The sequence below is a fragment of the Paracoccus sediminis genome, assembly GCF_900188295.1.
GTDB lineage: Bacteria > Pseudomonadota > Alphaproteobacteria > Rhodobacterales > Rhodobacteraceae > Paracoccus > Paracoccus sediminis.
The window spans coordinates 55,681-461,345 of the sequence record NZ_FZNM01000003.1; the positions used below are offsets into that span (position 1 = coordinate 55,681).

The 405,665-nt window shown below is 67.0% G+C and carries 390 protein-coding genes, 5 tRNA genes and 3 pseudogenes (1 of these 398 running past the window's edge); 170 read left to right on the top strand and 228 right to left on the bottom strand.

The window, feature by feature from the left end:
• Positions 1–89: the 3' end of a bifunctional methylenetetrahydrofolate dehydrogenase/methenyltetrahydrofolate cyclohydrolase FolD gene (folD, locus tag CHB77_RS05710; RefSeq protein ID WP_089387238.1), read on the top strand. Its footprint begins 787 nt before the window's first position; the window shows 89 of its 876 coding nt (coding positions 788–876); the start codon falls outside the window, past its left edge; it ends in the stop codon at positions 87–89.
• Here the strand turns inward: folD and ruvB are convergent.
• Genes ruvB through dnaE form a run of 5 tightly spaced genes read right to left on the bottom strand, consistent with a single transcriptional unit; the run spans position 86 to position 6,761 of the window.
• Positions 86–1,117, bottom strand: a complete 1,032-nt coding sequence (ruvB, locus tag CHB77_RS05715) for a Holliday junction branch migration DNA helicase RuvB (protein ID WP_089387239.1) — start codon at positions 1,115–1,117, stop codon at positions 86–88. The genes folD and ruvB overlap by 4 nt on opposite strands.
• Complete coding sequence (htpX, locus tag CHB77_RS05720; RefSeq protein ID WP_089387240.1) at positions 1,114–2,025, bottom strand: zinc metalloprotease HtpX; 912 nt, start codon at positions 2,023–2,025, stop codon at positions 1,114–1,116. The genes ruvB and htpX overlap by 4 nt, the downstream gene beginning before the upstream one ends.
• A gap of 11 nt (positions 2,026–2,036) precedes the next feature.
• Positions 2,037–2,723, bottom strand: a complete 687-nt coding sequence (ruvA, locus tag CHB77_RS05725; protein ID WP_089387241.1) for a Holliday junction branch migration protein RuvA — start codon at positions 2,721–2,723, stop codon at positions 2,037–2,039.
• The gene (gene ruvC / locus CHB77_RS05730; RefSeq protein ID WP_089387242.1) at positions 2,720–3,217 is read right to left on the bottom strand and encodes a crossover junction endodeoxyribonuclease RuvC; all 498 of its coding nucleotides are present in this window, start codon (positions 3,215–3,217) and stop codon (positions 2,720–2,722) included. The genes ruvA and ruvC overlap by 4 nt, the downstream gene beginning before the upstream one ends.
• A gap of 58 nt (positions 3,218–3,275) precedes the next feature.
• The gene (gene dnaE / locus CHB77_RS05735; protein WP_089387243.1) at positions 3,276–6,761 is read right to left on the bottom strand and encodes a DNA polymerase III subunit alpha; all 3,486 of its coding nucleotides are present in this window, start codon (positions 6,759–6,761) and stop codon (positions 3,276–3,278) included.
• 109 nt (positions 6,762–6,870) lie between these two features.
• Between dnaE and CHB77_RS05740 the strand changes: the two genes are divergently transcribed.
• Genes CHB77_RS05740 through CHB77_RS05755 form a run of 4 tightly spaced genes read left to right on the top strand, consistent with a single transcriptional unit; the run spans position 6,871 to position 11,452 of the window.
• Positions 6,871–8,376, top strand: coding sequence for an ABC transporter ATP-binding protein (locus tag CHB77_RS05740; protein ID WP_089387244.1), 1,506 nt, complete (start codon positions 6,871–6,873; stop codon positions 8,374–8,376).
• A complete protein-coding gene (locus CHB77_RS05745) occupies positions 8,373–9,449 on the top strand; it encodes an ABC transporter permease (protein WP_089387245.1) in 1,077 nt (358 codons plus the stop codon). The genes CHB77_RS05740 and CHB77_RS05745 overlap by 4 nt, the downstream gene beginning before the upstream one ends.
• The gene (locus CHB77_RS05750) at positions 9,446–10,336 is read left to right on the top strand and encodes an ABC transporter permease (RefSeq protein WP_089387246.1); all 891 of its coding nucleotides are present in this window, start codon (positions 9,446–9,448) and stop codon (positions 10,334–10,336) included. Before CHB77_RS05745 ends, CHB77_RS05750 begins: the two co-directional genes overlap by 4 nt.
• A gap of 36 nt (positions 10,337–10,372) precedes the next feature.
• Positions 10,373–11,452 carry a BMP family ABC transporter substrate-binding protein gene (locus tag CHB77_RS05755; RefSeq protein ID WP_089387247.1) on the top strand — a complete coding sequence of 360 codons (1,080 nt, stop codon included), beginning with the start codon at positions 10,373–10,375 and terminating at the stop codon, positions 11,450–11,452.
• Between the two features lie 257 nt (positions 11,453–11,709).
• Here the strand turns inward: CHB77_RS05755 and purU are convergent, their stop codons facing one another.
• The 4 genes from purU to CHB77_RS05775 all read right to left on the bottom strand — a co-directional run bounded on the left by purU (position 11,710) and on the right by CHB77_RS05775 (position 17,417).
• Positions 11,710–12,594 carry a formyltetrahydrofolate deformylase gene (gene purU, locus CHB77_RS05760; protein ID WP_089387582.1) on the bottom strand — a complete coding sequence of 295 codons (885 nt, stop codon included), beginning with the start codon at positions 12,592–12,594 and terminating at the stop codon, positions 11,710–11,712.
• A gap of 147 nt (positions 12,595–12,741) precedes the next feature.
• Positions 12,742–13,908, bottom strand: coding sequence for a M20 aminoacylase family protein (locus CHB77_RS05765; protein ID WP_089387248.1), 1,167 nt, complete (start codon positions 13,906–13,908; stop codon positions 12,742–12,744).
• A 134-nt stretch (positions 13,909–14,042) separates the two neighbouring features.
• Entirely contained in the window at positions 14,043–15,398 is a 1,356-nt protein-coding gene (locus CHB77_RS05770) for a PRC-barrel domain-containing protein (protein WP_089387249.1), read from the bottom strand.
• A 186-nt stretch (positions 15,399–15,584) separates the two neighbouring features.
• A complete protein-coding gene (locus CHB77_RS05775; RefSeq protein WP_176430309.1) occupies positions 15,585–17,417 on the bottom strand; it encodes an ABC transporter ATP-binding protein in 1,833 nt (610 codons plus the stop codon).
• A gap of 258 nt (positions 17,418–17,675) precedes the next feature.
• Here CHB77_RS05775 and CHB77_RS05780 point away from each other — a divergent pair, with 258 nt between their 5' ends.
• The 10 genes from CHB77_RS05780 to CHB77_RS05820 all read left to right on the top strand — a co-directional run bounded on the left by CHB77_RS05780 (position 17,676) and on the right by CHB77_RS05820 (position 28,721).
• On the top strand, positions 17,676–19,379 hold the full coding sequence (locus tag CHB77_RS05780) for a peptide ABC transporter substrate-binding protein (RefSeq protein ID WP_089387250.1): 1,704 nt from the start codon (positions 17,676–17,678) through the stop codon (positions 19,377–19,379).
• A gap of 326 nt (positions 19,380–19,705) precedes the next feature.
• Positions 19,706–20,713: an ABC transporter permease gene (locus CHB77_RS05785; protein ID WP_089387251.1), complete on the top strand. Its 1,008-nt coding sequence runs from the start codon at positions 19,706–19,708 to the stop codon at positions 20,711–20,713.
• Positions 20,706–21,701 carry an ABC transporter permease gene (locus CHB77_RS05790; protein WP_089387252.1) on the top strand — a complete coding sequence of 332 codons (996 nt, stop codon included), beginning with the start codon at positions 20,706–20,708 and terminating at the stop codon, positions 21,699–21,701. The genes CHB77_RS05785 and CHB77_RS05790 overlap by 8 nt, the downstream gene beginning before the upstream one ends.
• A 12-nt stretch (positions 21,702–21,713) precedes the next feature.
• Entirely contained in the window at positions 21,714–21,947 is a 234-nt protein-coding gene (locus CHB77_RS05795; RefSeq protein ID WP_242626544.1) for a hypothetical protein, read from the top strand.
• Positions 21,944–22,066 (top strand): hypothetical protein, encoded by a 123-nt coding sequence (locus CHB77_RS18765; RefSeq protein WP_278185009.1) that lies wholly within the window; start codon positions 21,944–21,946, stop codon positions 22,064–22,066. The genes CHB77_RS05795 and CHB77_RS18765 overlap by 4 nt, the downstream gene beginning before the upstream one ends.
• A 67-nt stretch (positions 22,067–22,133) precedes the next feature.
• A complete protein-coding gene (locus tag CHB77_RS05800) occupies positions 22,134–24,509 on the top strand; it encodes an ATP-dependent helicase (protein ID WP_165456222.1) in 2,376 nt (791 codons plus the stop codon).
• Positions 24,510–24,587: 78 nt separating this feature from the next.
• Positions 24,588–24,869, top strand: coding sequence for a hypothetical protein (locus tag CHB77_RS05805; RefSeq protein WP_089387253.1), 282 nt, complete (start codon positions 24,588–24,590; stop codon positions 24,867–24,869).
• Positions 24,870–24,881: 12 nt separating this feature from the next.
• Positions 24,882–25,448, top strand: coding sequence for a DUF1523 family protein (locus CHB77_RS05810; RefSeq protein WP_089387254.1), 567 nt, complete (start codon positions 24,882–24,884; stop codon positions 25,446–25,448).
• Positions 25,445–26,386 carry a deoxyribose-phosphate aldolase gene (gene deoC, locus CHB77_RS05815; RefSeq protein ID WP_089387255.1) on the top strand — a complete coding sequence of 314 codons (942 nt, stop codon included), beginning with the start codon at positions 25,445–25,447 and terminating at the stop codon, positions 26,384–26,386. Before CHB77_RS05810 ends, deoC begins: the two co-directional genes overlap by 4 nt.
• Before the next feature lie 7 nt (positions 26,387–26,393).
• Entirely contained in the window at positions 26,394–28,721 is a 2,328-nt protein-coding gene (locus CHB77_RS05820; protein ID WP_089387256.1) for an aldehyde dehydrogenase family protein, read from the top strand.
• Here CHB77_RS05820 and folE2 read toward each other — a convergent pair.
• The 6 genes from folE2 to CHB77_RS05855 form a co-directional block, all read right to left on the bottom strand.
• Complete coding sequence (folE2, locus tag CHB77_RS05825) at positions 28,718–29,752, bottom strand: GTP cyclohydrolase FolE2 (protein ID WP_423212878.1); 1,035 nt, start codon at positions 29,750–29,752, stop codon at positions 28,718–28,720. The two genes, CHB77_RS05820 and folE2, sit on opposite strands and share 4 nt — an antisense overlap.
• 30 nt (positions 29,753–29,782) lie before the next feature.
• On the bottom strand, positions 29,783–30,970 hold the full coding sequence (gene metZ / locus CHB77_RS05830) for an O-succinylhomoserine sulfhydrylase (RefSeq protein WP_089387258.1): 1,188 nt from the start codon (positions 30,968–30,970) through the stop codon (positions 29,783–29,785).
• Positions 30,971–31,612: 642 nt separating this feature from the next.
• Positions 31,613–32,938: a sigma-54-dependent transcriptional regulator gene (locus tag CHB77_RS05840; protein WP_089387260.1), complete on the bottom strand. Its 1,326-nt coding sequence runs from the start codon at positions 32,936–32,938 to the stop codon at positions 31,613–31,615.
• A 16-nt stretch (positions 32,939–32,954) separates the two neighbouring features.
• Positions 32,955–34,745, bottom strand: coding sequence for a sensor histidine kinase (locus CHB77_RS05845; RefSeq protein ID WP_089387586.1), 1,791 nt, complete (start codon positions 34,743–34,745; stop codon positions 32,955–32,957).
• A 66-nt stretch (positions 34,746–34,811) separates the two neighbouring features.
• Entirely contained in the window at positions 34,812–35,480 is a 669-nt protein-coding gene (purQ, locus tag CHB77_RS05850) for a phosphoribosylformylglycinamidine synthase subunit PurQ (RefSeq protein ID WP_089387261.1), read from the bottom strand.
• An 84-nt stretch (positions 35,481–35,564) separates the two neighbouring features.
• Positions 35,565–36,776 carry an NADP-dependent isocitrate dehydrogenase gene (locus CHB77_RS05855; RefSeq protein WP_089387262.1) on the bottom strand — a complete coding sequence of 404 codons (1,212 nt, stop codon included), beginning with the start codon at positions 36,774–36,776 and terminating at the stop codon, positions 35,565–35,567.
• A 207-nt stretch (positions 36,777–36,983) separates the two neighbouring features.
• Here CHB77_RS05855 and CHB77_RS05860 point away from each other — a divergent pair, with 207 nt between their 5' ends.
• Positions 36,984–38,174 carry a Hint domain-containing protein gene (locus tag CHB77_RS05860; RefSeq protein ID WP_089387263.1) on the top strand — a complete coding sequence of 397 codons (1,191 nt, stop codon included), beginning with the start codon at positions 36,984–36,986 and terminating at the stop codon, positions 38,172–38,174.
• Here the strand turns inward: CHB77_RS05860 and CHB77_RS05865 are convergent.
• Both CHB77_RS05865 and CHB77_RS05870 read right to left on the bottom strand, forming a co-directional pair.
• A complete protein-coding gene (locus tag CHB77_RS05865) occupies positions 38,130–38,333 on the bottom strand; it encodes a hypothetical protein (RefSeq protein ID WP_089387264.1) in 204 nt (67 codons plus the stop codon). The genes CHB77_RS05860 and CHB77_RS05865 overlap by 45 nt on opposite strands.
• Before the next feature lie 139 nt (positions 38,334–38,472).
• Complete coding sequence (locus CHB77_RS05870) at positions 38,473–39,135, bottom strand: alpha/beta hydrolase (RefSeq protein ID WP_089387265.1); 663 nt, start codon at positions 39,133–39,135, stop codon at positions 38,473–38,475.
• A gap of 165 nt (positions 39,136–39,300) precedes the next feature.
• Between CHB77_RS05870 and iscR the strand changes: the two genes are divergently transcribed.
• Positions 39,301–39,759, top strand: coding sequence for a Fe-S cluster assembly transcriptional regulator IscR (gene iscR / locus CHB77_RS05875; RefSeq protein WP_089387266.1), 459 nt, complete (start codon positions 39,301–39,303; stop codon positions 39,757–39,759).
• 63 nt (positions 39,760–39,822) lie between these two features.
• On the opposite strand, the gene CHB77_RS05880 is transcribed toward iscR, so the two are convergent.
• From CHB77_RS05880 to gltX, 3 genes are all read right to left on the bottom strand, one after another.
• Positions 39,823–40,668: a dienelactone hydrolase family protein gene (locus CHB77_RS05880; protein WP_131023318.1), complete on the bottom strand. Its 846-nt coding sequence runs from the start codon at positions 40,666–40,668 to the stop codon at positions 39,823–39,825.
• A gap of 579 nt (positions 40,669–41,247) precedes the next feature.
• Positions 41,248–41,324 (bottom strand) — tRNA-Met (locus CHB77_RS05885).
• A gap of 112 nt (positions 41,325–41,436) precedes the next feature.
• Complete coding sequence (gene gltX / locus CHB77_RS05890; RefSeq protein WP_089387268.1) at positions 41,437–42,762, bottom strand: glutamate--tRNA ligase; 1,326 nt, start codon at positions 42,760–42,762, stop codon at positions 41,437–41,439.
• Between the two features lie 78 nt (positions 42,763–42,840).
• On the opposite strand from gltX, the gene CHB77_RS05895 reads away from it, so the two are divergent.
• Both CHB77_RS05895 and CHB77_RS05900 read left to right on the top strand, forming a co-directional pair.
• Positions 42,841–43,248: a metallopeptidase family protein gene (locus CHB77_RS05895; protein ID WP_089387269.1), complete on the top strand. Its 408-nt coding sequence runs from the start codon at positions 42,841–42,843 to the stop codon at positions 43,246–43,248.
• A complete protein-coding gene (locus CHB77_RS05900; RefSeq protein ID WP_089387270.1) occupies positions 43,245–44,198 on the top strand; it encodes a 1-phosphofructokinase family hexose kinase in 954 nt (317 codons plus the stop codon). Before CHB77_RS05895 ends, CHB77_RS05900 begins: the two co-directional genes overlap by 4 nt.
• 60 nt (positions 44,199–44,258) lie before the next feature.
• Here the strand turns inward: CHB77_RS05900 and CHB77_RS05905 are convergent, their stop codons facing one another.
• Positions 44,259–44,585 (bottom strand): DUF6280 family protein, encoded by a 327-nt coding sequence (locus CHB77_RS05905; RefSeq protein WP_089387271.1) that lies wholly within the window; start codon positions 44,583–44,585, stop codon positions 44,259–44,261.
• 350 nt (positions 44,586–44,935) lie between these two features.
• On the opposite strand from CHB77_RS05905, the gene efp reads away from it, so the two are divergent.
• Complete coding sequence (gene efp, locus CHB77_RS05910) at positions 44,936–45,499, top strand: elongation factor P (RefSeq protein ID WP_089387272.1); 564 nt, start codon at positions 44,936–44,938, stop codon at positions 45,497–45,499.
• Positions 45,500–45,560: 61 nt separating this feature from the next.
• Positions 45,561–46,115, top strand: a complete 555-nt coding sequence (locus CHB77_RS05915) for a hypothetical protein (RefSeq protein WP_089387273.1) — start codon at positions 45,561–45,563, stop codon at positions 46,113–46,115.
• Here CHB77_RS05915 and ygfZ read toward each other — a convergent pair.
• Together ygfZ and CHB77_RS05925 are read right to left on the bottom strand one after the other, a co-directional pair.
• The gene (gene ygfZ / locus CHB77_RS05920) at positions 46,112–46,834 is read right to left on the bottom strand and encodes a CAF17-like 4Fe-4S cluster assembly/insertion protein YgfZ (protein WP_089387274.1); all 723 of its coding nucleotides are present in this window, start codon (positions 46,832–46,834) and stop codon (positions 46,112–46,114) included. The two genes, CHB77_RS05915 and ygfZ, sit on opposite strands and share 4 nt — an antisense overlap.
• Positions 46,831–48,498 carry an ABC transporter ATP-binding protein gene (locus CHB77_RS05925; protein ID WP_089387587.1) on the bottom strand — a complete coding sequence of 556 codons (1,668 nt, stop codon included), beginning with the start codon at positions 48,496–48,498 and terminating at the stop codon, positions 46,831–46,833. The genes ygfZ and CHB77_RS05925 overlap by 4 nt, the downstream gene beginning before the upstream one ends.
• A gap of 239 nt (positions 48,499–48,737) precedes the next feature.
• On the opposite strand from CHB77_RS05925, the gene CHB77_RS05930 reads away from it, so the two are divergent.
• Positions 48,738–49,910 carry a pyridoxal-phosphate-dependent aminotransferase family protein gene (locus CHB77_RS05930; protein WP_089387588.1) on the top strand — a complete coding sequence of 391 codons (1,173 nt, stop codon included), beginning with the start codon at positions 48,738–48,740 and terminating at the stop codon, positions 49,908–49,910.
• A 27-nt stretch (positions 49,911–49,937) separates the two neighbouring features.
• On the opposite strand, the gene rsmD is transcribed toward CHB77_RS05930, so the two are convergent.
• A complete protein-coding gene (gene rsmD / locus CHB77_RS05935) occupies positions 49,938–50,504 on the bottom strand; it encodes a 16S rRNA (guanine(966)-N(2))-methyltransferase RsmD (RefSeq protein ID WP_089387275.1) in 567 nt (188 codons plus the stop codon).
• A 73-nt stretch (positions 50,505–50,577) separates the two neighbouring features.
• Positions 50,578–51,780, bottom strand: a complete 1,203-nt coding sequence (locus CHB77_RS05940) for an NAD(P)/FAD-dependent oxidoreductase (protein ID WP_089387589.1) — start codon at positions 51,778–51,780, stop codon at positions 50,578–50,580.
• Positions 51,781–51,859: 79 nt separating this feature from the next.
• Between CHB77_RS05940 and CHB77_RS05945 the strand changes: the two genes are divergently transcribed.
• A complete protein-coding gene (locus tag CHB77_RS05945) occupies positions 51,860–52,342 on the top strand; it encodes a peroxiredoxin (RefSeq protein WP_089387276.1) in 483 nt (160 codons plus the stop codon).
• Between the two features lie 29 nt (positions 52,343–52,371).
• Here the strand turns inward: CHB77_RS05945 and CHB77_RS05950 are convergent, their stop codons facing one another.
• The 4 genes from CHB77_RS05950 to smc all read right to left on the bottom strand — a co-directional run bounded on the left by CHB77_RS05950 (position 52,372) and on the right by smc (position 58,320).
• Positions 52,372–53,502 (bottom strand): GNAT family N-acetyltransferase, encoded by a 1,131-nt coding sequence (locus tag CHB77_RS05950; protein ID WP_089387277.1) that lies wholly within the window; start codon positions 53,500–53,502, stop codon positions 52,372–52,374.
• Positions 53,503–53,622: 120 nt separating this feature from the next.
• Complete coding sequence (locus CHB77_RS05955) at positions 53,623–54,372, bottom strand: glycerophosphodiester phosphodiesterase family protein (RefSeq protein ID WP_089387278.1); 750 nt, start codon at positions 54,370–54,372, stop codon at positions 53,623–53,625.
• A complete protein-coding gene (locus CHB77_RS05960; RefSeq protein ID WP_089387279.1) occupies positions 54,372–54,827 on the bottom strand; it encodes a RidA family protein in 456 nt (151 codons plus the stop codon). Before CHB77_RS05960 ends, CHB77_RS05955 begins: the two co-directional genes overlap by 1 nt.
• A gap of 43 nt (positions 54,828–54,870) precedes the next feature.
• Complete coding sequence (smc, locus tag CHB77_RS05965) at positions 54,871–58,320, bottom strand: chromosome segregation protein SMC (RefSeq protein WP_089387280.1); 3,450 nt, start codon at positions 58,318–58,320, stop codon at positions 54,871–54,873.
• A gap of 139 nt (positions 58,321–58,459) precedes the next feature.
• On the opposite strand from smc, the gene CHB77_RS05970 reads away from it, so the two are divergent.
• Complete coding sequence (locus CHB77_RS05970; protein WP_089387590.1) at positions 58,460–58,834, top strand: CidA/LrgA family protein; 375 nt, start codon at positions 58,460–58,462, stop codon at positions 58,832–58,834.
• On the top strand, positions 58,831–59,547 hold the full coding sequence (locus CHB77_RS05975; protein ID WP_089387281.1) for an LrgB family protein: 717 nt from the start codon (positions 58,831–58,833) through the stop codon (positions 59,545–59,547). The genes CHB77_RS05970 and CHB77_RS05975 overlap by 4 nt, the downstream gene beginning before the upstream one ends.
• A gap of 18 nt (positions 59,548–59,565) precedes the next feature.
• Here the strand turns inward: CHB77_RS05975 and CHB77_RS05980 are convergent, their stop codons facing one another.
• The 3 genes from CHB77_RS05980 to CHB77_RS05990 all read right to left on the bottom strand — a co-directional run bounded on the left by CHB77_RS05980 (position 59,566) and on the right by CHB77_RS05990 (position 62,236).
• On the bottom strand, positions 59,566–60,369 hold the full coding sequence (locus CHB77_RS05980) for a uracil-DNA glycosylase (protein ID WP_176430310.1): 804 nt from the start codon (positions 60,367–60,369) through the stop codon (positions 59,566–59,568).
• Positions 60,370–60,374: 5 nt separating this feature from the next.
• Positions 60,375–60,911, bottom strand: a complete 537-nt coding sequence (mog, locus tag CHB77_RS05985; protein WP_089387282.1) for a molybdopterin adenylyltransferase — start codon at positions 60,909–60,911, stop codon at positions 60,375–60,377.
• A gap of 98 nt (positions 60,912–61,009) precedes the next feature.
• Positions 61,010–62,236, bottom strand: a complete 1,227-nt coding sequence (locus CHB77_RS05990) for an argininosuccinate synthase (protein WP_089387283.1) — start codon at positions 62,234–62,236, stop codon at positions 61,010–61,012.
• 114 nt (positions 62,237–62,350) lie between these two features.
• Here CHB77_RS05990 and ilvA point away from each other — a divergent pair, with 114 nt between their 5' ends.
• Both ilvA and CHB77_RS06000 read left to right on the top strand, forming a co-directional pair.
• Positions 62,351–63,616, top strand: coding sequence for a threonine ammonia-lyase IlvA (gene ilvA, locus CHB77_RS05995; protein WP_089387284.1), 1,266 nt, complete (start codon positions 62,351–62,353; stop codon positions 63,614–63,616).
• 48 nt (positions 63,617–63,664) lie between these two features.
• A complete protein-coding gene (locus CHB77_RS06000) occupies positions 63,665–64,957 on the top strand; it encodes a PP2C family protein-serine/threonine phosphatase (protein ID WP_089387285.1) in 1,293 nt (430 codons plus the stop codon).
• Between the two features lie 6 nt (positions 64,958–64,963).
• Here CHB77_RS06000 and CHB77_RS06005 read toward each other — a convergent pair whose 3' ends face one another.
• The gene (locus tag CHB77_RS06005) at positions 64,964–65,413 is read right to left on the bottom strand and encodes an NUDIX domain-containing protein (protein WP_089387286.1); all 450 of its coding nucleotides are present in this window, start codon (positions 65,411–65,413) and stop codon (positions 64,964–64,966) included.
• A 143-nt stretch (positions 65,414–65,556) separates the two neighbouring features.
• Here CHB77_RS06005 and hslO point away from each other — a divergent pair, with 143 nt between their 5' ends.
• From hslO to CHB77_RS06035, 6 genes are read left to right on the top strand one after another with little or no spacing between them, the layout of a single operon-like run.
• Complete coding sequence (gene hslO, locus CHB77_RS06010; protein WP_089387287.1) at positions 65,557–66,570, top strand: Hsp33 family molecular chaperone HslO; 1,014 nt, start codon at positions 65,557–65,559, stop codon at positions 66,568–66,570.
• The gene (locus CHB77_RS06015) at positions 66,567–67,160 is read left to right on the top strand and encodes an NUDIX hydrolase (RefSeq protein WP_423212879.1); all 594 of its coding nucleotides are present in this window, start codon (positions 66,567–66,569) and stop codon (positions 67,158–67,160) included. The genes hslO and CHB77_RS06015 overlap by 4 nt, the downstream gene beginning before the upstream one ends.
• Positions 67,157–68,305, top strand: coding sequence for a CCA tRNA nucleotidyltransferase (locus tag CHB77_RS06020; protein WP_089387288.1), 1,149 nt, complete (start codon positions 67,157–67,159; stop codon positions 68,303–68,305). Before CHB77_RS06015 ends, CHB77_RS06020 begins: the two co-directional genes overlap by 4 nt.
• Positions 68,302–70,146, top strand: coding sequence for an ABC transporter ATP-binding protein (locus CHB77_RS06025; protein WP_089387289.1), 1,845 nt, complete (start codon positions 68,302–68,304; stop codon positions 70,144–70,146). Before CHB77_RS06020 ends, CHB77_RS06025 begins: the two co-directional genes overlap by 4 nt.
• Positions 70,143–71,381 carry a class I SAM-dependent RNA methyltransferase gene (locus CHB77_RS06030; RefSeq protein WP_089387290.1) on the top strand — a complete coding sequence of 413 codons (1,239 nt, stop codon included), beginning with the start codon at positions 70,143–70,145 and terminating at the stop codon, positions 71,379–71,381. Before CHB77_RS06025 ends, CHB77_RS06030 begins: the two co-directional genes overlap by 4 nt.
• Before the next feature lie 60 nt (positions 71,382–71,441).
• Complete coding sequence (locus CHB77_RS06035; RefSeq protein ID WP_089387291.1) at positions 71,442–71,957, top strand: L,D-transpeptidase family protein; 516 nt, start codon at positions 71,442–71,444, stop codon at positions 71,955–71,957.
• Between the two features lie 58 nt (positions 71,958–72,015).
• Here the strand turns inward: CHB77_RS06035 and dalA are convergent, their stop codons facing one another.
• Positions 72,016–72,528, bottom strand: a complete 513-nt coding sequence (dalA, locus tag CHB77_RS06040; RefSeq protein WP_089387292.1) for a divisome-associated lipoprotein DalA — start codon at positions 72,526–72,528, stop codon at positions 72,016–72,018.
• 219 nt (positions 72,529–72,747) lie between these two features.
• On the opposite strand from dalA, the gene CHB77_RS06045 reads away from it, so the two are divergent.
• Together CHB77_RS06045 and CHB77_RS06050 are read left to right on the top strand one after the other, a co-directional pair.
• Positions 72,748–73,410, top strand: coding sequence for a L,D-transpeptidase (locus CHB77_RS06045; protein ID WP_423212880.1), 663 nt, complete (start codon positions 72,748–72,750; stop codon positions 73,408–73,410).
• 23 nt (positions 73,411–73,433) lie between these two features.
• Positions 73,434–73,712 (top strand): hypothetical protein, encoded by a 279-nt coding sequence (locus CHB77_RS06050; RefSeq protein WP_089387294.1) that lies wholly within the window; start codon positions 73,434–73,436, stop codon positions 73,710–73,712.
• On the opposite strand, the gene hemH is transcribed toward CHB77_RS06050, so the two are convergent.
• Entirely contained in the window at positions 73,632–74,759 is a 1,128-nt protein-coding gene (hemH, locus tag CHB77_RS06055; protein WP_089387295.1) for a ferrochelatase, read from the bottom strand. The genes CHB77_RS06050 and hemH overlap by 81 nt on opposite strands.
• Positions 74,756–75,595, bottom strand: coding sequence for a methyltransferase domain-containing protein (locus CHB77_RS06060; protein WP_089387296.1), 840 nt, complete (start codon positions 75,593–75,595; stop codon positions 74,756–74,758). Before CHB77_RS06060 ends, hemH begins: the two co-directional genes overlap by 4 nt.
• On the opposite strand from CHB77_RS06060, the gene CHB77_RS06065 reads away from it, so the two are divergent.
• From CHB77_RS06065 to CHB77_RS06075, 3 genes are all read left to right on the top strand, one after another.
• On the top strand, positions 75,594–76,364 hold the full coding sequence (locus CHB77_RS06065) for a double zinc ribbon domain-containing protein (RefSeq protein WP_242626545.1): 771 nt from the start codon (positions 75,594–75,596) through the stop codon (positions 76,362–76,364). The two genes, CHB77_RS06060 and CHB77_RS06065, sit on opposite strands and share 2 nt — an antisense overlap.
• 29 nt (positions 76,365–76,393) lie before the next feature.
• Positions 76,394–76,666, top strand: coding sequence for a glutaredoxin 3 (grxC, locus tag CHB77_RS06070; RefSeq protein WP_089387298.1), 273 nt, complete (start codon positions 76,394–76,396; stop codon positions 76,664–76,666).
• 114 nt (positions 76,667–76,780) lie between these two features.
• On the top strand, positions 76,781–77,254 hold the full coding sequence (locus CHB77_RS06075; protein WP_089387299.1) for a MarR family winged helix-turn-helix transcriptional regulator: 474 nt from the start codon (positions 76,781–76,783) through the stop codon (positions 77,252–77,254).
• Here the strand turns inward: CHB77_RS06075 and ubiG are convergent.
• The gene (ubiG, locus tag CHB77_RS06080) at positions 77,251–77,997 is read right to left on the bottom strand and encodes a bifunctional 2-polyprenyl-6-hydroxyphenol methylase/3-demethylubiquinol 3-O-methyltransferase UbiG (RefSeq protein ID WP_089387300.1); all 747 of its coding nucleotides are present in this window, start codon (positions 77,995–77,997) and stop codon (positions 77,251–77,253) included. The genes CHB77_RS06075 and ubiG overlap by 4 nt on opposite strands.
• 47 nt (positions 77,998–78,044) lie before the next feature.
• Here ubiG and pip point away from each other — a divergent pair, with 47 nt between their 5' ends.
• The 6 genes from pip (at position 78,045) to infB (ending at position 85,768) form a co-directional block, all read left to right on the top strand.
• A complete protein-coding gene (pip, locus tag CHB77_RS06085) occupies positions 78,045–79,022 on the top strand; it encodes a prolyl aminopeptidase (protein ID WP_089387301.1) in 978 nt (325 codons plus the stop codon).
• Positions 79,023–79,082: 60 nt separating this feature from the next.
• Positions 79,083–80,162: a glycosyltransferase 61 family protein gene (locus CHB77_RS06090; RefSeq protein WP_089387302.1), complete on the top strand. Its 1,080-nt coding sequence runs from the start codon at positions 79,083–79,085 to the stop codon at positions 80,160–80,162.
• A gap of 129 nt (positions 80,163–80,291) precedes the next feature.
• Entirely contained in the window at positions 80,292–80,918 is a 627-nt protein-coding gene (gene rimP, locus CHB77_RS06095) for a ribosome maturation factor RimP (RefSeq protein WP_089387303.1), read from the top strand.
• Between the two features lie 3 nt (positions 80,919–80,921).
• Positions 80,922–82,538 (top strand): transcription termination factor NusA, encoded by a 1,617-nt coding sequence (gene nusA, locus CHB77_RS06100; protein ID WP_089387304.1) that lies wholly within the window; start codon positions 80,922–80,924, stop codon positions 82,536–82,538.
• Between the two features lie 18 nt (positions 82,539–82,556).
• Positions 82,557–83,177, top strand: a complete 621-nt coding sequence (locus CHB77_RS06105; protein ID WP_089387305.1) for an RNA-binding protein — start codon at positions 82,557–82,559, stop codon at positions 83,175–83,177.
• Between the two features lie 8 nt (positions 83,178–83,185).
• Positions 83,186–85,768, top strand: a complete 2,583-nt coding sequence (gene infB, locus CHB77_RS06110; protein ID WP_089387593.1) for a translation initiation factor IF-2 — start codon at positions 83,186–83,188, stop codon at positions 85,766–85,768.
• A 330-nt stretch (positions 85,769–86,098) separates the two neighbouring features.
• Here infB and CHB77_RS06120 read toward each other — a convergent pair whose 3' ends face one another.
• Genes CHB77_RS06120 through CHB77_RS06130 form a run of 3 tightly spaced genes read right to left on the bottom strand, consistent with a single transcriptional unit; the run spans position 86,099 to position 88,588 of the window.
• Positions 86,099–86,497: a (deoxy)nucleoside triphosphate pyrophosphohydrolase gene (locus CHB77_RS06120; RefSeq protein ID WP_089387307.1), complete on the bottom strand. Its 399-nt coding sequence runs from the start codon at positions 86,495–86,497 to the stop codon at positions 86,099–86,101.
• Positions 86,494–87,747 (bottom strand): bifunctional glutamate N-acetyltransferase/amino-acid acetyltransferase ArgJ, encoded by a 1,254-nt coding sequence (gene argJ, locus CHB77_RS06125; protein ID WP_089387308.1) that lies wholly within the window; start codon positions 87,745–87,747, stop codon positions 86,494–86,496. The genes CHB77_RS06120 and argJ overlap by 4 nt, the downstream gene beginning before the upstream one ends.
• 1 nt (position 87,748) lies before the next feature.
• Positions 87,749–88,588, bottom strand: a complete 840-nt coding sequence (locus CHB77_RS06130) for a peptidylprolyl isomerase (RefSeq protein ID WP_089387309.1) — start codon at positions 88,586–88,588, stop codon at positions 87,749–87,751.
• Between the two features lie 199 nt (positions 88,589–88,787).
• Between CHB77_RS06130 and secA the strand changes: the two genes are divergently transcribed.
• The gene (secA, locus tag CHB77_RS06135; RefSeq protein ID WP_089387594.1) at positions 88,788–91,505 is read left to right on the top strand and encodes a preprotein translocase subunit SecA; all 2,718 of its coding nucleotides are present in this window, start codon (positions 88,788–88,790) and stop codon (positions 91,503–91,505) included.
• A gap of 36 nt (positions 91,506–91,541) precedes the next feature.
• Here the strand turns inward: secA and fmt are convergent, their stop codons facing one another.
• The 4 genes and pseudogenes from fmt to def (CHB77_RS06160) all read right to left on the bottom strand — a co-directional run bounded on the left by fmt (position 91,542) and on the right by def (CHB77_RS06160) (position 94,039).
• The gene (gene fmt, locus CHB77_RS06140) at positions 91,542–92,435 is read right to left on the bottom strand and encodes a methionyl-tRNA formyltransferase (RefSeq protein WP_089387310.1); all 894 of its coding nucleotides are present in this window, start codon (positions 92,433–92,435) and stop codon (positions 91,542–91,544) included.
• A 68-nt stretch (positions 92,436–92,503) separates the two neighbouring features.
• Positions 92,504–93,004, bottom strand: coding sequence for a peptide deformylase (gene def / locus CHB77_RS06145; RefSeq protein WP_089387311.1), 501 nt, complete (start codon positions 93,002–93,004; stop codon positions 92,504–92,506).
• Positions 93,001–93,522, bottom strand: a pseudogene (locus CHB77_RS18605) (peptide deformylase). The gene def (CHB77_RS06145) and the pseudogene CHB77_RS18605 overlap by 4 nt, the downstream one beginning before the upstream one ends.
• Positions 93,515–94,039, bottom strand: a complete 525-nt coding sequence (gene def / locus CHB77_RS06160; protein ID WP_089387314.1) for a peptide deformylase — start codon at positions 94,037–94,039, stop codon at positions 93,515–93,517. The pseudogene CHB77_RS18605 and the gene def (CHB77_RS06160) overlap by 8 nt, the downstream one beginning before the upstream one ends.
• A 76-nt stretch (positions 94,040–94,115) precedes the next feature.
• Between def (CHB77_RS06160) and CHB77_RS06165 the strand changes: the two genes are divergently transcribed.
• Positions 94,116–95,315, top strand: a complete 1,200-nt coding sequence (locus tag CHB77_RS06165) for a MalY/PatB family protein (RefSeq protein ID WP_089387595.1) — start codon at positions 94,116–94,118, stop codon at positions 95,313–95,315.
• Positions 95,316–95,388: 73 nt separating this feature from the next.
• Positions 95,389–96,351, top strand: a complete 963-nt coding sequence (locus tag CHB77_RS06170; protein ID WP_089387315.1) for an acetyl-CoA carboxylase carboxyltransferase subunit alpha — start codon at positions 95,389–95,391, stop codon at positions 96,349–96,351.
• Between the two features lie 6 nt (positions 96,352–96,357).
• On the opposite strand, the gene CHB77_RS06175 is transcribed toward CHB77_RS06170, so the two are convergent.
• The 3 genes from CHB77_RS06175 to CHB77_RS06185 are packed head-to-tail and all read right to left on the bottom strand — an operon-like array spanning position 96,358 to position 98,740.
• Positions 96,358–97,146 carry a lysophospholipid acyltransferase family protein gene (locus tag CHB77_RS06175; protein WP_242626546.1) on the bottom strand — a complete coding sequence of 263 codons (789 nt, stop codon included), beginning with the start codon at positions 97,144–97,146 and terminating at the stop codon, positions 96,358–96,360.
• Complete coding sequence (locus CHB77_RS06180) at positions 97,143–98,015, bottom strand: cell division protein FtsX (RefSeq protein WP_176430319.1); 873 nt, start codon at positions 98,013–98,015, stop codon at positions 97,143–97,145. Before CHB77_RS06180 ends, CHB77_RS06175 begins: the two co-directional genes overlap by 4 nt.
• A 50-nt stretch (positions 98,016–98,065) precedes the next feature.
• Entirely contained in the window at positions 98,066–98,740 is a 675-nt protein-coding gene (locus CHB77_RS06185) for a cell division ATP-binding protein FtsE (protein WP_089387317.1), read from the bottom strand.
• Between the two features lie 89 nt (positions 98,741–98,829).
• On the opposite strand from CHB77_RS06185, the gene CHB77_RS06190 reads away from it, so the two are divergent.
• Positions 98,830–99,549 carry a zinc-ribbon domain-containing protein gene (locus CHB77_RS06190; protein WP_165456209.1) on the top strand — a complete coding sequence of 240 codons (720 nt, stop codon included), beginning with the start codon at positions 98,830–98,832 and terminating at the stop codon, positions 99,547–99,549.
• Here CHB77_RS06190 and CHB77_RS06195 read toward each other — a convergent pair whose 3' ends face one another.
• The 4 genes from CHB77_RS06195 to argH form a co-directional block, all read right to left on the bottom strand.
• The gene (locus tag CHB77_RS06195; RefSeq protein ID WP_242626547.1) at positions 99,550–102,015 is read right to left on the bottom strand and encodes a DUF4175 domain-containing protein; all 2,466 of its coding nucleotides are present in this window, start codon (positions 102,013–102,015) and stop codon (positions 99,550–99,552) included.
• 65 nt (positions 102,016–102,080) lie between these two features.
• Positions 102,081–103,346, bottom strand: coding sequence for a diaminopimelate decarboxylase (lysA, locus tag CHB77_RS06200; protein WP_089387319.1), 1,266 nt, complete (start codon positions 103,344–103,346; stop codon positions 102,081–102,083).
• Positions 103,347–103,496: a hypothetical protein gene (locus CHB77_RS18275; protein WP_165456210.1), complete on the bottom strand. Its 150-nt coding sequence runs from the start codon at positions 103,494–103,496 to the stop codon at positions 103,347–103,349.
• Positions 103,493–104,896 (bottom strand): argininosuccinate lyase, encoded by a 1,404-nt coding sequence (gene argH / locus CHB77_RS06205; protein WP_089387320.1) that lies wholly within the window; start codon positions 104,894–104,896, stop codon positions 103,493–103,495. The genes CHB77_RS18275 and argH overlap by 4 nt, the downstream gene beginning before the upstream one ends.
• A gap of 23 nt (positions 104,897–104,919) precedes the next feature.
• Here argH and CHB77_RS06210 point away from each other — a divergent pair, with 23 nt between their 5' ends.
• A complete protein-coding gene (locus CHB77_RS06210; RefSeq protein WP_089387321.1) occupies positions 104,920–105,468 on the top strand; it encodes a TlpA disulfide reductase family protein in 549 nt (182 codons plus the stop codon).
• On the opposite strand, the gene CHB77_RS06215 is transcribed toward CHB77_RS06210, so the two are convergent.
• Positions 105,443–106,024 carry a DNA-3-methyladenine glycosylase I gene (locus CHB77_RS06215; protein ID WP_089387322.1) on the bottom strand — a complete coding sequence of 194 codons (582 nt, stop codon included), beginning with the start codon at positions 106,022–106,024 and terminating at the stop codon, positions 105,443–105,445. The two genes, CHB77_RS06210 and CHB77_RS06215, sit on opposite strands and share 26 nt — an antisense overlap.
• Positions 106,025–106,170: 146 nt before the next feature.
• Here CHB77_RS06215 and CHB77_RS06220 point away from each other — a divergent pair, with 146 nt between their 5' ends.
• From CHB77_RS06220 to phbB, 3 genes are all read left to right on the top strand, one after another.
• Positions 106,171–106,941, top strand: a complete 771-nt coding sequence (locus CHB77_RS06220; RefSeq protein WP_089387598.1) for an EAL domain-containing protein — start codon at positions 106,171–106,173, stop codon at positions 106,939–106,941.
• A 101-nt stretch (positions 106,942–107,042) separates the two neighbouring features.
• The gene (locus tag CHB77_RS06225) at positions 107,043–108,215 is read left to right on the top strand and encodes an acetyl-CoA C-acetyltransferase (protein WP_089387323.1); all 1,173 of its coding nucleotides are present in this window, start codon (positions 107,043–107,045) and stop codon (positions 108,213–108,215) included.
• Between the two features lie 85 nt (positions 108,216–108,300).
• Positions 108,301–109,026, top strand: a complete 726-nt coding sequence (phbB, locus tag CHB77_RS06230; protein ID WP_089387324.1) for a beta-ketoacyl-ACP reductase — start codon at positions 108,301–108,303, stop codon at positions 109,024–109,026.
• A 72-nt stretch (positions 109,027–109,098) separates the two neighbouring features.
• Here phbB and CHB77_RS06235 read toward each other — a convergent pair whose 3' ends face one another.
• Genes CHB77_RS06235 through CHB77_RS06245 form a run of 3 tightly spaced genes read right to left on the bottom strand, consistent with a single transcriptional unit; the run spans position 109,099 to position 110,284 of the window.
• A complete protein-coding gene (locus CHB77_RS06235; RefSeq protein WP_089387325.1) occupies positions 109,099–109,263 on the bottom strand; it encodes a YdcH family protein in 165 nt (54 codons plus the stop codon).
• 60 nt (positions 109,264–109,323) lie between these two features.
• Positions 109,324–110,082, bottom strand: a complete 759-nt coding sequence (locus tag CHB77_RS06240) for a tRNA1(Val) (adenine(37)-N6)-methyltransferase (RefSeq protein ID WP_089387600.1) — start codon at positions 110,080–110,082, stop codon at positions 109,324–109,326.
• A complete protein-coding gene (locus CHB77_RS06245) occupies positions 110,075–110,284 on the bottom strand; it encodes a putative signal transducing protein (RefSeq protein WP_089387326.1) in 210 nt (69 codons plus the stop codon). The genes CHB77_RS06240 and CHB77_RS06245 overlap by 8 nt, the downstream gene beginning before the upstream one ends.
• Before the next feature lie 75 nt (positions 110,285–110,359).
• Between CHB77_RS06245 and CHB77_RS06250 the strand changes: the two genes are divergently transcribed.
• The 4 genes from CHB77_RS06250 (at position 110,360) to CHB77_RS06265 (ending at position 116,390) form a co-directional block, all read left to right on the top strand.
• Positions 110,360–111,361 (top strand): polyprenyl synthetase family protein, encoded by a 1,002-nt coding sequence (locus tag CHB77_RS06250; protein WP_089387599.1) that lies wholly within the window; start codon positions 110,360–110,362, stop codon positions 111,359–111,361.
• Between the two features lie 261 nt (positions 111,362–111,622).
• Complete coding sequence (locus CHB77_RS06255) at positions 111,623–113,026, top strand: ammonium transporter (RefSeq protein ID WP_207303020.1); 1,404 nt, start codon at positions 111,623–111,625, stop codon at positions 113,024–113,026.
• 157 nt (positions 113,027–113,183) lie between these two features.
• Positions 113,184–115,445, top strand: a complete 2,262-nt coding sequence (locus CHB77_RS06260; RefSeq protein ID WP_089387328.1) for a transglycosylase domain-containing protein — start codon at positions 113,184–113,186, stop codon at positions 115,443–115,445.
• Between the two features lie 90 nt (positions 115,446–115,535).
• A complete protein-coding gene (locus tag CHB77_RS06265) occupies positions 115,536–116,390 on the top strand; it encodes a hypothetical protein (RefSeq protein ID WP_089387329.1) in 855 nt (284 codons plus the stop codon).
• 131 nt (positions 116,391–116,521) lie between these two features.
• Here CHB77_RS06265 and CHB77_RS06270 read toward each other — a convergent pair whose 3' ends face one another.
• Entirely contained in the window at positions 116,522–117,142 is a 621-nt protein-coding gene (locus CHB77_RS06270) for an MlaC/ttg2D family ABC transporter substrate-binding protein (protein ID WP_089387601.1), read from the bottom strand.
• Positions 117,114–117,818: an MlaA family lipoprotein gene (locus CHB77_RS06275; RefSeq protein ID WP_242626548.1), complete on the bottom strand. Its 705-nt coding sequence runs from the start codon at positions 117,816–117,818 to the stop codon at positions 117,114–117,116. Before CHB77_RS06275 ends, CHB77_RS06270 begins: the two co-directional genes overlap by 29 nt.
• A gap of 223 nt (positions 117,819–118,041) precedes the next feature.
• On the opposite strand from CHB77_RS06275, the gene CHB77_RS06280 reads away from it, so the two are divergent.
• Together CHB77_RS06280 and CHB77_RS06285 are read left to right on the top strand one after the other, a co-directional pair.
• Complete coding sequence (locus CHB77_RS06280) at positions 118,042–119,793, top strand: type I secretion system permease/ATPase (protein ID WP_089387331.1); 1,752 nt, start codon at positions 118,042–118,044, stop codon at positions 119,791–119,793.
• Between the two features lie 149 nt (positions 119,794–119,942).
• On the top strand, positions 119,943–121,295 hold the full coding sequence (locus tag CHB77_RS06285; protein ID WP_423212882.1) for an HlyD family type I secretion periplasmic adaptor subunit: 1,353 nt from the start codon (positions 119,943–119,945) through the stop codon (positions 121,293–121,295).
• Positions 121,296–121,358: 63 nt separating this feature from the next.
• Here the strand turns inward: CHB77_RS06285 and rnr are convergent, their stop codons facing one another.
• From rnr to CHB77_RS06305, 4 genes are read right to left on the bottom strand one after another with little or no spacing between them, the layout of a single operon-like run.
• Entirely contained in the window at positions 121,359–123,599 is a 2,241-nt protein-coding gene (gene rnr / locus CHB77_RS06290) for a ribonuclease R (protein ID WP_089387333.1), read from the bottom strand.
• Positions 123,600–123,610: 11 nt separating this feature from the next.
• Complete coding sequence (locus CHB77_RS06295) at positions 123,611–124,027, bottom strand: GNAT family N-acetyltransferase (RefSeq protein ID WP_089387334.1); 417 nt, start codon at positions 124,025–124,027, stop codon at positions 123,611–123,613.
• On the bottom strand, positions 124,024–125,163 hold the full coding sequence (dapE, locus tag CHB77_RS06300) for a succinyl-diaminopimelate desuccinylase (RefSeq protein WP_089387335.1): 1,140 nt from the start codon (positions 125,161–125,163) through the stop codon (positions 124,024–124,026). The genes CHB77_RS06295 and dapE overlap by 4 nt, the downstream gene beginning before the upstream one ends.
• Before the next feature lies 1 nt (position 125,164).
• On the bottom strand, positions 125,165–125,929 hold the full coding sequence (locus CHB77_RS06305) for a sulfite exporter TauE/SafE family protein (RefSeq protein WP_089387336.1): 765 nt from the start codon (positions 125,927–125,929) through the stop codon (positions 125,165–125,167).
• 157 nt (positions 125,930–126,086) lie between these two features.
• Here CHB77_RS06305 and CHB77_RS06310 point away from each other — a divergent pair, with 157 nt between their 5' ends.
• Complete coding sequence (locus CHB77_RS06310) at positions 126,087–127,685, top strand: acyl-CoA dehydrogenase family protein (protein ID WP_089387602.1); 1,599 nt, start codon at positions 126,087–126,089, stop codon at positions 127,683–127,685.
• 79 nt (positions 127,686–127,764) lie between these two features.
• Complete coding sequence (locus tag CHB77_RS06315) at positions 127,765–128,235, top strand: META domain-containing protein (protein ID WP_089387337.1); 471 nt, start codon at positions 127,765–127,767, stop codon at positions 128,233–128,235.
• Here CHB77_RS06315 and recO read toward each other — a convergent pair.
• The 13 genes from recO to CHB77_RS06380 all read right to left on the bottom strand — a co-directional run bounded on the left by recO (position 128,229) and on the right by CHB77_RS06380 (position 139,229).
• Entirely contained in the window at positions 128,229–128,963 is a 735-nt protein-coding gene (recO, locus tag CHB77_RS06320) for a DNA repair protein RecO (protein ID WP_089387338.1), read from the bottom strand. The two genes, CHB77_RS06315 and recO, sit on opposite strands and share 7 nt — an antisense overlap.
• Positions 128,963–129,400, bottom strand: a complete 438-nt coding sequence (locus tag CHB77_RS06325) for a VOC family protein (RefSeq protein ID WP_089387339.1) — start codon at positions 129,398–129,400, stop codon at positions 128,963–128,965. The genes recO and CHB77_RS06325 overlap by 1 nt, the downstream gene beginning before the upstream one ends.
• A gap of 48 nt (positions 129,401–129,448) precedes the next feature.
• A complete protein-coding gene (rarD, locus tag CHB77_RS06330) occupies positions 129,449–130,363 on the bottom strand; it encodes an EamA family transporter RarD (RefSeq protein ID WP_089387603.1) in 915 nt (304 codons plus the stop codon).
• Between the two features lie 41 nt (positions 130,364–130,404).
• Positions 130,405–130,740: a DUF1491 family protein gene (locus tag CHB77_RS06335; RefSeq protein ID WP_089387340.1), complete on the bottom strand. Its 336-nt coding sequence runs from the start codon at positions 130,738–130,740 to the stop codon at positions 130,405–130,407.
• Positions 130,733–131,653: a GTPase Era gene (era, locus tag CHB77_RS06340; RefSeq protein ID WP_089387341.1), complete on the bottom strand. Its 921-nt coding sequence runs from the start codon at positions 131,651–131,653 to the stop codon at positions 130,733–130,735. The genes CHB77_RS06335 and era overlap by 8 nt, the downstream gene beginning before the upstream one ends.
• Positions 131,650–132,339 carry a ribonuclease III gene (rnc, locus tag CHB77_RS06345; protein WP_089387342.1) on the bottom strand — a complete coding sequence of 230 codons (690 nt, stop codon included), beginning with the start codon at positions 132,337–132,339 and terminating at the stop codon, positions 131,650–131,652. The genes era and rnc overlap by 4 nt, the downstream gene beginning before the upstream one ends.
• Positions 132,336–133,130: a signal peptidase I gene (lepB, locus tag CHB77_RS06350; RefSeq protein ID WP_089387343.1), complete on the bottom strand. Its 795-nt coding sequence runs from the start codon at positions 133,128–133,130 to the stop codon at positions 132,336–132,338. Before lepB ends, rnc begins: the two co-directional genes overlap by 4 nt.
• A gap of 74 nt (positions 133,131–133,204) precedes the next feature.
• Positions 133,205–133,615 (bottom strand): holo-ACP synthase, encoded by a 411-nt coding sequence (gene acpS, locus CHB77_RS06355; protein ID WP_089387344.1) that lies wholly within the window; start codon positions 133,613–133,615, stop codon positions 133,205–133,207.
• The gene (locus tag CHB77_RS06360) at positions 133,612–134,040 is read right to left on the bottom strand and encodes a hypothetical protein (RefSeq protein WP_089387345.1); all 429 of its coding nucleotides are present in this window, start codon (positions 134,038–134,040) and stop codon (positions 133,612–133,614) included. The genes acpS and CHB77_RS06360 overlap by 4 nt, the downstream gene beginning before the upstream one ends.
• Positions 134,037–134,774, bottom strand: a complete 738-nt coding sequence (locus CHB77_RS06365) for a pyridoxine 5'-phosphate synthase (RefSeq protein WP_089387346.1) — start codon at positions 134,772–134,774, stop codon at positions 134,037–134,039. The genes CHB77_RS06360 and CHB77_RS06365 overlap by 4 nt, the downstream gene beginning before the upstream one ends.
• Positions 134,775–134,804: 30 nt before the next feature.
• Positions 134,805–135,620 (bottom strand): 4-(cytidine 5'-diphospho)-2-C-methyl-D-erythritol kinase, encoded by an 816-nt coding sequence (locus CHB77_RS06370; protein WP_165456223.1) that lies wholly within the window; start codon positions 135,618–135,620, stop codon positions 134,805–134,807.
• Positions 135,621–135,629: 9 nt separating this feature from the next.
• Positions 135,630–137,486, bottom strand: coding sequence for a tetratricopeptide repeat protein (locus tag CHB77_RS06375; protein ID WP_242626549.1), 1,857 nt, complete (start codon positions 137,484–137,486; stop codon positions 135,630–135,632).
• An 87-nt stretch (positions 137,487–137,573) separates the two neighbouring features.
• Complete coding sequence (locus CHB77_RS06380; RefSeq protein ID WP_089387605.1) at positions 137,574–139,229, bottom strand: electron transfer flavoprotein-ubiquinone oxidoreductase; 1,656 nt, start codon at positions 139,227–139,229, stop codon at positions 137,574–137,576.
• Between the two features lie 231 nt (positions 139,230–139,460).
• On the opposite strand from CHB77_RS06380, the gene greA reads away from it, so the two are divergent.
• Both greA and CHB77_RS06390 read left to right on the top strand, forming a co-directional pair.
• Positions 139,461–139,931 (top strand): transcription elongation factor GreA, encoded by a 471-nt coding sequence (gene greA / locus CHB77_RS06385; RefSeq protein ID WP_089387348.1) that lies wholly within the window; start codon positions 139,461–139,463, stop codon positions 139,929–139,931.
• A 6-nt stretch (positions 139,932–139,937) separates the two neighbouring features.
• Positions 139,938–140,870 carry a hypothetical protein gene (locus CHB77_RS06390; RefSeq protein WP_131023319.1) on the top strand — a complete coding sequence of 311 codons (933 nt, stop codon included), beginning with the start codon at positions 139,938–139,940 and terminating at the stop codon, positions 140,868–140,870.
• Positions 140,871–140,880: 10 nt separating this feature from the next.
• Here CHB77_RS06390 and CHB77_RS06395 read toward each other — a convergent pair whose 3' ends face one another.
• Positions 140,881–141,363, bottom strand: a complete 483-nt coding sequence (locus tag CHB77_RS06395) for a GNAT family N-acetyltransferase (protein ID WP_165456211.1) — start codon at positions 141,361–141,363, stop codon at positions 140,881–140,883.
• A gap of 67 nt (positions 141,364–141,430) precedes the next feature.
• Between CHB77_RS06395 and CHB77_RS06400 the strand changes: the two genes are divergently transcribed.
• Positions 141,431–142,198, top strand: a complete 768-nt coding sequence (locus CHB77_RS06400) for an AzlC family ABC transporter permease (protein ID WP_089387350.1) — start codon at positions 141,431–141,433, stop codon at positions 142,196–142,198.
• Positions 142,195–142,527, top strand: coding sequence for an AzlD domain-containing protein (locus tag CHB77_RS06405; RefSeq protein WP_089387351.1), 333 nt, complete (start codon positions 142,195–142,197; stop codon positions 142,525–142,527). Before CHB77_RS06400 ends, CHB77_RS06405 begins: the two co-directional genes overlap by 4 nt.
• Here the strand turns inward: CHB77_RS06405 and CHB77_RS06410 are convergent.
• From CHB77_RS06410 to CHB77_RS06425, 4 genes are read right to left on the bottom strand one after another with little or no spacing between them, the layout of a single operon-like run.
• The gene (locus CHB77_RS06410; RefSeq protein ID WP_089387352.1) at positions 142,515–143,138 is read right to left on the bottom strand and encodes a hypothetical protein; all 624 of its coding nucleotides are present in this window, start codon (positions 143,136–143,138) and stop codon (positions 142,515–142,517) included. The two genes, CHB77_RS06405 and CHB77_RS06410, sit on opposite strands and share 13 nt — an antisense overlap.
• A gap of 19 nt (positions 143,139–143,157) precedes the next feature.
• Complete coding sequence (locus CHB77_RS06415) at positions 143,158–143,313, bottom strand: aa3-type cytochrome c oxidase subunit IV (protein ID WP_089387353.1); 156 nt, start codon at positions 143,311–143,313, stop codon at positions 143,158–143,160.
• 54 nt (positions 143,314–143,367) lie between these two features.
• On the bottom strand, positions 143,368–144,390 hold the full coding sequence (locus CHB77_RS06420; RefSeq protein ID WP_242626550.1) for an MBL fold metallo-hydrolase: 1,023 nt from the start codon (positions 144,388–144,390) through the stop codon (positions 143,368–143,370).
• Positions 144,387–146,084 (bottom strand): acyl-CoA dehydrogenase, encoded by a 1,698-nt coding sequence (locus CHB77_RS06425; RefSeq protein ID WP_089387354.1) that lies wholly within the window; start codon positions 146,082–146,084, stop codon positions 144,387–144,389. Before CHB77_RS06425 ends, CHB77_RS06420 begins: the two co-directional genes overlap by 4 nt.
• Positions 146,085–146,200: 116 nt before the next feature.
• On the opposite strand from CHB77_RS06425, the gene CHB77_RS06430 reads away from it, so the two are divergent.
• Positions 146,201–147,148, top strand: a complete 948-nt coding sequence (locus tag CHB77_RS06430; RefSeq protein WP_089387355.1) for an L-threonylcarbamoyladenylate synthase — start codon at positions 146,201–146,203, stop codon at positions 147,146–147,148.
• 358 nt (positions 147,149–147,506) lie between these two features.
• Here the strand turns inward: CHB77_RS06430 and CHB77_RS06435 are convergent, their stop codons facing one another.
• Positions 147,507–148,934, bottom strand: a complete 1,428-nt coding sequence (locus CHB77_RS06435) for a Glu/Leu/Phe/Val family dehydrogenase (RefSeq protein WP_089387356.1) — start codon at positions 148,932–148,934, stop codon at positions 147,507–147,509.
• 236 nt (positions 148,935–149,170) lie between these two features.
• Here CHB77_RS06435 and CHB77_RS06440 point away from each other — a divergent pair, with 236 nt between their 5' ends.
• The 4 genes from CHB77_RS06440 (at position 149,171) to CHB77_RS06455 (ending at position 150,985) form a co-directional block, all read left to right on the top strand.
• Positions 149,171–149,821: a TetR/AcrR family transcriptional regulator gene (locus CHB77_RS06440; RefSeq protein ID WP_165456212.1), complete on the top strand. Its 651-nt coding sequence runs from the start codon at positions 149,171–149,173 to the stop codon at positions 149,819–149,821.
• A 106-nt stretch (positions 149,822–149,927) separates the two neighbouring features.
• Positions 149,928–150,290, top strand: a complete 363-nt coding sequence (locus CHB77_RS06445; RefSeq protein WP_089387358.1) for a hypothetical protein — start codon at positions 149,928–149,930, stop codon at positions 150,288–150,290.
• 5 nt (positions 150,291–150,295) lie between these two features.
• Entirely contained in the window at positions 150,296–150,580 is a 285-nt protein-coding gene (locus tag CHB77_RS06450; protein ID WP_242626551.1) for an I78 family peptidase inhibitor, read from the top strand.
• Positions 150,581–150,649: 69 nt separating this feature from the next.
• A complete protein-coding gene (locus tag CHB77_RS06455) occupies positions 150,650–150,985 on the top strand; it encodes a DUF2794 domain-containing protein (protein WP_089387609.1) in 336 nt (111 codons plus the stop codon).
• On the opposite strand, the gene hrpB is transcribed toward CHB77_RS06455, so the two are convergent.
• A complete protein-coding gene (gene hrpB, locus CHB77_RS06460) occupies positions 150,982–153,444 on the bottom strand; it encodes an ATP-dependent helicase HrpB (RefSeq protein WP_089387359.1) in 2,463 nt (820 codons plus the stop codon). The two genes, CHB77_RS06455 and hrpB, sit on opposite strands and share 4 nt — an antisense overlap.
• A gap of 112 nt (positions 153,445–153,556) precedes the next feature.
• Between hrpB and CHB77_RS06465 the strand changes: the two genes are divergently transcribed.
• Genes CHB77_RS06465 through nagA form a run of 4 tightly spaced genes read left to right on the top strand, consistent with a single transcriptional unit; the run spans position 153,557 to position 157,966 of the window.
• A complete protein-coding gene (locus CHB77_RS06465; protein ID WP_089387360.1) occupies positions 153,557–154,924 on the top strand; it encodes a YcjX family GTP-binding protein in 1,368 nt (455 codons plus the stop codon).
• Complete coding sequence (locus tag CHB77_RS06470; protein ID WP_089387361.1) at positions 154,921–155,982, top strand: YcjF family protein; 1,062 nt, start codon at positions 154,921–154,923, stop codon at positions 155,980–155,982. Before CHB77_RS06465 ends, CHB77_RS06470 begins: the two co-directional genes overlap by 4 nt.
• 26 nt (positions 155,983–156,008) lie before the next feature.
• Entirely contained in the window at positions 156,009–156,845 is an 837-nt protein-coding gene (locus tag CHB77_RS06475; RefSeq protein ID WP_089387362.1) for a glucosamine kinase nucleotide-binding domain-containing protein, read from the top strand.
• A complete protein-coding gene (nagA, locus tag CHB77_RS06480; RefSeq protein WP_089387363.1) occupies positions 156,842–157,966 on the top strand; it encodes an N-acetylglucosamine-6-phosphate deacetylase in 1,125 nt (374 codons plus the stop codon). The genes CHB77_RS06475 and nagA overlap by 4 nt, the downstream gene beginning before the upstream one ends.
• On the opposite strand, the gene ilvD is transcribed toward nagA, so the two are convergent.
• The 6 genes and pseudogenes from ilvD to CHB77_RS06510 all read right to left on the bottom strand — a co-directional run bounded on the left by ilvD (position 157,953) and on the right by CHB77_RS06510 (position 163,131).
• Positions 157,953–159,791, bottom strand: a complete 1,839-nt coding sequence (ilvD, locus tag CHB77_RS06485; RefSeq protein ID WP_089387364.1) for a dihydroxy-acid dehydratase — start codon at positions 159,789–159,791, stop codon at positions 157,953–157,955. The two genes, nagA and ilvD, sit on opposite strands and share 14 nt — an antisense overlap.
• A gap of 92 nt (positions 159,792–159,883) precedes the next feature.
• A complete protein-coding gene (locus CHB77_RS06490; RefSeq protein ID WP_089387365.1) occupies positions 159,884–160,198 on the bottom strand; it encodes a DMT family transporter in 315 nt (104 codons plus the stop codon).
• A 91-nt stretch (positions 160,199–160,289) separates the two neighbouring features.
• A pseudogene (locus CHB77_RS06495) lies at positions 160,290–160,670 on the bottom strand (pyridoxamine 5'-phosphate oxidase family protein); the annotation flags it as partial.
• 165 nt (positions 160,671–160,835) lie between these two features.
• On the bottom strand, positions 160,836–162,032 hold the full coding sequence (locus tag CHB77_RS06500) for a UbiH/UbiF family hydroxylase (RefSeq protein ID WP_089387610.1): 1,197 nt from the start codon (positions 162,030–162,032) through the stop codon (positions 160,836–160,838).
• Between the two features lie 90 nt (positions 162,033–162,122).
• Positions 162,123–162,308, bottom strand: coding sequence for a hypothetical protein (locus CHB77_RS06505; protein ID WP_089387367.1), 186 nt, complete (start codon positions 162,306–162,308; stop codon positions 162,123–162,125).
• Between the two features lie 52 nt (positions 162,309–162,360).
• Entirely contained in the window at positions 162,361–163,131 is a 771-nt protein-coding gene (locus CHB77_RS06510) for a pyrimidine 5'-nucleotidase (RefSeq protein WP_341273554.1), read from the bottom strand.
• Here CHB77_RS06510 and CHB77_RS06515 point away from each other — a divergent pair.
• The 3 genes from CHB77_RS06515 to CHB77_RS06525 are packed head-to-tail and all read left to right on the top strand — an operon-like array spanning position 163,119 to position 165,023.
• The gene (locus CHB77_RS06515) at positions 163,119–163,745 is read left to right on the top strand and encodes a GntR family transcriptional regulator (RefSeq protein WP_089387369.1); all 627 of its coding nucleotides are present in this window, start codon (positions 163,119–163,121) and stop codon (positions 163,743–163,745) included. The two genes, CHB77_RS06510 and CHB77_RS06515, sit on opposite strands and share 13 nt — an antisense overlap.
• 43 nt (positions 163,746–163,788) lie before the next feature.
• Positions 163,789–164,373, top strand: coding sequence for a DNA-3-methyladenine glycosylase family protein (locus CHB77_RS06520; protein WP_089387611.1), 585 nt, complete (start codon positions 163,789–163,791; stop codon positions 164,371–164,373).
• Positions 164,370–165,023, top strand: coding sequence for an alpha/beta hydrolase (locus CHB77_RS06525; protein WP_089387370.1), 654 nt, complete (start codon positions 164,370–164,372; stop codon positions 165,021–165,023). The genes CHB77_RS06520 and CHB77_RS06525 overlap by 4 nt, the downstream gene beginning before the upstream one ends.
• On the opposite strand, the gene CHB77_RS06530 is transcribed toward CHB77_RS06525, so the two are convergent.
• Complete coding sequence (locus CHB77_RS06530) at positions 165,024–165,461, bottom strand: VOC family protein (RefSeq protein WP_089387371.1); 438 nt, start codon at positions 165,459–165,461, stop codon at positions 165,024–165,026.
• 186 nt (positions 165,462–165,647) lie between these two features.
• Between CHB77_RS06530 and CHB77_RS06535 the strand changes: the two genes are divergently transcribed.
• Positions 165,648–166,247: an HNH endonuclease gene (locus CHB77_RS06535; RefSeq protein WP_089387372.1), complete on the top strand. Its 600-nt coding sequence runs from the start codon at positions 165,648–165,650 to the stop codon at positions 166,245–166,247.
• 4 nt (positions 166,248–166,251) lie between these two features.
• On the opposite strand, the gene CHB77_RS18280 is transcribed toward CHB77_RS06535, so the two are convergent.
• Both CHB77_RS18280 and dapA read right to left on the bottom strand, forming a co-directional pair.
• Positions 166,252–166,425 (bottom strand): hypothetical protein, encoded by a 174-nt coding sequence (locus CHB77_RS18280; protein ID WP_165456213.1) that lies wholly within the window; start codon positions 166,423–166,425, stop codon positions 166,252–166,254.
• A gap of 111 nt (positions 166,426–166,536) precedes the next feature.
• Entirely contained in the window at positions 166,537–167,412 is an 876-nt protein-coding gene (gene dapA, locus CHB77_RS06540; RefSeq protein ID WP_089387373.1) for a 4-hydroxy-tetrahydrodipicolinate synthase, read from the bottom strand.
• Positions 167,413–167,524: 112 nt separating this feature from the next.
• Here dapA and CHB77_RS06545 point away from each other — a divergent pair, with 112 nt between their 5' ends.
• Positions 167,525–169,576, top strand: a complete 2,052-nt coding sequence (locus tag CHB77_RS06545; RefSeq protein ID WP_089387374.1) for a lytic transglycosylase domain-containing protein — start codon at positions 167,525–167,527, stop codon at positions 169,574–169,576.
• Between the two features lie 183 nt (positions 169,577–169,759).
• On the opposite strand, the gene CHB77_RS06550 is transcribed toward CHB77_RS06545, so the two are convergent.
• The 4 genes from CHB77_RS06550 to CHB77_RS06565 all read right to left on the bottom strand — a co-directional run bounded on the left by CHB77_RS06550 (position 169,760) and on the right by CHB77_RS06565 (position 172,896).
• Positions 169,760–169,963, bottom strand: coding sequence for a protein-tyrosine phosphatase family protein (locus CHB77_RS06550; protein WP_131023320.1), 204 nt, complete (start codon positions 169,961–169,963; stop codon positions 169,760–169,762).
• A 101-nt stretch (positions 169,964–170,064) separates the two neighbouring features.
• On the bottom strand, positions 170,065–171,048 hold the full coding sequence (locus CHB77_RS06555) for a DMT family transporter (RefSeq protein WP_242626552.1): 984 nt from the start codon (positions 171,046–171,048) through the stop codon (positions 170,065–170,067).
• A 75-nt stretch (positions 171,049–171,123) separates the two neighbouring features.
• On the bottom strand, positions 171,124–171,912 hold the full coding sequence (locus CHB77_RS06560) for an inositol monophosphatase family protein (RefSeq protein WP_089387376.1): 789 nt from the start codon (positions 171,910–171,912) through the stop codon (positions 171,124–171,126).
• Positions 171,913–171,981: 69 nt separating this feature from the next.
• Positions 171,982–172,896, bottom strand: a complete 915-nt coding sequence (locus tag CHB77_RS06565) for a LysR family transcriptional regulator (RefSeq protein ID WP_089387377.1) — start codon at positions 172,894–172,896, stop codon at positions 171,982–171,984.
• 90 nt (positions 172,897–172,986) lie between these two features.
• Here CHB77_RS06565 and metF point away from each other — a divergent pair, with 90 nt between their 5' ends.
• The gene (gene metF / locus CHB77_RS06570; protein WP_089387378.1) at positions 172,987–173,859 is read left to right on the top strand and encodes a methylenetetrahydrofolate reductase [NAD(P)H]; all 873 of its coding nucleotides are present in this window, start codon (positions 172,987–172,989) and stop codon (positions 173,857–173,859) included.
• Positions 173,860–173,924: 65 nt separating this feature from the next.
• On the opposite strand, the gene CHB77_RS06575 is transcribed toward metF, so the two are convergent.
• On the bottom strand, positions 173,925–175,079 hold the full coding sequence (locus CHB77_RS06575) for a type III PLP-dependent enzyme (protein ID WP_089387379.1): 1,155 nt from the start codon (positions 175,077–175,079) through the stop codon (positions 173,925–173,927).
• 173 nt (positions 175,080–175,252) lie between these two features.
• On the opposite strand from CHB77_RS06575, the gene CHB77_RS06580 reads away from it, so the two are divergent.
• From CHB77_RS06580 to CHB77_RS06600, 5 genes are all read left to right on the top strand, one after another.
• On the top strand, positions 175,253–175,684 hold the full coding sequence (locus CHB77_RS06580) for an Lrp/AsnC family transcriptional regulator (protein WP_089387380.1): 432 nt from the start codon (positions 175,253–175,255) through the stop codon (positions 175,682–175,684).
• A gap of 425 nt (positions 175,685–176,109) precedes the next feature.
• A complete protein-coding gene (locus CHB77_RS06585; protein WP_089387381.1) occupies positions 176,110–176,832 on the top strand; it encodes a DUF1428 domain-containing protein in 723 nt (240 codons plus the stop codon).
• A gap of 10 nt (positions 176,833–176,842) precedes the next feature.
• Positions 176,843–177,322: a VOC family protein gene (locus tag CHB77_RS06590; RefSeq protein WP_089387382.1), complete on the top strand. Its 480-nt coding sequence runs from the start codon at positions 176,843–176,845 to the stop codon at positions 177,320–177,322.
• Entirely contained in the window at positions 177,319–177,960 is a 642-nt protein-coding gene (locus tag CHB77_RS06595) for a glutathione S-transferase family protein (protein ID WP_089387383.1), read from the top strand. The genes CHB77_RS06590 and CHB77_RS06595 overlap by 4 nt, the downstream gene beginning before the upstream one ends.
• Before the next feature lie 74 nt (positions 177,961–178,034).
• Positions 178,035–181,124 carry a valine--tRNA ligase gene (locus tag CHB77_RS06600; RefSeq protein WP_089387384.1) on the top strand — a complete coding sequence of 1,030 codons (3,090 nt, stop codon included), beginning with the start codon at positions 178,035–178,037 and terminating at the stop codon, positions 181,122–181,124.
• Positions 181,125–181,194: 70 nt separating this feature from the next.
• Here the strand turns inward: CHB77_RS06600 and CHB77_RS06605 are convergent, their stop codons facing one another.
• The 23 genes from CHB77_RS06605 to cyoA all read right to left on the bottom strand — a co-directional run bounded on the left by CHB77_RS06605 (position 181,195) and on the right by cyoA (position 202,624).
• Positions 181,195–182,289, bottom strand: a complete 1,095-nt coding sequence (locus tag CHB77_RS06605) for a pyridoxal phosphate-dependent aminotransferase (protein ID WP_089387385.1) — start codon at positions 182,287–182,289, stop codon at positions 181,195–181,197.
• Positions 182,289–182,525 carry an Lrp/AsnC ligand binding domain-containing protein gene (locus tag CHB77_RS06610; protein ID WP_089387386.1) on the bottom strand — a complete coding sequence of 79 codons (237 nt, stop codon included), beginning with the start codon at positions 182,523–182,525 and terminating at the stop codon, positions 182,289–182,291. Before CHB77_RS06610 ends, CHB77_RS06605 begins: the two co-directional genes overlap by 1 nt.
• Positions 182,526–182,555: 30 nt before the next feature.
• Positions 182,556–183,926: an MATE family efflux transporter gene (locus CHB77_RS06615; protein ID WP_089387387.1), complete on the bottom strand. Its 1,371-nt coding sequence runs from the start codon at positions 183,924–183,926 to the stop codon at positions 182,556–182,558.
• A gap of 78 nt (positions 183,927–184,004) precedes the next feature.
• Entirely contained in the window at positions 184,005–184,352 is a 348-nt protein-coding gene (locus CHB77_RS06620) for a hypothetical protein (protein ID WP_089387388.1), read from the bottom strand.
• 4 nt (positions 184,353–184,356) lie between these two features.
• Positions 184,357–185,286, bottom strand: a complete 930-nt coding sequence (locus CHB77_RS06625) for a DnaJ C-terminal domain-containing protein (protein ID WP_089387389.1) — start codon at positions 185,284–185,286, stop codon at positions 184,357–184,359.
• A 57-nt stretch (positions 185,287–185,343) separates the two neighbouring features.
• Positions 185,344–186,402, bottom strand: a complete 1,059-nt coding sequence (locus CHB77_RS06630; RefSeq protein ID WP_089387390.1) for an aldo/keto reductase — start codon at positions 186,400–186,402, stop codon at positions 185,344–185,346.
• Positions 186,403–186,459: 57 nt separating this feature from the next.
• Complete coding sequence (locus CHB77_RS06635; RefSeq protein ID WP_089387391.1) at positions 186,460–187,212, bottom strand: ABC transporter ATP-binding protein; 753 nt, start codon at positions 187,210–187,212, stop codon at positions 186,460–186,462.
• A 70-nt stretch (positions 187,213–187,282) separates the two neighbouring features.
• Positions 187,283–188,161, bottom strand: coding sequence for an ABC transporter ATP-binding protein (locus CHB77_RS06640; RefSeq protein WP_089387392.1), 879 nt, complete (start codon positions 188,159–188,161; stop codon positions 187,283–187,285).
• On the bottom strand, positions 188,158–189,075 hold the full coding sequence (nikC, locus tag CHB77_RS06645; protein WP_089387393.1) for a nickel transporter permease: 918 nt from the start codon (positions 189,073–189,075) through the stop codon (positions 188,158–188,160). Before nikC ends, CHB77_RS06640 begins: the two co-directional genes overlap by 4 nt.
• Positions 189,072–190,064, bottom strand: coding sequence for an ABC transporter permease (locus tag CHB77_RS06650; RefSeq protein WP_423212883.1), 993 nt, complete (start codon positions 190,062–190,064; stop codon positions 189,072–189,074). Before CHB77_RS06650 ends, nikC begins: the two co-directional genes overlap by 4 nt.
• A gap of 99 nt (positions 190,065–190,163) precedes the next feature.
• The gene (locus CHB77_RS06655) at positions 190,164–191,762 is read right to left on the bottom strand and encodes an ABC transporter substrate-binding protein (RefSeq protein ID WP_089387614.1); all 1,599 of its coding nucleotides are present in this window, start codon (positions 191,760–191,762) and stop codon (positions 190,164–190,166) included.
• A gap of 90 nt (positions 191,763–191,852) precedes the next feature.
• Positions 191,853–193,007: a BatD family protein gene (locus CHB77_RS06660; RefSeq protein ID WP_089387394.1), complete on the bottom strand. Its 1,155-nt coding sequence runs from the start codon at positions 193,005–193,007 to the stop codon at positions 191,853–191,855.
• Entirely contained in the window at positions 193,001–193,612 is a 612-nt protein-coding gene (locus CHB77_RS06665; protein ID WP_089387395.1) for a hypothetical protein, read from the bottom strand. Before CHB77_RS06665 ends, CHB77_RS06660 begins: the two co-directional genes overlap by 7 nt.
• A complete protein-coding gene (locus CHB77_RS06670; protein WP_089387396.1) occupies positions 193,609–194,508 on the bottom strand; it encodes a VWA domain-containing protein in 900 nt (299 codons plus the stop codon). Before CHB77_RS06670 ends, CHB77_RS06665 begins: the two co-directional genes overlap by 4 nt.
• Entirely contained in the window at positions 194,496–195,443 is a 948-nt protein-coding gene (locus CHB77_RS06675) for a VWA domain-containing protein (RefSeq protein ID WP_089387397.1), read from the bottom strand. Before CHB77_RS06675 ends, CHB77_RS06670 begins: the two co-directional genes overlap by 13 nt.
• Positions 195,440–195,775 (bottom strand): hypothetical protein, encoded by a 336-nt coding sequence (locus CHB77_RS06680; protein WP_089387398.1) that lies wholly within the window; start codon positions 195,773–195,775, stop codon positions 195,440–195,442. The genes CHB77_RS06675 and CHB77_RS06680 overlap by 4 nt, the downstream gene beginning before the upstream one ends.
• Entirely contained in the window at positions 195,772–196,608 is an 837-nt protein-coding gene (locus tag CHB77_RS06685) for a DUF58 domain-containing protein (protein ID WP_242626553.1), read from the bottom strand. Before CHB77_RS06685 ends, CHB77_RS06680 begins: the two co-directional genes overlap by 4 nt.
• Positions 196,602–197,561, bottom strand: a complete 960-nt coding sequence (locus tag CHB77_RS06690; protein ID WP_089387400.1) for an AAA family ATPase — start codon at positions 197,559–197,561, stop codon at positions 196,602–196,604. The genes CHB77_RS06685 and CHB77_RS06690 overlap by 7 nt, the downstream gene beginning before the upstream one ends.
• A gap of 118 nt (positions 197,562–197,679) precedes the next feature.
• Positions 197,680–198,369, bottom strand: a complete 690-nt coding sequence (locus tag CHB77_RS06695; protein ID WP_089387401.1) for an SURF1 family protein — start codon at positions 198,367–198,369, stop codon at positions 197,680–197,682.
• The gene (gene cyoD, locus CHB77_RS06700) at positions 198,366–198,782 is read right to left on the bottom strand and encodes a cytochrome o ubiquinol oxidase subunit IV (RefSeq protein ID WP_089387402.1); all 417 of its coding nucleotides are present in this window, start codon (positions 198,780–198,782) and stop codon (positions 198,366–198,368) included. Before cyoD ends, CHB77_RS06695 begins: the two co-directional genes overlap by 4 nt.
• Positions 198,779–199,399: a cytochrome o ubiquinol oxidase subunit III gene (cyoC, locus tag CHB77_RS06705; protein WP_089387403.1), complete on the bottom strand. Its 621-nt coding sequence runs from the start codon at positions 199,397–199,399 to the stop codon at positions 198,779–198,781. Before cyoC ends, cyoD begins: the two co-directional genes overlap by 4 nt.
• Positions 199,400–199,402: 3 nt before the next feature.
• The gene (gene cyoB, locus CHB77_RS06710) at positions 199,403–201,421 is read right to left on the bottom strand and encodes a cytochrome o ubiquinol oxidase subunit I (protein WP_089387404.1); all 2,019 of its coding nucleotides are present in this window, start codon (positions 201,419–201,421) and stop codon (positions 199,403–199,405) included.
• 12 nt (positions 201,422–201,433) lie between these two features.
• Positions 201,434–202,624 (bottom strand): ubiquinol oxidase subunit II, encoded by a 1,191-nt coding sequence (cyoA, locus tag CHB77_RS06715; protein ID WP_089387405.1) that lies wholly within the window; start codon positions 202,622–202,624, stop codon positions 201,434–201,436.
• A 218-nt stretch (positions 202,625–202,842) separates the two neighbouring features.
• Here cyoA and CHB77_RS06720 point away from each other — a divergent pair, with 218 nt between their 5' ends.
• The gene (locus tag CHB77_RS06720) at positions 202,843–204,162 is read left to right on the top strand and encodes an MFS transporter (protein WP_089387406.1); all 1,320 of its coding nucleotides are present in this window, start codon (positions 202,843–202,845) and stop codon (positions 204,160–204,162) included.
• Between the two features lie 231 nt (positions 204,163–204,393).
• Here CHB77_RS06720 and CHB77_RS06725 read toward each other — a convergent pair whose 3' ends face one another.
• The 8 genes from CHB77_RS06725 to cls all read right to left on the bottom strand — a co-directional run bounded on the left by CHB77_RS06725 (position 204,394) and on the right by cls (position 213,395).
• The gene (locus CHB77_RS06725; protein ID WP_089387407.1) at positions 204,394–206,553 is read right to left on the bottom strand and encodes a malate synthase G; all 2,160 of its coding nucleotides are present in this window, start codon (positions 206,551–206,553) and stop codon (positions 204,394–204,396) included.
• A gap of 120 nt (positions 206,554–206,673) precedes the next feature.
• Positions 206,674–207,906 (bottom strand): AI-2E family transporter, encoded by a 1,233-nt coding sequence (locus CHB77_RS06730; RefSeq protein ID WP_089387408.1) that lies wholly within the window; start codon positions 207,904–207,906, stop codon positions 206,674–206,676.
• A 105-nt stretch (positions 207,907–208,011) separates the two neighbouring features.
• Complete coding sequence (locus tag CHB77_RS06735; RefSeq protein ID WP_089387409.1) at positions 208,012–209,238, bottom strand: saccharopine dehydrogenase family protein; 1,227 nt, start codon at positions 209,236–209,238, stop codon at positions 208,012–208,014.
• A 34-nt stretch (positions 209,239–209,272) separates the two neighbouring features.
• Positions 209,273–210,373: a carboxynorspermidine decarboxylase gene (nspC, locus tag CHB77_RS06740; protein WP_089387410.1), complete on the bottom strand. Its 1,101-nt coding sequence runs from the start codon at positions 210,371–210,373 to the stop codon at positions 209,273–209,275.
• An 89-nt stretch (positions 210,374–210,462) separates the two neighbouring features.
• Positions 210,463–210,846 (bottom strand): hypothetical protein, encoded by a 384-nt coding sequence (locus tag CHB77_RS06745; RefSeq protein ID WP_089387411.1) that lies wholly within the window; start codon positions 210,844–210,846, stop codon positions 210,463–210,465.
• 2 nt (positions 210,847–210,848) lie between these two features.
• Positions 210,849–211,619, bottom strand: a complete 771-nt coding sequence (locus CHB77_RS06750) for a DUF6478 family protein (protein ID WP_089387412.1) — start codon at positions 211,617–211,619, stop codon at positions 210,849–210,851.
• A 60-nt stretch (positions 211,620–211,679) separates the two neighbouring features.
• Positions 211,680–211,958: a 4a-hydroxytetrahydrobiopterin dehydratase gene (locus tag CHB77_RS06755; RefSeq protein WP_089387413.1), complete on the bottom strand. Its 279-nt coding sequence runs from the start codon at positions 211,956–211,958 to the stop codon at positions 211,680–211,682.
• Positions 211,959–211,967: 9 nt separating this feature from the next.
• Entirely contained in the window at positions 211,968–213,395 is a 1,428-nt protein-coding gene (cls, locus tag CHB77_RS06760; RefSeq protein ID WP_089387414.1) for a cardiolipin synthase, read from the bottom strand.
• Positions 213,396–213,486: 91 nt separating this feature from the next.
• On the opposite strand from cls, the gene accD reads away from it, so the two are divergent.
• Both accD and CHB77_RS06770 read left to right on the top strand, forming a co-directional pair.
• Positions 213,487–214,422, top strand: coding sequence for an acetyl-CoA carboxylase, carboxyltransferase subunit beta (gene accD / locus CHB77_RS06765; protein WP_089387415.1), 936 nt, complete (start codon positions 213,487–213,489; stop codon positions 214,420–214,422).
• 63 nt (positions 214,423–214,485) lie between these two features.
• Entirely contained in the window at positions 214,486–215,757 is a 1,272-nt protein-coding gene (locus CHB77_RS06770; protein WP_089387416.1) for a bifunctional folylpolyglutamate synthase/dihydrofolate synthase, read from the top strand.
• A gap of 9 nt (positions 215,758–215,766) precedes the next feature.
• Here the strand turns inward: CHB77_RS06770 and zapE are convergent, their stop codons facing one another.
• A complete protein-coding gene (gene zapE / locus CHB77_RS06775; protein WP_089387417.1) occupies positions 215,767–216,858 on the bottom strand; it encodes a cell division protein ZapE in 1,092 nt (363 codons plus the stop codon).
• Between the two features lie 103 nt (positions 216,859–216,961).
• On the opposite strand from zapE, the gene CHB77_RS06780 reads away from it, so the two are divergent.
• On the top strand, positions 216,962–217,612 hold the full coding sequence (locus CHB77_RS06780; RefSeq protein WP_089387418.1) for a 5'-methylthioadenosine/S-adenosylhomocysteine nucleosidase: 651 nt from the start codon (positions 216,962–216,964) through the stop codon (positions 217,610–217,612).
• A gap of 51 nt (positions 217,613–217,663) precedes the next feature.
• Positions 217,664–219,460, top strand: a complete 1,797-nt coding sequence (locus CHB77_RS06785; RefSeq protein ID WP_089387419.1) for an ABC transporter transmembrane domain-containing protein — start codon at positions 217,664–217,666, stop codon at positions 219,458–219,460.
• Here CHB77_RS06785 and CHB77_RS06790 read toward each other — a convergent pair whose 3' ends face one another.
• Positions 219,461–219,997: a CAP domain-containing protein gene (locus CHB77_RS06790; RefSeq protein WP_089387615.1), complete on the bottom strand. Its 537-nt coding sequence runs from the start codon at positions 219,995–219,997 to the stop codon at positions 219,461–219,463.
• 170 nt (positions 219,998–220,167) lie between these two features.
• Between CHB77_RS06790 and lysM the strand changes: the two genes are divergently transcribed.
• From lysM to CHB77_RS18005, 6 genes are all read left to right on the top strand, one after another.
• Entirely contained in the window at positions 220,168–220,686 is a 519-nt protein-coding gene (lysM, locus tag CHB77_RS06795) for a peptidoglycan-binding protein LysM (protein WP_089387420.1), read from the top strand.
• A 139-nt stretch (positions 220,687–220,825) separates the two neighbouring features.
• Positions 220,826–222,709, top strand: coding sequence for an acyl-CoA synthetase (locus CHB77_RS06800; protein ID WP_089387421.1), 1,884 nt, complete (start codon positions 220,826–220,828; stop codon positions 222,707–222,709).
• 94 nt (positions 222,710–222,803) lie between these two features.
• On the top strand, positions 222,804–223,886 hold the full coding sequence (locus tag CHB77_RS06805; RefSeq protein WP_089387422.1) for a glycosyltransferase family 61 protein: 1,083 nt from the start codon (positions 222,804–222,806) through the stop codon (positions 223,884–223,886).
• Between the two features lie 24 nt (positions 223,887–223,910).
• Positions 223,911–224,759 (top strand): glycosyltransferase, encoded by an 849-nt coding sequence (locus tag CHB77_RS06810; protein ID WP_089387423.1) that lies wholly within the window; start codon positions 223,911–223,913, stop codon positions 224,757–224,759.
• A gap of 110 nt (positions 224,760–224,869) precedes the next feature.
• A complete protein-coding gene (locus tag CHB77_RS18285; RefSeq protein WP_165456214.1) occupies positions 224,870–225,022 on the top strand; it encodes a hypothetical protein in 153 nt (50 codons plus the stop codon).
• 188 nt (positions 225,023–225,210) lie between these two features.
• A complete protein-coding gene (locus CHB77_RS18005; protein ID WP_131023323.1) occupies positions 225,211–226,011 on the top strand; it encodes a hypothetical protein in 801 nt (266 codons plus the stop codon).
• Between the two features lie 6 nt (positions 226,012–226,017).
• Here CHB77_RS18005 and ettA read toward each other — a convergent pair whose 3' ends face one another.
• Genes ettA through rimO form a run of 5 tightly spaced genes read right to left on the bottom strand, consistent with a single transcriptional unit; the run spans position 226,018 to position 231,185 of the window.
• A complete protein-coding gene (ettA, locus tag CHB77_RS06815) occupies positions 226,018–227,673 on the bottom strand; it encodes an energy-dependent translational throttle protein EttA (RefSeq protein ID WP_089387424.1) in 1,656 nt (551 codons plus the stop codon).
• 57 nt (positions 227,674–227,730) lie between these two features.
• Positions 227,731–228,576 (bottom strand): sulfotransferase family protein, encoded by an 846-nt coding sequence (locus tag CHB77_RS06820; RefSeq protein WP_089387425.1) that lies wholly within the window; start codon positions 228,574–228,576, stop codon positions 227,731–227,733.
• 14 nt (positions 228,577–228,590) lie between these two features.
• A complete protein-coding gene (locus CHB77_RS06825; RefSeq protein ID WP_089387426.1) occupies positions 228,591–229,226 on the bottom strand; it encodes an MT-A70 family methyltransferase in 636 nt (211 codons plus the stop codon).
• Positions 229,210–229,824 carry a BglII/BstYI family type II restriction endonuclease gene (locus CHB77_RS06830; protein WP_089387427.1) on the bottom strand — a complete coding sequence of 205 codons (615 nt, stop codon included), beginning with the start codon at positions 229,822–229,824 and terminating at the stop codon, positions 229,210–229,212. Before CHB77_RS06830 ends, CHB77_RS06825 begins: the two co-directional genes overlap by 17 nt.
• Positions 229,821–231,185, bottom strand: a complete 1,365-nt coding sequence (gene rimO / locus CHB77_RS06835) for a 30S ribosomal protein S12 methylthiotransferase RimO (RefSeq protein WP_165456227.1) — start codon at positions 231,183–231,185, stop codon at positions 229,821–229,823. The genes CHB77_RS06830 and rimO overlap by 4 nt, the downstream gene beginning before the upstream one ends.
• Before the next feature lie 106 nt (positions 231,186–231,291).
• Here rimO and CHB77_RS06840 point away from each other — a divergent pair, with 106 nt between their 5' ends.
• Positions 231,292–231,741, top strand: a complete 450-nt coding sequence (locus tag CHB77_RS06840; protein ID WP_089387428.1) for a hypothetical protein — start codon at positions 231,292–231,294, stop codon at positions 231,739–231,741.
• Here CHB77_RS06840 and CHB77_RS06845 read toward each other — a convergent pair whose 3' ends face one another.
• From CHB77_RS06845 to CHB77_RS06860, 4 genes are all read right to left on the bottom strand, one after another.
• A complete protein-coding gene (locus CHB77_RS06845; RefSeq protein WP_423212884.1) occupies positions 231,742–232,503 on the bottom strand; it encodes an ABC transporter permease in 762 nt (253 codons plus the stop codon).
• Positions 232,504–232,508: 5 nt separating this feature from the next.
• Positions 232,509–233,450: an ABC transporter ATP-binding protein gene (locus CHB77_RS06850; RefSeq protein ID WP_089387430.1), complete on the bottom strand. Its 942-nt coding sequence runs from the start codon at positions 233,448–233,450 to the stop codon at positions 232,509–232,511.
• Positions 233,450–234,043 carry an NADPH-dependent FMN reductase gene (locus tag CHB77_RS06855; RefSeq protein ID WP_089387431.1) on the bottom strand — a complete coding sequence of 198 codons (594 nt, stop codon included), beginning with the start codon at positions 234,041–234,043 and terminating at the stop codon, positions 233,450–233,452. The genes CHB77_RS06850 and CHB77_RS06855 overlap by 1 nt, the downstream gene beginning before the upstream one ends.
• Before the next feature lie 148 nt (positions 234,044–234,191).
• Complete coding sequence (locus CHB77_RS06860; RefSeq protein ID WP_089387432.1) at positions 234,192–235,460, bottom strand: 4-aminobutyrate--2-oxoglutarate transaminase; 1,269 nt, start codon at positions 235,458–235,460, stop codon at positions 234,192–234,194.
• 119 nt (positions 235,461–235,579) lie between these two features.
• Here CHB77_RS06860 and CHB77_RS06865 point away from each other — a divergent pair, with 119 nt between their 5' ends.
• Positions 235,580–236,002 carry an META domain-containing protein gene (locus CHB77_RS06865; protein ID WP_089387433.1) on the top strand — a complete coding sequence of 141 codons (423 nt, stop codon included), beginning with the start codon at positions 235,580–235,582 and terminating at the stop codon, positions 236,000–236,002.
• 4 nt (positions 236,003–236,006) lie between these two features.
• Entirely contained in the window at positions 236,007–236,732 is a 726-nt protein-coding gene (locus CHB77_RS06870) for a rhomboid family intramembrane serine protease (protein WP_089387434.1), read from the top strand.
• Here CHB77_RS06870 and mnmC2 read toward each other — a convergent pair.
• Entirely contained in the window at positions 236,729–237,400 is a 672-nt protein-coding gene (gene mnmC2, locus CHB77_RS06875; RefSeq protein ID WP_089387435.1) for a tRNA (5-methylaminomethyl-2-thiouridine)(34)-methyltransferase MnmC2, read from the bottom strand. The genes CHB77_RS06870 and mnmC2 overlap by 4 nt on opposite strands.
• On the opposite strand from mnmC2, the gene CHB77_RS06880 reads away from it, so the two are divergent.
• The 3 genes from CHB77_RS06880 (at position 237,399) to CHB77_RS06890 (ending at position 239,871) form a co-directional block, all read left to right on the top strand.
• On the top strand, positions 237,399–238,454 hold the full coding sequence (locus CHB77_RS06880; protein ID WP_089387436.1) for an NAD(P)/FAD-dependent oxidoreductase: 1,056 nt from the start codon (positions 237,399–237,401) through the stop codon (positions 238,452–238,454). The genes mnmC2 and CHB77_RS06880 overlap by 2 nt on opposite strands.
• A gap of 176 nt (positions 238,455–238,630) precedes the next feature.
• Positions 238,631–239,194, top strand: coding sequence for a DUF4202 domain-containing protein (locus CHB77_RS06885; RefSeq protein WP_089387437.1), 564 nt, complete (start codon positions 238,631–238,633; stop codon positions 239,192–239,194).
• Positions 239,194–239,871, top strand: coding sequence for a sirohydrochlorin chelatase (locus CHB77_RS06890; protein WP_242626555.1), 678 nt, complete (start codon positions 239,194–239,196; stop codon positions 239,869–239,871). The genes CHB77_RS06885 and CHB77_RS06890 overlap by 1 nt, the downstream gene beginning before the upstream one ends.
• Here the strand turns inward: CHB77_RS06890 and CHB77_RS06895 are convergent.
• Both CHB77_RS06895 and CHB77_RS06900 read right to left on the bottom strand, forming a co-directional pair.
• Positions 239,866–240,579, bottom strand: a complete 714-nt coding sequence (locus CHB77_RS06895; protein ID WP_089387439.1) for a GNAT family N-acetyltransferase — start codon at positions 240,577–240,579, stop codon at positions 239,866–239,868. The genes CHB77_RS06890 and CHB77_RS06895 overlap by 6 nt on opposite strands.
• Positions 240,579–241,319 carry a competence/damage-inducible protein A gene (locus tag CHB77_RS06900; RefSeq protein ID WP_089387440.1) on the bottom strand — a complete coding sequence of 247 codons (741 nt, stop codon included), beginning with the start codon at positions 241,317–241,319 and terminating at the stop codon, positions 240,579–240,581. The genes CHB77_RS06895 and CHB77_RS06900 overlap by 1 nt, the downstream gene beginning before the upstream one ends.
• A 106-nt stretch (positions 241,320–241,425) precedes the next feature.
• Between CHB77_RS06900 and map the strand changes: the two genes are divergently transcribed.
• Positions 241,426–242,223, top strand: coding sequence for a type I methionyl aminopeptidase (gene map / locus CHB77_RS06905; protein ID WP_089387441.1), 798 nt, complete (start codon positions 241,426–241,428; stop codon positions 242,221–242,223).
• 5 nt (positions 242,224–242,228) lie between these two features.
• On the opposite strand, the gene CHB77_RS06910 is transcribed toward map, so the two are convergent.
• The 4 genes from CHB77_RS06910 to kynU all read right to left on the bottom strand — a co-directional run bounded on the left by CHB77_RS06910 (position 242,229) and on the right by kynU (position 248,677).
• Positions 242,229–245,270, bottom strand: coding sequence for an efflux RND transporter permease subunit (locus CHB77_RS06910; protein ID WP_089387442.1), 3,042 nt, complete (start codon positions 245,268–245,270; stop codon positions 242,229–242,231).
• A complete protein-coding gene (locus CHB77_RS06915) occupies positions 245,267–246,364 on the bottom strand; it encodes an efflux RND transporter periplasmic adaptor subunit (protein ID WP_089387443.1) in 1,098 nt (365 codons plus the stop codon). Before CHB77_RS06915 ends, CHB77_RS06910 begins: the two co-directional genes overlap by 4 nt.
• Positions 246,361–247,425: an efflux RND transporter periplasmic adaptor subunit gene (locus tag CHB77_RS06920; RefSeq protein WP_242626556.1), complete on the bottom strand. Its 1,065-nt coding sequence runs from the start codon at positions 247,423–247,425 to the stop codon at positions 246,361–246,363. Before CHB77_RS06920 ends, CHB77_RS06915 begins: the two co-directional genes overlap by 4 nt.
• 64 nt (positions 247,426–247,489) lie before the next feature.
• The gene (gene kynU, locus CHB77_RS06925) at positions 247,490–248,677 is read right to left on the bottom strand and encodes a kynureninase (protein WP_089387444.1); all 1,188 of its coding nucleotides are present in this window, start codon (positions 248,675–248,677) and stop codon (positions 247,490–247,492) included.
• Between the two features lie 64 nt (positions 248,678–248,741).
• Here kynU and CHB77_RS06930 point away from each other — a divergent pair, with 64 nt between their 5' ends.
• Positions 248,742–249,530 carry an alpha/beta hydrolase gene (locus CHB77_RS06930; RefSeq protein WP_089387445.1) on the top strand — a complete coding sequence of 263 codons (789 nt, stop codon included), beginning with the start codon at positions 248,742–248,744 and terminating at the stop codon, positions 249,528–249,530.
• Here CHB77_RS06930 and CHB77_RS06935 read toward each other — a convergent pair.
• A complete protein-coding gene (locus CHB77_RS06935) occupies positions 249,520–249,990 on the bottom strand; it encodes a YbaK/EbsC family protein (protein WP_089387446.1) in 471 nt (156 codons plus the stop codon). The genes CHB77_RS06930 and CHB77_RS06935 overlap by 11 nt on opposite strands.
• An 89-nt stretch (positions 249,991–250,079) precedes the next feature.
• Between CHB77_RS06935 and CHB77_RS06940 the strand changes: the two genes are divergently transcribed.
• Both CHB77_RS06940 and CHB77_RS06945 read left to right on the top strand, forming a co-directional pair.
• On the top strand, positions 250,080–250,421 hold the full coding sequence (locus tag CHB77_RS06940; protein ID WP_089387447.1) for a hypothetical protein: 342 nt from the start codon (positions 250,080–250,082) through the stop codon (positions 250,419–250,421).
• An 86-nt stretch (positions 250,422–250,507) separates the two neighbouring features.
• Positions 250,508–251,764 carry a lytic murein transglycosylase gene (locus tag CHB77_RS06945; RefSeq protein WP_089387448.1) on the top strand — a complete coding sequence of 419 codons (1,257 nt, stop codon included), beginning with the start codon at positions 250,508–250,510 and terminating at the stop codon, positions 251,762–251,764.
• Positions 251,765–251,825: 61 nt separating this feature from the next.
• Here CHB77_RS06945 and CHB77_RS06950 read toward each other — a convergent pair whose 3' ends face one another.
• The 6 genes from CHB77_RS06950 to leuD all read right to left on the bottom strand — a co-directional run bounded on the left by CHB77_RS06950 (position 251,826) and on the right by leuD (position 258,205).
• Positions 251,826–252,695, bottom strand: coding sequence for a hypothetical protein (locus tag CHB77_RS06950; RefSeq protein ID WP_131023324.1), 870 nt, complete (start codon positions 252,693–252,695; stop codon positions 251,826–251,828).
• Between the two features lie 156 nt (positions 252,696–252,851).
• Positions 252,852–253,343 carry an RNA pyrophosphohydrolase gene (locus CHB77_RS06955; RefSeq protein WP_089387450.1) on the bottom strand — a complete coding sequence of 164 codons (492 nt, stop codon included), beginning with the start codon at positions 253,341–253,343 and terminating at the stop codon, positions 252,852–252,854.
• On the bottom strand, positions 253,336–254,766 hold the full coding sequence (locus tag CHB77_RS06960) for a S41 family peptidase (protein ID WP_089387451.1): 1,431 nt from the start codon (positions 254,764–254,766) through the stop codon (positions 253,336–253,338). Before CHB77_RS06960 ends, CHB77_RS06955 begins: the two co-directional genes overlap by 8 nt.
• Positions 254,767–254,784: 18 nt before the next feature.
• The gene (locus CHB77_RS06965; protein WP_089387452.1) at positions 254,785–255,963 is read right to left on the bottom strand and encodes a murein hydrolase activator EnvC family protein; all 1,179 of its coding nucleotides are present in this window, start codon (positions 255,961–255,963) and stop codon (positions 254,785–254,787) included.
• Positions 255,960–257,477, bottom strand: coding sequence for a 2,3-bisphosphoglycerate-independent phosphoglycerate mutase (gpmI, locus tag CHB77_RS06970; protein WP_089387453.1), 1,518 nt, complete (start codon positions 257,475–257,477; stop codon positions 255,960–255,962). The genes CHB77_RS06965 and gpmI overlap by 4 nt, the downstream gene beginning before the upstream one ends.
• A 122-nt stretch (positions 257,478–257,599) precedes the next feature.
• On the bottom strand, positions 257,600–258,205 hold the full coding sequence (gene leuD, locus CHB77_RS06975; protein WP_089387454.1) for a 3-isopropylmalate dehydratase small subunit: 606 nt from the start codon (positions 258,203–258,205) through the stop codon (positions 257,600–257,602).
• 215 nt (positions 258,206–258,420) lie between these two features.
• Here leuD and CHB77_RS06980 point away from each other — a divergent pair, with 215 nt between their 5' ends.
• Complete coding sequence (locus CHB77_RS06980; RefSeq protein WP_207303018.1) at positions 258,421–259,194, top strand: VPLPA-CTERM sorting domain-containing protein; 774 nt, start codon at positions 258,421–258,423, stop codon at positions 259,192–259,194.
• Positions 259,195–259,270: 76 nt separating this feature from the next.
• Here the strand turns inward: CHB77_RS06980 and leuC are convergent, their stop codons facing one another.
• Positions 259,271–260,686: a 3-isopropylmalate dehydratase large subunit gene (gene leuC, locus CHB77_RS06985; protein ID WP_089387619.1), complete on the bottom strand. Its 1,416-nt coding sequence runs from the start codon at positions 260,684–260,686 to the stop codon at positions 259,271–259,273.
• A 239-nt stretch (positions 260,687–260,925) separates the two neighbouring features.
• Here leuC and CHB77_RS06990 point away from each other — a divergent pair, with 239 nt between their 5' ends.
• The 3 genes from CHB77_RS06990 to rlmH all read left to right on the top strand — a co-directional run bounded on the left by CHB77_RS06990 (position 260,926) and on the right by rlmH (position 263,262).
• Positions 260,926–262,281 carry a mechanosensitive ion channel family protein gene (locus CHB77_RS06990; RefSeq protein WP_089387455.1) on the top strand — a complete coding sequence of 452 codons (1,356 nt, stop codon included), beginning with the start codon at positions 260,926–260,928 and terminating at the stop codon, positions 262,279–262,281.
• A 101-nt stretch (positions 262,282–262,382) separates the two neighbouring features.
• Entirely contained in the window at positions 262,383–262,781 is a 399-nt protein-coding gene (gene rsfS, locus CHB77_RS06995; protein WP_089387456.1) for a ribosome silencing factor, read from the top strand.
• Positions 262,782–262,794: 13 nt separating this feature from the next.
• The gene (gene rlmH / locus CHB77_RS07000; protein ID WP_089387457.1) at positions 262,795–263,262 is read left to right on the top strand and encodes a 23S rRNA (pseudouridine(1915)-N(3))-methyltransferase RlmH; all 468 of its coding nucleotides are present in this window, start codon (positions 262,795–262,797) and stop codon (positions 263,260–263,262) included.
• Positions 263,263–263,360: 98 nt separating this feature from the next.
• On the opposite strand, the gene CHB77_RS07005 is transcribed toward rlmH, so the two are convergent.
• From CHB77_RS07005 to CHB77_RS07025, 5 genes are all read right to left on the bottom strand, one after another.
• The gene (locus tag CHB77_RS07005) at positions 263,361–264,467 is read right to left on the bottom strand and encodes a site-specific DNA-methyltransferase (protein WP_089387620.1); all 1,107 of its coding nucleotides are present in this window, start codon (positions 264,465–264,467) and stop codon (positions 263,361–263,363) included.
• Between the two features lie 114 nt (positions 264,468–264,581).
• On the bottom strand, positions 264,582–265,214 hold the full coding sequence (locus tag CHB77_RS07010; RefSeq protein WP_089387458.1) for a ribonuclease HII: 633 nt from the start codon (positions 265,212–265,214) through the stop codon (positions 264,582–264,584).
• Positions 265,211–265,690 (bottom strand): ureidoglycolate lyase, encoded by a 480-nt coding sequence (locus CHB77_RS07015; protein WP_089387459.1) that lies wholly within the window; start codon positions 265,688–265,690, stop codon positions 265,211–265,213. The genes CHB77_RS07010 and CHB77_RS07015 overlap by 4 nt, the downstream gene beginning before the upstream one ends.
• Positions 265,691–265,711: 21 nt before the next feature.
• A complete protein-coding gene (locus tag CHB77_RS07020) occupies positions 265,712–267,406 on the bottom strand; it encodes a glycosyl transferase family 90 (RefSeq protein WP_089387460.1) in 1,695 nt (564 codons plus the stop codon).
• A gap of 7 nt (positions 267,407–267,413) precedes the next feature.
• Complete coding sequence (locus CHB77_RS07025) at positions 267,414–268,616, bottom strand: MFS transporter (RefSeq protein ID WP_089387461.1); 1,203 nt, start codon at positions 268,614–268,616, stop codon at positions 267,414–267,416.
• A 199-nt stretch (positions 268,617–268,815) separates the two neighbouring features.
• On the opposite strand from CHB77_RS07025, the gene CHB77_RS07030 reads away from it, so the two are divergent.
• Positions 268,816–269,571 carry a histidine utilization transcriptional repressor HutC gene (locus CHB77_RS07030; RefSeq protein ID WP_089387462.1) on the top strand — a complete coding sequence of 252 codons (756 nt, stop codon included), beginning with the start codon at positions 268,816–268,818 and terminating at the stop codon, positions 269,569–269,571.
• Between the two features lie 2 nt (positions 269,572–269,573).
• Here CHB77_RS07030 and CHB77_RS07035 read toward each other — a convergent pair whose 3' ends face one another.
• On the bottom strand, positions 269,574–270,839 hold the full coding sequence (locus CHB77_RS07035; protein ID WP_089387463.1) for a TRAP transporter large permease subunit: 1,266 nt from the start codon (positions 270,837–270,839) through the stop codon (positions 269,574–269,576).
• Between the two features lie 161 nt (positions 270,840–271,000).
• Here CHB77_RS07035 and CHB77_RS07040 point away from each other — a divergent pair, with 161 nt between their 5' ends.
• Together CHB77_RS07040 and CHB77_RS07045 are read left to right on the top strand one after the other, a co-directional pair.
• Positions 271,001–272,320 carry a L,D-transpeptidase family protein gene (locus CHB77_RS07040; RefSeq protein ID WP_089387464.1) on the top strand — a complete coding sequence of 440 codons (1,320 nt, stop codon included), beginning with the start codon at positions 271,001–271,003 and terminating at the stop codon, positions 272,318–272,320.
• On the top strand, positions 272,317–273,075 hold the full coding sequence (locus CHB77_RS07045) for an extensin-like domain-containing protein (protein ID WP_242626557.1): 759 nt from the start codon (positions 272,317–272,319) through the stop codon (positions 273,073–273,075). The genes CHB77_RS07040 and CHB77_RS07045 overlap by 4 nt, the downstream gene beginning before the upstream one ends.
• Positions 273,076–273,087: 12 nt before the next feature.
• Here the strand turns inward: CHB77_RS07045 and CHB77_RS07050 are convergent, their stop codons facing one another.
• Complete coding sequence (locus CHB77_RS07050) at positions 273,088–273,774, bottom strand: Crp/Fnr family transcriptional regulator (RefSeq protein ID WP_242626558.1); 687 nt, start codon at positions 273,772–273,774, stop codon at positions 273,088–273,090.
• Positions 273,775–273,934: 160 nt separating this feature from the next.
• The gene (locus CHB77_RS07055; RefSeq protein WP_089387466.1) at positions 273,935–275,269 is read right to left on the bottom strand and encodes a FliI/YscN family ATPase; all 1,335 of its coding nucleotides are present in this window, start codon (positions 275,267–275,269) and stop codon (positions 273,935–273,937) included.
• Positions 275,270–275,354: 85 nt separating this feature from the next.
• Between CHB77_RS07055 and CHB77_RS07060 the strand changes: the two genes are divergently transcribed.
• The 10 genes from CHB77_RS07060 to CHB77_RS07105 all read left to right on the top strand — a co-directional run bounded on the left by CHB77_RS07060 (position 275,355) and on the right by CHB77_RS07105 (position 280,988).
• Positions 275,355–275,738 carry a FlgB family protein gene (locus CHB77_RS07060; RefSeq protein ID WP_089387467.1) on the top strand — a complete coding sequence of 128 codons (384 nt, stop codon included), beginning with the start codon at positions 275,355–275,357 and terminating at the stop codon, positions 275,736–275,738.
• Positions 275,738–276,130: a flagellar basal body rod protein FlgC gene (flgC, locus tag CHB77_RS07065; RefSeq protein ID WP_089387468.1), complete on the top strand. Its 393-nt coding sequence runs from the start codon at positions 275,738–275,740 to the stop codon at positions 276,128–276,130. The genes CHB77_RS07060 and flgC overlap by 1 nt, the downstream gene beginning before the upstream one ends.
• 11 nt (positions 276,131–276,141) lie before the next feature.
• Positions 276,142–276,426, top strand: coding sequence for a flagellar hook-basal body complex protein FliE (gene fliE, locus CHB77_RS07070; protein WP_089387469.1), 285 nt, complete (start codon positions 276,142–276,144; stop codon positions 276,424–276,426).
• Positions 276,427–276,429: 3 nt separating this feature from the next.
• Entirely contained in the window at positions 276,430–276,696 is a 267-nt protein-coding gene (locus CHB77_RS07075; RefSeq protein ID WP_089387470.1) for a flagellar biosynthetic protein FliQ, read from the top strand.
• Between the two features lie 3 nt (positions 276,697–276,699).
• Positions 276,700–277,416, top strand: a complete 717-nt coding sequence (locus CHB77_RS07080) for a flagellar hook-basal body complex protein (protein WP_089387471.1) — start codon at positions 276,700–276,702, stop codon at positions 277,414–277,416.
• An 11-nt stretch (positions 277,417–277,427) separates the two neighbouring features.
• Entirely contained in the window at positions 277,428–278,213 is a 786-nt protein-coding gene (flgG, locus tag CHB77_RS07085) for a flagellar basal-body rod protein FlgG (protein WP_089387472.1), read from the top strand.
• Positions 278,213–278,626, top strand: coding sequence for a flagellar basal body P-ring formation chaperone FlgA (flgA, locus tag CHB77_RS07090; protein WP_089387473.1), 414 nt, complete (start codon positions 278,213–278,215; stop codon positions 278,624–278,626). Before flgG ends, flgA begins: the two co-directional genes overlap by 1 nt.
• An 18-nt stretch (positions 278,627–278,644) precedes the next feature.
• A complete protein-coding gene (gene flgH, locus CHB77_RS07095) occupies positions 278,645–279,370 on the top strand; it encodes a flagellar basal body L-ring protein FlgH (RefSeq protein WP_089387474.1) in 726 nt (241 codons plus the stop codon).
• A gap of 8 nt (positions 279,371–279,378) precedes the next feature.
• The gene (locus CHB77_RS07100; protein ID WP_089387622.1) at positions 279,379–279,951 is read left to right on the top strand and encodes a hypothetical protein; all 573 of its coding nucleotides are present in this window, start codon (positions 279,379–279,381) and stop codon (positions 279,949–279,951) included.
• A 62-nt stretch (positions 279,952–280,013) separates the two neighbouring features.
• A complete protein-coding gene (locus CHB77_RS07105; protein WP_165456215.1) occupies positions 280,014–280,988 on the top strand; it encodes a glycosyltransferase in 975 nt (324 codons plus the stop codon).
• Here CHB77_RS07105 and rfbA read toward each other — a convergent pair.
• From rfbA to CHB77_RS07155, 10 genes are all read right to left on the bottom strand, one after another.
• Positions 280,958–281,836, bottom strand: coding sequence for a glucose-1-phosphate thymidylyltransferase RfbA (gene rfbA / locus CHB77_RS07110; RefSeq protein WP_089387476.1), 879 nt, complete (start codon positions 281,834–281,836; stop codon positions 280,958–280,960). The genes CHB77_RS07105 and rfbA overlap by 31 nt on opposite strands.
• Positions 281,833–282,690: a dTDP-4-dehydrorhamnose reductase gene (gene rfbD, locus CHB77_RS07115; RefSeq protein WP_089387477.1), complete on the bottom strand. Its 858-nt coding sequence runs from the start codon at positions 282,688–282,690 to the stop codon at positions 281,833–281,835. Before rfbD ends, rfbA begins: the two co-directional genes overlap by 4 nt.
• The gene (rfbB, locus tag CHB77_RS07120; RefSeq protein ID WP_089387478.1) at positions 282,687–283,727 is read right to left on the bottom strand and encodes a dTDP-glucose 4,6-dehydratase; all 1,041 of its coding nucleotides are present in this window, start codon (positions 283,725–283,727) and stop codon (positions 282,687–282,689) included. Before rfbB ends, rfbD begins: the two co-directional genes overlap by 4 nt.
• Positions 283,724–284,284 carry a dTDP-4-dehydrorhamnose 3,5-epimerase gene (gene rfbC / locus CHB77_RS07125; protein ID WP_089387479.1) on the bottom strand — a complete coding sequence of 187 codons (561 nt, stop codon included), beginning with the start codon at positions 284,282–284,284 and terminating at the stop codon, positions 283,724–283,726. Before rfbC ends, rfbB begins: the two co-directional genes overlap by 4 nt.
• 90 nt (positions 284,285–284,374) lie before the next feature.
• Positions 284,375–285,475: a flagellar basal body P-ring protein FlgI gene (locus CHB77_RS07130; protein ID WP_089387480.1), complete on the bottom strand. Its 1,101-nt coding sequence runs from the start codon at positions 285,473–285,475 to the stop codon at positions 284,375–284,377.
• Positions 285,475–286,485, bottom strand: a complete 1,011-nt coding sequence (locus CHB77_RS07135) for a flagellin (protein ID WP_089387481.1) — start codon at positions 286,483–286,485, stop codon at positions 285,475–285,477. The genes CHB77_RS07130 and CHB77_RS07135 overlap by 1 nt, the downstream gene beginning before the upstream one ends.
• Positions 286,486–286,487: 2 nt before the next feature.
• Complete coding sequence (flgK, locus tag CHB77_RS07140) at positions 286,488–287,942, bottom strand: flagellar hook-associated protein FlgK (RefSeq protein ID WP_089387482.1); 1,455 nt, start codon at positions 287,940–287,942, stop codon at positions 286,488–286,490.
• Positions 287,943–287,956: 14 nt separating this feature from the next.
• Positions 287,957–289,267 carry a flagellar hook protein FlgE gene (locus tag CHB77_RS07145; protein WP_089387623.1) on the bottom strand — a complete coding sequence of 437 codons (1,311 nt, stop codon included), beginning with the start codon at positions 289,265–289,267 and terminating at the stop codon, positions 287,957–287,959.
• Between the two features lie 70 nt (positions 289,268–289,337).
• Positions 289,338–290,075, bottom strand: coding sequence for a flagellar motor protein MotB (locus tag CHB77_RS07150; RefSeq protein WP_089387483.1), 738 nt, complete (start codon positions 290,073–290,075; stop codon positions 289,338–289,340).
• A gap of 113 nt (positions 290,076–290,188) precedes the next feature.
• Complete coding sequence (locus CHB77_RS07155) at positions 290,189–291,637, bottom strand: aldehyde dehydrogenase family protein (protein ID WP_089387484.1); 1,449 nt, start codon at positions 291,635–291,637, stop codon at positions 290,189–290,191.
• A 157-nt stretch (positions 291,638–291,794) separates the two neighbouring features.
• On the opposite strand from CHB77_RS07155, the gene CHB77_RS07160 reads away from it, so the two are divergent.
• A complete protein-coding gene (locus CHB77_RS07160; protein WP_089387485.1) occupies positions 291,795–292,451 on the top strand; it encodes a peroxiredoxin in 657 nt (218 codons plus the stop codon).
• On the opposite strand, the gene CHB77_RS07165 is transcribed toward CHB77_RS07160, so the two are convergent.
• Together CHB77_RS07165 and CHB77_RS07170 are read right to left on the bottom strand one after the other, a co-directional pair.
• Positions 292,452–293,270 carry a glycosyltransferase gene (locus CHB77_RS07165; RefSeq protein ID WP_089387486.1) on the bottom strand — a complete coding sequence of 273 codons (819 nt, stop codon included), beginning with the start codon at positions 293,268–293,270 and terminating at the stop codon, positions 292,452–292,454.
• Complete coding sequence (locus CHB77_RS07170; RefSeq protein WP_089387487.1) at positions 293,267–294,052, bottom strand: hypothetical protein; 786 nt, start codon at positions 294,050–294,052, stop codon at positions 293,267–293,269. Before CHB77_RS07170 ends, CHB77_RS07165 begins: the two co-directional genes overlap by 4 nt.
• Before the next feature lie 138 nt (positions 294,053–294,190).
• On the opposite strand from CHB77_RS07170, the gene CHB77_RS07175 reads away from it, so the two are divergent.
• A complete protein-coding gene (locus CHB77_RS07175; RefSeq protein WP_089387488.1) occupies positions 294,191–295,345 on the top strand; it encodes a polysaccharide pyruvyl transferase family protein in 1,155 nt (384 codons plus the stop codon).
• A gap of 57 nt (positions 295,346–295,402) precedes the next feature.
• Here the strand turns inward: CHB77_RS07175 and pnp are convergent, their stop codons facing one another.
• The gene (gene pnp / locus CHB77_RS07180; RefSeq protein ID WP_089387489.1) at positions 295,403–297,544 is read right to left on the bottom strand and encodes a polyribonucleotide nucleotidyltransferase; all 2,142 of its coding nucleotides are present in this window, start codon (positions 297,542–297,544) and stop codon (positions 295,403–295,405) included.
• Between the two features lie 259 nt (positions 297,545–297,803).
• On the opposite strand from pnp, the gene CHB77_RS07185 reads away from it, so the two are divergent.
• The gene (locus CHB77_RS07185) at positions 297,804–298,604 is read left to right on the top strand and encodes a hypothetical protein (protein WP_089387490.1); all 801 of its coding nucleotides are present in this window, start codon (positions 297,804–297,806) and stop codon (positions 298,602–298,604) included.
• Between the two features lie 24 nt (positions 298,605–298,628).
• Here CHB77_RS07185 and CHB77_RS07190 read toward each other — a convergent pair whose 3' ends face one another.
• Positions 298,629–298,880 carry a hypothetical protein gene (locus tag CHB77_RS07190; protein ID WP_089387491.1) on the bottom strand — a complete coding sequence of 84 codons (252 nt, stop codon included), beginning with the start codon at positions 298,878–298,880 and terminating at the stop codon, positions 298,629–298,631.
• On the opposite strand from CHB77_RS07190, the gene CHB77_RS07195 reads away from it, so the two are divergent.
• The gene (locus CHB77_RS07195) at positions 298,879–299,262 is read left to right on the top strand and encodes a hypothetical protein (protein WP_131023325.1); all 384 of its coding nucleotides are present in this window, start codon (positions 298,879–298,881) and stop codon (positions 299,260–299,262) included. The two genes, CHB77_RS07190 and CHB77_RS07195, sit on opposite strands and share 2 nt — an antisense overlap.
• A 123-nt stretch (positions 299,263–299,385) precedes the next feature.
• On the opposite strand, the gene rpsO is transcribed toward CHB77_RS07195, so the two are convergent.
• The 4 genes from rpsO to CHB77_RS07215 form a co-directional block, all read right to left on the bottom strand.
• The gene (rpsO, locus tag CHB77_RS07200) at positions 299,386–299,655 is read right to left on the bottom strand and encodes a 30S ribosomal protein S15 (RefSeq protein WP_089387493.1); all 270 of its coding nucleotides are present in this window, start codon (positions 299,653–299,655) and stop codon (positions 299,386–299,388) included.
• Positions 299,656–299,801: 146 nt separating this feature from the next.
• Positions 299,802–300,713 (bottom strand): calcium-binding protein, encoded by a 912-nt coding sequence (locus CHB77_RS07205; protein WP_089387494.1) that lies wholly within the window; start codon positions 300,711–300,713, stop codon positions 299,802–299,804.
• Positions 300,714–300,867: 154 nt separating this feature from the next.
• The gene (ykgO, locus tag CHB77_RS07210; RefSeq protein WP_042245282.1) at positions 300,868–300,993 is read right to left on the bottom strand and encodes a type B 50S ribosomal protein L36; all 126 of its coding nucleotides are present in this window, start codon (positions 300,991–300,993) and stop codon (positions 300,868–300,870) included.
• Between the two features lie 79 nt (positions 300,994–301,072).
• Positions 301,073–301,147, bottom strand: a tRNA-Val gene (locus tag CHB77_RS07215).
• Positions 301,148–301,305: 158 nt separating this feature from the next.
• Between CHB77_RS07215 and CHB77_RS07220 the strand changes: the two genes are divergently transcribed.
• The gene (locus CHB77_RS07220; RefSeq protein ID WP_242626559.1) at positions 301,306–302,172 is read left to right on the top strand and encodes an N-formylglutamate amidohydrolase; all 867 of its coding nucleotides are present in this window, start codon (positions 301,306–301,308) and stop codon (positions 302,170–302,172) included.
• A gap of 38 nt (positions 302,173–302,210) precedes the next feature.
• Here the strand turns inward: CHB77_RS07220 and CHB77_RS07225 are convergent, their stop codons facing one another.
• Both CHB77_RS07225 and pyrF read right to left on the bottom strand, forming a co-directional pair.
• Entirely contained in the window at positions 302,211–302,933 is a 723-nt protein-coding gene (locus CHB77_RS07225) for a hypothetical protein (protein ID WP_089387496.1), read from the bottom strand.
• A 15-nt stretch (positions 302,934–302,948) separates the two neighbouring features.
• The gene (gene pyrF, locus CHB77_RS07230) at positions 302,949–303,632 is read right to left on the bottom strand and encodes an orotidine-5'-phosphate decarboxylase (RefSeq protein WP_089387497.1); all 684 of its coding nucleotides are present in this window, start codon (positions 303,630–303,632) and stop codon (positions 302,949–302,951) included.
• 157 nt (positions 303,633–303,789) lie between these two features.
• On the opposite strand from pyrF, the gene clpB reads away from it, so the two are divergent.
• Positions 303,790–306,429 carry an ATP-dependent chaperone ClpB gene (clpB, locus tag CHB77_RS07235; RefSeq protein ID WP_089387498.1) on the top strand — a complete coding sequence of 880 codons (2,640 nt, stop codon included), beginning with the start codon at positions 303,790–303,792 and terminating at the stop codon, positions 306,427–306,429.
• 283 nt (positions 306,430–306,712) lie between these two features.
• On the opposite strand, the gene dxs is transcribed toward clpB, so the two are convergent.
• The 5 genes from dxs to CHB77_RS07260 are packed head-to-tail and all read right to left on the bottom strand — an operon-like array spanning position 306,713 to position 312,371.
• Positions 306,713–308,629 carry a 1-deoxy-D-xylulose-5-phosphate synthase gene (gene dxs / locus CHB77_RS07240; protein ID WP_089387499.1) on the bottom strand — a complete coding sequence of 639 codons (1,917 nt, stop codon included), beginning with the start codon at positions 308,627–308,629 and terminating at the stop codon, positions 306,713–306,715.
• Between the two features lie 53 nt (positions 308,630–308,682).
• Positions 308,683–309,567 carry a polyprenyl synthetase family protein gene (locus tag CHB77_RS07245; protein ID WP_176430315.1) on the bottom strand — a complete coding sequence of 295 codons (885 nt, stop codon included), beginning with the start codon at positions 309,565–309,567 and terminating at the stop codon, positions 308,683–308,685.
• A complete protein-coding gene (locus CHB77_RS07250) occupies positions 309,567–309,803 on the bottom strand; it encodes an exodeoxyribonuclease VII small subunit (RefSeq protein ID WP_089387500.1) in 237 nt (78 codons plus the stop codon). Before CHB77_RS07250 ends, CHB77_RS07245 begins: the two co-directional genes overlap by 1 nt.
• Positions 309,800–310,720, bottom strand: a complete 921-nt coding sequence (locus CHB77_RS07255; protein WP_089387501.1) for a histone deacetylase family protein — start codon at positions 310,718–310,720, stop codon at positions 309,800–309,802. The genes CHB77_RS07250 and CHB77_RS07255 overlap by 4 nt, the downstream gene beginning before the upstream one ends.
• Positions 310,721–310,724: 4 nt before the next feature.
• A complete protein-coding gene (locus tag CHB77_RS07260) occupies positions 310,725–312,371 on the bottom strand; it encodes an MFS transporter (RefSeq protein ID WP_089387502.1) in 1,647 nt (548 codons plus the stop codon).
• 376 nt (positions 312,372–312,747) lie between these two features.
• On the opposite strand from CHB77_RS07260, the gene CHB77_RS07265 reads away from it, so the two are divergent.
• From CHB77_RS07265 to CHB77_RS18875, 3 genes and pseudogenes are all read left to right on the top strand, one after another.
• Positions 312,748–313,596, top strand: a complete 849-nt coding sequence (locus tag CHB77_RS07265; protein ID WP_089387503.1) for a L,D-transpeptidase — start codon at positions 312,748–312,750, stop codon at positions 313,594–313,596.
• Between the two features lie 119 nt (positions 313,597–313,715).
• A complete protein-coding gene (locus tag CHB77_RS07270) occupies positions 313,716–314,489 on the top strand; it encodes a hypothetical protein (RefSeq protein WP_089387504.1) in 774 nt (257 codons plus the stop codon).
• A 16-nt stretch (positions 314,490–314,505) separates the two neighbouring features.
• Positions 314,506–314,997: pseudogene (locus CHB77_RS18875) on the top strand (lytic transglycosylase domain-containing protein); the annotation flags it as partial.
• A 469-nt stretch (positions 314,998–315,466) separates the two neighbouring features.
• Here the strand turns inward: CHB77_RS18875 and CHB77_RS07280 are convergent.
• Positions 315,467–317,668 (bottom strand): primosomal protein N', encoded by a 2,202-nt coding sequence (locus tag CHB77_RS07280; protein WP_089387505.1) that lies wholly within the window; start codon positions 317,666–317,668, stop codon positions 315,467–315,469.
• A 107-nt stretch (positions 317,669–317,775) separates the two neighbouring features.
• On the opposite strand from CHB77_RS07280, the gene fsa reads away from it, so the two are divergent.
• From fsa to CHB77_RS07310, 6 genes are all read left to right on the top strand, one after another.
• A complete protein-coding gene (fsa, locus tag CHB77_RS07285) occupies positions 317,776–318,429 on the top strand; it encodes a fructose-6-phosphate aldolase (protein ID WP_089387506.1) in 654 nt (217 codons plus the stop codon).
• Between the two features lie 18 nt (positions 318,430–318,447).
• A complete protein-coding gene (locus CHB77_RS07290) occupies positions 318,448–319,143 on the top strand; it encodes a DUF484 family protein (RefSeq protein ID WP_089387507.1) in 696 nt (231 codons plus the stop codon).
• A complete protein-coding gene (locus CHB77_RS07295) occupies positions 319,140–320,066 on the top strand; it encodes a tyrosine recombinase XerC (RefSeq protein ID WP_089387508.1) in 927 nt (308 codons plus the stop codon). Before CHB77_RS07290 ends, CHB77_RS07295 begins: the two co-directional genes overlap by 4 nt.
• Positions 320,067–320,123: 57 nt before the next feature.
• A complete protein-coding gene (gene msrA / locus CHB77_RS07300) occupies positions 320,124–320,699 on the top strand; it encodes a peptide-methionine (S)-S-oxide reductase MsrA (RefSeq protein WP_089387509.1) in 576 nt (191 codons plus the stop codon).
• Positions 320,699–321,580, top strand: a complete 882-nt coding sequence (locus tag CHB77_RS07305) for a 50S ribosomal protein L11 methyltransferase (RefSeq protein WP_089387510.1) — start codon at positions 320,699–320,701, stop codon at positions 321,578–321,580. Before msrA ends, CHB77_RS07305 begins: the two co-directional genes overlap by 1 nt.
• 159 nt (positions 321,581–321,739) lie before the next feature.
• Positions 321,740–321,946: a cold-shock protein gene (locus tag CHB77_RS07310; protein WP_089387511.1), complete on the top strand. Its 207-nt coding sequence runs from the start codon at positions 321,740–321,742 to the stop codon at positions 321,944–321,946.
• 131 nt (positions 321,947–322,077) lie between these two features.
• On the opposite strand, the gene CHB77_RS07315 is transcribed toward CHB77_RS07310, so the two are convergent.
• Complete coding sequence (locus tag CHB77_RS07315) at positions 322,078–322,272, bottom strand: DUF1127 domain-containing protein (RefSeq protein ID WP_089387626.1); 195 nt, start codon at positions 322,270–322,272, stop codon at positions 322,078–322,080.
• Positions 322,273–322,450: 178 nt separating this feature from the next.
• Positions 322,451–323,185: a 16S rRNA (uracil(1498)-N(3))-methyltransferase gene (locus tag CHB77_RS07320; protein WP_176430316.1), complete on the bottom strand. Its 735-nt coding sequence runs from the start codon at positions 323,183–323,185 to the stop codon at positions 322,451–322,453.
• 12 nt (positions 323,186–323,197) lie between these two features.
• On the opposite strand from CHB77_RS07320, the gene ubiA reads away from it, so the two are divergent.
• From ubiA to CHB77_RS07335, 3 genes are all read left to right on the top strand, one after another.
• Entirely contained in the window at positions 323,198–324,136 is a 939-nt protein-coding gene (gene ubiA / locus CHB77_RS07325; protein ID WP_089387512.1) for a 4-hydroxybenzoate octaprenyltransferase, read from the top strand.
• Positions 324,137–324,197: 61 nt separating this feature from the next.
• Positions 324,198–326,351: an OmpA family protein gene (locus CHB77_RS07330; RefSeq protein ID WP_089387513.1), complete on the top strand. Its 2,154-nt coding sequence runs from the start codon at positions 324,198–324,200 to the stop codon at positions 326,349–326,351.
• Complete coding sequence (locus CHB77_RS07335; protein ID WP_089387514.1) at positions 326,348–326,668, top strand: hypothetical protein; 321 nt, start codon at positions 326,348–326,350, stop codon at positions 326,666–326,668. Before CHB77_RS07330 ends, CHB77_RS07335 begins: the two co-directional genes overlap by 4 nt.
• A 3-nt stretch (positions 326,669–326,671) precedes the next feature.
• Here the strand turns inward: CHB77_RS07335 and CHB77_RS07340 are convergent, their stop codons facing one another.
• The 5 genes from CHB77_RS07340 to CHB77_RS07360 form a co-directional block, all read right to left on the bottom strand.
• Positions 326,672–328,036 (bottom strand): aminotransferase, encoded by a 1,365-nt coding sequence (locus CHB77_RS07340; RefSeq protein WP_089387515.1) that lies wholly within the window; start codon positions 328,034–328,036, stop codon positions 326,672–326,674.
• Positions 328,037–328,131: 95 nt separating this feature from the next.
• Positions 328,132–328,737: an Isoquinoline 1-oxidoreductase subunit gene (locus tag CHB77_RS07345; RefSeq protein WP_089387516.1), complete on the bottom strand. Its 606-nt coding sequence runs from the start codon at positions 328,735–328,737 to the stop codon at positions 328,132–328,134.
• Positions 328,734–330,878 (bottom strand): xanthine dehydrogenase family protein molybdopterin-binding subunit, encoded by a 2,145-nt coding sequence (locus tag CHB77_RS07350; RefSeq protein ID WP_089387517.1) that lies wholly within the window; start codon positions 330,876–330,878, stop codon positions 328,734–328,736. The genes CHB77_RS07345 and CHB77_RS07350 overlap by 4 nt, the downstream gene beginning before the upstream one ends.
• A gap of 2 nt (positions 330,879–330,880) precedes the next feature.
• Positions 330,881–331,339, bottom strand: coding sequence for a (2Fe-2S)-binding protein (locus CHB77_RS07355; protein ID WP_089387518.1), 459 nt, complete (start codon positions 331,337–331,339; stop codon positions 330,881–330,883).
• Positions 331,340–331,437: 98 nt separating this feature from the next.
• The gene (locus tag CHB77_RS07360; protein WP_089387519.1) at positions 331,438–332,058 is read right to left on the bottom strand and encodes a hypothetical protein; all 621 of its coding nucleotides are present in this window, start codon (positions 332,056–332,058) and stop codon (positions 331,438–331,440) included.
• Positions 332,059–332,146: 88 nt separating this feature from the next.
• Here CHB77_RS07360 and CHB77_RS07365 point away from each other — a divergent pair, with 88 nt between their 5' ends.
• Positions 332,147–333,280: a hypothetical protein gene (locus tag CHB77_RS07365; RefSeq protein WP_131023326.1), complete on the top strand. Its 1,134-nt coding sequence runs from the start codon at positions 332,147–332,149 to the stop codon at positions 333,278–333,280.
• Here the strand turns inward: CHB77_RS07365 and CHB77_RS18770 are convergent.
• From CHB77_RS18770 to CHB77_RS07405, 8 genes are all read right to left on the bottom strand, one after another.
• Positions 333,252–334,058 (bottom strand): CatB-related O-acetyltransferase, encoded by an 807-nt coding sequence (locus tag CHB77_RS18770; protein ID WP_089387521.1) that lies wholly within the window; start codon positions 334,056–334,058, stop codon positions 333,252–333,254. The genes CHB77_RS07365 and CHB77_RS18770 overlap by 29 nt on opposite strands.
• Before the next feature lie 52 nt (positions 334,059–334,110).
• Positions 334,111–335,400 carry an HlyD family type I secretion periplasmic adaptor subunit gene (locus CHB77_RS07375; RefSeq protein WP_089387522.1) on the bottom strand — a complete coding sequence of 430 codons (1,290 nt, stop codon included), beginning with the start codon at positions 335,398–335,400 and terminating at the stop codon, positions 334,111–334,113.
• Positions 335,397–337,118, bottom strand: coding sequence for a type I secretion system permease/ATPase (locus CHB77_RS07380; protein ID WP_089387523.1), 1,722 nt, complete (start codon positions 337,116–337,118; stop codon positions 335,397–335,399). The genes CHB77_RS07375 and CHB77_RS07380 overlap by 4 nt, the downstream gene beginning before the upstream one ends.
• Positions 337,111–338,391, bottom strand: coding sequence for a glycosyltransferase family 4 protein (locus tag CHB77_RS07385; RefSeq protein WP_089387524.1), 1,281 nt, complete (start codon positions 338,389–338,391; stop codon positions 337,111–337,113). Before CHB77_RS07385 ends, CHB77_RS07380 begins: the two co-directional genes overlap by 8 nt.
• Positions 338,388–340,544: a hypothetical protein gene (locus CHB77_RS07390; protein ID WP_089387525.1), complete on the bottom strand. Its 2,157-nt coding sequence runs from the start codon at positions 340,542–340,544 to the stop codon at positions 338,388–338,390. Before CHB77_RS07390 ends, CHB77_RS07385 begins: the two co-directional genes overlap by 4 nt.
• The gene (locus tag CHB77_RS07395) at positions 340,541–341,782 is read right to left on the bottom strand and encodes a glycosyltransferase (protein WP_089387526.1); all 1,242 of its coding nucleotides are present in this window, start codon (positions 341,780–341,782) and stop codon (positions 340,541–340,543) included. The genes CHB77_RS07390 and CHB77_RS07395 overlap by 4 nt, the downstream gene beginning before the upstream one ends.
• A complete protein-coding gene (locus tag CHB77_RS07400; protein ID WP_089387527.1) occupies positions 341,779–343,758 on the bottom strand; it encodes a hypothetical protein in 1,980 nt (659 codons plus the stop codon). Before CHB77_RS07400 ends, CHB77_RS07395 begins: the two co-directional genes overlap by 4 nt.
• An 84-nt stretch (positions 343,759–343,842) precedes the next feature.
• Positions 343,843–344,685, bottom strand: coding sequence for a calcium-binding protein (locus CHB77_RS07405; RefSeq protein WP_089387528.1), 843 nt, complete (start codon positions 344,683–344,685; stop codon positions 343,843–343,845).
• Between the two features lie 200 nt (positions 344,686–344,885).
• Here CHB77_RS07405 and CHB77_RS07410 point away from each other — a divergent pair, with 200 nt between their 5' ends.
• The 3 genes from CHB77_RS07410 (at position 344,886) to CHB77_RS07420 (ending at position 348,218) form a co-directional block, all read left to right on the top strand.
• A complete protein-coding gene (locus CHB77_RS07410) occupies positions 344,886–346,076 on the top strand; it encodes a calcium-binding protein (protein ID WP_089387529.1) in 1,191 nt (396 codons plus the stop codon).
• A 360-nt stretch (positions 346,077–346,436) separates the two neighbouring features.
• Complete coding sequence (miaB, locus tag CHB77_RS07415; RefSeq protein WP_089387530.1) at positions 346,437–347,780, top strand: tRNA (N6-isopentenyl adenosine(37)-C2)-methylthiotransferase MiaB; 1,344 nt, start codon at positions 346,437–346,439, stop codon at positions 347,778–347,780.
• A gap of 72 nt (positions 347,781–347,852) precedes the next feature.
• The gene (locus CHB77_RS07420) at positions 347,853–348,218 is read left to right on the top strand and encodes a DUF4440 domain-containing protein (RefSeq protein WP_089387531.1); all 366 of its coding nucleotides are present in this window, start codon (positions 347,853–347,855) and stop codon (positions 348,216–348,218) included.
• 211 nt (positions 348,219–348,429) lie between these two features.
• On the opposite strand, the gene ccoP is transcribed toward CHB77_RS07420, so the two are convergent.
• The 4 genes from ccoP to ccoN all read right to left on the bottom strand — a co-directional run bounded on the left by ccoP (position 348,430) and on the right by ccoN (position 352,005).
• Positions 348,430–349,302: a cytochrome-c oxidase, cbb3-type subunit III gene (ccoP, locus tag CHB77_RS07425; protein WP_242626570.1), complete on the bottom strand. Its 873-nt coding sequence runs from the start codon at positions 349,300–349,302 to the stop codon at positions 348,430–348,432.
• A gap of 161 nt (positions 349,303–349,463) precedes the next feature.
• The gene (locus CHB77_RS07430) at positions 349,464–349,652 is read right to left on the bottom strand and encodes a CcoQ/FixQ family Cbb3-type cytochrome c oxidase assembly chaperone (protein ID WP_089387533.1); all 189 of its coding nucleotides are present in this window, start codon (positions 349,650–349,652) and stop codon (positions 349,464–349,466) included.
• Between the two features lie 10 nt (positions 349,653–349,662).
• Positions 349,663–350,388 (bottom strand): cytochrome-c oxidase, cbb3-type subunit II, encoded by a 726-nt coding sequence (gene ccoO, locus CHB77_RS07435; RefSeq protein WP_089387534.1) that lies wholly within the window; start codon positions 350,386–350,388, stop codon positions 349,663–349,665.
• 12 nt (positions 350,389–350,400) lie between these two features.
• Positions 350,401–352,005 (bottom strand): cytochrome-c oxidase, cbb3-type subunit I, encoded by a 1,605-nt coding sequence (gene ccoN, locus CHB77_RS07440; protein WP_089387535.1) that lies wholly within the window; start codon positions 352,003–352,005, stop codon positions 350,401–350,403.
• Positions 352,006–352,205: 200 nt separating this feature from the next.
• Here ccoN and CHB77_RS07445 point away from each other — a divergent pair, with 200 nt between their 5' ends.
• Positions 352,206–353,042, top strand: a complete 837-nt coding sequence (locus tag CHB77_RS07445) for a universal stress protein (RefSeq protein ID WP_089387536.1) — start codon at positions 352,206–352,208, stop codon at positions 353,040–353,042.
• Between the two features lie 12 nt (positions 353,043–353,054).
• Here the strand turns inward: CHB77_RS07445 and mtaB are convergent, their stop codons facing one another.
• Both mtaB and dapF read right to left on the bottom strand, forming a co-directional pair.
• Positions 353,055–354,308, bottom strand: coding sequence for a tRNA (N(6)-L-threonylcarbamoyladenosine(37)-C(2))-methylthiotransferase MtaB (mtaB, locus tag CHB77_RS07450; protein WP_089387537.1), 1,254 nt, complete (start codon positions 354,306–354,308; stop codon positions 353,055–353,057).
• Positions 354,305–355,135, bottom strand: a complete 831-nt coding sequence (gene dapF, locus CHB77_RS07455) for a diaminopimelate epimerase (RefSeq protein ID WP_165456216.1) — start codon at positions 355,133–355,135, stop codon at positions 354,305–354,307. The genes mtaB and dapF overlap by 4 nt, the downstream gene beginning before the upstream one ends.
• Positions 355,136–355,228: 93 nt before the next feature.
• Between dapF and CHB77_RS07460 the strand changes: the two genes are divergently transcribed.
• Positions 355,229–355,304: transfer RNA gene (locus tag CHB77_RS07460), tRNA-Lys, on the top strand.
• Between the two features lie 133 nt (positions 355,305–355,437).
• On the opposite strand, the gene gltB is transcribed toward CHB77_RS07460, so the two are convergent.
• The 5 genes from gltB to CHB77_RS07485 form a co-directional block, all read right to left on the bottom strand.
• Positions 355,438–359,970 (bottom strand): glutamate synthase large subunit, encoded by a 4,533-nt coding sequence (gltB, locus tag CHB77_RS07465; RefSeq protein ID WP_165456228.1) that lies wholly within the window; start codon positions 359,968–359,970, stop codon positions 355,438–355,440.
• A gap of 8 nt (positions 359,971–359,978) precedes the next feature.
• Positions 359,979–360,674, bottom strand: coding sequence for a hypothetical protein (locus CHB77_RS07470; RefSeq protein WP_089387540.1), 696 nt, complete (start codon positions 360,672–360,674; stop codon positions 359,979–359,981).
• Positions 360,675–360,684: 10 nt separating this feature from the next.
• Positions 360,685–362,181: an NAD(P)-dependent oxidoreductase gene (locus CHB77_RS07475; RefSeq protein WP_089387541.1), complete on the bottom strand. Its 1,497-nt coding sequence runs from the start codon at positions 362,179–362,181 to the stop codon at positions 360,685–360,687.
• Positions 362,182–362,333: 152 nt separating this feature from the next.
• Complete coding sequence (locus CHB77_RS07480) at positions 362,334–363,140, bottom strand: undecaprenyl-diphosphate phosphatase (RefSeq protein ID WP_176430320.1); 807 nt, start codon at positions 363,138–363,140, stop codon at positions 362,334–362,336.
• Complete coding sequence (locus CHB77_RS07485; RefSeq protein ID WP_089387543.1) at positions 363,137–364,120, bottom strand: complex I NDUFA9 subunit family protein; 984 nt, start codon at positions 364,118–364,120, stop codon at positions 363,137–363,139. Before CHB77_RS07485 ends, CHB77_RS07480 begins: the two co-directional genes overlap by 4 nt.
• 181 nt (positions 364,121–364,301) lie before the next feature.
• Between CHB77_RS07485 and CHB77_RS07490 the strand changes: the two genes are divergently transcribed.
• Positions 364,302–364,386, top strand: a tRNA-Leu gene (locus tag CHB77_RS07490).
• A 144-nt stretch (positions 364,387–364,530) separates the two neighbouring features.
• On the opposite strand, the gene CHB77_RS18620 is transcribed toward CHB77_RS07490, so the two are convergent.
• The 4 genes from CHB77_RS18620 to CHB77_RS07515 all read right to left on the bottom strand — a co-directional run bounded on the left by CHB77_RS18620 (position 364,531) and on the right by CHB77_RS07515 (position 372,723).
• Entirely contained in the window at positions 364,531–366,435 is a 1,905-nt protein-coding gene (locus CHB77_RS18620; protein ID WP_131023328.1) for an HNH endonuclease, read from the bottom strand.
• On the bottom strand, positions 366,432–371,291 hold the full coding sequence (locus CHB77_RS07505) for a DEAD/DEAH box helicase (RefSeq protein WP_089387545.1): 4,860 nt from the start codon (positions 371,289–371,291) through the stop codon (positions 366,432–366,434). The genes CHB77_RS18620 and CHB77_RS07505 overlap by 4 nt, the downstream gene beginning before the upstream one ends.
• Before the next feature lie 583 nt (positions 371,292–371,874).
• The gene (locus CHB77_RS07510; RefSeq protein WP_242626562.1) at positions 371,875–372,327 is read right to left on the bottom strand and encodes a DoxX family protein; all 453 of its coding nucleotides are present in this window, start codon (positions 372,325–372,327) and stop codon (positions 371,875–371,877) included.
• 87 nt (positions 372,328–372,414) lie between these two features.
• Positions 372,415–372,723, bottom strand: a complete 309-nt coding sequence (locus CHB77_RS07515; RefSeq protein ID WP_131023329.1) for a hypothetical protein — start codon at positions 372,721–372,723, stop codon at positions 372,415–372,417.
• Between the two features lie 153 nt (positions 372,724–372,876).
• On the opposite strand from CHB77_RS07515, the gene mtgA reads away from it, so the two are divergent.
• From mtgA to queG, 3 genes are all read left to right on the top strand, one after another.
• Positions 372,877–373,584 carry a monofunctional biosynthetic peptidoglycan transglycosylase gene (gene mtgA, locus CHB77_RS07520; protein WP_089387547.1) on the top strand — a complete coding sequence of 236 codons (708 nt, stop codon included), beginning with the start codon at positions 372,877–372,879 and terminating at the stop codon, positions 373,582–373,584.
• A 79-nt stretch (positions 373,585–373,663) separates the two neighbouring features.
• A complete protein-coding gene (gene fzlA, locus CHB77_RS07525) occupies positions 373,664–374,350 on the top strand; it encodes an FtsZ-binding protein FzlA (protein ID WP_089387548.1) in 687 nt (228 codons plus the stop codon).
• Positions 374,351–374,384: 34 nt separating this feature from the next.
• Positions 374,385–375,479 (top strand): tRNA epoxyqueuosine(34) reductase QueG, encoded by a 1,095-nt coding sequence (gene queG / locus CHB77_RS07530; protein WP_278185010.1) that lies wholly within the window; start codon positions 374,385–374,387, stop codon positions 375,477–375,479.
• On the opposite strand, the gene CHB77_RS07535 is transcribed toward queG, so the two are convergent.
• A complete protein-coding gene (locus tag CHB77_RS07535) occupies positions 375,424–378,933 on the bottom strand; it encodes a M10 family metallopeptidase C-terminal domain-containing protein (RefSeq protein WP_089387549.1) in 3,510 nt (1,169 codons plus the stop codon). The two genes, queG and CHB77_RS07535, sit on opposite strands and share 56 nt — an antisense overlap.
• Positions 378,934–379,058: 125 nt before the next feature.
• Positions 379,059–379,829, bottom strand: a complete 771-nt coding sequence (cobA, locus tag CHB77_RS07540) for a uroporphyrinogen-III C-methyltransferase (RefSeq protein WP_242626564.1) — start codon at positions 379,827–379,829, stop codon at positions 379,059–379,061.
• A gap of 101 nt (positions 379,830–379,930) precedes the next feature.
• Here cobA and CHB77_RS07545 point away from each other — a divergent pair, with 101 nt between their 5' ends.
• Entirely contained in the window at positions 379,931–381,325 is a 1,395-nt protein-coding gene (locus tag CHB77_RS07545) for a cryptochrome/photolyase family protein (protein WP_165456217.1), read from the top strand.
• On the opposite strand, the gene CHB77_RS07550 is transcribed toward CHB77_RS07545, so the two are convergent.
• Positions 381,286–381,999, bottom strand: a complete 714-nt coding sequence (locus CHB77_RS07550) for a tryptophan-rich sensory protein (protein WP_165456218.1) — start codon at positions 381,997–381,999, stop codon at positions 381,286–381,288. The genes CHB77_RS07545 and CHB77_RS07550 overlap by 40 nt on opposite strands.
• A gap of 58 nt (positions 382,000–382,057) precedes the next feature.
• Positions 382,058–382,657 carry a molybdenum cofactor guanylyltransferase MobA gene (gene mobA / locus CHB77_RS07555; protein ID WP_089387552.1) on the bottom strand — a complete coding sequence of 200 codons (600 nt, stop codon included), beginning with the start codon at positions 382,655–382,657 and terminating at the stop codon, positions 382,058–382,060.
• A 392-nt stretch (positions 382,658–383,049) separates the two neighbouring features.
• On the opposite strand from mobA, the gene exbB reads away from it, so the two are divergent.
• Genes exbB through CHB77_RS07570 form a run of 3 tightly spaced genes read left to right on the top strand, consistent with a single transcriptional unit; the run spans position 383,050 to position 385,386 of the window.
• On the top strand, positions 383,050–384,030 hold the full coding sequence (exbB, locus tag CHB77_RS07560; RefSeq protein ID WP_089387553.1) for a tonB-system energizer ExbB: 981 nt from the start codon (positions 383,050–383,052) through the stop codon (positions 384,028–384,030).
• A 4-nt stretch (positions 384,031–384,034) separates the two neighbouring features.
• Positions 384,035–384,517, top strand: a complete 483-nt coding sequence (exbD, locus tag CHB77_RS07565; protein WP_089387554.1) for a TonB system transport protein ExbD — start codon at positions 384,035–384,037, stop codon at positions 384,515–384,517.
• A complete protein-coding gene (locus CHB77_RS07570) occupies positions 384,514–385,386 on the top strand; it encodes a TonB family protein (RefSeq protein WP_089387555.1) in 873 nt (290 codons plus the stop codon). Before exbD ends, CHB77_RS07570 begins: the two co-directional genes overlap by 4 nt.
• 83 nt (positions 385,387–385,469) lie before the next feature.
• Here the strand turns inward: CHB77_RS07570 and CHB77_RS07575 are convergent, their stop codons facing one another.
• Positions 385,470–386,168, bottom strand: coding sequence for a GntR family transcriptional regulator (locus CHB77_RS07575; protein WP_089387556.1), 699 nt, complete (start codon positions 386,166–386,168; stop codon positions 385,470–385,472).
• 87 nt (positions 386,169–386,255) lie between these two features.
• On the opposite strand from CHB77_RS07575, the gene uxaC reads away from it, so the two are divergent.
• Genes uxaC through CHB77_RS07615 form a run of 8 tightly spaced genes read left to right on the top strand, consistent with a single transcriptional unit; the run spans position 386,256 to position 393,843 of the window.
• Entirely contained in the window at positions 386,256–387,662 is a 1,407-nt protein-coding gene (gene uxaC, locus CHB77_RS07580) for a glucuronate isomerase (protein WP_089387557.1), read from the top strand.
• 22 nt (positions 387,663–387,684) lie between these two features.
• Positions 387,685–388,671 carry a TRAP transporter substrate-binding protein gene (locus tag CHB77_RS07585; RefSeq protein ID WP_089387558.1) on the top strand — a complete coding sequence of 329 codons (987 nt, stop codon included), beginning with the start codon at positions 387,685–387,687 and terminating at the stop codon, positions 388,669–388,671.
• Between the two features lie 55 nt (positions 388,672–388,726).
• A complete protein-coding gene (locus tag CHB77_RS07590) occupies positions 388,727–389,311 on the top strand; it encodes a TRAP transporter small permease (RefSeq protein WP_089387559.1) in 585 nt (194 codons plus the stop codon).
• A gap of 4 nt (positions 389,312–389,315) precedes the next feature.
• Positions 389,316–390,596 (top strand): TRAP transporter large permease, encoded by a 1,281-nt coding sequence (locus tag CHB77_RS07595; protein ID WP_089387560.1) that lies wholly within the window; start codon positions 389,316–389,318, stop codon positions 390,594–390,596.
• Positions 390,593–390,874, top strand: coding sequence for a cupin domain-containing protein (locus CHB77_RS07600; RefSeq protein WP_089387561.1), 282 nt, complete (start codon positions 390,593–390,595; stop codon positions 390,872–390,874). Before CHB77_RS07595 ends, CHB77_RS07600 begins: the two co-directional genes overlap by 4 nt.
• 11 nt (positions 390,875–390,885) lie before the next feature.
• Entirely contained in the window at positions 390,886–391,713 is an 828-nt protein-coding gene (gene kduI / locus CHB77_RS07605) for a 5-dehydro-4-deoxy-D-glucuronate isomerase (RefSeq protein WP_089387562.1), read from the top strand.
• Positions 391,710–392,450, top strand: a complete 741-nt coding sequence (gene kduD / locus CHB77_RS07610; protein ID WP_089387563.1) for a 2-dehydro-3-deoxy-D-gluconate 5-dehydrogenase KduD — start codon at positions 391,710–391,712, stop codon at positions 392,448–392,450. Before kduI ends, kduD begins: the two co-directional genes overlap by 4 nt.
• Positions 392,428–393,843: a mannitol dehydrogenase family protein gene (locus CHB77_RS07615; RefSeq protein ID WP_089387564.1), complete on the top strand. Its 1,416-nt coding sequence runs from the start codon at positions 392,428–392,430 to the stop codon at positions 393,841–393,843. The genes kduD and CHB77_RS07615 overlap by 23 nt, the downstream gene beginning before the upstream one ends.
• A 10-nt stretch (positions 393,844–393,853) precedes the next feature.
• On the opposite strand, the gene CHB77_RS07620 is transcribed toward CHB77_RS07615, so the two are convergent.
• The 4 genes from CHB77_RS07620 to CHB77_RS07635 all read right to left on the bottom strand — a co-directional run bounded on the left by CHB77_RS07620 (position 393,854) and on the right by CHB77_RS07635 (position 398,221).
• On the bottom strand, positions 393,854–394,753 hold the full coding sequence (locus CHB77_RS07620; RefSeq protein WP_089387565.1) for a sugar kinase: 900 nt from the start codon (positions 394,751–394,753) through the stop codon (positions 393,854–393,856).
• The gene (gene uxuA, locus CHB77_RS07625) at positions 394,753–395,964 is read right to left on the bottom strand and encodes a mannonate dehydratase (RefSeq protein ID WP_089387566.1); all 1,212 of its coding nucleotides are present in this window, start codon (positions 395,962–395,964) and stop codon (positions 394,753–394,755) included. Before uxuA ends, CHB77_RS07620 begins: the two co-directional genes overlap by 1 nt.
• Positions 395,965–395,973: 9 nt before the next feature.
• Positions 395,974–396,681, bottom strand: a complete 708-nt coding sequence (locus CHB77_RS07630; RefSeq protein WP_242626565.1) for a GntR family transcriptional regulator — start codon at positions 396,679–396,681, stop codon at positions 395,974–395,976.
• Positions 396,682–396,763: 82 nt separating this feature from the next.
• Entirely contained in the window at positions 396,764–398,221 is a 1,458-nt protein-coding gene (locus tag CHB77_RS07635; RefSeq protein WP_089387567.1) for an MORN repeat-containing protein, read from the bottom strand.
• 124 nt (positions 398,222–398,345) lie between these two features.
• Between CHB77_RS07635 and CHB77_RS07640 the strand changes: the two genes are divergently transcribed.
• The 5 genes from CHB77_RS07640 (at position 398,346) to CHB77_RS07655 (ending at position 402,399) form a co-directional block, all read left to right on the top strand.
• Positions 398,346–400,004: an NAD+ synthase gene (locus tag CHB77_RS07640; protein ID WP_089387568.1), complete on the top strand. Its 1,659-nt coding sequence runs from the start codon at positions 398,346–398,348 to the stop codon at positions 400,002–400,004.
• Between the two features lie 66 nt (positions 400,005–400,070).
• Positions 400,071–400,220, top strand: coding sequence for a hypothetical protein (locus CHB77_RS18295; RefSeq protein WP_165456219.1), 150 nt, complete (start codon positions 400,071–400,073; stop codon positions 400,218–400,220).
• Positions 400,221–400,270: 50 nt separating this feature from the next.
• On the top strand, positions 400,271–400,576 hold the full coding sequence (locus tag CHB77_RS07645; protein WP_089387569.1) for a hypothetical protein: 306 nt from the start codon (positions 400,271–400,273) through the stop codon (positions 400,574–400,576).
• A gap of 10 nt (positions 400,577–400,586) precedes the next feature.
• On the top strand, positions 400,587–401,216 hold the full coding sequence (locus CHB77_RS07650; protein WP_423212881.1) for a DNA-3-methyladenine glycosylase: 630 nt from the start codon (positions 400,587–400,589) through the stop codon (positions 401,214–401,216).
• Positions 401,217–401,238: 22 nt separating this feature from the next.
• A complete protein-coding gene (locus tag CHB77_RS07655) occupies positions 401,239–402,399 on the top strand; it encodes an iron-containing alcohol dehydrogenase (RefSeq protein ID WP_089387570.1) in 1,161 nt (386 codons plus the stop codon).
• A 6-nt stretch (positions 402,400–402,405) separates the two neighbouring features.
• Here CHB77_RS07655 and CHB77_RS07660 read toward each other — a convergent pair whose 3' ends face one another.
• Positions 402,406–402,849 (bottom strand): DUF1810 domain-containing protein, encoded by a 444-nt coding sequence (locus tag CHB77_RS07660; RefSeq protein ID WP_207303019.1) that lies wholly within the window; start codon positions 402,847–402,849, stop codon positions 402,406–402,408.
• A gap of 362 nt (positions 402,850–403,211) precedes the next feature.
• Positions 403,212–403,295: transfer RNA gene (locus tag CHB77_RS07665), tRNA-Tyr, on the bottom strand.
• Positions 403,296–403,419: 124 nt separating this feature from the next.
• On the opposite strand from CHB77_RS07665, the gene rlmB reads away from it, so the two are divergent.
• The 3 genes from rlmB to CHB77_RS07680 all read left to right on the top strand — a co-directional run bounded on the left by rlmB (position 403,420) and on the right by CHB77_RS07680 (position 405,365).
• The gene (gene rlmB / locus CHB77_RS07670; RefSeq protein ID WP_089387571.1) at positions 403,420–404,223 is read left to right on the top strand and encodes a 23S rRNA (guanosine(2251)-2'-O)-methyltransferase RlmB; all 804 of its coding nucleotides are present in this window, start codon (positions 403,420–403,422) and stop codon (positions 404,221–404,223) included.
• Between the two features lie 95 nt (positions 404,224–404,318).
• The gene (locus CHB77_RS07675; RefSeq protein ID WP_089387572.1) at positions 404,319–404,723 is read left to right on the top strand and encodes a YHS domain-containing (seleno)protein; all 405 of its coding nucleotides are present in this window, start codon (positions 404,319–404,321) and stop codon (positions 404,721–404,723) included.
• A 210-nt stretch (positions 404,724–404,933) separates the two neighbouring features.
• A complete protein-coding gene (locus CHB77_RS07680) occupies positions 404,934–405,365 on the top strand; it encodes a CoA-binding protein (RefSeq protein WP_089387573.1) in 432 nt (143 codons plus the stop codon).
• 54 nt (positions 405,366–405,419) lie between these two features.
• On the opposite strand, the gene CHB77_RS07685 is transcribed toward CHB77_RS07680, so the two are convergent.
• A partial coding sequence (locus CHB77_RS07685; protein WP_176430318.1) for an OmpA family protein occupies positions 405,420–405,665 on the bottom strand: 246 nt, incomplete at its 5' end.

The window sequence follows — 405,665 nt, forward strand, 5'->3', positions numbered from 1 at the left end:
CGATGACCATCGCCTGCCTGCTGGCCAACACCCTGACCGCCGCGGCGCGGGCGAATGGCCTGCCCGACCCCGAAGGGCTGACCCCCTAGCCGTCGAACAGATTGGCTTGCGACGGGGCCGTCGGCGCGGCCAGGCCCAGATGCCGCCAGGCACCCGTCGTCAACTGCCGTCCGCGCGGGGTGCGGGCAATCAGGCCCTGTTGCAGCAGAAAGGGTTCGATCACTTCCTCGATCGCGTCGCGGCTTTCGGACAGGGCGGCGGACAAGGTTTCCACGCCGACCGGACCTCCGCCGTAATGCTCGGCCATCTGCATCAGGTAACGCCGATCGGCCCCATCCAGGCCCATGTCGTCCACGCCCAGCCGCGTCAGCGCCGTGTCGGCGATCTGGCGGGTCAGGCGTCCGTCGCCCTCGACCAGGGCGAAATCCACCACCCGGCGCAGCAGCCGCCCGGCGATCCGGGGGGTGCCGCGGGCGCGGCGGGCGATTTCGCGCGTGCCGTCAGGATCGGCGTCGATTCCCATCAGCCGGGCGCCGCGCTGCACGATCAGATCCAGTTCGGCCATCGTATAGAATTCCAGCCGCGTCGGGATGCCAAAGCGGTCGCGCAGCGGCGTGGTCAGCAGACCCAGCCGGGTCGTGGCGCCGACCAGAGTAAAGGGCTGCAATTCGATCCGCACCGTGCGCGCGGCGGGGCCTTCGCCAATCACCAGGTCCAGTTCGAAATCCTCCATCGCGGGATACAGGATTTCCTCGACCGCCGGGTTCATGCGGTGGATTTCGTCGATGAACAGCACGTCCCGCGATTCGAGATTGGTCAGGATCGCCGCCAGATCGCCCGCCCGCGCCAGCACCGGTCCCGAGGTCATGCGGAAGTTGACGCCCAGTTCGCGGGCCATGATCTGCGCCAGCGTGGTCTTGCCCAGGCCGGGCGGACCGAAGAACAGCGTGTGGTCCATGGCCTTGCCGCGCATCCGGGCGCTTTCGATGAAGACGCGCAGATTGGCCCGCGCTTCGGCCTGGCCCACGAATTCGGACAGCATCTGCGGGCGCAGGGCGCGATCCTCGGATTCGCCATCCATGGGTTCGGGGCGCAGGGTGGGGTCGGGCCGGATCATCCGTTGCCCCACGGCCCGTCGTCGCGGCCGCCGCTGCGCGGGATCGGGGAGGACCGTTCGGCCACGGGCGCAGGACCGCCGTTCATCGCCATCAGCCGGGCGATGCGATCCTCGGTCGCGGGATGGGTCGCGAACAGGCGGTCCATGCGCAGTCCGTTCAGCGGATTGACAATGAACATGGACGCCGCCGCCGGGTTCTTTTCCGCCGGAACATTCAGGGTGCGCCCCGCCAGTTGCGAAATCTTCGCAAGCGCCGAGGCCAAGGCCTGCGGCTGGCCGCTGATCCCGGCGCCGGTGGCATCCGCATCGAATTCCCGCGCGCGAGAGATGGCCATTTGCACCATCATCGCGGCCAGGGGGGCAAAGATCATCGCCAGGATCGCCCCCAAACCGCCGCCCCGGCCGTCGCGCCCGCCGGTGAACAGCATCATGTTGCCCATCATGGCGATGGCCCCGGCCATGGTCGCCGTCACGGTCATCGTCAGCGTGTCGCGATGCTTGATATGGGCCAGCTCATGCGCGATCACGCCCGCGATCTCGTCCCGCGACAGGCTGGCGACCAATCCCTGCGTCACTGCCACGGCGGAGTTTTCGGGATTGCGGCCCGTGGCAAAGGCGTTGGGCTGCTGGGTCGGCAGCAGATACAGCTTGGGCATCGGCAGGTCGGCCCGCCGCGCCAGTTCGGCGGTCAGCGCGTAAAGGTCGCCGCCCTGTTGCGGCGACAGTTCCACAGCGCCCTGCTGGCGCAGCACCATCTTGTCGCTGTTCCACCAGGAAAAGACGTTCATGCCGCCGGCCAGCACCAGCGCCATCACCGCGCCGCCCTGCCCGCCCAGCATCCAGCCCAGAACCATGACCATGGCGGTCATGGAGGCCATCAGGATGAAAACCTTCGCGTTCCCGTGCATCCGGCGTCCCCTTATTCCTTCGGCGCCAGCAGGCGCAGCGCCGCCCGGATCAACGCGGGGGTTTGGGCGGTCGGTTCCCGCGCCTGCGCCTCAGCCACGGCTTGCGCCGCTTCGCTGGCAGCATAGCCCAGATTGCCAAGGGCGGACAGCGCGTCGGCGGTGGCGCGGGCGGCAAGCATCGCGTCCGAGGGTGCCCGCGCCCCAGAGGGAACCACGTCGGATTCGATCACGGTCGCATCGGCGGCGACCACCGGGACGCCCATGTCCACGGACAGCGTGGCGCCCAGCGCCATGATCGCCGGCGCCTTGTCCTTGAGTTCCAGCACAACCCGCTGCGCCAGTTTCGGCCCCACGCCGTTCGCGCGCCGGACCGAGGCCCAGTCGCCCAGCGCGATTGCGCGGGCCAGCCCTTCGGCCCCCAGGGTGCCCAGGATCGCCAGCGACACCTTGGCGCCCACGCCCTGCACGCCGGTCAGCAGACGGTGCCATTCCTTGTCCAGCATGGTGGGAAAGCCGAACAGTTGCAGCAGATCCTCGCGCACCATCAGGTCGGTATACAGCGCGACGGCCTGGCCCACGGGCGGCAGGCCGGCCGCCGTGCTTTCGCTGACATGGACGATATAGCCCACGCCCCGCACGTCGATCAGCACATGATCGCGGGCGCGGTGCAGGATGATCCCGGCGATGCGGCCGATCATGCCGACCGTTCCACGATGCGCAGGCTGCGGCCTTGCAGGTGGCGGGCGTGACAGATGGCGATGGCCAGGGCGTCGGCGGCATCGGCGCTGTCGAAGACCACGCCCGGCAGTTGCACGCGGACCATGTGCTGGACCTGTTCCTTGCCCGCATGGCCGACACCCACCACGGTCTTCTTGACGGCATTGGGGGCGTATTCGCCGATCGTCAGCCCGGCCTCGGCCGGGGCCAGAAGGGCGATGCCCCGCGCCTGCCCCAGCTTCAGCGTGCCGACCGCGTCCTTGTTCACGAAGGTCTGTTCGACCGCCGCCGCATCGGGGGCATGGGCGGCGATCACCGCGCACAGCCCGCGATACAGTTGCGACAGGCGGGCGCCCAGATCGCCCTCGGCCGTCTGGATCACCCCGTTCGCCACATGGCGCAGGCGCGATCCATCCACGGCAATGACGCCCCAACCCATGTTTCTCAGCCCAGGATCAATCCCCAGAACCCGCATGACGCCCCTTTCGGTTTTGTGAAGGATTAGCACGAAAGGCGAACATTTGCCTAGGGGCCTATTCCTCGACCACATCCAGCACCCCCGGCACGGCGCGCAGTGCCTGGCGTGCGGGGGTGGTCAGGGGGGCATCGCTGGCGACCTCGATCTCGATCACCTCGTCGCCTTCGCGGATGCGCAACAGGACTGGGCCGCGCGAGCGGGCGGGGACGGTGATCTCGGTGCGGATCCGCGACAGGGTTTCGGCCAGACGCGGAATCGTATCGGCGCCCTGCATGTCCACCGCCAGGCTGCCCGCGCCCGCATCGGCTACGAACGCCTCCATGTTCTGGACCGAATTCGCCAGCATCTTTACATCGTCGCCCGACGGTTCGACCTTGACCTGCAAGACCACATTCTGCCCCGGTTCCAGCAAGGGGCGGAATGCGGTCAGAAGATCCGAAAACACTGTCACTTCATAGATCCCGGTGGGATCGGACAGGCTGACAAAGGCATAAGCCGTTCCCTTGGCCGACTTGCGCTCCATCCGCGCGGCGACCGTGCCGGCGATAAAGGTGACAAAGGGACCGTTCGCGGCTTCCGCACAGACCTCGGTCAGGGTCTGGACCTTCTTGCGTTTCAGGGCGGGCAGGTAATCGTCCAGCGGATGGCCGGACAGATAGAACCCCACGGCCCGGTGTTCCTCGGCCAGCTTTTCGGTGGGCAGCCAGACGGGGGCGATGGGCGCGCGGGGCGGCGGCAGATCCTCGCCCCCGCCGAACAGCGATGTCTGGCTGGAGGCCGCCTGGTCCTGCACCGCCGCCGACCAGGCGCACAGCGCGTCCAGTCCTTTCAGGATGCGGGCGCGGTTGTCGTCCAGACCGTCGAAGGCCCCGGCGCGGGCCAGCATTTCCAGCGGGCGCTTTCCGACGCGCCTCATGTCCACGCGGCGGGCAAAGTCGTTCAGGTCGCGAAAAGGAGTGTCGCCGCGCGCGCCGTGGATCAGCCGCATCGCCTCGATGCCGACCCCCTTCAGCGCGCCCAGGGCGTAATGGATGCGGCCTTCGCGCACGCTGAAGGTGGGGGCCGACCGGTTCACGCAGGGCGGCACGATCACGATGCCCATGCGGTCGCATTCGCGTTTGTAGATGGCCAGCTTGTCGGTCAGGTGGATGTCGCAGTTCATCACCGCCGCCATGAACTCGACCGGGTGGTTCGCCTTGAGCCAGGCGGTCTGATAGCTGACCACCGCATAGGCCGCCGCGTGGGATTTGTTGAAGCCGTAGTTGGCGAACTTTTCCAGAAGGTCGAAGACCTCGCCCGCCTTCTTGGGGTCCACGCCGTTGGCGACCGCGCCATCGACGAACTTCGGGCGTTCCTTGGCCATCTCGCTGGCGATCTTCTTGCCCATGGCGCGGCGCAGCAGGTCGGCGCCGCCCAGCGAATACCCGGCCATGACCTGGGCGATCTGCATCACCTGTTCCTGATAGACGATGATGCCCTGCGTCTCGGCCAGGATATGATCGATGGAGGGGTGGATGGATTCCAGTTTGCGCAGCCCGTTTTTGACCTCGCAATAGGTCGGGATGTTCTCCATCGGGCCGGGACGGTAAAGGGCCACAAGCGCCACGATATCCTCGATGCATGTGGGGCGCATCCGGCGCAGCGCGTCCATCATGCCCGAGCTTTCGACCTGAAACACCGCGACCGTCCTGGAACTGGCGAACAGGTCATAGGTCGTCTTGTCGTCCAGCGGGATCAGGTTGATCTGGTTCTCCGTTCCCGGCGTCGGGTTATAAAGCACCCGTCCGTCGGCCGCGACGTGCAGCGGTCGCCCCTGTCCGTTTATCAGATCGACCGCGTTCTGGATCACCGTCAGCGTCTTGAGGCCCAGGAAGTCGAACTTGACCAGCCCGGCCGCCTCGACCCATTTCATGTTGAACTGCGTGGCCGGCATGTCGGATGCCGGATCGCGGTACAGCGGCACCAGCCGGTCCAGGGGTCGATCGCCGATCACAACCCCCGCCGCATGGGTGGATGCGTTGCGATACAACCCCTCCAGCTGTTCGGCATAATCCAGCAGGCGTTTCACGACCTCCTCGCGGGCGGCGTCGCGCAGGCGCGGTTCCTCGGCGCGGGCACGCGCGATGCTGACGGGCTTGACGCCCTCCAGCGGGATCATCTTGGACAGGCGGTCCACCTGGCCGAACGGCATCTGCAAGACGCGGCCCACGTCGCGCACGGCGGCCTTGGACAGCAGCGCGCCGAAGGTGATGATCTGGCCCACCTTGTCCTTGCCGTAGCGGTCCTGGACATAGCGGATCACCTCCTCGCGCCGGTCCATGCAAAAGTCGATGTCGAAATCCGGCATGGACACGCGTTCGGGGTTCAAGAACCGTTCGAACAGCAGGTTATAGCGCAGCGGATCCAGATCGGTGATGGTCAGCGCATAGGCCACAAGGCTGCCCGCCCCCGATCCCCGGCCCGGCCCCACCGGGATGTCCTGATCCTTGGCCCATTTGATGAAGTCGGCCACGATCAGGAAATAGCCGGGAAAGCCCATCTGTTCGATGATGCCCAGTTCGAATTCCAGCCGGGCCTTGTATTCCTCGACCGTGACGGCATGAGGGATGATGCCCAGCCGCGCATCCAGTCCGGCGCGGGCCTGGCGGCGCAGTTCGTCCACCTCGTCATCGGCAAAGCGCGGCAGGATCGGCGCGCGCTTCTTGACCGCGAAGGCGCAGCGGCGGGCGATCTCGACGGTGTTTTCCAGCGCCTCGGGCAGGTCGGCGAACAGGACGGCCATTTCCTCGGCTGTCTTGAAGTAATGCTGCGGGGTCAGGCGCCGCCGGGGCTGGGATTGATCGACATAGGCTTTCTCGGCGATGCAGATCAGCGCGTCATGGGCCTCGAACATCGCGGCCTTGGGGAAATAGACATCGTTGGTGGCGACCAACGGCAGCGATCTGGCATAGGCCAGATCGATCAGGCCGGGTTCGGACGCGGCCTCGGCGGGCATCAGGCGGCCATTCTCGGCGGGATGGCGCTGCACTTCGACGTAAAGGCGCGTCGGAAAGGCGGCGGCCAGGCGGTCGGCCAAGGCATCGGCCCTGGCGCGCTGTCCCTGCGCGATCAGCAGGCCCAGCGGCCCGATGGCCCCCCCGGTCAGGCAGATCACTCCTTCGGCATGGGCGCACAACTCGTCCAGCGTGACATGCGGCAACGCGCCGCCGTCGCGCAGATACAGGCACGACGACAGCGCCATCAGATTCAGCCAGCCCGTCTCGTCCTGCGCCAGCAGAACCACCGGTCCTGTGGCGCTGCCAAGGGTTTCGGGGACTTGCACCGTCATCTGGCACCCGACGATGGGCTGCACCCCCTTGTCCATTGCCTTGACGCTGAATTCCAGGGCCGCGAACATCGCGTTGGTGTCCGTCAGCGCGACCGCGGGCATCCCGGCATCCGCCGCAAGGCCGGGCAGTTTGCCCACGGGGATCGCGCCTTCCAGCAGGGAATGCTCGGAATGCGTGCGGAGGTGGATGAATCGGGGGGGTTGCGCGGGCATGCCGGGTTTTTATCGCAATCTGTCGAAACAGCGCAATTGCCCAACCACCCGAATGCGCGCTAAGCAGATAAGGATTTGACCAAGGGGACAAAATTTGACCGACGCGGCAATGTTCCGGGCACAGGGGATCGGCAAATCCTATCCCGGCGTCCGCGCCAACGACGATGTGTCCTTCTGGGTCGCACCGGGCGAAATTCATGCTTTGCTGGGCGAAAACGGGGCGGGCAAATCCACGCTGGTCAAGATGATCTATGGTCTTGTCCGTCCCGATGACGGTCAGATGACGCTGAACGGCCAGCCCCACCAGCCTGCCGATCCCCGCGCCGCAAGGGCGGCGGGGGTGGCGATGGTGTTCCAGCATTTCAGCCTGTTCGACGCGCTGACGGTCGCCGAAAACATCGCCCTGGGGATGGAGAACCCGCCGCCCCGGCGCGAACTGTCGGCCCGGATCGCACAGGTCAGCCGCGACTTCGGCCTGCCGCTGAATCCCGCGCGCCGAATCGTCACCCTGTCGGCCGGCGAACGCCAGCGGGTCGAGATCATCCGCTGCCTGTTGCAGAACCCGCGCCTGCTGATTATGGACGAACCCACCAGCGTCCTGACCCCTCAGGAAGCGGAACTGCTGTTCGCGACCCTGCGCACGCTGGCGGACCGGGGCACGGCGATCCTGTACATCAGCCACAAGCTGGACGAAATCCGCACCCATTGCGACCGCGCCACGATTCTGCGCCACGGCCGCGTCGTGGACAGTTGCGACCCGCGCGCCCATTCCGCCCGCGATCTTGCCGCGATGATGGTCGGCGGCGCGATGCGGCCCATCGACCGCAGCGGCCGCCGCGCGGGCGAGGTTCTGTTGCAGGTGGGCGCCCTATCCCAGCCCGCGCCGTCGGCCGAAGGCACCGCGCTGAAGTCGGTGGCCCTGACGCTCCGCGCGGGCGAGATTCTGGGCATCGGCGGCGTCGCGGGCAACGGTCAGGACGAACTGCTGGCCGCGCTGTCGGGCGAGGCCCGCAGCGCCCCCGGCACGATCCTGCTGGGCGGCGCCGACCTGTCCCGCCTTGGCCCCGAGGCGCGGCGCCGCGCCGGTCTGCTGGCCGCGCCCGAGGATCGGCTGGGCCATGCCGCCGTTCCCGATTTCAGCCTGGCCGAGAACGCCTTGCTGACCGCAGGCGCGCGCAAGGGGCTGGTCCGCAAGGGGCTGATCGACCGCCCCGCCGCCCGCGCCTTTGCCGAAAGCGTCATCCGCGCCTTCGATGTGCGCACGCCGGGACCGGGCACCGCCGCCAGGGCGCTGTCTGGCGGCAACCTGCAAAAATTCGTCATCGGGCGCGAAGTCATACAGGCCCCCCGCGTGCTGGCGGTGAACCAGCCGACCTGGGGTGTCGATGCGGGCGCCGCCGCCGCCGTGCGCCAGTCGCTGCTGGATTTGGCGCGGTCCGGAGCGGGCGTCATTGTCATCTCTCAGGATCTGGACGAACTCTTGGAACTCTCAGACCGCTTCTGCGCCCTGAACGAAGGCCGCCTGTCCGATCCCGTCCCGACCGAAGGCCTGACCCTGGACAGGATCGGCCTGATGCTGGGCGGCGCGCATGGGATGGAGGTCGCGCACCCATGATCCGCTTGGTTCCCCGCACCGAAACCCCCGCCCTGTTGCAGGTCGTCACCCCCGTCCTGGCGGTGCTGGCCACGATGCTGGCGGGCGGGCTGCTGTTCGCCGTCATGGGATATGACCCCGTGGCAGCCATCAAGACGATCTTCTGGGATCCGCTGTTCGGCCCGGCCGCCAGCTATTCCCGCCCGCAACTGCTGGTCAAGGCGGCGCCGCTGATCCTGATCGCATCCGGGCTGGCGGTGGGTTTCCGCGCGGGCATCTGGAACATCGGGGCCGAGGGGCAGTACATCATCGGCGCCATCACCGGCGCCGCCGTGGCGCTGACGGCCTATCCGGCGGCGGGGATGTGGATCTTTCCGGCCATGGTCATCGCGGGTGCTGCGGGCGGCTGGGCCTGGGGCATGATCCCGGCCCTGCTGCGCAACTGGTTCGGCGCGTCCGAGATCCTGGTGTCGCTGATGCTGGTCTATGTCGCGCAGCGCATCGCCGCCTGGATGGCATTCGGCCCGATGAAGAACCCCGAAGGCTTCGGCTTTCCCGGTTCGCGCAACCTGCAACAATATCCCGCCGCCGCGAACCCCGAACTGATCCCCGGCACCGGCGCGCATTGGGGCGTGGTCGCGGCGGTCCTTGCGGTGCTGGCAACATGGTTCCTGATGTCGCGCCACATCCGCGGCTTTCACATCCGCGCCGCGGGCGCCGCGCCGCGCGCCGCGCGCTTTGCCGGCGTGAAGCCTGAAACCCTGGTCGCCTTCTGTCTGGGCCTGTCGGGCGCGCTGGCCGGAATGGCCGGGCTGTTCGAGGTCGCCGGCCCCGCCGGCCAGATCACCGACAAGGTGGGCGTGGGTTACGGCTTCACCGCGATCATCGTGGCCTTCCTGGGCCGCCTGCACCCTGTGGGCATCCTGCTGGCCGGGCTGCTGCTGGCCCTGACCTATATCGGCGGCGAACTGGCGCAGTTGACGATGAACCTGCCCGCCGCGACCGTGCAGGTGTTCCAGGGAATGCTTCTGTTCTTCCTGCTGGGCTTCGATCTGCTGACCCGCTACCGCATCGCCCGGAGGATCACGGCATGATTATCGACCCCATTGCCCTGTTCCTGCTGCTCCTGTCGGCCTCTACCCCCATCCTGTTCGCGGCCCTTGGCGAACTGGTCGTCGAACGCGCGGGCGTCCTGAACCTGGGGGTCGAGGGGATGATGATTACCGGCGCCCTGGCGGGATTCGCCGCCGCCTATCACACGGGCAACCCCTGGCTGGGCTTTGCCGCCGCTGCCCTGGCCGGGGCGCTGATCGCCATGCCCTTTGCCGTGCTGACGCAGTTCCTGCTGTCGAACCAGGTCGCATCGGGTCTGGCGTTGACGCTGTTCGGTCTGGGCATGGCCGCGCTGTTCGGCAAGCCGGTCGAAGGGGTCAAGGCCCCCGCCATGGCATCCGGCCCGCTGGACCTGAACTGGATCGTCTGGCTGGGACTGGGGATGGTGCCCGCGATCTGGTGGTTCCTGAACCGATCCCGCGCCGGGCTGATCCTGCGGGGCATGGGCGAAAATCACGATGCGGCCCATGCCCTGGGTTACGACGTGCGCCGGGTTCGCATCGCGGCCATTGCGTTCGGCGGCGCCATGGCGGGGATCGGCGGGGCATTCATATCCATCGCGACGGTCCTGCAATGGACCGAAGGGATGACGGCGGGCGCGGGCTGGATCGCGCTGGCCATCGTGGTCTTTTCGAACTGGACCGCGCCGGGGGTCATGGCGGGGGCCTGGCTGTTCGGCGGCGTGACGGTGCTGCAACTGCGCCTTCAGGCGGCGGGCGTCCGGGTGCCGGTGCAACTGCTGTCGATGGCGCCTTATCTGGCGACCATCCTTGTGCTGGTGGCCATCTCGGCCCGGCAGAAATTCAGCCGCCGGGCGGGCAGCGCCGCGCCCGGATCGCTGGGCCAGACCTTCCATGCGCTGCGCTGACGCACGCGCCTTTGAGTTCAACAGGAGAGAAAGCAGATGAACCGCAGACAGCTTATCGCCAGCGTCGCCGCCCTGACGACGACCAGCCTTGCCATGCCGGGCTGGGCGCAGGATGGACCCCTCAAGGTGGGCTTCATCTATGTCGGCCCGGTGGGCGACGGCGGCTGGACCTATCAGCACGACCAGGGCCGCCTGGCGGTCGAGGAGGAATTCGGCGACCGCGTCGAAACCACCTTCATCGAAAGCGTCCCCGAAGGCGCCGATGCCGAACGCGCGATCACCCAGCTGGCGCTGGCGGGCAACCAGCTGATCTTCACCACCAGCTTCGGCTTCATGGATCCCACGATCAACGTCGCGGCCAAATTCCCCGATGTCAAATTCGAACACGCGACCGGCTACAAGCGCGCCGACAACGTCGCCACCTATGACGCCCGCTTCTACGAAGGCCGTGCCGTGATCGGCACCATCGCGGGCCGGATGACCAAGTCGAACAAGATCGGCTATATCGGTTCCTTCCCGATCCCCGAGGTGATCCAGGGCATCAACAGTTCCTTCATCCATGCCCGCAAGGTGAACCCCGATGTCGAAATGCGCGTCGTCTGGGCCTATAGCTGGTTCGACCCGGCGAAAGAGGCTGACGCCGCGGCCGCCCTGCTGGCCGAGGGCGTGGACGTGATCCTGCAACACACCGATTCCACCGCCCCCCTGGCCAAGGCGCAGGAAGCGGGCGCCATCGGTTTCGGCCAGGCCAGCGACATGGCGGCCTTTGCCCCCACGCCGCGCGTGTCGTCCATCATCGACAACTGGGCACCTTATTATATCAAGCGCGTAGGCCAGGTTCTGGATGGCACCTGGACGTCCGAGGCCACCTGGGCCGGGATCGGCGACGGCGAGGTCGTGATCGGCGACATCACCGACGCCGTTCCTGCCGAGGTCAAGGCCGAGGCCGAGGCGTTGCGCGACAAGATCGGCGCGGGCGAATACCACCCCTTCACCGGCCCGCTGAACAAGGCCGACGGATCGGTCTGGCTGGCCGAGGGCGAGGTCGCCTCGGACGAGGATCTCTCCAGCATGAACTTCTATGTCGAAGGCATCACGGCGGAAATCCCGCAGTAAGGAAGGGGGCGCCGCCCCCAAATCCTTTCAGGATTTCCCCCCGGGATATTTGGCCCAAGGCAAAGAGGCGGAACGGTTTGTTAACCTTTGCCTGTCATGGTGAGCTTACGGCACAGGCGGGGACGCCGATGACCGTCCAAGGCAAAGCGCCCCGTTTCCTTGTGGAAGCGGGGCGTGATCGTATTGCCTTGGTCGAAATATCCTGCGGGGGGAGGCGCGCGTCAGCGCGGCGGGGGGCGCAAAGCCCCCCCTTTAGCCTATCCCATCCGTTCGCTGACATAGCTGCCGGGCGATGGGGGAAAGACCACCGTCTTGTCGCCGTTCAGGAACACCCGGCCGTGGATGTGGGCATGGATGGCGCGGGCCAGCACCTGCGCTTCGACATCGCGCCCCAGCGACACATAGTCGCCGGTCGATTGCGCATGGGTCACGCGCACCGTATCCTGTTCGATGATCGGGCCTTCGTCCAGATCGGCGGTCACGTAATGGCTGGTCGCGCCGATCAGCTTGACCCCCCGTTCATAGGCCTGCTTGTAGGGATTCGCGCCCTTGAACGACGGCAGGAAGGAATGGTGGATATTGATGATCCGGCCCGACATGGCCTGGCACATCTCGTCCGACAGCACCTGCATGTAACGCGCCAGCACGATCAGTTCGGCGCCAGTGTCGCGGACGATGCGCATCTGTTCGGCCTCGGCCTGGGCCTTGTTCTCGGGCGTGACCTTGATGCAGTAATAGGGCAGATCGTGGTTCACGACGACCTTCTGATAGTCCATGTGATTGGAAATCACCGCCACGATGTCGATGGGCAGCGCGCCGATCCGCCAGCGGTACAGCAGGTCGTTCAGGCAATGCCCGAACCGGCTGACCATGATGACGACCTTCCTCTTGACGGCATCGTCGCTGAACTCGGCCTCCATCCCGAAGCGTTCGGCGATGGGGGCGATGCCGTCCTGCAACCGGTCCAGGGTGGCCGCGCCTTCGGACCGAAAGCGGACGCGCATGAAGAAGCGGCCCGTTTCGGTGTCGTCGAACTGCGCGCTGTCGGTGATGTTGCAGTCCTGGCCCGCAAGAAAGCCGGAAACCGCGGCCACGATCCCGCGGGTCGAGGCGCAGGTGACGCGCAGCGTATAGCTTTTCATGATGTTCCGCTTTCCTGACTGTCCGGGTGACAGCATTTCGGCCGATTGGCGCGGAATGACAATCGCATTTCCGACACCGCCGGGGGGCATTGCGACATCCCCGGCGGCATCGATCATTCAGGCGGCGACCGTTCAGGCGGGGGGCATTCAGGCGGCGGGCATCCGCTGTTCGACCATGCCAGCATACCAGCTGGATCCGGCAGGGATGGCGTCGTCGTTGAAGTTGTAGGCCGGGTGGTGGACCATCGCCGTGTCGCCGTTGCCCACGAAGATATAGGCGCCGGGCCTTTCGTTCAGCATGTAGCTGAAATCCTCTCCGCCCATCATCGGCTGCATCGACAGGTTCACGTCGCCCGCGATGGCGCGCGCCACATCGGCGGCCCAGACCGTCGCTTGGTCGTCGTTCACCGTGACCGGATAGCCGCGATGGTAATCGACCTGGGCAGTCGCGCCCATCGCGGCGGCAAGGTTGGTCGCGACGCGGGTGATGCCTTCCTCCAACTGGTCGCGGACGCCTGCGTCCAGGCTGCGGGCGGTGCCCTTCAGCTTCACGACCTGCGGGATCACGTTGTGCGCGGTCGAATCGGTGGATACGACGCAGACCGATATCACGGCGTTCTTCAGGGGATCGATGTTGCGCGCCACCACCGATTGCAGCGCCACGATGATCTGGGCGGCGGTCAGGGTGGTGTCGATGCATTCGTGCGGCTTGGCCGCGTGGCCGCCCTTGCCCGTCACGATGATGTCGAACTGGTCGGCCGCCGCCATCATCGCGCCGGGCTTGATGGAAAAGCTGCCCACCGGCATTCCGGGCATGTTGTGCATTCCATAGAATTCCTGGATGTTCCAGCGATCGACAAGCCCGTCCTGGACCATCGCGTCGCCGCCGCCGCCGCCTTCCTCGGCGGGCTGGAAGATCACCACGGCGGTGCCGTCGAAGTTGCGCGTTTCGGCCAGGTATTTGGCCGCCCCCAGCAGCATGGCGGTATGGCCGTCATGGCCGCAGGCGTGCATCGTGCCCGGCGTCTTGGAGGCATAGTCCAGCCCGGTCTGTTCGATGATCGGCAGCGCGTCCATGTCGGCGCGCAGGCCCACCACGCGGCCGTTGCTGTCGGTCTTGCCCTTGATGACACCCACCACGCCGGTCCGGCCCACGCCCGTCGTCACCTCGTCGCAGCCGAAATCGCGCAGCAATTCGGCCACGCGGCCCGCGGTGCGGTGGACATCGTACAGAAGTTCGGGATGTTCGTGGAAATCGCGCCGCCAGGCGGTGATTTCGGGCAGAAGTTCGGCAAATCGGTTCTTGACGGGCATGTCGGGTCTCCTTTGCGGAGAGAGTAGGATTGCAGACTCGTCAAGGAAAGGGATTCTTTTGCACGACATGCAGAATCGCCGCAAAAAAGGCCCCGCCGATCAGGGCGGGGCCGATATCATGGCGGTCGGTGGCCTCAGTTGGCCATCATGACCGGTTGGTCATCCGGCAAAGCCGCGTTTTCGTCATAGTCGAAGTCGCGGGCGCGTTCCACATCCTGTTCGGTGACCGTGCTCAGCATCAGCCGTTCGTCCGAAACGGACACATTGGCCATCGGCACCGGTACGACCTTGTCGCCGATATCCATGAACCCGCCCGAACTGAGCAGAAGATACTGCTGCCCGTCCATGTCGATCACGGCCTCGGGATTGCCGAGATCCTGGCCATCGGCCGTTACGACCGACATGCCCATCAGATCGCCGACGGTCATCCCGCCAGCCATGTCGGCGGCGGCCATGCCCTGCGCAGTACCATCCCCCGCCGGGGCATCGGTTGCGGCCTGCTGGCCGGCCCGGCGCTGTTCGCGTTCCTCCGGGGTCTCGATGGTCACTTGCGGCTCGCCCGCGACCTGGATATCGACCGTCGGTTCCTGTGCCATGGTGATCGTCACGTTCGGCTCGGCGCCCGAGAATAAAACTTCGGGATCGGCGCGGGTGATCTCGACCTGCGGCTGCTCGTCCGGGGCGATGAAGCTGACGACGGGCTGCGCCTGGGTCAGTTGAACATCGCCAGAGACCTGCTGCGCTTGGGCCGGGTCCGTTCCGTCCTGCACCGGCTGCGTCTGACCGTCAGCGACCTGGTCGCCCCCGGCCACCCCCAGATCGATGTCCAGTTCGGGATCGGGCTGTGTCACCGTGACCTCGGGTTCGCCCTGAACCACCTCGACCTGCGGATCGGCCGACGCGACCGAAACCTGCGGATCCGCCTGCAACACATAGATGCTGGGGGCGGGCATGGTGACGCGGACATTGATGGTGGGAATCTCGACCGCGATTTCCGGCTGCGCCTGCATCACTTCGATCTGCGCCGCGCCGTCCTGAACGCTGACCTGCGGAGCGGCCGTTCTGACCGTCACTTCCGGCTGGGGCACACGCACATCGACATTGGGTTCGGGAACACGCACCAGGGCTTCGCCGACAATGATGGCCTCCTGCGCGGCCTGGACCGTTTCGGTCGTCACCTCGGCCTCGGCTTCGGCGGTGTCCGTGGCAGCATCTTGCGCGGTTCCGGCTTCGGTCATCAGCAACTGCTGGATCTCGACGCATTCGGCCGCCACATCATTGTTGACCGCCTCGGCCACGCGCATCGGCTCTACACCGGCAATCGATCCGTTCTGATCGGCGATGAACTGTCCCAGTGCCTGACACTCGGCGCTCTTGCCTTGCAGTTCGGCCAGATCGACATTCAGTGTCTGGGCAAAGGCGGGAATGGCAAAGGCAGCCGTCAAGGCGGTGCCTGCCAGAAGGGTCTTGAGGGTTGCGGGAGTTGTCATGGCGAATGGTCTCCTTGCCGAAATGGCCTGCCGCCTGACCAGAAATTTCGTGCGGCATCACACTGGCAAAAAGCCGCCGTTCCGTGCGACGTTCCCCTAACTTTTATTAAGATGTTAATAAGTTTTTGATTTCTTGGCAGGGAATTCCATGTCGGCAGACTGTCGGGGCATAAGATTCATGCCGGATTAGCCGTGCGTCAGAGGATCGACCAGAACCCGATGGCCGGGCGCCACCTCGCGATAGACGGACCGGGGCGACTCATAGCCGACGGGGTGCATGGGCGACGGGATCGGCGTGAAGTTCAGATCCTCGCTGATCTTCTTTTGCCGGGGGTCGGCCACGGGAACGGCGGCCATCAGTTGACGCGTATAGCTGTGCTGCGGGTTTTCGAACACCTGCTGGCGGGTACCCATTTCCACGATCCGGCCCAGATACATCACGCCGACATGGTGGCTGACGCGTTCCACCACGGCCATGTCATGGCTGATGAACAGCATCGAAATTCCCAGATCCGCCTGCAATTCCATCAGCAGGTTCAGAACCTGGGCCTGGACAGACACGTCCAGGGCCGACACGGCCTCGTCGGCGATGATAAGCTTGGGGTTCAGGGCCAGGGCGCGGGCGATGGCGATGCGCTGACGCTGGCCGCCCGACATCTCGTGCGGATAACGGCGCATGAAGCTGCGGGGCAGTTCCACCCGGTCGAACAGCGCGGCGATGCGGTCGCGGCGTTCGGACCGGCTGCCGATGCCGAAATTCTCCAGCGGTTCGGCCACCTGGTCGTACAGCTTCATGTGCGGGTCCAGGCTGGCGAAGGGATCCTGAAAGATCATCTGCATGTCGCGGCGCGCGCGGCGCAGATCGCCCGGCGAAAGGGCGAGGATATCGGTGCCGCCCAGATCGACCGTGCCCGATTCCGGTTCCACCAGCCGCAGGATCGACCGGCCGCAGGTGGATTTGCCGCAGCCGGATTCGCCCACCAGCGACAGGGTTTCGCCGGCGTTGATGGTAAAGCTGACATCCTCGACCGCGTGGACACGGGCCACGGTCCGGCGCAGCAGACCGCCCTTGACCGCAAAGCGGGTGGTCAGGTTCTGGACGGTCAGCAGGGGCCTGGGATCGGCGACGACGATCGGTTCGGGGGCGCCCACCGCCCCGTCGCGCATCAGCCGCATCCGTTCGGGCGCGGCCTTCCCCGTCATCTCGCCCAGGCGGGGAACGGCGGCCAGCAGCATCTTGGTGTAATCCTCGCGCGGATTTTCGAAAACCTCGGCGACCCGGCCCTCCTCGACCTTGTTGCCTCGATACATCACGACCACCCGGTCGGCCATTTGCGCGACCACAGCCATGTCGTGCGTGATGAACAGGACCGCGATCCGCTTTTCGCGCTTGAGCCGGTCGATCAGGGCCAGAATTTCGGCCTGGATGGTCACGTCCAGCGCGGTGGTAGGCTCGTCGCAGATCAGCAGGCGGGGTTCGCAGGCCATGGCGATGGCGATGACGACCCGCTGGCGCATCCCGCCCGAAAGCTCGTGCGGAAACTGGTCCATGCGGCGCTCGGGTTCGGGAATGCGGACCTGGCGCAGGATTTCCAGCGCGCGGGCGCGGGCCTGGGCCTTGGTCATGCCGCGATGGACCACCAGCCCTTCGGTCAGCTGGTCGCCCACCGTGAAGACCGGGTTCAGCGCCGTCATCGGTTCCTGGAAGATCATGCCGATCTGGTTGCCGCGGATGTCGCGCATCACCGGACCCGGCTGCTGGGCGAGGTCGATGGCCTGCCCGTCGCCCGGATCGAACATCAGCCGCCCGCCCGCGATGGTGCCGCCGCCGAATTCGACCAAGCGCATCAAGGACAGCGAGCTGACCGACTTGCCAGACCCGGATTCCCCCACCACGCAGACGCATTCGCCCGGAGCGATGGAAAAGCTGACATCCTTGACGCCCACCACGACGCCATCGCCCGTCTCGAATTCGACCCGAAGTTTTTCAATGGAAACAAGTGGCTTGTCATCCAGCATCGCATGATCCCCGGTGTGGCGTCCTGGCAAGGCTAGCGGCGGCTGTGGGAATGTCAAAGCCGAAAGAACCGATGTGACGTGACGCGATAGGTCTTGCTTTCCAAATGTGCTTGGATTGAAACTAGTGCCGTTCCGCACGATCCACGGGCCAGAACCATGCCCGGAGGAACCGAGGGCAAGACACAAAAAGCCTGCATACAGGCACGATCACGTTCTGGGCCGCGCCTTGCGGTTTCCAACGTCCGACAGGAGAGACCGATGAAGCTGAAGACACTGCTGATGGGCGCGGCCGCCACCCTGGCGATGGCCCCTGCCGCAATGGCCGAACGAGGCAGCGACGGCGCGCTCAACATCATCATGTGGCAGGCGCCCTCCACGATGAACCCCTATCTTTCCGGGGGCACCAAGGAACTGGTGGCCGCCAGCATGGTGCTGGAACCTCTGGCCGGGATGACTCCCGAGGCCGAGATGTTCCCGCGGCTTGCGGCCGAGATTCCGACGCTGGAAAACGGCGGCATCGCCGAGGATCTGAAATCCGTCACCTGGAAGCTGAAGGAAGGGCTGAAATGGTCCGACGGCACGTCCGTCACCTCGGCCGACGTGGTGTTTTCCGGCCAGTACTGCATGGACCCCGAGGGGGGATGTTCGCAGCTGGCCAAGTTCGAAGGCGTCGAGGCGATCGAGGCGGTCGATGATCTGACGATCAAGATCACCTTCGCCGAACCGATGCCCGATCCTTATTCGGCCTTCGTGGGCGCCAACTCTCCGATCCTGCAAAAGGCCCAGTTCGAAGCCTGCCTGGGCGTCAATGCGCCAACCTGTACCGACCAGAACTTCAATCCGATCGGCACCGGGCCGTTCCGGGTGACGCAGTTCCTGACCAACGACGTCATCACCTTCGAGGCGAACCCCGAATACCGCGACGCGGCCAAGCCCGCCTTCGCGACCGCGACCATCAAGGGCGGCGGCGACGCGGCGGCGGCGGCGCGGTCCGTGCTGGAAACCGGCGAATTCGACTATGCCTGGAACACCCAGCTTGCCCCCGACGTGATCGCCGGGATGGAGGCGATGGGCCGTGGCAAGGTCAGCGCGGCCTTTGGCAGCCTGGTGGAACGGATCCACGTCAACCTGACCGACCCGTCGTCGTCTTACCCCGAGGGCGAACGGTCCACCGCCGCCAATCCCCATCCCTTCCTGTCGGATCCGGCGGTGCGCAAGGCCCTGTCCATGGCCATAGACCGCCAGCTTCTGACGGAAATCGGTTATGGCGACGCAGGCCAGCCCACCTGCAACTATGTTCCCGCGCCCGAGGCCTGGGCATCGCCCAACACGGAATGCCTGACCCAGGACATCGCGGGGGCGAACGCGCTGCTGGACGAGGCAGGCTGGACCATGGGCGGCAGCGGCGTTCGCGAAAAGGACGGCGTGCCGTTGAAGATGGTCTTCCAGACCTCGGTCAACGCGGTGCGCCAGGATTTCCAGGCGCTTATCAAGCAATGGTGGTCCGAAATCGGCATCGAGACCGAACTGAAGACGGTTGATGCCTCGGTCTTCTTCGGATCGGATCCCGGATCGCCCGACACGCTGCAAAAGTTCTATGCGGATGTCGAGATGTACGCCGACAACTTCGAAGGCGGCAACCCGGCGCCCTATCTGGCGAAATGGACCTGCGACAAGGCGCCCAGCCCCGAGAACCAGTGGCAGGGCGAAAACATCAGTCGCTATTGCGACGAAGCCTATGACGCGATGATGGTCGAACTGTCGAAGACCGTCGATCCCGCCGAACGCGCCAAGATCGGCCAGAAGCTGAACGAGATGCTGACCAAGGAAAGCAACGCGATCATTCCGCTGGTCTATCGCGGCACGGCGTCGGCCCATTCGAACAGCCTGGGCGGCGTCGACATCAACGCCTGGGATTCGGAACTGTGGAACGTGGCCGACTGGACCCGCGTCGAACAGTGATCCTTGCCGGCCCCGCGAACCGCCGCGGGGCCGGATCCGATCCCGGAACCACGATGCGCCCGACCAGAATTCCCGTCCGGCCGCCCGGACAGTCTGGTCCGGCGGCCACGACCGACGGCGGTGCCGCGCCCTTTGTGCTGTCCGCCGCCATCCTGCCTTTTTGCCGGGCAACAGGCGCCGCGGTCCACCCCGTTCAGGCGGATGGGGTCGCGACAATGCCAGGCGTTTCTGCGATCATGCCGACGGTGTCCGGCCCAACCCCTTAATCAGGACCGACAGCCATGCCCGCCATTGTTCCACGCCGCCTGCCCTGACCGGAGCTTTCGATGCTGACATTCACCATCCGGCGCCTGCTGCTGGCCATTCCGACGCTGCTGTTCATATCCTTCGTGATCTTCATGCTGCTCGAGGCATCGCCCGGCGATCCCCTGGGCGACGTGCCCCTGACCGTCCCGCCCGAGGTCAAGGAACGGATGCGCGAGGCCCTTGGCCTGGGCCAGCCCTGGTATGTGCGCTATGTCTTGTGGCTCAAGCAGTTCTTTTGGGTCGAGCCGCTGTATTGGTTCGACAGCGTCTTCGGCACCCAGTTCAGCGCCGGAATGCAGCGCATCATCAGCTTTCAGTCGCGCAGCCCGGTGTTCGACGTGATCGCGCAGCGCGTGCCGCAGACGCTGACGGTCGTCGGCATGTCCTATCTGGTGGGCGTCCTGATCGCGATCCCGATCGGGATCGTCTCGGCCTACAAGCAGTATTCCTGGTTCGACCAGCTTGGCACCTTCGTGTCGATGATCGGCTTTTCGATGCCGACCTTCTTCACGGGGGTCGTGCTCATCATCATCTTCGGGGTCAAGCTGCAATGGTTCCCGTCCGTCTATGACACCACCTTGCAGGTCCGGGACTGGGACAGCTTTCTGGCGCAGGTGCGGCAGATGGTGATGCCGGTGACGGTGCTGGCGCTATACAACGCGGCCCAGATCAGCCGCTTCATGCGCGCGTCCATGCTGGACAACCTGGGACAGGATTACGTCCGCACCGCCCGCGCCAAGGGCCTGTCGGAAAAGACCGTGGTGCTGAAGCATGTGCTGCGCAATAGCCTGATCCCGGTCATCACCGTGATCGCGCTTGGCCTGCCCGCCGTCTTCGGGGGCGCGATCATCACCGAACAGGTGTTCAAGGTGAACGGGCTGGGCCAGTTGCTGATTACCGCGATCCACGGCAACGACATTCCCATGGTGCTGACGCTGACCTTCATCTTCGCGATCCTGATCGTGCTGTTCACCCTGATTGCCGACATCCTCTACGGCATTCTCGACCCGAGGATCCGTTATGACTGAGACCGAACGCCAGCATCGCCTGTCCGTGGCGGAAACGATCGATGCCTCGGCCGTCCAGGCAGGCGCCACCGCGGCGCTGCCCCCCGACGATCCCCTGCACGCGGGCGGGGAAACGCGCAGCCAATGGCGCGATGTCTGGCGCCAGTTCCGCAGCCACACGGGCGCGATGGTCGCGCTGGTGCTGTTCCTGTCGATCATCCTGTTCGTGACCGTGGGTCCGCTGATCTGGACCATCGATCCGACCTATGTGGACATCCGGGCGCGCAATTCGGGCTTTTCCCTTGCCCACCCATTCGGCACTGACCAGTTGGGGCGCGACATGCTGGCCCGCCTGATGGCGGGGGGCCGCGTGTCCATCGCGGTGGGCCTGACGGCCATGACCATCGCGATCACGCTGGGCAGCCTGGTGGGCGTGGTCTCGGGATATTTCCGCCGGATGGATGCGCCGCTGATGCGGCTGACTGAACTGTTCCTGGCGCTGCCGCTGCTGCCCCTGTTGCTGCTGATGGTCACGCTGTTCCGCGAACCCCTGTCGCAATCCTTCGGCCCGGCCATGGGCACCTTCATCCTGATCGTGTCCGCCATCGGCGCGACCAGCTGGATGCAGGCCGCCCGCATCGTGCGCGGCGACGTGCTGGGCCTGAAGGAACGCGAGTTCATCCTGGCCGCCCGATCCATCGGCACCCCCGCCCGCCGGATGATCCTGCGCCACGTTCTGCCCAACGTGCTGTCGCCGATCATGGTGGCCGCCACGCTTGGCATCGCCACGGCGATCATCACCGAAAGCGCGCTCAGCTTTCTGGGCCTGGGCTTTCCGCCCGATTTCCCGACCTGGGGACGGCTGCTCTATGACGCGGTGGACCAGATGATCCAGTATCCGTCGCGGGTGATCCTGCCGGGGCTGTTCATCTCTCTGACGGTCTTGTGCGTGAACTATATCGGCGACGGCCTGCGCGACGCGATGGATCCGCGGATCCGGGGGCGCTGACGGCGGCTGGAAATGATGCAGACTGCACGCAATCCCTTGGCGGCCTACAATGAGCGTGTGAAGCTGTTCGCGAACTTTCTGAACGCGATCGGGTTGGGCCTGATCGGTTTCGCCGTGCTGCGCCCCTTGACGGAAAGCCTGGGTAACGCGAATCTGTCGGCCCTGTGGTGGGGGATGACCGGACTCGCAATCCACGGGATTTCGCACTATGTTGTGGGCAGGGTCCGCAAGGAGGTAAAGGAATGACGTTCTTCGAGTTCATTGTTCCCGTTCTCGCCGTGGCCGTGGCCGGGGTCGGCATTCTTGCGCTGCGCCGGGAAGAGCGGAAGCTGAACCCTCGCCCGCCTCATCATCCGGCAGAATAACAAGGCGATACGAACAAAGGCGGAACACGGGCTTTCCATGATCCGTCGCCGCGCCTATGTTGGCGGGATGGAGCTTTTGGACGATTCCGACGACATGGGCGATGTGCCGCTGTCCCGCCGCGCGATGGCCGCCCGTCCCGCGCCCTATCTGGACGGGCTGAACCCGGCGCAGCGCGCCGCGGTGGAAACGCTGGATGGGCCGGTCCTGATGCTGGCGGGCGCGGGGACCGGCAAGACGCGCGCGCTGACCACGCGGATCGCGCATCTGCTGATGCTGGGCCAGGCCCGGCCGGGGCAGATCCTGGCCGTGACCTTCACCAACAAGGCCGCGCGGGAAATGCGGGACCGTGTCGCCCGCCTGCTGGGCGATACGGTCGAGGGGATGCCGTGGCTGGGCACGTTCCACAGCATCAGCGTCAAGATCCTGCGCCGCCATGCCGAACTGATCGGCAACGGCGATCTGCACCTGAAGCCCTCCTTCACGATCCTGGACACCGACGACCAGATCCGGCTGATGAAGCAGTTGATCCAGGCCGAAAATCTGGACGAGAAACGCTGGCCCGCGCGCCAGCTGGCCGGGCTGATCGACGGCTGGAAGAACCGCTGCCTGACCCCTGCCCGTCTGCCCAAGGGCGAAGGCACCGCTTTTGACGGCTGGGGCGGGCGGCTGTACGCGGCCTATCAGAACCGGCTGCTGGCGCTGAACGCGGTCGATTTCGGCGATCTGCTGATGCATTGCGTCACGCTGTTCCAGGCGCACCCGGACGTGCTGCGGTCTTGGCAGGATCGGTTCCGCTATATCCTGGTGGACGAATACCAGGACACCAACGTGGCCCAGTACCTGTGGCTGCGGCTGCTGGCGCAGTCGCATCGCAACATCTGCTGCGTGGGTGACGATGACCAGTCGATCTATGGCTGGCGCGGGGCCGAGGTCGGAAACATCCTGCGGTTCGAACACGATTTCCCCGGCGCCCAGGTGGTCCGGCTGGAACAGAACTATCGCTCGACCCCGCAGATCCTGGCCACCGCCTCCGGGCTGATCGCGGCGAACCAGGGCCGCCTGGGCAAGACCTTGTGGACGGATGCCGAGGGCGGCGAAAAGGTCCGCCTTATCGGCCATTGGGACAGCGAGGCCGAGGCCCGCTGGATCGGAGAGGAGATCGAGGCCTTTCACGGCGGCCATCGTGCCGTCATCGGCCGCACCAGCCTGAACGACATCGCCATCCTGGTCCGCGCGTCCCACCAGATGCGCGCGTTCGAGGACCGCTTCATGTCGATCGGTTTGCCCTATCGCGTGATCGGCGGTCCGCGGTTCTATGAACGCGCCGAAATCCGCGACGCGATGGCCTATTTCCGGCTGGTGGTCAGCCCCGCCGACGACCTGGCCTTCGAACGCATCGCCAACACCCCAAAGCGCGGCCTGGGCGAAAAGGGCTTGAAGGCCATTCAGGCCATGGCACGGGCGCGCGGGCTGTCGCTGCTGGACGGCACCGTCGCGGCGCTGACGGCAGGCGATCTGTCGGGCAAGGCGGCGGCCCAGATGCGCCAGTTCACCGCGGCCGTGGGCCGCTGGCACGCCGACGCCCTGGACGACCGGGTCAGCCATGTCGAACTGGCCGAACGGATCCTGGACGAATCCGGCTATACCGCCATGTGGCAGGCCGACAAGACGCCCGACGCGCCCGTCCGTCTGGACAACCTCAAGGAACTGGTCAAGGCGCTGGAGGAATTCGAGAACCTTCAGGGTTTCCTGGAACATGTCGCCCTGGTGATGGACCGCGACGACGGGGACGCCGCCGAACAGGTCAGCATCATGACGCTGCACGCCGCCAAGGGGCTGGAGTTTCCGGTGGTCTTTCTGCCGGGGTGGGAGGACGGGCTGTTCCCCAGCCAGCGCGCCATGGACGAAAGCGGCACCAAGGGGCTGGAGGAGGAACGCCGCCTGGCCTATGTCGGCATCACGCGGGCCGAACGGCTGGCCACGATCAGCTTTGCGGGCAACCGGCGCCTTTACGGGCAATGGCAAAGCAGTATGCCCTCGCGCTTCGTCGATGAACTGCCCGCCGATCATGTCGAGGTTCTGACGCCCCCCGGCCTTTACGGCGGCGGCTACGGCGCGGCCATGGCCTTTGCGGCGGGCGGGCCGGTCAACGCGCTGCACGAACGCGCGGCCAAGGCCGATGTCTACAATTCGCCCGGATGGAAGCGGATGCAGTCGCGCACTACCGAACGCAAGGGTCCGGTCCACCGCACGCCGGTCATCATCGACGCCGAACCCGCCGCGAAATTCACCGTGGGCGACCGCGTGAGCCACGCGAAATTCGGCCAAGGCACGATCATGGGCATCGCCGAGGACACGCTGACCGTCCGGTTCGACACCGGCTTCAAGACCATCAAGGCGGCCTATGTCCAGCCGGTTGGCGGGGACGACGTTCCGTTCTGAAGGTTGGCCGTTCCGACGCGGCTGGCCCCCTGTCCTGCGGGCTGCTAGGCTGGCGCAAACCGCAAACCGGACCGCCCCTTGGCCGCTTTCTTCCGCCTGATCCTGTTCCTGCTGATCGCCGAAACGGTGTTCTATGTGCTGCTGCGGGTCTATCTGCGGTCGCTGCGGACCGAACGGCTGGAGGACCGCTGGAACGAACGCCATCCGGCCATGCCGGGGAACACCCCCGCGCGGCGCGCGTTCGTCCGCAGGTCCATGGCCGGGTTCGACAGGACGCTGCGTTCGCGGCTGTTGCTTCTGGTCTTCGTGCTGCCCAATCTGGCGGTGGCGGGCATCATCTATTGGGTCAATTGGCAGTAAGGCGCGGCAATCATGCATTATCTCAAGGTCGCGGTCGGCGTGCTGTTCGGCATCGCGGTGTTTCTGTTCCTGGACTATGCGCTGCCGTCCAAGAACACGGTGCGCATCACCAACACCTATAACCGCCTGACCTCGGTCACGGCGTCGAACGCCATCTTCTATGCGTCCGACAACACCGGCACGGTCGAAAACGCGCAAGGCCAGCGGGACGTCCGCTTTATCGAGACGGTGCGGCCCAGCGGAAACGTCTTTGTCTATCGGAACGAGGACACGGGCTGGATCTGGCCCCCCTATTTCAAATACGACAGCGCGAATTTGCAGGCCGAGGCGACGAATCTGCAATCGGGCCGCGACAACCCGCAGTGGGTCAGCGTCACGGCCTATGGCTGGCGGATGGCGTTCCTGTCCACCTATCCCAACGCGGTCAGCATCGATACGCTGGCCGGGCCGGACGAACGGCCCCGCAACTGGGCGGCAAGCATCGTTTGCATCGTGCTGCTGATGGTTCTGGCCTTGCTGTGGCGGATGTGGGCGCAGTTTCAGGACCGCGGGCTGCGCGGCTGGCGGAAAAAACCATGACCCGCAACCCCGGCACCGATCTGCGCACCGACGGTTTTGCCGACATCCGCATCAACACCCCCGCCGTCGAACGCCGGGCGGCCACCCTGCCCGCCCGGCGCAGCCTGAAAAAAGATCATCAGGCGGCCTGGCTGCTGAACGCGGTGCGCTGCATCGATCTGACGACGCTGGCGGGCGACGACACGCCCGACCGTGTGGCGCGGCTGTGCGCCAAGGCGCGACAGCCCATCGCCCCCGACCTGCTAGAGGCGATGGGCGTGACCGGCCTGACCACGGGGGCGGTCTGCGTCTATCCGACGATGGTCGCGCCCGCGAAACGCGCGCTCGGCAATTCCGGGATCCCCGTCGCCAGCGTCGCCACGGGCTTTCCGGCGGGTCTGATGCCCCTGAACCTGCGGCTGGCCGAGATTCTTTACGCCGTCGAACATGGCGCGGACGAGATCGACATCGTCATCACCCGCGCCCATGTCCTGCGCGGCGACTGGTCGGCGCTGTATGACGAACTGCGCGCCATGCGCGAGGCCTGCGGAGACGCGCGGATGAAGGCGATCCTGGCCACCGGCGATCTGAAATCGCTGGAGAATGTCGCCCGTGCCAGCCATGTCGCGATGCAGGCCGGGGCGGACTGGATCAAGACCTCGACCGGCAAGGAAGGCGTGAACGCCACCCTGCCTGTGTCGCTGGTGATGTGCCGGGCGATCCGCGATTACCGCGACCGGACCGGCCATGTCGTCGGCTTCAAGCCCGCCGGGGGCCTGCGCACCGCCAAGGACGCGATCAGTTGGCAGGTGCTTATGGCCGAGGAACTGGGCCACGACTGGCTGCGCCCGGATCTGTTCCGCATCGGGGCGTCCAGTCTGCTGGGCGATATCGAGCGCCAGATCAGCCACCATGTCACCGGCCGCTATGCCGGCGCCCACCGCCAAGCCATTGCCTGAGGACCGAATGACCAGCGTGAGCGAATTGATGGAAACGATGGACTACGGCCCTTCGGTCGAGGATAGCGCAACGGTGCGCGACTGGCTGGCGCGGCGGGGTGCTTTCGGGCATCTCATCGGCGGCGCCTTCACCGAACCGGGAAAATTGTTCGACAGCCGCGACCCCGCAACGGGCAAGACGCTGGCGCAGGTGACGCAGGGGACGGCAAAGGACGTCGCGACTGCCGTTGCAGCGGCCCGCGCGGCGCAGCCGGGATGGGCGGCGTTGACGGGAACGCAGCGGGCGCGCCATCTCTATGCGCTGGCCCGGCATGTCCAGAAACGCGAACGCTTCCTGTCGGTGCTGGAAACGCTGGACAACGGCAAGCCGATCCGGGAATCGCGCGACATCGACGTGCCGCTGGTCGCGCGGCATTTCTATCACCATGCCGGTTGGGCCGAACTGCGCGACACGACCTTTCCCGGCCATGCACCGCTGGGCGTCTGCGGCCAGATCATTCCATGGAACTTTCCGCTGCTGATGCTGGCCTGGAAGATCGCACCTGCCCTCGCGGCGGGCAACACAGTGGTCCTGAAGCCTGCCGAATACACGCCGCTGACCGCCCTGGCATTCGCCGAGATCTGTCAGGAGATCGGCTTGCCCGCCGGCGTCGTCAACATCGTGACCGGCGACGGCGCCACGGGCGCGGCCCTGGTGGCCTCGGATGTGGACAAGATCGCGTTCACCGGCTCGACCGAGGTGGGGCGCGCCATCGCAGGCCAGCTTGCCGGAACGGGCAAGCGACTGACGCTGGAACTGGGCGGCAAGTCGCCCTTTGTGGTGATGCCCGACGCCGATCTGGACGCCGCGGTCGAGGGCGTGGTGGATTCGATCTGGTTCAACGGGGGCCAGGTCTGCTGCGCCGGATCGCGCATCCTGGTGGCCGAGGCCGTGGCGGACCGGTTCGAGACGCTGCTGGCCGCCCGCATGGCCCGGCTGCGGGTCGGACCGCCGCTGGACAAGTCCAGCGATCTGGGCGCCATCGTCGATCCGATCCAGAAGAACCGGATCCTCTCGATCTGCCGGTCTGCCGTCGATGCCGGGGCGGAACTGGTGGGCGGGGCCGCGCAGGACGGCTGCTTCATCGCGCCCGGCTATCTGCGCAACATCGCCCCCGCCAATCCGGGCTCCGAACAGGAAATCTTCGGCCCCATCGCCACCCTGTCCACCTTCCGCACGGCGGACGAGGCGGTCGAACTGGCCAACAACACCCGCTATGGCCTTGCCGCCTCGGTCTGGTCGGAAAGCGCTGCGGTCGCGACCGACATCGCATCCAGGATCAAGGCGGGCGTCGTCTGGATCAACTGCGCCAACCTGTTCGACGCCGCCGCCCCCTTTGGCGGTTATCGCGAAAGCGGTTTCGGCCGCGAGGGCGGGCGCGTGGGGATGCTGGATTATCTGGCGGAACTGCCGGTGGATGCAGCCGACGACCCCGCACCCGCCGCGCCCGTCGCCGCGACCACCGGCGCGGGCCATGCGGCGGATCTGGACCGGACGGCCAAACTGTATATCGGCGGCGCGCAGAAACGGCCGGATGGCGGGGCAAGCTATGTCGTGCCGGGCGGGCTTGCCCCCCTGGGCAACCGCAAGGACATCCGCAATGCGGTCGAGGCGGCGGCAAAGGCTGGAAAATGGGCAGCCATGGGCGGACATGCCCGCGCGCAGGTGCTGTATTACATCGCCGAAAACCTGTCGGCCCGTGCCGCCGAATTCGCCGCCCGCACCAGCCGGGCCGAGGTCGATGCCGCCATCGCCCGCGCCTTCCATTACGCCGCATGGGCCGACAAGTTCGACGGCGCCAATGTCCAGTCCAAGCCCGGCCACCTGCTGAACGTGGTTAACGAACCTTATGGCGTCATGGGCATTGCCTGTCCCAATGCGCAGCCGCTGGCCGCGTTCATGTCGCTGGTGATGCCCGCCGTCGCGATGGGCAACCGCGTGGTCGCCATCGCCGCGCAGGACGATCCGCTGGCGGTGACGGATCTGTATCAGGTCTTCGACACCTCGGACCTGCCGGGGGGCGTCGTGAATATTGTCACCGGCCCGCGCGACGATCTGGCCCGCGTGCTGGCGGCGCATGACGATGTTGCGGCGATGTGGGCCGTCGGCGGCGATCTGGCGGCGGTCGAACAGGCGGCGGGCGGCAACCTCAAGCCCGTCTGGGCGCCTGTGCATCGCGACTGGACCGGCCCGCAGGCCCAGGGCGAGGCGTTCCTGCACCATGCCACGCAGACCAAGACGATCTGGCTGCCCTATGGCGCCCTGCCCGAAGGCACCGGGTCCGCCGCCTATTAGGCACGCAGCCCCGCGAAGGTCATCGGGTCCAGAGAGCTTTGCGCGAAGGTCGGCCCGCTGACCAGCAGGCTGACCGCATCATGGGAATGCAGCGATTCCTGATGGCTGGCCACCACCCGGAAATCGCCAAAACGCGGATCGGACAGCAGTTCCCCGGCAAAGGCGCGCACCGCATCCTCGACAAAGATCGGGTTGGCGGCATTGAGTTCGGCAAAGGCCTGCTCGTCCTCGCGCTTGACCATCACCTGCGTTTCCGTGGGCACGGCGCGGCGGCACAGTTCCACCACATCCTCGAACCAGATCTTTTCGGGGCCGTCCATCACCACGGAAATCCGCGCGATGGACCGCTGCGAATGCGGCGTCGCCAGCCGGGACCGGGTTTCGCGCGCATGTTCGGACAGTTCCAGCGAACAGGGGCAGGTCGAGGAATAGACATAATCGAAATGCATGATCCGCAGCCGCTGGCCATGCAGATCCAGCACCTCCATCGCGATGTCGTAATACTGCCAGCCCGACAGGCCCGACCGCAGCGAATCGACCCGTATCGGATAGGAGAATCGCATCTGGATGCGCGCGTCATAGGCGTCCAGGTCGGCCTGGTAATCGTCCAGCGCGGATTCCAGCACCCTGAGGCTGAAGGCGTGTTCGGAATGGACATAAAAGGACCGCATGATCCGGGACATGTTGATGCCCTTGCGATCGGCCTCCAGGCTGACGGTGCCGGTGACGCTGGTTTCCAGGGTGATTTCCCCGCCGTCGCGCGTCTGGTAACGGATCGGCAGACGGAAATTCGAGATGCCGACATGCTGGATGGGCGCACGGGCGCCGACGATCAGGCTGGCCGGACCGTTCTGCAAATCGGGCAGCCCGGCCTTGTAAGCGTCGTCCGCCCGGAACCCCGCGTCATAGCTGCGCGCCAGGGCCGGATAGGCGGGGATCATCGGGCGGGCTTCGGTCATCGGGGCATCCTTCACGGGATCGCGGCACAATATGGGGTCAGGGCGCCGGAATCCAAAGAGCAAATCCGGCATATCGGGCCGCGCGGGCGACCCGATCGCCGTTTATGCCGCCAATGCCTGTCGCAGGTCGCGGATCAGATCCCCCGCGTCCTCCAGCCCCACGGACAGCCGCAGCAGACCGGGCGTGATGCCCAGATAGGCGCGGTCGTCGTCGGACAGGCGCTGATGGGTGGTCGTGGCCGGATGGGTGACGATGGATTTGGAATCGCCCAGGTTGTTCGAGATGCGGATGATCCCCAGCCGGTTCAGGGCGGCAAAGGCGGCTTCCTTGCCCCCGGCAGGCTCGAACGCGATCATCGTGCCCCCCGATCCCATCTGCCGCATCGCCAGATCATGCTGGGGATGATCCTTCAGCCCCGGATAGATCACGCGCGACAGCGCCGGGTGGCCTTGCAGCGCCTGGGCGACCTGCAAGGCGGTATCGGCCTGGGCGCGGACGCGCAGGTCCATCGTGGTCAGCCCGTTCAGCATGATCCAGCTGTGAAACGGACTGATCGCCCCGCCGGTATGCTTCAGGTAAGGCTCGGCCACCTCGCGCACGAACTGCCGGGTGCCGCAGATGACGCCGGCCAAGGCGCGCCCGCCGCCGTCGATATGCTTGGTCGCGGAATAGACGATCACGTCGGCGCCCAGTTCGGCGGCGCGCGAAAAGACCGGGGTGGCGAACACGTTGTCGGCCACGACCAGGGCACCGGCCGCATGGGCCAGGCGGGCGACGGCGGCGATGTCGATCACCTCCAGCGTGGGATTGGATATGGTTTCGAAAAACGCGGCCCTGGTGCCGGGACGCAGCGCGGCCTGCCACTGGTCCAGGTCGGTGCCATCGACATATGTGACCTCGACCCCGAAGCGGGCCAGCAGATCCAGGACATACAGGCAGGATCCGAACAGGGCGCGGGCCGCAACCACGTGATCGCCGGGCTTGCACATCGAAAACAGCGCGCCGTTGACCGCCGCCATGCCGCTGGCGGTGGCAAAGGCATCCTCGGTCCCCTCCAGGGCGGCGATGCGATCCTCGAACATGCGGCTGGTGGGGTTGCCATAGCGGGCATAAATGAATTCGTCGGGGCCGGTGCCCTTGAACCGCGCCTCGGCCTGTTCGGCGCTGTCATAGACAAAGCCCTGCGTCAGAAAGATCGCCTCGGCCATTTCGCCATACTGGCTGCGGCGGATGCCGTGATGGACGGCTTGCGTGCGCGGGTGAAGGCCCTTTGCCGAACTGTCGCTCATTCGAATGCCCCTTGCTGATACTGGCGGGTTAGCGCCCTCGGAGGGGTGGTGCAAGGGTCAAGGCCCGGATGCGGCGCCATCCGCCTGCCCACGAATGCCCGGCAATTCACGCCAAGGCTGAACGGTCCGCCCAGAGGCAGCGTCCGCATTTTTGCAAACCGTGCAAAATGCGGCCTGAATCAAACCGCTAAGGAAAAGTCTAGGCTTATTGTCCAAATGGACAGGTTGAGCGGAACGTGACGCGCAAGTAAGTTGATCCGGCAGTCAGGAATAGCGGGCTGCAAGACGTGGGGCTTCCCCGGACGACCGGAACTGGCCATGACGCTGGATGACGAGACGGCGCATCCGCAGGTCAAGTTGCGGCAGGCCGACGAAGGCCCCAAGGCAGGCCGCGCCATGTGCGACGGGGCGGCTGTCAAGAAACCTGGGCGGCAAGTCCATTTTTATGTCGGGTCGCGCATCGGCAACCGTTTCTGCATGGAATCGGGACTTCGGTGGCGCGGCAAAGTGTGTGTGCAAAGACTTGTCGATGTGACCGATCGTTTTTTGATCGGTATCCTTGCGGGCCGCGTTGCTGGTATCGTTTTCTGTGGATGGCCCAAGACGCATCGGGGGGCGGAGAAATCCGCCCCCTGCGATTTTTTACAGATAGTCGCCGCGTTGCAGGCCATATTTGGCCATCTTTTCGTTCAGCGTCCGGCGCGGAAGGCACAATTCGTCCATGACGCTGGCGATGCTGCCCTTGTGGCGGCGCATGGTGTTGTCGATCAGCATCTTCTCGAAACTCTCGACATACTCCTTCAGCGGCTTGCCTTCGGTCGTGGTGGCTTGCTGGTTGTCGTCGCCGTCCGCCATCAGCAAGGACGCGATGGACCCCGATCCGCGCCGGTTCTGCAACACCGCGCGTTCGGCCACGTTGATGAGTTGGCGGATATTGCCGGGCCAGGGGGCCTGCAAAAGCTGCGCGGCTTCCTGCGCACTGACCTGTGGGGGTTCGCAGCCGTATTCCTCGGAAAACTGTTCGGTCATGCGGGCGAACAGCGACAGGATATCCTCGCCCCGCGCGCGCAGGGGCGGCAGGGTGATCTTCAGCGCGGACAGGCGATAGAACAGGTCGGGCCGCAGCGAATCCTCGGCCCGGCGGCCTTCGCCGCGCGCGTTGGAAATGGCGATGATCCGGGTGTCGGCGGGAATGCCCTGGTCGCTGATGAATGCCAGAAGGCGGGCTTGCAGCGGTTCGGACAGCGCCTCGATGTCTTCCAGGCACAGGGTGCCGCCGCGCGCTTCCTCGACGGCGGGAATGCCGTCTTCCAGCGGGCCGAACAGGCGCGCCGACAACGCCTCGTCGTTATAGGCGGCGCAGGACACCGGCACGAACTTTCGGGATGCGCGCGGTCCGACCGCGTGCAGGGCATGGGCCACCAGGGTCTTGCCGGTGCCAGTTTCCCCGTCGATCAGCACATGGCCGTCGGCCTGGCCCAGATCCAGGATATCCTCGCGCAGGCGGTCCATCACGGGGCTGGTGCCGATCAGCTTGGACATGACCTGCTGGCCTTCCGACAGATCGCGGCGCAGCGCGCGGTTGTCCAGCGTCATGCGCCGCATCTGCGTGGCCTTCTTGGCCAGCGCGGTCATCTTGTCGGGATTGAACGGCTTTTCCATGAAATCCATGGCGCCGATGCGCATCGCCTCGACCGCCATGGGCACGTCGCCATGGCCGGTAATCAGGATGACGGGCAGCCCGGAATCCAGACCCATCAGGCGTTTCAGAAAGGCGATCCCGTCCATGCCGGGCATGCGGATGTCGCTGACCACGATGCCCGGCCAGTCGGCGCCGATGGTCTTCAGCGCGTCTTCGGCGCTGACAAAGGTTTCGGTGTCGAACCCGGACAGGACCAACCATTGGCTGATCGATTCCCGCATGTCCGGTTCGTCGTCCACAATGGCAATCTTCAACTTGCGGGACATGAACGTCTTCCTTTCTTCATTCGGCGGCAAGCGCCTGGGCGGCTTGGCCCGGTCGGTGCAGCGGCAGTTCCACCGCAAAGACCGCGCCGCCTTCGTTATCGTTATGGGCCGTCAGACGACCGCCGAAATCGGCCACAATGGTCGAGGAAATGGCAAGCCCAAGTCCCGTCCCCTCGCCCGGCTTCTTGGTCGTCCAGAACGGCTCGAACAGGTTTTCCAGATCCGAGATCCCCGGCCCGTTGTCGCGCACCAGCACATAGGCGTGGGCGCCGGTTTCCACCGCGATCTCGATCCGGGCGTCGCGCCGGTCGCGCACGGCGTCCACGGCGTTGCGCAACAGGTTGATGATGACCTGTTCCAGGCGGATGCGATCGGCCAGCACCGTCACGGTGCCGCGCGGCAGATTGCGGGTCACGCGGATCGTGCGCGACCGCAATTGGGGTTCCATCATGGTCAGGGCGCTGCTGACGGCGGCGCGCAGATCGACAGGCTCGACCGCCTCGCCCCCCTTGCGGGCATAGGATTTCAATTGCCGGGTGATCGCGCCCATCCGTTCGATCAGATCGTCGATCCGCTGGAAACTGGACAGCGCCTCCTCGGCCCGGCCGCGTTGCAACAGCAGGCGCGCTCCGGCAAGATAGGTTTTCATCGCCGCAAGCGGCTGGTTCAGTTCGTGGCTGACGCCCGCCGACATTTCGCCCAGGGCGGCCAGCTTGCTGCTTTGCTGCACGGTCTGTTCGGCGACGCGCAGTTCCTTTTGCATCCGCTCGCGTTCGGCGATCTCGCGCGTCAGGCGCATGTTCAGCGCGCGCAGGTCCGCGGATTCGCGCATGTAGGCGACCGACTGGCTGCGCGCCCGGCGCGACAGGACATAGAACGTCCCGGCCAGCAGTATGGCAAAACCCATGATCTCCAGTGCCAGGACCGCGTTCACCTGTTCCCGGACCGAGGCATAGGTCGTGAAGCTGGTCATCCGCCAGCCGCGAAAGGGAATCCGCGCCTCGGCCTGCATGACGGCGCGGCCCTGGACATAGGCGTCGATGGGCAGGGCGGTCCAGTCCGCCGTGACCTGAAACGCACGCTGGATGGCGGACGGCGCGTCGCGGACCGCCAGGGCCTCGGGCATGGTGAGGCCGCGCCAGCGGGGTTCGGTCGCCAGGATGATGCGGCCTTCGCTGTCGGTGACGGCCACGGCGTCCGAAATCCCCGCCCAGGACCGTTCCAGCCGCGACAGGTCGGCGCCCACGACGATCACCCCCAGGGTCTTGCCGTCGGCGATCACCGCGCGGGAATAGGCGAACTCGTAACCGGCGCCGCCGTGATTCGTGACGGTGAATACCGTTTCGCTGGATCGCAGCGCCTCGACATAGAACGGCGACAGCACGTTGTTGGTGCCCAGCTGATACCGGTCCGTGGATCCGACCGTCCGGCCCGATGCGTCCAGAAGCCGGATCGAGGCCGCGCCGATTTCCTTTTGCGCCGTCATCAGCCGGGCCGAGGTCGATGAGAAATCGTTGCTGTTCAGCGATCCGATCAGGGCCGGATCGCGCGCCAGCAACAGCGGCACCACCGCGGTGCGCTGCAATTCGGACAGCAGGTTGCCGGTATACAGCGCCAGACGCAGTTCGGACCGGACGCGGGTGCTGTCGGAAAACCGCGTGGTCAGCCAGGCGTTCGTGGTCCAGATCGACACCACCGCCAGAACGAAGATCAGCGCAACGGCAAGACGCAGCCACCATGGATTGCCGGGCTGGGCCAGCCGCGGTCGAGGGCGATCTGACTCGCTGGCGGCTCCCTTGTCCTCGATCACGTGTAAAGCCCGGCCATGTTGCACAACTGCCGCACTCTAGGCCCAGACGCGCCGACGCTCAAGTCAGGCGTTGACAGCGCCGCCCACAAGGCAGCGGAACAGCGCCGCCCCGTCGGTGCCGCCCAGGGCCGGATCGGCGGCGCGTTCCGGGTGGGGCATCATGCCCAGGACGCGACGGTTTTCCGACAGCACGCCCGCGATGTCGGATACCGATCCGTTGATCGCCGGGACATAGGAAAAGGCGATGCGGTCGCCGTCTTGCAATCGCGCCAGTCCGTCGGGCGCGATCTGAAAGTTGCCGTCGTGATGGGCCACGGGAATGGTGATCCGCTGCCCCCTGCCATAGCCCCCGGTAAAGGCGCTGTCCGTGGTGGCGACGGTCAGGACGGCCGGCTTGCACAGAAAGGTCAGCCCGGTGTTGCGCATCAGGGCGCCGGGCAGAAGGCCCAGTTCGGTCAGCACCTGGAATCCATTGCAGATACCCAGAACATAGCCGCCCCGGTCCGCGTGGCGGCGCAGTGCCGCCGCGACGGGAGACTGGGCGGCGATGGCGCCGCACCGCAGGTAATCGCCGAACGAAAACCCGCCCGGCACCCCGACCAGATCCGTGCCCTGGGGCAGGGCATCGTCCTTGTGCCAGACGCGTGTCACCTGCGCACCCGCCCGTTCCAGCGCCACGGCCAGGTCGCGGTCGCAGTTCGATCCGGGAAAGGTGATGACGGCGGCTTTCATGGGGCTGCTCCTGCTGGGATCGCGTGTCCTTTAACGCAGCTTGGTTCCTGAAGAAAGGGGCGCCCCATATCCGTTGCGCGACGCCTAGCGCAGCGCCCTGTCCAGAGCGTGATCCACCTTTTCCAGATAGCCCATGGTGGTCAGCCATTTCTGGTCCGGGCCGACCAGCAGTGCCAGATCCTTGGTCATGTGGCCATCCTCGACCGCCTGGACCGTGACGCGCTCCAGCGTCTCGGCAAAGTTCAGCAGGGCGGCGTTGTCGTCCAGCTTGGCGCGGTGTTTCAGCCCGCCCGTCCAGGCAAAGATCGAGGCGATCGAATTGGTCGAGGTCTGGTTGCCCTTCTGGTGCTCGCGGTAATGGCGCGTCACGGTGCCATGTGCGGCCTCGGCCTCGACCGTCCGGCCGTCCGGCGTCATGAGCACACTGGTCATCAGGCCAAGCGAGCCAAAGCCTTGCGCCACGGTGTCCGACTGCACGTCGCCGTCATAATTCTTGCAGGCCCAGACATAGCCCCCCGACCATTTCAGGCTGGACGCCACCATGTCGTCGATCAGCCGGTGTTCATAGGTGATCCCGGCCGCTTTGAACCGATCGGCGAATTCGCTGTCGAACACCTCTTGGAACAGATCCTTGAAGCGGCCGTCATAGGCTTTCAGGATGGTGTTCTTGGTGGACAGATAGACCGGATAGCCGCGGTTCAGGCCATAGTTCATCGAGGCGCGGGCGAAATCGCGGATCGAATCGTCCAGGTTGTACATGGCCATCGCCACGCCCGATGACGGCGCCTGAAAGACCTCGTGTTCGATGGTTTCACCATCGTCGCCGACGAACCGGATGGTCAGGCGGCCCTTGCCCGGAAAGCGAAAGTCGGTGGCCTTGTACTGGTCGCCGAAGGCATGGCGGCCGACGATGACCGGCCGCGTCCAGTGCGGCACAAGCCGGGGGACGTTCCGGCAAATGATCGGCTCGCGAAAGATCACGCCGCCCAGGATGTTGCGGATCGTGCCGTTGGGCGATTTCCACATCTTCTTCAGGCCGAATTCCTCGACCCGCTGTTCGTCGGGGGTGATGGTCGCGCATTTGACGCCGACGCCGTATCGCTTGATGGCGTTGGCCGCGTCGATGGTGATCTGGTCGTTGGTCCGGTCGCGTTCCTCGATCCCCAGGTCATAGTAGTTCAGGTCCACGTCCAGATAGGGCAGGATCAGCTTTTGCTTGATGAAATCCCAGATGATCCGGGTCATCTCGTCGCCGTCAAGCTCGACGACGGGATTGGCTACCTTGATCTTGGACATGGGCGCTTCCTTCGGTTGGACTCGCTTGCGGCTATAGCCGGATCAGGTTCCGAAGAAAAGATTGTATGCGACGGTATGCAATAAAAATCCAGCGTTAGCCGGTGATTGCAGGCATTTTAGACAAAGCCGCCGCAAGGCTTTGCTGATTTCCGAACCGTTCCGCAGTATGCGAAGGGCCATGGTGGTTTCGACGATGTGGACGCTTTCATGGCAACGGTCGACTGGATGTGGTTCGGCAACATGGCCCAGGTCAATGCGACCCGCGGCACCCCCTCGACCGATGCCGAGGCGGACGGGACCGGCGGTCACAATGCCGTCGGCCAGGCGCAGATCAAGGCCGTCCACCTGGCCGGAGACACCCGCAGCATCACCGTGAATGGCCAACCGACCGAGGCTTTCGCGACAAGCTACAACCGCGATGGCTACGGCCGCGACGTTCCCGATTCCCGGATGACTTATCAGTCCCCGCATTCGGGCCAGACGGTCACGACGACGATCACGGGCTTTCTGTCCGTCCGCTATCAGCTGACATTCCCGAACGGGGACACGTCGGAACAAGGCGGCGTGCTGATCCAGATGGAAAACGGCGACACGTTCTTTCGCCCCTCGAAGGATGCCTTGCCGCAATGGGAAGGCATCGATGCGTTGCGGGCGGTCAAGATCCTGTCGGCGGATCCGCTGCCCGCCAATACCTATGTCGCCACGATCTCGTTCCGGCCGACAATTCACGACCTGCCGATCACCTGCTTTGCCAGCGGCACGATGATCCATACCCCGATGGGCGACCGCCGGGTCGAGGATTTGCGGATCGGCGATCTGGTAACGACCCGCGACCATGGGCCGCAGCCGGTCCGCTGGATCGGGCGCCGCCATGTCACCGCGGCCGAAATCGCCGGACGCGCCGCGCTTGCGCCCGTCCGCATCGCGGCGGGGGCGTTGGGCGACGGCCTGCCGCGGCATGACCTGCTGGTGTCGCAGCAGCACCGCGTCCTTGTGCGTTCGGCAATTGCCGCGCGCATGTTCGGGGCACGGGAACTGTTGATCCCCGCCAAGCACCTGACCGAGGTGGACGGCATCGACATCGTGGCGGACATGCCGGGCGTCACCTATGTCCACCTGATGTTTTCCGCGCATGAAATCGTGCTGTCAAACGGATCGGAAACAGAATCGCTCTATCCCGGCCCTCAGGCCTTGGTGGCGCTTGGGGACATGGCGGGGGAAATCCTTGCCCTGTTTCCCCAGCTTCGCGACGGCATCGACGGCTTTCCCGCCGCCCGGCCCTTTGTCGCCGGTCCAAAGGCCCGCCAGCTGGCCCTGCGCCATGCCGTCAACAACAGGCCATTGGCCAGCCGGTCAGGCAAGGAACGCCCCCGCCCCGACCCCCGGCCAATGCCATGACGGTGCGGCGCCAAGGGCGGTCTTGCCGCCCACGCGGATTCCGATCCCGTCGCGGGCCTCGTCCCCCGCGGAATGCAGCGGCGCATCGCCCATGTCGATTTCGACCAGATCATGAACCGGCACCATGCGGATCGCCCGGTCAGAGGCGCCGAACCTCATGACCTTCACGGCGCCGTGCCGGCTGCGTTCGGCGCGTTGTTCCGACGGAACGGGTCCATCGCCCCGGTCAGCCGTCTGGGGGCCGGTTGGTAGTGGGCGGGAACGGCGAACCGGCGGGTGATCCGTTCCGACATTGCCGTCAGCGGCTGGTTTCGGTCAGCCGCCGCCGGACATAGCCCTGGACCAGGTCGATCATCGGCTTCATGTGCAATTCATCGTCGCGGAAGAAGTGGTCGGCGCCCTCGATCTCCTCGTGGGTGATGGTGATGCCCTTCTGTTCGCGCAGCTTGCCGACCAGCGTGTGCGTGTCCTTGGGGGGCGCCACGCGGTCGGCGGTGCCGTTCACGATCAGGCCGGACGACGGGCACGGGGCCAGAAAGCTGAAATCGTACATGTTGGCCGGGGGCGCCACGCTGATGAAGCCGGTGATTTCCGGGCGGCGCATCAGCAGCTGCATCCCGATCCACGCGCCAAAGCTGAAGCCCGCGACCCAGCAATGTTTGCTGTTGGGATTCATCGCCTGCAAATAGTCCAACGCGGATGCCGCGTCCGACAATTCGCCGATGCCCTGGTCGAATTCGCCCTGGCTGCGCCCGACCCCGCGGAAATTGAACCGCATGACGGTAAAGCCCATCTTGTGGAATGCGTAATGCAGGTTATAGACGACGCGGTTGTTCATCGTCCCGCCGAACTGCGGATGCGGATGCAGGACAATGGCAAGGGGGGCGTCGGGTTTGCCCGGTTGCGGGTGATAGCGGCCCTCGAGCCGCCCTTCGGGGCCGGGGAAAATCAGCTCTGGCATCGTCTTCCTTCGAAGCTACGGGTTTCTTGACGCATCTGCGCGGCGCTTCTAGACCGCTATCTGGGATTTCGGCGCGGCTTGCGCAAGAAACCAACCTTGGCGGCATAGCGCGGCAGTGCGCGCGTCGTCAATCCGACGCCGCCTGTTCTGGAAGGGAGCCAGCCGATGAAACTGTCCACCAAGGGACGCTATGCGATCATCGCGCTGGTCGATCTGGCCGTCGCCAGGAATGACGATCTCACCTCTCTGGCCGAGATTTCGGGCCGTCAGGACATTTCCCTGCCCTATCTGGAACAGCTGTTCGTGCGGCTGCGGCGGGCGGGGCTGGTGGCGTCGGTTCGCGGTCCGGGCGGCGGCTATCGCTTGGCCCGCGCCCCCGAAACCATCCGCATCGCCGAGATTCTGGAGGCCGTGGACGAAACCGTCAGCGCCATGCATGTCGGCGCGGGCGCGTCGGGCGGCGTCTCGGGGTCGCGGGCGCAAACGCTGTCGAACCGGCTGTGGGAAAGCCTGTCGGCGCATGTCTATGTGTTCCTGCACAACCATACGCTCGCCGACGTGGCCCGGAACCAGCTGCTGCCCTGCCCGGCGCTGCCGCGAATCCTCAGCGTGGTGGACGATTGAGGCCTGACCAGCCCGTCAACGATCCGGACAGCCGTAAAGGCCGTCCCGGCCCGGCGCCCGCGCTCAGACCCGGATGCCTGCGGCCCGATACAGGATCGGCAGCATTTCGCCGCGATGAAGCGCGACATGGCCGCGCGCCGTGCTGCGCAGGATCGCCTCGAACATGAAAGGGTTGGGGGATTCCGTTTGCAATGCCGCAAGATCGACGAAGAACGGATAGATTTGCTGCCGTCCGTTCGGTTCGTCGGTTATGTCGTGCAGGATCGTCATGTCAGGGACATGGCCCAAGGCCCGGAACCGTTCGATCACGGAAAAGCGGTCTCGGTGCATGGCATTGACGCCGTCCACGTCGTTCGTGCCATAGATCTTGATGCAAAGGTCTTCCACATGGTGCCTGAACTGATAGCTATGCAGATCGGTCTGGGCGATGTCGGCGATCGCCCGGCAACCGGGAATGGCCGCCGCCACCATGAGCGCGCCAAATCCCCCCAGGGACGACCCCATGAGCGTGATGTTCCCGGCTTCGATCTCCAACGCGGCGGCGATGTCACGGATGATGCGGGCAATCGTATCGGCATAGAAATGATCGCCTTCCTGGAACCAGCCTGCGGCGATCTGGTATTTCCGTGCCAGGGCTTCCTCGAAGCACCAGACGTTGACCGGCATGGACGCAACCCATTGCCACCTTGGAATATATGGGAACTGCTGCGCCTTCAGAGCCGCCAGCGGCAATGCCGCGGGAAACAGGACCACCAGCGACTTGCTGCTGGCCAGCCGCTTGAAAAGCCCGTCGACATGACCTGATCCGCTGTCCAGCCGGATGAAGTCGACACCGTCCGGGATGCCCTTCAAATCGGAAATCCGTCGGAAATTCGGGGTCGAGCTTGGTTCGATGAGATCGGCGGCCAAGATGTTCTCCTGGGATGTCAGATCGGCGGCGTACAGCCTGTCGGACCGGTATTCAACCGGACACATGGCGGCGACGGACCTTGGCCCGCGGACCGGCAATGCCTTGCCGGATCGGTGCCGAAAGGGCTTGCATCGTACGGCGGCGCACCAGCTTGTGGACAAACGCACGCCAAGGGGGTGTCGAGGTTCTCCCAGGCCGAACGACGCTTGCGCTCAGGGAAATGAAGCCGCTGAAGCCTTTATCCGTCTTGCAGCCGCGTCTGGCGACCCCCCGGAATGATCGGCGAAGTCAGCCGGCAATTCGCGGACAGCCGTTCGCGATAATCCAAAGCACCGCATCAACGAAAACCCGAGAGTCGGGCCAATGCGGCCAGGATCACATTGCCGGCCAAGTGTGGGAGGACGACCAATGCCCTTTGCGTGTCGGTCAATGCCGTGCGGATCAGGGTTGCCGCCCATTGGGCGGCCTCGAATCAGCCAGCGACCGGCTTGGAAATCCTCAAACGTCAACAGGCCGTAACGCGCCGCCACAAATACGGCCGCAAACGATGAAATGGGCCGTTGCCTGGTTGGAAACCCTGGTAGCGGAGGAGGGATTTGAACCCCCGACACGCGGATTATGATTCCGCTGCTCTAACCAGCTGAGCTACTCCGCCACAGGTGGGGGCGATTTACGGGGTGCGGCGGGGGGCGTCAAGCGGTTTTCGTCGCCGGAACGAAAACGCCGCCCGTGGTTTGGGCGGCGTGTGTTTTCCGGGCCTGGACCGGTCAGCCCCGCGCCTTGACCACCTGCAACAGCGGCATGACCTGCGCCATGTCGGGACCGTGGGCCTGACCGGTGACGGCCTTGCGCAGCGGCATGAACAGGCCCTTGCCCTTGCGGCCCGTGGCATCCTTGACGGCGGCGGTCCATTCGCCCCAGGTCGCGTCGGTATAGGGCGGCGCGGGCAGCAAGGGCATGGCCTGGGCGATGAAATCCGCGTCCTCGGGGTCGATCTGCGGCTCGGCTCCGTGGGAAAAGATCGTCCACCAGTCGGCCAGATCCTCCAGCCGGGTGATGTTCTGCGACGCCACTTGCCAGAACCGCTGCGCCATGTCGTCCGGCACGCCAAGCGCCGCGATCCGGTCGCGCACCGCGGCGAAGGGCAGCGTCTGGTTGCGTTCGCGGGTCAGCGGCCACAGATCCTCGGGGTCGAATTTCGTGGGCGAGGCGCCGAACTGCGACAGATCGAATCCCTGGGCCAGATCGTCCAGCGTCATCCGCAACGCGACCGGCTGGCTGGACCCCAGCCGCGCCATCATCGACAGCAGCGCCTCGGGCGCGACGCCCGCCTCGCGCAGGTCGCGGATCGACAGGGCGCCGATGCGTTTCGACAATTCCTCGCCCTGCGCGCCGGTCAGCAGGCTGTGATGGGCGAAGGCCGGAACCGTGCCGCCCAGCGCCCGGATGATCTGGATCTGCGTTGCGGTGTTGGTCACATGATCGGCCCCGCGCACGATATGCGTGACGGCCATGTCGGTGTCATCGACCGAGGACGCAAAGGTATACAGCACCTGCTTGTCCGCGCGGATCAGTACAGGGTCCGACACGCTGGCCGCGTCGATCGAAATGTCGCCCAGGATGCCGTCGGTCCATTCGATGCGTTCCTGATCCAGCAGGAACCGCCAGTATCCGTCGCGCCCTTCGCCGCGCAGACGGTCCTTGTTGGCATCCGACAGCCCGTGGCCCGCGCGGTCATAGACCGGCGGGCGACCCATGTTCAGCTGCTTCTTGCGCTTGAGGTCCAGCTCGGTCGGGGTTTCGAACACTTCATACAGGCGGCCCGCCCCGCGCAACTGGTCGGCCGCCTGGGCATAGCGGTCCAGGCGCAGCGACTGACGTTCCACCCGGTCCCAGTGCAGGCCCAGCCAGTCCAGGTCGCGCTTGATGCCGTCGGCATATTCCTCCTTGCTGCGCTCCTGGTCGGTATCGTCCAGGCGCAGGATGAACGTCCCCCCGGCCTTCTTCGCGATCAGATAGTTGAACAGCGCGGTCCGCAGGTTGCCGACATGGATATGGCCCGTGGGCGAGGGCGCGAAGCGGGTGGTGGTCATGGCAGGTCTCCTGTTCGCCTTGCTCTTTCACACGCAGCGATTCTTGTCCATATCAGGACAGGCACGCAGGAGAAGCGGATGACCCACTGGAACGACGCGACGGCCCCCGATGCGGCCGGGATCGAGGCGATGGCGCGCGACGCCCTGGCCGCCCTGCCCCCGGAATTCGCGGCCCATGCCGGCGACATCGCCATCCGCGTGGCCGAATTCGCCCCCGACGACGTGCTGGACGAATTGCAGATCGACGATCCGTTCGAGCTGACCGGCCTCTATGACGGCGTTCCGGTGACGGAAAAGTCGGTGTCCGACCAGCCGGGCCAGCCCGACATCATCTGGCTGTACCGCCGGCCGCTGCTGGACGAATGGGCGTCGCGCGGCAACGTGACGATGGGGGAATTGATATCCCACGTCGTCACGCACGAGATGGCGCATCATTTCGGCTGGTCGGATGACGACATCGCGGCCATCGACCGGTGGTGGGAATGACGACCCAAGCGCGGATCCTGACCGTTACGCTGAATCCCGCGCTGGATCTGTCCACGGCTGCAGACGAGGTGCGGCCCGAACTGAAGCTGCGCTGCGACAAGCCGGCGGCCGATCCCGGCGGCGGCGGCATCAACGTCAGCCGCGCCATCGGGCACATGGGCGGGCAATCGACGGCCATGGTGGCGCTTGGCGGGGCGACCGGCACGCGCATCGCCGAGATGCTGAAGGCGGACGGGCTGTCCGTCGTCCGCCTGACCGCGCCGGGCGAAACGCGGCAGTCCCTGGCGGTCACGGATCGTTCGTCCGGCGGGCAATACCGTTTTGTGATGCCCGGCCCGGAATGGCACAAGGCGCATGTGGCCGACATGACCCAGGCCATCGCCGAAGCCGCGCGGGCCGGGGGCTGGGTGGTCGTGTCGGGGTCGAATCCGCCGGGCGTGCCCGCGGGGTTCGAACAGATGCTGACCGTGCGGCTGAAGGACAGCGGGGCCAAGCTGCTGGTCGACACCTCGGGCGAGGCGCTGCGGGTGCTGGCCGGGTCGTCCACCCCCGTCGATGTCCTGCGCATGGACAGCCACGAGGCCGAGGATCTGGCGGGCCGCCCCCTGCCCCTGCGCGCCGACAGCGCGGCCTTTGCGTCAGGGCTGGTCAGGGACGGGGCGGCGCGGTCGGTGATCGTGGCGCGCGGGGCCGACGGATCGGTCATCGCCGGGGCGGACGGCGCCTGGCACGCGGCCGCGGCGCGGGTCAGGGTGGTCAGCGCGGTGGGCGCGGGCGACAGTTTCGTGGCGGGCTTCGTGCTGGCGATGGCGCGCGGCTGGCCCGCCCCCGAAGCCCTCGCCCTGGGCGCAGCCGCCGCATCGGCCGCCGTGATGACGCCCGCAACGGATTTGTGCCAGTCGGCCGATGTCGAACGCTTTTACGGCGAACGGACCATCTCGAGGCTGTAGTCCGAAAATGAAAGGACCGCCCCCTTGGGGACGGTCCGTTTGGCCGACTGCCGGGCGAGGTCAGGCGGCTTCGGCCTCCTCGGCCTCGGCGGCCATGCGGCGTTCGCTTTCCTCGCGCGACAGCGCGACCGAGGTGCGCACGCCCTTTGCCACGAATTCCATCAGACCCTTGACGACCCGTTCGTTCGGATCAATGCCTGCGCAGGACAGCACCTCGCGCCCATCGCGAGACCGCGCCCAGCGGGCGATCTGTTCGGCGCCGTTGCCGTATTTCTTGTCGTCTGCAATGGCGTCGTCCAAAGCGGCCAGAACGACCGCCGCAAACAGCTTGCGGGCCCGCTGGCCCTGTTCAAAGTTGAAAGCCGATCCATCGACAAAATCGCGCATACCATTCGTCCATCTTCAAAGGCCGCCAAAGGCACGGCAGCCGCGTGGGCGGCATCATGCAACCCATCGTTATTGTTTCCGTTTTTCTGACGGTCCCGCTGCTTAGCCCAGATCGCCCCTGATTCGTTATTCCCCAGACTGCATATCACCCATGCGTCCGGTGCATGTCGCACAAAAAAAGGTGAAATCTGCAAACACCTTCTGAATTCGATGCCAACAGGCATCGGTTCGCGTCTTGACAACACCGCAAAGCTGATTTGGTTGCCTCTGGTCCAAGCTGTCGATATAGGGGCGGCGCAACGCCGTTCAACGATGAACGGTCCGATTTTCGAACCCGAAAAGAGTTTCCCATGCCCAAGATCAATGGCAACGAAATCCGCCCCGGCAATGTGCTGGAACATGACGGAGGCCTGTGGGCTGCCGTGAAGGTCAGCCATGTCAAGCCCGGCAAGGGCGGGGCCTTTGCCCAGGTCGAACTGAAGAACCTGCGCGACGGCCGCAAGCTGAACGAGCGTTTCCGCAGCGAAGACAAGGTCGAACGTGTCCGCCTGGACCAGAAGGACCAGCAGTTCCTGTACGAATCCGACGGCAAGCTGGTCTTCATGGACAGCGAGACGTTCGAGCAGACCGAACTGGACGCCGATCTGCTGGGCGACCGCCGCCCCTTCCTGCAAGACGGCATGACCGCCACCATCGAATATTACGGCGACGAGGCGCTGTCGGTGTCGATTCCGCAGAAAGTGACCTGCACCGTCACGGAAACCGAACCCGTGGTAAAAGGCCAGACGGCCGCCAACAGCTACAAGCCCGCGATCCTGGACAACGGCGTGCGCATCATGATTCCGCCCTTCGTGGGCGAAGGCGAACGGATCATCGTGAACACCGAGGTCTTCGAATACAGCGAACGGGCCTGAAGCCGCCGCCCCTCGGCGCCCCGGCGATCCGGGGCGTTTCCCCAAGCACCGGTCTGCACCCATGCCCCTTCACGCCACCGCCGAAGACCTGGCCGACCTCCTGCCTCATGTCCTGGCCGCGCCCAGCGACGATGCGGCGGTGGAATGGCTGTGCTTTCGGCCCGGCTTCAACCAGCGGACATTTCCCGATCGTCTGACCCTGACGCGCGATCAGGGCGTGCCGGGCGAACGCTGGCTGACGGCGCCCTGGTTGAAGCTGCCGGACGGGGCCGCCGATCCGCGGATCCAGGTGTCGATCCTGCCCCGCCGGGTGATGGATGCCGTCTGGCTGGACCGAGAGAATACACCCCACCCCGGCGACACGATCGTCTGCGACCTGGACACCAGCCAGGCCAATCTGCCCGTGGGCAGCCTGTTGCAGGCGGGAACAGCGGTCCTGCGGGTGTCGGATGTCTTCAACGACGGCTGCGTCAAGTGGAAGGTCCGCTATGGCAGGCCTGCAAAGGACTGGATCGTGGCGCCCGGCCATCCCCCGCTGCGCCTGCGCGGCATCCTGTGTTCCATCGAGCGGGACGGAGAGGTCGCCCTGGGCGACCGCATCCGCAAACTGGCCTAGTCGTCCGGCGCCAGACGCGCCCCGCCCGCCCGCATGTCCGGCCCGATACGGTCGAACCGCACATGCGCCACGGCATGACCGCCTGATTGGGTGAACAGTGTCCCAACGTCCTTCCCGGCGGCGGTGATCGGGGTGCCCACCGGCGCGGCGCCGCCGATGCGCAGCCGGGTCAGGCCCTTGCGCAGGTCGGTCTTGTGCTTCATGCGGGCTGTCACCTCTTGGCCCACATAGCAGCCCTTGCGGAAATCGACACCTTGCAGGCGTTCGAACCCGGCCTCCAGGATGAAGGTTTCGTTCGGGATCAGTTCGACCAGCGTTTCGGGGATGACGTGTTCGACCCGGATGGCGTCGAAATCGGTGCCGTCGTCGCCCTGCCCGCCATACAGCCGCCAGCCAAGCGCCGGATGACGGGGGTCGGCTATCGCCCCCTTGGGGGCAGGCCCGGTGCCGCGCGCGACCGTCATTTCCGCAGGGTCGATCCTGACCTTGGATCGCAGCTTGTACATCGTCAGGCGCCGTATCAGGTCGTCGGCCAGCCGCGCGTCCACGTCGATCAACAGCGCGTCGCCGTCCGGCACGATCAGGAAATCGGCCAGATACTTGCCCTGCGGCGTCAGCAGGGCGGCCCAGCAGGGCGCGCGTTCAACATCGTTGCTGACAAGTCCTTGCAGAAACGCCACGCGGTCGTCGGCGGTGACGCGGATGATCTGGCGGGTCATGGATGTTCTCCGAATTGCAGGGCGACAAGGCGGGCATAGGCGCCGTTCTGCGCCATCAACTGTGCATGGCTGCCCTGTTCGACAACCCGGCCCTGTTCGATGACCACGATCGTGTCGGCGTTGCGGATGGTGGACAGGCGATGCGCGATCACCAGGGTCGTGCGGCCCTTCGACAGGGTTTCCAGCGCCGCCTGGACCATTCGTTCGCTGGCGGTGTCAAGCGCGCTCGTCGCCTCGTCCAGCAGCAGCACGGGCGCGTCGCGCAGGATGGCGCGGGCGATGCCGATGCGCTGACGCTGGCCGCCCGACAGGGCCGTTCCGCGCGGTCCGGCGGCGCTGTCCAGACCGCGCGGCAGGGCCGACACGAACTCGCTGACATGGGCCGCCTCCATCGCCCGCAGCAGCGCCGCGTCGTCTGCGTCGGGGCGGCCCATCAGGATGTTGTCGCGCAGGGTCTCGTCGAACAGGGCCGAATCCTGGCTGACGGTGGAAAACTGGTCGCGCAGCAGGCCCAGGTCGAAATCCTGCACGGGCACCCCGCCCAGCAGGACCGCCCCCCGGTCGGGATCGACCATCCGTGTCAGCAGGTTGAAGACGGTGGACTTGCCCGCCCCGGACGGCCCAACCAGCGCCGTGGTCTTTCCGGCCTCGGCCGCGAAGGACAGTCCGTTCAGGACGGGCTTGCCGTCATAGGACAGCCAGACATCGTCCAGCCGGATCGTGGTATCGGCTGGCGACTGCCGCCGCGGCCCGGACAGGATGCGCGGCCTGGTGTCCAGAACCTGATAGATCCGTTCAAGACTGGCAGCGGCGGTCTGCCAGGTTCCTGCCAGGCCACCCAGCCGCCGCATCGGCTGGAAGGCCAGCGCAAGGGCGGTGAAAAAGGACATGAAATCGCCGATGCTGCGTTCTCCCTCCATCACCTCCCGGCCACCAAGGGCCAGAACGGCGACGAAACCCACGCCGGTCACGATGTCGGTCAGCGCGGGAACCAGGCTGCCCATGGCGGCGACCTTGACCTGGGATCGCTGGATCCGCCCGACGATGCCCGCGAAACGGTCGATCTGGTGCGCCTCGGCCCGGTTCAGCTTGATCGAGGCGATGCCGTGCATCACCTCGTCCAGGCGGGTGGCGCGGGCACTGGCATGGGCGCGGTTCTGGCGCACCTTGCGGCGGATGTACCGCTGCACGAAGGCGGCGGGCAGGATCAGGATCGGCGCGCCGATCAGCGCGGCCAGCGTCCAGACCGGATCGATGGCCACCGCGACCGCGAACAGCATCAGCAGCGATATCGCGTCGCGCGTCGCGCCCGTGATGATCGTGGCCCAGACCCCCTGGACGGCGATGGTGTCGCCCTGGATCCGTTCGATCATCGCGCCGGGGGGGTTGGCCTGGAAGAACCGGCCGTCCAGCGTCATGATATGGGCCAGAAGATCGCGCTGCATCGCCGTCGAGATGCCCAGCGAAATCCGCGACAACAGCGCGCGGCTGGCGATCAGCGTGGTCGCGCGCAGCAGGAAGATCCCCATGATCGCGGCGCCGACCCACCAGATCGCCCCCGATTCTTTGCCGACGAAGACCCGGTCGAACAAGGGTTTCAGCATCCAGGAAATCAACGCCAGCGTCGATCCCTCCAGCGTCATCAGCACGAAGGCGCCGATCATGGACCCGCGATGGATGCGCAGGTAATCGGTCCAGAACCGGCGCAGCAGGGCCGAGGCGGAAGGATGCGGGGTCCGGGTCTGGGTCACGGGCAGCGGCGCCTTTCGTCTGCGGGCATGTGCCCAGCCTTAGCCCGACCCGCCCCGTCACGGCAAGGCGGGCACCGGCCGGCCGGTGGACGTTGACCTTCGGCGCTGCGGGCACTAGCGATCTTGCAGGATGTGAAGGACAGATGAACGCCATGAGCCTTGCCGCAGGTCGCCCCGTCATTGCCATTCCCGGTCCCTCGCCCGTGCCGGACCGGGTGCTGGCCGCCGCCCACCGCGCCTCGCCCGACATCTATGGCGAGGAACTGGCGGAACTGAACCTTCAGGTCGTGGCGCAGCTGAAGCGGCTGGCGGGCACGCAGGCAAACCTGGCGCCCTATATCGGCAACGGCCATGCCGCATGGGAAGCCGCGGGCGCCAACCTGTTCAACCCCGGCGACCAGGCCCTGACACTGACCTTTGGCCATTTCGGCCGGTCCTGGGCACAGCAGATGGAGGCCATGGGCGTCGCCGTCGAACGGCTGGATTCCGGCAACCTGCCTGTCGATCCCGACCGGCTGGCCCAGCGGCTGGCGCGCGACACGGCGCATGCGATCAAGGCGGTGATGGTCTGCCAGATCGACACCGCGACCGGCGTGATGGCCGACATTCCCGCGCTGCGCGACGCCATGGGCGATCACCCGGCTTTGCTGGTCGTCGACGCCATCGCGTCCTTGGGCTGCGCGCCGATGATGATGGACGACTGGGGGGTCGATGTCCTGATCTCGGCCAGCCAGAAGGGCATGATGTGCCCGCCCGGCACCAGTTTCCTGTGGTTTTCGGATCGCACCGCCGCGCGCGGGCGTACGCAGCTGACCACACCCTATTGGGACTGGCATTCCCGCGCCCATGCCGAGGCGCTGTGGCGGTTCTGGGGGGGAACGCCCCCGGTCCAGCAGATCTTTGCCCTAGACGAGGCCCTGCGGATGATCCTGGACGAGGAAGGGATATTCGCCGTTTGGGCGCGTCACGCGGCCCTGGCCCGTGCCGTCTGGGCGGCGGTCGATGCCTGGGGAGAGGGTGGGACCGGCATCCGCCTGGCGGTCGGGGATCCGGCGGCGCGGGCGTCTTCGGTCACGGCGATTATCCTGCCGGGGGCGGATGCGCTGCGGGCCTGGGTCACGGCCAATTGCGGAGTGACGCTGGGCGTGGGGCTGGGGGCCGAACAGCCCGAAAACGTCCTGCGCGTGGCCCATATGGGTCATTCCAATGCCGCGATGATCCTGGCGGCGCTTGGCGCCATGCAGGCGGGGATGACGGCGCTGGGCATCCCCTGCGGGCCTGGCGGTCTGGACGCCGCCGCGCGGGTGCTGGCCGAACCGGCCTGACCGAAGGGCATCGGCGACAAGGTGGCGTCAGGATCCGGGCATCCTTGCCAGGGTCACGACCGTATCGCCATAGCGCCGCTGGTCAAACGGGACCAGCGGGGCGGCGACGACAGGCGGGCGGCGTTCTTCCCACACCACCACGGCGCCGGGGGCGATCCAGCCGCCGTCGAGGGCCGACGCGATGGCCCGTTCGCCCAGACCCTGACCATACGGCGGATCCAGAAAGACCAGGCCATGGGGCGCCTCGCGATTGTCCCCCAGCCGGGTCGCGTCGCGGCGCAACGACGCGGTCGCGTTCCCGGCCCGCGCCCTGGCGATGTTGCTGCGGATCAGTGCCTGCGCGGAGGTGCCGTCATCGACGAAAACGGCATGGCCCGCGCCGCGCGACAGCGCCTCCAGCCCCAGGGCGCCGGTTCCCGCGAACAGATCCAGCACCCGCGCGCCGGGGATCGGATTGCCTTGGGCGCCGTTGACCAGAAGGTTGAAGATCGCTTCGCGCACGCGGTCTGTGGTGGGGCGCAGATGGGCGGCGTTGTCGCCGTCGCCGACATCGGCCAGTTTCAGCCCGCGCAGGGTGCCGCCGACGATCCTCATGCCTGCGTCCCGCGACGGCTGGGGGCGCTTCGCCCCCCAGGCCCCCAGAGGATATTTGCACCAGGGCAAAACATCAGGCGAGCAGCGCCTTGAGGTCGGAGGCCGTGGCGATCGTCTTGGGGTCGGGGCTGCGCCCGGACTCGATCAGGCGCTTGCCGATCATGTACGCGCGGGCGTCGTTCAGGGCATCCACGGCGATCAGGCGGTTATCCTGGAAATACCAGACCGAACCGCCGTGCTGGCCGTCGCCCGGCCGCGTTACGATCCGGTCATGGCCCATGCCCAGGCCCGCGATCTGCAACTTGGCGTCGAACTGGTCCGACCAGAACCAGGGTTTTGGATGATAGGGCCGGTTCGCGCCCATGATGTTGTCGGCCACCGCTTCCGCCATGTCGATGGCGTTGCCCACGCTTTCCAGCCGCAGCCGCCCGCCCTGCCAGGGAAAGCTGGCGCAATCCCCCGCAGCCCAGATCGCAGGATCCGAGGTTCGGCCCAGGGTATCGGTGGCTATGCCATTGTCCAGGGCCAGCCCGGCGGTTCCTGCCAGGGCGGTATCGGGCAGAACACCGATCCCGGCGACGATAAGGTCGGCGGGCAGGTCGCGCCCGTCGGTCAAGGCAACGCCCGTCGCGCGGTCTGTCCCCCCGATACGAGAAATGCCGACGCCTTCCAGGATCGTGACGCCATGGGACCGATGCAGCGCACGGATCATGTCCGCCGTTTCCGCCGCCGCGACCCGGCCCAGGATGCGCGGCGCGGCCTCGATCACCGTGACGCCCAGATCCAGCTTGCGGGCGACGGCAGCGGCTTCCAGCCCGATATAGCCGCCGCCGATCACGATCAGGCGGCGGCCCGGCCGCATGTCCGGGGCCAGGGCATCCACATCGGCCAGGGTGCGGATCACATGGACGCCCGGCAGATCGCCCCCCATGGCGGCGGGCAGGCGTCGGGACCGGGCGCCGGTGGTCAGGGCCAGGACGTCATAACCGACCCGTCCGCGGTCGGTCGTTACCCGGCGCCCGATCGGGTCGATGGCCGTTGCCTTTTCCCCCAGCCTCAGCGCGATGCCCTGATCGGCCCACCAGCCGGCCGCGCGCAGGGTCAGGCGGTCCAGCCCCATCTGGCCCAGCAGATAGGCCTTGGACAGCGGCGGGCGCTGATAAGGGGCGGCGGGTTCGGCGCCGATCACCACGATCTCGTCATCGTGTCCCTTGGCGCGCAGACGTGCGGCCATCGACGCCGCGGCCTGGCCTGCCCCCACGATCACGATCTTCATGCCGGTCCCCGCCGCTGGCCTGTCATCCGACCGCACCCTATAGTCCCTGCGAATCCGTTGCAATTCCAGGGAGGACAGGATGACCATCACCGTCGGAGACAGGCTGCCCCAAGGAACGCTGCTGCGCCTGGGCGCCAACGGCCCCGAGGCCGTGGATACCGCCGACCTGGCACGGGGCCGCGTCGCCCTGTTCGGCCTGCCCGGCGCGTTCACGGGCACATGCACCAACGCCCACATGCCCAGTTTCGTCCGCACCGCCGACGCGTTTCGCGACAAGGGCGTCGGCCGCATCGTTTGCCTGACCGTGAATGATCCTTTCGTCGCCGACGCCTGGGCGAAATCCACGGGCGCGGACGCCGCCGGTATCGAGGTTCTGGCCGATGCCGATGGAAGCGTGACCCGTGCGCTCGGCTTGGATTTCGATGCGCCGGCCGTCGGTTTCCATGGCCGTTGCCAGCGGTTCGCCGCGCTGCTGGACGATGGCGTCGCCGATGTGATCCAAATCGAGGAAGGCCGCGGCTGCACGGTCAGCGGGGGCGAGGCGTTGCTGGAAAAGGCCTGACCGCCGGCGGGATCTCGACCGTTCGTTCCTCAGCCATTCCGTCGAAACGGGGTGAAATCGGCCAAGGCGTCGATTTCCGCCCCCATCGCGTCGCGCTCGCGTTCCAGATACTCGGCCAAGGCACGCTGGAACCCTTCGTCGGCGACCCAGTGCAGCGAATGGGTGGCCACCGGCTCGTATCCCCGCGCCAGCTTGTGTTCGCCCTGCGCCCCGGCCTCGACCCGCGACAGGCCGCGGTCGATGGCCACGTCGATGGCCTGATGATAGCACAGTTCGAAATGCAGGAACGGGTGATCCTCGACGCAGCCCCAATAGCGGCCATAGATCGCGTCCGGTCCCAGGAAATTCAGCGCCCCGGCAACGGGCCGCCCGTCGCGTTCCGCCAGAACCAGCAGGACATCGTCGCGCATGGTGTCGTGCAGGCGGTCGAAAAAGGCCCGCGTCAGATAGGGGCGCCCCCATTTGCGGCTGCCCGTGTCCTGATAGAACGTCCAGAAGGCGTCCCAGTGATGCGGCTTCAGATCGTCGCCGGTCAGGTGTCGGATGGTGCCGCCGAATGCCTGCGCGCGCGCGCGCTCCTTGCGCAGATCCTTGCGCTTGCGCGACGACAGCGCGCCCAGGAAATCGTCAAAGCGGCCATAACCCTTGTTCAGCCAGTGGAATTGCTGGGTGACGCGGGGCAGGAACCCGGCATCAGACCCCGCCTGCGCCTCGTCTTCGGTGCAAAAGGTGACATGGACCCCCGACGCCCCGACCCGTTCGGCCAGCCGCGCGATCCCTGCCAGCAGGGACGGGCGCCGGGCGGGATCGCGGGTCAGCAGCCGCGCCCCGGTGGCCGGGGTAAAGGGCACAGCCGCCTGAAGCTTGGGGTAATAGCGCCCGCCCGCGCGCCCGTAAGCCTCGGCCCAGGCATGGTCGAAGATGTATTCGCCCTGGCTGTGCGACTTGGCATAAAGCGGTGCCGCCGCGACGGTCCGGCCCATGTCGTCCAGCGTGACATGCAGGGGCTGCCAGCCGGTCCCCCGCCCGACCGAACCCGATTCCTCCAGGGCCAGCAGAAAGCGGTGCGTGGTGAAGGGATTGCCGTCGCCAAGGCCGTCCCAGGTGTCGGCGGGAATCGCGGCAATGCCGGGATGGGTGTTCAGGGTCAGCGTGTTCATGCAAGGCAAGCTAGGCGGTCGGCACGCCTTTGTCAGGGGGGCCAAGCGTCGCATCGCAACGGCGCTTTGCCTTGGTCCAAATATCCCACAGGGGACCGGGGGTGTGAAACCCCCGGCGCCTCAGCTTGCCGCCCGATAGGCCTCGAAGGTGATGTTGTCCGCCACGCGGCGGGCCGAAATCTCCTCGTCGGGACTGCGGACGGTCCAGCACAGGATCGGCACGCCCTGCGCCTTCAGCGCATCGATGCGCGGATGTTTCAGGTCGTTCTTGTCATGGGATACGAAACAGGCGCCGGACCGGTCGAAATCGGCGATGGCGGCCAGGTGGCTGCGGCGTTCCGGGGGCACGGCGGACCAATCCTTTTCGGGAAAGCTGCACGTCGTCAGGCCGACGGGAATATCCGGGGCGATGCGGTGGAAAGCCTCGACCACATGCGGGTTGAAGGACATGACCGCCACCGGGCCGTCATAGCCGCGCAGCGCATCCGCCACCCGCCGGTGCAGATCCCCGATCCGGGGGCCAAGGCGCATGTCCTGGTCCTTGATCTCGACCAGCAGGGGGACACGGCCTCCGACCAGATCCAGGAACTGTTGCAGGGTCGGGATGGGATGGTCGGTGCCCAGCAGGCGGCGGCCCGCCAGAGCGGCCGGTTCAAGCGCCGCGATGAAGCCTTCGGTTCCGGTCAGGCGGCGCAGGTCGTAATCGTGGAACACAACGGCCTGATCCCCGGCGGGCTGGATGTCCAGTTCGATCCCGTAGCCCGCATCGATGGCCGCCTGCGCGGCGGCCAGGCTGTTTTCAGGCACCCCCGGCCTGTGCAGGCCGCGATGGGCGATGGGCGCGGTCAGGAACGCGTCGGGCAAACGCATCACGCGACCTCGAAGATGGCTTCGACCTCGACCGCGACGCCCAGCGGCAGGGCCGCGGCGGACACGGCGGCGCGGGCATGGCGGCCGGCGTCGCCGAACACCTCGACCATCAGATCGGAACAGCCGTTGACGACCTTGGGCTGGTCGGTGAAATCGGGGGTCGAGTTCACGAAGCCCGTCAGCTTGACCACGCGGCGCACCTGGTCCAGATCGCCCACGGCGGCCTTGAGCTGCGCGATCAGCGACAGCCCGCAGCGGCGGGCGGCGGCCGCGCCGTCGTCCACCGACATCCCGTCGCCCAGACGGCCCCGTATCAGGCCGTTGTCATCCTGGCTGATCTGGCCCGAGACGAAGACCAGGTTGCCCGTCCGCACGAAGGGCACATAGTTTGCGGCGGGTGCGGGCGCTGCGGGAAGGGTGATGCCTTTTTCGGACAGTTTGGCTTCGATGCTCATGCTGTTCTCCTGTGGTTTGGGTCGGACCCTAGCGTGTCGGCCGTCACGCGACCAGTGCTTCGGCGCGCTGCAAATCCACGCTGACCAGCTGGCTGACGCCCTGTTCGACCATGGTGACGCCGAACAGGCGGTCCATGCGCGCCATGGTGACGGCATGGTGGGTGATAATCAGGAACCGCGTGTCGGTGCGCCGCGTCATCGCGTCCAGCAGGTCGCAGAAGCGGCTGACATTGGCGTCGTCCAGCGGCGCGTCCACCTCGTCCAGAACGCAGATCGGCGCGGGATTGGCCAGGAACACGGCAAAGATCAGCGCCATGGCGGTCAGGGTCTGTTCGCCCCCCGACAGCAGCGACAGGGTGGACAGCTTCTTGCCGGGCGGCTGGCACAGGATTTCCAGACCCGCATCCAGCGGATCGTCGGATTCCACCAGAACCAGCCGTGCCTCTCCGCCGCCGAACAGGGTCGTGAACAGGGTGGCGAAGCTGGCGTTCACGGTGTCGAACGCCGCCAGCAGCCGCTCGCGACCTTCGCGGTTCAGACCGGCGATGCCCAGGCGCAGCTTGTGGACCGCTTCCTCGAGATCGGCCTTGTCGGCGCCAAGACGGTCGCGCTCGGCCTCCAACGCGCGCTTGTCCTCGTCGGCGCGCAGGTTGACGGCGCCCAGCCCGTCGCGCTGCGTGCGCAGCCGGGCGATCTGATCGTCCAGGGCGGCGGCGGGCGTGTCGGGCATGTCGCCCAGCGACGCCAGCAGCGCCTGGGGCGTCATGTCGGTGTCTTCAAGAATGCGCATCCGGGCGGCGGCTTCCCCGTCGCGCGCGGCCTCGGCCCTTGCTTCGCGCATGGCGCGGACTTCGCGGGCCTCTGAGGCGGCGCGCGCGGCCTCCCGCTCGGCGTAGGCGGCCGCGCGCGCCGCGTCAGAGGCCACGGCCAGCGCAGCGCGGGCGGCGGTCAGCCGGGACTGCGCGCCGGTTTCGCGGTCGCGCAGGTTGGCCCGCTGCCGGGCCAGAAGGGCGGGCTGCGCCTCGGCCTCGACCAGATCGGACGCGGTGGCGTCGCGCCGGGCCGTCAGTTCAGAGGCCCGCGCGCCGGCCTGTTGCAGGCGCAACGTCCAGCCCGATTCCTCCTTGGCGATCTCTTGCAGGCGTTTCGTCCGGACGTCGGCCTCGCGGCGCAGTTCCTCCAGCGCGGCGCGGCGAGTCAGGGTGGCGATCCGCGCCGCCTCGACCCCGATGCGCGCGTGTTCCAGTGCCGCCGCCGCATCGCCCTGATCGGGAAGATCCGCCAAGGCGGCTTGTGCCTGGACCAGCCGCGCCTGCGCGTCCCCGGAATCGGCACGGTGTCTGGCCAGTTCGGACCGGACGGCCTCTGCGCGGCTTTGAGCGGCAGACAGATCGGATTCGGCCCGCGTCAGCGCACGGGCGGCATCGGACAGGTTGCGCTCGGCATCGCGCCGGGCGTCGCGGGCGGACTTTTCGGTCGCGGCCGCATCGGCCAGGGCGGCGCGCGCGTCGTCGTGACGGTTCCGGGCATCGGCGGCCCGAGCCTCGGCCCCGGCGGCCTGATCGGCCAGTTCGGCCAGCCGGTTCACCTGTTGCAGATGCAGCGCGGCGGCAGAGGATGCCTCGCCCGCCATCACCCGCATCCCGTCCCAGCGGAACAGATCGCCCGCGGGCGTGACCAGCCGCTGGCCCGGTTGCAGCGCGGATTGCAGCGACGTGGCCGCGGCGGCATCGGTGACCAGCCCCACCTGCGACAGCCTGCGCGCCAGGACCGCCGGGGCGTCGACATGGGGCGCCAGCGGCGCAGCCCCGGCGGGCAAGGGCTGCGGATCGTCCCAGGCGTCCAGCCGGTGCCAGCCGCTTTCGCCATCGCCCGCAAGGCCCGCCCGCAGGTCGTCGCCGAAGGCCGCGCCAAAGGCCGTCTCGTGCCCCCTGCCGACCGTCACCCGGTCCAGGATCGCCCGGCCCCCGGACCCGCCCCGTTCCACCAGCCTGCGCAGGGCGGTCATCTCGGCCACCAGGGCGCCCGCCTCGCCCTCGGCCTCGGCACGGGCAAGGCGGGCCGCGGTTTCGGCGGCTTCGGCCTCGGCGCGTGCGGCCTCGGCTGCGGCCAGGGTGTCCTCGGCAGCCTCGGCGCGGGCGGCGGCGGCGTCCTGGGCCTGTTCGGCCACCGCAAGCGCATCCCCGGCGGCGGCGCGTTCCGTTGCCGCCCGGTCGGCCGCGGCCAGCGTGGCGGAACAGGCGCGTTCCGACCGCGCCAGCATCGCTTGCAGGTCGGCCACCAGCCGTTCCGCCGACTGGTGCCGCGCGGCAAGACGGGCGGCTTCGTCCGTCAGTTCCGCCAGCCGCGCCTCGATCTCGCGCAAGGTCTCGGACGCATGGTCCGCGGTCCGGGCGGCGGCGTCCAGGCGCGCGTCATGTCCCAGACCGGCCTTGTGCAGTTCGGCCTTTTCCCGGCCCAGCCGGGCCACCACATCTGCGGCGTCCCCGTTCAGCGCATCCTCTCGGTCGATGTCGCGCGCAAGCTGGGCGATGCGCGCCTGCAACGTGGCGATCGCGTGCCCGGCGCGGGCATCGGCCTGATCCAGGGTATCGCGTTCGACGGCCACGCGCGACAGGACGGCGGCGGCGACCTGTTCTTCCTCGCGCAGGTCGGGCAGGGCCGCATCCGCCTCCTCGCGCCGGGCGAATGCCTCGCGGGATGCGGCCTCTGCCCCCACGGCGTCGCGGCTGGCGCACGCCAAGGCATCGGCGGCCGCCCGCCGCGCGGCCTCGGCCTCGGACCAGCGGCGATAGAGCAGCGCGCCCTCGGCCAGCCGCAGCGCCGCGCCGATCTCGCGGTATCGCGCGGCGGTGCGCGCCTGCCGGGCCAGCGATGCGGCCTGGGTGGACAGCTGGTCCAGCGTGTCCTCGACACGGGTCAGGTTCGCCTCGGCCCCGTTCAGCTTCAACTCGGCCTCGTGGCGGCGCTGATACAAGCCGCTGATCCCCGCCGCTTCCTCCAGAATGCGGCGGCGCGATCGCGGCTTGGCGCTTATCAACTCGCTGATCTGCCCCTGCCGCACCAGCGCCGGGCTGTGCGCCCCGGTCGAGGCATCGGCGAACAGCATCTGCACGTCGCGCGCCCGCACGTCCTTGCCGTTGATCTTGTAGGCGCTGCCCGCATCGCGGGTGATCCGGCGCACGATGTCGAACCGATCGTCGTCGTTGAAGCCGGCGGGCGCCAGCCGGTCGCGGTTGTCCACGCTCAGGACCACCTCGGCCTGGGCGCGGGCGGACCGGCGGGCCGTGCCCGCGAAGATCACGTCCTCCATCCCCTCGCCGCGCATAGCGGTGGGGCGGTTCTCGCCCATGACCCAGCGCAGGGCCTCGAGCAGGTTCGACTTGCCGCAGCCGTTCGGGCCGACCACGCCCGTCAGCCCCTCGCGGATGACCAGGTCGGTCGGATCCACGAAGCTTTTGAAGCCGTTCAATCGCAGCCGGTCGAAGCGCAAGCGGGTTCCTTTCGGTTGTGCCCGGATTGTCGCATCGCGCGGCCCCGAGTCAACCGGGGGCCGCTACATCTGGACCCAGACCGGGCATTTTCCACAAGATCGGGATGGCCGCCCGGCCGATTTCCGCTACCATCGCGCCATGATTACCGCATTGTCCCTGATTCTGGCCTTTCATCTGGTCGGAGAGATCCTGTCCCGCGCCCTGGACCTGCCGCTGCCCGGCCCGGTGGTGGGCCTGTGCCTGCTGGTCGCCGCCTGCGTGCTGCGCCCCGCGCTGGCCCAACGGCTGAGGCCCACGGCCCAAGGGCTGCTGGCGCATCTGTCGCTGTTCTTCGTCCCGGCGGGGGTGGGGGTGGTGGCGCATCTGCCTACCCTGCGCGACCACGGCATCGGGCTGGCGGTGGCGATCATGGCATCGACGCTGCTGGCCATCGCGGCGGGGGCGCTGGCCTTTCAGGCCGTGGCGCGGTGGACCGGATCGGCCGATCCGTCCGCGATGAAGGACCGGCCATGACCGACCCCGCGCGGATCTGGTCCTATCTGGCCCAAGGCCCGCTGCTGTGGCTGACGGCGACGCTGGCGGCCTATGTGGTGGGCGATGCGCTGTCGCGCGCGGCGGGGCGGCAAAGCTGGGCCAACCCGGTGCTGATCGCGGTGATCGGGCTGGCCGTGCTGCTGGGCGCGACCGGCACCGATTACGCGACCTATTTTCAGGGCGCGCAGTTCGTCCATTTCATGCTTGGCCCCGCCACGGTCTGCCTGGCGCTGCCGCTTTACGACAACCTGCCCCGCGTGCGCCGCGCCGCCTGGCCGATGCTGGCGGGGCTGGTGGCGGGATCGGTCGTGGCGGTGGTGTCCGCCCTGCTGATCGCGCGGGCCTTCGGGATTTCCGGCCCGGTGCTGGCCTCGCTGGCGCCCAAGTCCACGACGGCCCCCGTCGCCATCGGCATCGCCGAACGGATCGGCGGCCAGCCCACCCTGACCGCCGCCTTGGTCCTGCTGACCGGCATCTTCGGGGCCATCGTCGTAACGCCCCTGCTGAACGCGCTGCGGATCCAGGACTGGCGCGCGAGGGGCTTTGCCGTGGGCGTCGCCGCGCATGGCATCGGCACGGCGCGGGCGTTCCAGGTGAACGAGACGGCGGGCGCGTTCTCGGGCATCGGCATGGGGCTGAACGCGGTGCTGACGGCGGTGATCGCGCCATGGGTGGTGGGGTGGTTGGGGTGAGGGATCAAACAGTCCACCTTATCCTCTGTCACCTTCCGCTTGAAACTGTCTGAGTTCAGCGCAGGCAGCTTCGTATTCCACGAGTACAGCTTCATATCGCGCCTGCGCCGCCCGCACGCGTTCCAACAAGGTCTGCTCGCTTATTCCATCCGGTGAAGGCTTCGCTTCGACGGACAGGTTGCTGTCTGCGGTATAGGTGAATTTCGTATTGCTGGCTTGATAGGCGCGCCGCCACTGATCGGGTATCTGGTCCCAGAGCCTGCGATTGGCACCGCGAACCTGTGCAGACGGATGCGCGGATTCGAACACCTGCATCCCGGTAGCCTCGACAACGCTGCGTGCTTTCTTGGCATTGTTGCCAACCAACACCACCGAACGCAGGTGAGGGAGCAATCGCAACAACTCACTCAAACGCAGCATCCCCTCGCTACGCTCACGAGGGCTTACCTCCGTCGTTTCGTTCCACCAGGGAATTGCATTCCAGATCACGCTTGCGCGTCGGGGAACCTGTGCCAGCTCCATGAACCGATATGTTGCTTCTGCACTCGGATCATCATTGTCTCGCGAGATGAATCCCGACCCGCCATTTGCAGGATCAGTCTTTGGGCCAGGCTTTTCCAGCAAGAACAGGATTTCCGCATCGACACCCCCATCCAGAGGATCGAAATCCGGCACATAGCCTCGGTTCTCCGCACGCAAGGCGTCCACATAACTCGCCAAGGGAGCGATGTGAGGGTCGGCGCGTAACGCATGGCGCATCTTGACCGCATCGGTGTCCTTCAGGGCACGCGGCCCTTGGGGCCAAGGGTCATCCAAGGTCATAGGCTTCATCCATTCCCCGGCCGAAACGCTTTTACCTTCCCCGCATCCGTCTCCACCCGCGCCGCCCCGATCAAGTCCAGACAATAGGGCACCGCCGCGAACACCGCCTGCAAACATGTCGCGATCGCCGCAGGCTTGCCCGGCAGGGTGATAATCAGCGTCGCATCCCTTATCACCGCCGTTTGCCGCGACAGGATCGCGGTTGGCACCTCGGCCAGGGACGCGCGGCGCATTTCCTCGCCGAAGCCCGCCAGTTCCTTCTCGGCAATGTCCATCACCGCCTCGGGCGTCTGGTCGCGCGGCGCCGGGCCGGTGCCGCCGGTGACAAGGATCAAGTCGGCGCCGCCTTCGACCAGTTCACGCAGGGTTGCAGCCACGCCCTCGCGGCCGTCAGGAACGATGACGCGGGTGATCTGCATCGGCGATGTGACCACATCGTGCAGCCAGGCCTCGGCACCGGGGCCGCCCTTGTCCTCGTATTCGCCGCGCGCGGCGCGGTCGCTGACGGTGACGATGCTGATGCGGGCGGGGCGGTCGGTCATGGCGCGGGCCTTTCGGTGGTCGCGGCCACTGTGGGACAGGCCCGCGCAAAAGAAAAGGCCGCGGGGGTGCCGCGGCCCTTGGTCATCGCAAAGGCGGTTTACTTCGCCCGCGCGTTCCGGTTCGCGACCAGCTTCAACCGCAGCGCGTTCAGGCGGATGAAGCCCGCCGCGTCCTTCTGGTCATAGGCGCCCGCGTCGTCTTCGAAGGTCACATGCGCCTCGCTGTAAAGCGACCGGTCCGACCAGCGGCCCACGCAGGTGGCCAGACCCTTGTAGAGCTTCAGCCGCACCGTGCCCGACACATGCTCTTGCGATTTGTCGATCAGGGCTTGCAGCATCTCGCGTTCCGGGCTGAACCAGAAGCCGTTGTAGATCAGCTCGGCATAGCGCGGCATCAGGCTGTCCTTGAGGTGCCCCGACCCGCTGTCCAGGGTGATCTGCTCGATCCCGCGATGGGCTTCCAGCAGGATGGTGCCGCCGGGGGTTTCATAGATGCCGCGCGACTTCATGCCGACAAAGCGGTTTTCGACGAAATCCAGCCGCCCGATGCCGTGCTTGCCGCCCAGTTCGTTCAGCCGGGTCAGGATCGTGGCGGGCGACAGCGCCTGCCCGTCGATGGCCACCGCATCGCCCCGTTCAAAGGTGATTTCCACGAACTCGGGCCGGTCGGGCGCATCCTCGGGGTTCACGGTGCGCTGATAGACGTAATCGGGCGCAGCCTCTGCCGGGTTTTCCAGGGCCTTGCCTTCGGACGAGGTGTGCAGCAGGTTCGCATCCACGCTGAACGGCGCCTCGCCGCGCTTGTCCTTGGCGATGGGGATCTGGTTCTGTTCGGCGAACTCGATCAGCTTCGTCCGGCTGGTCAGATCCCACAGCCGCCACGGCGCGATCACCTTGATCGACGGGTCCAGCGCATAGGCCGACAGTTCGAACCGCACCTGGTCGTTGCCCTTGCCGGTCGCGCCATGGGCCACCGCGTCGGCGCCGTGTTCCTGCGCCAGTTCCACCAGCCGCTTGGAGATCAGCGGGCGGGCGATCGACGTGCCCAGCAGATACAGCCCTTCGTACAAGGCGTTGGCGCGGAACATCGGAAACACGAAGTCGCGCACGAACTCCTCGCGCAGATCCTCGATATGGATGTTCTGTGGCGCGATGCCCAGCAGTTCGGCCTTGGCGCGCGCGGGCTCCAACTCCTCGCCCTGGCCCAGGTCGGCGGTGAAGGTGATGACCTCGCAGCCGTATTCGGTTTGCAGCCATTTCAGGATGATCGAGGTGTCCAGCCCGCCCGAATAGGCAAGGACGACTTTTTTCGGGGCATCAGACATGCGGTTAAACCCTTTGGCGACGTTTCCGGGGGAATAGGGCCAATCGCCCGGTGTCACAAGGGCCGGGCGCCGATCCCCTTGCCAAATCCCCGCTTTCGCGTCATGCGCAGGCGCATGGAAAATCCTGCCCCGTCCACCGCCCCCGCATTTGCCGCCCTGGTCCGCAACGCCGAGACCGCGATCCGCGACCTGTTCGAGCCGACGCCCCTACAGCGCAACGACCATCTGTCGGCCAGGTTCGGCGCGGACATCTGGCTGAAACGCGAGGATCTGACCCCCGTGCGCTCCTACAAGCTGCGCGGCGCGTTCAACGCGATGCGCAAGCGGGCGACGCCGGACGCGCCGGGGCATTTCGTTTGCGCCAGCGCGGGCAACCATGCGCAAGGCGTGGCCTTTGCCTGCCGCCATTTCGGCGCAAAGGGCACGATCTTCATGCCCGTCACGACGCCCCGGCAAAAGATCGACAAGACCAGGGTGTTCGGCGGCGACGCGATCGAGATCGTGCTGACCGGCGATTATTTCGATCAGACGCTGGCCGCATCCCAGGCCTTTGCCGCCCGGCAAGGCGCGCAGTTCCTGCCGCCCTTCGATTCCGCCGACGTGATCGAGGGACAGGCGACGGTCGCGTTGGAGATGCTGGAACAACTGGGGGGTTCCCCCGATCTCGTGGTGCTGCCGGTGGGCGGTGGCGGGCTGGCCGCCGGGGTGACGCGCTATTTCGCCGACAAGGCGCCCGCGACGCGGTTCGCCTTTGCCGAACCCTTGGGCGGGGCCAGCCTGCAAGCGGCCTTGCAGCAGGGGGCGCCGGTCGCGCTGCCCGCCGTGGACACGTTCGTTGACGGCGCCGCCGTGGCCCGCATCGGTGCCCTGCCCTTCGAGACGCTGCGCCGGTTCAGCCCCCAGGACGTGCATCTGGCCCCCGAGGACCGCATCTGCGGCACCATGCTGGACATGCTGAACCACGAAGGCGTGGTTCTGGAACCGGCGGGTGCGCTGGCCATCGACGTGCTGGGCGATCTGGGCGATCTGACCGGCCAGCGCGTCGTCTGCGTCTGTTCGGGCGGCAATTTCGATTTCGAGCGCCTGCCCGAGGTCAAGGAACGTGCCCAGCGTTTTTCGGGCGTCAAGAAGTATTTCGTCCTGCGCCTGCCGCAGCGGCCCGGCGCCCTGCGCGATTTCCTGCAACTGCTTGGGCCCGACGACGATGTGGCGCGGTTCGAATACCTGAAGAAGTCGGCCCGCAACTTCGGTTCGATCCTGCTGGGGATCGAGACCACCACGCCCGAAAACCTGACGACCCTGAAGGCCCGCCTGGACGGGGCCGGTTTCGTGTACCGCGACATCACCAACGACGAGATCCTGTCCGAACTGCTGGTTTGAGGTTCCGCGTTTACCGCCCCTTTACAGTCAAGGGGTTATCACTTTGGCATGAAACGCGCGAATCGCCAGACCCCAGTTCCTCTGCCCGTGCCGACGGAAACGCGGCTGGCCCGGCGCGTGTTGGTCGTCAGCCACAATGCCGCGCAGCGCCGCATCTTCGCCATCCAGTTGCGGCGCGCGCATTACAAGGTCGAAGAAGCCGCCTCGGTCGAGGAGGCGTTGCAGATCTGCCAGCGGGTCGAACCCGACATCGTGCTGTCGGACTGGGCCATGCCGGGGCTGACCGGGCTGGATCTGTGCCGGGCGTTCCGGGCGGCGGAACGCGGCAGCTACGGCTATTTCGTGCTGTTGACCTCGACGGGCGACCACGCCGACATCGCACAGGGTCTGGAGGCCGGGGCGGACGATTTCCTGACCAAGCCCGTGACGCAGCAGGGACTGCTGGCCCGCCTGGCCGCGGGCGAACGCATCCTGCGGGTCGAAGACGATCTGCGCGCAAGCAATGCCCAGCTTCGCACCGCATTGGACCGCCTGCGCGAAACCCAGGCCGCCATCGACCGTGACCTGAGGGAAGCGCGCAAGCTGCAACAAGGCCTGGTCAAGGAACGCTCGGGCCGGTTCGGGGCGATCCAGCTGTCGCTCCTGCTGCGTCCGGCAGGTCATATCGGCGGCGATCTGGTGGGCTTTTTCCCGATCGGAGAGGATCGGGTGGGCATCTATGCCCTGGACGTGTCGGGCCACGGCGTCACCGCCGCGCTGCTGACCGCGCAGCTTTCGGTGCATCTGTCGGGATCGTCCGACCAGAACGTCGCGCTGCGGGCGGCCCAGACCGGCACCGATTCGGTCAGCCCGGCCGCGCTGGCGCATTTCTTCAACAACATGATGCTGGAGGAGATGGCGACCGATACCTATTACACGATGATCTATGCCGATCTGAACCATGTGACCGGGCGCCTGCGGATGGTCCAGGCGGGCCATCCGCATCCGGTCCTGCAACGGGCCGACGGATCGGTGCGACCCCTCGGCAACGGCGGAATGCCGATCGGGGTTTTCGAAAAGCCCATCTTCGACGAGATCGACCTGGTGCTGGGGCCGGGCGACCGGCTGCTGATCTGTTCGGACGGCATCACCGAGGCGACCAACCCCTCTGGCCGCCTGCTGGGCGACGACGGAGTCGAGGCGATCCTGCGCACCAACGCCTTTCTGGGCGGGCATGTCTTTCTGGAATCGATGGCCTGGTCGGTTTCGGAATATTGCCGGGGCGAACGCCAGGATGACATGTCGGCCGTGCTGATCGAATACCTGCCCCCCGCCGAAACGGTGCCCCTGCCGGGCCAATAGGGCCGCTTACCGCTGGATCAGGTTGCTGGCCCTTTCCAGGAACGCCCGCGATCCGGGATCGGTCAGCAGGTCCAGGGCCGCGCGCGGGCTGGCCCAATGCGAGCGGTGATGCGTCTCGGTCGGGGTCGACAGGCGCAGGGCCGGGCGGGCCAACCAGACATGGCACAGCTTTTCGGCCCACCATCCGTATTCCGGCATGAACGCGAAACGGCGATAGCTTCCCAATCGTCGCGCCTGGCCGATGGTCCAGCCGGTTTCCTCGAACACCTCCCGGTGCAGGGCGCGCAAGCCGCTTTCGCCGGCGTCGATGCCGCCGCCGGGCAGCTGGTATTCCGGGTCGGGCGCCGATTGGTGAGTCAGCAACAGCCGCCCGTCGCGGACCAGCAGGCCATAGGCGCCGGGCCGCAGACGATAGCGTTGCGCCGGACGTGGAGGATTGCCGAACCGGCGGATCATCGGTCGCTCCTGTTTCACAGGGCCTGTCTAGCGCAGGGTCGGGCGACACGAAAGCCGCCCCTTGGGATCGCCGGGGAAGTTCCTATATTGGGCGCGACCCGGCCCGCCATCCGCGGACCTGACCTGAATCCTGGGAATATCGCATGAGCAAGATCAACCAGATCGCATGGGACGACACCGTTTTGCCGTTCCAGCTTGACCGTTCGGACATTCGCGGCCGCGTCGTCCGGCTGGATGGCGTGCTGGACCACATCCTGTCGCGCCACGACTATCCGGCCCCCGTCAGCGCGATGGTTGCCGAACTGGCGCTGCTGGCGGGACTGATCGGTCCTACCGTCAAGCTGCGCTGGAAGCTGAGCCTTCAGGTGCGCGGCAACGGCGCGATCCGCACGCTGGCGGCCGATTATTTCGCGCCCGAACGGGACGGCGCGCCTGCCCGGATCCGGGCCTGGGCCAGCTTTGATGCCGACCGGCTGGACGCCCGCCCGCCCTTCCAGCAGATCGGAGAGGGATATTTTGCCATCCTGATCGACCAAGGCCAGGGAACCACGCCCTATCAGGGCATCACCCCGCTTGCGGGCGATTCGCTGTCGACCTGCGCGCAGACCTATTTCGCCCAGTCCGAACAGTTGCCGACCCGGTTCCAGCTTGCCAGCGGACAATCGCGCCAATCGGGCGAGGGACGCCATTGGCGGGCGGGCGGCATGATGCTGCAAACCCTGCCCGGCCAGCCGATGCAGGGCGAGGGCGGCAGCGGCGAGGGCGGCCTGATCGAGGCCGCGGACATTCTGCAAGGCATCGAATCCGAAAATTGGAATCGCGCCAACATTCTTCTGGACACGGTCGAGGTGCTGGAACTGATCGGTCCCTCGGTCGGGCCAACCGACCTGCTGCTGCGCCTGTTCCACGAAGAAACGCCACGCGTCTTTGATGCGCAGCGGGTCGAATTCGGCTGCTCCTGCACCGCCGACCGGGTGCGAAACACCCTGTCGATCTATTCGGCAAAGGACATCGGCCACATGACCACCGACAAGGGGATCGTCACGGCCGACTGCCAGTTCTGCGGCGCCCATTACGAATTCGATCCCAAGAGCCTGGGGTTCGAGGCGATTCTGGATGCCGAAGGGCAGCCCCTGTCCGAGCGGGCGGCCGAGTGATCGCGGATTGGTCCGAGAACCGTCTGCGACAAGCACTGTCGGTCGAATCGGGGCCAAGTTCCGATTACGACCTGAACCCCGACGCCGCCCCGCCCCCGGCCAGCCTGCGGGCGGCGGGGGTGCTGGCCGCGTTTCACGAAGACGACGGGCGCCTGGTCCTGACCAAGCGCGCGTCGGGCCTTCGCCATCATCCGGGCCAGATCGCCCTGCCCGGCGGCAAGGTCGATGCGAACGACCCCGACGCCATCGCCGCCGCCCTGCGCGAGGCCCGCGAGGAAATCGGCCTTGATCCGGCGCAGGTCGATCTGCTGGGCACGCTGCCCCCGCACCGCACCGTCACGGGATTCGCCGTCACCCCGGTGATCGGCATCATCCGCGGCTCTTTCCAGCCCCGCCCCGAACCGGGAGAGGTTGACGAGGCATTTACCCTGCCCTTTGTCCATGTTGCCGATCCGTCGCGCTATCGCGTGGAACGGCGGCGCTGGCGCGGCGGCTGGCGCAGCTATCATGCGGCGCCCTTCGGTCCTTATTACCTGTGGGGGGCCACGGCGCGGATCCTGCTGGGCCTTGCGGGGCGGATGCAGGCATGACGCAGCTGCCCGCCCATCTGTTGCGGGATCCCGCCCTGCAAGCCGTCTTCGATGCCATCGAATCCGGCGGGCATCACGCTTGGTTGGTCGGCGGCGCGGTCCGAAACGCGCTTTTGGACATGCCGGTCGAGGATCTGGATCTGGCAACCGATGCCCGGCCCGAAACGATCATGCGGCTGGCCAAGGCGGCGGGGCTGAAGCCCGTGCCGACCGGCATCGACCATGGAACGGTGACGGTGATTGCCGATGGCCGGGCGTTCGAGGTCACGACCCTGCGCCGCGACATCGAAACCGACGGTCGCCGCGCGGTTGTGGCGTTTTCCGACGATCTTGCGCAGGACGCCCGGCGGCGCGATTTCACGATGAACGCGCTGTATGCCAACCGCAACGGCACCGTCATCGATCATGTGGGCGGGTTGGCCGACCTGCGCGCGCGCCGCCTGCGCTTTGTCGGCGATCCCGCGCAGCGCATCGCCGAGGATTACCTGCGCATCCTGCGGTTCTTCCGGTTTCTGGCCGGGTATGGCCGCGACGCCGATCCCGCTGCGGTCGCGGCCTGCCGCGATCTGCGGGACGGGTTGGACGGGATTTCCCGCGAACGCATCGGCCAGGAACTGCGCAAGCTGCTGATGGCCCGCGACCCGGTCCCCGCCCTGATCCTGATGCGGGATACGGGCGTTCTGGACAAGGTGCTGCCGGGCGCGACACTGGACCGGCTTGTGTCGTTGGAGCGTCTGGCCGGTCGCCCGACTTGGCTGGCCCGGCTGGCGGCGTTGTCGCAAGCCGACCTGGCCGATGCCCTGCGCCTGTCGCGGCCTGAGGCGCGGGACCACCGCCTGCTGGTCGCGGCCATGGAACGGGGCTGGTCCTTCAACCGCATCGCCCATGCGCTGCGCGGCGATCTGGCCGAGGCCGCCGCCCTGCTGGTCCAGACCGGTCCCCTGGGCGCACGCGACGGCTGGGCCGATGCGCGGGCCGCCGCCCGTCCCCTGCCGATCGGCGCCGCCGATCTGCACCCTCGTCTGCACGGCCCGGCCTTGGGCCGCGCCCTGAAGGCGGCCGAGGATGCCTGGATCGAATCCGGCTTTGCCCTGCCCCCACCGGCGTTGATCGACATCGCCATCCTGGCCGGAGACGCCCGATGACCCTGCACCATCGCCTTGGACGCCTGATCGACGCCTTTCGCCCGGCCGACGGCCCGCCGCCGGCCACCCTGCTGGCTTTTTTCCGCTGGTGCCTTGCCGGGGCGTGGGGCGGGTTGGGCCTTGCCGCCATCGCCTCGGCCCTTGGCGGGGTCGCGGACGTGGTCGCCGCCGTCCTGCTGGGCTGGGTGGTGGATGCCATCGCCACGGGCGATCCGGGCGCCTTCTGGGGTCAGAACGGCCTGCTGATCGCGGCCTTTGCAGGTTTCTTCCTGATCCTGCGCCCGTTGATCTTCGGCCTGTCCACCGCGACGTCCAGCGTCATCATCGGGCCGAACGTGCTGCCCCTGGTCCTGTCGCGGATCCATCGCTGGACCATGGGCCATTCGGTGTCCTTCTTCGACAACGATTTCGCCGGGCGGCTGGCGCAGAAGCAGATGCAGACCGCCCGCGCCGTCACCGATGTCGCATCGGAAATGGTCAACGTCGTGGCCTTTGCCCTGGCCTCGATCCTGGGATCGGCGGCGTTCCTGGTGTCGGTCGATGCCTGGGGCGCGGTGGCCCTGGTGCTGTGGCTTCTGTCCTATCTGGTGCTGATAAAATTCTTTCTGCCCCGCATCCGGGCGAAATCGGGCGCACGCGCATCGGCCCGCGCGATGATTACCGGGCAGGTCGTCGATACGATCACCAACATCAAGACCGTCAAGCTGTTCGCCCATGCCGAACACGAGGATCGCGCCGCCCTGGGCGCCATGGCGGGATTCCGGGAACGCGCCCTGGACTTCGGCGTGGTCAGCAGCACCTTTCGCATGTCGCTGATGGTGATCGCGGGCGTGCTGCCCGTGATCCTGGTCGGCGGGTCGATCATGCTGTGGCGGCAGGGCCAGGCCACCCCCGGAGACGTTGCGGCGGCAGGGGCCATCGCCATGCGGCTGTCCCAGATGACCGGCTGGGTCAGCATGGCGCTGATGGGCATCTGGGGCAGCGTGGGCGAGGTCGAGGATGGCATGAAGACCCTGTCGCCCGCCCACAGCCTGACCGACGCGCCGGGTGCCGTTGCCCTGGACCGGGTGGCGGGGCGCATCGATTTTGACCATGTGGGTTTCGCCTATGGCCGCGATGACGGGGGCTTGGCCGATATCGACCTGCGAATCCGGGCGGGCGAAAAGGTCGGGATCGTCGGCGCGTCGGGCGCGGGCAAGTCCACCATGGTCGCCCTGCTGCTGCGCCTTTACGACGTGGAAAAGGGCGCCATCCGCATCGACGGGCAGGATCTGCGCGACGTGACCCAGGAAAGCCTGCGCCGCCAGATCGGCATGGTCACGCAGGAAACCGCGATGTTCAACCGGTCCGCACGCGACAACATCATCTATGGCCGCCCCGGCGCGACGCAGGATGACATCGAAGCAGCTGCCAAGGCGGCCGAGGCGCACGACTTCATCCTGACCCTTCAGGACCATCAGGGGCGGCGGGGATACGACGCGCATCTGGGCGAACGCGGGGTCAAGCTGTCGGGCGGGCAGCGCCAGCGCATCGCCCTGGCCCGCGCCTTCCTGAAGGACGCGCCGATCCTGGTGCTGGACGAGGCGACGAGCGCGCTTGACAGCGAGGTCGAGGCCCAGGTCCAGGACGCCTTGGTCCGCGCCATGAAGGGCAAGACCGTGCTGGCCATCGCGCACCGCCTGTCCACCATCGCCGAACTGGACCGGATCGTCGTCATGGACGGCGGCCGGATCGTCGAACAGGGCAGCCACGCGCATCTGCTGTCGCGCGGCGGCCTGTATGCGCGATACTGGAACCGGCAGTCGGGCGGTTTCCTGGGAACCGAGGAAGCGGCGGAATGACCCTGTGGCAGGTCGAACGGCTGGGTCGCCGCGGCGACGGCGTGGCGGTGGGCGGCGCAGGCCGCGCCCTGGCCCCCCTGACCCTGCCCGGAGAGGAGATCGAGGGCGAGGCCATGGACGGCCGTATCGCCGCGCCGCGCATCCTTGCCCCCTCGCCCGACCGGGTGCGGCCGGTCTGCGCGCATTACCGCGCCTGCGGGGGCTGTTCGCTGATGCATGCCAGCGACGGCTTCACCACCGCCTGGAAGCGGCAGGTGGTGGCGGCCGCCCTGACCGCGCGCGGGTTGCCTGCCCCGGTCGAGGCTGTGCATGTCTCGCCCCCCCGGTCGCGGCGGCGGGCGGTGCTGTCGGGAAAACGCACGAAAAAGGGCGCCCTTGTGGGCTTTCATGCCCGCGCGTCCGACGTGATCGTGGATCTGGCCGAATGCCATGTGATGCGCCCCGAAATCACCGCCGCCCTGCCCCTGTTGCGGCAGATCGTGGTGGCGGGCGCCTCGCGCAGCGCGGAACTGACGCTGACGGTGATCCACGGTCTGGCCGGGCTGGATCTGACCGTTACCGGCGGCAAGCCGATGGAGCCTGCGCTGTTCCAGACCCTTGCCGCCCTGGCCGACGACGGCGATCTGGCGCGGCTGACCTGGCAGGATCCGTCGGGGGCCGGCCAGTCGATCACCCGCCGCCAGCCTGCCCTGACGATGGGGCGGGCGCAGGTCGTTCCCCCGCCCGGCGGTTTTCTGCAAGCCACGGCCGAGGGCGAGGCGGCACTCGTGTCAATGGTCCGCGACTGTGCCGCCGGGGCGACACGGATCGCCGATCTGTTTTCCGGTTGTGGCACGTTCGCCTTGCCTCTGGCGGAACGCGCGGCCGTCCATGCGGTCGAAGGGCTTGCCGCGCCCTTGGCGGCCCTTGATGCGGGATGGCGGGGCGCGCGCGGTCTGAACCGCATCACCACCGAGATTCGCGACCTGGCCCGCCGCCCGCTGCTGGCCGACGAGTTGGACCGCTTTGACGCGATCGTGATCGACCCGCCCCGCGCGGGGGCCGAGGCGCAGGTGCGCGAAATCGCGGCCTCGGCCATCCGCACCGTGGCCTTCGTCGCCTGCGATCCGGTGAATTTTGCAAGGGATGCGCAGATTCTTGCCGGTGGGGGTTTTGCCCTGACGCGGCTGATGGTGGTGGACCAGTTCCGTTGGTCGCCCCATGTCGAGACCGTCGCACGGTTTGCCAGAATCTAGCCAGATCATGCGGGTTCGTGATATTGGTGCCTCATAAAAACAGAAAAGACAGAGGCAGTGATGAACCAGGCAACCCGCCGCACAGTCACCTTTTCGCTGCTGGCCCTGCTGGCAGCCTGCGGCAAACCGCAAAGCAAGTTCCGGGCGTATAACGGCCCGGCCGTCACGCAGGTCGTCGTGAACAAGGGCGCCCGCAAACTGTATCTCCTGAACGGCTCTACCGTGCTCAAGTCCTATGATGTGGGTCTTGGCAACGTGCCGGTCGGCCACAAGCAGTTCGAAGGCGACGGCAAGACGCCCGAAGGGCTGTATTTCATCGACCGCTTCAACCCGCGCAGCCAATACCACCTGTCGGTCGGGGTATCCTATCCCAACGAAAACGACACCGCCCTCGCGCAGGCTCTGGGCCGGGAACCGGGCGGCGACATCTTCATCCACGGCTGGGGACCGGACGGCAATCGCCTTGCCCCCACCAAGAAGGACTGGACCGCAGGCTGCATCGCCATCAAGGACGACGAGATCGAGGAGGTCTATGCGATGCTGCGCCCCGGCGTGCCCATCGTCATCAATCCCTGATCCCCTTTTGGAAACGGCAAGGGCCCCGGATCTTCGGGGCCCGTCCGATCCGGACGCCTTAGCTGCCGGTCAGCAGCGTCCACCACCGCTTGCCCGAGGGTTCCTGATACAAGGCAAAGCCCAAGTTCGTCGCCGCCGGATCCATGATGACGTCGCGCGTATCGCGCACGCCCATCCAGGCGGTCAGGGTCTGAATCTCGTCCTCATAGGACTCGGAAATGTTCTCGCCCATCACGGTGCCGAAATACCCGGCTTTTCGCGCACGATCCAGGGGCGAGGATCCGTCCGAACCCCAGTGCCAGGCACGGTTTTGCGCCGACATGTCGCGCGAATGGGCCAGGGCGGCGGCCGACAGTTGCGGATTGAGCGTCAGGGGCGGGGCGGCGACATTTCCGCGCAACGTGTTGATTTGCTGCAACACGCGCAGCGGAATCTGTTCGGTCTCGGCTTGGTTGGTCTGGTTGCCGGAGGGCATTGCCTGCCCATCCGGGGCGACAGGCGGCAGGCTGCGCGGTTGGCAGGCAGCCAGCGCCACCAGCGACAGGATCGCGATCACCTTGTAATTCGGCATGTTTTTGCCACCCCTCGTTCGTGTTGGAATAGATCTATCCAAGGAGGGCTGGCCCTTCAAACCCAAGAATCCGTGAAACCTGCCGCCTGTGGCAAGATCGCCGCTGACAGGAGTTTGAGTTGCCGGAATCGGCGCCCGGCGTATAGAACGGTTCTGCCGCACACGGCGCAGTGGTCAAAGCCGTCCAGCAAGAACGGCCACCCTTCAAAGGACAAGATGATGAGCAGATCATCCCCCATCAGCCGCCGGACCTTTCTGGGCTCGGCCGCAGCCTTGGGCGCAGCCGGTCTGGCGCTGCCGTCACGGGCGCAGCAATACGATCCCTATACGGGACAGCCGATCATCGGGGCCGCGCCCGGCGGCGTTCCCGGCGCCACCCCCGACGCGGGGGCCGTGCAATTCGATCCGAACGCGAATCAGCGCCACAACATTTCCAGCTTTTCGGCGCAAAGCTGGCAGTCCCATTTCGAAAATCTGACCAACGGGGCGGTCCTGTGCGATCTGACCTCTCGGGCAGTGCATTTCTGGTCCGAGGATGGCAGCACCTATCGCCTGTATCCGTCGTCGATTCCGGTCAGCGAGGATCTGACCCGCACCGGACGGACCGAGATCATCAAGAAGGTCGAAGGCCCAAGCTGGTCGCCCACTCCGGCCATGAAGGCCCGCAACCCGGAATGGCCCGATTTCGTGCCGCCCGGCCCCGACAATCCCATGGGCACCCATGCGCTGTGGCTGAGCTGGCAATACTATCGCATTCACGGCACCCACGACACGCGCAAGATCGGGCGAAAGTCGTCGAACGGCTGCATCGGCCTGTATAACGAGCATATCAAGGAACTGTACGACCTGACCAAGGTCGGCACGCAGGTTCTGGTGCTGTAAAAGGGGGCCGTCGGGCGGACAGGATGGACACGGCGCATTCCGACCGCCGACGCTGGCGCGCCCGTCGATGGGGCGCGATCGGGGCGCTGTTGCTGGCGCCCGTGCTGGGGATGGCCGTCAGCGATCAGGTGGCTTGGGGACCGGCCGATTTCCTGCTGGCCGGCCTGCTGCTGGCAGGAGGCAACCTGCTGTACGAGGGCCTGTCCCGCCGCCGTCCGACCTTACAGCGGCGGCTGATCGCCGGCGCGATCGGCCTGGCGGTCCTGGTCCTGTGGGCGCAAGGCGCGGTCGGCATCCTGTGAGGGGGCGGCATTCCGGACCGGCACCCAGCCGCCCATGGTGTCGCGAATGACGTTCAGCATCACGTCGACATGGCCGGGGTCGTCGTTCAGGCAGGGGATATAGGCAAAGTCCTTGCCGCCGGCGTGTTCGAAGCTTTCGCGGATCTCTCCGTTGATCTCCTCCAGCGTCTCGATGCAGTCCGACGCGAAGGCGGGCGAGATCACGGCGATGTCGGTGATCCCCCGTTTCGCCAGTTCGGCGACATGTTCCACGGTATAGGGGCGCAACCATTCCTCGGGTCCGAAGACCGACTGGAAGGTCGTGTCGATCACGCCCTCGGGCCAGCCCAGCGCCTCCTTCAACAGGCGCGAGGTCTTCTGGCACTGGCAATGATAGGGATCGCCCTCCAGCAGATAGCGTTTCGGCATCCCGTGATAGCTGGCGACCAGTTTCGCCGGAACCCTGTCGCCCAGCGTGCGCCGCACCGATGCGGCCAGGGCGGCGATATAGTCGGGCCGGTCGAAATAGGGTTCGCAGGTGCGCACCGCGGGTTGCCATTTCTGCGCCATCAGCGCCCGGAACAACTGGTCGTTGGCCGTGCCCGAGGTCGCGCCAGCGTATTGCGGATAAAGCGGCAGAAACACGATCCGCTGGCAGCCCGCCTTGACCATCCGGTCCAGGACGTCCTGGGTGGACGGGTTGCCGTATCTCATGCAGAAATCGACCATCACGCTGTCGCCCCATTCGGCCGTGGCCCGCGCCCGCAGCGCCTCGGCCTGGGACCGGGTGATGGTCATCAGCGGGCTTTCGTTCCGCTCCTCGTTCCAGATCAGCTTGTAGTTCCTGCCCGAGGTGAAGGGCCGTTTGGTCAGGATGATGCCTTGCAGCAGCGGCTGCCATTTCCACGCCGGATAATCGATCACGCGCCGGTCGGACAGGAATTCGTTCAGGTAACGCCGCATCGACCAATAGTCATAACCGTCGGGCGTGCCCAGGTTGGCGATCAGGATCCCGGTCTTTTTCGGCGGGATCGCGAGGTGGTCGGCGGGCGCGTGGGCTGGCTTCATGTCTTCCTGTTCCTGAGTTCGTTCAGCGCGTCTTCAAGTCGGGTCGTGGCCGATCCGGGGCGCAGCGGCTTGGGCTGCGTGTCCGACGGCGACCAGCCGGTCAGAAAGACCAGATCGAAGGTCACGGATATACGGGACGGATTGTCGCGGTCGGGATAATGGTCGGCCATGATCGCGGCGGCACGGGCCAGAACCCCGCGCCCCGTGGGGCGGCGCAGCCGGGCCGCCATGGCATTGCCCTCGCCCATGGCGCGCAGGTCGCGGGCCAGATGGAACAGGTCGCGATAGCTGGCCTTTTGCGGCATCAGGTCGGCCACGGGCAGCGCCAGTCCCGCGCGTCCCAGCAGCGCGCCCATGTCGCGGATCTCGCCCATCGGCAGGACGCGGGGGGACAGGCCTCCCGTCGCCTCGGCTTCGGCCTGGGCCAGGGCGGCGCGCAATTCGTGCAGGCTCTGGCCACCGGGGCAGACGGCAATGAACAGCCCGTCCGGGCGCAGGGCGCGCGCGCCCTGGATGATCTGGCCCACCGGATCGTCGGCCCAATGCAGGGCCATGGCGTGGATCACCAGGTCATGCGCGCCGGCTTCGAGATCCAGCACGGATTCGTCGGAGACGATGCGGGCCTGGGGGAATTCCGGCGCCCAGAAGGCGGGAAAACCCGTCACCACGGCCGGGGCGGTAAACCTTCTGTTAACCTCGGACAGCCTATCGTGGATCTCGTCGGCGGCGATGCGGTGCAGCACATCGGCAAAGCCCCCGCGTTCCGCCCGCGCACGCTGGCGCAACAACGCGGCACGGTCGGTCAAGGCGGGGCGGTCAGGCGGGGGATTGGTCATGGGAATGCACCATAAGGTGCTTCGGGGGGCGATGAAAGGCGCGTTGCGCCTGCTGTATCCGCCGCAATGCGTGGCCTGCGGGGCGCCGGTCGCGGCGGAAGGCGACGGTCCCGGCCAGCTGTGCCCGGCCTGCTTTCCCGATATGCGATTTGTCGGCGGCGCGTCCTGCACCCGCTGCGGGGTGCCACTGCCCGATGACGGGTTCGGCGCCGACGACCCGATGCTGTGTTGCGACGACTGCCTGACCATGGCGCGGCCGTGGCAGGGCGGGCGGGCGGCGATGGTCTATTCCGGGACCGGGCGGCGACTGGTGCTGGCGCTGAAGCATGGCGACCGGCCGGATCTGGCTCCCGCCCTGGCTGCGTGGCTGGCGCGCGCGGCCGCCCCGCTGATCCGGCCGGAAACGGTCGTGGCGCCGATCCCCCTGCATCTGCGGCGTCTGTTGAAGCGGCGCTACAACCAGGCGGCTCTGATCTCGGGCCGGGTGGCGCGGGCGCACGGGGCCTTGCACCTGCCCGACCTGCTGCTGCGGCGGCGCCATACGCCGGGCCAGGACCATCGCGGCGTCAGCGACCGCTTTGCCAACATCGCGGGGGCGCTTGCGGTCAATCCGCGGCGGGCGGCGGCCGTCGCCGGGCGACCGGTGCTGCTGGTCGATGACGTCATGGCCTCGGGGGCCACGATGTCTGCGGCGGCCGATGCGCTGCTGGCAGCAGGGTCGGGACCGATTTTCGTCGCGGTGCTGGCAAGGGCGGTCAGGGATGACTAGGTAGAAAGGCCACCGACAAGGAACACCGCATGAGCCAGCCTGCCATCACCATCTATACCACCCGCACCTGTCCCTTTTGCATCCGCGCCAAAGGTCTGCTGCGCGACAAGAACGCCCGATACGACGAAATCGACGTGGGCGCCGATCCGTCGGTCCGCGCGCAGATGATCCAGCGCGCCGGAGGGCGCCGGACCGTGCCGCAGATCTTCATCGGCAACCGCCATGTCGGCGGCTGCGACGACCTGTTCGACCTGGACCGCCAAGGCAAGCTGGACGCCCTGCTGGCAGGCACCGCCGCCTGAGGGCCGGTCCCTGACGCAGGGTCCGACGCAGGTCGGGCTTGACCGGGACGGCACGCCGGGGCACGGTTCCGGCTTCGCCCTGCCCTGCCTTCATCTTCCGCCCCTTGGGGAACCATGCCCTTATCCGCGACCAAGACCGACCGCCCCCAGGCCAACGACCGGCTTGCCGCCAGCCTTTTCGCCGAAGTGCTGATCGCGGAACAGCTGTCGCGCAACCTGATCGGCAAGGCGCTGCCGCGCGGAATGCAGATTTCCCATTTCTCGGTCCTGAACCTGCTGGCCCATGTGAACGAGGAACGGACCCCCGCGCAGCTGGCCCAGGCATTCCATGTCACGCGCGGCGCGATGACCAACACCCTGTCGCGGCTGGAATGGGCGGGCCATGTCCATATCCGGCCGGACTGGGACGATGCGCGGCGCAAGTTCGTGTCGATCAGCCCGGCGGGCCGGGCCGCCCGCGACGCGGCCATCGCCGCCTTCATGCCGCTGATCGCCGGCGTGGTGGACGACATCGGCGCCGACAAGGTGCGCACCGCCCTGCCTGTGTTGCGCGAATTGCGCAACCGGCTGGAGGGTAACGCGGGCTAGCCGCCGCGCCGGGCCGTCAGGACATAATTCACCGACAGATCCCGGTCCGACAGCGACCAGCCGAAGGTGAGCGGGTTGAAGACCATGCCGCTGCGATCCTCGACCTCCAGCCCCGCCGCGATGGCCATTCCAGCCAGTTCGTCCGGCGTGATGAAGCGGTTCCAGTCATGGGTGCCCCTTGGCAGCCAGCGCATTATCCATTCCGCCCCGATGATCGCCGCGCCAAAGCTTTTGGCGGTGCGGTTCAGCGTGGACAGGATCACCAGCCCGCCCGGCCGCACCAGATCGCCGCAGGTCGCCACGAAAGCCGCCGGATCGGCCACATGTTCGACGATTTCCAGCGCCAGGACCACATCGAACCGCTGCCCTTCGGCCGCCAGGGACTCGGCCGTGGTGGCGCGGTAATCGATGGCCAGCCCCTGCTGCGCGGCATGGACGCGCGCGACGGCAATGTTGCCTTCGGCCGCATCGGCGCCCATGACCTCGGCCCCCAGCCGGGCCATGGGTTCGGCGACCAGCCCGCCGCCGCAGCCGATGTCCAGCACCCGCAACCCTCCGAAGGGCCGCAGGTCGCGGCGGTCGCGGCCGAATTCGGCGGCGACCTGCGTGGCGATGTAGTCCAGCCGCACCGGATTCATCAGATGCAGGGGCCGGAACTTGCCCCTGGGATCCCACCATTCGGCCGCCATCGATTCGAACTTGGCGATCTCGGCGGGGTCGATGCTGGTGGTGGGGCCGGTCATGGCTTGTCCTTCTGGCGGGCGGTTCCATCTGCGCTTATACTGGCCCGATGGACCGATTGGCAGGACAAATCGCCGCAACCCATGGCCGCCTTCACGCGGCCGCCGAACCCTTTGCCCGGCACATGCTGGACGTGGGCGACGGCCACCAGATCCATGTCGAGGAAAGCGGCAATCCCGAAGGGCGCCCCGTGATGGTCCTGCATGGCGGGCCGGGCGGGGGATGCAGCCCCTTCATGCGACGGTTCTTCGATCCCGCCCATTACCGCGCGATCCTGTTCGACCAGCGGGGCTGCGGACGGTCGCGCCCCCAGGCGTCGGTCCATGCCAACACGACCCCCCACCTGATCGCCGACATCGAGGTGATCCGCCGGTCGCTGGGCCTGGAATCGGTGCTGCTGTTCGGCGGCAGCTGGGGGGCGACGCTGGCCCTGGCCTATGCGCAGGCGCATCCGGGCCGGGTGACGGGGCTGGTTCTGCGCGGGGTGTTCCTGGCCACGCAGGCGGAACTGGACTGGTTCTATGGCGGCGGCGCGGGACGGTTCTTTCCCGACCTGTGGGCGCGGTTCCGCGATCCGATCCCGGAATCGGAACACGGCAACCTGATCGCCGCCTATCACAAGCGGCTGTTTTCCGGCGATCTGGGCCGCGAGGGCCGGTTCGCCCAGCCGTGGCTGATGTGGGAAAACGCGCTGGCGGGGTTGCAGTCGTCGGCCCTCAGCCATGCCCCGCCCGATTACGCCCGCGCCTTTGCCCGGCTGGAAAACCACTATTTCACCCACCGCTGCTTTCTGGACGAGGGCCAGTTGCTGCGCGACCGCCACCGCATCGAACACCTGCCCGCCGTGATCGTGCAGGGCCGCTATGACATGGTCTGCCCGCCTTTGTCCGCCTGGCGTCTGGCCCAGGGGTGGGACGGCTGCGACCTGCGCCTGATCCCGGCGTCGGGCCATGCGCTGTCGGAACCGCGGATTTCAGCGGAACTGGTCCGCGTGATGGATGCCTGGCGGGATGAGGATCGGGCATAGACAGGGCCTGTCCAAAGTTCTAGCGTCGCACCTGAACGACAGGCAACATTCCAGTTTTTCATGTTTCATCCGACGCAGCTTTGGCTTTCCCAGCAGCTCGATTCCGTCAGGAATACCCTGAAAAGGCCCGTCGTTTATCGGGGCTATCCCCAGCCCGTTCCCGAAAGCGAATCCCGAACCGTCGTTTGCCGTCCCGCCCTGTTCGATCCCGATCATCTGTCGCGCGTGACGAAATGCGGCTTTGGAAAGACGCTGCCGCGGCTGATCGACATCATGAACGCGACGTCCTATGTCGAAGCGCCGCTAACCACCTATGACCTTGGCGAAGCGACCGTCATCGGCGGCACCATCTTTACCCGGACGGGGCGCTTTCGCCTTTCGCATCTGGTCGAGTGCCGGCTGCGCGACACCCTGTCGGCCGTCCCGGTGCAGGACGAGATCATCCTGGTCAATTCGATGCAGGGGCTTCGCTATTTCGGACACTGGCTCAGCGACGACGTTTCGGCCTTCGAGGCGTATCGCGGCGACCCGCGCGTGCGCAGCCTGCCCCTGCCCGCCTGGGGGGACGTGGCCCCGTATCTTGACCTGTTCGGGCAGGACTGGAACCAGCAGATGGTCATGCGCACCCGGTCCCTGCGGATCGCCCGCGATCTGGGGTTCAGCGCGCGCAAGGCGGACCGATACCGGTCCCTGCGCCAACGTCTTCGCGCCCGCATGGGCACGGCCGGGGGAACGGGCAAGGTCGTCTTCCTGAAGCGCGGCCCGTCCGGCGCTCGGCGAGAGATCGTCAACACATCCGAACTGGAACAACGCCTGGCCGATGCGGGTGTCACGATCGTTCAGGCCGAGGGGGGCAAGGATTTCATCCATGCCCTTCTGGACGCGACCGTCATCATCACCGTCGAAGGCAGCCAGGATCGCCACGCCCTGTACGCCCTGCGGGACGGGGGCGGGATGCTGACGCTGGCGCCGCCCGACCGTTTTTACATCGCCACCCACGAATGGGCCAGGAATCTGGACATGCGCAGCGGCATCGTCATCGGAACCGTGGCCGAAGGCGGCTTTGTCATCGACCCCGACGAGGTGCTGCGGATGATTGATCGGCTGCTGGCCTTGTCCGAAAATCGCGAAGCAGTGTAAGGGATCTTGCGCCGGGCCGCGATGCGGACTATGTAGCACCTCAACAGCGGCGCAGGCTTCCACCCCCTGCCCACCGGCGCTTTCCGCATGGCCCGCTTGACGGGCCTTTTCCATATCCGAAGGGATCCCATGTCGAACGATCTGATCGCCAAGACGGCCATCGACCGGCGTCTGGCCGAGATCATCGCCCCCGTGATCGAGGATCTGGGGTTCGAACTGGTCCGTGTCCGCCTGCAAGGCGGCAAGACCGCGACCTTGCAGATCATGGCCGACCGGCCCGAGGGCGGGATCAACGTGGACGACTGCGGCGAAATCTCGGTGGTGGTCAGCGCCACCCTGGATGTCGAGGATCCGATCGAGGACAACTATCACCTGGAAGTCAGCAGCCCTGGCATCGACCGTCCGCTGACCCGGATGAAGGACTTTGCGGCCTTCGAGGGTTACGAGGCGCGGCTGGAAACCAACCAAGCCATCGACGGGCGCAAACGCTTCAAGGGCGTGCTGGCGGGGGTCGAGAAGGGTGAGGGCGGCGACGAGGTTCTGCTGAACATCGTCGAAGGCGGCGAGGTCCAGACCATCGGTTTGCAGTTCGACTGGCTGTCGGACGCCAAGCTGGTCCTGACCGACGAGCTGATCCGCGAAATGCTGCGCCAGAAAAAGGAAGCCGGCGTCCAGATCGACAACCTGGACGAAACTGCTTTCGACGAGATCGAAACCGAAGACAACGACGGCGAGAACGCCGATGCCAAGGAGTGAGTGATGGCAATCACCTCTGCCAACCAGCTTGAACTGCTGCAAACCGCCGAAGCCGTCGCGCGCGAAAAGATGATCGAGCCGGAGCTGGTCATCGAGGCGATGGAGGACAGCCTCGCCCGTGCGGCCAAGTCGCGGTACGGCGCGGAAATGGACATCCGCGTCAAGATCGACCGCAAGACCGGCAACGCCACCTTCACCCGCATCCGCACCGTGGTCGAGGACGACGCGGTGGAAAACTATCAGGCGCAGCTGACCGTCGAGCAGGCCCGCCCCTATCTGCCCGATCCCAAGGTCGGCGACGAGATCGTGGACCAGGTGCCGCCCGTCGAACTGGGCCGCATCGCCGCGCAATCGGCCAAGCAGGTGATCCTGCAACGCGTCCGCGAGGCCGAACGCGACCGCCAGTACGAGGAATTCAGGGACCGCGCCGGCACCATCATCAACGGCGTCGTCAAGCGCGAGGAATACGGCAACATTATCGTCGATGTCGGCCGGGGCGAGGCGATCCTGCGCCGCAACGAAAAGATCGGCCGCGAAAGCTATCGCCCGAACGACCGCATCCGCGCCTATGTCAAGGACGTGCGCCGCGAAACGCGCGGCCCGCAGATCTTCCTGTCGCGCACCGATCCGCAGTTCATGGCCGAACTGTTCAAGATGGAGGTGCCCGAAATCTATGACGGCATCATCGAGATCAAGGCCGTGGCCCGCGACCCCGGTTCGCGCGCCAAGATCGCCGTGATCTCCTATGACAACAGCATCGACCCCGTGGGCGCCTGCGTGGGGATGCGCGGTTCCCGCGTGCAGGCCGTCGTGGGCGAATTACAGGGCGAAAAGATCGACATCATCCCCTGGAACGAGGATCAGGCCACCTTCCTGGTCAACGCCCTGCAACCGGCCGAGGTCAGCAAGGTCGTCTTCGACGAGGAAGCCAACAAGATCGAGGTCGTGGTCCCTGACGAACAACTGTCGCTGGCCATCGGCCGCCGCGGCCAGAACGTCCGTCTTGCCAGCCAGTTGACCGGCATGGACATCGACATCCTGACCGAGGAGGAGGAATCCAAGCGTCGCCAGGCCGAATTCAACGCCCGCACCGCGCTGTTCATGGAGGCCCTGGATCTGGACGAATTCTTCGCGCAGCTTCTGGTGGCCGAAGGCTTTACCGACCTCGAGGAGGTCGCCTATGTCGATCTGGACGAACTGTTGTCCATTGACGGCGTGGACGAAGGCACCGCCGCCGAATTGCAGGCGCGTGCCCGCGACGTTCTGGAGGCCAAGTCCAAGGCGGCGCTTGAGAACGCCCGCGCCTTGGGTGCCGAGGACAGCCTTATTGAATTCGAAGGGCTGACCCCCCAGATGGTGGAGGCACTGGCCAAGGACGGCGTGAAGACGCTGGAGGACTTTGCCACCTGCGCCGACTGGGAACTGGCCGGCGGCTGGACCACGGTGAATGGCCAGCGCGTCAAGGACGAAGGCCTGCTGGAGCCGTTCGAGGTGTCGCTGGAGGAAGCGCAGACCATGGTGATGACCGCCCGTGTGATGCTGGGCTGGGTCGATCCGGCCGAACTGGACGGCCCCGCCGACGACGACGGTGACGACGCGACCGAGGAGGCCGGGGCGTGATGCCCCGGATTTGCCCGCTTGAGCCGCGGTGGTCGCATCAAGGATAACGAGCAGCCCGAACGGCGCTGCATCGTCACCGGAGAGGTCCAGCCCAAGGCTGGGCTGATCCGTTTCGTGGCCGCGCCGGATGGCATGGTCGTCCCGGATCTGGCGGAAAAGCTGCCCGGACGGGGGATATGGGTCAGCGCGGATCGGGCGATCATCGACAGGGCGGCGGCCAAGGGGCTGTTTTCCCGCGCCGCCAAGGCGCCGGTCAAGGCCCCCGAGGGTCTGGCCGATCTGGTCGAGGCGGGCGTGGCCCGGCGGCTGGTCGAACTGGTGTCGCTGGCGCGCAAGTCGGGCCGCGCGGTGGCCGGGTTCGAAAAGGTGAAAGGCTGGCTGGCCGAAGGCCGCGCCAAGGTGCTGTTGCAGGCCAGCGACGGGTCGGATCGGGGCAAGGGAAAGCTGTGGACGCCCACGGGCGGACGCTGGTTCGGCTGCCTGACCGCATCAGAATTAGGTTTGTCCTTCGGGCGCGATCATGTCATACACGGCGCGCTTGCGGCGGGTGGGCTGACGGACAAGGTGATCTTGGAAGCCGGCAGACTGACGGGTCTGCGCGGGCATGACGGCAGCAATACGGCGGCCGGGAAGGAATGAAGACGCAGATGAGCGACAAAGACGGAAAATCGACCCTGGGGTTCGGCGGCAGCGGCCGTTCGGGTCAGGTCAAGCAAAGCTTCAGCCACGGCCGCACCAAAAGCGTCGTCGTGGAAACCAAGCGCAAGCGCGTTGTGGTGCCCAAGCCAGGCGCTACGCAGATGACCGAGGCCCAGAAGGAAAAGAACCCGCTGACCGCGCGCATGGCGGGCGATCCGTCCAAGCGTCCCGCAGGTATTTCCGACGCCGAGATGGAGCGCAGGCTCAAGGCGCTTGCCGCCGCCAAGTCCCGCGAAGTCGAGGACGCCGCCAACCGTCTGGCCGAGGAAAAGGCCCGCGAGGAGGAACGCGAACGCCGCCGCGCCGAGATCGAGGCCAAGGAGCGCGAGGAACGCGAGCGCGAAGAAGCCCTCCGCCTCAAGGCCGAAGAAGAAGAACGCCGCGTCCGCGAGGCCGAGGAGCGTGCCAAGGCCAAGGAAGAACCCAAGGCCGTGGAACGTCCGGCCCGCGCGGCCACCGCTACTGCCGCCCGCCCTGCCGGCGCCCGCCCCGCCGCGCCCGACCGCGCTGCCATCGAGGCCGCGGCATCGCGCGCCGAAAAGCCGGGCATTGCCACGGGACCGCGCCGCACCGACCGCGACCGCCGCGACAGCGGCGGCGACAGCGACGCCAAGGCCAAGGCCAAGGCCGAGGACAGCCGCCGCACCGGCCGCCTGTCCCTGAACCAGGCCCTGGACGGCGAAGGCGGTCGCCAGCGGTCGATGGCCGCGATGAAGCGCAAGCAGGATCGCGCCCGGCAAAAGGCCATGGGCAACGTGCGCGCCGAAAAGCAGGTGCGCGACGTGCAGTTGCCGGAAACCATCGTGGTGTCCGAACTGGCCAACCGCATGGCCGAACGCGCGGCCGATGTGGTCAAGTCGCTGATGAAGATGGGCATGATGGTGTCCATGAACCAGCCGATCGACGCCGACACCGCCGAACTGGTGATCGAGGAATTCGGCCACAAGGCGGTCCGCGTGTCGGATTCGGACGTGGAACAGGTCATCGACACCGTTCGCGACAAGGACGAGGATTTGCAGCCGCGCCCCCCGATCGTCACGATCATGGGCCATGTGGACCATGGCAAGACCTCGCTTCTGGATGCGATCCGCAAGGCCAATGTCGTGTCTGGCGAGGCGGGTGGGATCACCCAGCACATCGGCGCCTATCAGGTCACGACCGAATCGGGCGCGGTGCTGTCCTTCCTGGACACGCCGGGCCATGCGGCCTTCACCTCGATGCGGGCGCGGGGCGCGCAGGTCACGGACATCGTGGTCCTGGTCGTCGCCGCGGACGATGCGGTGATGCCGCAAACGGTCGAGGCGATCAACCATGCCAAGGCCGCGAATGTGCCGATGATCGTGGCGATCAACAAGATCGACAAGCCGGCGGCCGATCCGCAAAAGGTCCGCACCGCCCTGTTGCAGCACGAGGTCGTGGTCGAACAGATGTCGGGCGACGTGCAGGATGTCGAGGTGTCGGCCAAGACCGGCCAAGGCCTGGACGAACTGCTGGAAGCCATTGCGCTTCAGGCCGAGATCCTGGAGCTGCGCGCCAACCCGGACCGTGCCGCGCAAGGCGCCGTGATCGAGGCGCAACTGGACGTGGGCCGCGGCCCGGTCGCCACCGTTCTGGTGCAGAACGGCACCTTGCGGCGCGGCGACATCTTCGTTGTCGGCGAACAATGGGGCAAGGTCCGCGCGCTCATCAACGACAAGGGCGAGCGCGTCGACGAGGCCGGGCCGTCGGTTCCGGTCGAGGTCTTGGGCCTGGACGGCACGCCCGCCGCGGGCGACGTGCTGAACGTGGTCGAAACCGAGGCGCAGGCCCGCGAGATCGCCGATTATCGCAGCCAGGCCGCCAAGGACAAGCGCGCCGCCGCCGGGGCCGCGACCACGCTGGAACAGATGATGGCCAAGGCCAAGGCCGACGAAAGCGTTTCGGAACTGTCGGTGGTCGTGAAGGCCGACGTGCAGGGTTCCGCGGAAGCCATCGTCCAGGCTTTGGAAAAAATCGGCAACGACGAGGTGCGGGTCCGTGTCCTGCATTACGGCGTGGGTGCGATCACCGAATCGGACGTCGGTCTGGCCGAGGCCAGCGGTGCACCGGTCATTGGCTTCAACGTCCGCGCCAATGCCCCGGCCCGCAATTCGGCCAACCAGAAGGGGGTCGAGATCCGCTATTACTCGATCATCTACGATCTGGTGGACGACATCAAGGCGGCGGCTTCGGGTCTGCTGTCCAATGAAGTGCGCGAGAACTTCATCGGCTATGCCCAGATCCGAGAGGTCTTCAAGGTCACGGGTGTCGGCAAGGTCGCGGGCTGCCTTGTCACCGAAGGCCTGGCGCGCCGTTCGGCGGGTGTGCGCCTGTTGCGCGACAACGTGGTCATCCACGAAGGTACGTTGAAGACGCTGAAACGCTTCAAGGACGAGGTCAAGGAAGTCATCTCGGGCCAGGAATGCGGCATGGCGTTCGAAAATTACGACGACATCCGCCAGGGCGACGTCATCGAAATCTTTGAACGCGAGGAGGTCGAACGCACCCTGTAAGGCTGCGTTCGGTCCAGTCCACGAAAAAGGGGCGGCCATGGGGCCGCCCCTTTCGCGTTTGTCGTGGTGCATTCAATTGGATCAGCGTGTAACCGGCCTACCTTCGAATGTGCGCGTCCCGATGCGGACGACCATGTTCCCGTTGGGGGCCAGACATTCGAAAAGCCCCTGGATGAGAATGTGGCTGCCCACGGCAATCGTGCGAATCATGTCAAGCCCTCCTGTTCCCTCCGGACAAACTTGTCATGAAATGGTTAGCAAAGAACTAACGATGCGGCGATCTACGACATTTTGTGGGCAGTCTGTGGAACCAAATCGCAAGTTGCGACATCAAAGCCACATTTGCATCATCGGAATCAGGGGAATATCCGCGGGCGGCATGGGGTAATTGCGCAAATCGGCCGCGCGCACCCAGGCCAGCCGCTGTCCTTCGCGCGGATGCGCGATGCCGTTCCAGCGGCGGCAGGCAAAGACCGGCATCAACAGGTGAAAGTCGTCATAGCCATGACTGGCAAAGGTCAGCGGCGCAAGGCAGGACGACCAGGTGTCGATGCCCAGTTCCTCGTGCAGTTCCCGGATCAGGGCGGCTTCGGGGGTCTCGTCCGGCTCGACCTTGCCGCCGGGGAATTCCCACAGGCCTGCCATCGCCTTGCCTTCCGGGCGCTGCGCCAGAAGAACGCGTCCGTCGGCATCGATCAGCGCCACCGCGGCGACAAGAATGGTCCTCACGAACGATAGTCGGCGTTGATGTCGATATAGCCGTGCGTCAGGTCGCAGGTCCACACGGTCCGCGTCCCCTGCCCCAGCCCCAGGTCGACGGCAATCAGCAGATCCTGCCGCTTCATATAGGCGCTTGCTGCGGCCTCGTCGTAATCGGGGGATCGCCAGCCGTTTTCGGCCAGCACCAGGTCGCCGAACCGGATCGTCAGGCGGTCGCGGTCGGCCTGGGCGCCGGATTTGCCGACGGCGGCGACGATGCGGCCCCAGTTCGCATCCTCTCCGGCGATGGCGGTCTTGACCAGGGGCGAATTGGCGATGGCCATGGCGACCCGGTGCGCATCGGCATCGGACGCGGCGCCCGTCACCCGCACCTCGACGAACTTCGTCGCGCCCTCGCCGTCGCGCACGACCAGTTGCGCCAGATCGCGCATGACGCCGTGCAGCGCCGTGACAAAGGCCGCGCCCGCGCCGCTGTCCAGCGAGGTGATCGGGGCGGCCGCGCTGCGCCCGGTCGCCGCCAGGATCAGGGCGTCGGATGTCGAGGTGTCGCTGTCCACGGTGATGGCGTTGAAGGTTGACCCCAACCCCGACGACAAGGCCCGCTGCAACAATGGCGCGGCGATCGTCGCGTCAGTAAAGACATAGACCAGCATCGTCGCCATGTCGGGCGCGATCATGCCGGACCCTTTGGCGATGCCGGCGATGCGGATATCGCCGCCCTCGCCCGCGACCGTGGCGGATGCGCCCTTGGGAAAGGTGTCGGTCGTCATGATGGCGCGGGCCGCCTCGGCGATGCCGCTTGCGTCCAGCGATGCCGCCAGGCCGCCGACGATGGCAATGATCCGGTCGTGGGGCAGCGGTTCCCCGATCACCCCGGTCGAGGAGGAGAACACCCGGCCGGCCGGAACGCCCGTCGCCTGCGCCACCGCGCCCGTCACCGCGTCCACCGATTCCTGACCCCGCGCGCCGGTAAAGGCGTTGGCGTTGCCCGAGTTGACGATGATCGCCGCGCCGTCGGGCGCATCGCCCCCCGCCGCCAGCTTGGCCTGATTGTCCAGAATGCAGGCTGCACGGGTTGATGATGTGGTAAAGGCGCCCGCCAGCGTCGATCCCGGCGCGACGCGGATCAGCGTCACGTCGGTCCGGCCCTGGTATTTCACCCCTGCGGCGCCGCTTGCGAATTCGATGCCGTCAATGACGGGCAGATCGGGAAAGCCGGCGGGCGCCAGGGGGGAAACGGGCAGACCGGCCTTGCCCATGTCACTCGTTCTCCAGCAGGTCGGTGTTGTTCAACAACGCCGGGTCGATGCCTTCGACCTTTTCAACCGTCGCGGCATCGGTCAGTCGCTGGATTTCGGCCTGGACCTTGTCGCGCAGCACCATCTGGGCCACCTGGTCACGCACCTCGTCCAGCTTGGGGGCCTCGCGCATCCGGGTATCGTTCAGCTTGATGACATGCCAGCCGAATTCGGTCTGCACCGGATCCGAAATCTGGCCCTTTTCCATGGCCGCCACGGCATCGGCAAAAGGCTTGACCATCTGGTCTGCGGAAAACCAGCCTAGGTCGCCCTTGTTCGGCCCGCTCGGTCCGGTCGAATTCTGTTCGGCCAGCGTCCCGAAATCGGCGCCCCCGTCCAGTTCGGCCTTGATGGCGGCGGCCTTTTCCTGGGAATCGACCAGGATATGCGCGGCGGAATATTCGGTCGCAGGCGCTGCGGCGGCAAACAGCTTGTCATAGCCAGCCTGGATTTCGGCATCCGTCGGCTCGGTTCCGGCAACCTCGGCAATGGCCGAGGCGGCCAGCGTGTTGCGACGCTGGATTTCCAGCTGCGCGCGCACGCCCGCGTTCTGCGTGCCCGCCTCGGCCACCGCAGTCTGCTGGATCAGCTGATCCAGCATCATTTCGTACAGCGCCGGGTCGGGCAGTTCCGCCATCTGCGGATCCTGGGACGCGGCCTGTTTCATCACGATCATCTCGCCCAGGGTGATGGGCGTATCGTTGACAGTGGCTACGACCGTATCGGCCCCCTTGTCCTGGGCAAGGGCCGCAAGCGGCAGGGCCGTGGCCAGAAGGGTGGCCAGGATCGACGACTTGAGCATGGGAATTTCCTTCGCGTGTTCGGCCCGCCTATCCGGGCCAGCGTTGACAGTCAGGCAGGCGAGGCATAGATCCCGGTCCAACTTTGTGGAAGGCGCTGCCGCCGCTTTCGTTCAGGCCCCTGATACGGCAATGCGGCAGGTCGGGGCAAGTGGCCCGGCCGGAATAGCCTTTCCCAACAACGTGATTGCGAAGGTTTACATGCTCGGCATCGGACAACTGGCGAAAAAGGTCTTTGGCAGCCCCAACGACCGCAAGGTCAAGGGCACGCGTGGGCTGATCGCCCGCATCAACGAGCTGGAGGACCAGTTCCGCGCCCTGAACGACGGGGGCCTGATCGACAAGACCCGCGAATTCCAGAGCCGCGTCGCCGGGGGCGAAAGCCTGGACGACATCCTGCCCGAGGCCTTCGCCAACTGCCGCGAAGGGGCGCGCCGCGCCCTGGGCCTGCGCGCCTTCGACGTGCAGCTGATGGGCGGCCTGTTCCTGCACCAGGGCAACATCGCCGAAATGAAGACGGGCGAGGGCAAGACCCTGGTGGCGACCTTTCCCGCCTATCTGAACGCGCTGACCGGCAAGGGCGTCCACATCGTCACCGTCAACGACTATCTGGCGAAACGCGACGCCGACTGGATGGGCAAGGTGTTCCGCCAGTTGGGCCTGACCACGGGCGTCGTCTATCCCTTCCAGGCGGAACCGGAAAAGCGCGCGGCCTATGCCGCCGACGTGACCTATGCCACCAACAACGAACTGGGCTTCGACTATCTGCGCGACAACATGAAGGGCAGCGTCGAGGAAATGGTCCAGCGCGGCCACAACTTTGCCATCGTGGACGAGGTGGACAGCATCCTGATCGACGAGGCGCGCACGCCCCTGATTATTTCCGGCCCGTCCCAGGACCGAAGCGAACTGTACGTCACGTTGAACCAATACGTTCCGCTGCTGACGGACGACCACTACAAGCTGGACGAAAAGGCCCGCAACGCCACCTTCACCGAAGAAGGCAACGAATTCCTGGAACGCCGCCTGCAAGCCGACGGCATCCTGCCCGAAGGCCAGACGCTGTACGACCCGGAATCGACCACCATCGTTCATCACGCGAACCAGGCGCTGCGGGCCTGGAAGCTGTTCAACAAGGACCAGCACTACATGGTCCGCGATGGCGAGGTGATGCTGATCGACGAATTCACCGGCCGGATGATGAAGGGCCGCCGCCTGTCGGACGGCCTGCATCAGGCGATCGAGGCCAAGGAAGGCGTGACCATCCAGCCGGAAAACGTCACGCTGGCCTCTGTCACCTTCCAGAACTATTTCCGCCTTTACGCGAAACTTGCCGGCATGACCGGCACGGCCGCGACCGAGGCCGACGAATTCGCCGAAATCTACAAGCTGGGCGTGGTCGAGGTTCCGACCAACCGCGCCATTTCCCGCCAGGACGAACACGATCGCGTCTATCGGACGGCGGCCGAAAAATACGCCGCCGTCATCGAGGCGATCAAGGAGGCCCATGCCAAGGGCCAGCCCACCCTGGTCGGCACCACCAGCATCGAAAAGTCGGAAATGCTGTCCGCGATGCTGCAAAAGCAGGACATTCCCCACAACGTCCTGAACGCCCGCCAGCACGAGGCCGAGGCGCAGATCGTGGCCGATGCGGGCAAGCCCGGCGCCGTGACCATCGCCACCAACATGGCCGGACGCGGCACGGACATCCAGTTGGGCGGCAATGTCGAGATGAAGGTGCTGGAAGCCCTGAAGGCCGACCCCGAGGCCAATCCCGACCAGCTTCGCGCCCGGATCGAATCCGAACACGCCGCCGACAAGGAAAAGGTCCTGGCCGCCGGAGGGCTGTTCGTGCTGGGCACCGAACGCCACGAAAGCCGCCGGATCGACAACCAGTTGCGCGGGCGTTCGGGCCGCCAGGGCGATCCGGGCCGGTCGCTGTTCTTCCTGTCGCTGGACGACGACCTGATGCGGATCTTCGGATCGGAACGGCTGGACAAGGTTCTGTCCACCCTGGGTATGAAAGAGGGCGAAGCGATCATCCACCCTTGGGTGAACAAGTCGCTGGAACGCGCCCAGGCCAAGGTCGAGGGCCGCAACTTCGACATCCGCAAGCAGTTGCTGAAATTCGACGACGTGATGAACGACCAGCGCAAGGCGATCTTCAGCCAGCGCCGCGAGATCATGGACAGCACCGAGGTCGACGAGATCGCCGCCGACATGCGCCATCAGGTGATCGACGATCTGGTGGACGAGTTCATGCCGCCCAAGTCCTATCCCGAACAATGGGATGCGGACGGTCTGAAGACCGCGATCCGCGAACGGCTGAACATGAACCTGCCGGTCGCCGACTGGACGGCCGAGGAAGGCGTGGATCAGGACGCGCTCCGCGAGCGGATCGAAAAGGCGACCGACACCTATCAGGCCGACAAGGCGCAGGCCTTCGGGCCGGAAAACATGCGCAACATCGAAAAACAGGTGCTGTTGCAGATGATCGACGGGAAATGGCGCGACCACCTGCTGACGCTGGAACACCTGCGGTCGGTCGTCGGTTTCCGCGGCTATGCGCAGCGCGACCCCCTGTCGGAATACAAGACCGAGGCCTTCCAGCTGTTCGAAACCATGCTGGACGGGCTGCGCTTCGACGTGACGCAGCGCCTTGCGCAGATCCGCCCCCTGACCGAGGCCGAACGCGAGGATATGCTGCGCCAGATGGCCCAGCAGCAAAAGGCCGCCCAGGAACACCTGACCATGGAACACGGGGCGGAACGGCAATCCGACGACGACGCCGACAAACCCGAACCGCTGGTCGTGGGGTTCGATCAAACCGACATGAGCACCTGGGGAAACCCGTCGCGCAACGACCCCTGCCCCTGCGGATCGGGCAAGAAGTTCAAGCATTGCCACGGCGCGATCTGACAAGGTGATCCAAGGGCGGGGGCGAGGTTCGCCCCCCTATCGCAGCCGCACGGGAAGCGCCCATCCGCGCAGCAGTTCTGCCGCAGCCATCGGTCTTTTCCCCGGCCGTTGCGCTTCCAGAACCTCGACCGCGCCCTGGCCGCAGGCGATTGCAAAGTCCCCGAGCACCTGCCCCGGCTGGCCTTGGCCGTCCGCCATCCGGCTGCGCAGCAGCTTGACCCGCTCGCCCGCGATCTCGCACCAGGCGCCGGGAAAGGGCGACAAGCCCCGGATCAGCCGGTCCACCTCGACAGCAGGACGCGACCAATCGACCCGAGCCTCGGCCTTGTCGATCTTGGCGGCATAGGTCACGCCGTCCTCCGCCTGCGCCACCGCCGGCAAGGGCATCCGCGCCAGCACCTCAACGATCAGATCCGCCCCCATCGCCGACAGCCGGTCATGCAGGTCGGCCGTCGTCTCCTCAGGCCCGATCGCGGTCCGCGCCTTGGCCAGGACCGGCCCGGTATCCAGCCCGGCCTCCATCTGCATGATCGCGACGCCGGTCTCGGCATCCCCAGCCATCACTGCGCGATGGATCGGCGCCGCCCCCCGCCAGCGGGGAAGAAGCGAGGCGTGGATGTTCAGACATCCAAGACGCGGCGCATTCAGCACCGGCTCCGGCAGGATCAGCCCATAAGCGACGACCACCGCCACATCGGCCTGCAAGGCCGCAAAATCGGCCTGATCGCCCGGATCGCGCAGCCGCAGCGGCGTCCGCACCGCGATCCCCAATTCATCGGCCGCCGCATGAACCGCCGAGGGGCGTGGCTTCTGCCCCCGCCCGGCCGCGCGCGGCGGTTGCGAATAGACGGCCACGACATCGTGCCGCGCGGCCATGGCCCGCAGCGCAGGCACCGAAAATTCGGGCGTTCCCATGAAGATCGCGCGCATCGGCAGCCCTTTCTTCTTCACTCAAATATCCTCGGGGGGTCCGGGGGGCAGACGGCCCCCCGGCGCCTTCACCGCCGCGCCAGCTTGGCCGATTTCGCGACCAGCATCTTGCGCCGCAAGGGCGACAAGCGATCGACATACATCCGCCCGTCCAGATGGTCGATCTGATGCTGCACGCTGGTGGCCCACAGGCCCACGAAATCGCGGTCCTCGACCTCGCCCGTCTCGTTCAGGAACCGCACCGTCACGGCGCGGGGACGGCTGACCGGGGCAAAGACGCCGGGCAGGTTGGGGCTGGCCTCGTCATGGCTGCGCAACTGCGCACTGGAATGCAGCACCTGGGGATTGGCCATCCGGACCGCCTGCCCGCGCCTGTCGGACGCATCCACCACCGCCAGGCGCAGCAGGATGCCGATCTGCGGCGCGGCCAGGCCCACGCCCGGCATGGCGTCCATCGTGTCCACCATGTCGTCCCAGATCATCCGCACGGTTTCGGTCACGGCATCGACGGGCTGTGCCGGAACATGCAGGCGCCGGTCGGAATACGGCAGAAAGGGCCGGACCGTCATGGCCGCGGATCCACGATCAGGCGGCCGTCCAGGTGATCGATCTCGTGCTGGACGATGCGGGCCTCGGCTTCGATCAGCATCCGCATCTGCCGCACGCCATGCAGGTCGTACCACAGCACCTAGACATGCCGGGCGCGGCTTACGGAAACAGGCTGGCCTGGGATGGACAGGCAGGTCTCGACCTCCTCGGCCTCGTCGTCGGACCGGGCCACGATTTCGGGATCCAGCATCGCCACGGGCGTCGACATGCCGAATTTCCATCCCGCGTCCATCACAAGGGCGCGAACCGGATTGCCGATCTGCGGCGCGGCCAGGCCCCGTCCGCCGGCCGCATACATCGTCGCCAACAGATCGCGTACCAGTTGGCGCAGATCATGTCCCGGCAGATAGCCCGAGGGATCGCAGCGCACGGACAGCAGCGGATGGGGATGGCTCAGGATCGGCCGGACCGCGCCGCCGCGCAGGTCATCCGCAAGGTCAGGGGGAAGAACATCGGGGATCGCGCCGCGATCAGGCACGGGCCTTTTCCCGCTTCAGCTTGACCATCTTGCGGGTAATCATCTGGCGCTTGATGGCCGACAGGTGATCCAGGAACAGAATGCCGTCCAGATGGTCCAGTTCGTGCTGCGCGCAGGTGGCCCAGAGATCGTCGAATTCCTGTTCGTGGATCCGGCCGTCCAGACCCAGCCAGCGCAGCCGCACCTGTTTCGGGCGCGTCACCTCGGCATAGTGTTCGGGCACCGACAAACAGCCTTCCTCATAGGTGTTCAGGGCTTCGGACGTCCAGACCACCTCGGGGTTGACCAGCACCGTCGGACGCCGCTCGGCATCGGGATCACGGGTCGCGTCCATCACGAAGACGCGGACCAGAACGCCCACCTGCGGCGCGGCCAGGCCCACGCCCGGCGCGTCGTACATCGTGGCAAGCATGTCGGCCGCCAGGGTTTCGATGTCCGGCGTGATGCGTGCCACCGGGTCGCAGACCTTTTTCAGGCGCGGATCGGGATGGATCAGGATGGAACGCAGGCTGCTCATATCCAGCGATTTAGGGCAAGGCTTCACCATAAGCAACAACCGGCGTATGCAGGGGAAAACAACGACAGGCAGGATCATGACGCACCACTCCCCTTCCCCGCCCGACTTTGACGAGATCATCGACCGCGTGGGCACCCGGTGTTCCAAATGGGACGACATGCAGGCGACCTACGGGGTTGCGCCCGATGACGGCGGGCTGGCGATGTGGGTCGCGGACATGGATTTCCGGCCCCCCATGGCCGTGCAGCGCGCGGTGCAAACGGTGGCCGCCCACGGCCTTTACGGCTATCCCGGCGCGAACCGGCCCTATCTGGACGCGATCCGCTGGTGGATGGAAAACCGCCACGGCTGGTCCATCGAAGCCGGCTGGATCCTGACCTGCGCGGGGCTGGTCAACGGGGTGGCGATGGCGCTTGACGCCTATACCGAGGCAGGCGACGGCGTGATCGTGATGTCCCCGGTCTATCACGCCTTTGCCCGCGTGATCCGGGCGTCGGGGCGCAGCCTGGTGGAACTGCCCCTGGCCCAGGATGACGGGCTGTACCGCCTGGACTGGCCCGCCTGGGAGGCCCGCCTGACGGGGCGCGAAAAACTGCTGATCCTGTGTTCGCCCCACAATCCCGGCGGCCGCGTCTGGACGCCCGGCGAACTGCGGCAGGTGGCCGATTTCTGCATCCGCCACGACCTGATCCTGGTGTCGGACGAGATCCATTGCGATCTGGTCATGCCGGGACACCGACACCGGATGACCGCCTTGGCCTGCCCCGACATCGCGGACCGCCTGGTGACGCTGACCGCCGCCACCAAGACCTTCAACATCGCGGGCGCGCACATCGGCAACGCGATCATCGCCGACGACGCCCTGCGGAACCGCTTTCGCGGGGCGCTGACGGCGCGCGGCATCTCTCCCGGCCTGTTCGGGATGGACATGGCCGCGGCGGCCTATTCTCCCGAAGGCGCGGCCTGGGTCGATGCGCTTGTGGAATACCTGGATGGCAACCGGCGGCTGTTCGACGACGGCATCAACGCCATTCCCGGCCTGCGGTCGATGCCTTTGCAGGCCACCTATCTGTCTTGGGTCGATTTCGCGGGCACCGGAATGACCCCCGCCGAATTCACCGCCCGCGTCGAACGAACCGCCCGCATCGCTGCCAACCACGGCGCCACCTTCGGCACCGGGGGCGAGACGTTCCTGCGCTTCAACATTGCCACGCCCCGCGCCCGCGTGGCCGAGGCGGTCGCGCGGTTGAAGGAGGCGTTCGGGGATCTGCAATAGGCCCGCGTTGCATTCCCGTGCCCAGGCGATCATATAAGGGCGCAACCCCGAACAGCCCGAAGGCGCACCCCGCATGGTCTATCTGGATTTCGAAAAACCGCTTGCCGACATCGAGGGCAAGGCCGAGGAACTTCGCATCCTGGCCCGCAAATCCGACAACACCGTGGATGTGGAAAAAGAGGCGGCGGCGCTTGACCGCAAATCCGCCGATCTGTTGCGCGACCTGTACAAGACGCTGGATCCCTGGCGCAAGACGCAGGTGGCCCGCCACCCCGACCGCCCGCATTGCCGCGATTACATCGACGCGCTGTTTTCCGAATACACCCCGCTTGCGGGCGACCGGGCCTTTGGCGACGACCACGCGGTGATGGGCGGGCTGGCGCGGTTCAACGACGCGCCCTGCGTGGTGATCGGCCACGAAAAGGGCAACGACACCCGCACCCGCATCCACCACAACTTCGGCATGGCCCGGCCCGAAGGCTATCGCAAGGCGATCCGGCTGATGGATCTGGCGCGCCGTTTCCGGTTGCCGGTCATCACCCTGGTCGATACCCCCGGCGCCTATCCCGGCAAGGGCGCCGAGGAACGCGGCCAGTCCGAAGCCATCGCCCGCTGCACCCAGAAATGCCTGGAGATCGGCGTCCCCCTGGTCAGCGTCATCATCGGCGAGGGCGGATCGGGCGGGGCGGTGGCATTCGCCACGGCCGACCGCATCGCCATGCTGGAACATTCGATCTATTCGGTGATTTCGCCCGAAGGCTGCGCCTCGATCCTGTGGAAGGACGCCGACCGGATGCGCGAGGCGGCCGAGGCGCTGCGCCTGACCGCACAGGATCTGAAGAAACTGGGCGTGATCGACCGCATCATCGCCGAACCCGTCGGCGGCGCGCAGCGTGATCCGGCGGCCGCCATCGCGGCGGTGGGCGAGGAAATCGCCGCGATGCTGGCAGACCTGAAGGGCAGGAAGCCCGCCGATCTGATCCAGGACCGCCGCCAGAAATTCCTGGCCATGGGATCGAAAAGCCTGGTCGTCTAGAATCCCTCAGGCCACGGCGGCTGTTTCAGCGTTGAACCCGGCTTCGGCCATCAGCCGGTCGGAATGGGTTTCGACCTCGGCCTCCAGCCGGGGGATGAAGCCTTCGGCCGGAACCTCGGGCGACACCGGCGGCAGGAATTCGACCACGGCGCGGCCGGGACGGATGCCCCATCCCTTGCGCGGCCAGAACAGTCCGGTGTTGACCGCGACCGGCACCACCCGCAGCCCCGTGCCCCCCCGGATGGTGCTGACCCCGTGCTTGTAGGGGCGCCGTTCGCCGGGTTTCGTGCGCGTGCCTTCGGGATAGATGATAAGCTGGCCCAAGCCTTCGCCCGCGAGGCGCCGGTTGATCTCGCCCGTGATGGCGCGCATGGCGTCGCGGCCCTTGGCCCGGTCGATGGGAATGCAGCCGGTCTTCCAGGCGTACCAGCCCATGATCGGCACGCGCATCACCTCGCGCTTCATGATGAAGGCGCGGCGGGGGACGGCATGGGCGATGACCAGGATGTCCAGGAAACACTGGTGTTTGGCGGCGACGATGCAGTCGTCCGTGGGGGGCGTGCCGCGCACCTCGCACCGCACGCCCAGATGCAGCCGCGCGGCCCACAGCATGTACCCGATCCAGCGCGTCGCCACCCGGTTGGCGCCGTCGCGCCCATGGCGCAGCAAAAGGGGCAGGCCCAGCAGCCCGATCGCCACCGTCGCCAAGGCGACGTGCAGGTAATAAAGGACGTTCTGCACATATTGCCACGGCGTCAGCGGGCCGGGCATGGGCGAATCCGCCCTGTCGGTCATCGCACTGCCCCCAGCATCTTCAGCGCGGCCCAGCGGGTCGCCAGAAAGCCCACCGCCGCCGCGACAACGGGAATCAGCAGCGGCAACAGCCAGCCCCAATCCTGGAATCCCAACCCGGTCAGAAAGCCGCCCGCCGCATCCATTCCGGGCAGCATGGCGATGCCCGCCATTCCGCACAGGGTTCCCACCGCCGCGCCAATCGCCGCGCGCTTGGTGAAACGACGCACGAAAGCGGTGGCAATCGTGATGTCGCGCGCCCCGATCAGGCGCAGGACGCGGATCACCTGCCCGTTCGCCGACAAGGCCGCCTTGGCCGCCAGAGTAATCATCGCGGCGGACGCAGCCCCGATCAGCAACAACGAGACAATGCCCAGCACCCGCAGCCGGTTCGCCGCCGAAACCAGCGGACGGCGCCATTCGGTGTGATCGTCCAGCACCGCGCCCGGCGCCTCGGCCTCCAGTCGCAGTCGCAGGCCCTGGGCGTCGAAATCGTCGCCCGCGACCGGCAGGTCGATCAGCGCGGGCACCGGCAGCGCATCGACCGGCATGTCGGGACCGAACCACGGGGCCAGCAGTTCGGCAACCTCCTCCGGCGGCAACAGGCGGGGCTGGCCGGCGCCGGGGGTCGTTGACAGCACCTGCATCGCAGCCCGCGTCCGGGCCGCCTGCTGGTCCGATGGCGCGCTGACCCGCACGGTCACGGACCCGGCAAGTTCGCTGGCCCATCGGTCCGCCAGCCGTCCCGTCGCCAGCGCAAGCGCCAGCGCGAACACCGCCAGGAACGCCATCGCGCCCGCCGAAAACAACGTCAGTTGCGCGGTAAAGCCCGTGGGCGGCACGATCCGGTCGCCCGATCCGCCGTCGCGCATCAACCCCTGCCACAGCGTTCCCAGGCTTAGCGCGCGAAAATCGGTCCGTTTCACAGATCAGCCCCCGCCAGTTGCAATGTCCCGTTCGCGATCCGCAGCACGCGGGCCGCGACCTGCGCCTTGGTGGCGCGGATCAGGTTCAGGTCGTGGGTCGCGACCAGCACGGTCTTGCCCGACTTGTTCAGTTCGACCAGCAACTGCATCAGCCGCATCGACATGTCCCAGTCCAGATTGCCGGTGGGTTCGTCCGCCAGCACCAGATCGGGCGACAGGACCACCGCGCGGGCCAGGGCGGCGCGCTGGCGTTCGCCGCCCGACAGCGACGGCGGCATGGCGCGGGCGTGCTGGGACAGGCCGACCCATCCCAGCAGGTCGCGCAGCGCCGTCATGTCAACGGCCTGTCCGGCGACCGACAAGGGCAGCGCCACGTTTTCGGCCACCGGCAGGTGGTCCAGGAACTGGGTGTCCTGATGCACAACACCGATGCTGCGGCGCAGGTCGGCGATGCCGTCGCGCGACAACTGCCGCACATCGTTGCCAAAGGCCGACATCTGCCCTTGGGTCGGCAGCAGATCGGCATAGCATAAACGCAGCAGCGTCGTCTTGCCCGATCCCGACGGCCCGGTCAGGAAATGGAACATCCCCGGCTGCAAGGTCAGCGTCATGTTCGACAACAGTTCCGGCCCCCCATGATAGCCGAAGCCGACATCCCGCATCTCGATCAAGCGCCAACCCTCCGTGATCCGTCTTCTCCGGCTTGGAAGCCGGCCCCGCGCTTGATAGAACAGCCACAAGGCGAATGCGAGGGGTCGGCATGGCGGAAATACGGTTGATCTGTCCGGGTTGCGCCGCGGAATACCGCATTCCCGACACCGCCATCCCCGCCGAGGGACGAGAGGTCGAGTGCAGCGCCTGCGGCAATGTTTGGTATGCCACCGCGACCCCTGCCCGACCGGATGCGGCCGATCCGTCGGTCGCGGCAGCCCCCACCGACCTGCCCCGGTTGAACCGCCGCCTGCCCGATACCGTTCTGGACATCCTGCGCGACGAGGTTGAACACGAACGGCGCGCCCGCGCCGCCGACGGACCGACCGGCCTGCCGGGCACCGCTTCGTCCGGTCCGCGGCTGGTCGCGGATCCCGAATGGCCCGCCACGACGATCACCCGGCACATCCATTCCGATCCGGTCGAATCGGTGGCGCCAGCGCCGTCAGCGCCCCGCCCGGCCCCGGCCGCCAACATCACAGGGCAGAGTCCATCCGCCGTGACCGCGCGCCCCGAAACTGCCGCGCCCGTCGAACCGGCCCCGGCTGCCGCCCCGCCGCCCATGCCGGCGGCTCCGTCTGCCGATCGGGGCTATGCTGCGGGCTTCGGGCTGGCCGTGCTGCTGGCGGCGGTTCTGATCGGACTGTATGTCCTGTCCCCGTCTCTGACCGATCGGGGAACGTTCGGCGACAGGGTCATGGATCTTCGCGCCCAAGCCGACGACGCGCGGTTCTGGTTGCAGGACCGCGCCGCGATCCTGATCCGCTGATCAGAAACGGTCCAGCAGGCGTCCCAGGTAATCGCGTTCGTCCCGAGGCCGTTCGGCCTGACCGCTTCGGCGGCGGATTTCATCCAGCAGGTCGCGGGCACGACGGGACGGGTCGGCGCCTTCGGCCAGCGGATCGCCCCCGGCGATGACATTGCCGTTGCCATCGCGCTGACGTCCCAGGGGATCCAGCGCCGGACGCTGGTCATAGCTGTCTCCCTCGGCACCGGCGCGATCGCCGCCGCCGGGCTGCTGGCCCTGCTGTCCCTGTTGCTGGCCTTGCTGGCCCTGTTGGGCCTGCTGGTTCAGCATGTCGCCCAGCGCGCGCATCCCTTCGCGCATCGATTCGATGGCATCGGCTTGGCGCTGCAAGGCCCCGCCGGTGTCGCCCTCGCGCAAGGCGCGCTCGGCGTCCTCCATGGCGCGGCCCGCCTCGTCCAGCCGACGGCGGGCTTGATCCCCGCCGGGCGATCCCTGGCCCGGCAAAAGCCCCTGCTGCTGACCCAGGTCGTTGCGCAACTGGCGCTGGCGGTCGGCCATTCCTTCGGAATTCGGCGACGGCTGACCCATCTCGCCCTGGCCGAACTGGTCCTGCATGTCGCCGAATGCCTCGTCCGACAGACGCTGCTGTTCGCGCAGCGTTTCGGCCAGACGGTTCATCGGCTGATTGCCGCTGCTGCCCTCCCGCCCCTCGCCGCCCTGGCCCTGCCGGACCTGGAGGTTTTCCATCATGCGGTTGAACTGTTCCAGCAGTTCCTGGGCCTCGGCCATGCGGCCCTCGTTCATCAGCCGCTGGATTTCGTCCATCATCTGCTGGATCTGGTCGCCTGTGATCTGCTGGCCCTGTTGCTGTTCGGTGAACCGCTCAGCCGGATCCTGCTGCGCCTGCTGCTGGGCCAGCATGTCGGTATAGGCGTCCGTCACGGCCTTCAGTTCGTCCATCAGCCGCTGGATTTCGTCGGGACTGGCCCCGTTGCGGATGGCCTCGGACAGTTTCCGCTGGGCCTCGCGCATCCGCTCAAGGGCGTCCGACAGGCCGCCATCCTCCAACTGGATGGCCGCCTGCCACAGCGCCTCGGCCAGATCGTCGCGGGCCTTGTCGGTCAGGGCCTCGCCCTCCAACAGGGTCACGGCGCCGCGCAGTTGCAGATACAAGGGCTGTTCGACAAAGCCTTCGGGCTGCCAGGTGACGGCGCGCAGGATCTCGGCGCTGCGCCCGGCATTGCCGCGCGACCACAGCAGGTCGCGCCGCATCTCGATCAGCGCGGCCGCCAGGGGGTTGAAGAACCGCCGCCCCGGCAGGACGATGGCCATCGGTTCCGCCTGACCCACCTGGTCGATCCCGTCCACCGCGCGCAGGGACACGCTGACCGGCAGGTTCGCCCAAGGGTGGCGCGACAGATCCTCGGTCAACTGGCCCTTGACCTGCTGCCGGTCGCCGCGCGGCAGGGGCAGGGGCAGTTCCACCGCCGGACGCGGTTCGGGGTCGACGGCAAGGCCGAAACGGCGATCCACGGCGGTCAGGTCCAAGGCAATGACCGCCTGGCCCGAGGCGACGCCGTGATCGTCGCTGGCCTCGAAATCCTGAACCATCCTGCCGTCGGCGCGGCGCACCGGGGCGGCACCGGCGCGGATCGCCGGGGCGTTGTCGGGCAGGACTGTCACATCGAAACGCCGCCCGGCAACCTCGATCGCGCCGGATTGTTCGGCCCGGAAACCGGGCGCCTGCGGATCGTCGGCAAGGCCGGGGCCGATATCCTGCGTGACCGACGCGCCCTGCCCGTACAGGCGGAACGTCACCTCGGTCCCTTTTGGCAGTTCCAGCCCCTGCCCGTCGGCCAAGGCATTCAGATAAATCGTGGGGCGGCGGGTATAGGCGGGCGGCTCGGCCCAGCCCTCCCAGCTTGGCCCGGTCGGCGCGGCATCGCCCGCGACAGGCCGGGACACGGTCGCGGCCAGGGCCTCGATCCCCTGCCCCATCTGGCCCGCGCCGCCAAAGATCAGCGCCATGGCCAAGGCCACCAGCCCCGCCAGCCGCAGGGCCAGCGGATCGCGCCGCGTCAGCCCGGCATCGGGGCGAACGGCCCGCGCCAGGGCCGCGCGCGCCTGCATCTGCGCCAGATGCGCCTGCCACAGGGCACCTTCCCCTCCGATGGCCGCGCGGTCGGACAGCGCCGCCAGCGGGCGCCCCGGCAGGGTCCGGTCCAGACGGTCCACCGCATCCGTCATGCGGGTCCGGCGGAAACGCATCCCGGCCCAGATCGCCGTCCCGACCAACAGCAGGACCACCCCGCCGGCGATCCAGGGCAGCACCGGATCCGGCACCGCCGCCACGACACCCAGGGCCAAGGCGGCAAAGGCCATGGCCAGGACCGTCGCCAGCGGCCAAAAGGCGCGCGCCGCCTGTTCCCACACCATCCCCCAGCGGGTCAGGTGCAGGGCGCGGGCAACCCGCCCCTTCTTCTTCATGAAAATATCCTCGGGGGTCCGGGGGCCGACAGCCCCCGGCTGCGACGTCACATCAGGGTGCTGCGTCAAAGCCATGGGGGAATGCTATCGCGCGCCAGCATTTCCTCAAACGTCGGCCGTGCCCGGATGACAGCGAAGTGATCGCCGCTGACCAGAACCTCGGGGACCAGCGGGCGCGAATTGTATTCCGAGGCCATCACCGCGCCATAGGCCCCCGCCGACCGGAACGCGATCAGGTCGCCTGCCGCCAGGTCGGGCAGATCCGCGCCTTTCTGGAACGTGTCGCCCGATTCGCAGACCGGACCCACCACATCGAAGGACCGGACCGGCGCGCCGACAGCCGGTTCGACCACCGGCACGATGTCGTGATGCGCCCCGTACATGGCCGGGCGCGCCAGATCGTTCATGGCCGCGTCCACGATCAGGAACTCGCGCCCCTCGCCCTCCTTGACATAGATCACCTCGGACAGCAGCACGCCGGCATTGCCGACGATGTTGCGGCCCGGCTCGATCTCGATCTCGCAGCCCAGATCGCCCACGGTGTCGCGGATCACCTGGCCGTATTCAAGGGGCAGGGGCGGGGCGTTGTTGTCGCGGCGATAGGGAATCCCCAAGCCGCCGCCCAGATCCAGCCGCGTGATCGCATGACCGTCGGCGCGCAGGGCGCGGGTCAGGTCGGCCACCTTGCCATAGGCGGCGCGGAACGGGTCCAGATCGGTCAGCTGGCTGCCGATATGCACGTCGATGCCCACGACCTGCAAACCCGGCAGGGACGCGGCCTCGGCATAGACCTGACGCGCGCGGGCGATCGGGATGCCGAACTTGTTTTCGGACTTGCCCGTGGCGATCTTGTCGTGGGTCTTGGCATCCACGTCCGGGTTCACCCGGACCGCCACCGGCACCGTGGCGCCCATGCTTGCGGCCACGGCGGACAGGGCCCGCATCTCGGGTTCGGATTCCAGGTTGACCTGGCGGATGCCGCCCTCGATGGCCTGCCGCATCTCGGCCACGGTCTTGCCGACGCCCGAAAACACGATCCGGTCGCCGGGGACACCCGCCGCCCGCGCGCGCGCGTATTCACCGCCCGACACGACATCCATCCCCGCCCCCAGATCGCCCAGCAGCTTCAGCACCGCAAGGTTGCTGTTGGCCTTCACCGCAAAGCAGACTAGATGATCGGTCCAGTCCAGGGCCTGCCGGAACAGCCCAAAATGGCGGGTCAGGGTCGCCGCCGAATAGACATAGACGGGCGTTCCCACCGCCGCGGCGATCCACGACAGGGGCACGTCCTCGGCGCAGAGTTCCCCGTCGCGATAGTTGAAATGATCCACCTACAGCTCCGTTATCACGCCCATCGTGGCGTGACCGGAAATCGAGATGTTGGATTCCGGCGCGGTCCGGGGCGGGGCGGGACGTTCGGGCGGGCCGTCGACGCCACAGGCCGCCACGGCCGCCACCGCCAGAATTGCGATCCATTTCATGCCAGTCTCTCCTTCCAGCGGGTGATCTGCGCGCGCACCTGATCCGGCGCCGTGCCGCCATAGCTTTGTCGTGAGGCCACCGAATTGTGAACGCCCAGCACGCCGAACACCCTGTCGTCGATGCCCGCATGGACGGACCGCAGGTCGGCCAGCGTCAGGTCCGGCAGGTCGCAGCCTTTCCGTTCGGCCAGGGCCACCAGCGATCCGGTGACGTGGTGGGCGTCGCGGAACGGCAGGCCCAGTTCGCGCACCAGCCAGTCGGCCAGATCCGTCGCCGTGGAAAAGCCGCTGGATGCCGCGGCCTCCATCCGGTCGCGGTTGGCGGTCAGGTCGAACAGCATTCCGGACATTGCGGCCAGGGCCAGCATCAAGCTGTCGGCGGCATCGAAAACCTGCTCCTTGTCCTCCTGCATGTCCTTGGAATAGGCCAGCGGCAGGCCCTTCATCACCGTGAACAGCGCGACCGTCGCCCCCAGGATCCGGCCGATCTTGGCGCGGATCAGTTCGGCGGCGTCAGGATTGCGCTTTTGCGGCATGATCGACGATCCCGTGGACCATTTGTCCGACATGGACACGAAACGGAACTGCGCGGACGACCAGATCACCAGTTCTTCGGCCAGCCGGGACAGGTGGACCGCGCAGATCGACGACGCCGACAGGAATTCCAGCGCGAAATCCCGGTCGCTGACGGCATCCAGGCTGTTGGCCATCGGCGCGTCGAAACCCAGCGCCTGCGCGGTCGCGTGGCGGTCGATGGGATAGCCCGTCCCGGCCAGCGCCGCCGCCCCCAACGGCGATTCGTTCATCCGCCGCCGGGCGTCCTGGAACCGCGACCGGTCGCGGCCGAACATTTCCACATAGGCCATCATATGATGGCCCCAGGTCACGGGCTGCGCGGTTTGCAGATGCGTGAATCCGGGCATCACCCAGTCCGCCCCCGCCTCGGCCTGGCTCAGGGCGGCACGGATCAGCGCCGTCAGTCCGTCGATGGCCGCGTCGTACTGATCGCGCACCCACAGCCGGAAATCCGTCGCCACCTGATCGTTGCGCGACCGGCCCGTGTGCAGGCGGCCCGCCGGTTCCCCGACAAGTTCTTTCAGCCGCGCCTCGACGTTCATGTGGATGTCTTCCAGATCGGTGCGGAACGGAAAATCCCCCCCCTCAATTTCTGACAAGACGGTGAGCAGCCCTTCCCTGATCGCCATGGCATCGCTATCGCTGATGATGCCTGTCGCGGCCAGCATCGCCGCATGGGCACGGCTGCCCCGGATGTCCTGGGCGTAGAGCCGCCGGTCGAATCCGATCGAGGCGTTGATCGCCTCCATGATCGCGTCCGGCCCGGCGGCAAAACGCCCGCCCCACATGCTGTTGGCGGAATCCTGATGCGGCCGGTCGGTCATTCGCGCGTCCTTCGGAGGTCTTCATGCTGCGTTCCGCCCTGCTTTATACGGCCCTTCTTTTCGGTGCAAACGCCGCCTTGGCCGGGCCGGTGGACTGGCAGGCCGCCAGGGAGGCCGGGCTGGTCAAGCTGGTCCCGTCCGAAAGCCCCGCGCCCGTGTCCGATGTGGAATTCACCGATCCCAATGGCGGAACCCGCCGCCTTGCCGATTACAGGGGCAAGGTCGTCCTGCTGAATTTCTGGGCCACCTGGTGCGCGCCCTGCCGCAAGGAAATGCCCTATCTCGACGCCCTCCAGGCCGAGATGGGCGGCGAGGATTTCGAGGTGGTGGCGGTGGCCACCGGCCGCAACACGCCGGAAAAGATCGACAAGTTCTATGAAGAAACCGGGCTGAAGAACCTGCCGGTCCTTCTGGATCCGCGCCAGCAGCTTGCCCGCGCCATGGGCGTGGTCGGTCTGCCCGTGACGGTGCTGATCGACCGCGACGGAAACGAGGTTGCCCGCCTGCTGGGCGAGGCCGACTGGTCCAGCGAACCCGCCAAGGCGGTCATCCGGCAGATGATGGCGGAGTGAGGGCGGCATGGCGCGGGCAGGTGACGATATGGTCGTTCACCATGCCCGTCGCCTGCATGAAGGCATAAACGATGACCGGCCCGCAGAACCCGAAGCCCCGCGTCTTCAACGACCTGGACATGGCGGTCGATTCGGCAGTCGCGGTCGGAACCTCGGCCATGGAGGCAAAGCGGTTCTGAATCGGGCTGCCGTTCACGAAAGACCACAGGAAAGGCGCGAATCCCTCCTGTCCTTCGATGTCCAGAAACGCGCGGGCGCCGCGCACGGCTGATTCGATCTTGCCGCGATGGCGGACGATGCCGGGGTTTCGCAAGGCGCGGTCGATGCGCATGTCGTCCCACGCCGCCACCCGTGCGGGATCGAAACCGTCGAATTCCCGACGGAACGCGTCCCGTTTGCGCAGGATGGTGATCCAGGACAGGCCCGCCTGAAAGCCGTCCAGCACCAGCTTTTCCCACAGCGCGCGCGGATCACGTTCGGGCACGCCCCATTCGGTGTCGTGATATTCGACATAAAGCGGGTCGGTTCCGCACCAGGAACAGCGGTCAGTCACCATTCGTTAACCCTTTATCCAGAAACCCCTGCCCGTTTACCGCAATTTAGGCGATTATCGCCATAACGGAACACGGAATGATTGCGCGATAAGGGGCAGACGTGACCAACGCGAACCCGCCCGCCAAGGGCTCTCCTCTGGAATATGCGATGGACCAGCAAAGCCGGCTGACCCTGCCGTCGGTCAGGCTGGCGGTTGAAAAAGGCAACGGCGTGCTGGCGTTCCAGCCGGTCGTGCAGGCCCAGCGGACCAGCCGTCCGGCGTTTTACGAAGGGCTGATCCGCATCATCGACGATTCGGGCCGCATGGTGCCGTTGCGCGATTTCATGCCGTTCGCCGAAACGACCGAACTGGGCCGGCAGATCGACTGCCTGTCGCTGTCGCTGGGTCTCAAGGCCCTGTCCGAGGATCCGTCGCTGCGGCTGTCCATCAACATGTCGGCGCGGTCCATCGGCTATCCCCAATGGATGGACATCCTGCGCGGCGGCATTTCCGCCGATCCGCAGGGCGCCGAACGGCTGATCCTGGAAATCACCGAAAGTTCGGCCATGGGCCTGCCCGATGAGGTCAAGACCTTCATGCGCGAGGTGCAGCGATACGGAATCAGCCTGGCCCTGGACGATTTCGGGGCGGGCTATACCTCGTTCCGGTATCTGCGCGACTTCTGCTTCGACATGATAAAGATCGACGGCCAGTTCATCCGCGAAATCTCGACCCATCCCGACAATCAGGTGCTGACCCAGGCGCTGATGTCCATTGCACAGCATTTCGACATGTTCACGGTTGCCGAAATGGTCGAAACGGCGGACGACGCCAGCTTCCTGATCGACAGCGGCATCGACTGCCTGCAAGGCTATTACTTCGGGGCGCCGACCATCGCGCCGCCCTGGAAATCGCCGCCCTCGGTCGCGCTGCGCTAGCCCCCGCGCCGTAGGTTCGGGCGATCGGCTTGACGTGACGGCACGAACCCGCATCCTGTCCCCGATTCGCCAGTCAACTGGTCTCAGGGAAGGATCTTGCCATGACCAAAGCCGTTATCGTCTCCGCCGCCCGCACCCCGGTCGGCAGTTTCATGGGGTCGTTTGCCAATGTTCCGGCGCATGACCTGGGTGCCGCCGTCCTGGCCGAGGTCGTGGCCCGCGCCGGGATCGACCCGGCCGAGGTCGACGAAACCATCCTGGGCCAGGTGCTGACCGCCGCCCAGGGCCAGAACCCCGGACGCCAGGCGCATATCAAGGCGGGCCTTCCGCCGGAAGCCTCGGCCTGGCTAATCAACCAGGTTTGCGGGTCGGGTTTGCGTGCCGTGGCGCTGGCGGCCCAGCAGGTGGTGGCGGGCGATGCCAAGGTGGTGTTGGCGGGCGGCCAGGAAAGCATGTCGATGTCCACCCACGCCGCCTATCTGCGGTCGGGCCAGAAGATGGGCGACATGCAGTTCGTCGACACGATGATCCGCGACGGATTGTGGGACGCCTTCAACAACTATCACATGGGCACCACGGCCGAAAACGTCGCCCAGAAATGGCAGATCGGCCGCGACCAGCAGGATGAATTCGCCCTCGCGTCCCAGAACAAGGCCGAGGCCGCGCAAAAGGCGGGCCGCTTTGACGATGAAATCGTGGCCTATACGGTCAAGACCCGCAAGGGCGACACGGTGGTGGACAAGGACGAATACATCCGCCACGGCGCGACCATCGACGCCATGCAGAAGCTGCGGCCCGCGTTTTCCAAGGACGGCTCGGTCACGGCGGGCAATGCGTCGGGCCTGAACGACGGCGCGGCCGCGGTGATGGTGATGACCGAGGACGAGGCGAGCCGCCGCGGCCTGACGCCGCTGGCCCGCATCGCGTCCTATGCGACGGCGGGGCTGGATCCGGCCATCATGGGCACCGGCCCGATCCCGGCCAGCCGCAAGGCCCTGGAAAAGGCGGGCTGGTCCGTGAACGACCTGGATCTGGTCGAAGCGAACGAGGCCTTTGCCGCCCAGGCCTGCGCCGTCAACAAGGACATGGGCTGGGATCCGGACATCGTGAACGTGAACGGCGGCGCCATCGCCATCGGCCACCCCATCGGCGCTTCGGGCTGCCGGGTGCTGAACACCCTGCTGTTCGAGATGAAGCGCCGCGACGCCAAAAAGGGCTTGGCTACCCTGTGCATCGGCGGCGGCATGGGCGTCGCCCTGTGCGTCGAACGCTAATGCAGACGGCGCGCAATGAAGTTGCGCGCGGCCCACGGGGCCTGTAGCAATATTTCGGAACGGCCATTGTAAAGGGGAGGGATCAATGTCCAAGGTTGCACTTGTCACCGGGGGTTCGCGCGGCATCGGCGCGGCAATTTCCAAGGCGCTTCAGGACGCTGGCTATACCGTCGCGGCCACCTATGCCGGCAACGACGACGCCGCGAAGGCCTTTACCGAGGAAACCGGGATCAAGACCTACAAATGGTCGGTCGCCGATTACGACGCCTGCGCGACAGGCATCCGGCAGATCGAGGAGGAGGTCGGTCCCATCGCCGTTCTGGTCAACAACGCCGGCATCACGCGCGACGCGATGTTCCACAAGATGACCCCCCAGCAGTGGAAAGAGGTGATCGACACCAACCTGACCGGCGTTTTCAACATGACCCATCCAGTCTGGTCGGGGATGCGCGACCGCAAGTTCGGGCGGATCATCAACATCAGTTCGATCAACGGGCAAAAGGGCCAGGCGGGCCAGGCGAACTATTCTGCGGCCAAGGCGGGGGATCTGGGATTCACCAAGGCCCTGGCCCAGGAAGGCGCGCGCGCGGGCATCACCGTGAACGCCATCTGCCCCGGCTATATCGCGACCGAGATGGTCAAGGCCATCGACGAAAAGGTGCTGAACGACAAGATCATCCCGCAGATCCCGGTGGGCCGCCTGGGCGAGCCAGAGGAGATCGCGCGCACCGTGGTGTTCCTGGCCTCCGACGAGGCGGGCTTCATCACCGGATCGACCATCAGCGCGAACGGCGGGCAATTCTTCGTCTGACCTTGCTGCGACAAAAGAACACGGCCCGCGCAGATCGCGCGGGCCGTTTCGATTCCGTCACGGTTCAACGTGTCAGTGGGACAGCCGGGAAATCTCTTCCTTGATTCGAAGTTTCTCGCGCTTCATGGCCTTGATCTGTAGATCGCTGGATCCGGGGCTTCTTTGCTCCTTTTCAACGGCGTCTGAAAGCACCTGATGTTTCTTGCGCAGTTCCTCGACGTGGGAAGCAACCGACATCGCGTCCTCCTGTATAGGTTGAGTCGAACAGGACGATTGCAGCACAGGCCTTGGCGTCTGTCACGAACCTTTTGCAAACAACCGCGCGAGCGGCGCACCATCGCGCAGCACGGCGGATGCCGCGTCTGTCAGATCCTCTTGGTCGCCCGCATGGGCAGGGGCGCTGTGCATCACGAACGGCGCCAGCAGCCGCAGCGGTCCCCGCGCGCCCTTTTGCGCCCGCAGGATCACGCGGCCCGCCTCGCGTCCCGCACGCGCTGCGATGGGCAGAACCGCCACGGACCCTGCCCGCCCCGACAGCGCGGTCAGCATCCCGTCCAGCCGGTCGGCCCGCTGGATCAGCGTCAGGACACCGCCCGGTTGCAAACGCCGCAGCCCCGCGTCGATCCACAGGGCCAGCGGCGTATCCTCGCGCCGCGCAAGGGACCGTCCGTTATCGGGCGGCGGCGTACCGTCCAGGAAGTAGGGTGGATTGGCAATGACGTGATCCACGGTGAGGGCGCGCAGTTCCGCGGGGGGGCGGACCAGATCCCCGACAAGCACCCGCATGTCCATCCCGTTGGCCGCCGCATTCCGACGCGCCAACTCCGCGTAATCCGCCTGCCGTTCCAGCCCGGCCAGCCGCAGCCCCGGCACCCGCCAGCCCAGGCACAGGCTGGCCACCCCGGCCCCGCAGCCCAGTTCCAGCACCGATTGCCCCCCTGTCGCCGGACAGGCCGCCGCCAGCATCACCGCATCGGCCCCCGACCGAAAGCCGCGCCGGGGCTGCGCGATCCGCAACCGCCCGCCCAGAAAACCGTCGTCCGAAAGCTCAGTCATCCAGCCCGGCATCGCGCAGGACGGCGCGGGCCATGAATTCATGGCGGTCCGCGACCATCAGCCGCTGCGGCAGAATGCCCAGCGACCCTTCCAGCACGCTCATGTGCTGGTCCATCTGAAAGGCGGGGATGCCTTCGTCTTCCAGCAGGCCCAGGGCACGGGACATGCGGACGGGATCATTGCTGCGGAACAGTTCTTTCATGGACGGAACGCTAGGCGGCGGTTGCGCAATTGTCGAGGGCGTGGCAAGGGACGGGCGCGGCACGGGGATATGGTCATGGGTGTGCAGGAAAACATGCAGAAACCGCTGGACCGGCTGTCCGAGGCGCTGAGCGCCGAGATGGACGCCGTCAACACCCTGATCCGCCAGCGGATGTCCAGCGAACACGCCCCTCGCATCCCCGAGGTGACGGCCCATCTGATCGAGGCCGGGGGCAAGCGCCTGCGGCCGATGCTGACCCTGGCCGCCGCGCGGATCATGGGCTATGACGGCCCGTTCCACGTGCATCTGGCCGCGACGGTCGAATTCATCCACACCGCGACGCTGCTGCACGACGATGTGGTCGATGAAAGCCGCCAGCGGCGCGGGCGGCCGACCGCGAACCTGTTGTGGGACAACAAGTCCAGCGTCCTGGTGGGCGATTATCTGTTCGCCCGCAGCTTTCAGTTGATGGTGGAACCCGGCAACCTGCGCACGCTGGAGATCCTGTCGAACGCCGCCGCCACCATCGCCGAGGGCGAGGTGCTGCAACTGACCGCCGCCCAGGATCTGCGCACGGACGAGGCCATTTATCTGAAGGTCGTGCGCGGCAAGACCGCCGCTCTGTTTTCCGCCGCGACCGAGGTGGGCGGCGTCATCGCGGGCGCCGGCCCCGACCAGGTTCAGGCGCTGTTCGATTACGGCGATGCCCTGGGAATCAGTTTCCAGATCGTCGACGACCTTCTGGATTACGGCGGCGCCACGGAAACCATCGGCAAGAACGTGGGTGACGATTTCCGCGAACGCAAGCTGACCCTGCCCGTCATCAAGGCGGTGGCCCGCGCCGATGCGCCCGAACGCGCCTTCTGGTCGCGGGTCATCGAGGCGGGCGATCAGCAGGACGGCGATCTGGAACGGGCGCTTGGCCTGCTGGCCCGCCATGGCGCGATGGAGGCCGCGCGCGCCGACGCCCTGGGCTGGTCGGCCAAGGCCAAGGCCGCGCTGACCAAGCTGCCCCCCCATTCGATCCGCGACATGCTGGCGGACATGGCGGATTTCGTCGTCAGCCGCGTCGCCTGATTCCGTCGCACGCGCAGGGTTCGGCGTGCCGGATTCGATCGCGGATTCAGACGTTTCGGCAAGGTCCATGCACGTCATGCGGGCATCGCCGAAACCAGATCTGCATTCTTTTTGTGCGATGCGCCGCGACAAGGCCCGCCAAAGCGGCAATTCTCGTTCCAAGCTGGACCACCCTTGCCCGAAGCCTGTGCAACGGCGCCGAACCCCGGAATGAAAGGGCATCGGCGGCGCGTCCGGTGCCGCATGGAAGGGGATTCGATGATGACAAGGGCTGCTCCCTTACTTGCCACCGCCGCGCTTTGGGCTGCGGCACCCAGTTTCGCGCAGGACGCTGCCGTCGCGGTCGAGGCCGTGGCCCCGGTGCCGGACAAGGGCGACACGACCTGGATGCTGATTTCCGCCATCCTGGTGATGATGATGACGCTGCCGGGCCTGGCGCTGTTCTATGGCGGGCTGGTGCGTGCCAAGAACATGCTGTCGGTGCTGATGCAGGTGCTGACGGTATTCAGCCTGATGGTGATCCTGTGGGTGGCCTTCGGGTATTCGCTGGCCTTCACCGGCGCGGCCACGGCCGAGGACGTGACCGTCTTCACCCCCTATATCGGCGGTCTGTCCAAGATGTTCCTGTCGGGCGTCACCACCGCCTCCAACGTCGAGGGATTCAGCGCCGGCGTGGTGATTCCGGAACTGTCCTTCGTGATCTTCCAGATGGCCTTCGCTTGCATCGCGTCGGCCCTGATCGTCGGCGCCACGGCGGAACGGCTGAAGTTCAGCGCGATCCTGATGTTTGTGGTGATCTGGTTCTTCTTTTCGTATCTGCCCATGGCGCACATGGTCTGGTGGTGGGGCGGCCCCAGCGCCTATGACGCGCCTTCGGGCCTGCTGTTCGGCCACGGCGCCCTGGATTTCGCGGGCGGCACGGTCATCCACATCAACGCGGGCGTGGCCGGTCTGGTCGCCGCGATGGTCGCCGGTCCCCGCATCGGCTATCGCAAGGAACTGCTGGCGCCGCACAACCTGACCTTCACGCTGGTCGGCGGCTGCCTGCTGTGGATCGGCTGGTTCGGCTTCAACGCCGGATCCAACCTGGAAGCGAACGGCCTGACCGCCCTGGCAATGGTCAACACCGCTGTCGCCACCGCCGCGGGCGTTCTGGCATGGTCGTTCGGCGAATGGACGTTTCGCGGCCATCCCAGCCTGCTGGGCGGCATCTCGGGCGCCATCGCGGGCCTGGTGGGCATCACCCCGGCGGCGGGTTTCGTCGGCCCGATGGGCGCCATCGCCATCGGCCTGACCGCGGGCCTGCTTTGCATGTGGTTCGTGATCGCCATGAAGCCGCGCATGGGCATCGACGACAGCCTGGACGTGTTCGGCATCCACGGCATCGGCGGCATCGTCGGCGCGATCCTGACGGGCGTGTTCGCCGCGCCGTCGCTGGGCGGGACGGGCGTGTTCGATTACGGCGCCAACGCGGTGGCCGAATTCGCCATGGGCGCGCAGGTCTGGAACCAGACGCTGGGCGTCGTGATTGCGGTCCTGTGGTCGGGCGTCGTGTCCTTTGTCGCCATCCACATCGTCAAGGCGCTGATCGGGCTGCGCGTGGCCGATAACGACGAACGCCAGGGCCTGGACATCACCACCCACGGCGAAAACGCCTATAACTGAGACAAGCGGCCCTGCGACAGGCCCGGCCGTCCGCCGGGCCTGTCGCAGGCGCAAATCACGGATTGGTGCGGGCAATTCCCCTTTTGCGATTCCTGGTGTAGGGTGGCGCCCAATTCGGCCGGCAAACGGCCAGGACAGTCACGCAGGCCCCTGACCCATGAAACGACCGAACGGTACCCCGAAGCGCACGGGCCGCAGCCCTGTTGCCGACAAACGCACGACCACCCCGGTCGAGCCGGATTCCCCCGTGCGACGCCACAAGGCCCCCGCCCGGCGCGGCAATGTCGTGGCGCGCACGATCGCGGGCACCGTCGTCCTGATCTGGCGCATCCTGTGGGGGTCGATCTGGCGGCTGGCCATGGTCGTGGCCCTGATCGTCGGCGGCGCCACCGCCTATTTCTATGCCAGCCTGCCGGAACCCGAGGCCCTGTTCGACGCCCGCGCGCGCGGGTCCGTCACCATGCTGGACAAGGACGGCGAGGTCTTTGCCTGGCGGGGCGAAACCTATGGCGCCGTGACCAGCGACCAGATCGCCCCGGTCCTAAAGGAAGCCGTGATCGCGACCGAGGATCGCCGCTTCAACTGGCATTTCGGCATCAGCCCGCGCGGCATCGCCAGCGCCATCAGGATCAACATGGCCGAGGGCCGCGGCCCGCTGGAAGGCAACGGCGGATCGACCATAACCCAGCAGGTCGCGAAACTGCTGTGCCTGGGCGACACCTTCGACCCGATCCGCTGGAAGAACGAGGCCGAGTTCGAACAGGACTGCCGCGTCACCTCGCTGTGGCGCAAGATCAAGGAAGTTCCCTATTCCTTTGCCTTGGAAGCCAAGTATTCCAAGGATGACATCCTCAGCATCTACATGAACCGGTCCTACATGGGCGGCGGGGCGCGCGGGTTCGAGGCCGCAAGCCAGCGGTATTTCAACAAGCCCGCATCCGACGTGAATGCGGCCGAGGCCGCGATGCTGGCGGGCCTTTTGCAGGCGCCCAGCTATTTCGCGCCGACCGCGAACCTGGAACGCAGCCGGAATCGCGCCAGCATCGTTCTGGGCCTGATGACCGAGGAAGGCTATCTGACCCCGGCCGAGGCCGAGGAAGCCCGCGCCAATCCTGCGCGCCTGTCCCAGGCGGCCGAGGCGCGGGCAGGCGGATACTTTGCCGACTGGGTGATGGAATCCGGTCCCGGCTTCCTGACCAGCGAAACGACCGAGGACGTGACGATCCGCACGACCTTCGACCAGCGGATCCAGACCGCCGCCGAACGCGCGCTGAGCCGGGTCTTCGACGAAAAGGTCAACGACAACAGCAAGGCCGAGGCCGCGGTGGTCGTGATGTCCGCCGACGGCGCGGTGCGCGCCATGATTGGCGGGCGCGACAGCATCGTGAACGGCGCCTTCAACCGTGCCGTCCAGGCCAAGCGCCAGACTGGATCCAGTTTCAAGCCCTTTGTCTTTGCCGCCGCGCTCGAGGCCGGCTATGGCCCCGGCGACCGGGTCGAGGACGGGCCGCTGACGATCCGTATTCCGGGCGGGCGTCCCTGGTCGCCTCAGAACTATACCCGCCGCTTCTATGGCGCGGTGTCGCTGACCACCGCGCTGAAACAGTCGCTGAACACCGCCACCATCCGCCTGCAAGAGGCGGTGGGCCGCGATCAGGTGCGCCGCGTCGCCTATGACTTCGGCATCGTCAGCAACCTGACCACCAGTCCGTCCCTGGGCCTGGGCGCGTCGGAAGCCACGCTGATGGAACTGACCGGCGCCTATGCGGGCATCCGCAACGGCGGCACCTCGGTCGCGCCCTACGGGCTTGTCGAACTGCGCATCGCGGGCGACGACCAGCCATTGATGGGCCAGTCGGGCGGCATGGGCCAGCGCGTCATCAGCCAGCGCGCGGCGGGCCAGCTCATCTACATGATGCAGCAGGTGATCGACAGCGGCACCGGCACCCGCGCCAAGATGGGCAGCCGTCCCGTGGCGGGCAAGACCGGCACCACCAGCAGCTATCGCGACGCCTGGTTCGTGGGCTTTTCCGAACAGTATGTCGTGGGCGTCTGGATGGGGAACGACGACAATACGCCCCTGAAAGGCGTCACTGGCGGCGGACTTCCTGCCGAAATCTGGCAGGCCGTGATGACCGACATCCACGAGGGGTTGCCGGAACTGCCCCTGTCCACGGTATCCCCGGACGGCAGCGGCATCCTGCTGTCGAACGACGGCGCGCCCAAGGTCGTGACTTCGGGGTCGGCGGACGATCCTTTGGCAGCAGCGTTGGCGGGGGCGGTGAATTCGGCCAATCCGGGGGGTGGACAAGTGGTGGGCACGCCGGTTACAGCCCCGCAGACGCCGGGCGACAGCAGCACGGCCAGTTCGGATGATGCGCTGAGCCGGGCGCTGAACGGGATCCTGGGGGCGAATTGACGCCTGATGGCGGGCGGCGCCATTGACGCGGCCCCCACATCCCTCCTAGGCTTTCACGACTGGAAAAGGCAGGGTCGTGTCGGCAGGGTGATGGCCAGCAGCACGTTCATCGACCGGGTTGCGATCGCCAGTCTGACCATTTCCTTTTCGGGCGCCGCAACATGGAAACAGCAGGACGGCGAGATGGCCACGACGGCGATGGTCTGGATCATTCTTGCGCTTTTCTGCCTGATTTATGCCGTTTTCATTCCGTCCTATCTACGCCGCAGCTTTGGCAAGGTCGTCCTTGTGATGCTGCCGTTGTTAGCCATCGTGATCGCCCTTCTGTTCACGATCTTCGAGGCAACAGCCATCATTCCTGTCCGGTCGCGCCCCGTTGTCGTCAGTGCCACGATGCTGGCCTTGGGATGGTTGGCTGCCGCTCTGGTCAAGATTCTGGTGGCCGAGGAGGAAAAACATCAATCCCGCCGCGACGCGCTTATGGCATTGCAAAGCGAAATCTTTGCCTATGTGGACAAATTGGACAACCAGGCCATCGAGGAGACGGCCCTGAGGACACAAGGCCAGATACGTGCAGGCGTGTGGGACGCCCGTGTCGGACGGCTGCCTTATTATCCGTTTTCCACGCGCGAGAGCGAACCGATCGCCTTCGACAACGCCTCGCAGACCATCCCATCCCTGAACGAGCAGACCGTCGCGGCCGTGCTGCGGTTCTATGCCGAATATGCCGACATGCGCACGCTGATTGATGACTGCAACACCGAATTCTTTCGATCCCTGTCGGCCGAACGCCGGGTTGCCGTGCACAAGGAAATGACGAAGCGACGAATCGGAACGCTGCGATGGGGATTGAAAGCCCTGGCCGAGATCAATCGCGAACTTGGCCGCGATCCAAACCGGATCGTACGGTCCGGCCTCAATCCGAAAATCCTGGCCGAAGATTAGAAAACCAGATCAGAAATCGCCACTGATCGGCTTTTCGGGGGTCTTCTCGGGATAGTCCTCGCGCGGATTCGGCATGACGGTCTCCGTTTCGCTTCTGACGCGAATGTAAGCCATCCGGTTGCGAAATCAAGCTACCCCGCCCCCTGTAAATCCGCCGTCAGCGCCGCCAGATCCCCTCGGCGGGCCGTCAGCATCGCCGCCATCTCGGCGCGTTCGCTGGCCAGCATGTTCACGCCCTCGATGATGATGTTGAAGAACCGGTCCTGGCCGGACTTGTTCGACACATGCCATTCGACCTCCATGGGGGCGCGGCCGTTCAGATAGGCGGTCGATGTGACGGCAAAGAAGCTTTTCAGCGGGCGCGCGCCCGTGACCTCGATCCGGGATCCGACGAATTCGCGGAACCGCTTGCCGTATTTACGGCCGATATAGCCCTGGAACGCCTGGGTATAGGCGGACAGCGCGGCCGGGTTGGCCTGCCGCGCGGCCGGTCCCAGAGCCGACCGGGCGATCACGTCCACATCGGCGTAACGCACGAAGACCGATTCGAAATCGCGATACATCTGCGCGGGCGGGCGGCCCGAGTTGATGACCTGATAGACCTCGCCCAGGGCGGTGCTGATAAGCGCGCCCGCCTGATCGGCGTCCAAGGCCCAGCCCGCGCGCCAGGGCGTCACGGCCAGCGCAAGGCCCCCCGCGGCCATCGTCAGGACGCCACGCCGGTCAGGGCGCATAGGGGTCGATGACGGCATCCGCGGCAGTATCGGCATATGGGTCAATCTCGGCCCCCTCCTCGTTCAGTTCATAGCGGCGATGCATCAGATAGATCAGCCGCACTTGCGCATAGCTATCCGCACTGTCTTGCAGAACGCTATCCACCGTGTCGCCAAAGCGCGCCCGATCACCGGCTTTTGAGGCGGCGCGTAGGCCAAATGTCGCCCATGCCGCGTCGGGATGCAGCAGGCGGCGCAGCGGGTCGATCGCCAGATCCACGACCTTGCCCACCGCATCGCGCTGGGTCGAGGGGCCAAGGACGGGCAGTTCCAGATAGGCGCCTTCGGGCACCCCCCAAACGGCCAGCGTCTCGCCGAAATCGGTATCCTGTTCGGGCAATCCGAAATCGCGTCCGGCGGGATCCATCAAGCCGCCGATTCCCAATGTCGTGTTGACGGCAAAGCGGAAAAAATTTCGGATCGCGGGTTCCGGGCGGCCTTGCAGCAGGCTGTTGGCGACCTTTCCCGGCAGGGACAGGTTGGCCCCGACGTTGATTACGCCGTCCATGATCCCCGGCCCGCTTTCGCTTTGGTTCCGGCCCGAGGCAAGGTCTGCGGCAGGTCCGATCACCCGGCTGTCCAGGGCCTTGTTGAAGGCATGGACACGGCGATTCTGCGTCTCGTAGGGGTCGTTGACTCGGATGCCGTCCTGCATCACAGGCTTCGACGCGCAGCCCGCAAGGACCATGCAGAGGCCCAGGGATGCGGTACGCAATGCGGTGAGGGTCTGGGGGCGCAAAGGATCTCCTAACCTTTTTCGGATAATGCGGGTAGAAAGCCGCACAGGACACGGATCGCGAGGGCTGGGCCTCGCATACTGGGGCACGGCCCCTGCGGCAAGGCCAAGGGGCCAAGACGCGAAGTCAGAGGATGAATGGATGAGCAGACCGCCCGCATTTCACGATGGCAGCAAGGAACTGCGCAAGGCGCGCGCTGCGGGCCTGCCCCTGCTGGTGGCGGTCGGGCTGTTTTCGGCCGTCGTGAACCTGCTGATGCTGACCGGTCCGCTGTTCATGTTGCAGGTCTATGACCGTGTGCTGGCGTCCCGTTCGGTGGAAACGCTGACGGCGCTTTTCGTGCTGGTGGTGTTCCTGTTCCTGCTGATGGGATTCGTGGATTTCATCCGCAGCCGCGTCATGCAGCGCATTGCCGCGCGGTTCCAGGACCGGATGGAGGGACGGGTCTTCACCGCCGCCCTGCGCGAAGGGGCGATTTCGGGCGACGAATCGGCGATGGCAGCCAGCGGGATGCGCGATCTGGATTCGGTGCAGCGGTTGATCGGCTCGCCCGTGCTGCTGGCGGTATTCGACCTGCCTTGGGCGCCGCTGTTTCTGGCCGCGGTCTATATCTTTCATCCGCTTCTGGGTGCGGTGGCGACGGTCGGCGGCGCCATTCTGGTCATCTCGATCCTGGCCAACCGGATTCTGACCAAGGCGCCGTTGCAACAATCCAGCGCGGCATCCGCGCAGGCGCAGCGCATGGCCGACCTGTACCGTGACGAGGGCGAGGTGATCGGCGCCCTGGGGATGCGCAGCGCCACCTATGCCCGCTGGCGTCAGGCGCGGGCCGAGGCGCAGGAGCAATCGGTGCGCGGCGCCGACCTGCAATCGGGATTCACCGTGTTTTCCAAAAGCTTCCGGCTGTTTCTGCAAAGCGCCATGCTGGCGGCGGGCGCCTGGCTGGTGCTGCAACAGGCGCTGACGCCGGGCGCGATGATCGCCAGTTCGATCATGATGGGACGGGCCCTGGCGCCGGTGGAACAACTGGTCGGCGGCTGGCCGATGGTTCAGGCATCCCAGGACGCCTGGGACCGGCTGGCCCGCCTTTTGTCGCGCCAGCCCGCCCAGCAGACCCACACCCCCCTGCCCCGCCCCGAAGCCACGGTCGAGGTGCGCAACCTGTCCGTCGCCCCGCCCGGCCAGAACGTCGCCACGGTGCGCGGCCTGACCTTTGGGGTGGCGCCGGGCCAGGCGCTTGGCATAATCGGACCGTCGGGGGCGGGCAAATCGACGCTGGCCAAGGCGCTGATCGGATCGTGGCCGGTTGGCGCGGGGTCCATCCGGCTGGGCGGGGCGACCCTGGATCAGTACGATCCCGACGTTCTGGGCAACATGATCGGCTATCTGCCCCAGCAGGTGACGCTGTTCGACGGCACCATCGCCGAAAACATCGCCCGCCTCTCGCCCGAGATGGACCCGGCGCGCGTGGTGCGCGCGGCCCAGGCGGCGGCGGCGCATCAGATGATCCTGGATCTGCCGCAGGGTTACGACACGCGGATCAGCCAGGCCGCCGGGCGGTTGTCGGGCGGGCAGATCCAGCGGATCGGACTGGCCCGCGCGCTGTATCCCGACCCGGTGATGCTGGTGCTGGACGAGCCGAATTCCAACCTGGACAACGAGGGATCGCAGGCGCTGAACGCGGCGATCCGGCGGGTCAAGGCGCAGAATGGCTGCGTCATCATCATGGCGCACCGGCCTGCGGCAATCAACGAATGCGACCTGCTGCTGGTGATGGAACAGGGGATGCGCCGCGCCTTCGGACCGCGCGACAAGGTGTTGCAGGACATGGTGCAGAATTCGGCGCAGATCATCAAATCGCAGGAAACCGGCCGCACGGGGGGCGTATCATGACCGACCAGACCGACAATCCCCAGAGCGGCCAGACCCCGGCCCCCCATCAGCCGGGCATCCGCACCGGCATCCTGTCTAGCCGCATCGGCGCGCCGGTCGAGGGGCCGATCTCCGGTCCGGCCCCCCGGCCCGCCAAGCCCGCCCCGTCCATGCCCGCGGCGCCGCCGCCCTCCCCTCCGGCGCCGCCCCGGCCCATCCCGGCGCCCGATCCGGGCCGCTGGTCGGTGCGCGGGGCGGTGGTGACGGGGCTTCTGGCCATCGTCGTGCTGCTGGGCGGATTCACCTTGTGGGCCATGCAAAGCCGCATCGCCGGGGCGGTGGTGGCCAGCGGACAGGTCGAAGTCGAACAGCAGCGCCAGATCGTCCAGCACCCGGATGGCGGCGTGGTCGAAGAGATCCTGGTCAAGGACGGCCAGACGGTCCAGGCCGGCCAGACCCTGATCCGCCTGGACGGCAACCTGCTGCGCACCGAACATGCCATTGTCGAAGGCCAGTATTTCGAAATCCTTGCGCGCCGCGGCCGGCTGGAGGCCGAACGCGCCGATTCCCCCACCATGCAGTTTCCGCCCGACCTGCTGTCAGCGGCCGAGGGCAGCGCCGAACTGCAGGATCTGATCGACGGGCAAAGCAGCCTGTTCGAAACCCGGCGCGACACGCTGCGCCAGTCCATCGAACAGCTGGAAAAACAGTCGGAGCAGGTCCGCCAGCAGGTTGACGGTATCGACGCCCAGATCGCGGCGCTTGATCGTCAGCGCGCCCTGATCGGCGAGGAACTGGAGGATCAGCAATCCCTGCTGGACCGGGGTCTTGCGCAGGCGTCCCGCGTGCTGGCCTTGCAGCGAGAGGCGGCCAGCTTGGACGGGCAGCTGGGCGAACTGAAGGCCAGTCGCGCCGCGGCCGAGACGCGCCAGACCGAACTGGACATCCAGCGACTGCGCCTGGGATCCGAACGGCGCGAGGAAGCGGAAACGGAACTGCGCGACTTGGGATATCGCGAACTCGAACTGGCGGAACGCCGCCGCGGCCTGATCGAACAGATCAACCGCCTGGACATCCGCGCGCCCGCGGCAGGCATCGTTTACAACATGCAGATAACGACCCCGCGCTCGGTGATCCGACCGGCCGATCCGGTCCTGTATGTCATCCCCCAGGACCGCCCGCTGGTGATCGGCGCGCGGCTGGCGACGATCAACGTCGACGAGGTGCAGGCAGGCCAGCCGGTCGTGCTGCGCTTTTCGGCCTTTTCGTCGCGCACGACGCCGGAAATCGACGGCGTGCTGGGCCGGGTATCCGCCGATGCGCTGATCGACGAGGCGACCCAGATGCCCTATTACCGGGCCGAGGTGACGATCCCGGCCGAGCAACTGGCAAAGCTGGGCGATCTGGCCCTGATCCCTGGAATGCCGGTCGAGGTCTTCATCCAGACCGGGGAACGCAGCCCGATGGCCTATCTGGTCAAGCCTTTGGCGGATTATTTCAACCGGGCCTTCCGCGAAAGCTGACGGGTGGGGGCTTTGCGTCTCCGCCTGACCGCAGGATGTTTCAGGCAGGGCAAGGGGCCGGGATCATCTCTTGCGGCGGCGTTTGGTGGCCCGCTTGATCTCGGCCAGCCGCGCCTTGGTCGCCATGGGCCGGGGGCTGCGGCCCCGCCTGCCCTTCTGCGGGCCGCGCGGCAGCGGCTGGCCGTCCAGTTCCAGCAGATCCAGCGTCAGCCCTCCGGTCATAGGCACCGCTTCGGCCAGCCTGACGGTGACGCGCTGGCCCAGCCCGATCTCCAGCCCCGTGTCGCTGCCGACCAGCATCTGCGCCTCGGGGTCGAAGTGGAAATACTCCTGGCCGATGGCGCGAATGGGCAGCAGGCCGTCGGCGCCGGTTTCGTCCAGCTTGACAAAGGCGCCGAATTTCTGGACGCCGCTGATCCGGCCCGTCATCTCGGTCCCCACGCGTTCGGACAGAAAGGCGGCAAGATAACGGTCGGTCGTATCGCGTTCGGCGGCCATGCTGCGGCGTTCGGTTTCGCTGATATGGGTCGCGGTTTCGGACAGGCGGTCCATGTCCTGCGGGCTGAGTCCGTCCTTGCCCCAGCCATGGCCGGAAATCAGCGCCCGATGCACGATCAGATCGGAATAGCGCCGGATGGGCGAGGTGAAATGGGCATAGCTTTTCAGCGCCAGCCCGAAATGGCCAAAGTTCTCGGGATGGTAATACGCCTGCGTCATCGATCGCAGGGTGCTGATGTTGATGAGTTCGTCGAAATCCGTGCCTTCGGACTGGGCCAGCAGGCGGTTGAGGTGGCTTGTGTGCAGCACCTGTCCCTTGGCCAGGGTAAAGCCGGATGCCTGGGCGACTTCGCGCAGCGCGTCGATCTTGGCAAGGCTGGGTTCCTCGTGGACCCGGAACAGCAAGGGACGCTGGCGACGGGTCAGTTCCTCGGCGGCGGCGACGTTCGCCAGGACCATGAATTCCTCGATCAGCCTGTGCGCGTCGAAGCGTTCGCGGAAGTTGACCGACTGAACGCGGCCATCCGGGGTCAGCTCGATCCGGCGTTCGGGCAGATCCAGATCCAGCGGCTGGCGGCGGGCGCGGGCATCCTTGAGCAACCCATAGGCGTGCCATAGGGGCCGGATCACGCTGTCCATCAGCGGTTCCGTCTGGGCGTCGGGCTTGCCATCCGCGGCGGCCTGCGCCTGTTCATAGGCCAGCGACGCGCGGCTGCGCATCATACCGCGATGGAAATTGTGGCCGATCTTGTTGCCCTGCGCGTCCAGCCGCATCCGCACGGCGATGACCGGGCGGTCCACGCCTTCGTGCAGCGAACACAGATCCGCCGACAGCGCCTCGGGCAGCATGGGGACCACGCGGTCGGGGAAATAGGTGGAATTGCCGCGCAGCCAAGCCTCGCGGTCCAGGGCGGAACCGGGGATGACGTAATGCGCGACATCGGCGATGGCGGCCCAGATGGTCGCGCCGCCGTCGTCCTCGATGTGCGCGGCCACCGCGTCGTCATGGTCGCGCGCGTCCGACGGGTCGATCGTCACCAGCGGCAGGTCGCGCAGATCCTCGCGGCCCTTCATGGTGGCGGGCTTCTGCGCCTCGGCCTCGGCGATCACGGCGTCGGGAAAATCATCGGGAATGCCGTGCTGGTGGATGGCGATCAGGCTGACCGCGCGGGGGGCGGACGGATCGCCCAGCCGGTCGATGACGCGGGCCATCGGCAGACCTAGACGGCCCTTGGGACCGACCTGTTCGGCCTGCACCAGTTCGCCGCTTTCGGCGCCAAGGGTCATGTCCGGGCGGACGCGCCATTCGCGGTCCTGGCCCTTGTCGATGGGGACGATGCGGCCCCCTTCGGCCTCCTTGCGGAAGATGCCGGTGATGCGGTGGGGGGCGGCGGTGATGCGGCGGATCAGGCGGGCCTGGTACTGGTGGTCCTCGCCCGGAACCTCGACCAGGCGGCCCAGGAAACGGTCGCCCCTGCCCAGGGCCGGATCGCTTTCGCGCGGGGCATAGAGGATGCGCGGCTGGGGGCCGTCGCCATGCCATTCCAGCGGGCGCGCGAACAGGTCGCCGGACCCGTCGGGCGGCAGCAGCTCCAGCACCGTGACCGGCGGCAGGCGTTCGGCGTCGAGATAATGGCGGCGGCGCTCGATCTGTCCGTCCGCTTCCAGTTCCTTGAGCAGTCGCTTCAATTCGATCCGCAGGGCGCCCTTGATGCCGAAAGCCTTGGCGATGTCGCGCTTGGAATTGGCGTCGGGATTGTCCGCGACCCATTCCATGATCTGCTCTTTGCTGGGAAGCGTAGCCATCGCGGAACTCCTTACAGTTCGCGGATCATGTCACGATGCGGAATTCCGGCATCGTCGTAAACCGGGCCATGGGCGGCGAAGCCCAGCTTTTCATAGAACCCTATGGCATGGGTCTGGGATCCCAGCTTGGCTCGCGCAATGCCCGGCCGCGTCCGCAGCACGTCAAGCGCCGCCCCGATCAGCGCCGCGCCAAGGCCGGTGCCGCGCGCCGATGCCAGAACGCAAACGCGGCCGATCTTGCCCGTGTCGCCCTGCACCAGGATGCGTGCCGATCCGACCGGCTGGCCGTCCTGCGTCGCCAGCAGGTGAATGGCCCCGTCGTCCCGTCCGTCCAGTTCCTCGGCCTCGGGCACGCCCTGTTCCTCGATGAACACGGCGCGGCGCAGGGCGTGGCAGGCGGCAAGGTCGGTGGTCGTCTCGATCTTCATTCGAAATACTTTTCCAGAATCCGCTGGTAGATGGTCTTGAGCTGATGGACCTGCGCCACGGGCACCCGTTCGTCCACCTGGTGCATATAGGCGCCGACCAGACCGAATTCGACCACCGGGCAGTGATCCTTGATGAACCGCGCATCGGACGTGCCCCCCGTGGTGGACAGCACCGGCTGGCGGTTGGTTTCCTGCGTGACCACGCTGCGCACCAGATCGACAAAGGGGCCGGGCTGGGTCAGGAACGCCTCTCCGCTGATATGGGTGTCGATGGACAGCGCGACCCCGGTGGCTTGGGCCACGCGATCCGCCCGCGCGGTCAGGTCGGCCTGGACGCTGGCCCCGGTGTGCAGGTCGGTGAAGCGGATGTTGACCACCGCCCGCGCCGTTTCCGGGATCACGTTCGACGCCGGATTGCCGCAGTCGATGCTGGTGATCTGCAACCCGGTCGGGTCGAAATGATCGGTCCCCTGGTCCAGCGGCGCCGCGATCAGGTCGTTCAGGTACGCCGTCAGCGCGTGCAGGGGATTCCTGGCCTTGTGCGGATAGGCCGCGTGCCCCTGCACCCCCCTGGCGGTGATGGTGAAGGTGGCCGATCCGCGCCGGCCGATCTTCATCATCTCGCCCATGATCTCGGGGTTCGACGGCTCTCCGACGATGCAGACATCCATGCGTTCGCCGTTGTCGCGCATCCAGTCCAGCAACGCGATGGTGCCGTCGCGCGATGTGCCCTCCTCGTCCCCGGTGACGGTCAGGATGACGGCGCCGTCGGGCGGCGCCTGGTGGACGAAATCGATGGCGGCGGCGACAAAGGCCGCGACGCCGGATTTCATGTCGGTGGCGCCACGCCCCCAGATCACCCCGTCCTCGACATGGCCGCTGAAGGGGGGGTGCGTCCAGGAACCCAGGTCGCCGGGGGGAACCACGTCGGTATGGCCGTTGAAGCCAAAGGTCCGCGCCGCGCCCTTGGCGCCCCAGCGGGCGAACAGGTTGGGCGTGCCGTTCCGGTCCACGCGGTGAACCTCGAACCCGGCATCCGTCAGCAGGTCGCCCAGCAGGACAAGGGCGCCGCCCTCGGTGGGCGTGACGGATGGGCAGCGGATCAGGCGGGCGGTCAGGTCGGCGGCATCAATCATGTCATATCCAGTCGGAAAGGGAACGGCGCAAAAGGTTCAGGGCGGTAAGGACCAGCAAGACCAGCGTCCAGCGCCGGAACTGGCCGACATCCATGCGGTCCTGCAAGGCAAAGCCGGACAGCATCCCGCCAAAGGCGGGGATGCACAGCATGGCGGACAGCGGGATCGTCTGCGCATTCAGGATGCCCGATACCAGATGCGCGGCGGTCAGGCCGACGGCGCCCAGAAAGAACACCACTCCCTGCACCCGGACCTGTTCCTGCTTGGCCACGCCCAGCGACAGCAGCAGCACGACCAGCGGCGGTCCCCAGATGCCGGAAATCCCGCCATACAGACCGCCCACGATGCCGGTCGCGATCTCGGCCCGGCGGCGGTGATGGATGGGCAGGGTCAGCGGCCGGCCCGCCAGTTGCCACAACGCAAAGACCAGGATCGGCCCGCCCAGCAGCAGATACATCAGCCCCTGCGGTATCGTCCGGGCAAAGCCCGCCGACAGCAGCAGGAAGGCCAGCACCATGGCGATATGCCAGCGGAAATTGCGTACCGAGGCCGCGGCGGCCGCTGGTCCCTGGCGCAGGGCCTGATGCACGTTCGTGGTCAGCACCGGCAGGATCAGCGCGGCCAGGGCAGTCTGCGGAGGCAGGATCGACGCAAAGGCCGAAGCCATGATAAGCGGCATGGCAAAGCCGATGGCACCCTTCACGAACCCCCCAAAGGCCGTGACGGCGAAGATCGTCCAGAATTGCCAGGGATCCAGTCCAAACATGAGGCGCACGCTAGCGGCCCGGCAGCAAAATGAAAATGCCGCTTGAAAAGGTCATTTTCGTTCGCCATGAAATCGTTCTGCGCATAATTGTTGCGCTGCGATTGCGAAAACGATACCTATGCCGCAACGCCGCAAAAGGGTCGACTCCATGAAGGACATGCCGCACCACGCCGAAACCGTCCTGTCTGAACTGGCTGATCTCCAGATCCGGGCGACGCAATCCCTGCGCGCAAGGGTTTCCGTGGACGGCAAGGTTGATACCAATGCGTTCGAGGCGCATCAGCACGCGGCCCACGCGCTGTCCTGGCTGGCCACCTATGTCGAATCGCTGCGCCAGCTTGCCGCGTGGTCGGGCCGCGTCGGAGGAGAGATCGAGGGGCTGATCGCACGGATCGGCTTTGGCGAATACCTGTCCCAGATCGCGGGCGGCATCCCGATGAGCCAGACCGAATTCGCGCGCCTGTCGGACCTTGGCGTGGACTGGCGGCCCTCCGACGCCGCGCGCGCGCTGATGGCGGGCAACACGCCCGATGCCCGTGCCCGTCTGGCCGCGCTGATGGCGGATGCCAGAGGCAACGCGACCTTTGGCGCGACGGGCCTGGACGAGGATCTGGACATGATCCGCGACCAGTTCCGCCGCTGGACCGACGACAAGGTGGTCCCCCATGCCCACGGCTGGCATCTGCGCGACGACCTGATCCCGATGCAGATCATCGCGGAACTGGCCGACCTGGGCGTCTTCGGCCTGACCATCCCCGAAGAATTCGGCGGCCTGGGCCTGTCCAAGGCCGCGATGGTGGTGGTCAGCGAGGAACTGTCGCGCGGCTATATCGGCGTGGGATCCCTGGGCACGCGGTCCGAAATCGCGGCCGAACTGATCCTGACCGGCGGCACCGACGACCAAAAGGCGCATTGGCTGCCCCGGCTTGCCAGCGGGGAAATCCTGCCCACGGCGGTCTTTACCGAACCCAACACCGGCAGCGACCTGGGCAGCCTGCGCACCCGCGCGGTCAAGGACGGCGATACCTGGACCGTCACCGGCAACAAGACCTGGATCACCCATGCCGCGCGCACCCATGTGATGACGCTGCTGGCCCGCACCGATCCCGACACCACCGATTACCGGGGCCTGTCGATGTTCCTGGCCGAAAAGACGCCGGGCACCGATGCCGACCCCTTTCCCACCCCCGGCATGACCGGCGGCGAGATCGAGGTGCTGGGCTATCGCGGCATGAAGGAATACGAGCTGGGCTTCGACGGATTCCAGGTCAAGGCCGACAACCTGCTGGGTGGCGTGACCGGCCAGGGATTCAAGCAGTTGATGCAGACGTTTGAATCGGCACGCATCCAGACCGCCGCGCGGGCCATCGGGGTCGCGCAGAACGCGTTGGAACTGGGACTGCAATATGCCTTGGACCGCAAGCAGTTCGGCAAGCCCCTGATCGCCTTTCCGCGCGTCGCCGACAAGCTGGCGATGATGGCGGTGGAAATCGCCATCGCCCGGCAACTGACCTATTTCAGCGCCTGGGAAAAGGATCACGGCCACCGCTGCGACCTGGAGGCCGGGATGGCGAAACTGCTGGCCGCGCGGGTCGCCTGGGCCAGCGCGGACAACGCGCTGCAAATCCACGGCGGCAACGGTTTCGCGTTGGAATACCCCATTAGCCGGGTGTTGTCCGATGCACGCATCCTGAATATTTTCGAAGGCGCGGCGGAAATTCAGGCGCAAGTGATCGCCCGGCGACTGTTAGGCTGAGCGGTTTTCGTCTAGGGTGCTGCAACCAAAGCGGTTTTGCCGCATTCCCATTCGACGATCGCCCACAGGAGTTTCCTTCATGCCCCGTCTTGGCACATTCGGCGCGCTGACCGCCGCAACCCTTGCCCTTGCCGCCTGCGAACCGACCGCCCCGCCGGTGGATCCTGCCAACGATCGCGGCTTCATTCCCGGCGGCGACTATGCGTTGGTAGGCATGGATGGCGCGACGGTGCCCTTGCGCAACATGACGCTGACCATCGCGGAAACCACCATATCGGGCCGCGGACCCTGCAACGGCTATGGCGCCCGGAACAACGCCGAACTGCCGTTGGTCGCCTTGTCGCCGTTGCAACAGACGAATGTTCCCTGCGGCAAGAACACCACGATCGAGAACCGCTTTTTCTCGGTCATGCAGGCGGCGACCGAAATGGAATATTACGGCGGCGTGCTGAAGGTGAAGTCGCCGGAGACCTGGCTGATCTTCGAACGCGGCGTCACCGGGGCGCAGACGCAGGTCAGCGCGGTCGATCAGGCGCGGGCCGGTCAGTAATCGGTCTTCGGACGGCGGGTCAGCCGGTCCACAAGACGCTGGCGGGCCGCCGGAACAGGCCGGCCCACCAGTTCAGCGGCGATCCGGGATGTCAGGAAATGGCCGGTGATGGCCAGCCCTTCGATCAGATCCTGGGCACGGTTGTCGCCCGCGCCGCCCAGGATGGCGGGCAGGGGCAACAGCCGGCCGGCCCATTCCCCCGCCCCTTCGCGGCTGACCGCCCGGCCCGATTTCGGGCTGACATAGGCCAGCCCGCTTCGTGCGCCCGTCACCGCGCAGGCGGACAGATCCAGGCCGAAGCCCATTTCGTCCAGCAGACGGGTTTCCCATCGCAGGTAATCGGCCCCCCAATCCGTCCCCATGTCCATGAGATCCAGCAGCCGTTCGGTATCGGCGACCAAGGCCGGATGCGGGTCGCGTTCGGGCAGCGCAAAGACCAGCAGCGAACAGACCGCGTTCAATCCGGCCAAGGCCAGCGGATCGGCCATCAGCCCCGATCTCAGACGGATGGGTTCGGCCGAAAACGTCCCCAGCTGATCGTCCCGCCGCGCCCGCCAGCGCAGATCCAGCCGCGATCCGGGTTGCAGCATCGCCGCGCGCCGCCGCGATGCGCCACCCGGCACCAGCCCGGAATGGCGCCCGTGCAGGTCGGTCAGCACGTCCAGGATGACCGCCGTCTCTCCATGGGCGCGGCGGGCCAGCACCGTGCCTTCCGCCTGCCATTCCATCAGGGATCGGGCAGCGTCAGTGATCCGTCGGCGGCAAGCGGCCAGAACGGATTGGTGGCGATTTCCCAGACATGTCCGTCGGGATCGGCGAAATAGCCGGAATAGCCGCCCCAGAATGCCGTTTCGGGCCGTTTCAGGATCGTTGCCCCGGCAGCGACCGCGGCCCGGAACACCGCGTCGGTTTCCCCGTCGTCCGCGCAGTTCTGCGCCAGCGTGACCGCCCCGGTGCCCAGGGTGGCAGAGGATCGCCCCTGATCGGCCGCCAGATCCGCACGGCCGAACAGGGCCAGCACGGCGCCGTTCATCTGATAGAAGAACACGCCCGGCTGCGAGGCGGAATGCGCGGACCAGCCCCAGCCGTCATAGAACCGCCGCGCGCGGTCCAGATCGGCGACCCCCAGCGTGACAAGCGTGATGCGTTGGCGTGGAAGGGACATGGAATCCTCCTGCCGGGCAGATTGCCACGGGGCCACGACGCTGCCAAGCTATTGGGCGGCGCGGCGGCGGGCGCCGGTGGTGCGCAGCAGCGACAGGGAATAGATGATGACCCCCGCCCATATCATCGGAAAGGCGATCATCTGGGCCGCGCCGAAAGGTTCGCCAAAGATCAGCACGGCGGTCACGAAGATCATCGTGGGGGCGATATACTGCAAAATGCCGATGGTGGTCAGGCGCAACTGCTTGGCCGCCATCGCATAGCAGATCAGCGGGATCGCCGTGACCGGACCGCAGCCGATCAACAGGATGGTATCCCACGCGTTGCCCGCCGCGAAATGCGACTGCCCGGTGGCCGACAGCCAGATCACGAAGGCCAGCGCGAAGGGCGTCAGGATCAGCACCTCCAGCGTAAAGCCCTGGGTCGGTCCCAGCGGCAGGCTTTTCTTGCACAGGGCATAGATGCCCCACGTCAGCGTCAGCCCGATCGCCACCATCGGCAACCGGCCCAGCTGCACGGTCAGCACCACCACGGCCAGGGCTGCCAGGACGATGGCCGCGACCTGCGCCCGGCTCAGCCGTTCATGCAGCAGCGTCGCGCCCAGGGCCACGCTGAACAGCGGATTGATGTAATAGCCAAGCGCCGCGTCTAGGGCATGGTTGTTGCCCACCGCCCAGACATAGATCATCCAGTTCACGGAAATCAGCGCCGCCGTCACAATGGCCATGGCCAGCAGACGCGGACGGCGCAGCGCGGCGCCCACGTCGGCCCAGCGGCCTTGCCACAGCAGCACGGCAAGCGCGATGGGCAGCGACCAGAGCACCCGGTGGGCGATCACCTCGGACGGGGGGACATGGGCCAGCTGCTTCATGAACAGCGGCAGAAACCCCCAGATCACATAGGTGGCGACGGCCAGCATCAGGCCGCGCGGGGAATCACCGGAGAGGGTCGTCGGGGCGTTCATGCGATGTCCATAGGCGGCAAACCGGGCGCGCGCCAGATGGATCACGCCAGGCCCGGTTCGTCCAGCAGCGTGCGCCCGTCGCGGCTCTCGATCTCGATCACCCACAGGTCGGGGTCGAAGCCTCGCTGCCGGACGATGGCCTGGTCCACCTCGGGTTCCGGTCCCTGGGCCAGCACCTGCCAGGGACGGCTGTCGCTGTTGAAATCCCATTCGCGTCCGTACACGGCGGCGGATCCGTCCAGATGCGCGCATTTCACCAGCACGGCGCCGGCGGTGTCGTCGCCGCGCGACGTCACATAGGCCGGGATGTTCGCCAGCCCCAGACGGGCGCGATAGGCCGCGACCCAGACGGCGGTCGCAAGCCGGGGTTCAGGCATCGCCGTCGCGGAAATCAAGGCCGATTTCGGTGTATCGCTCGGCCTCGTCCAGCCAGTTTTCGCGGACCTTGACTTGCAGGAACAAATGGACGCGGCGGCCCATGAATTCCTCCAGTTCGGCGCGGGCGGCCTGCCCCACGGCCTTGATCGTCTCGCCGCCCTTGCCCAGCACGATGCCCTTGTGGCCGGGGCGCGAGACATAGACGATCTGGTCCACCTTGGCGGACCCGTCCTTGCGTTCCTCCCACGCCTCGGTTTCCACCGTCAGCTGATAGGGAATTTCCTCGTGCAGGCGCAGGGTCAGCTTTTCGCGGGTGATGTCCGCCGCGATCATGCGCATCGGCAGGTCGGCGATCTGGTCTTCGGGATAAAGCCACGGGCCTTGGGGCAGCGTTCCGGCCAGCCAGTCGCGCAACTGGTCGCAGCCATAGCCCTTTTCGGCCGAGATCATGAAGGTGCTGGCGAAGGGATGGGCCGCGTTCAGTTCGGCCGACAGCGCCAGCAGCGTCTCGGCCTTGACCCGGTCGATCTTGTTGATGACCAGGGCCACCGGAGTCTTGCCGTCCAGCCCCTTCAGCGATTGGATGATCGCCTTGGCGCCGTCGGTCAGGCCGCGATGCGCCTCGATCAGCAGCAGGATGATGTCGGCATCCGACGCGCCCCCCCAGGCGGCGGCGACCATGGACCGGTCCAGACGGCGGCGCGGGCGAAAGATGCCGGGCGTATCGACAAAGACGATCTGCGCCGCTTCGTGGATGGCGATGCCCCGGATGCGGGCACGGGTCGTCTGCACCTTGTGGGTGACGATGCTGACCTTGGCGCCGACCATCTGGTTCAGCAGGGTGGATTTTCCGGCATTGGGTTCGCCGATCAGGGCCACGAAACCGGCGCGGGCGGGGGTATCTTCGGTCATGCGCGGCCCTCCAGCCGGTCCAGCAGGGCCTGGGCCGCCGCCTGTTCGATGCTGCGTTTGGTGCCCGCACCCCTGGCCTGGGCCTGCTGGCCGTCGGCAAGCTGCGCGGTGATGAGAAAGACCGGGGCGTGGTCGGGGCCGCTGCGTTCGGTCTGGATGTAGGCGGGCGGCGGCATCCCGTTGGCCTGCGCCCATTCCTGCAAGGCGGTCTTGGCGTCGCGGGGATCGTCGTCCAGCGTGGCCAGCCGGTCGGACCACAGGCGCAGGACCGTCCGGCGGGCGGCGTCGAACCCCGCATCCAGATAAACGGCGGCCAGAACGGCCTCCATCGCATCGGCCAGAACGGCCTCCTTGCGGCGGCCGCCCGACATCATCTCGGACCGGCCCAGCTTCAGAACGTCGCCCAGGCCGATGTCGCGGGCGATGGCCGCGCAGGTCTCGCCCCGGACCAGGGCATTGTAGCGGGGGGCAAGCTGGCCCTCGCTCGCGGTCTGGTCCGCGTCGAACAGCGCTTCGGCCATGACAAGCCCCAGCACCCGGTCGCCCAGGAATTCCAAACGCTGGTTGTCGGGCCGCGTGACCGTCGCGATGGATCCGTGGGTCAGCGCGCGAACCAGCAGGTCGGGGCGCGCAAACTCGTGCCCCAGCCGGGCCATGAAGGCGCGGATGTCGGCGCCCGGTTTCACTCCACCGCCTTGAAGAAACGGTCGGCCCGCCACGTCCAGAAAAACAGAAGGGACCGTCCGGCGGACGAGAACATGATGCGGTCGGCCCGTCCGATCAGGTACTGCGCGGGCACGAAGCCCAAGCCGCCGATTTCCTGCGGGAACCGCGAATCCTCGGAATTGTCGCGGTTGTCGCCCATGAAGAAATACTGCCCCTCGGGCACCGTGAAGGCCGGGGTATCGTCGGCATAGGCGCCGTCCTGGATGTTCAGGATGTCATGGCTGCGTCCGTTCGGCAGGGTCTCGGTGAACCGCTGGCTGACGCATTCGCCGCCCTCGGGGACCGGGTCGTTGACGCAGCGCGGGATCAGGCCCTGCGGTCCCTGCTGTTCCTTGATTTCCACGAAATCGCCGGCGGGGGCGATGGGCACCTCCTCGCCGTTGATCCACAACCGGCCGCCGCGCATCTGCACGGTATCGCCCGGCAGGCCGATCAAGCGCTTGATGAAATCGACGCCCCGCGTGGGATGGCGGAACACCACCACGTCGCCGCGTTCGGGTTCCGATCCCAGGATCCGTCCGCTGATGGGGCACATCGCGAAGGGGCAGGAATACTGGGAATAGCCGTAGGCCATCTTGTTGACGAACAGGAAATCGCCGATCAGCAGCGTGTCCTTCATCGACCCGGACGGGATCCAGAAGGGCTGGAAGAACAGGGTGCGGAAGATCCCCGCGATCACCAGTGCCCAGAACACGGTCTTGACCGTTTCCCAGATGCCTTCCTTTTTCTTGCCCGCCGTGCTGTCGGCCATGGTGTCGTCCTTCGTCATCAAGCGCGGGCGATTGGCCGCATTGCCGCGTTCTAGGCCACCGCCGGGGGGCAAAGTCAAGGTTGCGGGGCATCCGGCCGGGCCTCGATCACCACGAAAGCCTGCGCCCAGGGGTGATCGTCGGTCAAGGTGACGTGAACGATGGCGTGATGGCCGGGCGGCGTCATCGTGGCCAGCCGGTCGGCGGCCCAGCCGGTCAGTTCCATCACCGGCCGGCCCGACCGCAGGTTGCTGACCGCCATGTCGCGCCAGCTGATCCCCATGGCCAGCCCGGTGCCCAGCGCCTTGGAACAGGCCTCCTTCGCGGCCCAGCGTTTGGCCAGCGTCCCGGCCTCGTCCTTGCGGCGCGCGGCCTTGGCCAGTTCGACGGGCGTAAAGACGCGATGGCGGAAGCGGTCGCCAAAGCGGTCCAGCGTCCCCGCGATGCGGTCGATGTTGGCAAGGTCGGTGCCGATGCCCAGGATCATGCGGCGGATGTCCCAAGTTCGTAAGAAGGCTCAAGGAAAGCAGAAGCCCATTTGGGCAGAGCGGGCCAATGCCAAATGCCGTTCACGTGCCAGCTTGTCGCCGTTTCGTCGACAAGCTTTCTCGCGCGCACCCATTCGACAAGTTCGTCATGCGGATAAACAAACACTCGCTCGCCCAGGCGGAACGCAATGTGCAGCCCTTTGCCGAGATATTTCTTGTCGATCACCAGCCGCGACTTGAGCTGCACCCGCAGCACGGTCGCTCCGTCGATGTGGCAGGCCAGGAAATCGGCGCCCTGCCAGTCATCGCTCAGCCACATCGAATGAAAGCCGTAATCCGCCAATCGGGCGGCGATCTTGTGAAAGTTGTGCAGTTCCTTTTGCCGGGCGTTCAGCGTCGTGGCGTCGATAAGCGTGAAACTCATCCCTGCCGCGCCCTGTCCATGCAGCGGCGCATTTCCCGGATCGCCTTGCCCAGGCCCGTAAAAACCGATTCGGCGATCAGGAAATGGCCGATGTTCAGTTCCCTGACCTGCGGGATCGCGGCAATCGGACCGACCGTATCGAAGGTCAGGCCGTGGCCCGCGTGAACCTCCAGCCCCAGGCTGTCGGCCAGGGCCGCGCCTTGGGTCAGGCCCGCCAGTTCGGCGTCGCGTTCGGCGTGGCGGCCCTCGGTGTCGAAATCGCAATAGGCGCCGGTGTGCAGCTCCACCACCGCCGCGCCGATGCGGGCTGCGGCCTCGATCTGCGCAGGGTCATGGCCGATGAACAGCGACACGCGACAACCCGCGTTGCGCAGCGGGGCGATGTAATCGGCCAGCATCGACTCGTTGCCCGCCACGTCCAGACCGCCCTCGGTCGTGCGCTCCTCGCGCTTTTCGGGAACGATGCAGACGGCATGGGGGCGGTGGCGCAGGGCAATGGCCTGCATTTCCACTGTGGCCGCCATTTCCAGGTTCAGGGGCAATGTCAGGTTCGCCATCAGCGCGTCGATGTCGGCGTCGCTGATGTGGCGGCGGTCTTCGCGCAGATGGGCGGTGATGCCGTCGGCGCCTGCGGCCTCGGCCAGGCGGGCGGCGCGCAGGGGATCGGGCCAGGGCGTGCCGCGCGCATTGCGGATGGTTGCAACGTGATCGATGTTGACGCCAAGACGCAGCATGGTTCCCCCAAAAACCGTTTCGCAGGCACTCTAGCGGGGCATGAGGGGCGGTGCCAGTTCCGTCGCGACCGCCCACCAGCCATGCTGTTTCAACGCATTGGCGGCGATCCGGGCGGTGTCTGCCGTGGCGTAAAGACCGAAACAGGTCGCCCCCGAACCCGACATGCGGGCAAAGGCGGCGCCGGTCGTGCGAAGACCGTCCAGCACCTGCCCGATGACCGGCGCAAGAGTCAGCGCGGCGGGTTCCAGATCGTTGCGCGTGCCCGCCAGCCAGGTTGCCAGATCGGCAAGGCCCGTGAAGCACGGAATGGCGGGCAGGCCGGGATTGTCGCGCCGGTCCAGGGCGGCAAAGACCTGTGGCGTGGACAAGGCGATTCCGGGGTTTGCCAGCACCACGGAAAGCCCCGGCAAGGGCGGCAGAGGGGTCAGGATCTCGCCCGCACCCTGCATCCGGGCGGGGGCCGATGACAGGCAGACCGGCACGTCCGACCCCAGCCGTTCCGGTCTGGCAGGCAGCGCATGACCCATCCGCGCCAGCCCGCGCAAGACCGCCGCCGCGTCCGCCGATCCGCCGCCGATGCCGGATGCCACGGGCAGGGACTTGGTCAGGGTGATCGCGGCATCGGCCCCCGCCAGCCGCGCGGCGCGCAGGCACAGGTTGCCATCCGTGGACAGGTCCGCCGCGAACGGTCCGTCGATCCGCAGCGCCAACGGGCCGGGTTCCAGCCTGACCCGATCCCCCAGCACGGTGAACGCCACCAGGGAATCCAGCAGGTGATATCCGTCGTCACGCCGTCCTGTGACGTGCAGCGCAAGGTTCAGCTTGGCTGGCGCGGTCTCGGTGATGGACATTGCCTAGTTGTTGGCGGCCTGCGGCACGGGCGCAGGGGTGTCCGCCGTCCCGGCGGCCGATTCCTCGGCCAGGACGGCATCAAGGCCGCGATCCAGCTTGGCGCGGATCCGGTCGGGATCCACGTCGTCGGTTTCGGTCGGTTTCAGCGACAGGACGCGCTGCCACTGGATTTCGGCCTCGCGCTGGCGTCCGACCTTCCAGTAGATGTCGCCAAGATGATCGTTGACCAGCGGATCCTGGGACATGGTCAGGATCGCGGCCTCCATGGGCGCCACGGCCTCGTCGAAGCGGCCAAGGCGGTAATAGGCCCAAGCCAGCGAATCAAGGATATAGCCGTCGTCGGGCGACAGTTCGACGGCCTTCTGGATCAGGCCGAGGGCATGGTCCAGATTCTCGTTCCGGTCGATCCAGCTGTAACCCAGATAGTTCAGCAAGCTGGCCTGGTTCGGACGAATCTCGATGGCGGCCAGAAAATCGGCCTCGGCCCGGTCGAATTGCTGCGACCGTTCCAGGGCGATGCCGCGGGCATACAGCGGAAACCAGCGGGCGTCGGCCGGGGCATCCTCCAGCAAAGCCAAGGCCTTGTCATAGGCGGGAACGGCCTGGGCGAATTTTTCCTGCTGCCGCAGCAGGTCGCCAAGCGCGATCCAGGCTTGGGGCAGGTCGGGATAGGCGGCGGTCAGCGACAGGGCGGCCTTGCCCGCTTCCTCGATCCGGTCGGCGCGCGACAGGGTGTCGATGCGCACCAGTTCGGCCGCCGGACGCATCTGGCCCATGCGCCGAAGCGCGTCGAATTCGGGTTCCGCCAGATCGAACTGCTGCCGTTCCTGAAGGATCTGGGCCACCATCAGCCGCGCCTCGGCGGTTTCGGGCGACAGCCATGCGGCCAGACGCGCGTGGATCAGCGACAGGGGTTCGGGATCGGGGCTGGAAGCCAGGGCGGATGCAAAGGTCAGAAACACCTGCGCGATTCCGTCGGCGGGCGTTTTGACCACATCGAAAGGCACCGGCTGCCCCGAGGCGATGCGGTCGCGCAGCGCAAGCAACTGCGGCTCGGCCTCGACGCCGGGGATCGCCTCGATCATGGCAGTCGCCTCGTCACGGCGTTCCAGTTGGACCAGGATCTGCGCGCGGGCCGCAAAGCCCAGGATGTGCGCGCCTGTGGTTTCGTCGGCCAGCAGCGATTCGGCCCCTTCGTAATCGCCGACCAGGGCGCGGGCCAGGGCAAGGTGATAGTTGACCATGGGCGCCACACCGTCCAACCGGGCCAGGCGTTCGAATTCGGCCAAAGCGTCCTTGGCCTTGCCCGCGCCCAGAAGACCCCAGCCCCGCAGCATTCCCGCCAGCAGATCGGCCTGGGATTCCGCATCGGTGGGGGTGCCCACCTCGGCCAGCAGTCCCGCCCAGTCGCCCTCATGGACCCGTTCGGCGCGATCGATCAGACGCGACAGTTCCGTGGGTTCCCCGTCGGATCCGATGCGCTTGGCCAGGTCCGCGGCCCGGTCGATTTCACCGGCCGACACCAGGGCCACCAGGGCGCTGTCCTGCAAGAACCGGTCCTCGGGATCATGGGCAACGGCCTGGACGAAAAAGCGCGCGGCGGCCAGAAAGTCATTCTCGACCGTCGCCATGCGCGCGGCCAGGAATGGCCCTGCAAGCCCGAATGTCAGCGGCGCGGGTTCCGCCGGGGCCTTTGCTTCGGGCGCAGTACCCAGGGCAACGGCAGGGGCGGCGGCAGGGGCGGCGGCGGGCGCCTCGTCCTGGGGACGCGGTTCGGGGCGGTTCTGCGCAGCGGCAGGCAGCGACAGCGCCGCCAGAACGGCGGCGATCAGGGCAGGATTGGGTCGGGTCAGGCTCAAGGGGTCGATCCCTCAGATCACGAAATCGTTGCACAAGACCCTAGCGCGGGGCCGGAAGCGGGGCAACGCCCTGCCCCGCACGTCCGATCACATATTCGGGTAGTTCGGCCCGTCGCCACCTTGTGGGGTGGTCCAGACAATGTTCTGCGACGGATCCTTGATGTCGCAGGTCTTGCAATGGACGCAGTTCTGAAAGTTGATGACGAAGCGCGGGCCATTAGCATCCTCGACCACCTCATAGACGCCCGCCGGGCAATACCGCTGCGCGGGTTCGGCGTATTCGGGCAGGTTCACCCGGATCGGGATCGTGGGATCCTTCAGCCGCAGGTGGCAGGGCTGGCTTTCCTCGTGGTTGGTAAAGCTGAACGCCACGTTGGTCAGCCGGTCGAAGGACAGCTTGCCGTCGGGCTTGGGATAGTCGATCGGCTGGAAGTCCGCAGCCTTGCCGGTCGCGGCGGCATCCGTCTTGCCGTGCTTCCAGGTCCGCAGGATGTTGCGGCCCGTCAGCCCCGCCCCCCACATGTCCATGCCGCCCAGCACCAGCGACGGCCACAGGCCGTAGCGCGACCAGGCCGGCTTGACGTTGCGCACCTTTTTCAGATCCCGGCCGATGGCCCCGGTGCGCACCGCCCGGTCATACTCGGTCAGCCGGTCGCCCGCGCGGCCCGCCGCGATGGCCGCCGCCGCCGCCTCCGCCGCCTCGATGCCCGAGATCATCGCGTTGTGGTTGCCCTTGATGCGCGGCACGTTGACCATACCCGCTGAACAGCCCAGCAGCACGCCGCCCGCGAAGGACAGTTCCGGCAGCGACTGCCAGCCCCCCTCGCTGATCGCGCGGGCGCCATAGCTGATGCGCTTGCCGCCCTCCAGCAGATTCGCCACCATCGGGTGGTGCTTGAATCGCTGGAACTCCATGTAGGGATACAGATACGGGTTCTCGTAGTTCAGATGCACCACGAAGCCCACCATCACCAGGTTGTCCTCGTAGTGATAGATGAAGCTGCCGCCGCCGGCGTTTTTCCCCAAGGGCCAGCCCATGGTGTGGACCACGCGGCCCTGATGGAACTTCTCGGGGCGGACCTCCCAGATCTCCTTCATGCCCAGGCCGAACTTCTGCGGCTCGTGGCCCTCGGACAGGTTCAGGCGGTCGATGATCTCCTTGGCCAGCGACCCGCGCACGCCCTCGCCGATCATCACGTACTTGCCGTGCAACTCCATGCCGGGTTCATAGTTCGGGCCGGGCGTGCCGTCCGATTGCAGGCCCATCTCGCCCGCGACCACGCCCTTCACGCGGTCGCCGTCCCAGACCACCGCGCTGGCCGCCATGCCCGGAAAGATTTCGACGCCCAGCGCCTCGGCCTGTTCGGCCAGCCAGCGGCATACGCTGCCCATGCTGACGATGTAGTTGCCGTGGTTGTTCATCAGCCGGGGCATCGGCCAGTTCGGGACGCGCACTGAACCCGCCTCGCCCAAGACATAGAAGTTGTCGTCGGTGACGGCGGTGCGGACGGGGGCACCCCGGTCGCGCCAGTCGGGGATCAGCCGGTCCAGCCCCACCGGGTCCAGCACCGCCCCCGACAGGATATGCGCGCCGACCTCGGACCCCTTTTCCAGCACCACCACCGACAGATCCGGGTCGATCTGCTTGCACCGGATCGCCGCCGACAGCCCCGAAGGCCCCGCCCCGACGATCACCACGTCATACTCCATCGACTCGCGTTCGATCGGTGTCGTGTCGGTCATGGCTCGGATCCCCCCTTGCTTGGCTGCCGTCAGCATGTAACGGTTCTGCCGCATTGCGGCAATGCTGACGCGACGGCCGAAAACTGCCATGAGCCTTGCGGCCGGGGTTGCCAAGATGCGGCAAATCAGGGCAGGCTGCCGACACAAAGGCCGCGCCCCTGCCAGTCGAATGGCGGGGGCGTTGCCTTAGCACGGCACCGACAACCGCATCCCGCAAAGGACAGGGCAGCGATGGACAAGATTCCGATGACCCGCAGCGGCTTTGCCGCACTGGAACGCGAACTGGGCGATCTGAAGTCCAAGGAACGCCCGGCCATCATCCGCCAGATCGCCGAGGCGCGTGAACACGGCGATCTGTCGGAAAATGCCGAATACCACGCCGCCCGCGAAAAGCAGGGCTTCATCGAAGGCCGCATCAAGGAACTGGAATCGATCCTTTCGCGGGCCGAACAGATCGACACGTCCAAGCTGTCGGGATCGGTCAAGTTCGGCGCCGTCGTCAATCTGGTGGACGAGGACACCGACGAGGAACGCACCTATCAGATCGTCGGCGAGGCCGAGGCCGACATCGAACGCGGCCTTCTGAACATGCGGTCCCCCCTGGCGCGCGCGCTGATCGGCAAGGATGTCGGCGACAGCGTCGAGGTGACGACGCCCGGCGGGCAGCGCAGCTATGAAATCCTTGCGATCCGCTACGAGTAGGAAACGATGTCATTGATTGCACGGATCGCCACTCTGGCGCAGCGGGACACGATCACCGCGACGGGCCTGGCCCTCGGCGGGATCTGGCTGTTCCTGGTCGCGCTGTTCTGGCTGCTGGCGCCGGCAGGGGATGGCCCGGCTGGCGGCGTGGCCCGGCTGGCGGTAATCGCGGGCATGATCCTGCCCCTGGCGCTGATCTGGCTGGCGGTCAAGACGGCCCGCGCCATCGCCGTTCTGCGGGCAGAGGCCGAAGATCTGCGTTCCCGCCTGATCCAGTTGCGCGACATGACCGGCACACGCGGCGCTCCCCCGCCCCGTGCGATGCCCGAACCCGAGGTCATCGGCGAACCTGATCCGCAGCCGCGTACCGTGGTGCCCGCTGCCGTTCCGCCGACGCCCCGTCCCGCCCCTCGGGCCATGGCCAGCAACCGTCAGCCGGCGATGCGCACCGATGACCCGGCCCCGGTTCCGGTGGATTCCGACACGCTGATCCAGGCGCTGAACTTTCCCGACGGTCCCGATGATACGCTGGCCATCGCCGCCCTGCGCCGTGCGCTTCAGGACAGCGACCATGCCCGCGTGCTGCGGGCGGCGCAGGATGTGGTCACGCTGCTGGCCGGGCAGGATCTGTACATGGACGATCTGTCCCCCGTCCCTGCTTCTCCTGCCGTCTGGCGCCGGTTCGCGGACGGGTCGCGGGGCGACGCGGTGGCGCGGCTTGGCGGCATCCACGACGCCGCGGCCTTGGATACCGCCACAGCCCTGGTGCAGCGGGACGAGATTTTCCGCGACACCGCCCATCATTTCCTGCGCCACTTCGACACCATGCTGACCCGGCACCTGCCGCAGATGGACGATGCGCAGATCGCCGCCCTGGCCGAAACCCGGACGGCCCGCGCCTTCATGCTGCTGGGCCGGATCGCCGGGATATTCGGCTGACCGCAGTCGTTCAGAGGGGTCGGCGCAGGATCGCCACCGGCCCGGACCAGGGCCAGCCGAAATCGCCCCGGCCAATCTCGGCAAAGCCGGTGGCGGCATAGAATGCCATGGCGGGACGGTTGCGCAGTTCGACCTCGGCGCGCAGGGCCGGGCGGCCGGCGCGGCGCGCCACCCGCGCCGCGGCATCCAGAAGCGCCCGGCCGGTGCCATGGCGCAATCGGTCCACGACGATCCCGTCGATGACCAGATCGCCGGTAGGCGGCGCGGGCCGGAACAGCAACCGGGCCAGGACCGGGGGGCGGGACAGCAGCCCGCCCTCGTGATCGCGAAACCCGGCAACGCCCGCCACCGATCCGCCCGGCCCGATCGCGGCGATGCCGTGGCTGGCGCGGATCGGGGGCGACGGCCCCCGCAGGGGTGGCGCAAAGGCCCCCCACCACAGGCGGGCGGCACCCGCCAGATGCCGGTCGGGAATTGGCGTGGCGATCTGCACCGGTCTTGCCTTCCGATTGCGCGTCATGCAACGAAGGTGCCGCGATCCGGTCCGAAACGAAAGCCCCATGTCCCCGACCCCAGAACCCCGCCCCGCGCCCCGGCAGCCGCGTGCCGATGACGGTCCCGCCCGCACCGTGCGCGAAATGTTCATGCGCGGGGCCACCCGGTCGCTGCCGTTTCTGATCGTGATGATCCCCTTTTCGGTCCTGTTCGGCGTCGTCGCGACCGAGGCGGGACTGGACGTGGCGCAGGTGATGGGCTTTTCGGTGCTGGTTCTGGCGGGCGCGTCGCAGTTCACCGCGGTGCAGCTTTTGTCCGACAACGCGTCGGTCATCATCGTGATCCTGTCCTGTCTGGCGGTGAACCTGCGCATGGCGATGTATTCGGCGTCGCTGGTCCCCTGGCTGCGCGGGGCGACGGGTCCGCAAAAGGCTTGGATCGCCTATGCCCTGGTCGATCAAAGCTATGCCATGTCGATCCAGGAATACGAGGCGCACCCCCGCCTGCCCCTGGCGCAGCGGCTGGCGTTCTTTGCGGGCGTCGCGGTGGTGGTCTGCCTTCCCTGGATGATCGGATCCGGCTTGGGGGCGACGGCGGGCCGGGCCATCCCCGACGACATTGCCCTGGATTTCGCCATGCCGATCACCTTTCTGGCGATGATCGCACCGATGCTGCGCACGCCCGCGCATCTGGCCGCCTGCTTTGTCGCGGTCGCGGGATCGCTGGTGCTGGCCGGCCTGCCGTCCGGGCTTGGGCTGCTGATCGCGGCGCCCGTGGGCATGGCGACCGGCGCCTTTGTCGAAGCCTGGTCGGAACACAGGATGCGGGCATGAACGCGCATGTTTCCGATCCGACGGTCTGGCTGGTCATCGTGGTGCTGGGCATCGGCACCTTTCTGATCCGCTGGTCGTTCCTGGGGGCGCTTGGAAGCCGGGATCTGCCGTCCTGGGTGATGCGGATGCTGCGTTACACGCCGGTTGCCGTGTTGCCCGCCCTGGTCGCGCCATTGGTGGTCTGGCCCGCCGCGACCGGGGGCCAGCTTGATCCGGCGCGGATGGCCGCGGCCGGCGTCACGGTGGCGGTGGGCCTGTGGTCGCGCAGCATGATCGGCGCGATCCTTGCGGGCGCGATCACCCTGTTTGCCATGCTTTACATGTCGTAACCGACGATCTGCCCGTTCTTCTGGCGCAGCAGCACGTCGTGGTTGTTGGCCGGATCGCCGTCCATGTGACGCTTGGACTGGACATTCGGCAGGGTCAGGAACCACCGGCGCAGCCGGATCGGGCTGAAGCCGGTCGGCGCGCCCTCGAACCCCGGCACCTTTCGCAGTGCCTGCCCCGAATTCACCGCGCAAAAGCTTTTGGGCGATGCGCCCTGCGATTCCACCGCCCGGATCGCCGCATCGGCGACCTCTCGGCTGACGAAGACGGTATCCTCGGCCACCCAATAAGTGCTGCGGGCGTGATAATCGATGTAGAAATTCTTGAAGTTGTCGGTGATCCCGTACAGCACGTCGTTGCGTTCGGGAATGCGCGGATGCTGCCAGCTTCCCGCCGGGTCATAGATCACCCTCTGGCTTCCGTTTATCAAGATCCCGGTATGGCCGCCTTCCCCCCGCGGAATGCCGATCACCGTCAACAGCGCGATCGAGGGCGGTTCGGACGAGACGTATCGGGCGGCACGAACCTCGGCGTCGGTGGCCCAGATGCTCTGGGCGCCGCAGGCGGACAGGGCGGCAGGCAGCGCAGCCGCCAGGAAAACGCGTCTTTTCATGGAATCGTTGCCCGCCGGATCAGCTGTTGACCAAGGCCATGAAAATCAGCACCAGGATCGACAGGATCGCCGTCCAGGTCGCGAACCGGATGAACCCGGCAAAGGTCCGCTGCTGTTCGCTGATGTCCATGGTGCCGACCTTGTGTTCGGTGATCTCGTGGTGGTGCGTGGCCATTCGCCGTTTCTCCTGTCCGGTTTATCCTTGCGATAGCCGAAACCGCCTGCTCTGTCACGCCCCCCACAGCACCGCGTCACCCTGTTGTCCCGCCATCGTGATCCGGCCACGGTGGCGCAGGTGGTTCACATGGGCCACGGCCTCGACCAGGGCCAGGCCGAATTCGCCCGCGCCGATGGGCCGCCTGAACAGGATGTCGAAACAGCCGACCGCCGTGCGCGGACCGTCCCGCAGCGCCGCCACCATCCGGTCAAGCGCGTTTCGATGGTTGCCGATCAACTGGTGCAGCCGCGTGGGCAGGCCGGTAAAGGGCAGCTTGTGGCCTGGCAGGACGCAATGGCGCGTTTCCGCCAGGGCCAGCATCCGGACGCAGCTTTCCAGCCATTCGCCGACCGGATCGGCGTCGGGTTCGGTCGGATAGACCCCCAGGTTCGGGGAAATCGAGGGCAGCAACTGGTCGCCCCCGATCACCAGATCGTCATCCAGCGACCAGAAGGTCGCATGGCAGGGCGCATGTCCGTGGCCCATGGCGACCCGCCAGCGCCGGTTGCCGAACGCGACCTGCTGGCCGTCGCTCAGGCGCGTGAAGCCCAAGGGCAGCGGATGGACCACATCGGCGAAGTTGAAGGGCCGTTCCGTCGCGCGCCGTTCCAGCAGGTCGTCCGGCATCCCCGCCCGGCGCCAGAAGGCCAGCGATTCGGGGGGCGCATGGTCCTGACGATCCAAAACCAGCATCCGCGCCGTCAGCCAGGCGGTGCGGCTGATCCACAGGCCAGCCCCGTCGCGGTCCATGAACCAGCCCGCAAGGCCGATATGGTCGGGATGGTGATGCGTGCCGATCACGCGGCGGACCGGCCTGCCGCCCAGCGGTCCCGCCCGAAGCGCGGCCCAGATCTCTCGGCTGGCGGGCGTGTCGAAGCCGGTATCGACCAGCGTCCAGCCGTCGCCGTCGTCAAGCGCATAGACGTTGACGTGGTCAAGGGCCATCGGCAGCGGCAGGCGCATCCACAACACGCCCGGCGCGACCGTCACCGCCTGACCCGGATCCGGCGGCGTGTCGAACGGATAGGCGATCACGCCGCGAAATCGCCCGCCAGCGCCGCGTCGCTGATGCCGGTCAGGTCGTCCAGGCCCGCCACCGCCTCGGCCAGGTCGGAGGCATGGCGCGGCAGAACGCGGGCCATGAAGACCCGCGCCAAGGCCAGATGCTGATCGCCCCCGGCCTGCACGGCGCGCAGGTGGTACAGCCCCCCCAGCACCCGCGCAAAAGCGGTCAGATAAGGCATCGCGCCCGCGAACCGCACCGGCAGGTCGCGGTCCAGCAGGGTGTGGGTGGCCTCGCGCAGCGTTTCGGCGGCCTGCCAGACCTGATTGGCCATCCGCGGATGGTCCCCTTGCGCGGCCTTGGCGCCGTCTTCGATCTCGTCCAGCAGGCGCAGGGCGGCGTCGCCGCCGTCCGCCAGCTTGCGGCCGACCAGATCCATGGCCTGGATGCCGTTGGTGCCTTCATAGATCGGCGTGATGCGCACATCGCGCAGGTACTGGGCCGCGCCCGTTTCCTCGACATAGCCCATGCCGCCATGGACCTGCACGCCCATGTCGGCCACGCGGCAGCCGACATCGGTGCCGTAAGCCTTGGCGATGGGCGTCAGGAAGGCCGCGCGGGCGGCGTGGACCGGATCGTCGGTGGCCCGTTCCAGATCGATGGCCGTGGCACAGGCCAGGCCGATGGCGCGGGCGGCGAACACCTCGGCCCGCGCGGTGGCCAGCATCCGGCGCACGTCGGGGTGCCCGATGATCGGTCCCATCTGGTTGCGGTCGGCGGCATAGGCCACCGCCTGCTGCAACGCGGCCTCGGCCACGCCGACACCCTGCATCCCGACGCCCAGCCGGGCCACGTTCATCATGGTGAACATGGCGGCCATGCCCTTGTGCTCGTCGCCGACCAGCCAGCCCGTCGCACCCTCGAAGGACAGAACGCAGGTCGGGCTGCCGTGGATTCCCAGCTTTTCTTCCAGGCTGACGACCTTGAGGCTGTTGGCGATGCCCGGCCTGCCGTCGTCGTCGGGCAGGAATTTCGGCACCATGAACAGGCTGATGCCGCGCGTGCCCTTGGGCGCGCCGGGCAGCCGCGCCAGGACCAGATGGCAGACATTCCCGGTCACGTCGCTGTCGCCCCAGGTGATGAAGATCTTTTGCCCCGTCACGCGCCAGGTGCCGTCGCCCTGCGGTTCCGCCCTGGTCACAAGCGCGCCCACGTCGCTGCCCGCGCCCGGTTCGGTCAGGTTCATCGTGCCCGACCATTCGCCGGAAATCAGCTTGGGCAGGCACAGCGCCTTCAGGTCGTCGCTGGCGTGATGTTCCAGCGCCTCGATCTGGCCCTGGGTCAGCAGCGGGTTCAGCTGCAACGCCAGGCAGGCGCCCGACATCATCTCGGCCACGGCCATGTTCAGCGCCTGCGGCAGGCCCATGCCGCCGTGTTCCGGGTTCGCGGCCAGCCCGACCCAGCCGCCTTCGGCGATGGCGCGGAACCCCTCTGCGTAGCCCGGCGAGGATCGGACACGGCCGTTTTCCAGCACCGCCGGATGGTCGTCGCCCGCACGGTTCAACGGCGCCAGCACGTTCGTCGCCAGCTTGCCTGCCTCGGCCAGGATGGCGGATGCGGTATCCGGCGTCGCCTCGGCAAATCGATCCGTGCGGGACACGTCGGAAAACGGCACCACATGGTTCAGGATAAACTCGATCTGCGCGACCGGCGCGGTATAGCCCATCTGGTCCCCCCTCCCTTCGCGCCTTGGCAATCGGCCCCGGCGCACCTATGACAATCGCTGTTCCGGGCCATCTTACGGGGCTGCGGACAAGGCTCAACCAAAACCCGGCGTCACGAATGCACACCGAAAGATTGTCGCCCGACGACAGCGGCCTGGCCCGCGCCGCCAGCCTGCTGGCAAGAGGCCAGGTCGTGGCGATCCCGACCGAGACGGTCTATGGCCTGGCGGGCGACGCGCGCGACGGGCAGGCGGTCGCGCGCATATACGAAGCCAAGGGCCGCCCGTCCTTCAACCCGCTGATCGTGCATGTCGCCGATGGGAACGCCGCCCGCGCCATCGCGGACATGACACCGCAGGCCGAGGCCCTGGCCGCCGCCTTCTGGCCCGGCGCCTTGACCCTGGTGCTGCCGCTGCGCGCGAACGCCGGAATCGCGTCCCTGGTCACGGCGGGACTGTCCACCATCGCGCTCCGCATCCCCGCCCATCCGGTGGCCCAGGCGCTGCTGCGCCGGACCGGCCCGCTGGCCGCGCCATCCGCCAACGCCTCGGGCCGGATCAGCCCGACACGCGCGGATCATGTGCTGGACCCCGACGGCGGGCTGGACGGGCGCATCGGTGCCGTGCTGGACGCCGGCCCTTGCCCGGTCGGGCTGGAATCCACCATCGTCGGCTGGCCTGATGGCCGCGCGGCCCTGTTGCGTCCCGGCGGCCTTCCGGCCGAGGCGATTGCCGACGTTCTGGGCCAACCGCTTGCGGATCACCATGCCGATCCAGCCGTTCCGAACGCACCGGGCCAGTTGACCAGCCACTATGCCCCGAACGCCGTCCTGCGCCTGAACGCGGACAGCCCTGCCCCCGGCGAAACCCATATCGCCTTCGGCGCCCCCGGTCCGTTCACCCTGACCGAAACGGGCGATCTGGCCCAGGCCGCCGCCCGATTGTTCGACACGCTGCGCCGCGCCGACCGCCTGGGCCATCCCATCGCCGTGGCGCCGATCCCCGACCACGGTCTTGGCGCCGCGATCAACGACCGCCTGCGCCGCGCCGCCGCCCCTCGGGACTGATCCCCACGTCCGGGGCCTTTGGCCCTGGAAAGATATCCCGTGGGGGTCCGAAGAACGGCGGCGGATATCAGTCCTGGGTCCAGACAAGGCGTTCAGGCCCTGGGTAAATCCGGCACAACCGCAGCCGATCGCCTGCTGTGTCAGGACCGGACCAAGGACCGGCCGATCAAGATCGTGACCGACCGCCTCTGGGGCCAATCACGACCGAAAAACGTGCGGCCCAAGACGCGAAACGGGAACCAAATCCGTCCCGATTCCCCTGGTCCGTTGATTTTTCGTCAGCGCCGTTTCCCATATCTTCACGAAACGGCTAGTCTTGCGCCAAAAGCATCACACATTCCGTGACCTCCAGCCGCCCCTACAACCCCAGCGACCCATAGACGTTGGAAATCCGCCGGATCGCCACGACATAGCCCGCGGTCCGCATGTCATCGACCCTGGGGTTCGACATCCACACCTCTTTCATCTTCTTGAACGCCTCGCGCATGGTGTCGTCCAAGCCCGACCGGACCAGATCCAGTTCGTCCGCGCCGTGCAGGAACGCGTCCTTGAAGCCCGCCGCCAGCTTGAAGTTGGTTCCCGTGTCGGCCGAAATCCGCTCCAGCTCCTCGACCAGCATCCGGGCGCGGGCCTCCTCGTGGCGGCGCTCCAGACGGCCGAGGCTGATCTGGGACAGGTTCTTGACCCATTCGAAATAGCTGACCGTCACGCCGCCCGCGTTGGCGTACATGTCGGGGATGATGACCACGCCCTTGCGTTTCAGGATCGCGTCGGCATCGGCGGTGACGGGGCCGTTCGCGGCCTCGATAATCAGCTTGCAGCGGATACGGTCGGCGTTTTCCGCGTGGATCACGCTTTCGACCGCCGCCGGTATCAGGATGTCGCAGTCGTCTTCCAGCGCGGCCAGGCCGTTTTCCCGGTGATCCCCGCCGGCAAAGCCCTTGATGCCGCCGGTCGCGCGGATATGGCCGCGCAGCGCGTCGATGTTGATGCCGTTGGGGTTGCGGATCGCGCCGTCGCGTTCGATCACGCAGGTCACAAGGGCCTTGTCCTCGGCCGACAGGAACTGCGCCGCGTGATAGCCCACATTGCCCAGGCCCTGCACGATCACCCGCTTGCCCGCAAGCGTCCCCTCCAGCCCGGCCTTCTTCATCACGTCGTCGTGGCGGAAGAACTCGCGCAGCGCGTATTGCACGCCCCGGCCCGTGGCCTCGACCCGACCGTCGATGCCGCCCGCGTGGCGCGGCTTTCCGGTGACGCAGGCCTTGGCGTTGATGTCGTCGGGATGCAGCCGTTTATAGGCGTCGGCCATCCAGGCCATCTCGCGTTCGCCGGTGCCCATGTCGGGCGCGGGCACGTTCTGGCTGGGCGAGATCAGGTTGCGCCGCGACAATTCATAGGTAAAGCGGCGGGTGACGCGTTCCAGCTCGTCCTCGTTCCAGGCGCGGGGATCGATGCACAATCCGCCCTTGGACCCGCCGAACGGCACCTCGACCAGCGCGCATTTATAGGTCATCAGCGCGGCCAGCGCCTCGACCTCGTCCTGGGTCACGTCCAGCGAATAGCGGATGCCGCCCTTGACCGGCTCCATGTGTTCGGAATGGACGGACCGATAGCCGGTGAAGGTGTGGATCTGCCCGCGCAGGCGCACGCCGAACCGCACCACATAGGTGGAATTGCAAACCCTGATCTTTTCTTCCAGGCCCGGCTGCAAGTCCATCAGGCTTGCCGCATGGGTGAACATCCGTTCGACCGAGTCGCGGAAGGATACATGGGGGATCGTCATTCGCAGCTCCTGCTGATCGCGCCGGCGTTCTTGCCCTGACGACAGGGACGCTACGTCAGCACGGGCGCGGGTGCCAAGGCATATCTGAACAAATGCAAGACATTTCGGGCTGGACCGGACGCGGCGGGATGATGTCATTAAGACACTATCGGCACTTGCCGGGAAACCTGATTGCGCAATCAGGGATTGTATCCTGCCAGCACGGTGGTAGCACAAGCGGGTCGGGATTTAAGACCATGAAGACTCAAACGGTTAGCCAAGGTCGCAAATTCCGTCAGGTGGTCGGTGGCGCCACCGCTGTCTTCCTGCGCGACGGCTTTGCGGGGGCCAGTGTCGATGACATCGCGCGGGAAGCCGGCGTGTCCAAGGCGACCCTCTACAGCTATTTCCCCGACAAGACGCTGATGTTCCAGGAAGCCATGCGGGCCGAGATCGCGCGGCTGGAGGATTCGTTCGCCCTGGACATCGACATCGCGGCCGGACCGGACCGGGGCGTCATGCAGATGCTTGCCCGCATGGCGGCCTGGCTGGTCGATCCGCTGCACCTTGGCCTTTACCGCGTCATGGTCGCCGAGGCGCCGCGCTTTGGCCCCTTGTCGGCCGATTTCCACGCGACCGTGGCCCGCATCCTGTGCGACCGCATCCAGCCCTGTCTGGATCGCTGGGTCGATGTTGGCCTGCTGTCGATCGACGACACCGATCTGGCGGCGGCGCAACTGGTCGCGCTGGCGGGGGCAAGCCTGCGCGATCCGGTGCTGTTGGGACAGCCGCGCGCCGGAACCGACGCCGTCATCCGGGAAACCTCCGCGCAGGCCGCCGACCTGTTCCTGCGTGCCTTTGCCCCGGTCCGGCATCACACGATGGGCCGCAGGAGCGGCACCCGCTGATGCAAACGTGAGGATCGTTGCGCCTTCTCAAGACCCTGCGCCGTCTGTATCATCCGATCCGAACCCCGCGACAGACGGGCACCGCCGAGGGAAAGACAGCTTGACCATGAAGACGACCACGTTCCTGTTGCCGCTGATCGCGACCGTCGCCCTGACTTCGGGCTGCATGGCGCCGGCGCCCATGCCGGTCCCGGTCCCCGAACCGGCGCCCGTCGCCTATGCGCCGCCCGCGCCGGAACCCGCGCTGGGCGTGTCTGGCCTGACCGAACGCAAACCCGACCTGTGCGGCGCCCGCCGCGACCACGCCTCGGCCATCGGCCAGCCCGGCAGCGTGATCCCGACGCTGGGCATCGCCAAGGATTACCGGGTGGTCGAATACCGCGGCATCGAGCCCCAGGAATACGACCCCAACCGGATCGTGTTCCGCCTGGATGCGGCGGGCATCATCACGAACGTCGATTGCGGATGAACCTCATGACCCTGCGACCCCTGCTTCTTGGACTGACCGCCATCGCGGCCCTTGCCGCCTGCGAGCCGATGCCCGTCGAACCCCTGCCGGTGGAACCGCCGGACGATTGCCGGGCCTCGGCCTATCAAGGGCTGGTGGGCCAGCCGATCACCGTCCTGACGGCGATGACCTTTCCCATCGGCACCCGCCAGATCGGCCCGGACGATGCGGTCACATCGGATTACCGGCCCGACCGGCTGAACATCGAATACGGCCGCACCGCCCGGATCGAGAAGGTCAGCTGCTATTGACCCGACAGGGCGGCGGACGCCGCCCTTTTCCGCATTGATTTGCCGGCGGCGGACTGTCACCATCCCGCCATGATAAATGCCAGCCCGCCGTTTGGGGCCGACCCCGATCGCGTCGTCTTCGACCGGACCGAACTGTCGCTGATCCTGGCCGTTTATGGCCGCTTCGTCGCGGCAGGCGAATGGCGCGACTATGCCATGTCCTTTCTGCGCGATGCGGCGGTCTTCAGCGTCTTTCGCCGGGCGACCGAACATCCCCTGTACCGGATCGAAAAGCGGCCCCGCCTGCGCGCGGCCCAAGGCGCATATGCGGTGATCGGCCTGGACGGACGGATCCTGAAGCGCGGTCACGACCTGGCCCAGGTGCTGCGGGTGCTGGACAAGCCCCTGATCCGGCCCGTGGACTAGGTGCCGCGCGGCTTGGCCCGCGTGGTGGGATTTGCCTGGCGCGGGTCTTCCGGCCAAGGGTGGCGAGGATAGCGCCCGCGCATGTCCTTGCGCACCTCGGCATAGCTCGAAGCCCAGAACCCCGGCAGGTCCGTCGTGACCTGGACAGGCTTGCCCCCCGGCGATAGCAGGCTGATCCGCAAGGGCCGCCCGGCCACGGCGGGATGGCGCGTCACGCCGAACAGTTCCTGCAAGCGCACCTCGATGGACGGCTGTTCGTGGTCGTAATCGATGGGCACCCTGCGCCCCAGGGGCGTCACGAAATGCGCGGGCGCCTCGCGGTCCAACCGCTGCTGCCCGTCCCAGCCGATCCGCGTCTTCAGCGGCTCGGTCAGATCCAGCGCGCGCAGATCGGCCAGGGTCCGGGCACGCCCCAGCCAGGGCAGCAGCCAGTCCGTATCCGCCAGCAGGGCCGCATCGTCCACCGCCCCCAGATCCGGCAGCAGCGCGATCCGCGCCCGCAGCCGGGCGGCACCCGGAGTCCAGGGCAGCCCGTCCAGCCGCAAACCCTCCAGCGCGGCCCGCGCCACCGCGTCGGGCGGCACGTCGGGCCAGGCGCGATCCGACAAAACCAACGCCGCCAGCCGTTCCTGCACGCGGGCCAGCACCCGCCCCTCGCGCCGGGACCAGTCGCAGACCTCGACCGTCTCGATCCGGCCGCCATGCAGGCCGCGCAGATCGGCCTCGCTCAACCGCGCGGCCATGCGGATGCGCGCCTCGCCCACGCCTCCGTCCAGATCGGCGGCCACGATCAGACGCTGTCCGGCCAGCGGGTCGCCCGCATCCATTACGGCCCCCTTGCCGCCCGACAGGACGTATCGCGGATCGTCACCCTTGCGCCGCAACCCGATCCGGTCGGGATAGGCCAGCGACACGACGCCGCCCGGTTCTTCTTCACGCAAATATCCTCGGGGGGGATCGGGGGGGCAGACAGCCCCCCCGCCATCGCGGGACGCAACAAGCCGCCGCAGCCGGGACGCCTCGCCCTGGATCTGCTGGACCACCACCCGGTTCACCTCGTGCGGATGCCGGGCCGCAAATCCCCTGGGATCGCGCAACGCCGCCAGCCGCAACGCCAGATCGACCGGCGCGCCGCGCAGGGGATCGCGGTTCGACAGCAGCGCGGCGATGTCCGCCGCATCCGGCCCGGCTCGCATCAGCATATGGGCCAGACGCGGATGCAGGGGCAGCCGGGCCAGGGCGCGGCCATGATCGGTGATCGCCCCCGACGCGTCCAATGCCTCCAGCGCGCGCAGCAGGGCGCGCGCCTCGGCCAGCGGCGCTTCGGGCGGGGGGGACAGAAAGGCCAGATCGCCCGGAGCCGCGCCCCACGCCGCCAATTCCAGCGCCAGACCCGCCAGATCCGCCACGACGATTTCCGGAGGAGCGAAGGCGGGCAGCGCGCCTTCCTCGGCCTTGGCCCACATGCGATAACAGATGCCCGGCGCCACGCGGCCGGCGCGTCCACGGCGCTGATCGGCCTCGGCCCGGCTGACGCGTTCCGTCACAAGCCGCGGCATTCCCGACCCCGGATCGAACCGCGCCCGGCGCGCCCGGCCCGCATCCACGACCACCCGCACCGCGGGAATCGTCAAAGACGTCTCGGCGATCGCCGTCGCCAGCACGATCCGCCGCCGTTCGCCCGGTGGCGCCAGTGCCGCCCGCTGCGCCTTGGCGTCCAGCGCGCCATACAGCGGCAGCACCTCGCAGGCATCGCCAAGCCGGGCCATCACCCGCCGGATCTCGCCCTCGCCCGGCAGAAAAGCCAGAACCGTGCCGCCGGTGTCGCGCGTCTCGGCCTCGGCCTGGGCGATCAGGCGCGCGGCCTCGTCGACCAGGCGCCCGCCTGCGGGCAGGGGCCGGGGCAGCCAGCGGGTCTCGACCGGAAAGGCGCGGCCTTCGGACCGGATCACGGGCGCGTCGTCCAGCAGGGCCGCCACGGGTTCGGCGTCAAGCGTCGCCGACATCACCACGACCGCTAGATCCTCGCGCAACGCGCCGCGCGCCTCCCATACCAAGGCCAGGCCCAGATCCGCATTCAAACTGCGTTCGTGGAATTCGTCGAAGATCACGCAGCCGATGCCGTCAAGGCCGGGGTCGGACTGGATCATCCGCGTCAGGATCCCTTCGGTCACGACCTCGATCCGGCTGCCCGGCACGCTTTCGCCGCGCATCCGGTATCCGATGCGCGCGCCCACCCTTTCGCCCAATTGCTCGGCCAGGCGTTCGGCTGCGGCGCGGGCGGCCAGCCGGCGCGGCTCCAGCATGACGATTCTGCCCGCCACCCGGTCCAGCAACGCCAGCGGCACCCGCGTGGTCTTGCCCGCACCCGGCGGGGCGACCAGCACGGCGCAGCCCCGCGCGGCCAGCGCCTCGCACAGCGCGGGCAGAACATCGTCGATAGGCAACCGATCCAGCATCCCTGCGTTATGTCGCAACGGCGGGCCAAGCGGAACCCCGGCCCGCCGCCCTATTCAAACCCGGCGCCACGACCTATCTTCCGGCAAAGACATACAGAAACAGGCAGGCGGCATGGGCATCGGCAGCATCTTGATGGCAGGCATCGGTCTGGGCGATCCGATGATCCGGCTGGGCGTCACGGGGCTGTCGCGGGCGGGCAAGACGGTGTTCATCACCTCGCTGGTGGCAAACCTGATGGACCGGGGGCGGATGCATGCCCTGCGCGCTGCGGCCGACGGCAGCCTCAAGGCCGCATGGCTGCAACCGCAGCCCGACGACACCGTGCCGCGCTTCGATTTCGAACGCCATCTGGCCGCCCTGACCGGCCCGGATCCGCATTGGCCCGACGGCACCCGCCATGTCAGCCAGTTGCGCCTGTCGCTGCGTCTGGACGGCCGGGGCCTGTTCGGGGGCCTGACGGGCCCGCGCACCCTGCATCTGGATATCGTCGATTATCCGGGCGAATGGCTGCTGGACCTGCGGTTGATGGAACGGAGTTTCGCCGAATGGTCGGCCGAGGTGTTGGACCGCATGGACGGGCGCCCCGGCGCGGCGGACTATGCCGCCGCTCTGGCAGGTTTGGACGGCGACCGTTTCGATGAACCGACCGCCCAGCGTCTTGCCGAAACCTACACCGCCCATCTGCACGCCGCGCGCGAGGCCGGCTGGTCCGACTGCACCCCCGGCCGCTTCCTGATCCCCGGAGAGATGGAGGGATCCCCCGCCCTGACCTTTGCCCCCCTGCCCGCGTCCTTCGCCGAAGGGCGGCTGCACAAGGAATTCCGCCGCCGCTTCGACGCCTACAAGTCGCGGGTGGTCAAGCCGTTCTTCCGGGATCACTTCGCCCGCATCGACCGGCAGGTGGTGCTGGTCGATGTGCTGGGCGCCATCCATCAAGGCCCGCGCGCGGTCGAGGACATGCGCCGGGCCATGGCCGACATCCTGACCGCCTTCCGCCCCGGCCGCGCGGGCTGGCTGGCGCAATTGCTGGGCACGCGGCGGGTCGAACGCATCCTGTTCGCCGCCACCAAGGCCGACCACCTGCACCATGTCCAGCACAACCGCCTGACCGCGATCCTGTCGGCCATGCTGCGCGAGGCCCGCGACCGCGCCGATTTCAGCGGCGCCCGGACCGAGGCCATGTCCATCGCAGCCCTGCGCGCCACGACCGAGGACGTGATCCGCCAGGACGGCGCCGAACTGCCCGCCGTGCGCGGGCGCCTGTTGGACGGGCGGCAGGCGGCCTTTTATCCGGGCGAACTGCCCGCCGATCCTGCCGCGCTGCTGCATCCGGCGCGCGACGGCGCGCCCGACTGGCTGGACGGCGATTACGCCATCATGAACTTCGCCCCCGCCCCCATGACCGCCCGTCCCGGCGATGGCCCGCCCCATATCCGGCTGGACCGCGCCGCCGAATTCCTGATCGGAGACCGGCTGTGACCGACACCCCCCCCCGGCGCGGCCCCGTGCTGATCGAACTCGACGCGCCCGCCGCGGCCGAGCCTCGTCTCGCCCCCGCGACCGAGGCGCGGGACGACACCCTGAACCCCGCCGACGCCCCGCCCATCGACGCAGCAGACCCCATTCTGCCGCGTCCCCGCACTATGGAGATGGTGACGCGTCTGGTGGGCCGCCCGCCGTCGCGCCTGACGCGGTTCTTCCTCAATTCCGGCGTGGCGCTGTTCACGTTCCTGCTGTCCATCGCCGCGCTGAATTTCATCGACAACCTGCTGACCCGCTATCCGGTCCTGGGCTGGATCGGGATCGCGCTGTTCGCGCTGTTCACGCTGGCGGCGCTTGGGATGGCTTGGCGCGAATACCGGGCCTGGGCGCGGTTCGCGCGCATTGACGCCATCCAGCGGCAGGCGGGCGCGGCCCTTGCCGACGACAGCATGGACCGTGCGCGCACCGTGACCGACGACCTGCTGGCGCTGTATCGCGACCGTCCCGAAATGGAATGGCGCCGAAAGCGGCTGGCGGACAACCGCGGCGACGCCTTTGACGCGCGCACCCTGCTGACCATGGCGGAAACCGAACTGCTGGCCCAGCTGGACCAGGACGCCCGCCGGGAAATCGAGGCCGCCGCCCGCACCGTCGCCGCCGCCACCGCGCTGATTCCGCTGGCGCTTGCCGATGTCGCCGCGGCCCTGGCCGCCAATCTGCGGATGATCCGCCGCATGGCCGAGATCTATGGCGGCCGCGCGGGCGCTGTTGGCGGCTGGCGGCTGGCGCGCACGGTCATCACCCATCTGGTCGCGACCGGCGCAGTTGCGGCGGGCGACGACCTGATCCACACCGTCGCGGGCGGCGGCGTGCTGGCCAAGGTTTCCCGTCGCTTTGGTGAGGGCGTGGTGAACGGCGCGCTGACCGCCCGTGTCGGCATCGCCGCGATGGAGGTCTGCCGCCCCCTGCCCTTTCTGGCCCAGCCCCGCCCCAAGGTCGGCAATCTGCTGACACGGGGGCTTCGCGGGTTGTTCGGGTCCGATGATCGCGGCTAGAACAGCCGCGTGACAAGGGGCGGGGCATGGCGTTCTTTCTGGGAATCGACGGCGGCGGCACGGGATGCCGCGCGGCGCTGGCGGATGCGGACGGCCGGATCATCGGCCTGGGCCGGGGCGGCCCCGCCAACATCAACACCGATGCCGAGGCGGCGGCGGTCAGCATCCTGGACGCCACGGCGCAGGCCCTGGACGGCAGCGGCGCCGATCCCCGCGACCTGATCGCCACCCTGGGCCTTGCCGGGGGCACGATGTCGGCGGCTGCGGACCGTCTGGCGCTGCTTTTGCCCTTTGCCCGGATGCAGATCGTCAACGACGCCGTGACCGCCGCGCGCGGAGCCTTGGGGACGGATGACGGCATCCTTGCGGCGATCGGCACCGGATCGGTGTTCGCGGTGCAGCGCGGCGGCGTCTTGCGCCAGCTCGGCGGGCGCGGCTTTCTGATGGGGGACGAGGGATCGGGCGCAGTGATGGGCCGGGCGTTGTTGTCGCTGGCGATGCGGGCCAGGGACGGGTTCGCATGTCTGACGCCGCTGCTGGAACGGGTGCTGGACGATCATGGCGGAATTGAGGGGATCATCGGTTTCGGCAACACCGCCCGCCCGGCTGAATTCGCGATGATGGCACAGCATATCGTCGGGTCCGACGATCCCGCGGCACGGCTGGTCTTTGATGCCGCCGTGGCCGAGGTGCGCCATATCCTGACCGTCCTGCAAGCCGATGCTCCGCTGCCCGTGGTCTTTGTGGGCGGGCTTGGCCCGGCCTATGCGGCGCGGTTGACGGACTGGCCCCAGCGTCCCGCGCTTGGATCGGGCGTGGACGGCGCACTGCTGATGGCGCGGCAGATGGCGGGGGCGGCATGACGGTCCTTGCCCCGGTGCGGATCTTCGACGGCCGGCGGTTCCTGACGGGTCATGCCGTGGTGATCGAGGGCGACCGCATCGCGGCGGTTCTGCCCGTGGCCAAGGCTGGTCCCGGCCTGCGGCTGGACGGGACGCTCGCCCCCGCTTTCCTGGATTTGCAGGTGAATGGCGGCGGCGGGCTGATGGTGGGCGGCGACACGGACATGGCCGCGTTGCGCCATATTTGCGCCACGCATCAGCGGCTTGGCTGCGCGGGGGTGCTGCCGACCCTTATCACCGACACGCCCGACGCCACGGCGGCGATCATTGCCGCAGGCATCCGGGCGGTGGGCACGCCGGGCTTTCTGGGCTTGCATCTGGAAGGCCCGCATCTGGACCCCCGCCGCCCTGGCGCCCACGATCCGGCCCTGATCCGGCCCATGAATGCGGACGACCTCTCGCGGCTGTGCGATGCCGCCCGCGCCCTGCCGGTGCTGATGGTGACGCTGGCCCCCGAATCCGCGACCCCCGACCAGATCGCCGCGCTGTCCCGCGCGGGCGCCATCGTCAGCCTGGGTCACTCCGATTGCGACTATGATACGGCCCGTGCGGCCTTTGCCGCAGGTGCCCGCTGCGCCACCCATCTGTTCAACGCCATGAGCCAGATGGGCCACCGCGCCCCCGGCCTGGTCGGCGCGGTTCTTGCCGGGAATGCCCAGGCCGGGCTGATCGCGGATGCCGTTCATGTCCACCCGGCGGCGATGCGCGCGGCCCTGTCGGCGCGGCCCGAAGGAATTTTCCTGGTCACGGACTGCATGGGCTTCGCAGGCACCGACCTGACCGAGATGACCTTGCAAGGCAGCCAGATCCTCCGCCGCGACGGGCGGCTGACCTTGGCCGACGGCACCCTGGCCGGGGCGGACCTGCGCATGGACCGCGCCATCCGGGTTCTGGTGGATCAAGCCGGGATCGCCCCCGAACAGGCGCTGGCCATGGCCACATGGGAACCGGCGCGCGCCGTAGGTCTGTCCGATGAATACGGCGCGCTGCGGGCAGGCCGGCGCGCCGATCTGGTGCTTCTGGACGATAATCTGGCCCTGCAATCCGTGTGGATCGCAGGCCGGCCGGTCATTCCGGGATGACGCGCACTGCGCCGCGCGACGCACTGGTGGTCAGCGCGGCATAGGCCCGCAGCGCGGTCGTGATCTTGCGCTGGCGCGGCTTGGCGGGTTTCCAGCCAAGCGCCTCGCGCTGCGCACGCCGCGCTGCCAGCGTCGCGTCGTCCACGTCCAGGTGGATCACCCGGTTCGGAATGTCGATGCGGATCGTGTCGCCCTGTTCCACCAGGCCGATGGTGCCGCCCTCGGCCGCCTCGGGCGAGACATGGCCGATCGACAGCCCCGACGATCCGCCCGAAAACCGGCCATCGGTCACAAGCGCGCAGGCCTTGCCCAGGCCCTTGGATTTCAGATAGCTGGTCGGATACAGCATTTCCTGCATCCCCGGCCCGCCGCGCGGCCCTTCGTACCGGATCAGCACGATTTCCCCCGGCTTGACCTTGCCGGTCAGGATCGCGGACACGGAATCGTCCTGGCTTTCAAAGATATGCGCGGTGCCGGTAAAGGTCAGGATGGATTCGTCCACGCCCGCCGTCTTCACGATGCAGCCGTCCTCGGCCAGGTTGCCATACAGCACCGCCAGACCGCCATCCTGCGAAAACGCGTGTTCCGCCGTGCGGATCACCCCGCCCGCGCGGTCCGTGTCCACATCGTCATAGCGGCGGTCCTGAGAGAACGCCGTCTGCGTGGGCACCCCCCCCGGCGCGGCGCGGTAAAAATCGTGGACCGATGCCGCATCGGTGCGCATCACGTCCCAGCGGTCCAGCGCCTCGGCCAGCGACCGGGCATGGACGCTGCCCACATTCGTATGCAGCAGCCCGGCCCGGTCCAGCTCGCCCAGGATGCCCATGATGCCGCCCGCGCGATGGACATCCTCCATATGCACGTCGGATTTCGCGGGCGCGACCTTGCACAGCACCGGCACGCGGCGCGACAGGCGGTCGATATCGGACATGGTGAAGTCGATGCCGCCCTCGTGCGCAGCGGCCAGCAGGTGCAGCACCGTGTTGGTCGATCCGCCCATGGCGATGTCCAGCGTCATCGCGTTCTCGAACGCCTCGAAGCTGGCGATGGAGCGGGGCAGGACGCTGGCGTCGTCCCCTTCATAATACCGCCGGGCCAGATCGACGATCAGGTGGCCCGCCTCGACGAACAGGCGCTTGCGGTCGGCATGGGTCGCCAGCGTCGAGCCGTTGCCGGGCAGCGCAAGGCCCAGCGCCTCGGTCAGGCAGTTCATGGAATTGGCGGTGAACATGCCCGAACACGACCCGCAGGTCGGGCAGGCGGATCGTTCGATCACTTCGACATCCGCATCCGACACACTGTCGTCGGCGGCGGCGACCATGGCGTCGACCAGATCCAGCGCCTTGACGCGGCCGTCCTGCAACACGACCTTGCCGGCCTCCATCGGGCCGCCCGAAACGAACACGACCGGAATGTTCAGCCGCAGCGCGGCCATCAGCATCCCCGGCGTGATCTTGTCGCAGTTGGAAATGCAGACCATCGCATCGGCGCAATGGGCGTTGACCATGTATTCGACGGAATCCGCGATGATTTCGCGCGATGGCAACGAATACAGCATCCCGTCATGGCCCATGGCGATGCCGTCGTCGACCGCGATGGTGTTGAATTCCTTGGCGATGCCGCCCGCGGCCTCGACCTCTCGGGCGACCATCTGGCCCAGATCCTTCAGGTGGACATGGCCCGGCACGAACTGGGTGAAGCTGTTGACGACCGCGATGATCGGCTTGCCGAAATCGCTGTCCTTCACCCCGGTCGCGCGCCACAGACCGCGCGCGCCCGCCATGTTGCGGCCGTGGGTGGTGGTGCGGGAACGATAGGCGGGCATGGCGGAGACTCCTTTGGCTGGGACGGGGTTTATCACCGACGGGGGCCAAAGGAAATTGCCGAATGCGTGCGCCCTCGGTTCGTTTCCGTTTGTCAGGACGCCAGTTTCATCGTGATGATTCCCGCAACGATCAGTCCCGCGGCCAGAAGGCGCATTGGGGTGACGACCTCTCCAAACAGCACGATCCCCACGATGAACGCCCCCACCGCGCCGATACCCACCCAGACGGTATAGGAGGTGCCCAGGGGCAGCGCGCGCATGGCGATGGCCAGCAGCCAGAACGAGGCGATCATGCCGACGACCATGATGCCGGTGGGCCAAAGGCGCGTGAAGCCTGCGGATTGCTTCATCGCGGTGGCCCAGACGATTTCCAGAAGACCGGCCAGAACAAGATAGAACCAGGCCATGACGACCCCCATGCCTGCCGGGCCGTCCCGGCGCAGATGTCCATGATGGAGAGGTCGTCCCCTGGCCCCTGCCATAACAAGGGCCAGCCTGTCAGTCCAGCCTGTCCACCTTGGCGTTCTCGACAAGTTCGGTCCTGGCGCCCATCAGGCGTTCGGCCAGCATCTTGGCGCCCGAGATCAGCAGATTGCTGCCGTCCCACAATTCGGCCGCCGTGGGCCGGACGACGATCACGCGCAGGTCGGGATTGTCGGGCGACTTAAAAAAGGTCGCATCGCTGAACCGCCAGACCTCGCGCGCCTTTTCGGGATCGTGACGGACCTCGGCCGTGCCGTTGATGACCACATAATCGTTGGCGCGCTCATCCGAAAAGGCCAGCGTCACGTTGGGGTTCGCGCTGATCTGGTCCAGCTTGCAGCCCTGACGGTCGGTCAGGACATAGATCGCCCCTTCGTCGCGGCGCACACGCGCATAGACGGGGCGGACCCGCTAGCCGTCGCCGTCGCAGGTCACGAACATGCAGGGATCCAGCGTGTCGGCGATGGTCCAGATACGGTCGATCACGTCGGGATCAGGCATGGGTTCCTCCGGTAGGGTGCCGATGACGGCGAACGCATGGCCGGGGGCGATGTTCCGCCCTCAGCGCATCCCCAGCCCGGCGCGCATCATCAGGCGGCGCAGCGGCGCGATGCCGTAAAGCCCGCCCAGCGCCGCCGCGCGCAGGTCGCGCAGCGGACGGCTGCCCGCCTGGCTGGCGCGGTTCAGCGCGTCGATGCCCAGCAGGCGGGCATAGGCCTCGGGGCGGCGGGTGCGGTCATAGGCGGCAAGGCCCGCCGCCACGCCCGGATCGTCGCCCGACAGGTCGATCAGGGCGGACAGGTCGGCCAGGCTCATGTTCAGCCCCTGCGCGCCGATGGGGGGGACGACATGGGCGGCCTCGGCGATCAGGGCGGTTCGGGGACCGGCGAAACGGTCGGCGATCTGGCTGACGATGGGCCATTGCGTCAGGCGCGTGGCCTGCGTCAGGCGGCCCAGCACCCCGGCGGACCGGGCGTTCAGCTCCGCCTCGAACGCCTCGGGGGGAAGGGCGGCAAGGCGGGCGACCTCGCGTCCGTTTTCCATCCAGACGACCGCCGAACAGGGCTTGCCGTCGCGGTCGGGCAGCGGCACCAGCGTGAACGGCCCGCCCGACCGATGCACCTCGGTCGAGACATTGCCATGCGGCACGTCATGGGTGACCGCGAACGCCAGCGCCTTCTGGCCATAGCGGAAGGTGCGCGCGCCGATGCCAAGGGCATGGCGCACCGGCGACCCGCGCCCGTCCGCGCCGACCAGCAGGCGGGCCTGGACCCGGCGGCCGTCGGTCAGCGTGACAATGGCGCCGCTGTCGCGCGTCACCACGCCCGCCGTGCCGATGCCGGGTTGGAACCGGACATCGGGCATGTCGGCCAGCCGGGCCAGGATTTCGCGCCGCAGCAGCCAGTTGGGCAGGTTCCAGCCAAAAGGCTGGTCGCCGATTTCCGCCGCGTCGAAATCGCGGATCAGCCGGGCCCGCGGGGTGGTCCCCCCGGCATCGACGATGCGCATGACCTGCAAGGGCGTGGCATGGGGCAAAAGCCCGTCCCACAAGCCGATGCGCCGCAGCAGCGCGACCGAGGGTGTCAGAAAGGCCGTGGTGCGCAGGTCGGCGCCGTCGGCCGATTCATCCGTCACCGGCGGGGCGGGATCGACGCACAGGGTCGAAAACCCCTGCGCGCCGAAGGCCGCCGCCGTGACCAGTCCGGCGATGCCACCGCCCGATACCAGAATGTCGATCCGTTCGATGTCGCCCGCCATCATCGCGCTTTCCTGTGCGTCGCCCGGATCATAGGCCCGCTGACGCTGCCCGCCAGATGCGGCGATGTCGCAGGCCACGATTTGCAGGCCTCAGTTTCCGGCCGTGAAGACCAGCATGACGGCAAAGAACGCCGCCGTCATGGCAAGGCCCAGCAGCCCCAGCGCGGGAAGGCCGAAGACCGCGACGGCCAGAACGGCGATCAGGACAAGGACCAGCAGCACGGACAGGATGCGGATGGTCTGGCGGTTGCCGCTTTTGTCGGCGGTATGGGTCATGGGACACCTGTTCGGAAAAAGGGGCGCGCGTCCGGCGCCCATTGTGGCGCGATCATCCGTCGGGGGCAATCCGGCGCAGGAACCCCGTCAGGTCGTGGATGTGGTGATCGACATGGGCGGGCACGGCGCCCGTCATCGCGTCCGGCCCGTGCCGCCCCGGCCCCACCAGAACCGTGCGCATTCCCAGATCGTGCGGAACCGCCAGGTTGCGGGGATCATCCTCGAAGAAGGCGGCGCGGGCGGGGTCGATCCCTGCGGCCTCGATCACGATGCGGAACGCCTCGGGCGCGGGCTTGGGGTGGAACTGCGTTTCGGCGATGCCATAGATCGCCTCGAACAGCGGCGCGGGGACATCGGCGTCCACCAGCCCCAGACCGCGCGCGCGCAGAACCTTGGCCGCATAGGCCGCGTCGGCGTTGGTGTGGATCAGCTTGCGCCCCGGCAGGGCGGCGATGGCCGCAGCCAGATCAGGGGCGGCCAGCAGCGGCGCAAGGTCGATGTCGTGCACCTCGTCCAGATAGGCCACCGGGTCGATGGCATGTTCGGCCATCAGCCCGGCCAGCGTGGTGCCATGGCGCGCCCACCAGTCGCGCCGCATCCGGTCGGCGGCGTCGCGTTCGACCGACAGGGTGCGCATCACGTAATCGGTCATCCGCGATTCGATCTGCGGGAACAGCGCCATTTCGGGCGGATACAGCGTGTTGTCCAGATCGAAGATCCAGGTGTCGACATGCGCGAAATCCATCCCTGCCCGATAAACCGTCAACAGTCCGCTTGCAATCGCCCCCGCCCCGGCCAATCGTGCGGCCCATGAAAGACGCATATTCCCTGATCCTGGCGGCCATCGAATCCGGCACCTATCGCCCCGGCGACCGGCTGGTCGAATCGGAACTGGCCGAACGGTTCGGCGTGTCCCGGACCCCCGTGCGCGAGGCCCTGCAACGGCTGGAAACGCAACAGATGCTGGTCCGCGACGGACGCAGCCTGATCGTGGCGTCCCTGGACCACAACCAGCTGGCCGAACTGTACACCGTGCGCGCGGAGCTTGAGGCCCTGGCCGCCCGCCTGGCCGCCCGCCACGCCACCCCCGAGGAGGTGCGCGTCCTGGCGCAGATGGTGGCCGACGACCAGCGCGCGGTGCGCGACCCCGAGGCCCTGGCGCGGGCCAACAAGCGGTTCCACCACCAGATCCACCTGGCGTCCCACAACCGCTATCTGGTCCAGCAGCTGGATCTGGTGCATCGCAGCATGGCGCTGATGGCGCGCACATCACTGGCGGCCGAGGGACGCAGCGAAACCGCCTTGGCCGAGCACCGGCGCATCGTCGATGCCATCGCGGCGGGCGACGGAACGGCGGCGGACCGCGCGCTGCGGCAGCATATCTCGATGGCATGGGAAACGCGGCTGAAGCTGGAGGCGGCTGCGGATCGTGACTGACGCGCCGCGCCTGATCGAGACGGACGGCGACCTGGCCGAGGGGATGGCCCATCTGGCATCGGTCTGTCCCGTGTGGGCGCGGGTCGCGCCCGATCTTGGCCCCCTGCCCCATCTGCGCCGCCCCGAAGGCTTTGCGGCCCTTGCGGATGCGGTCGTGGCCCAACTGATTTCCGTGGCGGCGGCCGACACGATCAGCACCCGGATCCGGGCGGCGGGCCTGATGTCGCCCGAGGCCATCGGGGCGGCGTCCGAGGATGCGCTGCGCGCCACCGGCCTGTCGCGGCCCAAGATCCGCTATCTGAAGGGGATCGCGGCCGCTGGGCTGGACTGGGACCGTCTGCGCGCCCTGCCGGACGATCAGGCGATCGACACCCTGACAGCCCTGCCCGGCATCGGGCTGTGGACCGCCGAGATCTATCTGAAACTGGCGCTTGGCCGGCCCGATGTCTTCGCGGCAGGCGACCTGGCGTTGCAGGAAGGCGCGCGGATGCTGTACGGGCTGGACGCCCGCCCCACCGCCGCCGCCCTGCGCCGCATGGCCGAACCCTGGCGGCCCTGGCGGGCGGTTGCGGCGCGCGGGCTGTGGGCCTATTACCTGCGGGTCAAAGGCCGCGAGGGAATGCGATGACCGTTCTGAAATCCGCCCGCAAGGGTCCATCCAAGGCCGATGCGGTCGTGGTGTTCCTGCACGGCTATGGCGCCGACGGGGCCGACCTGCTGGGCCTGGCCGATCCGCTGGCGCCGCACCTGCCGGGCGTGGCGTTCCACGCCCCCGATGCCCTGGAACGCAGCGTCAACAATCCCTTCGGATACCAGTGGTTTCCGATCCCCTGGCTGGACGGATCGACCGAGGCGCAGGCCAAGGAATCCATGGACCGGTCCATCGGCCTGCTGAACACCTGGCTGGACACGGTGCTGGCGGACGAAGGCCTGACGCCCGACCGGATGGTCGTGGTGGGCTTTTCGCAGGGCACGATGATGGCGCTGCACGTCCTGCCGCGCCGGGACCAGCCGGTCGCCGGGATCATCGGCTTTTCCGGCCGGTTGCTGACCCCCGACCTGCTGGCGGCCGAGGCGCGCGTCAAGCCGCCGGTCCTGCTGCTGCACGGCGACCAGGATCCGATGGTGCCGTTCGCCGACATGACGGTGGCGGGCGAAGCCTTGAAGGCTGCGGGCTTCACCGTTTATGGCCATGTGATGAAGGGCACCGGGCACGGGATTTCCCCCGACGGTCTGTCGGTCGCGCTCAGTTTCCTCAAGGATCGGTTGGGGAAATAATCAGCCCCAGATCGCCGGGTCGGCCAGTTCGATGGAATTGCCGGCCGGATCGCGGACATAGATCGACCGGGCGCCGTTCGGCCAATGGAAATCGGCCTCGATGACGATGCCCCGTGCGGTCAGATGGTCGCGCCAGTGGTCCATCTCGGCTGCGGGCACGGCCAGACAGAAATGCCCCGGCCCGCGCGCGCCATGCGGGGGAACGGGCAGCCTGGCATCGGGCCGGGGCGGTTGTTCGGTGGCAGCAGGGTTGAACACCAGCAGCACCTGCATCGGCGCCACGCGAAAGAAGACGTGCCGCCCCGGCGCGGTCTGGAACGGTTCCAACCCCATCACATCGCGCCAGAAGGCCAGCGCCGCATCAAGATCATCCGCATAAAGCGCGGATTCCAATGTGCCCAGCGCAGGTGGGGCGGCGGTGGGGACGGCGGTTGTCATGAACCGCAGCCTGCCAGCGGCGCGCGCGGACGGCAACCGTCATGGCCCTGTCATCCCGCAGGATTATCCCATCCAGGGAACGGATAGATCCGGGGGCTTGCCAGATGCCGGGCACGATATATAGTCGTTGTCACGGATCTGACGGGCGCCCCGGTCCACCCTTGGGGGCCAAGCGGGAAGGCGTTTATGCTGGATCAGCGACATCAGACGGATTTTCGAACCCAGTTCGTGCGCGAACCCGCAAGCCTGCGCCATTATCCGGCCCTGGTGTTGAACGCGGATTACCGTCCGCTGTCCTATTACCCGCTGTCGCTCTGGCCGTGGCAAGAGGCGATCAAGGCCGCATTTCTGGACCGGGTGGACATCATCGCCGAATACGACGCCGTCGTGCGAAGTCAGAGGCAGGCTTTCCGACTGCCCTCGGTCGTGGTGCTGAAGGATTATGTCAAACCCCAGAAGCGCGTGGCCTTCACGCGCTTCAATCTTTTCCTGCGGGACGAATTCTGCTGCCAGTATTGCGGGGCCAGGGGCGACCTGACCTTCGATCATGTGGTGCCCCGGTCGCGGGGTGGCGTCACCAGTTGGGAAAACGTCGTCGCAGCCTGTTCGCCCTGCAACTTGCGCAAGGCCAACCGCAGCCTGCGCCATTCCGGCATGACGCTGCGGCGCAAACCCTGCCAGCCCAGCCCCGAGCAGATGCACGCGGCCGGTCGGCGCTTTCCGCCGAATCACCTGCACGACAGCTGGATGGATTTCCTGTACTGGGACGCCGAACTGGAAAGCTGACCGGTCAGGCGTCGTGATCGTGCCTGTTGCCCTGCGACAGGTGCAGGGCCGCGGCCGCCGACAGCGTCACCATCGCCAGCACCACCACGGGCGCATTGGCGGAAAAGGCCGCCCACAGCGTCAGCGCGGCGACAAGGATGACAGCGGCGATCAGGACCAGAAAGTGCGGCAAGGGCATGGCGGGTCATCTCCTCCCCTTCAATATGGGGCCAAGAATCCGCTTTGAAAAGACGATGCGCAAAATGCGCGCGAAATCGCCGCACCCGCCGGGCGTCAGCCTGCAAGGGCGTCAGATCAGGCCTGCATGGTCCAGCGCCGCGTCGATCAGGCGGCGCGCCGGATCGGTCAGCGGCACCAGCGGCAGGCGCACCCGTTCGTCGCACAGGCCCAGCCGGGCCATGGCATATTTCGCGCCCACCAGCCCCGGTTCGCAGAAGATTGCAATATGCAGGGGCATCAGCCGGTCCTGGTATTCCAGGGCCTTGGCATAATCGCCCGCCAGCGTCGCCTCCTGGAATTCGGCGCACAATTTCGGCGCCACATTGGCCGTCACGCTGATGCAGCCCACGCCGCCATGGGCGTTGAAGCCCAGCGCCGTCCCGTCCTCGCCCGACAGCTGCACGAAATCGGACCCGCAGGTGATGCGCTGCTGGCTCACCCGCTCCAGCTTGCCGGTGGCGTCCTTGACGCCGATGATCGTGGGCAGTTTCGCCAACTCGCCCATGGTTTCCGGCGTCATGTCCACGACTGATCGGCCGGGAATGTTGTAGATGATGATGGGCAGGTCGGACGCCTCGGCCAGCGCCGTGTAATGGGCGATCAGGCCGGCCTGGGTGGGCTTGTTGTAATAGGGCGTCACGACCAGGGCGGCGTCGGCCCCGACCTCGGCCGCGTGGCGGATCAGGCCGATGCCTTCGCGGGTGCTGTTGGAACCCGCGCCCGCAATGACCGGGATCCGGCCGTCCACGGCGCGCACGACCTCCTCGATCACCAGGCGGTGTTCGTCATGGGTGAGCGTCGGGCTTTCCCCGGTGGTGCCGACCGGGACAAGGCCATGGCTGCCTTGATCGACATGCCATTCGACCAGCTTCTTCAGCGTGTCCAGGTCCAGTTCGCCGTCCGGGGTGAACGGCGTGACCAGTGCGGGCAGGGATCCCTTGAACATGACACGCTTCCTTGGAAAATGGTTTTGATCGCGCGCCTGATTAGCCGGGCTTTAGGAACTTGCCAAGGTTGTGAATTGCGTCCCCCGTCCCCGGCGGCGACACAGGGCGGTGATGCGACTTCTGCGCGACATGCTTGCCGCCGGACTGCTGGTCCTTGCGCTCTTGGCCCCTGTCAGGGCCGAGGATGCGGGCGCAATGGCGCTGGCCCTGTCGGCGGCCGAGGCGGGCGATTGGATGACGGCGCGGGATGCGGCCCGCCGGTCCGGCCCGATGGCGGAATCCCTGATCGGCTGGCAGGCGCTGCGCGCGGGCCAGGGCGAGCCCGGCGATTACATCGATTTCCTGCGCGCCCATGGCGACTGGCCGGGGCTGGCCGTGCTGCGCGACCGCGGCGATGCCAAGCTGCGTCCTGACCTGCCGCCGCAAGACATCCGCGACTGGTTTCGGGACCGGCTGCCCCAGACGCTGTCGGCCGAGAATGCCTATCTGGCCACGCTGGACCCTGCTGCGGCCAAGGCTGAACGCGCCCGGTTCTGGACCGCCGTGCCCCTGACCGCGCCCGAGGAAGCGGCGTTCCTGACCGCTTACGGGGCTGACCTGACGCCGCTGATGACCGCGCGGGCCGTGGCGATGCTGGACCGGCAGGACTGGGCGCAGGCCGAACGCCTGCTGGCGCGCCTGCCGGAACCCGACCGACCGTTGCTGGCCGCGCGCATCGCCTTGCAGGCTGGGCGGGCGGGCGTGGACGACCTGATCCTGGCCTTGCCCGATGCGCAGCGCGCCGATCCCGGCCTGACCATGGACCGTTTCCTGTGGCGGGTCCGGGCCAAGCAGCACGAGGGCGCGCAGGCGTTGATGCTGGAGGCTTCGACCAGCGCCGACGCCCTGCGCGACCCGGCCCGCTGGGCGCAGATGAGGGTCGATTACGCGCGCCTGGCCATGCGGGCGGGCGATTGGGCGCGGGCCGAGGCCTTGGCCCGGCCGCATTTCCTGCCGCCCGACAACCGCCATTATGCCGATCTGGAATGGCTGGCGGGCTTCGCCGCGCTGAAATCGGGCGCCCCCGACCGGGCGCTGGGGCATTTCCGCCATCTGGAAACCGTGGTGGGCAGCCAGATCAGCCGGTCGCGCGCCCTTTATTGGCAGGGCCGCGCGCTCGAGGCGATGGGCGATCCGGCGGCGGATGGGGCCTATGCGCGGGCGACGGCGATGCCCGGCACCTATTACGGCCAGCTTGCCGCCGAACGAACCCGCGCGACCATGCCCGCCGATTATGCCGTCCCCGGACCCCTGCCCGACTGGCGGCGATCCCCCCTGGCCGAAAGCCGCGTCTTTCAGGCCGGGTTGTGGCTGCTGGCCACGGGACGCGCGGACGAGGCGCAGCGGTTTTTCCTGCATCTGTCGGACGCCGCCGATCCCCAGGACATCCTGCGGATGTCGCGTCTTATGTACGAGGCGAGGATGCCTTGGCACGGCCTGCGCCTGTCAAAGCGCGCCGCCGACAAGGGCGTGATCCACCCCGCCGCCCAGTTTCCGCTGACGGGGTTGCAGGATACCGACCTGGACGTGCCCCCGGAACTGGTTCTGTCCATCGCGCGGCAGGAATCCGAATTCAATCCGGGGGCGCAAAGCCCTGTGGGCGCGCGCGGTCTGATGCAGGTGATGCCCGACACCGCCAGACAGATGGCCCGCGCGATCGGGGAACCTTTCGACCTGGAACGGCTGACGGCGGACGGGGCTTACAACGCGCGTCTGGGCGCGGCTTATCTGGCGGGGCTGCGCGACCGCTTCGGGGCATCGACGGCGCTGACCGCATCGGGCTACAACGCCGGGCCGGGGCGTCCGGCCCGCTGGCTGCGCGATTTCGGGGATCTGCGCCGCGATGCCGACCCGGTGGACTGGGTGGAACTGATCCCGTTCGACGAGACCCGCAACTATGTCATGCGCGTGACCGAGGCGATGCCGGTCTATCGCGCCCGCATCCTGGGCCGCCCCGCCCCCATCGTGCCCACCTGGGATCTGACCGGCGGCGGCCTGATGCCGCCGCCCGTGGCCCGCCAGACCCTGGCCCTGTCCGCCCGCCCGCCGCAAAGACCATTCATCGGACCCAGGATGCCAGAGGGATGGAGGCCCATGGCGGTCGAGGCATCAAGCAGCCCGTGACGAAACCTTGTATCAGTTGTCCGGAAAGCCCGGCCGGGACTTCATTTCCTTTCAGTTCATGTCCACGGGTCAGCTCATGTCCACGGGCCAGGCCCGGCTGGTCCAGGGACCACTCACAAGGCCGAAGGCCAGCGACGATTGCCATTGCGCAGCGTCCTCGCCTGCCTTCTCGATTCCGGCGACCTACAGCGCGGCCGCCAGCCCGGTTCGGTCGGCCCCGCCCCGGCAATCGATCGGCACGGGCTTCGGCGCGGCTTTCAGCGCCTCGATCGGTTCAAGAACCTGCGCCGCGTCCAGCTGCGCGGCGCGATACACCTGTCCCTTGCTGACCTCGTGAACATTGCCGGTGGGTTGCAGGAATGCCCCATAGCCCGCAACCGTAAGCAACGGGACGCCGAAGGCAGGAACAAACCGTTTCGCTGTGCGCACCGTGCCACCAGACCGATCAACCCCCTTTTCCCCTTTCCAGGGGAGCAGGGCAGCGGCTGTCAACGCGCGTTCTGTCGTGCCCGCCACAACGTGAACAGCCCGGCCGCGACCACGATGGCCGCGCCGATCACCACATTCGGCTGCAACACCTCGCCAAAGACCAGGACGCCGATCACACTGACCCAGACCAGCTGCGTATAGGCAAAAGGTTGCAGGGCCGACGCCTCGGCCAGTTCATAGGCGCGGATCAGCAGCCAGTGCGACAGGATTCCGAAAACGCACAGCAGTCCCATCCAGATCCAGGCGGCAGGGGCCAGCCATTCCCACTGGCCGATGCCCAGCACCGTGACGGTGATCGCCCCGGCGGTCCCGGTCCAGAAAAAGCTGACCTGCGCGGGATCGTCGCGCGACACGTGCCGCGTCAGCAGCCCATAGACCGCGAACAGCAGCGCGCAGACAAAGGCCAGGACGGATCCCAGGTTCAGATCCGTGTTGCCCGGTTGCAGGATCAACAGGATGCCGATGAACCCGACGCCGATGGCGGCCCAGCGGCGCCAACCGACCCTTTCGCCCAGGATCGGCCCGGACAACGCGGCCACCAGCAGCGGATAGGCGGTGAAGATCGCATGGGTGGCGACCAGGCCCAGGCGGATGAACGCCTCGATCATGATGGTCGTCTCGATCACCAGAATGGCGCCGCGCAGGAATTGCGTCTTGGGGCGCCTGGTGCGGATCGCGCGCCTCAGCCCGCCCGGCTGGCGCGCCACCATGGCGATCACGAACAGCGCGAACACCCAGTATCGGATCATCACGATCAGCAGGGGCGGATAATCCGCCCCCAGCATCCGCGAAAACGCATCCTGCCCGGCAAAGATCACGCAGGTCAGGCACATCAGGACGATGCCCAGCCCGGTGCGGTCGGGGCGGCCGGACGGCCCGACCGGCAAAACGGGCGGCGGGGCATTGGCAACGACCGCCGAGGCGGCATAAGGCGGGCTAGTCTGGTCGTCTGGCATGGCGCGTTCCCCGGTCGGGTCCGCCATGCGCCCGTCCTGCCGCAAGGTCAAGACAGCCCGGCCTTGCGCATCATGCACATCCCGGACCGTCGCCCGCGCGCATCAGTCGCGGGTGCGGATGATCCGGGCCAGGGGTTCGAAGACCTGGGTGTTGGCGGCGATCAGGCGGCCCGATTCCAGCGGGTCGTCGCCGTCGCGGATGCCCTCGACGAAACCGCCGGCCTCGCGCACAAGCAGGATGCCCGCGGCCACGTCCCAGGGCTTGTTGCCGCGTTCCCAGTAGCCGTCGTAACGTCCCGCCGCGACATAGGCCAGATCCAGAGAGGCCGCCCCCATCCGGCGCACGCCCGCCGTCAGCGGCATCAACCGTGCCAGATCCTGCAAGGCGGCGGGCAGCGGGCCGCGTCCGGCAAAGGGGATGCCCGTGGCGAACAGCGAATCGGTCAGCGACCGGCGCCCGGACACCCGCATCCGCTGGTCGTTCATGAAGGCCCCGCCGCCCTTTTCGGCCACGAACAACTCGTCCTTGGCCGCGTCGAAGATGACCGCCGCGACAATTTCGCGCTTGTGCTCCAGGGCGATGCTGATCGCCCAATGCGGCAGCCCGTGCAGAAAGTTCGTGGTGCCGTCCAGCGGATCGACGATCCAGCGCCGGGTCGGATCCTCGCCCGCCTCCTCGCCGGTTTCCTCGCCCAGCCAGCCATAGGTCGGACGGGCGCCGCGCAGTTCCTCCTTGATGATCCGCTCCGCCTCCTGGTCGGCCTTTGTGACGAAATCGCCCGCGCCCTTGACGCTGACCTGAAGGTTCTCGACCTCGCGGAAATCCTTGACCAAGCTGCGCCCGGCCTTGCGGGCGGCCTTAATCATGACGTTCAGGTTGGCGCTTGCCATGGGATGCTCCGGGACAGGGGATTGGCGGGCGTCATAGGGGCAAGCGGGGGGAATGTGAAGCGCAGCGCGTCACGCCGCCGCCCCGCGCAGCATCCGAAGCGGCTCGGTCCGCGACAGCCGGAGGACATGGGCCATGTAGGGCTGGGCCAGATCCTCGGCCCGCACGGCGGCATACAGGCGGCGGATGATCCCGCCGCGCGTCAGCGGCAGCATGGCGATTTCCGGGTTGGCGGTTTCGCGGCGCAAGACCCAGTCGGGCATCACCGCCACCCCCCGTCCCGACGCGACCAGCATCAAGGCCACATCGGTCAATTCCACTGTGCGTTGCCGGGCCGGTTCCACGCCGGCGGGGGTCAGGAACTGGCTGAACACGTCCAGGCGCGCCCGGTCCATGGGATAGGTAATCAGCGTTTCCCCCGCCAGATCGGACGGATCGGCATATCCCTTGGCGACCAGCGGATGACCGGCGGGCACGACCAGCGTGGGGGAATAATCGAACAGCGGCTGATAGGCGATGCCCGCCATGTCCTCGGGGTCGGACGAGATCACCAGATCGACCTCTTGCCGGGCCAGCGCGGGCAGCGCGCCAAAGGCCAGCCGCTGGCGGATGTCCAGGTCCACTTCGGGCCAGGCGCGGCGGAAGATGTCCAGCACCGGCAGCAGCCAGTCGAAGCAGGCATGGCATTCCATCGCGATGTGCAGGCGTCCGATCCGGCCCGCTTCGACGCCCCTGAATTCGGCCTCGGTCGCGGCGACCAGGGGCAGCACCTGTTCGGCCAGCCGCAGCAGGCGCATCCCGGCGGGCGACAGTCGCATCGGCTTGGCGCGGCGCACGAACAGATCGACGCCGGCCTGCTCCTCCAGGGCCTTGACCTGATGGGACAGGGCCGATTGGGTGATGTTCAAAATCTCGGCCGCGCGGGCGAGCCCGCCTTGTTCATGGATCGCGCGGACGGTGCGCAGATGGCGCAATTCCAGATGCATGGTGAAACAAACTCATGTCGATCTTGAGGATTATGAATTTGTCTCACGCCGGTTGCCATGGCACAAGCGCCCAAAGCGCAAGGAATCGCCATGTCCCGCCCCAAGATCAGCTTCGAGTTCTTTCCGCCCAAGACGCTGGATGCGTCCTTTCGGCTGTGGGAAACCGCGCGGGCGCTGGCGCCGCTGGCCCCGGATTTCGTATCCGTGACCTATGGCGCGGGCGGCACCACCCGCAAGCTGACGCACGAGGCGGTGACGACCATCCACCGCCATTACGGCATCCCCGTCGCCGCCCACCTGACCTGCGTGGAGGCCACGCGGGCCGAGACGATGGAGATCGTGCAATCCTATGCCGATGCCGGGATCCGGGAAATCGTGGCCCTGCGCGGCGATGCGCCCAAGGGGCAGGACCGTTTCACCCCGCATCCCGACGGTTTTGCCAACACGGTCGAGCTGATCGAAGCGATTGCCGCGCGGGGCGACATGACCATCCGCGTCGGCGCCTATCCCGAACCGCACCCCGACAGCAGCGGCACCGATGCCGATGTGGCCTGGCTGAAACGCAAGATCGACGCGGGCGCGACCAGCGCGATGACGCAGTTCTTCTTTGACGCTGACACGTTCTTTCGGTTCCGCGACAAATGCGCGACGGCGGGGATCGACGCGCCGATCATTCCCGGCATCCTGCCGATCCAGGGCTGGGCGGGGGCCAGGCGTTTCGCGGCGACCTGCGGGACGACGGTGCCCGACTGGGCCGAGGAGGCGTTTTCCAAGGCTGCCGCCGAAGGCCCGGAAGCCGAGCGGGCGTTGTCCCTGCGCGTCTGCATCGACTTGTGCCACCACCTGATGGACGGCGGCGCGGACCGGCTGCATTTCTATACGCTGAACCGGCCGGATCTGACGCTGGCGGTCTGTTCCGCGCTTGGCGTCCGGCCGGTGCGCGATCTGGGCGCGGTGGCCTAGGCCGGGGGCTTCGCGCCCCCGGTCCCCCGCGGGATATTGGGGTGAAGAAGAACAGGAAGGTGGGGTTACTCGAAGCCCATCACCGTGGCCCGCGTCATGGCGCCAAAACCGTTGAAGCGCGTGTTGGTCACGACCGAATAGGCGCCCGCGCCGTGGAAGATGACGTAATCGTCTTCGGCAATGTCGTCGGGCAGGGCCAGTTCACCCGGCAGGCGGTCCACCGAATCGCAGGTGGGGCCGAAAATGACGCGACCGTTACGTTCGCCGGTGCGGGGCTTGCCCTGGGGGGTCAGAACCTCAATCCGGTCGATATTGCCGATGATCGGCAGTTCGGCCAGCCCGCCGTAAACGCCGTCGTTCAGAAACACGCTGTCGCCGTCCCGCACGCCCTTGACGCGGGCGATCAGCGCATAGGCATCGGCACACAGCCCCCGACCCGGTTCGCAGACCAGGGACGGGCCATCCGCGCCGAAACATTCCGTCACCGTGTCGGCGATCTCGGCAAAGATGGAGGTCAGGTCAGGCTCGACACCCACCACGCGATGCGACGGGAATCCGCCCCCCACGTTCAGCCGCGCCGTCGTGACGCCCGCCCTGTCGCAGATGTCCTTCGCCACGCGGATATAGCTTTCCCAGGCGATCGGATCGGTGCATTGGGTGCCCGGATGGAAGGTCAGCGACGGAACATAGCCGCGTTCCGCCACCAGCCCCAGCAAATCCGCGGCCAGTTCCGGGGTGGCGCCGAATTTCGACCCGAAATCATAGGCTGCCCCCAGCACCGGCAACTTGAAACGGGGCGAGATCTCGACCCCCTGCCCTTTGACCGATACGGGCACCTGGTCGAACAGCTTGTCCAGTTCGCTGCGGCTGTCCACCGACCACGCCAGAATGCCTTCGCGGACGCCGTGGGCGATTTCCCGGCCCGACCGGACGGGGTTGTGGTAATGGCGCGCGGCGCGGGGGGCCAGCCGGCCGATCAGATCGATCTCGAACGGGGATGCCACGTCGAAACCCTGGATGCCGGCGGTGACAAGGTTCTGGATCACGGCCTCGTCCGGGTTGGATTTCACGGCATAGGTGACAAGACCCGGAAAGCCGTCCAGAAACTGCCGCGCCCGATCCTGCAACACCGTGGGCGCAAAGGCCATCACCGGATGGTCGGGCTGCATGTGCCGGATAAGGTCGGCCGGATTGTCCCAGACGGTCTTCTGTGTCCCCATTGCGCGGGATCCTTTCACATGTTCAGGGCAGGCGGGCGACAGGTCGAAGCCCTTTAATCCAAGATGGCGCTTTTGGGTTCCAATTTCACCGATGAAAAGGCTAGATTCGCGCCATTCGCCGGTTATTATGACGAACTTCGTGACATTATGACGAAACGGGTGAATCGCGCGCCATGGATGATCTGGACCGCAACATCGTGGCGCTGCTGTCCCAGGACGCCCGCACGTCCATCGCGGTCCTGGCAAGGCGGCTGAAGGTGGCGCGGTCCACGGCGCAGGCGCGGCTGGAACGGCTGGAAACCTCGGGCGCCATCGCCGGATACACCCTGCGCCTGGGCGATTCGGCCAGGCTGGGCCGCATCCGCGCCACCGTCCTGCTGGCCGTGGAACCGCGCAGCCAGCCTGCTGTCCTGACGCGGCTGAAGGCCATGGCCCCTGTCGAACGCATCCACACCACCAGCGGGCGCATCGACCTGCTGGTCCAGATCGTCAGCGGATCGACGGCGGAACTGGACGAGGCCCTGGACCGGATCGGCGCCATCGACGGCATCCGGTCGTCGGAAAGCCTGATCCACCTGACGACCAAGCTGGACCGCGCGGTCTGACCGGACGCCCTCGGCGCAACCGGAACAGGTCCGCGAACCCTTGCGTCCCGGCCAGGCCGGTGCCATCGCGGGACAGGACGAACCCCGCAGCGGGATCCGCGCCTGCCTGCGCACGCAGGATGGCCGTCGCCGGTCGGCCGCAGGGTGACATCATCGCCCTCCGCAGGGGTCAGGCCCCCCGAGACCCGAGCCGCGGTCACGACGCCTGCCCCGGACAATTGCGCCAGGATCAGTCCGCGCACCACCGGCAGCGCCCGGCGGTCGTGGACGACATTCAGGATACAGGCGGCAAGGCATCCCTCGGCGCAGCGGATGCGCGGATTCTGGCAGGCCTGGATCATGGCCCACAGTATCAGTTGCTTTTCACGCGGCAACGGGCACCCTTTCCCCGTGCCAGGCCTTTGCCAAGCCAGAAAGGAATCGTCATGACCTATATTTCCGGCTTCGTCGCCGCCGTTCCGAACGCCAACAGGGACGCCTTCATCGCCCATGCCAAGGCCGGGTGGCCCTGGTTCCACAAGCGCGGCGCGCTGCGCATGGTCGAGTGCCTGGGCGAGGACGTGAAGCCCGGCAAGCAAACCGATTTCTATCGCGCGACCCAGGCCAGGGACGACGAGGTGCCGCTGTTTTCCTGGATCGAATGGCCCGACCGGCAAACCTGCGACGCGGCCTGGGCCAGCATGGACAGCGACCCGGATCTGCCGGCCATGCCCGAAATGCCCTTTGACGGGATGCGCATGTTCTGGGGCGGGTTCGATCCCGTCGTTCAGGTGGGCGAAAGCACCCCCGGCCGCTATGTCCAGGGCTTCGTGCTGGCCGCGCCGGGCGACCGGAAGCAGGCCTATATCGACATGGCCAACAGCGCGACCGACATGTTCCGGCGATACGGCGCGACCTGTCAGGTCGAATGCTGGGGCGCGGACGTGCCCCATGGCAAGCAGACCGACTTTTACCGCGCGACCCAAGCCAAGGACGGCGAGGTGCCGCTGTTTTCCTGGATCGAATGGCCCGACCGCGCCACCTGCGACGCGGCGGGCCGCAAAATGGAGGCCGAGATGGCCGGGATGGACATGCCCGACATGCCCTTTGACGGGATGCGCATGTTCTGGGGCGGGTTCACCCCGGTCTTCGACAGTAAGACCGCCTAAGAATGCGATCATGGCCAAGGTTCGCGGAGATCCCGTCCGGTTCGAGCTTGCGCCCGGCACGGGCGCGCTGGATGCGGCGGGCGCATTCCGTGCGGGCGGGGCGGCCTTTGATCCGCAAACGGCCGGGCACGGCAACCGGGCGGAACCGATGTCGGGCGATCCGGAGGCGGGCTTTCGTTTCCCTTCGAACCTGTTCGGCGGGTCCACGGGCGGCGCGATGGACAGGGGTGACATAGGCACATATCGGATATTCGGCCATGACGGGTCCGACATTGGCAGCATGACGGGCCTGGGCACGGCGCCGCAGCCCCGTTGGCTGGCCTGCTTTGGGATCAACGGCACAAATTCCGCCGCCCGCCGGATCACGGACCCAGGCGGCGCCATCCGGCACGGCCCCGCCCTCGTTCCGGGGGATGCGCATATCGTCGCCGCGACCGATCCGCGGGACGCCCGGTTCGCGCTGGCCGGGCCGCAGGAGGAAACACCATGAGCCTGATCCTGACCACCTATGACTGGGTGCCCGACGCTCCGCGCGGCTTTGTGCGCGACATCCGCGTTCGCTGGCTGCTAGAGGAACTGGGACGTTCCTACCGCGTCGAAACCGTGCCGTCGCGCGGCAAGACCGCCGCCCATCTGGACAGCCAGCCCTTTCACCAGGTGCCCTTCGTTCGCGACGGCGACCTGACCCTGTTCGAATCGGGCGCGATCCTGCTGCATCTGGCCGAAGGCACCGGCCTGATGCCCGACGCGCAGCGCCCGCAGGTCCAGCAATGGCTGATCGCCGCCCTGAACAGCGTCGAGCCGTTCAGCATGGCCTGGATCGTCGCCCGGTTCTTCGACAAAGATCAGGCCGCCGCCGCCCGCCGCGAACTGTTGCTGCGCCAGCGGCTTGGGCAGTTGCAGGCGGCCCTGGGCGACCACGACTGGCTGATGGGCGGCACCTTCACCGTGGCCGACCTGCTGATGGCCGACATCCTGCGCATTCCCGCGCAGAACGGCCTGCTGGACGATCTGCACGGCCTTGCGGCCTATGTCGAACGCGCCACCGACCGCCCGGCCTTTCGCAAGGCCCTGGCCGACCAGATGGCGCACTGGCGGGCGGCGGACGACCGAAAGGCCGCCCCCTAGGGCCGTGCACCGCGCATCTTGGCCTTTGCCTCGGGTTTCGCTAATCCGTCCCCAAGCCAAGGGGATCTGCCGACATGAGCATGGACAAAAGCTTTGACGCCACCGCAGCCGAGGCGCGGATCAGCGCGGCCTGGGACGCATCGAACGCCTTCGCCGCCGGGGCCAATGCCCGGCGTGCGGAAACCTTCACGGTGATGATCCCGCCGCCGAACGTCACCGGCAGCCTGCATATCGGCCACGCCTTCAACAACACCTTGCAGGACATCCTGGTCCGCTGGCACCGGATGCGCGGCTTCGACGTGCTGTGGCAGCCCGGACAGGACCACGCGGGCATCGCCACGCAGATGGTCGTGGAACGCAAGCTGGCCGCCGAGGGCAAGCCGCCACGCCGCGACTGGTCGCGCAAGGATTTCACCACTGAAATCTGGCGATGGAAACAGGAATCCGGCGACACGATCATCAACCAGTTGAAACGGTTGGGCGCATCCTGCGACTGGTCGCGCAACGCCTTCACCATGTCGGGCGCACCCGGTGCCCCTGCGGGCGAGGACGGTAATTTCCACGACGCCGTGATCCGGGTCTTTGTCGATCTCTACAACAAGGGCATCATCTATCGCGGCAAGCGTCTGGTGAACTGGGATCCGCATTTCGAGACCGCGATCAGCGACCTCGAGGTCGAGAACCGCGAGGTTCCGGGCCACATGTGGCACTTCAAGTATCCGCTGGCGGGCGGCGAAACCTATGAATACGTGGAACGCGACGCGGACGGCAACGTCACGCTGCGCGAGACGCGCGATTACATCAGCATCGCCACCACCCGGCCCGAGACGATGCTGGGCGACGGCGCGGTGGCGGTCCACCCGGACGACGCGCGCTATGCCCCCATCGTCGGCAAGCTGTGCGAGATCCCGGTCGGACCCAAGGAACACCGCCGCCTGATCCCGATCATCACCGACGACTACCCCGACCCCGATTTCGGGTCCGGCGCGGTCAAGATCACCGGGGCGCATGACTTCAACGACTACGCGGTGGCGCTGCGCAACAACATCCCGCTCTATGCGCTGATGGACACCAAGGGCGCGATGCGCACGGACGGGCTGTCCTATACTGAGTCCGCCGCCATCGCCACCCGCGCCGCGCGGGGCGAGGATGTGGGCGACGTGTCCCAGGTGAACCTGGTCCCCGAGGATCTGCGCGGCCTGGACCGTATGGATGCCCGCAAGCGGGTGATCGACCAGATCAATGCCGAGCGTCTGGCCGTGACCTATCTGCACAAGGAGATCGACCGCGACACCGGGGCCGAGCATCTGGAACGCCGCCCGCTGGTCGATGCCAAGCCGATCATGCAGCCCTTTGGCGACCGGTCCGGCGTGGTGATCGAGCCGATGCTGACCGACCAGTGGTTCGTGGACACCCAGCGCATCGTCGGCCCGGCGCTGGAGGCCGTGCGCGACGGCCGCACCGCGATCCTCCCCGAGCAGCACAAGAAGGTCTATTTCAACTGGCTGGAAAATATCGAGCCTTGGACGATCAGCCGCCAGCTGTGGTGGGGGCATCAGATCCCGGTCTGGTACGGGCTGGATCTTGGGATGGAAGGTCAGGTCGATGACGACCACGATGGCGAACTGGACGATGTCGAGATCTTCGCGCTGCTCGAGGAGGGTCTGGTCCACCGCGACGAAATCCACCATGCCGCCCCAAACTTTGGCGAGGTGATCGAACAGTTCCGCGATTCCATCGCCGCCCTGCCGCAGCCCCTGGAAATCGCCCGCATTGTCGAGGTCGCCGACCGCGAGGCGGCCATCGACGCCTTTGCGCAGGGCCTGGCCGATTACAACCTGACCCAGGATCCGACCCGGCTGGTCTATCCCGTCTGGCGCGACCCCGATGTCCTCGACACCTGGTTCTCCTCCGGTCTCTGGCCCCTCGGCACGCTGGGCTGGCCCGAGGACACGCCGGAACTGCGCCGGTATTTCCCGACCGACGTGCTGGTCACGGGCTTCGACATCATCTTCTTCTGGGTCGCCCGGATGATGATGATGCAGCTCGAGGTCGCGGGCGACGTGCCGTTCCGCACGGTCTATGTCCACGGCCTCGTGCGCGATGAAAAGGGCGCCAAGATGTCGAAGTCGAAAGGCAACGTCATCGACCCGCTGTTGCTGATCGACGAATACGGCGCCGACGCGCTGCGCATGACGCTGACCGGCATGGCCGCGATGGGCCGCGACCCCAAGCTGGGGCCGAAGCATGTCGAAGGCGCGCGGAACTTCGTCACCAAGATCTGGAACGCCACCCGGTTCGCCGAAATGAACGGCGTACGCGGCGGCGGCCCCCTGCCCCGGCCCACGCATACCGTGAACCGCTGGATCATCGGAGAGGTCGCGCGCATCCGCATGGCCACCGACGAGGCGCTGGCGACATACCGCTTCAACGACGCGGCGAACGGGCTTTACGCCTTTGTCTGGGGCACGGTCTGCGACTGGTATGTCGAATTCGCCAAGCCGCTGCTGGACAGCGACCATGCCGACGAGACCCGCGCGACGATGGGTTGGGTGCTGGACCAGTGCTATCTGCTGCTGCACCCCATCATGCCCTTCGTGACCGAGGAATTGTGGCGCCTGACCGGGGACCGCGACCGGATGCTGGTCCACGGCGACTGGCCGGACTATGGGGCCGACCTGATCGACCCGGATGCCGACCGCCAGATGAACTGGGTCATTTCGCTGATCGAGGCGGTTCGGTCGGCCCGCGCCCAGATGGGGGTTCCGGCGGGCGCCAAGCTGGACCTGATCGTGACCCAGGCGGACGATGCGGCCCGCGCGGCCCTTGCCGCCAATGCGCCGCTAATCGAACGGCTGGCCCGCGTCAATGCCCCGGCGGACGGCGTGGCGGGGCGTGGCATGATCGCGGTCGCGGCGCAGGGGGCCAGCTTTGCCCTGCCCATCGGCGACGTGATCGACGTGGCGGCGGAAACGGCGCGGTTGCAGAAGGCGGTGGCGAAATCCGAAAAGGACGCGGATGGGCTGCGCAAGCGGCTGGGCAATCCACGCTTCGTCGAAAACGCCGAAGCCGAGGTGATCGCGGAAACCCGCGACAAGCTGGCCGCGCTTGACGACGACATCGCCCGGCTGAACACGGCCCTGGCGCAGTTGGCGGCGCTGTGAGCCATTCCGCCGGGGGCGCTTGCGGGGAACGCAGGAGCCTCCGGCGGGGAAATTTGCGTGAAGAAGACGCCTAGAGGGTCTTGAGCGCGCGCGGCAGGGCCTGGGCCAGGATGTCCAGTTCGGGGCCGGGCGCGCAACTGATGCGGATGCAGCGGTTCAGCGGCGCCACGCCGGGCATTCGGATGAAGACGCCTTCGGTTGCCAGCGCATCGACCAGCCGGCGGGCGAAGGCGCCGTCGCGGCCGATATCGACGGCCACGAAGTTGGTGGCCGACGGCAGCGCGGTCATGCCGTTGTGGGCGGCGATGGCGGCGATGCGGTCGCGGGCTGCGGCAACCCAGGTCACGACCCGCGCCAGCCAGTCCTGATCCGCCAAGGCCGCCAGCGCGCCGGCCTGGCCGGTGCGGTTCACGCCGAAATGGTTGCGCACGCGATCAAAGCCCGCGATCAGGTCGGGATGGCCGATGGCATAGCCCATCCGCGCGCCCGCCATGCCATAGGCCTTGGAAAAGGTGCGCATCCGGATGACGCGCGGATCGTCAGGATCGATGTCGGGCATAGACTCTGCCGGGACGAATTCGGCATAGGCTTCGTCCAGCACCAGCAGCGCGCCTTCGGGCATCCGGTCCAGCATCGCCTGAATCACCGCGCCCTTGTGCCAGCTTCCCATGGGGTTGTCGGGATTGGCGAGATAGACCAGCCGCGCCCCGGTTTCCGTGGCCCGGTCCAGCAGGGCCTGCGGGTCTTCGGCATCGTTGCGATAGGGCACCTTGTGCAGCGTGCCGCCAAAGCCTGCCACATGAAAGTTGAAGGTCGGATAGGCCCCGTCCGAGGTCACGACCGCATCCCCCGGCGCGACCAGCAGCCGCACCAGCAGGCCCAGCAGGCCGTCGATCCCCTCGCCCACCACGATGTTTCCAGGTTGGACGCCGTGATGGGCGGCAAGCGCATCGATCAGATCAAAGCTGGTCGGATCGCCGTATTTCCAGGCATCGGTTGCCGCGGCCTGCATCGCCGCCACCGCGCGGGGGCTGGGACCGAACCCGTTCTCGTTGGCGCCCAGCCGCGCGGCGAAGGGGCGGCCCGTCCGGCGTTCCAGCGTTTCCGGCCCGACAAAGGGCACGCTCGCGGGCAGGGTCGCGGCAATCGGGGCGAAACGGATCATCAGAAGGCGCGGAAGGTCATGGTGGTCAGCGTGCGGCTTATATGGGGAATGTCGAACAGGCGTTCGGACAGGAACCGGCCGATATCCTGATCCTCGGGGATATAGACCTTGGCGATCAGGTCGTAATCGCCGGACGTGGAATACAACTCGCTCACGACCTCTCGGTCGTAGATGGCCTGGGCGACCTGATAGGTCTTGCCAGGCTCGCAGCGGAACTGAACGAAGACGGGTCGCATCGGGGCCTCCTGGGATCGGTCGGGCGCAGGTTAGACCGCCACTGCCGGACGGGTCCAGACCCCGCGCGCATGACCGCGCCAGAACCGCGCCATCAGCAGGGCCGATGCCACCGTCAGTCCGACGCAAAGGCCCAGCCACAGCCCGGCGGGTCCATGTCCCAGCGGAAAGGCCAGACCCCAGGCCACCGGAATTCCCACCAGCCAATAGCTGAAGCCCGCGATCCACATCGGCACACGGGTGTCATGGACGCCCCGCAGGAAGCCAAGCGCGATCACCTGAAAGGCGTCCGCCAACTGGAACAGCGCCGCATAGACCAGCAGCGCCGCGCCAAGCGCCACGATGGCAGGCCCGCGCGGATCGGCGGGGTCGAGGTAAAGCCGCACCAGCCCCTCGCCCGCGATCAGATACAGCGCGATGGCAAGGCCGGCAAAGGCCAGCGACAGGCCGATCACGGTGATCGCCGCGTCGCGCATCCAGGCGTCATCGCCGCGGCCCTTGGCCTGGCCGACGCGGACCGTGGCGGCGTTTGACAGACCCAGATGAACCATGAAGGTGATCGAACAGATTTGCAGCGCGATGCCGTGGGCGGCCAGTTGCTGCGTGCCGATCCAGCCCATCATAACGTTCGATCCGACGAACAGCCCGCCCTCGGCCACCATGGTCAGGCCGATGGGCCAGCCCAGCCGGAACACCTGCCGCATGGCGACGGGATCGGGTTTCCAGAACCGCTGGAACAGCCGATACTTGCGCGTGGCAGGCAGCCAGCGGGCGTAGGCGACCAACAGGCCAAGCTGGACGACCTGCACCGTCAGGCTGGCGATGGCCGCGCCGCGGACCCCCAGTTCGGGGGCGCCCAGGGTGCCAAAGATCAGCATCCCGTTCAGCGCCACGTTCAGCGGCAGACCGACCAGCGTGACCCACATCACGACCTGCGTCCGCTCCATCGCGGCCAGGTATGAATTCAACGTCACCTGCGCCAGCACCACGGGCAGTCCCCAGCCGGCGATGCGCAGGTAATCCTGCGCATGGGCTGCCACCGCTGGCGTCTGGCCCAGGGCGCGCAGGACCGGGTCGGAAAACCACATCAGCGGCGTGACCGCCAGGCCGAAGCCCAGCGACAGCCACAGCGCCATGCGGGCCGACCGGCGCACCTCGATGTCGTCGCCGCGCGCGATGGCGGTGGCGATCAGTCCCAGCACGGCCGTGCCGAAGCCCATCCCCAGAAAGAACAGGATGTGAAAGAACGAGGTCGCGATGACCAGACCGGCCAGCGTTTCCACGCCGTACCAACCGACCATCACCGTATCGGCCACGCCGATGCTCATGCGCGCCAGATGGCTGCCGATCAGCGGCAGGCCCAGCGACAGCGTTGCGGCGATATGGGGCAGGTAACGGACCATGAATCCGCCTTAGCGCGGCCCGGCAGGCTTCACAATCTGCACGTCGGGCAGGCTGTCTTGCGGCGGGGTTGAAAGCGGTCAGTCCCGAACGATCACCCGGACATTGCGGACATGGGTGATGATGCGGCCGCGCACATCGTCGGGTTCGGTGGCGACAGCCTGGATCAATGCCCGCATGTCGCCGCGCGCGGTGTTCAACTGATCGATCAGGGACATGACCATGACCAGGACATCGTTGGGCAGGTCATAGACATCGGACAGGTCGCACAGCAGTTGCAGGCGCGCCACATCGGCTTCCGTGAAGGCGTGGCCCTGCGGCGTGACGACCGGCGTCACCACATGGGCGGCGACAAAGGATCGCAGCCGCGCGGGATCCAGATCGTCCAGGATCGCCACGACGTCGGTTTCCGAATAATGACGGGCCATCCGCTTACCCCCCCGCCTCCATCCCGGCGCGCGGATCATAAGGGTGATCCTTGCGCCAGCCTTCCATGAAGCGGGCCAGATCCTCGTCCACCCTGGGCGGCATCACGACCTTGAGTTCCACCTGCTGATCGCCGCCGTTGACGCCCCGCCCGCGCAGGCGCAGTTTTTGCCCGGTGGTGGCGCCCCTGGGGATGGTCAGGTTGACCGGGCCGTCGATGGTGGGGGCGGCGACCTTTCCGCCCAGAACCGCCTCGGGCAGGCTGATGGGAAGGGTCAGGTGGATGTCGTCGCCCTCGCGGCGGAAATCGGGATGGGGGGCGATGGCGACGGTCAGATAGGCGTCGCCCGATCCCCCCTGCCCCAGGCCCTGCCCGCCCTTGCCCTTCAGCCGGATGGTCTGGCCATCGCGCACGCCCTTGGGAATCGCCACCTCCAGATCGCCGCCTTCGGGCAGGGTGATGCGGGTCTTGCCGCCCCGCGCGGCGGTCAGGAAATCGACCTCGAGCGAGAAGCGGTAATCCTGGCCGCGCACATGGAAATCGCGCGGATCCTCGGCCCCGCGCCCAAAGCCGCCGAACCCCCCGCCGCGCCGGCCGAACAGGTCGGAAAAGACCCCCGACAGGTCGGGGTCGCCGTCGAAGCCATAGCTGCGGGCATAGGGATTGCCCGCCGCCTCGGCATGGTCGCGCCAGGGGCGGCGCTGCGGGCGCTCCTGTCCCTGAGCGTCGATTTCGCCCGCGTCAAAGCGGCGGCGCTGTTCGGCATCCCTCAGCAGGTCATAGGCGGCAGATGCGGCCTTGAAGCGCGCGGTCGCTGCCGGATCGGGGTTCAGATCGGGGTGATCGGCCTTGGCGATCTTGCGATAGGCCTTCTTGATCTCGGCGTCCGTCGCCGATTTCGTCAGTCCCAAGGCTGCATAGGGATCGCCCGCCATGACCTGTCCTCATCCTATGGCTTATGGATCAACAAGATAGGCAATAGCCGGGCGCGATCAATAGGGCAGCGGATACTGCTTGTGCAGCCGGTCGATCGCCTTGCGCAGATCGCCGGGCACGGGCTTGCCCAAGCCCGCCATCAGGTGGTTCAACTGATCCAGAGTGGTGGCGCCGATGATCGGCACGACCTTGAAGGGCCGCGTCAACTGCCAGGCGATCGCCATGTGAATGGCGTCCCAGCCGTGTTCGGCGGCCAGTTTGCCATAGGCCTCGGTCGCGGCCACGCCTTGCGGCGTCTTTCGCCCGCCCAGATTGCCCAGGCCCCCGCTGGCCTTGTCCGCCGCGGCCCGGCTGCCTTCGGGGATGGCGCCGCCCGAATACTTGCCCGACAGCAGCCCGGCGGCGAGGGGCGAATAGGACAGCAGCGTCACAGTCTCGTTCACCGCGGTTTCGGCCAGATCGGTGTCATACAGCCGATACAGCAGCGAATATTCGTTCTGGATCGTCGCCATGCGCGGGGCGCCGACCCGGTCGGCCATATCGCACCAGCGGGCAAGGCCCCAGGCGCTTTCGTTCGACAGGCCCACGGCGCGGATCTTGCCTGCCCGTTTTGCCGCCGTCAGGGCGCCCAGGACATCGGCCATGTGGTCCAGCGTCTGCTGTTTCGACTGCTTGGACGGATCATAGTTCCAGTTCTGCCGGAACGCATAGCTGCCGCGCACCGGCCAGTGCAGCTGGTACAGGTCGATCCGGTCGGTTTGCAGGCGCTTCAGCGATCCGTCGATGGCCTGCGCGACGATGGCCCCGTCATAGGGCGCCCCGTCGCGGACCATCTGGCTGGGTCCGGTGATCTTGGTGGCGATTTCAACCCGGTCGCGTTTGCCGGTCCGCGCCAGCCAGTTGCCGACGATGGTTTCGGTCAGGCCGATGGTTTCGCGCCGCACCGGGTTCACGGGATACATTTCCGCTGTGTCCAGAAAGGTGATCCCGGCGTCCAGGGCGCAGTCCATCTGGGCATGGGCGTCGGGTTCGGCCGTCTGGTTGCCAAAGGTCATGGTGCCCAGGCAAATCTCGCTGACCTCGACATCGCTGCCGCCCAAGTTCACGCGCTTCATGGTGGTTCCTTTCGTCGTTCCGCGCAACTTACCGACGAGGCCGGGACGCGCAAGCCGTCATGCCCGTGCATAGCCCTCGGACGCGGCGATCAACTGGCGGGTATAATCCTGCTGCGCGGTCCCCTGGCGCAGGGATTCCACGCCCATCACCTCGACGATGCGGCCCGCCTGCATGACGGCCAGCCGGTCGCACATGTGGCCCACAACGGCCAGGTCGTGGCTGACCATCACATAGGTCAGCCCGTGTTCCGTGCGAAGGTCGGACAGCAGGTTCAGGATTTCGGCCTGCACGCTGACATCCAGGGCGCTTGTCGGTTCGTCCAGCAGCAAAAGGCGCGGCTCGGCGGCCAGGGCGCGGGCGATGGCGACCCGCTGGCGCTGCCCGCCCGACAGCTGGTGCGGATAGCGGAAGCGGAAGCCCCGCCCCAACCCCACATCGTCCAGCAGGCGCGCGATGCGGCGGTCGATGTCGTCCATGCCTTGCAGGCGCAGGGTTTCCGACAGGACCGCATCGACCGAATGGCGCGGATGCAGGCTGGCATAGGGATCCTGGAACACCATCTGCACGGTCTTGTAGAAGGCCCGGTCGCGCTTGCGCGCGGTCAGGGGCTGCCCTGCGACCGCGATGGTGCCCGACCAGGTGTCGATCAGCCCGGCGACGGCGCGCAGGATGGTCGATTTGCCGGAACCGGATTCGCCCACAAGGCCGAAGCTTTCGCCCTGGGCCACGGTGAAGCTGGCATCCTTCACGGCATCCACGCGGTCGGGTTCATGGCCGAACCAGACGTTCAGGTTTTCGACCCTCAGCATGGGCGGCACCGTGGCTGCGGGGGTTTCACACCCCCGCGCCCCCGTGGGATATTTAGGTGAAGAAGACGCATCAGAGGCCCCCCGGAAATTCGGTTTCCAGGCTTTGGGTGATCGTGTCGCCGTCGCGCCAGCTGTCCTGGCGTTGCAGAACCGGCAGCCGGTCCTGGGGCGCATCCAAGCGCGGCAGGCTGTTCAGCAGGCCCTGGGTATAGGGGTGGCGGGCATGGTGCAGGTCGCGGGCCGCCAGCGTTTCCACGATCCGGCCCGCATACATGATGAGCACCCGGTCGCAGAATTGCGCGACGAGGTTCAGGTCGTGGCTGATGAAGATCAGCCCCATGCCCCGGTCGCGGACCAGGCCGTCCATGATGTTCAGAACCTCGGCCCGGACCGACACGTCCAGGGCCGAGGTGGGTTCGTCGGCGATCAGGATCTCGGGATCGGGGGCCAGCATCATCGCGATCATGATCCGCTGGCCCATGCCGCCCGACACCTCGTGCGGATAGGCGCCCATGACGCGTTCGGGATCACGGATCTGGACGGCGGCCAGCATGTCCAGCGCCTTTCGCCGGGCCGCGGCGCGCGCGCCGCCCGCGTGCAGGCGATAGGCCTCGACGATCTGGTCGCCGATGGTCATCACCGGGTTCAGGCTGAATTTCGGATCCTGCATCACCATGCTGATCCGGTTGCCCCGGATCTTGCGCATCCGGCGCTCAGACAGGTTCAGGATCGACTGGCCCTCAAGCTCCATCCGGTCGGCGGTCACGCGGCCGGGCGGGCGGACCAGCCCCAGGATCGCGCGGCCGGTCATCGACTTGCCCGACCCGGATTCGCCGACCACCCCCAGGCGTTCCCGGCCCAGGTCGAAGCTGAGGCCCCGAACGACCTCGGCAATGCCTTGCCGCGTCGGGAAGCTGACGCGCAGGTTCTGGACGGACAGCAGGGTCATTGCTTGGCCCCCTTGGGATCCAGCACGTCGCGCAACCCATCGCCCAGCAGGTTGAAGGCCATCGAGACGATGAAGATCGCGATCCCCGGCATGGCAGCGACCCACCAGAAATCCAGGATATAGGTCCGCCCGTCGGAAATCATCGCCCCCCATTCCGGCATCGGCGGCTGCGCGCCCAGGCCCAGGAAGCCCAGGCCCGCCGCCGACAGGATGATCCCCGCCATGTCCAGCGCCACCCGCACGATCAGCGAACTGACGCAAAGCGGCCAGATGTGCCGGACCAGCAGGCGCAGCGGTCCCGCCCCTTGCAGCCGGGCGGCGGCGATGAAATCGGCGTTGCGGATGGTCAGCGTTTCCGCCCGCGCCAGCCGCGCATAGGGCGGCCAGGCGGTCAGCGCCAGCGCCAGCACCGCGTTGCCGATGCTGGCGCCCAGGGCCGCGACGAAGGCCAGGGCCAGGATCAGTTTCGGGAAGGCCAGGAAGATGTCGGTGATCCGCATCAGCAGCTGATCCACCCAGCCGCCCGCAAACCCCGCGACCGTGCCGATGAACAGCCCGATGATGGGCGCGATGAGGGCCACGGTGCCGACGATGAACAGGGTGATGCGCGATCCGTGGATCAGCCGCGACAGGATGTCCCGTCCCAGGGAATCGGTGCCCAGCCAGTGTTCGGCCGACGGCGGTTGCAGGCGGTTGGCCAGGTTCTGCGTGAACGGGCTTTGCGGCGCGATCCAGGGGGCCAGGATCGCCATGCCGATCAGCAGGACCAGCACGATCAGCCCAAGCATCGCCAGCTTGTTGCCGCGAAAGGTCAGCCAGGCCTGATACAGCGCGCCAAGCCGCGCCTGACGGCGGGTCCGGGGCGCGTCGCTCAGCAGCCAGGCGCGCCGCGATATGGAACGGGTCTGGTTCATTTCGACCTCGGGTCCAGGACGCGATACAGGATGTCGCTGAGAAGATTCAGCGCGACAAAGCACGTTCCAATGACGACGGTGCCGCCCAGGACCGCGTTCATGTCCCCCGACAGCAGCGCCTTGGTGATGTACTGCCCCAGGCCGGGCCAGGAAAAGATGATCTCGGTCAGGACCGATCCCTCCAGCAGCGATCCGAAGGACAGGGCGATCACGGTAATAAGCGGGATCTGGATGTTGCGAAAGGCATGGCGCCAGATCACCGCGTTTTCCGACAGGCCCTTGACGCGGGCGGTGGTGATGTATTCGGCCGAAAGCTGTTCCAGCATGAAGCTGCGCGTCATGCGGCTGATATAGGCCAGGCTGAAATAGCCCAGCAGGCTGGCGGGCAGGATGATGTGGCTGAATGCGTCCTGGAAGGCCGCCCAGTCGCCCGCGATCAGCGAATCGACCAGGATCAGGCCGGTGACGGTCGGGATCATCCCGTCATAGATGATCCCCTGCCGCCCCGGTCCGCCGACCCAGCCCAGGATGCCATAGAACACCAGCAGCCCCATCAGGCCCAGCCAGAAGATCGGCATGGAATAGCCGACAAGCGCCACCACGCGGGCCACCTGATCGACGATCCCGCCCCGGCGCGCGGCGGCGATCACGCCCAAGGGCACGCCGATCAGCACCCCGATCAGGGTGCCCAGGGTCGCCAGTTCGACGGTGGCGGGAAAGACACGCCTGATGTCATCCACGACCAGTTGCCCGGTCGAGATCGAGCGGCCGAAATCGCCCGTCACCACGTCGCCCAGATAAAGCATGAACTGCACGACCAGCGGCCGGTCCAGCCCCATCGCCTGATAGGCCGCGTCGTATTGCGCCTGCGACGCGCGGTCGCCCACGACCTTCAGCACCGGGTCGATGGGCATCACCCGGCCGATGATGAATGTCACCAGCAGCAGGCCCAGCATCGTCAGGGCCAGCGACAGCAGCGTGCCCGCGATGCTGCGGGCACGGCGGCGGCGGGCGGCGGCGCGGCCATCGCCCTGGGCTGGGGACGGCGCCCCCGGCCCTGTCCCGCCGGTGTCGGTCGCGGCCAACGCCTATTCGCCCTTCGTCACCTGCCGATACATGACCGAGGTCACGGACCCGCCCGAATTCCAGTTCTGCACGTTGTCGCGCAGGCCGGTGTTCTCGACCCGCTGGAACAGCGGCACGATCGGCGCCTCGGCCTGATACTGTTTCTGGATGTCCAGATACATCTGCGCGCGCTTGTCGCCGTCCTGTTCCAGGGTCGCGGCGACGGTGGCCTCGTTCATGGCCTGCGGCACCGCATAGGCGTTGCGCCAGGCCAGAAGGCCGGTGGCCTGCGCCTCGTCGCTGTTGTCGGGATTGTATGCGAAGGTCGCGACGTTGGTGTTGGGATCCGAATAATCTGGCCCCCATTCGCCGATGAAGATCGGCACGTCGCGGGCGCGATAGGCGTCCAGCACCTGCGCGCCGGTCATCTGCTGGATTTCCAGGGTCAGCCCGGCCTCGGCCATGGACGCCTGCAAGGCCTGGGCCACATCGACATATTCGCGCAGGTCGCGGACCTTGGTGGTGATGGTCTTGCCCGACATCCCCGCCTCGTCGATCAGGGCCTTGGCCTTGGCCACGTCATAGGTCCAGGGCAGATCCTCGAGCGCGCCCAGATAGCCCTTGGGCAGGATCGACTGATGCGGCATGAACATGCCCTTCAGGAAGCTGTTCGCGATGCCGTCGTAATCGACCAGATACTTCATCGCCTCGATCACGGCGGGGTTGGACAGCACCTCGTCCTTCTGGTTCAGGCCCATGTACAGGATCCGGCCGCGCGGTTCGTCCTGAATCGTCACGCCCTCGGCCGAACCGATGGATTCCACATCCGTGGGCGACAGGTTGCGGGCCGCGTCGATGTCGCCCTGTTCCAGCAGCAGCCGTTGCGCGCTGGATTCGGCGACGTTGCGCACCACGACGCGCTTCATCGCGGGCGCGCCCTGGAAATAACCCTCGAAGGCGGCCAGCTGCACGGCCTCGTTCGGGCGCCAGCCGGCCAGGGTGAAGGGACCGGAACCGGCCTCGTTGGTGTTCAGCCAGGTGTTGCCCAGATCCTCGCCCTCGGCATTGGCCATGACCGTTTCCTTGTCCACCACGCTGGCGATGTTGGCGGTCAGGCAGTTCAGCACGAAGGTCGGCGCATAGGGCTTGTCGAGGGTCAGCGTCAGGGTGGTGTCGTCGAAGGTGATCTTTTCTTCCACATTCTCGGGGGTAAAGCCGAATTGGGTCAGGATGAAGGCCGGGGTCTTGTCCAGTTTGACCGCGCGTTGCAACGACCAGGCCGCGTCCTCGGGGCGGACCGGGTTGCCGGAATGGAAGGTCACGCCCTGGCGCAGGGTGAAGGTGATGGACAGCCCGTCCTCGGACACTTCCCAGCTTTCGGCCAGGGACGGCTTGAAGCCCGCCTCCATGTCCAGCGGGTCGAAATCGACCAGCCGGTCATAGGTGTTCTGGTTCACGTCGTTGCCGGAAAATTCGAAGCTCTGGGCCGGATCCAGGCTGATGATGTCGTCGATGGCGGCGGCCACGACCAGCGTGTCGGCAGGCGTTTCGGCCCAGGCCGCGGGCGCGATGGCCAGGGCCGATGCCAGCAGGATGGCGCGGGTGGTCAGAAGATGTGTCATGATGCTTCCCTGTTCGTTCGTTCGTTCCCGCGTCATGGCGGGTTTGCATGACGCGAAGGTGGCCCAAGGCCGCCCCGGTGGCAAGCCCGATCATCCTTGCCGCAGCGTCCGCCGGAACGCCGCCAGCCATCGCCGGGCACCGAAGCCCGCCGGCGGATCGGCGGCGTAAAGCTGGCGGTCCAGGTCGGCCAGCAGCGCGGGCGGGGGCTGGCCGCGCCAACGCAGATGCCGGTCGGCGGCGGCGCGCAGGGCCGGCAGGTCGCCGGTGGCCGCCGCGCGGCGCAGGGCGCGGGCATGGGGTCCGGGCCACAGCCGCCGCCAGCGGCGCCGGATCGCCGCGGCGGGCAGCAGCCCCGTGCCGCGCAGCATGGCCGCCAGCGCCACCGTCATGCCCAGGCCAAGGGCCAGGACGGCGGCGGGCCAGCTGTGCCATGCGACCTGCTGGGCGCCGAAATTCGATCCGAACCCCGCAAAGCCGAACGGAATGGGCTTCAACGGCGCGACCTCGATCTGGCGGCTGTCGGTGTCGAACCAGGGAAAGGCGGCGGCGTGCAGGATCGCGGGCTCGCCGGTCTTGGGGCGCAGTTGCCATTCCCAGACGACGCGCGCGACCGGCCCGGCAGGCGTCAGCAGGGTTTCGCGGCGTTCGGGCTGGGTAAAGCTTATCAGCCAGGGTTCGGACAGATCCGGGCGCGCGGGCAGTTGATGGGCCAGCGTGCCCAACGCCTCGATGGTGACGCGGCGGGTCAGGATCTCGTCCTTTTTCAGCGTTCCCGGATCCGTGGACAAGTCGTCCGTCAGGGTCAGCTTGCGGGCCGACAGCGGCGGGGCCTTGGCGGGAAAGGGCTTGACGGCCAAGGTGACGGGCGGTGCGGTCACGACGGTTTCGGCCCGTTGGCCGTCGCCCCGGACATAGGTCAGGCGATTGTCGATGGGTCCGACCGTCACCGCGCCGGCGCGGCGGGGAAACAGCGCGATCTTGCGTTCGAATATCTGCAACAGCCGCCCGTTCACACGTTCCTTGTGCCAGTCGTCGCGCGCGATCTGGATCCAGTCGTAATCGGGCGAATTGGGAAACTCCATGTTCTCGAGCGAGACGGTCAGGTCGTATTCGCCGCGGATGGTCAGTTCGACCATTTCCGACACGACGGGATTGCCGTGATCGTGCAGCACCATCAGCCGGGCATCCTGCGCGACGGCTGCGGCGGCCAGGATCAGCCAGACCAGGACCGCGCGGATCACCATGGGTCGCCCTCCTCGGGGCGGATCAGGCCAAGACGGGCGCGGCGGTCGAATTCGGCGCGGATCCGCAGCTTCAGGAATTCGCCGGGATCGTCGACGATGGTGTCCAGCCATTGATCGGTCGCGGCCAGCCCCTTGGCGTCCAGGCGCCGTTCCCATTCCGGTCCCGACAGGTTCGCCAGAAGGTCGGCGATCTCGACATCGCGGGACAGTCCCCCGGCCCCGCTGATCCGTCCCGGCACCGAGGATTCGCCGCGCTCGGGCGGATACATCGCGGCCACCAGATCGCGGTTGCGCCGCGCCTGTTCGTCAGCGGGATTGGCAAACAGCATCGCATCGAAATAGGCGACCGACAGCGGGTAATCGCCCGTCGCAGCCAGGGACAGCCCCCGGTTGTAGGTCTGCGAACGCCCTGCCTGGGCAAAGGCCGCGTCCGCCGCCGGAAAGTCGCCCAGGCGATACAGCGCCACACCGCGCGTCGCGGGATCCGACAACAGCGCGGCGGCAGGACCGTCAAGCCCGACATGCAGCGCCAGACGGCCAAGCGCCTGGGGTCCAGCCAGGGCAAGGGCCGCAAGTCCCGCCAAGGCGATCAGGACGGGCTTCATTCCCGCCGCCTCAACATGACCAGCAGGGGCGGCAGGGCCAGCATCGCCAGCCAGGGACCAAGATCGCGGTATTGCAGCGCCTGCAAGACCGGATCGCGCACCGATCCGCCGCTGCGGGCAAGGCGATCGGCCATGCGGTCGGTGGCGTCCCAGGCCATGACCTCGCCGCCCCGCACCAGTCGCGCAAGGGCGCCGTCGGGTGCGCCGGGGGCGTCGGCCGCACGCCCCGTCAGGCGCAGCGCCCACAGCCGGACGCCCCGATCCGCCAGCCGGTCGGCCTCGGCCACGGCCTGCACATCGACGCCCCCGCCGTCCGAGATCAGCACAAGATCGGCGCGCGGCAGGCCCGCCAGCATCTGCGCGGCCATGCCGATGGCGGCCGCCGGGCGACTGCCCTTGCCGGGCATGGTGCCGGCGTCCAGAACGCCGATCTGGGTTTGCAGGGTTCCCACGTCCAGCGTCGGCGCGGCGGCCGTGAAGGCCTTGCCCGCATACAGAACCAGGCCGACCGGCCGCCCGGACAGCGCCTGCGACAGCCCGGCGGTGGCCAGCCGGGCCTGATCCAGCCCCGGCCCCTGCGCGACCGAGGGCGACAGATCCACGGCCAGAACCACCGCATCGGCCTGCGCCAGCACCGGGGCATCGGACCGAGGCAGCGCCGGGCCGGCCATGGCCGCGATCAACAGGCCCAGCGTCGCGGGGGCCAGCAGCCGCTGCCATCGGGGCTGGCGTCCGCCCAGATGCCCCAGCGCCTGCATGGCGTGCAGCATGTCGCGCCCCATGACGCGTTCCCATCCCCCGGCATCGGGCAGACGTGTCAGGCGGATCAGCGCCAAGGCCGCCACCGCCAGCCACGCCAGCAGCCACCACGGGCGCAGCAGGATCAGCCCGTCCATCCGCGCCGCCCCCCTGCGATCAGCGCCAGGCACAGCGCGGCCACGGCGGCGGGCCAGACCCACAGGGGCTGCCACAGCCGCATCGGCGGACGGTCCGAGGGGTTCGGTTCGAGCGCGTCGAGGCTTTGCGCCACCGCCTGCAAGTCGGCCGTGTCGCGGACCCGGAAACTTTCGCCCCCCGCGGCGGCGGCCACGGCGCGCAGGGTCGCCACATCCACGGCGTCGCGGGACCGGGGCTGATTTTCCAGATCCTCGGGGCCAAGGGCGATGGAATGGATGCGGATGCCGTGGCCATCGGCCAGCCGCGCCGCATCCACCGCCGGGACGGTGCCCGACGTATCCACCCCGTCCGACAGCAGCACGATCACCCGGCTTGGCGCATCGCTGCGCGACAGGCGCTTGGTCGCCAGGCCCAGACCGTCGGAAATGGCGGTGCCGCGCCCCGATATGCCGATCTGCGCTTCTTCTATGGCGCGGGCCACGGCCTCGACGTCAAAGGTCAGGGGGGCCGCGAAATAGGCGCGTTCGCCAAAGATCACCAGTCCGATCCGGTCCCCCCGCCGCGCCGCGACAAAGGCCGAGGCCGTCCGCTTGACCGCATCCAGCCGGGTGACGGGCCGGTCGTCCAGAACGAAATCCTCTTTCAACATGCTGCCCGAAAGGTCGATGACCATCACGATGTCGCGGCCCGACGCGGGAATGACATCGCTGGCGATCTCGATCCGTGGGCCGGCCAGGGCCACGACCAGCGCGGCCCAGGCCAGACCGGCCAGCCAGGGGCCGCGCACCCGCGCGCCCCCGGTAGGTCGCGCCGCCTGCCACAGATGCGCGGGCACCATCAGCGCGGGCCGAGGCACCGCAAGGGGCGGCAACAGACGCCGCAGCACAAGAGGCAAGGGCAGCAGCAGAAGCAGCCAGGGCCAGGCCAGGCTCATCGGCGGGCCCGGCGCAGGGCGGCGCGCGTGATGGCGTCGTCGTCGGGGGCGGGTGCGGCGCCATAGGCGGCGGGCCGCAGGGGATCGGGCAGCCGGCCCAGAATCCGGGCGACGGCCAGGATCCGGTCCTGCGGCGGCATTCCGCGCGTGGCCAGAATCCGGGCGCGGCGCGACGGCCGGCGCCCCATCAGCGGGCGCAGCACCAGGGCGGCCAGCAACCCGGCCAGGATGCCGATCCCGACAAGGGCCAGGATTTCGCGCCAGCCCAGCACCGCCATGTCCAGCGGCAGGCGGGGCGGGTTCAGTTGTTCCAGCAAATCGTCGCGCGTCACGGCATGACCTCGATCGCGATGGCGCCAAGCGCGCGCAGCCGGGCCAGGCCGGGGGCCAGGTCGGGGGCGAGCAGGCGGGCGGTGCGGCTGTGCCCGCCGCCGCTGATGCCCAGGACGCCGCGCGGCGGCTGGATTTCGGATTCGTCCAGGATCAGCGCCACCGTCAGGACGCGGCGGCGGGCCAGCGCGGCCAGCACGGATTCCGCCCCCTGCCAGCCGTCCGGCCCGGTGGCGACCAGGATCCGCCCGCCTTCGGGCGACAGGCGCATGGCGCGGGCCATCCCCCCGGCCAGGGGGACATCATCGGCGGGGGCGGCCAGCGCCGCGTCGTGCTGCCGGGCAAGGGCGGCGCACAGAGAGATCATCGGCCCGTCGCCGCCGCTGCCCGCGATCTCGGCCGGGCGCGGACCGGCGATCATCAGGGCCGCGACCGATCCGCCGCGCAGCGCCACGGGCCAACCTGCCTGCACCAGATGCCGCGCCGCGCGCACCGACCGCAGCGCGGCCCCCGTGCCCCACAGCATCGGCGCGCGGAAATCGGCGACCAGCAGGATCGTGTCGTCGCGATCCTCGTGCAGGCTGCGGATATGAGGCTGTCCGGTGCGCGCGGTCGCCGCCGGATCCATGCGGCGGGGGTCGTCGCCCGCGACATAGGCGCGGATTTCGCGCAGGTCCATGCCCGCACCGGCCAACCGCGCCGGAACCGCGCCCGCGCGCCGGGTCAGCGGGCGGTGGCGCATCCGGGCCGCCGCCTCGTCGCGCAGGCTCATCAATTCGGTGGCGGTCAGGCGGATGCCGGGAACATCGGGAACGCCCGCGGGCACCGCTACCACGGGCGCACCTGGGTCAGGATGTCGGCCACAAGGCTGCGGCCGGTCCGGCCTTCGCCGCTGGCCGACCAGGCGGGGATCAGGCGGTGCGACAGGGCGTCGGCGGCCAGCGCCTCGGCATCCTCGGGCAATCCATGGTCGCGGCCGTGCAGCCAGGCCCGCGCGCGGACCCCGGCGGCCAGCGCCAGCGTGCCACGCGGCGACACCGGGTGTTCCACCCATTCCGCCACCGCGCCCCCGGCCCGCGTCGCCATGACCAGCCGGACGATGAAATCCTTGAGCGCGGGGGCCAGATGGATCCGCGCCACCTCGGCCCGCGCGCGGGACAGATCGGCGGCGGTGACGGCGGTGCCCCGCGGGGCGACGTGGGACAGCGCCTCGGCCTCGACCAGATCAAGGATCGCGCGTTCTGCTTCGGCCCCCGGCAGATCCAGACGCAGATGCAGCAGGAAACGGTCCAGCTGCGCCTCGGGCAGGGGGAAGGTTCCTTCGTGTTCGATGGGATTCTGTGTCGCTACCACCATGAAGGGATCGGGCAGCGCGCGGGTGGTGCCGCCCGTCGTCACCTGCCCTTCGGCCATGGCCTCCAGCAACGCGGACTGCACCTTGGGGGGGGCGCGGTTGATCTCGTCCACCAGAACCAGGCTGTGAAAGATCGGGCCGGGGATGAAGTCGAATCCGCCGGTTTCGGGCCGGAACACCTGCGTGCCGGTCAGGTCGGACGGCAGCAGGTCGGGCGTGCACTGGATGCGGGCATGGCTGCCCGGCAGATGTGCCGCCAAGGCCTTGACCGCGCGGGTCTTGGCGATGCCCGGCGGGCCCTCGATCAGGACATGCCCGCCCGCCAGCAGCGCGATCAGCAGCCGTTCGACCAGCCGGTCGTGGCCAATCAGCGTCGCACCGATCTCTGTTCCCAGGCGGCGGACCGCATGGGCCTGTCCACGGTGATCGTCCATCGCATCCCCCCTTGGCGCTGAACGGATCCAGTCTGCCGGTCGAACGCCCGGCGATCCAGCGCGAAAGGCGGATTTTTCCTGCCACTTTGGTCTGAACATCCCGCCCCTGGCGGGAAAGTCACCCGTGGCCGCGGATGGCCCGGACGGTCAGAAAGGCCAGCCCGCCCGCCAGGACGAACCACGTCAACGCATAGGACAGGTGGTTGTTGCGAAAGGCCACAACCGTCAGCCCGCCGATGGGCTGCCCCCCGCCGGTCGGACCGGCATCGATGAAATAGGGCGCGACATCATCAAGGCCAAGCGACGCGGCAATGGCCGCCGTGTCGCGGGAATACCACCGCCCGCCTGCGGGATCGTTGGCGCGCAGGAACGCGCCGTCCGGTTGGGACAGGCGCAACAGGCCGGTCACGGTCTGCGGTCCCGCCGGCAAGGGGCGGTCGTCGCGGCGGTCCCAGGCGACAAACCCCCGGTTGACGAGGATCGTCCAGCCCGCATCGATGGCCAGAGGCGTCATTACCCAGAATCCCGATCCGCGGCCTGTGACGGCCTGCACCAGCACGTCGCGGTCCACCGCATAAGTCCCGGCCACGCTGACGCGGCGGTATTCGGCATTCCCGGCAGTCAGGTCCGGCCATTCGGCAGGCCCCGGCGCGGGCACGGGGTCTGCGGCGATCCGCGCATCGACGCGGGCGATCAGGTCGGTCTTCCAGGCCAGACGCTGGATCTGCCAGACGCCAAGCGCCGTCAGCGCCAGACACACGATTCCCGCCGCCGCAAGAACCGCGACGGTGCGGCGGGCGGAGGTCACGAATCCAGGCCCAGGGCCTCGTGGTTCATCTGCGGCATCATGTTGGTGTTCAGATGGAACATCACCCACAGCGATCCGGCCAGCATGATGATGACCACGACCACCGTGAAGATCAGCGCCATCATCGTCCAGCCTTCGTCGCTGCGCGTGTTCATGTGCAGGAAGAAGATCATGTGGACGACGATCTGGACGATCCCCAGGCCGACCACGACCGCCACCGTCAGCAGACGGCTTTCGAAGCCCCCGCCCATCACCACGGCAAAGGGAATGGCCGTCAGGATCACCGACAGCACAAAGCCGGTCATGCAGGATTTGAAACTGCCGTGGTCATGCCCGTCGTCGTGGCGATCGGCATGGGCTTCGGCACGGCGTTCGGCGCGATGCTTGTCGCCCTGGGCTTCGATCGAGGTCATCGGACCATCCCCATCAGATAGACAAAGGTGAAGACGCCGATCCAGATCACGTCCAGGAAATGCCAGAACATCGACAGGCAGCCCAGCCTGCGGCGATTGGCCCCGGTCAGGCCCCGCTGGCGGACCTGGATCATCAGCGTGACCATCCACAGGCAGCCAAAGACGACATGCAGCCCATGGGTGCCGACCAGCGCGAAGAAGGCCGACAGGAACGCCGAACGCTGCGGCCCGGCGCCCAGGTGGATCAGATGCTGGAATTCGTAGATCTCGATCGACAGGAACAGCAGGCCGAAGACCAGCGTGACGGCCATCCATCCCAGCGTGCCGCGCACGTTGCCGCGCACCATGGCCAGCATGGCAAAGCCATAGGTGATCGAGGACAGCAGCAGAAACGCCGTGTTCAGCGCGACCAGTTTCAGGTCGAACAGATCCTGCGGCCCCGGACCGGCCGCATAGCTGCCCCCCAACACCCCGAAGACGGCAAAGAGGACCGCGAACATCAGGCAGTCGCTCATCAGATAGACCCAGAAGCCGATGCTGGTGGACGCACCTTCGTGGTGGTGATGCGGCTCGACGTCCCAGTAATCGCCCGGAGCCTGCTGGTGGACGGTGCTCATGGCTCAGGCCCCCCGCGCCAAAGGGTGCGCCGCAAGCTGACGGTCGCGGACGGCTTCGGTCGCGCGGATGTCCTCGGCCGGGATGTGATAATCGCGGGCATAGTCGAAGGTGTGCAGGACCGCGCCGATCACCAGCCCCGCAAAGGACAGGACCGCCAGCCACCAGATGTACCAGACAAGCGCAAAGCCGCAGACGGTCGCCAGGCCGGCGATGACGACGCCGGATCCGGTGTTCCGGGGCATGTGGATCGGCCTGTACGGCGCCTTGGGCCGCGTCTGGCCGTGACGCTTCATGTCCCACCAGGTGTCAAGGCCATGGCTGACCGGCGTGAAGGCAAAGTTGTAATCCGGCGGGGGCGAGGACGTGGCCCATTCCAGCGTCCGTCCGTCCCAGGGATCGCCGGTTTCGTCGCGCAGCCGGTCGCGGCGCCGGATCGACACGCCGAACTGGACGAACATTGCCCCGATGCCGATGGCGATCAGGACCGCGCCAAAGGCCGCGATGCCGAACCAGATTTGCAGGCCGGGATCGTCGAAGACCCGCATCCGGCGCGTTACGCCCATCAGGCCCAGGATGTACAGCGGCGCGAAGGCCGTCCAGAAACCCACGACCCAGAACCAGAACGACACCTTGCCCCAGAACACGTCCAGTCTGAAGCCGAAGGCCTTGGGCCACCAGTAATTGATCGCCGCGAACAGGCCGAACAGCACGCCGCCGATGATGACGTTGTGGAAATGCGCCACCAGGAACAGCGAATTGTGCAGCACGAAGTCGGCGGGCGGCACCGCCAGCAGCACGCCCGTCATGCCGCCGATCACGAAGGTCAGCATGAAGGCGATGGTCCACATCATCGGCAGTTCGAACCGGATGCGGCTGCGGTACATGGTGAACAGCCAGTTGAAGATCTTGGCCCCCGTGGGAACCGAGATAATCATGGTCGTGATCCCGAAGAACGAATTGACCGACGCCCCCGACCCCATCGTGAAGAAGTGGTGCAGCCAGACCAGATAGGACAGGATCGTGATGCAGACCGTCGCATAGACCATCGAGGCATAGCCGAACAGCCGCTTGCCGGTAAAGGTCGCCACGACCTCGGAATAGACGCCGAACAGGGGCAGGATCAGGATATAGACCTCGGGGTGGCCCCAGATCCAGATCAGGTTCACATACATCATGGCGTTGCCGCCAAGGTCGTTGGTAAAGAAGTTCGTTCCGACGTACCGGTCCAGCGTCAGCAGCACCAGGGTCGCGGTCAGCACCGGGAATGTCGCCACGATCAGGACGTTGGTGCACAAGGCGGTCCACGTAAAGATCGGCATCCGCATCATGGTCATGCCCGGCGCGCGCATCTTGACGATGGTGACCAGCAGGTTGATCCCCGACAGCGTGGTCCCGACCCCTGCGATCTGAAGGCCCCATATGTAATAATCCACGCCGACATAGGGGCTGTAGCCGATCCCCGACAGCGGCGGAAAGGCCAGCCAGCCGGTCTGCGCGAATTCGCCCACGAACAGCGACATCATGGTCAGGGCGGCGCCGCCGACGGTCATCCAGAACGAAAGGTTGTTCAGGAACGGAAACGACACATCCCGCGCCCCGATCTGCAACGGCACAAGATAGTTCATCAGGCCCGTGACGAAGGGCATGGCCACGAAGAAGATCATGATGACGCCGTGGGCCGTGAACACCTGGTCGTAATGATGGGCGTTCAGATAGCCTTCGGATCCGTTGAAGGCCAGAACCTGTTGCAGCCGCATCATGAGGGCGTCGGCGAAACCGCGCACGAACATGACCAGGGCCAGCACGATGTACATGATGCCGATCTTCTTGTGATCGACCGAGGTGAACCATTCCCTCCACAGCCAGCCCCACAGCCGGTGCTTGTGCAGCATCCACAAAACCGCGGCGCCGCCGATGGCCACCACCACGCCGGCGGCCCAGACGATCGGATCCTGGGGAACGGCGTTCCAGTCCAGGCGTCCCAGCAGGAAGGTGGTGGGAATCTCAGTCGGTATCGCCATCGCGGGCCTCGATCACAGGTTCTGTTCCGCGTCGTCCCGCGGCACGGTGCGTGTCAGCACATCGGGATCCGGGCGCTGCCCCAGGATTCCCTGCGGCGCGGCAAGCCCCCGCCCGCGCATGGGCGACAGGTCGCGGGGCGCCTTGACCAGCGGCGCGGCACTGGCCAGCATGGCGGCCTGCTCGTCCACCGAACAGATGCCCGTGACCTGGAACGGCGGCAGGCCCAGCACCGGACGCGCGGTGCCGCGCGCATCGGGATCGGCAAGAAGGGCCACATTGGCGATGCCCGCCAGCCCCAGCCCGCCCTGGGCGTCCAAGGCCATCATCTCGGCCATGCACATGCGCCCCTGCTCGACGCATCGGTTCACGACCCTCTGGAACAGTTCGGGATCCACCTGGGCAAAGGTCATGGGCGGAACGCTTTGGGACGGTTGCGCCAGTTCCAGATAGCGGGCGCGGTCCAGCGTCTCGTTGCCGGCCGCAGCCTGGGCGACCCAGGCATCAAATCCGGCGTCGTCCAGGGCACGGGCCTTGAACCGCATTCCCGAAAAGCCCGCGCCCGAATAATGCGAGGCCAGCCCCTGATAGGTTCCCTCGTCGTTGAAAACCCCGTGCAGCGTGGTCTGCATCCCCGGCATGGCATAGATCATCCCCGCCATCGCCGGAATGTAGAACGCGTTCATCACCGAGGCCGAGGTCAGCGTGAACCGCACCGGACGGTCAACCGGCACAGCCAGTTCGTTGACGGATGCCACGCCCTGTTCGGGATAGACGAACAGCCATTTCCAATCCAGTGCGACCACCTGGACCGGCAAGGGATCGGCGGCGCCGACCGGGGTTTCCGCGTCGATCCGATCCAGCGGGCGATAGGGATCCAGCAGATGCGTGCCGACCCAGGTCAGCGCCCCCAGACAGACGATAATCAGCAGCGGAATAGCCCAGATCACCAGTTCCAGCTTGGTCGAATGGTCCCAGTCCGGGGCATAGCTGGCCCGACGGTTGGCCGCGCGATACCGCCAGGCGAACCAGACCGTCAGCGCCATGACCGGAACGATGATAATCAGCATCAGCAAGGTCGATTGCACCAGCAGTTCCGCCTGCCTCGCCGCGATGTCGCCGGACGGGGCCAGTACGACGGCCTTGCATCCCGCCAGAAACATGACCGGAAGCAGCCAGACCATGGATTTGCGAAATGGCGTCATGACTGGCAATCACCCCGCTGGCAGGACGGAACGCCCCTGTCCAGGCGACCACGTCCGATAGGATGCCGTCCAGATAGCCGCCCGGCCCGCACCCCGACATAAGACAATTTGTCGCGTGTTTCTTTGTCTGGCAATGTATCATGGCTTCGGCAGCTGCAAGAATCCGTCGTCGCGGCCGGTCCCGTCCTGCCGTCTGTCCAAGCCGAGTGGTGCACGCAATGGTGACATCTGCCGAAACCCCTTCCCGCCAGGGTTCTGGCAAGGATGTCGACAAGCATCATGTTTCACCGTCCGATATCGCCGTGGGCGTGGTGATCGGGCGCACGTCGGAATTCTTCGATTTCTTCGTCTTCGCCATCGCCTCGGTCATCGTGTTCCCGCAGAGGCTGTTTCCCTTTGTGGACCCGTTGCAGGGAACGCTGCTGTCCTTCGGCCTGGTGCTGCTGGCCTTTGTCGCCCGTCCGGTGGGCACGGCGATCTTCATGCGCTTCGACCGGCGGCACGGCCGCGTGGCCAAGCTGACGCTGGCGCTGTTCCTGCTGGGCACATCGACCGTGGCGATGGGTCTGGTGCCGTCCTATGCGTTCCTGGGGGAATGGGCGATCATCATCATGGCGCTGCTGCGGATCGGTCAGGGCCTGGCCATCGGCGGCAGCTGGGACGGGCTGGCGTCCCTGCTGGCGCTAAGCGCGCCGGAGAAGAAGCGCGGCTTTTACGCGATGGTGCCGCAGCTTGGCGCGCCCATCGGGCTGATCGTCGCGGCCATGCTGTTTTCCTATCTGGTGTCCAACCTGTCCCAGGGGGATTTCCTGGACTGGGGCTGGCGCTATCCGTTCTTCGTGGCCTTTTCGGTCAATGTGGTGGCGCTGTTCGCGCGGTTGCGGATCATCGCCTCGCCCGAGTTCCAGGAGGCGTTCGAAACCCGCGAATTGCAGCCCAGCCGCATCCGGGATGCGTTCCGCAGCGACTGGCGCGCCATCTGGCTGGCGTCGTTCGTGCCGCTGGCCAGCTTTTCCATGTTCCACATCGTGACGGTGTTCCCGCTGTCCTGGGTCTATCTGTACACCGACGAAACCCTGACGTTCTTTCTGAACCTGACGGCGGTCAGCGCGGCCTTCGGGCTGGGATCGGTGGTGCTGTCGGGCTATCTGTCGGACTGGTACGGACGGCGCCGCGTGCTGCTGTGGGGGGCGGCGGCCATCGGGGCCTTCAGCCTGCTGGCGCCTACCCTGCTGCAAGGCGGCAAGACCGGCGAATCCGTCTACATGATCGTGGGCTTCCTGATCCTGGGCATCAGCTTCGGCCAGTCGTCGGGCGCGGTGGCGTCGATGTTCGACAGCCGCAACCGCTACACCGATTCCGCCTTCGCCTCGGCCCTGGCCTGGCTGTTCGGCGCGGGCCTGGCCCCGCTGACGGCGCTGTTCCTGTCCACCACGCTGGGCCTGTTCGCGGCGGGGCTGTACCTGCTGTCGGGCGCCATCGCCACCGCGATCGCGCTGTGGATCGCCCGGCAGTTGGAGTTCCAGAGGCAAGGTTGATCCCGGCCCGCCCGTCCCCGGTTCCATGTCTGGTTCCTGACTGCCACGAAGCCCTGTCATTCTTTGGCCGGATCGGCTTTGACTGCCCGGAATATACCGGCCCGGACCATGGGAAACGCCGGAACGGGATCGCGCGCCCAGGTGGCGGGGCCGAGATCCGGCCTGCCCGCGCCAACGGCGAACGGCAGGCGCAATCGCCCTGCGGACGGCGACGGCCTTTGCGCTGGCGACCTATCCCCGCAGCGCCTTGGCCTGCCTGCGCCGGGCGTGCAGCGCGGGTTCGGTATAACCCGACGGCTGGGTCGTCCCCGTCAGCACCAGGTCGCGCGCGGCCTGAAACGCCGGGCCGTCGAAACCGGGGGCCATTGGGACATACGCCGGGTCGCCCGCGTTCTGGGCATCGACCTTCACCGCCATGCGGCGCAGGGCATCCTCGACCCCGTCGCGGCTGACAAGACCCTGTTCCAGCCAGTTGGCCAACAGCTGGGCGCTGATCCGGCAGGTGGCGCGATCCTCCATCATTGGCACATCGTCGATGTCGGGCACCTTGGAACAACCGATGCCCTGGTCCACCCAGCGCACGACATAGCCGAGGATCCCTTGGGCGCTGTTGTCCACCTCGCGCCGGATCTCGTCGGGCGACAGCGGCGTGTCGCCGACCAGGGCCGGGGTCAGCAGCGCGTCCAGATCCGGGATCGGCCGACCTGCCAGTTCGTCCTGCCGCGCCGCCACGTCGACCGTGTGGTAATGCAGCGCGTGCAGGGTCGCAGCCGTGGGACTGGGCACCCAGGCCGTGTTGGCGCCCGATTGCGGATGGCCGATCTTGGTGTGCAGCATGTCCGCCAGCGCATCGGGTTTCGCCCACATGCCCTTGCCGATCTGCGCCCGCCCGCGCAGCCCGCAGGCCAGCCCGATCAGGACGTTGCGATCCTCATAAGCCGTCAACCAGCCCGATTTGCGCGTCGCGTCGCGCCCGGCAAAGGCGCCCGCCTGCATCGAGGTGTGGATCTCGTCCCCCGTGCGGTCCAGAAAGCCCGTGTTGATGAAGAACACCCGGTTGCGGATCGCATGGATGGTGGCGGCCAGATTGGCGCTGGTGCGCCGCTCCTCGTCCATCAGGCCCAGCTTGACGGTGTTGGGGGCCAGGCCCAGGATGTTCTCGACGCGGGCAAAGGTGCGGTCGGCAAAGGCCGCCTCGTCCGGGCCGTGCATCTTGGGCTTGACGACATAGATCGCTCCGACGCGGCTGTTTCTTGGGCCGTCGGTCTTGTTCAGGTCGTGCATGGCGCAGGCGACCGTGACCATCGCGTCCATCAGCCCTTCGGGCGTGTCCTGCCCGTCCAGCCGCACGGCGTCCGTGGTCATCAGCAGGCCCACGTTGCGCACCAGCAGCAGCGCGCGGCCCGGCAGGGTAAGGATGCTGCCATCGGGACGGGTGATTTCGCGGTCGGGGTTCAGGCGGCGGGTCAGGGTCTTGCCGCCCTTGTCGAAGGTATCGACCAGATCGCCCTTCATCAGCCCCAGCCAGTTGGCATAGACAGCCACCTTGTCTTCGGCGTCCACCGCCGCCACGCTGTCCTCGCAATCCTGGATCGCGGTCAGGGCGGCCTCGACGATCACGTCGCGCAAGCCCGAAGCGGATGCGGCGCCGATGGGATGGTCGGGGTTGATGACCAGTTCGACATGCAGCCCGTGGTGGCGCAGCACCAGGGCGGTATCGGCCCCGTCCACACGGCGGCCGACAAAGGCGGACGGATCGCGCAGCGCGACCTCGGACCATTCCAGGGTGGCCTTCAGGCCCTCTGCGTCGGCCAGGTAGCCCGACACGTCGGCGTGGCTGCCGGCGGTCAGGGGAAAGGTTTCGTCCAGGAACTGCGCGGCGCGCGCCACCACCGCGTCGCGCCGGGCCGGGTCAAGACCGCCGCCGGCCGGGGGCGGTCCCAGCACGTCGGATCCATACAGCGCGTCGTACAACGACCCCCACCGCGCATTCGCGGCGTTCAGCGCGAACCGGGCGTTGCTGACCGGCACGACCAGTTGCGGACCGGCAACCTGCGCGATTTCCGGGTCGATCCGGCCGTTGTCAATCTGAAAAGGCGCCGGTTCGGGGACCAGATAGCCGATGTCGGCCAGAAAGGCACGATAGGCCGCCACGTCCCAGGGCTGGTTGCCGCGCGCCTTGTGCCAGGCATCGATCCGGTCCTGCAAGTCGGCGCGACGGTCCAGCAGGGCACGATTCTCGGGGGCGCAATCGGCCAGCAATCCGGCATAGCCCGACCAGAAGGCATCGGGATCGACGCCCGTGCCGGGCAGAACACGCGCCTCCACGAACGCGGCCAGTTCCTCGGCCACGTCAATACCATGCCTCTTGGTGTAACGGGTCTGGGCCATGCTGCATCTCCTTGGCTGGGGCGGCGGTATACCATCGCGCACTTTTGCACCCCTTACGTCAAAGGCAGCGCGTTTCCAAGACCGGGTGGAATGGTTTTCCGTTGGGAAAGGCGCGGCCTGTCACGGCTGGGGCTTTTCCTCGACCACTCCGGCCGTGGCATGGCGAGCGGCTTCCTCGTCCTCGGCCGTTGCCCCGGCTTCCACGATGTCGCGGGCCTCTTCCTCGTCCTCGTCCTCGATGGCCGGGGGTTCTTCGCCTGCCAGGAAGTTGCCGAACTTTTCCCAGCCGGGAACGTATTCGGCCAGCACGCGCAGCACCACCAGCACCGGCACGGCGATAATCATGCCGATCACCGACCACAGCCAGGCCCACAACGCCACGGCCAGAAACACGACCACCGCGTTCATCTGCAACCGGCGCGACACGAAATAGGGGGTGATGACCTGCCCTTCTAGCGAGGTCATCAGCATATAGCTTCCCGCGACCATCATCGGCCAGAAGATGCCCGGCATGACCACCAGGGCCACGATGCCCGACAGGATCACGCCCGCGATGGCGCCCAGATAGGGAATGAAGTTCAGGATGAACGCCCCGATGCCGAACACCAGGGCGCCGGGCATTCCCCAGGCATACATGGCAAGGCCCACCGCCAGGCCAAGGCCCGCGTTGATGATGGCGATTGCGCCCAGATAATTGCCCAGCGAATCCTCGATCTGGCGCAAGGCCAGATAAGCGTTCCGCTTGTCGCGCATCGAATCGAAGCTTTGCACGATCTTGAGATACAGCAGATCCCCCGAGGCCAGCATGAAGAACAGCAGAAACAGCGTGAAGATCACCTGCCCGACAATGGCCGGGGTGAACTTCATCAGCGACGTCAGCGGGCTGTCGCTGGCCTGTTCGACCTTGATGGTGGAGGGGGCATCGTCGTCATCGGCCGTCTGGACCTGTTCGATCTGTTCGGCGGCCTCTTGCAGTTCGTCAAAGGATTCGCGCAGTTCGCTGAACTTCTGTTCCAGGCGAAACTGGATCGTCGGCAGGTTCTGCGCGGCCTGACTGATCGGACCGCTGGCGCCCAAGCCGATCAGGGCCACCGCCACCACCAGCCCCAGCGTGACCCCCGTTGCCGTCAGCGCGTCGGGAAGGCCGCGCCGCCGGGCCAGCCGGCGCAAGGGGGTGAAGACAAAGAACAGCAGCACCGCCAAGGTCACGGGCATCAGGAAATCGCGCCCGGCGGCAATGGCCGCAAAGGCCAGGATCAGGAAGATTCCGATAACCGCCCAGTTCGCCGCCCGTCCGCTGGCACCGCTGCCGTCGGACCGGAAGCGCGGAAAACTGTAATGCTTTTCAACCACGGCCTGCCTGTCCCCCGCACCGTCCCTGCGCAGGTTCCGAACGCAAACGGCGACCCGGCTGTTCCGGGCCGCCGTCCGATGGCACGAATGCGCAGCGGTCGCGGGTCAGATCGGGTGGTCGCCGTCCGCGTCGATCGCGCGGGTGGGCAGGCCCATGTCCCCGAGCAGTTCAAGGAAGGGGCGGGCAGGCAGATCCTCGACATTGGCCATCTTGCGCACGTCCCAGGTGCCGCGCGCGACCAGGATCGCCGCCGCGACCGGGGGCACGCCCGCGGTATAGCTGATGCCCTGGCTGCCGACATCCTCGAAGGCCTCGCGATGGTCGGCGACATTGTAGAGGAAGACCTCGCCCGCCTTGCCGTCCAGGCTGCCTTTGACCAGATCGCCGATGCAGGTCTTGCCGGTGTAATCGGGGGCAAGGCTGGCGGGGTCCGGCAGCACGGCCTTGACGACCTTCAGGGGCACGACCTCTTGCCCCTCGGCGGTCCGGACCGGCTGTTCGGACAGCAGGCCCAGATTTTGCAGGACCGTAAAGACGTTGATGTAATGATCGCCGAAGCCCATCCAGAACCGGACATCGGCGTCCTTGTAGCGGACCGACAGGCTGTGGACCTCGTCGTGGCCGGACAGATAGGCCTTCTGCTTGCCCACGACGGGCAGATCCCATTCGCGGCCGACCTCGAACATCCGGTTTTCGCGCCATTCCCCGCCCTGCCAGGAATAGACCGTGCCGGTGAATTCGCGGAAGTTGATCTCGGGGTCGAAGTTGGTGGCGAAATACCGGCCATGGGAACCGGCATTGATGTCCACGATGTCGATGCCGTCGATCCGGTCGAAATACTCGTCTTCGGCCAGCCGGGCATAGGCGTTGACCACGCCCGGATCGAAACCCGCGCCCAGGATCGCGGTGATCCCGGCCCGTTCGACATCCTCGCGCCGCTTCCATTCGTAGTTGCCGTACCAGGGCGGCGTTTCGCAGATCTTTGCCGGATCCTCATGGATGGCCGTGTCGATATAGGCGGCGCCCGCGCGGATGCAGCCCTCCAGCACGGTCATGTTGATGAAAGCCGTGCCGACGTTGATGACGATGCCCGCATCGACCTTGCGGATCAGCGCCTCGACCTCATCGGGGTTCATCGCGTCCAGGGCGTGACTGGCGAAGGGCATGTCGTGGCCCTTGTCGCGCAGGGTCTGGACGATCGCGTCGGCCTTGGACCGGGTGCGGTTGGCGATGTGCAGGTCGCCGAATTCGGCCGCCCATTGCGCCGCCTTGTGCGCCACGACGTGCGCGACGCCACCCGCGCCGATGATGAGGACGTTCTTCTTGGGCAATTACGGATCCTTTCCGGGGTTGCAGAGAGGTGCCTCAGGACAGGCTGGATTTGTAGTCGTCATAGGAGAAGTCGCGGACGGTGCGAATGGTGCCGTCGTCGTCCCGGATCGCGATGGCCGGCATGGCGACGCCGTTGAACCAGTTCTTCTTGACCATGGTATAGCCCGCCGCGTCGGCGATGCTGATCCGGTCTCCGATTTGCAGCGGCTGCGGGAACCGCGCGTCCCCGAAGATGTCGCCCGCAAGGCAGGTCTTGCCCGCGATCTGGTATTCGTGCGCGCCATCCTGCGGCAGCTTGGCGGTTTCGCGATAGATCAGCAGATCCAGCATGTGCGCCTCGATGCTGCTGTCCACGATAGCGACCTTTTTGCCGTTATCGATGATGTCCAGCACGCTCACCTCCAGCGTGGTGGTTCCGGTGATGCTGGCCTCGCCCGGTTCCAGATAGGCCTGCACCCCGAAACGGTCCTGGAACGCCTTGAGCCGGTCGGCCAGCCTGTCGACGGGATAGCCTTCGCCGGTGAAATGGATGCCGCCGCCCAGGGAAACCCAGTCCAGACGCTTCAGGATGTCGCCGAATTCCGTCTCGATCCGGGTCAGCTGGCTGTCGAACAGGTCGAAGTCGCGGTTCTCGCAGTTGTAGTGGATCATCACGCCGCTGATGCGGTCCATCGCGGATTCCAGCCGGTCGCGGTCCCATTCGCCCAGGCGGCTGAAGGGCCGCGCCGGATCCGCCAGATCGAAGCCGCTGGTGGAAAAGCGCGGGTTCAGGCGCAGGCCGGTGGTGATGCCCCTGGCCTTGTCTCCGAACCGGTCAAGCTGGGACAGGCTGTTGAAGATGATCTTGTCGGCATAGCCCACCGCCTCGTCGATCTCGTGATCCGCCCAGGCCACCGAATAGGCATGGGTTTCCTTGCCGAATGTTTCATGCCCCAGCCGCAGTTCATAGAGCGACGACGAGGTGGTGCCGTCCATATAGTCGCGCATCAGGTCGAACACCGACCATGTGGCAAAGCATTTCAGCGCCAGCAGAGCCCTGGCCCCCGACGCCTCGCGCAGATGCGCGACCTTTTCCATGTTGCGGCGCAGGGCCGCCGCGTCGATCAGGTAAAAGGGCGTCTGAAGTCCGGCCATGCGAAACCTTTGAGGGCAAAAGCGAAAGGGCCGATATAGACACGGCAGGGGCTTTTCGCAAGAAAGCGTGACGGGCCGATGACGGCGGCTCAGCCACCCGCGGCAAGGCGGCGGAATTCGCGTTTCAGCAGATCCAGTTCGGCGCGAAGCTGCGCCACCTCGGCCAGCAGGTCGTCGCCCGCGACAGCGCCCGCGATCAGCGCCAGGCTGGACAGCACCTGCGATGCGGGACCGGCGGGGTTCCCGTCGCCGTCGCTGACGACCAGCAGCAGGGCGTGCAGGCCGGTGTCGATGACGGCTGCCGGAAGATCCGCCGCGACCAACCAGACGCCGGGACCGGCATCGCGCAGCGCGGCCCGTGCCACCACCTGCCCGCGATGGAGGACAACCAGACCGGCCGGGGGGGTATCCGATGCCAGTGCCCCGATCCAGCATCCTGCCGCGACCCCGTGGCTTTCGAAACGCATCGCCATGGCTAGACCTGCGCCCGCCCGCGATGGGACAGCACCATGTCCCGCAGAACGACCGCATTCATGCGCGGCTGTTCCAGGATCACGTCCAGCCAGGCCCGTTCGATGGGGCGATGCGCCAGACCGGCATAGGCAAGGTCGAACTCGGCCCGCCGCCGCGCACCCTGGCCCGCCGCCGGTTCGCCCAGCTGGCGCAGCATGGTTTCCGTATTCGGCCCCTGGCGCAGGTTGATGCGGGCATAGACCGTGATCGGCCGTTCCGCATCCATCGCCATATCCAGATTCAGGATCCGGTCGGGACCAAGCCTGCCGATGGCCTCGGCCGGCAGATCCAGGGCCAGCGACAGGAAACTGCCGGCAAAGCCCATGATCTCGATCCCGACCGGATGGCACGCCCCCTGCCCCGGCTGCGGCCGGGTCGATTGGCGCACGATCATCGCGCGGTGCGGGCAATCGTGCCACAGGGCCGCGTCCTTGCCCAAGCGATGGCCGCTGGGGGGCGCGGCAACGGCGGGGGGGTGGATCCCGACCCGCAGCAGGTCGGGGCGCCAGTGCCATTCGGTGCCGGGGGGCAGATCGTCACGGGACACGCCCCGGTCGCGCATCGCCCAGGGGTCCGAGGCTTGCAGGAACCGCGACACATCCCGATGCAGCCTTTGCGCGCGGTCCCGCAGGGCCGGATCGACCGGGCGCGGCCTGCGATCCTGCCGGTCGGCCAGGCGCGCCCAATCGACGCGATCCCGGTTCCAGCCGATGATATCCAGCAGTCGCCCCACCCGCGCTACCCTGTTCCATGCCGGAACAGGGATAAACCGCAACCCTGGGGCGAGCAAGCGTCACGCAACCAATTCGTTCAACCGGGCTGCGCAAGCGAAATCTGCCGGTGTCAGGCCGCCCGCGTCATGGGTGGTGAACGTCACCCGGCAATAGCCCCAGCCGAAGGCGACGTCGGGGTGGTGGTTCAGCTTGTTGCCCAGCCAGGCGGCCAGATTCGCCATCTCGACCGCCTTGGCGAAACCCCTGACTTCAAAGCGGCGGCTGATCGCAGCGCCGTCCGCAGACAGATCCCAGCCGTTCAGCGTTGCCAGCCGCGATGCGATGTCGTTCCGATCCATGCCTCCCCCTCACAGCAATGGCGACGCCAGCGCCAGCAGGTTGTTGCGCAACCTGCGCAAGATGGACCAGCCGCGCACCTCCTCCAGGGTGATCTCGCGCGACCGTTCGATGTATGTCCCCTGCCGCGCATCCAGTTCGTCCACGAATTCACGGTCGAACACGGCCATATTGACCTCGTAATTCAACTCGAAGCTGCGGCGGTCCAGGTTGGCGCTGCCCACCATGCCCATGCGGCCGTCGACGGTCATGATCTTGGAATGCAGCAGCCCGCCCTGGAACAGCATGATCCGCGCGCCCGCCGACAGCAATCCGTAATAGAACCCCTGGCTGGTGGCGCCGACGACGATGGAATCGTTGCGGGCGGGCAGGATCATCGTCACCTCGACCCCACGGCGGGCGGCGGCACGGATCGCCGCGTCCAGCGCCGCGTCGGGCACGTAATAGGGCGTGGTGATCGTCACCCGGTCGCGCGCGGTGTGCAGCATTCCCGACAGGCAGTCGGAAATCGATCCCTGGCGCCGGTCCGGCCCGGTGGGAATGACCTGCGCCACCTCGCCCGGATCGGCGGCCGGATCGACAGGCAACAGCATGTCGCCCAGATCCTTGCCCGTATAGCTCATCCAGTCGCCCAGAAAGATCGACTGGAACTGCCGCACTACCGGGCCTTCGACCGACATGAGGATATCGACCCAGGGGGCGAAGCGGGGCTTGATCGCGAATGCCATGTCGGCGCAGTTGCGGCTGCCGGAAAAGGCAATGTCGTTGTCCACGACCAGGATCTTGCGGTGGTTGCGCAGATCCAGCCTGCGGAACAGGATGCTGACGAAGGGCAGACCCCAGGGAAAGGCCGTCACGCATTCGGCGCCCGCGTCCTGCATCTGTGTCCACAAGGGCGACCGGACCAGCAGCCGCGATCCCAGGGCATCGACGATCACCCGGCACTCGACGCCCCGGCCGGCGGCGCGGGCCACGGCCTCGGCGACCTTCTGGCCGGACCGATCAGGCAGCCAGATATAGAACAGGACGTGGACATGATCGCGCGCCCGGTCGATGGCGTCGATCAGCCGGTCGATGGCCTCGTCGCTTTCCTCCAGCAGGCGGATGCGGTTGCCGGTCAGGGCCGACATTCCGCCCACCGCCGCGTTCGCCGCGACCACCGGCAGCGCGTAATGCGGCGGTTCCGCGATGACCAGCGGGTTCGGAATGCGCAGGTTTGTCAGCCGGTCGCGCACGTCGGCCATGCGCTGCACCTCGGCCTGGTTCAGCCGGACCTCTCCGAACAGGACATAGGCCAGGATGCCCACCACGGGCAGCGCCTCGATGACCATGATCCAGGCCAGACGCACCGAAGGGTCCAGCCGCGGGCGGATCAGGACGCGCGCGATCAGGGCCAATGTGACCGTCGTATGCAGCATGACAAGGAACGAGGCCCACATGCCGCGCATCATTCCCGCCCGCCGCGGCAATTGCAATTCCCCCCGTCGCGGCCTATCTCGGGGGCCTGAAAACAGCCAAGGGCCGCCGCGCATGAACTGGATCACCAACTATGTCCGCCCGCGCATCAATTCGCTGTTCTCGCGCCGCGAGGTGCCCGAGAACCTGTGGACGAAATGCCCGGAATGCGGAACGATGCTGTTCCACCGCGAGCTGTCCGACAACCTGAACGTCTGCACGAACTGCGACCACCACCTGGCGATCAGCCCGCGCGACCGCTTTGCCGCGCTGTTCGACGGCGGCGCCTTCCTCGAGGTCAAGGTGCCCGAACCCGTCGCCGATCCCTTGGGATTCCGCGACCAGAAGAAATACCCCGACCGGATGAAGGCCGCCCAGAAGGCCACCGGCGAAAAGGAAGCTATGCTGGTGGCCGAAGGGGACATCGGTCGCACCCCCATCGTTGCCGCCGCCCAGGACTTCAGCTTCATGGGCGGGTCGATGGGCATGTATGTGGGCAACGCCATCATCGCCGCCGCCGAACGCGCGGTCAGGACGAAACGCCCGCTGGTGCTGTTCTCCGCCGCCGGCGGCGCGCGGATGCAGGAAGGCATCCTGTCCCTGATGCAGATGCCCCGCACCACCGTCGCGGTCGAGATGCTGCGCGAGGCGGGCCTGCCCTATATCGTCGTGCTGACCCATCCGACCACGGGCGGCGTCACCGCCAGCTATGCGATGCTGGGCGACATCCAGATCGCCGAACCCAACGCGCTGATCTGCTTTGCCGGTCCGCGCGTCATCGAACAGACCATCCGCGAAAAGCTGCCCGAGGGGTTTCAGCGCGCCGAATACCTGCTGGAACACGGAATGCTGGACCGGGTGACGCACCGCAAGCGGTTGCGCGATGAACTGATCTCGATCCTGCGCCTGCTTGGGGGCCTGTCCGCGCCAACACGCGCCGACCTGCCCGCCCCCGTCGTCCAGCCAGCCCAGCCCGAACCCGCCCAGCCCGAACCTGCCCAGGCCGAATAGGCGTCTTCTTCATCCAAATATCCTCGGGGGTCCGGGGGTCCGAGACCCCCGGCGTGATCCGCCATGAACCATTCCGATGCCATCCTCGACCGCCTGATGTCGCTGCACCCCAAGGTCATCGACCTGTCGCTGGACCGGATGCAGCGCCTGCTGGCGGCCCTCGGCAACCCGGAACGCCGCATTCCCGCGGTGATCCATATCGCGGGCACCAACGGCAAGGGCAGCACCCAGGCGATGATCCGCGCAGGGTTGCAGGCAGGCGGCGCGCGGATCCATGCCTATACCTCGCCGCATCTGGCGCGGTTCCACGAACGCATCCGCCTGGCGGGCGATCTGATCGCCGAAACCGACCTTGCCGCCGCGCTGGAGGAATGCGAGGCCGCCAACGGCGGCCAGCCGATCACCTTCTTCGAGATCACCACGGCCGCCGCCTTTCTGGCCTTTTCCCGGACCCCCGCCGATTACACGTTGCTGGAGGTGGGCCTTGGCGGCAGGCTGGACGCAACCAATGTCATCGACACGCCGCGCCTCACGGTCATCACCCCGGTCAGCATCGATCACACGCAGTATCTGGGCGACACGCTGCCGCTGATCGCCGCCGAAAAGGCGGGCATCATCAAACGCGGCGTGCCGGTGATCGTCGGCCCGCAGGACGACGAGGCCCTGCGCGTGATCGAGGCCAAGGCGTCGGGCCTGACGGCGCCGGTTCTGGCCCACGGCCAGCACTGGATGATCGCGCGCGACAGGGGCGGCATGATCTATCAGGACGACCATGGCCTGTGGGATTTGCCGCTGCCAACCCTGATCGGCCCGCACCAGATTCAGAATGCGGGCACGGCGCTGGCCGCGCTGCGTCATCTGGGCGCATCCGAGGCCCAGGCCCGCGCGGCGGTGACGCAGGCCGAATGGCCCGCCCGGATGCAGCGCCTTCGCCACGGCCCGCTGGTCGATCTGGCAGGTGCGGGGGCGGAACTGTGGCTGGACGGCGGCCACAACCCGGCGGGGGGCGAGGCCCTGGCCGCGACCCTGGCCGCCATGCCGCCGCGCCCGACGCATCTGGTCTGCGGGATGCTGAACACCAAGGACGTGGCGGGCTATCTGCGTCCCCTGGCCGCCCATGCATCCAGCCTGACCGCCATCGACATTCCGGGCGAGGCGAATACCCTGCCCGCCGAAACCACCGCCGGGGTGGCGGGCAGCGTCGGCATGATCGCCATGACCGCGCCGGATGCGGGAACCGCCATCGCGGGGATCGCCCGCCGCGATCCCACGGCCCGGATCCTGATCTGCGGATCGCTGTATCTGGCAGGCCGGGTGCTGCGCGAGAACGGCTGAGGGTCAGGTTCACCGCCCCCAGTCGGCGTCCTGCATTTCCCGCAATCGGCTGGCGGTGCGCTCGAATTCGAAGCTGCCCTCGCCTTCGTTGTAAAGCTGTTCGGGCTGGTCGGCGGCGCTGGCGACCAGCCGCACCCTGGCCTCGTAAAGCGCGTCGATCAGGGTGACGAACCGCTTGGCCTCGTTGTAATTCGATGCCGACAGGCGCGGGATGGCGTCGATCATCAGCACCTTCACCGCGCGCGACAGAGCCAGGTAATCGGCCGGGCCCAGCGGCGTGCCGCACAGATCCCAGAACCCCGTCCGGCCGACGCCCGCCGCGACCTGCGGCAGATCGAAGCTGCGCCCGCCGACCGCGATCCGCTGGGGCGCGACCGCCGCGCCTTGCGTCAGTTCGTCCCAGATCCCATCCATCGCCGTTCTGGCCGCCGCGTCGGCGGGGCAGAACCAGACCTGCCCGCCCGCCGTGCGGCCCTGCCGGTGGTCGGTCTGGCTGTCCAGGCACACCACCTCCATCCGCTGCCGGATCAGGTCGATGAAGGGCAGGAACAATTGCCGGTTCAGGCCGTGCTTGTACAGATCCTCGGGCACCCGGTTCGATGTCGTGACGATGACCACGCCCTGTTCCAGCAGCACCTGGAACAGCCGCCCCACGATCATCGCGTCGGCGATGTCGGTGATCTGCATTTCATCGAAACACAGCAGCCGGACCTGTGCCGCGACCTCCAAGGCCACGGGGCGCACGGTGTCCTGGTCGCCCCGCTGCCGGGCGCGGTTCAGCCCGGCCTGGATTTCCTGCATGAATTCATGGAAATGCACGCGGCGCGCGGGCACGGTGGCGGCCTCGGCCATCAGGTCCATCAGCATGGACTTGCCGCGCCCGACCCCGCCCCACAGGTAAAGCCCGCGGGCCGCCGGGGCGGGCGGCGGGCTGCCCACGCCCAGGAAGGCACGCCAGGCCGACCGCTTTTCCGGCGCCGGCGCGACGGCGATGTCGTCCAGCACCCGGTCCAGATGCGGCAGCATGGATTGCTGCGCCGGATCGGGCCGGATCCGCCCGTCCGCCACGCGCTGCCGATAAAGATCGCTGACCTTGCCCATGGCGCGCCCTTGCCACGGATGGGCGCCAGCCCGCAAGGGTCCAGTGCTTGACCCCGCGCCGCAGCCCGTGCCACCCCTGCACCGGCAATCGACAGGAAAGCCCATGCCACCCAAGACCCCGACTCTGATCGCGGACATTCCCGTGCTGTTCGTGATGGCCGCCCGGCCCGAATACGGCCCTGCCCTGCGCGCCCGCATCGACCCCCTCATCACCGGCATCGGCCCGGTCGAGGGCGCGGTGCAACTGACCGCCGCCCTGGCGGGAATGCGCGACCTGCCCCGGCTGATCGTGTCCCTGGGATCGGCCGGTTCCGCGCGTCTGGAACAGGCCGAGGTGTATCAGGTTTCGGCGGTCGCCTATCGCGACATGGACGCATCGCCCCTGGGGTTCGAAAAGGGCCGCACGCCGCTGCTGGATTTGCCCGCCCGCGTCGATCTGCCCCACCGGATCGACGGGATCGCGGCGGCGACCCTGTCCACCGGGGGCAACATCGTCAGCGGCCCGGCCTATGACGCGATTGCCGAGGACATGGTGGACATGGAAACATTCGCCCATCTGCGCGCGGCGCAGCATTTCGGCGTCCCTCTGATCGGGCTGCGCGGCATTTCGGACGGCACGGCCGAGTTGCAGCACCTGTCGGACTGGACGCAATATCTGCACGTCATCGACGAAAGGCTGGCCCGTGCCGTGGACAGGATCGCCGAACAGATGGCCGACGGGCGCCTGGTCCCGGCCGCCCCGCGCTTGTCCTGAACCCCGCCAGCACCTAAACCCGGTTCGGCACATCCACCGGCAAGGGCAGACATGGCACGCGGCACGACGATCACCACCGACCGGCCCACCAGCAAGCGCGTGGGGGCGCTGCGGGCGCTGTGGCCGTTCGTGCGGCCCTATCGCGCGCAGATGGCGCTGGCGCTGATCGCGCTGGCGGCGACAAGCGCCATCAGTCTGATCCTGCCCTTGGCGGTGCGCCGGGTCGTGGACAATTTCGACGACGGCGCGGGCCTGCTGGACGAATATTTCGGCGCGGCCCTGGTCATCGTGGCGGCCTTGGCCCTGGGGACGGCGGCGCGGTACTACTTCGTCACGCGTCTGGGCGAACGCGTGGTGGCCGACATCCGCAAGGCGGTCTTTGCCCGCGTCGTCACCCTGTCCCCCGCCTTTTTCGAACGCGTGATGACCGGAGAGATCCTGTCACGCATCACCACCGACACCACCCTGATCCAGTCCGTGATCGGGTCGTCGCTGTCCATCGCGCTGCGCAACATGCTGATCCTGTCGGGGGGGCTGGCGATGCTGGCCTTTACCTCGGTCAAGCTGATGGGGCTGGTGCTGCTGATCGTGCCCGCGATCCTGGTGCCGATCATCGTGCTGGGCCGCCGGTTGCGCGGCCTGTCGCGCGTGGGCCAGGACTGGATCGCGGCATCCTCTGGCGCGGCGTCCGAAACCCTACTTGCCGCGCAGACCGTGCAGGCCTTCACCCATGAATCCCGCAGCATCGCCCGGTTCGACGACGTGACCGAACGATCCTTCGATGTGGCGCTGACCCGCATCCGCACGCGGGCGCTGATGACCGCCATCGTGATCTTCCTGATCTTCGCGGGCGTGATCGGCGTTTTGTGGATCGGCGCGCGCGACGTGCGCACCGGCGCGATGACGGCCGGTCAACTGGTGCAGTTCGTGATCTATGCGATCCTGGTCGCCAGCTCGACCGGGGCCTTGTCGGAAATCTGGGGCGAAGTGCAGCGCGCGGCCGGCGCGACCGAACGCCTCGGCGAACTGCTGGCGGCCGAGGACGCGCTGACCGACCCGGCGCTGCCCATCGCCCTGCCACGGCCGGTTCGCGGCCAAATCGCCCTGCGCGGCGTCGCCTTTCGTTACCCGACGCGGCCCGATGTCTCGGCCCTGGAGGGGATCGACCTGACCATCCGGCCGGGCGAGACGGTCGCCCTGGTGGGACCGTCCGGGGCGGGCAAGACCACAGTGATCCAGTTGATCCAGCGGTTCTGGGATCCGGCCGCGGGACAGGTCATGCTGGACGACATCGACCTGCGCGCCATGCGCCGCGACGATTTCCGCCAGGCCATCGCGCTTGTCCCCCAGGATCCGGTGATCTTCGCCGCCTCGGCCCTGGACAACATCCGCCTGGGCCGCCCCGACGCAAGCCCGGTCGAGGTTCAGGCCGCCGCCCGCGCCGCCCATGCCCACGATTTCATCGGCGCCCTGCCGCAGGGGTACGATACCCCGCTGGGCGAACGCGGGGTAATGCTGTCGGGCGGGCAGCGCCAGCGCATCGCGATCGCCCGCGCGATTCTGCGCGACGCCCCCGTTCTGCTGCTGGACGAGGCGACAAGCGCCCTGGACGCCGAATCCGAATCCCTGGTCCAGGCCGCTGTCGCCCGGCTGTCCGAAGGCCGCACCACGGTCGTCGTGGCCCATCGGCTGGCCACGGTGAAAAAGGCCGACCGCATCGTGGTCTTCGACGGGGGCCGCATCGTGGCGCAGGGCACCCATGACGTCCTGGTGGCCGAAGGCGGGCTTTATGCCCGGCTGGCGCGGATGCAGTTCACCGACATGGCACCCATGCCGGAACCCGCCTGATCATTTCGGCGCGGCATAGACTGCTGCCCAGAACCGGGTGCGCCCGTCCGGTCCGATCGCCTGGCCGATGCCGTAATCGCGCACCTGCGGGATCAGCATGTTGGCCCGGTGCCCTTCCGAGGCGTCCCATTCCGCCAGCACGCGTTCCTGAGAAAACGGCCCGGCCGCGATGTTTTCCGCCGTCACCATCGGCGCATAGCCCGCCGCCTTGACGCGCGGACCGGGACCGGCCGTCGCGCTGCCCTTGTGGGTCATGCGGCCCCGCTTGGCCATGTCACAGGCGTGCTGGGCCGCGACCCGCGCCAGGACCGGATCAGGACGCACCGGCGGCAGGCCCGCGCCGCTGCGCACCGCATTGGTCGCGTTGGCGGCATCGCGGTTCTGGCCGGTCGATGTCGTCATGCAGGTCGCATCGCCCGGTCCCGATACCTGCACCGCGTAAGGGTCGGCCTTGGCGCTGACCCCGGCCGGGGGTTGGGCGCATCCGGCAAGGATGCCGCAGCACAGGGCCACGCCTGAAAATCGTGTCAAGGACATCATTTCCGTTTCCCACGTTGAGGCTTTTGCATCCTACGGGTGAAAACGTAAATAAAATGACAATGCCGGGTTGTCATATCGGATCGAAACCGGACGTGCCAGAGGGAACGCATGCCGTGACGCGGCGTTTTTCGTCACATCGCGTTGAAACCATGGGAAAGGACGCTGCAATGGCTATCTGGGATTTCGTGAAGGACGCGGGAAAATCGGTTTTCGGCAAGGCCGAGGCCGCCCAGCCCAAACCCGCCGCTGCGCCGCAGGGCCAGACTGCGCCCGATGCGCCAAAGCCCGCCCAGGATCCCGACACGGCCCGCAAGGTTGCCGCGCTCAAGGCCGAGCTGAAGGCGTTGAACCTGGACAGGGACGACGTGCATCTGACCTTGCGCGGGGATACCGTGACGATTCAGGACAAGGGCGCGGATCGCGAAACGCTGGAAAAGCTGATTCTCGCCTTGGGCAACATCGAAGGCATCGCCAAGGTCGAGGCCGACCTGCCCGATGCCGGGGCCGAGGCCGGAAAGGCCCCCGTGTTCCACACCGTCAAGAAAGGCGAAACCCTGTCCGCCATCGCCAAGGCTTATCTGGGCAATGCGAACAAATACAATGCCATCTTCGAGGCCAACCGGCCGATGCTGAAGGATCCCGACAGCATCTATCCCGGCCAGACGCTGCGTATCCCGCAGGAATGACATGCTGACGTGGCGTCGGGTGCCCCCTGACGCCGCGTCTCGTGGACCTGTCCCCGCCAGGGCACTTGCCCCTTTTCCTGTGGTTGGCTCATTGTGATTGCGAACGGGATCAGGAGGGTGGTCCCTGGGAGGGGGACAGATGACGCGATTCATCGGCTATGACGACCGCAATGCCCTGGAGGCTGAAATGCCCTATGAGGCGCGCGGGCTTGCCGTCACGCTTTACGGCTTTCTGACGCAGACCGCCGAACGGTTTCCCGACCGGCCCGCGATCAGCTTTCAGCTTTTGTCCGGTCCCAAGGATCACGCGACGACCCTGACCTGGCGCGACGTGCTGGAACGCGTGACCGAAACCGCCAACCTGTTTCGCAAGCTGGGTGTCGGCCCGGACGACACCGTGGCCTATCTGCTGCCCAACAGCATCGAGACCCCCGTTGTCCTTCTGGCGGGTGCGACGGCGGGGATCGTCAATCCGATCAACCCCCTGCTGGATGCCCAGCAGATCGCGGGCATCCTGCGCGAAACCCGCGCAAAGGTGCTGGTGACGCTGCGAGCCTTTCCGAAAACCGACGTGGCGCAAAAGGCGGCCGAGGCCGTGGCCTTGGCCCCCGGCGTGACCCATGTGATCGAGGTGGACCTGAACCGCCACCTGCGCGGAATCAAGCGTTACATCGTCCCCCTGATCCGCCCCCGCGTGAAGCGCCGCCACAAGGCCAAGGTCGTGAACTTCGAGGCCGCGACCAGTGCCGAAAAACACACGCGGCTGGATTTCGAGGATGTGCAGCGCGATCGCGTCGCCGCCTATTTCCACACCGGCGGCACCACTGGCACGCCCAAGGTCGCGCAGCACAAGTATTCCGGCATGATCTACAATGGCTGGCTTGGGGGAACGCTGCTGTTCGACGAAACCGACGTGCTGATGTGCCCGCTGCCGATGTTCCACGTCTTTGCGGCCTATCCGGTTCTGATGTCCTGCATCGCATCCGGCGCCCATGTCGTGATGCCCACCCCGGCCGGATACCGGGGCGATGGCGTCTTCGACAATTTCTGGAAACTGATCGAACGCTGGCAGGCCACGTTCCTGATTTCCGTTCCGACCGCGATTTCCGCGCTGATGCAGCGCCCGGTCAACGCCGATGTCAGTTCGCTGAAAACGGCGATCTCGGGGTCGGCGCCCTTGCCGGTCGAGCTTTACAACCGTTTCAAATCCGCGACGGGGGTCGAGATCGCCGAAGGATACGGCCTGACCGAAGCGACCTGCCTGGTCAGTTGCAACCCGGTCGCCGGACGCAAAAAGGTGGGGTCGGTCGGCATCCCCCTGCCCTATACCCAGGTGCGCATCCTCAACCACGACGATGCAGGCCGCGTCCACGAATGCGCCATCGACGAGGTTGGCGAGATCTGCGTGGCCAATCCGGGCGTCTTTCCCGGATCGACCTATACCGAGGCCGACAAGAACCACACGCTGTTCACCGACGACCTTTATCTGCGCACCGGCGACCTGGGAAGGCTGGACGGGGACGGGTATCTGTGGATCACGGGCCGCGCCAAGGATCTGATTATCCGCGGCGGCCACAACATCGATCCCGCCGAGATCGAGGAGGCGATGCTGTCCCATCCCGCCGTGGCCTTTGCCGGCGCCATCGGACAGCCCGACAGCTTCGCGGGCGAACTGCCCTGCGTCTATGTGGAACTGGTCGCCGGCGCCTCGGCGACCGAAGGCGAACTGCTGGACCATGCCAGAAACCATATCCACGAACGCGCCGCCATTCCCAAGCATGTCGAAATCCTGCCCGAGCTGCCCAAGACGGCGGTGGGCAAAATCTTCAAGCCCGACCTGCGCCGCCTGGCCATCACGCGCATCTATGACGCGGCGCTTGACGGCACCGGTGCCAGCGTGGCCGAGGTGGCCGAAGACAAGAAGCGCGGCCTTGTGGCGCGGCTGGCCCGCGGCCCCGGCACGGACGAGGCCGCCGTAAAGGCCCGCCTGGGCGAATTCACCTGCCCTTGGGAATGGCGCTAGCGGTTCTTGCAGCAGGATCGCGCTTCACGGGAACGGACTTGTTGTTTACAACCGTTCAGGGCAGCCGCGATCCGGCCCGCGACAAGGACAGGCGATGACCGAACCTCTTCCCGATGCTGGCTGGTCGCGCGAAATCGTGGTGATCGGGAATGCGCGGGTATTCCCCCCCGAGACGATGACGGGCCGTCCAGCCTGCGGCGTCCTGACGGGCAAGGGTGACGATTGCCTGCACGCATCGACCTGGCGCGGCGGCATCCGCATGACGCGCCGGATCGAACGCACCGATCCGCCTGCCGCAGTCCTCAAGGGACGCTATGTCTGGGGCGGGCTTTATTATGGGCATTTCGGACATTTCTTCACCGAAACGATGGCGCGCTGCTGGGCCTTCGACCAACCGGGCATCGACGGCATCCTCTTTGTCCCGAAGCATGACAAGCTGTCCGAATTCCAAAGCTATCAATCCCGTTTCTGGGCGATGCTGGGTGTCCAGGTTCGCGAACGCATCCTGCGCCAGCCGGTGATCGTCGAGGAACTGCTGGTGCCGGGCCAGGGCTTTGGCCTTGGACGGATCGCCCAGGGCACGCCGGAATTCCGCGCAGCGATGCGGCGGATGGCCGACCGCATCCCCGACGATCCGCCGCGCCGGATCTATATCTCTCGGACCCGGTTCAACGGGCGGGGGGGTGTGCTGGCCGAACGGGTGATCGAACGCAACATGATCGCGCAGGGCTATGTCATCATGCATCCCGAAAAGATGGAGCTGCCCGACCAGTTGCGGTTCTACAAGTCGGCCACGCATATCCTGGGGATCGACAGTTCCGCCTTTCACATCGCGGGCATGGTCGCCGATCCCGCCAAGCGGATCGGCTTCATCCTGCGGCGCAGCAACGACGCCCATGCCTCGATCGCGGCGCAGATTGCCGGGATGACCGGCCGCAATCCTGCGATCATCGACGCCTTGGCCGCGCATTGGATGGACGACGGGGCCACCCAATCCAACCACCTCAGTTGGGGAGAGCTTGATTTCCACCGCCTGGGACAGGAACTGGAGCGCCACGGCTTCATCGACGCCGCGATCCCGTGGCACGCACCGGATCCGCAGGACATGGCGGACAGCATCGCTTGGGCGCAATCGAAACATGCCGAGAGCCTGGTCCGGGTCGGGATCGCGGGCTGAGCCGAAAGAACAGGGAAACGCCTGATGAACGATCGCGACATCTCGATCCTTGGGGTATGCCGCTTTTCCATGCTGGGGCGGGGCGACTGGAAAGCCTATCGCAACCAGCCGGATGACGCGTTGCAGGCGATCTATGCCCGGCAGGCCCTCGGCCTGTTCGCGCGGGAACGGCTGGACGCGCGGCTGGACACGTTCCGGCATCTGACGCTGCGGTCGCTGGCCAGCCAGACGGACGCGGATTTCCGGCTGCTGGTGGTGTCGTCCGACCGGATGCCCGCCGAATACCGCGCCCGGCTGGAGGAGACATGCCGCGGCGTGGACCAGGTGGTGCTGCGGTTCCTGCCGCCGATCCACGTGTCCGACGCGATCGCCCAGGTCGCGGCCGAGATCGGCCTGCACCTGCCCGACACCGTGCAGTTCCGGCTGGACGACGACGACTGCGTGGCGCGCGACTATGTCCGCCGCCTGCGCCGCCACGCGGCCAGCCTGTGGCGCAACGCCCATTTCGCCGTCAGCTTTCCGTCGATCTTCTATTGCGTCACCGACGGCCCGACCGAGGGGATCTATGACTGGTTCAGCCCGTTCTTCAGCGCGGGCGCGGCGATCCGGCATTCGTCGCGCACGATCTTCGATTACGGCCATTACGCCATCCCGACGCGGCTGGTTGCCGTCACCGACCCGCATTTCCCCAACATCGTCACCCATCGCGGCGACAACGACACCCCCCGCCATGCGCCCGAGATCCTGCGCAAGCGCGGAATGCGCCCCGCCACCCGCGCCGAGGTGGAACGCGCGCTGGAACGCCATTTCGACTATCTGACGCCCGAGGGGATTGCCCTGTGCGGCTTCGACCGGATGCTGGCGGGGATTTAGGCATACGTTTCAGACCAAAGTGCGGTTTTCGGGCGGTAACGCGCCTGTGTCTTGGGGGGTGCGGCGATTCGGGCCAAGCTGGACCATCGCAACAGGAGACAGGAGCGCCGATGACCCGACTTTCCCTTGCAACCCTCACCGCCTGCCTGCTGGCCGCCCCGGTCCTGGCCTTAGACGGCCCGACCGCGACGGACACTGTGGCAGGCCCGGCGACCACGCTGATCGTGGCCAACTGCCCCGGCAAGCCGCCGGTGAACGCTTGAACAAGGCGCAACGCCGGAAGGCGTTGCGTTTTTTTTTAAGGTGGGTTTCACCCCACAGTTCGACGGGAAGAGGGGATAGTATAGAATCTACCACACGATTTTTAATAAAAACTAGTAGGACATCTTTGCCAATTCTGATATCTTCACGCTGTCTTTAGTTCCCATTCGGTTTCTCGTGGAGAACAGTGATGCCAGAATTTTTAGAAATTTCTGAGAAAGAACTTCTTGAGAGAATTGTTACACTTGAGAACTTTATAAGTCATCAAGAAACAAAAAAGACAAATAGACTTACTGCTTTTGCTTCTGCTTTAGCTCTTGCAATTTCGATAATGTCTGGCGGCTTAGGTTTGTATAATGCCTTCTTTATTGCTCCGGAGATAAAAATCCAAGCAGATGCGATCAGCCTTAGTTCCAAGATTGATCAACATCGAGAGGACTTAGCCAAACTTAATTCTTTGCCTATGGACGCAACTCCTGCTCAACGATCGGTCGCTGAAGAAGAGGTAACTTTCGGTCAAGCTGCTATTATGGGTTCCGTTAAAATAAGCTCTTCTGAAGTATTATCTGCCTTGGCAGGAACTGATCTCGTCATGTTAGCTTGGATAGCTATGATGACAGAAGAGGAAGACATTTCTCAAAGTTTGGCAAATCTTGCGATTAATCGGGCTGCAACATATGGCGATCGGATGACAGCGAAAGCGACCTTAGCACAGTCTATACTCTTTTTTGATCCCCCGCGTGGCGAGGAGACATTTTACAACCTCTTCCGTGAAATCACAGAAAGTGAAAGTCGTCTACGGGGCCGTGCATTCCTAGGCGCAGCAAACCAAATGATCCAAGTTATTTCAGGAAAAAGAGACTGCACAGGACTTTCTAGAAATTGGAAGATAATGGAAGAAAACTACATACCTCTATTGCCCGAGAGCGCCATGTTGGCAGATTACATAGAAAAAAATGTAAACGAAACCTTGGGAAATTTGAATTGTTAAGATTTCTTACCGCGTAAACTTCTTATACTTCACCCGCTTCGGCTCAATCGAATCCGCCCCCAGACGCCGCACCTTGTCCTTCTCATAGTCCTCGAAGTTGCCCTCGAAGAACTCCACATGCGCGTCGCCCTCGAACGCCAGGATGTGCGTGCACAGGCGGTCCAGGAAGAACCGGTCGTGGGAAATGATGATCGCGCAGCCCGCGAAATTCTCGATCGCCGCCTCCAGGGCTTGCAACGTTTCCACGTCCAGGTCGTTGGTCGGTTCGTCCAGCAGCAGCACGTTGCCGCCCGCCTTCAGCAGCTTGGCCATGTGCACACGGTTGCGTTCGCCGCCCGACAGCAGGCCGACCTTTTTCTGCTGGTCGGCGCCCTTGAAGTTGAACGATCCGACATAATTGCGGCTGTTGACCTGCGCGTCGCCCAACTCAATGACCTCGGCCCCGCCCGAGATCTCCTCCCACACGGTCTTGTCGGGGTCCAGGCTGTCGCGCGATTGGTCCACAAACGCCATCTTGACGGTGTCGCCAATGGTGATCGTGCCCTCGTCCGGCTGTTCCTGACCGACCAGCATCTTGAACAGCGTGGATTTGCCCGCCCCGTTGGGACCGATCACGCCGATGATGCCGCCGGGCGGCAGGCTGAAGGACAGATCCTCGATCAGCTGCTTGTCGCCCATGTGCTTCTTCAGGCCCTCGACCTCGATCACCTTGCCGCCCAGGCGCGGGCCGTGGGGAATGACGATCTGGGCGCGGCCCACCAGTTCCTTGACCGATTCGTCCACCATTTTGTTATAGGCGGAAATCCGGGCCTTGGACTTGGCCTGACGGGCCTTGGCGCCCGCGCGGATCCATTCCAGTTCCTTTTCCATGGCCTTCTGCTTGGACTTGTCCTCGCGCGCCTCTTGCGCGACGCGCTTGGCCTTGGCCTCCAGCCATGACGAATAGTTGCCTTCGTGCGGCAGGCCGCGGCCGCGTTCCAGTTCCAGGATCCAGGACGTGATGTCGTCCAGGAAATAGCGGTCGTGGGTGACGGTCAGGATCGTGCCCTTGTAGTCGATCAGGTGCTTTTGCAGCCAGGCGATGGTTTCTGCGTCCAGATGGTTGGTCGGTTCGTCCAGCAGCAGCATGTCCGGCGCCTCGAGCAGCAGCTTGCACAGAGCCACGCGGCGGCGTTCGCCGCCCGACAGGGTTTCCACATCGGCATCGTCGGGCGGGCAGCGCAGCGCCTCCATCGCGATGTCGATCTGGTTGTCCAGTTCCCACAGGTTCTCGGCGTCGATCTCGTCCTGCAACCGCGCCATCTCGTCGGCGGTCTCGTCGGAATAGTTCATCGCCAATTCGTTGTAGCGGTCCAGCTTTTCCTGCTTGGCCTTCACGCCCTCCATGACGTTGCCGCGCACGTTCAGTTGCGGATCCAGCCAGGGTTCCTGCGACAGATAGCCGACCTTGGCGCCCTTGGCGGCCCAGGCCTCGCCCTGGAAATCCTTGTCGATCCCGGCCATCACCTTGAGCAGCGTGGATTTCCCCGCGCCGTTCACGCCCACCACGCCGATCTTGACGCCCGGCAGGAAATTCAGGCGGATGTCCTGGAACACCTTCTTGCCGCCGGGATAGGTCTTGGACACGCCGTCCATGTGATACACGAACTGATAGGACGCCATGGGAATCTCCTGCAAACTTTGGGTGCTATGTAGGCCAAAGCGGGGCCGTGCGAAAGGTCAGCGCGTCCGGGATGCGAAATCGGCGCCCAGATGATCGGCCAGAAAGGCCAGTTGCGGCGCCAAGCGGTCGGCCAGCGCCGCGACGGCCTGGGGCGGGGGCCTGACGGGGTTGCGATTGGCAAAAACCTTTTCGGTCAGATCGGCATAATGCCAGGGACCGATGCCCAGATGGGTTTCGACCGCATCCATCACGCCGTGCGGATCGGACGCGATGCGGCCAAAGGGCAAGACCAGCATGTCGGGGAAACGGGCCTGCCAACGCGGCAGATAGCGGGCATAATCGCCCCGGTCGTACAGAATGGGATTGTCGATCTCGGCCATCCAGTCGGCGACGGTTTCGGGACGGCGGCCTTCGCGTTGCAGGTTCATGCGAAGCTGGGACACCGCGCGATCGACCGGGTGGCGGATCAGATATATCACGCGCGCCTTGGGCAGGAAGTCCGCGACATAATCGACGCCCTCATCCGGCAGCGTCGAATATTCAGGGGTGATGTCCACCGGCAGCACGCTGGGCGGGGCCGGGGCGAAGACCCGCTTGTACCACTGGTTGTGGAACATTTTTCCACGCGTCACAGCGTCCAGATAGGCATCCAGGTCCGGCGGCACTGGGATGCCGCGCCGGGCGTGCCGTTCGCGGACCTCTTGCGGTTGCCGGCGGTAATGCCAGCCGATCCAGCGGCGGTGTTCGGGGATGAAGCGGTGGTTGAAATACTGCACCTCCTTAAAGGGAGGGATCCAGACCTGCGGGTGCTGGCCCAGCATCCGCGCCAGCCAGCTTGTCCCGGCCTTCTGCGCGCCGATGCACAAGGCGCCGGGCTTGCGGGGCCGGCCTGCCGGATCCATCGCAGCCCCAAGGCTCAACGCAGCTTGACCACGTTGCTTTGGGAATGGTTGGAATAGGTCGGCCAGTCGGGTTCGTATTCCTCGGCCTGGTTGCCCCAGACGGTCCAGCCCTTGCGCGGGCCGCGCGCGAACATCTCCAGGCGCGGACCCCAGGAACAGGCCTCGATCAGGTCGTATTGTTCGTCGGGCTTGCGGCTGTGTTCGCGTTTCTGGGTGGCGATGACGTTTTCCTGGCTGCGGCCGGGCGCCAGGGTGCGGACGTCCTTGCCGCGCACGCCGAACAGCAGGATTTCAGTCACATTGCGGAAATAAAAGCCCACGCCGCGCCGGTCGGGGCCGCCGTCCTTGCGGACCTTGTACCAGATCAGGTTCGACTTGTATTTGAAGCCCCAGTGCTCCATCACCTTCAGCCCTTCGGGCAGAAGGGCGTTCGGCACCCATAGGTAAAGATGGGACCGGGCGTCGGCCACGGCCTCGACCGGCAGGTCGCAGATCGCGTCCAGCGTCATCGTCGGATAGCGTGACAGGCGCTTGTGTTCGGGGGCCATCTTGCCGGTGCGGTTCTGGAACTGCCAGGGCGGGTCGGCCAGAATGGTGCCAAACTTGACCGCGCCCGCGGTGGCCAGAAGATCGTCAGACGCGCTGCTCAACGTGGCCTCCGGTATCCAGGTAAAGGGCTTTGGTGATCCCGAACACCAATAGCGGACAGCCCGCCCCGCCGCCACCTTCAATTCGCGGCAGCAGCTTCGACATGTGGGTGGTGGATTCGCCATAGGACGACCCGCGCCCCAATTGGCGAAAGATCTGTTGCAATTCGTCTGATCGGGTAACGATCACCCCCACAGACAGCGCCCGCAGGTCGAACAGCAGTCGGAAGTTGTTGAGATCCCTATCGTAAAACGGATCCTTGTTGTTCCATTCGATTTCCAGCCCGATGTTGTTCTTGAAGCAATCGACCTTGTGTGTGGGGCTTTCCTTCATCAGGTCATCGACCACGATGCCGGTGCGGAACTGCCGTTCGCGCCAGCCGCGCGTGGCCAGAAATCCGTCGATGAAGGCCGAGACACGCGACTTGTTGCCGCCCCCCACCTCGATCCATTCTCGCTTGAGGCGGAACGAGGTCAGCACGTCGATGATGTCGCGCCATTCGTCGGGAAAGTCATGGGCCAGGATGGCGCTGGCGTGGCGCCATTCGTGAACTTCGTAGCGGTCGGCGATGAAGGCGGGCAGACGATTCCGCAGTGTCACAAACGGCCCCAAAGGTCGTATTCGCCCGCCTCGTCCACGGTGACGGTCACGATGTCGCCGGGGGTCAGGGTCTGAAACCCGTCGTCGATGAACAGGTTGCCGTCGATTTCGGGCGCATCGGCCTTGGTCCGGCAGGTGGCGCCGTCTTCGTCCACGCTGTCCACGATGGCCTCCAGCCGCTGGCCGACCTTGGCTTGCAGCTTGGCTTCGCTGATCGCCTGGGCCTTGGCCATGAAGCGGTCGAAACGGTCCTGCTTGACCTCGGGCGCGACATGATCCGGCAGGTCGTTGGCCCGCGCGCCCTTGACGTTCTCATACTGGAACGCGCCGACCCGGTCCAGCTGCGCCTCGTCCAGCCAGTCCAGCAGGGTCTGGAATTCGGCCTCGGTTTCACCGGGATAGCCGACGATGAAGGTCGATCGCAGGGTGATGTCGGGGCAGACCGCGCGCCAGGCGGCAATCTCGTCCAGCGTCTTCGCAGCGGCAGCCGGTCGCGCCATGCGGCGCAGCGTGTCGGGATGGGCGTGCTGGAAGGGGATGTCCAGATAGGGCAGCACCCGGCCTTCCGCCATCAACGGGATCAGGTCGCGGACATGCGGATAGGGATAGACGTAATGCAGCCGCACCCAGGCACCCAGCGATCCCAGATCGCGCGCCAGATCGGTGATATGGGCGCGGTGCCCCCGGTCGGTCGCGTGCCGCAGGTCAAGGCCATAGGCCGACGTGTCCTGGCTGATGACCAGCAGTTCCCTGACGCCGGCCTGCACCAGTCTTTCGGCCTCGCGCACGACGGCATGGGCCGGGCGGCTGACCAGGCGCCCGCGCATGTCGGGGATGATGCAGAACTTGCACTTGTGGTTGCAGCCCTCGGAAATCTTCAGATAGCTGTAGTGGCGCGGGGTCAGGCTGACGCCGGATGCGGGCAGCAGGTCGATGAAGGGATCGGGCTGCGGCGGCACCGCCTTGTGAACGGCATCCAGAACGGCCTCGTACTGATGCGGGCCGGTGACGGCCAGCACCTTGGGGTGCGCGCCGGTGATGTATTCGGGTTCGGCCCCCAGACAGCCCGTGACCAGAACCTTGCCGTTCTCGCGCAGCGCCTCGCCGATGGCGTCCAGCGATTCTGCCTTGGCGCTGTCCAGGAATCCGCAGGTGTTGACGATCACCGCGTCCGCGCCCTTGTAGTCCGGGCTGATCGCGTAACCCTCGGCCCGCAGGCGGGTCAGGATGCGTTCGCTGTCCACAAGCGCCTTGGGACAGCCGAGGCTGACCATGCCGATGGTCGGCTGGCCGTCGCGGCGTTCTTCCGGAATGCGGGCGCGGGCCAGGTCGGGGCGCAGGTCGGGCGGGTTCGTGTGCATCCGCCGCAAATAGGGGATCCGGCGCCGCCAGAAAAGAGGCATGGCGCCGGAACCTTGTCGCCGGAACGTGATTTCCCCTTGGCCCGGCCGTCGTCAGAATGCCCCCATGATCCGAACCTCGCTTCGCCTGACCATTGCCGCCCTGCTGATCGCCGCGGCCCCCACCCTGGGACTGGCCGAGATTCGCGACCGGGGCCGCTTCATCGACGTGAACAACCATCGGGGCGGCAACGTCATCCAGACGGTCCAGTTGCGCGAACGGCTGGCGCGGTCGGGCAAGACGGTGCGCATCCGGGGCTATTGCCGGTCGGCCTGCACGATCCTGACGACCATGCCGAACGCCTGCCTGTTCCCCGATTCGCGGATCGGCTTTCATGCGCCGCGCATTCCCAACACCCGCATCATCCCGCCTCTGGTGGACGAGATCATGGGCGCCTTTTATCGCGGCGGCATCCGCGACCGCTGGTTCGGAGGCTGGAACCGGTCTCTGGACATGACGGTGCTCTCTGCACGGGAATATGTCCGCCTGGATCCCAAGACCAGGCTCTGCGGCTGATTATTCCCGCAGCCGCCAGCCGGTCGCGAAGATCCATCGGATCGCCAGGCAGCAGGCCGCGATCATCAGGCTGACCGCGACCAGCGACACGCCAACCGGCACGTCGGCCAGCCCGAAGAACGACCAGCGAAAGCCGGACACCAGATACAGGACCGGGTTCAGCTTGGCCACGGCTTCCCAGAACGGCGGCAGCATGTCCGACGAATAGAAGGCGCCCCCCAGAAACACCAGGGGCGTGATGACCATCATCGGCACGATCTGCAACTGTTCGAACGACTTGGCCCACAGCCCGATGATGAAGCCCAGCAGGCTGAAGCCGATGGCGGTCAGGATCAGAAAGGCCAGCATCCAGACCGGATGCAGGATATGGACACCCACAAAGAAAAAGCTGGTCAGCAGGATCACCAGGGCGATCAGCACGGCCTTCATTGCGGCGGCGCCGACGAATCCCAGCGTGACCTCGATCCAGCCCACGGGGGACACCAGGTATTCATAGATCGTGCCGCTGAATTTCGGAAAATAGATGCCGAAGCTGGCGTTGCTGACCGATTGCTGAAGGATCGTCAGCATCATCAGGCCGGGCACGATGAAGGCGCCGTATTCCACCCCCTCGACCGATTGGATGCGCCCGCCGATGGCCGCGCCGAAGACCACGAAATACAACACGGTGGATACGACCGGCGACAGCAGCGACTGCATCACGGTGCGGAAGAACCGCATCATCTCGTGGTGAAAGATCGCCCAGACGCCGGGCCAGTTGATCCCGCTCATGCCGTCACCTCCTGACGCGGTTCGGACACCAGGGTCATGAACACTTCCTCCAGGCTGGATTGCCGGGTGGACACATCGCGCACCTTGATCCCCTGCGCGGCCAGATCGCCCAGCAGATGCGCGATGCCGGTGCGTTCGGCGCGGGTGTCGTATTCATAGGCCAGTGACCGGCCATCGGGCGACAAGCGCAGGTTGCGCCCGGCCAGTTCGTCAGGGATCATCGTCAGGGGCGCCGTCAGTTCGACCGTAAGGGTCTTCTTGCCGAATTCGCCCATCAATTCCGACGTGGGCTTTACCAGCAACAGCCGGCCCTTGTTGATGACGCCGATCCGGTCGGCCATCTCCTCGGCCTCTTCCAGGTAATGGGTGGTCAGGATGATCGTCACGCCCTCGCGGCGCAACTGGCCCACGACCTCCCACATCTCGCGGCGGAGCGCCACGTCGACGCCGGCGGTGGGTTCGTCCAGAAACAGCACCTTGGGCCGGTGGGCCAGCGCCTTGGCGATCAGCACCCGCCGCTTCATGCCGCCCGACAGTTCGCGCGTGGCCGCGTCGCGCTTGTCCCACAAGGCCAGGCTGCGCAGCACCTGTTCGATATGGGCGTCGTCCTGGCCTTCCCCGTACAGGCCGCGCGTGAAGCGGACGCAGTTGATGACCTTTTCGAACGGTTCAAGGGCGATTTCCTGCGGGACCAGCCCGATCAGCCTGCGCGCCGCGCGCCAGTCGGTGCGGATGTCGTGCCCGCCCACGCGCACCGTGCCGCCCGTCGGCACCACCAATCCGCAGATGATGGAAATGAGCGTCGTCTTGCCCGCGCCGTTCGGTCCCAGCAGGGCGATGATCTCGCCCTCGTGGATGTCCAGCGTCACGTCGCTCAGCGCGCGGGTGCCGCTGTCGTATTGCTTGGACAGGGTGTCGATCTGGATGATCGCGGTCATCAGGTTATCCTTTCGTCCCCCTCGGGGTGATAGGGCCGGGCGTGGCGTGCCTGGGCAAGGGCCTCGACCCACCAGTCCAGACGGTGCGCGAAAACAGCCATCGCCGCCTCGGCGGCGGCCGCATCCTCGGGGTCGGTGATGTGCCCGCCTTCGTCGAACCGCCGCCAGGGCGAGGCGAAGCTGACCGTGTCGCGCAGCGTCACCGTATGCAGTTCCGCCAGGATGATCCGCAAGGCCTCCAACGCGCGCAACCCGCCCGAGATGCCGCCGTAGCCGATCAGCCCCACGGGCCGCGCCCACCATTCCGCGACCACGGAATCGATCAGGGTCTTCAACCACCCCGGTTCGGCATGGTTGTATTCGGGCGTGACGATCACGAACCCGTCCAGGTTCGCCATCCGCCTGCGCAGGTGCAGGGTGGCGGCGGCATCGCCGGTCTGCACCGGCAGCAGGTCGGGATCGGCGGGATCGATCAGCCGCGTGGCAAAGCCGTGCCTTTCCAGTTGGCGGATCGTCCAGCGGGCCACCCGGTCGTTGATCCGCCCTTCCCGGATCGACCCCAGGATCACCCCAATGCACCTGCGTTCCGCCATTGACTGCTCCTTGCGACGTCCTGATCCGGGCTGCCCGTCAAAGACATTCATCCCTGGTCAGGGACACGGCGAAAAATCCACCGGACTTCGTGCATGTAAGCCCTGCCCGCCCTGCTGCAAGGCCGTCGCGCGGTTCGCGGCGATTGCGCTAACCCCGCGCCGCCAGCAGGCTGTCGTCCAGGATGTCCAGCGCCTCCTCGAACACCGCGTCCGGGATCGTCAGCGGTGCCAGGAAGCGAATCACGTTGCCGTAGACGCCGCAGGTCAGCAGGATCAATCCGCGCTTCAACGCCGCCTCGCGGACGCGGTTGGTAAAGTCGGGGTTGGGGCTGTCGCTGCCGGGCAGGTTGAATTCGACCGCGTTCATGAAGCCGGGGCCGCGGATGTCGGCGATCTGCGGGATCTGGTCGCGCGCGGCGGCCAGCCGCTGCTTCAGCCGCTGGCCCAGGCGCGTGGCGCGGTCGCACAGCCCCTCGTCCTCGATCACGTCCAGCACGGCATGGGCCGCCGCCACGCCCAGCGGATTGCCCGCATAGGTGCCGCCCAGGCCGCCGGGGTTGGGGCTGTCCATCACTTCGGCCCGTCCGGTGACGGCGCTGATGGGCAACCCCCCGCCCAGGCCCTTGGCCATCGTCACCAGATCGGCGGCGACGCCGTGGTGTTCCATCGCGAACAGCTTGCCGGTGCGGGCGAAGCCGGTCTGCACCTCGTCCGCGATCAGCAGCATGCCGTGATGGTCGCACAGCGCGCGCAGTTCGGCCATGAAGCCCTGCGGCACCTCATAGAAGCCCCCCTCGCCCTGCACGGGTTCGACGATGATCGCGGCGACGCGGGCGGGTTCCAGATCGGCCTTGAACAGTTGTTGCAGCGCCTTCAGCGCGTCCTCCTTGGACACGCCGTGCAGGGGGTTCGGGAACGGCAGATGCCAGACGTCGGGCATCATCGGCCCGAAGCCCGCCTTGTAGGGCGCGACCTTGCCGGTCAGCGCCATGCCCATGAAGGTGCGCCCATGAAAGCCGCCGCCAAAGGCCACCACGCCCGGCCGGCCCGTGTAATGGCGGGCGATCTTGACGGCGTTTTCCACCGCCTCGGCCCCGGTGGTGGCGAAGATGGTCTTCTTGTCGAAATCGCCGGGGACAAGCGCGTTCAGACGTTCGGCCAGCGAGACATAGTTTTCATACGGCACGACCTGATGGCAGGTGTGGGTGAATCGGTCCAGCTGTGCCTTGACGGCCTCGATCACGCGGGGATGGCGATGGCCGGTGTTCACGACCGCGATTCCGGCGGCAAAGTCGATATAGCGGTTGCCGTCCTTGTCCCAGATCTCGGCATTCTCGGCACGGTCGGCATAGATCTGCGTGGTCATGCCGACGCCACGGGAAATGGCGGCGTTCTTGCGGTCGGTCATGGTGGTCATCGGAATCGCTCCGTTTCAGGGTCGGCGGATGCTAGCGCAGGCGGCCGGGGCCGAACAGGCCCGGCCTTGCGCAGCCGCCCCTGCCACGCGATGCTGACCCCGCCATCAGGAGCATCGCCATGCCCGCAACCCGCATCCTTGCCGCCCTTGCAACGGCCACGGCCCTTACCGCCTGCCAGGACGCGGGCGAACGATCCGTCGCCCTGCTGCGCCCCGGCGACAGCTTCGCCGTCACCCGGATCGACGGCAATCCCGCGCCCCAGGGCGGCACCTTCCAGGTGGGCGGTGATGGCCGCGTCAGCGGGGCCGCGCCCTGCAACCGCTTCAGCGCACGATTGGCCGAACAGGGTGGCGCGATGACCCTGAACGGCGTGGTGATGACCCGCAGGGCCTGTCTCGATCCCGCCCGCACCATGGCCGAAACGCGCTTTGCCATCGCCTTGACAAGCGTCACCGGGGCCAGGGCCAGGTCCGGCCAAGTGTCGCTGATCGACGCCGAAGGCCGCGAACGCATCGGATTGGCCCCCGTCGGCGGAACCTGATCCGGTGTTCCCGATCCGCGACCACAATCCGTCGCAGCGGACGCCCTGGATCACCTATGCGCTGATCGCCGCCAACGTCGCGCTGTATCTGCTGACGCTGCCGGTCAACGCGGGCGGCGACTGGCTGTGGACGCGCCTTGCGCTGTATCCCGTGGCGGTCACGCATGGGGAATTGCTGTGGGGCCTGCTGACGCACATGTTCCTGCACGCGGGATTGTTGCATATTGCAGGCAACCTGCTGTTTCTATGGATATTCGGCGACAATCTGGAAGAACAGCTGGGCCACCTTGGATTTCTGGCCTTTTACCTTGTCGCAGGTCTGGCGGCTGCGGTGGCGCAGATTGCGACGGAACCGCTGTCGGCCATCCCCATGGTCGGCGCCTCTGGCGCGATCGCCGGGGTGATGGGCGGCTATCTGCTGCTGTTTCCGCGTGCCAAGGTCGATATCCTTGCGATCTTCATCATCTTCTTCAAGGTCTTCACCCTGCCCGCCTGGGTTGTGCTGGGCGTCTGGCTGGCGATCCAGGTCTTTGGCGGCTATGCCACGCCCGGCGATCAGGGGGGCGTTGCCTATTGGGCCCATGCCGGGGGATTCCTGGCCGGGGTCGCGCTTGCGCTGCCCCGGTTCCTGCGCCTGGGAGGGCCGGATTTCTGGGCACGGACCCATGGCCAACCCCCGCACCCCGCGACGGTCTATGCCCCTACCCGCGTCCCGCGGGTGGAACGCTAGGGCCGGATGCCCACGCTCATGTGCCGCTTGCGGCCGAAGCCGGGGCGGCGTTCGACGGCAAAGCCCGCATGACCCAGCGCGCGGCGCACCGCCCCCGCCGCCGTATAGGTGGCAAAGGTTCCACCCGGCGCGGTGCAGCGCCCGACATGGGCCATGATACCGTCGTCCCACATCCGGGGGTTCTTGGCCGGGGAAAACCCGTCCAGAAACCATGCATCGGCCCGGCCCCGCCAGCCGGGCAGCGTTCGTGCCACGTCGCCCACGACCATCCGCAACGCGACATGGCCGACCTGAATGATGTCCTTGCCCCAACCGTCGCGAAACTGCCGCGACAAGGCCGCCAGTTCGGGAAAGGCCGCGTGGGCCTGTTCAAGCTGGGCGACGCTCATCGGCCACGCCTCGAAACTGGTCATGGCGACGGGCTGGCGGGCGACCTGCGCCAGGGCCAGGCAGTTCAATCCCGTGCCAAGGCCCAGTTCCGCGACGTGAAACCCCGGCCGCAGACGGGCAGGCAGGTTGTTGCCCGCCAGAAACACATGCCGCGTTTCCTGCAACCCGCCCGCAATGCTGAAATAGGGGTCGTCGAAACGGGTGGACACCGGCACGCCCCCGTCGCGCCAATCAAGCTGCGGGTGGCGGTCGGGGTCGGTATCGGGTAACGCGCTCATGGCCGCAGCTAGGGGAAAGGGCCGGGCCTTGACAAGCGTCACGATCATCGGCGGCGGCATCTTCGGATTGGCCTGCGCATGGGAAATGGCGCGCCGGGGCGCCCGCGTCCGGGTGATCGAGGCCGTGCGGATCGGCGCCGGATCGTCGGGCGGGCATGTCGGCGCCCTGGCGCCCCACGCGCCGGACAGCTGGAACGGCAAGAAGGCGTTCCAGCTGGAAAGCCTGCTGATGGCCCCGGCCTTTTGGGCAGGGGTCACGGCTGCGTCCGGCCTGCCCACCGGCTATGCCCGCACCGGCCGGCTGCAACCCGTGGCCGATGCCGCCGCGGCGGACCGGCTGCAAGACCGTATCGCGGCCTCGGCAATCCGTTGGCCCGACGATTGCGCGATGCGGGTGACACAGGCTCCGCCAGGGGATCTGGTGCCCGACAGCCCATCGGGATTGTGGCTGTCTGACGGGCTGACCGCACGACTGTCACCCCGCGCCGCCGGAGCCGCGCTTGCCGCCGCCATCCGCAGCCGCGGAGGAGAGATCGCCGAGGGGCGCTTTGCCGGAACCCTGTCCGGGCCGATCCTTTGGGCCACCGGCACGCCGGGGCTGGAGGATCTGACCCGCGACCTGGGCCGACCGATCGGCAAAGGCGTCAAGGGCCAGTCGGCCCTGCTGCGCCACGCCGCCCCCCAGGCGCCGCAGGTCTTTGCCGACGGGCTGCACATCGTGCCGCACGACGACGGAACGGTGGCGGTCGGATCGACGTCCGAAAACGATTACAACCATCTGGACCCGGACGACCAGATCGATGCGCTGATCGCCAAGGCACGGACCATCTGCCCACAACTGCGCGACGCGCCCGTGATCGACCGCTGGGCGGGCGCCCGCCCCAGGACACGGACGCGCGCGCCGATCCTCGGACCCTGGCCCGGCCGCCCCGGCCATTTCGTCGCCAATGGCGGCTTCAAGATCGGCTTCGGCATGGCGCCCGGAATCGCGCAGGCAATGGCCAACCTGATCCTTGACGGCCAGGACGCGATCCCCGATCGGTTCCGCCTGTGATTTTGCGTTGGTCCAAATATCCTTCGGGGGTCCGGGGCGAAAGGCCCCCGGCTGCGACGCATGGAAGACGGGCCGGGGCGGCGGCAACTGCGCCCATCGGGCCGTCCTTTCCACAAGCCGCTTGCAGGCCGTGCCCGCAGCGGGTGAAACTGGGCCTGCAACAAGGATGCTGCCCCATGACCACGCCGCTAGACCATGCCTTTCAAGCCATCGATGCCGCCAATTCCAGGGATCCGAACCTTGACGAGGGCCAGCCCGCCAACCTGGTCTATGGCCAGCGGATGACCCAGGAACAGGAACGCCTGTTTCCCGACGCGTCCGACGTGCTGCGGATCGCCTGCCGGGGCCAGCATGTCGAACGCTGGCTTTTGCCGCGCGACGCCTATCCGATGGACCGGGCGGGCTATCTGGCCTGGCGTCAGGAACAGGGCCGCCGCCACGCCGACCGCATCGCCGGGATCATGGCCGACGCAGGATACGGCGACGACGACATCGACCAGGCCCGCAAGATGCTGACCAAGCAGGGGTTGAAGCGCGACGATCAGGTGCAGGCGCTGGAGGACGTGATCTGCTTTACCTTCATCCGCTGGTATCTGGGCGACTTCATGGCCGAGCACGCCGACAAGGGCGTGCCCCGCATCATCGAAAAGACCGCCCGCAAGATGTCGCCCGAAGGCCGCGCCCGCGCCTTGCGGGAATTCCCGATGCCCGAGGCGCTTGCCCCGTATTTCCGCGACTGATGCGCGCCGTAATCGTATCCCACGGCCAGCCCGGCAATCCCGGCCCTCAGCAGCGGGCCGTCGAGGATCTGGCGGCACGGGTCGCGGCCTGCGGTCCGGGTTGCCCGGTCGCGGGCGCCACGCTGGCGATGCCCGGTGCGCTTGCGGCGGTGGCGGATGACGACAGCCTGATCTATCCGATGTTCATGGCCGAGGGCTGGTTCACCCGCAGCGAACTGCCCCGACGACTGGCCCAGGCAGGCGCGGCGCGCGCGCGGGTGCTGCGGCCCTTTGGCGCCGATCCGGCCTTGCCCGGCCTGATCGTGGCCCAGGTCCATGCCGCCGCCGCCGCCCAGGGCTGGTTGCCGCGGGACACGACCCTGCTGCTGTCCGCGCATGGATCGCAGCGGTCGCAGGCGTCCTTCACGATCACCATGGCGCTTGCCGACAGCATTGCGCCGCATGTCGCGCGCGTCGTGACCGGCTTCGTGGAACAGGAACCGTTCCTTGCGGACGCGGCCACGGGGCTGACGCAGGCGGTCAGCCTGCCTCTGTTCGCGCTGCGGGCCGAACATGTGCTGGACGATCTGCCCGAGGCGCTGGATCGGGCAGGCTTCACAGGCCCGCGCCTGGATCCCATCGGCCTTGCGCCCGAGGTGCCGGCCCTGATCGCCGCCAGCATCCGCGCGGCGTCATGACGGCTTGGCGTAATAGCCATAGCCCGCGATTTCGGATAACCCCAGCCGGTCCCAGGTCGCGCGGGCGCCCGTGTTGGCACGGCTGACCGCCAGCCCGATCCGGGTCGCGCCCTGTTCGGCCGCCCACAGTGCCGCCTGCCGCGCCATCCACCCGGCCAGGCCCCGGCGGCGGAACGGCGGCAGAACCTCGACCGCGTGGACCATGACCGCATCGCCGCTGATCGCCGCAAAGGCGGCGCCTGCCGCGCGGTCGTCGATGCGGCCCAGGATCGCGGTCTTCGGCCCGCGCGCACGGTCCATGACCGCCTGACGCGCCGGGGTGATGTTGCCCGCGACCCAGATGTCGCGCTGGATCGCCAGCGGCGGCCAGATGGCAAAGGTGGTGACGGGTGGGATGGGCTGGCCGGTCAGTTCCGCGATGGGCGCCGCCAGGATCGCGGTGGGCGTTTCGCGCCGGTATCCGGCCGCCAGCAGGGCATCCGCCAGATCGGGGTCGCTGTCCAGAACGCGGAACATCGGCGGCTGGTCCCAGGCGCGGTGGATCGTTTCAACAGCGGGAATGTCATCCGCCGTCCAGGCCCCGACCGCGCGGGCCGAACTGACCCTGCCCCCCGCGCCCAGTCCCCGGCCCACCCGGAACCCCCCCGCCGTGGCGTATTCGGCGGCGGGCCAGGTGTTCTCGAACGCCTGGGCCAGGGCGGCATCCATCACAGCGACAGCCGCTGTTTCAGCGCCGTCATCGCCTCGGCCACGCGCGCCGCATCAAGCCCGCGCACGACCAGGTTGGTGCCCCAGCCGGTCTGGTCCTGGAACGGATAGGATCCCAGCGACAGGTCGGAATATTGCGCAGCCACGGCCTTGAGATCCTCGGCCACGTCGCTTTCGCCGCGCCGCACCTCGACGCTGTCGGACTGGACGGGTCGGCCGGCGGACAGGCGCGGGATCAGCCAGTCGACCATGCCGCGAAACACCTCGGGGACGCCCGCCATCACATGCGTGCTGCCGATGGAAAATCCCGGCGCGCCCGACACGGCGTTGTCGATCAGCGTCGCCCCCACCGGGATGCGCGCCATGCGCAGACGGTTTTCGGTCAGTTCGAACCCCAACCGGTCGCAGCGGGCTTGCAGGATCACGCGGGCGTCGGGGTGGATCCCGACCGTGGTGCCATGGGCGTCGGCCACGGCGTCGGCGGTGATGTCGTCATGCGTCGGCCCGATCCCGCCAGACGTGAACAACAGGTCATAGGCCCCGCCCAGGCTGCGGTCCAGGGCGCGGATCGCCGCGACGATCTGGTCGTGGTCGTCGGACACCACGCGCATCTCGCGCAGGTCGAAGCCGGTCGCGGACAGCACCTGCGCCAGGTAATGCGCGTTTCCTTCGCGCGTGCGGCCGGACAGGATTTCGTCCCCGATCACCAGGATCGCCGCCGTCGGATTGTCGGATTGCATCGCCCCATCCCCTGAAACCTGTGCTGTCCCGGTTCTATGCCCACGCGCGGGGCTGGAACAAGTGGCCTTCCGGGTCTATCTATGCCGCCAGACGAAAGGATTTCCGATGGACCAGAGCCACATCACCAAGGAAGGCATCCGCATCCATGTGCGCGAGGATTTCGCGGGGATGCACAAGGCGGGCGCCGTCGCGTCGCAGATCCTGGACGAGGTCGGGCCGATGGTCCGGCCCGGCGTGACCACCGGCGCGCTGGACGATTTCATCACCCGCCGCGTGGCCGAACTGGGCGCCACCTCGGCCACCATCGGCTATCGCGGCTATGAACATGCCAGCTGCATCAGCGTGAACCATGTCGTCTGCCACGGCATTCCGGGCGACAAGGTTCTGGCCGACGGCGACATCCTGAACATCGACGTGACGGTGATCGTGGACGGCTGGTATGGCGACACCAGCCGGATGTATGTGGCGGGCCGGGCGTCCATCAAGGCGCGCCGCCTGATCCAGGTCACGCATGACGCGCTGATGAAGGGGATCGAGGCCGTGCGCCCCGGCGCCCATTTCGGCGACATCGGCGCGGCGATCCAGGCCCATGCCGAGGGCCACGGCATGTCGGTGGTGCGCGATTTCTGCGGGCACGGGCTGGGCCGGGTGTTCCACGCGCCCCCGAACGTCCTGCATTTCGGCCGCCCCGGCAAAGGCCCGATGCTGGAAGAAGGCATGTTCTTCACGGTGGAACCCATGATAAACCTGGGCCGCCCCGAAACCAAGGTGCTGGCCGACGACTGGACCGCCGTGACCCGCGACAAGTCGTTGTCGGCGCAGTTCGAACATTCCATCGGCGTCACCGCATCCGGGTTCGAGATTTTCACGCCGTCCGACCGGTTCTTTCCCGATCTGGGCTGACGGCATCAGGTCCGGTCGGGCTTGACACGCATCACCGCGCAGTAAAGCGCCGGCACGAAGACCAGCGTGATGAGCGTGCCGGCAATGATGCCGCCCATCATGGCAAAGGCCATCGGTCCCCAGAACACTTGCCGCGCGATCGGGATCAGCGCCAGCGACGCGGCCGCCGCCGTCAGCAGGATCGGCCGGGCGCGGCTGTCCGACGCCTCGAACACGGCCTGCCACGGACTGCGGCCCTTGTGCAGCAGTTCCTGGATTTCATGGACCAGGATGATCGAGTTGCGGATCAGGATACCGATCAGCGCCAGAATTCCCAGGATCGCGACAAAACCCATCGGCACGCGGAACGGCACCAGCACCGCGACCACCCCGATCAGGCCCAGCGGCGCGGCGGCGAACACGATCAGCGACAGCCGAAAGCTTTGCATCTGCGCCATGACCAGCAGCGCCATGACCAGCAGCATCACCGGCACCACCGCCGCGATGGGTTCCTGACTGTCGGCCGAGGTTTCCACCGTGCCGCCCACGGTGATGGCGACGTCGGACGACAGGCCTGCCTGGAATTCGGCCACGGCGGGGGCCAGAGCATCGACCAGCGTGGCCGGCTGGTCGTTCGTGGAAATGGCGGCCTTGACGGTGACGGTGGGCAGGCCGTTGCGCTGGGCGATCAGTGGCTGTTCGGTCGTATAGCCCAGCGAGACGATGGACGACAGCGGCAGGCTTTGCCCGGTCAGCAGGACCATTTGCAGGTTGCGGATCGAATCGATCGAGGTGCGGTCCTCGGCCTCGCCGCGCGCCACCACGTTGATGAGGAAAATGTCGTCGCGCAGTTGCGTGATGGTCCGGCCCGAAAACAGCGCCGACAGCGTATCGGCCACGTCCTGACTGGTCACGCCCAGCTGGCGGGCCTGGTCCTGGTCGATTTCCAGCCGGATCACGCGGGCGGGTTCGTTCCAGTCCATCGAAATGTCGCGCAGCCGCGGTTCGCTGGCCAGCACCGTGGCCAGGTTTCGCGCGGCGTCGCGGGCGGCATCGGGATCGGGCGCACTGACCCGGTATTGCACGGGCTTGCCGACCGGCGGACCGATTTCCAGGTTCTTGACATAGACGTCGACCCCGATCAGGTCGCGGGCCGCCGTTTCCCGAAGCAGCGCCTTGACCCGGTCGCGGGCGGCCAGGTCGGGGGTCTGGATGACGATCTGGCCCATATAGGGTCCGGGCGTCGGCACATCCATCGACAGCACGAAACGCGGCGCGCCGCTGCCGACATGGGACGACCAGAACAGCACGTCGTCATTGTCCGCCAGAACCGATTCCAGCCGGTCCATGTCGGCCCTTGTCCGGGCGATCGAGGTGTTCTGCCGTTCCACGATGTCCACAAGAACCTCGGTCCGGTCCGAGGATGGAAAGAACTGCTGTTCGACGAACCGCATTCCCCAGACCGACAGCGCGAACAGCACCAGCGTCACGGCGATCACGACCCACCTGAAGCGCATCGACCACGACAGCAACCCGTGGAACCGCCGCCGCAGCCAGCCCGGCCTGGGATCGTGCTGCGCGCCATAGGTCCGCAGGAACGTGACGCCCAGCAGGGGCGCGAACAGCACCGCCACGATCCAGGACACGATCAGCGACACCGCGATCACCACGAACAGCGAGAACGTGAATTCGCCCGCCGCCGAACTGTTCAGGCCGATGGGAATGAAGCCCGCAACCGTGACCAGCGTGCCGGTCAGCATCGGAAAGGCGATCGAAGTCCAGGCATAGCTGGCGGCCTTGCCCAGCGACTCGCCGATCTCCAGCCGGGAAATCATCGTCTCGATGGCGATCATGGCGTCATCGACCAGCAGGCCAAGGGCGATGATAAGCGCGCCCAGAGAAATGCGCTGCAAGGTGACGCCGTACAGATCCAGGATCACGAAGGTGATCGCCAGCACCAGCGGAATGGTCAGCGTGACAACGAAACCCGCGCGGAAACCCAGGCTGACGAAGCTGACCACAAGGACGATCAGCACGGCCTCGGCCAGGGCGGTGACGAAATGGCCTACGGCTTCGTCCACCACATGGGGCTGGTCGGCGATCTTGTGCATCTGGATCCCGATGGGCAGGTCGGCGGAAACCCTGGCCATCAGCGCATCCAGATCCTTGCCGAATTCCAGGATGTTCTCGCCGTCGCGCATGCCCACCTGCAAGCCGATGGCGGGCTGGCCGTTGTAGCGGAACAGCGATTGCGGCGGATCCTCGTAGCCGCGGGTCACGGTCGCCACATCGCTCAGGTTGAAGAACCGTTCGCCCACCCGCAGGTTGACGGCGGCGATGGATGCGGCATCGTCGAACTGCCCGCCCACCCGCAGCAGAACCTGTTCCGGTCCCGCCTGGATCACGCCGGACGGCGAAATGGCGTTCTGCTGGGCCAGCGTCGCAATCACCTGCTGCTGGTTCAGGCCAAGCGCCGCAAGCCGCGGAGCCGAGAATTCCAGATAGATCTGTTCGCGCTGCTCGCCCAGAAGCTCGGTCTTGCCGGCGGCGTCAAGGGCCGCGACCTGCTTGCGGATGCGTTCCACACGGTCGCGCATCTCTCGGGGGCTGAATCCGTCGGCGGTAAAGGCATAGATGTTGCCGAACACGTCGCCGAAATCGTCGTTGAACTGAAAGCCCGCGAATTCCTGGGGGAAATCGGGGCGGATGTCCGACATCATCTCGCGGACGCGCTTCCACACCTCGGGGACGCGGGGGCCGCGGACCGTGGGCAGCAGTTCCAGATAGACCACCGCCTGCCCCGGCATGGTGATGGACCGGGTGAAGTAAAGCTCGTCCAACTCCTCGAGCTTCGTCTCGATCCGGGTCGTGACCTGTCTCAGCGTCTCATCCACGGTGGCGCCGGGCAGGGATGCGCTGATGACCATGATCTTGATGGTGAAGTTCGGGTCTTCCTCTCGGCCAAGATTGTTATAGCTGATGGTTCCCGCGACCAGTGACAGGATCAGCAGGAACCACACGAAGCTGCGGTGCTTCAGCGCCCAGTCCGACAGGTTGAAGCGGCTCATGGCCGGACCCTCGGCCCGACGGGCTGGCCGTCCGACAGCGAGTTGACGCCGCGGACCACCACCTCGTCCCCCGGCGCCAGGCCGTCCTGGATCAGCACCCGGTCATGGAAATCGCCCGCCGGGGTGATCGGCACGGCCTCGACCCGCGCAGAGCCGTCGTCGCGCAGGACGCGCCAGACATGAGGAGCGCCGTCGCGTCGAAAGATCGCCGCGGCCGACAGCATCAGCGCCGGTTCGCTGGCGGTGCCCAACCGGGCGCGCACCAGCGATCCCAGCCGAAAGGGCGCGTCGGGGGGCAGCGTCAGATACAGCCTGCGCGTGCGGGTCGCGGCATCGGCCACCGGATCGATGCGGTCCAGGACGGCCCGCATCTGCCGGTCGGGATCCATGCGTTGCCAGACGGTGAAGACGGCCCTGTCCGGCAGGCTTGCCAAGGCCGATTCCGGCAGGTCGATCACCGCTTCACGCCGATTTTCGGCGGACAGTTGCAGCACCGGGGTTCCTGCGCCCAGCACGCTGCCGGGGGCTTCGTAAACGGCGCTGACCACGCCCGCAAAGGGCGCGGTCATCCGGGCATAGCCTTGGGCGTCGCGGGCCTGGACCAAGGCCGACCGGGCCTGTTCGGCGCCGGCTTCGGCAGCCGTGGCCGCACGCTGGGCCTGTTCCAGTTGCGCGGCGCTGGCGACGTTGCGCGCCACCAGCGCCTGGGTCCGTTCCAGCGTCAGGCGGGCGGTGTCGCGCTGAACCTCGGCCGCGGCCAGGGCAGCTTCGGCGGCGCGGGTCGTCGCGGCCAGATCTTCGGCCGCAAGGTTTGCCAGCACGTCGCCTTGCCGCACCCGGTCCCCCAGATCGACGGGGCGCGACACCATCCGGCCCAGCGTCTGAAAGGCCATCGTAACCTGGGTGCGCGATGCCACCACACCGGGAATCCAGCGCGCGTCGCTGCCGCGGTCCTGGACGATCTCGGACACCACGGGGCGGATCGGGTCGATGTTTTCGGCATGAGAGCTGAAATCCAGCCAGCCGGACAGGTCAAGCGCATGGGCGGGCGCCGCGATCGACAGCGCGATCAGCGCCGCGGCGAACCGCATCATGGCGTCACCCCGGCCGCCTGGACCTGTCGGCCCGGAAACAGAAGCTGCGATCCCGCCCCCACGACGACATCCCCCGCGTCGATCCCGTCGGACAGATACACCACGTCATTGGCGAACTGACCAATCGTGACGGGCACCAGGCTGACCCGGTTGCCGTCATCGACGCGCCACACGGCGGGCTTGTCGCCCACGCGCATCAGCGCGGTCCATGGCACCGCGATGCCCGAATCCGCGGCGATGTCCACATGGCCGCGCACCGCCGCGCCCAGCAGGGCAGTATCGCCTTCCACCCCCTCGATCCCGACCCGCATCGTCACCGTTCCCGTCTGCGGATCGACCAGAGGAGAGATTTCGGTCACGGTCCCCTGCATCCGGGGATGATCGATGTCGATGGTGTCCAGCCTGACGGCGGCCCCCATGGCGGTGTCTAGGCCGGGATGGTCGGGCGCGCTGAACACGGCCTCCAGCCCGTCCAGCGTGGCGATGGTCAGGACCGCCTGCGCCGCGCCGACGATCTGGCCCGGAGCCATGTCACGCCCTGTCACCACCGCGTCCTCGGGTGCGCGCAGGATGGTTTCGCGAACCGCGCGCCGGGCCTGATCCAGTGTGCTTTCGGCGCGTTCGGCCGCGCCCTGGGCCTCGGACAGGGATTGCAGCGCATCGTCGCGGGCGGCGCGGGTGCCGACGCCGCGCTCCAGCAAGGCCAAGGCCCGGTCGCTGGCCTGGCGGGCCTGCGAAAGGCCTGCGCGGGCGGCGGCCAGTCCCGCCTCGGCCACGCGCAGGGCCTGATCCTGCTGCACGGAATCCAGACGCGCCAGTTCCTGTCCGCCGGTCACGCGGTCGCCTTCGTCAACCGACACGCGAACCACCCGCCCGGCCTGACGAAAGCTCAGCTGCACGCTGTCGGTGGCGGCGATGCTGCCGGACAGTTGCAGATCGACCCGCACGGGCCTTTCCCTTGCCTCGACCAGCTCGACGCGCAGCAGATCATCCTGTGCGCAGGCCGGGGAAACCGACATGCCCACCGCCGCAATGACCCCTGCAAAACCGGATACGCGCATCAACATGTCCAATCAAATGCGACATTTCTACGCCACAATTCGGGCCAAGAAAAGACCCCTGCCCTTACGTTACGGCGGACATGCGATGAAATGCCTCATCGTTCCAACTGCCGTCGCGCAGAACGCGGGCCAGGGTCTCGACCGCGCGCTCCACATCGTCCAGATCGTTGAACAAGGGGGCAAAGCCGAAGCGCAGCACGTCCGGGGCGCGGAAATCGCCGATCACGCCGGCGGCGATCAGCGCCTGCATCACGGCATAGGCCTGAGGATGGCGCAGGCTGACCTGCGATCCGCGCAATGCCGGATCGCGGGGGGAATTCAGCGCGACATCCGGGCACGCCGCCCCGGTCCCCGCGATGAAGGCTTCGGTCAACTGAACGGACCGGGCGCGCAGATCCGACAGGGAAACGCCATCCCAGACGTCCAGCGCGGCATCCAGGGCCGCCAACGCGATCACCGGCGGTGTGCCGACGCGCATCCGTTCGATCCCCGCCGCCGGGCGATAGTCCAGGTCAAAGGCGAAGGGCGCGTCATGCCCCATCCAGCCTTGCAGGATCGGCTGGGCGGCATCGGCATGGCGCGGATGGATCCAGATGAAGGCGGGCGCCCCCGGTCCGCCGTTCAGATACTTGTAGGTGCAGCCGACCGCGAAATCGGCATCCGCCCCCAGCAGATCCACATCAAGCGCGCCCGCCGAATGGGCCAGATCCCAGACCGTCAGCGCCCCCACCTCATGGGCGCGGGCCGTCAGGGCGGCCATGTCGTGTCGCCGCCCGGTGCGGTAATCCACCTCGGTCAGCATCAGGACGGCCAGATTGTCCGTGATCGCCGATGCGACGTCATCGGGGGCGACCACGCGCAGTTCGGCGCCGACCGCGCGGGCCAGACCGTCGGCAACGTACAGGTCGGACGGAAAATTGCCGCTGTCCGACAGGATCACCCGCCGGCCGGGACGCAGGCGCAGGGCCGCGCTGACGGCCTGGAACACCTTGATCGACAGCGTATCGCCCATCACCACCTGTTCCGGCCCCGCGCCGATCAGCCGGGCGATCCGGTCGCCCACGGTGCGCGGCTGGACATACCAGCCCGCCTTGTTCCAGCCGCCGATCAGCATCTCGGACCACTCCTCGGCCATCATCCGGGCCACGCGGTCCCTGGCGGCGACGGGCATTGGCCCCAGGGAATTGCCGTCCAGATAGGCGATGCCCTGCGGCAGGTGAAAGGCGCGGCGGGTGGCGGCGAAATCGGTCATGATCGGTTCCCTGTCTTGACGGCCACGCTAGCAGCAGCCTTTGCTGCCGGAAAGAGAGGGACCGATGCTGTATCATGTCACCGACTGGGACGACGCCTATGCCAACGCCGCCCATATTCCGCAATCCGAAACCTTTGTGCCCCGATGGACTGCGGCCGCAGCATCCTTTCGCGACAGGCATCCGCCCCGCCCGCTGGGCCGGGGGCATCTGTTCCGCCCCCAGGGGACCGCGCGGGGGCTGATGGTGTTCATCCACGGCGGATACTGGATGCGCTTCGATCCGTCGCTGTGGTCGCATCTGGCGGCAGGCGGTCTGATGCGCGGCTGGGCGGTTGCGGTGCCCGCCTATACCCTGGCCCCCCAGGCCCGGATCGGGCAGATGGTGGCCGAGGTCGCGGCCCTGATCGTCGAAGCCGCCGCGCAGGTCGATGGCCCCATCGCCCTGACCGGCCATTCGGCGGGCGGGCATCTGGCGGCGCGGATGATCTGCCCGGATATCCTGCCTGATTCGGTGGCCGCGCGGGTGACGGCCTGTGTGCCGATCTCTCCGCTGACCGACCTGCGCCCGCTGCTGCGCACCGCCATGGCCGAAACGCTGCGGCTGGACGCCGCCGAGGCTGCGGCCCAAAGCCCCGCGCTGCTGGCCCCGCGCCCCGGCATCCCCGTGTCCACCTGGGTCGGCGGGGCCGAGCGTCCCGAATTCATCCGCCACGCCCGCCTGCTGGCGAATGTCTGGGCGGGGCTGGGCGCCGCAACCGAATGCGTGACCGATCCCGGCCGTCACCATTTCGATGTGATCGAAGGGCTGGAACGGGCGGACAGCCCCCTGGTGGAACGCCTGCTTACGATGTGAAATCAGCCACCCGTGCCCCGGTCAGATCCAGCAGCACTTGCGGGGCGATGGCAAAGATGTGCCGGGGCGTGCCCGCCGCGGCCCAGACCCGGTCAAAGTCCAGAAGGCGCGGATCAAAGAATGCGGTCGCCGGCCGCAGATGTCCGACCGGGGCCACCCCGCCGATGGCAAAGCCGGTTTCCGCGCGGATCAGCGCGGCATCGGCCCTGCCCAGCGGCTGTCCGGCAATCGCCGTGGCAAGGGCGGGATCGACACGATTGCCGCCCGCGGTCAGGAACAGGACGACATGGCCGGTATCCTCGGCCCGGAAGATGATCGACTTGGCGATCTGATCGACGGCGCACCCCGCCGCCCGCGCCGCATCGGCGGCCGTGCGGGTGCTGTCCGCCATCTCCAGGATGTCGACGGCAACTTCCGCCGCATCCAGGGCCGCCCTGACCCGTGCGAGACTCTTGCTCATGCCGCCCCCCCATGTCCGCTTGTGCGGTTTCGCTTGCTCTGCCGCGCCAGCCGTGCTGTTGCAAGGCCGCATCGGCCCGGAGGCTTGCCATGAACGTCTATACCCTGCTGGTCGAGGTCGGCCGGACCAAGAACGACGGCCTGCCCGATGGCTGCACCGGCGCCGCGCTGATGTGCTATGCTGCGGGCCGCGACGAGGCCGAGGCGGTGCGTGAAACCGTCGCCATCCTGAAACAGGCCGACCTGTCCCCGCTGGACGTCACGGGCTATGGCACGCTGGACGAACGCCTGGCCGAGGGGCACGAGATCGACGATGACGAACGGGGGCTGATGACGCGCGCGCTTGACGAAAATTCGGTCATCATCGCGCAGATGCAGCCGTTCTTCAAAGGCTGCGGCGCGGTATCGGACGACGACCCGCCGCAGTTCTGAAAAACGACGCGGCCCTATTCAACCGGAAGTGTCTTCGCTAGACTGTTCCCCAACAAGAACAGCAGCAGTCCACGAACAGGCATTTCATGACCCTTTCCCGCATCTTCCTGACCACCGCCCTGGTGGGCGCCCTGGCATCCTGCGCAGGGCCGATGAACCGCGCGCCGGGGGGCATGTCCTCGACCGCGCCGGTCGTCCCCGCGCCGATCCCCGCCGCATCCGCCGGCGACGAGGCCGGGTTGCAGCGGTTCGTCCAGTCGTTCCGGTCCCGCGCGGTCGCCTCGGGCGTGTCGCCCGCGACCTATGACCGCGCCATGCGCATCGCCCGCTACAACCCCGAGGTGATCCGCCTGGACCGCAAGCAGGCCGAGTTCAGCCGCCCCGTCTGGCTGTATCTGGACAGCGCGGTGTCCGATGTCCGCATCACCACGGGACGGCAAAAGGCCGCGCAACTGTCGGGCGTGCTGTCGCAGATCGAGGCGCGTTACGGCGTCCCGCGAGAGATCGTGCTGGCCGTCTGGGGGATGGAGTCCAACTTTGGCGCCAACCGTGGCAAGATGCAGATCATCCCGTCGCTGGCGACGCTGGCCTATGACGGACGGCGCGGAGAGATGTTCCAAAACCAGCTGATCGCCGCCCTGCGGATCCTCCAGGCGGGCGACACAGACCCCGAACACATGCTGGGAAGCTGGGCGGGCGCGATGGGCCACACGCAGTTCATGCCGAATTCGTATCTGGATTACGCCGTCGATTTCACCGGCGACGGCCGCCGCGACATCTGGTCCGAGGATCCGACCGATTCCCTGGCCTCGACCGCGAACTATCTGCGCCGGAACGGCTGGGTGCCGGGCCAGCCCTGGGGGGCCGAGGTGCAGCTGCCGTCCGGCTTCAACATGGGCCTGATCGGCAAGGGCACGCGCCGGTCCGACTGGTCAGCCCAGGGCGTGCGCCGGATGGGCGGCGGCGCGCTGCCGGGCGGGAACGGGTCGATCATCATGCCGGCGGGCGCGAACGGCCCGGCCTTCCTGATCCTCGACAACTTCCGGTCGATCCTGCGCTACAACAATTCCGACAACTATGCGCTTGGCGTGGCCTTCCTGGGCGAACGCATCGCCGGGCGACCGGGCATCCAGGGATCCTGGCCCAGGAACGACCGCGCGCTGTCCACGTCCGAGCGGCAGGAAATCCAGCAGCGCCTGCGCGCCAAGGGGTTCTACCAGGGCGAGATCGACGGGCTGTTCGGATCGGCCACGATGGAATCGGTCGCGGCCTATCAGCGGTCCATCGGGGTGACGCCGGACGGGTATCCGACGTCGATCCTGCTGGGTCAGTTGCGGCGCTAGCTGTTGATACAAAACCGGTCGGGCACCACCCTGGCCCGCCCGGTTTTTGCTGAGGGCGGCGTCATCTTTGTGCCGGTTTGCACGTATCAGGACTGAGCAGGCAGACAATCGCGGCGACGCCTACGGCGGTGCGGCCTACATCATTCGCGGTCGATTGACCGCGCGATATGATCCGATCAGCAGAAACCCATTCCGAAACCCCGTCCGAATAACGAAAGACTTTTACACGTTGGCTTTGGGTATCAATGTCTTGGATCAACGCTGTCTCATCGGACAAAAAACCCTGCACATAAACGCCATCGCCAACCGTGAAGCCCTTGATTTGAGCCTGCTGTCGAGGCTGCACCGGGTGCGCAACGGGCGGCGCTCGGTCTGACGCATTATTCCGGGTCTGGGCTTCCTGCTGCCGTTCGGCACGCTTCTGCTCGAAAAAGGATATGACGATCCTCTTTTGCGATTCAGGGACCATCTGGAAGTTGATGAAACGCTTTTGCCCTATTTCAGTCGAAATATGCTGCGCCAGGTCCGAAACTGTCGCGATCTCGACCTCGGACGATGGACGCATCCACCAGATATTCGACTCATTGAACATAAAGGGATAGTAAAAGAATTTTTGTCCGGTTTCGGACCGAGCGCCTTCCTCGAACGCAACAAAACTTCGTTCAGGCAACTGATCGGAACCCAGAACCTCAAGCAACGTCGCATTCAAAGGGGACGATCCGCCGTTCTGATGCTTTGCAGAGACGCCATCGGGGGATACATCAAGTGTCAAAAGCTGATTTCCGTCCGCACTGACAAAAACATGCCGCCCGTCGGGAAAAACACTTTGTGGAGAGTATCGATCAAACGATGATCGAAGATCATTCGTGCTTTCATATCGACACGCGGACAGAGCGATCATCAACGACAGGAATGGAAAAATCTTGAACATCAGCCACTACCCTCATTTTTCCGAGAGTAACACAATTAACCACTATCACCAAATCCTGATTCTCGATTCAAAATATAAGTTCAGATACGGGCAATGTTTCTTAGTACGATAAATTATGACAGGGGTATCGACACACAGTTCTGATCTGGTTGCAAGCTAACGAGCCCACATCTTGAACGCCCCCAGCACCTCCTCGTAAACCCTGCGCTTGAACGGCACGATGTTCTCCAGCAGCGCTGCTGCGGGCATCCACCGCCATTCCTCGAACTCGGGATGATCCGTGTCGATGCGGATGTCGGCGTCGTCCCCCAAGAACCGCATCAGCACCCATTTCTGGCGCTGGCCGCCATAGCGGCCCTTCCAGACCTTGCCCAGCAGTTCGGGCGGCAGGTCGTAATAAACCCAGCCGGGGGTTTCCCCCAGAACCTCCACCTTGTCCGCAGGCACCCCAGTTTCCTCGACCAGCTCGCGCAAGGCGGCCTGGCGCGGATCCTCGCCGTCATCGATGCCGCCCTGGGGCATCTGCCAGGCGCCGGGCATGTCGATGCGCCGACCGGCAAAGATCAGGCCATCGCCGTTAATCAGCACCACGCCCGCGCAGGGGCGATAGGGCAACCCCCCCGGCCCGGTCCGCTTGGCGTCAGCCATTCGTGTTGGCCGCACCCGACCCTTCGGTGCCCGATCCCTCGCCCGTCACGGCGGGGGTGGCCGCAGCCGGAACCTGATCGGCGCGGAAGTCCACCGCGGCCAGCCCTTTCAGGATGTCCACCGCATAGGCCAACTGGTGATCTTCCTCGCGCAGCTTGGCGGTGGCCTCGACCTGGGCGGCCTCGTCCTCGATCTGCTGCTTTTCGTCGTCACTGATCGAATCGTTGTTCAGCGCGCCGCGCAGGTCGGCCTCGGATCGGCCGAAGTTCGACTGGCTGCGCGGCCCTTCCTCGTCCTCCTCGGACGTGGGCGGCGGGGCGGGCTGGGCCACGAGGATATCGGGCTGGATGCCCAGCGACTGGATCGACCGGCCGGACGGGGTGTAATAACGCGCCGTGGTCAGCCGGATCGCACTGTCGGCCGTGACCGGCATCACCGTCTGGACCGATCCCTTGCCGAAGGTCTTTTCGCCCACCACGATGGCGCGGCGGTGATCCTGCAACGCGCCCGCGACGATTTCCGACGCACTGGCCGATCCACCGTTGGTCAGCACCACCATCGGCTTGCCCTGGGCCAGATCGCCGGCCTCGGCGTTCCAGCGTTCGCTTTCTTCGGGGTTGCGCCCTCGGGTGCTGACGATCTCTCCGGCGTCCAGGAAGGCGTCGGACACGCTGATCGCCTGGTTCAGCAGCCCGCCCGGATTGTTGCGCAGATCCAGCACGAAGCCCGTCACCTTGTCGATACCGCCCGCTTCGGTGACGCCTTTTTCCAGTTCTGATTTCAGCGTGTCATAGGTTTCGTCGTTGAAGGTGGACACGCGCAAGACGACCGAATCACCTTCGATCCGCGTCTTGACCACGGTCAGCTTGATGATGTCGCGGGTCATGGTCAGGTCGAACGGCTCGGTTTCACCCTCGCGCAGGATGGTGACGGTGATTTCCGAACCCACAGGGCCGCGCATCATGTCCACGGCGTCGTCCAGCGTCAGACCCATCAGCGATTCGCCGTTCACATGGGTGATGAAATCGCCCGTCTTGACCCCCGCCTCGGCCGCCGGCGTATCGTCGATGGGCGAGACGACCTTGACCAAGCCGTCCTCTTGGCTGACTTCGATGCCCAAACCGCCGAAGCTGCCGCGGGTCTGGGTCTGCATGTCCTGGTAATCGCTGGCGGACAGGAAACTGGAATGGGGATCCAGCGACGTCAGCATCCCGTTGATCGCGGCCTCGATCAGTTTCTTGTCGTCGGGCGCCTCGACATAGTCCGATCGGACCCGTTCGAACACGTTCCCGAACAGTTCCAGCTGTTCGTAGATCGAGGCGTTGGATCCGGTTTCCTGCGCCACCAGCGGCCCGGCGATCTGTGTGGTCAGAAGCGCACCGGCCAGAACGCCGCCCACGCCCGCGATCAGATAATGTTTCATGTCAGGCCTTTCCTGCCTTCATTCCTGTTCCGGCTGCACGACGGGATTCAGCACGAACCATTCCGCCGGGTCCAGAGTTTCCTGCCCCTTGCGCAATTCCAGATACAGGGACTCGGTCCGCCCTGCATTGCCGCCGATGGCGGCATCGGCCACGAATTGCGCGCCGAATTCCTGCGCCGACACCTCGGTCCCGCCCATGAGACCCAAGGGGTCGCCCGCTTGCAGCACGTCGCCCACCTCTCCGAAAACCTGCGCCATGCCCGCAAGGACCAGAAGATAACCCCGCGCGGGTTCGACGATCATCACATTGCCGTAATCCAGCAAGGGACCGCGATAGCGGAGTGTCGCAGGCCAGGGCGTCGTCACCAGGGCCGACGGCGGCGTGGCGATGACCCAGCCGGGCCGCTCCACGCCCGCCGCGTCCGCCTGGCCGTAAAGGCGCAGGATGGTGCCCACCACCGGCAGCGGCAGGGTGCCCTGCGCACCCTCGAAATCCTCCATGGGCGGACCCACATCCAATTGAAGCCCGGCGACGCCAGCCGCAAAGTCGTCCAGCGATTGCGCAGCATCGCGCAGGGCCTGCATCTCGGCCGGGGCATCGGCATAGCGCACGGGCAGGCTGGAACGGTCGGTCACTGCGCTGGCCAGCAGGCGCCGCGCCTCCTGGACCGAGGCAAGGCCGCTGCCCAGCATCTGCGCGGCCCCGCCCTGCAATTCGCGGACCGTGGCGATTTCGCGCAGGTCGTCGGCCAGCCGCTCGGCCTCGGACCGCAGGCCGGGGGTGACGCTTTCCAGCACCATGCCCGACCGGGCATTGGCCAGCGCGCCCGCCGGATGCAGCAGCATCGTGGCTTCGGGGGCCTGCTGCAACGCCGTCATCGCCCCCAGCACCGAGGCCAGCCGCGCCCGCTGCGATTCGAAGTCCGCGCGCAGATCCCGTTCGCGGGCACTGGCCTGCCGCAGCCCTTCGCGCAGGGCGGCCAGCCCCTGTTCGTAACCCCGGATCACATCGGTCAAGGCCGTCACCTGATCGTCGGCCGACACCGCCTCGGCCAGCTTGGCCATGGCGGCGCGCAGCTGGGCGGCGGCGTCCTGCGCCTCGGCCACGGCGGCGGTGACCGAGGGGGGGGTGTCCTGGGCCAGAACGGGCGCGGGGGCGATCAGCGCGGCCAGCGCCAAGGAAAGAAACAGTTTCATGCGGTCTCGATCAGGCTTTCGCCGGTCATCTCGGCTGGTTTTTCCATGCCCATCAGGTCCAGCACGGTCGGCGCCAGATCGGCCAGCCGTCCGTCGCGCAACCGCGCGCCCGCAGGCCCGCCGTAAACGATGACCGGCACCGGGTTCGTGGTATGGGCGGTATGGGGGCCGCCGCTGTCCGGGTCGATCATCGTTTCGCAGTTGCCATGATCGGCGCAGATCACCGCCGCGCCGCCGGTCCGGTCCAGAGCGGCCAGCATCCGGCCCAGGCCGCGATCCACGGCCTCGCAGGCCAGGGCGGCGGCGGGCAGGCTGCCGGTATGGCCCACCATGTCGGGATTGGCAAAGTTGACCACGATCAGGTCATAGCCCGCGCCGATCGCCTCCTCCAGCTTGGCCGCGACCTGATCGGCGGCCATTTCGGGGGCCAGGTCATAGGTCGCAACCTTGGGGCTGGCGGGCATGAAGCGGTCCTCGCCCGGCTCGGGCGTTTCCTTGCCGCCGTTCAGGAAAAAGGTGACGTGGGGGTATTTCTCGGTTTCGGCCAGGCGGAACTGGCGCAGCCCGTGGGCGGCCACCCAGGCGCCCAGGGTGTTGACCACCTGCCGCTTGGGATAGGCGGCGGTCATGTATTCGTTGTGGCGGCTGCTGTAATCGACCATGCCCAGCAGGGCGGCCCATTCGGGGCGGTCGCCGGTGTCGAATTGGGCAAACCCTTCGTCGGCCAGCGCCGTCAGGATTTCCCGCGCCCGGTCTGCCCGGAAGTTGAGGCAGAAGAACCCGTCCCCGTCCATCGCGCCGTTGTAGCCGTCGATGACGAAGGGCGGGATGAATTCGTCCGTCTCGCCTCGCGCATAAGCCTCGGTGACGGCCAGATCGGCGGACAGCGCCGGCTCCCCCTGCCCCGCCACGACGGCGCGATAGGCGCGTTCGACCCGTTCCCAGCGGTTGTCGCGATCCATGGCGTAATAGCGGCCGATCACCGTGCCGATCCGCGCGCCTTCGGGCAGGCTGCCCTGCAATTCCGTGACAAAGCCCATGGCCGATTGCGGCGGCACGTCGCGGCCGTCGGTGATGGCATGAACCACGACCGGCACCCCCGCCCCGGCAATCGCGCGAATTGCCGCCTGCACATGGACCACATGCCCGTGCACGCCCCCGTCCGACACAACGCCCATCAGATGCGCCGTCCCGCCCGTCGCCCGCAGCCGTTCGACAAAGCGGACCAGCCCTTCGTTGCCAACGAAGCTGCCGTCCTCGATCGCCAGGTCGATCTGGCCCAGGTCCATGGCGACCACGCGGCCCGCGCCGATGTTGGTGTGGCCGACCTCGGAATTGCCCATCTGGCCGCGCGGCAGTCCCACGTCGGGGCCAAACGTCGTCAGCGTGGCGTGCGGGCAATCGCGCATCAGCCGGTCGAAATGCGGGGTCGCCGCCTGATCCGGCGCGCTTTGTTCGGGACGGTCGGAAATGCCCCAGCCGTCGAGAATGCACAAGACCACAGGTTTCGTCATATCGCCTCTCGGATGGTTTGCGCCTTGTTACGCCCGTGCGGCGGTTGCGGCAACCGGCCAAGGGCAAACGATCCGCATGCGGTCCGCGCCTGTCGGCGGCCGATCCCGGCAAGCCTGTCCGGTCAGACCCAAGGACGCGCCTGCGCCATCCGCGTTTCATAGCTTTCGATGGCCGGGGCCTTTTCCATGGTCAGGCCAATATCGTCCAGGCCGTTCAGCAGACAATGTTTGCGGAACGGATCGACCTCGAAGCCGAAGGACACCCCGTCCGATGTGGTGACGGTCTGGTTTTCCAGATCCACCGTCATGCGGGCGTTGGCGCCCTTGCGCGCATCCTCCATCAGCAGGTCCACGGCCTGCTGCGGCAGCACCACCGGCAGGATGCCGTTCTTGAAGCAGTTGTTGAAGAAGATGTCGGCGAAACTGGTCGAGATGACGCAGCGGATCCCGAAATCCAGCAGCGCCCAGGGGGCATGTTCGCGCGACGATCCGCAGCCGAAATTGTCCCCCGCCACCAGAATCCGCGCATCGCGATAGGCAGGCTGGTTCAGCACGAAATCCGGCAGTTCATTGCCGTCGCGGTCATAGCGCATCTCGTCGAACAGATTGACCCCCAGACCCGACCGCTGAATGGTCTTCAGAAACTGCTTGGGGATAATCATGTCGGTGTCGATATTGACCAGCGGCATGGGCGCCGCAATACCTGTAAGGGTTGTAAACCTGTCCATGATAGCCTTGTGGATGCAGGATGCGCCGAATAACGCAACCATGCGATGATTGAGAAAGATGATTTACATCTTCTTATTTAACCGCCTGATCTGGTTGTCAAGTTGAGTATCGAACATCGCCCCGGATAAACTTATTGCGAGCGAAAAAAATCGGGTGCAATATGGTTTCGCGATCACTTTTGCGCGTTTCAATGCAGTAACAAGGGAAAATGGTAATGATGATGTCCAAGCTTCGTTTGGTGGCGCTGTCCCTGGCGGGGGCGGCCTTTGTCGGATCGGCGGCGTCGGCGGCGGTCGTTCGTGTGGATCAGGCCAATTTCAAACCGTCGGCCGGTTTGATTACCTTCAGCGAGTTCGCCTTGGGGGCCGTCAACCCGACCTACAACCCGGCCGATTACGGTGGCGGCGCAGGGGCGCCGACGGTCACGTTCGACGGGTGGTTTCTGGGCCAGTCGCTCAGCCTGGATCCCGCTGCGGACTGTCCGGGCGGGGTGCCGTCGGCCTGCGTGGTCGGCACACCGAACGCCGGGCTGTCGCTGGATCCCAATGCACCCGACACGTTCATCACCAGTGACAGTGCGGCACCGAATTCGCCGGTCCTGTCCGGCTCTCCGCTGTTCAACGGCACGGTCGCGGTCCTGTTCGACACCGATCAGTTCGGCGTCGGCTTCGACGCGGGCTTTTTCGACAACTTCGGCTCTCTTGGCCTTACGGCCTTCAACCGCAACGGCGACCTGCTGGGCACGGTCAGCAACGTGGGATTGGGAATCGAATTCCTGGGTCTGGTGTCCGACGCCGCCGATATCGCCGGCGTCCTGTTCAGCCTGACCGGAGTCGAAGGCGCGGGCTTTGCCATCGACAGCCTGCGCTTTGGAGAGCGGGGCGACATCATCGTCGATCCGTCCCCCGTTCCGCTGCCTGCGGCAGGATGGCTGCTGGTCGCCAGCATGGGCGGAATGGCCGCCCTGCGCCGCCGCCGCAACCCCTGACGCCTTTTGATCGTGATGCCCACCCCGGCCACCGGGGCGGGCATTTTCATGGGTCGCGCCCGGACCAGTCCCTGGATCAGGCCGAGGCAGAGGCCATGTCCCGCACATCGACCAGATGCCCCGCAACCCCCGCCGCCGCCGCCATCGCGGGCGACATCAGGTGCGTGCGGCCCTTGTAGCCCTGGCGGCCCTCGAAATTGCGGTTGCTGGTGGCGGCGCAGCGTTCGCCGGGTGCCAGTTGGTCGGGATTCATGCCCAGGCACATCGAACATCCCGCCAGGCGCCATTCGAAGCCCGCGTCCTTGAAGATCTGATCCAGCCCTTCCTCCTCGGCCTGCGCGCGCACCAGGCCCGATCCCGGCACGACCATGCCGCGCACGCCCGGCGCCAGCTTGCGACCGCGCAGGATATGGGCCGCGGCGCGCAGATCCTCGATCCGGCCATTGGTGCAGGATCCGATGAACACCGCATCGATGGCGATGCCCGTCAAGGGCGTCCCGGCGGTCAGTCCCATGTAGTCCAGAGACCGCCGCGCGGATTCGACCTTGCCGCCGGCAAAGTCCTCGGGGGCGGGGACGGATGCCGTGATGGGCAGCGCGTCCTCGGGCGAGGTGCCCCAGGTCACGGTGGGGGCAATGTCGTCGCCGCGCAGGGTGACGACCTTGTCCCAGTGGGCGTCATCGTCGGAAAACAGCGTCCGCCACCACGAAACGGCGGCTTCCCATTGGGCGCCTTTGGGCGCATGGGGGCGGCCCTTGACGTAATCGAAGGTCGTCTGGTCGGGCGCGATCAGGCCCGCGCGGGCGCCGCCCTCGATGGCCATGTTGCAGATGGTCATGCGGCCTTCCATCGACAGGCCCCGGATCGCCTCGCCGCAGTATTCAATGACATGGCCGGTGCCGCCCGCCGTACCGGTCTTGCCGATGATCGCCAGCACCACGTCTTTGGCGGTGACGCCGGGGGCAAGGCGGCCCGTCACCTCGACCTTCATGTTCCTGGATTTCTTCTGGATCAGCGTCTGAGTCGCCAGCACATGTTCCACCTCACTGGTGCCGATGCCGTGGGCAAGCGCCCCGAAAGCACCGTGGGTCGAGGTATGGCTGTCGCCGCAGACCACGGTCATGCCGGGCAGGGTCCAGCCCTGTTCGGGGCCGATGATATGCACGATGCCCTGGCGGATGTCGTTGACCGGATAATAATGCACACCGAACTCGCGGGCGTTCCTGTCCAGCGCATCGACCTGGATGCGCGATTCCTGGTTGTCGATGCCCTGTTCGCGGTCCCAGGTGGTCGGCACGTTGTGGTCGGGCACGGCGATGGTGCGGTCGGGGGCGTGGACGGTGCGGCCGGTCATCCGCAGACCCTCGAAGGCCTGCGGGCTGGTGACTTCGTGGACCAGATGGCGGTCGATATACAGAAGGCAGGTGCCGTCGGGCTGCTGGTCAACCACATGGGCATCCCAGATCTTGTCGTAAAGCGTCCGCGCGGACACGGGCCTGGCTTCGGTGTTCATGGCTGAGGGGCTTTCGGCTGTGATGCGTGACGGTGGCGGAAACGGCTGCGGCGGAACCGCAGCCCGTCACAGTCGCGCCGTCACGCCGCGCGTTTCGCCAAAGAACCGCGAGGGCAGGCGGGCGCGGTCATGGATGTCGAAATAGATGAACCCGGACATGGCCGATCTTTTATGCGCCTTTTGGCGTTGTGGCAAGATTCGGCTCAGCAGGAGGAACGATGGAGCCTGTCGGTCCCAATGTCGTGGATGCTGCCCAGGGGTTGTGGTCGCGCATCGCCTTGTTCGTCGAGATCATGGTTCTGCCCACCAGGCTGACCCAGCTGGCCGCCATCATCGGGCTGATGCTGCTGTCCTGGCTGTCGGGCAGGCTGGCGTCGCGGTTCTGGAACACCTGGCTGCGGGCGCGCGAGCATTGGCCGAAATGGCGCCTGCGGCTGGGAATACTGGTCGCACGCAGACTGGGCCTGATGATCTTTGTGCTGCTGGCATGGTCCGTCGTCTTCGTGATGAGAGAGATCACCTGGCCGTCGCGCAGCGCGCTGATCGCGCTGGCGGCCTCTATCGCCACCGCGTGGCTGGTGATCTTTTTCGTGGCGCGCCTGATCGCCAACCGCCTGTTGCGCCGCATCGTCAGCTGGGGCGCCTGGATCTGGGTGACGCTGTTCCTGCTGCAACTGACCGACCCGGCGGGCGATTTCCTGGACAGCATCGCCATCACCGTTGGCCAGTTGCGCCTGTCCGCGTTGACGGTGCTGAAGGCCCTTGTGGTGACGGGGCTGATGATCGGGGGCGCGCGGCTGCTGTCGCGGCTGATTACCGGCAGGCTGGCGCAGAACCAGGACATATCCCCCACCATGCGGGTGCTGACCGCAAAGCTGTTGCAGATCGTGCTGTTCAGCCTTGCCATCATCGTCGGGCTGAAGGCCGTGGGGTTCGACCTGACCGGGCTGGCGGTCTTTTCGGGCGCGGTCGGCGTGGGCCTGGGCTTCGGCCTGCAAAAGGTCGTGTCGAACCTCGTGTCCGGGGTCATCATCCTGCTGGACAAGTCGGTCAAGCCCGGCGATGTCATCAGCCTGGGCGACACCTTCGGCTGGATCGAGGAACTGGGCGCCCGCTATGTCAGCGTGGTCACGCGCGACGGCAAGGAATACCTTATCCCGAACGAGGATCTGGTGACGGGCCAGGTGGTCAACTGGTCGCACACCAACAGCTTCGTGCGGCTGGATCTGACCTTTGGCGCGTCCTATGACGACGATCCCCACCAGGTCAGCGCCATCGCCATTGCCGCCGTCAAGACTGTCAAGCGTGTCCTGACCCACCGGCAGGCCGTCTGCTGGGTCACGGGGTTCGGCGACAGTTCCATCGACTATGTGCTGCGCTTCTGGATCGACGATGCCGCGGGCGGGCTGACCAACGTGCGCGGGCAGGTCTATCTGGCGCTGTGGGACGCGTTCAAGGAAAACGGGATCACCCTGCCCTTTCCGCAGCGCGAGGTGCGGCTTGTCAATCCGTCGCTGCGGGTCCAGACGGGCAATCCGCCGACGGACGGCACGGATTCGGGCGGCGATCATTGAGATGGCCCGAAAAGATGCTATCTTTGGGCCATCCCCTGCGCCGGGGGCGATCGGCGCGCTGACCGGAGGATATAACCCTGTCACAAGACGTCTCGTCGGCCATGGGGCCGGCTGCGACCGCCAGCGGTCATGATCTGACCAGCGACCAGATCCTTGACCGCATCCTGTCCTCGCTTGACGACGACAAGGCCGAGGATGTCGTGACGATCGACCTGCGCGGACGGTCGGCCATGGCCGATCACATGGTGATCGCATCGGGCCGCAGCGCGCGCCAGGTGGCCGCCATCGCCGAAAAGCTGGCCGAACGCATGAAGCAGATCACCGGCCGTTCCCCCCGGATCGAAGGCAAGGACACCGGCGATTGGGTGCTGATCGACACCGACGACGTGATCGTCCACGTCTTCCGCCCCGAAGTGCGGGAATTCTATCAGCTTGAAAAGATGTGGATGCCCGCCGACGCCCTGAGCCGCGCCCGCGATCAGGCCCGCCCGGCGCTGTGATCCCACTCGCCTGATGCGGATCGATATCGCCGCAGTCGGACGGCTGCGCAAAGGCCCCGAATCGGCGATGGTGGACGACTATCTCGACCGCTTCGCCAAGGCCGGGCGCAGCCTTGGCCTGCCCAGGATCACCATGACCGAGGTCGAGGACAAGCGCGGCGGCGGCATGGCGGCCGAAGCCGAATTGCTGGCGCGCGCGATCCCCGCCGGATCGGTCCTCGTCCTGATGGACGAACGCGGCGAACAGCCGACCTCGCCCGATTTCGCCCTGCGGCTGGCGGGCTGGCGCGACGGCGCGCGCGACGTCTGCTTCGTGATCGGCGGCGCGGACGGGTTGGATGCGTCGCTGCGGGCGCGGGCCGACTGGCAGGTCAGCCTGGGCCGGATGGTCTGGCCGCACATGCTGGTCCGGGTGATGCTGGCCGAACAGCTTTATCGCGCGGCCACGATCCTGGCGGGGGCGCCCTATCACCGGGAATGACAGGATCGTCGTCGAAAAAGCCCCGCCATGCGGACATGGCGGGGCAAGTCGGGTCCCCCATATGGCGGCAGCCGGGGGAACCAGGCGAACCGTGAAGATCAGTTGGGACGGGCCGGATCGCCCTCCATCTCGGCCCGGATCTGTTGGCGCAGGATGTCGATGGGAATCATCTTGCCCTCGCGCTTGTAACACCAATAGGTCCAGCCGTTGCAGCTTGGGGCGCCTTCCAGGGCGGCGCCGACCTGATGGATGGAACCTTTGACATCGTTGCCGATCAGGCTGCCATCGGCACGGACCTTGGCCTTGTGGCGGTTGTTCATGGAAAACAGCTCCTCGCCCGGTCGCAGCATTCCCCGCTCGACAACCTGGCCGAACGGGATGCGGGGTTCGGCCCGCTTGGCGCGGGTGGTGACCAGCGCCTCGGCGTCCAGCCGACGGATGCGCGAGATGCGCTTTTCGGCGACGGTGCGATAAGGCTCCTCGCGCTCGATCCCGATGAAATCGCGGCCCAGCATCTTGGCGACCGCGCCGGTCGTGCCGGTGCCGAAGAACGGGTCCAGCACCACGTCGCCGGGATTGGTCGTGCCGACGATGACGCGGTGCAACAGCGATTCGGGCTTTTGCGTCGGATGGGCCTTGTCGCCCGCCGCATCCTTCAGCCGCTCGCCGCCGTTGCAGATGGGCAGCACCCAGTCCGACCGCATCTGCACGCCCTCGTTCAGCGATTTCAGCGCCTCGTAGTTGAAGGTGTATTTCGACGATTCCGATTTCGCGGCCCAGATCAGGGTTTCATGGGCGTTGGTCAGCCGCTTGCCGCGAAAGTTCGGCATCGGATTCGCCTTGCGCCAGATCACGTCGTTCATGATCCAGAAACCCTGGTTCTGGATCTCGGCCCCGACGCGGAAGATGTTGTGATAGCTGCCGATGACCCAGATCGCGCCGTCGGGTTTCAGCAGGCGGCGCGCGGCGGCCAGCCAGTCGCGCGTGAAGGCATCATACGAGGCGAACCCGGAAAACTGGTCCCAATGGTCATCGACCGCATCGACCTTGGAATGGTCGGGCCGATGCAGGTCGCCGCGCAGTTGCAGGTTATAGGGCGGGTCGGCAAAGATCAGGTCCACGCTGGCTTCGGGCAGCGCGTTCATCGCCTCGATGCAATCGCCGGCCAGAATCTGGTTCCGGGGTAACGGTCGCGCGGCTGCCATGCGCTGATCCTTGGTTTTCGTCATCTTCGCCTCGGGGAATGTGCCGGCTTTGTGCCGGTCTGGTATCCGCCCAAGATGATTCAGACCCGATTCGGCGTCAATTTCTTTTTTGAATCAAGGGTTTGTTCTGACGTCTTTACACAAGATATTGTGGACCGGCGCGAACGAACGCCTATGATAAGGGGTGACGCCCAAATCTAGCATGGCGTTGCGATGGGTCAGAGTGCCATAGCCCGCATTCGACTCCCACCCGTAACCGGGATGTTGTTGCGCCAAATCCACCATCAGCCGGTCACGCGCCACCTTGGCCAGAATGGATGCGGCGGCAATCGTGACGCAACGGGCGTCGCCCGACACGATCGCCTCGGCCGGACAGGGCAGGCCGCGGGGAACGCGGTTGCCATCGATCAGGGCATGGCACGGCGGGGTTCGCAGCCCCGCGACCGCCAGACGCATTGCCAGATGCGATGCCTGAAGGATGTTCAGCCGGTCGATCTCCTCGACCCCGACATGGACGATGCAATGGTCGCAATGGGCGGCCAGCCATGCGGCCAGGGCTTCGCGCCGTTTCGCCGTCAGCTTCTTGGAATCGTTCAGGCCATCGGGAATGGCGTCGGGATCCAGCACCACGGCTGCGGCGGTGACGGGACCGGCCAGGGGGCCGCGCCCGACCTCGTCCACGCCCGCGACGCGGCGGGCGCCACGGGCCAGGGCGCCTCGTTCGACGCTGAAATCGGGCAGGATCATGCGGTGATCGTCACGGATGCGATCGTCACTTCCTCAAGGTTCGTACCCTCGCCCTCTCGGTCAACGACCAGGAAATCGGCCGGATTGTCCAGCGGCGTCAGCACGCCGTGCCAGACCCCGGCCCGCAGATTCACGCCGGTGCCCGCAGGCACCAGAAAGGCGCGCGGCGTTCCCGGCTTGCCCTTGTCATCCGGCGCCACGACCGACAGCCAGGCATCCGGCCCCAGCGGCATGAAGGCCTGGCTGCCCAGCGGGTGCCGTTCCAGCAGCGTGCAGTCATAAGGCAGGCTGACGGCCTGGGACCGGAACAGGGAAATGATCGCCTCGCCCCCTGCCCGTTCCACGGTGGCCAGCGCATGGTGGCGTTCGCAGCGGCCTGCGTTAATCATGCGGTCGGGCGTGGCGCGCGGGGTCAGAACATCGCCAAAAGGGGCAAAGGCGTCGGCGGTCAGGGGTTCGATGCGGATCGTGGTCATGGGGTCCTCCTGCCGTTTGGCTTAACCCGCCGCCGCCAGCCCGTCGAGGATCCGTTCCAGGATCGCCCGGCGCGTGGCGGGCTTGCGCAGCAACGCAGCCTCGGCCCGCGCCGCCGCGGACATCGCCTTGCACGCCTGGGGATTGTCGCGCGCCCAGGCCAGCTTTTCGGCGATGTCGGCACAATGGCGTTCCAGCGGGACATAGTGTTTCCACGGTTGGAAGCGGCCGGAATAGAACACCTCCCACCCATCGTCCACGGCCAGCAGCACGGACTGGCTGTCGATGGCGCCGATGAAGTTCGACCCGTGATCGTATCCCGTAAGGCATAGCCGGTAACGGAAACGATGGAAAAAGGCGCGGTCGCGGCGCGGCTTGCAGTAAGGCGCCAGAAACGGATCCTGGGCCAACGCGCGAAAACCCCAGGCCATGACCACGCCCAGGTCGAAATCCGGATGCCCCCACCACCGGCGCACAAAGGCCAGCCGGTTGGTGTTGCACAGCCGATCCCACGCCCCCTGGCGCGCGGCGTCGTCCGCCGCATCGGCAAGTTGGCGCAGGAACACATGCGAGGCCGGGCCGGGTTTGATGTCGCCCGTCATCACGCTGCCCGAGATCATGCCGCGCCAGACGACCCGGTCCAGCTTTTCCTCCCATGGGATCGGATCGGGGGCCGCATCGTCGAAACCCGGCAACCCGATGGAATGCTGATCGGGCAGCGGCCACAGAACCGCGTTCCGGGCGCCCATCCGGCGGTTGTGGCACAGGGTCGGCGCAGACAGGGGTTCACCCTGCGGCGATCCGAACCACCGCGAATCCTCCATGTCGATGCGCAGCGGCTGGGCACGGCCAAGGCGCAGCACGTCGTTGATGACGCCTTCGGCCCGGATCAGCTTGAAATGCCGGTCGGGGGCGGACACGGCCACGCCCCCCTGGACCGTGATGCGCCGCTGGTCGCCTTTGCGGTCTGTCACACGCCCCGCGCCATCCCATGCGGAAAAATATTCCGAAAGACCGCCATCCTCTTTCCCGGTGCCGCCCAGCCCCCGCAGGCAAAAGGCCGCGATGTCGTCGGCATCGTCGGCATCGACCCTCTCGACCGCAGGTCTGCACCGCGCCCGCGCCCGATCGGCAGGCTGGGTGGCGGCGCCTTGGGCGAACCAGGCCTGCGATCCGGAACCGGGCGGCATCAACCCCAGCCGTGCGGCCAGATCGGCAGGCGTTTCGCGGTCCAGATCGACACGGATCAGGCGGGGATCGTCGCCAAAGAACGTTTCGACCGCCGCCAGATGACCATGCCAGTCAGCCGTCCACAGGCCGGGAAGGTCGGCCGGGTCGCAGCCCCGGTGGTGGGCATGGCAGCGCAGGACGGCCCCGCCGTCGCGGGTCAGCCGGTCGAGGATCCAGTCCTCGGGACGGCGCAGGGTCAGGATGAAGCGCGCCTGCGGGAAACGCCCGGAAAGCCAGCCGAAATGCCGCCATGCCTGCAACGGCGGGCGCCAGTGCGGGACGTGGCGGTAAAGGCCCGCGAACAGCGCGGCGTCCGGCCAACGGGACAACGGTTCCCCGCCGCTGGCCTTGGCGAACAGCATCGTCTCGGCCAGTCGTCCGGCGTCGTGGCAGACGGCAGGGTGGCCGCTTTGATTGAACAGGGCGGCCAGCCGTTCCTCTCCGCAGCCATCGGGGCTGATGTGGAAGAACAGCGGCCCGCCGGTCATGGCGCCGTCATCCGGCAATCAACCGGCCCGGTCGCGGCAGGAAGATCGTCAGGATCCCCAGGACCGGCAGGAACGAACACAGCAGAAACACCGCCTCGATCCCGCGCGCATCGGCCAGCACACCCAGAGCGGCGGCGGCGATGCCGCCCATGCCGAAGGAAAAGCCGAAGAACAGCCCCGCAATGGTGCCGGTGCGGCCTGGCACAAGCTCTTGCGCAAAGACCACAATGGCCGGGAACGCGGATGCCAGGATCAACCCGATGACGACCGCCAGAACCCCGGTCGCGACCAGCCCGACATGGGGCAGCAGCAGCGTGAAGGGCAGCACGCCCAGAATGGAAAACCAGATGACCCGCAACGGCCCGATCCGGTCGCCCACGATCCCGCCCAGGATGACGCCCCCGGCCATGCCGCCCAGAAACAGGAACAGCATGATCTGCGCGCCCTGCGGCCCCAGGCCGAACTTCTCGATCGTGAAGAAGGTGAAATAACTGCTCATCGAGGCGGTATAGATGTTCTTCGTGAAGGTCAGGATGGCCAGCACGGCGATTGCCCTTGTCACGATGCTGCGGGGCAGGCGCAGGGCCGTGTCGGACCGCGCGGTAGCGGCGCGGCGGCGCCCTTCGGCCCAGGCGCCGACCTGCCATAGCAACGTCGCGCCCAGGGCGGCCGCGACCGCAAACCACGCGACCGCCGGGCGGCCCAGCGGCACGACGATGAAAGCCGCCAGCAGGGGGCCAAGCGACTGCCCGAAATTGCCGCCCATCTGGAACAGCGACTGCGCGGTCCCGAACCGTCCGCCCGACGCCAGCCGCGCCATGCGCGAACTTTCGGGATGAAACACCGCCGACCCGACCCCGATCAGCATGGCCCCCGCCAGCAGCATCTCGTAACGATAGGCAAAGGCCAGCAGCAGCACCCCGCAAAAGGTCGAGGCCATGCCGAAAGGCAGCGACCGCGGCTGGGGATGCCTGTCGGTCGCCATGCCGATCAACGGTTGCAGCAGCGACGCCGTAACCTGAAAGGCAAAGGTCATCACGCCGATCTGGGCGTATGTCAGCGAAAATTCGACCCGCAGCAGCGGATAGATCGCCGCCAGCATCGACTGCATCACGTCGTTTATCATGTGGCACAGGCTGATCGCGGTCAGGATCCCCCAGGCCGTGCCGGTGGCGGCACGGCCGCTGGTCGTCGTGGTGTCGGCGCGCATCGGTCCCCCAACGATTGACTGCACGTCATGCAATAGCAGCCGCGCCGCGCGGCGCAAGCGGCCAGTCGCCGTGCGAACACCGCTTGCGGGCAAGCCCTTGCCGGTCGGGCAGGCCACTGTCGATTTGGACAGCTTCCTTTTGCGTCAACGGTTCCCGACATTAGGCAGGTTCTATGTTCCCAGTTTATAAAGTAAAAAAATGGCAAAGATTTCCGGAAACCTTGTCCGGTCGCTGCGCGCTTCGGGCGCGGCAGGCGGGGGCCGACGCATGAATACCTGGCAATCGGTCCGTGCCGACGTCCTGGAACGGATCCGCACCCGCGAATGGCCGCCGGGCGAACTGATCCCCACCGAACAGGAGCTGGCGGCCAGCCTTGGCTGCGCCCGTGCAACCGTGAACCGTGCGCTGCGCGAACTGGCCGACAGCGGCATCATCGAACGCAGGCGCAAGGTCGGCACGCGCGTCGCGGCCACCTCGGCCCGGCGCACGGTGCTGGACATGCCCGCCATGCGCACCGAGATCGAGGGGATGGGCGCGCGCTATGCCTATGCCCTGGTCAGCTTCAATGCCCATCTGCCCTCGGAAGCCGCGGCCCGTGCCCTGCAAGTGTCGGCGGACGAGGATCTGTTGCTGGTAACAGTGACCTACAGCGCGGACGGCCATCCCCATTGCTGCGAATCGATCTGGCTGAACACCCGCCTTTTGCCGCCCGTGACACGCGCGGATGTCGAACGGCAATCGCCGCATGAATGGCTGGCAAGCAAGGTGGCCCTGACGCACGGACGGTTTTCGATCCTGGCCGATGCCGCCAAGGGCGATTGCGCGCGTCATCTGGGGATCGCCGAAGGCACGCCGGTCCTGACGATCGAACGCATCAACTGGAACGACACGACCCCGGTGTCCTTCGCCCGCCAGTTCTATCCCCCCCAGCACCGGCTGGTGTCCGAGGACTGAGCCTATCGCACCGTCCACACCAGGGCCGGAAACAGGATCAGCGCCGCCAAGACCAGAAGGTCCAGAAACAGGAAACGGCCGACGCCCGCAAAGATCGCGGCCGGCCGCACCGTCCCGACCGCCGTGCCGATCACGATGACCGTCAGGCCCAGCGGCGGCAGGATCAGCGCGATCTCGACCAGCTTGACCAGCACGATGCCGGCCCAGACGGCCTCAAGGCCCCAGGCCGTCGCCAGAGCCAGCCCGAACGGCAGGGCCAGGACCAGCATCGCCACAGGCTCGACCGCCAGGCCCAGGGCCACGCAGGCCACGCCCAAAAGGGCAAAGGCCAACGGCATGGGCAGGGTTGCGGCGGCCCAGTCCGCGACGGCTGCCGGAAGCCCGGTGATGTCCATGAACAGCAGGAACAGCCGCCCCGCGACCAGGATCAGCAGGATCGAGGCCGTTTGGCGCAGCGCGTCGCGCAGGCCCGCCCACAGCGTTTCGGGCGTCAGGCGGTGCTGGATCAGGCCGAACCCCAGCGTCAGTCCCAGACAGATCGCCACGGCCGCAACCGGCGACAGCAGACCGGACGCGATGCCGCCCACAAGGATGGCAAACAGGATCGGCGCGGGCCACACCGCCTGCATGGCGGCCCCCGGCCCCATGGCCAGCGGCGGCGGCACGGGTGCCGCAGCGGGATCGTGCCAGACCCACCACAGCACGACTGCGGCCATTCCCGCCAGCGACAGCACGGCAGGCAGCAACCCGGCCAGGAACATCGTGGCCACCGGCGTCCCCGACAGCAGTCCCCAGACGATCAGCAGCATCGACGGCGGCAGCAGCGCCCCCAGCGTGCCGCCCATGGCGACCGATGCCCCCGCCAGACGCGGATCGTATCCCGCGCGCAGCATGTCCGGGACGGCGATGCGCGACAGGGTGGCGGCGCAGCCCAGCGACGACCCCGCCGTTGCGGAAAACCCCGCGCAGCCGCCGATCGCGGCCAAGGCCAGCCCGCCCCGCCAGCCTTGCAGGATCACAGCGGCCGCGTCGTGGACACGCGTGGCAAAGCCCGCGTAAAAGGCGACGTTTCCCAGAAACAGAACCAGCGGCACCAGGGCCAGATCAGGCGCGGTCAGCAGGCCGGACAGCGGATCAAGGGCCTGGTCAAGGCTGCCCGACAGCGCCAGCCCGGCCAGACCCGCCAGCATCAGCGACAGGGCGATCGGCATTCGCAGGGCAGTCAGCGCGATCACCGCGACCATGGCGGCAAGGCCGGTGATCCCCATTCCGTCGCCTGTCACCCTGTCCCCGAATATGCTGACCCGCTGGCAGGCTAGTCCGGGCAACCGGCGAACTCAAACGGGAATTGACCGGAATGTGACCGGCGGTCTATCTGGCGCTTCCACGAAAGACCCCCGATGCTGCGCCTGTCCCGACGGAGAGTTTGATGCCGCGCCTTGCCCGATTCCCTCTTGTGCTGATGCTGGCATCAGTGACCGCCCTGCCTGTCGCCGCGCAGACGAACAGGCAATTTCTGGCAGCCGATGTCGAGGCGGCCACCTATGGCGGCGGCGACCTGCCGTCGGGGCGATCGGCGCTGACCACCAAGGTGCAGGTTCTGCTGGATCGGTCGGGTATTTCGCCGGGCGTCATCGACGGCTTCAAGGGCGGCATGAGCCAGAGCGCGATCATGGCCTTTGAACGCCGGTCGGGACTGCCCATCGACGGAGCGATGGATCCGCATGTCTGGAACCTGCTGCAATCCTTTGCCGCCCAGCCCGCCACCCAGGACTATACCATCACGCCGGAAGACGCGCAGGGCCTGGTCGATTCGATCCCGGCCGATTACGCCGAAAAGGCGCAGATGAAGACCCTGGCCCATACCAGCGTGGCGGAACGTCTGGGCGAACGGTTTCACATGGACGAAAAATTCATCGCCTTCCTGAATCCCGGCGTCGATCTGATACCGGGCGCCACCATCAAGGTCATCAATCCCGGTTCCCAAATGCGCGGCACCGTCGCGCGCATCCTGGTCGATGTGAACACCCGGCGCGTGGCCGGGTTCGATGCGAACGGCCAGTTGCTGGTGGATTTCCCGGCCACCATCGGATCGTCCGCCACGCCGTCGCCGTCGGGCAATCACCATGTGGCCACGATCGCGCTGAACCCGAACTATACCTATGATCCCCGAAAGAATTTCCAGCAGGGCGACAACGACAAGCCCCTGGTGGTGCCGCCCGGTCCCAACGGCCCGGTGGGCACGGTCTGGATCGGCCTGTCCAAGCCCAGCTACGGCATCCACGGCACCCCCACGCCGTCGCAGCTGTTCCAAAACCAGTCCATGGGCTGCGTGCGCCTGACCAACTGGGACGCCGAGGAACTGGCCCACATGGTGCGCATCGACGGCACCACGGTCGAATTCCTGCCGGCGGGCGTCACCATCGCCGATGCGACGGGCGTTGCCCCGGCCCCGGCCGCCCCGGCCGAGCCGCTGGCCGTCCCGGATACCGCCGTCCCGGACACGGCCGTCCCGGACGCAACGACCCCCGCACCGCCGGTGGCAACCGCCACGGCCGATCAGCCGCTTGATTACGATCCCCTTGCCGCCACGCCGCAGCCGGTCGAACCGGTCTTCGAAAACACCTCCGAGGAGGAGGCCGATGCCCTGGCCCCGCAGCCCGACCCCCAGGCCGATCCACTGACCGACGCGCTGACGGGCGCCCTGCCCGATGGTTTTGTCGTGCCCCCGGCGGATGTCCAGCCATGAACTGGCTGGGGGCCGTCCTGCTGGCGCTGGGCATGTTCGCAACACCTGCCGCCGCACAGGACCGCCCCCCGGAACGGCCCGATGATATCCGGAAACAGCCCGAGGCGATCCTCGAAGACACATCCAGTCCTGCTGCCGCGATCTTCGGCCCGCCCGCGCCGCCTGCCTGGTGGGCGCTGCGGGAAGCGGATGCCGATTTCGCCGCCTGCACCCAGGCGCTGTCCGGTCTTGGCACGGTCTATTCGCTGGAACAGCCCATCGCCGACGACGCGGATCGCGACTGCGGGATCGCCCGCCCGATCCGGGTGACGCATATCCTGCCCGGCCTGACGCTGGACGGCGGTGCGGTCATGCGCTGCGGCACGGCGCGGTCGCTTGGTCTTTGGGCCCGCGATTTCCTGCGCCCGGCGGCGGCGCTGTTGCCGGGGGCGCCAACGGTCGCCGGCTTGCAACTGGGCACGACCTATGATTGCCGCCCCCGCGTCGGCACGGGCGAGGCGCGGCCCAAACTGTCGGAACACGCGCTTGGGAACGCCATCGACATAGCCGCCATCACGTTCGACGGCGCCGGGCCGCTGACGATCCAGCCGCGCAGGGACACGGGCGATCTGGCCGAGGCATTCCAGAGGACGGTCCGGTCGGCGGGATGCCTGTTCTTCACCACGGTCCTCGGCCCCGGTTCGAACGCGGCGCATGGCGGCCATCTGCATCTGGACGTGGCGGCGCGGCGCGGCGGCTGGCGCCTGTGCCAGTAAGCGGCGCCGCCATCACCGCCGGGTGCGTTCCAGATCCAGATAGAACGGATCGAACCGCGCCAGCAGTGTCAGACCCCTCCAGTCGAGAATGGTGATGTCCGACCCCGACCACCGGATCAGGCCGCGGTCGCGCAGATCCCGGACGGCCCGGTTCACGTGGATCGGGGAATAGCCCAGGATGTCCGCCAGTTCCCGTTGCAGCAAGGGCAACTGGAACTGGCCGTCGGACGCCGCGCCGACGGCGTTCAGCCGCGTATAGATTTCGCACAGCAGGTGGGCCAGGTGGGCACTGGATCGCAGCGACGCCGCAGCGACCAGCCATTGCCGGTGGATCGCCGCGTCGATCAGCGTCGCCATCCACAACAGCCGCGTCAGGTGGGAAAAATTCTCGGTGATTTCGGTCAGTTCGGCGTGGTCGATGAATTCGACCTCGACCGGGCCGACCGCGACGATGGAATGGTCCAGCTTTGCCAGGGCGAAAGCATGAAGATCCACGAAATCGCCTGGAACGTGCAGCGCGGTAATCACGCGGTCATCGGGTCGCCCGACCAGCTGGTTCGACCGCGCCGACAATCCGCGCAGCATCATGCAGCTGCGGCTGGGACTGCTGCCCGCCGGCACGATGACCTCGCCGGCGGCGTAATGGGCATGTTGGGTCGTGAGCGCCCGAAGGCGCGCCAGATCCTGAGGAGCAAGCACGTCACGCCGTTGAAGATAACGGACAAAATATTCGGTTATCGCCAATTCCGTCCATTCCTCTCCAGCGGATGACATTTCGCAAATTGGCCTGTTCCGCGCAATGTGCAGATGTTGCGGCCTAACATTCATCAAGCCAAACCGAACGCTTGCCGACAAGGTTTTAGTTCCGCCCAGCCGGGCGGCCCGGCGCGGGGACGCGCAGCGCGGCGGCAAGCGCGGCAAAGCTGTCCCCGACCCCCTGCGTCCGGCATGTGACCAGATGGTCCAGCTGGGGAAACAGTTTCACGGCCTCGTCCAGCCGCGGGTCCGATCCCGGCGCGTAAAGCCCCGCGCGAATCATCAGTTCGGATTCGGCATAGGCGCCAAGCGCGGCACGGGCCTTGGCGATCATCCGGTTCTCGTCCTCGTTGGCGGCGTCGGGCAGCGATCGGGACACCGACCGCACCACGTCGATAGCCGGAAAACGCCCGCGTTCGGCAATCGTGCGGTCCAGCACCACATGCCCGTCCAGTGTGCCGCGCAGAATGTCGGCCACCGGCTCCTCCATGTCCGACCCCGCCACCAGCACGCTGAAGATGCCGGTGATGTCGCCCATCCCTTCAAGGCCCGGCCCGGATCGTTCGGCCAGCGCCATGATGAGGTTGGACACCGACGGCGGAAAGCCGCGATAGCTGGGGGGTTCGCCCGCGGACAAGGCGATCTCGCGGTGCGCCTCGGCAAAGCGGGTGATCGAATCGGCCAGAAACAGGACATGGCGGCCTTGGTCGCGGAAATGTTCGGCCACCGCCATCGCGGCCCAGGCACAGCGACGCCGGATCAGCGGCGAACGGTCGGAAGTCGCGGCCACGATCACGGCCCGTGCCATTCCCTCTGACCCCAGGGTCTTTTCGACGAACTCGCGCAGTTCGCGGCCCCGTTCGCCGATCATGGCAATGACGACGACATCGGCCTGGACCCCCTTGGCCAGTCCCGACAGCAACGTGGATTTGCCCACACCCGACCCCGCAAACAGGCCGATCCTTTGGCCCCGGACCAAGGGCAGAACGGTGTCGAAAACCGCAAACCCGGTGGCCAGACGCGCACCCAGCCGCTTGCGGCGCACGGCAGACGGTGCCTCGCGGCGATAAGGGTGCGGATCGCGGCCTTGGGGCAGCGGACGGCCATCCAGGGGCTGACCCAGCGGGTCGATGATTCGCCCGATCCAGGCGTCACAGGGCGCGATCATGGGCGCGAACAGCAATTCGACCTCGGCACCCACCGACAACCCTTCGGCATCGCCTTCGGGCAGCACGTCGGCATGGCGCGGGGCCAAGCCCACGATCTCGCCCGCGACATGGCCTTTCTGCAAGGAAATCCGCACCCTGTCCCCGACCGAGGCATGGCTGTTCAGCCCCTCGGTCCGAATCAGACCGGCCTGCATCGAATGGACCCTGCCGAAATGCCGGGTGATGCGCATGTCGGCGATCCGCGCCGCGATGGATGTCGATTGGTCCATGTCCGCCTTCCGTTTTTTCCAGCCGCAAACGGTTTCTAAACGAATCGCGGTTAAGACCGGGTTATCGCCAATGAGGAGAAGCCTCATGTTTGAAAAGATCGAAATGATGCGCATGGCCCGTGCCATGGGCAGCCACGCCAGCCAGCGGCAGATCACCGTCGCCCGCAACATCGCCAATGCCGACACCCCAGGTTTCAAGGCCCAGGATCTGCAACCCTTTGCCGACAGCTATCGCGCGGCATCCGAACCCCTGCGCGCGACCGATGCGCGGCACCTGCAAGTCGCCGACTGGACGGCGTCGTCCCGCCCCGCAACGACCGAAACCGGGGTCTCGCCCAACGGCAATTCCGTGTCGCTGGAGGAGGAGATGCTGAAGGCGGCCGAGGTCAAGCGCAGCTATGACCTGTCGCTGGGCATCTATCGTTCGGCACTGGATCTGGTGCGCACCAGCATCGGCAGGAGGGGATGATGGACAAGCCCATATCCGCCCTGCACCTGTCGGCATCGGGGATGCGCGCGCAAAGCGAACGCCTGCGCCATACGGCCGAAAACGTCGCCAACGCCGACACCCCCGGTTATCGCCGCAAGCTGGTCACGTTCGAGGAGGCGGTCCGCTTTGGCCGCCCCACCGGAGAGGTCGAGGCATCGAAGGTGCGGCTGGACCAGAAGGAACTGCCGCGCCTTTACGATCCCTCGCATCCCCTGGCCGACAAGGAAGGCTATTACCTGGGATCCAACGTCGATCTGGTGATCGAGATCGCCGATTCCCGCGAGGCGGGCCGCAGCTATGAGGCCAACCTGAAAATGTTCGAGCAGACGCGCCAGATGGGTGCGTCGCTTCTGGAACTTCTGCGCCGCTAGAAAGGCCCGCCATGTTGACAAGCTTGAATGCCGCCAATGCCTATTCCGCCGCCAAGGGTGCCGTGGCGCCCGGCCAGCCAGCCCCAGCCGTTCAGGCCCTGTCGAACGCCGCCGAGGATTTCGCCGCCGAGATGGGCAAGGTGGATCAGGTCGCGACCGGGACCATGACCGGGCAGATCGAAACCCAACGCCTGGTCCAGACCCTGGCCGAAGCCGAGGTCGCGATGGAAACCGTTGTCGCCATCCGTGACAAGGTAGTCGAAGCCTATCAGGAAATCCTGCGGATGCCGGTGTGATCCATGGATGAAACGCTGCTTTTCGACATGCTGCGCCAAGCCCTGCTGATTTCGGTCCGAATCTCGGCCCCGATGCTGGCGGTGGCGCTGATCGCGGGCGTCGTGATCGGCCTGTTCCAGGCGCTGACCTCGGTTCAGGAAATGACGCTGACCTTCGTGCCCAAGGTCGGGCTGATGCTGGCCGTCTTCTGGGTCACGATGAGCTTCATGACGACCGCGCTGTCCGATTTCTATGTGGGGCAGATCATCCCCCTGATCGCGGGGCGCTGATCCATGGAAAACGCGATCTATGCGACCCTGACGCGTCAGTCTGGCCTGATGGCGGAAATGCGGGTGGTGGCCAACAACATCGCCAACGCCAACACCACCGGCTTTCGCCGCGAGGGCGTGATCTTTGCCGAGCATCTGTCGGCATTGGACCGCAACGGCGATACCCTGTCGATGGCCAATGCCCGCGGGCGGCTGGTCGATCTGGACCAAGGCGTGTTGACCCAGACTGGCGGCAACTACGACCTTGCGATCGAAGGCGACGGGTTCTTTCTGATTGAAACCCCGGACGGCAACCGCCTGACCCGCGCCGGGGTCTTTCTGCCTTCGGCCGAAGGCGAATTGATGACCGCCGACGGATTTCGCCTGCTGGACGAGGGCATGGCGCCGATCATCGTGCCCGCCGGCGCCAGCGGCGTGGCGGTGGGCGCGGACGGCACATTATCCGCGAACGGCGTGGCCTTCGGCAGGATCGGCGTCTTTGCCGCCCCCGAAAACGGGCAGCTGACCTATCAGAGCGGCACGTCCTTCACGACCGACGCCGCCCCCCAGCCGGTGAACGATGCCCGCATCCGGCAGGGCTTCCTCGAGGAATCGAATGTCGATTCCGTGTTCGAGATCACCCGCATGATCGAGGTCCAGCGCGCCTATGAGCTGGGCCAATCCTTCCTTGACCGCGAAGATCAGCGCATCCGCAGCGCGATCACCGGCATGACCCGCTGAAAGGACAACCGATGAGAGCCTTGCAGATCGCCGCCACCGGCATGAGCGCGCAGCAGACCCGTGTCGAGGTCATCTCGAACAACCTGGCCAACATGTCCACCACCGGCTACAACGCCCGGCGCGCGGAATTCGCCGACCTGCACTACCAGCAGGCCATGCGCCCCGGCACGGTGACGGCCGCCGACGGCACGGTCATCCCGGCGGGCGTCCAGCTGGGCCTGGGGGTGCGTCCCACGGCGGTCAGCATCAACCTGCAACAGGGCGCGCTGACCCAGACCGGGGGCGATCTGGATCTGGCCATCGACGGCGACGGCTATATCGAGGTGACTCTGCCGTCCGGCATTTCGGCCTTTACCCGCGACGGCGGCCTCAAGCGGTCCCCGGAGGGGCTGATCGTGACCTCGGACGGCTATCCGGTCGTGCCGGGCATCACCATCCCGGACGACGCGCGCACCATTTCCATCAATGCGGCGGGCGAGGTGTACGCCTATTTCAACGATCAGGTCGAACCCGAGATGCTGGGCCAGCTGACGCTGGCGGGATTTTCCAACGAAAAGGGCCTGGAGGCGATCGGATCGAACCTGTTTCTGGAAACCGCGGCCTCGGGGACGCCGCAGGTGACGACACCAGGGCAGGAGGGGCTGGGGACGCTGCGGCAGGGCTATCTCGAGGACAGTTCGGTCGATTCCGTGCGCGAGATCACCGAACTCATCAAGGCGCAGCGCGGCTATGAACTGAACGCCAAGGTCATCACCGCCGCCGACCAGATGCTGGCGGCCACGACTCAGGTGCGCTGATGCGTTGGCTTGTCTTGGTCCTGGTCCTGTCCCCCTGGCCCGCGCAGGCAGCGGTTCTGGCGGCCGCGCGCACCCTGCCTGCGGGAACGATCATCACGGCGGCGGATCTGCGCGCCGTCGATGGCGACCGGCCCGGCCTGTCCGATCCGTCCGAAGCGATCGGGTTGCAGACGCGCATCACCATTCGCGAAGGGCGCCCCCTTCAGGCCGCGCTGTTGCAGGCGCCCAGACTGATCGCGCGCAACCAGATTCACCCGCTGACCTTCCAACGCGGCCCCCTGCGCATCGTGATCCAGGTTCGTACGCTGTCGGACGGCGCGGCGGGCGACGTGATCCGCGTCATGAACCTCGAATCCCGCACCTCGATCAGCGCCGTCATCCAGCCCGACGGAAGCCTGCTGGCGACGAACTGATCCCACAAAGGACATTCCATGAAACCGACCGCCCTGATCTGCCTTGCCTTGGCCGTTTCGGCCTGCGCGCGCGCCGACCATATCGGCAAGCCTCCCTCGCTGACCTCGCCCCGCAACAGCGAGGAGTTCGTCGCCATGACCAACCCGCCCCTGGAAATCCCGGTCGATTCCGGGCGCCCCGAGGCGGCAGCCTCCCTGTGGGCGGGCACCACGTCGTCGCTTATCAGCGACCGGCGCGCGGCCACGCGGGGCGACATCCTGACCGTGGTGATCGAGATCGACGACGAGGCGCAGATGACCAACACCTCGGGACGCAGCCGCCAGTCGGGCGAAAGCGTCAGCATTCCGCAGATGATCGGCATTCCGCAGCGATTGAACGAAAAGCTGCCCGACGGCGCCAACTTCGACAATCTGGCCGAGGCCGAATCCTCCTCGACCTACAAGGGCAGCGGCAATATCACCCGCCGCGACAAGCTGACCCTGCGCGTCGCCGCCACCGTGATCGACAGCCTGCCGAACGGCACCTTGCAGATCGAAGGCACCCAAGAGGTCCGCGTGAACTTCGAGCTTCGCGAACTGACCGTCAGCGGATTCGTGCGCCCCGCCGACATCGACCGCAGCAACGAGATCGCCTATGATCGGATCGCCGGCGCGCGCATCTCGTACGGCGGACGCGGACAGATCACCGATGTGCAGCAACCCCGTCTCGGTCAGCAGTTGGCCGACGTGATCCTGCCCTATTGAGGTTGGCCATGAAGAAGATCCTGGCTCTGCTGGTTCCGGCCGTGGCTTTGGTCGGCGGCGTCGCGGCGGGCGAGATGCTGCGCCCCGCCCCCAGGGGCGGCGACCAGCAGGCCCCTGCGGTTGCAGAGAGCGGCGATTACGCCGAAGCCGAACCCACCGGCAAGGGCGCCCCTAAGGGCGAATATGCCGAAACCGCATCCGCCGAAGGCGAAGACAAGACAGCCGGCAAGGAGGGGGGCGACTCCGATGCCGCCGGAGCCGAGGGATGGTTCACCTTTCCGAACCAGTTCTTCGTGCCGATGATGCGCAACGGGGATCTGGGCGCGGTGATGATCCTGACCCTGACGCTGGAAACGTCGGGGTCGGATCTGCCTGCCTTGAAACAGCAGGAACACCGTCTGCGCGACGCCCTGTTGCGGGAGTTGATGATCCACGCCAACACGGGCGGATTCGATGGCAACTTCACGGCGGAATCGCGGCTTGCTCCGCTTCGCGCCCGTCTCTTGAAGGCCGCGGAAGCCAGCACCGACCTGCCCGTCAAGGCCGTCCTGATCGAGGATATCGTTCGCCAGGATGGCTGACGGTTGCATCGGACAAGCGGTCAGGGCAGATACCAGCCCTGCCCGACCCCGAGGACATGCCGGTGGACCGTCCGCCCCCCCTTGCCCCTGACCATCCCGTGACGATCCTGCTGGCCAGCTTTGACGGCGCGGCCTTCATCGGCGCGCAGCTGGACAGCATCGCCCGACAGACCTATCGGACCTGGCGGCTGATCGTGTCGGACGACGGATCGGCGGACGCCACCCGTGACATTGTTGCGGGTTTTGCGGCGTCCCGCCCCCCCGGACAGGTCCGGCTGATCGACGGACCGGGCCGGGGCGCCACGCTGAATTTCCTGCATCTTCTGTCGGTCGCACCCGAGGGGGCGGTCGCCTTTTGCGATCAGGACGATGTCTGGTTTCCCGACAAGCTGGCGCGGGCGATGGCGGCGCTGTCGCCTTTCCACGGACCCGCCCATTACGCCGCCCGCACCGTCATCGCGGATGCGGCCCTGCATCCCGTCGCGGAATCGCGCCACTTCCCACGGCCTCTCGGATTTCGGAATGCCGTGGTGCAGGCAATCATGGCGGGCAATACATCGGTCTTCAATGCCAAGGCTGCGGCGATCCTGCGCCGCTGCGCAGGGGATGCGCAGACCGCCGGGATCCCCTCCCACGACTGGTGGGCCTATCAGATCATGGGGGGCGCGGGCGCCGAGCTGATCCACGACCGACAGCCCGTGCTGCTTTATCGTCAGCATGGCCAGAGCGAGATGGGCCGCAACGACACGATCGCCGCCATGTCGCATCGGATCGGCAGGCTGCTGGCGGGCGAATACGGCGGCTGGCTGGCCGCCAACCACGCCGCGCTCAGCGCGGTGCGGACGGAACTCTTGCCCGAAAACCGCAGGATCCTGGACGGCCTGGGCAAAGCCCTGCATCAAAGGGGGCCGGTGGCGGCGGCGACGATGGCGCGGCTTGGGCTTTACCGCCAGACCCGGCCGGGAACGGCCGCCTTGTTCGCCGCGGCCCTGATGGGTCGCCTGCGTCAATGCGGACCAAGCAGCCCCAGCAGATAGCGGCCATAGGAATTCTTCGACAGCTTCTGCGCCTGGTCGCGCAGTTCATCCCTGGAAATCCATCCGGCCTCGAAGGCGATCTCCTCGGGGCAGCCCGTCTGCAAGCCCTGCCGGTTTTCCAGGGTGCGCACAAAATTCCCCGCATCCAGCAGGCTGGCATGGGTGCCCGTATCCAGCCAGGCAAATCCGCGGCCCATCTTCTCGACCGTCAGGCTGCCGTCATGAAGATAGGTCTCCAGAAGCGTCGTGATCTCGAGTTCGCCGCGGCCCGAGGGCTTGACGGACTTGGCGCGGGCCGAGGCCGTGCCGTCCAGGAAATAAAGTCCTGTCACCGCGAAATTCGACGGGGGCCGTTCCGGTTTTTCGATGATGGCCCGCACCCGGCCATCGTCCTGGAAATCCACAACGCCATAACGTTCCGGGTCTGACACGCGATAGCCGAAAACCGTGCCGCCCCCATCGCGCCGGTCGGCGGCCTTCAGAAGCTCCGGCAGACCATGGCCGAAAAAGATGTTGTCGCCCAGCACCATGGCGGACGGGGCCCCCGCCAGGAAATCTTCGGCAAGCAGATAGGCCTGCGCCAGACCGTCGGGCGATGGCTGGACGATCCATTCGAACCGTACCCCCCACTGTCCGCCATCCCCCAAAAGCCGCTGGAACTGCGCTTGATCCTCGGGGGTGGTGATGATCGCGATGTCGCGGATCCCCGCCAGCATCAGCACGCTGATCGGGTAATAGATCATGGGCTTGTCATAAAGCGGCAGCAACTGCTTGGACACGCCCAAGGTGATCGGATAAAGTCGGGTTCCCGATCCGCCCGCCAAAATGATGCCCTTGCGTCCGGTCATGATGGGTATCCCAGTTGGTTCAAGACATGGTCCAGATCGGCCCGCCAGTCGGGCCGCGCGATCCCGAAGTCGTGCGCGATTTTCGAACAATCCAGCCGCGAATTGGCCGGACGCCGTGCCGGGGTCGGATAATCGCTGGCCGGAATGTCTTGAACGGCGCAATCCAGTCGGGCGCGGCAAAAGATCGCCCGCGCGAAATCCGCCCAGCTGACGTCCGGGGCCCCGGCGAAATGATACAGCCCGCCCTTCCGGGGGTCGGCCAGCATCTGGCCGGCCATGTCCAGCAGCGCGGCGGCGATCCGGCCCGCCTCGGTCGGGCCGCCGATCTGGTCGGCGACGACATCGATCCGGTCTCGGTCGGCGCCAAGCCGCAGCATCGTCTTAACGAAGTTGCCGCCATCCGGCGAAAACACCCAGGACGTGCGCATCACGACCCACTGGCCGCCCGCCGCCGCGACCTGCCGTTCCCCGTCCCGCTTGGTCTGGCCGTAGATGCCCAGGGGGGCCGTCGCCGCATCTTCGGTCCGGGAATGATCGCCCCCCCCGTCAAAGACGTAATCTGTCGAGACGTGCAGGAATGGCACGCCCAGATCGGCGGCGGCACGAGCCAGCAGGCCGGGGGCCGTGGCGTTCAGCATCGCCGCAGCCGCCACATCGGTTTCCGCCTTGTCCACCGCCGTATAGGCCGACGCATTGATGATCGCCAGGGGCCGCAGGGCACGGATCCTTTCCATCACCGCCTCGGGCCGCGACAGGTCGGCCTCGGCCCGGCCCCAGAATGCCGCATCGGGCGCAAGCCGGGCCAGACCCTGTGCAAGCTGCCCGGACTTTCCGAGAACCAGCAGGCCCTTCATGTTGCCTGACCCAGACGCCGACCGACGCCCTGGCGCGCCAAAAGCGGCTGCCACCAATGGCGGTTCTGCAAGTACCATTTGACCGTCCGGCGCAGCCCTTCCTCGACCGTGACCGAGGGGCGCCAGCCCAGTTCGTTGCGAATCCGTGTCGGGTCGATGGCATAGCGCCGGTCATGGCCGGGGCGGTCGGGGACAAAGGTAATCAGGTCGGCATGGGGGGCGCCTTTGGAATGCAGGTCGTCCATATGGGCGCAGATGGTGCGGACAAGATCGATGTTCGTGGCCTCGTTCTCTCCGCCGATGTTGTAGCTGCGGCCGACCCGCCCCTTTTCAATGACTCGCAGCAGCGCGTCGGCATGATCCTCGACATACAGCCAGTCCCGGACATTGCCGCCATCGCCGTAAACCGGGATCGGTTCGCCTGCCAAGGCCTTGAGGATCACGACCGGCACCAGCTTTTCCGGAAAATGATAAGGCCCATAGTTGTTCGAACAGTTGGTCACGACGACCGGCAACCCATAGGTTTCGTGCCAGGCGCGCACCAGGTGGTCCGATCCGGCCTTGCTGGCCGAATAGGGGCTGCGCGGGTCATAGGGGGTGGTTTCCGTGAATTGTCCGGTTGCCCCGAGCGATCCGAAAACCTCGTCGGTCGAAATATGGTGAAAGCGGAAACCGGGGGGCCGGCCGCAATCGGTCCAATGATCGCGCGCGGCCTCCAGCATGTTGAACGTGCCCAGCACATTGGTTCGGACAAAGGCCGCTGGGCCGTCGATCGATCGATCGACATGGCTTTCCGCGGCCAGATGCATCACCGCCTCGGGGCGATGAGCGGAAAAGACCCGTTCGAGGGCCCGCCGGTCGCAGATATCGACATGTTCGAACCGATAATGCGGGCTGTCAGAGGCTTCGGCGACATTCGCAAGGTTTGCGGCATAGGTCAGCGCATCGACGTTGACGACCGAATGGCCACGCCGGATCGCCAGCCGGACCACGGCCGAGCCGATGAACCCGGCGCCGCCCGTAACCAGGATCTTCATGCCGCACCTTCGCACTGGAACGGCGACTGCCAATCGGCAAAGGCCGGGGCAGCGCGGTCCTTGTCGGACAGAACCGGATCATCAACGCCCCAATCGATCCCAAGACTGTCCCAGCGGACCGCGCCATCGCTGGCCCGGTCATAATGGGCTGTGCATTTATAGACGATTTCCGTGTCCGGTTCCCGCGTCACGAAGCCATGCAGGAACCCAACGGGAATCCACAGCTGCCGTCCGTTTTCAAAGGAAAGTTCCACCGCGACCCACCGGCCATAGGTCGGACTGCCCCGCCGCGCATCGACCGCGACATCCAGCAGCGACCCGCGGCCGCAGCGCACCAGTTTGCCCTGCGCGAACGGCGGCGCCTGATAGTGCAGCCCCCGGACGGTTCCGGCGCGATGCGACAGGGAATGATTGTCTTGCACGAATTCGGGCAGGTCCACGCCTGCATCACGCAGGGTCCTGCGGTTCCAGCTTTCCGAAAAAAACCCTCGCTCGTCGCCAAACCGCGCCGGCGTGATGACAAGGACATCAGGCAAGGCAGTGGTTTCTGTTTTCATCGGTTCGACCCCAGGCTGGACGTGTCGGATAACCGTCTATGCGATGCGGAATGGGGTGTCACTTGCCTTGGTCCAAGAACTTTTGCCTGTCTATTCGATAATCAGATCCGCGTGCAGCGCACCGGCGGCATGAATGGATTTCAGGATGTCGATCATTTCGCGCGGACGGACGCCCAAGGCATTCAACCCCGCGACCAGATCGCTGAGCGAGGTTTCGCCGGCCACCTCGGCAAAACCGATCCCCGGCTCGTTTCGGATCTCGGCCACGGTCCGGGGAACGGTGACGGTTTCACCCCGCGCAAAGGGATTGGGCTGCGAGACCATCGGCGCCTCGCTGACCTGCAACGTCAGCCCACCCTGCGACACCGCGACCCGCGATATGCGCACCCGTTCGCCGATGACGATGGTGCCCGACTTGTGGTCGATGACCACCTTGGCCCGATCCTCGGGTTCGACCATCAGGTTTTCGATGCGGCCCAAGACGCGGGCGGGGTTGACGTCGCCAAGCTGGCGAAATTCGACCAGGACGGTGCCGCTGTCCTGGGTCACGGCGACACGGCGGTCGAAATCGCTGTTGATGGCATCCTCGATTCGGGTGGCGGTGGTAAAGTCGGCATTGCGCAGGGCCACGCGGATGTTCTCGATCCCCGCGAAATCGAACTCGACCTCGCGCTCGACCCGCGCGCCGACCGGGATCTTGCCCGAGGTCGGCACTCCCTCGACCACGCGCGCGGCCTCTCCCTCGACCGAGGCGCCGCTGGCGATGATCGACCCTTGGGCTACCGCATAGATGTTGCCGTCGGCGGCCTTCAGCGGCGTCATGACCAGGGTGCCGCCCAGCAGACTTTTGGCATCGCCGATGGTGGACACGCTGACGTCGATTCGGCTACCCGACCGCGCGAAGGGAGGCAGGGCCGCCGTGACGACCACGGCGGCGACGTTGCGCGACCGCAGCGCCTCGTCCGTGACGTTGACGCCCAGACGTTCCAGCAACCCCGCCAGCAATTCCTCGGTGAAGGGAGCATTTCGAAATCCGTCCCCGGTTCCGTCCAGCCCCACGACCAGCCCATAGCCGACCAGATCGTTGCCCCGCACCCCGTCGAAATCGGCCAGATCCTTGATCCGCACCGGCGCGGCGGCGGCTAGGACCGGCAGCAGCGCCATGACGATCATTACCAGAAAACGGGCCATCACAGATAATTCGCCAGCTTGAGCTGCGATAGCCGTCCGATCACGGAATACAGCGTTTGCAGCCTGGTTTCCGCATCGTTGATTGCGGTCGATGTGGCAAAGGGATCGGCCTCGCGCAGCGTGTTGCGCGCGGTCTGCAAGGTGGCCGCCTCGGCATCGCCCTGGGTCCGGGTGCTGGCGATGACCTGCTGCGCATAGCCCACGCGCGACATTTCGGCGATCAGGGCCGGGGAATTGTCCAGAAGCGATTTTCCGGCAAGGCGCAGCAGTTTCCGGCCTTCGTTGGAATCGCCCGCCAAGGCGCCGCGATCCAGCAGGGCGGCCGTTGCCAGACCCTTGAGGCTGTCACGGATCGACGGCGACAACGCCGTGGTCGTCAACGTCACGGTCGTGCTCTCTCCGATCCGGGTCTGCTGGCCACCGGCCCCACCCTGATAGGCGAAATCCGCAAAACCGTTTGATCCCGGCGGTGCATCGAACCAGTCGGACACGGCCTGGGCTATATCCGCGGCCGTGGTCAGCCCCGTTACCCGCGACGTCAGTTCCGCAAGGATATTGTCGGCCGACGTCAGCGGAACCGTATCGCTTTCCACCCCCGAAAACAGGAAACGCTGCCCGACCGACCCGTTGAGATGTCCGACGGCCGCTTGCAGGTCCATCGCGGCCTGGGCCGAACGCGTCGCCATCAGGCTGTCGGTCACCAGGCTCGGCTCGAGATAAAGCGACTGCCCCAAACCTTCGGCCACGCCTTGGACCGCCGACAGGGCATCCCCCATGGCCTTGGTCTGGGCCGCGGCCTCGTCCGCGTTGCCTTGAAGCTGGGTCAGCATGGCCAGCCTCGATTCGATACCGGCCAAATGCTGGGTATTGCCCCCCAGCCGGGCGCCCAGATCCGCGACCTCGCCGCTGGAAAGTTCCGCCGTCAGGGTCGCAAGGGTCGTCTTGATCCGGCTGGAGGCCGCCTGCATCGCAAAGGCACGCGCCTGATCCCCGATGGATTGCACCGTCATCGTCAAATCTCCAGTATCTTGTCCATCATGGTCTGGATGGCCTGAATGACCCGCGCATTCGCGGCATAGGCCTGTTCGTATTGCAGCAGCCGCTGCATTTCCGCATCGCTGTCCACGCCGTCCGCCGTCAGGCGTGCAAAGATCGTGTCGGCTTGGCTGTTGCGTATCGCGGCATCGGACTGGGCGGCTACCCGAACGGTCGCGATGCGGGTCTCGACCGTGGCCAGCCGGTCGGCAAGCGACCCCTTGCCGGAAAAGCCGGTTCCGGGGATGGCCGTCATCGCCCTGTCCAGGCCATCGGACATGGCGATCAGCAGGGACGAATCGCCGACCGCACCGGCCGTGGCCGCCTCCAGACCCGCGCGCAGGCGCCAGGACTCGCCCCCTGCCGCCTCGACAACTGCATCGTTCACGGCAATCCGCCCGGCCAGGCCGGTCTTGTCGGCAAGGGCCGCGCGTGCACCGCCGTCGGTGAACAATCCTGTGGACGCGGCCGTCAGCGTGGGATCGACCGCCGGGTCCGCCAGACGGTCGTGCAGATCAAGCGCCAGGTCGTCCAGGGACGCCTGCATCCGTGGCGCCAAGTCGTCGCGGATGGCAAAATGCGCGGACAGTGATCCGCCGCCGTAAAGTCGCATCTGCGACGAGGTCAGTTCCTGACCGTTCTGGGTCAGCAGCGAAAGGCCCGAACCGACAGCCTGCCCCGCCGTCACCTGTCCCGCCGCGTCAAAGGACAGTTCGGTCGGCATCGTGCCGTCCAGCAAGACCGCGCCTTCGGCCGTGAACAGCGCCACCGCGCCGGCCGCCCGCGTCACCTCTTGCACAGGAACGATCTTGGCGATTTCGCTGATGATACCCTGCCGCTGGTCGTAAAGCGACGAAGGATCCGTTCCATCAGATTCGAGAATCGCGATCTTTCGGTTCAATTCGGCCACTTGGGCCAGCGACTTGTTCAGTGTCGCGACGTCTCCGGCGATGGCCTGGTCCGCGGCGGTGCGGGCCGTCTGAACCGCGTCCGAGACGGCGTTCAGACGATCTGCCAGGGCATCGGCCTTGTCCGCGACCTGCATCAGCCGGATTGTGTCGTCCGGTCGGCTGGCGGCCGACGACAAGGCCGTGCGGAAATCGCTGAGCGCGTTTCCCAGGCTGCCGGCGTTTCCGGCAATGCCGATCGCCTCCTCGATCCTGGTCGCGAAGTCCAGGCGCGTCGCGGCATCGGCACGGGCCGCTTCGGCCAGCCGGGATTCGGACAGAACACTGGCATTGATCGCGCGGGTCACGCCATCGATGCGGACGCCTCCGGCATTGCCGCCCGCCGTCTGGGCAGTGATGGCCAGATCCCGGCGGGCGTAGCCGGGCGTCGATGCGTTGGCAAGGTTGGCTGCAACCGTTTCGGTGCCCCGCGCCGTGGCCGTCAGGCCCGACACGGCATTTCCCAAGGCGCGCGCGATGCTCATGCCGGTCAGTCCCTTCAGCGCTTGATGTTCGTGGTTTCCTGCAACATCTCATCCACCGTCTGGATGATCTTGGCGTTCGACGAATAGGCCCGCTGCGTCTGGATCAGGTGGGTCAGTTCCTGGGCCACGTCGGTTGTCGATCCTTCCAGGGCATAGCCCTGCACCGATCCCGTCGGTCCGTCGCCCGCGTTCCACAGGAAAAAGTTCCCCGAATTGGGCGATACGGAATAGGCCTGAGAGGCGAGCGCGCTCAGACCGTTCGGGTTGGGCACGTCCACCAGCGGCACTTGATACAGCGTCTTCACGAAGCCCGTGTCATAGGTGGCGTTCAGAAAGCCGTTCTCATCAATCTCGACCGTGGTCAGGTTGCCGATGGGAGAGCCGTTCTTGGCGATGTTGGTGGTCGAAAAGCTGGATGCCAGCTGCCGCATTCCCGTGGTTCCGCCGGGCGTGCCGATGACCAGTTCCATCGATCCGCCTGCCACGGTCAGGCCGATGGCGCCTGTGGCCGCGTCATAAGCCCCGCCGCTGAGGGTCGTGACGCTGGCAATGCTGCCGCCGTTCGTATTGCTGTCGTCAAACGTGACCTGGTAGGATCCGACCAGAGCGGCGGCCGAAGCCGAATCGCGCACCTCCATGATCCAGGTGTTCGTCATGCCTGTCGGGTCCGAGGTGTCCGGGACAAAGGTGATGTCGAGCGATTCCGAAGTGCCGAGGTTGCCGTAATATTCTATCTTCAGCGGAAGCGGATCGCCCGAGGCCCCGGACAGCGTTTCATTGGCGGGCAGGTTCACCCCCAGCGACACCTTGGTCGTCGGGTCGCCCACGGTTTGGCTGGCGGTGATCTGTATCGGCTCCAACCCGCCCATGGTATCGCGCGACATCGACGGGATCGTCCCATCCGCCTGCGCAGGCCATCCCAACAGGACCAGGCCGGTCGATGTCTTCAATACCCCCTCGGCGTCGACTCGGAACGATCCGGTCTGGGTCATCATGAATGGCAGGTTGCCATTTCCCGAATCGACCGCCACGGCCGAGGTGACGGGCAGCATTCCGCGCCCCGAGATGGCGATGTCCAGGGGGTTCGAGGTAATCTCGAGCCCTCCATCCTTGTTGACGATGCGCTGCGTCGTGGCCCCGACGCCGCCGGCCGAGTAGCTGCCTGCCGTAGCGGTCGGGTTCACGACAAAGGCGTTGAATTCGGTTTCCATCCGCTTGTACCCATGCGTGGCCGAATTCGCGATGTTGTCGGAAATCGTTGCAAGACGGGTGGCATTGGCCGCCAGGCCGGAAACACCGGCACCCATCGCGGAAGACATTGACATGGCATGCACCTTTCTCAGTTCGAACCCGATCATCCATGGCAGGGCTTAAGATTCGCCTAACCGGGCAGGGTCATCTGAGTAAAATCACCTCGATCCGGTTGTTGATCGGATCCATGGGGTTGCCGGATTTCCCCTTGCGATCCGCATAACCCGTAACGCGCTGAATCCGCTTGGCATCCAGGCCGGCCCCTTCCAGCAGGTTGCGCACGGCATGGGCGCGGGCATCGGACAGCGGCCAGACGGGCGGCGTGACCAGCGTTTCGGGATAGGCGCGGACATGGCCGGAGATGGCGATCTGATTGCGGGTCTTGCCAATGACGCGCGCGATGATTCGCGACAGTTCGGACAGAACCGGCTGCGGCTGCCCGGTATCCTCGACGAACAAGGGCTGGTCGGTCAGGTCGCCCAGCTCGATCACCAGCCCCTCGTCGGTCATCCGGGTGACGACATGACGCAGCAGATTGGTCAATTGCTGCGATTCGCCGCCGCCGCCGCGAAGCTGGCGCTCGATCTCCTCGGCCACCTGCTGCAAGGTCGCGTCCGCCGGTTCCTTGCCCTGCTGTTCGATCCCGTCGCCCGACGCTCCGGGTGTGCGCACGACGCTCGGGTTGAAGTAATCCGCAAGCCCCGTGCGCTGCTGTTCGGTTGTGGCGTTCAGCAGCCACATCAGCAGGAAAAAGGCCATCATCGCGGTCACGAAATCCGCATAGGCCACTTTCCACGCCCCGCCATGGTGCCCCCCATCGCCCGGCGCGGCCACCCGCTTGATCATGATCGTGGGGCCAGCCGCCCCCTTCTGCCTTGCCATCGCACACCGCCTTCGAAGATCAGACGGAATGTCGCGGCAAGCGGGCGGCGGAACAAGCCTACCCCTCAAATGCAAGGCATTATCGCTGGGGGCTGGGTGCGCTCAGGGCGGGGTCATGCCCTGTCCCACCCGCTGATGGCCTTGGAATCCATGAATTCCTCCAGTCCCATCACCCCGCCTTCCCGCGCGCGGCCCGACATCTTGACCCCGCCGAAGGCCGACCCGGCGCCGCGCGACACCCCGTTCATCTCGACCATGCCGGACCGCAGGCGACGGGCCACGCGGTTGCGCCGGGCGCCGTCCTGCGACTGGACATAGTTCGTCAGGCCGTAAGGCGTGTCGTTGGCGATCTCAACCGCTTCGTCTTCGGTATCGAAGGGGATGATGGACAGCACCGGACCAAAGATTTCCTGCTGCGCGATCGTCATGTCGTTGCCGACATCGGCAAACACGGTCGGCCGCACGAAATAACCGCGATTGACGCCTTCGGGCAGGCCGGTCCCGCCCGCGACCAGCCGGGCGCCTTCGTCGATGCCCGCTTGGATCAGATCCTGAATCCGGTCCCATTGCTGCTTGCTGACCACCGGACCGATATGCCGCCCCGGCTGGTGGGCGGTGGCCACCGCCGTTTCATCGGCCACGCGGGCGGCCGTTTCGACCGCGCGGTCATAGGCAGCCCGTTCGACCAGCATCCGCGTCGGCGCGTTGCAGGACTGGCCGCTGTTATAGAAACAGTGCCGCGCGCCGCGCACCACGGCCTTGTCGTCGGCATCCGCAAAGACGATGTTGGCGCCCTTGCCACCCAGTTCCAGAACCACCTTCTTCAAGGTATCCGCCGCCGCCTTGCTGATCGCGATGCCCGCGCGGGTCGAGCCGGTGAAGCTTATCATGTCCACGTCGCGGTGGGTGGACAGTTGCGTGCCCACCCCCGGCCCGTCGCCGTTCACCAGATTGAAGACGCCGGAGGGCAGCCCGGCCTCGTCCACGATCTCGGCAAAGACCATGGAGGACAGGGGCGCGATTTCAGAGGGTTTCAGCACACAGGCATTGCCCGCCAGGATCGCCGGGATGACCTTCAGCGTGACCTGGTTCATCGGCCAGTTCCAAGGCGTTATCAGGCCGACGACGCCCACGGGTTCCCACGCGATCATGGAGGTGGGGGCGTGATCGCCCAAGGGCCGGATGAACCGGAAATTCCGAAAGGCATCAATGAAGTTCGTGATGTGCCAGATCCCGGCCTCGGCCTGATCGTCCAGGGACATGTCCTGCGGGGCGCCCATCTCGTGACTGATGGCCCAGGCCACCTCGGCCGCCCGGCGCCGGTAAACGTCCAGGATCCTTTGCACGTGATCCAGCCTTTCGGCCGGCTCGGTCCGCGACCAGCCCGCGAAGGCCGCCTTGGCTGCCGCTACGGCGCGATCCGTGTCGGCCTGATCGCCCAGGCTGATGACCGCCACTGCTTCCTCGGTCGACGGGTCGATCACCTGGAAATCATTGGCCCGCGCGGGTTCGACCCATGTCCCGTCGACATAAAACATGCGTTTGTCCAGAAGGTTGGCCATTGCGATCCCCTTTGTGCCGATTTGGACACAAGGTGAAGCGACAGCCGGGCCGGCGCAAGGCATGTTAAATCTCGACACGATCGGTCGATGAACAGGCTGGCAATCGGGGGCGTTTGGCCTATGGTGTTGGCAACCGCAACCCACCGGAGAAACGCCCATGGCCCTGCGCATCAATGACATCGCCCCCGATTTTACCGCCCCCTCGACCGAGGGCGAGATTCGGTTTCACGACTGGCTGGGCGACAGCTATGCCATCATCTTCAGCCACCCGCGCGATTTCACGCCGGTCTGCACCACCGAATTCGGCGCCGTCGCGCAGCTGATCCCGGAATTCGAAAAGCGCAACACCAAGGTCATCGGCGTGTCGGTCGATTCCGTGGACGACCATGCCAAGTGGAAGGCCGATATCGAGAAGGTCGCAGGCGTCCCCGCCAATTTCGCGATCATCGACGATCGCGACCTGACGGTCGCCAAGGCCTATGACATGCTGCCTGCCGAATATTACCTGCCCAGCGAAGGCCGCACGCCCCAGCATTCGGCGACCGTGCGCAGCGTGTTCATCGTCGGACCCGACCGAAAGATCCGGCTGACCATGACCTATCCGATGTCCATAGGCCGCAATTTCGCCGAAATCCTGAGGGCCCTGGACGCCGTGCGCAAGACCGACGGCGCGCCGATCGCCACGCCCGCGAACTGGGTGCCGGGGCAGGACGTGATCGTGGCCCTGGCCCTGGACGACAAGACGGCCGAGGAACGCTTTGGCCTGCTGGACATCAAGCTGCCCTATCTGCGCTTTGCCAAAGATCCGGCGTAACTAACCCGGCCAGCCGTAATGGCCCAGCAGGGCGGCGACCGCCTGGTCGTTGCCCCCGCCCTGCAGGTTGGCCGCGCGCAGGCTTTGCGCTTGGCTGCCTTCCCATTCCAGGATGCGGACGCGGTTGCCGATCTTCTGCGCAGCGACGCCGTTCAGGCGATGCATCCAGTACAGCCACACATCGTCGGACCGCGGGGCAAGCCGGGTGAACAGGTCGTTGCGGGTCACGTCGGGGTGAAAGACACCGGGCGCATAGATCACCCCGCTGACCCCGGTCAGAAAGGTCAGCGGGGATCGTTCGGGGCTGGCGACATTCCGCCGCCATTCCGCATAAGGCGCGGGGGCGCCGTCCTTCAGCACGACGCGGTGCGCGCGGTGGCAGGCGATCCGCGCGCCCGCCCGCGCGGCCGCAACCAGCGTTTCCAGCCAGTCCACGGCATAGTACACGTCGTCGTCGGCCGTGACCACGAAGGCGTCAGGATACGTCAGAAGCGTCGGCACGATCTTCTTGTAGGAACGCCAGCGCGGGCAGAACCTGATCGTCAGCCCCGGCATGGCTAGAATGTCCGGGGGCAACGTCGCCTCGTCCCCTTCGTCCAGCCACAGGATCACGTGGTCAGGCCGCACGGTCTGGCGCAGGATGCCCTGCAATGCAAGCCCAAGGCTGCCAAAACGCGCCGGATAGCTGGTCAGCGACACCACCAGCGGGCCGGGCAGGCCATGCGGACGGCCCGGCAGGACAAGACGGGCCGCAAGTTCGGCCTTGGCGCGGGCCAGCCTGCGGCGGTGCTTGAAGGCCCGGAAGGCGCCGGAAATCACGGGCGGTCCCAGGCTTGGCGGAGCCAGTCGATGTCGCCGATCCGGCGATACCAGCGATGGCCGCGCCCGGCGAACACATCCTCCATCTTGGGGGCGCCTGCGAACAGCACGATCTTGGCCCCCAGGGGCAGGGCCGGGTCGCGCAGATAGCTGGCCAGATGGCGCGGCACGCAGTCGTTCTTGAAGCTGACGCACCAGCCCTTGGGCCAATAGTTCAGGTGGCCATGCCTTGCCAGTTGCGCCGACTGGAACTGCTGGCTGATCTCGTACCCCGCCGTGGCCGCAGCGGGGTCGGCCAGATAGGCGTCCAGGATATAGGCGTGCCGACCGATCCCGAACCGGAAGACGCTGGAATTGCCGACGCTGTGCAGGAAACGGTCGCGGGCCGGGTTGACCTTGCGAAAGGGCTTGGGACGGAACAGGTCGTCGTCGCGGATGATGAGGAATTCGCCCGGCAGATCAAAGAACGGCGCCAGATCATCGACCACCACCAGATCGATGTCCAGAAACAGCGCGGTTCCCGACAGTCCCGCCAGATTGCGGCGAAACACCGCAAGCTTGCGCCAGCGGGTATCGCCATGTCCTGCGGGCAGGCCCAGTTCCGGCAGCGGCATCGCCTCGATCCCCGGATCCAGGCCGGCGGCGTCATCGGTAAAGCACACAAAGCGGTGCGGCCGGGACAGGTGGCGGCGGACTTGACGATACAGGCGGTTCACGTCGGCGGCGCCGTACAGCGTGCCCCATTTCATGGTCAGGATCAGGACGGGCCGGTTGCTGTTCATGAGGGGCTTTCTGGCAATCGCGCCCCTTGCGATAGCGCAAAGCGCGGGATCCGCGCAATCCTCGTCGCATGGCGCGCGGGGGCTTGACGGGCGGGGCGGTGCCAGTGTGGAAGACGGCAGGCCCTTGCTGCGGACTTGATGATGCTCATCACGCTTGTGAACGATACTGCGCGGCGTTCGAAAAATCCGGGATGCCAGCTGACCAGCCGGACCTTTCAGGATCTTCTGGGGGGGGCCGGGACGGCCCTGCGGCCCCTGGAATGGGGCTTCGGGCGCAGGCTTCAGTCGCGCGACCGCAATCTGTGGCAGGCCCTGGGCACAGGACGCTGGCTTGAACAGCCGGTCCTGCGCGCCCTGGCCGAAACCGAATACGGCCCTGGGGCCGTCCAATCCTGCATCCGGACCGATTGCGTGGTCTTTCAACCCGAAGGCACCGTGTCGGACGATGCGGACCCGCTGCGCATCCTGCGGTTCCTGTCGCTGCCGCTGTGGTGCGCGCTGCATGGCCGGGTGCCGCTGGTGGTGGCCAACGGCACCTTTCCCCTGTTCGACGGTGCGCGGGCGGAACTTGTCCGGCTGCTGCTGGATCATGCCGATCGCGCCGTGATGCGCGACCGGATCTCGGCCCGGCATTGGGGCGTCGCCTGCGCCCCCGACAGCGCGGTGCTGTGGCGCGGTCTGCCGCAAACGGCCGATGCGTCCTGGCTGCTGATTACGACCGCCGCCGAAAGCCCCCCGGAAACCGATCTTGCCATCGGACGTGCGGGGCTGGACAGCGCACGGCGGCTGGGCCTGCGCCCGCTGATTCTGGGCAAGGGATGGGAACGTATGGCCCCCCTGCGCCCCGAGATCGACGCCATGGGCGGACGCATCCTGGAAAGCACCCTGCTGGACGAGGTGGACCGGCATGTGGCCGCCTGTCGCCTGCACCTGGGCGGGCGCTATCACATGGCCCTGCTTTGCGCGACAAAAGGCATTCCCAGCGCCCTGATCCGCACCAATACCCACAAGAACCTTTGGCTGGCCGAAGAATGTCCGGGAATCCGCATGGCTGCCGACCCGGCGGCGCTGACCGCCACGGCCCAGGCGCTGCTGGCCTGTCCGGAGGATGCCATCCTGGCCGACATCGTGCGCCTGTCCGATGAAACCCGAAGCCGCCTTTCGGACCTGCCCCTTTTGCGGCGGCGCGAACCCGTTCCCCCGCCGGGGCTTTCCCGCGACCTGAGCCGCCGTCTGGCCCGGCCCCTGCGGCGCGACCTGTGGCGGCATCGCCTGCGCACCCTTCGCCCCTGACGCGCCCATGGAAAAAGGGCCCGCGTGGCGGGCCCTTTGCAACGTCCTGCCGACCGATCACTCGGCGGTTTCTTCCTTCGGCTCGGTGATCTCGGCGCCGGTCTGCTGATCGACCATCTTCATGCCAAGGCGCACCTTGCCCCGATCGTCGAAGCCCAAGAGCTTGACCTTGACCTCCTGGCCTTCCTTCAGCACCTCGTTCGGGTGGGTCAGGCGCTTGTTGGCGATCTGGGACACATGAACCAGACCGTCGCGCTTGCCGAAGAAGTTCACGAAAGCGCCGAAATCGACCAGCTTGACGACCTTGCCGGTGTAGACGCGGCCTTCCTCCGGCTCGGCCACGATCGAATAGATCATGTCATAAGCCTTCTTGATCGAATCGGCATTGGCCGAGGCGATCTTGATGGTGCCATCGTCGTTGATGTCGACCTTGGCGCCCGAGGTTTCCACGATCTCGCGGATGACCTTGCCGCCCGAACCGATCACTTCGCGGATTTTGTCGGTCGGGATCTGCATCGTCTCGATGCGCGGGGCATGGGCGCTGAATTCGCGCCGGCCTTCCGACAGGGCCTTGCCCATCTCGGCCAGGATGTGCATCCGGCCGTCCTTGGCCTGTGCCAAGGCCTGCTCCATGATCGCGGGCGTGATGCCGGCGACCTTGATGTCCATCTGCAAGGAGGTGATGCCTTCGGACGTGCCGGCGACCTTGAAGTCCATGTCGCCCAGGTGATCCTCGTCGCCCAGGATGTCGGTCAGGACCGCATACTTGCCGTCGTCTTCCAGGATCAGGCCCATGGCGACGCCCGCCACCGGCGATTTCAGCGGAACGCCCGCATCCATCATCGCCAGCGACCCGCCGCAGACCGACGCCATCGAGGACGAGCCGTTCGATTCCGTGATCTCGGACACCAGACGGATCGTGTATGGGAAATCGGTCGGCGCCGGCAGAACGGCCTGCAACGCGCGCCAGGCCAGCTTGCCATGGCCGATCTCGCGGCGGCCGGGGCTGCCCACGCGGCCGACCTCGCCCACCGAATAGGGGGGAAAGTTGTAGTGCAGCAGAAAGTTGCTGCGCGAATTGCCGTGCAGCGCGTCGATGATCTGCTCGTCATCGCCGGTGCCCAGCGTGGTCACGACCAGGGCCTGGGTTTCGCCACGCGTGAACAGCGCGGAACCATGGGTGCGCGGCAGGATGCCCACTTCGCTGTCGATGGCGCGCACGGTGCGGGTGTCGCGGCCGTCAATGCGGGCGCCGCCGTTGATGACGTCGCCGCGCAGGATGCCCGATTCCAGCTTTTTCAACGCCGAACCCAGATTCGGATCGGCCAGGTCCGCCTCGGACAGGTTGGCCACGACCTTTTCGCGGACGGCCTGGATGGCATCGCGGCGATCGGCCTTGTCGATGATCGCATAAGCCGCGCGCATTTCCGTTTCGCCCAGGCCCTTCACGCGATCATACAGCGCGCCATAATCCGGCGACTGAAAGTCGAAAGGCTCCTTGGCGGCGGCTTCGGCCAGATCGATAATCAGGTCGATCACCGGCTGCATCTGTTCGTGGCCGAACTTGACGGCGCCCAGCATCTCGTCCTCGGTCAGCTCATAGGCTTCGGACTCGACCATCATCACGGCATCCTTGGTGCCCGCGACGACCAGATCCAGGCGCTGTTCGGGATTGCCGCGCAGGTTGTCCATGTCCGACACTTCGGGGTTCAGGACATACTGGCCGTTCGCAAAGCCCACGCGCGCCGCCCCGATCGGTCCCATGAAGGGCACGCCCGACAGCGTCAGCGCGGCCGATGCCGCGATCATGGCCACGATGTCGGGATCGTTGACCAGATCGTGCGACAGGACCGTGCACATCACCAGGGTCTCGTTCTTGAAGCCCGGCGCGAACAGCGGACGGCAGGGCCGGTCGATCAGGCGCGCGGTCAGCGTCTCCTTTTCCGACGGGCGCGCCTCGCGCTTGAAGAAGCCGCCCGGAATCTTGCCCGCGGCATAGTATTTTTCCTGATAGTGAACCGTCAGCGGAAAGAAGTCCTGACCCGGCTTCGGTTCCTTGGTAAAGGTCACGTTGGCCATGACGCTGGTTTCGCCCAGGGTGGCGATGACGCTGCCGTCGGCCTGACGGGCAACCTTGCCCGTTTCCAGCGTCAGGGTTTCCCGGCCCCACTGGATCGATTTCTTCACTTCGTCAAACATCTGATTTCCTCTGGGCCGCGCCAGCCCTCTGGTCCGCGCCCGTGTCCTATGGCGGCCCCATTGCCGCCGCCCCTATCCTTTGCATGTGCCCCGGAGCTTGGGGCGTCACATCACAGATGGCGGGGCCTTACAGGAAAACAACGTGTTTGGGAAGTGGCGCGGCAAACGGCGCGCCCAAGGCACCAGGCGGCGCTGGCGGCCTGCCGCGGCACCCCTCATACTGATCCGGCCCCCTGGAAAGGCAGTCAGGACAACCATCGTGCATCCCATCGCCCGGCTGATCGCCCGCCATGCCCCAAAACCCTTGCGACCGCTGGCCTATCGGTTCCTGTATCGCCGCCTGATGGCCGAATTCGCCCTTGATCCGGCCCTGTTCGCAGGCCGGCGCGTCCTGATTGCCGGCCCCGCACGCACCATAGACAGCGATCTGGCAGGGCTGGATCCGGGGCGATTCGACCTGGTGGTCCGAATGAACAACGGGCTGGACACGCCTATCGCCGCCTTTGCCGACAATCCCTATCGGTGCGAGGTGCTGTTTCACAGCCTGACCCGCGATGCCCGGCCGGTCACGCCGGAACACCTGCGCCGCGCCGGAGTCGCAACGCTTGTCCACCGGGTTCCCAAACGCAGCGTCTTTCTGCGCACCATCGCGTTTCTGGACAGGCTCGATCCCGCAACACGCCTGAGGATCGTTCCCGTCGATCATTACGACGCGCTGTCGCGCAGCCTGGGCGGTTATTCCCCGACCACCGGCCTGGTCTGCGCCAGCGTCATCCTGCAAGCCTTGCCCGACACGCTGGCAATCTGCGGCTTTACCTTCTTCGATACCCGGTATGTCGCCCATTACGACGACGCCGACCGCAGCGACGCCGATACGGCACAGCGTGTCCGGTCCCAAGGCCACCATGCCCCGCATCGCGAGGCGGGGGTTTTGATGACGATGGTCGGTCAGGCCCGCGCGCGGGGCGTCACGGTCATGCTGGGCCAAGCGGTTCAAGAGGCGGCGGAACGGATCGCGGAACGGGAACGGGCGGCAGAGCCGATGCCCCGCCGCCCCTGAATGCCGTGATCGTTCGCCTTGCCGTCAGGCGGCAGCATCCGCCGACGGTCCGTCCAGGGGGTTGTCCCGCGATGTGGCGGACAGGGCGGACAGGGGGTCGGCCTTGGCCTGCGACAACTGCTCGGCCAAGCCTTGCCGTCGGCTGCGGTCCTGGGCCTGGATCGCAAGGGCGCGGGCCTGCGTTTCCTCGTCGGGATCGGCCGCAGCCTTGTCCAAGGACCGGGCCGCGGTTCCGACATCCGGCGCCTTGGCGCGGATTGCGGCGTTGGCGGACATGGACGACGGTCCCGATCCGGTGGCCGGCTGCGCGGCGGGCCGAGGCTCGGGCGCCGGGGCCGGCTGCACGGCACCGACTGCCGCGATTCCGGCGGCGACGGCCATGCCGGGGGACGGCGGGCTTTGCGGGGCGGTGGCCGTGGTCGTGGCCAAGCCGCCGTCAGGCGCGCTCAAGGCATCGGACGCCGCTTTCTGCGCCGTTTCGGACAAGTCGAAGATGACCCCCGGCGTCGATCCGGCGGATGGGGCATCGGCCCTTGGCGCGGGGGCGGCCTGCGCGGGCGCAGGCGGCGCGGCAACGGGGACCGGGCTTTTGCCTCCCAGCAAGGAGGAACTGAATTTCGTGATTGAACCAAGCAACATCGCACGTCTCCATCAGTGACGGCACGAAATTACTAACAAGCCGTTAACAGTCCAGAAAACAGTGCGGAAGATTTTAGGCAGATGGCAACGCAAAACGCCCGCGGCCTGGGGCCGCGGGCGTTCGATGACAGACAGGCCAGGATCAGCGGCGCAGGCCCAGCTTGCCGATCAGATCGGCATAGCGGGCTTCGTCCTTCTTCTTCAGATAGTCCAGCAGCTTGCGGCGCTGCGCGACCATCATCAGCAGACCCCGGCGCGAGTGGTTGTCTTTCTTGTGGGTCTTGAAATGCTCGGTCAGGGTGGCGATGCGCGACGACAGGATCGCCACCTGCACCTCGGGCGAGCCGGTGTCGCCTGCGGCGGTGCCGAATTCCTTGATGACACGGGCTTTTTCTTCAACAGTGATCGACATCGGGATCTCCTTTCAAAAAAGGGGTTATGGCGCAGGCCGGGATGTCGTCCAGCACAGGCCCATGGAGTCTCCGCCCGGACGAACCGAACCGAAGCGGATGCGCGCCTGTAAAGGAAAGGCGAAGGAAAGGAAAGGGGTGCTCTGCCTTATCCGGGCAGGCGGACGATCACGATATCCGCCGCCACCAGCCCGCCGGTTTGCAGCATCCGGCCGACCGCATTGCCGTTGACGGTGATAAGCGCGGTTCCATCCCTGTCTTCGGCCAGTTCGATCGTGGCATCGTCGGCGATACTGCCGGGAAGATGCAGGACCATCCGGTCTTCGCGCGTGTCGAAATCGGCGATCACCGGCAAGTCTCCGGGGGATTGCTGAACCACGAAATCGTCCGCGCCCTCTTGGCCTTCGGCAAAGTCGCCCGCCCCCGGCATCAGGGTGTCGTCGCCCTCGGCGCCGTGGATCCAGACCGTCGCGGGGTCGCCGTTGCCGACGATCAGGTCATTGCCGCGCCCGCCGTCCAGGTCGTCGGCGCCGTCGCCCGACGCCAGCACGTCGTCACCGTCGTTGCCGGACAGCCAGTCGTTTCCGGCACCTCCGAACAGCGTGTCGTCGCCATCGCCGCCATAGAGGGTGTCGTCGTCCCCGTCACCCCAGAGGATGTCGCCGCCACCCTGCCCGGCCAGCGAATCGGCGCCCGCGCCGCCCCGGATCTCGTCAGCGCCGCCGGCTTCGTAGTTGCCGTCGCCCTGGACCCAGTCGCCGCCCGCACCCGCACGGATCGTGTCGTCGCCCGCGCCGCCCCGCAGATCGTCCGCAAGGGATCCGCCTTCGATCAGGATGTCGTCAAGATCCTGTTCGCGGATCGCCGGATCGGGTTCGGGTTCCGGCTCGCCCTCCTCGGGGGTGTCGGACCCGACATTGCCGACCTCGCCCCGGTCGGCGTCGCCAAGCGTGGCGGGCAGGTCGTCCAGGTCGTCGTCATCGTCGCCGCTGCGGCCGGGGGCCATTTCCAACGCCGCCCCGGCGGCGGCCAGCGCCATGAGACTTGCAAGCACGAACATCGCACGACCCCGCAAACAAAAACTGGTTCAACCCTACGATCACGAGCCACTCTTAACCAACGTCATTGTTAAGAAAGGGTTAACCCGGCGCCTTCGGCATGAAAAAACCCGCCGGTGTGGCGGGTTGTCTTCGTTTTCGCGGTGATCCCGACGATCAGCCCTGACGGGCCTTAAAGCGGCGGTTGGTCTTGTTAATCACATAGATGCGGCCCTTGCGGCGCACCACCTGGCAGTCGCGGTGCCGGCTTTTCAGCGAGCGGAGCGAATTGCGAACCTTCATCGGTTTTTCTCCATCACGCGGCCCGCAGCCGCAGGAAAACGAAATGCCCCCGGAATTGCGGCCGGGGGCGGCGAACATATGGTGGGCGGTACTGGGATCGAACCAGTGGCCACTACGATGTCAACGTAGTGCTCTACCGCTGAGCTAACCGCCCGTCCTTGGGCACCCCTGTCCGCATCCCGAAGAAAACGTCCCGAACCGCCTTTGGTCCGCGTGTCTATATAGGGGGGCCTTGGGGGTTTCAAGGCCTATCGCGGCACGAAAATTATCGTTTATATGGTTCGGGAAGAAACCGCCTGCCGGGATCCGATCTTGACCGAACCCGACCTGCCCGTCCTGATCCAACGGCCCGATCACTGGGTCAGCGGCGTCATTTTCGGATCGCCCCATTCCGGTTGCGTCTATCCCGACTGGTTCCTGCAAGGCACCCGACTGCCGCCCGAAACGCTGCGGTCGTCGGAAGACGCCTTCGTGGACCGGCTGATCGCGGGCGCGCCCGCCCTGGGCGCCGTGACGATTCGCGCCCAGGTGCCGCGCGCCATCGTGGACCTGAACCGCGCCCCGGACGAGATCGACCCCCTGATTGTCCGCGGCGTGCCCCGCCATCCCCTGAACCAGCGGACCCTGGCGGGCCTGGGGGTGATCCCGCGCGTGGTGTCGCAGGGCCGGGCGATCCTGGAACGCCCCATCGAGCGGGCCGAGGCCGAACGCCGCATCGGCGCCTATTGGCGCCCCTATCATCAAGCCCTGTCCGGCCTGATTGCCGAGGCGCGGGCACGCTTCGGGCAGGCGATCCTGATCGACATGCATTCCATGCCCCATGACGCGCTGTCCCACCTGCACGGGCCACGCCCCGACATGGTGCTGGGCAACCGTCACGGCCTGTCCTCGGCGGCCCGCGTGTCCGACGCCATCGTCGCCGCGATCGAGGCCGAGGGCTGGCGCATCCGGCGCAATTCGCCCTTCGCGGGGGCCTATATCTGTTCGGCCTATGGCCGCCCCAGCCACAACGTTCACGTCGTGCAACTGGAAATCGACCGATCGCTGTACATGGACGAAAAGACCATCATGCCCCATGCGGGGTTCGGCAATTTCGCGGCACGGTTCGAATCGGTGATCCGCAAGCTGGCCGTGCTGGACGCCGACGGCCCTGCCAATGCCGGGATCGCCGCGCAGTAAGGCCTGCGGTCGACGGAGGATCGGCGCGGACGCCGTCGTCAGCGCATCGCCGCCACCGTCCGCACCAAGGGACGCAGCGCATCGCCCTTGACCATCCAGCTTGTCGCAAAGGCGAAGGTGGCGATCGTTTCCAGCCAGAAGACCGGATTCAGATCCTTCAGCGAATCGCCCAGGCTCGTGGCGAACAGCACGCCCACCGATCCGATGCTGACAATGATCGTCCAGCCGCAGATGCGATAGATCCGGTTCGAGGCGTCCTTTTCCGCCCCGTCCACGACGCCCTTGGTGAACAGCGCCAGGCAATAGACGGCCAGGGCACCGAAAAACACCGCCGCCGCGACCAGATGCACCCATGCCGAGAGGGGCGGCTTCAAAACGCATTGCAGCAGGGTGCAGGTTTGCGGCGGCACCTCGCAGATGCCGTCGCCGGGACAGGTCGGCACCAACGCCACAAGGGCGATCGCAACCGCCGCGACGCGGGCCGTCATCTTGTCGCTGACCAGGTCGCCCGCGTCGGGGCGGAACCCCTCGTAGCTCCACAAAAATACGGCCTGCGCGATAAGGGTGCCCACGAACACCTCGCGCATGGGGGAATAGTAAGAGGCCGAAAGGCTGGGCAGCATGTCTCCGCTGCCCAGGCCATAGGCCAGCAAAGCCAGCGGCAGAAAGAAACCCAAGGCGCCGATGGCCCGGCGCACGGCCAGAAAGGACAGCACCAGATCGTTATGCGCCTTTTGGGAAATCCCGTGCCTGTCTGTCATCTTGCCCTTGCCCTTTCAGCCGCGCAGTTCCGCCAAAATCGCCTGAGCCGCCGCGCGCGGATCGGCGGCCTGCCAGATCGGCCGCCCGACGACGATGTGATCGGCCCCGGCGGCGATGGCGCTGGCGGGCGTTTCCACCCGCTTCTGATCGCCCAGGGCCGCGCCTGCCGGACGGACCCCCGGCGTCACGATCAGCCGCGCGTCGGGCAGGGCGCGGATCGCAGCGGCCTCGCGCGGGGAACAGATGATGCCGTCGGCGCCGGCGTCAAAGGCGCGGGCGGCGCGTTCCACGGTGATCTCGTGCAGATCGCCCGGCCGGATCATGCCCGCGTCCAGATCGGCGCGTTCCAGCGAGGTCAGGATCGTCACGCCCAGGATTTTCAGGTTCGATCCCGCCGCGCCTTCCTTGGCAGCAGCCACCACATGCGGGTCGCCATGCACCGTCAGGAAATCCAGGTCGAACTGCGCCAGCCCGCGCACGGCCGATTCCACCGTGGCGCCGATGTCGAACAGCTTCATGTCCAAGAAGATCCGCTTGCCGTGATCGCCCTTGAGTTCGTTGGCCAGCGCCAGCCCGCCGCCGGTCAGCATCCCCAGCCCGATCTTGTAAAAGCCCACGGCATCGCCCAGCCGCTGGGCCAAGTCCAGCCCGGCAAGCGCGTTCGGCACATCCAGCGCCACGATCAGCCGGTCATCCATCCCGTTGCCCTTTCGCAGAAATCGCGGCGTTATGGCATAACGCAAAGCGCCTTGAAAGCGTTGGAAGACGCCCCAAATCATCATCGAAGACCCGGACCGGGGCGCGCCGCACGCGGGCGTCCGCGACGCGGGGGCTAATCGAAGGAGAGTGTTTCCCATGAACATGGAAAAGTTCACCGAACGGTCGCGCGGCTTCATGCAGGCGGCCCAGACCATCGCGATCCGCGAGGAAAACCAGCGGGTCGTGCCGGAACATCTGCTCAAGGCGCTGATGGACGATGACCAGGGGCTGTCCTCGAACCTGATCGCCCGCGCGGGCGGCGATGCCCGCCGCGTCAAGGAGGCCGTCGATCTGGCGGTCGCCAAGCTGCCCAAGGTCAAGGGCGGCAACAGCCAGGTCTATGTGGACCCGTCGCTGGTCCGCGTCCTGGACGAGGCCGAGCAGGTCGCCAAGAAGGCGGGCGACAGCTTCGTGCCCGCCGAACGCATCCTGATGGCTTTGGCAATGGTCAACACCAACGCCCGCGACGCGCTGTCGGCCGGTGGCGTCACCGCCCAGAACCTGAACTCTGCCATCAACGACATCCGCAAGGGCCGCACGGCGGACAGCGCCAGCGCCGAGGACAGCTATGAGGCGCTGGAGAAATACGCCCGCGACCTGACGCAAGCCGCGCGCGACGGCAAGATCGACCCGATCATCGGCCGGGACGAGGAGATCCGCCGCGCCATGCAGGTGCTGTCGCGCCGGACCAAAAACAATCCGGTGCTGATCGGCGAACCCGGCGTCGGCAAGACCGCGATCGCCGAAGGCTTGGCCCTGCGCATCGTGGATGGCGACGTGCCCGAATCCCTGCGCGACAAGAAGCTAATGGCGCTGGACATGGGCGCGCTGATCGCCGGGGCGAAATACCGCGGCGAGTTCGAGGAGCGGCTGAAATCGATCCTGAAGGAGATCGAGACCGCCGCCGGCGAGATCATCCTGTTCATCGACGAACTGCATGTGCTGGTCGGCGCGGGCAAGACCGACGGCGCGATGGACGCGGCCAACCTCATCAAGCCCGCCTTGGCGCGGGGCGAATTGCATTGCGTGGGTGCCACGACGCTGGACGAATACCGCAAGTACATCGAAAAGGACGCGGCGCTTGCCCGGCGTTTCCAGCCCGTCATGGTCAACGAACCGACGGTTGAGGACACGATCAGCATCCTGCGCGGCATCAAGGAGAAATACGAACTGCACCACGGCGTGCGGATCAGCGACGCGGCCCTGGTCGCGGCGGCCACCCTGTCCCACCGCTACATCACCGACCGATTCCTGCCGGACAAGGCCATCGACCTGATGGACGAGGCCGCCAGCCGCCTGCGCATGGAGGTGGACAGCAAGCCCGAGGAGTTGGACCAGCTTGACCGCCAGATCCTGCAAATGCAGATCGAGGCCGAGGCCCTGAAGAAGGAAGACGATGCCGCGTCCCGCGACCGTCTGGAGCGGCTGGAAAAGGATCTGTCCGATCTGCAACAGCGGTCGGCCGAAATGACCGCCCGCTGGCAGGCCGAACGCGACAAGCTGGAAGGGTCCAGGAACCTCAAGGAGCAGCTTGACCGCGCCCGCGCCGAGCTGGATGGGGCCAAGCGCGAGGGCAACCTGGCCCGCGCGGGGGAACTGTCCTATGGAATCATCCCCGGCCTGGAGAAAAAGCTGGCCGAGGCCGAGAACGGCGGCGCGGACGGGCTGATGGTCGAGGAAGCCGTGCGCCCCGAGCAAATCGCCGAGGTCGTGGAACGCTGGACCGGCATCCCCACCAGCAAGATGCTGGAAGGCGAGCGCGAGAAGCTGCTGAAGATGGAGGAGCAGATCGGCGCCCGCGTCATCGGCCAGCAAGAGGCCGTGGTGGCCGTGTCGAATGCCGTTCGCCGCGCACGGGCGGGCCTGAACGACGAAGGGCGTCCGCTGGGCAGCTTTCTGTTCCTTGGCCCCACCGGCGTCGGCAAGACCGAACTGACCAAGGCGCTGGCCGAATACATGTTCGACGACGATTCCGCGATGGTGCGCATCGACATGTCCGAGTTCATGGAAAAACATTCCGTGGCCCGGCTGATCGGCGCGCCTCCGGGCTATGTCGGCTATGACGAAGGCGGTGTGCTGACCGAGGCGGTGCGGCGCCGCCCCTATCAGGTGATCCTGTTCGACGAGGTGGAAAAGGCCCATCCGGATGTCTTCAACGTGCTGTTGCAGGTTCTGGACGACGGTGTGTTGACCGACGGCCAGGGGCGGACGGTGGATTTCAAGCAGACGCTGATTATCCTGACCTCGAATCTGGGATCGCAGGCGCTGTCGCATCTGCCCGAAGGGTCGGATTCGTCGGATGCCCGCCATCAGGTGATGGAGGCGGTGCGGTCCCATTTCCGCCCCGAATTCTTGAACCGCCTGGACGAGATCATTATCTTCCGCCGCCTGTCGCGGGCCAACATGGACGGCATCGTCACGATCCAGTTGCGGCGTCTGGAACAGCGGCTGGCACAGCGCAAGGTCACGCTGGACCTGGACGGCGCGGCGCGCAAGTGGCTGGCCGACCAGGGCTATGACCCGGTGTTCGGGGCGCGCCCGCTGAAACGGGTGATCCAGCGGGCCTTGCAGGATCCGCTGGCCGAACTGCTGCTGTCGGGCGAGGTGATGGACGGGCAGACGGTTCACGTCGGCGCGGGCGATGACGGCCTGATCGTCGGCAGCCGAGTCGGGCGCGCAGGTCACAAGCTGGGGGCGGTGGGCGAAGGGCCAAGACCCGAGGCAACGGTGCACTGACACACATGCGGCGCAGGGCGGGGGACTGTCCTGCGCCTTCCCTTCGCCCGTCCCAAGAACCGCCAGAAACGTCGCAGGGAGGAGGGCGCGCGTTTCTGGCGGCAGGGTGGGTTTGACCACCAAGTCATCAAGAAGTGGGACAGTTTCTTGGTCCCATGGATCGATAATGCGCTGCGCCGGAACAGGTGTCAGCGGCAGGCGGCAGGCTTTCCGCTGCAACGCAGAAAAAAACTTTGCAACTGCTGATTGAACAAGCAGTCAGCCTGCCTGGCAGGCAGAACGATCAGGCGGTTTTTCCCGCGATCCGCGCGATACCCATCGCGTCCAGAACCTTTGCCTCGATATGGGCGGCATTCAGGGCCGAACTCTCGTACATCGCAAAGGGCGCATCGTGATCCACGAAGACATCCGGCAGGACCATCGACCGGAAACGCAGGCCACGGTCGAAGACGCCTTCATCCGCCAGAAGCTGCGCGACATGGCTGCCAAACCCGCCGACCGCGCCTTCCTCCAGCGTAATCAGCACATCATGCGTCGCGGCCAGCCGCAGGATCAGGCCGCGGTCCAGGGGTTTTGCGAAGCGAGCATCCGCCACCGTGGGGGTAATGCCGCGCGCGGCCAGCGATTCGCAGGCCTTTTCGGCTTCGGACAGGCGGGTGCCGAAGGACAGGATGGCCACGCCCTTGCCCTCGCGGACGATGCGGCCCTTACCGATGGGCAGGATCCGCCCGCGTTCGGGCAGATCGACCCCGGTGCCCTCGCCGCGCGGGAAACGAAAGGCAATGGGGCCGCTGTCATGGGCGGCGGCGGTGGCGACCATGTGCATCAGTTCGGCCTCGTCGGCGGCGGCCATCACCACCATGCCGGGCAGGTTGGCCAGAAACGCGATGTCATAGGCCCCGGCATGAGTCGGCCCGTCCTGTCCGACCAGCCCGGCGCGGTCGATGGCAAAGCGCACCGGCAGGTGCTGGACCGCCACGTCATGCACCACCTGGTCATAGCCGCGCTGCAAAAAGGTCGAATAGATCGCGCAGAACGGCTTCATGCCGCCGGCAGCCAAGCCGGCGGCAAAGGTCACGGCGTGCTGTTCGGCGATGCCCACATCGAAGGTCCGGCGCGGAAAGCGTTCGGCGAACTGCTTTAACCCGGTGCCGTCCGGCATGGCGGCGGTGATGCCGACGATCCTGTCGTCGCGCCCCGCCTCGTCGATCAGGGCCTTGGCAAACACGGCGGTATAGCTGGGGGCGTTCGATTTAGCCTTGGCCTGCACCCCCGTCACCACGTCGAACTTTCCCGTCGCATGGCCGCGGTCTGCGGCGTTTTCGGCGGGGGCATAGCCCTTGCCCTTTTGGGTGATGGCATGGATCAGCACGGGACCGGTCGCACGGTCACGAACGGTGCGCAGCAACGGCAAAAGCTGGTCCAGGTCGTGCCCATCGACCGGACCGATGTAGGAAAAGCCCAATTCCTCGAACAACGTTCCGCCGATGGTCATGCCTTTCAGCATTTCCTTGGCCCGCCGCGCGCCCTCCTGGAAGGGCGGCGGCAACAGGCCGACGGCGCCCTTGGCGGCGGCGCGCAGATCCTGGAACGGGCGGCGGGCGTACAGGCTGGTCAGATAGGACGACAGCGCGCCCACCGGCGGGGCGATCGACATCTCGTTGTCGTTCAGGATCACGATCAGCCGCTTGCCCAGATGGCCCGCGTTGTTCAGCGCCTCGAAGGCCATGCCCGCGCTCATGGCGCCGTCGCCGATCACCGCGATGGCGTCCCCGGGATCCCCGCCCAGATCCCGCGCCACGGCAAAGCCCAGGGCGGCGGAAATCGAGGTGCTGGAATGGCCCGCGCCGAACGGGTCATAGGGGCTTTCGGCCCGTTTCGTGAACCCGGCCAGCCCGCCGCCCATGCGCAGGGTGCGGATGCGGTCGCGCCGGCCGGTCAGGATCTTGTGGGGATAGCACTGATGGCCCACGTCCCAGATGATCTTGTCGCGCGGCGCGTCGAACACCGCGTGCAGCGCGACCGTCAGTTCAACCACGCCCAGGCCCGCGCCCAGATGCCCGCCGGTGACGCTGACCGCGCCGATCGTCTCGGCCCGCAACTCGTCGGCAAGTTGGCGCAGGTCGCGGTCGCTCAGCGCCTTGAGGTCCGAGGGCAGCGCGACCCGGTCAAGGATCGGCGTCTTGGCAAGGTCGGTCATCGGCTGGCCCTTCGGGCAGGAATTGCGGAGGCGGGCTTGGGGTCGGGCGTCACTCAGGTGTCACGTTCGATAACGAAACGCGCCAGGTGGCGCAAGTTTCCGGCACCCTCGCCATAAGGCTCAAGGGCCGCATCGGCCGCGTCGATCAGCCGCGCGGCCTCGGCGCGCGCGCCGTCCAGGGCCAGCAGGGACACAAAGGTGGCCTTGCCCGCCGCCACGTCCTTGCCCACGCGCTTGCCGGTCACATCTTCGTTGCCGGTCACGTCCAGGATGTCGTCGGCGATCTGGAACGCAAGGCCCACCGCATCGGCATAGGCCGCCATCGGGGCCATGTCGGCATCCGCGATCAACGGCCCCGCGATGGCGGCGAACCGGATCAGCGCGCCGGTCTTGCCCCGCTGCAATTCGGTGATCTGCGCCAGGGTCAGCGGCTGGCGGGCGGTTTCGGCGGCGATGTCCAGCGCCTGCCCCCAGACCATGCCGGCCCCGCCCACGGCCTGCGCAAAGGCCGAAACCAGCCGGCGTGTCGCGGCATCGCCAATGGCCGGGTCGGCCAGCAGCCCGAAGGCCAGCGATTGCAGCGCGTCGCCTGCCAGGATCGCGGTCGCCTCGGACCATTTCACATGGACGGTGGGCTGGCCCCGGCGCAGGTCGTCGTCGTCCATCGCGGGCAGGTCGTCGTGGACCAGCGAATAGGCGTGCAGCGCCTCGACCGCCGTCGCCACGGGCAGCGCGGCGGCATCGGACACGCCATGCAGGCGCGCGGATTCCATGACCAGAAAGGCCCGGATCCCCTTGCCGCCCGCGCAGGCATACGCCATCGCGTCGCGCAACTCGCCCGGCGGCAGGGCGCCGATGGCACGGTCCAGAGCGGCCTGGACCTGGGCCTTCACGGCCCCGAGGCGATCCTGCAACGGGGCCTGCAACGGGGCCTGCATCACAGCCCCTCGGCCGGTTCCGTTCCCGTAGGCTGGCCGTTGGCCGCAAGGGTGATCTTTTCCACCCGGTCCTCAGCCTCGCGCAGGCGTTTCTCGCAATGCTGGCGCAAAGCCGCGCCGCGTTCGTACAGCTTGATGGATTCGTCCAGGGACGCCTCGCCGGTTTCCAGCTTGCCGACCGTGGCCTCCAGTTCCTTCATGGCGTCTTCAAAGCTCATGGTCGCGATGTCGTTCATCTTCCGGCCTCCAGCAGCACGTGGACATGGGCGCGGGCGGACCGCCCCAGGGCGGCCAGATCATAGCCACCTTCCAGGCAGGATGCCACCGGGGCCGACAGATCCGCCGCCATGTCGCAAATCATCCGGGTGATGGCGGCGAAATCGCCGTCGTCCCAGTCCAACTGCGCCAGCGGATCGGCGGCATGGGCGTCGAACCCGGCCGAGACGATCACCAGCTGCGGCGCGAAATCGCGGCAGCGCGCCAGGATGCCGCGCCAGGCCGCCTGCCCCGCCGCGCCGTCCGATCCCGGCGGCAGGGGCACGTTCATCATCTGCCCATGCGCGCCGCGTTCCGACGCCGCCCCGGTGCCGGGATACAGCGGCATCTGGTGGCTGGACGCGAAGAAGGCGCGGGATTCGTCCCACAGCAGATCCTGGGTGCCGTTGCCGTGATGCACGTCGAAATCCAGCACCGCCACCCGGTCCAGCCCGTGATGATCCAGCGCGCGTTTCGCCGCGATGGCCGCGTTGCCGAACAGGCAGAACCCCATCGGCGTTTCGCGTTCCGCGTGATGGCCGGGCGGGCGCATCGCGACAAAGGCATTCGCGGCCTGCCCCGCCAGCACGGCATCGACGGCGGCAACCGCGCCGCCGGCCCCGCGCAGGGCCGCATCCAGGCTGCCGGGCGACAGATGCGTGTCGGCGTCCAGCATCTGCCAGCCCTGGTCGGGAATCGCGGTCCGGATGCGGTCCAGATAGGATTGCGGATGGCAGCGCAGGATGTCGGCCTCGTCCGCGCGCGGGGCCTCGCGCCGGTCGAGGTCCAGATCCTCCAGCGCGCCAATGACGGCGGCATACCGCGCCACCTGTTCGGGATGGCCGGGGGGCGTGATGTGGCGTTCCGCGTCGGGGTGGGTGAACAGGGCTGTGGCCATGATGTCAAACCTCCATCTTGCCGATCAGGGGCAGGTCGTCTTCGGGGCCGACGCTGTGGCGTTCGATCATGCGGTGCACCAGCGGATCACCCTCGCCCCGGTGCAGGGCGCGCAGGGCGACGGTGGTTTCCGCGTCGGATTTGGTGCGGCGCAGATTGTGGCGGACATATTCGTCCCAGGTGGCGATGTGATAGCTTTCGGACCACAGGTCGGGATGTTCCAGGTCGCGCAGCAAGGCCCAGTTCCGCGCCCCGTCGCGGCGGCGGATGTTGCGGCGCAGCCGCATCAGGCGCAGGAATTCCGCCGTGTCCCTTTGCGCGATCCGGTAATCGACCATCACCATGATCGGTCCCGACCGTCCGCGCAGATCCAGCCGCAGCGCCGGTTCCCGGAACCGGTTGGCGGGATCCAGATCGGCGGTCCCGAATTCGGGCGCCTTGAACCAGACGCCGATGACGGCCCCCCCCGCCAGCACCGCGCCCGCCGCCGTCAGCGCGGTCCCCAAGCCATAAGCGCCCGCCACGCCGCCCCAGACCCAGGACCCCGCCGCCATGCCGCCGAATGTCGCCGTCTGATACAGCGCCAGCCCACGGGCCACGACCCAGCGGGGGGTGGAAAGCTGGACCGTCACGTTGAACAGCGACAGCGCCAGCACCCAGGACGCGCCCGCGGGCAGCAGCGCCAGGGCATGCAGCCAGATGCTGTCCGTCTGGCCCAGGATGACGGCGGATACGGCGAACCCGGCAAAGGCCATGCGAACGATGTTTTCATTGTCGAACCGCGCCCGGATGCGCGGATTCAGCGCCGCCCCGGCGATGGCGCCGATGCCGTAACAGCCCAGCAGGCCGCCGAACAGCATCGACCCGCCCTCGGGATACGACTTGGCCACCAAGGGCAGCAGCGCCAGCACCGACACGGCGGCAAAGCCGAACAGCGCGCCGCGCCCGATCACCTTTATCAGGTTGGGCGACAGCAGCACATAGCGTAGGCCCGCGGCGACAGCGGGCAGGAACGCCTCGGGCGGGGCGGTCCGGGGGGCGGTCCGGGGGCGCCAGCGGGCCAAGGCGCCAAGCAGGGGGATGTAGCTGGCGGCGTTCACCGCGAACGCCGCCGCCGCGCCGAAACCGGCAACGATGAACCCGCCCGCCGCCGGGCCGACGCTGCGCATCAGGTTGAAGCCCACCGAATTCAGCGTCACGGCGGCGGGCAGGTCGGCGCGGGGCACCAGATCGCCCATGCTGGCCTGCCAGGGCGGGTTGTACAGCGCCTGCCCCGCCCCGATCAGAAAGGTGAATCCCAAAAGCAGCCAGGGCGTCAGCCAGCCCTGCCAGGCCACGACCGCAAGGGCCAGCGACACGGCCGCCATGAAGCATTGAGCGAACAGCAGGATCGTCTTGCGGTCGAAGATGTCGGCCAAGGCGCCCGAGGCCAGCGCCAGCAGCATGATCGGCAGGGTGTTCGACGCCTGCACCAGCGCGATCAGCGTGGCGCTGTCGGTCAGCTGGGTCATCAGCCAGGCCGCGCCCACCGCCTGGACCAGTCCGCCGAAATTCGACACCAGCGTCGCACTCCACAAGAGGCGGAAATCGGGGTATCGGAACGGACCAAGGGCAGAGGCGGCGGCGGGACGGGAGGCTGTGGGATCGGTCACGGGAACTGTGTCGCTTTCGGCTTCGGACACCAGCCTAGCCAGCCGGACGACGGGGGGCAACCGGTGGAGACGGGGGGCAACCGGTGGAACGGATCGATGCCTTTGCGTCTCGATCCTGCGACGGCGCAACCGAAACAAACGACAATTTGTTCCATCGTCAGCCAATCTTGAACGGACTGCCGCCCTTTCGCCACAACGCAAGGATTGCTATCCGCCGCACCCAGCCGCAAGGCTTGACGGCAGGGGCCTGTGACAGGCTGATGAACCTAGCGCGAATCACCCCGGAACTGCCACCGGGTGCGATCAGGAACGAAATTTTACACGCTGCCGGCTTCGGAACCGTTCGAGCCGCCGTATGCTATGAAGGAAGATGACGATGCGTCTTGTTACCCTGTTCACGGCGATGGCCCTGGGGCTTGCCGCATGTGGAAGCAGCCAGGGGCCGATCACGTTGGCCAGCCCCACGGTGCCCGAAACCTATCAGGCCCGGATGGATACCGGCCCGGACGGAGAACCGCTTCAGATCCCCGCCGTCCGGGCGGCCTATCTGACCGAACGCAACCAGCGCCAGCAGGTCGCCTATAACGGCACCGAGGCGCCGGGCACGATCGTGGTCGATCCCTATGCGCGTGTGCTGTACCACGTCCAGCCCGGCGGGCAGGCGATGCGTTATGGCGTGGCGGTGGGCCGGGCGGGAACCGGGTATGCGGGAACCGCCACCATCGCACGCAAGGCCACCTGGCCAAGCTGGCGCCCGACCGACAACATGATCCGCACGCAGCCAGACCTGTATGCCCAATTCTCGGACGGGCTGTCGGGCGGGATGCACAACCCGCTGGGATCGCGGGCGCTGTATCTCTATGAAGGCGGGCGCGACACCTATTACCGGATTCACGGCACGATGGATCCGTCGTCTATCGGCAAGGCGACCTCGGCCGGCTGCATCCGGATGTTCAACCAGGATGTCATGGACCTGTTCGACCAGGTGGAAAACGGCACGACGGTCGTGGTCCGCAGCCAGGCCGAAAGCGTCCGCATGGAAGGCCCGATGTCGGAAACGCCCGAAGGCTATGTCGTTCCGGCGGGCCAGGCACCGGCCACCGCCGCCGCCGCGGCGTCGATGCCTGCCCAAGTCACCGATCCCTATGCGGTAACGACCGTTTCGACCCCGGCCAGCGCGCCGGTCGTCACGACGATGTCGCCGGTGGAAAGCGCCGTCCAGTAGGACGCCCGGTCCGTTCGGACAGGATCGGCCCCGGCATCGACCGGGGCCTTTCCGTTTGCAAAACCCGAAAAACTCTTTCACCATCCGGCGCGAAATCAGGCCGCGCCAAGGAAACAGCGATGCCCAACTACTCCAGGCTGGAACAGCAGATCCTGACCGCCGAACAAAGGGCCTTGACCGATCACAGCCGCGGCCAGGCCCTTGCCGGTCTGGATGACGACGCCTTGTCAGGATTGATCGCAAGCCTGGAAGCCGCGGTTCCGCAGGCGGAGACGGTGGCGCAGGACGGTCAGGTTTCGGCGCGCGGACTGTTGGCGAACGCGCTGCGCCGCGCCCGCAACGAACGGCGCAGGCGCAAGCGCGCCCCGCAGGCCGGATCCGCCGGGGAACCCGATGCCCCGGCTGCGAAGCCGGCGGCCGCACCGAAGGCCGCCAAACGTGCCCCGGCCTCGCCCGCGCGCAAGCCTGCCGGACGCGAAAAGGCCGAGGTTCGCAAGCCCGACCTGCGCACCGGATCGCGCCGCGTGGCCAAGGCGGGCGGCAAGGCCACCGCCAAGCCGGACGAGGACAGGCCGGCGGCCGCCCCCAAAATCCAGCCTGCCGCCGCGAAGCATGGGGCCGATGCCCCTGCGTCTGCAACCCCCGCCCCGGCGTCCACGGCGCCCAGGGACGATGCCAAGGCCGCGCGCAAGACAGAGCGCAAGGCCGCGAAACAGGCGGCGAAGGACGCCCTCAAGGCGGCGCGCAAGGCTGAAAAGAAAGCCGCCAAAGAGGCGGAAAAGGCCGCGCGGCAGGCCGACAAGGCGGCCCGCAAGGCCAGTGCCGGGAATGACGCCAAATCCGCGCGGAAAGCCAAGGACAAGGCCAAGGCTAAGCGCGCTGACGACGCATGATCCCGGTCAGGGCATGATGCGGCTGCGGGTTCTTCTGCCGACGGTGTTCCGGCTGGTGCTGGCGGTGGCCAGCGTGCCTGCGGCACAGGCGTTTCCGGCGGTCGATGCCATCGCAGGGCGTCCGCCGGTCCGCCAGTCGGACAGCCTGCGCTGCACGGACGACGGGCGCGATTGCGTCCGCCGCGACCATTACGCCGCCGATGTCTGCAAGCTGATCGAACGCAATGCGTCCGAACGCGGGTTGGACCCGAATTTCCTGGCCCGCCTGCTGTGGAAGGAAAGCCGGTTCGAGCCGGGCGCCATCAGCCCCGCGGGCGCATTGGGCATCGCCCAGTTCATGCCGGGCACGGCCGACCTGTACGGCCTGCACGATCCGTTCAACCCGGCGCAGGCGATCCACAAGTCGGCCTGGTATCTGCGGCATCTGTCCGACCTGTTCGGCAACATCGGCCTGGCCGCGGTCGCCTATAACGGCGGGGAAAACCGCGCCGCGCGCTTTGTCGGCCAGAACGGCGGGTTGCCTTACGAAACCCAGGATTACGTCGCCTCCATCACCGGGTTCGAGGCGCGGCGCTGGCGCGACAACCCGCCCGGCGCGGACGATCTGAAACTGGCGCTCAATCCCGACATGGCCTTCCGCCCCGCCTGCGAGAAGCTGGCGGGCGACCGCCGCCTGCGCGACTTCATCACCCAGCCCCCGGTCTTTCCCTGGGGCGTGATCGTGGCCAGCCATCCCAGCCAGTCGGGTGCCCTTCAACAAGTCGCCCGCCTGAACCGCAGCCTGCGCCCGATCCTGGGCGACAAGCAGGTGGGATATGTCCGCAAGCGCATCACCGGAATGCCGCGTGCCGTCTATACCGCCCAGGTCGGGTGGGACAGCAAGCGCGAGGCGGCCGCCTTTTGCAACCGGTTCAAACGGCTGGGCGGGCGCTGCATCGTGTTGCGGAACTGACGGGCCGCCCAGCCCTCCCGTGGCCCTACAGGAAACTCTGCGGGTCGATGTCCACCGACAGCCGCAGGTTTGTCGGCGGCTTGTGCGGAGCCAGCCAAGCGGCGATGGCGGCCTGCACCGGCGCCTGGCGCGGGGCGTGGACCAGCATCCGCATCCGGTGACGGCCCCGGATGCGCGCGATGGGCGCGGGCGCCGGACCCCACAGCTGCGCCCCCGCTTGGTCCAGCGGCCCTGCATGGGCGGCAAGGTGGCGGGCAAAATCGCTGACCACCCCCAGGTCGGGATGGGACAGGATGATCCCCGCCAGCCTTCCGAACGGCGGCATCCCGTTGGCCTGCCGACCTGCGGCCTCGGCGTTCCAGAAGGCCTCGTCCTCGCCCCCCAGGATCGCGCGGATCACCGGATGGTCGGGCTGGTGGGTTTGCAGCAGCGCCACCCCCGGCGCCGTGCCCGACAACCGCCCCGCCCGGCCCGCGACCTGGCGCATCAGCTGAAAGGACCGTTCCGCCGCGCGCAGGTCGGCGCCTTGCAGGCCAAGGTCGGCGTCGATGACGCCCACCAGCGTCAGGCGGGGAAAGTTGTGGCCCTTGGCGACAATCTGCGTGCCGATGATGATCTGCGTATCGCCATTGGCGATCTCGGCGATGGTGTCCTTCAGCGCGCGGGCGGACTGGAACAGGTCGGACGACAGCACCGTGGCCTTGGCGTCGGGGAAACGGGCCGCCACCTCCTCGGCGATGCGTTCGACGCCGGGACCGATGGGGGCCAGCTTGCCCTCGACCTTGCAGGACGGGCAGGCCAGCGGGATGGGGCGCGTCTCGCCGCATTGGTGGCAGACCAGCCGGTTCTGGAAACGATGTTCGACCATCCGCGCATCGCATTGATGGCAGCCGATCTGTTCGCCGCAGGCCCGGCAGACCGTGACCGGGGCGAATCCGCGCCGGTTCAGGAACAACAGCGACTGTTCCCCCTTGGCAAGCCGCGATGTGACCGCGCCCGCCAGCGTGGGCGAGATCCAGCGGCCCGAAGTCATCTCCTCGGCCCGCAGGTCGATGGCGGCCATGTCGGGCAGTTCGGCCGCACCATAGCGCGACCGCAGATCCAGCCGCCGGTATTTGCCGCTGGCCGCGTTCACCCAGCTTTCGACGGACGGCGTGGCGGATGCCAGCACCACCTGCGCCCCGTTGATGGACGCGCGCAGCACCGCCATGTCGCGGGCATTGTAATAAACCACGTCTTCCTGCTTGTAGCTGCTGTCGTGTTCCTCATCGACGACGATCAGGCCCAGGTCGCGGAACGGCAGGAACAGGGCGGACCTGGCGCCGACGACCAGGCCCACCTCGCCCCGCCCGGCCATGTGCCACAACCGGCGGCGTTCGGTCCGGGTGATGCCGCTGTGCCATTCGCCGGGGCGCGCGCCGAACCGCGCCTCGACCCGGTCGATGAATTCGGCCGACAGCGCGATTTCCGGCAGCAGCACCAGCGCCTGCCGACCGCGCGCCAGGCATTCGGCGACGGCTTCCAGATACACCTCGGTCTTGCCCGATCCAGTGACGCCGCGCAGCAGGGTTGTGCCATAGGCGCCCGACCGGACGGCATCGCGCAGCGCATCCGCCGCCGCCTGCTGCGCGGCGTCCAGCGGCTTGCCGGGGCGGGCGGGATCCAGCCGGGGATAGGGCAGATCGCGCGGGGCCTGAACCTCGGCCAATGTCCCCGCCGCGACCAGACCCTTGACCACCGCCGTCCCCACCCCGGCCAGTTGCGCCAGTTCCGACGCGGCAAAGCTGGCCCCGCCGTGATCGGCCACGACCTGCATCACCCTGTCCCGTGCCTCGGTCATGCGCGACGGGGGCGCCCCGCCCGGCACGATCACCCTGCGGGCGGCGGGGGGCTGGTCCAGGTCGGGCGCCCGCGTCGCCATCCGCAGCATCAGGGGCAGCGGCGTCAGGGTGTAATCGGCCGCGCGGGTCAGGAAATCCAGAAACCGCGCATCGAAGGGTTCGGCGTCCAGAACCCGCGCGACGGGACGCAGCTTGGCCAGGTCGAAATCGCCCAGGCCCGGCCCCCAGACCAGGCCCATGACCCGGCGCGGACCCAGCGGCACCAGCACCAGTCGGCCCTGCGCCACGCCGCCCTCGGGCGCCAGGTAATCCAGCACGCCCACCGGCTCGACCGTCAGGACGCCGATGCGGGCGGATGCTGGAAAGAAGGCGGGCGGGGATGTCATCGCGCCGACTAAAGCAGCCCCGCGCGCGGTTGCAAGGCCCGCCTGCCCCTTTCGGCTGATACCGTTTTGCGCTATCACCCACACGAACCGCTTGTGGGAGCCAGGTCATGAAATTTTTCCTTGATACCGCCGATGTGAACGCCATCCGCGAACTGAACGATCTGGGCATGGTCGATGGCGTGACCACCAACCCGTCGCTGATCCTGAAAGCCGGCCGCAACATCGAGGAAGTGACCGCCGAAATCTGCGCCATGGTCAGCGGCCCGGTCAGCGCCGAGGTCGTGGCCGAAAAGGCCGAGGACATGATCCGCGAAGGCCGCCATCTGGCCAAGATCGCCAAGAACATCGCGATCAAGGTGCCGCTGACCTGGGACGGGCTGAAGGCCTGCCGCGCCTTTGCCGACGACGGCCACATGGTCAACGTGACGCTGTGCTTCTCGCCCGCGCAGGCGATCCTTGCGGCCAAGGCGGGCGCGACCTTCATCAGCCCCTTCATCGGGCGCCTGGACGACATCCACCTGGACGGCGCGGACCTGATCGCCGACATCCGCGAGATCTATGACAACTATGGTTATGAGACCCAGATCCTTGCCGCATCCATCCGGTCGGTCAATCACATCATCGAGGTGGCCAAGATCGGTGCTGACGTAATTACCGCACCTCCCGCCGTCATCACGTCGATGGCCAAGCACATCTTGACGGACAAGGGGCTGGAGCAGTTCACTGCCGATTGGGCCAAGACCGGTCAGAAGATCGGCTGAACAATCAAGGGGACAGGCATGACGGCGGAACAGCAGGCGATTCTGGATTCGGAAACCCGCGACAGGCTGCTGGCCGATCCCGGCGTCATCCTGGCCGACCGCGACCTGATGCGGGCGCTTGTGGCCGCCCGCGAGGCCGAGGTCGGCGCCAATGTCATCGACATCCGCGGCCGCGCGATGGAGGCGTTGGAGACAAGGCTCGACCGGCTGGAAACCCAGCATGAAAGCGTCATCTCGGCGGCCTTTGACAACCAGTCGGGCATGGCGGTCATCCACCGCGCGGTGATCGGCCTGCTGGAATCGGCCGATCTGGCGGATCTGGTGAACAGCCTGCAATCCGACATCGCGCCGCTGTTGCGCATCGAGACGCTGCGTCTGGTGGTCGAACCCGACCCCGCCATCCCCGGCCTGCCGGAAGATGCCGTGATGGTGCCCGAAGGCGCCATCGGCCGAATCGTGGCGGCGGGGCGGCGCACGCCGCGCGGCGACGACATCGTGCTGCGTCCGGCATCGCCCGTCACGCGGATCATGCATGGCCGCGCCATCGCCTCCGAGGCGCTGCTGCCCATCGACCTGGGCGCCCGCCGTCCGCGGGCCATGCTGCTGATGGGCAGCGCCGACACGTCCCGCTTCATGCCCGCACACGGCACCGACCTGTTGCGGTTCTTTGCCCAGGTCTTTCGCCTGGTGCTGCTGTCGCGGCTGCGCGGATGACTCCTTTGGCATTGGCCCCCGTGATGGCCGATGCCCTGGCCCGCTGGCTGGAGGTCGAGGCCGCGACCCGCGACCGATCCGACCATACCGTCACCGCCTATCGCGGCGATCTTCTGGCCTTTCTGGCCTTTCTGGGCGGCCATCACGGGCAGGCCGCCACCCCCGCGTCGCTGGCTGGCCTGCGCCAGACCGACATGCGCGCATTCGCCGCCGCGGAACGGGCACGCGGCCTGGGCGCGCGGTCGCTGGCGCGGCGGCAGTCGGCGGTGCGCAGCTTTCTGCGATGGATCTCGGATCGCGAAGGGCATGACCTGTCCGCCGCCCTGTCCACGCGCAGCCCGAAATACACCCGGTCCCTGCCCCGTCCGCTGACGCCCGATCAGGCCCGAACCACGCTGGATCTGGTGGCCGTGGGCCACGATACGCCCTGGGTCGCCGCCCGCGACGCGGCGGTGCTGATGCTGCTGTGGGGCTGCGGGCTGCGCATCTCCGAAGCGTTGGGGCTGGACGGTGCCGACTGGCCCTTTCCCGACAGCCTGACCATCACCGGCAAGGGCGGACGGCAGCGCCGCGTGCCCGTGCTGCCCGTGGCGCGCGCGGCGGTGGGCGAATACCTGCGCCACTGTCCTTGGCAGGCGGCCCCCGACCAGCCGCTGTTTCGCGGCGTTCGCGGGGGTCGTCTGGCGGCAGGGGTCGTGGATGCGACAATGCGCAGCGCCCGCGCGGCCCTCGGCCTGCCGCCGACGGCCACGCCGCACGCGCTGCGCCATTCCTTTGCCACGCACCTGCTGGCGGCGGGGGGCGACCTGCGCACCATCCAGGAGCTGCTGGGCCACGCCAGCCTGTCCACCACGCAGGTCTATACCGGCGTCGATGACGCGCATCTGATGGCCGTCTATCATGCGGCCCATCCGCGCGGCTGACATCGAACCCCGCCCCGCGCTTTTGCGTTCGTGGCCCAGGACCATAAGGATGCCATCATGACCACACATGCGATCTTCAACCGGCCCATGGACGAACCCGTCCCGCACGGCCTTGACCAGGCGATCTTCGGGATGGGATGCTATTGGGGGGTGGAACGGCTGTTCTGGAAACAGAACGGCGTCTGGCTGACCCAGGTGGGCTTCGCCGGAGGCGCGACCGAAAACCCGACCTACGATCAGGTCAAGACCGGCACGACCGGCCATGCCGAGGTCGTGCGGATCGTCTTTGACAGTTCCAAGATCAGCTATGACCACCTGCTGCAATTGTTCTGGGAAAACCACGATCCGACCCAGGGCGACCGGCAGGGCAACGATGTTGGCAGCCAGTATCGCAGCCTCATCATGGCCCTGAACGACAGCCAGCATTCGGCGGCCGAGGCGTCGAAGATCGATTACGACAACCGGTTGGCGGTCGGCGGCTTCGGCAAGATCACCACCCAGATCGTCGGACCCGGCCGGTTCTGGCCCGCCCATGACGCGCACCAGCAGTATCTGGAAAAGAATCCCGACGGTTATTGCGGCCTGAAGGGCACGGGCATAGAGGCATCGATGCCCAACCCGGATCCGATTTGATGACGACCTTTTCCGCGCTGACCCACACCCATGGCCGCGATGCCGCCGAAGCCCTGGCCGAGGCGTGCGAGGATCTGGACCCCGAACCCGTCGGCACCGGCGTCTTCGAGATCGAGGACGGGTCCGGTCGCTGGGAGGTCGGGGCCTATTTCACCGACAGACCCGACGACATCGCCCTGGCGCTGCTGGCGGCGGCTTACGGCGCCAATCCCTTTGCCGTATCCGAACTGCCGGATGTGGATTGGGTGGCCCATGTCCGGCGCGAACTGACCCCGGTGCGGGCCGGACGATTCCTTGTGCATGGCAGCCACGACGCAGACACCGTGCCCGATGGGGTCGAGGCTTTGTGCATCGAGGCCGCGATGGCCTTTGGCACCGGCCACCACAACACGACCAAAGGTTGCCTCGAGGCCCTGGATCGCCTGGAAACGCTGGGATTCCAGCCACGGCGCATTGTCGATATCGGGTGCGGCACCGCCGTTCTGGCAATGGCCGCGGCCCGGCTGTGGCCGGTCACGACGGTGCTTGCCGGCGACATCGATGCGGTGGCGGTGGACACGGCGGCGGCGAATGTTATCGCCAATGGGCTGGACGGTCGCGTCGTTTGCGTCGAGGCCGCGGGTTTTGACCATCCCGCCCTGGACGATGGCGCCCCTTACGACCTGGTGCTGGCCAACATCCTGAAGCAGCCGCTGATCGACCTTGCCCCGCAGATGGGCGCAAAGGTGATGCCCGGCGGCAAGGTGGTCCTCTCTGGCATCCTGACCACCCAGGCCGATGAGGTGATGGACGTTTACGCGGCCCAAGGGTTTGCACTGGATCGCCGCGACGATCTGACCGACTGGACGGCGCTGACCTTGGCGCGCCGGAACGACCCGTGAATGGCGGGCTTGAAAAACCCGCCGCAATTCGTTAATTGAGGGTGGCTATTGTTCTTCTTTCGACCTTCTGTCTCCTCGCGGCTTCAGATGTTCTTTCGACGACACTGAGCCACAGCCATCGCATGTCGCGGATGGCGTCAATGACAGGAGTGTATCACGATGGCCAACGGCACCGTGAAATGGTTCAACGCCACCAAGGGTTTCGGCTTTATCCAGCCCGAGCATGGCACCAAGGACGTGTTCTTGCACATCTCGGCGGTTGAACGCGCCGGCCTTCGCGAAATCAAGGACGGCCAGGCCGTGACCTTTGATGTCGAACGTGGCCGCGACGGCCGCGAATCGGCCACCAACCTTTCCTTGGCCTGATTTCAGGCCCGGATGGTTTCAGAGGGCGGCGACCACGGTTGCCGCCTTTTTTCGTGCCCGGCGGCGGACATGAAAAAACCCCCTCTGCATCCGCATCGGGGGTTCGTCCATCATGGCCCTGTGGCCTTGGCTCAGAAGCTGCGTGCAACCGCTTGGATGTCGCCGCGGCACAGACCGATATCGTCCAGCTCGCGATCCGACAAGCGGCTCAGTTCCCGGCGCGTCACGCGGGCATCGTTCCACGCGGACAGCATCGAGATCAAGTTCGCAACGACATTGCCAATGCCCCCAACAGCCAGGCCGCGGTTCATTTCAATCGTCGACATCGTGTTCACCCGTTTCAGAAGTGCCCGACCATCGGGCAATGCCTTCATGCGACAGGATATAGATCGGGCATCCGTGAAAGAGTAGCGATCGCCCGGTCAAGGCGGCTATGCGCACCGTGCAGATTTCCAACGGGGCACGCGCCGCATGGTGTCGCTTTCTGACCGTGGAATGCCGCGATCAGACCGAACCGTCCCGCCAATCCCCCAAGGCCGCCTGCCACAGCGCAAGTGCCGCGACGGCAGCCGTGTCGGCGCGCAGGATCCGCGGTCCCAGGCCGATGCGACTCACGAAGGGCAGGGCCGACAGCCGCGCACGCTCGGCATCGGAAAAGCCGCCCTCGGGACCGATCAGGATCGCCCAAGGGCCGCGTCGCAGGCCCGCAAGCGTTTGCGCCGGGCCGGCCATCGCCTCGTCCGCCCACAGGATGCGGCGGGTGCCATCCCAGCCGTCCAGCAGGCGCGACAGCGGCATCAGATCGTCCACGGCGGGGACAAAGGTGCCGTTGCACTGTTCGGCGGCCTCGACGGCATGGGCTTGCAAACGGTCCCGGCGGATGCGTTCGGCGTTGGTGTGATTGGTCTGCACCGGCAGGATGCGCGCGGCCCCCATCTCGGCCGCCTTTTCGACGATGAAATCGGTGCGCGCCTTCTTGATGGGCGCAAAGACCAGCCACAGGTCGGGCGGGTCGCGCTGTGGGGTCGATGGCGCCAGAACATCCAGCGCCCCGCCGCGCCTGGTCACATCGGCGATGCGCGCGGACCAGGCGCCCTCGCGACCGTTGAAGACCTCGACCGGATCGCCCGGCCCAAGGCGCATCACGCCCGACAGGTAATGGGCCTGCGGTCCATTCAGCGGGACGGGTTGTCCCGCGGCCAGCGGGTGATCTATGAACAGCCGGATCCTTGCCACCATGGGCCAGACGCTATGCAAAGCCGGACGCAAAGGCCAGAGGCCGTCATCGACGCGCCAAAGGGAAACTGGGTGGACAACCTTGCGCCCCCGGCCTGGAGGCCGTGGCTGCGCCTGTCCCGCGCGGACCGGCCGATCGGGACATGGCTTTTGCTGCTGCCCTGCTGGTGGGGGATCGGTCTGGCGATGATGGCGGACGCCCCCCGATGGGCGGATCTGTGGATCGCCGCCGCCTGCGCCATCGGCGCCCTGGTGATGCGCGGGGCGGGCTGCACCTGGAACGACATCACCGACCGCGACATCGACGACAAGGTGGCGCGCACCCGGTCGCGGCCCCTGCCCTCGGGTCAGGTGACGCTGCGCGGGGCTTATGTCTGGCTTGTGGCGCAATGCCTGCTGGGCCTTGCCATCCTGGTGACGCTGGACCGGGCGGCGATCGGGATGGGGGTCGCTTCGCTGGCCCTGGTCGCGATCTATCCCTTTGCCAAGCGGTTCACCTGGTGGCCGCAGGTGTTTCTGGGGCTGGCCTTCAATTGGGGCGCGATGCTGGCCTATGCCGCGCATATGGGGCGGCTGGACGCGGTGCTGGTGGTGGCGTGGCTGGCGGGGATCAGTTGGACGATCTTCTACGACACCATCTATGCCCATCAGGATGTCGAGGACGACGCCCTGATCGGGGTGAAATCCACGGCCCGGCTGTTTGGCGCAAACAGCCCGCGCATCCTGGCGGGCTTTGCGGCGCTGACCGTCTTGCTGCTGGCCGCGGCCATCGCGCTGACGGGTCGCAATCTGTTGATCGGCTTTGCCGGGCTGGCGGGATTTGCCGCGCATCTGGTCTGGCAACTGCGAAATTTCCAGCCCGAACAGGGCGCTGCCTGCCTGCGCCTGTTCCGGTCGAACCGCGACGCGGGGCTGATCCTTGCGCTGTTTCTTGCCTTGGCCGGGCTGGCCTGATTGCGAAAAAGCAGTCCTGCGGCTAGATCGGGCGCTTAGGAAACAGCCCAAGGTCGTGTCCATGGCGTCATTCCGCCGGCTTTTGTCGCCCATTGCCTCGATTGTCGTTCTGACCGCCGCGGGCGGATTGTGCTGGCTTGGCGCCCAGACCGTCGCCGACCACATCGAACGGCAGTCGCGCGACGATGTGCAGCAGGCATTGGAGGCGTCAAACCAGGATTGGGTCGGCGTGACCACGGACGGCCTTCAGGTCGGCCTGTCCGGCATGGCCCCGTCCGAGGTCGAGCGTTTCCGCGCCCTGACCCAAGCAGGCACCGTCGTCGATCCGTCCCGGCTGGTGGACCGGATGACCGTCGTTTCCGCCCAGGCGATGACGCCGCCCGACTTTTCGGTGGAACTGCTGCGCAACGATCAGGGCATATCGCTGATCGGACTGGTTCCGACAGAAACCGACCGGGCAGGGCTGGTCCGGGCGCTGCGGGACGAAACCGCCGCGCCGCAGATCGCCGACCTGCTGGAATCGGCCGATTATCCCGTGCCCGGCCAATGGAATGCCGCGCTGCAATTCGGGTTGCGTGCGGCCCGGTTGGCGCCACGGGCCAAGATCTCGATCCGGCCGGGCAGCGTGGCGGTTTCCGCCATCGCCGACGATGCCGACGAAAAGGGCCGCCTGGAATCCGCATTGCGGGACACGCTGCCCGATGGCGTGACGCTGACGACGGAAATCTCGGCCCCCCGCCCGGTCATCACACCCTTTGCGCTGCGCTTCGTGGCCGACGACTGGGGCGTGCGGTTCGAAGCCTGCGCGGCGGATACCGCTGAAGGCCGCGACCGGATCGTCGCCGCCGCGATGGAGGCCGGGGCCGTCAATGTTCCCGCCTGCACGTTGGGTCTTGGTAGTCCGTCGCCCGACTGGTCCGAGGCGGCGGTCGCCGCGATCAAGGCCGTGGCCGCCCTGGGCCGCGGGTCGGTCACGCTGTCGGACGCGGACGTGTCGCTGAGCGCCCCGGCAACGGTGGACAAAGCCGCCTTCGACGCCGCGGTCGCCCGGTTGCAGCCCTCGCTTCCTCGGCCTTTTTCCCTGCAATCCGAACTGGAACCGGCCCCAGGCGGCGCCAATCAGGCGCCGATGGAATTCACCGCCACGTTGTCGGATGCGCGGATCCTGGACATGCAGGGGCCGATCAGTGACGACCGGATGCGCGACACGGTGGACAGCCTTGTCCGGGCGCGCTTTCCGACCGTGCAGGGCAGCCTGACGAACGATCCCTCGGTCCCCCGCGGCTGGACGGTCCGCATCATCGGCGCCATCGAGGCCCTGGATACGCTGCGTTCGGGCAGTGTGCAGGTGACGCCGGATCTGATCCGCGTGACCGGAACCTCGGGCGATCCCGCGGCCACCGAAACGGCGGCGGCCCGGCTGTCCGAACGGCTTGGCCCCGGCGCGGCCTATGAACTGGCGATCCGGTACGACCGCAGGCTGGACACGGCGTTGAACCTGCCCGACGGCGCGGAATGCGTGCGGCGGCTGAACATCGTGATGTCGGAATCCGAAATCGGGTTCGAGCCGTCGAAATCCGCCATTGCGGGCGATCCCGGCCCCACGCTGGACCGTCTGGCCACCACCATGGCCGAATGCGCCAATTTCCAGATCGAGGCGGGCGGCCATACCGACGCCCAAGGATCAGAACGCTTCAACGCCGATCTGTCGCGCGGCCGGGCGCAGGCCCTGGTCGCCGCCATGACGGACGCGGGCATCGACACCGCCAACATGACCGCGCGCGGCTATGGCGAAAGCCAGCCCATCGCCACCAACGAGACCGACGAAGGGCGCGAGGAAAACCGCCGCATCGAATTCCGCCTTCTGTCCGATCATCCCGTGCGGTCCGATCCCCTGCCCGCGCCCGTCACGCGGACAGGGGTAACGGCCGAACCCGTCGCACCCTTGCCACCCGCGCCCGCCCTGATCGGCCCCATCCAGCCGGCCCCGGCGCCCGCCGTGCCGCAGATGTTCGGCCCGGCCCTGCCCCAGGCCAGCACCGGCCCGACCGCCCCCGCCACGGTCGGCGTCAGCGAGGTCTTTCAGACGCTGGACGAACGCGAGGAAAGCATCAGGCTGCCCGTCCAGGCCCCGACCCCCGACACTCCCCGCCCCTTGGCCCGCCCGGACGAGGCCGGCGCGCCCGCCCCGCAGATCGGAACCGGACCCCCATGAATCGCACCGAATTCATCACCGCCGCCACGCTCGTGCTGTTTGCGGCGTTTCTGCTGGGCTGGTTCGCCTGCTGGCTGGTCGGGCGGCTGACCCGGCCCGGCCCGGCCGATCTGGACGGAATGGCGCGCCGTCTTCATCAGGCGGAACGCGAACGCGACATCGCGGTCGGCGCGCTGAAGGACCGCGATGCAGACCTGTCCGGGCGCCTGGCCGCCACCGAAGCCGAATTGGAGACGGCAATGCGGGGCCTGCGCGACAGCCGCACCGAGATCGAGGAACTGCGCGACTATATCGAGCGCAAGCTGGCGGGGCGCTAGGGGTCAGGCCACCTCGGCAAAGACCGTTCGCAGCGCCCGTTCCAGCTTGTCGAAGATCTCGTCCATCTGATCCTCGGTCAGGATGAAAGGCGGGCACAGCACGATGGACTGGCCCAGCGGGCGGCAGATCAGGCCTAGGTCGGTGCAGGCATTCGCGATGCGTTCGCTGACCGACAGACTGGCGTCGAAGGGCGTCCTGGTGGCCTTGTCGCGCATCGCCTCCAAAGCCCACATGAAACCCACGCCACGCAATTCGCCGATATGATCGGACCGTTCCATGATTCCGCGCAGCCCGGATTCCAGGCGCGGGGCCAGCCGCCGCACGTTGTCGGCCAGACCTTCGTTCATCACCACGTCGATGGCCTTCAGCGCGATGGCGCAGCCGACCGGATGGCCCGACGCGGTAAAGCCATGAGGAAATTCCTCGATCCGGTCGATCGCCGCTTGAAGCCGGTCGGTCAGGTCCGGCCCCAGGATCACCGCGCCCATCGGGAACAGCCCGGCGGTCAGGTTCTTGGAACTGATGATCGCGTCGGGCATGAAATCATAGGTCTGGCAGCCCCAGGTATTGCCGGTGCGCCCGAACCCGCAGATCACTTCGTCCGAGATCATGGGAATGCCGTATTTCCTCAAAATCGGCAGCACCGCCTGGAAATAGCCCCCGGACGGCGGAATGACGCCCCCTGCCCCCTGCACGGGTTCGGCAAAGAACCCGGCGATGGTATCAGCGCCCTCGCGCAGGATGGTGTCCTCCAGTTCCTGCGCCAGGCGGGCGGTGAACTGCGCCTCGGTCTCGCCCTCTGCGCCGTAACGCCAGTAATGCGGGCAGGTCAGGTGGATGAAGCCCGGCAGGGGCAGGCCGAAGACCTCGTTATAGGGCTTGCCGGTCATCGACGCCGAAACCACCGTGACGCCGTGATAGGCGTTCCAGCGGGTCAGGATCTTGCGTTTCTGCGGGTTGCCCTCGCTGGCGTGCAGGAACCACAGCATCTTGACCATGGTGTCGTTCGCCTCGGATCCGGAATTGGTATAGAACACCTTGCCGCGCTCGAACGGCGACACCTCGACCAGCTTTTCGGACAGCATCACCGTCTGGTCGGACATGCGCCCGAAAAAGGCGTGATAGCCTGGAAAGCGGTCGTATTGCGCCTTGGCGGCATCCGCCAGACCCTTGTGGTCGAAGCCCGCGACCATGTTCCACAGGCCCGAATTGGCATCCAGGTAACGGTTGCCGTTCACGTCGACGACATACGGCCCCTCGCCATGGGTCAGCACCACCGCGCCGCGCTTCTGGACGCTGGGCAGGTCGGTAAAGCCATACAGCGAATATGCGTCGGCGCGGGCTTCCCAGCTTTGCGGTGTGTTCATCGGTGCCTCCATCGGTTCGCCGACAGGCTAGCCGGGCCGATAGGGGCGTTCAATGGGCACTTGGGCACAGCCGCCGTCGATGACCGGGCGTTTCCTCAGGCCGGGCAGGCGGCGCCCGTGTCGATCCAGGCGCGGGTCAGCTGGCCGAACAGTTCCTGGGTGCCGGGGGCGGGGGTGCGGCCCTCGCCCGGATCCCAGCCCCAGCCGACAAGCCCGTCATGGGCGTTGTGTTCGTACAGCTCCTCGAGCGTCTTGCCGCCGTTGCGTTCGGGATCCTTGATCTGGGAACAGATTTCCCCCAGCGACAGGCCGACCCAGCCCATGCTGACCGGCGCCAGCGACCAGGGTTCATGACCGGGAATGCTGCCCTGCGCCGTGGTCAGTTCGACATTCTTTGGACCGTGGCATGTGTTGCAGGTCATGCCCGGCGCGCCGAAATCGGCATCGCCCCGAACCACGGGCGGGTTGTGGGGCTGCATGTCGTCGCCCTGGGTCGGCCCGCCGGTCACGGGGTGGCAGTTCAGGCAGCGGGGACTGGTCAGAACCTTGCCCATTTCCGTGAACAGCGCGGCCGACCGTTCAGCATCGTCGGCAATCCCGTCAAAGGCGGCAGGCGGGCTGATCGTGACGGCACTGTCCTGCGCCCACAGGGGAAGAGCGCCGCACAACCAGACGGTCGCGGCCAATTTCAGGAATGTCATGCCATCGCTCCGCCAAGGAAGGGCAACTGGTACTGCTTTTGCCCGGTCAGCGCGCGCCAGGCATTCGCCATGGCGGGGGCGATGGGCGGCACGCCGGGTTCGCCGACGCCGGTGGGATCCTGGTCGCTGGCGATGATCGACACCTCGACCGCGGGCATCTCATTGATCCGCAGCATCCGATAGTCGTGAAAGTTCGACTGTTCGATGCCGCCACCGGGGGCAAGCGTGATGCGGCTGTGCAGGGCCGTGCCCAGGCCATAGCCGATGCCGCCCTCCATCTGCGCGCGGATCACGTTGGGGTTGACCGCGATGCCGCAATCGATGGCGCACCAGACGCGGGTGACATGGGGGATGCCGCTGCGATCCTCGACCTCGGCCACCTGGGCCACATAGCTGCCGAAGCTCTTGGCATAAGCGATGCCATAGCCCTTGCCATCGCGCCGACGGCCTTGCCAGCCCGCCATCCGGGCCGCTTCCTCGATCACGGCGCGTTCGCGCGTGGATTCGGCGGCCAGCAGATCAAGGCGCCCCTGGACCGGATCCTGGCCCGCGGCCTCCAGCACCTCGTCCAGAAAGGTTTCCACGGCATAGGCGGTATGCGTATGGCCGACCGACCGCCACCACAAAACGCTGACCGGGCTTTCCATCGCGGCCCAGCCGATGCGCCGCGCGGCAAAGCGATACGGCAGCCCGGTCGAGCCTTCGAACGAGGTGTTGTCGGGACCGCCTTGCAGCATCCCTTCCATCGGGGTGCCGGCCAGGATCGACTGGTTGGCGACAACGTTTTCCCAGCCGACGATCTTTCCGTCGGCATCCAGCCCGGCCCGCAGGCGATGAACGGTCATCGGGCGGTAATACCCGCCGCGCAGATCGTCCTCTCGCGTCCAGACCAGCTTGAAGGTGCCGTCGCGCCCGGCAGCCTTGGCGACCTCGGCGGCCTCGACCGCCAGATGGGCCGATCCTTGGGCCCGGCGGCCGAAGGATCCCCCCGCCAGCAAGACGTTGATCGAAACGTCCGGGGGGGCGATGCCCAAGGCTTCGGCCACGGCCAAACGGTCAAAGCTGGGGAACTGGCTGCCGAACCACATCTCGGCCTTGCCGCCCCGCGTCTCGATCACGGCATCCAGGGGCTCCATCGGGGCGTGGGCCAGATAGGGAAAGCGGTATTCGGCGGACAGCACCGTCGCGGCAGCGTCCAGGGGCGCCAGATCGCCCTCCTCCTCGACCGTCTGCCCGCCCTGCGCGGCAGCTTCGGCAAAGGCGGCGAACATGTCCTCGGTCCCGCGCGTCTCGGCGGCGCTGTCGTCCCAGTCCAGAACCAGCGCATCGCGCCCCTTCAGCGCGGCATAGGTGTTGGTCGCATAGACGGCCACGCCGGACGGGATCGGGCGCACCATCCGAACGCCCTTGACCGCCAGGGCGGCGGAGTCATCGACCCCCGCCAGCGTGGCGCCGAATTTCGGCGGATGGGCGACCAACACCGTCAGCATCCCGTCGCGATAGACGTCCATCGTGAACTGGGCGGTGCCGTTCGATTTCGACACGGTATCCAACTTTGGCCGGTCCGTGCCGATCAGGGCAAAGTCGGCTTGCGCCTTGACGGGCGGATCCTCGGGCACCGGCTGGGTGGCGGCGGCGTTTGCCAGCGCGCCGAAGCCCGAGCTGCGCCCCGATCCCGAATGCGCGATCACGCCCGCCTTGACGGTGATCTCGCTGGCGGGCACGTCCCATTCCTGGGCCGCGGCAGCCACCAGCATGGCCCGCGCGGCGGCGCCGGCCTTGCGCATCTGCATGAAGCTGTTGGCAATGGCGGTCGAACCGCCGGTGCCCTGCGCTCCGAAGGCCAGGTTGGCATACAGCGTATCGTCGGCGGGCGCGGCCTCGGCCCGCATCTGCGCCCAGTCGGCGTCCAGTTCCTCGGCCACCAGGGTGGCAAGGCCGGTATAAGGCCCCTGCCCCATCTCGATGTGCTTGATCGTCACGGTGACAAGATCGTCGGTCCCGATGCGCACAAAGGCGTTGGGGGCAAAGGGGCCGGTCACCGTCATCTGCGCCCGGCCGCGCCCGACCGGCAGAGTCAGCGCCAGCACCAGCCCGGTGCCGCCCGCCAGGAAACCGCGGCGTGTGGTCAGAATCCCCATGGTCAGCCCTCCAGCGTCCGGGCGGCGTCGTGGATGGCCTGCCGGATCCGCACATAGGTGGCGCAGCGGCAGATGTTGCCTGCCATCGCGTTATCGATGTCGTCGTCCGAGGGGCTGGGCACCTGTTGCAGCAACGCGGTCGCCGACAGGATTTGGCCCGACTGGCACCAGCCGCATTGCGGAACGTCGATGGCCGTCCATGCCGCCTGCACGGCCTTCACCTCGGAACCGTCCATCCCCTCGATGGTCGTCACCTCGCTGCCCTCGATCTGGCCGATGGGGGTGACGCAGGACCGCCGGGGCATTCCGTCCACCATGACAGTGCAGGCGCCGCATTGGGCGATGCCGCAGCCGAACTTGGTTCCCGTCAGGCGCAATTCGTCCCGCAAGACCCAAAGCAGCGGCATGTCGGGATCCAGATCCAGATCATGATCCCGGCCGTTCACACGAAAGCTGGTCATACCTCGCCTCATTCGCTGGGTCGTGGCATGATGGACCCTCGCTGCGCGAGGTCAAGGGGAACTTTCCCGTCCTGCGGGATTGGTCGGCCCTATCCCGCCTACAGCGAAAAAAGCCCCACAGCCACCGATCCGACTGCGATCGCGGCCCCCGTCACCGCGACGCCTGCCAGCCACCAGGACGATCGCGCCTGTGGCGCGTCGGTCGCCGAAATGCCGCGTTCAAGCCGCAGTTGCACCCGTTCCATCCGTTCATGGGCGTCGGCGCGGCGTTCCTCGGCCAAGGCCAGATCCTGGCGCAGGGCGCCGATGTCGGTTCGCAGGTGGGCCAATTCGGCCAGGATGCGGCCAAGCGCCCGTTTTTCGGCCGGGGCGGCCTTTGCCGCGCCTGCGGCGGGTTGCAGCGTCAGTTCCACCCCGTCGTGGGTCCGCGCCGTGACGGCCACGGTGAACTCCATCCCCTCCTCCAGCGGGGGGTCGAAAGCAAAGGCAAAGCCATAGGCACCGGTGCCCACCGCCTGGCGTTCCAGATCCTTGCGCGGCCGGTTGGCGGCCGCGGTTCCCGCCAGCCGCCCCTCGCGCCGCACCTCGACGATGGCGCAGCGGCCGGGATCGGTGCGATCGATCACCCAGCCCGCCACGCGGTCGCTGCGCAGCACATCGACCACGCCGTAAAGCCGCGGTTCCCGGACGGCTTGCGAAATCGGTGTCTGGTCTGTCATCCTGCAATCCCTGAAACGATGCGGCCCTGGCGGAACAGATAGGGACCGTACCCTTAAGATCGGGTTTATGGCGGTGGAAATATCCGCGATGCTTCGCCATGCCTTGCTGTGCCTTTTGCCGGCGATGGCCGCCGCCCAGCCGGTCGTGACCGGTCCCCCACAGACGGCATTCGACTGGGCCGACGACCGCTGCGCCATCCGGGACGGCCCCGACAGTCCCGCCCGCGCCTGGCGCGACGGGCAGGGGATCGCGCTTCTGGCGGGCGCGGAACGGACCCGCGTCAGCCGGGGCGCGACGCTGGACACCCTGCGCCGGGATTGCCGGATCATCCATGAGGGCGCGGGAAACGACGCGCCCGGCGCCTTTGACGACCGGACCTGGATCGCATCCCCCTATCGCTTGCCCTCGGGCAGGATCATCGCGCTGGCGCATGTGGAATATCACGGCCACGAAAGGCCGGGGCGCTGCGTCGCGGGGGTCTATGCGGCCTGCTGGTGGAACAGCATTGTCGAACTGTCGGGACCGGACCTTGCCCCACAGCCGGACGGCGCATCGCTGGTGGCGGCCCTGCCGATGCCCTATGCGGCGACGCAGATCCGCCGCCGGGGCTATTTCAACACCAGCAACATCATTCGCCGCGACGGTTACCTGTATGCCTTCGTCTTTGCCGAAAGCGCGCCGCCCCAGCGTCGGGGCGCCTGTCTGATCCGGCGTCCGGTCGATGGCGGCCCTGACGACTGGCGGGCCTGGAACGGCCAAGGTTTCGGGGTTTCCTTTGCCGACCCTTATTGGGATGCCCCTGTCGATCCGGCACGGCATGTCTGCGCGCCCGTTCCCGGTATCACCAGCACGATCTCCTCGGTCGTGCGACGAGCTGGAACGGATGTGCATGTGGCCGTCACCCCGGCGACCCTGCGCGGTCCCGATGGCGTCCCGCGCACGGGGATCTGGTGGATGACCTCGACCGACCTGATCCGCTGGACCCGGCCGCGCCTGTTGCTGGCGGTGCCGCTGCTGTGGCGACGCGACTGCGGGACGGATACGGCCTTTGCCTATCCGTCCCTGCTGGATCCCGACAGCGCGTCGGACAATTTCGAAACCGTGGACGACGATTTCCGGCTGTATCTGGTGCGGATCCGCCTGGACGATGCCTGCAAGGCCGGATCGCGACGCGATCTTGTCCGGTTTCCGGTCAGCTGGCCTGCGCCAATATCACCGTAAAGCGCGCCGCCAGATCGGCCGCCAGTCCTTGGGGATCGCGCAGGCGATCGGCGGTCACGACAGGCCCGTCATAGGCCACGACCTGCCCGGCCGCAGCCATTTCCTCGACCCGGTCCAGCGTGGCCGCGATGTCATCCAACGGTGCCGAGAACAGGTCAAAGATGGAATAGCGCCACCATTGCAGGGCCAGCAGACGCCGAACCACCGGTTCGGGAAAACGGGACCGCACGACCCGTCCCGGCGTTCCCACCACGATGGAATAGGGCGGCACGTCGCGCAGCACCACGGCCCGTGCGCCGATGACCGATCCGGTTCCGATCGTCACGCCCGATTTGACGAACGCGCCCTGGCCGATCCAGACGTCGTGGCCGATCTCGGTGATCGGACAACTGCTCTTGAAAGGCCGCAGGCCGCGCCGCACCTCCTCGGCGCGATGCGGCGCAACCAGATCGCGCCAGCCGTTCACCTGCGGGAAATACGCGGTCCGAGAGGTCGTCAGCCAGTCGGTCGGATGTTCGTGCATCCCGATCACCACGCCCGACGCGATCGAGCAATAGCGCCCGAAACGAACGTTGTTGATCGTCCCGCCGCTGAGGTTGCAGAACGCGCCGATGTCGATGAAGGCCCCCTGCGCCACCGTGCAGATGATCGAGGTCGGCCCTTCGATCCGCGATCCGGCGGCCAGCCTGCCCGTCTGCAAGAGCCCCGGCAGACGCAGGCCCACCCGGTCGAGCGCCGGAAGATCGGCATGTTTCAGCGTGAATGCACCGTCGTTCATCCTGTTCCCCCTGTCGAGCCTTGGTGAGTGTCGCGCAGAATGGTTAAGATTTTCACTCCTCCCGCATGGCCTTGCGCAGGTGCCGCATGATCGGTTCCAGCAGGTAATCGCCGGCCCGGCGTTCCCCGGTCTGGATCGCGACCTCGACCGGCATCCCTGCCGTCAGCGAAACATCGGGATTGCGGTCCAGATCCACCGCATCCAAGGCCACGCGCGCCTCGAAATAGCGGCTGCCGTCGCGCGGATCCTCCAGCAGGTCGGCAGAGACATAGACGACCTTGCCATCGACGGTAGGGGCCACGGCGCGGCGATAGGCCGTCAGCCGGACGCGCGCGGTGCGCCCGACCTGAACCGTGTCGATGGCTTCGGGTGGCAGGCGCGTCTGGACGACCAAGGCGTCGGCGTCGGGAACGATCTCCATGACCACCGCGCCGGAACCGATCACGGCGCCCGGCGTCACGACCGGAATATCGACGATCAGCCCGTCCTGCGGCGCCCGCAGCGTGCGGCGCGCCAGAATGTCCCGAGTCGCGCGGATCTGCGCATCCAGCCCCGGCAGCGTGCGGCGGGCCTGTGCCAGAAATTCGTTCGCCTCGGCGACGCGCTGCTGGCGCAAGGTCTCGATATCGGCGAGGATCCGGGCGCCATCGCGGTCGTTCGCCAGGGCCAGGGCCTCGTATTCGTCGCGCTCGCCCTCCAGCACGGCAAGGTTGCGGCCGATCTCCTGCATCTTCTGACGGGTCGCCGCGCCGCGTTCGACCAGGACCCTGGTGTTTTCACGTTCCTGCGTCCAGCTGTCGATCTGGCGTCGTGCCGCCCGGACCTGCGCGCGGTTGGCCCCGGCCTGGGCGGACAGATATTCCACTTGACGCATCATCGAGGCGATCTGGCCCCGATGCAGCGAAAGCCGCGCGTCATGCAGGCTGACCTGGGCGGCGATCCGCGCCGCATCGCCCTCGGGCGCCAGCGCCGGATCCAGGGGATGCCCCCCGGCCTCGGCCTCCAGCCGCCAGACGTCCAAGACCTGCGCCGAACGTTCGGCGTCCAGTTGCGCCAGACGTTCACGTTCCTGCGTCGTGTCAAGCTGGGCCACCGCCTGGCCCGCACGGACCCGTTCGCCCGGCACGACCAGCAGATCGGACAGGATCCCGCCTTCCAGATTTTCGACCGTCTTGCGGCGGGTTTCGGCAAGAACGACCCCTTGCGTCACCACCGCGCCGTCCAGCCGGGCATACAGCCCCCACCCGCCGACCGTGCAGACCAGGAACAGGATCATCGCCAGCGCCGTCAGCAGGACGGGACGATAGGAGGGCATGATCTCGTCGTCGGTCATCACGGTCATGACATGCGCGCCTCTGCCGCGACAACGGTTCCGCGCCGCTGGGGTCCAAGGGTCGCCAGAACCTCGGCCTTGTCGCCGTAATGCGCCACGGCGCCGTCGCGCAGCAGCAGCAGGCGGTCGGCCTTGTTCAGGATGGACATGCGTTGCGCCACGACCAGCACCGCCGCACCGGACGCGCGGGCCAGTTCCACCGCATCGATCAGTGCGGCCTCGCCATCGGCATCCAGCGAGGAATTGGGTTCGTCCAGCACCAGCAGCCGCGGCATCCCGAAGACCGCGCGCGCCAAGGCAATCCGCTGCCGCTGACCACCGGAAAGGCGGGCGCCTGCATCGACCAGCTGCGTTTCATACCCCTTGGGCAGACGGCCGATCATGTCGTGGACACCGGCCTGCCGGGCGGCGGCGATCACGTCTTCGACGGGGGCATCGCGAAAGCGGGCGATGTTTTCCCGGACCGTTCCTTCAAGCAGCAGCGGTTCCTGGGGAAGATAGCCGACCGCCGCGCCGAAACTGGCCCGTTCGTGCCGAAAGGTGGATTGGCCGTCCAGGAAGATCCCCCCGGTCGTGGGCATCCACAGCCCCACCACCAGCCGCGCCAGGGTCGATTTGCCCGCGCCGGACGGACCGATCACGCCCACCATTTCCCCTGGCCGGATCGCAAAGCTGATGTTGCGCAAAAGGGGCGCGTCCTGACCCGGCGGCACATAGCCCAGACGGTCAACGACGACCTCGGCCCGTTCCACCGGCACGCCCACGGCCGAACGGGCACGGCCACCCTGGACCAACAGGTCGCGCAGACGGCGCGCGACGGCAAAGGCGTTGACCCATTGCCGCCAGCCGTCGATCAGATGTTCGAACGGCGCCAGCATCCGCGAGGTGATGACCGCCGCGGCCAGGATCGTGCCCGCTGTCGCCTCTTGCCGGATGACCAGAAGGGCGCCGGTGCAGATCATCGCTATCTGAAGTCCGACCCGCGTCCCGCGCGCCAGGGCGGCCAGGAATTTCGCCATGGTCCCGCCGGTTTCGATGCTGTCCAGCGACCGGGCCTGACCGCGCCGCCAGCGCCGCGACAGCGCGGGAAGCATTCCCATGGCCGCGATCACTTCCGAATTGCGGATGGCGTTGGCGGTTTCAGCCTGCAACAGCATGGTCTTCTGCACCGCCTCGGCGGCCGGACGCCGGGCCAGGATTTCCGTGGCGACCGCGATCAGCATCAACAGCGCCGCGCCGCAAAGCCCCGCGATCCCGTACAAGGGGTGAAACAGGGTCAGCACGGCCAGCAGGACCGGCGTGAAGGCAATATCCATCGGCAGGGTGATCGCCCCGCCCGCCACAAAGCCGCGCAGGCCGTTCAGGTCGCGCATCGCCGTCGCAGCCGAGGCCGCGCCCGATTTCAGCGCGCTTTCGACCGCCGCCTCGAATACGGGGCGCCCCAGCGCGGTTGACAGCCGCGCCGCGATGACAAGCAGCAGCCGCGACCGCAGGAAATCCAGCAGGGACTGGAAGACGAACAGAAACGCCACGATCAGCGTCAGCGCCGCCAGCGTATCCAGGTTTCCCGACGAGATCACCCGGTCAAAGATCTGCGCCTGGTACAACGGCAGCGACAGATACAGAAGATTGACGAAAAACCCGATAAAGGCCGCCGCCGCCACGCCCTTGGCCAGATCGACCAGCGCCGCGCGCCAGGGTTCGCAGACCATGCCGCCGTCAGCCATGGTCAGCCACCGGCGTCGGATGCGAGGCGCGCGACAGGATCTTGTCGAACAAGGCGGCGTGCAGGCGCGCGGATTCGTTGGCGTCGGTCGGGGGTCGGATGCCGCCATGCAGGCGGTTCCAGACCGCGGGGTCCATCGCGCGCGTCATCGCCTCGGCCAGGCTTTCGGGGTTCGAGACCCGGAAGTGCAGACCGTCGATGCCGTCTCGCACCTTTTCGGCCATCCCGCCGATGTCGGACGCGATGATCGGGCGGCGGTGGTGGAACGCCTCCTGGATGACGACAGGGGCGTTTTCCCACCAGGTCGACGGTACGATGGTCCAGTCCACCTCTCTCATCAGATGGGGCAGGTCGGCGCTTTTGTACGACCCCATGAACCGCAGGCGCCGGCCGGAAAGGCGGAACAATTCCTTGACCTGGACCTGAAATTCCTCGGGCTGGTGTTCCAGGTTGCCGCCAAAGATATACAGGATGCCGTCGCCCCAAACCTTTTCAGGGATGCGCGTCACGGCCTCGATCAGAATCTTGATGCCCTTGAAGGGGTTCAATTGCCCGAAATAGGCGAATCTGTTGCGGCGTCCGCCTGCAGGCAGGGCGCGGACCGGGGCGACAGGGCCGCCGTCCAGCCCGTTTTCGATCATCACCAGTTTCCGGCGCGGCAGGCCCCAGTCCTGGAACCGTTTCAACAGGAACCGCGAGGGTGAAACGAAGGCGTCCACCTGGTCGAAGAAGGATTTGACGAACAGTTCGCGCCGCAGCATGTTGGGGGCGCCGATGTCGGGAAAGCACATGCCGCAGTCCGAGGCCGAGGCCTTCATGCACAACGCGCCCGACCGTGCCTTTATCATCTGCCCGTGATGGGCGCAGATCGGCAGGTATTCGTGCAACGTGTACACGATCGGCACCGGCCCCAGGGCGCGCCGCGCGGCATGGATCGCCTGGATGCCAAAGCCCATGACGTGATGAAAGTTCACGACGTCGGGTTGCAGGTCCGACAGAAAGCGTTCGAAATGCCGGGTCAGCGCCTGGGTGTCGTTCAGGCCCAGATGGAACCAGTCGTAATCATTGGTCCAGAACAGCGTCTCGTCAGGGCCTTGGCCCAGCGACATCAGGGGCGTCGCGGCATGACGCGCGACCGGGGGACCGATGCCGGCAATGTAATGCGCGTCCCAGCCCGGCTGCTGCTTCAGGCCCTTGAACAGGTTATGGGACGCGACCTGTGCCCCGCCGATGGAAAAGGCGGGGTGGGCGTGGCTCAGCACAAGGGCTTTCATCGGGGGCGGCCTCCGGCAAGAATGGGGGCATCATGGCCCGCCAAGGCTGAATCAATCCTTTCCAGAAGGCGCAGCATCGCATCGGATGCGTTCTGCGGATCCTCCAGCATCCAGAAATCCACACTGCGCGACGACCAGATGCCGAAACCCGCGTCGTGCAGGCGGCGGGCCAGATCGCGATGGACCATGGCGTCGGAATAAAGCCGCCCCGAAAAACCGCCCGCCTGGGCCATGGCCGCGCGATCGATCAGCGCCAGTTGCGCCGATCCCGCAGGCATGGGCCGGGGCGCGCCGCGGATCAGCCATTCCCGTGGATAACCCAGCATCGGGGCGCTGTTTTCGGACGTCGCGCCGTCGCCGCCGTAAAAGACCGACCCGTCTTCGTAAACCAGCGTGGGCGAAATCAGGCCCAGCGCATCCAGCCCGTCCAGTTCGTCTTCCAGCTGGGCCAGCCAATTCGCCGTGGCCGGCAGCGCCGCGGGTGACCACAGCAACGCACGGTCCCCATCGGCCAGCGCCAGCCCCGCCTCGATCCGGGTGCAAAGGTCGGTCTGGTCGGCGACCAGCAAAAGCCGCCCCCTGAGACCGTAGAAGCCGAACGAATCCGTCAGCCGCTCGGGCGCCTGCCCGGCCTGACTGCGCGTCATCACGATCGCCAGATCCAGTCGCCGGGCCTCGGGCGTGCCCGCCAGCAGCGCCATCATCGGCTGAAGATGAGCCAGCCGGGCCAGCGGAATCACGGCGGTGATCTCGCCCCTGTCCGGGGACAGCGGGATCGGACGCTGCGCCGTACGGGGCTTGCGCGACCGGGCGGGCAATCCGGCCAGAAAGGGTGCCAGCGCATCCACGATGATCCGGTCGATCGTCGGATCGTGCAGCGGCACGCCGTTCAGGATCTGGGACAGCAGCTCTCGCCCCTCCAGGCGGGTGATCGTCAGGGGGCGGAACAGGCAGGTGTTGTCGTCCAGAACCAGTTCCAGATAAAATTCCTCGTTGCCCTGGCGGGGGCTGCCCGCGGCAAAGGCGATGAAGCCATGCGTGGTATCGGACGGATCCAGCAGGCGCGCGAATCGGGGATCGGCCGCGAACCCGTCATTCAGATCGGCGCGCGGCAGGGGGTTCCAGCGATCCTGCAAGGGGGCGTAAAGTCCGGCCGAGCTTTTCAGGATCACGCGTTCGACGCGCCGCAGGGGATCCAGCAGCCAGCCCATCGCCAGCAATCCCCCCGAGGGTGATTCGAACACGGCGTCGAAAGCGGCGGCGACCGGCAGCGTCGTTTCGGACAGCGTGTCGATTCCCCGATAGCGCGGCCGGCAGATGCGGCGATAGATCCGCATGACCTGTTCGTCGCAGGCCAGGCGCGGCAGCATCTGGCGAACATGCTGGGTCGCATCGTCGCCGCGCAGCCTCGTGACGCTGCCCTGCACCACCTCAAGCCGTTTCAGCGTGCCATCCTGTTCATAGAACAGGGAGCCCAGCGTATCGACATCGATCCCGTGCCAGTCGCGGCTGAACAGGCTGAATCCCGTGCCCGGCGGTGGAATGTCGTCTCGGGCGAAGGCCGCGACATCGGCTTGGCACAGTTCCAGCGCGTCGCCCAGCCGGGCCAGGCGATGGCGTCCGGCGGCAAGCGACATCGCCCAGCCCTGCGCGAACAGCCCGCCGGTATCGGGGCAGGCCAGGATTTCCACGAATCCCCCGGCCTCGGCCGCAAGCGACAGAAAGGCGGCCGCGAAATCGCGGTCGCCGGGCCGAACCTGACCGGGCGCGGTTCCGGCCATGGTGTCGATCAGGAAATCGAACACGTCGCGGTTGTTCAGCCGGTGATGGCGGACGAATTCGGCCAGCGGCGCGGGCGCCACGTCGATGCCGCGGGGCGGAGCGATCTCGTGTTCCTCGCCCCCGGATCCGCGCAGATGCCCGGCTCCGAGCAAGGGTGCCTCGACCAGCGCGATCCCGGCGCGGCCGGTCGGCGTGGGCCAGCACATCGCGCGCCAGGGGGCATCGCCGCAAAAGCCCCGCCGGGGCAGGGCCGCGCCCAGATGCGACACCGCCAGAAGGGTTCGCCCCCCCGGCAGCACGATCGCCAGATCCGGCAGCAGCGGCGCAGAAAGAGGCGCCATCCCGGGAAACGACCCGTCGGGCGGCGTCATGCCGAAACCCTTTCCAGCAGGGTGCGATAGAGGGCGAGATGGGCATCGACAAAGCCGGAATAGGCGTCGTCGCGGCGGCGCGCGTGCAGGGCGGCGGACATGCGGGCGTGTCCGGCGGGATCGCCGGCGGCGGCACACATCGCCTGGGCCAAGGCCTCGGGGTCGCCGGGGGCGACGGTCCGGCCGGTGACGCCATGCACGACCGTCTCGGCCATGCCGCCGATGCCTGAACAGATCACCGGCAGTCCCGCCGCCCGCGCCTCAAGCAGCACAAGCGGGGCGTTTTCCCACCAGATCGACGGCATCACCATCCAGTCGGCACGGGCCATCAGCGCGGGCAAATCCTCGCGCCGATAAGGGCCGTGGTGGCGGGCGTTGGGTGCCGCGGCAAGGGCTTTGGCAAAGGCGCCGCGAAACCCGTCCGCCGCATGGCCAAGTCCGCCATGCAGGTCCAGCGTCACCGAATCCCCCGCAAGACGCACCGCCGCCAGCAGCGGTAGGATGCCCTTGTGCGGGGCGATATTGCCGAAAAAGGCAAAACGGTCGGGACGGGTGCGCGGGCGGCGCGCCACCGTTCCCAAGGCGCGAACCTCATTGGGCAGCACCGTGATACGCTCCGCCTCGATCCCCCATTCGGCAAAGCGTTCGGCCAGAAAACGAGACGGCGCGACAAAGCGGTCCACCAGTGACAAAAGCGCGGTCAGATGCGACTTGCGCAGCAGATGCGCCGACACCGGCATCGCGGGAAAGCAGGCGTGGCAGCGGTCAGGCCCTGCCGTGCGGCACAGCGCGCCGTCGGGCACCGTCAGCATCAACCCGTCATTGGGGCACAGGATCTGATAATCGTGCAGCGTCAGCACAATGCGCGCCTGCGGAACCTTGCGGCGCAGGACCGCCAGAACCTCGGCCCCGATCCGGTCCAGACCGTGAAGATGCACGATGTCGGGGCGGAACGCCCCAAGCAGCCGCCCCATCGAATCGATCCAGTCCACGCCGTCCTGCCGCAGCATCGAGAACCGGTCATAACGCCCGGTCCGCAGCAGGTGATCGTCCCCCATGACCCCCAAGGCGCCCGGCACGTCGTCAGGGCGCTGCAAGGATGTGGTGGCGGCCAGAAACCGCGCCCGCACCCCCGGCACGGCGTTCAGCGCGGCGGTCAGATCGTGGGCCAGAAATTCGGTCCCGCCGCAGGCAAAGGCCGGATGGTCATGGGCGACCTGCAAGACCTGAATGGTCATGGGCGAACCTTTGCGATCAGGGCGAATTCGGCGTCCGCAAGCGCCGCGGCAAATCCGCCCGGCACAGGCGCGGGGCCGATGCGGCGAAACGGAAAGCGCGTTTCGGTCCGGGCGCTGCCGGCCAGCGCCTGGGCGATCCAGACCGCCGGATCGGGATGGGGGGCGTCCCTGCCCAAAAGCTGCGCAATTCCTGCCGGGCCCAGCGCCAGGCAACCGGGCAGCGGCCTGCCAGCCACCCGTCCCGAAGGGGGCAAAGCAGCGGCGGGCAATCCCCGGCAGGGATCCCTGCCTTCCGGCGTGGCGGCGATCGATCCGTCGCCCGCCAGCAAGGCGGCCGCCAGGGCCTTGTGCCTGCGCAGGCGCCGCAGCCAGAACCGCAGCCAGCCCTGCCGGTCGGGCAGGACATCGGCGCCCATGACCAGCGCCGGAACGCCCTGGGCCTGGATCAGGGCGGCGTGAAGACGCTCTCCTGCATTGGCCAGGGACGGCAGCAGCACCAACCGATGCGGGATGCCATAGATCGCGGCGGTCTGGGCGACAGCCTGGCGCGCGGCGACCGCCAGGGGGCCTTCGGTCATGGTGCAGACGATTTCGACCGGGGCGGCGTGACCTTCGGCCAGGATGGTGGCGGCGCGCGCCCGGATCATGTCGGCCGAATCGCCGATGGCGGTGACGATCCGCAGCCCGCAGGCCAGCGTGGGGCCGAAATGCTGAATGACGGCGGACGGGGCCGGGCGATGAAATCCGGCGCGGGCCCGTGCCAGGGTTTCCGCCGCGTCGATGCCCAGCGTCCAGGCATCCTCGAACCCGGCGGGCAGGCCGCCGTCATAGGCTGCCACCGACGCCTCGGCCAGCAGGCGCGCGGGGCCGGAATGGCAAAGGACGCTGATCCGGCATGTGTCCCCGTGCCGCGGCAGGCCCCCCAGATCGGCAAGACCCACCGCAACCGCCGTTCCATCCGCCCCCCGTCCCGGCGTCAGATCCACGCGCCGTCCCCGCCGTTCCAGAACCACCCTGCGCACCGCGTGCAGGGGATCGGAAAGCACCAGCGCGTAAAGCAGGCCCGCAGGACCCGCCGACAGGTGACGCAAGCTGAGTTGCGTCTGGACCGGATCACCGGCGGGGCTGCGGCACAGAGATGCCACGCCATTCCGACCCAGACAGCCGGACAGCCAATCGCCGCAAGCCGCGCCGCGCCCGTGCAGCCAGTCAGCGACCGGCAGGCGCCGCGTTCCCGCATCGGGCGCGGCAAGCCGCAGGATCGTGTTGGGACAGGCCAGAATCCGCGCCGGGGAAAGACCGGGCGGAAACAGAACATGCAGCAGCTTGCCTTCGACAAGGCATCGCACAGGCCGAAGTCGAAGCAGATGACCGTTTTCAAGGGCCACGGCATCCTTCAGGTCGCGCGACCCGGACCCGCCGGGAACCGCATAGCTGACGATCGCCTGGCCCGCGATCTGGGTTCTGGCGACGGGCGCCGCGGTGGGGATGTCGCAAAGATCCGCCAGCCGCAGGATCGCTTCGGCGAGGCCCGCCTGGGCGCCGCCCGTGAAAAGCGATGCCCCCGTGGTCAGCATCGCCCGCAGCAGCCTGTCCCGACCCACATCGGAAAGCTGCGCGGTTAGCGCGGCCAGATCCGCCTGTGGGGATTGAAGCCAGTCGGGATCGATCCCCGCGGCCGGGGCGCCGTCCAGGCTCAGGACAATCCGGCAGGCCAAAACCGTATCGACCCCCTGCCCCAGCAACAGCACATGGCGCACGCCGCCGGATCGAAGCGGCAGTTGCAAGGCAAGGAAGGGGCGTGGAACGGGGTGTCCATCCTGTTGGGCCGCCAGTCTTGCACGCGGATGCGCAGGGCCGTCGAAAACGATCGCGGAAAGCGAATGTCCCATCGCGATGACCGTCGCATCGGTCATGGACGGCGCCGCCAGGCCTGGGGCGGGACGGCACAGCTTTCGATCAAGGGGAACGTTCATGCCGCTGGAACCTTGAAAGGGCGGAATGGCGGAAATCGACGGGGACAATCCGGGCGCAGAAAAGCCACGCCCGGATCGTTCGTATCAGACGATGGTAAAGAAACGGCTAGGATCGGTGGTCACGTCGTCATAGGCGACGCCGTGAAGCAGGACGCTGTCGCCCTGGCCGAAATCGATCAGTGTGCCGGCATCGCCCAGATCGACGGCAAAATCCGCCAGTTCGTCCGTCGAACCCAGCGTGACCCCTTCCAGACGCGACGAGATCTGGATGATGTCGCCGTCCGTGAAATCCATCACCACGTCCCCCCCGCCCGAGAAGACGAACAGGTCGTCGCCCGCGCCGCCGTATAGGTTGTCATCGCCCGCGCCGCCGACCAGCGTGTCGTCCCCGGCATCGCCCCTCAACAGATCGTCGCCCGCGCCGCCCAGCAGAAGATCGTCGCCCGCCCCGCCGAACATTTGATCGTCGCCCGCATCACCCGACAGGGAATCGTCGCCCGCCCCGCCCGTCAGGATGTCGTCGCCCGCCCCGCCCGACAGCAGGTCGTCCCCGGCATCGCCCGCCAGCGCATCGTCGTCCGCGCCACCGTCCAGCGTGTCGTCGCCCGCGCCGCCGACCATCAGGTCGGCCCCCGTGCCGCCCGACAGCAGGTCGTCGCCCGCCCCGCCGGATTGGGTGTCGTCCCCGGCCCCCCCCAAAAGCGAATCGTCGCCCGAACCGCCAAGAAGCTGATCGTTGCCGTCTTCGCCCAGCACCCGGTCGTCGTCGGACCCGCCGTTCAGAAGATCGTCGCCCGCCCCGCCATAAACGATGTCCTTGCCCGAGCCGGACATCACAATGTCATTGCCCCCCCCGCCCGAAATGAAGTCCGAGAGCGACGTCCCGAACAAGAAGTCGCTGAACGCGCCCCCTGGTATCGTGGCCATGATGACCCCTTCCCTGCTGTTGACCTTATACGTTCAACCTAAGCGAGCACCGGCAAACAGCCGACCGCTAATTAATTAAAATTAAAGGCACTTCTCGGGCTATCCTCACGGGCGGCTGCGTTAACGTCCGATCCATGGTCGGCATTCCGGGCCGGTTTCCGGGCAGAAGGCATCGGGCCATTTCAACGGGAACAGCATCCATGGCGACACATTCCGACCCCGGTCCCGGCATCATGACCGATGACATCCTTGCCCTGCTGCCGGTGGGCATGGCGGCCGATCTGGCGGGTCGGCCGATCTATCTGGCCACGGCCGACGCCGCATTCGTCGACGCCCTGGCCAGCGGCCTGCTGCTGGGGGGAATCGGCGCCGATGCGATGGCGGGGGGCGCGGGCAACGATCTTCTGATCGGTTTTGCGGGCAACGACGCCCTGCATGGCGGCGCGGGGTGGAACCTGCTGTCCGGCGGCGCGGGCGACGACGTTCTGGACGTGCGATGGGCCAGCGATCCCGACCGCGGCGGCCTGTCCCATGCCGACTGGGCCGCGGCCAAGCGCGTGGCCGGCGACTGGCTGTTCGGCGGATCGGGCAATGACATGCTGTACGGATCGTTCGGTTCGGACCTGCTGCATGGCGGAACCGGCAGCGACAGGCTGAGCGGTCGGGACGGCAACGACCTGTTGGACGGAGGCGACGGCGGCGATCTGCTGGACGGCGATGCCGGTCGCGACATCCTGTGGGGCGGCGCGGGGCGCGATACGCTGGCGGGGGGCCTGGGCGATGACGGGCTGCATGGCGGCGATGGCAGCGACCGCCTTGGCGGCGGCAATGGCCATGACCTGCTGGACGGCGGCGCAGGGGACGATACGATCCACGGCGGTTTCGGCGACGACAGCATCCAGGGCGGCGCCGGAAACGACTGGGCGGATCCGGGAGGAGGCGACGATCTGGCCGATCTTGGCGACGGAAACGATTTCGTCGCCGCGATCGAGGATTTCGGCCGGGGCGATGATTCGCTCTTTGGCAGGGCCGGGAACGACACGCTGCATGGCGGGCGCGGCAACGACCTGATCGAGGGAGGAGAGGGTGCGGACGCGCTGAACGGCGGGGCAGGCGACGATTTCCTGATCGGTGGCAGCGGGTCGGACGTGTTCCAGTTCCGCAGCGCCCACGGGATCGACATGATCGCGGACTTTTCCGCCGATGACCGCCTGATCGTCACGCGGAACATCAACGGCCAGTCCATCGATCCGGCATCCCTGACGGACAGGCTGTCCGATCTGGGTGATTCGGCCTTTCTCGATCTGGGAAACGGACAGGGCGTGATCTTCCTGGGCCAGGATGCCGAAACTGTGGGCAATCTTCTGCCGGGGCGGCTGGATTTCTGGTGATCCGGAATCGTCAGGACGCCTCAAGCCCGGCGCCTTTGTTCCGGCGGCCACCCGGATGTCGAACCGATCCCGCCGTGCAGCCTTTTGCGCGCCCCGGTGTCGTGCCACGGCCGGCCCTGCAAGGACATCGCCAGCACGGGATACCAGAGGGAGGCAGCCGCCCGCCCGCGGCCAGCGGCGCGCCACAGGCCTTGTGCGCGCCGATGGGGCGCAGGGCGGCATCGGAATGCCGGCCGCGATCAGCGCCCTGGCCCGCTCGGGGCCGATGTCGTCGATGGCGGTCAGGGCGCTGGCCGGGGCCCGCTTTCCAAATACCCGCATTTGCTGTATCAGCCGCCCGGATCCCGAGGACAGCACAGCATGACCGACCAAGCCAATCCCCCGGCAGTCAAAAAGCTATTCATCAAGACCTATGGCTGCCAGATGAACGTCTATGACAGCCAGCGCATGGCCGAGGCCATGGGCGCGGACGGCTATGTCCTGACCGAGGATCAGGCCGATGCCGACATGGTGCTGCTGAACACCTGCCACATCCGGGAAAAGGCGGCCGAGAAGCTGTATTCCGACCTGGGGCGCCTCAAGCCTCTCAAGGCGGAACGCCCCGACCTCAAGATCGGCGTGGCGGGCTGCGTGGCACAGGCCGAGGGCGAGGAGATCGTCCGCCGGATGCCGCTGGTCGATCTGGTCGTCGGCCCGCAAACCTATCATCGCCTTCCCGCGATGGTCCGCGGCGAGGCGCCCGCGATCCTGACCGACTTTCCGCCCGAGGACAAGTTCGACCACCTGCCCGCCCGCACCAGCCTGAACCGCGCCACCCGCCGCGCGCCCGCCGCGTTCCTGACCGTGCAGGAGGGTTGCGACAAGTTCTGCGCCTTCTGCGTCGTCCCCTATACACGGGGCGCCGAGGTCAGCCGCCCCGTGGACCGCATCCTGCGCGAGGCGCGCGACCTGGTGGACCGCGGCGTGCGCGAGATCACCCTGCTGGGCCAGAACGTGAACGGCTGGCATGGCGCGGGATCGGGCGGCGAATGGGGCTTTGGCCGGCTGATCCGCGCCCTGGGCGGGATCGAGGGGCTGGACCGGATCCGCTATACCACCAGCCATCCCAACGACATGGCCGATGACCTGATCGCCGCGCACCGCGACGTGCCGCAGCTGATGCCCTATCTGCATCTGCCCGTGCAGTCGGGCAGCGACCGGATCCTGCGCGCGATGAACCGCAAGCATACGGCGGCGGGCTATCTGCGCCTGATCGACCGCATCCGCGAGGCGCGGCCCGACATCATGCTGACCAGCGATTTCATCGTGGGCTTTCCGGGCGAAACCGACGGGGACCACCAGGACACCATGCGCCTGGTCGCCGAGGTGGGCTTCGGCACCGCCTTCAGCTTCAAGTATTCCCCCCGCCCCGGCACCCCCGCCCATGACCGCCCCGAGGTGGACAGCCGCGTGGCCGACCAGCGGTTGCAGGAATTGCAGGGGCTGCTGACGAAACAGCAAAAGGCCGCCCAGGAAGGCATGGTGGGCCGCGCCCTGGGCGTGCTGTTCGAAAAGCCGGGCCGCCAGGCGGGGCAGATGATCGGCAAGTCGGATTATCTGCATTCGGTCTTTGTCGATGCGCCCCAAGCCCAGGTCGGCGATCTGGTGCGGGTCCGCATCGTCGAAAGCGCCTCGAATTCGCTGCGCGGCGAATTGGCCGCCTGAATCCGCCGCCCCCGCCGGAACCGCGCCCGACGGGCGCCGTTAAGCCCCGACGCATCACGCGAGGAGGGCAGGATGGACGACGATCGGGTCTGGAAATTCGAGGAAAGCCTGTGGCGGGCCTCGGAGGAACGCTATCACCAACGAGTCGATCCCGATTGCATCATGGCGCTGAGCCATGCGCCCCACCTGTTCGCCGGTCAGGCCGCCGTCGAGGCGGTCAGCGGCACCCCCGAATGGGACAGCGTGACATTCGGCGACAAAAACGTGTCCCGCCCCGAGGAAGGGATGATCGTCGTCGGCTATCGCGTCACCGCGGAAAAGAGCGGTACGAAATTCATCGCCGCCTGCACCTCGGTCTATCGGCGCCGCGCGCACGACGACTGGACGGTGGTCCAGCACGCGCAGGTGGTGCCGTCCGGTCACGACAGTCCGGGTTGAACGGCGGCCGCCCCCCGCCCAGGAACGCGCGGATATGCGGGGGTCGGCGTCTTTCGCGCCATGGGCCGGCACGAAAGCAGGGCGCGCGCCATTGCTGGGGGCAAAGGCGCGCTGTTGGGAAAGACCGGCCCCCAGGAACGCGCGAACAGGACGGGGGCCGGTCTCTTTCGCCGTTGGTGGACACGGCGAAAGTGCGGTCGATCCGGGCAGGTTATTCCCCGCCGCCCAGACCGTGAACATAGATGGCGACCGCCCGAAGCTCGGCTTTGGACAGCCGCGTGTCCCAGGCGGGCATCACGCCATACGGACCTTCGCTGACGATGCGCGTCAGCGTCGCGCGATCGTTGCCGTAAAGCGAGATCGCGTCCGTCAGGTCGGGTGCCCCCTGCGCGCGGTCCCCCGATCCGTCGGCGCCGTGGCAAGCCGAACAGGCGTCGGCGAAGACCTGCGCGCCGGCTGCGGCCTTGGCCGCATCATGAGGCTGCGACGACAAGGCCAGGACATGATTTACCGCCTGATCGATCCGGGCGCGGTCCAGGATCCCGTCGGTGCCAAAGGACGGCATCTGGGAAAAGCGCGTGTCGCCGTCCTGCGGATCGCGGATGCCGTGTTGCAGGGTCAGGTAAATATCCTCCGACGTGCCGCCCCACAGCCAGTCGTTGTCCAGCAGGTTGGGATAGCCGCGCGCGCCGCCCGCGCCCGACCCGTGGCATTGCGCGCACCAGGTGCGAAACACGGCGCCGCCCGCGTTGGTGGCATAGTTCAGCAGATCCGGATCGTTCGGGATCGCCGCCAGGTCCACCTCGGCCAAGCGCGTCTGAATGGCGGCGTTGGCCTGGTCGAAGCGTTCGATCTCGGCCGCGACCTCCTGGCGATAATCGGTGCCCAGCAGCCCCTGGGTCGCACGGTTGACCAGCGGGATGGCAGGATAGGCCACGACATAACCCACCGCCCATATGATCGTGGCATAAAAGGTCCACAGCCACCAGCGCGGCATGGGGTTGTCGTATTCGGTGATCCCGTCCCATTCGTGCCCGGTCGATCCGACCTCCTGGACAAGGCCCCGGCGCGCGGGCCTGCGCATTCTGGGCGCGGCAGGCTGGTCGGGGCGACGGCGTTCGGGGATGTCGCCCGCGATCTTGGCCGCGTGTTCGCTGTCGGCGGCCTGCCGTTCCAAGCCGATGCGGTTGTCGGGATCGGCGGGGCCGGCGTGCGGATCGACCGGATCGTTGTTGCTGTCGGCCATCACCGGCCCTCCTTCCTGTCCGTCCGGGCGGGACGGTTCTCGTGCCGGAAGATGCTTTCGGCGGCATCGCGATGCGGTGTCCCGGATCCGGGGCGGAACGCGAACAGGACGACGCCCACGAAGAACAGCACCAGCACCAGAAGCGCCCAACTGTCGGCCAGCCCGCGCAAAAGGCTGTAGGTTTCCATGACCGCCCCCTTATCGCGCCGGATCGGGTTCAAAGGTCGAGAAATCGACCATCGTGCCCAGCACTTGCAGATAGGCGATCAGCGCATCCATTTCCGTCAATTGCGGCTGCCGGTCGAAGTTGCGCTGCTGCGCGCCGGGATAGCGTTCCAGCAGGCCTTGGGCATCGGCATCCGGATCGGCCTGGGCGCGGAAATCGGCGACTGCGGCGGCCAGCATGCCGTCCGAATAGGGGGTGCCGACCATGGCTTCGGTGCTGACGCGCTGCTGGACATAGGCGGGTTCGATCACCCGGTCCGCCAGAAAGCCATAGGCGGGCATGATCGATTCCGGCACCACCGACCGCGGATCGCGCAGGTGGTCCAGGTGCCATTCGTCCGAATAGCGCCCGCCCACCCGCGCCAGATCCGGGCCGGTCCGTTTCGACCCCCACTGGAAGGGATGGTCGTACATCGATTCGGCGGCCAGCGAATAATGCCCGTAACGCTCGACCTCGTCCCGCATCGGGCGGATCATCTGGCTGTGGCAGACATAGCAGCCCTCGCGGACATAGATGTCGCGGCCCGCCAGTTCCAGGGGCGTATAGGGACGCACCCCCTCGACCTTCTCGATGGTGTTTTCCAGATAGAACAGGGGGGTGATCTGCACCAGCCCGCCGATGGTCACGACAATAAAGGAAAAGACCAGCAGCAGGGTCGCGTTTCGTTCCAGCATCTTGTGCTTTGCAAGGATCTGCATGGCATCCCCCCCTTATTCGGCCGGCACGGCGATGGCGGTGGGCGTGGCCTTGGGCTGACGGGCCACGGTGGCCCACAGGTTCCAGGCCATGATGATCCCGCCCGCAAGGTACAGACACCCTCCCAGGGCGCGCACCACGTTCATCGCGAACTTGGCCTGCACCACGTCGGCAAAGGCGTTGACAAGGAATCCCTGGCTATCCACCTCGCGCCACATCAGCCCTTCCATGATGCCCGACACCCACATGGAGGCGGCGTAAAGAACCAGACCGATGGTCGCCAGCCAGAAGTGCCAGCTGACCAGCGACAGGCTGTAGAGCCGGGGCCGGCCCCACAGGCGCGGCACCAGGTAATACAGCGCGCCAAAGGTAATCATGCCGTTCCAGCCCAGCGCGCCGGAATGGACGTGGCCGATGGTCCAGTCGGTGTAATGCGACAGGCTGTTCACCGCCTTGATCGACATCACCGGCCCCTCGAACGTCGCCATGCCGTAAAAGCCGACGGCCACCACCATCATGCGCAGGATCGGGTCGGTGCGCAGCTTGTCCCAGGCCCCCGACAGGGTCATCAGGCCGTTAATCATGCCGCCCCAGGACGGCATCCACAGCATGATGGAAAACACCATCCCCAGCGTCGAGGCCCAGTCGGGCAGGGCGGTGTAATGCAGGTGGTGCGGACCGGCCCAGATGTACAGAAAGATCAGCGCCCAAAAGTGGATGATCGACAGCTTGTAGGAATAGACCGGGCGTTCGGCCTGTTTGGGGATGAAGTAGTACATCATTCCCAGGAACCCGGCGGTCAGGAAGAAGCCCACGGCGTTGTGGCCGTACCACCACTGCACCATCGCGTCCTGCACGCCGGAAAACACCTGTACGGACTTGCTGCCGAAGATGCTGACCGGCACCGACAGGTTGTTGACGATGTGCAGCATCGCGATGGTGACGATGAAGGCCAGGTAGAACCAGTTGGCCACATAGATATGGGGTTCCTTGCGCCGGATGATCGTGCCCAGGAACACCGCCAGATAGGCCACCCAGACCACCGTCAGCCACCAGTCCACATACCATTCGGGTTCGGCGTATTCCTTGGACTGGGTGGCGCCGGCGATGTATCCGGTCGCGGCCAGCACGATGAACAGGTTATAGCCCCAGAACACGAACCACGCGAGGTTGCCGCCCCACAGCCGCGCGGCGCTGGTGCGCTGCACGACGTAAAAGGACGTGGCGATCAGCGCGTTACCGCCAAAGGCAAAGATCACTGCGCTGGTGTGCAGCGGGCGCAGCTTGCCGAAGTTGGCATATCCCTGCGCCAGATCCGACAGGTTCAGCGCCGGAAAGGCCAGTTGAAAGGCGATCACCACGCCCACCAGGAAACCGACCACGCCCCAGACGGTCGTGGCGATCACGCCGTATCGGACCACATCGTCCATGTATTTCGTCGTATCGACCGGCCGCGGGGGTTCGTCGGCCCGGCGCAGCGACCAGATGAACATTCCGCCCGCCACCAGCATGACGACGATCGCATTGACCATATACGCCGGATCGCGCGCCAGATTGGCGCCGATCGCCGCCAACAGCGCGATCGTTCCCAACAAGATCGGCTTCACATAATTCCACATGACGTCTTTCCGCGTTCCCGTGCCGAAAGATCTGCGTTCCGCGAATCGCGCGTTCCGGAATCCTTTCGGTTCCTGCCGCAATAAGGCCCCGCCACCACAGGCCACCTTGATCTGCGTCAAATCCAGGAGTTTGATTCCGATCAAGGCCGGGACAAGGCCGATGCGCCATCCTGTCCCGACCCGATCAAAAGGAGACCGAGATGGGCTACAAGAGCATCCTGACGATCCTGTCCGATCCCCGGCAGATGACCCAGCTTGACGCGGCAGCCGCGCTGGCCGCACGCGAGGACGGGCATCTGTCGGTGCTGACGCTTGGCCTGGATCATACGCAGGTGGGATATTACTTTCCCGGCGGCACGCCCTATGCCTTTCAGGACGCCATCGACATGGCGATGGAACAGGCCAAGGATCTGAACCACGCGGTCCAGCAGCATCTGTCGCGTTTCAGCGACCTTCGCTGGTCGTCCGAGGCCGTGGTGGCCCAGATCGGCGGCATCGCGAACCTGGTCGGGATGCGCGCCCGCTTTTCCGACCTGACCGTCCTGTCGCGGCCTTATGGCGAAGGATCCCCTGGCGAATCCGAGGCCGTGGTCGAGGCCGCACTGTTCGAGGGCGGCTGTCCGGTGCTGGTTCTGCCCGGCAGCGACCTGCCCACCGACCCGCCGGGCAAGGTTCTGGTGGCCTGGAACCAGTCGCTCGAGGCATTGGCCGCCGTGCGCCGCGCCCTGCCCCTGCTGCAAGCGGCGAAATCGGTGGAGATCACCATCATCGATCCGCGCCGCAATGCCGACGGATCGGAACCCGGCGCGCCGCTGACGCAGATGCTGACCCGCCACGGCGTCCATGCCGACATCGCCGTGCTGGCCCGCACCGCCCACACCGTCAGCGAACAACTGAACCGCCGCGCCATCGAGATCGGCGCGGATCTGATCGTCATGGGGGCATACGGGCATTCGCGGTTCCGCCAGGCGATCCTGGGCGGGGCCACGCGCAACATGCTGGAAAAGGCGGGCGTTCCGGTCTTCATGGCCCGCTGACGGGTCCGGGCGTCAGGCGATCAGCCGCGTGCCGTCATGGCCGGTGATGCGCAGGTCCATCACCGCGCCTTCCGGTCGGTTGGTCCCAAGGCTCACTTCGGCGAACTGCTCGGTCCGGCCCAGGCGCGGGCCTTCGGTCAGGACGCGATGCGTGCGGCCCACCTGCATGTCCAGATGACGGCGCAGCGCAACCTCGCCCGCGGCGCGCAGGCGGGCGGCGCGGTCGCGGATCACCGGGCCTTTGACGGCAGGCATCCGGGCGGCGGGCGTTCCCGTACGGGGCGAAAACGGAAAGACATGCAGGAATGTCAGCCCGCAGTCATCGACCAGTTTCAGGCTGTTGTCGAACATCGCATCGGTTTCGGTCGGGAAACCGGCGATGATGTCGGCGCCGAACACGATGTCGGGGCGCAGGCGGCGGGCATCCTCGCAAAACCGGATCGCGTCATCGCGCCGGTGGCGGCGCTTCATCCGTTTCAGGATCATGTCGTCGCCCGCCTGCAAGGACAGGTGCAGGTGCGGCATCAGGCGGGGTTCCGTGGCGATGGCCCCCATCAGGTTCTCGTCCGCCTCGATGCTGTCGATGCTGCTGATCCGCAGGCGCGGCAAATCCGGGACCAGCCGCAGGATCCGCATCACCAGATCCCCCAGGCGCGGCGTGCCCGGCAGGTCGGCGCCCCAGCTGGTCAGGTCCACGCCGGTCAGCACGACTTCGTTGAAGCCGCGGCCGACCAGCCGCTTGATCTGTTCGACAACCACGCCGGCCGGGACCGACCGCGAGTTGCCGCGCCCGAACGGGATGATGCAGAAGGTGCAGCGGTGGTCGCAGCCGTTCTGGACCTGGACATAGGCGCGGTGGCGCCCGAATCCGTCGATCAGGTGGCCCGCCGTTTCCCGCACGGACATGATGTCATCGACACGCACCTTTTCCGTCTGCCCGATCAGGTCGGGCGCGCGCAGGTCGGCCCATGTCTGGGGCTGCATCTTTTCATGGTTGCCGATGACGCGCGCGACCTCGGGCATCGCGGCAAAGGTTTCGGGTTCGGTCTGGGCCGCGCAGCCGGTCACGATCACCGGCGCGTCGGGGTTTTCGCGGGCCAGGCGGCGGATTTCCTGACGCGCCTTGCGCACGGCCTCGGCGGTGACGGCGCAGGTGTTGACCACCACGGCGCCCGACAGGCCCGCGGCCTCGGCCATCTCGCGCATCGCCTCGGTCTCATAGGCGTTGAGGCGGCAGCCCATCGTGGAAAACACCGGCGCGGTCATTGCGACAGCCATTCCGGGGTCAGGATGCCGGAAAAGACATGCGCCGTCGGCCCCTCCATCCAGACGCCATCGTCGCGCCAGTCGATCATCAGCACGCCGCCCGGCACATTGACCCGGACGCGCCGCCCGGTCAGCCCGCGCCGGGCCGCAGCCACCGCCGCCGCACAGGAACACGACCCCGAGGCCAGCGTCGGCCCCGTGCCGCGTTCCCAGATGCGCAGGATGATTTCTTTGGACGAGACGACCTGCACGATTTCCACATTGGTGCGCTGCGGATACAGCGGATGATGTTCCATCGCGGGGCCAACGGTTGACAGATCGATCGCCGCCACGTCGTCCACGAAGAACGTCACATGCGGGTTGCCCATGCCGGTCGCGGCCGGATCGCCGTTGATGGGCAGGTGATCGATGTCCACGTCCCGCGCCAGCGGGATCGCGCGCCAGTCCAGCATGGGCGCGCCCATGTTCACCCGCGTCAGGCCGCCCCCGGCGTCTTGGGCCAGCAGGATGCCGTGATCGGTGCGCAAGCTCAGCCGGTCCTGGCCGGTCTGGTTCATCACATGCCGCGCGATGCAGCGCGTGGCGTTGCCGCAGGCCGCGCTGACCGACCCGTCGGCATTCCAGAACCGCAGCCGCACATCGGCCTGGTCATCGGCCTCGATCGTCGCCATCTGGTCGAAGCCGACCCCGCGATTGCGGTCGGCGATGCGCGCGATCACCCCCGCCGCCGGGGCATCGCCACCGTCGCGCAGGTCCAGGACGACGAAATCGTTGCCAAGCCCATGCATCTTCATGAAGGGCAGGCCGGATGGGGGTTTCCTGTTCATCCGGTTCCTATAATCGTTGGGGAAAATTTCCGCCAGCCCCGCCGACTTTCCGCTTGACGCCCCCCGGCGCCCCCCCTAGTAAACCCCCGTGTTGGGCCCATAGCTCAGTTGGTAGAGCAACTGACTTTTAATCAGTGGGTCACAGGTTCGAATCCTGTTGGGCTCACCATCATCAAAAACAAGGGCTTGGACCATGGTGATCCAAGCCCTTGTTTTTTGCCCGGATGCCTGTCGATTTTTTATTCGGGCAACGCCATCGGACGCGCATTTCTGCGCGCCCGTCCTGATCGTCGCGTCCCGGCCTATTCCGCCGGGACTGCCCGCGACTCCTCGACATCCATGATCGGATGCGGCAGATGGATCAGCATTTCCTTGGGGCAGACTTGCAGGAAATTGGTCTTCTCGACCTGCCAGTTCTGAAGGATGTCGCCCGCGCGGCGGGATGCGGTTTCCTTGAAATGCCGCTCGACCAGACTCCTTAGCTGCCCCTCCCAGTGATCCTTGGTGACGGCGCACAGCACCAGCGTTTCGGTGTTGATGTAGTCGCGCGCCACCCCCTGCGGATCGTACAGGTATGCCATGCCGCCGGTCATGCCCGCGCCGAAGTTCGCGCCGATCCGACCCAGGATCACCGCGACGCCGCCGGTCATGTATTCGCAGCCGTTGGTGCCGCAACCCTCGATCACGACCTTGGCGCCGCTGTTGCGGACGGCAAAGCGTTCGCCCGCCCGTCCCGCCGCGAACAGATAACCGTCGGTCGCGCCATACAGCACCGTGTTGCCGATGATCGTGTTGTCATGCGCGGCCAGCGGGCTGGCCATTGGCGGGCGCACCACGATGGTGCCGCCCGACAGACCCTTGCCCACATAGTCGTTGGCGTCGCCCGACACCTCGATCTTCAGCCCCGGCGCGGCGAACGCGCCCAGTGACTGTCCGGCGGAACCGGTCAGGCGGATCGTCAGGTGATCGGGTTGCAGGCTGTTGCGCATCCCGAATTTCTGCACGATCAGGCTGGACGTGCGGGTGCCGATGGTGCGCAGCGTGTTGCGCACGGCATAGGACAGCTGCATCTTCTCGCCATCCTCGAAGAACCGCGCGGCGTCCTTGACGATCTCGCTGTCCAGCGTGTCCAGCACCGCGTTGCGCGGCTTGGTGCGGTCATAGACGATTTTGTCCGCCCCGTCGACGCTGATAAGCAGCGGGTTCAGGTCCAGATCGTCCAGATGCGCCGCGCCCCGGCTGACCTGGGTCAGCAGGTCGGCCCGCCCGATCACCTCGTCCAGGGACCGTGCGCCGATGGACGCCAGGATCTCGCGCACCTCCTGGGCATAGAAGGTAATCAGGTTGACCACCTTGTCGGCGCTGCCCGTGAACATGGCGCGCAGCCGTTCGTCCTGGGTGCAGACGCCCACCGGGCAGGTGTTCGACTGGCACTGGCGGACCATGATGCAGCCCATGGCGATCAGGGCGGCGGTGCCGATGCCGTATTCCTCGGCCCCCATCATCGCCGCCATGACGATGTCGCGGCCCGTGCGCAGGCCCCCGTCGGTGCGCAGCGTCACCCGTTCGCGCAGGCGGTTCATGGCCAGGACCTGATGCGCCTCGGTCAGGCCCATCTCCCACGGCAGGCCGGCGAACTTGATCGAGGTCGCGGGTGACGCCCCCGTGCCGCCGTTGTGGCCCGAGATCAGGATCACGTCGGCCTTGGCCTTGGCCACGCCCGCCGCGATGGTCCCCACGCCCGACGATGCCACCAGCTTGACGGTGATCTTGGCGCGCGGGTTGATCTGTTTCAGGTCATAGATCAGCTGCGCCAGATCCTCGATCGAATAGATGTCGTGGTGCGGCGGGGGCGAGATCAGCGTCACGCCCTTGGTCGAATGGCGCAGGCGCGCGATCAGATCCGTCACCTTCATGCCGGGCAACTGCCCGCCCTCGCCGGGCTTGGCGCCCTGGGCGACCTTGATCTCCAGCTCCTCGCAGGCGTTCAGATATTCGGCGGTCACGCCGAAGCGGCCCGATGCCACCTGCTTGATCTTGGCACAGGGATTGTCGCCGTTTGGCAGCGGATGGGAATGCGCGGGATCCTCGCCGCCCTCGCCCGAATCGGATTTCGCGCCGATCCGGTTCATCGCGATGTTCAGCGTCATGTGCGCCTCGGGCGACAAGGCCCCCAGCGACATGCCCGGCGTCACGAACCGCTTGCGGATCGAGGTGATCGATTCCACCTCCTCGATGGGCACGGGCTTGCCCAGGGTCTTGATGTCCAGCAGGTCGCGGATGTGGATCGGCGGATTGGCCCGCATCGCGGCGCTGTATTGTTTCCAGACGTCATAGGACGCCCGGTCGCAGGCCACCTGCAACAGCTTCATGGTGCTGGCTTCCCAGGCGTGCTTTTCGCCCGACCGGCGCATCTTGTAGAAACCGCCGACCGGCAGCAGGTCCACATTCCCCGTATGGAAAGCCTTGTGGTGCAGGTCCTCGATATCGGATTGCAGGCCGTGCAGGCCGATGCCGCTGATCCGGCTGTGCATTCCGGGGAAATACTCGGCCACCATGGCGCGGGAGAGGCCCACGGCCTCGAAATTCAACCCGCCGCGATAGGACGAGATGACGGAAATCCCCATCTTGGCCATGATCTTCAGAAGACCGGCATCCACGGCGTTACGATATCGCCGCATGTTTTCGATCAGCGTTCCGGTCAGCAGCCCGCGTTCGATCCGGTCCTGGATCGAATCCTGGGCCAGATAGGGGTTCACGGTGGTCGCCCCGCAGCCGATCAGCACGGCAAAGTAATGCGGGTCGATGCATTCGGCGGACCGCACGTTCAGCGAACAGAAGGTCCGCAGCCCCTTGCGCGTCAGCCAGGAATGCACCGCGCTGGTCGCCAGGATCATCGGCATGGCCACGCGATCCGGCCCCTGCCCTTCGTCGGTCAGAACCAGATGGCCCGCGCCCGACCGCACGGCATCCTCGGCCTCGGCCCGGATGCGGGCCAGCCCCTCGGCCAGGGCCTCGCTGTCCGCATCGTCGGGAAAGGTGCAGTCGATCCGCGTCACCGAATCGCCGAACATGCGGGTCATTTCCGCGAACTCGCCGTTGGCGACGAACGGGCTTTCCAGAATCAGGATCTCGGTCTGGGTGCTGGATTCGTCCAGCACGTTCTTCAGGTTCCCGAACCGGGTCTTCAACGACATGACCCGCGTTTCGCGCAACGAGTCGATGGGCGGGTTCGTCACCTGCGAAAAGTTTTGGCGGAAGAAATGGCTCATCGGGCGGTACTGGTTGGACAGCACCGCAGGCGGCGTGTCGTCGCCCATCGACGCGATGGCCTCCTTGGCGTCTTCGGCCATGGGCGCCAGGACATGTTCCAGTTCCTCCAGCGTGTAGCCGGCGGCGGTCTGGCGGCGGCGCAGGTCGTCGCCGCTGAAATGCGCCTGTTCGGGCAGTTCGCGCATGATGTCGTTCAGGTCCACGACCTTTTCGATCCATTCGCCGAACGGCTGGCTGCCCGCCAGGCGGTCCTTGATCTGCGTATCGTGATACAGCCTGCCGTCCACCATATCGACGGCGATCATCTGGCCGGGTCCAAGCGCGCCCTTTTCGCGGACGTTCATCTCGTCCACCGGGACCATGCCGACCTCGGATCCCGCGATCAGCAGGTTGTCGCCCGTCACGACATAGCGCATGGGCCGCAACCCGTTGCGGTCCAGGCCCCCGCAGACCCAGCGGCCGTCGGTCATCGCCAGGGCGGCGGGACCGTCCCACGGCTCCATCACGGCGTTGCAATAGGCGTACATGTCGGCCCAGGCGCGGGGCATGTCGGTGGTGGCCTTGGACCAGCTTTCCGGGACCAGCATGGTCTTGGTCATCGGCGCGCTGCGCCCCGACCGGACCATCACCTCGAACACGGCATCCAGGGCGGCGCTGTCCGACGATCCGGCAGGCACGATCGGCTTGATGTCCTCGGCCATGTCGCCAAAGGCCGACGACGCCATGCGGATCTCGTGGCTGCGCAGCCAGTTCAGGTTGCCCTTCAGCGTGTTGATCTCTCCGTTATGGGCCAGCATGCGGAACGGCTGGGCCAGCCACCATTGCGGGAATGTGTTGGTCGAATACCGCTGGTGATAGATCGCAAAGGCCGATTCGAACCGCTCGTCCTTCAGGTCGGGATAGAATTCCGCGACCTGCTCGGCCAGCATCATGCCCTTGTAGATGATCGACCGGCAGGACAGCGAACAGAAATACAGGCCCGCGATCTGCGCCGCGACGGCCGCGCGTTCGATGCGGCGGCGGATGATGTACAGTTCGCGCTCGAACCGGACCTGGTCGATGTCCTTTTCGCAGCGGATCAGGATCTGCTCGATCTCGGGGCGGGTGGCGTTGGCCTTTTCGCCCAAGACGGCGGTGTTCACCGGGACATGGCGCCAGCCATAGATGTAATGGCCCATGCGCAGAACTTCGGATTCCACGATGGTCCGGCAGGCCTCTTGCGCGGCAAAGTTCGTGCGGGGCAGGAAAACCTGGCCCACGGCGATCAGCTTGTTGTGGTCCGGCTCGTGGCCGGTGCGGCGCACTTGGTCATAGAAGAAGGGCACGGGAATCTGGACGTGGATGCCCGCGCCGTCGCCGGTCTTGCCGTCGGCGTCGACCGCGCCGCGGTGCCAGATCGCTTTCAGCGCGTCGATGCCCGACTGCACCACCTTGCGCGACGGCTTGCCGGCGATGTCGACCACCAGCCCCACGCCGCAGGACGAATGTTCGTCATCCTCGCGATACAGGCTGTGCCGGGCCATCCAGTCGCGGCGGGCCTGTTCGTCCTGTTGCCAATCCATGCTCATCGTCAGGCCCTTTCGTGCAGAAGCTGCGTCAGCAACTGATCGCAGTCGAATTGCGGTTCCGTATCCCCAAAGCCGGATTCGCCCGGAAAGGCGAAGGTGACGGGGCTGTCGTTCGTTTCCTGGCGCGCGCCGGTCCAGTCGGACTGCGTCTCTATGCCGCCGTAAAAGCGGCCGGTCTTGCGGCTGACGAATTGCTGGCCGCTGCGTTCGATCAGCAATTCGCCGGCGGCGTCATAGGTTTTCAGCCGAAAACGGGTGACCTCCAGCTCCTGCCCGTCGATCACGACGGTATCGCCGGTCAGCACGTCCTGACCGACATGGCGCAGCCTTTCGCCCGTATTGGATTCGGTCCAGAAATCGAAATCGTCCGTCCCGCTGTCCAGCAGGGTCTGAAAGCTGGCATGATCCTTGGACCGTTCGACCAGAAAGTCGGCAAGGCCCGTGTTCGGATCGCTGCTTTCCACCCAGCGGGTTTCCGCGTCGATCCGCGACAGGTGGCGCAACCCGTCCTTGCCGAACACGGCGCTGCGCTGATGCCCGGCGGGATCGGCGTCGCAGCGGTAATATTGCACGACCGAACAGCCGCGGTTCTGGACCGTGACCTCTAGCCGACAGCCCTGCGGCGGGGTGAAATTCGCAGCCTGGCCCCCGGACGCGGCCAGCGTCAGCCCCAGTGCCGCAATGATCGGAACCCTCATCGCCCCGCTCCTATTCCGCCGCCACGCGCGCCTCGCCGGTCAGGTATCCGGCGATGGATTCGGCGGCCTCGCGTCCGTCGCGGATCGCCCAGACGACCAGAGAAGCGCCGCGCACGATGTCGCCCACGGCGAAGACGCCCGGCAGGCTGGTCTGGTGGGTCTGGAAATTGGCCTTGATGGTGCCCCAGCGCGTCACCTCCAGCCCGTCGACGCCCCATAGTTTGGGCAGATCCTCGGGCTCGAAGCCAAGCGCCTTGATGACCAGATCGGCGGGTTCGTCGTAGTCGGCGCCCTCGATCAGTTCGGGGGCCTGGCGGCCCGTTACATCGGGCGCGCCCAGGCGCATCTTCTGGACCCGGACATTTGCGATCTGCGGGGCGATCTGCGGCAGGCCGTCCACATCGGCTTCCTGCGCCTGCATCGCGACGCCGGTGACATGGCCGACAAAGGAACCCGGCGCCGACATCCAGACGAATTCGACGCCCTCCTCCTCGGCGTTCTGAACCTCGCGCTGCGATCCGGGCATGTTGGCGCGGTCGCGGCGGTACAGGCATTTGACCGATTGCGCGCCCTGGCGGATCGCGGTGCGCACGCAGTCCATCGCCGTGTCGCCCCCGCCGATGACGATCACGCGCTTGCCCCGCGCGTTCAGTTCGCCGTCGTCGTAATCGGGCACCTCGTCGCCGAAATCGACCTTGTTGGACGCCGTCAGGTAATCGATGGCCCGAACCACCCCGCCCGCGTCGGCATTGTCCAGATTCAGGTCGCGGGTCTTGTAGACGCCGGTCGCGATCAGCACCGCGTCGTGCCGGCCCCGGATGGCGTCGAAGCTGACATCCTCGCCTACGTTGCAGTTCAGCACGAACTCGACGCCGCTGTCCGCAAGCCACTTGTTGCGGCGCAGCACCACGTCCTTTTCCAGCTTGAAGCCAGGGATGCCATAGGTCAGCAGCCCGCCCGCGCGGTCATAGCGGTCATAGATCGTGACCTGGAACCCCTGGCGGCGCAGCATGTCGGCCGCCGCCAGACCCCCCGGCCCCGCGCCGATGATGCCCACGGTTTCGGACCGCTCCATCACCGGGGCCGCAGGGCGGACCCAGCCCATTTCCCAGGCGGTGTCGGTGATGTATTTCTCGATCGATCCGATGGTGACGGTGCCGTGGCCGGACTGCTCGATCACGCAGTTGCCTTCGCACAGGCGGTCCTGCGGGCAGATGCGGCCGCAGATTTCGGGGAATGTGTTGGTCGCCTGGCTGACGCGATAGGCTTCCTCCAGCCGCCCCTCGGCGGTCAGGCGCAGCCAGTCCGGGATGTTGTTGTGCAGCGGGCAATGCGACTGGCAATAGGGCACGCCGCACTGGCTGCACCGGCTGGCCTGTTCCGCCGCCTTGGCATCCGCGAATTCGCGATAGATCTCGTGAAAGTCTTCGCTGCGTTCGATGGCCGGGCGTTTTTCGGGCGTCTCGCGCGGGGTCGAAACGAATGTGAGCATCTTCTGCGTGGCCATGGCTGCGCAACCTTCCGATAACAGGAACTTGTGCAAACCCAATAAACCAAGGGCGAAACGATAAAAAGTCAGTCTTGCTGACCTAAAGGTCATATTTCGATGGCCTGGGCTAACATTTTTGCCGCCGCGACCGGAAACTAGGTCAGTATTGTTTACATTCCTGCAAGAAGGGCCAGCATGACAAGGGTTCCGACCACGATTCGCCACCAGCCGAACAGGGCATAGCCGTGCTGCGACACATAGCCCAAGAGCCAGCGGACCACGATCAGCGCCGTGGCAAAGGCCGCCACGAAGCCTATCGCGATGTTCCCAATCGCGCTCGCATCCAGGATGTCACGGTTCTTGAACAGATCCAGCGCGAACGCCCCCATCATCGTCGGCATGGCCAGAAAGAACGAAAATTCCGCGGCCGCCCGCTTGTCCGCCCCCAAAAGCAGCCCGCCGACGATGGTGGCCCCCGACCGCGACACGCCGGGAACCATCGCCAGACACTGGAACAGGCCGATCTTGAAGGCCATGGACAGGGGAATATCCTCGGCCCGATGATAGACCGGATCCTTGACGGCGCGATCCACCCACAACAGCACGATCCCCCCCAGGATCAGCATCACGGCGATCAGCATGGGGGTTTCGAACAGAACCGTCTTGATGAACCCGTGCGCGATCAGGCCGATGACCACCGCCGGCAGAAAGGCCAGCAGCACCGCCCCCAGGAACCGCCGGGCAGCGGCGTCGTGGGGGGCCGAGGTCAGGATCCGCGCGATCCGCCCCGCATAGATCCCCAGGATCGCCAGCAGGGCGCCCAGCTGGATCAGCACCTCGAACGATCGGCCAGGGGAATCGAAACGCAGGAAATGTCCCGCCAGCAGGATATGCCCGGTCGAGGATACCGGAACGAACTCTGTCAGACCCTCGAGAACCCCAAGGGCGGCGGCAACGATGGTATTGGGTTCCATCAGTCGGTGCGCAGGTTCTTGGCCGACTGCTTGATCGCGTCGTATTGTCCCGATGGCCGGAACCGCCACAGATACCCGTCGATCACCGCATCCGCCGCGACCGGCTGGATGCCCAGATCGGCAAAGCCCCTGGCGCCCGGCGACACCACGTTGTCGCGGCGCAGCAGCGCCAGCTGGTCGCGGCCGAGAGGGCTGGTGAACAGTCCGCCGGTCACGAATTGTACGGCCCCCAGCACGCGCGCGCCGATCCCCGCCAGCCAGAAGGGCATGTTGACCACCCCCCGGCGGCGCATCGTCGCCCGCAGCACCTGCCCCATGATCTGGCGCATGGTCAGCACGTCCGGCCCGCCCAGTTCATAGATGCCGGGCGCGGCCTCGCCCGTGGCGCCCTTGACGGCGGCACGCGCCACGTCGTCGACAAAGACCGGCTGCATCTTGATGCTGCCGCCGACGATCGGCACGACGGGACCGAAACGCGTCATCCCCGCGAAACGGTTGTAAAAGCTGTCCCCCGGCCCGAACATGACCGACGGGCGCAGGATCACCGCGTCGGGGCGATGCCTCAGCACCGCAGCCTCGCCCCGCGCCTTTCCGGCGACATAGGCGCTGTCCGAATCGGCATCGACCCCGATGCCCGAGACGTGGACGATCCGCGCCACGCCCATCTCGGCCGACAGGCGGGCGATGTGTTCGGCGCCATCCTCGAACACGGACTTGAAGGTGCTCTTGCCCTTGGGCGACAGGATGTTGACGCAATTGACCACCGCGTCGGCGTCCGACATGGACGCGCGCACCGACAGGTCGTCGCGGATGTTGCACAGCACCGGCTGGACCTGGCCCACGGCGCCATAGGTGCGGGTGAACAGCGCCTCGTCGGGGCGGCGGACGGCGATGCGGACGCGCCAGCCCTGCCTGGCCATCTGCTGCGCGACCTGACGGCCCAGAAAGCCCGACCCGCCGAAAATCGTGACCAGTTTCGCCATGGGCGCCTCGCCTCCTGATGCCGATGCCTTGCTGTTCCATACCGAAGCCCGCACCGCGCGACAAGGCGCGCGGGCGCCGCAGGCGGGCCGCCGCGGCGACGCCAAAGATTTTCGCACGATTTCTGCCGCGCCCCCATTGACGCCCCCCGCGACTGGCTTTAGGAACCCGCCACACCAGTTGGCCCAGATGGCGGAATTGGTAGACGCGCACGGTTCAGGTCCGTGTGCCGCAAGGCGTGGAGGTTCGAGTCCTCTTCTGGGCACCATTGTCAAATGGAAAACCCCAAGGATCCCAGGATCCTTGGGGTTTTCCATTGGGTGCCTCCGAAATCGCCCGGCGATGAATCCTGGGCGCGGTTCCGTGACACGGGCTGCGGCCGCGCCGCGCGTTCCTGTCGCGGGGGATCCGTCTAGGGCCGCAGCCTTGCGCGGTGCCAGGCCAGCGGGGGCGCATGGGCCGATGCCAGCGGCAGGGCGGGCGCCCGCGCCACGTCCAGCGCCTGCCGCGCCGGGCCGGACAGCGCGGGCGAGACGACCACCCGGCCGTCATCATCAAAGCTGACCAGCCGCGCGTCGAAAGCGGCGTCCCAATGGGCGGCCAGCAGCAGGCCGTTGAACACGTCCAGCCGCTGGGCGTCGCTGGAACATTCGGCCCAGGGCACGACGTGGCTGGCGCGCAGCAGGGCGCGGTCGGCGATCCCGGTCAGGGGACAGCGCCCGCCCCAGTAATCGTCCAGCGCCGCGCGGAACACGTCCTGCCCCACCCGCAACCGCACCTGCGCCGAACGCGTCGTGGCCCGCGCGGGGTCCAGATCCTGGGACGCGGGACCGGCCCAGCCCTGGCCCTGGGCGGCCAGGGCGGCGGCCAGGGCGTCGCCGGGCGCGGCGGGCAGGGCGCGGTGCAGGTGCCAGGCGCGCAGGCAGGCAGCGCGCAGTTCGGTCAGGCCGTCCAGCGCCAGATGGTCGCCCTGCGGCCGGCCATGCCCCTCGGCCGCCAGCAGCCGCATCACAGCAGGCGCGGTCCGCAGGGCGAATCCGTCCGCCGCGATGGCCAGCGCCACCTGACCCGGCGCGTTCTGCGACCGCAGCGTCATCCAGGGCGGCGCGTCCAGCGCGGCCGGAACCACCCCCGCCGGTTGCAGCGTCCAGCCGTTGTCATAGCCGGCCTTTTGCAGCATCAGCCGCCGCGGGCCCGAGGGCGCGGGATCCAGCGTCACAGCCCCACCGCAGCCCAGTCCTGCGCCAGCCGGTCCCAGGCCGCCAGCACCCGCCGCCCGGTGCGATATTCGCCGTGGCGGCGGGTTTCCTTGTCCCGCAGGACGCGAAAGGTTTCGGACGGGTAATCCGCGCCCATCACCCAGGCGGGGTCGAGGATATAGCGCAGGTCGTCCCGGTCCAGCCCATAGGCGCGGGCGTAAAAGGCATCCAGGTCGGCGCGCAGCCCGGCGCGGCGATCCGGATCCCAGGGAAAGGGCGGGCCGTGGTGGTCCAGGTCGCGTGCAAAGGGCGCCAGCGCGTGAGAGGTATAGGTTAGTTCGAGAACGCGGGGGGGTGACGAAGGCCAGCCGGGTCAGCAGCGCCTGCCGCTGCGTCGCCCCGCGCCCGCCGCCAACGCAGGCATGGGCCTCGTCCACGATGACCAGGGGCGGGCAAAACCGGGCGAACTCCTCGCGCCGCCGTTCGGCCTTGATGTAGTCAAGGCTGACAACCGCAAGCGGGTGCGCCTCGAACGGACTTTCGTTCAGGCCCAGCCCGCGCTCCAGCCGCGGCGCGGTTGTGGCGGTGACCGCGGTCGCGTGCAGGTCGAACTTGACGGCAAGCTCGTCCACCCATTGTTCGACCAGATGCGGCGGACAGAGGATGCAGGCGCGCGCGACCTCGCCTCGGTCCCACAGTTCGCGCAGGATCAGGCCGGCCTCGATGGTCTTGCCGATCCCCACATCGTCCGCGATCAGCAGCCGCGCGGGATCCAGACGCAGCGCCATGATGAGGGGGACAAGCTGATAGGACTGCGGCTCGAACGCAATTTGGGCCGAGGAGCGGAACGGACCCGCCCCACGCCGCAGGTTGAGCCGCAGCGCGTCGGCAAGCAGCCGCGCCTCGGTCGAGGTGCCCAGGCGGCTGCCGTCCGGCGCCGCAAAGCGGGCCGGCTGCGGCGGATCAAGTTCCATCGAGGGAATCAGCGTCGTCGCCTCGGACTCGGCCCCCGACAAGGGCCGCAGCCGCAACCTGTCCGGGCCGGAACCGGGCAGGACGACCCATTCCCGCCCGCGCGCGCGGACAAGGCCGCCGGGGGCCGCAAGAGGCAAGGTCATGGCATCTCCAGATGGGCAAGTTCGGCGGGCAGATCGGCAGGCGGGCCGGACAGGCGCAGGACGACAAAGCCCTCATCCTCCAGGGCGGCCGCAAGGGCCGGGTCCGACGCCACGGCGGTGCGGTGACCGCGCCACGAAGCGAGCGCGGCCTTGCCGCCGCGTTCTAGCAGGGCATCGTCAGGGGGAACGATGCCCCACCGGGACGCGGCCTCGACCCATTCGTTGCCAGTGCCCTGCACGGGCGCATGAACCGCCAGGCCCGCCGAGCCGTCCGTGCCATCCGGACCGTGGCGACAAGGCTTTCCTGCGCCGTTTTCGGCCGTCGGCACGGCGGCAAGCAAGTCCGTTAGGAAACCCCGCACGGCGGGCCGGCGGCGGTCGATCAGTTCATGATCCGGTTGGTTGAAATAGGTCAGCACGCAACGATAGCATCCCTCGACGCAGGGCGCATCGTCACGGTCGGTCCAGCCGGTGGATGTTTCATGCAGGTGCATGACCTCAAGCGCGGCACGGACCACCTGACGCAAGTCGTCCAGCCGGGCGATGCGGGACAGAACGCCTGCCCCGCCCTCGGACGCCTCGTAGAACAACAAGCCGTTGCGGGCGGCACGGTCGGGGACGGGATCGACGGCGATCTCGCCTTCTTCCAGCCGGAACACGCGTTCCAGTCCTCGGGCAAGCGCGCTTTGCAGGGTTGCCACGTCCTCGGGTTCCAGGGGCTGGCCCGGCATCACAAGAAGGGCGTTCTTGCGGTCCTCGACCACCGGCAGGACTTTCTGCTCAGGCTCGGCGCCGGGTTTCACGACGGTCTCGTCTTCATCGTTCGTGACCGAACCCAGCCAGCGGCCGCTTTGTGTGCCGATCCGAAAGCCGTAAAGATCCTTCTCTCGACGACGGCGCAGGCCCTTGTTGATGCGGACGATCCGCGCTCGGCCGCCATAGCTGAGGCTGGCCACATGGGCGCCGCCGGCATTGCGCAGGATGATCCGCGTCGGTTCGCCCTGAAAGGCATAGGCGGTCTGCACGTCAAAGCCCTGCCTCTGGCGTTCCTCGTCATTGACCGAAATGCGACTGGCCGGTGCCGCTTCGACGCTTTCGATCCTGAACGTGCCGTTCAGCCGGATCGGATCGGACAGCGCCACCTGACAGCCCTCGCACCGTTCCGGTGCCGTCGCGGACTGGATCGCGCCGCAGTGCGGACAAAGCGCCATGTCGCCGGTGCTCAGGCGGCCATCCGCACCGCGCACCCCGGCCGGCAGCATGGCCCGGACAACGCGAAACGCCTGGCCCTCGTGATAGATCATGCTGCCAGGCCCGAATTCCGAGATCGCAAGAAAGCGCGCCCGCGACAGGAAATCGCCGGGACTGCCCCGTTCGGCCCCCGGCACAAAGGCGGTCAGGGGAAGGCGCGGGAAATTGTATCCGGGCAGAAAGCCTTCGGTTGCCAGATAGCGGTAGGTGAAGAAATCGGACGCGTTGGAATCCGTGCCGCTTTGCAGCAGTTCGATCTGCCTGCGCGCGCTGGCATACGATCGGTCTGCCTGCTTGCGCTCGGCCTCACTGGCCTGCGCGCTTTTGGACACGGCATAGGCGCGATCACGCTGATCGACCGCCGCGCTGAGCCGCCGACGCCAGGAATCGAAGGCGCGGTCGAACCGCTCGAACGCGTTGCGTTCGGTGTGTCGGGCCAAGGCGGGGCCAAAGGATTGCCCGGCGATCTGTTCCAGCACGCTTACCATCCGCGCCGTGGCCCGCGGGCCAAGACCGGGGTTCCTCAATGCCGCAACGACCTCGTCGCGGAGAGGATAGTTCTCGTGCGGCCGGTCAAGCGCCAGAACCTGGGCGATCGCCGGTTCCAGTTCAAACCCGGATTCCGCCAGCCAGATGGCGTGGCAATGCGATACCACCAGATCCTCGTTTCCAAGATCGAGCAGCGGCGGGTGGACGATGCCCGCCACCATCTGGGCGGGATCGGCGAAATAATACTGGTCATGCGGGCTTTGCGCGGCGCAATAGGTCGTAATCAGGGCCGCCTGCCCCGCACGCCCGGCCCGGCCCGCCCGCTGGGTATAGTTGGCCGGAGTCGGCGGGACGTTGCGGAGATGGACATGTTCCAGCGACGAGATATCCACGCCCAGCTCCATCGTCGGAGAGCAGACCAGCAGCGGCAGCCGGCGCGCGGTTTCGCTGGACAGGGGCGGTTCGGCCATCGCCGCCTGGTCATCCGGGCCAAAGCGGAAGCGCCGTTCGCGGTGCTGGCGCAGATCCTTGTCCACCTGGGCGGTATGCTCGCGCCCCTCGACGCCGCGCAACGGGGTGCCGTTCGCCAGCATCTCGTCCGCTGTGCGTGCGTAAAGATTGCGGAAATAGCGGTTTGCCGGGATGCCGTCGCCGGTGTGGCCGGCACGCGGCGGAACCGCATGAAGGCGGATCGCGCCGGGGTCGATCTGCCAGCCCGTCGATCCGAACGGCGTTCGCCGGGCGCGGACATAGCCATGATCGTCATGGGCCAGCGCCGCCAGCAAGGCCTCGATCAGGGTTGCCGCGTCCCTGCGCGAGAGCCGCTGGCCCCACAGCCCTTCATCGGCCAGAGCCTTGCCAAGCGCCGAGCGCCCGCCGCCGCGCAGGATGACTGCCTCGTCCGGCAGCCTGATCGACGCCCGCCCGGTCCCTTCCATCAGCAGCCAGGTCGCCACGCGCGGGCGTTCGCGTTCATGAATCGCCCAGGGCGCCTGAAGGTAGCGGCGGGATTCCTCGGCGGTTTCGCCGAGCCGCTGCTGGTCAAGCGGCTCGGCATCCAGCGCCCTGCGCCCCCCTAGACCGGGTTGCAGCCATTCCCCAAGCGCCGCTTCGTTGTCCCAGCCATAGCCCAGCGCCCGCCTGACCGCATCACCGAAATCCCGGCCCGCAAGACCCCGAGGCCCCGCGTTGCAACAGGCCGCAAGGATCGCCCCGCGCAGCCTGGTAACGAAGACATGGTCGTTGAAATGTCCCGCCTGAAGCGCCGCATCCTGCCGATTGTCGGTAAAGGTCAGCAGCTTGCCCGAACCGGGGGACTGCGCGTCCATCGCCTGAAGCGCGGCGGCGTTCAGCGTCGTCGTGGCCGACGATCGGCCTTCGGCGGACAGGCCGGAAAGGCGGTTGCGGTCGCGCCCCTGCGGCACCGGCACATCTTCGCAGCGCAGGCACAACGAGAACTTGCCCCGCGTGAACCACATCGCCTGCCCCGGCCCCTCGGCCCCGTTTCGGTCAACCGACACCCGTTCCGGAATGCGGTCGCGGTATTGCGGGCGGACACGAAGGCGGCCACCCGGCCCTTCCTCGCGCCATGCGGCGGGCAGGTCGTCTTGGCCATCGAAGGTCAGGCCGTCGGCGCGGCAAAGAAAGCCTACCGCATCCGTGTCGTCTGCCGGACCGTCGTCGATGGATCGGGGCAAAAAGCGCCTGACCGCGCTGTCCGTGACGACCCTGACGGGGTGATAGTCCTGCCCGCACCGGCGGCAGAACCGGACTTCGAACAGTCGTGCCGCGCTATCGGGGTCGGTTTTCTGCTTTTCGAACCGGATCGCCCGCCGGTCTTGCGGTTCCAGCGTCGCATAGAGGCTGTCGGGACCGGACAGATACTGGTGCAGCCGATAGGCCAGAAAGGCGCGGTCGGACGGTCCGCCGCGCATCGTCTCGGGCTGCGAGGCGACCGCCAGCGTCCGCTCCAGCGCCGCAAGGCAGTCGCATAGCGGAAGGCCGGTGTCACGGGCCAAGTCTTGCGCAGCGGCGCTGAGCGTCCGGGGCGGGCGGCGGCGCGGCTGGGGATCGTCGCTCAGGCCGATGCGGGTTTCGGTCCAGATCGTCAATGGGTCGCGCGCAAGCCCTGCGTCGGGCTGCGCCACCACGGGGCGCAGGACCGCCTGGCGCAGCGCATCCGGGGCGACATCGCCTTGGGTCGCGCGAACCAGCGTTTCGCCGATCACGGCCTCTGGACCGATCCGCTTGCCAAAGATCAAGCTGGCGGTTTCCGCGACCACTGCCGCCGGCTCCGCCCCCGCCTCGTCCGAAGCCATGGTCGCCGAGGTGCCGATGAAGCCCAGCCCTTGCGGCGCCAGCCGGTCGCGCAGCCGACGCACCAGCATCGCCACATCCGCGCCCTGACGACCGCGATAGGTGTGCAGTTCGTCCAGCACCAGCCAGTCCAGCCCCTGCGCGTGGTCCAATACCGCCCGTCCCTTGCGGTCGGCCCGCGTCAGCAGCAATTCCAGCATCATGAAGTTGGTCAGCAGGATGTCCGGCGGGTCAGCTGCGATCCGCTCGCGTTCGGCCTCGCTTTCCTGTCCGGTATAGCGCGCGACCTGCGGGGGATTGGCAAGGCCACAGTTCCGCAAGAAGCCGTTGATTTCCTCAAGTTGCGAATTCGCCAGCGCATTCATCGGATAGATGACCACGGCCCGCGTGCGCGGCGGCTCGCCCGCAGCACGGGCACGCAGGGCGGCATCGATGATCGGGATGAAAAAGCACAGCGACTTTCCCGATCCGGTGCCGGTCGTCACGACGAAACTGCGCCGGTCCTGCGCCATGCCAAGCGCCTGATCCTGATGGACGTAGAGATGCAGCGGCGTGCCGTCAGGACGGTGAAAGATCCGCGCCGTGTCGCCCAGGATCGTGCCGTCCATGGCGCGGTCGTTGACGCTTGCGCCAAGCCGGTAGCGCGGGTTCAGGCTGACCAGGGGCTCGCGGACATAGCGCCGGTCCCCATAGGCCCGATCGACCGCGCTGCGAAGGTCAGGGGACAGTATGTTGGCAAACGAGCGCGAGAAATCTTCATACTCGGCGATGATCGTCCGGTTCAGATCGAATGCGTCCATCGCGGCAGCCTTGGTAACTTGCGCCCCCCAGGAAATTGCTGTTGACGCTCAGGATATGGGCATTTCAGACCAGAGAATGCCTCAGAAGGCAAGCAGCGCGCGGGCGATGGGGTCATTCGGCCGTCAGCCTGCCGAAGAAGGTCGCGGCGTCGATTTCGCTGTCCTGCCCCGGACATGGACAGCCCGTGGACCGCAGGTGCGTTCCGACGCGCCGCATCCATGAACGGGGCGGCCGACAAGTTCGGGCGCGCCCGCAGCGGGATCGATCCTTGGCGTCTGCTGCCCGCCCCTGCCGGTGGGCCGCCGCAAGGACTGACGCCGATCGCCCGGCCCGAGGCCGTTTGCGAACGCCCGCGAACAGCCGGCGTCCTTTGCGCGAAACCCGTCCCGAAAACGGTTCGGCCATGGGCCCGCATGAGATGGCCCAGTCGCGCAGAGTTGCGATGCCGACCGGAGAGCATCCGCCGAGATGCGCTTCCTTTCCTGTGGAAATTGTCGTTCCAGCCCTTCCGAAAGGCGTGCCTTGCCAGTGCCGCAAGCGCCCAGCCGGTCGCGGGGCGGGACAAGCCCGCCCCGGCTGCGGTCAGAACTGCCTGCCGATGGCACGGTCCGCCGAGAAACGGCCGCCGCCATGCGCCACGAAATACAGCGTGATCGCCAGCCACAGCAGGGATTTTTCGGCGCCCGCATAGCCTTGGGCCTGCGCGACCCAGTGGAAATAGGTCGTGACGCACAGGACAATGGACGTGGCCAAGGCCGCCGGGCGTGTCAGCAGGCCCACGGCCAGCAGCAGCCCGCCGAAAAATTCGGTCGCCGCCAGCAGCGGCGCCCAGAACCAGCCGGGCTGAAAGCCCAAGCCCTCGACCATGCCCACGGCGTCCATCGGCGCGTTGATCTTGGGCCAGCCGTGCGCCATGAAGGCGATGCCTGCGATCAGGCGCATGTATAGAACCGTCAATGGCGACAGCGCGGCATAAAGCCCGCGCAGGCCGGGAATGATGTAACGGGTGTCGGCGGTGGTGTAATCGGTCATCATGATGATCCTTGACGACTTGCAGCCGCGGCGCGGCGCAAGGAAACGGTGTCTAGCCCCATCGGGGCGCGGTTTCACAGGGTTCGGGGATCAGATGCGCGGCGGCCGCCAGGGAACGGTCCAGCGGGACTCGGACAGGATCGCCGCGCCGAAGGCGGCGTGGACGCGCCGTCCGTGATGCACGGGATTGCCGGAACCGGCCGGCGGAGCCAGGCAAACCAGGCAAACGCCCGGCTTCTTGACGGATTCGGCCGCGCCGCCGGCCAGGCCGGCCGCATAGCACATGTCGTCCGCGCGTATCTGCGGACTGCAAGGGGGTTCGGCGATGTCCGCGCCGGCCACCGCGACGGACATCGCCAGCAGCGATACCATCATCATGATCGTGGCAAGAACTCTCATTCCCATGCGGCCGGACAGTTGCGGATGGCCTGCTATGCCGCAGCAGGGACTGGCCGTTCAAGCGTTTTCAGTCCCCGCCGTTCACATTGCCGAAAGACGTGCCGGGCCTGCAACGCTTGACGCAAGCCCGAACGGCATGAGACATGGCGGGCCATGGTCCTGCGCATCCTGTTCAGCCCCCCGGCCGCCGAACCCGTGGCGGCGCTCTCGGTCCGCTGGCGCCCCCTGCGGCGCGTGCTGATCTGGCTGCGCTGGCTGGCGCTGCGGTTCTTGGCGCTGATGGCGGCCCTGGTCATGTTCTATGCCCTGGTCAATCCCCCGACCACCTGGACCGTCGCGTCCGAGGCGACCGCCCCCCGCGCCTGGGTGGACATCGAGGATATTGCCCCCGTCCTGCGCCGCTCTGTCGTTGCGGCCGAGGATGCGAATTTCTGCCTGCACTGGGGCTTCGACATGGCTGAAATCCGCAAGGTCGTCGCCTCGGGGTCGTCGCGCGGGGCATCGACCCTGACGCAGCAGACGGCCAAGAACGTGTTCCTGTGGCAGGGGCGCAGTTGGACGCGCAAGGTTCTGGAAACCGCCTTCACCCCGATGATCGAGGCGTTCTGGTCCAAGCGCCGCATCCTGGAAGTGTATCTGAACGTCGTGGAATTCGGCCCCGGCATCTTCGGGATCGGCGCTGCGGCACGCGAATACTTCGGCACGACGCCCGACCGGCTGACCCCGGTGCAGGCGGCACGGCTGGCCGCCGTCCTGCCCGCGCCCAAGACGCGCAGCCCCGGCGGCGCGTCACGCCGGTCGCGCGCCATCGCCGACGGGGCGGCGACGATCGAACGCGACGGGCGCGCCGACTGCCTGTAGGGTCTGCCGCTGGCGGTTGAAACGGGACGGGTGCGGGCTTATCAAGGCCCGATGCAAAGCAGGGAACGTGACGCAGGCGATGAACACCAACACCCAGACAACCCGGCTTTACCATTCCGCCCTGTCGCCGTTCTGCCGCAAGGTGCGGCTGGTGCTGGCCGAGAAGCGGATCGAGGTCGAACTGGTCGAGGAGCGGTACTGGGAAAGCCCGCCCGACCTGAGGCGCCGCAATCCCGCCGGAAAGCTGCCGGTGCTGCGCCATCGAGGCATCATGCTGGCCGAAAGCCAGGCGATCGTCGAATACCTGGACGAGGCCGTGCCCCAGCCCGCGCTGATGCCTTCGACTCCTCTGGAACGCCACGAGGTGCGCCGCCTGTGCGCCTGGTTCGACGACAAGTTCAACGCCGAAGTGACGGTTCCCATCCTGACCGAGCGTGTGTGGAAGAAGATCACCCGGCAGGGCCACCCCGACAGCCGGGTGGTCAAGGACGGCCTGCGCGCGATCAAGGACCATATCGATTATCTGGCCACGCTTCTGGAAACCCGCCGCTGGCTGGCCGGCGGCAGCCTGACCCTGGCCGATTTCACGGCCGCCGCGCATTTTTCCTGCCTGGATTACATCTCGGATGTGGATTGGGACCGGTCGGACGTCCTGCGCGACTGGTACGCGACGATCAAGTCGCGCCCGGCCTTCCGGTCGATCCTGGCCGACCAGGTGCCGGGCATCCACCCCGCCCCCCATTATGCCGAGCTTGACTTCGGATAAGGCCGGGGGGCCAGCCCCCCGCCCCCCCCGAGATATTTGGGCCAAGACAAAGAAGCATCTGGCCGCCGAAGCCGAGGCGGCGGGATTTTCGCGGATGCGGGTGACGACCCCGGACGCGGTGCCCGAGGTTGCCCGACGGTTGCAGCAGTTCCTGGAGGCGGGACGGCACGGCCAGATGGCCTGGATGGCGGAACGGACCCATTGGCGCGGCGATCCCGCAGCCCTGTGGCCCGAGGCCAGATCGGTGATCGTGCTGGCCGAGCTTTATACGCCCGATCACGACCCCTTGGCGGTCCTGGACCAGCCGGACCGGGCGGCGATCAGCGTCTATGCCCAGGGGCGGGATTATCACGATCTGGTCAAGAAACGGCTGAAGCGCCTGGGGCGCTGGCTGATGGATCAGGCGCCGGGCGAGGCGATCAAGGTGTTCGTGGACACCGCGCCCGTCATGGAAAAACCCCTCGCGCAGGCGGCAGGCCTGGGATGGCAGGGCAAGCACACGAATCTTCTGTCGCGCGATCTGGGAAGCTGGTTCTTTCTGGGATCGATCTTCACCACCATCCCCTTGCCGCCTGACGCGCCCGAACGCGAGCATTGCGGATCCTGCCGCGCCTGCCTGGACGCCTGCCCGACCGACGCGTTCCCCGCACCCTTCCAACTGGATGCGCGGCGCTGCATTTCCTATCTGACGATCGAGCACAAGGGACCGGTCGATCCGCAACTGCGGCCCTTGATGGGCAACCGGATCTATGGCTGCGACGACTGCCTGGCGGTCTGTCCCTGGAACAAGTTCGCCCGCGCCGGATCCGAGATGCGCTATCGCGGGGCCGAGCCCGCACCGCGCCTGGCCGATCTGGCGGCCCTGGACGACGCAGGCTTTCGGGAACGGTTCTCCGGCAGCCCGATCAAGCGGATCGGACGCGACCGGTTCGTGCGCAACGTCCTGTACGCCATCGGCAATTCGGGCCGGGCGGATCTGGCGGACGTCGCGCGCGGCCTGACCGCAGATGGCGATCCGGCGGTGGCCGATGCGGCCTGTTGGGCCATAGGGCGGCTGGAACGGGCGCAAGGCGTCACAACAGGAAATCGTCCGCGTCAAGATCGATGCGGCCCAGCAGGCGCACCATGAAGTCCGCCTGCCCATCGCCGTTCATGTCGGCCATGATGCGCGTTTCGGATCCGACATGCTGCCAGCGCACCTGCCGGGCCGCGCCGAACGGGTCGTCGTCGATATAGCGCAGGCGCAGCGCGCGCAGATCCAGATGATCCTCTCCGCCGACGAAATCCTGGATCACATCGATCCCCGAGCCGCGGCTTTCGGCGGTCGACACAAAACGGAACACGTCCGCGTCAAGCCCGCCGATCAGCACATCGGCGTCCAGGCCGCCCCGCAACGCGTCCCGGCCCGCCGCGCCGAACAGCGTATCGCGTCCCCCGCCGCCGTCCAGGCTGTCGTTTCCCGCATCCCCCCACAGCCGGTCCAGGCCGCCGCCGCCCCACTGCGCGTCACGTCCGTCGCCGCCCCGCAACCGGTCGTTGCCCGCGTCGCCCGCCAGGGAATCGTTGCCTCCCTCGCCCCACAGGGTGTCGTTGCCGTCGCTGCCGTAAAGGCGGTCGCGACCGGCGCCGCCGTGAACCAGATCCTGCCCGCGCCCCGCCCTGATGCTGTCGTCGCCCGAATCGCCGCGCAGCCGATCATGGCCCGTGCCGCCAGCCAGGGTATCGTTGCCCGCGCCCCCGGCCATCAGGTTGTCGCCCAGACGATCCCGGAGATAATCGTTGCCATCCTCTCCGATCATGGTGTCGTTGCCGCTGCCGCCATCCAGCCGGTCATGGCCCGCCCCGGCCCGCAGGGCATCGTTGCCGGCGCCGCCCAGGATCGTGTCGCGTCCGGCACCCGCGGTCAGGGCGTCATTTCCCGACCCGCCGTCCAGGTGATTGTCGCCGCTGCCGTCATGCAGCAGATCGTTGTTGTCCTGGCCGAACAGGCGGTCATTGCCCGCCTCGCCCGACAGCCGGTCGTTGCCGGCGCCGCCCGCCAGATAATCGTTGCCGGTCCCGCCCCGCAGCCTATCCGTGCCCGCGCCCGCATACAGCGTGTCGTTGCCGTTGTCGCCGTAAAGCCGGTTGTGACCCCAGGCGTCCGTGATGCGGTCGTTGCCATCCTGTCCGTAAAGGATGTCGTTGCCAGCGGCACCGTTCAGCTGGTCGTTCCCGGCGCCTCCCTGGATCAAATCCCCGCCATGGCCGCCATCCAGATAATCGTCGCCGCCATCGCCATACAGCCGGTCGTCGCCGGCATCGCCATACGCCCGGTCGCCGCCGTCACCGCCGGACAGGACATCGCTGCCGTTCCCCCCCCGCAGCATGTCCGTTCCGATTCCCCCCATCAGGGTGTCGGCGCCATCCTCGCCCGACAGGGAATCGTCGCCGCCATGATCCCCCATCCGGTCGTTGCCCGAACCGCCCGTCACGGTGTCGTTGCCCAATCCGCCCTGCAGCGTGTCGTTGCCCGCCCCGGCCCGCAGGACATCGTCGCCGTCATCGCCCCACAGCTGGTCCATGCCCGCGCCCGCGATCAGCGCATCGTTGCCGCCTCCGCCGATCAGGCGGTTATGGCCGTCCAGATCCTCGAGGTAATCGTTGTCATCCTCGCCCGACAGGGTATCGTTGCCCGATTCTCCGTACAGGCGGTCGGCGCCCGGCCCGCCTTGCAGAAGGTCGTCGCCGGTCCCGCCGCGCAGCGTGTCGCTGCCCAGCCCGCCGAGGATCAGATCCCTGCCGTCGTGCCCCAGCAGCATGTCATGGCCCGCATCCCCGAACAGCGTGTCGTTGCCGGGCTGCCCCAGCAGATGATCGGCCCCGTCCCCGCCGCGCAACAGGTCGTTGCCCGCCTGGCCCTGCACGGTATCGTTCCCCGCCCCGGCCGAGGCGGTGTCGTTGCCGCCGCCCGCCTGGATCACGTCGGCGCCGGCCATGCCCAGCAGTTGATCGGCCCCCTCGGTGCCGAAAACCCAGGTGCCGACCGTTACGGGCCGACCCCCAGGATCGATCGTCACGGGATCCAGGGCGGGCAGCCAGTAATGGCCGATGGGAAACATGCCGTTGCCAAAGTCGGACGGCAGCAGGCCATCGCCCGATCTGGTCCGCACCTCGAGGATCGAATTGCCATAGGTGATCCGCATTCCCCAGGACTGTGGCGCAAAGTTCAACTGCCAGACGCTGCGGATCATGCCCAGCATCGACAGATCCAGCCGGTCCAGTCCCGGTTCGTAATCGGCGATCACCGCCCGGCCGTCAAAGCGGGTGACGGCAAAGACATCGGCCCCACCGCCGCCCGTCAGGGTGACGTTGGCATTGCCCGTCACCAGGATGTCGTCGCCTGCCCCGCCGTTCAGGGCCGTTGTCGCCGAGGTCGCCACAAGAACGTCGTCGCGCGCCGTGCCGGTGACAGCCCCCGATCCGGCGATGCTTGTCACCCCCGTCGCGCCGGGGTCGATGGCGATCTGCGTCACCCCCGTTTCGCCGTCCGAGGTGACGAACAGCACGATCTTGCCGCCGATCGTCCTGGCCTCGATCGCGCTGACCTTGGCAAGGGTCATGGCATCGGTATCGATGATGGTCTGCATGTGCAGAAGCCGGCCGTTCGGCAGCAGGGCAAGGATGCTGAGGCCGCCATCGGCGCCCCCCGCGATGACATAGCCGCGCCCGTCGACCACCGCCGTCGCCAGCGCCGTCACCGATTGGAACCGGGTGGTCAGTTCGTCCACCACGTGATCGGTCGCGGTCAGCGCGCCCGTCCTGTCCACGCGGAACACCGACAAGGACGACGAGGTCGCGCCCGCCACCACCAGAAAGCTGCGCCCGCCGAACTGAAGCGCGGCAGCGTCCGACGGGATGTAATATCCCGTCCCCTCGGCCGCGACATGGATCGCGCCCCGGCCCAGCACGCCGTCCGCCCCGATCGTCTGGGTCGCGATGAAATTTCCCAGCGCGGAAATGGCGACCACCAGGCGCTGCCCGTCGACCGTCATCTGGATCACCTTGTCCAACGATGCCTCGGCCGCGCTGGCAGGACGTGGCAGGGCGACGGACGACACCGGGGCCAGGGCGTTGTCGGTGCCGATTCGATGGACCTCCAGCGTCAGACTGTCCTGGCGGGCCGAAATCAGGAAACGGCCGTCGGTGCTGACCATCTGGTCGCTGGCCGACAGGCGCGCGCCGATCCGGTCGGCCGGGAAAAGCTGGCCGATGGCGCCAAGCGCGCCGGTGCTGCCCGCCGTCAGTCCCGCCACGCCCGCGCCGGAATAGCCTTCGACCAGCAGGCGCGCGCCCGCCTGCGTGTCCAGAACGGTGACGGCCGGCTGGGCGTGATAGGTCAGGCCGGCAGGGAAGGCCTGTCCCTGAACCATGGTCAGCGGGGTGCCGGGATCGCTGACGCGATAGCTGCTGATCCCGCCCCGCGTGCTTGCCGCGAACAGCAGCCAGGTGCCGCCGATGTTCGCCATCGCCAGATCCGCCACGCCCGACAGCCATCGGCTCTGCCCGGTGCCCTGGGTGATTACGTGGCGGTACGAAATCATCCTGTCCGTCGAATGCGAGTTTCAATGGCTGGCCCGACCGGGGCCGACAGCTAACAAAACCCTAACCAACGAATTTAGAGAAGCCTGCTTCCAGTTGAAGTTTAACGCAATATCTAACTAAATTTTTAAATTCCGAAGGCCAGCGGCCCGTACATGATGAGACCGGGCTGCAACACAGGGGCGGTTTCCAGCAGCCGGGCCAGATCGTCCACCGTGGTGCGGATCAGGCGTTGGTGGGGATGGCCCACGGCCTCGGCGAACAGCGCGGGCGTGTCGCCCGGCAGGCCATGGGCGCGCAGCCCCGCGGCCAGTTCGGGAAAGCTGCGCTGGCCCATGAACACCACCGTCGTGACCGCCGGGTCGGCGATGGCGGCCCAGTGGATGTCGTCCGGCAGGCGCCCGGTGACATCGGCGCCGGTGATGAACTGCACCCGCCGCGCGGTCAGCCGCCGTGTCAGCGGGATCCCCGCCGCCGCCGCCGCCGCGCTGGCCGACGTGACGCCGGGCACGATCTCGAAGGCGATGCCGGCGGCGGCCAGGGCGACCAGCTCCTCCTCCAGCCGTCCGAAGATGCCCGAATCGCCGGATTTCAGACGCACCACGCGTCGGCCCGCCAAAGCGTGTTCGACCAGCAGCGCGTTGACGTGATCCTGCCGGGCCGAGGGACGGCCCGCGCGCTTGCCCACCGCGATCAGTTCGGCCTGGGGATGGGCATGGTCCAGGACCGGCCCCGATGCCAGGTCGTCGTAAAGAACCACCTGGGCCTGGGCCAGACGGCGCACGGCCTTCAGCGTCAGCAATTCGGGATCGCCCGGCCCGGCCGAGACCAGGGATACGAAGACGGAAGGGGTGGCGGGATCGGACACAAGGCCAGCTTTCAGGGGCGGTTCACGCAAGAAATTCCGCTATATCACCCATGCGGCCTCTGGCAATCCGCAGGGACATGAAACCTTTTGGTCCGCCGCGCGTGAACCGGGGATTGAACACGAGGCAAGCAATGACCGTCATCTGCTGGTTCCGCCGGGTGCTGCGGCTGGACGACCACCCGGCCTTGGCCGCCGCCGCCAAGAACGGCGCGGTGATCGCGCTGGCGATCCTGGATCCCGCCGACGCCGCGGCCCATCCCGCATCGGCCCAGCGGCAGGCCATGGCCCTGCCGCCGTTGGACGCGGGGCTGCGCGCGCGCGGCAGTCGCCTGATCGTGCGCCGCGGCGATCCCGCCACGGTGCTGGCCCAGGTCGTCCGCGACAGCGGCGCGGTGGCCGTCCACACCTCCCAGGGCCTGCCCTTTGCCGGTGACGACGGCTTGCAGGCGGCCGTGGCGGGGGCGGGCGCCGTTCTGCACGTGCATCCGCTGGCCGATCTGGTCCCGCGCGGCAGCGTTCTGACGGGCAGCGGCACCCGGTTCAAGGTCTTCACCCCCTTCTGGCGCGCCTTGCGCCGCACGCCCATCGCCGAACCGCTGCCCGCCCCGCGCCTGACCGCGCCACCCGCATGGCCCGCCAGCGACGGCCCGGACTGGCCCGAGGCGCGCCGGGCGATGGATCGGGGATGGGATGTCGTGGCTCGTCATGTCCGGGCCGGAGAGGATGCCGCCCTCGACCAACTGGAGGCTTTCCTGAACCGCATCACGGCCCGCTATGCCGAGGGCCGCAACCGTCCGGCCGATGACGACGCGACATCGGGCCTGTCGGATGCCCTGGCGGTAGGGGAAATCAGCGCCCGCCGGATCTGGCACCGGGCCATGGCCGCGCAGCAGGATGGCCAGGGCGGGATCGAGGATTTCCTGCGCGAACTGGCGTGGCGGGATTTTGCCCGCGATCTGTTCCATGCCTCGCCCAACATCGACCGGACGTGCTGGCGACCGGAATGGAACGATTTTCCATGGCGTGGCGACGGGCCGGATGCCGAGGCGTGGCGCCGCGGCAGGACCGGCATCGCCATGGTGGACGCCGGGATGCGCGAACTGTTCGCCACCGGGCGGATGCACAACCGTGTGCGGATGATCGCCGCCAGCTTTCTGGTAAAGCACCTGATGATCGACTGGCGCGTCGGCCTGGACTGGTTCGCGCGGTGCCTGACCGACTGGGACGCTGCCAACAATGCGATGAACTGGCAATGGGTGGCGGGCTGCGGGCCGGATGCCTCGCCCTTTTTCCGGGTGTTCAACCCGGATACGCAAGGCACGAAATTCGATGCCCGTCGTCGGTATCGCGACCTGTGGCTGGACCCCGATGCTGTCGGTGCACAGGAGTTTGCCGATGCGGCCCCTCGGTCGTGGCGGGTCGATCCGCACGACCGCCTCGCGCCGATGGTGGATCTGGACACGGGCCGCCAAAGGGCGTTGGACGCCTATGGCCGGTTCAAGCGCAGGGATCGGGCGGCGCGATAGGCCAGCAGCAGGGCCGCGACTGCGGCAATCGCCAGAACGGGCGGGTTCGCGGGCGACAGGTTCGCGGCCATGACCCCGGCCAGCGCCCAGACGACACCGGCGGGATAGGCCCATTCCGCAGGCCGCGCCGTCTGCACGCCCAGCGCCAGCGCGGCCACCCCCAGCAGACACAGGATCGCCGCCGCCTGTTCGGACAAGACGCCGTACCCGCCCAGCACCATGCCTAGCGACGCCCCCGTCGCCGCCGTCAGCCAGCCCGCATAGAGGGCGACCGGACGGACCTGCCAGATCGCGTCGCCCGTCCCGGCCCGCAGAAAGGCCAGGATGGCCGGCGCCAGCATCGCCACGATCAGGACCGTGGCGCCGATCGGGGTGCGATGGGCCGTCTCGATCCAGAAGGTTCCCAGGACCAGACTGACCAGCAGGGCGGGGCGCATCGGCTGCCATTGGGGATCCTGGACCCGTTTCCAGACGCCAAACCCCGAACCCGCGATCAGCGAGGCATAGATCAGCCCCCAGATCGCAAAGGCCCAGCCCGCCGGCTGGATCGGCGGATCGTCCTGCGGGATCGGGAATTGGTCGGGCCGATAGCCGCCAAAGCCGTTCGACAGCATGGGCGACACGGCAAAGGCGATGGCTGCCAGAAGAACAAGAACGGACACAAGGCGGGGCATGGAACCTGCACGCGAACGACGGGGACGCAGCGACAACGCAATGCCCCGGCGGTCGTTCCTAATCCGCAAGGCCCTGGGCGCGTGCCAGATCCCCGGCCGTGTTGATGTTGAAGAACGGATCGGCGGCAGGCGCGTCCCAGACGGCCGCCCTTGCCCCATGGTCCCCGGCAAACCCGCGCACCCGCCGCCCGCCCCCGGTCAGGAACGCCCGCAGGTCGCGGCGCAGCCCCACGGGCCACAGCCCGAAGGTGGGGTGGTCCGTCACCCGTCCCGTCCCGTCGCGGCTGGCGGCCAGGACGATCCCGCCGCCCGCCCCGGTCAGCCTTTCGATCAGATCGCCCGGAAAGAACGGCGTGTCGCCCGCCACGCTGACGACCGCGTCGGCCCCCAGCGATGCGGCCCAGTCCATTCCCGCCAGGATCCCGGCCAGCGGCCCCGGAAAATCCGGCAGGCCGTCAGGCAGCACCGGCAGGCCGAACCCGGCGAACCGCGCGGGATCGCCGTTGGCGTTCAGCGCCATGGCGCCGGATTGGGGAACCAGCCGCGCGACGATCCCCGCCAGCATCGGGCGGCCGCCCAACGGCAGCAGGCACTTGTCGCCGCCGCCCATGCGGGTGGCACGGCCTCCGGCAAGGATAATGGCAGGTGGACGGATCATGGTCCGGTTGTGACGTGGTGGGACCGCGCTTGCAAGCGGCCGTGTCTGGCGCGGCGTGGATGGTTCGTGAGGTGATCCCGCACCCCCCGCCGTTGCTGTCCCGGAACCGCCTTGCGACATGACCGACCGCCCCCTGTCAGACCCCGGCAGACCTGCCGGACCTGCCGGTTGCGGTCATCGTCGCTGATCCGGGCATCAGCAGGGACCGCCTGCATCTGGCGGACCTGTTGGCGCGCGTGAGGTCGAGGCCGTGCATCTGAATAGTTGACAATTTTACATGGCTGACTGATACCGGCGCGGACCTGCGGGACCGTGCGCCCGCGTTTCGGCCGCCGGACCTGTGGCCGCGCCCCGTCCGCGCCTTTTTCGCGGATCCAGATGCAAGGAACGCCATGACCCACCTGCCGCGCCCACGTCCAAGTATCGCCTTGGCGCTGGCTTGCCTGCTGGCCCCGATGGCCCCGATGGCTCATGCCCAAGCCACTGCGCCCGCCGCCCCGGAAATCCAGGCCCCGCAAGTTCGATCGCCGCAGATCCCGGCCCCGCCCCAGACCGCCGCGACGGCGGTCGCGGATCCCGCCCCCGAACCCGCCCTCGAACCCGTCGCCGATTTCCTGCCGCAGGCCATGCAGGATGCGCTTGCCCCGATCCTGACGCCGCCCGCCCGCGATCCGAACCTGCCCCACGACCTGTCGCCGATGGGCATGTTCTGGGCGGCCGACATCGTGGTCAAGGCGGTGATGATCGGGCTGGCCGTCGCGTCCGTCATCACCTGGACGGTGCTGGTGGTCAAGGCGCTGGAACTGTGGGGCGCCAGCGCGGCCGTGCAGGGCGGCATCCGCCGCATCGGGCGCGCGGACAGCCTGACCGCCGCCGTCGCCGCCAGCGGCACCCGCCGCGACGCCGTGTCCCGCATGATCCGGTCCGCGGCCGAGGAATACCGCCGGTCCCAGCCCGCCCTGGACGTGGCGGGCGATGCCGGCGTCAAGGAACGCGTGGAATCGCAACTGGACCGGATCGAGGCCGTGGCGGGCCGCCGCATGGGCCGGGGCACCGGGATTCTGGCCACCATCGGATCGACCGCGCCCTTTGTGGGCCTGTTCGGCACTGTCTGGGGGATCATGAACAGCTTCATCGGGATTTCCGAATCCCAGACCACCAATCTGGCCGTGGTGGCGCCGGGCATCGCCGAGGCGCTGCTGGCCACCGCCATCGGCCTGGTCGCGGCCATCCCCGCCGTGGTGATCTACAACGTCTTCGCGCGCGGAATCACCGGCTATCGCCTGCGGCTGGCCAATGCGGCGGCGGGGGTGCGGCAGCTGGTCAGCCGCGACCTGGATTTTCGGGGCGTGCCCCCCCGGCCCGAGGTCTGAGGCCATGGCCGGAGGAATCCGCGACAGCGGCGACGATCTGGTCGAGAACCACGAGATCAACGTCACCCCCTTCATCGACGTGATGCTGGTGCTGCTGATTATCTTCATGGTCGCGGCGCCGCTGGCCACGGTCGATGTGAACGTCGATCTGCCGGTGTCGAACGCCACCCCGGCGCAGCGCCCGGACCAGCCGGTCTATGTGACCGTCAAGCCCGACCTGACGCTGGCCCTGGACGACACCGACATCGCGCCGGGCGGGCTGGCCGCCGCCCTAGCCGCCGCCACCGAGGGCGACCGGGAACAGCGCATCTTCCTGCGCGCCGACCGCGCGGTTCCTTATGGCGACCTGATGGGGGTGATGAACACCCTGCGCGACACCGGCTATCTGAAGATCGCGCTTGTGGGTCTGGAATCGGCCACGGCGGGCGGCCCGCCGGACGCCCCCGCCGTCATCCCAGCCTCGGCCGCCCCGGTCCCCGCGCGATGACCGGCCGCGCCGCCCGCGCGATCCGGGAAGGCGCGCTGTGGGGCGGGGCCTCGGCCCTGGTGCTGGCGCTGCATCTGGGGGGGGCGCTGTGGATCCTGCGCCAGGCCGAGGCCGCCGCCCCGCCGGGCCTGCCCGAACCGGTCTTTGTGGACCTTGCCCCCGCCGAGGAAGCCGAGGAAGCCGTGGCCCCGCCCCAGGAGCCGGTCGAGAAAGCCGCCGAGGAACCCGTCGAGCCTGAACCGCAGCCGGAGCCGGAACCGGAACCGGAGGAGGTCGCGGAACCGCTGGAACTGCCGCCGCTGCCCGAACTGGAACCGTTGGAGGACATGGCCGACCTGTTCCCGCCCGCGCCGCCGGACCTGGAAACCCCGCCCGAGGCGGCGCTGACCGCCTCGGTCCGGCCTGAACGCCGCCCGGAACGCGAACCCGAACCGCAGCGCCAGATCGAACCCCGCCGCGAGCCGGAACCGCAGCGGCAGGCGGAATCCCGGCGGCAGGAACAGCCCGCCGCGCAGCCGCCGGCGCGTCAGGCCCCGCAAGGCGCAGGCGGCAGCGGATCCACGGGACCAAACCCCCAGCAGAAGGCCAGCCTGATGTCGCAATGGGGCGGCCAGATCCGGTCCTGCATCAGCCGCCGGGCATCGGCCCCGCGCGGGGTGCGCGAAGGCGGGCGGGTGACGCTGACCCTGTCGGTCTCGCGCAGTGGGACCATCCAGGGGGTCGGCATCGCCGGATCGTCCGGCATCGCGGCCCTGGACCAGGCGGCGGTGCAGGCTGCGCAGCGCGCCGGCCGCTGTCCCCGTGCGCCCGCCGGTCTGGCCGAGGCAAGCTACGGTTTCGAATTGCCGATCACCTTGCAGGTGCGATGAGTAATGAGGCAGGGGCCGTCTGCCCCCCCGGCCGCTTTCAGCGGCACCCCCCGAGAATAGTTCTCCGGGCAAGGTTCATCGGATCAGCCGAACACCTCGGGCTGGTCGATGCGCAGGCGGGCGATGATGCCCTCGATCCGGCTCAGGTGCTGGCGGATGGCGGCGACGGCGGCGTCGGCGTCGCGGCGGCGCAGGGCGTCCAGGATCAGCCGGTGTTCGGCGAAGGCCGTGTCCGCGCCATAGGACAGCGACAGGTATCGCGCCCGGTCCATATGGCCCTTGGTTTCCCTCACCAGGGTCCAGACGAAATCCAGCCCGGCAAAGGTGCAGAGGTCGTGGTGGAACCGGTCGTCCAGCGCGTGAAAGCCCGCGCGGTCGTCCGATTCGATGGCATGGGCCTGGGCGTCCAGCACCTGGTCCAGGGCATCCAGATGTTCGTCGGTCAGCCGCTGCGCCGCGACGCGCAAACAGGATTCCTCCAGCGCGGCGCGGATGAAATAGGCTTGCAGCACGGCTTCTTCGGAAATCGGCGTCACGATGGTGGCGCGCTGCGGGCGGATCTGGATGAAGCCCAGTTGCGACAACCGGTAAAAGGCGTCGCGCACCGGCTGGCGGGACACGCCCATCTGGGTCGCGACCTCGGTTTCGGACAGCCTGGCGCCGGGGCGCAGGGTCAGGTTCACCACGCGGTCATAAAGCAGGTCGAAGATCTGGTCGGTGACGCTGCGGGTTCGCGTGTCCTGCGCCAGGGAAAAGTCGTCGGCCAAGAAAGTGGATCTCATGCCGCCTCCGGGTGATTGACCATTCTTGAAAACTAGCATATTAGATGACCCGGACGAAAACAAGCACGACTCGAGGGAGGAGACGGGATGGGCTTGCTGGACGAGGATCGGCTGTTTCCGACCGAAGGACGCGCCCGCGGCCTGGCGCGCGACCTGTATGCCGGGATCCGCGATCTGCCCATCGTCAGTCCGCACGGCCATACCGACCCTCGCTGGTTTGCGGAAAACCAGCCCTTTCCCGATCCCGCGCAGCTGTTCGTGACGCCCGACCATTACGTCTTTCGGATGCTGTGTTCGCAAGGGGTGCCCCTGACCGATCTGGGCGTGCCGCGCGTCGATGGCGGACCGACCGAAACCGACGGGCGCAGGATCTGGCACCTGTTCGCCCGCCATTACCACCTGCTGCGCGGCACCCCGTCGCGGCTATGGCTGGACCACAGTTTCCAGCATGTCTTCGGCATCGACCGGCGGTTGTCGGCGGACACGGCGGACTGGTATTACGACCGCATCGCCGATTGCCTGTCCCGCCCCGAATTCCGCCCCCGCGCGCTGTTCGACCGCTTCAACATCGAGGTCATCGCCACGACCGAGGCCGCGACCGACGACCTGCTCTGGCACCGGATGATCCGGGAATCGGATTGGGGGGGCCGGGTCGTCACCGCCTATCGCCCCGATGGCGTGGTGGACCCCGAGATGGCGGGTTTCGCCGACAACGTGGCCCTGCTGGGCCAGCAGACCGGATTCGACACCGCCACCTGGGACGGATACCTCGACGCGCACCGGGCGCGGCGGGCGTTTTTCCGGGATCACGGCGCCACGTCCAGCGACCACGGCCACCCCACGGCCCGGACCGAGGATCTGCCGCAGGCCGATGCCGCCGCGTTGTTCGACAAGGCCCTGCGTGGCGACTGCACACCCGACGAGGCCGACGCCTTTCGCGGCCAGATGCTGACCGAGATGGCGCGGATGAGCCTGGAGGACGGGCTGGTCCTGCAAATCCACCCCGGATCGCGGCGCAACCATTCCGATCCGGTGATGGCGATGTTCGGCCGCGACAAGGGCTTCGACATTCCCGGCCGCACCGATTACGTCACCGCGCTGCGCCCGCTGCTGAACGCGGTGGGGATGCGCCCCGACCTGACGGTGATCCTGTTCACGCTGGACGAAACCAGCTATTCCCGCGAACTGGCGCCTCTGGCGGGCGTCTGGCCCTGCCTGCGGCTTGGCCCGCCCTGGTGGTTCCACGACAGCCCGGAAGGCATGATGCGGTTCCGGCAGATGACCACGGAAACGGCGGGCTTCTATAACACCGTGGGCTTCAATGACGATACCCGCGCCTTCTGTTCGATTCCCGCGCGCCACGATGTCGCGCGCCGCGTGGATTGCGCATACCTGGCCACCCTGATCGCCACCGGACGCCTGCATCGGGACGAGGCGCCCGAACTGGCCCATGACCTGACCTACGGCCTCGCCAAGAGGGCCTACAGACTTTGAGCTTCACCAACGGGAGGAAACCATGAAGTTCGTCAAGACCACCTTTGCCGGATTGCTGATCTCGGCCGCATTCGTCGGCGGCGCCGCCGCGGCCGAATGCGAGATCACCCTGCGGTCGTCCGACACCCATCCCGACGGCTATCCGACCGTCGAGGGCGTCAAGGCCATGGCGGCCGAGGTCAAGGAAAAGACCGAAGGCCGCATCTGCATCGAGGTGTTCCCGTCGTCCCAGCTGGGCGAGGAAAAGGACACCATCGAACAGACCCAGTTCGGCGTCATCGACATGGTGAGGGCAAGCTTTGGGTCGTTCAACGACATCGTGCCCGTCACGCAGTTGATGTCGCTGCCCTATCTGTTCACCTCGCCCGAACACCAGCAGGCGGTGATGGACGGCCCCATCGGCGAGGAGATCGCCGAGGACTTTGCCGAAAAGGATCTGATCGCGCTGGCCTATTACGACGGGGGCGCGCGCAACTTCTACAATTCGCAGAAACCGATCCAGTCGGTCGAGGATCTCAAGGGCATGAAGTTCCGCGTGATGCAGAACGACGTGTTCGTGGACATGATGGCGGCGCTTGGCGCCAACGCCACGCCGATGCCCTATGGCGAGGTCTATTCGTCCATCCAGACGGGCGTGATCGACGGGGCCGAGAACAACTTTCCGTCCTATGACAGTTCGGGCCACGCCGAAGTGGCCAAATACTTTACGCTGGACCAGCATCTGATGGTGCCGGAACTGGTCGCCATGTCCAAGATCGCCTGGGACAAGCTGTCGCCCGAGGATCAGGAGATCGTGCGCACCGCCGCCCGCAACTCGGCCACGTTGCAGCGCCAGCTGTGGGCCGAACAGGAAAAGGCCAGCGAGGCAAAGGTGATCGCGGCGGGCGCCGAGGTCATCAAGGACGTGGACAAGACCGCCTTCATCGAGGCGATGGCCCCGGTCTATGAAAAATACGTGACCACGCCCGAAGCGCAGGATCTGGTCAAGCGCATCCGGGAAACCCGGTGATCCCATGGCCGCCCGCCCCTCCGCGGGCGGCCGTTTCTTGGCAAGGGGACGCGCGATGCGCGACGCATTGATCCGACTGGCGCGGCTAACCGGCGCGGTGGCCACGGCGGGGCTGTGGCTGGCCGGGATCGGCCTGGTGCTGATGACCGCCTTCGTCTTTGCGCAGGTGGTCTGGCGCTATGTGCTGGGCACCAGCCTGTTCTGGGCCGAACCCGCCAGCGTGATGCTGATGGGCTGGTTCATCTTCCTGGGGGCCGCCGTGGGCGTCAAGGAAGGCTATCACCTGTCCTTCGACGTGGGGCTGATGGTGATGCCGGAACGCTGGCGCCCGTGGTTCCACACGGCCTCCGATCTGGTCGTGACCGCCTTCGGGTTCGGCATGGCCTGGTACGGCTGGCAGCTTGCGGCCAAGGCGGCGGGCGGGGTGATTCCGGGGCTGGGGATTTCCCGGCTGTGGGATTTCGCCCCGGTGGTCGGCGGCGGCATCCTGCTGATGCTGTTTTCCATCGAGCGGATCCTGCGCCGCGCGGCGGGCCTGAAGACCGCGCGGTTCGGCGACATGGACGACGCGGCGGACGGCGCGCCCGACGGTCATGCCGACGGCCAGCGGGCCGAAACCATGCTGCATCAGGAAAGGTAGCGCCATGGAACTGTGGATTCTGTTCGGCAGCTTCGTGGCGCTGCTGCTGATCGGCACGCCGGTGGCCTTTTGCCTGGGCGCGTCGTCGTTCTTTACGGTGCTGTATCTGGGCCTGCCGCCGGTGGTGGTGTTCCAGCGCCTGAATTCGGGCGTTTCGGTCTTTGCGCTGATGGCGATCCCGTTCTTCATCTTCGCGGGCGACCTGATGGTGCGGGGCGACATCGCGCGCCGCCTTGTGGCCCTGGCCGGGTCGCTGATCGGGCACATGCGCGGCGGGCTGGGACAGGTCAACATCGTGGCGTCCCTGATGTTCGGCGGCGTGTCGGGATCGGCCGCGGCGGACGCCAGCGCCGTCGGCGGGCTGATGGTGCCGCAGATGAAGGCGCGCGGATACGACGTGGATTACGCCGTCAACATCACCGTGGTCAGTTCGATCATCGCCCTGATGATCCCACCCAGCCACAACATGATTATCTATTCCATCGCGGCGGGCGGGCGGCTGTCCATCGCCGACCTGTTCACGGCGGGCATCATCCCCGGCCTGGTGCTGGCCGCCAGCCTGATGGTCGCAACCTGGTGGGTGGCCCGGCGGCGCGGCTATCCGACCGAGCCGTTTCCCGGCCTTGCCATGGTGGGGCAGCTGTTCGTGTCCGCCCTGCCCGGCCTGATCCTGATCGCGATCATCTTCGGGGGCGTGCGGTCGGGCTGGTTCACCGCGTCGGAATCGTCGAACATCGCCGTGGTCTATGCGCTGCTGGTCACGGCCCTGGTCTATCGCAGCCTGCCCTTGTCGGAATTCATCGAGGCGACCAAGGGCGCGGTCCGCACCACCGCCATGGTGCTGCTGGTGATCGGCTGCGCGGCTTGCTTTGGCTGGCTGCTGGCCTATCTGCGGGTGCCCACCGCCCTGGTCGAGCTGTTGCAGAACGTGTCGTCGAACCCGCTGGTGATCCTGCTGTTGATGAACGTGATCCTGCTGATCCTGGGCACCTTCATGGACATGTCGCCGCTGATCGTCATCACCACGCCGATCTTCCTGCCAGTGGCCACCGCCTTCGGCGTCGATCCGGTGCATTTCGGGGTGATCCTTATCCTGAACCTGGGGATCGGGCTGTGCACCCCGCCGGTGGGCGCGGTGCTGTTCGTGGGCTGCGCGGTGGGCCGGATCAGCATCTGGCAGGCGATGCGCACGATCTGGCCCTTCTATGGCGCGGCTTTCGCCACGCTGATGCTGGTGACATACATCCCCGCCCTGTCGCTGTGGCTGCCTTCGGTGTTCAAATGACCGATCCCGTCCGCACCGTCCTGGCGCATTCCCCCGACCTGATGGTGGTCCGCTTCGCCTTCGACGCGGGCGACCGGGGGGCGCCGCACAGCCACCCGCACGTGCAGTCGACCTATGTGCAGTCGGGCCGCTATCGCTTTACCGTGGACGGACGCGACTTCCAGGTCGGGCCGGGCGATGCGTTCATTATCCCGTCCGGCGCCGAACATGGCTGCGAATGCCTGGAGGGGGGCGTGCTGATCGACAGCTTCACCCCCCGCCGCGACGATTTCCTGTGAAAGGCCACATCATGACAACCCATGTCGAAACGCGCCACGCGGTCCATCCCGATCATGCGAAAGGCATGGACACGGCGGACCTGCGCCGGCATTTCCTGGCCGAAGGCCTGTTCGCCACGGCGGAGGTGCGGCTGGTCTATACTCATTACGACCGCTTCGTGGTGGGGGGCGCGGTGCCGAACGGCGCGGACATCACCTTGGACAAGATCGCGGAAACCAAGACCGCGACCTTTCTGGAACGCCGTGAAATGGGCATCGTCAACATCGGCGATGCGGGCAGCGTCACGGCGGCGGGCCGGACGTGGGAGATGCAGAACGGCGACGTGCTGTATCTGGGCATGGGGTCGGGCGCCGTCACCTTCAGCGGCATGGGGCGGTTCTACATCGCCTCGGCCCCCGCGCATCGCGAACTGCCCTGCCGCTTGGTCACGGTGGAAGACGCCAAGGAAATGAAGACCGGCGCGGTCGAAACCTCGAACAAGCGCACCATCCGCCAGTTCATCCATCCGCTGGTGATGGAAAGCTGCCAGCTCGTGCTGGGCTATACCACGCTGGAGGACGGGTCGGTCTGGAACACCATGCCTGCCCATGTCCACGACCGGCGGATGGAGGCGTATCTGTATCACGGCATGGCCCCGGAATCGCGCGTCCTGCACCTGATGGGCGAACCGCAGGAAACCCGGCACATCTTCGTGGCCAACGAACAGGCGATACTGTCGCCGCCCTGGTCGGTCCATTCGGGCGCGGGGATCGGCGGCTATACCTTCATCTGGGCGATGGCGGGCGACAATGTGGATTACACCGACATGGATTTCGTCCAGCCGGGGGATCTGCGGTGAATCCGTTTTCGCTGGGGGGTCAGGTCGCGCTTGTCACCGGCGCCAACACCGGCATCGGCCAAGCCATCGCCGTGGCCCTGTCGCAGGCGGGGGCGGACGTGATCGCCGCAGGCCGCCGCGATTGCGGCGAGACATTGGCGCTGATGGGCCAGGTTTCTGAAAAGGCGGGGCGCGGCTTGCGGCTGGATTTCAGCGACCCGATGGCCGCGTGCGACTTGTTCGCGTCCGAACGCATCGACATCCTGGTCAACAACGCGGGCATCATCCGCCGCGCCGATGCGGTGGATTTCAGCGAAGCCGACTGGGACGAGGTGATGGACACGAACCTGAAAGCGCTGTTCTTCACCTGCCAGGCCTTCGCCCGCGCCGCCCTGCCGCGCGGCCGGGGCAAGATCGTCAACATCGCGTCCCTGCTGTCCTTTCAGGGCGGGATCCGGGTGCCGTCCTATACCGCGTCGAAACACGGAGTTGCCGGACTGACCAAGCTGATGGCGAACGAATGGGCGGCAGGGGGCCTGAACGTCAACGCCATCGCGCCGGGCTATATCGAGACGAACAACACCACCGCCCTGCGCGCCGACCCCGACCGCAGCCGCGCGATCCTGGACCGCATCCCCGCAGGCCGCTGGGGCCGCCCCGAGGACATCGGCCAGACCGCCGTGTTCCTGTCCGCCCCCGCGTCCGATTACATCAACGGCGCGGTGCTGAACGTCGATGGAGGCTGGCTTGCACGATAGGCTTTACCGCGACCCCGCCACGGCGGGGGGCATCGTCCACCTGGGCCTTGGCGCCTTCTTCCGCGCGCATGGCGCAATCTACGTGGCCGAGGCCGGGGGTTGGGGCATCACCGGCGTGTCGCTGCAATCGCCGGGCACGCGCGACAGGCTGAAACCGCAAGGCTGGGCCTATACGGCGGTGGAGCTTGGGCCGGATGGCGAGAAACCGCAGGTCGCGACGGTGCTGCGCGATGTGCTGGTCGCGCCCGAAGATCCCCAGGCCGTTCTGGACGCGATGGCCGCGCCGGACACCCATATCGTCAGCCTGACGGTGACGGAAAAGGGCTATTGCCACGAACCCTCCACCGGGCGGCTGAACCGCGATCATCCCGATATCATCCACGACTTGGAAAACCCGCTGCCGAAATCCGCGCCCGGTTTCCTGGTGCGCGCCCTGGCCCTGCGCCAGGCGGCGGGGCTGCCGCCCTTCACGGTGCTGTGCTGCGACAACCTCCCGGAAAACGGCCGCGTGGTGCAGGGCGTGGTCACGGAACTCGCGCGTCTGATCGACCCGGCGCTGGCCGACTGGACCCTTGCGAACGGCGCCTTCCCCTCGACCATGGTGGACCGCATCGTCCCGGCCGCCACGCCGGCCGATCTGGATCGGCTGGAGGCCGCGACTGGCACCCGCGACGAGGCGCCGGTCATGCACGAACCCTTCCGCCAATGGGTGATCGAGGATCGTTTCTGCGGTCCCCGCCCGGCCTTTGAAAAGGTCGGCGTGCAGATGGTGGCCGATGTCACGCCCTATGAGCACATGAAGCTGCGGATGCTGAACGGCACGCATTCCAGCCTCGCCTATCTGGGCTATCTGGCAGGGCACCAGACCATTGCCGACACGATGGCCGATCCGGTCTTTGCCGATTTCGTGCGCGGGCTGTGGCGCGACGAGATCATCCCGGCGCTGACGCCCCCGCCGGGCGAGGATCTGGGTGCCTATGCCGATGCCCTGGCTGCGCGCTATGCCAATCCCGCGATCCGTCATCGGACCTGGCAGATCGCCATGGACGGCAGCCAGAAGCTGCCGCAGCGGATCCTGGGGACCATCGCGGAAAGCCGCGCGGCGGGACGCGCCGTGCCGGGGCTGACCCTGGCGGTGGCGGCCTGGATGCGCTATGTGTCGGGACGCGACGAAAAGGGCGCCGCCATCGAGGTCAAGGATCCGCTGGCGCCACGCCTTGCCGCGCTGTGGCGGGACGATCCCGCGCAGACCGTGGCGGGCTTTCTGGCGCTGGCCGAGGTGTTCCCCCCCGCCCTGCGCGACGATGCGGGCTTTGCGGCGGATCTGACGACGGCGCTGTCGGGCCTGGTGCGGGACGGCGCGCGGGCCATGGTCGCCCGACGGGCGGGGTGAACCCCCCGCCCTATACAGCCTCGCGCACCAAGGCGCCGCGATGCCGGATCACCTTGCGGCTGAGGGCGTGGCCCGCCGCGATGGACGCCGGGCAATCGGCGCCCGCTAGCCATGCGACCATGTAACCCGCATTAAAGCTGTCGCCCGCCGCCGTGCTGTCAACCGGGGTTTCGGGATCCAAGTCGGTTATGATGCCAATGCCATCATGCCCGCCGAAGCGGATCGGCCCGCCGCCGTTCTTGACCACCACCTGCCCCGCCCCCAGCGTCCGATAGCGCGCGACGGTCGCCGCCGGGTCGGCGTCGCCGAAATGCGTGGCCTCGTCGTCGAAGGAGGGCAGGACCAGATCGGCGCCAGCCGCCGCATTGCTGATCCCCTGCCGCATCGTTTCAGCGTCGGCCCACAGGCGGGGCCGCAGGTTCGGGTCGAACACCACGCGCGTCCCTGCCGCCCGCGCCTGCGCCAGCGTCGCCAGCAGGTTCGCGCGGCCCTGCGGCGGCAGGATCGCCACGGTGATCCCGGAAAAATAGGCGACCGCCACACCGTCAAGCGCTGCGTCCAGGGCCGCCGGATCATCGGCCAGCCGCCGGGCCGCCGAAGTGTCGCGCCAATAGGCGAAGCTGCGTTCGCCGTTTGTCAGGCTGATCGCGTAGAGGCCGATTTCCCGGTCGGGGTCGCGCCCGACATGGGCGGTGCCGATCCCCTCGGCCGTCAGGAAATCCACCATCTGCTGCGAAAAGGCGCCTGTGCCCACGCGGGTCAGGTAATCGACCTGCCAATCCGCGCCCAGCAATCGGCGCAGATACCAGGCCGTGTTCAGCGTATCGCCCGCGATGCCCAGCCGCCACAGGCCGGGCCGGTCGGACTGGCCCAGTTCCACCATCGCCTCGCCCATGGACAGGATCCGCATCAGGCCGGCCGGTGCCGGCGCGACAGGGCCATCTCGACCCCACGCAATTCCGCCAGTCCTTTCAACCGCCCGATGGCCGGATAACCCGGCTGGCCGCCGCGTCCGATGTCGTCCAGGATGTCCTGGCCGTGGTCGGGCCGCATGGGAATGCGCCAGTCGTCGCGGCCTGCGGCGCGGCGGCGCGATTCCTCGGCCAGGACGGCATCGATCAGGTCCACCATGTCGGTCTGGCCGCCCAGGTGCTCGTCCTCGAAAAAGCTGGCGGGAACGGTCTCGGCGTCGCGCCGCACGTTGCGCAGGTGCAGGAAATGCACCCGGTCGCCCAGGCGGCGCATCATGCCGGGCAGGTCGTTGTCGTGCCGCGCGCCCAGCGATCCCGAACACAGCGTGATGCCGTTCGCGGACAGATCCACGGCGGCGATGCGTTCGGCGAAATCGGCCTCGGTGGACATGACGCGGGGCAGGCCCAGCAGCGGAAAGGGCGGATCGTCGGGATGGCAGCACAGCCGCATCCCCAGTTCCTGCGCGGCCGGGGCCACCTGTTCCAGGAAATCGTTGAAATGGCGGCGCAGCACCATGTCCGTCACCGGGCCATAGCTTTGCAGCAGGTCGCGCACGTCGCCCATGGTCAGCCGTTCGGCGGCGCCCGGCAGGCCGAACACCACATTGCCCGCAAGCTGCTGCCGGGTCGCGTCGTCCATGTCGGCAAAGCGGCGGGCGGCGGCGTCGCGCACATCCTCGGGGAAATCCTCTGCCGCGCCGGGGCGTTCCAGGATGTGGATGTCGAAGGCCGCAAAGTCGGTCAGGTCGAACCGCATGCAGCGCGCGCCGTTGGGGCGGCGCCATTGCAGGTCGGTGCGCGTCCAGTCCAGCACCGGCATGAAGTTGTAGCAGATCACCCGGATCCCCGCCCCGTGCAGGTTCCGCATGGAGGCGATCCAGTTGTCCACATGCCCGCGCCAGTCGCCGGTCTGGGTCTTGATCGCCTCGCTGACCGGCAGGCTTTCGACGACCTCCCATTCCAAGTCCGACGGGGCGCCGTCCCGCATGACGGCCAGTTGCGCCCGGCGGCGGGCGATCTCCTCGGGCGGCCAGACCGTGCCGGTGGGGACATGGTGCAGCGCGGTGACGACGCCCTGGACGCCCGCTTGCAGCATGTCGTCGATCGAAACGGGATCGTGGGGGCCGAACCAGCGCCAGGTGTGTCGCATGAAATCCTCTCAGTCGGTGAAATAGTCGGGCTGGGCTGCCGCCATTTGCGGCACCTCGGTCAGCATCTGGCGCAGGTGGGCGCGCGTCGCGGTTTCCGCCGCGTCCGGGTTGCCGTCGCAAAGCGCGTCCAGAATCGCCTGATGCTGGCCGATGGTGAAGCTGCGATCGAAGACGCGCATCGACAGGTGCCGCAGCCGGTTCATCTGCGCCTTCAACCGTTCCAGGTCGGACCAGACGGCATCCTGCCCGGCCGCCTGGGCCAGCAGGCGATGGAAGCGGTCATCGGATTCGATGAAATCCTCGACCTTGGCGGCGTGATCGGCCCGGTGCTGGCAGGCGATCTCGTCAGCCATGCGGTCCAGGATGTCCGCGGGACGAGCCAGGGCCACCGCACGGGCCAGATCGGCCTCGACCGCCTCGCGGATGAAACGCGCCGACAGGACTGCCGACACCGAGATCCGGCTGATATAGGTGCCGCGCTGGGGGCGGACCTCGGCCAGGCCGTCGCTGGCCAGGCGGATGAACGCCTCGCGGACGGGCTGGCGGCTGATGCCGATGGCGGCGGCCACCTCGGTTTCGCTGACGCGCATTCCGGGCGGCAGGTCGCCCCGCTGGACGCGCTTGCGCAGCCAGTCATGGACCTGCGAGGCGGTGCTGGGCGAGATGACGATGCGGGCCGGATCCATGAACGCCTCCATGACCGCCTTATATGCCATACTTCCATACTAGTGAAGCATAAATCCATGCGGTGCGGTTCATCCCGGCCGGCTTGCAGCGCATCCAAGGGCCGGATGCGGATCAGGGCCTCGTCGGTGTCTCGGCGGGCATGGCGGGCATGGCGGGCGTTTCCGCGTCGGCGCCTGCCGGTGCCGGGCCGCTTTCGACCAAGCGGTTCTGATCCCATTCGCCCGACGCGACCTGACCGCTGGCATAGCGCATCACACCCTGGCCCTGACGTTTGCCCGCGACGAAAGTGCCCTCGTACCGATCGCCGCTGGCATAGGTGGCCACGCCGCTGCCGTCGATCTCTCCGTTCTTCCAGCCGCCTTCATAGACAAACCCGTCGGGCGTCGTCAGCTTGCCTTGGCCGTCGCGCAAACCGTTGGCGAAGCTGCCGGTATAGACCGTGCCATCGGGATAGGTCGCCTGGCCTTCGCCGTGGCGCTGGCCGTCGGCCCAGGCGCCGGTATAGACATAGCCGTCGGGATAGCTCATCCGGCCCTGCCCATGGTTGCGGGCGTTCCTGAAACCGCCCTCGTAAACCATCCCGTTGGCATAGGTGGCGATGCCGTCGCCCTGAATGACGCCCGCAGCCCACTGGCCCTCATAGGTCGCGCCGTCGGGATAGGTGATCTTGCCGGTGCCGTCCGGGCGGTCGGCCTTCATCTGCCCCACATAGACCGACCCGTCGGGATAGGTGATCTGGCCCTGCCCCTCCATCCGGCCTTCGACCCAGGATCCGACATAGACATAGCCGTCGGTGCCGGTGAAGGTGCCCTGGCCGTGGCGGCGGTCGGCCCGGAAGGCGCCGTCATAAACGTCGCCGTTGGCATAGGTGGCAACCCCCTGCCCCTCGCGCCGGCCGTTCAGCATCTGGCCTTCGTAGCGGTCGCCCGTGCCCTGGACCAGAACGCCCGTGCCCGACATCTGCCCCGCCGACCAGATCCCGTCATAGACCAGCCCGTCGGCCATGGTCAGCTTGCCCTGGCCCGCGCGCTGCCCGGCCAGCATCCCGCCCTCATAGACCGCGCCGTCGGGATAGGTGATGCGGCCCTGGCCTTCGCGCACGCCCGCGTTCCAGTCGCCCTCATAGCGATAGCCGTTGGGCTGGGTCAGCACGCCCTTGCCCTGGTGCAGCCCCTTGACGAAATCGCCCATGTAAACGGACCCGTTGGCATAGCGGGCCTCGCCCTTGCCGGTGATCTCGCCCGCGACCCAGTCGCCCCGGTAGGTGCCGCCGTCGGCATAGGTGATGGTGCCGGTGCCGTTGGGCTTGCCTTCGGCGAACTGGCCCTCATAGATGGAACCGTTGGGGAACGTGGCGCGGCCCTGGCCCAGGATTTCGCCTTCCACCCAATCGCCCTCATAGCGATAGCCGTTCGGCAAGGCATAGCTGCCTTGGCCGTGCTGGCGGCCGTTGCGGAAGGTGCCTTCGTAAACGCCGCCATCGTCGTATTGCTTGGTGACGACCTGCGCATCCACCGCCGTGGTTCCCGCCACTGTCGCCAGAACTGCCGCCCAGATTGCCGCCTTCATCGCCACCTTGTCCCTTGACGTTCGTTCCATGGTCTAGCGCAGCCGGACCCCCGGCGCAAAGCCCGACTTTTCCTTTCGCGCGCCCTCGCCTATCACGGGGCCGACAGGAAACAGGGGCCATGCCATGACCACACGCTTTCGCCTGACCATCGGACAGTTGAACGCCACGGTGGGCGACCTGCCGGGCAATGCCGCCACGGCCCGCGACGCATGGGTCGCCGCGCGCGAGGCCGGGGCCGACATGCTGGCCCTGCCGGAAATGTTCATCACCGGATACCAGACCCAGGATCTGGTGCTGAAGCCTGCCTTTACCCGGCAGGCCGAACAGGAGATCATGGCCCTGGGCACGGCCTGTGCGGGCGGGCCGACCCTGGGCATCGGCGGGCCGTGGCGCGATGGCGACCGGCTGTACAACGCATACTGGGTGTTCAGGGACGGCGCCCTTGTGGCCCGCGTGCTGAAGCACCACCTGCCCTACAGGCAGCTGTTCGACGAATTGCGGCTGTTCGACAGCGGCCCGATCAGCGGGCCTTATGCCGCGGGCGCCGCCCGCATCGGATCGCCCATCTGCGAGGACAGCTGGTATCCCGACGTGGCCGAAACCTTGGCCGAAACCGGGGCCGAGATCCTGATCGTGCCCAACGGCTCGCCCTATCACCGGAACAAGCTGGACCTGCGCATGGGCCATATGGTCGGGCGCGTCGTGGAAACCGGCCTGCCGCTGGTCTATGTCAACATGGTCGGGGGGCAGGACGACCAGTTGTACGATGGCGCCAGCTTCGTGCTGAACCCCGGTGGCCATAAGGTCGTGCAACTGCCGCCGTTCCAGGAAATGCTGGCCCATGTCGATTTCACGTCGGGCGATGACGGCTGGCGGGCGGAACCGGGGCTGATGGCGCCCCAGCCCGACGAATGGGAACAGGATTACCGGGCGATGATGCTGGGCCTGCGCGAATACCTGCGCAAGTCCGGTTTCACGACGGTGGTTCTTGGCCTGTCCGGCGGCATCGACTCCGCGCTTGTGGCGACCATCGCGGCCGACGCCATCGGTCCGCAGAACGTCCATTGCGTGATGCTGCCCAGCGAATACACGTCCCAGGCCAGCCTGGACGACGCCGCCGAGTGTGCGGCGCGGCTGGGGGTGCGGCTCGACACGGTGCGCATCGACGGGGCGCGCGGCGCGGTGTCGGACGCCCTGGCGCATCTGATGGCGGGGACGGACCCCGACATCACCGAGGAAAACATCCAGTCCCGTTTGCGCGGGGTGATGCTGATGGCCTTGTCGAACAAGTTCGGCGGAATGCTGCTGACCACCGGCAACAAGTCCGAGGTCGGCGTGGGCTATGCCACCATCTATGGCGACATGGCGGGCGGCTATAACCCGATCAAGGATCTGTACAAGACCCGCGTGTTCCAGACCTGCCGCTGGCGGAACCGGAACCATCGCGACTGGATGATGGGACCACAGGGCGAGGTGATCCCCCCCCGGATCATCACGAAGCCCCCTTCGGCCGAATTGCGCCCCGACCAGAAGGACCAGGATTCGCTGCCCCCCTATGAAATTCTGGACGCCATCCTGGACGGGCTGGTCGAAAAGGATCTGTCCCTGCGCGATCTAGTCGAACAGGGGTTTGACGCGGACACCGTGACCAGGGTGGAACGATTGCTGTATGGCAGCGAATGGAAACGGTACCAGGCCGCGCCCGGCCCGCGCATTTCCACAAGGGCCTTCTGGCTGGACCGCCGCTATCCTCTGGTCAACCGCTGGCGCGACAAGGCGTGACCTGCGGGCGGAACCCGGCGCCGGGGTTGCGGCTTCGGTTGGGTGCCACCCCAAGGAGCCGCAGTCATGACGGACACCAAAAAGGACCAGCAGCCGGATCGCCGGAACGGCCAGGGCGAACACGAAGGCAAACCCCATTCGCCCGAGGAGTTCGACGTGATGAACCCCGCCAAGATCAAGGACAAGCCCGACGACGAGGTGCAGGAACAGGTCTGACGGCCGGGTTCTCTTGGGATGAATGCCTCTGCTGGATCGGCTGCACGGCAATGCCCCTGCTGACGCCCGACGGACGCTATATCGTCGTGCGCGGACGATTGTGGCGCGCCGCCAATCCGCATCTGGACACCGCGGACAGGGCCGGACTGGTCTCGGCGTTGATGACGGCGCGGCGGACCGTAAGGTCGGCCAGCCGTGCCCGCGATGCCGGGATGGAACGGGCCGCCCGCCGTGCCGTCCACGACGCCAAGATCGCCTTGGGCGAACGCGGTCCTGTCTGGTGGAACGATGGTGCGCCGGATTTCAACCGCAGGATGGTCCGAAACACGCCCATGCAGACTGGTTCGCCCAACTGATCGACACGACATGATGCCCGACACGTCGTTTATCCGCCAGATCCAGGGTCTGGATGCCGTCAGCCTTGCCCGCCGCCTGATCGGCGCGACGCTGATCGTCCGCGGCGCGGGCGGCATCGTCGTCGAGACCGAGGCCTATGGCCGCGACGACCCCGCGTCCCACAGCCATCGCGGACCGACCTTGCGAAACGCCTCGATGTTCGGGCCTGCGGGACATGCCTATGTCTATCGCAGCTATGGTATCCACCTGTGCCTGAATGTCGTGGGGCGGCCGGGGGAGGCCGTGCTGATCCGTGCGCTGGACCCCCAGGCCAGACTGGACCTGATGCGGATGCGGCGGGGCAACACCGCGCTGCTGTGCAACGGGCCGGGGCGCCTGTCCCAGGCGCTTGGCATCCGGCCCGAGGACGACGGCGCCCCTTTCGATGGCGCGGGCCTGTCGATCACCTTGTCCCGCGAAACGCCGGATTTGCTGTCCGGGCCGCGCATCGGCATCAGCAAGGCGCAGGATCTGCCCTGGCGTTTCGGCCTTGCCGGGGCCGCGCGGCAGGTCAGCCGCCCGTTTCCTGCGCAGACATCCGGCAATCTTTTCCAAAGGGGCAGCAGGCCACCGGCGTCTGCCTGTCCGGAATCACCCTGATCGCAGCCTTGCAAGGACACCGATGCACCCCTTCGAATTTCATACGACCCCCGGCCTGATCGTCCAGCCAGGCGCAGTCGCGCGCCTGGCCACGCTGGCGAGCCGCCGCCTTGGCCCCCGTGTCCTTCTCGTTACCGATCCGGGGCTGGAACGGCTGGGCCTGCACCGGGCCGCCCTGGCCGACCTGACGGCGGCGGGCCATGCCGTCACCGTCTTTGCGCAGGTCGAGGCCGATCCGTCGCACGCCACCCTGATGGATGCGGTGGCCGCGGGCCGGGGCGCGGGGGTGACGGGGGTGCTGGGATTCGGCGGTGGATCGTCGCTGGACGTGGCCAAGCTGGCGGCGCTGCTGCTGGGATCGGATCAGGATCTGGACGGCGCCTGGGGCGTCGGCAACGCGCGGGGGCCGCGTCTGCCGCTGGTGCTTGTGCCCACCACCGCAGGCACTGGATCCGAGGTCACGCCCATCGCCATCATCACCGTGGCGGGGGGCGAAAAACGCGGCGTATCGTCGCCGGTGATCCTGCCCGATCTGGCCGTCCTGGACGCGGACCTGACCCTGACCCTGCCCCCCGCCGTGACGGCGGCCACCGGCATGGACGCCATGGTCCATGCGATCGAGGCCCATTCCTCGGCCAGTCCGAACAACAATCCCCTCAGCCGGATGCTGGCCGATCAGGCCATGCGGCTTCTGGCGGCCAACATCGAGACGGCGGTCCATCGGGGGAACGACCGGGATGCGCGGGGCGCTATGCTGCTGGGATCTCTGCTGGCCGGACAGGCCTTCGCCAATTCGCCGGTCGCGGCAGTCCATGCCCTGGCCTATCCGCTGGGCGGGCTGTTCCATATTCCGCACGGGCTGTCCAATGCCCTGGTGCTGCCGCATGTGATGCGCTTTACCCTGCCCGCAGCGGCCCCGGCCTATGCCGCGCTGGCGCCGGCCTTCGATGCGTCCCTGGCTGGCATGGCGGACGACACCCGTCGGGCCGGGGCATTCACGGACGGGCTTGCCGCGCTGTCGGCCCGGCTGGGCCTGCCGCAGCGGCTGCGCGATGCCGGGGTGCCGCGCGACGCGCTGCCCCGCCTGGCCGAGAACGCGATGAAGCAGACCCGGCTGCTGGTCAACAATCCCCGGCCCGTGACCCAGGAAGATGCCCTGGCGATCTATGAGGCCGCCTGGTAAGCGCGCTTACCGCGCCAGCCGTTCCAGGGTCAGCGGACAAGGCCTGCCGCCAAAGAACGCCGTCAGGATGTCGTCGAAGATCCGGGGGTCGCCGCCCGCCGCCGCAAACAGCGTGGCCGACGACCGCAGCTTGGCCGCATCCACCGGTCCCAGGATCGTGTCCGCCGATTCGTCCCGGTGATCCAGCATGGCCCGGCCGCAGGCCGACAGCCTTGGCCCCAGCACGGGATGGCCTAGATAACGCCGGGCCTCGTCCAAATCGACGATGCCGTACCGATGCGCCATCGCCGACCGGCCAAGGCCACGCAGCTGGGGAAAGATGAACCACATCCAGTGGCTCTGCTTGCGGCCTCGGCGAAGTTCGGCCAAGGCCTTGTCGCAAACCCCGTCCTGCGCCGCCAGAAAGCGGTCCAGCGTATCGGGATCACCGGATTGCATGTCGTGGATCATTGGCGTTCCTTGAGATGATTCCCCCAGCCCCGAGCCGGCCAAGCTGCTCTTGAAGGTGGCTGGCCGCTTGGCCCCCGATCCCATGATACCGCATGGCCGAAACGGATGCTGCCGTGATCTGGGGTGCTCCAGACACACCAGCACAGGGAACAGCCGGTCCGCCATGGCCGGACATCGGGTGTGCCGCGACCGGCGGGCAGGGCGGCGCTTTCGGTCGGGATGCCGCCGGGCCGGGATCGGCCCACGAACCGAAGGCACCCCATGACGGGACCGGCTCGAACAGGCTGCAAACCGCATTCTGCGGCGCATTTTTGCGGCGCATCAGATGAAGCCAGCCTTCACGCACTCGGTATCGGAAAAAATGGTGGGCGACCCTGGAATCGAACCAGGCATGGGTCTCCCCGGCGGAGTTACAGTCCGCTGCCGCACCTTGCAGCACGTCGCCCGCCGAACGCCTCGGCGTGGGGGCGTGATTAGCGGGCGGGGGAAAGGGCGTCAAGCGGATTTCCGGGCCTTGCATCCCGGCCCGCCCGCGCGCCATGAAGGGGCAGACTCACAAGGATCGCGCATATGTCCGAACATCCGGGAAAGCCCAGGAAACCCACGTGGGTGATCGACAAGGAACGGGCGCGCCGCGCCGGGGCTGCGGAAACCGTCTGGCTGTTCGGGCTGCACGCCGTGCGCGACGCCCTGGCCAATCCGGCACGGGAAAAGCTGCGGCTGGTGGTCACGCGGAACGCCCTCGACCGGCTGGGCGACCTGCATGGCACGGCCCCTGAAATCGCCGATCCCCGCACCTTCGCAAAGGCGGTGCCGCTGGCGTCCGACAGCGTCCACCAGGGCGCCGCGCTGGAAGTGAAGCCGCTGAAATGGGGCGGCCTCAGCGAGGTGGTGCTGCGGCAGGCGCCAGGAGAACGGCGTCCCCTGCTGGTCGCGCTTGACCGCGTGACCGACCCCCACAACATCGGCGCGATCCTGCGGTCCGCCGAGGTGTTCGGCGCCCGCGCCGTCATTGCCCCCGCCCGCCATTCCGCGCCCGAGACCGGCGCCCTGGCAAAGACCGCCTCGGGGGCGTTGGAACGCCAGCCTTATCTGCGCGTCCCGAACCTGGCCGAGGCGCTGACGCAGCTGAAGAACATGGGTTTCACGCTGATCGGCCTGGATGGAACCGGGGATCGGCCGCTGCCCGAACTGCTGGCCGCCCTGCCTGGCCGCGCCGTTTGCCTGGTCCTGGGGGCCGAGGGGCCGGGAATGCGCGACCTGACGATGAAAAGCTGCGATCACGTGGCCCGGATCCCGTTCGCGGCGGATTTCGGGTCGCTCAACGTCTCGAACGCGGCGGCGGTCGGGCTTTACGCAGCCAGCATGGCATAGGGATCACATCGCTGCGACAATCCTTGCAGCGGCGTTGAGAATCGGGCCGGGCGGTGCCACATCAGGCCACCTGCCACCCCAAGCCTGTTCGACCGATGAAACCGCTTCTTCTTTCGCTGAGCCTGATGCTTGCCCCTGTCCTGCCGGCCGCGGCCGAGGATTGGGCGATCGAAGGCCTTGACGCCGTCGGCCTGCTGCAAAGCGGCCGGCCCGTGCCCGGACGCGGCGACATCGCGACGATGTGGAAAGGGCAGGTCTGGCATTTCGCGACCGAGGAAAACCGCAGCCGCTTCGAATCCGATCCGCGCAGCTTTGCGCCCGCGTTCGCGGGCCTGTGCCCCGTCGCCCTGTCCAAAGGCCGCCGCGTGCCGGGCGATCCGCGTCATGCCGTGGTGATCGGCAACCGCCTTTACCTGGTCGGCTCGGCCCGGTCGGTCCGCGAATTGCGCAAGGCGCCCCAGCAAATCCTGAGACAGGCTGCCCGGCAGTGGGAACAATAGGATCCGGCGGCGCATTTCAATCACGAATTCGCGATTCTTCTGGAACTTTTCGGCCTGTTGCCCATTTACCATCTGGAACATGACCCCGGAACCGTCATGTTCAGATCACTGTCCCTCGTTCCGCGACTTGCGCCCGGCCAGAAATCTGGACCGGGCGCCTTTTCTGTGTAAAGGTGCCTACAACTTTTGGATGAGGAGGAGAGGCCCGCCATGGACATCGATTTCGAGGATGACGAGGATATCGCGCGCATTGCGCGGACCATCAAGGTGATTGCCGTGGTCGGCCTGTCCCCCAATGAAGCGCGGCCCAGTTGGGGCGTCGCGCGCTATCTCCAAGCCAACGGTTTCCGTATCATTCCTGTCAATCCCGGCCATGCCGGAAGCCGCATCCTGGGCGAGACCGTCTATGCCTCGCTGTCGGACATCCCCACGTCCGCCGGTGTGCAGATGGTGGACATCTTCCGGCGCCCCGAAGCTGTGGGACCGCTGGTGGACGAGGCGTTGGGCAGCCTGCCCGATCTTCAGTCGATCTGGTTTCAATTGGGAATTCGCAACGACGCCGCCGCGGCACGGGCACGGGCACGGGGGATCACCGTGGTCCAGGATCGTTGCCCGAAAATCGAGTTTCCGCGTCATTTGTAATTGACATCATGAAAAAGGCCCCGGACATATCCGGGGCCTTTCGTCTGTCTGGCGTCACCGCCCGTCTGCGGTTTGCAGGAGGCTTGTGATCTGTCGGACGGCGGCGCGGCGGTTTTCGCGGATGTCGCCTTCCCGGCGGATCTGCGGGTCCTGTTCGCCATACCCCTGGACCACCAGGTTTTCGGGCGGCACCTCGAAATACTCTGTCAGCGCCAGGGCCACCGATTCGGCGCGCCGGTCCGACAGGGCCAGGTTCGCCGCATCCGAGCCCACGGTGTCCGTGTGGCCCTCGATCAGGAA

What these genes read in the sequence shown, in the direction of transcription:
- ruvB (WP_089387239.1), bottom strand. Translation starts at nt 1,117, where the DNA reads ATGATCCGGCCCGACCCCACCCTGCGCCCCGAACCCATGGATGGCGAA.
- htpX (WP_089387240.1), bottom strand. Translation starts at nt 2,025, where the DNA reads ATGCACGGGAACGCGAAGGTTTTCATCCTGATGGCCTCCATGACCGCC.
- ruvA (WP_089387241.1), bottom strand. Translation starts at nt 2,723, where the DNA reads ATGATCGGCCGCATCGCCGGGATCATCCTGCACCGCGCCCGCGATCAT.
- ruvC (WP_089387242.1), bottom strand. Translation starts at nt 3,217, where the DNA reads ATGCGGGTTCTGGGGATTGATCCTGGGCTGAGAAACATGGGTTGGGGC.
- dnaE (WP_089387243.1), bottom strand. Translation starts at nt 6,761, where the DNA reads ATGCCCGCGCAACCCCCCCGATTCATCCACCTCCGCACGCATTCCGAG.
- CHB77_RS05740 (WP_089387244.1), top strand. Translation starts at nt 6,871, where the DNA reads ATGTTCCGGGCACAGGGGATCGGCAAATCCTATCCCGGCGTCCGCGCC.
- CHB77_RS05745 (WP_089387245.1), top strand. Translation starts at nt 8,373, where the DNA reads ATGATCCGCTTGGTTCCCCGCACCGAAACCCCCGCCCTGTTGCAGGTC.
- CHB77_RS05750 (WP_089387246.1), top strand. Translation starts at nt 9,446, where the DNA reads ATGATTATCGACCCCATTGCCCTGTTCCTGCTGCTCCTGTCGGCCTCT.
- CHB77_RS05755 (WP_089387247.1), top strand. Translation starts at nt 10,373, where the DNA reads ATGAACCGCAGACAGCTTATCGCCAGCGTCGCCGCCCTGACGACGACC.
- purU (WP_089387582.1), bottom strand. Translation starts at nt 12,594, where the DNA reads ATGAAAAGCTATACGCTGCGCGTCACCTGCGCCTCGACCCGCGGGATC.
- CHB77_RS05765 (WP_089387248.1), bottom strand. Translation starts at nt 13,908, where the DNA reads ATGCCCGTCAAGAACCGATTTGCCGAACTTCTGCCCGAAATCACCGCC.
- CHB77_RS05770 (WP_089387249.1), bottom strand. Translation starts at nt 15,398, where the DNA reads ATGACAACTCCCGCAACCCTCAAGACCCTTCTGGCAGGCACCGCCTTG.
- CHB77_RS05775 (WP_176430309.1), bottom strand. Translation starts at nt 17,417, where the DNA reads ATGCTGGATGACAAGCCACTTGTTTCCATTGAAAAACTTCGGGTCGAA.
- CHB77_RS05780 (WP_089387250.1), top strand. Translation starts at nt 17,676, where the DNA reads ATGAAGCTGAAGACACTGCTGATGGGCGCGGCCGCCACCCTGGCGATG.
- CHB77_RS05785 (WP_089387251.1), top strand. Translation starts at nt 19,706, where the DNA reads ATGCTGACATTCACCATCCGGCGCCTGCTGCTGGCCATTCCGACGCTG.
- CHB77_RS05790 (WP_089387252.1), top strand. Translation starts at nt 20,706, where the DNA reads ATGACTGAGACCGAACGCCAGCATCGCCTGTCCGTGGCGGAAACGATC.
- CHB77_RS05795 (WP_242626544.1), top strand. Translation starts at nt 21,714, where the DNA reads ATGATGCAGACTGCACGCAATCCCTTGGCGGCCTACAATGAGCGTGTG.
- CHB77_RS18765 (WP_278185009.1), top strand. Translation starts at nt 21,944, where the DNA reads ATGACGTTCTTCGAGTTCATTGTTCCCGTTCTCGCCGTGGCCGTGGCC.
- CHB77_RS05800 (WP_165456222.1), top strand. Translation starts at nt 22,134, where the DNA reads ATGGAGCTTTTGGACGATTCCGACGACATGGGCGATGTGCCGCTGTCC.
- CHB77_RS05810 (WP_089387254.1), top strand. Translation starts at nt 24,882, where the DNA reads ATGCATTATCTCAAGGTCGCGGTCGGCGTGCTGTTCGGCATCGCGGTG.
- deoC (WP_089387255.1), top strand. Translation starts at nt 25,445, where the DNA reads ATGACCCGCAACCCCGGCACCGATCTGCGCACCGACGGTTTTGCCGAC.
- CHB77_RS05820 (WP_089387256.1), top strand. Translation starts at nt 26,394, where the DNA reads ATGACCAGCGTGAGCGAATTGATGGAAACGATGGACTACGGCCCTTCG.
- folE2 (WP_423212878.1), bottom strand. Translation starts at nt 29,752, where the DNA reads ATGCCGGATTTGCTCTTTGGATTCCGGCGCCCTGACCCCATATTGTGC.
- metZ (WP_089387258.1), bottom strand. Translation starts at nt 30,970, where the DNA reads ATGAGCGACAGTTCGGCAAAGGGCCTTCACCCGCGCACGCAAGCCGTC.
- CHB77_RS05840 (WP_089387260.1), bottom strand. Translation starts at nt 32,938, where the DNA reads ATGTCCCGCAAGTTGAAGATTGCCATTGTGGACGACGAACCGGACATG.
- purQ (WP_089387261.1), bottom strand. Translation starts at nt 35,480, where the DNA reads ATGAAAGCCGCCGTCATCACCTTTCCCGGATCGAACTGCGACCGCGAC.
- CHB77_RS05855 (WP_089387262.1), bottom strand. Translation starts at nt 36,776, where the DNA reads ATGTCCAAGATCAAGGTAGCCAATCCCGTCGTCGAGCTTGACGGCGAC.
- CHB77_RS05860 (WP_089387263.1), top strand. Translation starts at nt 36,984, where the DNA reads ATGGCAACGGTCGACTGGATGTGGTTCGGCAACATGGCCCAGGTCAAT.
- CHB77_RS05865 (WP_089387264.1), bottom strand. Translation starts at nt 38,333, where the DNA reads ATGAGGTTCGGCGCCTCTGACCGGGCGATCCGCATGGTGCCGGTTCAT.
- CHB77_RS05870 (WP_089387265.1), bottom strand. Translation starts at nt 39,135, where the DNA reads ATGCCAGAGCTGATTTTCCCCGGCCCCGAAGGGCGGCTCGAGGGCCGC.
- iscR (WP_089387266.1), top strand. Translation starts at nt 39,301, where the DNA reads ATGAAACTGTCCACCAAGGGACGCTATGCGATCATCGCGCTGGTCGAT.
- gltX (WP_089387268.1), bottom strand. Translation starts at nt 42,762, where the DNA reads ATGACCACCACCCGCTTCGCGCCCTCGCCCACGGGCCATATCCATGTC.
- CHB77_RS05895 (WP_089387269.1), top strand. Translation starts at nt 42,841, where the DNA reads ATGACCCACTGGAACGACGCGACGGCCCCCGATGCGGCCGGGATCGAG.
- CHB77_RS05900 (WP_089387270.1), top strand. Translation starts at nt 43,245, where the DNA reads ATGACGACCCAAGCGCGGATCCTGACCGTTACGCTGAATCCCGCGCTG.
- CHB77_RS05905 (WP_089387271.1), bottom strand. Translation starts at nt 44,585, where the DNA reads ATGCGCGATTTTGTCGATGGATCGGCTTTCAACTTTGAACAGGGCCAG.
- efp (WP_089387272.1), top strand. Translation starts at nt 44,936, where the DNA reads ATGCCCAAGATCAATGGCAACGAAATCCGCCCCGGCAATGTGCTGGAA.
- CHB77_RS05915 (WP_089387273.1), top strand. Translation starts at nt 45,561, where the DNA reads ATGCCCCTTCACGCCACCGCCGAAGACCTGGCCGACCTCCTGCCTCAT.
- ygfZ (WP_089387274.1), bottom strand. Translation starts at nt 46,834, where the DNA reads ATGACCCGCCAGATCATCCGCGTCACCGCCGACGACCGCGTGGCGTTT.
- CHB77_RS05925 (WP_089387587.1), bottom strand. Translation starts at nt 48,498, where the DNA reads ATGATCGGCGCCTTCGTGCTGATGACGCTGGAGGGATCGACGCTGGCG.
- CHB77_RS05930 (WP_089387588.1), top strand. Translation starts at nt 48,738, where the DNA reads ATGAGCCTTGCCGCAGGTCGCCCCGTCATTGCCATTCCCGGTCCCTCG.
- rsmD (WP_089387275.1), bottom strand. Translation starts at nt 50,504, where the DNA reads ATGAGGATCGTCGGCGGCACCCTGCGCGGGCTGAAACTGGCCGATGTC.
- CHB77_RS05940 (WP_089387589.1), bottom strand. Translation starts at nt 51,780, where the DNA reads ATGAAGATCGTGATCGTGGGGGCAGGCCAGGCCGCGGCGTCGATGGCC.
- CHB77_RS05945 (WP_089387276.1), top strand. Translation starts at nt 51,860, where the DNA reads ATGACCATCACCGTCGGAGACAGGCTGCCCCAAGGAACGCTGCTGCGC.
- CHB77_RS05950 (WP_089387277.1), bottom strand. Translation starts at nt 53,502, where the DNA reads ATGAACACGCTGACCCTGAACACCCATCCCGGCATTGCCGCGATTCCC.
- CHB77_RS05955 (WP_089387278.1), bottom strand. Translation starts at nt 54,372, where the DNA reads ATGCGTTTGCCCGACGCGTTCCTGACCGCGCCCATCGCCCATCGCGGC.
- CHB77_RS05960 (WP_089387279.1), bottom strand. Translation starts at nt 54,827, where the DNA reads ATGAGCATCGAAGCCAAACTGTCCGAAAAAGGCATCACCCTTCCCGCA.
- CHB77_RS05970 (WP_089387590.1), top strand. Translation starts at nt 58,460, where the DNA reads ATGATTACCGCATTGTCCCTGATTCTGGCCTTTCATCTGGTCGGAGAG.
- CHB77_RS05975 (WP_089387281.1), top strand. Translation starts at nt 58,831, where the DNA reads ATGACCGACCCCGCGCGGATCTGGTCCTATCTGGCCCAAGGCCCGCTG.
- CHB77_RS05980 (WP_176430310.1), bottom strand. Translation starts at nt 60,369, where the DNA reads ATGACCTTGGATGACCCTTGGCCCCAAGGGCCGCGTGCCCTGAAGGAC.
- mog (WP_089387282.1), bottom strand. Translation starts at nt 60,911, where the DNA reads ATGACCGACCGCCCCGCCCGCATCAGCATCGTCACCGTCAGCGACCGC.
- CHB77_RS05990 (WP_089387283.1), bottom strand. Translation starts at nt 62,236, where the DNA reads ATGTCTGATGCCCCGAAAAAAGTCGTCCTTGCCTATTCGGGCGGGCTG.
- ilvA (WP_089387284.1), top strand. Translation starts at nt 62,351, where the DNA reads ATGGAAAATCCTGCCCCGTCCACCGCCCCCGCATTTGCCGCCCTGGTC.
- CHB77_RS06000 (WP_089387285.1), top strand. Translation starts at nt 63,665, where the DNA reads ATGAAACGCGCGAATCGCCAGACCCCAGTTCCTCTGCCCGTGCCGACG.
- CHB77_RS06005 (WP_089387286.1), bottom strand. Translation starts at nt 65,413, where the DNA reads ATGATCCGCCGGTTCGGCAATCCTCCACGTCCGGCGCAACGCTATCGT.
- hslO (WP_089387287.1), top strand. Translation starts at nt 65,557, where the DNA reads ATGAGCAAGATCAACCAGATCGCATGGGACGACACCGTTTTGCCGTTC.
- CHB77_RS06020 (WP_089387288.1), top strand. Translation starts at nt 67,157, where the DNA reads ATGACGCAGCTGCCCGCCCATCTGTTGCGGGATCCCGCCCTGCAAGCC.
- CHB77_RS06025 (WP_089387289.1), top strand. Translation starts at nt 68,302, where the DNA reads ATGACCCTGCACCATCGCCTTGGACGCCTGATCGACGCCTTTCGCCCG.
- CHB77_RS06030 (WP_089387290.1), top strand. Translation starts at nt 70,143, where the DNA reads ATGACCCTGTGGCAGGTCGAACGGCTGGGTCGCCGCGGCGACGGCGTG.
- CHB77_RS06035 (WP_089387291.1), top strand. Translation starts at nt 71,442, where the DNA reads ATGAACCAGGCAACCCGCCGCACAGTCACCTTTTCGCTGCTGGCCCTG.
- dalA (WP_089387292.1), bottom strand. Translation starts at nt 72,528, where the DNA reads ATGCCGAATTACAAGGTGATCGCGATCCTGTCGCTGGTGGCGCTGGCT.
- CHB77_RS06045 (WP_423212880.1), top strand. Translation starts at nt 72,748, where the DNA reads ATGAGCAGATCATCCCCCATCAGCCGCCGGACCTTTCTGGGCTCGGCC.
- CHB77_RS06050 (WP_089387294.1), top strand. Translation starts at nt 73,434, where the DNA reads ATGGACACGGCGCATTCCGACCGCCGACGCTGGCGCGCCCGTCGATGG.
- hemH (WP_089387295.1), bottom strand. Translation starts at nt 74,759, where the DNA reads ATGAAGCCAGCCCACGCGCCCGCCGACCACCTCGCGATCCCGCCGAAA.
- CHB77_RS06065 (WP_242626545.1), top strand. Translation starts at nt 75,594, where the DNA reads ATGGGAATGCACCATAAGGTGCTTCGGGGGGCGATGAAAGGCGCGTTG.
- CHB77_RS06060 (WP_089387296.1), bottom strand. Translation starts at nt 75,595, where the DNA reads ATGACCAATCCCCCGCCTGACCGCCCCGCCTTGACCGACCGTGCCGCG.
- grxC (WP_089387298.1), top strand. Translation starts at nt 76,394, where the DNA reads ATGAGCCAGCCTGCCATCACCATCTATACCACCCGCACCTGTCCCTTT.
- CHB77_RS06075 (WP_089387299.1), top strand. Translation starts at nt 76,781, where the DNA reads ATGCCCTTATCCGCGACCAAGACCGACCGCCCCCAGGCCAACGACCGG.
- ubiG (WP_089387300.1), bottom strand. Translation starts at nt 77,997, where the DNA reads ATGACCGGCCCCACCACCAGCATCGACCCCGCCGAGATCGCCAAGTTC.
- pip (WP_089387301.1), top strand. Translation starts at nt 78,045, where the DNA reads ATGGACCGATTGGCAGGACAAATCGCCGCAACCCATGGCCGCCTTCAC.
- CHB77_RS06090 (WP_089387302.1), top strand. Translation starts at nt 79,083, where the DNA reads ATGTTTCATCCGACGCAGCTTTGGCTTTCCCAGCAGCTCGATTCCGTC.
- rimP (WP_089387303.1), top strand. Translation starts at nt 80,292, where the DNA reads ATGTCGAACGATCTGATCGCCAAGACGGCCATCGACCGGCGTCTGGCC.
- nusA (WP_089387304.1), top strand. Translation starts at nt 80,922, where the DNA reads ATGGCAATCACCTCTGCCAACCAGCTTGAACTGCTGCAAACCGCCGAA.
- infB (WP_089387593.1), top strand. Translation starts at nt 83,186, where the DNA reads ATGAGCGACAAAGACGGAAAATCGACCCTGGGGTTCGGCGGCAGCGGC.
- argJ (WP_089387308.1), bottom strand. Translation starts at nt 87,747, where the DNA reads ATGGGCAAGGCCGGTCTGCCCGTTTCCCCCCTGGCGCCCGCCGGCTTT.
- CHB77_RS06130 (WP_089387309.1), bottom strand. Translation starts at nt 88,588, where the DNA reads ATGCTCAAGTCGTCGATCCTGGCCACCCTTCTGGCCACGGCCCTGCCG.
- secA (WP_089387594.1), top strand. Translation starts at nt 88,788, where the DNA reads ATGCTCGGCATCGGACAACTGGCGAAAAAGGTCTTTGGCAGCCCCAAC.
- fmt (WP_089387310.1), bottom strand. Translation starts at nt 92,435, where the DNA reads ATGCGCGCGATCTTCATGGGAACGCCCGAATTTTCGGTGCCTGCGCTG.
- def (WP_089387311.1), bottom strand. Translation starts at nt 93,004, where the DNA reads ATGACGGTCCGGCCCTTTCTGCCGTATTCCGACCGGCGCCTGCATGTT.
- def (WP_089387314.1), bottom strand. Translation starts at nt 94,039, where the DNA reads ATGAGCAGCCTGCGTTCCATCCTGATCCATCCCGATCCGCGCCTGAAA.
- CHB77_RS06165 (WP_089387595.1), top strand. Translation starts at nt 94,116, where the DNA reads ATGACGCACCACTCCCCTTCCCCGCCCGACTTTGACGAGATCATCGAC.
- CHB77_RS06170 (WP_089387315.1), top strand. Translation starts at nt 95,389, where the DNA reads ATGGTCTATCTGGATTTCGAAAAACCGCTTGCCGACATCGAGGGCAAG.
- CHB77_RS06175 (WP_242626546.1), bottom strand. Translation starts at nt 97,146, where the DNA reads ATGACCGACAGGGCGGATTCGCCCATGCCCGGCCCGCTGACGCCGTGG.
- CHB77_RS06180 (WP_176430319.1), bottom strand. Translation starts at nt 98,015, where the DNA reads ATGCGCGACGGCGGATCGGGCGACCGGATCGTGCCGCCCACGGGCTTT.
- CHB77_RS06190 (WP_165456209.1), top strand. Translation starts at nt 98,830, where the DNA reads ATGGCGGAAATACGGTTGATCTGTCCGGGTTGCGCCGCGGAATACCGC.
- CHB77_RS06195 (WP_242626547.1), bottom strand. Translation starts at nt 102,015, where the DNA reads ATGAAGAAGAAGGGGCGGGTTGCCCGCGCCCTGCACCTGACCCGCTGG.
- CHB77_RS18275 (WP_165456210.1), bottom strand. Translation starts at nt 103,496, where the DNA reads ATGAAATGGATCGCAATTCTGGCGGTGGCGGCCGTGGCGGCCTGTGGC.
- argH (WP_089387320.1), bottom strand. Translation starts at nt 104,896, where the DNA reads ATGACCGACCGGCCGCATCAGGATTCCGCCAACAGCATGTGGGGCGGG.
- CHB77_RS06210 (WP_089387321.1), top strand. Translation starts at nt 104,920, where the DNA reads ATGCTGCGTTCCGCCCTGCTTTATACGGCCCTTCTTTTCGGTGCAAAC.
- CHB77_RS06215 (WP_089387322.1), bottom strand. Translation starts at nt 106,024, where the DNA reads ATGGTGACTGACCGCTGTTCCTGGTGCGGAACCGACCCGCTTTATGTC.
- CHB77_RS06220 (WP_089387598.1), top strand. Translation starts at nt 106,171, where the DNA reads ATGGACCAGCAAAGCCGGCTGACCCTGCCGTCGGTCAGGCTGGCGGTT.
- CHB77_RS06225 (WP_089387323.1), top strand. Translation starts at nt 107,043, where the DNA reads ATGACCAAAGCCGTTATCGTCTCCGCCGCCCGCACCCCGGTCGGCAGT.
- phbB (WP_089387324.1), top strand. Translation starts at nt 108,301, where the DNA reads ATGTCCAAGGTTGCACTTGTCACCGGGGGTTCGCGCGGCATCGGCGCG.
- CHB77_RS06235 (WP_089387325.1), bottom strand. Translation starts at nt 109,263, where the DNA reads ATGTCGGTTGCTTCCCACGTCGAGGAACTGCGCAAGAAACATCAGGTG.
- CHB77_RS06240 (WP_089387600.1), bottom strand. Translation starts at nt 110,082, where the DNA reads ATGACTGAGCTTTCGGACGACGGTTTTCTGGGCGGGCGGTTGCGGATC.
- CHB77_RS06245 (WP_089387326.1), bottom strand. Translation starts at nt 110,284, where the DNA reads ATGAAAGAACTGTTCCGCAGCAATGATCCCGTCCGCATGTCCCGTGCC.
- CHB77_RS06250 (WP_089387599.1), top strand. Translation starts at nt 110,360, where the DNA reads ATGGGTGTGCAGGAAAACATGCAGAAACCGCTGGACCGGCTGTCCGAG.
- CHB77_RS06255 (WP_207303020.1), top strand. Translation starts at nt 111,623, where the DNA reads ATGACAAGGGCTGCTCCCTTACTTGCCACCGCCGCGCTTTGGGCTGCG.
- CHB77_RS06260 (WP_089387328.1), top strand. Translation starts at nt 113,184, where the DNA reads ATGAAACGACCGAACGGTACCCCGAAGCGCACGGGCCGCAGCCCTGTT.
- CHB77_RS06265 (WP_089387329.1), top strand. Translation starts at nt 115,536, where the DNA reads ATGGCCAGCAGCACGTTCATCGACCGGGTTGCGATCGCCAGTCTGACC.
- CHB77_RS06270 (WP_089387601.1), bottom strand. Translation starts at nt 117,142, where the DNA reads ATGCCGTCATCGACCCCTATGCGCCCTGACCGGCGTGGCGTCCTGACG.
- CHB77_RS06275 (WP_242626548.1), bottom strand. Translation starts at nt 117,818, where the DNA reads ATGCAGGACGGCATCCGAGTCAACGACCCCTACGAGACGCAGAATCGC.
- CHB77_RS06280 (WP_089387331.1), top strand. Translation starts at nt 118,042, where the DNA reads ATGAGCAGACCGCCCGCATTTCACGATGGCAGCAAGGAACTGCGCAAG.
- CHB77_RS06285 (WP_423212882.1), top strand. Translation starts at nt 119,943, where the DNA reads ATGCCCGCGGCGCCGCCGCCCTCCCCTCCGGCGCCGCCCCGGCCCATC.
- rnr (WP_089387333.1), bottom strand. Translation starts at nt 123,599, where the DNA reads ATGGCTACGCTTCCCAGCAAAGAGCAGATCATGGAATGGGTCGCGGAC.
- CHB77_RS06295 (WP_089387334.1), bottom strand. Translation starts at nt 124,027, where the DNA reads ATGAAGATCGAGACGACCACCGACCTTGCCGCCTGCCACGCCCTGCGC.
- dapE (WP_089387335.1), bottom strand. Translation starts at nt 125,163, where the DNA reads ATGATTGATGCCGCCGACCTGACCGCCCGCCTGATCCGCTGCCCATCC.
- CHB77_RS06305 (WP_089387336.1), bottom strand. Translation starts at nt 125,929, where the DNA reads ATGTTTGGACTGGATCCCTGGCAATTCTGGACGATCTTCGCCGTCACG.
- CHB77_RS06310 (WP_089387602.1), top strand. Translation starts at nt 126,087, where the DNA reads ATGCCGCACCACGCCGAAACCGTCCTGTCTGAACTGGCTGATCTCCAG.
- CHB77_RS06315 (WP_089387337.1), top strand. Translation starts at nt 127,765, where the DNA reads ATGCCCCGTCTTGGCACATTCGGCGCGCTGACCGCCGCAACCCTTGCC.
- recO (WP_089387338.1), bottom strand. Translation starts at nt 128,963, where the DNA reads ATGGAATGGCAGGCGGAAGGCACGGTGCTGGCCCGCCGCGCCCATGGA.
- CHB77_RS06325 (WP_089387339.1), bottom strand. Translation starts at nt 129,400, where the DNA reads ATGTCCCTTCCACGCCAACGCATCACGCTTGTCACGCTGGGGGTCGCC.
- rarD (WP_089387603.1), bottom strand. Translation starts at nt 130,363, where the DNA reads ATGAACGCCCCGACGACCCTCTCCGGTGATTCCCCGCGCGGCCTGATG.
- CHB77_RS06335 (WP_089387340.1), bottom strand. Translation starts at nt 130,740, where the DNA reads ATGCCTGAACCCCGGCTTGCGACCGCCGTCTGGGTCGCGGCCTATCGC.
- era (WP_089387341.1), bottom strand. Translation starts at nt 131,653, where the DNA reads ATGACCGAAGATACCCCCGCCCGCGCCGGTTTCGTGGCCCTGATCGGC.
- lepB (WP_089387343.1), bottom strand. Translation starts at nt 133,130, where the DNA reads ATGGCCGACAGCACGGCGGGCAAGAAAAAGGAAGGCATCTGGGAAACG.
- acpS (WP_089387344.1), bottom strand. Translation starts at nt 133,615, where the DNA reads ATGATCCTGGGCATCGGCACCGACCTTGCCAACATCGACCGCATCGCG.
- CHB77_RS06360 (WP_089387345.1), bottom strand. Translation starts at nt 134,040, where the DNA reads ATGAGTTTCACGCTTATCGACGCCACGACGCTGAACGCCCGGCAAAAG.
- CHB77_RS06365 (WP_089387346.1), bottom strand. Translation starts at nt 134,774, where the DNA reads ATGCTGCGTCTTGGCGTCAACATCGATCACGTTGCAACCATCCGCAAT.
- CHB77_RS06380 (WP_089387605.1), bottom strand. Translation starts at nt 139,229, where the DNA reads ATGACCGACACGACACCGATCGAACGCGAGTCGATGGAGTATGACGTG.
- greA (WP_089387348.1), top strand. Translation starts at nt 139,461, where the DNA reads ATGGACAAGATTCCGATGACCCGCAGCGGCTTTGCCGCACTGGAACGC.
- CHB77_RS06390 (WP_131023319.1), top strand. Translation starts at nt 139,938, where the DNA reads ATGTCATTGATTGCACGGATCGCCACTCTGGCGCAGCGGGACACGATC.
- CHB77_RS06400 (WP_089387350.1), top strand. Translation starts at nt 141,431, where the DNA reads ATGTCCCCGACCCCAGAACCCCGCCCCGCGCCCCGGCAGCCGCGTGCC.
- CHB77_RS06405 (WP_089387351.1), top strand. Translation starts at nt 142,195, where the DNA reads ATGAACGCGCATGTTTCCGATCCGACGGTCTGGCTGGTCATCGTGGTG.
- CHB77_RS06410 (WP_089387352.1), bottom strand. Translation starts at nt 143,138, where the DNA reads ATGAAAAGACGCGTTTTCCTGGCGGCTGCGCTGCCTGCCGCCCTGTCC.
- CHB77_RS06415 (WP_089387353.1), bottom strand. Translation starts at nt 143,313, where the DNA reads ATGGCCACGCACCACCACGAGATCACCGAACACAAGGTCGGCACCATG.
- CHB77_RS06425 (WP_089387354.1), bottom strand. Translation starts at nt 146,084, where the DNA reads ATGGGCTATACCGCGCCGGTCGCGCAGATCGAGTTTATCCTGAACCAT.
- CHB77_RS06430 (WP_089387355.1), top strand. Translation starts at nt 146,201, where the DNA reads ATGCACACCGAAAGATTGTCGCCCGACGACAGCGGCCTGGCCCGCGCC.
- CHB77_RS06435 (WP_089387356.1), bottom strand. Translation starts at nt 148,934, where the DNA reads ATGACGATCCCCCATGTATCCTTCCGCGACTCGGTCGAACGGATGTTC.
- CHB77_RS06440 (WP_165456212.1), top strand. Translation starts at nt 149,171, where the DNA reads ATGAAGACTCAAACGGTTAGCCAAGGTCGCAAATTCCGTCAGGTGGTC.
- CHB77_RS06445 (WP_089387358.1), top strand. Translation starts at nt 149,928, where the DNA reads ATGAAGACGACCACGTTCCTGTTGCCGCTGATCGCGACCGTCGCCCTG.
- CHB77_RS06450 (WP_242626551.1), top strand. Translation starts at nt 150,296, where the DNA reads ATGACCCTGCGACCCCTGCTTCTTGGACTGACCGCCATCGCGGCCCTT.
- CHB77_RS06455 (WP_089387609.1), top strand. Translation starts at nt 150,650, where the DNA reads ATGATAAATGCCAGCCCGCCGTTTGGGGCCGACCCCGATCGCGTCGTC.
- hrpB (WP_089387359.1), bottom strand. Translation starts at nt 153,444, where the DNA reads ATGCTGGATCGGTTGCCTATCGACGATGTTCTGCCCGCGCTGTGCGAG.
- CHB77_RS06465 (WP_089387360.1), top strand. Translation starts at nt 153,557, where the DNA reads ATGGGCATCGGCAGCATCTTGATGGCAGGCATCGGTCTGGGCGATCCG.
- CHB77_RS06475 (WP_089387362.1), top strand. Translation starts at nt 156,009, where the DNA reads ATGGCGTTCTTTCTGGGAATCGACGGCGGCGGCACGGGATGCCGCGCG.
- nagA (WP_089387363.1), top strand. Translation starts at nt 156,842, where the DNA reads ATGACGGTCCTTGCCCCGGTGCGGATCTTCGACGGCCGGCGGTTCCTG.
- ilvD (WP_089387364.1), bottom strand. Translation starts at nt 159,791, where the DNA reads ATGCCCGCCTATCGTTCCCGCACCACCACCCACGGCCGCAACATGGCG.
- CHB77_RS06490 (WP_089387365.1), bottom strand. Translation starts at nt 160,198, where the DNA reads ATGGCCTGGTTCTATCTTGTTCTGGCCGGTCTTCTGGAAATCGTCTGG.
- CHB77_RS06500 (WP_089387610.1), bottom strand. Translation starts at nt 162,032, where the DNA reads ATGGCGGGCGACATCGAACGGATCGACATTCTGGTATCGGGCGGTGGC.
- CHB77_RS06505 (WP_089387367.1), bottom strand. Translation starts at nt 162,308, where the DNA reads ATGACCCATACCGCCGACAAAAGCGGCAACCGCCAGACCATCCGCATC.
- CHB77_RS06515 (WP_089387369.1), top strand. Translation starts at nt 163,119, where the DNA reads ATGAAAGACGCATATTCCCTGATCCTGGCGGCCATCGAATCCGGCACC.
- CHB77_RS06510 (WP_341273554.1), bottom strand. Translation starts at nt 163,131, where the DNA reads ATGCGTCTTTCATGGGCCGCACGATTGGCCGGGGCGGGGGCGATTGCA.
- CHB77_RS06520 (WP_089387611.1), top strand. Translation starts at nt 163,789, where the DNA reads ATGGCCCATCTGGCATCGGTCTGTCCCGTGTGGGCGCGGGTCGCGCCC.
- CHB77_RS06525 (WP_089387370.1), top strand. Translation starts at nt 164,370, where the DNA reads ATGACCGTTCTGAAATCCGCCCGCAAGGGTCCATCCAAGGCCGATGCG.
- CHB77_RS06530 (WP_089387371.1), bottom strand. Translation starts at nt 165,461, where the DNA reads ATGACAACCGCCGTCCCCACCGCCGCCCCACCTGCGCTGGGCACATTG.
- CHB77_RS06535 (WP_089387372.1), top strand. Translation starts at nt 165,648, where the DNA reads ATGCTGGATCAGCGACATCAGACGGATTTTCGAACCCAGTTCGTGCGC.
- CHB77_RS18280 (WP_165456213.1), bottom strand. Translation starts at nt 166,425, where the DNA reads ATGCCCTTGCCGCACTTTCTGGTCCTGATCGCCGCTGTCATCCTTGTC.
- dapA (WP_089387373.1), bottom strand. Translation starts at nt 167,412, where the DNA reads ATGTTCAAGGGATCCCTGCCCGCACTGGTCACGCCGTTCACCCCGGAC.
- CHB77_RS06545 (WP_089387374.1), top strand. Translation starts at nt 167,525, where the DNA reads ATGCGACTTCTGCGCGACATGCTTGCCGCCGGACTGCTGGTCCTTGCG.
- CHB77_RS06555 (WP_242626552.1), bottom strand. Translation starts at nt 171,048, where the DNA reads ATGGCGGACCCGACCGGGGAACGCGCCATGCCAGACGACCAGACTAGC.
- CHB77_RS06560 (WP_089387376.1), bottom strand. Translation starts at nt 171,912, where the DNA reads ATGGCAAGCGCCAACCTGAACGTCATGATTAAGGCCGCCCGCAAGGCC.
- CHB77_RS06565 (WP_089387377.1), bottom strand. Translation starts at nt 172,896, where the DNA reads ATGCATCTGGAATTGCGCCATCTGCGCACCGTCCGCGCGATCCATGAA.
- metF (WP_089387378.1), top strand. Translation starts at nt 172,987, where the DNA reads ATGTCCCGCCCCAAGATCAGCTTCGAGTTCTTTCCGCCCAAGACGCTG.
- CHB77_RS06575 (WP_089387379.1), bottom strand. Translation starts at nt 175,079, where the DNA reads ATGGGGACACAGAAGACCGTCTGGGACAATCCGGCCGACCTTATCCGG.
- CHB77_RS06580 (WP_089387380.1), top strand. Translation starts at nt 175,253, where the DNA reads ATGGATGATCTGGACCGCAACATCGTGGCGCTGCTGTCCCAGGACGCC.
- CHB77_RS06585 (WP_089387381.1), top strand. Translation starts at nt 176,110, where the DNA reads ATGACCTATATTTCCGGCTTCGTCGCCGCCGTTCCGAACGCCAACAGG.
- CHB77_RS06590 (WP_089387382.1), top strand. Translation starts at nt 176,843, where the DNA reads ATGGCCAAGGTTCGCGGAGATCCCGTCCGGTTCGAGCTTGCGCCCGGC.
- CHB77_RS06595 (WP_089387383.1), top strand. Translation starts at nt 177,319, where the DNA reads ATGAGCCTGATCCTGACCACCTATGACTGGGTGCCCGACGCTCCGCGC.
- CHB77_RS06600 (WP_089387384.1), top strand. Translation starts at nt 178,035, where the DNA reads ATGAGCATGGACAAAAGCTTTGACGCCACCGCAGCCGAGGCGCGGATC.
- CHB77_RS06605 (WP_089387385.1), bottom strand. Translation starts at nt 182,289, where the DNA reads ATGATCCGTTTCGCCCCGATTGCCGCGACCCTGCCCGCGAGCGTGCCC.
- CHB77_RS06610 (WP_089387386.1), bottom strand. Translation starts at nt 182,525, where the DNA reads ATGCGACCCGTCTTCGTTCAGTTCCGCTGCGAGCCTGGCAAGACCTAT.
- CHB77_RS06615 (WP_089387387.1), bottom strand. Translation starts at nt 183,926, where the DNA reads ATGGTCCGTTACCTGCCCCATATCGCCGCAACGCTGTCGCTGGGCCTG.
- CHB77_RS06620 (WP_089387388.1), bottom strand. Translation starts at nt 184,352, where the DNA reads ATGGCCCGTCATTATTCGGAAACCGACGTCGTGGCGATCCTGGACGAT.
- CHB77_RS06625 (WP_089387389.1), bottom strand. Translation starts at nt 185,286, where the DNA reads ATGGCGGGCGATCCCTATGCAGCCTTGGGACTGACGAAATCGGCGACG.
- CHB77_RS06630 (WP_089387390.1), bottom strand. Translation starts at nt 186,402, where the DNA reads ATGAAGCGCGTGAACTTGGGCGGCAGCGATGTCGAGGTCAGCGAGATT.
- CHB77_RS06635 (WP_089387391.1), bottom strand. Translation starts at nt 187,212, where the DNA reads ATGCTGAGGGTCGAAAACCTGAACGTCTGGTTCGGCCATGAACCCGAC.
- CHB77_RS06640 (WP_089387392.1), bottom strand. Translation starts at nt 188,161, where the DNA reads ATGACCCTGCTGTCCGTCCAGAACCTGCGCGTCAGCTTCCCGACGCGG.
- nikC (WP_089387393.1), bottom strand. Translation starts at nt 189,075, where the DNA reads ATGAACCAGACCCGTTCCATATCGCGGCGCGCCTGGCTGCTGAGCGAC.
- CHB77_RS06655 (WP_089387614.1), bottom strand. Translation starts at nt 191,762, where the DNA reads ATGACACATCTTCTGACCACCCGCGCCATCCTGCTGGCATCGGCCCTG.
- CHB77_RS06660 (WP_089387394.1), bottom strand. Translation starts at nt 193,007, where the DNA reads ATGGTGATCCGCGCGGTCCTGGTCTGGCTGATCCTGGCCGCCGCAGCC.
- CHB77_RS06665 (WP_089387395.1), bottom strand. Translation starts at nt 193,612, where the DNA reads ATGAAGCCCGTCCTGATCGCCTTGGCGGGACTTGCGGCCCTTGCCCTG.
- CHB77_RS06670 (WP_089387396.1), bottom strand. Translation starts at nt 194,508, where the DNA reads ATGGACGGGCTGATCCTGCTGCGCCCGTGGTGGCTGCTGGCGTGGCTG.
- CHB77_RS06675 (WP_089387397.1), bottom strand. Translation starts at nt 195,443, where the DNA reads ATGAGCCTGGCCTGGCCCTGGCTGCTTCTGCTGCTGCCCTTGCCTCTT.
- CHB77_RS06690 (WP_089387400.1), bottom strand. Translation starts at nt 197,561, where the DNA reads ATGGACGATCACCGTGGACAGGCCCATGCGGTCCGCCGCCTGGGAACA.
- cyoD (WP_089387402.1), bottom strand. Translation starts at nt 198,782, where the DNA reads ATGACCTCGATCGAAGCCCAGGGCGACAAGCATCGCGCCGAACGCCGT.
- cyoC (WP_089387403.1), bottom strand. Translation starts at nt 199,399, where the DNA reads ATGAGCACCGTCCACCAGCAGGCTCCGGGCGATTACTGGGACGTCGAG.
- cyoB (WP_089387404.1), bottom strand. Translation starts at nt 201,421, where the DNA reads ATGGCGATACCGACTGAGATTCCCACCACCTTCCTGCTGGGACGCCTG.
- cyoA (WP_089387405.1), bottom strand. Translation starts at nt 202,624, where the DNA reads ATGACGCCATTTCGCAAATCCATGGTCTGGCTGCTTCCGGTCATGTTT.
- CHB77_RS06720 (WP_089387406.1), top strand. Translation starts at nt 202,843, where the DNA reads ATGGTGACATCTGCCGAAACCCCTTCCCGCCAGGGTTCTGGCAAGGAT.
- CHB77_RS06725 (WP_089387407.1), bottom strand. Translation starts at nt 206,553, where the DNA reads ATGGCCCAGACCCGTTACACCAAGAGGCATGGTATTGACGTGGCCGAG.
- nspC (WP_089387410.1), bottom strand. Translation starts at nt 210,373, where the DNA reads ATGGCCGGACTTCAGACGCCCTTTTACCTGATCGACGCGGCGGCCCTG.
- CHB77_RS06745 (WP_089387411.1), bottom strand. Translation starts at nt 210,846, where the DNA reads ATGGCGATGCGTTTCGAAAGCCACGGGGTCGCGGCAGGATGCTGGATC.
- CHB77_RS06755 (WP_089387413.1), bottom strand. Translation starts at nt 211,958, where the DNA reads ATGGATCGGAACGACATCGCATCGCGGCTGGCAACGCTGAACGGCTGG.
- cls (WP_089387414.1), bottom strand. Translation starts at nt 213,395, where the DNA reads ATGTGGGCCTCGTTCCTTGTCATGCTGCATACGACGGTCACATTGGCC.
- accD (WP_089387415.1), top strand. Translation starts at nt 213,487, where the DNA reads ATGAACTGGATCACCAACTATGTCCGCCCGCGCATCAATTCGCTGTTC.
- CHB77_RS06770 (WP_089387416.1), top strand. Translation starts at nt 214,486, where the DNA reads ATGAACCATTCCGATGCCATCCTCGACCGCCTGATGTCGCTGCACCCC.
- zapE (WP_089387417.1), bottom strand. Translation starts at nt 216,858, where the DNA reads ATGGGCAAGGTCAGCGATCTTTATCGGCAGCGCGTGGCGGACGGGCGG.
- CHB77_RS06780 (WP_089387418.1), top strand. Translation starts at nt 216,962, where the DNA reads ATGCCACCCAAGACCCCGACTCTGATCGCGGACATTCCCGTGCTGTTC.
- CHB77_RS06785 (WP_089387419.1), top strand. Translation starts at nt 217,664, where the DNA reads ATGGCACGCGGCACGACGATCACCACCGACCGGCCCACCAGCAAGCGC.
- CHB77_RS06790 (WP_089387615.1), bottom strand. Translation starts at nt 219,997, where the DNA reads ATGTCCTTGACACGATTTTCAGGCGTGGCCCTGTGCTGCGGCATCCTT.
- lysM (WP_089387420.1), top strand. Translation starts at nt 220,168, where the DNA reads ATGGCTATCTGGGATTTCGTGAAGGACGCGGGAAAATCGGTTTTCGGC.
- CHB77_RS06800 (WP_089387421.1), top strand. Translation starts at nt 220,826, where the DNA reads ATGACGCGATTCATCGGCTATGACGACCGCAATGCCCTGGAGGCTGAA.
- CHB77_RS06805 (WP_089387422.1), top strand. Translation starts at nt 222,804, where the DNA reads ATGACCGAACCTCTTCCCGATGCTGGCTGGTCGCGCGAAATCGTGGTG.
- CHB77_RS06810 (WP_089387423.1), top strand. Translation starts at nt 223,911, where the DNA reads ATGAACGATCGCGACATCTCGATCCTTGGGGTATGCCGCTTTTCCATG.
- CHB77_RS18285 (WP_165456214.1), top strand. Translation starts at nt 224,870, where the DNA reads ATGACCCGACTTTCCCTTGCAACCCTCACCGCCTGCCTGCTGGCCGCC.
- CHB77_RS18005 (WP_131023323.1), top strand. Translation starts at nt 225,211, where the DNA reads ATGCCAGAATTTTTAGAAATTTCTGAGAAAGAACTTCTTGAGAGAATT.
- ettA (WP_089387424.1), bottom strand. Translation starts at nt 227,673, where the DNA reads ATGGCGTCCTATCAGTTCGTGTATCACATGGACGGCGTGTCCAAGACC.
- CHB77_RS06820 (WP_089387425.1), bottom strand. Translation starts at nt 228,576, where the DNA reads ATGGATCCGGCAGGCCGGCCCCGCAAGCCCGGCGCCTTGTGCATCGGC.
- rimO (WP_165456227.1), bottom strand. Translation starts at nt 231,185, where the DNA reads ATGCACACGAACCCGCCCGACCTGCGCCCCGACCTGGCCCGCGCCCGC.
- CHB77_RS06840 (WP_089387428.1), top strand. Translation starts at nt 231,292, where the DNA reads ATGATCCGAACCTCGCTTCGCCTGACCATTGCCGCCCTGCTGATCGCC.
- CHB77_RS06850 (WP_089387430.1), bottom strand. Translation starts at nt 233,450, where the DNA reads ATGACCGCGATCATCCAGATCGACACCCTGTCCAAGCAATACGACAGC.
- CHB77_RS06855 (WP_089387431.1), bottom strand. Translation starts at nt 234,043, where the DNA reads ATGGCGGAACGCAGGTGCATTGGGGTGATCCTGGGGTCGATCCGGGAA.
- CHB77_RS06860 (WP_089387432.1), bottom strand. Translation starts at nt 235,460, where the DNA reads ATGACCACCATGACCGACCGCAAGAACGCCGCCATTTCCCGTGGCGTC.
- CHB77_RS06865 (WP_089387433.1), top strand. Translation starts at nt 235,580, where the DNA reads ATGCCCGCAACCCGCATCCTTGCCGCCCTTGCAACGGCCACGGCCCTT.
- CHB77_RS06880 (WP_089387436.1), top strand. Translation starts at nt 237,399, where the DNA reads ATGGCCGCAGCTAGGGGAAAGGGCCGGGCCTTGACAAGCGTCACGATC.
- mnmC2 (WP_089387435.1), bottom strand. Translation starts at nt 237,400, where the DNA reads ATGAGCGCGTTACCCGATACCGACCCCGACCGCCACCCGCAGCTTGAT.
- CHB77_RS06885 (WP_089387437.1), top strand. Translation starts at nt 238,631, where the DNA reads ATGACCACGCCGCTAGACCATGCCTTTCAAGCCATCGATGCCGCCAAT.
- CHB77_RS06890 (WP_242626555.1), top strand. Translation starts at nt 239,194, where the DNA reads ATGCGCGCCGTAATCGTATCCCACGGCCAGCCCGGCAATCCCGGCCCT.
- CHB77_RS06895 (WP_089387439.1), bottom strand. Translation starts at nt 240,579, where the DNA reads ATGGATGCCGCCCTGGCCCAGGCGTTCGAGAACACCTGGCCCGCCGCC.
- CHB77_RS06900 (WP_089387440.1), bottom strand. Translation starts at nt 241,319, where the DNA reads ATGCAATCCGACAATCCGACGGCGGCGATCCTGGTGATCGGGGACGAA.
- map (WP_089387441.1), top strand. Translation starts at nt 241,426, where the DNA reads ATGGACCAGAGCCACATCACCAAGGAAGGCATCCGCATCCATGTGCGC.
- CHB77_RS06910 (WP_089387442.1), bottom strand. Translation starts at nt 245,270, where the DNA reads ATGAGCCGCTTCAACCTGTCGGACTGGGCGCTGAAGCACCGCAGCTTC.
- CHB77_RS06915 (WP_089387443.1), bottom strand. Translation starts at nt 246,364, where the DNA reads ATGATGCGGTTCGCCGCGGCGCTGATCGCGCTGTCGATCGCGGCGCCC.
- CHB77_RS06920 (WP_242626556.1), bottom strand. Translation starts at nt 247,425, where the DNA reads ATGCGCGTATCCGGTTTTGCAGGGGTCATTGCGGCGGTGGGCATGTCG.
- kynU (WP_089387444.1), bottom strand. Translation starts at nt 248,677, where the DNA reads ATGACCGATTTCGCCGCCACCCGCCGCGCCTTTCACCTGCCGCAGGGC.
- CHB77_RS06930 (WP_089387445.1), top strand. Translation starts at nt 248,742, where the DNA reads ATGCTGTATCATGTCACCGACTGGGACGACGCCTATGCCAACGCCGCC.
- CHB77_RS06935 (WP_089387446.1), bottom strand. Translation starts at nt 249,990, where the DNA reads ATGAGCAAGAGTCTCGCACGGGTCAGGGCGGCCCTGGATGCGGCGGAA.
- CHB77_RS06940 (WP_089387447.1), top strand. Translation starts at nt 250,080, where the DNA reads ATGAACGTCTATACCCTGCTGGTCGAGGTCGGCCGGACCAAGAACGAC.
- CHB77_RS06945 (WP_089387448.1), top strand. Translation starts at nt 250,508, where the DNA reads ATGACCCTTTCCCGCATCTTCCTGACCACCGCCCTGGTGGGCGCCCTG.
- CHB77_RS06950 (WP_131023324.1), bottom strand. Translation starts at nt 252,695, where the DNA reads ATGTTCAAGATTTTTCCATTCCTGTCGTTGATGATCGCTCTGTCCGCG.
- CHB77_RS06955 (WP_089387450.1), bottom strand. Translation starts at nt 253,343, where the DNA reads ATGGCTGACGCCAAGCGGACCGGGCCGGGGGGGTTGCCCTATCGCCCC.
- CHB77_RS06960 (WP_089387451.1), bottom strand. Translation starts at nt 254,766, where the DNA reads ATGAAACATTATCTGATCGCGGGCGTGGGCGGCGTTCTGGCCGGTGCG.
- CHB77_RS06965 (WP_089387452.1), bottom strand. Translation starts at nt 255,963, where the DNA reads ATGAAACTGTTTCTTTCCTTGGCGCTGGCCGCGCTGATCGCCCCCGCG.
- gpmI (WP_089387453.1), bottom strand. Translation starts at nt 257,477, where the DNA reads ATGACGAAACCTGTGGTCTTGTGCATTCTCGACGGCTGGGGCATTTCC.
- leuD (WP_089387454.1), bottom strand. Translation starts at nt 258,205, where the DNA reads ATGGACAGGTTTACAACCCTTACAGGTATTGCGGCGCCCATGCCGCTG.
- CHB77_RS06980 (WP_207303018.1), top strand. Translation starts at nt 258,421, where the DNA reads ATGATGATGTCCAAGCTTCGTTTGGTGGCGCTGTCCCTGGCGGGGGCG.
- CHB77_RS06990 (WP_089387455.1), top strand. Translation starts at nt 260,926, where the DNA reads ATGGAGCCTGTCGGTCCCAATGTCGTGGATGCTGCCCAGGGGTTGTGG.
- rsfS (WP_089387456.1), top strand. Translation starts at nt 262,383, where the DNA reads ATGGGGCCGGCTGCGACCGCCAGCGGTCATGATCTGACCAGCGACCAG.
- rlmH (WP_089387457.1), top strand. Translation starts at nt 262,795, where the DNA reads ATGCGGATCGATATCGCCGCAGTCGGACGGCTGCGCAAAGGCCCCGAA.
- CHB77_RS07005 (WP_089387620.1), bottom strand. Translation starts at nt 264,467, where the DNA reads ATGGCAGCCGCGCGACCGTTACCCCGGAACCAGATTCTGGCCGGCGAT.
- CHB77_RS07010 (WP_089387458.1), bottom strand. Translation starts at nt 265,214, where the DNA reads ATGATCCTGCCCGATTTCAGCGTCGAACGAGGCGCCCTGGCCCGTGGC.
- CHB77_RS07015 (WP_089387459.1), bottom strand. Translation starts at nt 265,690, where the DNA reads ATGACCACGATCCGCATCGAACCCCTGACCGCCGACGCCTTTGCCCCT.
- CHB77_RS07020 (WP_089387460.1), bottom strand. Translation starts at nt 267,406, where the DNA reads ATGACCGGCGGGCCGCTGTTCTTCCACATCAGCCCCGATGGCTGCGGA.
- CHB77_RS07025 (WP_089387461.1), bottom strand. Translation starts at nt 268,616, where the DNA reads ATGCGCGCCGACACCACGACGACCAGCGGCCGTGCCGCCACCGGCACG.
- CHB77_RS07030 (WP_089387462.1), top strand. Translation starts at nt 268,816, where the DNA reads ATGGCAAAGATTTCCGGAAACCTTGTCCGGTCGCTGCGCGCTTCGGGC.
- CHB77_RS07035 (WP_089387463.1), bottom strand. Translation starts at nt 270,839, where the DNA reads ATGGGGATCACCGGCCTTGCCGCCATGGTCGCGGTGATCGCGCTGACT.
- CHB77_RS07040 (WP_089387464.1), top strand. Translation starts at nt 271,001, where the DNA reads ATGCCGCGCCTTGCCCGATTCCCTCTTGTGCTGATGCTGGCATCAGTG.
- CHB77_RS07045 (WP_242626557.1), top strand. Translation starts at nt 272,317, where the DNA reads ATGAACTGGCTGGGGGCCGTCCTGCTGGCGCTGGGCATGTTCGCAACA.
- CHB77_RS07055 (WP_089387466.1), bottom strand. Translation starts at nt 275,269, where the DNA reads ATGGACCAATCGACATCCATCGCGGCGCGGATCGCCGACATGCGCATC.
- CHB77_RS07060 (WP_089387467.1), top strand. Translation starts at nt 275,355, where the DNA reads ATGTTTGAAAAGATCGAAATGATGCGCATGGCCCGTGCCATGGGCAGC.
- flgC (WP_089387468.1), top strand. Translation starts at nt 275,738, where the DNA reads ATGGACAAGCCCATATCCGCCCTGCACCTGTCGGCATCGGGGATGCGC.
- fliE (WP_089387469.1), top strand. Translation starts at nt 276,142, where the DNA reads ATGTTGACAAGCTTGAATGCCGCCAATGCCTATTCCGCCGCCAAGGGT.
- CHB77_RS07075 (WP_089387470.1), top strand. Translation starts at nt 276,430, where the DNA reads ATGGATGAAACGCTGCTTTTCGACATGCTGCGCCAAGCCCTGCTGATT.
- CHB77_RS07080 (WP_089387471.1), top strand. Translation starts at nt 276,700, where the DNA reads ATGGAAAACGCGATCTATGCGACCCTGACGCGTCAGTCTGGCCTGATG.
- flgG (WP_089387472.1), top strand. Translation starts at nt 277,428, where the DNA reads ATGAGAGCCTTGCAGATCGCCGCCACCGGCATGAGCGCGCAGCAGACC.
- flgA (WP_089387473.1), top strand. Translation starts at nt 278,213, where the DNA reads ATGCGTTGGCTTGTCTTGGTCCTGGTCCTGTCCCCCTGGCCCGCGCAG.
- flgH (WP_089387474.1), top strand. Translation starts at nt 278,645, where the DNA reads ATGAAACCGACCGCCCTGATCTGCCTTGCCTTGGCCGTTTCGGCCTGC.
- CHB77_RS07100 (WP_089387622.1), top strand. Translation starts at nt 279,379, where the DNA reads ATGAAGAAGATCCTGGCTCTGCTGGTTCCGGCCGTGGCTTTGGTCGGC.
- rfbA (WP_089387476.1), bottom strand. Translation starts at nt 281,836, where the DNA reads ATGACCGGACGCAAGGGCATCATTTTGGCGGGCGGATCGGGAACCCGA.
- rfbD (WP_089387477.1), bottom strand. Translation starts at nt 282,690, where the DNA reads ATGAAGGGCCTGCTGGTTCTCGGAAAGTCCGGGCAGCTTGCACAGGGT.
- rfbB (WP_089387478.1), bottom strand. Translation starts at nt 283,727, where the DNA reads ATGAAGATCCTGGTTACGGGCGGCGCCGGGTTCATCGGCTCGGCCGTG.
- rfbC (WP_089387479.1), bottom strand. Translation starts at nt 284,284, where the DNA reads ATGAAAACAGAAACCACTGCCTTGCCTGATGTCCTTGTCATCACGCCG.
- CHB77_RS07130 (WP_089387480.1), bottom strand. Translation starts at nt 285,475, where the DNA reads ATGGCCCGTTTTCTGGTAATGATCGTCATGGCGCTGCTGCCGGTCCTA.
- CHB77_RS07135 (WP_089387481.1), bottom strand. Translation starts at nt 286,485, where the DNA reads ATGACGGTGCAATCCATCGGGGATCAGGCGCGTGCCTTTGCGATGCAG.
- flgK (WP_089387482.1), bottom strand. Translation starts at nt 287,942, where the DNA reads ATGAGCATCGCGCGCGCCTTGGGAAATGCCGTGTCGGGCCTGACGGCC.
- CHB77_RS07145 (WP_089387623.1), bottom strand. Translation starts at nt 289,267, where the DNA reads ATGTCAATGTCTTCCGCGATGGGTGCCGGTGTTTCCGGCCTGGCGGCC.
- CHB77_RS07150 (WP_089387483.1), bottom strand. Translation starts at nt 290,075, where the DNA reads ATGGCAAGGCAGAAGGGGGCGGCTGGCCCCACGATCATGATCAAGCGG.
- CHB77_RS07155 (WP_089387484.1), bottom strand. Translation starts at nt 291,637, where the DNA reads ATGGCCAACCTTCTGGACAAACGCATGTTTTATGTCGACGGGACATGG.
- CHB77_RS07160 (WP_089387485.1), top strand. Translation starts at nt 291,795, where the DNA reads ATGGCCCTGCGCATCAATGACATCGCCCCCGATTTTACCGCCCCCTCG.
- CHB77_RS07170 (WP_089387487.1), bottom strand. Translation starts at nt 294,052, where the DNA reads ATGAACAGCAACCGGCCCGTCCTGATCCTGACCATGAAATGGGGCACG.
- CHB77_RS07175 (WP_089387488.1), top strand. Translation starts at nt 294,191, where the DNA reads ATGATGCTCATCACGCTTGTGAACGATACTGCGCGGCGTTCGAAAAAT.
- pnp (WP_089387489.1), bottom strand. Translation starts at nt 297,544, where the DNA reads ATGTTTGACGAAGTGAAGAAATCGATCCAGTGGGGCCGGGAAACCCTG.
- CHB77_RS07195 (WP_131023325.1), top strand. Translation starts at nt 298,879, where the DNA reads ATGGACGACGGTCCCGATCCGGTGGCCGGCTGCGCGGCGGGCCGAGGC.
- CHB77_RS07190 (WP_089387491.1), bottom strand. Translation starts at nt 298,880, where the DNA reads ATGTCCGCCAACGCCGCAATCCGCGCCAAGGCGCCGGATGTCGGAACC.
- rpsO (WP_089387493.1), bottom strand. Translation starts at nt 299,655, where the DNA reads ATGTCGATCACTGTTGAAGAAAAAGCCCGTGTCATCAAGGAATTCGGC.
- CHB77_RS07205 (WP_089387494.1), bottom strand. Translation starts at nt 300,713, where the DNA reads ATGTTCGTGCTTGCAAGTCTCATGGCGCTGGCCGCCGCCGGGGCGGCG.
- ykgO (WP_042245282.1), bottom strand. Translation starts at nt 300,993, where the DNA reads ATGAAGGTTCGCAATTCGCTCCGCTCGCTGAAAAGCCGGCACCGCGAC.
- CHB77_RS07225 (WP_089387496.1), bottom strand. Translation starts at nt 302,933, where the DNA reads ATGACAGACAGGCACGGGATTTCCCAAAAGGCGCATAACGATCTGGTG.
- pyrF (WP_089387497.1), bottom strand. Translation starts at nt 303,632, where the DNA reads ATGGATGACCGGCTGATCGTGGCGCTGGATGTGCCGAACGCGCTTGCC.
- clpB (WP_089387498.1), top strand. Translation starts at nt 303,790, where the DNA reads ATGAACATGGAAAAGTTCACCGAACGGTCGCGCGGCTTCATGCAGGCG.
- dxs (WP_089387499.1), bottom strand. Translation starts at nt 308,629, where the DNA reads ATGACCGACCTTGCCAAGACGCCGATCCTTGACCGGGTCGCGCTGCCC.
- CHB77_RS07245 (WP_176430315.1), bottom strand. Translation starts at nt 309,567, where the DNA reads ATGCAGGCCCCGTTGCAGGCCCCGTTGCAGGATCGCCTCGGGGCCGTG.
- CHB77_RS07250 (WP_089387500.1), bottom strand. Translation starts at nt 309,803, where the DNA reads ATGAACGACATCGCGACCATGAGCTTTGAAGACGCCATGAAGGAACTG.
- CHB77_RS07255 (WP_089387501.1), bottom strand. Translation starts at nt 310,720, where the DNA reads ATGGCCACAGCCCTGTTCACCCACCCCGACGCGGAACGCCACATCACG.
- CHB77_RS07265 (WP_089387503.1), top strand. Translation starts at nt 312,748, where the DNA reads ATGCGTCTTGTTACCCTGTTCACGGCGATGGCCCTGGGGCTTGCCGCA.
- CHB77_RS07270 (WP_089387504.1), top strand. Translation starts at nt 313,716, where the DNA reads ATGCCCAACTACTCCAGGCTGGAACAGCAGATCCTGACCGCCGAACAA.
- CHB77_RS07280 (WP_089387505.1), bottom strand. Translation starts at nt 317,668, where the DNA reads ATGACATCCCCGCCCGCCTTCTTTCCAGCATCCGCCCGCATCGGCGTC.
- fsa (WP_089387506.1), top strand. Translation starts at nt 317,776, where the DNA reads ATGAAATTTTTCCTTGATACCGCCGATGTGAACGCCATCCGCGAACTG.
- CHB77_RS07290 (WP_089387507.1), top strand. Translation starts at nt 318,448, where the DNA reads ATGACGGCGGAACAGCAGGCGATTCTGGATTCGGAAACCCGCGACAGG.
- CHB77_RS07295 (WP_089387508.1), top strand. Translation starts at nt 319,140, where the DNA reads ATGACTCCTTTGGCATTGGCCCCCGTGATGGCCGATGCCCTGGCCCGC.
- msrA (WP_089387509.1), top strand. Translation starts at nt 320,124, where the DNA reads ATGACCACACATGCGATCTTCAACCGGCCCATGGACGAACCCGTCCCG.
- CHB77_RS07305 (WP_089387510.1), top strand. Translation starts at nt 320,699, where the DNA reads ATGACGACCTTTTCCGCGCTGACCCACACCCATGGCCGCGATGCCGCC.
- CHB77_RS07310 (WP_089387511.1), top strand. Translation starts at nt 321,740, where the DNA reads ATGGCCAACGGCACCGTGAAATGGTTCAACGCCACCAAGGGTTTCGGC.
- CHB77_RS07315 (WP_089387626.1), bottom strand. Translation starts at nt 322,272, where the DNA reads ATGTCGACGATTGAAATGAACCGCGGCCTGGCTGTTGGGGGCATTGGC.
- CHB77_RS07320 (WP_176430316.1), bottom strand. Translation starts at nt 323,185, where the DNA reads ATGGTGGCAAGGATCCGGCTGTTCATAGATCACCCGCTGGCCGCGGGA.
- ubiA (WP_089387512.1), top strand. Translation starts at nt 323,198, where the DNA reads ATGCAAAGCCGGACGCAAAGGCCAGAGGCCGTCATCGACGCGCCAAAG.
- CHB77_RS07330 (WP_089387513.1), top strand. Translation starts at nt 324,198, where the DNA reads ATGGCGTCATTCCGCCGGCTTTTGTCGCCCATTGCCTCGATTGTCGTT.
- CHB77_RS07335 (WP_089387514.1), top strand. Translation starts at nt 326,348, where the DNA reads ATGAATCGCACCGAATTCATCACCGCCGCCACGCTCGTGCTGTTTGCG.
- CHB77_RS07340 (WP_089387515.1), bottom strand. Translation starts at nt 328,036, where the DNA reads ATGAACACACCGCAAAGCTGGGAAGCCCGCGCCGACGCATATTCGCTG.
- CHB77_RS07345 (WP_089387516.1), bottom strand. Translation starts at nt 328,737, where the DNA reads ATGACATTCCTGAAATTGGCCGCGACCGTCTGGTTGTGCGGCGCTCTT.
- CHB77_RS07350 (WP_089387517.1), bottom strand. Translation starts at nt 330,878, where the DNA reads ATGGGGATTCTGACCACACGCCGCGGTTTCCTGGCGGGCGGCACCGGG.
- CHB77_RS07355 (WP_089387518.1), bottom strand. Translation starts at nt 331,339, where the DNA reads ATGACCAGCTTTCGTGTGAACGGCCGGGATCATGATCTGGATCTGGAT.
- CHB77_RS07360 (WP_089387519.1), bottom strand. Translation starts at nt 332,058, where the DNA reads ATGACAGACCAGACACCGATTTCGCAAGCCGTCCGGGAACCGCGGCTT.
- CHB77_RS07365 (WP_131023326.1), top strand. Translation starts at nt 332,147, where the DNA reads ATGCTTCGCCATGCCTTGCTGTGCCTTTTGCCGGCGATGGCCGCCGCC.
- CHB77_RS18770 (WP_089387521.1), bottom strand. Translation starts at nt 334,058, where the DNA reads ATGAACGACGGTGCATTCACGCTGAAACATGCCGATCTTCCGGCGCTC.
- CHB77_RS07375 (WP_089387522.1), bottom strand. Translation starts at nt 335,400, where the DNA reads ATGACCGTGATGACCGACGACGAGATCATGCCCTCCTATCGTCCCGTC.
- CHB77_RS07380 (WP_089387523.1), bottom strand. Translation starts at nt 337,118, where the DNA reads ATGGCTGACGGCGGCATGGTCTGCGAACCCTGGCGCGCGGCGCTGGTC.
- CHB77_RS07385 (WP_089387524.1), bottom strand. Translation starts at nt 338,391, where the DNA reads ATGAAAGCCCTTGTGCTGAGCCACGCCCACCCCGCCTTTTCCATCGGC.
- CHB77_RS07390 (WP_089387525.1), bottom strand. Translation starts at nt 340,544, where the DNA reads ATGACGCCGCCCGACGGGTCGTTTCCCGGGATGGCGCCTCTTTCTGCG.
- CHB77_RS07395 (WP_089387526.1), bottom strand. Translation starts at nt 341,782, where the DNA reads ATGACCATTCAGGTCTTGCAGGTCGCCCATGACCATCCGGCCTTTGCC.
- CHB77_RS07400 (WP_089387527.1), bottom strand. Translation starts at nt 343,758, where the DNA reads ATGAACGTTCCCCTTGATCGAAAGCTGTGCCGTCCCGCCCCAGGCCTG.
- CHB77_RS07405 (WP_089387528.1), bottom strand. Translation starts at nt 344,685, where the DNA reads ATGGCCACGATACCAGGGGGCGCGTTCAGCGACTTCTTGTTCGGGACG.
- CHB77_RS07410 (WP_089387529.1), top strand. Translation starts at nt 344,886, where the DNA reads ATGGCGACACATTCCGACCCCGGTCCCGGCATCATGACCGATGACATC.
- miaB (WP_089387530.1), top strand. Translation starts at nt 346,437, where the DNA reads ATGACCGACCAAGCCAATCCCCCGGCAGTCAAAAAGCTATTCATCAAG.
- CHB77_RS07420 (WP_089387531.1), top strand. Translation starts at nt 347,853, where the DNA reads ATGGACGACGATCGGGTCTGGAAATTCGAGGAAAGCCTGTGGCGGGCC.
- ccoP (WP_242626570.1), bottom strand. Translation starts at nt 349,302, where the DNA reads ATGCGCAGGCCCGCGCGCCGGGGCCTTGTCCAGGAGGTCGGATCGACC.
- CHB77_RS07430 (WP_089387533.1), bottom strand. Translation starts at nt 349,652, where the DNA reads ATGGAAACCTACAGCCTTTTGCGCGGGCTGGCCGACAGTTGGGCGCTT.
- ccoO (WP_089387534.1), bottom strand. Translation starts at nt 350,388, where the DNA reads ATGCAGATCCTTGCAAAGCACAAGATGCTGGAACGAAACGCGACCCTG.
- ccoN (WP_089387535.1), bottom strand. Translation starts at nt 352,005, where the DNA reads ATGTGGAATTATGTGAAGCCGATCTTGTTGGGAACGATCGCGCTGTTG.
- CHB77_RS07445 (WP_089387536.1), top strand. Translation starts at nt 352,206, where the DNA reads ATGGGCTACAAGAGCATCCTGACGATCCTGTCCGATCCCCGGCAGATG.
- mtaB (WP_089387537.1), bottom strand. Translation starts at nt 354,308, where the DNA reads ATGACCGCGCCGGTGTTTTCCACGATGGGCTGCCGCCTCAACGCCTAT.
- dapF (WP_165456216.1), bottom strand. Translation starts at nt 355,135, where the DNA reads ATGAACAGGAAACCCCCATCCGGCCTGCCCTTCATGAAGATGCATGGG.
- gltB (WP_165456228.1), bottom strand. Translation starts at nt 359,970, where the DNA reads ATGGATTGGCAACAGGACGAACAGGCCCGCCGCGACTGGATGGCCCGG.
- CHB77_RS07470 (WP_089387540.1), bottom strand. Translation starts at nt 360,674, where the DNA reads ATGAGGGTTCCGATCATTGCGGCACTGGGGCTGACGCTGGCCGCGTCC.
- CHB77_RS07475 (WP_089387541.1), bottom strand. Translation starts at nt 362,181, where the DNA reads ATGGCCACGCAGAAGATGCTCACATTCGTTTCGACCCCGCGCGAGACG.
- CHB77_RS07485 (WP_089387543.1), bottom strand. Translation starts at nt 364,120, where the DNA reads ATGGCGAAACTGGTCACGATTTTCGGCGGGTCGGGCTTTCTGGGCCGT.
- CHB77_RS18620 (WP_131023328.1), bottom strand. Translation starts at nt 366,435, where the DNA reads ATGACCTTGCCTCTTGCGGCCCCCGGCGGCCTTGTCCGCGCGCGCGGG.
- CHB77_RS07505 (WP_089387545.1), bottom strand. Translation starts at nt 371,291, where the DNA reads ATGGACGCATTCGATCTGAACCGGACGATCATCGCCGAGTATGAAGAT.
- CHB77_RS07510 (WP_242626562.1), bottom strand. Translation starts at nt 372,327, where the DNA reads ATGATGACCGATTACACCACCGCCGACACCCGTTACATCATTCCCGGC.
- CHB77_RS07515 (WP_131023329.1), bottom strand. Translation starts at nt 372,723, where the DNA reads ATGAGAGTTCTTGCCACGATCATGATGATGGTATCGCTGCTGGCGATG.
- mtgA (WP_089387547.1), top strand. Translation starts at nt 372,877, where the DNA reads ATGGTCCTGCGCATCCTGTTCAGCCCCCCGGCCGCCGAACCCGTGGCG.
- fzlA (WP_089387548.1), top strand. Translation starts at nt 373,664, where the DNA reads ATGAACACCAACACCCAGACAACCCGGCTTTACCATTCCGCCCTGTCG.
- CHB77_RS07535 (WP_089387549.1), bottom strand. Translation starts at nt 378,933, where the DNA reads ATGATTTCGTACCGCCACGTAATCACCCAGGGCACCGGGCAGAGCCGA.
- CHB77_RS07545 (WP_165456217.1), top strand. Translation starts at nt 379,931, where the DNA reads ATGACCGTCATCTGCTGGTTCCGCCGGGTGCTGCGGCTGGACGACCAC.
- CHB77_RS07550 (WP_165456218.1), bottom strand. Translation starts at nt 381,999, where the DNA reads ATGCCCCGCCTTGTGTCCGTTCTTGTTCTTCTGGCAGCCATCGCCTTT.
- mobA (WP_089387552.1), bottom strand. Translation starts at nt 382,657, where the DNA reads ATGATCCGTCCACCTGCCATTATCCTTGCCGGAGGCCGTGCCACCCGC.
- exbB (WP_089387553.1), top strand. Translation starts at nt 383,050, where the DNA reads ATGACCCACCTGCCGCGCCCACGTCCAAGTATCGCCTTGGCGCTGGCT.
- exbD (WP_089387554.1), top strand. Translation starts at nt 384,035, where the DNA reads ATGGCCGGAGGAATCCGCGACAGCGGCGACGATCTGGTCGAGAACCAC.
- CHB77_RS07570 (WP_089387555.1), top strand. Translation starts at nt 384,514, where the DNA reads ATGACCGGCCGCGCCGCCCGCGCGATCCGGGAAGGCGCGCTGTGGGGC.
- CHB77_RS07575 (WP_089387556.1), bottom strand. Translation starts at nt 386,168, where the DNA reads ATGAGATCCACTTTCTTGGCCGACGACTTTTCCCTGGCGCAGGACACG.
- uxaC (WP_089387557.1), top strand. Translation starts at nt 386,256, where the DNA reads ATGGGCTTGCTGGACGAGGATCGGCTGTTTCCGACCGAAGGACGCGCC.
- CHB77_RS07585 (WP_089387558.1), top strand. Translation starts at nt 387,685, where the DNA reads ATGAAGTTCGTCAAGACCACCTTTGCCGGATTGCTGATCTCGGCCGCA.
- CHB77_RS07590 (WP_089387559.1), top strand. Translation starts at nt 388,727, where the DNA reads ATGCGCGACGCATTGATCCGACTGGCGCGGCTAACCGGCGCGGTGGCC.
- CHB77_RS07595 (WP_089387560.1), top strand. Translation starts at nt 389,316, where the DNA reads ATGGAACTGTGGATTCTGTTCGGCAGCTTCGTGGCGCTGCTGCTGATC.
- CHB77_RS07600 (WP_089387561.1), top strand. Translation starts at nt 390,593, where the DNA reads ATGACCGATCCCGTCCGCACCGTCCTGGCGCATTCCCCCGACCTGATG.
- kduI (WP_089387562.1), top strand. Translation starts at nt 390,886, where the DNA reads ATGACAACCCATGTCGAAACGCGCCACGCGGTCCATCCCGATCATGCG.
- CHB77_RS07615 (WP_089387564.1), top strand. Translation starts at nt 392,428, where the DNA reads ATGGAGGCTGGCTTGCACGATAGGCTTTACCGCGACCCCGCCACGGCG.
- CHB77_RS07620 (WP_089387565.1), bottom strand. Translation starts at nt 394,753, where the DNA reads ATGCGGATCCTGTCCATGGGCGAGGCGATGGTGGAACTGGGCCAGTCC.
- uxuA (WP_089387566.1), bottom strand. Translation starts at nt 395,964, where the DNA reads ATGCGACACACCTGGCGCTGGTTCGGCCCCCACGATCCCGTTTCGATC.
- CHB77_RS07630 (WP_242626565.1), bottom strand. Translation starts at nt 396,681, where the DNA reads ATGGCATATAAGGCGGTCATGGAGGCGTTCATGGATCCGGCCCGCATC.
- CHB77_RS07635 (WP_089387567.1), bottom strand. Translation starts at nt 398,221, where the DNA reads ATGAAGGCGGCAATCTGGGCGGCAGTTCTGGCGACAGTGGCGGGAACC.
- CHB77_RS07640 (WP_089387568.1), top strand. Translation starts at nt 398,346, where the DNA reads ATGACCACACGCTTTCGCCTGACCATCGGACAGTTGAACGCCACGGTG.
- CHB77_RS18295 (WP_165456219.1), top strand. Translation starts at nt 400,071, where the DNA reads ATGACGGACACCAAAAAGGACCAGCAGCCGGATCGCCGGAACGGCCAG.
- CHB77_RS07645 (WP_089387569.1), top strand. Translation starts at nt 400,271, where the DNA reads ATGCCCCTGCTGACGCCCGACGGACGCTATATCGTCGTGCGCGGACGA.
- CHB77_RS07650 (WP_423212881.1), top strand. Translation starts at nt 400,587, where the DNA reads ATGATGCCCGACACGTCGTTTATCCGCCAGATCCAGGGTCTGGATGCC.
- CHB77_RS07655 (WP_089387570.1), top strand. Translation starts at nt 401,239, where the DNA reads ATGCACCCCTTCGAATTTCATACGACCCCCGGCCTGATCGTCCAGCCA.
- CHB77_RS07660 (WP_207303019.1), bottom strand. Translation starts at nt 402,849, where the DNA reads ATGATCCACGACATGCAATCCGGTGATCCCGATACGCTGGACCGCTTT.
- rlmB (WP_089387571.1), top strand. Translation starts at nt 403,420, where the DNA reads ATGTCCGAACATCCGGGAAAGCCCAGGAAACCCACGTGGGTGATCGAC.
- CHB77_RS07675 (WP_089387572.1), top strand. Translation starts at nt 404,319, where the DNA reads ATGAAACCGCTTCTTCTTTCGCTGAGCCTGATGCTTGCCCCTGTCCTG.
- CHB77_RS07680 (WP_089387573.1), top strand. Translation starts at nt 404,934, where the DNA reads ATGGACATCGATTTCGAGGATGACGAGGATATCGCGCGCATTGCGCGG.